Source organism: Micromonospora kangleipakensis, assembly GCF_004217615.1.
GTDB classification, from domain to species: domain Bacteria; phylum Actinomycetota; class Actinomycetes; order Mycobacteriales; family Micromonosporaceae; genus Micromonospora; species Micromonospora kangleipakensis.
In genome coordinates this window covers 3,391,442-3,844,262 of record NZ_SHLD01000001.1, presented here as the reverse complement: position 1 = coordinate 3,844,262, position 452,821 = coordinate 3,391,442, and the positions used below count along the sequence as shown (strand labels likewise).

Here is a 452,821-nt window from a genome sequence, read left to right as displayed (position 1 = left end):
CGGCGGCGAGCACGTGCAGCACCGGGCGCCCGGCGGCACGCAGCGGGTCGACCAGGGCCGCGGCCAGCGCGTCGGGGCCGGCCGCCGGCGGACCGTCGACGGCCACCCGGAGCCGGCCCGGCACGGCGGTGCCGGCGAGCCGGTCGGTCAGCTCGGCGACGAGTCTGTCGGGCGTGATCGGACGGGCGCGCATCCGACCATGGTGCCCGGCCGGGCCGGTGGCCGACCAAGGACCCGGCTGGCTCAGCCGGTGCGGTCGATGGTGACGCGGGCGTCGTCGGAGAGCCGGTAGCCGACGCCGTAGACGGTGGTGACCAGGGGGACGTCCACACCGACCTTGCCGCGCAGCCGTCGGACGTGCACGTCCACCGTGCGGACGCCGGCGTGCTCGTACCCCCAGACCGCGTTGAGCAGCTGCAGCCGGGTGAAGACCCGGCGCGGGTGGGCGACCAGGTGCAGCAGCAGGTCGAACTCCAGCCGGGTCAGCGGCAGCGGCTCACCGTCGCGCAGCACCGAGCGGGAGGCGGCCAGGATGTGCAGGGTCGGGATGGTCGGTGCGAGGGGGCGGGACGGGGACCGGCCGGCCGGCACCGGGTCGGCGCGCCGCTCCACCGGGCCGGCGCCGCTGGTGATGACCGCGTCACCGCGTTCCAGCATCTCCCGGGCGGCCTCCAGCAGCCGGCGCGCGGGTGGGGTCAGGGACTCCTCGCAGGCGAGCGGGATGGACAGGGTCACCGTGAGCACGGGTGCGGCCGTGTTCGCGGGGCGGCGCTGGCCCCCGGGGGGACGACCGGGAACCGCGGGTTGGGACGTATGCCATCCGGCGCGCGACGAGGCGGGGCTGACCGACATGGTCCTCCTTGGCTGGTCCGGGTATCTCCCCACGGCCCGGGACGCCGCTTCATCGATGCTTCCCGGCGCCTGTGCGAGGGTCAAGGGGCGGCTACGTTGCATGAATGTGACAATTGACGAACACATCGGAGCCACCCGCTCGCTCTCCGTGCGAGGCAGGATGATTACAGCAGAGTCGTCGAGTTGGCCCGTTAAGGGGGGTCCCCGGCCGGTTCACATTGGCCGGTGGGGTCGCGGGGCCGCTGCTCACGCGGCGAGGAGAACGCGCGGACGCCGGGCGCCCGGGGCGGCGGATCCGACCCCGGGCACCGGCGCGGCGAGGGGTCCGCCCGTCGGCTCAGCGCTCCCGGTCCACCTCGACGCGGGCCTCGTCGGCGAGCCGGTAGCCCACGCCGTACACCGTGGTCACCAGCGGGGTGTCGGCGCCGAGCTTGGCGCGCAGCCGGCGGACGTGCACGTCCACGGTGCGCGCCACCGCGTGCTCGTAGCCCCAGACGCCGGCGAGCAGCTGCCGGCGGGTGAAGACCCGACGCGGGTGCTCGGCGAGGAAGAGCAGCAGGTCGTACTCGATCCGGGTCAGCGGGATCTCCCGCGGACCCTGGCGGACGATCCGGGAGCCGGCCAGGATCCGTACCGGGTCCGGACCGGCCTGCGGGGCCGGCGGCCCGGCGACCAGGGCGGGGTGCGTCGGCGGGCCGATCGGGACAGCGGCGCGCGGCCGGCCGGCGAGGGCGGGGCCCGAGGTCTCGTGGTGGAGCACCCCCTCGCCCGTCTCGGCCAGCTCGCCGAGCAGATCGACCAGCCGGGCCAGGCCGGGCGTCAGCGCACCGGCGGCGATCTCGAGGGTGATGGTCAGGGTCGGCTCGGTGCGGGGCCGGGGCGGCGCGGCCCAGTCGGTACGGCCGGGCCGGTGTGGACGCGGGGAGATGGCGACGACGGACATGGGGCCTCCTGAGCTGGCGGTCGCGCCCGCCACGCCGAGGTACGGCGCGACGGTCAGCGGGGTGCCCGGCCGGCGGTGACCGGGGGCGCGGCGGACGTGGGGCGGTGCGGCGGGGTGGGACCGAGGGTGGGCAGCCCGGCGATGCGCCAGGCGGCGAACCCGCCGGCCACATCGGTGGCCCGGTACAGGCCGAGCTCCTGGAGGGCGGCGGCGGCCAGCGAGGAGGTGTAGCCCTCCTGGCAGAGGATCACCACCGGCACGTCGTAGTCGACGGCCTGGGGCAGCCGGGCCGGGCAGCGCGGGTCGAACCGCCACTCGAGCACGTTGCGCTCCACGGCGAGGGCACCGGGGACGGTGCCGTGCGCGGCGCGCTGGCCCGCCGGCCGGATGTCGACCAGCAACGCCCCCGACCGGTACGCGAGGTGGGCCTGCTCGGGGTCGAGCCGGCGCAGCCGGGCGCGGGCGGCGGCGAGGATCTCCTCGATCCCTCGGGAGCCGGACGGCGGGACCGGACAGCTCTCGGTACGGGTCCGGGTGTGCGGCATGGTCGGGTCCTTCCAGGCGGATGTCGGGTCTGCGGGCGGGAGGGGTCGCGCGCCGGGCGGGTTCACCACGCCACTCCGGCCTCGGCCACGTCGGCGATCAGGAGCTGCCCGTCGCGGAGCCGGTAGCGGGTCATCCGGCGCAGCGCGGGCCGGTAGACGTGCACGCTGACCGCCGGCTGGTCGCCCCGGTTGGTCACGACGTGCACGTGCCGGGCGCCGAAGCGCCGGCCGGCGCCGGCGGCCAGCCGGCGCGGACGCAGCCGGCCGCCGCTGACCGTCTCCTCGGTGAGGGTGCCGGCGACGACCAGGAAGGCACCGGACGAGCCGCCGTGGTCGTGCAGGTCGGTGCCCTGCCCGGGCAGCCAGCTCAGCGCCCAGACCTCGTGGTCGGGCCTGGCCGCGAGCCGCGCGTACCACCGCTGCGCCCGGTCGAAGCGCAGCGGGACCGGCCACCGCGGCGGGTCCGCGTACCGGGCGGCGAGGGCGAGCAGGTCGACGGGGTGTGCGCTGGTCATGGGCGGGTCGTCCTCCCGGGTGCGGAGCGGCGCGTGCCCCTCCACCATAGAAGGCTAACCCTATGGGTTTAGTAGGTAATACCGAATGCTGGGACGGCTGCGGCCGTCGCGTCGGCCGGTCAGCGGAGCAGCGGCGGGCCCACCCGGTAGCCGGGCACCGACGGCCAGCGCACCGTCAGCACCACCGACTCCCGCTCCGCGTACCAGGAATGGTCGACGCCCCGGCCCCACACCACGTAGTCGCCGGGCGTGCCGAGCACCACCGTGCGATCCGGCAGCTCCACCCGGAACCGGCCGCTGATCAGCACCAGCAGCGCGGTGCGGCGCTCGCCGGTGGCCCACTGTGCACGGGCCTCCCCCGCCGGGTGCACGCCCCACTTCACCTCGACCTCGGTGCTGTGCCGGACGTCCCCCGGCGGCCTGAAATGGCCGAGCAGCCAGCCGGTGTCGGTGGCCCCGTCCACGCCCGCGTTGCCGACGTACACCGAATCGTCCATCCGCCCCTCCCGCGCGCCGGGCTGGCAAGCTACCAGGCGCGGCCGGACCGGGTCCCACTAGCCTGGACGGATGACCGACGATCTCGACGCGGAGACGCTCGCCTTCGCGCACCGGATGTTCGACCTGGCGCGCGGCGGGGCGACCGAGGAGCTGGCCGGATACGTCGACGCCGGCCTGCCGGTCGACATGACCAACGAAAAGGGCGACACGCTGCTGATCCTCGCCGCGTACCACGCCCATCCGGCGACCGTGGCCGCGCTGCTGGCCCGGGGCGCCGACCACGCGCGGATCAACGACCGGGGTCAGACGGCGCTCGCCGCGGCGATCTTCCGGAAGAACACCGAGGCGATACGGGCGCTGCTCGACGCCGGCGCCGACCCGGACCACGGCAGCCCCTCCGCGGTGGAGACGGCCCGCTTCTTCGACCTGCCGGAGATGCTGGCGGCGCTCGGCCGGAGCTGACCCACCTGCCGGCGCGCCGACCGCCGGGACGGTATACAGGGTCGGTGGAGGATCCCGTACCCGAGCAGATGCGCACGGCGGCCAGCGCCCTGCTGGCGGCGCTCGACGAGTCGGGCCGGCGGCGCGCCGGCCACGCCTTCGACGACGAGCCGGCCCGGCGGTGGCTGGAGTACCGGCCCCGACCCCGACCCGGCGTGCCCCTCGCCGACCTGGCCGTGGCGGCCCGCAAGGCGGCGCACCGGCTGCTCGCCACCGCGCTGAGCCCGCCGGCGTACGCGCAGGCGATGGCGATCATCGCCCTGGAGGAGGTGCTCGACCGGGCGGAGGGCTGGCGGCGCGGCCGACACAGCGGCGACTACTGGGTGGCCCTCTTCGGCGACCCGGCCGCCGACGACCGGTGGGGCTGGCGGATCGAGGGGCACCACCTCTCGGTGAGCATGACCGTGGTCGACGACCAGGTCTCCCCCGCCCCGCTCTTCTTCGGCGCCAACCCGGCCACGGTCCGGCACGCCGGCCGGCCGGTCTCCCGGCCGCTCGGCGCCGAGGAGGACCTGGCCCGGGAGCTGCTCGACGCGCTCGGACCGGCGGGACGGGCCGCCGCGATCGTCGCGGACGAGGCGCCCACCGACATCATCAGCGCCACCCGGCCGACCGCGCCCGGCCGGCTCGACCCGCTCGGGGTGCCCCGGAACCGGCTCACGGCGACCGGCCGGGCGCTGCTCGATCAGCTCGTCGCCCTCTACCTCGACCGCCTCCCGCCGGAGCTGGCCGCCCGGGAGGCCGACCGGCTCGACGGCGGGGAGCTGCACTTCGCCTGGGCCGGCCCGACCCGGCCGGGGCAGCGACACTACTACCGGGTCCAGGGCGACGACCTGCTGATCGAGTACGACAACACCAGCGACGACGGCAACCACGCGCACACCGTCCTGCGCCGCCCGGCCAGCGACTTCGGCGCCGACGTCCTCGCCGCCCACCACGCCACCGCCCACTGACCCCCCCGGTGGGGGCTCCGGTCAGGGGTGGTCAACTGTTCGCCTCCGAGGTCGTGTGAGTGAGGGTAAGCATGATCGAGTGAGTGCTATTTTCTTCGTGTGAATCTGACGGAATGGGCGAGGGGCGTAGGGCGTGCATCCGCAGACCGCGTATCGCTGGTTCCGTGATGGGACGTTGCCGGTACCGGCTCAGCGGGTCGGACCGTGCATGATCTTGGTGAACGTCGAAGCCAACACCACACCCGAGGCGGTCGACGGCCTGGGCCTGTATGCGAGGGTCTCGTCCCACGATCAGAAAGATGGTCTTGAGGGGCAGGTCGCCCGACTGACCCGATGGGCCGCTTCCGCTGGGCATCGGGTGGTGCGGGTGGAGTCCGAGGTTGGCTCGGGCATGAACGGTGCCCGGTCGAAGGTGAAGCGGCTGCTGGCCGATGCGGGCGTGACCACGATCGTGGTGGAGCACAAAGACCGGCTCGGGCGAATGAACGTCGAGCTGGTTGAGGCTGCCCTGTCCGCCGCCGGGCGCCGTCTGGTGGTGCTGGATGACGGCGAGGTCGAAGGCGACCTGGTGCGCGACATGGTAGAGGTGCTGACATCGTTCTGCGCCGGTCTTTACGGGCGCCGTTCGGCCCGCAACCGTGCGCAGAAGGCCCTGGAGGCCGCCGAGCATGGCTGATTCCAAGCTACGGCCGATCGACCCGCCGTTCGTCGGCCTCGGCCCCTCGGGAGTGGCGATCCGGGACCGGCTCAAGGGCCTCACGCCTGCGGATGAGAAAGTTCTCCGCGCCGTAGGTGAGCATCTCGGTGTTCTGGCGGGGCGGGATCTCAAGGCGCGTTGCGCTGCCGGTCTGGATCACGACACCGACGCGTGGGCGGATCGGAAGCGTGCTCTGACCGAGGATTCTTCCTCGCGGTGGGCCGGGTCGATCTCGAAAGCTTCGCACGATCAGTGGGCGCTGTCTCGACGCGCCCAGCTCGCGCACATCCAGTTTCTTGAGGCCGGTATCGCGACGATCGGGCACCGCCTGTCGCTGCCGGTGGGCGAGAAGGGCAGCAAGCGGGCGCCGGGCGGCTACCGCACCCGGCAGGAGTGGTTCGCCAAGACGCGCCGCCTGCACCTGCTCCAGTGCCGGCTGGAGGCCGAGCGGGCCGACCGGGAACAGGGCCGCGTACGCGTGGTACGCGGCGGCAAGCGGCTGCTGAATGCCCGCAACAACCTGGAGGACGCCCAGCTCACTGAGCCACAGTGGCGCCGCAGGTGGGAAGCCGAGCGGCGGTTCCTCCAAGCCGACGGAGAGTCCGGGAAGCGGTTCGGAAACGAGACGATCCGCTCACCCCCGACGGCGAAGTCTCCCTCAAACTGCCCGCGCCGCTGGCACACCTGGCCAACGCACGGCACGGCCGATACGTGCTCGCCGTGAAGGTGTCTTTCCCGCATCGGGGCGAGCAGTGGCGCGACCGTGTCACCGCGAACCGGGCGGTGGCCTACCGCATCCACGAAGACGTCGCCAAGGGCCGCTGGTACCTGACCGCTTCGTGGACGATCCCGCCGGTCAAGACCGCGCCCCTGAACGCCGCCCGTGTCGGCGGCCTGATCGGCGTGGACACCAACGCCGACCACCTGGCCGCCTGGCGTCTGGATGAGCACGGCAACCCGCTCGGCGCCCCGCTCACCTACGGCTACGACCTGTCCGGCACCGCGCAGCACCGTGATGCCCAGGTCCGGCATGCGCTCATCCGGCTGCTGCACTTCGCCAAGCGGCACAACCTGTCGATCGCGGTCGAAGACCTCGACTTCGCAGCGGAGAAGACCCGCGAGAAGCACGGCCGCCGCAAGCGGTTCCGCAAGCTGATCTCCGGCATGCCCGTGAGCAACCTACGCGCCCGGCTCGTCAGTATGGCGACCGAACTCGGCATCACCATCGTCGTCGTGGACCCGGCCTACACGAGCAAGTGGGGCGCGCAGCACTGGCAGAAGCCCTTCACCAGCAAGAATCGCAAGACCACTCGCCATCACGCGGCAGCGGTGGCGATCGGACGGCGTGCCCTGGGGGGGCACCCGATCCGGCGACGGACGGCACCGCCTCCGCACGACCAGAGTGATCGTGCCGGGCATCGGACCGCCCAGGCCGGACCGGGCACCACACGGCGCGAGGAAACCCGCCCCCGCATTCCCGGACCACGGACACGATCGGTCGGCGCCGGATGCGGTGAGAACGCGGGGGACCAGAACGCCCAACACCGTTCGGGGCGTTCGGCCGAGCACGGGTTCTGGCAACAGAACTCACTCCCGCTCAGTCTTTAGGAACGGTGGCGGGCTTCGATGAGGAAGCGTTGGGCGTGGGCGACGAAGGGGCCCTCGGCGCGGATGCGGTCGTGCAGGCGGCGCAGCTCGTCGCGGTAGCGGTCGACGGTGAAGCCGGGCACGGTCCAGATCACCTTGCGCAGGAAGTACACCACGGCGGCGATGTCGTGGAAGACCGTCCGCAGGGTGGCCGTACGCAGTTCGACGACCTCCAGGCCGGCGGCCCGGGCGGCGGCGACCGCCTGCTCCGGATGCCGGCTGGCCGGCGGTGGGAGCGGGCCGAGGATCGCCTCGCTCAGCTCGCGGACCGTGCCCGCCCCGATCTGCTGGGACAGATAGCTCCCACCGGGGCGGAGCACCCGGGCGATCTCGTACCACCAGGTCTCCACCGGGTCGGCTGGTGACCAGGTCGAACGCGCCGTCCCGGAACGGCAGTGGGGGCGTCCCGGCCACCCGCACCACGGTGGCGCCGACCCGGCGCACTGTATGGCGGGCGACCTCGACGTTCGGCGGCCAGGCCTCGGTGGCGACCAGCAGCGGCGGCGGCGTGGGCGTCTCGGCGAGCACCTCTCCCCCGCCGGTGTCGATGTCGAGCGCGGCGGCGACGGTGGCCATCCGGGCGCCGACCAGCCGGGCGTAGCGCCACGGGGGGCGCTCCTCGGTGGCCCGCCCGGCCAGCCAGGAGAAGTCCCAGCCGTCGACCGGCACCCCGGCGCCCTCGGCGATCAGGTCATCGAAGTCACGGTCCGCGCGCATTCGGCGAGCCTGCCGCCGGCGGCCGGGCACGGCAACGGGTTTTCCCCGCCCGGGTCGACGGGCGCGGCGCGACGGGGTGCGGGGGTGTCAGGCCGGCGGTCGGACGATCTCTACGGTCGAGCCGCTGACCGTGCCCAGCGCCTCGAAGCCGCTCGGCTCGACGCGGCCCCGGTCGAACTGGCGCATCAGCCGGGCGCCCAGCCAGACCCCGACCGCGCCCACGGCCAGAGCGAGCAGCTCGGCGGCGAGCAGCGCGCCGGTGGCGCCCCGCTGCGGCGCCTGGGCCCGGATCAGACAGGCGAGCAGGAACAGCCCCGCCATCGCGGCGTTGACCAGGTTGAAGGTGACCGCGGTCCGGCGGGTCCGGCCGGCCCGGACGTCCCACAGGTCGACCATCCCGGCGACGGTGGCCAGGGCGGCCGCGACCAGCGCGGCGACCGCGCTCCAGTAGCCCACCTCGCCGAGGAAGGCGGGGCCACCGGCGACATCGGCCAGGTCGAACACCGCGGCGCTGACGAAGAGCCCGAACGGGAACGTCACCAGCATCGGTTGGATGGGGTGCCCCTGCACCCGCAGTCGGCTCTCCATCGCTTCCTCCCCAGGATTGGTGCAGCTCGCCAGTCCAGAGTGCTACCCGACCGCCATTGGGACGAAACGAACGGCGTTCAGCTCTCCCGGGGACGGGAGACGGTGATCACCAACCGCTCGGCCACCTCGCGCAGCGGTATGTCCAACGAGGCGGCGGCGCTGCGGAGCACGTCCAGCGCCTCCGGGGCCGGACAGCCGCGCTGCGTCATGATCACCCCGATGGCCTGCCCGACGACCCCCTCCGCCAGCAGGGCGGAGTCCAGCTGGCCGGCCTTCGCCGCCTGCCGGGCCCGGTCGCGGACCGCGGCCAGGAGCAGCCCGGCGTGCTCGGCGAGGAGCATCGCGGTGAGCTGGTGCCGGGTGGTCAGCCCCTCCGCCGACTCGGCGTACAGGTTGATCGCGCCGATGACCTGCTCGTCGACGTCGACCGGCGCGGAGATCACCCCGCGGACGCCCAGGCCGAGGGCCCGGCTGGTCCAGGCCGGCCAGCGCAACTCCTCCGCCAGGTCCGCCGCGATGATCATTTCGCGGCGGCGGATGGCGCTCATCGCCGGCGAGTCGGGGCCGTGCCGCAGGTCGTCCAGCTCGGCCAGCCGGGGGTCGGAGGCGGCCACGCCGGCCGGCTCGCCCGCCCGCAGCGCGGTGAACCCGCAGCAGTTCACCCCCGGTACGGCGTCCCGGGCGATCCGGACCAGCTGCTCCAGCGCCTCGTCGAAGTCGGTGACCGCGATCAGGCCGGCGGTCAGCTCCCTCAGCAGTGCCGCGGTCTCCAGCACGCCCAGCGCGTCGATGGGCGACTCCCGCATGTCCAGGTTCACCGGCTCGCGGTCCCCGCCCCCGGAGCGTACGACCACGCGACATCCCCGTCCGGCGCCATTGCCTGTCTCATCCCGCTGCCTCTCCCTGACTCGAAAGCCTCGGGCTACTACCCTCCCAAACCGGGATCGAAACCGTGCAAAGGGGTCCCTTCCGCGCGGCCGGCGCGCCGGAAGGGACCCCTGGCAGCGATCAGCGGGAACCGGAGATGAGCCGCCGCCCCACGGAGGCGATCAACCGGTCCAGCTCGGAGCCGAACGGGTTGTCGTGCACCAGGTACGTCCAGGTGGCGCTCGGCCGGACCAGCTTCGAGGCGTCCGGCTCCCAGCCCTCGTCGAACTCGGTCTCCTCGAAGGTGGCGATGGTCCGCGTCTCGATCTCCGGGATCAGCGCGTTGAACGCCGGCACGGCGCTGCGGTGGAACTCGTCGAGCGGGTCGAGCCGGCCCAGCGCGCGGAGGTGCACGCCCTCCCGGACCTCGGAGAGCTCGGCCAGGTGGTCGGCCCAGAGCCGGTCCAGGTGGTAGAGGGCGATCGACCGGGCCGCGTCGGCGAGCAGGTCCTCGTCCATCTCACCGGCCTTCTCCGGCACCCGCTCCAGCAGCATCAGCGCGGCGATGTCGCTGGTGAGCAGCCGCTCGCGCCGCTCCGCGAGGGCCTTGCGCTGCTGCTCGATCACCACGCTGTAGCGCCAGGTGTTGCGGTGGATCTCGTGGTTGACGCCCTCGGCGACCCGCTGGGCGTGCTCCACCGCGTAGTCCACCTGCGGATCGGTGACCAGGCCGTCGGCGTTCATCCGCGGCGAGGCCGGGACGGCGTCGCCGGCGTGCCGGGCCACCAGGTCGTCCTCCAGGCTGACGAAGAAGACCGAGCCGCCCGGGTCGCCCTGCCGGCCGGCCCGGCCGCGCAGCTGGTCGTCGACCCGGCGGCTGTCGTGCCGGCCGCTGCCCATCACGTACAGGCCGCCCAGCTCGGCGACCCGCTCCCGGTCGACCTGGTCGCTGCCGCCGAGCCGGATGTCGACGCCCCGGCCGGCCATCTGGGTGGAGACGGTCACCGCGCCGTACGCGCCGGCCTCGGCGATGATCGCCGCCTCCTCGTCGTCGTTCTTGGCGTTGAGCACCACGCAGGGCACCCCCGCGGCGTGCAGCCCGGCGGCCAGCCCCTCGGACTCCTTGACGTCCAGGGTGCCGACCAGCACCGGCCGGCCCTGCTCGTGGCAGCGCTTGATCTCGTCGATCAGCGCCTCCTCCTTCTCGGCCCGGGTGGCGTAGATCCGGTCCGACTCGTCCTCGCGGACGCACGGCGTGTTCGGCGGGATCACCGCCACCTCGAGGCCGAAGAACTCCCGCAGCTGGTCGCCGACGAGCACCGCGGTCGCGGTCATCCCGCAGACCTTCGGGTAGAGCGCGATGAACGCCTGCACGGCGATCGTGCCGAGCACCTCGCCCTCGGCGGTCGCGTCCAGGCCCTCCTTCGCCTCGACCGCGGCCTGGAGCCCGTCCGGCCAGCGGCGGCGCTGGGCCACCCGGCCGCGCATCTCGTCGATCAGCTCGACCGAGCCGTCCCGGACGATGTAGTCGACGTCACGGTGCAGCAGGGCCCGCGCGTGCAGCGCCACGTTCACCGCGGAGAGCTGCCCGACGTGCTCCTCGTCGTACAGGTCGATGCCGCCGAGCTTGGCCTCGACGGTGGCCAGGCCGGCGGCGGTGAAGGCGACGCTGCGGCCGTCCTCGGCGACGGTGTAGTGCCGGCCCTTGCGCAGCCCGCGCACCAGCGCGGCGGCGGCGTGCACCGGGTCCTGCTCGCCGGAGACCGCGCCGGCGAGGACCATCGGCACCCGGGCCTCGTCGATCAGGATCGAGTCGGCCTCGTCGACGATGGCGGTCCGCAGCGGCTGCTGGACCCGGTCGTCGATGTCGGTGACGAGCTGGTCGCGCAGGTAGTCGAAGCCGGCCTCGCTGACCGAGACGTAGGTGACGTCGCAGGCGTACGCGGCGCGCCGCTCCTCGGGGGTGGACGCCTCGTTGACCCAGCCGACGGTGAGCCCGAGCAGGGTGTAGACCGGGCCCATCCACTCGGCGTCGCGGCGGGCCAGGTAGTCGTTGACGGTGAGCACGTGGACCGGGCCGTTGCCCATCCGCACGTGCCCGTACGCGGCGATGGTGGCGGTGAGCGTCTTGCCCTCACCGGTGGCCATCTCGGCGACCTTGCCGGAGAGCAGCGCCATCGCGCCGAGCAGCTGCACGTCGTACGGCCGCTGGTCCAGGCCGCGGCGGGCGGCCTCCCGGCCGACCGCGCAGATCTCCTCGTACCCGCTGGCGGCGCCGGCGGCCTCGGTCAGCTCGGCGGCGTCGAGCGCCTGCAGCTCTTCCTCGCGCGCCTCGATGGCCGGCAGCAGCTTCGCCAGCGGGGCCAGCTCGACCGTCGTTCCCGGCCGCTGGAGGAACTGCCGGAACCTGCTCTTCAACCGTTGCGACACACCCATGAGCGGCAACGGTACGCGAACCGAACGCGATTGTGCGGCCCGGCGGTCGGCAGGTCGCGCCGGTGTCCGGAATTGGCGGCATCCGCCCAGCTCAGGGCCTTTGCCGCGGGGTCAGCTGACGAGGAGCTGGTGGGTGGCCAGCTCCCGGTAGAGGGGGCTGGTAACGGTCAGCTCGTCGTGGCTGCCGACGGCGACCACCCGGCCCCCGTCGAGGACCACGATCTGGTCCGCGTCCACGACGGTGGAGAGGCGGTGCGCCACGATCAACAGGGTACGCCGGACGGCCACCGCGTCGATGGCCCGGCGCAGCGCCGCCTCGTTGCGGGCGTCGAGGTTGCTGGTCGGCTCGTCGAGCAGGAGCACCGGCGGGCCGGCCAGCAGTGTCCGGGCGATGGCCAGCCGCTGCCGCTCACCCCCGGAGAGCAGCACGCCACCCTCACCGACCTGCACGCCCAGCCCCTCGGGCGCCCGCTCGGCCAGGTGGCCCAGGTTGACCTCGTCGAGGACGGCCAGGAGCCGGTCGTCCGGGGCGTCCGGCGCGGTGATCAGCAGGTTCTCCCGCAGCGTGCCGGCGAGGACCGGGGCCTCCTGCTCGACGTACCCGAGCCGGGCCCGCAGCGCGTCGCGGGGCAGGTTGCGCACGTCCACCCCGTCCAGGCACAGGGCGCCCTCGGTGACCTCGTAGAAGCGTTCGACCAGGGCGAGCAGCGTCGACTTGCCGGCGCCGGAGGGGCCAACCAGGGCGGTCCGGGTGCCGGCCGGCACGGTGAAGCTCACCCCGTGCAGCACCGGCGGCCCGCCCGGGTAGCCGAACCCGACCCGGTCGAACCGGATCGCCGCCGGCCCGCCGGCCGCCGGGGCCACCACCGGCCGGGCCCGCCGATCGCCGGCCCCCTCCTCCGGTACGGCGAGGATCTCCTCGATCCGGGCGAGGGCGCCCAGCCCGCTCTGCAACTGGGTGTACGCGTGCACCGCCTGCCCCAGCGGCAGCACCAGGAAGAACAGGAACATCACGAAGGCGACCAGGTCGCCGACGCTGATCGCCCCGGCGGCCACCCGGGCCCCGCCGACGGCCAGCACCAGCAGGAAGGCGCCCTGGATGGTGACCGTGCTGGCCGGGCCGACCAGCGCCTGCACCCGGGCCACCCGCAGCCCCGCCGCGTACGCCTCGGCGGCGCTGCCGGCGACGGTCTCCGCCTCCCGCGTCTCGGCCCGGCTGGCCCGGATGGTGCGGGCGGCCGAGATGGCCCGCTCGACGGCGGAGGTCATCTCACCGACGCGCTCCTGGGCCCGGCGGGCCAGCCCGCGTACCCGGCGGGCGACGGTGAGGGCGAACCCGATGCCGACCGGTGAGGGCGAACCCGATGCCGACCGCGACGGCGCCCAGCGTCACCCCGAACAGCGGCGGGTCGAGCAGCAGCATCGCGGTCCCGGCGCCGAGCACCATCACGGCCCCGGTGACGGTCTCGAAGAGCCCGGAGGTGACCACCGCCCGCAGCAGGGTGGTGTCCGAGCCGACCCGGGAGAGCAGGTCGCCGGTGCGTCGGCGGTCGTACTCGGCGATCGGCAGCCGCAGCAGGTGCCCGGCGAGCCGGCGGCGGGTGCCCAGCACCAGCCCCTCCGCGGTCCGTTGCAGCAGGTAGTCGCGGAGACCGCCGACCGCCGCGCCGGCCACCACCAGGGCCACCAGCGCGACGACGAGCCCGGCGATCGGCCGGGCGGCGGTCATCCGGTCCAGCACCACCCGGGTGAGCAGGGGCTGCCCGAGGGAGGCCCCGGCGCCGGCCAGCGACAGCGCGCCCACCACGGCGAGGGTGCCGCGGTGGGCGCGCAGGTACGGCAGCAGGGCGGCGAGCCCGGGCGGGCGGGCGGCGTCCGTGGTCATGGCAGAACGGTAGCCGGCCCGGTCATCCCGCCCGGGCGGTGGCCGACGGCCGCCGGCGAACCCGGTGAACGGCCGGCTCAGGGCGTGAGCACGACCTGGAGCTCCGACCGGCGCCGCTCGGCCAGGTCGGTCAGCAGCGCCGGCGCCTCCTCGAACGGCACCACCGCCGAGACCAGATGCTTGCGGATCACGTCGCCGTACTGCCGGAGCAGCTCGATGGTCTCCGCGGAGAGCCGCTCCCGGTCCCAGATGGGGGCGAGCCCGCGCGGCACCCGCCCGATCTGGGCGCAGCGCAGCGAGAGGCCGTTGTGGTGGAACTCCTCGCCTAACCGGACCTCGTCCGCGCCGGCCTGGTAGAAGGCCAGGTCGATGACCGTTCCCTGGGGGCGCAGCAGGCGCAGCGCGAGGTGCAGCGCCCAGGCCTGGCCCCGGCACTGGAACACCACGTCGGCGCCGCGGTCGCCGGCGGCGTGGTTCCACCGGGTCTTCAGCACCACCGCCGGGTCGTCGGCGTCCGGGTCGAGGGTCTCCAGGCCCAGCGCCTCGGCCACCTCCCGCCGCTGCGGGGTCGGGTCCAGCACCACCACCGAGGCGGCCCCGTGCCGCCGGGCGAGCAGCGCGGTGAGCAGCGCGACGACGCCGCTGCCGACGACCGCGACCCGGCGGCCGCGCACGCCGTCGCCGAGCGAGCGGACGTCGGTGCCGCACAGGTCGGCCGCGGCGTGCAGCAGGCCGTTGGCGCAGATCGGACCCATGTGCGCGACGTAGACGCCGAGCACCGGGTCGAGGTCCTCCGGCAGCGGCACGAAGCGTTCGGCGACCGGGTCGGCGACGTACCCGGTGCGGTGCCCGTAGGTCATCGCGCCGACGGTCCCGACCCGGATCGCCGGGGTACGGCTCTCCACCACCCGGCCGACCTGCATGTAGCCGAGCCGGTCCACCGGGTACGGGGCGGTCGCCTCCCCCGGCTGGAACAGGCCAAGGTCGGCGTTCCAGGTGACGTTGAGGTAGGGGTTGGTGCCCTTGACGTAGCTCAGTTCGGTGCCGGCGGAGACGCCGCTGTAGAGCGTCTCCACCCGGAACGTGCCGTCCCGCAGCTCGGCGGCGTCCTGCTCGACCAGCTCCACCCGCCCGGGGCCGCTGACCACCACGACCTTGTCACGCATCGACGGTCACCCCCGCCGGCGCGGCGTCCACCACGGCCGTCCGCGGCCGCGCGGCCGGCCCGGTGGGCAACGAGACGCTGCGCCCGGTCCGCGCGGACTCGGCCACCGCGAGGGCCAGCCGATGGGTGCGCAGGGCCTCCGCGTACGGGACACGGACGTCGTCGCCGATCCCCCGTACGGCGTCGACGAAGGCCCGGTCGACGGCCGTCCGGGCGCCCTCCGGGTCGGCGGGCAGGTGCCGCTCGCCGTCCGCGTCGCAGATGGTCAGGCCGTCCTCGGCCAGCGACAGCGCCAGCCCGTCGGCGAGGATCTCCAGGCCGGCCCGGTGCTTCCAGGTCATCACGCATGCCGCGGCGAGCGTGCCGACCGCGCCGCTCTCGAAGCGCAGCGTCGCCGCGGTGACCGAGTCGATGTCGGCGCCGTCGACCGGCGGCGGGGTGCCGTCGCCGTACGCGGTCACCTCGGTGGCCTCGCCGACCAGCGCGCGGATCAGGTCGAGCACGTGCGCGGCCTGCTCGACCACCGGGCCGCCGGAGCGGTCCCGCCGGGCCCACCAGGCCACCGGCGGCACCTTGTCCAGCCAGGCGCCGTTGACCATCCGCACCGGACGGTCGGCGAGCAGCTCCCTGGCCTGCTCGACCACGTGCAGGTAACGCCAGTGATGGCCGACCGCGGTCAGCAGCTGCCGCCGCTCCACCAGGGCGGCGACCCGCTCCGCGGTCTCCAGGTCCACCGCGACCGGCTTCTCCACGAACATCGGCACGCCGGCGGCGATCACCGCCTCCTCGACCGGCCCGTGCGCGAACGGCGGCACGCAGACGTACACGGCGTCCGGGCCGGCGGCGAGCAGCTCGTCCACATCGGCGAAGGCACGGGCGCCGTGCGTCCCGGCCAGCGCCTCCGCCGCGTCCCGGGCCACGTCGGTCACCCCGAGCAGCTCCACGTCCTCGAAGCCGGTCAACACCCGGGCGTGGCGTTGCGCCACCCCGCCGGCCCCTACCAGTCCCACCCGGCACGCGCGCATTCCACAGACCCTCTCGCCACGGTTCCACGACTACCCGGACAGCTCTCCCCCTGCCGGCACCCCACCAAACCCGACGGGCGGCGCAATCAGACGTTCATCCGCCGGGAACCGGCCGGTGCCCGGTCCGTGATCAAGCTGGTAGGCATGATCCGGTTAGCGCGGGGTCGGTACTGGGAAAACCTCTTCCCGCGTTTCCGCCACGACCTGGGGGTGTGCCTGTGCGGGATACAGAATCGATCGTCTCACCGGTGGTGGAGGCCTGGGCCACCTATCGGACCACGTCGGCCAACGACTGGCCGGCACGGCGTCTGCTGCGCGCCAAGGGTGACCGCCGGGTCAGCGTGGTGCTGCCCGCCCGTAACGAGGAGGTCACCGTCGGCGCGATCGTGTCGACGATCCGCGAGCACCTGATGGACCGGCTCCCCCTCGTCGACGAGCTGATCGTGGTCGACTCCCGGTCGACCGACCGGACCGCCCAGGTGGCCCGCGCCGCCGGGGCCGAGGTGGTCAGCCAGGACGCGATGACCCGGGGGCTGCCCCAGCTGAGCGGCAAGGGCGACGCGCTCTGGGCCGGCCTGGCCGCCGCCGAGGGTGACGTGGTCGCCTTCGTCGACGCCGACCTGCGCGAGTTCCGGCCGCACTTCGTCACCGGACTGATCGGCCCGCTGCTGACCGACCCGTCGGTCGACTTCGTCAAGGGCTTCTACCACCGGCCGCTGGTCGGCGCGACCAGCGTCGAGGCCGACGGCGGTGGCCGGGTGACCGAGCTGATGGCCCGGCCGCTGCTCAACCTCTTCTGGCCGGAGCTGGCCGGCTTCGTGCAACCCCTCGCCGGCGAGTACGCGGGCCGCCGGGAGGTGCTGGAGCAGGTGCCGTTCGTCTCCGGCTACGGCGTGGAGACGGCGATGCTGATCGACCTGCTGGAGCTGGTCGGCCTCGACGCGCTGGCCCAGGTGGACCTGGGTGAGCGCAAGCACCGTCACCAGGACACCGCGGCGCTGGGCCGGATGTCCGCCCAGATCATGCTGACCGCCTGGTCCCGCCTGCAGCGTCGGGGCTGGGCCAGCCCCAACACCACGCCGGCCGCCCTGCTCACCCAGTTCCGGCGGGGCGGCTCGGACGCGCTGCCCAACCTGGACCGCGAGATCGTGGTCAGCGACGTCTCGATCGAGGAGCGCCCGCCGCTGGCGCAGCTGCGGCACCGGGTGCCGCGGCGGCGGGTGGCGGCGTGAGGCCCCCGGGCGACGGTGGCGACGGCCGGTCCGGGCGACCGGCGCGCAGCGGTGACGGCCGGCCCGCGGGGCCGGTCGCTGGCACGCGGAGGGCCGACGGGGGCGCCGCCGAGGGAAGGAACCCGACACGATGAGTCTCACCGTCCTGATGAACGCCGGTCCCTGGTTGTCCGTGCCGCCCCCCGGCTACGGCGGGATCGAGAACGTGGTGGCGACCCTGGTGCCCGAGCTGCGCCGGCTCGGCGTCCGGATCGTGCTGGCCTCGGTGGAGACCAGCACCCTGCCGGTCGACGAGAAGATCTCGGTCTTCCCGGACGGCCAGTTCCACGCCCTGCAGCGGCCGTACAACCAGGTCTGCGGGGTCGCCCAGGCGCACCTGAGCGGGGTGGTGCGTGCGCTGCACACCCGCGACGACATCGACCTGGTGCACGACCACGTGGAGGCGGTCGGGCTGGCCACCATGGCCGCGATGGGCCCGGACGCCCCGCCGGCGCTGCACACCCTGCACTGGGACCTGGCCAAGCACCCGGAGCTCTACGGCAACCTCGACGGCGGCGACCGGGTCCGGGTCAACGGCGTCTCCGCCTCGCAGCTGGCCCGCGCCCCGCAGGCGCTGCGCGACCACTCGGTGGGGCACGTGTACCTGTCCACCCCGCTCGCCGTCGACGCGGACCGCCGCCCCCAGGCGGACAAGGGCGACTACCTGATCATTCTGGGCCGGATCAACCCGGGCAAGGGCCAGGACCTGGGCGCCCGGCTGGCCCAGCAGGTGGGCTTCCCGCTGGTGCTGGCCGGCCCGGTCGGGCCGTACCACCGGCCGGAGGACCTGGCCGCGGCCGGCGACGAGGCCCGGCAGAACCCGGACGTGCGGTTCTTCTACGACCACGTCGCCCCGCACGTCGACGGCGACCTGGTCCGCTGGGTGGGCACGGTCGCCGGCCAGGAGCGCGACGACCTGCTCGCCGGCGCCCGCGCCTCGCTCTTCCCGCTGCGCTGGGAGGAGCCCGGCGGCACCGCCGTGGTCGAGTCCCTCGCCCTGGGTACGCCGGTGGTCTCCACGGCGCGTGGCTGCCTGCCCGAGCTGATCGAGCACGGGCGCACCGGACTGCTCACCACCGACGAGGAGGAGCTGGGCGAGCTGGTGCTGGCCGCCGGTCTGCTGGACCCGGACGAGTGCCGGCGCGAGGCCGTCGCCCGGTTCACCCCGGCGGTGATGGCGCAGCGGTACGTCGAGCTGTACGAGCGGGTCCGCCAGCTGGCCGCCCGCCCCCTGCTGCCCGCCTGAGCGCCCTGAGCGCCCGCACCGGCCCGGCCGCCCCCACGGTGGCCGGGCCGGCGTTTGCCGCCCGCCGGAACGGGAACCCCGCCGTCCGTTCCAGGTGAGGAGACATCGTGGTCAACTCGATGGCCCACTCCCGGGGCCGACGCAACCCCGCCGACGGCCGCGCCCCCGTCCGGCGGGCCGCGGCCACGGTCGGCGTGATCTTCCTGATCATCGGCGTGCTCGGCTTCATACCGGGGATCACCAGCAACTTCGACGACCTGTACTTCGCCGGCCACGAGTCGGACGCGAAGCTGTTCGGCCTGTTCCAGGTCTCGGTGCTGCACAACATCGTGCACCTGCTCTTCGGCGTCGCCGGCCTGGCGCTGTCCCGGACGGTCTCCGGCGCCCGGACGTACCTGATCGGCGGCGGCGCCATCTATCTGGTGCTCTGGCTCTACGGCCTGGTGGTCGACCAGTCCAGCGGCGCGAACTTCATCCCGTTGAACGCGGCCGACAACTGGCTCCACCTCTTCCTCGGGGTCGGCATGATCGCCCTCGGCCTGCTCACCACGCGGGACGCGAATCGCCGCTGAACAGGACCGGCTGGGCGGCTGGTCCGGTTTGACCCGACTGGGTGACGGGTAGTTCGCAGGTTCGCGACGAGACGGAATCGAGGGCCTCATGCCGACCCGGATCAGCTGTGAGGTCCGCGACGAGTCGCCGGTCACCCTCGTACGGCTGGCGGGCGCGCTCGACCTGGCGACCATGCGGACGGTGCACACCGTGCTGGACCGCTGCCTCACCGCCCAGCCGGACGCCCTGGTCGTCGACCTGGCCGAGGTCGACGTGGTCGACCGGCTGGCGCTCTCCGTCTTCGCCGCCGCCGCCCGCCAGGCCGCCGACTGGCCCGCGGTGCCGGTGGTGCTCTGCGCCCCGCCGCCGGACGCGGCGGGCTGGCTCGCCGAGACGACCGCGTGCCGGGTGGTGCCGGTGCGGCCGGACTGCGCGGAGGCCACCGCGCTGGCCGGCGCGTCGGCGGCGCCGCGGCTGCGGGCCCGGCTGGAGCCGGTCGCCGGCGCCTGCCGACGGGCCCGGGAGCTGGTCACCGACGCCTGCGGGCGGTGGAACATCCCCGAGCTGATCGGGCCGGCCTCGCTGGTGCTGACCGAGCTGGTGGGGAACGTGGTCCGGCACGCGGGGACGCCGATGCAGGTGACGGTGACCCTGCGGCGGCCGTACCTCCAGGTGGCCGTGACGGACGGCAGCCGGGTCGCGGCCCGGGCCGTGACCGGGCAGGACCTGCGGGCCGAGGGGGGCCGGGGGCTGCTGCTGGTCCGCGAGCTGACCCAGCGCTGGGGCAGCGCGCCGACGGGTGACGGCAAGGTCGTCTGGGCGATGCTACCGGCGAACTGACCGAATTTTCCGCTCTCGCCTGGTTTTATGGGCAGAGGGCCGGGTAGGCGTGCCCGTCCTTTCTGTCGTCACGACGGGGTGAGAGATATGCCGAAGCGGGTAGTCACGGAGCCGGCACGAGACCGGGGGCCCGCGATCCTCGCGCCCGCCCGGTTCGGCGGCTATCCCGGCCCGGTCCGGACCGCCATCAGAGGCAATTCGCTGCTCAAGCTGCTGGGTACGACCGACGCCAAGCTGATCGGCCTGCTCTACATGGTGACGGGGTTCGGCTTCTTCCTGATCGGCGGGGTGCTGGCGCTGCTGCTGCGGGCCGAGCTGGCCCAACCGGGCATGCAGTTCCTCTCCCCCGAGCAGTACAACCAGGCGTTCACCATGCACGGCACGATCATGCTGCTGCTCTTCGCCACCCCGATGGTCTTCGCCTTCGGCAACTACATCGTCCCCTTGCAGATCGGCGCGCCGGACGTCTCGTTCCCCCGGCTGAACGCCCTCGCCTACTGGCTCTATCTGTTCGGCGGCGGGATCGTGATGGCGTCCTTCTTCACACCCGGTGGGGCGGCCGACTTCGGCTGGTTCGCGTACACCCCGTTGAGCCTGTCCCAGCACAGCCCGGGCGTCGGCGGAAACATGTGGATCGTCGGGCTGGCCCTCTCCGGCGTCGGCACGATCCTCGGCGCGGTCAACATGATCACCACGATCGTCACCCTGCGCGCCCCCGGGATGACCATGTTCCGGATGCCGGTCTTCACCTGGAACCTGCTGCTCACCAGCGTCCTGGTGATCCTGGTCTTCCCGCTGCTGGCCGCCGCGCTCTTCGCGCTCGGCTCGGACCGGATCCTGCACTCACACGTGTTCGACCCGACCACCGGCGGGCCGATGCTCTGGCAGCATCTGTTCTGGTTCTTCGGCCATCCCGAGGTGTACATCCTGGCGCTGCCGTTCTTCGGCATCATCACCGAGATCATCCCGGTCTTCGCCCGCAAGCCGATCTTCGGCTACACCGGTATAGTGCTCGCCACCATCGCGATCACCGTGCTGTCGATGAGCGTCTGGGCGCACCACATGTTCGGCACCGGCCAGGTGCTGCTGCCGTTCTTCAGCGTCCTGAGCTACCTCATCGCCGTGCCGACCGGGGTGAAGTTCTTCAACTGGATCGGCACCATGTGGAAGGGGCAGCTCACCTTCGAGACGCCGATGCTCTTCGCCATCGGCTTCCTGACCACCTTCCTGCTCGGCGGCCTGACCGGGGTGCTGCTGGCCAGCCCGCCGGCGGACTTCCACACCACCGACACCTACTTCGTGGTGGCGCACTTCCACTACGTGCTCTTCGGCACGATCGTCTTCGCCGCGTTCGGCGGGGTCTACTTCTGGTTCCCGAAGATGACCGGACGGATGCTCGACGAACCCCTGGGCAAGGCGCATTTCTGGACCATGTTCGTCGGCTTCCACGGGACCTTCCTGGTGCAGCACTGGCTGGGCAACGAGGGCATGCCCCGGCGGTACGCCGACTATCTGCCCACCGACGGCTTCACCACCCTGAACACGATCTCCAGCATCGGGTCGTTCATCCTGGGCGTGTCCACCCTGTTCTTCATCTACAACGTCTGGAAGTCCTGGCGGTACGGCACGATGGTCTCCGTCGACGACCCGTGGGGCTTCGGCAACTCCCTGGAGTGGGCCACCACCTGCCCGCCCCCGCTGCGCAACTTCGACCGGATGCCCCGGATCCGCTCCGAGCGTCCCGCCTTCGACCTCAAGTACGGCCAGCTCGTCGCCAACCTCGGCCGGGACCTGCCGCAGCGCACCACGAAGCCGCCGCAGCACTTCGCCGAGGAGCTGCATCTCGAGCCGCACGTCCCCGAGGCGCCGGCCGCCGAGGGGGCGCACGGCGCCCGCCAGGCCGTCGAGTACCAGCCCGCGCCGCAGTCCGGAGCGCGGCCGGTGGTGGTGCCGGAGCCGGAGGAGATCCGCCGGCCGAGCTTCGAGGAGTACGACGTGCCCGAGGAGGAGGTCGAGCCGGGCGCGGAGCCCCGCCCACCGGAGAGCGAGCGGTGGCGGCACCCGCACGGCCATGAGGACAACCCCGAGCGCTGAGCGGTCACGAAACGGAGGGGGCCGGCGCCACGAGCGCCGGCCCCCTTCCTCGTCCGTACCGGCCAGGTTCAGTCGCCGGCGGCCGGCAGGCCGGCGGCGGCGAGCGAACGGCGTACCGCGGGCTGCACCCGGGTCAGCCGCAGCGGCACCCCGGTCCGGGCCGCCGCGTCCCGGCCGGCCATCAGCGCGGCGATCCCGCCCGCGTCGACGCCGCCCGCGCCGACCAGGTCGACCACCACCTCGCGGGGCTGCCCGGTCACCGCCTCCAGCATCGCCCGGCGCAGCTGGTCCGCGCCGTCCCGGTCGACGTCGCCGCCGACCTCGACGACCACCCGGTCGCCGTTCTGCCGCACCGAGACCCGCGTCTTCGCCGGCTCCGACTCGGCGGCCCCGTTCTGCCACGGCGGTGGGGCGTCGGCGAGCATCGCCTGGCGCAGCCAGGTCAGCGCCCGGGAGAGCAGCCGGGAGACGTGCATCTGGGAGATGCCGAACCGGGCCGCGATCTCCGCCTGGGTCTGGTTGCCGTAGAAGCGCATGGCGAGGATCCGCCGCTCCCGCCAGGGCAGCCGGTGCAGCAGCCCGCTGACGGTCACCCGGTCGTCCACCGATTCCAACGCGTTGTCCGACTCGCCGACCAGGTCGCCGAACTCGGCGGAGCTCTCCCCGCCGACCGGGGCGTTGAGCGAGGCCGGGCTGTAGCCGGCGGCGGACTCCAGCGCCGCGAGGATCTCCTCCTCCGGCGTCTCCAGCCGTTGGGACAGCTCGGCGACCGTGGGCGCCCGGGACAGCTCGCTGGTCAGCGCCGCCGTCGCCTGCCCCACCTCCAGGATCAGGTCGCGCAGCCGGCGGGGCACGTGCACGCCCCAGGTGCGGTCCCGGAAGTGCCGTTTGATCTCACCGACGATGGTGATGGCCGCGTACGCGGTGAACGACCCGCGTTCGGGGTCGTACCGGTCGACGGCGTTGACCAGGCCGAGGCGGGCCACCTGCTCCAGGTCCTCCAGCGGTTCCCCGCGACCCCGGTAGCGGCGGGCCAATCGCCCGGCGAAGGGCAGCGCGAAGCGGACCAGGTCGTCCCGTGCCTCCTGCCGCCGCTCCGGCGGCAGGCCTTCGATCCGTGCCGCGTACGCCAGCGCCGCCGCGTCGAGGTCTTCCAGGCCCCGATCGGTGGGTGGTGGTGTGGTCGTGGTGGTCTGTCCGAACATCCGCGCCTCCCTCAGGAAGGTCCCCCGCCCGGATTGGGAAACCGGTCATGCGCGTGGTCGGGCCACGCACCGGGCCGGAAGTGGGTTACGTGACTGGCACGCCAGGAGCGACGACAGCCCGCCACACGGCGTCATCGTGCCGTCGCAGCGAGCGGTGTTCCCGCTCCGTAGGTACTCAATCACGGACCGCGAGTTCGCGAGGATGTTTCGCCGGGGTTGGTGCCGGCCGGCGTGGACCGGTCCGCCGGCCCCCGCTCAAATCCGGTCAGGAGACCAGTAACCCCTGGTGGGCGCCGGTGTCCCGGAGCACGTCCACCGCCTCGGCGACGCGCAGCGGCGGCGGGACGGGCAGGTCGTACGGCTGGTTGCGCAACACCTCTGTGGCACGCCGGGTCGGCACCGAGGAGACCGGGTAGCCCCGCGCGGAGCCCCGGTCCAGCGACCGCCGCCGCCGCCCGAACGCGGCCACCGCCAGCCACTGCGGCAGGCCGGCCAGCGCCGGCGACCGGACGCCCGGCGGCTCGGGCAGCACGTCCACCGAGCTGAACGGCTCGCTGCCGGCGAGCCACCACTCCACCCCCTCCACCCGGCGCCGGGTCGCGTTCTCGCACCAGTACGGCACCATCCCGGCCCGGACCACCTGCCACGGGTCGAGCAGCCGCCCGCACTCCACCACCAGCCGGTCGCCGGTCTTGCCGGACCGCCGCAGCCAGCGCCGGTACAGGTCGGCCGTGGCGGCGCTGAGCGCGTCCGGCTGCGGGAAGAGCACCTGGTGCAGCGGATGGCCGTGCCGACCGGTCCAGTCCCGGGCGCTGAGTTCGAAACCGGACTCCACGCCGTGCTCGGCGTGGCCCTGCGGGGCGGAGACCTCCGGCGGCTCCCAGTGCGCCCCGTCGCCGCCGGCGGAGCGGAGCACCTGGCGCAGCGCGTGCGCGTCCGGGTGGAAGTCCACCGGTTCGAGGCCGCTGGCCGGGGAGCCGACCTGGAAGCTGTGGCCCCGGCCCTCGTCGAGCACCGGCCAGGTCCGGGCGTCGCGCAGCAGCAGCACCGCCGCGCCGGGTTCGAGCCGATCGGCCAGGAACAGCGTGTACGCCGCCGGCAGGCGCCGCCAGCGCACCGCGAGGGCCACGGTGGCGCCGGCGAGGGCGCCCCGGCTGGCGGGGCAGTGGATCTGCCGGACGTGCACGTCGGAGTTGCCGGCGAGCAGGCGGGCGGCGAACGCGGCGCCGTGGTCGAGGGCGGCGCGCGGCCGGTCCACCGCGCCACGGGTCCAGTGGGCGGTCAGCTCGAAGGCGGCCGGCAGCCAGGGCACGCCCAGCGCCACCGCCAGGTGCGCGGCGGAGCCGTGCGCCGAGCCGAGCACCAGCCCGGGGTAGCGGCGCCGCGGGTACTGGTCGACGATCCAGCGCGCCACCCGCTCGGCGTCGACCTCGGCGGCCTGGGCGGGGGTGAGGGCGACCCGGCCGGCGGCCCGGTTCGCCGCGGCCCGGCGGACCGGCTCCGGGGCGCCGGTGAAGCGGGACAGCGGGGTGGGGTGGCCGAGGTCGCCGCAGTCGGTGCCGCTCAGTGCCCGGGCGGTCGCCGCGACCAGGACCCGGGCGGTGCTGCCCGCCGCCACGACCCGGTCGCCGGCCAGTCCGGCGCCCTCAGCCGTGAGCCCCACCGGCACCTTCGGCACCGGCCCCACCTTGCCTCGTTCGCTCACCACCCGGCCCGGCTTCCCGTCCCTATGCGGTCTAAACGGGGCATCCCTCCACGGGAAGGATCAATCCTCGGGTGCGCGGCGGAGGGGTGGTCCCGACGCACCGGACCCAGCCGCGACGTGTCGCCGGGTTCCGCGTCCGGGGGCGGAAACCCCTGCTGGGCGGGGTTTCGGCGACACCCGGGAGGGCACTTCTCCGGCCATGCGCGAGGACGAGGCGAGCGACGCGGCGGCGACCATCACCCCCTACCAGGACGGTCCGCTGCTGGTCCGCGGCGACTTCGCCCTCGTCACGCCCGACGGGCAGACGATCGAGTCGCGCCCCGGCACGGTCGCCCTCTGCCGCTGCGGCAAGTCCGCCCGCAAGCCCTTCTGCGACGGCACCCACAAGATGATCAACTTCCGCGCCCCCACCCACCGCGAACCCTGACCCCACCCCACCCCACCCCCGCGATCTTGCACTTGGTACTCGGGCGAAGCGGGCAAAGGCCGCGCGGAGCGGGCCCGAAGCGCAAGATTCGCGAGTCGGGCGGGGTCGGGCGGGGTGTCAGGCGACGGCGGGCAGGTCGGTGCGGGGGCGGTCGGCGGCGGGGCCGGGCGGGGCGGGGAGGGACGGGGACGGCGCGGCGGGGCGGAGGGAGGAGGCACTGGCGGCCCAGGCGTGCAGCAGGTGGGTGGCGAAGCGGCGGTCCAGGGCGAGCGCGGCGGCGGCGCCGAAGAGCACGTCGGCGGCGAGGGCCGGCTCGGCGGCGACCAGGCCGCCGCACAGGTCGTGCGCGGCGATCTGCTCGTGCACCGCGTCCGCCTCGACGTGCTCGTCGTAGAAGTGGGTGGCCACCTCGTCCAGGCCCAGCCGGCGCAGTCCGTTGCCGTACCGGCGGTTAGGCAGCGAGGAGGTCATCTCCAGCGCGGCCAGATGTCCGAGGAGGGCGCCGCGCAGCCGCCGGTGCAGACCGAACAGCGAGATCAGGTTGTTCGTCGCCAGGGTCACCGCCGGGACCCGGTCCAGGTGGGCGGCGTACCCGGAGTCGAGGCCGAGGCGGTCCATGGTGCGCCGGAACAGCTCGGCGTGCATCCGGTCCAGCCGGCCGTTGCCGTACTCGTCCATCTGGATCTCCACCAGCGCGGCCTTGGCCCGGCCGCCGAGCCGGGGCAGCCCCCAGCTGTGCGGATCGGCCTCCCGCAGGTGGTAGACCGACCGGTGGGCGACAAATTCACGGAACTGCGCCAGGCTCGCCCGGCGCTGGAGCGCGGCGGCGAGCGACGGACCGTCGGCGGCGGCCACCAGCTCCGCCAGGGCCTGCGGCACGCCGCCCGACAGCCCAGCCGGCAGCGGCCCGACCAGCCGACGCAGCGCCGCCTCGAAGGGCCGCTCCGCGCGGGCCCGCAGGGCCAGCAGCGAGGGCTGCCACTCCCACTCCTCGTCGACGTCCCGCCAGCCCCGGTAGTGCAGCTCGTAGCAGAGGAAGAGAGTCAGCTGCAGGTCCTCGTCGGCGATCGGGTCGCCCGCGACGCCGAGGTCGACGCCGAGGCCGGCCGGCAGGTCGTGCGGCGGCTGCCGCAGCGCCGCCAGCAACGCGGCGGAGACCGGCCCGCGCGACCCCGGCAGCGGGGCGGGACCGTAGCGGCGGTCGGGGACGATGGACATGCGGCCTCCCGGGCGGTGGAGATCGCCCGGAAGGTGCCCCGACCAGGACCCGCTAAACGAGGTCCTCGGCCTCCACGCTCACCTGGGCCTCGAGCATCCGCTCGCGGACCCGCCGGGCGGCGTCGCCGTCGGCGAATACCCCGCGCAGGTCGGCCAGCGCCGGCTCCGGCGGGTTCAGCGGCACGGCCGGGTCGACCACCGCCTCCAGCACGCTGGGCCGGTCCGCCGCGAGCACCTCGTCCCAGGCCGGGCCGACCAGCTCCGGCCGGTCGACCCGGACACCGTGCAGGCCGAGCAGCCGGGCCCAACCGGCGTACGGCACGTCCGGTCGCCGGTCACCCAGCTCGCCGGTCGGCCGCCGGCCGCCGCCCATCCCCGAGCGGTCCCGGTTGTTCAGCACCAGGATCACCAGCCGCGGGTCCCGCCACTCCCGCCAGTGGTGCGCCACGGTGATCAGCTCGGCCAGTCCGTTGAGCTGCATCGCGCCGTCGCCGAGCAGGGCGAGCACCGGCTCGTCCGGGCGGGCCAGCTTGGCGGCGACCGCGTACGGCAGGGCGCAGCCCATCGAGCCGAGCGTCCCGCAGAGCTGCGCGCGGACGCCCGGGGGCAGCTCCAGGTGCCGGGCGTACCAGTAGAGGACCGACCCGACGTCGACCGCGACCGAGCCGTCCCGGGGCACCCGGGCGGAGAGCTCGTGGAGCACCAGCTGCGGGTTGACCGGCTCGGCCGGGGCGGCGGCCCGGTCGGCCGCGGCCTGCCGCCAGCGGTCCACCGAGCTCTCGACGACACCCCGCCACTGCTGGTTGGGCCGGTCGGTGACCCGGCCCAGCAGCGCGGCCAGGGTGTCCGCGGCGTCGCCGACCAGCGGGACGTCCACCGGGTACCGGGTGCCGATCCGCCGTCCGTCGATGTCGATCTGGATGGTCCGCACCTGTCCCGGCATCGGGAAGTAGTCCGTCCACGGGTCGTTCGTGCCGACCAGCAGCAGGGTGTCGCAGCCCCCCATCAGCTGGGCGGCGGCCGTGGTGCCGACCTCGCCGAGCACCCCGGTGTGGAACGGCAGCCGCTCGTCCAGCACCGGCTTGCCGAGCAGCGAGGTGGCCACCCCGGCGCCGAGCCGGTTGGCCAGCGCCACGATCTGGTCGGCGGTGCCGTGCCCGCCCTGGCCGACCAGGATCGCCACCCGCTGGCCGCCGGCGAGCAGCGACGCGGCGGCGTCCAGGTCGGCGTCGTGCGGCAGCACCCGGGCCAGCGGCTCACCCGGGGTCGCGGTCAGCACCCCCGCGGTCTGCGGCAGCAGGTCCGGCACCACGGCTTCCTGCAACGCGCGCGGCAGCACCACGCACGTCGGGCTGCGGGTGGCGGCGGCGGTACGGAACGCCTGGTCGAGCAGGGCGGGCACCTGCTCGGCCACCCGCCCGTACCGGACGAACTGGTTGCAGACGTCGCCGAAGAGCCGGCTCAGCCCGATCTCCTCGTGCGCGCCGCCGAGCGGACCGGTGACGTCCTCGCCCACGATCGCCACCACCGGCTTGCTGTCCAGCTTGGCGTCGTAGAGGCCGTTGAGCAGGTGCACGGCGCTCGGCCCCTGGGTGGCCAGGCAGACCCCGATCTCGCCGGTGAACTTGGCGTGGCCGGTCGCCATGAAGGCGGCGGTCTCCTCGTGCCGGGCCGGAATGAACTGCGGGTCCCCGCCGGCGCGGTCCAGCGCGCCCACCAGGGGGGCGATCGCCTCCCCGGGGTAGCCGAAGGCCCGGGGCACCCGCCAGGCGCGCAGCCGCTCCACCACCAGGTCTGCGACCGTCCGATCAGCCATTGCCCCGCCCGGGGGTGCCGGCGTCGACGTAGCGCAGCACCGCGCCGACGCCCTCGGTGAGCTCGGGCGCCTCCTCCGGCGCCAGCACGGTCAGCTCGGCGTCGGTGCCGACCAGCGCCCGGAGCAGGGCGGCGTCGGCACGGACCCGCTGGGGGTCGGCCACCGACATGTTCATCAGCTGCCCGGGGTCGGTGGCGATCTCCGTCGGCTCCGGGCCGATCCAGAGCTTGCCGTTGGCGGAGGCGTCGTCGACGATCAGCATCGTGTCGACCTGGTTGCGTTGCAGCGCGGAGACGACCGCCTCCAGCCCCGCGCCGACGTCCTCCTGGACGCCGAACCGGTCCAGCGCGGTGGCGATCCGCTGGTCGGCGACCTCGGCGATGGTCTGCACGGTGAGGTCGTCCATGGCCATCGGGTCGGCGCCGTCGGTCCGCGAGCCGGCGTCGGTGCGGACCAGCACGTCCTGCCAGCGTTCCGGGAGCTGCGCGGCGATCATGCCGGTGGCCCGGATGTCGCCGGCGACCACCACCACGTCGGCGCCCACCTTCGCGGCCAGCTCGGCGGTGGCCGCGGCGGCGTCGCCGGCGTTGTGGTGCCAGGCCTCCATCGCCGCCCGCTGGTAGCGGGACTGGGACCAGCCGCCGGGATTGACCCGGCGCAGTTGGTAGCTCTCCCGACCCTTGACGTGCGCCTTTCGGGGCACCCCGCCGGCGCTGACCGCGATGGCGTCCGCGCCGCTGCGGTCCGCGAGCACCCGCACCCAGGCGACCTGCTCGCCGCGCTGGGCGACCAGCGGCATGGTGTGCGGGAGGATGGACCAGCTGGCCAGGTCCCGCAGCGGCGGCGCGGAGAGGTACTCGGAGAGCACCACCCGTCCGCCGGTGGCGAAGACGGCCAGACCGTAGTCCCCCACCATCGGGTCGTGCCCACGGACCACCCGCTCGACCGCGTCGATGTTCGCCGGGTCGGCGCCCTGCTCCAGCAGTCGGCCCTTGAGGGCCCGCCAGCGCAGGTCCAGCGCGGGACGGGAGTCGTGGGTGTCCCGGGAGGCGTCCAGATAGACCGAGCACCACGGCCCGGGACGGTCGTAGAGCGGACGCAGGAAGGACAGCTGCATGCTCGACCCCTTTCCAGCTCGGCCGCACGCATACCCGCGCCGTCCCGGATGTCACCTGGCGGCCATCGCGTGACCGGTGTTCATTCACGTCGTTCAACCCGAGGAGCCGATACCATCAGTGAACGAAACGGGACTCTCGGTGGTGATGATGGATACCGACCTCCATATCCGACGCGTGGTTCGGCCGACGGAGCGGATCGTCACCGGGCGGGTGGTCCGGTTGCTGGAGGGCTACCCCCGCGAGGTGCCGGTGCGCCAGCCCGTGCTGGTCGCGGTGCTCATCGCGGCGGGCGTGATGGGGCTGCTGATGCTGCTGGTGCGGTCGCTGCTGAGCAGCGGTGGCGGGGCCGCGCGGCGCAGCTTCAAGGAGTTGAAGAAGGGGCCGGAGTTCCTGGTGACCCCGCTGCGGCTGCGCGACGGCGCGGACCGGCTGCTGGAGGTGGAGCTGCACGGGCACCTGCCGCAGAGCGCGCTGCACCCCGCCGACCACGTGCAGCTCACCCTGCGCCCCCAACGCGACCCCGAGCTGCCGCCGCGGATCGAGCGGATCGTCAACCTGACCACCGGCCAGCTGCTCACCCCGCGTACCGCGACGGTCTGGTCCCACCTCGGTCCGCCGCTGCTGCTCCAGGCGATGCTCGGCGCGCTGCTGCTGGCCGGAATCGCCGCCTGGACGGCGCTCGGCTGAGGTTTCCGCCCGGCCGGTCGCGGGCACCGGTGCGGCCATGTTCGCCGGATTCACCCTCGAGGAGATCGACGTCGGCCCGGTGCGGCTGCGGGTCCGGCACGGCGGGTCGGGGCCGCCGGTGGTGCTGCTGCACGGGCATCCGCGCACCCATGCCACCTGGCACCGGGTAGCCCCGCTGCTGGCCGAGCGGCACACCGTGATCTGCCCGGACCTGCGGGGCTACGGCGGCTCGTCGAAGCCACCGAGCGACCCGGCGCACACCACGTACGCCAAGCGGGCGATGGCCGCGGACGTGGTGGGGCTGCTCGACGCGCTCGGCCACGACCGGGCGGCGGTCGTGGGCCACGACCGGGGCGCGTACGTGGCGATGCGGACCGCGCTGGACCACCCGGCCCGGGTGAGCCGGCTCGGGGTGCTCGACGGGGTGCCGATCGGCGAGGCGCTGGCCCGCTGCGACGCCCGGTTCGCGGCCCGCTGGTGGCACTGGTTCTTCCTCGGCCAGCTCGACAAGCCGGCCGAGCGGGTGATCAACGCCGATCCGGACGCCTGGTACGGCGGCTCGCCGGAGGCGATGGGCGAGGAGGCGTACGCCGACTACCGCAGCGCCATCCACGACCCGGCCACGGTGCACGCGATGTGCGAGGACTACCGGGCCGGCCTGGGCCCGGACCGGGCGGCGGACGACGCCGACCGGACGGCCGGCCGGCGGATCGGCTGCCCGGTGCTGTTCGTCTGGTCCGAGCGGGACGACATGGTCGACCTCTACGGCGACCCGGCGGCGATCTGGCGGGACTGGGCCGACGACGTCCGCGCCGCATCGGTGGGCTGCGGGCACCACCTGGCCGAGGAGGCGCCGGAGCGGCTCGCCGCGCTGCTCGCCGACTTCCTGGCCGGCTGAGCGGCCCGGCCGGTCGCCGGGGCGGGCGCGGGCCCGGCCCGTGGGTCGGACGTCGCGCGGCCGGCGGGTCAGCCGACGGGGGTGGGGATGGGCTGTGGGGTCGACGCGTCGTCGAGCAGGCCGCGCCGGCGGGCCCAGCGCTCGAAGAACAGGGTGGCGAACGGCGGCACCGCGCAGGCCAGCGCCAAGGCGGTGGTCAGCAGCCGCCACCGGCGCAGCCGGGCCACCACCAGGACGAGGATGCCGTAGACCACGAAGAGCGCGCCGTGGATCGGCCCGAAGACGTGCACGCCGGTCTCGTTGGCGGGCGGGCCGTACTTGACCGCCATGCCGGCCAGCAGGGCCAGCCAGGAGCACGCCTCGGCGATCGCCGCCGCCACGAACAGCCTGGTCGTCTTCTCGCGCATCGCCTCTCCCCACTGGTCGCCGGCCATGCTAGCCAAGCGCACCGGGCCGGACCGCGCGGCCGGACGCCGGACGCGACGGGGATCACGGGGCGGTGACTGGGTAGGTAAAGGTCCATCGGGTCTTCCCCGCCCGGCCGTGGCGTGCAAGGTTAGGGGAACCAGCGGTGACAGGGTGGTGACCATGGGCGAGGACGTCGGCGCGAGGACCTTCAGCCGGGAGGACCGGGCCCGCTACCGGGAGAAGGTACGCCGCTGTCTCGACGTCTTCGCCGAGATGCTGCGCGAGTCGCGCTTCGACGTGGAGCGGCCGATGACCGGCCTGGAGATCGAGCTGAACCTGGTCGACGACGACTCGGAGCCGGCGATGCGCAACGCCGACGTGCTGGCCGCCATCGCCGACCCGGCCTTCCAGACCGAGCTGGGCCAGTTCAACGTCGAGATCAACGTGGCGCCGCGCCGGCTGGTCGGCACCGGCACCGCGCAGTTCGAGGAGCACGTCCGGGCCAGCCTGAACGCCGCCGAGGAGAAGGCCCGCACGGTCGGCGCGCACATGGTGATGATCGGGATCCTGCCCACCCTGCGCCCCGAACACCTGACCGCCGAGACGCTCTCGGCGAATCCCCGCTACGCGCTGCTCAACGAGCAGATCTTCGCCGCCCGCGGTGAGGACCTGCGGATCTCGATCAGCGGCGTGGAGCGGCTGGCCACCACCGCGGACACCATCACCCCCGAGGCGGCCTGCACCAGCACTCAGGTCCACCTCCAGGTCAGCCCCGCCCAGTTCGCCGACTACTGGAACGCCGCCCAGGCGATCGCCGGCATCCAGGTCGCCCTCGGCGCGAACTCGCCGCTGCTCTTCGGCCGGGAGCTGTGGCGGGAGACCCGGGTGCCGCTCTTCCAGCAGGCCACCGACACCCGCCCCGAGGAGATCAAGGCCCAGGGGGTACGCCCCCGGGTCTGGTTCGGCGAACGCTGGATCACCACCGTCTTCGACCTGTTCGAGGAGAACGTCCGCTACTTCCCGGCGCTGCTGCCGGTCTGCGACCCGGAGGACCCGGCCGAGACCCTGACGGCCGGGGACGTGCCGAAACTCGCCGAGATGCGGCTGCACAACGGCACCATCTACCGCTGGAACCGGCCGGTCTACGACGTGCTGAAGGGGCGCCCACACCTGCGGGTGGAGAACCGGGTCCTGCCCGCCGGCCCGACCGTGCTGGACACCATCGCCAACAGCGCCTTCTACTTCGGGCTGGTCCGGGCCCTGGCGGAGTCGGACCGGCCGCTGTGGTCGCAGATGTCGTTCAGCGCCGCCGAGGAGAACTTCACCAGCTGCGCCCGGCACGGCATCGACGCCCAGGTGTTCTGGCCCGGGCTGGGCTACCTGCCGGTGACCGAGCTGGTGCTGCGCCGGCTGCTGCCGCTGGCGTACCACGGGCTGGACCGGTGGGGGCTCGACCCGGCCGAGCGGGACCGGCTGCTCGGCATCGTCGAGCAGCGCTGCCTGACCGGGCGCAACGGCGCGAGCTGGCAGGTGGAGACGCTGCACCGGTTCGAGTCCGCCGACCACCTGGACCGGCCGGCGGCGCTGCGCGAGGTGGTCCGGCACTACGTGGAGCTGATGCACAGCAACCGCCCGGTCCACGAGTGGCCGATCCCCTGACGGCTCAGCCCTGTTCACGGTCGCTTTCCGGCCCGACCGGGTGCCCGGCCCGGAGCCAACCCGCACGATCGGCCGGCGCCGCCGAGGCGTCACAGCGCGACGATCGCCGCCGTCTCGGCGGGCAGCTCGATCCCGTCGCGCATCACGGTGACCCCGGTGCCGGTGGCCAGCAGCACGCTGCGCACCACCCCGGGCAGGTTGATCCGCTGCGGCTTGCCGGCGAGGTTCGCCACCACCAGGCACTCGCCCCGGCGCATCAGCAGGAACTGGTCGCCGTGCCGGACGTCGACCGCGTGCAGCCGCGGGTCGGACAGGTCGGGGCGGCTCCTGCGCAGCGCGATCAGCCGCCGGTGGAAGTCGTACATCTCCCGGTGCTCGGGCTTGTCCAGCTCGGCCCAGTCCAGCCGGGAGCGGACGAAGGTCTGCGGGTCCTGCGGGTCGGGCACGTCCCCGGGCGGCCAGCCGTGCGCGGCGAACTCCTGTCGCCGCCCGGTCGCCACCGCGGTGGCCAGCTCCGGCTCGGGGTGGCTGGTGAAGAACTGCCAGGGGGTGCTGGCCGCCCACTCCTCCCCCATGAACAGCATCGGGGTGAACGGCCCGGTCATCAGCAGGGTGGCGCCGACCCGCAGCAGCGCCGGGGAGAGCGTCGCGGAGATCCGGTCGCCGGTGGCCCGGTTGCCGATCTGGTCGTGGTTCTGCAGGTACGCCACGAACCGGTGCCCCGGGGTGCGCTGCCGGTCGACGGGGCGGCCGTGGCTGCGGTTGCGGAAGCTGGACCAGGTGCCGGCGTGGAAGAACGCGCCGGTCAGCACGTCGGCGAGGCACTCCAGCGAGCCGAAGTCGCCGTAGTAGCCCTGCCGTTCGCCGGTGAGCAGGCCGTGCAGGGCGTGGTGGGCGTCGTCGTTCCACTGGGCGTGCAGGCCGTAGCCGCCGGCCTCGCGCGGATTGATCAGTTTCGGGTCGTTGAGGTCGGACTCGGCGATCAGCGACAGCGGCCGGCCCAGGTGGGTGGAGAGCGACTCCACCTCGACCGCCACCTCCTCCAGGAAGTGGGTGGCCCGGGAGTCCGGCATGGCGTGCACGGCGTCCAGCCGCAGCCCGTCGACGTGGTAGTCGCGCAGCCACATCAGCACGCTGTCGATGATGTAGCGGCGCACCCCGTCGGAGTGCGGGCCGTCCAGGTTGACCGTCCGGCCCCACGGGTTGCTCTGCTCGCTGAGGTACGGCGCGAACATCGGCGCGTAGGCCCCGGAGGGCCCGAAATGGTTGTAGACGACGTCGAGGATCACCCCCAGCCCCTTGGCGTGCGCGGCGTCGACCAGTCGCTTCAGCCCGTCCGGCCCGCCGTACGGCTGGTGCGGGGCGTACCAGCAGACCCCGTCGTAGCCCCAGTTGTGCTCGCCGTTGAAGGCGTTCACCGGCAGCAGCTCGATCATGTCCACACCGAGGTCGACCAAGTGGTCGAGGCGGCCGATGGCCGCGTCGAAGGTGCCCTCCGGGGTGAAGGTGCCGACGTGCAGCTCGTAGAGGACGCTGCCGGGCAGTTGCCGGCCGGTCCAGCCCTGGTCGGTCCAGCGGTAGGCGGCGTGGTCGTAGAGCCGGCTCGGGCCGTGCACCCCGGCCGGCTGCCAGGCCGAGCGCGGGTCGGGCAGGGGCCGTTCGTCGTCGTCGAGCAGGAACGCGTAGTCGGTGCCCGGCCCGGTGCCCGGCACCTCGACCCGCCACCAGCCGTCCGGGCCGGCGCGCATCTCGTGGTCGGCAGCGCCGGGCAGGCGCAGCCGGACCCGGGCGGCCTCGGGCGCCCACACCGTGAACTCGGTCATGCGGCAGCCTCCACGGAATCGGTGGGAGCCAGCAGGGCGACGGGATACGTGCTCAGCAGATCATGCATCAGCAGCTCAGAGCCACTGTAGACCCGACCGGTGAACATGTCAGTCACCGAATGAACGGGAAGTGACAGGGTGGTGTCCCGCCAGCCGCCGGCCCGGTGCAGGCGCAGCGGCAGCCGGGTCGCCACCGCGATCGCGCCGCCCCGGTCGAAGGCGAGCGCGTGCGCCCCGGCCGGGCCGTGCGCCGGCACCGGGCGGTAGCCGGCGAAGAGCTCGGGGCGGTCCCGGCGCAGCCGCAGCGTCCGGGAGACCGCCAGCAGCTTCGCCGCGCCGTCGGCGGCCACGTCGGGCCGCCAGCCGCCGTCGAGCCGGGCCAGCAGGTCCCGTCGTACGGCGAAGTCGACGGGCCGGCGGTTGTCCGGGTCGACCAGCGAGTTCTCCCAGAGTTCGGTGCCCTGGTAGGTGTCCGGCACGCCCGGCATGGCGAGCTGGACCAGCTTCTGGCCGAGCGAGTTGGACCACCCGGCCGGGGTGATCTCGGCGGCGAACGCGGTGATCTCGGCGTGCAGTTCCGGGTCGTCGTACATCCGGTCGACCAGGGCGTGCAGCTCCCGCTCGAAGGCCGGGTCGGGGTCGGCCCAGCCGGTGGAGACCGACGCCTCCCGGGCGGCCTTCTCCACGTACGCGTGCAGCCGGCCCCGCTCGATCGGCCAGGCCCCGACGGCGGTCTGCCAGAGCAGGTGGGCGAAGGCGGGGTCGGCCAGCGGCGCGCGGGACATCCAGTCCGACACCCGCCCGGCCCAGCGCCCGGGCAGCTCGGACAGGACGGCGAGCCGGGCCCGCACGTCCTCGCCGCGCTTGGTGTCGTGGGTGGAGAGGGTGGTCATGCTGGCCGGCCAGCGCACCTGCCGGGCGGCGGCGAACCGGTGGAACTCCGCCGGCGGCACGCCGAAGTGGGCGGGGCTGCCGCCGACCTCGTTGAGCGCGACGAACCGGCTCCACCGGTAGTAGGCGGTGTCCTCCACGCCCTTGGCCATCACCGCGCCGGTGAGCTGCGGGAAGCGGGCGGCCAGCTCGTGCCCGGGGTCACGCAGCCGGGCGGTGACCGCGTCCAGGGCGGCGGTCAGGTCGGGCCGCCGCCGGCCCGCCTCGGACCGGGCGGCGGCCAGGTGCCGGGCGCCCTCCGGCGGGTAGCCGCGGTAGACCGGGAAGCAGGCGGCCAGCTCGGCCAGCGCCGCCCGGGCCTCCTCCCGGTCGAGCTCCGGGACGAGCGCGGCGAGCCGGGTCAGCTCGGCGGCGAGCAGCCGGCTGGCGGCGGCCAGCTTGGTGTCGTGGGTCAGGTTCTCCCACGAGGTGGCGTGCCCGGTGAGCCGGGTGTCGAGGGCGGTGAAGTCGCCCTCGGCGTCCGGGTCGACGAAGAGCCCGCTGACTGCCGCCAGGGCGTCGTAGCCGGTGGTGCCGTCCACCGGCCAGGCCGGCAGCTCCTCGCCGTACTCGAGGATCTTCTCCACCAGCAGCCACGCGGCCGGCGCGGCCGCGCGCAGCCGGGCCAGGTAGCCGGCGGGGTCGCGCAGCCCGTCCGGGTGGTCGACCCGGATGCCGTCCAGCTCGCCGGCGTCGGCCCAGCGCAGGAGCTCCGCGTGGGTCGCGGCGAAGACCGCCGGGTCCTCCACCCGCAGGCCGGCCAGGTCGGAGACGGCGAAGAAGCGGCGGTACGTCAGCTCGGCGTCGCCGCGCCGCCAGGAGATCAGCTCGTAGTGCTGCCGATCGTGCACCTCGCGCGCGGTGCCCGCGCCGGTGCCGTCGGCGATCGGGAAGCGGTGCTCGTGGTAGCGCAGCTCCCCCTCCACGACCTTGAGGTCGTCGAGGGCGTCGGGGCTGTCGGCGAGCACCGGCAGCAGCAGCCGGCCGCGGTCCCAGTCGATGTCGAACCAATCGGCGTACGCCGAGTCCCGGCCCCGGCGCAGCACGTCCCACCAGGCCGGGTTGGCCGCCGGTTGGGCGACCCCGACGTGGTTCGGCACGATGTCCACGACCAGGCCCAGCCCGGCGGCGCGCAGCGCGCGGACCAGCCGCTGCCGTCCGGCCTCGCCGCCCAGCTCCGGGTTGACCGCCCGGTGGTCGACCACGTCGTAGCCGTGCGCCGAGCCGGGGCTGGCGGTGAGCAGCGGCGCGCTGTAGAGGTGGGTGACGCCGAGGTCGGCGAGGTAGTCGGCGAGCCCGGCGGTGGCGTCGAGGTCGAAGCCGGGGCGGATCTGGACGCGGTAGGTCGACCCGACCCGCGTCGTCGCTGCCGTCGTCACATCGGGTCGGGGGGTGTCGGACATGTCAGGCCGTCCTCTCCAGGACCAGCAGGGAGCGGTCGGGCACGCAGACCGTGCCGCCCGCCTCCACCACCGTGGTCTTCTCCGGATCCGGTTCCGCGGTGCTGATCACCAGCTCCCACCGCTGCCCGAACTCCTCCCCGGGCAGGGTGAAGTCCAGCGGCGCGTCGTGCGCGTTGAACAGCAGCAGGAACGAGTCGTCCCGGTGGCGCTGGCCGTACTGGCCGCGCTCCGGGATGCCGTCGCCATTGACGAAGAGGGCCACCGAGCGGCCGAAGTCGTTGCCCCAGTCCTCGCCGGTCATCTCCCGGCCGTCAGGGGTGTACCAGGCCAGGTCGGGCAGGCCCGATCCGGCGGCCCGGCCGCCCACCGGCAGCCCGGTGAAGAACCGGCGCCGGCGGAACACCTGGTGGTGGTTGCGGAAGTCGGTGAGCCGCCGGACGAAGCCGAGCAGCTCGTCGTCGGCCCGCTCCCAGTCGACCCAGGCGAGCTCGCTGTCCTGGCAGTACGCGTTGTTGTTGCCATGCTGGGTGCGGCCCAGCTCGTCGCCGTGGCCGATCATCGGCACGCCCTGGGAGAGCACCAGGGTGGCGAGGAAGTTGCGCCGCTGCCGGGCCCGCAGGGCCAGCGCCGCCGGGTCGTCGGTCTCCCCCTCGACGCCGCAGTTCCAGGACCGGTTGTGGCTCTCGCCGTCCCGGTTCTCCTCGCCGTTGGCCTCGTTGTGCTTGTCGTTGTACGACACCAGGTCGTTGAGGGTGAAGCCGTCGTGGCAGGTGACGAAGTTGATGCTGTGGAACGGGCGGCGGCCGTCGTCCTGGTAGAGGTCGGCGGAGCCGGAGATGCGGGAGGCGAACTCGGCGAGGATGGCCGGCTCGCCGCGCCAGAAGTCCCGGACCGTGTCCCGGTACTTGCCGTTCCACTCGGTCCACTGCGGCGGGAAGTTGCCGACCTGGTAGCCGCCGGGGCCGACGTCCCAGGGCTCGGCGATCAGCTTGACCTGGCTGACCACCGGATCCTGCTGCACCACCTCGAAGAAGGTGGAGAGGCGGTCGACCTCGTAGAACTCGCGGGCCAGGGTGGCGGCGAGGTCGAAGCGGAAGCCGTCGACGTGCATCTCGGTCACCCAGTAGCGCAGCGAGTCCATGATCAGCTGGAGCGAGTGCGGGCTGCGCACGTTGAGGCTGTTGCCGGTGCCGGTGTAGTCGACGAAGTAGCGCCGGTCCTCCTCGGAGAGCCGGTAGTAGCTGGCGGTGTCGACGCCCTTGAAGCTCAGCGTCGGGCCCAGGTGGTTGCCCTCCGCGGTGTGGTTGTAGACCACGTCGAGGATCACCTCGATGCCGGCGGCGTGCAGCGCCTTGACCATGCCGCGGAACTCCTGGACCTGCTGGCCGAGGCGACCCAGCGCGGAGTAGCCGTGGTGCGGGGCGAAGAAGCCGATGGTGTTGTAGCCCCAGTAGTTGCGCAGCCCCAGGTCGGTCAGGCGGTGGTCGTGCACGAACTCGTGCACCGGCATCAGCTCGACCGCGGTCACCCCGAGCCGCTTGAAGTAGTCGATCATGACGGGTGAGGCGATCGCCGCATACGTGCCGCGCAGCTCCTCCGGGATGTCCGGGTGCCGCATGGTCAGCCCGCGCACGTGCGCCTCGTAGATCACCGAGTGGTGGTACGGGGTGCGCGGCGGCTTGTCGTTGCCCCAGTCGAAGTACGGGTTGACCACCACCGACTTCGGCATGAACGGCGCCGAGTCGTCCTCCGACATCCGCTCCGGTTCGCCGAGCACGTAGTCGTAGACGGCCGGGCCCCAGGTGACCTCCCCGTCGACCGCCTTGGCGTACGGGTCGAGCAGCAGCTTGTGCGGGTTGCAGCGCACCCCGTTCGCCGGGTCGTACGGGCCGTGGACGCGGTAGCCGTAGCGCTGACCGGGCTCGATCCCCGGGATGTAGGCGTGCCAGACGTAGGCGTCGACCTCGCGCAGCTCGACCCGGCGCTCGGCGCCGGTGTCCCACTCGTCGAAGAGGCAGAGCTCGATCCTCCCGGCCACCTCGGAGAAGATCGCGAAGTTCGTCCCCATCCCGTCGTACGTGGCGCCCAGGGGATAGCGCTCGCCCGGCCAGACCTGCATGTCGCTCCTTCGGCACATGATCATGAACGCACCGGACGGGCGGACCGCCGGTGCGCACGCCGCTAATGCCCCGTCGCCGGAGCGGCCAATCCACCTGTTCGGACCACACCCGATATCCACCCACCTGAGCTGCGGCGGAGCTTTGGGTGTCCTCCGTCACGATATGCTTATTCGAGATGCGCGGGACCGCGTGATGCCCTTTCCTTGATGCGGACGCGCCCGCGCGGGCGGGTCCGCTCGGCCTCTCGGCCCCCTCCACCCTCTTTCCGCCGCCACCGTTGCCGGCGCGATCCTTCGTGCATGGACGGAGATTGATGTGACCACCCTGCGGGTCGGCGAGCAGTCCGCCACCGCCACGGACCGGTCCCACCGGCCCACCCTGACCTCCCGGCCCCAGCTCCCGCAGCAGAGCCCCGACTCCGGCGTGCCCCCGCGGACCCGCCGCATCCTGATGCTCTCCTGGGAGTACCCGCCGGTGCTGGTGGGCGGGCTCGGCCGGCACGTGCACGCGCTGTCGGTGGCCCTGGCCGCCGCCGGCCACGAGGTCACCGTGGTCACCCGGCACGCCGAGGGCGCCCCGCTGGAGGAGTACGCCGACGGCGTCCGCATCGTCCGCGCCGCCGCGGACCCGGTCACCTTCCCGCTCGCCACCGGTTCGCTGCTGGCCTGGACGATGGCGTTCAACCACACGCTCACCCGGGCGGCGCTGCGCGCCGCCGAGTCCGGCGCGTACGACGTGATCCACGCCCACGACTGGCTGGTCGCGCACACCGCCATGACCCTGCGCGAGCACCTGGACGTGCCGCTGGTCAGCACCATCCACGCCACCGAGGCCGGTCGGCACCAGGGCTGGCTGCCGGAGGAGATGAACCGCACCATCCACGGCGTCGAGCAGTGGCTGGCCGCTGAGTCCGGCCGGGTGATCGTCTGCTCCGGCTACATGCGCGACGAGGTGACCGCGCTCTTCGGCGTGCCCGCCGCGCGGGTAGACGTGGTGCCCAACGGGGTCGAGCCGCAGCGCTGGCGGGCGCCGGTCGAAGCGGTCGCCGCCGCCCGGGCCCGCTTCGCCGGGGACGGCCCGCTGGTCGCCTTCGCCGGCCGGCTGGTCTACGAGAAGGGCGTGCAGCACCTGCTCGCCGGGCTGCCCCGGCTGCGCGAGCGGCACCCCGGGCTGCGCGCGGTGATCGTCGGCGACGGGCCGTACCGGCCGGCCCTCGAAGCCGAGGTGCACCGGCTCGGCCTGGGCGGCGCGGTGAGCATGCCCGGCTTCCTCGGCGGGGCCGAGCTGCCCGCGGTGATGGCCGCCTCGGACTGCTTCGCGGTGCCGAGCATCTACGAGCCGTTCGGCATGGTGGCCCTGGAGGGCGCCGCGGCCGGCGCGCCGCTGGCGGTGGCGCGCACCGGCGGGCTGGCCGAGATCGTCGAGCCCGGCGTGACCGGGATGACCTTCGCCCCTCAGGACCCGGACGGCCTGACCGAGGCGGTGCACGCCCTGCTGTCGGACCGCGAGCGCGCCCGCGCGCTGGCCCGACGGGCCCGCACCATGGTCCACGAGCAGTACGGCTGGTCGGCCATCGCGGCCCGCACCGGCGCCGCCTACGCCGCCGCCATCGCCCGGGACCCCCAGTTCACCGCCGAACGCGCCGAGCACCACATGACCCTCGGCCGGGCCCTCCCCCCAACCCCCGAGGGCAACCTCCTGGCCGCCGCCGGCCTCCGCTGACCCACCCCGCACCCCCGGTCCGCGCCGATCTTGCACTTCAGGCCCCCGATCCGCCGGACATGTCGGACCTGACCGGGCGCCAAGTGCAAGATCGGCGTCACGGGACGACGAAGGCCGCCGAGCCCCGGGTGGGGTCGGCGGCCTTCGTGGTGCGGGTGGGGCGGGTCAGCGCTCCGCGGCCGGCGGGTAGTCGCGCTCGGGGTAGCCGGTGTAGATCTGCCGCGGGCGGCCGATCTTGGTCTCCGGGTCGTTGATCATCTCGCGCCACTGGGCGATCCAGCCGGGCAGCCGGCCCAGGGCGAAGAGCACCGTGAACATCTTCGTCGGGAAGCCCATGGCCTTGTAGATCAGGCCGGTGTAGAAGTCTACGTTCGGGTAGAGCCGCCGGGAGACGAAGAAGTCGTCGGCGAGAGCGATCTCCTCCAGCTCCATCGCGAGGTCCAGCAGCGGGTCCGGCTTGGCCATCCGGCCCAGCACGTCCTGCGCGGCCTTCTTGACGATGGCGGCGCGCGGGTCGTAGTTCTTGTAGACGCGGTGGCCGAAGCCCATCAGCTTCACGCCGGTCTGCTTGTCCTTCACCTTCTGCACGAAGGAGCGGACGTCGTCGCCGTCGGCGTGGATCTTCTGCAGCATCTCCAGCACGGCCTGGTTGGCGCCGCCGTGCAGCGGGCCGAAGAGCGCGTTCACGCCGGCCGAGACCGAGGCGAAGAGGTTGGCGTTGCTGGAGCCGACGAGGCGCACGGTCGAGGTGGAGCAGTTCTGCTCGTGGTCGGCGTGCAGGATGAAGAGCATGTCCAGCACCCGGGCCATCACCGGGTCGACCTCGTACGGCTCCGCCGGCACGCCGAAGGTCATCCGGAGGAAGTTCTCCACGTAGCCAAGCGAGTTGTCCGGGTACAGCAGCGGCTGGCCGATCGACTTCTTGTAGGCGTACGAGGCGATGGTGGGGACCTTCGCCATCAGCCGGACCGTCGACATCTCCACGTGATCGGAGTCGAACGGGTCCAGGCTGTCCTGGTAGAAGGTGGAGATGGCGCTGACCGCCGACGACAGCACGGCCATCGGGTGGGCGTCGCGCGGGAAGCCGTCGAAGAAGCGGCGCATCTCCTCGTGCAGCAGCGAGTGCCGCCGGATCCGCTCGCTGAACTCGGTCAGCTGCTGCTGGGTCGGCAACTCGCCGTAGATCAGCAGGTAGGAGACCTCCAGGAAGGAGGACTTCGCGGCCAGCTGCTCGATCGGGTACCCGCGGTACCGGAGAATGCCCGCGTCACCGTCGATGTAGGTGATCGCGGACGAGCAGGACGCGGTGTTGACGAAACCGGGGTCGTAGGTGGTCATCCCGGTTTCCTTGAGCAGATGGCTCACCCCGATGCCGGCGGGGCCCTCGACCGCGGACTGGACCGGCATCGACAGCTGCCCACCGGGGTGGTCGAGCTTGACTTCCGTCATGTGTTCCTCGCTTCGCCGGCAAGATCTTCGTTGAATTGCCTTCGCTTTTACCGTAATCGCGGTATCGGGGACACCGCCCGTCGTGGTTCCGCGGTGAGGTATGCGTCACCCGATTCCCGACTTGCCGGCGCGGAAACCCTGTGCAAGCTCGCGCCCGCCCAGCGTCGGGCGGCGGGCGGAAACGGGGCACGCGGGGCCGGGGCGGCGGCCCGGAGGGGCGGCCGGGGGCGGGGATCCGGCGTCAGGAGAGGGCGAGCCGGCGCAGCGCGCCGTCGGCGCCCACCCGGTAGAGGTCGAGGCGGTTGGCGCCGGCGGTGAAGAGCCGGTCGTCGGGCATCAACGCGGCGAACCGCCGGCCACCCCGGTCCGGCGGCACCACCGGGACGACCGCACCGACCGTGCCGTTGACCGCCACCGCCAGCATCGTCCCGTCCGGCACGGCGGCGGGCACGGTCCCCCAGACCAGGGCCGGCAGCTCGCCGTGGGCCGGGTCGACGGCGCGGAACGCGGCGAGGTTCGCCACCTTCGCCCTACCGCCCGCCGGCCGCTCCCCCACCCGGGTGCCGACCAGCGGGCTCGGGGCCGGCGTGGCCGGCGGCGACGGCACCCCGCCGGTGATCGGAACCGGCTGGCCGGGGCGGTCGTAGAAACGCTTCTCCGCGCCCGCGCGGGGGGCCTGCCGGGCGGACCGGCCGTCCATCCGCCACGGGATCCGCAGGTGGGTGTAATCGGCGATGGTGGGCAGCAGGTCGACGTGCTCCCAGTTGCGGTCGTCCACCCGGCCGGCGCGCTGGCCGGGCTCCTTGACGAACATCGGCACCCAGGCCACCTGGTCGGCGGCGTGGTTGATCGCGTCCATCCCCCGGCCCTGCCAGTCCCTGCGGAAGCTCACCCCGTGGTCGGCGGTGACCAGGACGAGGGCCTTGTCGTAGAGGCCGGTGGCGCGCAGCGTACGCAGCGTCTCGCCGATCAGCCGGTCGGTGTAGCCGAGCTGGGCGAGGTGCCGCTGGCGGGCCAGGTCCACCCAGCCGACGCCGTCGTTGGGCAGGTCCTCGGGCGCGGCGTAGTGCGCCCCGGAGGGCAGGTACGCCCACGGCGAGTGCGGCATCAGCAGGTGCAGGAAGTGCAGGGTGGGGCGGGACGACGGACGCAGCCCGGCCAGGAAGCTGGTGAACCGGACCGGCTGGTTGTCGTCGAGGGTGTCCCAGCGGAACTTCGGGTCGGCCGGCACCGGCTCGGCGGCGTCCAGGCCGGCCTCGGCGCGGGTCAGCTCGCGGTAGGAGTCCTCCGGGTCGATTCGGCTGTCCACCGGGGCGGTCACCTGGCGCAGCAGCCGGCCGCTCTCCCGGACCAGCACGCCGAACCCCTGCTCCGGACTGGCCGGCTGCTCGCAGCGGCTGGGTGGGCAGAGCCGGGTGATGCTCTCCTCGGCCTTGACGTCGTACAGCCCGCCGAGGGCGGTGAAGAGGTTGTCCGGGTACTGCGAGTAGTGCGGGGCGAACGGCTCGGCCGGATAGCGGCCGGTGAGCATGGCCGGCAGCGCGTACGGGGTCCAGCCGCTGACCCCGGTGGCGTTGCGGTACCAGGTGGAACCCTGCGCCAGCTCGGCGAAGTGCGGGTAACGGGTGGCGTCGATCTTCCCGTCCGGGCCGAGCAGCGAGACCAGCGGCAGCTCGTCCAGGACGATCATGACCACCGGCGGGTGGGCGCCCGGGCCGGCGACCCCGGCGGCGCCGGCGTGCGCCCGGGGCAGCACCACCGCCGAGGCCGGCGAGGCGAAGAGGAAGAGGCCGACGAAGACCGGCGGCCCGAGCGCCGCCACCCGCAGCACGCGGCCGGGCGCCCGCCAGCGCCGGTGCGCGGCCGCCCCGACCGCGCCGACCAGGACGGCGACCAGCAGCAGCGGTACGCCCCGCAGCGGCGTGCCGTGCCGCCCGACCTGGACGGCGAGGGCGGCCAGCAGCAGCCCGACGAGCAGCGTGTGCACCGCCGCCCGGGTGGCCCGCCCGGCGACCAGGCTGACCGCGCCGAGCAGCGCGAACGGCAGGGTCGGCGCGATCGCGATCAGCGCCACCAGGAGCAGGATGTCGCTCCGCGAGGCGCGGTGGAACAGGAAGAAGTCGGGGCTGCGGCCGAGCACGTCCAGCAGCGGCTGGGTGACCACCAGGCCGACCAGCGCGACCACCTCGAACAGCCGGCCCAGCTCCGCCCGCCAGGGTCGGCCCGGCCGTGGTGGGGCGGGCGGGGCCGGCCGGACGTCGGGCGGCGAGAGGGTGCCCTCAGCCACCCACCACCGCCTCGTAGAGCGTCCGGGTGCCGGAGGGCAGCTCCGCGCGCCGGGTGATCCGGCAGCGCGCCGCGAGCAGTCGCTCGAACGCGTCGCGCCGGTACTCGGGGAAGATCCCGTCGGGCTTGTTGGCCAGCAGCCGGCGGGCCATCGGGTCCTCCGGGTGGACGAACTCCACCACCAGCGTCGCGCCGGGCGCGCCCAGCCCGGCGAGCTGGTCGACCACCTCCGCCAGCGGCACGTTCCGCCCGATCGCCAGGTGGTGCACCACGGCCAGGGCGAGCACCACGTCGGCCCGGGTCCGGTCGGCGAAGCCGGCCCGCTCGACGCCGCGCCACCCGCCGCCGGGCGACGGGTCGGCCAGGTCCATCACCAGCGGCAGGATCCGCCGCTCCCCCTCGGCGCGCAGCGCCCGGTAGAGCTCGTCGACCACCGCCGGGTCCTGCTCGACGGCGACCACGTACCCCGCGTGCCGGGCGGCGATCCGGGCGTACCGGCCGTCGTTGGCGCCCAGGTCGAGGGCCAGCGCCGGGGTGCCCGTGCCGGCCACCGCCTCCGCGACGAACCGCTCCTTGGCCTGCCGGTCCTGTGCCGAGTAGCCGCAGGTGCGCTGGTAGTCCGACCAGTGGCTGCGCCCCGCCCGGTGATCCAGCCGGCGGACCAGCTTCTCGATGCCCCGGACCGTCGCCGAGGCCAGCTCCCGGGAGTAGCCGGCGGCCCGCAGCTGGGCCCGGACGTCGGTGGTGGTGGCGCGGGCGTTGCGCTGCTGCATGGCGCCGTGCAGGTGCACGTGGGTGAGCACGCCGGGCAGCAGCCGCCGGGCGCCGCCGAAGAGCCGGCGCAGCTGGTCCGGCTCGATGCCGTCCACCCGGGCGCGCAGCCACGGCTGGAAGTCGACGCCGAGGTGGGCCTGGAGCAGCAGCGGATAGAGCAGCGTCTGACAGAACTGGCGGTAGCCGGCCCAGGGTTCCCCCGGGGGCAGCGGCGTGAAGGAGCCCACGTCGATGAAGACCGGGGACGCGCCGCACCACTGGAGGTTGTACGCCGAGCCGTCCTTGGTGGTGAACCCGGCGCCGAGCGCCGCGCGCAGGATCTCCAGGTGCAGCAGGGCGGCGTCGCGCAGCATGCCGAACGACCACTCGTACGGGTGCGAGACGAACGGGATCCGCTCGTGCCGGAGCACCGCGGCCCAGGGCGGCGTGGCGGTGGCCTCCTCGGTGCCGCAGACCTTCCCGTCCGCGAGCAGGGTGCGGAAGAAGCCACTGGCCGCCAGGGCCCGCCAATCCTCGGCGGCCCTTTCGTCGAGCCCGCGCAGCACCTCGCCGTCGCGGTGGAAGACCCGGTTGCCCGGATCGCGGAAGGAGCCGGGTTCGACCCGGATGCCGGTGTCGGAGACCGCCATGGTCGGTGCCGGCCGGTCAGCGCTGGTCGGTGGGCTGGCGACGGAACCGGGCGACCAGCCGGCGCCAGTAGAGCTTGGCGGCCACCGCCGCTCCGGCCACGCCGCCGACCACCGCCTGCACGATCAGGCTGCCGGACCCCGCGTCCAGGTAGGCCAGATGCATCACCGGCCGCTCCCTTCCCTCGCCGTCATGGAGGCCGGCCACGATGAGGCATTTGGCCCTTTAAGCCGGACTTGTCTCCTTGACACCGTACGCCGCGCGGGCCGGTCGTGAAGGCCACACCGGTCACTGCGCCCACGTCCGTTCCGTTCAAGACGACCGGCCCCGCCCGCCCCTACCGTGGCCGGCATGACACCTCGCTTCGACCTGATCGGCATGACGGTCACCGACATGGCCCGCACCCTGGACTTCTACCGCCGGCTGGGGCTGGCGATCCCGCCCGGCGCGGAGCGCGAGTCGCACGTGGAGGTCACGCTGGACAACGGCGTCCGGCTGGCGTGGGACACGGTCGACATGATCCGCGGCTTCGACCCGCACTGGACGGCGCCCACCGGAAGCCCCCGGATGAACCTGGCGTTCCGCTGCGCCGACCCGGCCGAGGTCGACCGCTGGTACGCCGAGCTGACCGGGGCGGGACACCACGGCCACCTGGCGCCCTGGGACGCCTTCTGGGGCCAGCGGTACGCGGTCCTCCACGACCCGGACGGCAACGGCGTGGACCTGTTCGCGCCCCTGAAGCCGTGATCGCTGGCCGGGGTCGACGGATCAAACCTTCAACAGCAGGGTCGGTGCAACGCCGGCCAGCTCCCGGACGTCACGGGTGAGGTGGGCCTGGTCGGCGTAGCCGGAGCGGGCAGCCACCTCCGCGAGGGGCGTGCCGGTGCGGGCCAGGGCCAACGCCCGCTGCATGCGCAGGATGCGGGCGAGGGTCTTCGGGCCGTACCCGAAGAGGCTCAGGCTGCGTCGGTGCAGGAGGCGCGGGCCGAGACCGACCTCGGCGGCGGTCGCGGTGACGCTGGTCCCGGCGGCGAGCAGCGCGGCGACCCGTACGCCGAGCGGGTCCGGCCCCCCGGCGGCGGCCAGCCGGGCGGCGACGACGGCCTCCAGCCCGACCGCGGTCGGCCGCTCGCCCAGCCGCTCGGCGACGTCGGTCGCCGCTCGGCCCCAGACCGCGTCCAGCGGCACCCGGCGGTCGCGCAGCTCGTCGGCGGGGACGCCGAAGACGGCGGGACCGATGCCCGGTGGCAGCCGCAGCCCGAGCCACCGCTCCCCCGGCGTGGGGTCGGTGAGGTACGCGGTGCGGTCCGGGCCGGCGACGAGGAGCCCGGACCGGCTGGACCAGAGCAGGTCCAGGCAGCCGTCCGGCAACACCCGGGCGGGCGCGCCGTCGCTGACGCTGGTCCAGCGCACCGCGCCGGGCAGGGCGGCGGGGAACTCCCCGTACATGCCGCCCAGCCTGCCACGCCCGGGCTAGCCTGCGGCAGTGCGATGGACGGTGCTGGACGCGGCGCTGGACTCCTCGGGCCGGAGTCGGGGCGAGGAACGCGCGCCGGGCGCGCTGCGGGCGGCCGGCCTGCTGGCGCGGCTCGACGGGCGGGACGGCGGAGCGGTCGACGCGCGGATCGACGATCCGCGGCGGGACCCGGCCACCGGCCTGATCGGCGCCGCGCAGGTGCGCCGGGCGAGCAGAGCGATCGCCGCGGGGGTGGCGGAGGTGCGGGCCGCCGGAGAGCGTCCGCTGGTGCTCGGCGGGGACTGCACGATCCTGCTGGGCGTCTTCCTCGGCCTGCCCGCCGGTACGGGCCTGTGGTTCCTGGACGGTCACGCCGACTTCTTCGACGGCCGGACGTCGGAGACCGGCGAGGGGGCGGACATGGAGCTGTCCATCCTCACCGGTCACGGCCCCGACCTGTTCGGCCGGGCGCTGGTCGACCCCGCGCAGGTCCGGCTGGTCGGCCACCGCCCGCCCGACGACGATGCGAGCCGCCGGGAGGCCGACCGGGTCGACCCCCGGGTGCTCCAGCTCCCGGCGCCCGCGCTGCGGCGACGCGGCGCCGCGGAGGTCGGCCGGGAGCTGGCCGGGGACGGCGTCGCGCCGGCCTGGCTCCACCTCGACCTCGACGTGCTCGACCCGCGTGCGCTGCCCGCGGTGACCTACCCCGAGCCCGGCGGCCTCGACTGGGACGACCTGCTCGCGCTGGTCGGACCGCTCGTTCGGTCCGAGCGACTGCTCGGGATGAGCGTGGCCGACCTCAACGCCGACGAGGACCCCGACGGGCGCCACGCGCGGCGCCTCGTCGAGGTCCTCTCGACCGCTCTCGCCTGCTGACCGTCGGTGCCGGTGCCGCCCGGCAGGATCGCGCTGGGCAGCCTGGCCCGGGCGGTCAGGGGCGACGGTGGTGCATGCCGAGCCGGAGCAGGAGGAACCGCAGCGCGGTGGCGGCCAGGTTGGCCGCGACCAGGACCGCCAGCTCCACCGGGCGGGGCGGCTCGGCGGTCACGCCGTGCAGGGCGGCGAGGGAGCCGCTGGTCAGGGCGAGCCCCAGAGCGAAGGCGGCCAGCCCCTGCAGGTGGTGCCGGGCGGCGTGCCGGCGGCCGGTGATGCCGAAGGTGAGCCGGCGGTTGGCGGCGGTGTTGGCCACCGCGGTCACCAGCAGGGCCAGCAGGTTCGCCGCCTGCGCCCCCAACGCACCCCGGGTCGCCACGAAGAGCACCAGGTACGCCAGCGTGCTGGCCACCCCGACCGCGGCGAACCGGGCGAGCTGCCGGGGCAGCCCGACCGGCACCTGCGCCGGCGGCGCGGCCAGCGGCGCCCGACCGAGCTGCTCGCGTAGCTCCGCCAACGGCAGCGCCCCGGTGACCAGGGCACGGGCCAGCCGGCCGATGCCCCGCAGGTCGGCCAGGGCGGTGGCGGCGATGTCCACCCGGCTGTCCGGGTCGTCCACCCAGTCCACCGGCACCTCATGGATGCGCAGGCCGGCCCGCTGGGCGAGGACCAGCAGCTCGGTGTCGAAGAACCAGCCGGTGTCCTGCACCAGCGGCAGCAGCCCGGCCGCCACGTCGGCGCGGATCGCCTTGAACCCGCACTGCGCGTCGGAGAAGCGCACCGCCAGGGTGCCGCGCAGCAGCAGGTTGTAGCCGCGGGAGATCACCTCCCGCTTGGCGCCCCGGACCACCCGGCTGGTCCGCGCCAGCCGGGTGCCGATGGCCAGGTCGGAGTGGCCGGAGATGAGCGGCGCCACCAGCGGCAGCAGCGCCGCCAGGTCGGTGGAGAGGTCCACGTCCAGGTACGCCAGCACGGGCGCCGGGGAGGCGGACCAGGCGGCCCGCAGCGCCCGGCCCCGCCCCTTGGCGTCCAGGTGCAGCACCCCGACCTCGGGCAGCTCCGCGGCGAGCGCCTCGGCCACCGCGAGGGTGCCGTCCACGCTGGCGTTGTCCGCCACCGTGATCCGGAACGGGTACGGGAAGTGCGCGGTCAGGTGGGCGTGCAGCCGCCGGACGCAGGGGCCGAGGTCGGCCTCCTCGTTGTAGACCGGCACCACCACGTCCAGCACCGCGGTGGGCGTCGTCGGCCGGGCCTGCACCGCCGCCCGGGGGGCGCTCGGAAAGGTCATCGCTCAGCCCTCCGTTCCGCTGGTCAGGTCGTAGACGGTGACCCCGTCGACGGTCTTCGCGGTGAAGCTCTCCGCGACCCAGGAGGCGATCTCCTGGGAGGCGGAGCTGCCACCGTTGGCCCGGAACCCACCGCCGCCGATGAAGTAGTGGATCTTCCCGTCCGCGACGTACCGCTGGAACTGGGCGAGCGTCGGCGACGGGTCGCTGCCGTTGAAGCCGCCGATCGCCATCACCGGCCGCTGGGTGGCGAGCTGGTAGCCGGAGGCGTTGTTCGAACCGATCGTCGCCGCCACCCAGGTGTAGGCGTCGGCGTCGGCCGCCAGCAGGGACTTCAGCTCGGCGCTCGGCTCGCGGGCGTCGAGCAGCCCGCCCATGCCGCCGCCGCGCTGCGCGCGACCGTCGCCGCCGGGGAGCTGCCCCTGCGCGCCGCCGGGGAGGCTCGGGAGCTGCCCGTTCTGCCCACCGCCGGGGAACGCCGGAAGCTGGCCGTCCTGGCCGGTGGCGCCGTTCTGGCCGCCGCCCGGGAAACCCGGGAACTGGCCACCGCCGGGGAGTTCCATGCCGCCCGGCAGCCGGCCGCCCTGGAACCCACCGCGGCCGGGGCCGAAGGCGCCCTGCACGAACGGTCCCGCGGTCGGGATCGAGCCGGTGTGCGGCGTCGACGCGGTCTCCAGGGAGTACGCCACCGGCCCGGCCAGCGCGGCGGCCGCGCCGAGCGCGAGCACCACCGGAACGGCCCGGCGGGGCAGCCGGTCGGCCAGGACGATCAGCACGGCCGCGGCCAGCCCGACGACCAGCACGGCGGTGCGCAGCCACGGGTGCCAGTCGACGCTGCGGCCGAGCAGCCGCCACGACCACCACGCGGTGACCGCGAGGGTGACGGCGAGGGTGACGGTGGCGGCCAGGGCGCGCCACCGCACGCCGGTCCGGCCGGCGGTGCCCTCGTCGATCGGGTCCGCACCGGAGTCGGTCGACGCCTCGGCCGGGACTTCGCCGGACGCGGCCGGCGGCGCCACGGACGCGGCCGGCCCGCCGGGCGACGGGGCGACCAGGGTGCCGGCGAGCGGCGGGACCGGGCCGGTCGAGACGGCCGGGGCGTACCCGCCGGCCGGGGCGGCGACGGCGGCGGCCGGGGCGATGCGCTCCCGCCACAGCAGGACGGTCCCGATGCCGACCAGGGCGCCGACGGCCGGGGCGAGGGCCACGGTGTAGTAGGCGTGGAAGATCCCGGACATGAAGCTGAAGATCAGCCCGGTCACCAGCAGCCAGCCGCCCCAGAGCACCAACCCGGCCCGTCGCCGGTCGGTCCGCGCCGCCCGGCCCGCCAGCACCAGGCCGGCCACCAGCAGGATCAGCGCCGCCGGCAGCAGCCAGGAGATCTGGCCGCCGACCTCGGTGTCGAACATCCGCAGCCAGCCGGTCTGCCCGGAGAACGGACCACCGCCGCCGCCCGTCGCGCCGCCGCCGACGCTGCCCTCCTCGTCGCCGGTGATCCGGCCGAGGCCGTTGTAGCCGAGGGTCAGCTCCAGGATGCTGTTCCGCTGCGACCCGCCGATGTAGGGGCGGGCGCTCGCCGGGACCAGCTCGACGACCGCCACCCACCAGCCGGCGGCGACCACGACGGCCAGCCCGGACAGCAGCAGCTGCCACACCCGGCGCCCCAGCCCGGTCGGGGCGGCCAGCAGGTACACCCCGGCGAAGACCGGGATCACCACGAACGCCTGGAGCATCTTGGTGAGAAAGCCGAGCCCGACCAGCGCGCCGACCAGGGTGATCCAGCGGGTGCTCGCCGTCTCCACCGCGCGCACCGTGGCGTACGCGGCGGCGACCAGCAGGAACGCCAGCAGGGCGTCGGGGTTGTTGAACCGGGACATCAGGGTCGCCACCGGGGTGGCGGCGAGCACCGCGCCGGCGATCAGTCCGGCCACGGGTCCGTACCAGCGCCGGACGGCGGCGTACAGCACGCCGACCGAGGCGACGCCGAGCAGCGCCTGGGGTACCAGGATCGACCAGCTGCTCAGCCCGAAGATCCGCACGGAGAGGGCCATCAGCCAGAGCGAGGCCGGGGTCTTGTCGACGGTGATCGAGTTGGCCGCGTCGGACGAGCCGTAGAAGAACGCCTTCCAGCTCTCCGAGCCGGCCTGCACGGCGGCCGAGTAGAACGAGTTGGCCCAGCCGGAGGAGCCGAGGCTCCACAGGTAGAGCAGTCCGGTGGCGAGCAGGAGGGCCAGCAGGGCCGGCCGCGCCCAACGAGGGTCGGCCCGGGCGGGCTCGGGCGGCGGACGGTCGCCGTCGGCGCGGACGGGTTCGGGTTCGGCCGCGGTGGGCTTCGGCGCCGGAGCGGCGGCCGGCATGGAGGCCGAGGTGGCGGCCGGTGTGGGCTGCCCGGTCGTGGGCGCGGTCAACAGGCTCTCTGTTCTGTCCATGCCGGCAAGCCTCGGGCGGCCCGCTGACCCGGCCCCGTGAACGACCTATGCGTCGGCTGTGGAAGCCGGCAGCCACACCGTGAAGACCGTGCGGCCGGGGCGGCTGGCCACGTCGACCCGGCCGTGGTGGGCCTCCACCACGGCAGCCACGATGGCCAGGCCGAGCCCGGTGCTGCCGTGCGCCCGCGACCGGGAGCTGTCCCCGCGGGCGAACCGCTCGAAAACGTCTTCCTGCAGGTCGGCCGGGATGCCCGGCCCGTCGTCGGCGACACTGAGTTCGACCCCGCCGGGGACCGGGGCCAGCCGGGTGGTCACGGTCGTGCCGGGTGGGGTGTGCACCCGCGCGTTGGCGAGCAGGTTCGCCACCACCTGGTGCAGCCGGGCCCCGTCCCCGGTCACGGCCATCGGCTCGTCGGGCAGGTCGAGCTGCCAGCGGTGCTCCGGGCCGGCCACGTGCGCGTCGCTGACCGCGTCGACGACCAGCGCGGTCAGGTCGACCGGTTCGGCCGCCAGGGGCCGGCCGGAGTCGAGCCGGGCCAGCAGCAGGAGGTCGTCGACGAGGCTGGTCATCCGGGTGCTCTCCGACTCCACCCGGCGCAGCGCGTGGGCCACGTCCGGCGGCACCCGGTCCCGGCCGCGCCGGGCCACCTCGGCGTACCCGCGGATGGCCGCGAGGGGGGTCCGCAGCTCGTGGCTGGCGTCGGCGACGAACTGGCGTACCCGCGTCTCGCTGGCCTGCCGCGCGGCGAGCGCGGCGGCGACGTGCCCGAGCATCCGGTTGAGCGCGCCGCCGACCTGGCCCACCTCGGTACGCGGGTCGGTGTCGGCCTCCGGCACCCGCACCGACAGCGCCACCTCGCCCCGGTCCAGCGGCAGCTCGGTGACCCGGCTGGCGGTGGCGGCGACCCGGTTCAGCGGGCGCAGGGTGGCCCGGACGATGAGCGCGCCGAGGCTGCCGGCGATCAGCAGCCCGGCGGTGACCACGCCGGCCTGGGCGACGATCATCCACATGACCGTCTCCTCGACGCCGGAGAGGGGGATGGCGACGCCGAGTACGTCGCCGTCGGCCGTCCGATGGGCCACCGCGCGGTAGTCACCGCGGTCGTCGAGCTCAACGGTACGTGGCTGCCCGTCGGTCGGCAGCGCGGCAAGTGAGGTGATGTCGGTGGCCGGAACCGCGTCGACTCCCCCGGATTCGGCTCGGGCCGTCGCCGTCGTGACCCCGTCGGCGACCCGCATCGCGATCGAGCCGGGCGGGAAGCCGCGCGGCGGCTCCAGAGCGGCCGGCTGGGTGCCGGGACCCGGCCGCCGATCGCCGGGCTGCCGGAACCAGGGCGGCAGGTTGTCGGCGCGCCGGTCGCCCATGGTGAGCTGGTTGTCCACCTGGCCGATCAGGAAGTGTCGCAGGGCGACCGTGGTGAGGCCGCCGATGCCGATGCTGACCAGGGCGAGCAGCGCCACCACGGAGACCACCAGCCGGCGGCGCAGCGACCAGCCGGCCAGCCGGCGCCGCAGCCGCCCGGGTCGGTCACTCCGCGGGCTTGAGGACATACCCCGCGCCGCGCAGCGTGTGGATCATCGGCCCGCGGCCCGCGTCGATCTTCTTCCGCAGGTACGAGATGTAGAGCTCGACGACGTTGGCCTGGCCGCCGAAGTCGTAGTTCCAGACCCGGTCGAGGATCTGCGCCTTGCTCAGCACCCGGCGCGGGTTGCGCATCAGGTAGCGGAGCAGTTCGAACTCGGTCGCGGTGAGGGTGATCAGGTCGTCGCCCCGGCGGACCTCGTGGCTGTCCTCGTCCAGGCTGAGGTCGCCGACGGTGAGCACGGCGTCCTCCCGGGTGGCGACCGCGAAGCCGGAGCGGCGCAGCAGCGCGCGCAGCCGGGCGATCACCTCCTCCAGGCTGAACGGCTTGGTGACGTAGTCGTCGCCGCCGACGGTGAGCCCGGCGATCCGCTCCTCCACTGCGTCGCGCGCGGTGAGGAAGAGCACCGGCACGGTGGGGGTCTGCTCGCGCAGTCGGCGCAGCACCTGGAAGCCGTCCAGGTCGGGCAGCATCACGTCGAGCACCACCGCGTCGGGCTGGAACTGCCGGGCGGTGCTCAGCGCCGCCATCCCGTTGCCCGCGCTGCGCACCTGCCAGCCCTCGTAGCGCAGGGCCATCGAGAGCAGGTCGGTCAGCGTCGGCTCGTCGTCGACCACCAGCACCCGCACCGGTTCCCCGTCGGGGCGGCGCAGCTCGATCCGGCCCTGTGTGGCTTGCCCGTCCATGACCATGTCCCCCATCGTGGGTCGCTCCGCTGTGCCGGGCCTGTCCCGATCCTGTGTACCAGCTGTGCGGGCCCGCCGGGACGCTCTCGCGCGAGGCCCGCCGTCGGCCGGTCGTCGACCCTGGATCGGGGCCCCGACAGGTCTCCGCCCCGCCCCCGGTGCCGATCGTGCCCGCTCGTCTGTGACCCCGGCGCCACCCGGCGCGGCCGACGCACAGCGGGGCCACAGGCCCGACCCACGTCCCCTCCAGGCACGGCCCGCAGGCTGCCGAGATGAACCTGAACGGGACCTTCGAGGTCCGCTGGTGGTGGCGGGACCGGCCGGTGCGGGTGGCGGTGACCGAGCGGACGGCGCTGCCGGCGGCCCGGCGCGCGGTGGCGGGCCGGCTGGCCGCGCTGCGCACCGCCGAGTCGGAGCTGGCCCGGGCGCACCGCGCCGCCGGTCGCCCCGTGCCGGTCGGCCCGCTGCTGCGGGACCTGGTGGCGGTGGCGCTCGGCGCGGCCGACGCCAGCGGCGGCGCGGTGGACCCGACCGTCGGCGCGGCCCGGCTGCGCCGGGCGGCGGTCCGGGGGCCGCTGCCGGTCTGCGGCGCCGGGCCGGGGCCGGTGGGCCGGACGGCGGACTGGCGGGCGGTGACGCTGCGCGGGGAGCTGCTGTCGGTACCACCGCCGAGGTGGCTGGACCTGGGCGCCACCGCCACCGCGTACCTGGCGCAGCGCTGCGCCGAGCAGGTTGCGGTCCGGCACCGGACCGGCGTGCTGGTCGCCGTCGGCTCCCGGGTGGCCGCCGCCGGGCCGGCGCCGGACGGCGGCTGGCCGGTCGCGGTCGAGGGCGGGCCGGGCAGCCTGGCGAGCGGCGCCCTGGTCACCGCGGACGGGCATCGGGCGGACGGCGGCGGGGTACGCGACCCGCGTACCGGAGGGGCGCCGGCCTCGCCGTGGGCGGCGGTGACGGTCGCCGCGCCGGACGCGGCGCGGGCCGCGATGCTCGCGGTGGCGGCGCTGGCGCGCGGTCCGGACGGCCCGGAGTGGCTGGCCGGACACGGCGTGCGGGCCTGGCCGGTGGCGCGCCCGGCGGTCCTTCCGCAGCCGGCTACCCGGTGGCAACTTGCCGGGCATGCCCATGGGTGATCCTCGTCCCGGCCCGCTGACCGGCAAGGTCGTCCTGGTGACCGGGGCCGCCCGGGGCATCGGCGCGCACACCGCCCAGCTGGCCGCGGCCCGGGGCGCCCGGCTCGCCCTGGTCGGCCTCGACACCAGCCGCGCCGCCCCGGCCTGACCGCGGCGCCGTCACTCGGTCGCGCCGAGCGGGTCGGTCCGGACGAAACGCATCGTCCAGGTGCCGTACCCGTCCCGGTGGTCCCGCTCGTAGAGGTGGTCCGGTCCGCCGCCGGCCGGCGGCGCGGCGCGGCCGGGATGGCGCATGATCCACCACTGCGGCGGCGCGCCGTCGGGGTCGGCCGGCAGCTCCCGGACCAGGTCGTGGGCGGGTCCGCCGACGAACCGTACGCGCACCTCAGCCACCCGCACACCCTCCGTCCCCGGGCCGGGACCCGTGGTAACCACGCCCCTGGAGGGGAAGCTACCCCGCCGCGGCCGGCCCCGGCCGGCAAACCCGCGGCGGTTTGCCCAGCTCGGGCCCCGGGTACCGCGTCCCGAAGCACCGGGATCGGATCCCGGACGAGGACGAGGAGTGGTCGATGAGGACGCTGGGCGGGCGGTACGAGCTCGAACAGCGCGTCGGCATCGGTGGGATGTCGGAGGTCTGGCGGGCCCACGACCTCGTGCTGGACCGGACGGTCGCGGTGAAGCTGATCTCGCCCAGCCTCGACGAGGCGACGTCGGTGGAGCGGATCCGGGAGGAGGCCCGGTCGGCGGCCCGGCTGGTGCACCCGAACGTGGCCAGCGTGCACGACTTCGGCACCTCGACGACGATGCCCGGCCGCGAGGCGCCGTACATCGTGATGGAGCTGGCCGAGGGCGAGACGCTCGCCGCCCACCTTCGGGAGGGCCCGCTGGACTGGCGGATCGCCGTCCGGGTCTGCGCCGAGGTGAGCGCCGCCCTGGCCGCCGCGCACGCGCACGGCATCGTGCACCGCGACGTGAAGCCGGCGAACGTGATCCTCACCCCGTCGGGCGTGAAGGTCCTCGACTTCGGCATCGCCACCTCGGCGGGCGCGACGGACCACACCCCGGACGGCATCGTGGTGGGCACCCCCGCCTACCTTGCCCCGGAGCAGCTGGACCAGCAGCCCGCCACCCCCGCAGCGGACATGTACGCCCTCGGCGTGCTGCTCTACTACTGCCTGACCGGTCGCCTGCCGTACGCCGCCTGCAGCACCACCCAGCTGCTGGGTGAGCGGAAGCGGCAGGCGCCGGAGCCGCTGCCGGAGATCGAGGGGCTGCCGGCGGAGGTCGCCGACCTGTGCCGGCGCTGCCTGGCCGACGACCCGGACCAGCGCCCCAGCAGCCTGATGGCCGCGCTGCTGCTCGCCGAGGTGGTGGACGCCCGGGTCTACGTGCCGATGCTGACCGCGACGCCCCGGCAGCGGATCGCCCCGGTCTCCCCGTGGACCGACCGGGCGGCGACCGAGTCCACCGAGGCGATGGTCGTCGACCGGCAGCCCACGGAGTGGGCCAGCTGAGTCCTCCCCCGGGCCCCGGCCCGGTTTCAGCGGGTGGGAGCCGGGTAGCCGGGCGGGTGAGTGACGGGAGGAACGCGATGCCGGATCCGAGTTCCTGGCTGCACGAGGCCACCGCGACCGCTGCGGGCGGACACGTACGCACCGACGACGGTGGGCTCTCCACCGCCCTGGCGTCGCCGCTGGCGCCGCACTGCACCGGGCTGAAGCCCGAGCAGCTGCTCGCCGCCGCGTTCGCGTCCTGCCTGCACCACGCGGCGGTGGAGGCTGCCGCCGACATCACCAATGAGGCGCACACGGTCCAGGTGACCGCGGAGGCGAAACTGGGCCGCGACGACGACGGCCGGTACCGGGCCGACGTGCACGCCGAAATCTCCTCGGCCGGGCTGACCCGGGAGCAGTTGGCCGACCTGGTCGCGTACGCGGACCGGCTCTGGCCGTTCTCCAGCGGCGACAACAGCCGGCACCGGCTCACCGTCACCCCGGCGGAGAACGGCCGGCACTGAGCCGCCGGGCTCACCAGCGGAAGCCGGCGGTCACCGCCCGGTGGTCGCTGTCCGGGGTGCGCAGTACGCCGGCCGCCGTCGGTTTCAGCCCCCGGTAGAGCACGTGGTCGGGGCGGGTCACCGGCAGCTCGGCCGGCCAGGTGAAGCCGAAGCCCTGCCCGGCGTCCGCCTGGGCGTCGCGCAGCAGCCGGGTGAGCGGCACGAAGACCCGGTCGGTGGCGGCGGTGTTCAGGTCGCCGAGCACGACCAGTCGCGGGGCGTGGTCGGCACGGACGGTCTTGGCCAGTGTGGCCAGCGTGTCGTCCCGGGTGGCGGTGTGCCCCGCCCGGGCCGAGCCCAGGTGGACCACGTAGACCACCAGGTCGCCGCCCGGGGCGGCGACCACTGCGCGCAGCGCCCGGGTCCAGCCCAGTCCGGTGTCCACGCCGGTGGAGTCCCGGATCGGCCACCGGCTCCACAGGGCGACGGTCGACACGGCGGCCCGGTGCGGGTACCGCTGGCGCAGCGCGGCGTCGACCCGATCGTCGTCGTCGACCTCCTGCAGCGCGATCAGGTCGGCGCCGGAGCCGGCCAGCGGGTCGACGGTGGCGGCGGGGTCGGGATTGCCGGACCGCAGGTTCTGGCTGGCGACGCGGATCGCGGCCGGGCCGGGCCCGGCCGCCGGCGGTAGCCACGCGCCGCCGTAGAGCGCCGCCCAGACGACCGTCGGGAGCAGCACCGCCGCGAGCGCCCGCCGGGACCGGCGCAGCAGCGCGGCGAGCACGAGCAGCGGTACGCCGAGGCCGAGCAGCGGGGTGGCGCTGTCCAGCAGGCTGCCGAAGCCGTACACGTTGGGGACCGCGCGGTGGCCGGCGAGCAGCGCGGCGAGCAGGCCGGCGAGCAGGCCGACGATCAACCCCCGCCGGTCCCGGCGGCCGCGGGGGTCACCGGGCATCCGCTCGTCGATCACACGCTCCGTCACCGTCCGCATCGTATCGAGCGGCGAAGGCGAGGGCGGGCCGATGGCGGCAGCCGGGTCGACCGGGGTCCGGCGGGGCGGACCGGCACCTCCGGCGGAGCGCTCGCCAGCAGGTCGGTGGGGTGGCGCATGGGCCGAACGGGGGAGGTCGGCGCACCCCGTACCGAAGATGATCTTACGCGGGGTTCGCCCCGCTAGATCGGTAATAGCCGACAAAACCGAAACGACCAATGAGCCGGTTTCATGGTTCACCGAGGGTAATGCCCCGGCGGATCGTGGCAAATTGTGGCGCATGCCACCAACCGACCCGATGGCAACCGGCCGGATGCTTTCTAGCCTCGGCGGGTGCATCCCGACGACACCCCCGAGCAGAAGCAGACCGCGAAGAGGCCCGCCGACCGTCCCACCGATGCCGCCTCAGCCGAAAGGACGATCGGCCGGCACCGGGCCCCGGAGCCGCCGCGCCGCGGACCCCTCGCCTCGACCTCGGCCCGGGTCGCCGTCGCCACCGGCGTGACCTGCTGTCTCGGCCTGGTCGCCGTCATCGGTGCCCGGGACACCGGCCAGCGCCACGAGCCCGTACGCGAGGTGATGGCGGACCGGGCGGCGGCCGCCGCCGAGGCGGAGGAGCGCGCCTCCCGTGACTTCCAGCGGACCGCCCCGCCGGTCGCCGTGCCGGTCACCCCGATCCCGGCCGCCACCCCGAGCCCGACGCCGACGAGGAAGGCCGCACGGAAGCCGGTCCGGCCGAAGCGCCCCCGGCCGGTCGCCGGCCTGGACCAGCGCCAGATGGACAACGCCAAGGTGATCGTCGACGTCGGGCGGGACAGGAAGCTGCCGCGCCGGGCCCTGATCGTGGCCATCGCCACCGCGATGCAGGAGAGCAACCTCTACAACCTGGCCAGCGACGTGCTGCCGGAGTCGTACGACTACCCGCACCAGGGCAGCGGCTCCGACCACGACTCGGTCGGGCTGTTCCAGCAGCGGCCCAGCAGCGGCTGGGGCACCGTCGCCGAGCTGATGCGCCCGGCGTACGCGGCCCGGGCGTTCTACGCGGCGCTGGCCGAGGTGCCCGGCTGGGCGGACCTCAGCATCACCGAGGCCGCCCAGGCCGTGCAGGTCTCCGCCTTCCCCGACGCGTACGCCCAGCACGAGGAGCGGGCCACCACCGTGGTCGACGCGCTGATCTGAGCCGCGGTCAGGCCGCGCTCCGCTCGGACGGCGGCTCGACCGGGGCCTCGCCGGCGGCGGTCGCCAGCCGGGTCGCCGGTACCCCGCCGCCGGGCACCGCCGCGGCGGCGGTCGGGGTGTCGGCCGGCACCGGATCCACGGTCAGGCCGGCGAGAAAATGGTCGACCTGGGCCTCCCGCTGCCGGCGGGCCAGCAGCGCCGCCTCGAAGTCGCGGCGGGCCTGCACCGCCTCGGCGTACGCCCGCTCCCGGACCAGGCGTGCCTCGGCGCGGGCGGCGTCGAGTTCGCCACGGGCCCGGGCCAGCAGCGCCGCCTCCCGCTCCACCGCCGTCGCGCCGGCCCGCACGGCCGCCACGTCGCCCGCCTCGGCCGCGCCCCGCCGGTCGAGCAGGTCGCAGAGGTGGGTCGCCTCCTGCCGGATCTGGTCCCACTCACGACCGGCGCCGGCTGCGCTCTCCGCCCGCGCCGCGAGCCGGGTCAACCGGATCCCCAGCTCGTCCAGGCAGGAGTCCACCTGCCGCTGGTCGTAACCGGTCTCAACGACGGAGAACCTCATACTGTCGCCCCCCAGGCAGCTGATGTTTCTTCCCCACCTGCCGATCCTGGGTGCTGCCGGTGACCGCCGGGGCGGTTCAGGAAAAATGTTCAGCATCCGAGGGCGGTCGACGACCGGCGACCGCGCGTGGACAATCCCCGCCCCCGGCACCCCAGCCGGCGGCGATCCGGACGAACGACGCTCAGGAGCGCTTGGGCAGCACGACCACGCGGCCGAAGAACTCGTCGATGCGCCGCACCACGTCGTTGAAGTCGTCGAGGTCGATCGGCTTCGTCACGTACGCGTTGGCCTGCAGCGTGTAGCTGCCGACGATGTCGGTGTCCGCGTTCGACGTGGTGAGCACGACGATCGGGATGGTGCGCAGGTCCTCGTCCTGCTTCACCTCGCCGAGCACCTGCCGGCCGTCCATCCGGGGCATGTTCAGGTCCAGAAGGATCATGTCGGGGCGGCGGGCGTCGATGTGCCGACCCTCGCGCCGGAGGAACTCCATCGCCTCCTGGCCGTCGTTGACCACGTCGATGACCTTCTCGACGTCGGAGTCCTCGAGGGCCTCCTCGATCATCAGGACGTCGCCCGGATCGTCGTCCACCACCAGGATACGAACGGGGCTCGGGCTGCCTGGACCCATCGGTTTACCTGCTTCGTCTCGGTGGCGGAACGGGACCTCTCGGTCACCTGCTGGCGGGGAAATCTAGCCCATCAGGGGCGCGACGGCGAGGCCGGGTCGGGCGTGTCCGCGTCGTAGCGCAGGACCTCGGCGAGCCCGGTCACCTGCAGCACCCGCTCCACCCGCCCGCTGGCCCCGGTGACCCGCAGCCAGCCGCCGTCGGCCGAGGCCCGGTTGTCGCCGCGGACGAACGCCGCGATGCCGGTCGAGTCGCAGAAGGTCAGCTCGGTGAGATCGATCAGCAGGTACCGCTCACCGTCGGCGCGGAGCCGGTCGATCTCGGCGTTCAGCTCGGGGGCGGTGCTCATGTCGAGCTCACCGGCGAGCCGCAGGCACGCCCGACCGTCGGCCCGCTGGGCGTAGGTGACGGTGAACGGCAACGCGGTCCCTCTCGCTCCCACCGCAGGCGAATGCTTGCAGTGCAGCAAGTATAAGCAGGAGGCGTCCCGACGCCCGTACCTGACCGGTCAGCGCCGCGGCCGGCCTGCTGCGCTCACCAGCGCCCGGCCGCCGTCGAGGAACCGCGCCGCCCGGGGAAAGTCCCGCAGCGTCTGTCCATAATGCTCCAGGGTGAGCCCGACCGCACCCGCCGGCACCCCGCGGCTGGTCAGGATCGTCACCAGCCACCCGACGAAGTCGGTGAAGAGGGTGGCGTCGTCGACGTAGAGGGCGGCGGCCAGGAAGTCGATGATGTAGCCCAGGTCGCTGATGGTCGAGTCCAGCTGCGCCGGGGTGTAGTCGTGCACCGCGGGCACCCGCTCCCGCAGGTCCGCCAGCGCGCTGTCGATCAGCTCGCCGCGCCGCCTGACCAGGCTGGCGTACTCGTCGTCGGCGAGGTGGTCGAGCTGGGTCGGCGGTACCCGGCGCAGCGCCCGCTCGTCGGCGACCAGGTCGGCGGCGGTCGGCGCGTCCGGCGCCCACGCCACCCCCAGCCGTCGCGCCCAGCGCCCGTCGTCGCCGAACCCGCGCCCCCCGACCACCACCGGCACGTCGGAGCGGCGACACGCCTCGATCATGCGGTGCGCGTGCGGCAGCCGCATCGGCAGCGCGCAGGCCAGCAGGACCGCGTGCGCGTCGTACCGGTGCAGGTAGGACACCAGGTGCGCGGCGGGGACGCTGGCGCCGAGGAAGGTGACCTGCCAGCCCCGGAGGCGCAGCACCTCGGCCACCAGACGGGGCGGCAGCGCGTGCCACTCGCCGTCCAGGCAGGCGACCACGAGCCGGCCGCGGGTCGGCCGCGGGTTGGCGTACCCGGCGACGGCTGCCACCACCCGCTCGCTGATGTGCGTGGCCGCGTGCTCCTGGGCGACGCTCCACTCGTTGCGCGCCCAGCGCTCCCCCACCTCGGCCTGCGCCGGGGCGACCAGGTCGAGCAGCACCCGCTCCGCCGGCACCCCGGCCTCGAGCAGCCCCAGCGCCACCTCGACGGCGGCGTACTCGTCGGCCTCCTCCAGGGACTGGAGGTAGCCGGGGTAGGCGTGGGCCGGGTCGGTCTCGATGGTCGTGGCGGTCACGCGTAGGTCTCCCTCGAGTGGTCGGGGCGGGCCGGGGCCGGCACCGCGTGCAGGTGTCGGGGCGTCCGCGCCCCCGGACCGGTCGCCCGCAGGGCGAGCACCGCGATGTCGTCGTGGTCACCATGGGCCAGCCAGTCGCAGGTCACCTGCTCGATCCGCTCGGCCAGGGCCGGCGCCGGCATCCGGTGGCAGCCGGAGAGCGCGGTGAACAGCCGCTCGGCGCCGAACTGCTCGTCGCCGCGCCGGCCGCCACGGGCCTCGGTCACCCCGTCGCTGTACAGCAGGCAGGTCTCCCCCGGCTCCAACCGGACGGTGACCTCGCCGATCCGGGGATCCGGCACCACGCCGATCAGCATCCCGCTCAGCGGCACCACCTCGACCTCGCCGGAGGCGCGCAGCACCAGCGGCGGCAGGTGCCCGCCGCCGGCCATCATCAGGCTGAGGCTGCCGTCCCGGTGCGGGCGGACCACCCCGAGCACCATGGTGGCGAACCGCCCCTGTCCGTGCGCCTGGGTGGTCTCCAGCAGCGCGTCGTTGAGCAGCCGCAGCAGGCGTCCGGGGTGCGACTCCACCCGGTGCAGCGCCTGGAGGCACTGCCGGAGCTGGCCGGTGAAGACGGCCGCCTCCACCCCCTTGCCCGACACGTCCCCGAGGAAGAAGACCGAGCCACCGTCGGCCAACCGGTGTGAGCCGTAGAAGTCGCCGCCGATGCGCAACCCCGCCTGCGCCGGCCGGTACGCGGTGCCCCACTGCACTCCGGGCGCCGGGGCCGGCTCCACCGGCACCAGGCTGGCCTGGAGGGTGTCGGCGACCTCGGCCTGGTCGCGGTAGAGCACCGCGGTGGTCAGCGCGGCGCCGGCCCGCGCCGCGAAGGCCCGGACCAGGTGGACGTCGGCCTCGTCGTACCACCGGCTGGCGCGCCGGGCGACGAGCAGCACCCCGGCCGGCATGTCCCGGCCGGGCAGCGGCACGACGCGGGCGGTCGCCTCGGCGGCGGTCATCCCGGGCAGCCAGCCGGCCTCCACCGCCTGCTCGACCAGCCAGTCCAGCGTGTGCGGCTCGATGCCCGCCAGCCCCTCCTCGATCGCCGCGGGCAGGTCGGCGGCGGTCAGCACGCCGCTGTCCACCGCCGGCGCCTCGTCGTCGGACCGGGACGCCCGCCACCAGCGGGCCCGCCCTGAGCGGGGGGCCAGCACCAGCACGGCGACGTCGGAGAGGGTGGGCACCGCGAGCCGCACCACGGCGGCTGCGGCGCGGTCCGGGTGCAGCGGGTTGCCGAGCTTCTCCCCGACCGCGGCGAGGAACGCCGAGCGGGCCCGCTCGGCCAGCAGCGCGTCGGCGCGGCTTACGCTCTCGGTGACGTCCTCGACGTACCAGCAGCAGCGGGCGGCCGAGAGGGGCACCTGCCGCACCCGCAGCCGGTGACCATGGTGGGTGAACTCGGCGGGTCCGCCGCCCGTGAGCGAGGCGAGACCGGCGGCGGCGAGCAGCTCGCCCGGCACGACCTCCGGCAGGAGCCGCTCCGCGACCGGGCTGAGGTGTCGCACCACGCCATCGGCGTCGCAGACGATCAGTCCCTCGCGGAAGTGCTCCACCACCTCGGACCAGTCGGGGGTGGCCGCGCCGCGATCCGGGGCCAGCGGTGGCAGGGTGGACGCCGCCGGGACGCCGGCGGACCGCGCCGAAGCCCGTGCGGTACTCGGCGTGGAGATCCGTCCGTCGCCCGGGTCAGCATCCCTGACGTCGGCAGCAGTCACCAGCTAAGCCCCACTCCTTGTCGACACCCGCGGCGTCGCTACCCGCGGTCCACCCGAAACGGCGTATGTGGTCCAATCCCCTCGCCCCACCCTACGCCGGTATGCCGGGACCGGCACCGCACGGCAGGTCCGCCAGCCGCCGTCGGCGACGCCGAGCGGGGTGGTTCCGGGGTTGTTACGATCCGACCGCTCCGACCCGGGCGCTCCCGCGATCAGGGTCGCAGCACGGCACCGTGATCCGGCTACCCGAGACCCCCCGGTTCCTGGCGACGATCCTGGACATCACCGGGGTCACCGGCCTGCTCGCCCGGCCACCGCTCAGCGTCCGTCCCGGGTGGCCCACCGCCGGGGACGCCAGGGAGAGATCCGCCTCCGCCTGAGGCACACCCGGGGTTTCCCGATCACGTCGGCCTGGGAACATGAACCCATGCCCGCCCAGCTGTTGACCATCGAGGTGAGCCGGCTCGGCGCCGGACGAGCCCGGCTGCGGCTGACCGGCGAGCTGGACTTCGACACCGCGCCGGAACTCATCGCCACCGCCGCGGAGCTCCGTCTCGACGGCTACCAGGAGCTGCTGATCGACCTCGGCGGCGTAGGGCTCTGCGACTCCTCCGGGCTGAGCGCCTTCGTGGTGATCCACCGCGCCGGCACCGGGCCGATCCAGCTCACCGGGATGAACCCGCAGGTCCAGCAGCTGCTCGACCGCACCGGGCTGGGCGAGCTGCTGGCGGTGCCACGGCCCGCCGCGACCGACGACGCCCGCGAGGCGGGCTGATCGCGGGTCATCCCGCCCGTGGCAAGGGGATGGCCCCCGACCCTGGGACCAGGGGCCGGGGGCCGGGGAGGGTGGCTCAGGCGGCGGGGACCGGCTGCAACCGCGGGCCCGTCGACCGCAGCTCCTTCGCCGCGGACGGCTCCGCGTCATCCGGCGGGCCGGAATCGGGCGTCTGGAAGAGATAGCGGACGAACTCCCCACCCGCCTCGTTGTCGTCCGCTCCGGGCCACTGTCCGACAGAGTCGACGCCGACCACCTCACGGCCGGTTCCGTCGGTCTCCTCCAGCAGCGCCCACAGGGTCACCGGGTAGCAGCGGGTGGCCTCGGGGTCGACCTGCCACCGGGCGTACCAGCCGGGTCGGGCGGGGACGATCTCGACGATCCTCTTCATGACGACCTTCCCTTCCGCGTGCATCGGAAGTTTCCCGGTCCACCCCGATCGTGGGCCGCCGCCGGGTGAACGCCCCTCACCCCCAGCGAATGAAGCTGACACGCGCTCCCCGCGGCGCGCCGGCCGTGGCCGTTTCCTTCCCCGCGACGGCGGGAAGGCGACGCGCGGAAGGCCGAACCCGACGAGGAACGAGGTGTGACGATGCGCAAGCAGATGGAGGGCGACAACCAGCGCCGCCGGGCCCTGGCCCGGGAGGCCCGGGAGCGGGGTCGGCAGCCCAGCCAGGTCCGCGCGAGCCTGAGCGCGTCCAAGCAGATCACCTCCCTGGACCAGGGCCGGCGGCACGGTCCGCCGCCCGCCGGTCGGCGCAAGCCGAACATCCCCCGGGGCGGTCCCGCCCCGCCGGAGCGCTCTGTGCAGCAGCCCGGTCGGCCGCTCCCTGAGCCCGGCAAGGGCACTCCCGCGGTGACCGCTGTCGGGTATCGCGCCCTGGTCGACGACGTCGGCCGCCGGGCCGGGGTCGACTTCTCCACCGCCAAGGTGGGTGCCGAGGCGACCGTGCTGGCGTTGGCCTGGGCGTTGGACGAGGCGGCGCGGGAACGGCTGCTCGAGGCGGTGCCGATGAAGCTGCACGACGTGGTGCCGGTGGACGGCATCGAACGGCACCACGACCTGGCGGGCTTCCTCGCCGAGGTGGCCCGGATCAGCGGCCGCACCCCGGAGCAGGCGCGGTACCAGGCCGAGGCGACCCTCGCGGCGCTGGCCCACGCCGACGGCGACCTCGTCGAGTCGCTGCGCGTACCGGACGGGTTGCGGGACCTGCTCACGCCGCCGGAGCCCGGCGGTGGCCTGGTGGGTCCGAGGTCGGCCACGGCCCCACTGGCCGAGCAGGAGCTGCGGGACGCGCTCAGCGGCCTGCGGTACTGGTCGAGCGACCGGCGGTCGCTGGTGCGCACGATCGAGCTGCCGCCGGACAACCTGGACCGGGTGCTCGACCGGCTCGACCAACTCCGGACCGAGGTCGGCCGCGCCCCGCAGATCGGCCGGCCGGACCCGGACAGCGCCGTGCTGACCGTGCGGACCCAACGGGTCGACGGGGTGACCGTCCTCGACGTCGAACTGGCCCACCGGATCGAGGACGCGATCGAGGAGGTCGGCGCCGGGATGAACGCCGGCTGAGCGGGCCGGGCCGGCGGGCCGCGAGCCCGCCGGCCCGACCCGGCCGGCCGCCCGACCGGATCGGCTACCGTTGCCGGCCATGGAGAGCGCCGCCGACGACCTCGCGCTGGTCGTCGACCCGGCCCGACGGACCGGGCGTACGCTGCTCGCGGCCGGCGTCGCCCAGTCCTACGTGGACGTCGTCGACCCGCGCCATCTGCACTTCGAGTACGTCCGGCGGATGGCCGCGGTGATCGACCTGGCCGCCCCGCCGGGGCGGCCGCTGACCGCCCTGCACCTCGGCGGCGGCGCGCTCACCCTGCCGCGCTGGCTGGCCGCCACCCGCCCGGGATCGGCGCAGCTGGCGGTCGAGCGGGACCCGGCCGTGGTCGGCCTGGTCCGCCGGGAGCTGCCGCCGCTGCCGCCCGAGGTGACCGTGGCGGTCGCCGACGCCCGGGACGCGGTGACCGACGCCCCGACCGGCCGGTACGACCTGGTCCTCGCCGACGTCTACCGGGCGGCCCGGATGCCCGGGCACGTGGCCAGCGTCGAGTTCGCCGCCGAGGCGGCCCGGACGCTGCACCCCGACGGCGTCTACCTGGTCAACGTGACCGACCTCCCCCCGCTGGTCTTCTGCCGCGCCCAGGTCGCCACCCTGCGGGCGGTGTTCGCCGACGTCTGCCTGGTCGCCGACCGGCGGATGCTGCGCGGGCGCCGGTACGGCAACCTGGTGCTCGCCGCCGCGCACCGGCCCGACCGCCTGCCGGTACGCCGGCTCGCCGCCCGGGTGGCCGCCGACCCCGTCCCCGGCGGGGTGCTGCACGGCCCCACGTTGGACGCCTTCGTCTCCGGCGCCCGCCCGGCCACGGACGCCACCCTCGCCGCGGACTGACCCGACGGCCCGCCCAAGCCGGACCAGACCGGAGCGGGGCCGCGGACCGGGCGGCCGGCGGTGTGGGCCGTTCTGGGGGTTTTTCCGGAGCCCGGCCGGGTAGCCGCGCCGGATGAGCGACGCCCAGGACCGGTCCACCGCCCGGCGGGCGTTGATCGTCATCGGCCTGGTGCTGGCCACCGTGCTCGGGCTGGCCCTGGTCTGGGCCACCCGGCGGGTGCTGGTCTGGGCCCTGGTCGCGGCGTTTTTCGCGGTGGCCCTGAAACCGCTGGTCGACCGGCTGGAACGCCGCTGGGTGCGACGCCGCGCGCTGGCCACCCTGCTGGTCTTCGTGGCCGCGTTCGTCCTGCTCGGCGCGCTCGCCGCGATGATCGTCCTGCCACTGGTCGGCGAGGTGGCCCGGTTCGCCCACCAGGCCCCGGACCTGCTGCGGGAGGCCCGGGCGGGCCGCGGCCCGGTGGGTGAGGCGCTTACCCGGCTCCGGCTGCGGGAGTACGCCAATACCCACGCCGACCAGCTCCAGCGGTACGGCTCACGGCTCGGCCAGCCCGCCGTGGGGCTGGTCCGGGGCGTGCTGCAGACGGTCGCCGGGCTGCTCACGGTGATCGTCCTGGCATACCTGATGGTGCTGGAGGCCCCGAAGATCATTGCCGGGACGCTGGCCCTGGCGGGCGACGGCGGGGCGGAACGGCTGCGCCGCATCGGCCGCGACTCGTCCCGCACCATTACCGGCTACCTCAGCGGCAACCTGCTGATCAGCGTCATCTGCGGCGGGCTGACCTTCGCGGTGCTCTTCCTCACCGGCGTGCCGTTCGCCGGGGTGATCGCCCTGCTGGTCGCCATCGCCGACCTGATCCCGCTGGTCGGCGCGACGCTGGGCGCGGTCATCGCCGCCGGCGCCGGGTTCCTGCACTCCCCCACCGCCGGCATCATCGTGCTGGTCTTTTTCGTCGTCTACCAGCAGGCGGAGAACCACCTGCTGCAGCCGGTCATCATGTCCCGGGCGGTGCGGCTGAACCCGCTGACCGTGCTGGTCAGCGTGCTGCTCGCGGCGGAGCTGGCCGGTCTGGTCGGTGCCCTGCTTGCCATCCCGGCCGCCGGGATGGCGCAGATCCTGCTCCGCGAGCTCGCCCCGAAGGGGCTGCGCGCCGTGCCGCCCCCCGCCACCGGCACCGCCGACGCCACCGCGAACGCCCCGGAGTCGACGCGCGGCGGGCCCGGAAACCGGCGGCCCCCCGGAACCGGTGGGGCGCCGCCACCGGCCGACGGCTGACCGTCGCTCAGGCGCGGCGGACCATCTCGGGCGACTCGCTCTCCAGCGGCACCGCGTTGGCCGGGACGAGGCCGAGCTGCACGGCGGGTCGGGACATCGTCGCGTCGAGCACCCAGTCGGCGCCCACCCGGGCCCGGTTCCCGGGCATCGCCAGCAGGTGGTAGCCGCGCGTCACCGCCTTGGCCGGCAGGCCCGACAGGGGCACCTTCAGGGGGTTCGCCGCGGCGTCCTTGCCGCCCAGGTCCACCACCCAGCCGAGGTCGTAGTGCTTGTACGGCTTACGACTGCCCTGCCCGTACGAGGCGGCGATGTTCTGCGCGGCCAGCTTGCCCTGCCGCTGCGCGTGCTGGGCGGTCATCGTGCAGATCTGGCCGGGGCGGGTCACGTCGGGCACGGCGGCCGCGTCGCCGCAGGCGTACACCTCGGGGTAGCCGGGGACGTTGAGGAACTCGTCGACCACCAGGCGGCCCTTCTCGGTGCGCAGCCCGAGCTCCGCGACGAACGGGTCTGGGCGCACCCCCACGCACCAGACCAGGCTGCAGGTGGGCACGTACTCGCCGTCGGTCAGCATCACCCCGTCCGGGGTGGCCTCCGACACCGAGGTGCCCATCCGTACGTCGACTCCGCGCCGCCGCAGCACCCGGTCGGCGGTCCGCGACATCCGATCGCCCAGCTCGGGCAGCACCCGGGGCGCGACGTCGAGCAACATCCAGCGCGGGCGCACCTTCAGGTGCGGACGCTGGGCGATCAGCCGATCGGTGAAGAGCTGCCCGTGCGCGGCGACCTCGGTGCCGGTGTAGCCGGCGCCCACCACCACGAAGGTGGTCCGGGCCCGCTGCTCGGCCGGGTCCTCGGTCAGCTCGGCCAGCTCGATCTGCCGGACCACGTGGTCGTGCAGGTAGAGCGCCTCCGGCAGGCCGCGGAAGCCGTGCGCGTACGCGGTCACCCCGGGGATCGGCAGCAACTTGTTGACGCTGCCGACGGCGAGGACCAGCCGGTCGTACGCCAACTGGCCGCGGTCGCCCTCCTGCTGCCGGTACCCCACCCAACGGTTCTGCAGGTCGACCCGGTCCGCCTCGCCGATCACCACCCGGACGCCGTTCAGGGTGCCCGACAGCGGCACCGAGATCCGGGTCGGCTCGACCACCCCGGCGGCGACCTCGGGCAGCAACGGCAGGTAGAGGAAGTAGTCGGTCGAATTCAGCAGGACGATCTCGGCCCGCTTGCCGGCCAGCCGGCTCAACGTCTTCGCCGCGTGGTATCCGGCGAACCCGGCCCCCACGATCACCACACGAGGTTTCGTCATGCCCGCTGCCGTTCCCGCCGAAACGCGCGACAAACGTGCCACTCGGTCGGGCGCCCGGAGGACGTACCCGCCGCGGCCGACGGCCGCCAGGTCGTAGCGGTGGCCGAAGGCCCGGGACCCGCTGGGCGGTGATCCCGTCCCAGCTCGGCAGGGGCGTCCGGGTCCAGCGCCAGCCAGCCCGTCCACCGGTTCAGACCGAGCATCGCCCCGGACCAGGGCACCGCCGGGCGGTGTCCGCGCGCAGCCGCTGGGCCAGCGCCGGGTCCGCGAGCGGGCCAGCGGGTGGCATGCCCGACGTGGCCGTCGCCGGCCCGGTCGCCGTGGTCGTCGCTCCAGTGCAGCACGGCCAGGGCGTTGTCGCGCAGGAACCGCAGGGTCTCGTCGTCCCGGGTCCACCGCCAGTACTCCGACAGCAGGATCAGCCAGAGCTCGGCGCCGTCGGCGGTGCCGTCGCCGCGTACGGCGGCTCCGGGTGAAAGCCCGTGCGGCCGGCGACCGTTTCTGACTACCGCCGAGGAGGAGCGGGGCGGTCGTCCGTCCGGCCCCTACCGACCCCACCGAACCGACGTCTTGCGGACGACAATTCCGGCAGGACGGGTTCGGGGCACACAGGACGGACGCCGGCTGGCTACGCTTCCGCCGGTCCAGCCCACACACGGTGAGGATTCCGCATGGCCACCGAGGCCGCCGAAGCCACGGAACAGCCCGCCACGTCGACCGCGTCGCCTCCGCCGCCGCGCCGGCGGCTCCGCCGCCTGCCCTGGCGGCACCTGCCGCTGCTCGTCCTGCTCGGGGTCTATCTGTACGCCCGGATCCGCATCCTGACCGGTTACGCCCTCTTCACCGCCCCGGACACCGGCTCGTACGCGGACCGGCCGGGGACGCCGATCGAGACGCTGTCGTTCACCGGGCACGCGCCCCGGCCCTGGGGCGTCCCGCTGCTCTACGCCCTGGTCGACACCGACGCGGCGCGGGTCACGCTGCAATGGACGATCGGCACGCTGGCCTGGTCGCTGCTGATCTGCGCGTGCTGGGGGCGGCTGCGCCACCTGCCGGCGCGGCTGCTCAGCGCCGCGGCGCTGATCTGCCTGGCGCTGGCCCGCTCGGTCTACACGTGGGACCACGCCATCCTCTCCGAGTCGCTCTCCATCAGCCTCGGCGTGGCGGCGCTGGCGCTGCTGACGATCTGGGTCACCACCCGCTCCTGGACGGCCCTCGGGGCGCTGGTCCTGGTCACCACCTGGTGGGCCTTCACCCGGCAGGACGTGCTGCCGTACGTGGTGCTGCTCGTGGTCGTGCTGGCCGGGCACGCCGCGCGGCGGCGCTACCGGTGGGGCGGGCTGGTCGCCACGGTGCTGCTGCTCGGCACCGTCGGCTGGCAGCTGTCCATCGTGCCGACCATTGACCAGAGCTACCGCTCGTGGGGCACCGGGCTGAGCCTGTCCGACGCGACCTTCCTCTACCGTCTGCGGTTCCAGGTGCTCAACGACCCCGAGGTGAAGGCGGCGTACCAGCAGGAGTTCGGGATGCCCGGGTGCGAGCGGGCGGAACGGCTGGCGGAGACGCCCTTCTGGGCGATGGGCCCGTTCATCAAGGCGTACCGGGAGTGCCCGGAGCTGATGGCGTGGGTGCAGCGGGAGAAGGGGTCGGTCGGCTACCGGTACGCCCGCGCCCACCCCGACCACTACACCGAGCAGGTGCTCAAGGTGCTGCCGTCCTCGCTGGACGGCACCGCCGGCCGGTACGCACAGCCGGTGCCGGGCTTGCCCACCTTCCCGGAGAAGGTCTTCTTCCCCGACCGGCACAAGGTGCTGCCCCAGGCCGGCGTGCTCTTCCTGGTCGCGCTCGGCGTCGGCCTGCTGGCGCGGGCCTTCCGGCGGGCCCGCTGGCTGGCCGGGGCCGGGGCGCTGCTCGCGCTGGCCAGCACGGCCAGCGCGGTCGCCGGCATGATGTACTCCGCCGGGGAGTACAGCCGCTTCGGCATCCAGGAGGCGGTGCTGCTGCGGGTCGGGCTGATCGTGCTGGCCGCCGCCGCCCTCGAGGCGGTCACGGCGTGCCTGGCGGACGGCGTTACCGCCCTGCGCCGCCGCGCCCCCGCGCTCGCCGGCCCCGCGGCGGCGACGGCCAGCGACGCCGGGCCGCCGGACGAGGCCGCCCAGGCCCCGGAGCGGGAACTGCCCGAGGACGCGCCGGTGCCGGACGACGCAGCGGACGGGGAGCCGGCGGGCAAGCCGGACCTGAGCATCCCCCAGCCCCGGAAGACATAGACAAACCTCGTACGCCGGGGCGAGGATGCGCTGATGGGAACCCACGAAACCGCCGGGGGCCGGCCCACGAGGCCGACCCGGCGCAGGCTTCCTGACCGCTTCCGCCGCGGCCACCGCCGCCACCGTCGCCGCTCCGCTCGCCGCCGCGCCCGCCGCGGCGCACGAGGCCGGCCCGCCGCCCGGTCCGGGCCGGCCGGTCCGGCCGCAGCCGCCCGACCGGGAGCTGGCCGCGCTGCTGCGGGAGGTGGACCGCGACCGGATCGAGGCCACCGTCCGCCGGCTGGCCGCCTTCGGCACCCGGCACACCCTCTCCAGCCAGGACGACCCCGTCCGGGGCGTCGGCGCCGCCCGCGACTGGATCTTCGCGCAGTTCTCCGGGTACGCCGCCGCCTCCGGCGGGCGGATGACCGTGGAACTGCAGTCGTACGTCCAGGAGCCCGCCTCCCGGATCCCCACCGCGCCCCGGATCACCAACGTGGTGGCCACCCTGCGCGGCGACTCCGCCCCGAACCGGACCTACGTCATCACCGGCCACTACGACTCGCGGGCCACCGACGTCATGGACGCGGTCAGCGACGCCCCGGGCGCCGACGACGACGCCTCCGGCGTGGCGGTGCTGATCGAGCTGGCCCGGGTGATGGCCACCCGGCGCACCGAGGCGACCATCGTCTTCGCCGCCGTCGCCGGCGAGGAGCAGGGCCTGTACGGATCGGCGTACCTGGCGAAGCAGCTGAAGGCGGCCGGCGTGGACGTGCAGGGCATGTTCAGCGACGACATCGTCGGCAGCAGCACCGCCGACGACGGCACCCGCGACCCGCGTGCTGTCCGACTCTTCGCCGAGGGAGTGCCGACCGCCGAGACGCCGGCCGAGGCGAGCACCCGGCAGTCCGTGGGCGGCGAGAACGACTCCCCTTCGCGACAGCTCGCCCGGTTCGTCTGCGACGTGGCGGAGAACGGGGCGACCGGGATGCGGGTGCGGGTGATCTACCGCCGGGACCGCTACCTGCGCGGCAGCGACCACATCTCGTTCCTGCGGGAGGGCTGGCCGGCCGGCCGGTTCACCGAGCCGAACGAGGACTTCGCCCACCAGCACCAGGACGTCCGGGTGCTCGACGGCGTGCAGTACGGCGACCTGCCGGAGTTCTGCGACTTCGGGTACATCACCCGGGTCGCCCGGGTGAACGGCGCGGCGCTCTGGTCCCTCGCCCAGGCGCCGGGCACCCCGAAGGGTGCCACCATCGTCACCACCAACCTCACCAACGACACCACCCTGCCCTGGCAGCGCGGCGACGAGCCGGACCTGGCCGGCTACGAGGTGGTGTGGCGGGAGACCACGGCCGCCGAGTGGCAGCAGGTGATCCCGGTCGGCGACGTCACCGAGGTGACCGTGGACCTCTCCAAGGACAACGTCTTCTTCGGCGTCCGGGCGGTGGACCGGGACGGGCACCGCAGCCCGGTGGCCTTCCCGAAGCCGGGGAGCTGACCGCCGGCTCACCCGCACCGGGTGGGGTCGCCTCACCCGACGGCGGCGGAGGGTGGTGGGACCGCGAGAAAGGGAGGAAATGACATGGCGGTCCGGACCACGGTACGTCCCTCACCGGAGGATGTCGTCCCACTGCATCCGGCGCACGGCTACCGGCTGCGGCGACAGCGGCATCCGGTCGGCGTGCGCGGCGGGCCACGGCGCGCCCCGCGGGGTTACCGGTTGGACGACGCCGAGCGGCATCGGGTACGCGCCGGCTACGAGCTGCGGGAACGGCAGCTGGCCCGCGCCCTGACGGCGGCCGGCCGGCAGCCCGGCGACGCGGCGGAGAACCTGGTCGGGCAGCTCGAGCAGCGGATGGACGCGCTGGTGCACCGAGCGGGCTTCGCGCGCTCCATCGACGAGGCCCGGGGCCTGGTCGCGCACAACACGTTCACCGTCGACGGCGGCAAGGTGAACCGCTCCTCGTACCTGGTCCGCCCCGGGCAGACCATCCGGGTGCGGCCGGAGCGGCGGTGCCGGGCCCCGGTCGCGGTCGCGGTCGCCGGGTACGCCGAGGGCGACGCCCCGCCGTACCTGGAGGTGCGGCCGGAGCGGTTCACCGCGACGCTGACCCGGGAGCCGCAGCGGCAGGAGGTGCCGGTGCTGCGGGACCTTCCCCTCGCCGTCCATGAGGAACGGAGGACCGGATCATGAAGCTGCCGATCCCGAACGACCGGCGGGTGCCGACATACCTGCGGCAGAGTGGCCGCCCGGAGCTGACGCCCCGGCAGCGGCGGCGCGTCGAGCACAAACAGGCGCGGCTGGAGCGCCTGACCGGGCAGCGTCCGCAGGCACGCGGCCCCGGACGCTGAGCCGACATCCGGTGGCGGTCGCCGTACGGCGGCCGCCACCGCGCTGTCAGCCGGGTTCCGGCGCGGTGATCGCCCAGCGCTCGTGGTCCCGCCACGCCCCGTCGATGAAGAGGTAGTCCGGGGAGAAGCCCTCCAGCCGGAAGCCCAGCCGGCGGGCCAGGCGCTTGGACGGCTCGTTGCCGGGCTGGATGTTCGCCTCCAGCCGGTGCAGCCGGAGCCCGGTGAAGGCGTGGTCGAGCACCAGACCGATGCCGGCGGAGGCGTGCCCCGTCCCGGCGTACGGCAGGAAGGCGGCGTACCCGAGATAGCCGCCGCGCAGGGCGCCCATCACGATGCCGCTGATGGTCGCGTACCCGGCGATCTCCCCGGTGGCCTGGTCGCAGAACAGGTAGCCCGAGCTGTCCCGTCCCCGCACCTTGCGCAGGTACGCGGCGTACTTCTCCGGGTCGTCCGCGGCGGCGAGCCACGGGTGGTGCAGGTCCCGGCTGCGCCGGACGGCGGCGATGAACTCGCCCTCGTCGGCGGGGCGCGGGCGGCGGATCCCGACCCGCCCGTCGGTGCGCAGGTATCTCACGTGGCCACACTCTCGCTCACCGGCCCGGCCGACGTTTAACCGGGGTCGCGGACCGGGCCGCCGCCCACTAGCGTGACGCCTCGACGGCAGGAGGTCGATCATGGGTATGGCTCTTCTCGGCACGGTGCTGGCTCCCGCTTCGCCGCTGGGGACCGCGGTGTCCTGACCCGAGCCGTCCGGCGCCCCGGCGCCGCCCGGCCCACCGATCCCGCCCACCGCCGGCCCCGCCGCCGGGAGCGGGCTCGTCCCCTCGACACCACTCCTCGCCGCGAAGCGATCAGGTGACCCGCCCCCGCGCGGGTCCTCCGTCATGGCGTGACCACGCCAACCCACATCGCTTCCGAGGGAGTTCCTCGTGTTTCCGGACAACCCGTCCGGGCGCCTCGTCGCGCCCGGACGTCACACCCCTGCCCGGTGGTCGGCATGACCGCCACCGTCCCCACCGGCCGGCTCGGCCCCGACTTCCGCCGCCTCTGGACCGCCAGCGCCGTCACCAACCTCGGCGACGGCGTCACCATGGTCGCCGGACCGCTGCTGGTCGCCTCGCTCACCCGGGACCCGGCCGCCGTCGCCGCGGCGGTCCTCGCCCAGCAGTTGCCGTGGCTGCTCTTCGCCCTGGTCAGCGGGGCTCTCGTCGACCGGCTCGACCGACGCCGGCTGATCGTCGGCGTCAACGTCGGCCGGGGCCTGGTGCTGGCCGCGCTCGCCGTCGCGGTACTCGCCGGGTGGGCCACCGTGCCGCTGATCTGCCTAGCGTTCTTCCTCACCGGGGTCGGGGAGACCCTGGCCGACACGGCCGCCGGGGCGCTGCTGCCCTCGGTGGTCCCGCCGGAGCGGCTGGAGCAGGCCAACAGCCGGCTCTTCGCCACCTTCGTGGTCGGCAACCAGTTCGCGGCCAAGCCGCTCGGGGCGTACCTCTTCGTGCTCGCCGCGGCGGCGCCGTTCGCCTTCGACGCGGCCACCTTCGGGCTGGCCGCGCTGCTGCTGGCGCTGCTGCGCTGGCGTCCGGTACCCCCGGCGACGCCGGAGCCGACGGCCAGCGAGCGGCCCAGGTCGCTGCGGGCCGACATCGCCGCCGGGGTATGCGCGCTCTGGGGTGTGCCGGTACTCCGCACCCTCGTGGGCTGCATCGCGGTGATGAACGTGGCGTTCTGCGCGGCGTTCGCGGCGTTCGTGCTCTACGCCCGGCAGCGGCTCGGCCTCACCGAGATCGGGTACGGGGTGCTGCTGACCGCCGCCGCGCTCGGCGGGCTGGCCGGCACCGCGCTGGCGCCCCGGCTGCGGGCCCGGTTCGGCACCCCGGCGCTGCTGCGGGTCGGGCTGCTCGTCGAGGTCGGGCTCCAGGTCGTGCTCGCCACGACCCGGCAACCCTGGGTGGCCGGGGCGGCCCTGGCCGTCTGGGGCGTGCACACCATGGTCTGGGGCGTGCTGGTGGTGTCGCTGCGCCAGCGACTCGTGCCGGACCGGCTGCGCGGCCGGGTGAACGGCGCGTACGCCCTGGCCGACCTGGGCGGGGCGGCCGTCGGCACGGCGACCGGCGGCCTGATCGCCCAGGCGACGGGGAGCGTCGTCGCGCCGTTCTGGCTGGCGGGCGCGGCGATGGCGCTGCTCACCGCGCTGGTCTGGCGACGGCTCGCCGCCGCCGACGGCTGACCGGCGCCGCCGGCGGGGAGGCCGGTCCGACCTCCCCACCGGCGGTCCCTGTGCCCTGGGTCACAACTCAACCGCCGCCCGCCGGTCGCCTGGACGTCACGTCCACGTTGCCGCTGCGACGACTGGCTCCACCAGCGTGGGGTCGCGCCGGAGACGCCGGCCGACCAGCGGAGGACCAGCAGTGGGACAGGACGACACGACGGCCGGGCCGCGCCGCGGCCGGATCGTCATGCTCGTCGACAACAAGGTCGAGGGCGACTCCCGGGTGCAGAAGATCGCCCGCTCGGCCGCCGAGGCGGGCTGGGACGTCACGCTGCTGGGGCGGTCGCCGGACGCGGTGGAGCACAGCTGGCAGCTCGGCGCCGCCGAGGTCCGGCTGCTGCCGATGCCGAACCCACTGGACCGGCGCCGGCACGAGTTCCGCCGCTCCTGGCTGCGCTGGCCGCTGGCGTACCGGCTTGGCGGCATCGCCGAGCACCGGGCGCAGTGGGTGCGCGCCTGGCAGGCCGACCTGACCGTCCGCGCCGCGCTGCTCGAGCAGCGGGCCCGCGCCGGCGAGCTGGGCCCCGACCGGCTGCGCCGGGCCCGCCGGGGACTGCGCCGACGCGCCACGGCGGCCCGGCTGGTCGGCCGCTGGGTGTGGCTGCGCACGAAGATGATGAACCGGGTCCGCAGCGGGCGGAAGTTCCGCAACCCGTGGGACCGGGCGTACACCCTGTTCTGGCAGGTCGTGCAGGGCGACCGCGCCTGGCGGCGGCTGGAGCCCGGGCTCTGGGACTACGAGCTGGCCTACGGCCCGGAGGTCGACCGGCTCCGCCCGGACCTGATCCACGCCCACGACTTCCGGATGCTCGGGGTCGGCGCCCGCGCCAAGATCCGCGCCGCCGGGCAGGGCCGGCGGGTCGCGCTGGTCTGGGACGCGCACGAGTTCCTGCCCGGCATCAAGCCGTGGCGCGACCACGCCCGTTGGCTGCCGGCGCACCGGGCGCACGAGCGGGAGTACGCCCCGCACGCCGACGCGGTGCTCACCGTCTCGGCGGACCTCGCCGAGCTGCTGCGCCGGGAGCACCGGCTGCCCGCGCCGCCCGCCGTGCTGCTCAACGCCCCGGCGGCGGAGCACGGCCCGACCGACGACGCGCCGCCGCCGGACATCCGTGCCGAGTGCGGCCTCGACGCCGACGTGCCGCTGCTGGTCTACAGCGGCGCGGCCGCACCGCAACGCGGCCTGGACACCCTCGTCGACGCCCTGCCCCGGCTGCCCGGCGTGCACGTCGCGCTGGTGGTCAACCCCGCGCTGCGGCACGTCGAGCAGCTCGCTGCCCGGGCCGCCCGGGCCGGGGTGGCCGACCGGCTGCACGTCCTGCCGTACGTGCCGCACTGGCAGGTGGTGCCCTTCCTCTCCTGCGCCGACGTCGGGGTGATCCCGATCCACCGCTGGCCCAACCACGAGATCGCGCTGATCACCAAGTTCTTCGAGTACTCGCACGCCCGGCTGCCGCTCGTGGTCAGCGACGTGCGGACCATGGCCGCCACCGTGCGGGAGACCGGTCAGGGCGAGGTCTTCCGGGCCGCCGACGTCGACGACTTCGTCCGCGCGGTGGGTGCCGTGCTCGCCGACCCGGCCCGTCACCGCGCCGTGTACGACCGGCCGGGGCTGCTGGAGAGCTGGACCTGGCGGGCGCAGGCCGAGGTGCTGGACGGGGTCTACCAGCGGCTGCTGGCCGACGCCGGACCGCCCGCGGCGCCCGACCCCGCGACGCCCGGCGTGCCGCTGACCGATCCGCCAACCGCCCAAGGAGCGATCCGATGACCGCGCCCGACGTCAGCGTCGTCGTCCCCGTCTACAACACCATGCCGTACCTGCGGACCTGCCTCTCCTCGCTGCTCGACCAGACCATCGGCCACGAGCGGATGGAGATCGTGGCGGTGGACGACGGCTCCACCGACGGGGGCGGGCGGCTGCTGGACCGGCTCGCCGCCCGGCACCCCGGCACGGTCAAGGTGGTGCACCAGGCCAACTCCGGCGGCCCGGCCGCCCCCTGCAACCGGGGCCTGGAGCTGGCCACCGGCCGGTACGTGTTCTTCCTCGGCTCCGACGACCACCTCGGCCCGGAGGCGTTGGAACGCCTGGTCGCCGCAGCCGACCGGCACGGCTCGGACGTCGTGCTGGGCAAGGTGGTCGGGGTCAACGGCCGGCACGTCTTCTCCGACGTCTTCAACGCCGGGAACGCGGTCGACGTGGATCTGTTCGACTCGGCGCTGCCCTGGTCCCTGGCGAACACGAAGCTGTTCCGGCGGGAGCTGGTCGAGCGGCACGGGCTGCGCTTCCCGGAGGACATGCCGGTCCTCAGCGACCAGCCGTTCACCCTCGAGGCCTGCTACCGGGCCCGGCGGATCTCGGTGCTCGCCGACTACGACTACTACCACGCGGTACGCCGGCTGAACGCCCGCAACATCACCTACCACAGCCGGGTGGCGGCCCGCCTGGTCAGCGTCGAGCGGCTCTTCGCGTTCGTCGCCGCGCTGATCCCGGCCGGGCCCCGGCGCGACGCGGTGCTGCGCCGGCACGTCGGGCTTGAGCTGGCCAACCTCGTCGGCGACGACTTCCGCCGGCTGGACCGGGCCGACCAGGAACAGGTGCACGCGGTGGTCCGCCGGCTGGTCGACCGGTACGTCACCGACGACCTGCGGGACCGGCTCGACATCGAGGCCCGGCTGCGGCTCGGCGCGGTGACCGCGGGCGGGGTGGACGACCTGCTCGCCGTCATCGACCAGGACGCCGAGCGCGGCGTCCCGCCGACGGTGGTCGAGGACGGCCGGTGGCACGCCGGCTACCCGGGCGCCCGGACCGGCGGCTGGGCCGACGTCACCGACGTCCGGGCCGACTGGCTGGCCAAGCTCGACACCGTCGAGGTGACCTGGGAGGGCGGGCACACCCTCGCGGTGACCACCCGCAGCCCGTACCCCCGGTTCGCGGCGGAGGCCGGTCCGGTCCGGCTGGTCGCCGGGCAGCTCGCCGGCACCACCCTGCTGGACGCCACCGACCCCACCGGCCGGACCGTCCGCACCGACTTCCCGGTGGACCGGCTGCTGGCCGCCAGCGCGGCGACCGGCCAGCGGCACCCGGTCCGCGCCGAGCTGACCGGTACGCACGGCCGGGGCAGCGCCCCGGTCCGCGCGCCGCGGCTGGCCACCGGCCGTCCCCGGCTGCTCCGGCACGGCCTGCGCCTGTACGGCGTCGCCGCCACCGTCGACCCGCGCAGCGGGCAGCTCGTCCTCTCGGTGGTCCCGGTGACCGTCGGGCAGCTGGTCAGCCGGCTGGCCCGGCGGCTCCGCCGGGCGGTTCCGGCCGGCCCCGCCCGGGTGGCGCCCACGCCGGCGCCGGTGGTGCCCGCCCCGACCCGGGCCGCCCACGCCGCCGGCACCGCACCGACGCCGGCTCCGGTCGGCGGCCCGTCGGCGACCGTCGGCACCGGAAACCACGCCGAGCGCGGCCGCGGCGGCGACCTGCCGATCGGCCAGCTCACCCCCACCTCCTGACCGTCGATCGCCGACGGCCGGCCGGCCCACACACGTCACGGAGGCCGGGCTCGGGCCAGGGCCGGCCGTCGCGGGTCGGTGGGGAGGGCGGGAGCTACAGCGGCCGGGGATGCGGCTGGTCCAGCGGCATCGGCACCTGGAGGAAGGTCGTGCCGCGTAGGTCCAGCCAGGCCCGGTCGGGCGCCCGGACCAGCCGCAGCATCACCTCGCTGCAGGCCGGGCAGCGGCCCACCAGGCCCGGCGCGTGCGAGAAGACGTGCAGCCCGGCCACCGGGCCGAGCGTCCCGCACGAGTCACAGCGGCCGGTGGCGCTGCTCAGGTCCACGGCGAAGAGCTCGCGCAGCGGCCCGTCGAGCATGTTGCCGTCCAGGTAGGACATGTCGGTCATCAGGTCTCCTCGCCGCTCAACCGGTCGGGCCGAACCGTTCGGTCTTCACCCGCCGGGTCTGGTGCCCCAGCCCGACCAGCAGGTCCGCCACCGTCTCCACGAATCCAGTCGGGCCGCAGACGTAGCAGAGCGGCTCCAGGTCCGCCGGCCAGCCGTGGGTGTTCACGTCGGCCAGGCCGACCCGGTGCGGTTCGCCCCGCCACCCCTCGGGCGCCTCCCGGGTGTACACGTACGCCACGTCCAGGCCCTGGTCGTCGCGGGCCCGCCGGCGCAGCTCGTCGGCGTAGATCACGTCCGCGGGGGTGCGCACCGAGTAGATCAGCCGGAACGGCACCCGGCTGCCCGCGTCCCGGCGGGCCCGGATCATCGCCATCAGCGGCACCACGCCCGAGCCGCCGGCCACCAGCAGCACCGGGGCGGTCTCCTCGGTGCGCCAGACGAACCAGCCGCCGACCGGGCCGCGCACCTCCACCGGGTCGCCCGCGCCGTACACGTCGATCAGGTACGGCGAGACCTCCCCGTCGGGCACCTTCTGGACGGTCAGCGCGATCCGGTCCCCGTCGGGCGGGCCGGCGAGGGAGTACGAACGGGCGGCCTGGTAGCCGTCCGGGGCGGTGAGCCGGACGTCGACGTGCTGCCCGGCCACGTGCCCCGGCCAGCCGGGCACCTCCAGCACCAGGGTCTGCGCGGTCGGCGTCTCCGTCCGGCGCTCCACCAGCCGGGCCACCCGCCAGGTCAGCGGCCCCGCCACCCGGTCAGTCGTGGGTGCGGCCACCTCAGTCGCCCTGGTAGCGCTGCTCGCGCCACGGGTCGCCGTAGTCGTGGTAGCCGGCGGTCTCCCAGAAGCCCGGCTTGTCGTCGACCAGCAGCCGGATGCCGCGCACCCACTTGGCCGACTTCCAGAAGTAGAGGTGCGGAACGAGTAGCCGGGCCGGGCCGCCGTGCTCGGCCGGCAGCGGGCCGCCGTCGTAGGTGTGCGCAACCCAGGCCCGACCGCCGCGCAGGTCGTCCAGGGGCAGATTGGTGGTGTACCCGCCGTACGAGTGGACCAGCGCGTACCGGGCGCCGGTGTCGATCCCCTCCAGCAGGGTGTCCAGCGACACCCCCTGCCAGCTGGTGCCGAGCTTGGACCACCGGGTGACGCAGTGGATGTCCACCGTGGGCATGTCCTGCGGCAGGCTCATCAGCTCGTCCCAGGTCCACCGGAACTCGACGCCGCCCTCGGCGGTGACGACGAACTCCCAGGTGTCCAGCGGCACCCGCGGCGTCGGGCCGGCGGAGAGCACCGGAAAGTCCTCGGTCAGGTACTGGCCCGGCGGCAGGGCCGGTTCGGCCGAGCGGGGCCGACCCTGGAAGCCCGGCGACACAATTCCCACCCGACAGTCGTACCACCTCGGGGTGGGGTCGGACATCCCGATCGGCCGGACCCGCCGCAGTGGGCGACCCACCGCGGCGGCCGGCTCCCGAGGGTCAATGCCGGTCGGCGACAACCTGGGTGTCGCCGGCCGCGCGGTCGCGGGTGGCCCGCAGGCTGGTCAGGGTCACGACCACCAGGACCCCGATTATCACGCCGAGCGACGCGAGGGTCGGGATCTGCGGCACGCCGGCCCAGACACCGTGCGCCCAGTGCAGGCCCAGCTTGACCCCGATGAAGGCGAGGATGATGGCCAGGCCGTAGCTGAGGTGGACCAGCCGGCTGAGCGCGGCGTGCAGCACGAAGTAGAGCGCCCGCAGGCCGAGCAGGGCGAACGCATTGGTGGCGAAGACCAGGTACGGGTCCTCGGTGATGCCGTAGACGGCGGGCACCGAGTCGACGGCGAAGACGATGTCGGTGGCGAGCACCGCGACCACGACCAGGGCGAGCGGGGTGAGCGCGCGCCGGCCATTCTGCCGGACCGTCATCTTCGTGCCCTGGTACTCGTCGACCACCGGCATGACTCTGCGCAGCAGCCGGACCGACCGCATCTTGTTGATGTCGACCTCCTGCTGGTGCCCGGAGAGGGCGTCGCGCAGCAGCTTGACCGCGGTGGCGATCAGGATGAGGCCGAACAGCAGGAAGGCGAAGTCGAGGGTCTGCAGGGCGGCGGCACCGAGGGCGATGAAGATCGCGCGCAGCACCAGCGCGCCGGCGATGCCGTAGAGCAGCACCCGCTGGGCGAGCACGGCGGGCACCGCGAAGGCGGCCAGCAGCAGCATGAAGACGAAGAGGTTGTCGACCGACAGCGACTTCTCCACCAGGTAGCCGGTGAGGTACTGCACGCCCAGTTCGGAGCCGAAGCGGGACCAGATCCAGCCGCCGAAGGCCAGCGGCAGGGCGATGTAGAACGCCGACCAGCCGAGCGCTTCCTTGATCGACACCTCGTGCGGGCGGCGGGTGACCAGGAAGTCCAGCACCAGCAGGGCGAGCACCCCGGCGATGGTCACCCCCCACAGCGTGGGGGTGCCGACCGATGACAGCTCGCTGGCGGCGGACAGGTATGACAACTCGGTCATGGGGCCTCCTCGAACACCGTGACATGTTCGAGGTCTCCTTCACCCACGATTCGTCGTGGGCAACCACCCGGGGCGCGCCCGGGGCGCGCCGTACTGACCGGAATGGTTCGTGGGAAGTACTCCCCTCGTGGCGTCAAGGTTAGGGCCGCTCACCTCGTCCGCCAAGTCCGACGCACCACCCCAGGTCAGCTGGTTGCCCTGGTCAACCGCTGTGTGGGGGGGGTGCGCCGACGCCCAGGGGCGACCGGGGGCGACGGGACCGACGCCCGACGCCTATCGTGGCCCGATGACCGACGACGCGCCGCCCGCCCCGGTCGGCCCCCTCTCCGGCGTCCGGGTGATCGAGCTGGCCGGCATCGGGCCCGGCCCCTTCGCCGCGATGATGCTGGCCGACCTCGGCGCCGACGTGATGCGGGTGGACCGGACGGCGCCCGCCGCGTTCGGCAGCCCGCCCGGGGACCTGCTCAACCGCAACCGCCGCTCCCTGGCCGTCGACCTCAAGTCGGCCGCCGGCCGGGAGGTGGTGCTGGCCCTGGTCGGCCGGGCGGACGCGCTGCTGGAGGGCTTCCGCCCGGGGGTGACCGAACGCCTCGGGCTCGGCCCCGACGACTGCCTCGCGGTCAACCCACGGCTGGTCTACGGCCGGATGACCGGCTGGGGGCAGCAGGGCCCCCTCGCGGCGTCCGCCGGGCACGACATCGACTACCTGGCGTTGACCGGCGCGCTGCACGGCATCGGCCGGGCCGGCGAGCGCCCGGTGCCGCCGATGAACCTGCTCGGCGACTTCGGCGGCGGGGGGATGATGCTGGCCCTCGGCGTGGTGGCCGCCCTCTACGCCGTCCGCGCCGGCGCGCCCGGCCAGGTGGTCGACGCGGCCATCGTGGACGGTGTGTCGGTGCTCGCCACCCAAATCCACGCGCTGCGCCGGTTCGGCATGTGGCAGGACGAGCGGGGGGTGAACCTCCTCGACGGCGGGGCGCCCTTCTACGACACGTACGAGTGCGCCGACGGGCGGCACCTCGCCGTCGGCGCGCTGGAGCCGCGGTTCTACGACGAGCTGGTCCGGCTCACCGGCTTCCCGCTCGCCGGCGACGAGGCCCTCGACCGCACCGACCCGGCGAACTGGCCCGCGCTGCGCGCGGCGTGGGACCGGCTCTTCCGCACCCGGACCCGGGACGAGTGGGCGGAGCTGCTGGCCGGGTCGGACGCCTGCGTCGCGCCGGTGCTCGACTGGCGGGAGGCGCCGGAGCACCCCCACCTGGCCGCCCGGGGCGTCTTCGTCGAACACGACGGGGTGACCCAGCCGGCCCCGGCGCCGCGCTTCTCGGGCACCCCGACCGCGGTACGCCGACCGCCGCCGCAGCCCGGCGAGCACACCGACGAACTGCTGGCCGAGGCCGGCTTCGACGCCGACCGGATCGCCGCCCTGCGCGCCGACGGCGCGATCGGCTGACCGCGCCCGGAGCCGCCATGGCGCCCGGTCAGCGGCGCAGGGTCGCCCCGGGGGCCAGGACCGGCTCCACCATGTCCCGGTAGTCGCGCGGCAGCTGCACCACGATGTCGTCGAACTCCCCACCGGTAACCGCCTCGCGCAGCGTGGTGAAGACCGCCCGGACGGTGTCCCGGGCCGCGTTCTCGTCGATGCCGGCCCGCTGCCCGACCCGGGCGACGAACTCGGCCGCGCCGAACCGCTCAGCCGCCTCGGTGCCCGGGCTCGGTTTCAGCACCAGCTGCAGCGGCTTCGGCAGCTGGGCCGCCAGGTCGAGCAGTTCGCCGCCGGTCAACCGCTCGGCCAGCGTCTCCAACGTGGCCCGGGTCAACTCGACCGCCCGCTCCGAGGACGCCCGGGTCCGCTGCGCGACCTGGTCGACGAAGGTGTCGTAGTTCATCGGTGGTACCCCCTTCGGCTCTTCCGCCGTCGCCGCCTACCCGCCCGGCCGGGGCGGAAACGGGCCGCGAAATTCCGCGTACGACCACGCGTGACCCGCCGCCCGGCGGGTAACCGCCGCCGGTCGTGATTGCAACCGACGCGCGAGGAGCCCCACCCATGGCGAGTTACACCGACGTCCTTGATTACCTGTCCGCGCTGGACTACCCGGCCGGCAAGGACGACGTCGTCCGCGAGGCCGAGCGGGAGGGCGCGCCGCCGGAGGTGTTGCAAGCCCTGCGGGCCCTGCCGCCGGTCGACTACGCCAACGGCAACGAGGTCGCCCGGTCGGCCGGCATCGACGCCGCCCCGGAGGTCGGCTCCGCGCAGCGGGCGGCGCAGACCCGCGACAAACGGCACCAGCGGGTCTCGCAGCACCTGCGCGGCATCTGATCACCGCCGCCGGTGCGGCGCACGATCCGCGACCCGGACGGGCACACCCCGGCGGCGGTCCAGCTCACCGTGATGGGGCTGGTCGGGGTGGTCTGCGGTGGACTGTTCGCGGCCCTGGTCTCGCCGACGGTCGGCCCGCTGGTGGGCTGGGACGCCGCCGCGCTGAGCTGGCTGGCCCTGCTCTGGGGTCGGCTGTGGCGCCTGGACGCCGACCACACCGCCCAGCTCGCGGTGCACGAGGACCCGAACCGCCCGATGCGGGACGGGCTGCTGCTGGGGGCGTGCCTGGCCAGCCTGCTCGCGGTCGGGGTGGTGCTCACCACCGCGCACGAGGTGCCGCCCGGGCTGCCGCTGGACGCCTACGGCGGGCTGGGCGTGCTCAGCGTGGTGCTCTCCTGGTTCGTCGTGCACACCCTCTTCACCGCCCGGTACGCCCGGCTGTACTACGCCGGCGAACCGGGCGGCGTGAACTTCCATCAGGACGAGGCGCCCTGCTACGCCGACTTCGCGTACCTGGCGTTCACGGTGGGGGCGACGTTCCAGGTCTCCGACACCGACCTGTGCAGCGCCGAGATGCGCCGCACCGTGCTGCGGCACATGCTGGTGTCGTACGTGTTCGGAGCGGTCATCATCGCGGCCACGGTCAACCTGGTCGTCGGCCTCGCGAGGTAGCCCGGTGACAGGCGGGCGCCCCGGGTCACGAACCGCGACCTGGGGCGCCACGCAGCACCTGCTCCCGGCGGTCCGCGCCCGAACCGGATCGCGACCGCCAGGCGGTGGATGTTCGCCCGAACCGGGCGGGCATCGCTGCCACGATCATCATACGATGCGGGATCAGCCTTTCGGGTGAGTATCGCGAAACTGTGTCCCGCGGCACGTCCTGATCAGCCGGTCAGCTCCGCGTACCGCTTCTCCAGGTCCACCCGGGCCAGCGCCCCGACCAGCCAGGCCAACCGCTCCGACTCGCCGCTGCCGGCCAGGCTGGCCAGGTCGTCGGCGGAGCGGCCCAGGCCCAGGCGGCGCGCGGCCACGAGGGCCCGCCGGTCGGCCACCGGCGCCACCTCCCGCCACACGGCCTGCGCCTCCCGCAGGAACAACTCGGTCACCTCGTCGTCCACCCCGGGCAGGTCGGTGAGCAGCTTCCGCTCCCGGGCCGGATCCTGGTGCGCCTCCGTCCGCAACCGCCGCAGGTCGCCCCGGTAGCGGTCCACGACGGCGCGGGCGAGGTCGCCCAGCACCTCGGCGAGCCCGTCCACATCGCCGCGCTGGCCGTGCGCGCGCAGCACCCGCACCCGGTCGGCGTGCAACGAACGGGCCAACCGGGCCGCGCTGTCCCAACCCTCGTCGCGCAGCGCGGCCGCCGCCTCCACCGCCCGGCGGAAATCCCCCTTCCGGGACAGCAGGACGGACAGACCGAGCACCTGGAACAGGTTGGACGGGTTGTTCAGGACCCGGAAGCCGTACTGCTCGGCGAAACCGCGACCGTCACCGGCGAGCCGGCGTACCAGTCGCTTCTTGTCCTCGATGTTGGAGATCGCACTGGTCGGCATGCCCGGCGTCTACCCGGGACGGGGCCGCCCAATCAGCCGATGAGGCCGCCGCGACGGTCGCGGGCCTTGAGCCGGGTGGTGGGCAGCGCCGGGGCCGGCAGCGGCGGCGCCGGATCGTCGGCCACCGTCCCGAACCGCCGGCCGGCCATCCAGTCCTCCCGGGCGGCGGCGACCTCCTCGTGCGACCGGCCCACGAAGTTCCACCACATCACCAGGGGCTCGTCGAAGGGCGCGCCACCGAGCAGCAGCAGCCGGCTGCCGGGCGCCGCGCGCAGGGTCACCGTGTCCCGGCCGGCGCCCAGGTACAGCAGCGCACCCGGGGCGAGCGACACCCCGTCCGCCACCGCGGAGCCCGACATCGCCAGCAGCCCGTACTCGAAGTCGCGGCGCAGCGGCACCGTGGCCGGCGCCGGACCGCGCACCTCGAGCTGCGCGCCGACCAGCGGGGTGTGCACCACGGCCGGGGAGCGCTCGCCGCGGATCTCACCCACCAGCAGCGTGACGTCCAGGTCGCCGTCCCGCCAGCGGGGCAGCTCCGCGTGATGGGCGAAATCGGCGGCGCCGGCCCGCGCCGGATCGGGCAGCGCCACCCACAGCTGCACGCCGTGCATGACCGGCGGATGCTCGGCCGGTGACCGCTCGGAGTGGGCGATGCCGTGCCCGGAGGTCATCACGTTCAACTGTCCGGGCCGGATCGGCTGCACGCTGCCCAGGCTGTCCCGGTGCAGGATCTCCCCGTCGAGCAGCCAGGTCACCGTCTGCAGGCCGGTGTGCGGGTGCGGCGGCACCTCCATGCCGGGCCGCTCGGCGACGTCGTCCGGTCCGAAATGGTCGACGAAGCACCAGGCCCCGACCATCCGGCGCTGCCGCTGCGGCAGCAGCCGCCGCACCGTGGTGTAGCGCCCCAGCGGCACGTCGTGGCCGGGCAGCAGCACGCTGCCCGGGTCGCTGGAGGGCACGCCGGGTGGCAGGGTCTGCGCCGGCAACGATTCGGTACGGTCCACCGCCCGACTCTACGCTCAGCCCTCCTCGATGGTCACCGTGTTCGCCCCGGCCACCAGGTCGACGTAGAGCCGGTCGACCGCGCGGTCCCAGCTGGGCGAGCTGACCAGCTCGCCGGCAACCACCCCGTCCCGACGCTCCTGGTAGACGGCGACAGAGCCGGCGCCGGAGGCGGCTCGGACCCGGGCCGGCGACGCGTCGGGGACCCGGACGGTCAGCAGGCTCGTCCCACCGGTCATCCGCACGGTCAGCGTCCCGGCGAGCCGGGGCAGCCGGAGCTCCGTGCGGGACGAGCCGCCGATCAACTCGATCCCGGTCAGCCGGCCCCCGCTCAGGTCCAGCAGCTGGTCGCTGACCCCGCCCGCCAGCCGCAGCCGCCACTCGACCCGGGAGTTGAGCAGCACCTCGACCGCGGCGGGACCGCGTCGCCCGTTCTCCTCGACGCGCAGCCGCACCCGGTCGCCCCGCACCTTCGGGCGCGGCGTCACGCCCCCGTCGGTCGGCACCTCGATCCGGTACAGCTCGTCGCCGAGGTCGGCCGTGCGCAGGCCGAACGTGGTCAGGCCGTCCACCAGCTCGAAGCTGGCCCGGCGCCGGCCGGCGAGCGGCGCGGTCACGGCCTGCTCGGCGGCGGCCTCCGCCGCGCCGACCCCACCCGGCTCGGCGGAGGTCGTCACGGCCGGCGGTTCGCCGCCGGAGAAGGCAAAGCCCAGTCGGGCCGGGTGGGAGAGCGTCGCCACCACGGCGACGACGCCGAGGGCCACCACCAGCACGGCGGCGACGCTGAGCAGCCGCACCGGCCCGGGCCAGGACCAGCGCCGGGACGACACCGGATCCGGATCACCGGACACCTCGACCGCCGGCTCCCCCGCCACCTCGACCCGGCGATACCCGTCGTCCCCCGATGCGGCCATGCTGATCCCCTCTCCCCGGTCCCCGCAGGGAGTACGTACCCGGGGGTCGTCCGGATCACCTGCTCGTCGCTGGTTGCGGTGGGGGCGTGGATACGCCGCTGGCCGGCACCCCGTGTCTTGGGGTGCCGGCCAGCGGCGTTTTGCTTTATGGGTCAGCTGTTCCAGTGCTGGGCGACGATGTGGGCGGCCTGCTTCTCCCACTGGGCGTAGGCGTCCGGGTAGGCCGACACCTGCACCGTCTGGGCGGCCTCGGTCAGCGGCATGTCCTGCCACCCGTCGACCTGCTTGAGACCCTTCTCGAACGCCAGGGTCGCGTACTCGGGGTCGGTGATCTGCTCCGGCGTACCCCAACCCGAGGACGGGCGCTGCTGGAACAGGCCCAGCGAGTCGTGGTCGTTGCGGTCACCCAGGTGACCCAGGTTCTCCAGCTTCGACTCCTGCAGCGACGTGGCGATCGAGATCACCGCGGCCCGCTCCGGCAGACCCGCCTTCTTCGTCGCGGCGATGATCGCCTTGGCGTTGGCGGTCTGCTCGTCGTTCAGGGAGATCTTCGACTGCGCGCCCTGCACACCGTGCGGGATCAGCTTGCCGCTGTCCGGCTTGTCGGCCTGCACGGCGACGGGCTTGCCAGCCACCGCGGTGTCGGCGTGAGCGGCGATCGGACCGGCGAACACACCACCGGCAAACGCCAGACCAGCAACACCCAGCACGCTCTTACGAATGATCGAAGTCATGATGAAGCTCCTCGGGGGTTGGCGCACACCCGGTGGGGGCCGGGACATGCGCAAGCACCGTCAGGCGCTCACAAGCACAAGGGGAAAAGTCTCTGCCCGGTCCGACCGCGGGGCGGGGGCCTCTTCGCGGCGCCGGGACCATGTGTAACGACCGCCGGCCCGCCATCATTCCGGGGCCCGACCATCGGCCCGGTCGAGCGGGCCAGGTACTCGGTCGTACGCCAGATGTAACGACCCCCGCCTGGCCATGATTCCGCCGCCAGGATGCCACCGGTCACACCCGGAACGGACATCCGACCCAGACCACCCGCCATCCTGCGGGCGGACCGGACAGCCGGCACCAGATCCCCGATGTGGCGGATATCCGCGCCTTGCGGACACCGCCACATCGGCGACATGCAGGCAAACTACGAAGGAACGCTCAGGTCGAAGCGCGATCCCGCACCTTCGCCGCACACGCCGCCACCACGGACCGCGCGTCCAACCCCAGGCTCTCGATGGCGACGAGCGCCGTGAAGACGACGTCCGCCAGCTCGGCGGCGACGTCCTCGCGGCGATGCGTCACGCCCTTGCGGGGATTCTGACCGAGCACCCCGATCCAGGCGCCCGCCGCCTCTCCCGCCTCCTCGGTGAGCTTCAGGATCCGACAGGTCAGCTCGGCGTCGTCCGTGCCGTTGGCGGCGTCCAGCCAGCCGCGGGAGGCCCGGACCGCGTCCCAGATCGACTCATCCACCCGACCAGTGAACCGGACAGCGGTGACGATCCGTATCCGGGGACGTCGGCGGGATGCCGATCCGGGGGTGGCGACGCGGCCGCCGCCGGGACTGAAGGGACGTGTCGGTGATGCCGGAGGTCGTCGAGACGGTGTTCGCCAGTGTGGTCAACCGGAACCCGGGTGAGCCCGAGTTCCACCAGGCGGTACGGGAGGTGCTGGAGAGCATCGGGCCGGCCCTGGCCCGTCACCCCGAGTACGCGCACGCGCGGATCATCGAGCGGATCTGCGAGCCGGAGCGGCAGATCATCTTCCGGGTGCCGTGGGAGGACGACCACGGCCGGGTCCGGGTGAACCGGGGTTTCCGGGTGGAGTTCAACAGCGCGCTCGGCCCGTTCAAGGGCGGGCTGCGCTTCCACCCGTCGGTCTACCTGGGCATCGTCAAGTTCCTCGGCTTCGAGCAGATCTTCAAGAACGCGCTGACCGGGCTGCCGATCGGCGGCGGCAAGGGCGGCGCGGACTTCGACCCGAAGGGCCGCTCGGACCGGGAGGTGATGCGCTTCTGCCAGAGCTTCATGACCGAGCTGTACCGGCACATCGGTGCGCAGACCGACGTGCCGGCCGGTGACATCGGGGTCGGCGGCCGGGAGATCGGCTACCTGTTCGGGCAGTACAAGCGGATCACCAACCGGTACGAGTCGGGGGTGCTGACCGGCAAGGGCCTGTCGTACGGGGGCGCGCAGGTGCGCCGGGAGGCCACCGGGTACGGGACGGTCTTCTTCGCCGACGAGATGCTGCGGCAGACCGGGGACAGCCTGGAGGGCAAGCGGGCGGTGGTCTCCGGTTCGGGCAACGTGGCGATCTACGCGATCGAGAAGGTGCACCAGCTCGGCGGGACGGTGGTGGCCTGCTCGGACTCCGACGGCTACGTGCTGGATGAGAAGGGCATCGACCTGGAGCTGCTGCGGGAGTTGAAGGAGGAGCGGCGGGCCCGGCTCGACGACTACGTACGGCACGTGCCGCACGCGGTGGCGGTCTCCGGTCGTAGCGTCTGGGAGGTGCCCTGCGACCTGGCGCTGCCGTGCGCCACGCAGAACGAGATCGGCGGCGCGGAGGCCGCGGCGCTGGTGGCCGGCGGCTGCCTCGCGGTGGTGGAGGGCGCCAACATGCCGACCACGCCGGAGGCGGTGCGCATCCTCGGGCGGGCGGGGGTGCGGTTCGCCCCCGGCAAGGCGGCCAACGCCGGTGGGGTCGCGGTGAGCGCCCTGGAGATGCAGCAGAACGCCAGCCGCGACTCGTGGACGTTCGCCCAGTCGGAGCAGCGGCTCCGGGAGACGATGCGGGACATCCACGCCCGGTGCTGGGCCACCGCCGAGGAGTACGGCCTGCCCGGCGACTACGTGGCCGGGGCGAACATCAACGGGTTCCGCCGGGTGGCGGAGGCGATGCTGGCCCACGGGCTGGTCTGACCGAACACTGTGGGCGGACCGGACGGAGCTGGCTGACCGTTCGGTCAGGAGGTGATTGACAGCGATCGACGGGCGGGCCTAGTTTCAGGGCGCTACCGGCCGGTAGGCACCGTCCCGCCTGGTCGCCCCCGGTGGGCGGCACCGTCCCCGGGGAGCAACGATGCTGACCTCAACCACCCGCCTGGTCCGCCGGCTGCTCGCCGCCGGCGCGGCCCTGACCCTCACGGTCGGGCTCGCCGGCGCGACACCGGCCGCCGCCGCCGACAGCGACGACGGCAGCCAGCCGCTGCCCGGCTACACCATCAGCAACCCGCCACTGGACCCGCTGGTCGTGCGCGGCGTGGCCACCACCGTCCGTCAGGGCGTGCACGAACACGCCGGCTACATCATCGAGGTACCCGCCGACTGGAACGGCGACCTGGTGATGTGGACGCACGGCTACCGCGGCCAGACCACCGTGCTCTCCCCGGAGGCCCCGGCGTTCGGCCTGCGTCAGCGGATGCTGGAGCAGGGGTACGCCTGGGCGTCGTCGTCGTACTACAGCAACGGCTTCGACATCCGCTCCGGCGTGCTGAGCACCCGCGACCTCGCCGACCTGTTCGGCCGTACCGTCGAACGGCCGAAGCGGGTGCTGATGGCCGGGGTGTCGATGGGCGGCTACATCATCGGTCGGTCGCTGGAGCAGTATCCCGGCTTCTACGACGGCGCGCTGCCGATGTGCGGGGTGCTCGGCGACCACCAGCTGCTCGACTTCTTCCTGGACTACAACCTCGTCGCGCAGGCGCTCGCCGGGGTGCGGGCGTACCCGACGCCGACGGACTACCTCACCAACGCGGTGCCGCGCATCCAGGTGACTCTCGGCCTCGCCGGGCTCAAGCCGGGCGGGCCGGACACCACCAACGAGCTGGGCAAGCAGCTCCGGAACATCACCATCGACCGCTCCGGCGGGGACCGGCCCGGCGCCGAGGCCTCCTTCGCGGTCTGGAAGGACTTCCTCTTCGCGATCAGCACCACCAACGGCGGGGAGTCCCCCGCGCAGCGGCCCGGCCAGCTCGCCACCAACCTGCTCACCCGGTACACCCCGAACAGTCCGGTGGACGTCAACGCCACCGTGCAGCGGGTCGCCCCGGACAACCTGTGGCAGCGCCTCTCCCCCACGCTTACCGAGGTGCCCCGGATCAGCGGCCGGCCGACCGCGCCGGTGGTCAGCCTGCACGACCTCGGCGACCTCTTCGTGCCCTTCGCCATGGAGCAGGCGTACGCCCGGGACGTGGCGTGGCACGGACGCAGCCGGCTGGTGGTGCAGCGGGCGATCCGGGCCTCCCAGCACTGCGAGTTCAGCCCGGCCGAGGCCGGCAACGCCTGGGACGACCTCACCTCTTGGGTACGCACCGGCGACCGTCCCGACGGCGACGCGGTGACCGATCCTCAGGCGGTGGCGGCGCCGGACTTCGGCTGCCGGTTCAGCGACCGGGCCGCGTACGCCGCGGCCGCCGGCACCCGGCGTCTGTACGCGCCCTGCCCCTGAGTAATTGGTTGCTGTTGGGGGCTGGGGGCGACCGTCCCCGGCTCCGGGCGATCAGGCTTGGGATGTGGATATGCCGCTGGCCGGCACCCCGTGTCTTGGGGTGCCGGCCAGCGGCGTATTGCTCTACAGGTCAGCTGTTCCAGTGCTGGGCGACGATGTGGGCGGCCTGCTTCTCCCACTGGGCGTAGGCGTCCGGGTAGGCCGACACCTGCACCGTCTGGGCGGCCTCGGTCAGCGGCATGTCCTGCCACCCGTCGACCTGCTTCAGACCCTTCTCGAACGCCAGGGTCGCGTACTCGGGGTCGGTGATCTGCTCCGGCGTACCCCAACCACTCGACGGGCGCTGCTGGAACAGGCCCAGCGAGTCGTGGTCGTTGCGGTCACCCAGGTGGCCCAGGTTCTCCAGCTTCGACTCCTGCAGCGACGTGGCGATCGAGATGACCGCGGCCCGCTCCGGCAGGCCGGCCTTCTTCGTCGCGGCGATGATCGCCTTCGCGTTGGCGGTCTGCTCGTCGTTCAGGGTGATCTTCGACTGCGCGCCCTGCACACCGTGCGGGATCAGCTTGCCGCTGTCCGGCTTGTCGGCCTGCACGGCGGCCGGGGTCATCGCGCTGGTCGGGGTGGCGTCGTGGTGGTTCAGCGGACCGGCGGCCAGACCACCGGCGAACGCCAGACCAGCAATACCGAGCACGCTCTTACGCAGCATCGTGTTCATGACGAAAGCTCCTTGGGGGGTTGGCGCACACCCGGTGGGGGCCGGGAGAGCGCAAGCACCGTCAGGCGCTCAAAAGCAAAAAGGGGAAAGTCTCTGCCCGGTCCGACCGCGGGGCGGGGGCCTCTTCGCGGCGCCGGGACCATGTGCAACGACCGCCGGCCCGCCATCATTCCGGGGCCTCGGCCCGGTCGAGCGGGCCAGGTACTCGGTCGTACGCCAGATGTAACGACCCCCGCCTGGCCATCATTCCGGCCCGAGGATGCCAGCGGTCACCCCAGAAACGGACATCCGATCCCAGATCACCCGCTGCCCGGTCGGGGCGAAACGGACAACCGGCACCACATCCCCGATGTGGCGGTATCCGCGCCTGCCGGACACCGCCGCATCGGAGGCATGGAGTCGATCACGCCCCAGCCAGCACGCAGCGGGCGCGAGCCGGCAGGGCACCAAACGCCGGCGACCCGCCCCAAACCCGGCCAGGGGTCAACGCCAGCAGGGGGTGCCCCGTACCCCCAGGAAAGAACCGGCGCCGACGCGCGGACCGCGCCCACGACGGGGGTGTGGCCCGGCCGAGACCGGGTCGCTGGCGCTGGCCGGCGGCCCGGGGCACGGCGCCGGTGGCCGGCCACACATCGCGATGCTCGCCGTAGGCGGGGCCGGGGCGCGGGTGGTCCTGCACCGGCAAGCCTGCTTCCTCCCAGCTAGTCACCCGCCAACGCGCCGCCTTGCCTCTTGCTAGGCAAACGTGGGTCAGCCAGCGGTACGACACGGTCAGCTTCGACATCAAAGCCGAGCACCGGATGGTGGTAGTCGCCCTCGGGAGCCATCAAGACCGGCTTGCGGAGCCTGCGCCCGATCGCTGCAAAGAACCCGCACACTATGTCCAGCCGCTCCTGACCTTGCAGCTCCCGCAGGTCGATGTCAAAGTCGATCTCAGCGGCCGAGTATGGCCAGAAGTTCACCAGGACGCCAGGGACCGGCCATACCCGCACGATCGGCAGCTCAGCGTCAGCCGGTCTCGCCAACACGTCGGCTGCTGGAGGAAGCGGTACGACGGCGTCGCCCACTGAATACTCCCACCTCCAGCCCTTCGTCTCGACCAGGTCGAACACCGCCTGCCAATCCTCCAGCGAAGCATCTTCGACACGAACGTCCGGCAATGAACCCATCAGGTCCGGGTCGAAGAAATTCTTGACTTCTTCCCATACAAGGTCAGGCACCCCGTCATGCTCGCCGAACAGCGGAGATGACGACAGCCCGTTATCTTTCCCGGCACGCTGCCTCTCGCGGCTGCACCCCGACGACCCCTCGCTTGTAAGTTCTGGGCGGCTTGTCGGCAGAGTCCACCTCCGACTGCCCTCGCTCGGTCCGGCTCTCCGGAAGCACGTGATCGTGCGCCTTCGTCCATCGTCGTTGCTACAGCCGCTGCTACACCCGGCATCCATCTTCCGAGTGGTTGCTCTCGGCCTTGATATCGACAGCGGTGCTCGCGTCAGATCGTTTCGTCGGTCACCTCGATGTCATTCTTCTCGGCCCAGGCCACGATCGGGCCACGCAAGCCGTGGCTTGCCCAGTAGGGCCTGCGTATCCGGCCGTCGCGCGACAGCTGGCCCATCTCCGGCACGCCGAACGCCTGCCCGAGCTCGTCGAGCAGCAGCGCCGCGGCTTCGATGAGCTGGGGACCCGGCTGCGCCAGGTCGTCAGCCCGCGTCCGGTACTGCTCTCCTGTGCGGGAGTCAGGGAGGCCGTGACTGCGGGTGTGCCCGATGGTGGTCGGTCGCTCGGGCGACACCGGGTAGAGCTGCGCCCGGACTAGCGCCGCACCTCCGGTTCGTCCGTCATGGTGGTCGGCTACGCGCTGGAGGCCGACACCAGCGCATGCCTCTGGGACTCCGGCGCCCCGTACTTCCGCGAGAACACGAACGGCACCCAGACGCTGGTCTCAGTCGAATCCGACGGGCCGCCGTGCCCGCACTCCCAGCAGGAGACGACGGCGCGGGTGGACCGGATCGCGGACTGGATCCAGCAGACCAGCGGTGCCACGATCATTGAAGCAGGGCGGCCCGGCAAGACTCGATGATCCGGCGCTGACCGCGATGATGTACCGGCGCTTGTGCTTCGCCAGCACCCTCGCCACACCCATACCAGCAACACCAACGCCAACGCCCTGCTCCTCGCCCTGACACGACCGTGCCCACCGCACCCTTCGGCATCCGCGAAAACGTCACCATCACCGGCACCAGCTACGCCATCGCGCTGGCCCTGCAGATCCTCGGCTACGCTCTCGCGCTGGCCGTAGTCCCCGCCATCAGCCGCACCCTCAGCCGCACCGACCGATAACCCCACCGCTCTGAAGCACCTACGCCCCAATGCCTGCAGAATCGCCCGCAACTGGCTGGCCCGCTCCTGCTCATCGTCGGCGATCCTGCAGGGTTGACGTCCAGCGCCCGCAACAGCCGCTTCAACGCCTCACCAACCGGCGTCGGAACCGGATCCGTACCCCGAAGGTCCAGGTAGAACTGCCCGTCGGGAAACACCTCCCGCAACTGCTCGGCCGCGCTGACCGCGAACGCCGTCTTCCCCAAACCCGGCTGGCCGTGCACCACCGCCACCAGCGTCGGTCCACCGACAGACGCCGCCAGTGCGTGGCGGCGGAGCAACTCCAACTCCCGCGCCCGACCAACAAAGTCACTGATCCCCCGCGGCAGCTCACCCACCCGAGGCCGCCCGACCCGACTCTCCGACCGGCCCGAACGCGCCAACTCGACCAGACCAGCACGATCGCCATCACTGAGCTTCAGCGCGTCGGCCAACGCCGCCAACGTCCGCTCCTGCGGCGCGCGACTGTGCCCCCGCTCCATGTCACTGATCGCCCGGCCACTCACCCCGGACGCCTCGGACAGATCCTCAATAGTCATCCCCGCCGACTGCCGGAACTCCCGCAACCGCAGACCCAACGAAGAACCGGCCACCACACCTCCCAAGCGTTTTCGGATCATCCCGGCAAGATCTCCCTCGCCGCCCACGGTGACCAGCGCACCGTCATCACCGACAACAGCGCCGGCCTGTTCGCCGCCCCCTCGGGCGACGCCGTCATCGATGCCAACCGCGTAGTTTGGCCGGGTTGAGCACCGTCCAGAGCACGGTGACCTTTGTGCCGGCCGTCTGGACGGCGACTACCGCGATGGCCTGGCCGCCGCGGCGCAGCACCAGCCCAGCACGGCCATTGACGGCCTCGATGGTCACTTCGGTGCCCGGTTGCCCGCCCAGCAGGGCCGCGACCAGCTGGGCAACGTCCTGCGCGCCCTGAATGGAACCCACCCCGGTGGGCACCAGCCCGCCGCTGTCGCACACGGCGATGGCATCACCGTCCAGAGCGGCCCGGAGCGCGGCGATGTCTCCAAGCTGGCAGGCCTCGGCGAACCTGCGCACGACATCGTCGTGCCGGTAGAGCAGGCACGAACCGGACAGGTAGCTGCGCGGGTGGCCCCACCGATCCGGCCAGCACCTCGGGAAGAAATGGCTGATACGTCGCACGCATGCGGTCCTCTGCTCTCTCGCAGTCGCCAGCTATGACCGGATAGCACGCTGTTCTGTGACGTCGCCGCGTCAGGCCAGGGCGGACACCGCCGTGTTCTTCTCGGGGTTCATCATCCACAGCACCTGATCGATCCCCTCGGTCGAGGCGCTGACCGCGAGCACGTACACCTTGCCGTCGTCGCGCCGCAGCACGGCGGAAATCTGGCCGTTCATGTTCGCCCACTGCACGTCGAGGCCGTCCCAGGCGGCGGAGAAAGCGCTCAGGAACTTCGCCACGCGTGCCACCCCCACCACCGGCCGCCGGGCGGCGCCCTTTGCGCCGTTGCTGTCGGACAGGCTGGTCACGTCCCTCGCGAAGAGCCGCTCCAACGCGGTCATGTCGCCGGAGCGGGCGGCCGCGATGAAGGTGGTCAGCAGCTGCCGCTGCGCGGCCGCGCTCGCCGGCGTGCGCCTCTCCTTCGTCATGTGTTTGCGCGCCCGGCTGATCAGCTGGCGCACCGCGGGTTCGGTGGACTGCAGGATGTCGGCGATCTGCGCATACGGGTAGTCGAAGGCCTCCCGCAGGACATATGCGGCGCGTTCGTTCGGCGTGAGCTTCTCCATCAGGAGCAGGGCCGCGAACTCCAGGGCCTCACCGCGCTCGGCGCCCAGGTACGGGTCCGCGCTCGTGTCGACGGGTTCGGGCAGCCACGGTCCGATGTACGTCTCGCGCCGCACCCGCGCCGACTGGAGTGCGTTGATGGCCAGCCGGGTCGTCGTCGTCGCCAGGAACGCGGCCGGGTTGACCACCGCGCCGCGGTCACACGTCTGCCACCGCAGCCACACCTCCTGCACCAGATCCTCGGCCTCGGTGGCGCTGCTGAGCATGCGATACGCGATCCCGAACAGGCGTGGCCGCAGGCTCGTGAAGTCCGCCGCGGCCTCCTCGAGATCATCCGCGCCAACCGGCTCGTGGTTCCCACCGCAATCCACCATCGCTCGCCCCCGTCTGATCACGTCGCGGCTGCTACCAGGCCAATCGTTGGCCGACCACGCCGCAATCGCCAACGGACCCTGGAAGTGACGTTGGCGACCACGCGTCCCTGTCACAGAGTCCGCGGCCGCGCTGTCTCGGCTGGTGGAGACACCGAAATTAGTACGGCGCTCATGGGGGCGCTCGAGGCGAGATTCAGGGTATCGGAGGGAGAAGGGTGGCGCGGTGAGGTCAAATCGACTGGAGGCATTCAGTGATGGGGTGCTTGCCATCATCATCACGGTCATGGTGCTGGAGCTGAGAGCGCCCGAAGGTCACGATCTCTCCGACCTCGTCCACACGACCGGCGTCGGGCTGCTGACCTATCTCCTCAGCTTTGTCTATATCGGCATCTACTGGAACGGCCACCACCACATGTTCCACCTGGTTCGACGGGTCAGTGGCGGTGTGCTGTGGGCGAACCTGGCGCTGCTGTTCTGCCTGTCGCTGGTCCCGTTCACGACAGCCTGGGTGTCCGAATCGAGGTTCGCGCAGACCCCGGTCGTCATCTACGGTCTGAACCTACTCGGCGCGGCCGTCGCTTACCTCGTGCTCCAGTGGGTGATCATCCGGCAGCAGGGACCGGAGTCGCCGCTGCGCCAGGCCGTCGGCACTGACCGCAAGGGCAAGATCTCCGTAGTGTTCGACCTCGTCGGGGTCCTCAGCGCCCTGACGATCGACCGGAGCGGTCACGTCGGAGTTTGGATTGCCATGGCGTGCTTCGTCGGCATCGTGATCATGTGGGTCGTTCCCGACCGCCGCATCGCCCGGCTGGTCCACCAGTACGCGACTCCGGACTGAGGGCGCGAGGTCGACCTCGCCGCTCGTTGCATCCTCTCGCGGCCGACGGACCCCGCACCACGAGTGCGGCATGCTGGTGCCGGTACGGCTAAGACCTGATCAAGACGTTGCTCCCTCAGCTGTCCTCGCTGCTCATTGACGAGGTGGTTGATCAGGGACCGGTCGTGCCGGTCCGTGCCCGGACGCTTGCGGCGGCCGTTGCGTGCTCGCAGTGCGGGCAGCCGGCCCAACGCGTGCACGCCCGTCACCACGGTGCGGCTCGTCGATCACACGGGCGCTCATCCGAGGCCGGATCCGCCATCCGGTACTTGCTGGCGGCAAGGTAGTGCTCCTGTCGCTCCATGCTCCTGCAGCTGAAAAGGCAGGACAGCGCTCCCGCCGGTGACACCTGGGCGCCGGGGGGGCCAGCGACTTCGGGGGCATTTCAGCGGAGGTGTCACAGGCCGGGGAGGTTCCCGGTCTTAACTGGTGACCGGATGGCAACCGATGCCCCGGCCAACAGGAAGGCTTGTCATGAAGATCGTGGTAATCGGCGGCACTGGCCTGATTGGGTCGAAGGTCGTGGCGCAGCTCGGCGAGCTCGGCCACGAGGCGGTGCCGGCGTCACCGAATACCGGCGTCAACACCCTCACCGGCGAGGGCCTGGCCGAGGCATTCGCCGGCGCGTCCGTGGTGATCGACGTGTCGAACTCCCCCTCGTGGGAGGACACCGCGGTGATGGAGTTCTTCCAGACGTCCACCCGCAATCAGCTTGCGGCGGAGGGGACGGCCGGTGTGGGCCACCATGTGGCGCTGTCGATCGTGGGGACCGAGCGGCTGACCGAAAACGGCTACTTCCGGGCGAAGCTCGCGCAGGAGAAGCTGATCGAGGACTCGTCGATCCCGTTCTCGATCGTGCACGCGACGCAGTTCTTCGAGTTCGTCCCGGCCATCGCCGACAGCACCGCGGACGGTGGCACGGTCCGGATGCCACCGGTGCTGTTCCAGCCCATCGCCGGCGACGACGTGGCCCAGGCAGTGGTCCGGGCTGCGGTGGGGTCGCCGTTGAACGGGCGGGTCGAGGTCGCCGGGCCCGAGCGGCTCCGGATGGACGAGTTCTTCCGGAACGCCCTGGCTGCGCTGGGTGACGCGCGTGAGGTGGTCACCGACCCGCACACGCGCTACTACGGATCCGAGTTGGCGGAGCAGAGTCTGGTGCCGGTCGGTGAAGCGGTGCTCGGAGAGATCAAGTACGCCGACTGGCTGGGCCGCACCAGGTCCGGCAAGTAGCGCACCAGTCCCCGCCCCACACCCATCAGCAACGGATGTACGTCCCATGCCCGGCAACGATCCGACCAGCACCGAGCCGAAGCGCAGATCGACCGCGTGGCAGATGGCGCTCACCATGCTGCAGGAGGCCGAGCCGCCCTTCATCCCGACGGGAGCGCATGCGATGACCGTCGTCATCGAGTACCCGCCCGGCGACCCCGGAACGCCGCCGCACCGCCACTCCGGCCCCGCGTTCGGTTGCTGGAAGGCGAGATGCTGCTGGAGGTCGAAGGCCAGCCAGAGAGGGTCGTGCGCGCCGGCGAGGCGTTCTGGGAGCCGGGTGGCGATGTCATCCACTACCAGGACGGCAACAACCGCGACCACATCCCGCTGCGATTCACTGTCACGATGCTGTGCGAACCCGGCAAGCCGATGCTCACGCTGGTGGGCGACGAAGAGCTCGCCCAGCGCAAGGACCGCCGTGCCCCTCGCCCGTCCTGACCACGCCGACCGCACTCCAGCCGACAACGGGCGAGCCGACAACGGGCATGCCAGGCCGACATCCATCGAAATCACGCAGGAGGAACGATGAGCGCTCCGACTGGAGACAACGACTCATTGCACGAGCTCGAGGCCGAGGTCAAGGCGGAACTGGCCATGGCCGAGTCGAGCCACCCCGAAGAGGCCATCAAGCTACCGGTCACCGAGTGGCTGTTCGATCCGGCCGACGCCCAGCGCGACGACGTCGGCCTCCGCAGCCTTCTTGGCGCGGTCGAGACGCTGGCGACCCCGATTCGGGCACCCCACGGACGGACGTGCCTGAGACCCCGAACGACGCCGACTCGGCGAATCCACCTCTCCAACAGTCGAAACGAGAGCCTGTGAATCACCCACAACAGCAAGGGACCGCCGCTGCTCCCGCGACGTCGGCACGGATCACAACGCTCGACGGTCTTCGCGAGCACCTTCAGTGGGCGATCGAGTTGGAACACGCGACCTTGCCGCCGTACCTGTGCGCACTGTATTCGCTCGACCCGGAGCGGAATCCGGAAGCTGTTGAGGTGGTGGGCAGTGTCTTCGCGGAGGAGATGCTTCACATGGCGTTGGTCGCGAATCTGCTCAACGCGGTCGGGGGGCGGCCGCGGCTGGATACGCCGGGGATGCTGCCGCCGCATCCTCGGCGGCTGCCCCACGGCGACCGCTCGCTGGAACTGTCGCTGCTCCCGTTCGGCGCGGAAGCACTCGACATGTTCCTGCGGATCGAACAACCGGCACCGCCCGGCGCCCCAGCGGAAGGCGATGACTACGAGACGATCGGGCAGTTCTACGCCGCGATCGAGGAAGGCCTTCGCCAGCTGTGCGACCGGCTCGGCGAGCGGGAGGTCTTCTCCGGCGATCCCGCTCGCCAGCTGACCGCGGTCCACTTCCGGCACACCGGCGGGCGACTGATCGCGGTCGACGATCTGGCCTCGGCACTGGCCGCGCTGGAGGAAATCGTCGAGCAGGGCGAGGGCACGGCTCGCGGCGAAGTCTGGGACGGCGACCAGGACATCTTCCATCCCGATCGGGAGGAGGTCGCGCACTTCTACCGGTTCCAGGAGCTCAAGGTCGGCCGACGATACCGGCGCGGTGACACCCCGCAGTCCGGGCCCACCGGCGAGGCGATCTCCGTGGACCTCGCCGGCGTCCAGCCGATGAGGCGTAACCCGCGCCTCGCCGATCACGCGCCAGGAAGCGCGATTCGCACGGCTCAGGAAGAGTTCAACCACACCTACTGCGCCATGCTGAATTTGCTCGATCAGGCGTTCAACGGCAGCCCGAGGCTGCTCGCGGTCGCCATCGGCACCATGTACACGCTCAAGGCACAAGCCCAGGCCCTGATGCAGATGCCCGACGAAGAAGGCACCACCGCCGGCCCCACCTTCGAATACGTGCCACCCGAACTGCGCCGGTGGCACATCGATGACCGGCAGCGGATCGTCGTACTCCCCGACGGCCCGTACGTCGTGTCCGGCGGCGTCCCGCTCAGACGCAAACGCAAGATCGTCTCGGCGGAGAACAACGCGCTGACCTGGAAAACCGGTGACACCCTGACGACCGAGGACACCTACGCGTTGTGTCGCTGCGGCCACTCGAGCGCCAAGCCGTTCTGCGACGGGACTCACGCTCGGATCGGATTCGACGGTACGGAAACCGCCGACGTCCGACCTTACGAGGAACTACAGCATGTCCACGACGGCGTGGGCATCTCGGCCCAACGGGTCGGCGAATTGTGCATCCACGCCGCCTTCTGCATCGGACGCACCAGGCCGATCGCCGCAATGCTCGCCGACACCGACGACAGCGACGTCCGCTCCAACATCATGGGCCGAATCGACCACTGCCCCTCCGGGTCGTACAGCTATGCCCTCCAACGCGGCGGCGATTCCATCGAGCCCGACCTTCCGCAGGCCGTCTCGGTCCTTGAGGAGGAGAACGGACTGGCCAGCGCGCTGTGGGTCACCGGCGCAGTGCCGGTCCTCCGCGCAGACGGCCAGCCACTGCAGACCCGCAACAGGATGACGCTCTGCCGCTGCGGCCACTCCTCGAACAAGCCACTGTGCGACGGAACCCACCGAAAGATCGGCTTCCATGAGGAAATGCCGGCCGACGGCGGAGACCGACCACCGAATAACGACGAAGGACAGAAGACAGCATGATGAGGCACGTCCTGGAGCCGGCGGCACAGGAGATCGCGGACGCGACCTCCAAGCCCCCTTCCTGTACGACGTAGGGCCCGACGACACCCGGAAGGTGTCCCCCCAGCCGCTGCGTTTCACCTTCTATGGGCGAGTCTCGATCGAGGATCAGCAGGGCCCGGACGCCTGCCGTGGAAGCGTCGCCAGAGGCCTCCCGGCTGCTCGCCGCGCTACGCGACCCACACGCCGCGGCTTCGACGCCAGGCGCTCAGGAATGGGCAGATCGGCGCCACCGTCCGGCCCTTGGCCTGGGCGTCGTCCATCACTCCGCCGGCCTGGTGATGGCCTGGCCCTGGTCCTCGTCGACCTGCCCGGGGCCGGCACCCCGCCCGCTCTGACCCGCGGTTGTGAGCTCACCCGGACGCGGACCATGTTCTGCCTATCTTCTTCATGGTTCTCGCCCGCCACCGCTGGTTGCATATGGGTACAAGCTGATTCCGCCCTAAGAAACGGGAGGGACAGGAAGGTAACGGACAGTGGAGGCGGTGTCATGGCCAGGTTGACCATTGGTACACGCGGCGGTCGTTAAGCAGTCCAGCGACGGGTGCGGCAGCGTCGACGCAGACGGCTTACCAGGTGATTCACACCGGTAAAGTCCAAGATCGAACCGCCAAATCGCCCGAGTCAAGGGTTCTAGCAGCGGCTTGCACGCCACGACATCGAGCTACAGCAATCAAAGAAGACTTCCCGCAAGCCTGAGACCTGCGGAAACTTCCACACTGTCGGGACGGCCGGATTTGAACCGACGACCCCTTGACCCCCAGAGATCGGCAATGCGGTCTCGTTCGGCTCGCACCACTGGTCGATGGTCTGATGGTGCTCACCGTGGTTCCGCTTGGTGCCGTCGGTTGCTGTACTTCGCTGCTGTACTGCTTGGCCCTGCCTGCTGGAAGCGCATAGGTCAACTCAGGCGGGCGGCGGCGGCCGGTGTGCGATCCGGCGGGCGAAGGGCGCCGCGTACAGGCCAGCACTGGTGATCGCGTAGAACACGGGCAGCACCACGAAGAACCCCATGCCGACGAGCGGTGCGATCAGATAGCCGGCAACTCCGGCCACGGCGTACAGGATGACACCAACCATTGCCCGCAGCCGCTCGGCGGGATAGAACCGCTCGTCAACCTCGTCCTTGACCAGGTCGGGGCGCCGGGCCAGGTACTGGAACAACGCCAGCCAGCTCAGACACATCAACGCGCCGATCACCGCGTAGAAGGCGATGGCCACACGCTGGTCCGGCAAGGTGAGCATCAGGAACGCGTGCGAGACGACCGCGGTCGGGAACGGCATCAGCGCCGTGGTGAACAGGACGAACAGGTTTGCCCAGTGCAGGTCTCGATCGGTCTTGCGGATACGGTGAAACGTCGCCTTGTGGTTGAGCCAGACGACGGCCACGTACGAGAACGACGCGAAATACGCCGCGTACCTCGGCCACTGGTCCAGCAGCGCGGGCAGCAGATGGCCGGGCCCGACCTCCGGAACCCGCAGTACGGGGTCCAGCACCAGCAGAGTCATGATGATGGCCAGAACTGCGTCGCTGAAAGCGACGGTGCGGCTGAGGTCCGACCGAGTGTCGGGGTCCTCGGATGGCCTGGTCACCGCCCGGAGTTACCCCCGGACACCCGCCCTAACCGCCGGCTTCCGAATCGGTTCAAGAGTGCAGATGATCAGACATCGGCTCATACCACTCAATCACTCGGTGAAGCCCACCAGATGCCGGTCACGTTGCCGTGGGGCACCCCTGACGGTGAGCCCCGAACCGTGGCGGTTTACCTGACTACCGCCCAGGGCGACCCGGTCAGCCGTCCCGAAGGAGTCATCCCGGCCGCCTGGGCTCTGCCATGCCGGCACGGTGCCGGGGTGTCAAGCACGCCCCACCGCTTGACACCCCGGGGCCGGGCCGGCATCCCATTGGGCAGGCGGGTGGGATGGCTCCGCCCCGCAACCACCACGCTCCCCGAGGATCGGTCGGGTTGTCGATCATCCTGGTTGTCTGCCCGTCCGGCGAGGACACACGTTCTTGCGGCCAAACTCGGAAGCCCCGGTCTACCTGAGATGTCAGGCGGCCCGGGGCTTCGTCGTATGTCGCGCCGCCGGCGGGCTGCAACCGACGCGCTGGCGGCCGAAGGCCAGAGGCGCGGCGGCGGGCCATCGGCCCGGCCCAGGTTCGGCGGCGCGAGCGGCCCGCGACGCGGGCCGCGCTTGAAGACGTACAGAAACTTTGAACAACTTCGCCGGCAGCCGGGTGTCCGACTCCGGATGATGCGTGACACCGTGGCTTCACTTGATGGGTGACACTCCGCCGAGTGTTGGTGGAGTTGAGCGTGACTGAGCAGCGTTACCGCGCAGTACTGGAAGTCGAAGCCAGCCTGCCAGTGACCGAGGTCGCCGAACGGTTCGGCGTCTCGCGTCAGGCGGTGCACCGCTGGTTGGGCTGGTATCGCGACCAAGGCTTGGAGGGCCTGGCGGAGCGGTCGCACCGACCGCATGGGCATCCCGCCCAGACCCCGGCGGAGGTGGAGGCGGTGATCTGCGAACTGCGCCGCAACCATCCCCGGTGGGGGCAACGGCGACTGCACTACGAGCTGGGCCGCCGCGGTTGCCCCGGACCGGTCCCGTCGCTGAGCACCATCTACCGGGTGCTGGTCCGACACGGCCTGATTGATCCCACACCTCGCCGACGCCGGAGGGAGGACTACCGGCGCTGGCAGCGTGAGCGGCCGATGGAGCTGTGGCAGATGGACATCGTCGGCGGCATCCAGCTCGCCGATGGCGGTGAGGCGAAGGTCGTCACCGGCGTCGACGACCACTCCCGGTTCTGCGTCATCGTCGCTGTCGTCCGCCGGGCCACCGGCCGGGCGGTGTGTCTCGCTTTCGCCGAGGCATTGCAGCGGTTCGGGGTGCCCGAGGAGGTGCTGACCGACAACGGCAAGCAGTTCACCGCCCGGTTCGGCCGCGGTGGTGGTGAGGTGATGTTCGACCGGATCTGCCGGGAGAACGGCATCACCCACCGGCTGACCAAGCCCCGCTCACCAACCACCACTGGCAAGGTCGAGCGGTTCCACCAGACCCTGCAACGGGAACTCCTCGACGAGGTCGAGGTCTGGGCCAACCCGGAAGAGGCCCAGGCCGCCATCGACGGGTTCCGGCACGAATACAACACCAGCCGGCCGCATCAGTCTCTGGACATGGCGTTCCCGGTGGACCGGTTCACTGCCCGGCCGCCCGATGAGCAGCTGCCGCTGCGACTGCCCCCGTCGCTCACCGGCACCATCCCCGCGCCCCGTCAGCCACGACCGGAAAGACTGCCGGACCGGCCGGTGGCTGTTTCAGCGCCGCCGGCGGTTCCTGACGTCGGCGGCGAACCGCTCGAGCTGGCCGTCGAGGTCACCCGCGTGGTTCCCGTCTCCGGCAACCTCGCCGTCTGCGGGCAGCAGTTCTGGCTCGGCCCCGCCCATGCCGGGCGCACCATCACCCTCTGGGCCGATAACACCATCATCCACCTGCTGCTGGACGGCGCCCGTCTCAAGACCGTCCCGTCCCGGCTCACCCTCGACCACCTGCGGCAGCTTCTGGCTGACGGCGGCAAGCTTGCCGGACCGTCGCCCATCGCCGCCGGCCCGGCCAAGCCCGGCGGGGCGATCGAGGTCGACCGGCTCGTCACCGCCAACGGCCTCATCGCCCTCGCCGGGCGGCAGCACCCGGTCGGCTACCACCTCGCCGGCCGCCGGATCATCGCCCGCCTCGACCACGGCGTCCTGCACATCCTCGACGCCGACCGGACGCTGCTGCGCAGCCTGCCCAACCCACTCACCCGCACCGATCTGGCCCGCCTCCGCGACGCCCGCCCCGCCGGACCACCACCGGCCCCGACCCGCGACACCCAACGCGTCGACCGGCGGGTCAGCAGCCGCGGCAGCATCGTCATCGCCGGTCAACGCATCCACCCCGGTATCGCCCACGCCGGCCGCACCGTCACCGTCGAAGCCGCCGACACCACCTTCCGCGTCTACGACGGCGACCAGCTCCTCACCGAGGTCGCCCGCACCACCACCAAGCCCATCGCCCGCTTCAAAGCCCGCAAACCTCAGCACCCCCGGCCCCAGAACGGGCAGGCACAATGACCGGATGCCTGCCGACGACGCCCAGCTCTGGCAGCTGCTGCGCTCCCTCGACGACCCCGACCACCTCGAGTTCCCCGCGAACTACAACCACCGCCGAGCCAGGGCACGGTTCAACCAACTGGCCGAACGACTCGACCGCGACTTCGGCGGCCAATGTCTCGTCGACCGAGAGGTGCAAGACGCCAGCTTTCACGGCCGCATCGACATCCCCGCCGCAGCCACAGCCACCGGTGAGCAGCTCGTGATCGTCATCAGCAACTTCGGCGACCTGGCCGTCCTGGCCCTCGAAAACCCCGGCGTCTGGGACGACGAGGAAGCCGCACAGGTGCTGCACCCCAACGACACCACCCGAATCCGCACGGCCCTCGACGACCTCGGCTACACCCTCATCCCCGAAGGCCCCCTCTGGAAGCGCTACGACGGCCCCGGCGGCACCTTGGCCCCCGACGACCCATGGTGGACCCGCTACTTCGACTACCTTTGATCCAAACCGAGAAGACCCTTCCTGAAGATCGTCTAGCCGGACGTGTCACCCAACATCTGACACCGATCCGTCACGCATCAACTGGAGCCCGACATCGCCGGCAGCCGGGTGTCCGGTCTCGGGACCTGCGTGACACATCGGTATCAGGACCTGAGTGACACTCCGCCACCGTGGCACTGGCCGGACGCCTGGCCGAGGTCGATGAGCTGATCAGAACCGGCAGCGACGGCTGGAAGGACCTGATCCCCCGCTACCGTCGCCCGCCCCGGGCGAGGCCGTTCAACCTCAGGCCGCAGCAGCACATCCAACATCCACCAGCGCTGCGGGGTGGTACGACTGTTTCAGAGGCTGACAGAAGCGGCGGAAACGGGGCGAATATATGACGAGTGGCGCCGCCCGGCTGGTGCGGGGACCGGGGGGGCACCGGGCGACGTTCTTGGACCTGTTCCTCGACCTGGTGTTCGTCTTCGCGCTCTTCCGGCTCTCGCAAGGGCTGCTGGAGCATCTGAACTGGAGCGGGGCCTTCCAGACGCTGCTGCTGCTGCTCGCCATGTGGCGGGTCTGGACCGCGACGGCGGTGATAAGCGACAGGTTCGACTCGCGGCGGCCGGCGATACCGGTGCTGGTCATCGGATGCATGTTCGGCAGTATGGTGCTGGCGGCCGCGACGCCCAAGGCGTTCGGCGAACATGGCCTGCTCTTCGCCGGCGCGTACGTCGCCGTCCAGATCGGTCGCAGCCTCTTCCTCGTGATCGTGACGCGGGGCGACAAGCGGCAGCGTCTCGAGATACGGGAGCTGTTCTGGTACGGCGTGTCGGCGGTGCCGTGGCTCGCGGGCGGCGTCGTGCAGGGTTGGCCGCGTGGGGTGCTATGGGCACTCGCCGTGGCTGTGGACTATGCGGCGATCAGATTCCGCTGGCCCACGCCGAGGCTGGGCCGCGCCAGTGCGGTCGACTTATCGGTCTCTGGCGAGTACCTGGCCGAGCGGTATCGGCAGTTCTTCATCATCGCGCTCGGCGAGCTGATCCTGACGACGGGGCTGGCGTTCACCAGCGACGGCTTCGAGGCGGACCGCAGCGCGGCGGCCGCGGTGGCATTCACGACCACGGTGCTGCTGTGGCGGATCTACATCCACCGTGCCGGAGAGGTGCTGGACGAGGCCGTCGCCGCAGCCCCTGATCCGTCCCGCGTTGCCGTGTCAGCGTTCTACGCCCACCCGGTCATGATCGCCGGCATCGTCGCGATCTCCGTCGGCGACGAGCTCATCATCGACCACCCGCTCGAACACACACCCCCAGCATGGGCCGCCGTCATCCTCGGCGGACCCGCACTGTTCCTCGCCGGACGCGCCATCCTCGAGTACGAGGTGTTCGGCCGAGTGTCCCGAAACCGCGTAGCCGGGATCCTCGTACTCGCCGCCATCTCCCCGGCAACGATCCTCCTGCCGCCCGTGCTGGTCGCCGCCGCCGCTGCCCTCGTCCTAGCCGCAGTCGCCGTATCCGACGCAGCCCGTGCCAGAGGACGCCCACCCGAGCCTCCCTCACCACCTGGTTAGCCGGAAGTGTCACCCACGTCCCGAGACTGTTCTGTCACGGACGTCCTGAGACTCGACATCGCCGGCAGCCGGGCGGTGTCCCGTCACGGGAGATGCTTGACACCGGCGTCCCACCAGATGCTTGACATGATCAATGTGCGGCTTCTTCATCGCGTGATGGTTGCGGACATCGCGGGCTGGGGAGGCCGGGATTGGCACTGGTGGAGTTGTCGATCGTGGAGCAGCGGTATCAGGCGGTCCTTGCCGTGCATCCCGTACGCCACCCGCACCTCGGCCAGGCGCACGCCGCCGATGTAGCGCAGCTGCGCGCCGACCCGCCGCGCGGTGGCGACCTCGAACACCACCGTCGCCGACGGCTGGGCGCCGGGCAGCCCGGTCACGCCATCCAGCCTGCCGGCTCGCGGGGGTGCTCGCGGGGGCCGCCGCCGTGTTCAGGTAGAAGAGCGCTGAGCCATTCGCCCTGCCCGATCTGCGCCCGCGGCGCCATGCCGGTCCGGCACGATCGCGGCAGGGGGCCGGATGAGCGTGGTGCGCTGCGTGGGTGGCTCGGCCCGGCCGGGGTGAGCCTCGGCCGGGCCGCGCCGGTGCTGCGTCGGACCACGAGCGTGGTTCGCACATGCCCCACCAGCGCGTTGTCGCGCATCCACAGTACGGAAGGGATGGTTCGCATGTCGTACCCCAAGCAGGTGTACACGGGAGATACCGGCGAGATCAACGCGAATTTCCGGCCGGTGGACACTCCCCCGAATGTCGGCACAGCCGGTAAGGACGCCGTTCACTACCTGGCGACCACAACCACCACGCGAGGCGAATACGGACTCTTCCGAGTCGAGATGAGCGCGAAGGCGGGTGGCCCCAAGACTCATTTCCACAAGACCATCTCGGAGTCTTTCTTCATCCTCAACGGTACTGTTCGTCTTTTCAACGGCGAACAGTGGATCGACGCGCAGCAGGGCGACTTCCTCCATGTGCCGCAGGGCGGACTGCATGCCTTCCGCAACGACTCCGACGCGCCGGCTGACATGCTTCTGCTCTTCACTCCCGGAGCACCGCGTGAAGGGTATTTTGAGGGGCTTTCGCAGCTGGCCGATGCCACGGACGAAGAGCGCGCCAGGTTCTTCGACAAGCACGACTCGTACTTCGTGGAGTAACCGGCAGCTACTTCCCTGAGGTTACGCGTCACCGGCGAGACCGGCCGCGCCGGCGGCGGCGGCGACGGCGGCGACGGCGTGCCGCAGCCGCGTCACCGCGACCTCGTTGATCGACTCCGACAGTAGAGTCCCGGCGCCCCGGGCATCGTCCGGATCCCCCCCCCCCCCCCCCCCCCCCCCCCCCCCCCCGGCCCCGATGTGGCCACGCCAGCAAGCCGGAGAACCCGTGCCGCAACCTCAAAGCCAGCCAACCCGCAAGGTCGCCCTCAATGTCTAGGCCAAACGACAAGCATCAGCTGGGACGGATCCGATGCTCCTATGGATCGTCAAGTGGTCATGAGGGCTTGGTTGATGCTCGGAAGTCGGCGGATGATGTAGTGGACCTGCCGGGCGATGAGGCGTTTGAGGCATCGCATGATCTCTTTGGTGGACAGGCCCTGGTGTCGGCGCCGGGCGGCGTAGGCGCGGGTCGGTTCGTGCCAGCGCAGGCGGGATAGGGCGATGGTGTGTAGCGCGCAGTTGGCCCACCGGTCGCCGCCGCGGTTGAGTCGGTGCCGATCGGTGCGTCCGGAGCTCGCCGGGATCGGTGCGGCGCCGCACAGGTGAGCAAACGCCGCCTCGGAGCGCAGCCGTTCGGGGTTGTCGCCGGCGGTGGTCAGCAGTTGCCCGGCGGTTTCGACGCCGACTCCCGGCAGATCGAGCAGGTCGGGCGCGGCGGCGGTGACCAGGGCGGCGAGGTCGGCGTCGAGTTCGGCGATCTCGGCGGACAGCTGTTGGTGCCGGCGAGCCAGGCGACGCAGGGCGGCCTTGAGGGCCTGCCGCGGGTCGGCGAGGTCGACGGTGGGCCGCAACCGGGCGCACGCACCCACCAACGCGGCCGTGGCGAGGCCGCGGAGCTGTTCGCGCAACTCGGCGGGGCCGGTCAGCAGCAGGGCGCGGAGCTGGTTGATCTCCTGGGTGCGGGCCTTGACCGCGCCGCGCCGGGTCACCCGCAGGGTGCGGATCGCCTCGATGCGACCGGTGCGGCTCTTGGGCGTGCCGGCCGCCCGACCCGACAGCGCAGCCCATGCGGCGGCGTAGGCGTCGACCGGGTCGGACTTGCCCTTCGACCGGCGAACCTTGCGATCGGGCCGGTCGACCTCCACCACCGTGACGCCCGCCTGCGCAAGCATCCGCGCCAACGCCGCGCCGTAGGCGCCGGTGCCCTCGACCCCGACGCGGTCGAGGCGGCCGAAGCTGCGCAGCCACGCCAACAGCCGGCGGTAGCCGGCCGGAGTCGTCGGAAACTCGTGGTCCGCCAAGTGCCGGCCGACCTCATCCACGACGGCCGCGTGGTGGGTGTCGCCGTGGGTGTCCACGCCACCGACCACCGTAGGGTGCTGTGCCCTGCCCTCTCGTTCGGTCATGCTTGTTGTGCCGTCCTTCCGCTCGCACCGGGGGCGGCACGCGCCGGTCGGGCGGGCGGACAAGACAGTGACGGGGCCTCTCGCACAGGCTCCTGACTTGTCTACTGGGGGCAGGCGCTTGGGTCTGCAGCCCGTAGCGTCAGGGCGCCGGTCGGCGCAGGTTCGCAGGCTCCTTGCCACCTAATTGGGTTGGCTCACTGATAGCGTGCCGAGCCGGCCGGCGCCCGGCCGTGGCGTGGCTCGACAGAGGCATGCGATCGATCTTCAAGTCAGGGTGCCCACCACGGCGATCCTCCATCACCCCATTGCCGTGGAGAGCAGCCCTCGTGATCACGATCGGAATCGATCCGCACAAGTCCTCACTGACCGCCGTCGCCGTCGACGCCACCGGCCAACAGTTGGCCGCCCGACGCTTCACCGTCAACGCCGGCACCTTCGGCCAGCTGACCCGATGGGCGGACCGGTGGCCGCAGCGCCGCTACGCCGTCGAAGGCGCCAACGGCCTCGGCCGTGGCATCGCCCAACAACTGGCCGCCGCCGGCGAGACCGTTCTCGACGTGCCCGCCACCCTCGCCGCCCGAGCCCGTCTGCTGGACACCGGCGGCAGCCGCAAGACCGACACCGCCGACGCGTCCAGCGTCGCCCACGTCGCCCTGCGCCACCGCAGTCTGCGCCAGGTCACGGCCGAAGACCAGAGCACCATCCTGCGACTGCTAGCCGAACGCCGCGACGACCTGGCCCACGAACGCACTCGAATCCTCAACCGCCTCCACGGCATGCTGCGCGACCTCATCCCCGGCGGCGCCCCCACCGGGCTGTCCGCGGACAAGGCCGCCGCCCTGCTCCGGGCAACCCGGCCGACCACCGCCACCGCCGCGTGCCGCCGCGACATCGCCCGCGACCTCCTGGCTGACCTCCGCCGCCTCGACCGCCAGCTCAGAGCCAACGAGGTGTCGCAGCAAGATGCGGTCGCTGCGACCGGCAGCACACTGTCCGAGGTCCACGGCATCGCGGTCGTGTTGTCCGCGAAGATCCTCGGCCACGTCGGTGACGTCAGCCGCTTCCCGACCGCCGATCACTTCGCCAGCTACACCGGCACGTCACCGCTGGACGCCTCCAGCGGCAACCGCAACCGGCACCGTCTCAACACCGGAGGCAACCGCCAACTCAACTCCGCGCTGCACACCATCGCGGTCTGCCAAGCCCGCGACCCCGGCCCCGGACGCGCCTACTACCTGCGCAAAATCAGCGAGGGCAAGACCCCTGCCGAAGCCCGCCGCGCCCTGAAACGACGCCTGGCGAACGTCATCTACCGCCACATCCTGAGAGATCAAAAACGTCGGCCGGCCATGACGACTTGACACACAGAGGCGCTATAAGGTCACGACGCCCGATCGGCCGCGTGCACAGACAACGACACCAAGCAGGCCGACAGATCGGATCCAGGACAGCCGAAGCGTCGGTCAAGCATCGAGTCAGGCCCCACTCGGTGCCGCCGAAAATATCCTCACTGTCAAGCGTCAGGTGGGACTAGACACGCCGGCAGCCGGGCGGTTCGTACGTACGTTCGATTAGGCTGCGGCTGGTGGAGGTACGTGGTCGCTGGTGGAACGGGTCGTGGGGCCGCATGGCCCGGCGCGACATCTGGTTGCTGACGGACGGCGGACTCTGGCGCGTCCGTGGCCGTCTAGGTGGCGACGGAGGGCAGGAAGTCTTGCACGACTTCTCGGACGAAGCATCGGCCCGTTCGGTGGTCGACCGGATGATGAAGACCTCGGCCGGCACCTGGCGGGATCTCACGGAGGCGGTCCGGCAGGAGGCGAATCGCCGGCAGGCTCACTAGTCGATGGCCGAGCTACTGCGCGGGCGGCTCGCCGTACCGCCTGATGTGTTCGGCCCAGTCACGGGCGACCGCTTTTGCCTGGGCACGACGCATCGGTGGAGTGCGGTGCATTTGAATGTTGCCCTCAGGGTCGTCGGGCACATAAGCGATCACTGGCCACCTGTTCGTTATGGCGCGCCACGGCCACACCACCAGTGTCGCGAGCAGCGCGCTCACCACGTTCAGCATGTCGAAGAGCTCACGGTCTCGTGGGCCGAGCGGCTCGTAGTGGTACCAGGGCGCCCGCCACGGCGCGCGCGGGACTGGCCGCCATGCGAGGCGCTGCCGGCCTACCCGCCACGGGATCCATTCGCCCGTCGGTGATCGCGTGAACACCAACACGCGGTCATGGTGACACCGACGTACAACCTCGTGAAGCTGATGGCGACCGATTCGGCTACACGACCTGCGGCACACCATGGTGACGCTGCTCTTGGACCTGGGAGTGCCGCCGCACCTGGTGCAGGCTATTGCTCGGCACGCCCACGTGGATGTCACCTTGAAGATCTACGCCCATACGAACCTCGACGCGATGCGGGCGGCGGTGAAGCGTCTTGATGATCAGTTGGGTTGAGGTTTCCCCACTGCTACATGCGCTGCTACAACTAGCCAGGGGAATTGATCATGTGATCGGCTCCCCTGCTGGTCAGGGGTGGTGGGCGCGGCAGGTTTCGAACCTGCGACCCCTCGCTTGTAAGAACTGCGCGCCTCGGCTGCCTGCGTCCTAGCCCATCGCCTGGCTCGGCCAACCGTCCGGGTAACGCCGGCGCCCTCCCCCGCGTCCCGGACGCCCTGCGCGCCCCGGCCCGGCTGAACCGGGTGGTACCGCTGGCCGGGCTGGCGGCGCAGCCGTGCGTCGGGGCGTACGCGCAGGTGCTGCGGCCCGGCCCGGTCCGGCGCGACGACCCGGTACGGCTCGGCTGAGCCGGCTCAGCCCTCGTCGCCGCGGCCACCCCGCAGCTGCGCGTACGCGGTCAGCAACTCCTGCAGCCGGGCGGCGGTGTCGGTGCCGATCCGCTCGTCGTCGGCCGCCTCGGCGACGCGTTCGCGCAGCTCGGCGACCCGCTTGGCGCGGTCCTTGGGCCTGCCCCGGTCCAGCTCGGCGGCCTTCTCCCGCAGGTCGTCGGCGGTCTTCGGGTCGATGTCGCCCCGGGCCTCCGCGTCGGCGAGCACGGCGGCGAACGTGGTCGCGAGCTGACGCAGAGTGACCGGCGCCGGCGCGGTGGTGGTGGCCGGCTCGGAGGTCGCCGGCTCAGCCGGGCCGGACGACTCCGCCAGCTCCTCGACCGGCGCCCCGGTGGTCCGGTCGGCGACCGGCGGGGTCCCCGACCCATCGGTGAACACGAGCATGCCGACCAGCCCGAGCAGCAGCGCGACACCGGCGGCGACCAGCACGCCGAGCAGCCGGTTCGACCGGGCCGGCGGCCGTTGCGGCACCGCCGGTGGCACCGGGCGGACGGCGGCCGGCGTCCGCTCGATCAGGGTCGGCGGGTGCTCCGGCCGGGTCACCGTGGGCAGGATCGCGGTCGGCGGGTCGGTCGGCTGGCCGGCGCCGAGCCGGGTGGCGAGCTGGGCGGCGGTGGGCCGGCGGCCCGGGTCCGGGGAGAGGCAGGCCAGGGTGAGTTCGGCGATGTCGGCGGGCAGCCCGGGGACGCGCAGCGGCGGCACCGGGGGGCGCCGGGCCTGCACGTCGAGCACGTCCTCCCAGGTCTGCACGGGCAGCGGAGCCCGCCCGGTGAGGGTGCGGTAGAGCAGCGCGCCGAGGGCGTAGACGTCGCTGGCCGGGTTGGCCGGGCCCGGCGTCATCCGCTCGGGGGCGAAGTAGGCCGGGGTGCCCATCATCAGCTCGCCGGTCTGGCCGGCGAGCGGGTGGCGCGGGCCGGCCAGCGTTGCGATGCCGAAGTCGAGCACCTTGGCGCCGGTCTCGGTGAGCATCACGTTGCCGGGCTTGACATCCCGGTGCACCACGCCGATCCGGTGCGCGGCCGCGAGGGCGGCGGCGACCTGACCGGCCACCCGGACGGCCTCCGGCCAGGCCAGCGGGCCACCGGTCAGCCGGTCGGCCAGGTTGTGCCCCTCCACCAGCTCCATCACCAGGTACGGCACAACCGACCCGTCGGGCAGGGTCGCCTCGCCGTAGTCGTACACCTGGGTGACGTTCGGGTGGGTGAGCCGGGCCGCGGCCCGGGCCTCGCGCTGGATGGTGGCGCGCAGCTGCGGGTCGGCGGCGAGCTGCGTCGCGAGGGCCTTGACCGCGACGGAGCGGTGCAGCACCTCGTCATCGGCGCGCCACACCTCGGACATCCCGCCGAGGCCGATGCGCTCGCGCAGGACGTACCGATCGTGCAGCCGCAGCGTGGGCGTGAACGGCGACATGGTGCCCCAGTCTGCCTGCCGATCGCCGCCGCCCCCAACCCGGTGCCCGGTTCGGCACCGGCTGGCCCCCGATGGGGTGATCCGGCTGGCGCCCGGGTGGCCCCGGCCACCCGGGCGGGTCGGCCGCGACGGGACTCAGGAGCAGGTGTGCGGCACGGGCGCCGGCCGGGGTTCCATCAGGTCGGCGAGCCTGCGCAGCGCACCGGCGGCGGCCAGCCGGGTGAGCGTCAGCCGGGCCGGGCGGGGGCGGTCGGGGCGGACCGGCGCGTCGGGCCGGGCCGAGTTGACGTGTCGGGTCACGGCGTCGACGGCGAGGACGTAACCGGTGGGCTGTTCCATGGTGGGCTCCTTCAGACAGGACCGGTGGAGGTGCGGACGACGAGATCGGTGCGGAGCAGGACGTGGCCGGCGGCGGGGTCGGCCGGCGGCTCCAGGAGGAGTTCGGCGGCGATCCGCCCCTTCTCCTCGGCCGGCTGCCGGACGGTGGTGAGGCCGGCCGCGGCGGCCTCGGCGATGTCGTCGAAGCCGGTGACGGAGACGGGGTGCGGAAGTCGTCGACCGGCCTCGGCGAGCGCGTCGAGGACCCCGAGGGCGAGCACGTCGGAGCAGGCCAGCACGGCGGTGGGCGGGGCGTCGCCGGCGAGCGTGGCGGCCACCGCGGCGGCGCCGGCGGCGCGGCTGTTGCCGGTGGCGTTGAGCACGGTGAGCGCGGACCAGCCGACGCCGAGCGCGGCGAACGCGTCGGCGAAGCCGGCGAGCCGGCCCCGGGTGGTGGGGTGCGGGACGTCCGCCGGGCCGGCCAGCCGCAGCGGTCCGGGTGGGGCGTCGGGCAGCACGGTGTCGCCGAGGAGGGCCACCCGCCGGTGGCCGAGGGCGGCGACGTGCTCGGCGACGGTGCGGGCGGCGGCGCGCTCGTCGATGCCGACGTAGCGGTGCGCCGGGTCGGCCCCCTCGGCGGCGGCGGTGGTGACGTAGGGCAGGGCCCGGCCACGGATGGCGTCGAGCGCCCACTCCTCGTCGCCGACGCAGTAGACGCAGAAGCCGTCGACGGCGGCGTTCTCGACGGCGGCGCGGGCGAGCGCCAAATCGGTGGGGAGCGGGACCAGCAGCAGGGCGGCGCCGTGCCGCTCGGCCGCCGCGCTGAGCCCGGCCAGGAAGCGCACCGCGAAGGGGTCGGTGAAGGCGTATGACAGCTGGGAGGTGAAGAGCACGCCGATCGCGCCGACGAAGCCGCGGCGCAGCGACCGGGCGGTCGGGTCGGGCCCGGGGTAGCCGAGCTGCCGCGCGGCGTCGAGGATCCGGCGCCGGAGGGCGGCGGAGAGCTGGTCGGGGCGGCTGTAGGCGTTGGAGACGGTGCTGCGGGAGACACCCACGGCCTTCGCCACGTCCTGCAGGGTCGGTTTCACCGCGACGCCCTTCTGGATCGATTCAGTCTGGATCGATCCAGAGACTACTCGCACGCGTCGGGGACGGTCAATGGCCAAGCCCGCGCCAGCGCGCGGTCGGTGAGCCGGGAACGGTCAGCGCGGGTACAGCTCGTCGGCGATCTGGCCGAGCAGCTCGGGGGTCCGCTCCGGCGGCGCGGCTTCCACGCAGAGCCGCTCCATGGCCAGCGCGTAGTAGTCGAGGTCCTCGCGCTTGTCCAGGTAGATCGCGCTGGTCAACTGCTCGATGTAGACGATGTCCGGGAGGTCCTGGTCGCCGAAGCGCAGGATGGTGAAGGCGCCCCCGGCGGCGGCGTGCCCGCCCGCTTCGAAGGGCACGATCTGAAGCCGGACGTGCGGCGAGGCCGTCGCCTCGATCAGCGCGTCCAACTGCCCGCGCATCACCTCCGGCCCGCCGATCGGCCGGCGCAGCGCGGCCTCGTCGACCACCGCCCAGAGCTGGGGCGGACGGGTCCGGCGCAGCAGCTCCTGGCGCTCCACCCGCAGGTTCACCCGCCGGTCGATCTCCTCTGGCGTGGCGCCGCGGTGGCCGAGCAGGATGACCGCGCGGGCGTACTCGGGGGTCTGCAGCAGGCCGGGGACGAACTGGACCTCGTACGTCCGGATCAGCGCGGCGGCGGCCTCCAGCCCCAGGTAGGACTGGAACCAGGTGGGCAGCACGTCGCCGTACCGGTGCCACCAGCCGGGGCTGTTCGCGTCCCGGGCCAGCTTGAGCAGCGCCGTACGCTCGGCGGTCGCCGAGACACCGTAGAGGGTGAGCAGGTCGGCGACGTCCCGCTCCTTGAAGCCGACCCGGCCGAGCTCCATCCGGCTGATCTTCGACTCGGAGGACCGGATCTCCCAGCCGGCGCCCTCGCGGGTGACCCCGGCGCCCTCGCGGAGCCGCCGCAGTTGCGCCCCGAGCAGCATGCGCAGCACGGTCGGCCCGGTGGCCGGGCCGTCCTCGCCGGGAACCATCGTCACGTGGTCGTCCTTCGCATGCCGACTGTGGCCGACCGGACGCCCCAGTCCGGCCGACGTGTAAGCATGCCATGGACCGTCAGTGAGATGAACTCGTCCGGACGGCCGATCGGTCCCGCGGGCGGGACACGGGTCAGGCGATCAGGTCGTCGAAGTCCCCGTCCCGGGCGCCGAGCACGAAGGCCGTGATCTCGTCCACTGTGTAGATCAGCGCCGGGCCCTCCGGGTGCCGGGAGTTGCGCATCGCGATGCCGGCGCCGTCCGGGAGCTCGGCCAGCTCGACGCAGTTTCCGCTGGGGTTGCTGCGACGGCTCTTCTGCCACCGCAGCGGCGGCAGCTGACTGGTGGGTACGCCATTCTGGGGCTGCTGCATAAGGCGTCTTTCTGTGCCAGAGCCAGCCGATGCCGCGGGAGGAGCGGTGGCGGCGACGAGGGTGGTGTGTCGACAGAGGACGATGATGCACGTGCATCTGCTATTGCATCTGCATTGGACAGCGAGCATGATAACGCACGTGCGGTGTACCCATCCGTTCACTTTGGGTTACCCCGCTCTCCGGGCGACCAGTGGAAACACGGGCCCGGGCCGGGCGGTCGAGGCACCGCCCACGGGAGATCGACGGCTGTGGCGAGGGAGGGTTCGTGCCGGATCCGATGACCGTCGCGTCCGGGATCTCCGCCGCCGGCGCCCTGGTCTCCGTCTGGCAACTGCGCCGCCGGGCGCTGCGCGCAGAGGAGGAGATCGAGCTCCTGCAGGCCGAACTGGCGGCCGAACGGCACGCCGCCAGCCACGATCCGCTGACCGGGCTGCCCAACCGACGGGCCTTCTACCGGCTGGCCGGGACCCTGCTCACCGGCGCCGCCGGCAGCCCGCTGATCGCCGTGGTGCTCGACCTCGACGACTTCAAGCTGGTCAACGACCGGTACGGCCACGCCGCCGGTGACCAGGTGCTGATCAGCGTGGCCCAGCGGCTCGCCGCCTTCGCCGGGGACAACCTGGTCGCCCGGCTCGGCGGCGACGAGTTCGCCGGGCTGCTGGCCAGCCCGACGGTGGACCGGCGGTGGATCGAGCACGCCACCCGGCGGCTCTGCGAGGCCCTCGCCGCGCCGATCCCGCTCGGCAGCCGCACCGTGCAGGTGACCGCGTCCGTCGGGCTCGCCCCGGTGCACGGGCCGACCCAGCTCGCCGAGGCGCTCTGCCGCGCGGACGCGGCGATGTACCAGGCGAAGAGCGTGGCCGCGGCCCGGCCGGCCCGCCAGCTGGTGGAGACCCCGCACCTCGCCGAGTGCTGACCGACTGATCAGTCCCAGCGGCCGAGGTCGCGCAGCGCGTCGCGGGCGAGGCTGACCAGGCCCACCGGGGACAACAGCCCGTCCACGATCTCCAGCGCGCGGACCCGCTCGGCCTCCGGCCGGTCCGCGTCGGCCACGTCCCGGGCCCAGCTACAGATGTCGTCCAGCGCCCGCACGCCGAGGTGGTAGGCGAGCCGGACCGGATCGGGGTCCACCGGGCCGTAGCCGGCGAAGAAGGCCGCCTGCTGGGCCGGGGTCACCGGCGCGAACGCCAGCACGCCGCCGAGCACGAACATCAGGTCGCGTTCCCGGGGCGCGAGCACCGCGTCGTCCCAGTCGATCAGCCAGACCCGCCCGTCCGGGTCGAGCAACAGGTTGCCCAGGTGCGGATCGCCGTGACATACCACCAGGTCCGCGGGCCGGTCCCGCAACTCCGCGCCGAGCCGGTCCACGCGGTCCAGCAGCGTCGACACGTCGGCCGCGGCCGCCCGCCAGCGGGCCGCCACCTCCCGGGTCCACCGGTCGGCCGAGCCGTCCACGGCCCGCAACCGGCGGTCCGTCTCCCGGGTGGCCGCGCCGATCGCCGCGTGGGTGTGGTCCTCCCGGGACAGCAGCGCCGTCAGCTCGTCGGTGGTCGCGACGCCGTGGGTCGCGGCCAGCACCTCGCCGTACGCGCGCCAGTGCGCGGCGCTCATCCCGCCGGCGAGCGCCCGGTCGGCGGAGAGCCACGGCACCACGGAGAGCCGCCGTCCCTCGTGGACCCCGCAGAGCCGACCATCCCCGGTGGTCAGCGGCGCGGCGATGCCCGGCACGCCCTGCCCGGCGAGGTGGGCCGTGACGAGCAGCCCCGCCGGGGTGCCGCCGCCGCTCAGCTTGACCGCCCACTGGGCGCCGTCGGCGGTGGTGGCCCGCCAGAGCCGCGCCGCGTCGTCCGCGCCGTACGGCACCGGCTCGGCGGCCACCAGGACGAGACCGAAGTCCGCCCGCAGCCAGCCGGCCAGCCGGTCGTCCACAGTGGTCATCGGGTCACCCTGCCAATCCCCCGTCCGGCGGTCGTCTGCCGGGTCAGCGCCAGCCGTAGCCGGCACGCAGGGCCTGGCCCACCCGGTCGAAGCGGGTCCGGTCCAGCACCGCGCCCTCGCGCCGGATGCTGTCCTCCCGCATGGTGAGGACCCGGTCGAGACGTACCCAGCTCGGGCGGTTGTCCCGGTCCCAGGCGCCCGGCCCGAGCGCCAGCCAGTGCCGCTGGCCGTCCCGCTCGTCCTGGCTGGAGAGCATCAGCCCGAACAGCGTCCGGCTGTGCCGGCCCACCACCAGCACCGGGCGGTCCTTGCCCTGGCGGGGGTCGTCCTCGTACGGGACCCAGGTCCAGACGATCTCCCCCGGGTCGGCCTGCCCGTCCAGCTCCGGGGCGTACGCGAGCTGGCGACGCTGCAGCGCGGCCACCTGGCGGCGCCGCGCGACCTGGGCCGGGATCGGGCCCGGCTTTTGCGCCGGCGTCGCCGTGCCCCCGGTCATCCGGCCGAACCGCGACGCCACGTTCCTCAACAGACCTGCCACGGCGGGCAGCCTATCCCCCGGTCCCGGGGACCGCGCGGGGCCGCCGGCCGAAATGCGGTGGAGGTACGGCGGAGGCGTCGCCGACGATCATGTGACGCCGGTGCGGACTGAGCCGGTCAACCGGGCGGCGGGCCAGGACCAGCGTGGTGCGCAGGTCCAGCACGACCGTCCCGCCGAACCCGTCGACCGCCGCGCCGACCGCCGCCAGCACCCGCTCCCGCAGCTCGGGCGGCCGCCTAAGCTGCGGGGAGAACGTGCTGACCAGCGCCTGGTACGCCGCCATGGTCAGCGGCACCGCGCGGCGGAAGGGCACCGACCGGACGTCGGCGAAGCGGCCGCGGCCGGCGATGTCGGCGTGGAACCAGTCCTCGGCCGGGTCCTCGTGGCGCGCCGGGTCCGCCGACTCGAACGCCGTCCGTAGCGCGGCGGCCTGCGCCGGGTCGACGTACGCGTAGCGGTGCGCGAAGACGGCCAGGGTGCCGCCCGGGCTCAGCGCGTCGTACGCCCGGCGGTTGCGGGTCTCCGGGTCCAGCCAGTGCCAGGCCATCGCGCAGGCCAGCGCCGGCACCCCGCCCGGCGGTGGCGTCCACTCCTCGAACGGCGCCACCACCACCTCGACCCCGGGGAACCGGGCCGCCAGCAGCTCGGCCATCCGCGCGTCCGGCTCCACGCAGGTCATCGGCGCGCCCAACCCGAGCAGCATCCCGGTGGCCCGGCCCGTCCCGGCGCCCACCTCGACCAGCCGGGCGGGCACCCCGCCGTGGTACCCGCGGATCGCCTCGACGATCTCCGGCGGGTAGCCCGGACGCGCCTCGTCGTAGCTGCCGGCCACCTCACCGAAAAGCTGGGACATGACGCCATCGTGGCAGGGTGGACGCGGACACGTGACCCCTGGGGAGGGAACCTCATGACCGACGAACTGCCCCGGGACCTGCCGGTCCTGGAACGCCGCGCGGTCCGGGTGGTGGTGCTCGACGCCGAGGAGCGGGTGCTGCTCTTCCACACCCGCGACCCGGACCACCCCCGGCTCGGCACCTGGTGGGAGCTGCCGGGCGGCGGCCTCGACCCCGGCGAGACGTACCTCGACGCGGCAGTGCGGGAGCTGCGCGAGGAGACCGGAATTCGGGTGGGGCCGGACCAGATCGGGGCGCCTCGCTGGCGGCGGCGGGCCAGCTTCGTCCACCGCCAGCTGCGGCACCTGCAGGACGAGGTGGTCGTGCCGGTGCGGGTGCCGGGCCGCGGCCCGGCGGTCGACGAGTCGGACCGGCTCGACTACGAGGTGGAGGACTACTTCGGCTTCCGCTGGTGGGCGGTCGGCGAGATCGTGGCCAGCCGGGAACGCTTCTACCCGGGGCGGCTGCCGGCGCTGCTCACCCCGTTCCTGGCCGGCGAGGAGATCGACGAGCCGTTCGAACTCTGGTCCTGACGGGCCCGGTGAGCGTGCCGAACCGGCCGGCGGTCGGCAGAGTGGAGCCATGACGAGCCTCCAGGAGCCCCTCGCCCGGTACGCCGAGCGCCTGCACGCCGCCGTCGACCCCGGCCACCACGTCGCCTCCCCGCTCGGCGCGTGGCTGCTGCTGGCGCTCTGCGGACCGGCGGCGACCGGCGCCGAGCGGGACGACCTGGCGGACGTGCTCGGCATGGACCCGTCGGACGCCGCCGCGACGGCGGCCGCGCTGCTGGCCGAGCCGCACCCGCTGGTGCCCGCCGCGACCGCCGTCTGGCACCGCGCCGGGTACGAACCCGCCGGCCTCGCCGACTGGTACGCCGGCCTGCCGCCGCGCACCGCGACCGGGCCGCTGCCATCGCAGGACGCGCTGGACGGCTGGGCCCGGGAGCACACCCTCGGGCTGATCGACCGGTTCCCGCTGCGGATCTCGCCGCAGGTGGTGCTGGCCCTGGCCAGCGCGCTGGCCACCCGGATCTCCTGGGCGGAGCCGTTCGACCTGGCCCCCGCCGCGGCCCTCGGGCCGGCCGGCGGCTGGGCCGCTTCGCTCACCCGGGCGCTGCGCTCCCCCGAGCGCGGCCACCGGTGCTGGATCGCCGCCACCGACCGGGCCGGCGAGGTGATCGTGCACGTGGCGACGGCCCAGCCGGCGGCCACGGAGGGTGGCCGGGCGGGGCTGACGGTGCTGTCGGTGGCCGCCGCGCCCGAGGTGCCGCCGGGTGACGTGCTGGCCGTCGCGTACCGGTTCGGCGCGGCGGCGGTGGGCGGCGGCGAGCCGGGCCGGCGGTCGCTGTTCGACCTGCCGCTGGGCGAGACGGCACTGTGGAGCGTGCGCGAGGAGCGAGTGCGTACCCGGGCCCGGGACGGCCGGGAGGAGCGCCACTCGGCGGTGCTGCCCTGCTGGTCGGCGCGGAGCGAGCACGACCTCACCGCCTCCCGACTGGGCTTCCCGGCGGCGGTCAGGGCCGTGGCCGGCCCCGACGCGAAGGCCGAGGCCCGGCAGGCGGCGATGGCCCGGTTCGGCCGGTACGGCTTCGAGGCGGCCGCGGTGACCGGCGCGTTCGCCCTGGTCAGCCTGCCGCCGGAGGGGGTGGCCCGGACCGCCGAGCTGCGCTTCGGCCACCCGTACGCGGTGGTGGCGGTGGCCACCGACGAGCGGCCGGACGGGGTGGGCCCGTGGCACGGGGTACCGGTCTTCTCCGCCTGGGTGGCCGAACCGGAGGAGCCGTCCGCCGCCGACCTCGCCGGCCCGTCCTGACGGTCGGCGAGCCTCGTCAGCCGCCGTACGGCGGTCGCGGGATCGGGTCGACCATCGCGTCGAAGCCCTTCGGCAGCTGGGCCATGAGGTCCTGGAACTCGCCGACGGTGACCGCCTCGCGCAGGGTGGTCAGGACCGCCCGCACCCCCACCTCGGCGACCGCCGGGTCGACCCCGGCCCGGTCGGCCACCCGGTACAGGAACGCCACCGTGCCCGCGGTCGGGCCACCGTCGCCGGCCGGGGCGGTGAGGTACGCGCTCAGCTCGTCCGGCAGCTGGGCGGCGAGTTCGTCCGCCTCGCCCCCGGTCACCCGCTCGGCGAGGGTCTGCAGGGTGGCGCGGGAGATCATGGCGGCCTGCCCTGGGGGCAGCTCGGACCGGCGGGACACCGCCTCGACGAATCGGGGAAACTGCACGCCGCCCTCCTGTCGTCGCCGGCCACGCAGCGCCGGAGCCGGCACGCGGTTACCCCCGGCCGGCGCCGCCAAACGGTCCCTCACCGCCCGGCGGGCACGGCCCCGGCCGGGACCGGCGCCCGGTCCGGGGCGGGGATCTCGACGGTCCGCCAGACGGGCGACCAGCGGACGAGCAGCGCCGCCGCGGCCATGCCCACCGCGGCCGACGCGAGGTACGCCGGCGCGCCCAGCAGCGCGGTCAGCGCCCCGCCGAGGGCGGCACCGAGGGGCATCGTCCCCCAGATGAAGAACCGGCTGGTGGCGGTCATCCGGGACAGCATCCCGGCGGGCGTGGCCGCCTGCCGCAGGCTGACCGCGTTGACGTTGTAGAGCCCGCTGGCGAAGGCGCTCACCGCCAGCCCCGCGCCGATCCAGAGCGGGTGCGGCAGCAGCACCAGCGCCGCGCCGGCCTGGAGCACCGCCGCGCCGGCGATGGCCCGCCCGACGCCGAGGCGGGACCGGGCCCGGCCGGCGACCGCCGCGCCGAGCAGGTACCCGACGTTCGCGGCGGCGATCAGCAGCCCCACCGTGGCGGCGGGCAGGCGCAGCTCGCGGACCGCGTACACCAGCAGCATGGCGAGGAAACCGGCGTGCCAGAGGTTGGTCAGGCCGGAGCAGAGGGTCAGCGCCCGGACCACCGGGTCACCGAGCACGAAGCGCACCCCGCCGGCGGCGTCCCGCCACACGTCGCCCGCGCCGGTGGCCCGACTCGGGGCCAGCCGGGGCGTACCGGCGAGGAAGAGCGCCGAGGCGACGAAGCTAACCACGTCGACGAGGAGGGCGACCGGCGCGCCGAGCGCGCCGACCAGGAGACCGGCGAGTCCGGGGCCGGCGGTCTGCCCGACCGCCCGGGTCGCCTCGAGGCGGGCGTTGGCGTCGGCCAGCCGGCCGCGGGGCGCCACCGCGGGCACCGCCGCGAAGTAGGCCACGTCGAAGAGCACCGTGGCGCAGCCGGCCAGCAGCGCCACCGCCACCAGGTGGGCGAGGGTGAGCAGCCCGGCCGCCCAGGCCAGCGGCACGCTGGCCAGCAGCAGGGCCCGGGCCAGGTCGGCGCCGACCAGCACGGCGCGGCGCGGCAACCGGTCGACGATCGCGCCGGCCGGGATGCCGAGCAGCAGGTACGGCAGGGTGGTGGCGGCGGTCAGCGCGGCGACCCCGGTCGGTCCGGCGCCGAGCGCGGTCAGCGCGGCCAGGGGCAGCGCCACCGTGGTGACGTGGGTGCCGAGGGTGCTCACCGCGTCGGAGAGCCAGAGCCGGCGGAAGGTGGCGTGCCGCCACAGGGCGGCGGAGATGACGGTCATGGGGGCAGCGTCGACGACGTACCCGGGCAGGCCGGCGGCCACGATTGTCACGGTGACAATCCGACGGCCGCCGGGCCGCGCGGCGGCTAGATTGTCACAGTGACAATCTGGGAGCCCGCGGGGCTGTCCGGGACCGGTCCCCGCTATCTGGCGCTCGCCGACGCGATCGGCGCCGACATCGCCGCCGGCCGCCTCACCGCCGGTGACCGGCTGCCGGCGCAGCGGGAGCTGGCCCGGCGGCTCGGCGTCACGATCGCCACCGTCGGCCGCGCCTACCAGGTCGCCGCGCGGCGCGGGCTGCTCACCGGCGAGGTCGGCCGGGGCACCTTCGTCGCCCCGGCCCCCGCCGCCACCGCACCCGCCACCGCGCCGGTGCTCGACGTCGCCGCCGTCCATCCGCCCGGGCACGGGCCGGTGCACCGGGCGGTCGCGCCGATCCTGCACCGGATCGCCGCCGATCCCCTGGCCGTCGGCGCGGAGGACGCCGATGCGGTCCGGCACCGCATCGCCGGCGCTCGGTGGATGGCCCAGGCCGGCTGGCGTCCCGAGCCCGACCAGGTCGAGGTGACCGCCGGCGGGCAGCACGGACTCGCCGCCGCGCTGGCCGCGCTGGCCCAGCCCCGGCAGGTGGTGGTCACCACCGAGCTGACCAACCCGGGCCTGCTCGCCGCCGCGCGGCTGCTCCGGATCGAGCTGGCGACCGTGCCGAGCGACGCGGCCGGGCCCCGCCCGGACGCCATCGACCGGCTCTGCGCCCGACGCCGGGTGGCCGCGCTGCACCTGCACCCCACCCTGCACAACCCGACCGGACTCACCATGCCGGCCGAACGCCGCCGGGAGATCGCCGCCGTCGCCGCCGGCCACGACCTGACCGTGATCGAGGAGGATCCGTTCGGCGCGCTGCTGCCCGACCGGCCGCCGCCGGTCGCCGCGTGGCATCCCCGCACGGTCCACCTCACCGGCATCACCAAGACCCTCGCCCCGGGCCTGCGGATCGGCTACCGGCACGCCCCGCCGGCGCTCGCCGAGCCGCTGCGCGCCGCCGCCCGGGCGCTCGCCTGGGCGCCCGCGCCGCTGGTCGCCGAGGTGGCCACCCAGCTCGTACTGGGCGGGGCGGCGCACCAGCTCGCCGCCGCCCGCTCCGCCGAGCTGGCCGGGCGCGCCGCGCTCGCCCGCGAGCTGCTCGGCGACCGGGTGGCCGCCACCGGGCCGGCGCCCTTCGCCTGGCTGCGCCTGGGCCACGGCGCCGACGCAGTGACCACGCTCGCCCGCCGCCGGGGCGTCGCGGTCGCCGGCACCGACGAGTTCGCCGTCCGGCGCGGGGCCGCGGCCGGCCTGCGGGTCAGCCTCAGCGCCGACGACGCGACGGTACGCGGGGCGCTGCGCGCCCTGGCCCGGCTGCTGCCGCGCTGACCGTCAGCGGAGCGTGCCCTCGGCCCGGAACCGGTCGAAGATGAGCTGGTCCACCGGGGAGACCCGGTGCCGGTCGGCGTATCCGAGCCAGGCCAGCTCCGCGATCTCGCTCGCCGGGTGCAGCTCGCCCCGGTAGTCGGCGGTGTAGCAGGTCATCCGGACCAGCGTGCCGGCCGCGTGCCCGTGCGCCTGCGCCGAGAAGGTGCCGACGTGGACGGCCGACTCCCGTAGCACCGCGACGCCCAACTCCTCGGCGATCTCCCGGCCCAGGGTGTCCAGGTCGGTCTCGCCGGCCTCCCGCTTGCCGCCGGGCAGGTACCAGACGTCCCTGCCCCGCGAGCGGGTGCTGAGGATGCGGCCGTCCTCGATCCGGATCCAGGCCACCTTGTCGATCTCGGGCACGGCAACTCCTCGGCTGGGGACGGCGGTCAACTGTAGAGCGGGCACAACGCCGGGCGGCCGGGCGGCCGGGCGGCCGGTAGCATCGGTCCATGTCCCGCGCCACCCATCCCGGCGCCTGCCCACTGGACTGCCCGGACACCTGCACCTGGCAGCTCACCGTCGAGGACGGTCGGGCGGTCGCGCTGCGCGGCGACCGCGACCATCCGTTCACCCGGGGCGCGCTCTGCGGCAAGGTCAACCGCTACCTGGACGCGGTCAACGGGCCCGACCGGCTGACCCACCCGCTGATGCGGACCGGGCCGAAGGGCGTGGGGCCGGTCTCCTACCGGCCGGCCAGCTGGGACGAGGCGATCGGCCGGGTGGCGGCCGGGCTGCGGGCCAGCATCGACCGGGACGGCCCGGAGGCGGTCCTGCCCTACTACTTCGCCGGCACGATGGGCCTGGTCCAGGGCTGGACGATGGGTCCACGCCTCTTCGCGCACCTCGGCGCGTCCCGGCTGGACACCACGATCTGCACCGCCGCCGCGCGGGCCGCGCTGGGCTCCCTGCTCGGCGGCTCGGTCGGCTTCGAGCCGGAGTCCATCGTGGACGCCAAGCTGATCGTGCTCTGGGGCGCCAACCTGCTCTCCACCAACCTGCACCAGTGGCCCTTCGTTCAACAGGCGCGGCAGCGGAGCGCGTACGTCGTCACCATCGACCCGCTGCGCACGGACACCGCAGCCCGCAGCGACGAGCACGTCGCGCCGCTGCCCGGCACGGACGCCGCCCTGGCCCTGGGGCTGATGCGGCTCGTCCGCGACGCTGGCGCCGCCGACCGGGACTGGCTGGCCGCGCACACGGTCGGCTGGCCGGAGCTGTCGGCACGGCTCGACGAGTGGCCGGCCGAGCGGGCCGCCGCCGAGTGCGGGCTCGACGTCGAGGTCGTCCGGCGGCTGGGCGAGCGGATCGCCACCACCCGGCCCACCGCGATCCGGGTCGGGCTCGGGCCGCAGCGCCACCACGGGGCCGGCCAGGCGATCCGGGCGATCTGCGCGCTGTCGCTGGTCACCGGCGACTTCCGGTACCCGGGCGGGGGTGCGCTCTGCACGACCAGCGGCCACCACCGGGTGCCCCTCGACCCGGTGGTCCGCCCGCGCGACATGCCGGCGCCGCCGGCCAGGTCGATCAACATGAGCCGGCTGGCGGCCGTGCTCACCGGCGAGGCCGATCCGCCGGTGACGTCGCTGGTCGTCTTCAACTCCAACCCGGCGGCCACCGCGCCCGACCAGCGCCGGCTGCACGCGGGCCTGCGCCGCGCCGACCTGTTCACCGTGGTGCTGGAGCAGCGCTGGACGGACACCTGCGACTTCGCCGACATCGTGCTGCCGGCCACCATGCAGCCCGAACACCTCGACCTGCAGACCTCCTACGGCCACCACTACACGACGCTCAACCTGCCGGCGACCCGGGCGCCCGGCGAGGCGCTGCCGAACACCGAGATCTTCCGGCGGATCGCGGCCGCGCTCGGCCTCGACCACCCCCGCCTGCGGGACAGCGACGAGGACCTGGCCCGGCAGTTGCTCCGCGACGCGCCGGTCAGCTTCGAGGAGCTGCGCGAGCGGACGTACGCCCGGGCCACCGGAGTCGCCGTCGGGTCGGCGCCGTACGCCGAGGGTGGCTTCCCCACCCCGGACGGGCGGGCCCGGCTGCTCGACCCGCGGCTCGCCGGGCACGGGGTGGACCCGCTGGTGGGCTACACCCCGCCGGCGGAGGCCGCCGACCCGGAGCTGGCCCGGCGCTTCCCGCTGGTGCTGATCTCCCCGGCCGGCCGGTTCCTCATGAACTCCACCTTCGCCTCGCTCCCCTGGCACGCCGGCCGGACCGGGCCGCCCAGGGTGCACCTGCACCCCGACGACGCGGCGGCCCGGGGCCTGGCCGACGGCGACGCGGTGCGGGTGCACAACGACCGCGGGGCGTTCCTGGCGGCGGTCGCGGTGGACGACGCGACCCGGCCGGGGCTGGCGTTCACCTACAAGGCGTACTGGGCGCGGCTGAGCCCCGGCGGGACCACGGTCAACGCGGTCACCGCGGTCCGCGACACCGACCTGGGCGGCGGCCCGACCTTTCACGACACCCGAGTCGAGGTCGAGCCGGCGCCGGTGGAGCTGCCGGCGGTGGAGACGGCGCCGGGGCCCGTCCGGGAAACCGCCGGTCCGCGCGGATGAGCATGCCGACGGCGGCGACCGCACAACAGCCGGCGACCATGCCGAGCAGGAGCCGGTAGCCGCCGGCCGAGTGCGGTACGGCGGCCGCGCCGAGGGGCGCGGTGGCCTTGGCGATCGTGACGGACGCCGCCATCCGGCCGGCGATGCTCGCGTACGCGGTGCTGCCGTAGCGGTCGGCGAGCAGGGTCGGCTTGGCGAGGCTGGCGACGCCGAAGCCCAGTCCGAAGCCGACGATCCCGATGACGGCCCCGGTGCGGGTGCCGGCGAGCCAGGGCAGCGCGAGGGCGGCGGCGGCCTGGACGGCGAAGATGACCGCCACGACGGTGCTGACCCGCAGTCGGCGTCGGACACCGGTGAGGACGAGCCGGCCGGTGACCGACAGGATGCCGAGCAGGCCGGCGGTGGTCGCGGCGAACGTGGCGGGGTGACCACGGCTGACCAGAAAGCCGACGAGGTGCACGGTCATGATGCTGGTGGCCGCCCCGTGCGCGACGAAGGTTCCGGCCAGGATCCAGAACCGGGCGTCCCGCATCGCGGCCCTGCCGACCGCGCGCCGCTGGGCGTGGTCAGGCGGTGTCGGGCCGGCGGGCGCCGTCGTCGCTGCCGACCGGGGCCGGCGGATGGTGAGCGCGTGCAGGGGCACGGTTACCAGGCCATGGATGACGGCGAGGACGAGTAGCGCGCCGCGCCAGCCGAGGTGTTCGGTCAGGAGGCCGGTCAGCGGCATGAAGATGGTGCTGGCGAACCCGGCCACGATCGTCACCACCAGCAGGGCCGTGGCGCGTCGGTCCGGAGTGAACCACGAGACGATGACGGCGAAGGCGGGCTCGTAGAGGACCATCGCGCCGGTGATCCCGATGCCGATCATGACGGCGTAGAGCTGGCCGATGGTGTGGACCTGGGACCAGGCCACGAGCAGGGCGGTGGCGGTGATCGAACCGACGGTCATCAGCGCACGACCGCCGTGGTGGTCGAGCCACCGGCCAACCGGGATGGCCATGAGGGCGCCGGCGAGGACGGAGGCGGTGAGGGCGCCGGTGACCGCGGTGGTGGACGCGCCGACGCTGGCGGCCATCGAGTTCAGCAGGACCGCGTAGGCGTAGTAGAGGGTGCCGTAGCCGACGGTGGAGGTGACGGCGAGGGCGGCGACGGTCCGCCAGCCATGGGCGTGGTGCCCGCCGACCGTGGGGCCGGCGGGCACCGTCCTGGTGGCGGGCATCAGCTGCCGCAGCAGCCGCCGGTCTGGCCGCCGGTGGGGGCGGCGTCGAGGGTGATGAGGCTCAGCGGCGCGGACAGCAGGCCACCGGAGATGCCGGTGGCGAGCCCGCGCGCTGCCGGCTCGGCGGTCGGGGCCGGCCCGCAGCAGCTGTCGCCGGTTGCGGAGTCGGCGGGGTTGCTTTTGCAGACCCCGGTCTCGGGCAGGTCGAGCTGGACGTCGCGGGCGGCCGCCCAGTCGCCGGCGAGGGCGGCGACGACTGAGCGGACCTGCTCGTAGCCGGTGGCCATGAGGAATGTCGGCGCCCGGCCGTAGCTCTTCATGCCGACCGCGTAGTAGCCGACCTCCGGGTGGGCGAGCTCGTCCACGCCGTGCGGGGGCACGGTGCCGCAGGAGTGCTCGTTCGGGTCGATCAGCGGCGCGAGGGCGCGGGTGGCGCCCATGACCGGGTCCAGGTCCAGGCGCAGCTCGGCGGCGATGGAGTGGTCGGGGCGGAAACCGGTGGCGGCGACGATGCGGTCCACGTCGACGGACTCGTCGCTGCCGTCGGCGTGCCGCACGACCATCGCGACGCGACCGTCGGTGGGGCTGAGAGCGTGCACGGAGAAGCCGGTGAGCAGCCGGATCCGGCCGGCGTCGACGTGCTCGCGCAGCCGGGAGCCGAGCGCGCCGCGCGCCGGGAGGGCGTCAGCGTCGCCGCCTCCGTAGGTGCGCGCCGGTGAGGTGGTCCGGATCGCCCAGGTCACCTCGGTGCCCGGCTCGTCGGCTGCCAGTTCCGCCAGGGAGAGCAGAGTGTTCGCCGCCGAGTGGCCGGCTCCGACGACCAGGGTGTGCCGGCCGGCGAACCGATCCCGGTCCGCGCCGAGGACGTCCGGCAGCGCGTGCTCCAGGTACACCGCCACGTCGCCCTCGCCCGGAGCGGGCAGGCCGGACGCGCCGAGGACGTTCGGGGTGCCCCAGGTGCCGGAGGCGTCGATGACGGCCCGGGCGAGCACCTCGTCGCCGTCGGCGAGTCGGACCAGGAACGGCGTGGTGTCGCGGCCGGCGGTACGCAGCCGGTCCAGGCCCAGGCGGCTGATCGCCTCGACCCGGGCGCCGTAGCGCAGGTGGGGCTTGAGCTGCGGCAGTTCGGCCAGGGGCTGGAGGTAGCCGGCGACGAGCTCGGCGCCGGTGGGGAGGGCGTCGAGGTCGGGGGCGACCCAGCCGGCCTCGTCGAGCAGCCGCCGGGCGGCGGCGTCGATGTCGTACCGCCAGGGGGAGAAGATCCGCACGTGACCCCACTGCCGTACGGCCGCGCCGGCGCTGTCGCCGGCCTCCACGACGGTGAAGGGCAGGCCGCGCTCGCGCAGATGCGCGGCGGCGGCGAGGCCGACCGGGCCCGCGCCGATCACCACGACGGGCAGTTCGTCCAGGACGCTCATCAGACAACTCCTCTGTCTAGAGACTTGTCGAATCAAAAGGACGGAGGCCGGTCCCGACCACCGGGACCGGCAGGGTCAGGTGACGACGGGGCTGCGGCGCTCCAGCAGGACGACGTCGCGCCAACGGCCGTGGTGCCGGCCGACCCGTTCGCGGGTGCCGATGACCCGGAAGCCGGCCCGCCGGTGCAGGGTGAGGCTCGCGGCGTTCTCAGGGAAGACGCCGGACTGGATGGTCCAGATGCCGGCCGCCTCGGTGGAGGCGATCAGCGCGGCCAGGAGCAGCCGGGCCACGCCCCGGCCCTGGGCGGCCGGGTCGACGTAGACGGAGTGCTCCACCACCCCGGCGTAGACCGCGCGGGTCGACGTAGGGGAGACGGCGATCCAGCCGAGCACGGTGTCGTCGGTGTCGACGGCGACGAAGCGGTGGTCGACCAGCTTCGCGGTGTCGAAGGCGGCCCAGCCGGGCGCGGCTGTCTCGAAGCTGGCGTCGCCCGCGTCGAGGCCCGCCTGGTAGATCGCCAGGACCCGCTCGGCGTCGGCGGACGACATCGGGCGGACGGTGGGGTCGGCCATCAGCAGGCTCCCTTCGGGCTGGGGGCAGGGCGACCCATGACGACGTCGGCGGCGGAGGGGAAGCAGCCGACGCAGGCGTCGTTGATCCGGTAGTGCCGCGCGGTGCCGACCGGCTCGACCAGCACGAACCGCACCTCGGTGAGGATCTTCAGGTGCTGGGAGACGGTGGACTGCGCCAGGCCGACGGCGGCGACGATCTCCCCCACGCTCATCGGCCGTGCGTGACGGGCGAGGTAGGCCACGATCTGCACCCGGGTCGGGTCGGCCAGGGCCCGGAACCACGACGCGTACGTCTGCGCCGTCGCCCGATCCAACAACTCGTCCACCATCTCGCCCTTAATCGTTTATCGCCGATAGACGATCGAAGCCTAACGCACGGAGCCGGACGTGACGCCCCTCCCGCTCGGACGCCTGTCTCGACGCCCGTCGAAACAGACAGTTGCACGTTATTTAGAGATCTGTCAACCTAGAGCCATGTCAAAGCAAGCGGCGTCGCTGCCCGCTGTGGACCTCACCGCCGAGACGCCGTGCTGCCCCCCGCTGGCGCAGCGCCGGGTGCCGGCCGAGACCGCCGCGGTGCTCGCCCCCGCGTTCAAGGCACTCGGCGACCCGGTCCGGTTGCAGCTGATGTCGATGATCGCCTCCGCCGAGGACGGTGAGGCGTGCGTCTGCGACCTGACCCCGGCGTTCGACCTGACCGGGCCGACCATCTCGCACCATCTGAAGACGCTGCGCGAAGCCGGCCTCGTCGACGCCGAACGCCGCGGCACCTGGGTGTACTACCGGGCCCGCCCGGCCATCCTGCGCCAACTCGCCGCGCTGCTCGCGGTCGCGCCGGCCCCCGCCCCGTAGGCACGCGCCCCAACCTGGGGCGCAGCGCGTCCGACGAGAGCGACCCACACCCGTCGACGTCCCGTTTGACAGCCGCGCGATCGCTCAGCAATAGTTGAGTCAATGACTGCTGAGCTTGCGTCCCTCCGAGAGCGCGCCCGGATCCACGCCGCGCTCGGCGACCCGGTGCGCCTGGCGATCGTGGACGCGCTCACCCTGGGCGACGCCTCCCCCGGTGAGATCGCCTCCGACCTCGGAATGCCGACCAACCTCGTCGCCCACCACGTCAAGGTCCTCACCGAGGCCGGCCTGGTCGTCCGCGGCCGGTCCGAGGGCGACCGCCGCCGCACCTACCTGCGGCTGCGACCCGAGGCCCTGGCCACCCTCACCCCGCCGCCGCCGGCCGGGGTGGGCCGGGTGGTCTTCGTCTGCACCCGCAACTCCGCCCGGTCGCAGCTCGCCGCCGCCCTCTGGGCCCACCGCACCCGCACCTCAGCGGCCTCGGCGGGCACAAATCCCGCGCCGCGGGTCCACCCCCGGGCCGTCGCGGTGGCCCACCGGCACGGCCTGGACCTCGACCCGACCGGCACCTCGCACGTCGCGGACATCGTGCGCGACGACGACCTGCTGATCGCGGTCTGCGACAACGCCCACGAGGAACTCACCGGGCCGGTCCGCCCCCGCCTGCACTGGTCAGTGCCCGACCCGGTCCGGGTCGGCACCGACGCCGCCTTCGAAGCCGCGTTCGCCGACCTCGCCGCCCGGGTCGATCGCGTCGCCCCCGTCCTCACCCCCGCCATGAACTCGGGAGACCACCGTGACTGACCCCGTGGACCAGCGGCTCGGCCCGCCGTGAGCCGCGGTGACACCTGCCCGCTCCGCCCCGCCACCCGCTGATCCGCACGCCCGAGCCGAAACGCGGCCCGGGACGTCACCGCAAGGGAAGAGAACAGACTGATGACCATCGCACCCTGGCGGCGCCTGCTGGCCGAGTTCACCGGCACCGCCCTGCTGGTCACCGCCGTGGTCGGCTCGGGCATCATGGCCGCCACCCTCTCCCCCGGCGACGTCGGCCTCCAACTGCTGGAGAACTCGATCGCCACCGCGCTCGCCCTGGGCGCGCTGGTCCTGATCTTCGGCCCGGTCTCCGGGGCGCACTTCAACCCGGTGGTCTCCGCCGCGGACTGGTTCCTCGGTCGCCGCGCCGGCACCGGCCTGACCGGCCGTGGCCTCGGCGGCTACGTCATCGCCCAGATCGCCGGCGCGATCGGCGGGTCGATCCTGGCCAACCTGATGTTCGACCTCGCCGCCGTCGACTTCTCCGGCAAGGACCGCGCCGCCGGGCACCTCTGGCTCGGCGAGGTCGTCGCCACCACCGGCCTGATCCTGCTGATCTTCGCCCTCGCCCGCTCCGGCCGCGCCCCCGTCGCGCCGGCCGCGGTCGGCGCCTACATCGGCGCCGCCTACTGGTTCACCTCGTCGACCTCCTTCGCCAACCCGGCCGTGACGATCGGCCGCGCCTTCACCGACACCTTCGCCGGCATCGCCCCCGCCTCCGTCCCCGGCTTCGTCATCGCCCAGCTCGTCGGCCTCGCCGTGGGCATCGGTCTCCTGGCCGCGCTCTACCCCGACGCCGGGCAGGCCGCCGACCAGGTCGTCGTGCCCACCGACGAGCGCGACCCGGCGCTCGACCACCACGCATGAGCCCCGGCCCGGAGCACGGTGGCGCGGACAGGTCGTACACCCTGCTCAATCCGCCGCGTCCCGACGGCCGCTACCGGCTGCTCGACCGCAACAGCGACCCCCGCTGGCCCCTGCCCACCGCCCAGTCCGAGGCGCCGGTGAACCGGCCCTGCGACCCGCACTGCGAGAAGGGCTCCTGATGTCCGACAAGCCCAGCGTCCTGTTCGTCTGCGTGCACAACGCCGGCCGCTCCCAGATGGCCGCCGGCTGGCTGCGCCACCTGGCCGGCGACGCCGTCGAGGTCCGCTCCGCCGGCTCGGCGCCCGCCGAGACGGTCAACCCGGCCGCCGTCGAGGCCATGGCCGAGGTCGGCATCGACATCACCGACCAGACCCCCAAGCTGCTGGAGTACGCGACGGCGGAGTCCTCCGACGTCATCGTCACCATGGGCTGCGGGGATGCCTGCCCGGTGTTCCGCGGCAAGCGGTACGAGGACTGGAAGCTGGAAGACCCGGCCGGCAAGGGCGTCGAAGCGGTCCGTCCGATCCGGGACGAGATCCGGGACCGGGTGGCGCGCCTGCTGGCCGAGCTGCGGGACTGACCTCTCGGGACTTCCGACCCGGACGGCCGGTCCCTGCGCCCCTGCTCCGTCCCACCGCCCGCACCTAGCGTCGACGGCGGGAACGAGGAGGTCGCCATGCGTACGTGGCAGGTACAGGACGTGATGACAGCCGACGTCGCGACGGTACGGGAGGACACGGCGTACCGCGAGATCGTCGACGTGCTGACCGGCCGGCACGTCACCGCGGTGCCGGTGGTGGACGGCGCCCGTCGGGTGCTCGGGGTGGTCTCCGAGGCGGACCTGCTGCACAAGGTCGAGTTGCAGGGGCAGCCGCACGAGCGGCGGTTCTTCGTCAGCCGGCACCACCGGCAGGCCCGGGTGAAGGCCGGGGCCACCCTGGCCGCCGACCTGATGACCAGTCCCCCGGTCACCGTGGCGCCCGACGCCTCGCTGGTGGAGGCGGCCCGGATCATGGGCGAGCGGAAGGTGAAGCGGCTGCCGGTCGTCGACGACCTGGACCGGCTGGTCGGCATCGTCACCCGCGGCGACCTGCTCAAGGTGCATCTGCGCCCGGACGCCGACATCCGCCGCGACGTGGTCGACGAGGTGCTGCACCGGGTGCTGGGTGTCCCCGACGGCGTGGTGGACGTGACCGTCCACGACGGCGTGGTCACCCTGACCGGCCAGCTCGACCGCTGGTCGACCGTGCACCTGGCGCTGCTGCTCGCCGGCCACGTCAGCGGCGTGGTCGAGGTGGTCGACGCGCTCGGGTACGCGATCGACGACGCGCCGATGGCCGCCCTGCGCGCCGGCGCCGGCACCCCGGCCGGGATCGCCTGACCCGCCGCCCGTCGGCGTCGCACCGGGGTGACGCCGGCGGCTCACCCCTCGGCGAGGGCGTCGAGCGCCAGGGAGGCGGTCCAGCTGAACGCCGGGGAGCCGAGCCCGGCGCCGGTGTCCGGGTGGAAGTACTCGTGGCAGCCGCTGCGGGCGACCAGGCCGAGCATCGACTCCCGCAGCCCGGCGGCCAGCTCGGGACGGCGGTGGGCGAGCAGCCCCCGCCAGAGCAGCCAGCTCGTGTTCAGCCAGCTCGGTCCGCGCCAGTAGCGCAGCGGCTCGAAGTCCGGCGCGGTGCGGTCGTGGGTGGGCAGCGGACGGTCCATCCGGGACGCCAGGCCGAACCGGGGCGAGCACGCCTCCGTCAGTACCGCCCGGACCTGCCGGGCCGGCAGGTCCGGCAGGATCAGCGGCATCAGCCCGAGCACCGTCCGGGCCGGGATCAGCCGGTCGGTGCGCAGGTCGCGCGGGTGGAAGGTGCCGGTGGTGGGGTCGTACAGCCGGTCGACCAGGGTCGCGGTGATCCGCGCCGCCCGGTCCCGGTGCGGCCCCGGGTCGGCGCCGACCACCGCCGCGATCCGGGCCAGCGCGTGCTCGGCCACCCCGAGGGCCGCGTTGAGTAGCGGACACTCCACCAGGAAGGGATGCCGGCCGGCGAGCCCGTCGTCGCCGTAGCGGCCCTCCCGGTAGGACGCGACGATCGCGACGTACTGCGCGTAGTCCAGGTCCGTGGGGCGGTGCGCGGCGTCGGCGTGCGCCGTGTCGTGCCGCCGGTACGCCCGCATGACGGCCGCGTCGGCCGGGACCGCCGCCATCGGGGCGTCCCAGGCGGGGCTGTTGTCCAGCCCCGACTCCCACGGGTGCACCAGGCAGGCCAGCCCGGCGCCGCCGACGTCCCGCCGGCCGGTCAGGTACCGCTGCTGGGCGACCAGCCGCGGGTAGAGCCAGCGCAGGGCCCGCACCGAGGCCTCCGACGGGGCCCGGCGGTGGGTCAGCCACGCCGCCGGGGCGTGCACCGGCGGTTGGACGATCCCGGAGGTGGCGCCGGCCGGGGCACCGTCGGCGCGGGCCGAGTCCCAGAACTCCGGCCCCGGGAAGTACGAGCCGACCCGCAGCGCCGGGTTGAACACGATGTGCGGCACCCGCCCGTCGGCCCACTGGGCGGCGAAGAGCGTCCGCAGCTCCCGCCACGCCCGGTCGGGTCGGACGTGGGCCAGCCCGACGGCGATGAACGCCGAGTCCCAGCTCCACTGGTGCGGGTAGAGGGTGCGCGACGGCACGGTGTGGTCGTGCTCCCAGTTGCCGTCGAGGGTGTCGACGGCCAACCGGCGCAGCCCGGCCGCCCGCTCGGCGCCGGCCCGCCGAAGTTGCGGATCGCCCTCCGGACCACCCGTCGTGGCGTCCAGCCCGGAGGCGGCGCCGGGCCGGCCGGCGGAGCTGGCGCTCATGCCGCCGCCTGCCACGGCTTGGCGTGCGTGAGCACCGTCGCGGCCTGCCGGAGGGCGGCGAGGGGTTCGCCGCGCAGCCGGCACTCCAGTGCCAACCATCCCCGGTAGTCGATCTCGTGCAGGGTCCTCAGCAGCGCCGGCCAGTCCAGGTGCCCGGCCCCGGGCTGGTACCGGTTGGAGTCGCTGACCTGCACGTGCCCCAGGTACGGCGCGGCGGCGCGCAGCGCAGCGTGCACGTCGTCCTCCTCGATGTTCATGTGGAAGGTGTCGGCGACCACCCGGACCGAGGGCAGGCCGACGGCCGCGCAGAGGGCGACCGCCTCGTCGAGCCGGTTGACCATGTGGTCCTCGTACCGGTTGAGGGGTTCCAGGAAGAGGCTGACGCCCTCGGCGCGGGCGTGCTCGCCCAGCTCGCCGAGGGCGTCAACGAGGACCTGCCGATCGCCGTCGGGCGAGCGGGGCGGCTCGAAGGGCGGCAGCCGCCGGGAGAACATCCCCCAGGCGGCGGGGGTCATCGCGCCGATCCCGCCGAGTTCGGCGATCACCGAGAGCTGGGAGCGGAGGTTGCGCACCGCGTCCCGGGAGCGGTCCGGGTCGAAGTCGCCGATGAAGTGGTCCATGTCGACGCAGACGGTGGGCATGGGCACGCCGTCGGCGCGGGCCCGGCGCAGCTCCGGCAGCCGCCGGGCGAACGCGAGGTCACCGCGGCCGCGCAGCTCGATGGCCTGGTAGCCGAGGGTGGTGGCGAGGGCGAACTTGTCGGACAGGCTGGCGCCCGGGAGCAGCTGCTCCTGGCAGGCGAGTGGAATGGCCATTCAGAACCTCAGCACGACTTGGAGGACGTCACCGTCACCGCGGTCGAGCAACGCGAGCGCGTCGGCCACCGCGCCCGCGTCGACGACGTGGCTCACCAGCGGCAGCGGGTCGACGCTGCCCTCGGCCACCAGGTCCATGAAGGTGTGGGCGATCCGGGGCCCGGTCCACCGGCCGGCCGTGCCGGGTGCCGGGGTGGGCCCGGAGATCTGGGCCGCCACCAGCTGGATCCGGTTGTGGTGGAACTCCTCGCCGAGTCCCAGCCCGAGGGCGTACCCCTGGTAGAAGCCGGCGGCCACGACGCGGCCGGCGTGGGTGGTGGCGCGGATCGCCTCGTGCAGCGCCGGGTACGACCCGGACAGCTCCAGGCAGACGTCCGCGCCGCGACCGTCGGTGGCTCCGTGGAGCACGGCGGCGGCGGAGTCGACGGCGGCGTCGACGACCCGCCGGGCGCCGAAGCGGGTGGCGAAGTCCAGCCGGGCGGGCACCCGGTCGACCGCGACCACCCGGGCGCCGGAGAGGGCGGCCAGCCGGGTGGCGAGCAGGCCGATCACCCCCTGACCGAAGACCCCCACCCAGTCGCCGAGGTGCAGGTCGCCGGCGAGCACCGCAGTGAGGGCGATCGCGCCGGGACGGGCGAAGACGGCGGTGAGCGGGTCGAGCCCGCGGGCCAGCGGCTGGACCGCGCCGGCCGGCACGACGGCCTCGGCCCGGTGCCCCCAGATGCCCCAGACGACCTGCCCGGGATGCCGGTCGGCGACGTCGGCGGCGACCTCGACGATCTCGCCGACCTCCTCGTAGCCGAAGCCGATGACGGGGTAGGCGGCGGGTGCCTGGCGCGGCACGAACATCCGGGTGGCGTCGTCCCAGTCCTTGCTGAGTCGCGGATTGCTGCCCCGGTAGAGGGTCAGTTCGGTGCCGGCCGAGATGCCGGAGTAGCAGGTGCGGACGCGAACCTGGCCCGGGCCGAGCGGATCAGCGGGGCAGGGCTCCAGGCTGACGCATCGGGGCCCGGCCAGCGAGACCACCCAGTTGACCATGGCGTCGCTCCGAGAAAAGTGCCGGAGGCAATCTTACCAAATAAATCGGCATATGTAGTTGGATTGATCAATCGAAGGGTATTGAATCCACGTTGTACCCTTCGAGAGGAGTGCCACCGATGTCATTACCTCCGACGCGGTTGCTGGCCACCACCCTGATCATGGCATTTGCCGGGGTGGGAATGGTGGCCTGCAGCGGCGATGAGCAGAAAAGCGACAGTTCACAGATCACGGTGTGGAGCCTGGAGGACGTGGCCGACCGGGTCACGGCGACCAAGGCGATCATCAGCGACTTCACCGCCAAGACCGGCGTCAAGGTCAACCTGGTCACCGTCAACGAGGACCAGTTCCCCTCCCTCATCGCCTCCAGCGCCGCCGCCGGCGAGCTCCCCGACGTGGTCGGCTCCGTCTCCCTCGCCGGCATCCAGACCCTCGCCGGCAACGAGCTGCTGCACGAGTCGGCCAACGCCGAGATCGTCGACAAGCTCGGCCGGGACACCTTCTCCCCCCGGGCGCTGGAGCTGACCTCCGACGGCGGAAAGCAGCTCTCCGTCCCCAGTGACGGGTGGGGCCAGCTCCTCGTCTACCGCAAGGACCTCTTCGACGCCGCCGGCCTGCCCGCCCCCGACACGTACGAGAAGATCGCCGCCGCCGCGGCGAAGCTCAACACCGGCGGCGTCGCCGGCATCACCGCGGCCACCTCCCCCGGCGACGTCTTCACCCAGCAGACCTTCGAGCACCTCGCCCTGGCCAACAACTGTCAGCTCACCGACGACTCCGGCGCGGTCAAGCTCGACTCCCCCGAGTGCGTCGAGGCGTTCCGCTTCTACGGCGACCTGATGCGCAACCACTCGGTCAAGGGCGCGCAGGACGTGGACACCACCCGGGCCACCTACTTCGCCGGCAAGGCGGCGATGCTGATCTGGTCGCCGTTCATCCTCGACGAGCTGGCCGGGCTGCGCGCCGACGCCAAACCGACCTGCCCGCAGTGCCAGCAGGACCCGACGTTCCTCGCCAAGAACAGCGCCTTCGTCACCGCCATCAAGGGCCCCAACGGGACCGAACCGGCCCAGTACGGCGAGATCAGCTCGTGGGCGGTCCTCGACGGCGCCGCGGCCGACCCGGCCAAGTCGTTCGTGGAGTACCTGCTCTCCGACGGCTACCCGCGCTGGTTCGGCATGTCCCCCGAGGGTCGGTTCCCGGTCCGCAAGGGCACCGCGGACGACAAGGAGAAGTTCCTCACCGCCTGGAACACCAGCCAGGCCGGCGTGGACACCAAGAAGCCGCTCTCCGCGGTGTACGGCGACGACGTGCTCGCCACCCTGCGCAAGAGCCCGGACACCTTCCAGCGCTGGGGCCTGCCCCAGGGCCAGGGCAAGCTGGTCGGCGCCATCCTCGGCGAGCTACCCGTACCGAAGGCGCTCGCCGACGTGATCGGCGGCAAGTCCGACGCCGCCGCGGCGGCGGCCCGGGCGAAGAAGGACGTCGAGGCGGTCAAGAAGGGCGTCAATTGACCACCACCGCGCCGGAGGCCGGCCGCTCCCCCGCCCGGGAGCGGCCCGGCCCCCGGCGCCGACCACTGACCCTGCGCCGCCGCGAGTCCCGCGCCGGGCTCGCGCTGGTCGCCCCGACCCTGCTCGTGGTGCTCGCGGTGATCGGCATCCCGATCGTCTGGACCGTGGTGCTGGCCTTCCAACGGGTACGCCTGGCGACCCTGCGCAGGACCGGGCTCGTCGGCGAGTTCACCCTGGCCAACTTCGACCGGGTGCTGCACACCCCCGGGTTCGCCGACACGCTCTGGACCACCCTGCTCTACAGCCTCGGCGGGACCTTCGGTTCGATCGTGATCGGCCTGGTCGCCGCGCTGGTCGTTCGCCGGCCGTTCCGGGGACGCACGATGGTCCGGGCGTCGATGCTGCTGCCGTACGTGGCGCCGGTGGTCGCGGTGGCCTTCGTCTGGCAGGTGATGCTCGACCCGCAGCTCGGCGTCGTCAACGCCTGGGGGCAGCGGTTCCTCGGCTGGGACGCGCCGATCCCGTTCCTCTCCCAGGACTCGACCGCGCTGTGGACGGTGATCGCGTTCGAGGCGTGGCGGTACTTCCCGTTCGCGTTCCTGTTCCTGCTCGCCCGGTTGCAGGCGGTCCCCGGGGACCTGGAGGAGGCGGCGCGGGTCGACGGGGCCACCCCGACCCAGCGCTTCCGGCACATCCTGCTGCCCCAGCTGATGCCGGTGATCGCGCTGCTGGCGGTGCTCCGGTTCATCATGACCTTCAACAAGTTCGACGACGTCTACCTGCTCACCGGCGGTTCAGCCGGCACCGAGGTGGTCAGCGTCCGGGTCTACCAGTTCCTCACGGCGCGTACCGACGTCGGCGCGGCGGCCGCCCAGGCGGTCGTGCTGGCCGTGGTGCTGATCGCGTTCGTCGCGATCTACCTGCGCTTCTTCACCGCACGTAGGGAGGCGTGATGGACCGGGACCGGTTCGAGACGGTCAGCCTGCGCTGGCTGCGCCGGCTGGTGATCGCCGCCTTCCTGATCGTCACCGTGCTGCCCTTCTGGTACATGCTGGTGCTCTCGGTGCGCCCCATCGAACGCCTGCTGCTCGACCCCGGCTCGCTGTGGGTGCCGGTCAGCGAGTTCACCGTCGCCACGTACGCCGAGGTGCTCAAGGCCGCCGAGGACGGCGGCCAGGGGTTCCTCACCTTCATCCGCAACAGCGGCTTGGTGGCGCTGGCCGCCACGCTGCTGACCCTGGTGGTCGCCATCCCCGGCGCGTACGCGGTGTCCCGGCTGCGGTTCTTCGGCCGGCGACAGGTCAACGCCCTCTTCCTCGCCGTCTACCTCTTCCCGTCCATCGTCATCGCCATCCCGCTCTTCGTGGTCTTCACCCGCGTCGGGCTGCGCGGCTCGCTGTTCGGGCTGGTGCTGGTCTACATCTCGCAGACCCTGCCGGTCTCGGTCTACATGCTGAAGAACTACTTCGAGACGATTCCGGTCAGCCTGGAGGAGTCCGCAGCCATCGACGGCGCCGGTCGGCTCGGCATCATCCGGCGGGTCAGCCTCCCCCTCGCGGCGCCGTCGATCATGGCGGTCGCCCTCTACGACTTCATGATCGCCTGGAACGAGTTCCTCTTCGCGCTGCTCTTCCTGGTGGACAAGCCGAACCGGTGGACGGTGTCGCTGGGGCTGTCGCTGCTCTCCGACGGCGTCGAGGTGCCGAAGACCGTGCTGATGGCGGGATCGGTGATCCTCACCCTGCCCATCGTGATCCTCTTCTTCGCCAGCGAGCGGCTGCTCACCGAGGGGCTGACCATCGGGGCGGAGAAGGGCTGAACTTGACCTTGAGCGCGGGATCACACCAGGATGGCCCGGTGCGCGCGACCACGGTGGACGGGGACCGGTCGGCCAGCCGACGGCTGGCCCGCCTGCTCACCGAGGTGCTCGCGCCGGGCGTCCTGGCCACCGCCCTGCCGCTGGTGGCGGCCGCCCGGGTCAGCGACGGCCCGGGCGACCTCCTGGTGTGGGGCGGCACCGCGCTGCTCTTCTGCGCGGTCATCCCGGTCGGCGTGATCGTCCACGGGGTGCGCCGCGGCAGACTGACCGACCGGCACATCGGCGACCGCACCCAGCGGGCCCGACCGCTGCTGACCGGCCTGGCCTCGGTGGCGGTCGGGATCGCGCTGCTGGCCGCGCTGCACGCCCCGGCGGAGCTGTTCGCCGTCATCGTCGTGATCTTCGTGGTCGGCGCGGCGGTCACCGTGGTCAACCACTGGTGGAAGCTGAGCGTGCACGCGGCGGTGATCGCCGCCTCCGCCACCGTGCTGGTGCTGCTCTTCGGTCCGGCCCTGCACACGGCCTGGCTGCTGGTGGCCGCGGTCGCCTGGTCCCGGGTACGGCTGCGCGACCACACCTGGCCGCAGGTGCTGGCAGGGGCCGCCGCCGGGGTTCCACTCGCCGCCGGCACGTTCCTCGCGCTGACCTAACCCCCCGCGCGGGCTCGACCCGGCGCATCATGCCTGGTCACGCGCGGCGGCGCCCGGCCACCCCAGCCGGCTCCCGGCGACGAAGATCCGGTTACCGTGGCCCCATGAGCAAGCCGACCCGTTGGGTGACCGAGACGAAGCCCGGGCACTCGCAGTGGTACATCGACCGGTTCCGCCGCCTCGCCGCCGAGGGGGCGGACCTGGCCGGTGAGGCGCGCCTGCTGGACGCGCTGGTGCCGCCGGGCGCCCGCATCCTGGACGCGGGCAGCGGCACCGGGCGGGTGGGCGCCGCGCTGGCCGCCCGGGGACACGCCGTGGTCGGGGTCGACGCCGACCCGGCGCTGGTGGAGGCCGCCCGCGCCGACCACCCCGGGCCGCGCTGGCTGGTCGGCGACCTGGCCGTGCTGGACCTCGCCGCTCAGGACGAGGCGGAGCCCTTCGACGCGGCGGTGATCGCCGGCAACGTGATGGCGTTCGTCGCACCCGGCACCGAACGGGCGGTGCTGACCCGGGTCGCCGCCCACGTCCGCCCGGACGGCATCGTGGTGGTCGGCTTCGGTACCGACCGGGGCTATCCGCTGACCGACTTCGACGCCGACGCGGTCGCCGCCGGGCTGCGGCTGGAGCACCGCTTCGCCACCTGGGACCTGCGCCCGTGGCGGGACGATGCCGGCTTCGCGATCAGCGTCCTGCGCCGCCCGGCCGGCTGAGCCCGGCGCACCGGGCTGGCCGGCCCCGGGCGGGTGGGCCCGGGCGCCCGATGTCTGGCGGATGGGCCCGAGGTCAGGCCGGGGCGGCGACCGCGCGGGCGGAGGCGGGGTCGAGCGGGCTGCCCGCCGGGACCAGGCTGACCAGGCTCGCCGGCAGCCGCACCGGGCGGACGCCGGAGTAGCCGAGCATGCCGAGCACCGCGCCGTCGGCGAGCACGTACCGCCGGCCCAGGTCGGTGACCACGGAGACCGCGCCGCCGGACGCGCCCGGCGCCGCCGCCGCCTCCACCACCGCGCCGCGCCCGGGCTCGACCACCACCTGGTCGGCGAGGACACCGCCCCGGCCGGCCGGGGTCCGCGCGGCGGCGGCGAGGTCCGGCGGGGTGCCGCCCACCCGCACGTCGCGTACGCCGGTGTCGTCGCCGACCCGGACGCAGACCGCGCCGCCGTCGACGGTCGCCAGCCGGGGCGGGGCGGGGGGCGGCGCGGTCGGCCCGCTGGGGACCCGGTCGGGCAGCTTGGGCAGGGCGGCGAACCGGCCCAGGGTGATCGGCTTCGGCTCGCCCTGGCCGGTGCGGGCGAGCAGCAGCCCGGCCTGGAGTTCGGTGATGCCGGCCAGGCCGTCCCGCTCGGCCACCGCGTACTGCCGGCCGCCGCCGGAGTTGCGCACCAGGTAGACGTCGCCGACGGTGGCGCCGGTGACCCCGGCGGAGCGGTCGCCGAGGCCGCGTACCGTCGGCGGGGCCAGGTCGGCGCCGGCCGGCACGGTGTTGAGCAGAGCGGGCGCCACCGGCACCGCCCGCTCCCGGGTCGCGGCCAGCGCCGCCAGCACCCGGTCGGTGTCGCGGAGCAGGTAGCGCCGGTCGTGCCAGAGCAGGTGCAGGCTGCCGTCCGGGTGCCGCAGCAGCAGACCCTGCTCGCCGAGGGCGCGACCGCCGGTGGCGTCCCGGCCGATCAGCAGCGCGGAGCGCGGCTCGGTCCGCCCGGCCTCGGTCGAGCTGACCGAGCAGACCGTCCACGGCGCGGTGGAGAGCCGACCGGGCGCGGGGAGCGAGTCCGGCGCGTCGGCGATGCCCAGCGGCAGCCCGCGCGGCACGCCCTCGATCGAGCGCCGGGAGACCAGCACGGTCTTCGGCCGGTCGGCGCCGATGATGAGCAGGGCGGAGGCGTAGTTGAGCACCGGGTGCAGCCGCTGCTCACGGTAGACGAACCGGGCGCCGGACTCCTTCTCCACGATCACCGCGCCGGAGTCTCGCCAGGAGCTGCCGCCACCGGCGAAGAGGCCGTAGAGGGCGAAGCCGCCGAGGCCGATCACCGCGACCAGCACGCTGGCCAGGCCCGCGCCGGCCAGCCGCCGGAACGGCGACTGGACGGGGTCGGTCTCCCGCATCACCAGCGCGGCGACCGCCCGCTGCACGGTGAACTGGTACGAGTGGAGCTGGTCCTGCCGCGACGGCATGCGGTCCCTTCCCTGAATCGGTCGGGGCACAGGATAAGCGCTCCGTCGATGTGTCGAGGACCCTGCGTCGCCATTCGGCGCCCAATGGGCGTTTCAGGCGGCCGGGCCGAATACCCTCAGGGGTATGTGGCGGGACGGCTACCCCCGGGGGTATGTTGAAGCGCAGGAGGTGGCGCGGTGAAGCTACGACCGGAGATGACCGGCGAGGCGTTGACCCGGCTCAAGCGGGCCCGGGGGCAACTCAACGCGGTGATCGAGATGATGGAGAGCGGGCAGGACTGCCGGGAGGCGCTGACCCAGCTCGCCGCCGTGTCCAAGGCGATCGACCGGGCCGGCTTCAAGATCATCGCGTCGGGGATGCGGCACTGCAACGCCGCGCGGGAGCGTGGCGAGACCCCGGAGATGACCGAGGAGGAGCTCGAGAAGCTCTTCCTCTCCCTCGCCTGACCGACGACCGTACGACCTGACGCCCGCGCCGTGTGAACCCGGCGCGGGCGGGTAGGCGCACCCCGCGACCCGGGCGGACGTCTACCTGCCCTATACCCCCCGGGGTATCAGACAGCGAAGGAGAACCGAACATGACCGCCGAGGTGTCCGTGATCACCACGTCCTCGTTGGGCGACCGGAGCTACCTGGCCAGCGACGGCACGATCGCGCTGGTGGTCGACCCGCAGCGCGACATCGACCGGGTGCTGCGCCTGGCGGGCGAGCAGGGCGTCCGGATCACTCACGTGCTGGAGACCCACGTACACAACGACTACGTCTCCGGCGGGCTGCACCTCGCCCGGGTGACCGGCGCGCAGTACCTGGTCGCCGCCGCCGACGACGTCCGGTTCGACCGGGTGGGGGTCGCCGACGGCGACACCGTCGCCGTGGGGGACTCGCTGCGCCTGCGGGTGGTCGGCACGCCCGGCCACACCTTCCACCACCTGTCGTACGTACTCGACGAGGCGACCGACGCCGGCTGGTGGCCGGTCGGCGTCTTCACCGGCGGCTCGCTGCTCTTCGGCACCACCGGCCGCACCGACCTGCTCGGCGAGCAGCACGCCCACGAGCTGGCCCACCACCAGCACGCCTCGGCACGCCGGCTCGCCGACCTGCTGCCCGACGGGGCGCAGGTATGGCCGACGCACGGCTTCGGCAGCTTCTGCTCGGCAGCCCAGGCCGACGCCCCCGAGTCGACCATCGGCCGGGAGAAGCAGGCCAACCCGGTGCTCCGCCTCGCCGCCGACGAGTTCGTCACCGAGACCCTCGCCGGACTGGACGCCTACCCGGCGTACTACGCGCACATGGGGGTGGCGAACGCCGCCGGTCCGGCGCCCGTCGACCTGACCCCGGTGACCCGGGCCGACGCCGGGCAGCTGCGGGACCGGATCGCCGCCGGCGAGTGGGTGGTCGACCTGCGCACCCGCAAGGCGTACGCCGCCTCGCACCTGGCCGGCACGGTCAGCCTCGGCCTCGACGGGCCGATGTCCACCTGGCTCGGCTGGCTGATCGACTGGGGCACCCCGGTCACCCTGCTGGCCGAGACGCCCGAGCAGGTCGCCGACGCCCAGCGCGAGCTGGTCCGGATCGGAATCGACCGGCCCGCCGCCCAGGCCACCGGCGAGCCCGCGCAGTGGGCGGTCGAGCCCGCCCAGCTGCGCGAGCTGCGGATGGCCGACTTCCCGGCGCTGGCCGCCGCACGCGCGGGCAACCTGTCCGCCGGCCTGCCCGCCCCCGACGTGGTGCTGGACGTGCGGATGACCTACGAGTGGCGGGCCGGCCACGTCGACGGGGCCGTGCACGTCCCACTACCCGACCTCCCGCGCCGGCTGGCCGACGTCCCGCCGGGCGTGGTCTGGGTGCACTGCGGCTCCGGCTACCGGGCCACGGCAGCGGCGTCCCTGCTCGCCAACGCCGGCCGCGAGGTCGTCGTCATCGACGACAAGTTCGGCAACGCCGAGGCGGCGGGCGTCGCCATGGCCGAGAAGCCCTGACCCGGCTGCGACACCGGCCGGCGCGGCTCCGCGCCGGCCGGTCCCACCCTGCCCGCCGACAACGGTGTTGCGCCACGAACGAGGAGACATGAGCACTTCCGAGACCACCCGCCCCGCCACGCTCGACGCCGGCGCCCTGCGCGAGCTGATCGACTCGGGCCAGGGGCCCCGACTGCTCGACGTGCGCACCCCCGCCGAGTTCGAGACGTCCCACATCCCCGGCGCCTACAACGTCCCGCTGGACCTGCTCCGGGAGCACCGCGAGGAGCTGCGCAACCACCTGGCCGAGGACGTGGTGCTGATCTGCCGCTCCGGCGCCCGCGCCACCCAGGCCGGACAGGCCCTCGCCGGGGCCGGACTGCCGAACCTCAAGATCCTCGACGGCGGCATGCTGGCCTGGCAGGCCGCCAGCGCGCCGGTCAAGCAGGGCGCACCCCGCTGGGACCTGGAACGGCAGGTCCGCCTCGTCGCCGGCTCGATCGTCCTGGTCAGCATCCTGGCCTCGGTCTTCGTGCCCGGTCTCAAGTGGATCGCCGGGTTCATCGGCGCCGGCCTCACCTTCGCCGCGGTGACCAACACCTGCGCGATGGGCATGCTGCTCGGCAAGCTGCCGTACAACCGGGGCACCAGCTGCGACCTGGACACGATCGTCGGTCAGTTGCGCGACGGCACGGCCGCCGGGCGGCGGGCATGACCGCGAGCATCCTGCTGACCGTCGGGCTGGCCGTGCTGATCGGGATCAGCCTGGGCCTGCTCGGCGGCGGCGGGTCCATCCTCGCCGTGCCGCTGCTGGTCTACGTCGCCGACCTGCCGGCCAAGGAGGCGATCGCCACCTCGCTGCTCGTCGTCGGCGCCACCAGCGCGGTGGGTGTCCTGCCGCACGTCCGGGCGGGACGGGTCCGCTGGCGCACCGGCCTGATCTTCGGCTTCGCCGGCATGACCGGCGCCTACGCGGGCGGTCGCCTGGCCGAGTTCGTCCCGGCCGGGTTCCTGCTCACCGGGTTCGCGGTGATGATGCTGGCCACCGCGGTCGCGATGATCCGGGGCCGGCGCGCCGCCGAGGGCCGACCGGTGCCGCACGAGCTTCCCGTGCTGCGGGTGATCCTCGACGGGGTGGTGGTCGGGCTGGTCACCGGCCTGGTCGGCGCCGGCGGCGGCTTCCTGGTGGTGCCCGCGCTCGCCCTGCTCGGCGGCCTGCCGATGCCGGTCGCGGTCGGCACCTCCCTGGTCGTCATCGCGATGAAGTCCTTCGCCGGCCTGGCCGGCTACCTCTCCAGCATGAGCATCAACTGGGGCCTGGCCGCCGCGGTGACCGTCGCCGCCATCGCCGGCAGCTTCGCCGGTGGGCGGCTCGCCGGGCGCATCCCTGCCGACCTCCTGCGCAGGTCGTTCGGCTGGCTCGTCGTGGTGATGGGCGTCTTCGTCCTCGCCCAGCAGCTCCCCGCCGAGCTGGGTCTGGGGCTGGCGGTGACGGCGGCGCTCGCGCTGACCGGTACGGTCGCGGTGGTGGTGCGGCGCCGCCGGAGGGAGATGCACAGTGGACAGCAGCGCCTGGGACACCCGGTACGCCAACACGCCGGGTCTGGTGTGGAGCGCTGAACCCAACCGCTTCGTCGTCGAGTCGGTCGCCGGGCTGGACCCCGGCAGCGCGCTCGACCTGGCGGCCGGCGAGGGCCGCAACGCGGTCTGGCTGGCCGGCCAGGGCTGGCGGGTCACCGCCGTGGACTTCTCCCCGGTGGCCGTCGAGCGGGGCCGCGAGCTGGCCAGCCGGCGGGGCGTACCAGTCGAGTGGCGGGTCGCGGACGTGACCGCCTACCGGCCGGTCCCGGGCAGCTACGACCTGGTCCTGATCAGCTACCTGCACCTGCCCGCCGAGGAGTTGGCCGGGGTGCTCGCCGCCGCCCGCAACGCGCTGCGGCCGGGCGGCACGATCGTCGTCGTCGGTCACGACCGGGCAAACCTCGACCGCGGGACGGGCGGACCGCAGGACCCGGCGATCCTGCTCACCCCCGAGTCGGTCGTGGACGGGCTCGCCGGGTTGCGGATCCAGCGGGCCGAGACCGCCCGCCGGCCGGTGCCCACCGACGACGGCGGCAGCGTGGACGCCCTCGACACGGTGGTCGTGGCGGCCCGCCCCGTCGGCTGATCACGCACCGGCCCGTGGCGCGCGTCCGGCCGACCGGTCACGGGCGCAGGATGAGCCGGATCGGGTCGCCCTCCTTGTCGTGGACCCGCCGCACCGCCTCCGCGGCGTCGGTCAGGGGCAGCACGTCGCTGACCGAGGCGGTCAGGTCGAGCCGTCCCCGAGCGGCGAGCGACACCAGTTGCGCGACGTGTTCCGCCTCCGAGCCGTAGTGGCCGAGCACGGCCTGCCCCAGGTAGTTGAACCGGCTGTCCGACGGGATGGTCACCTGCTGGCTGGCGATGCCGGTGAGCACCAGCCGCCCGCGCGGCCCGAGCACCGTCAGGGCTTGCTCGCGGACCGGGGTGACGCCGGCGAAGTCGAACGCGACGTCCAGACCGCGCGCGTTGGTCAACTCCAGCACGGCGTCCCGGAAGCCGACGTCCTTGGGGTTCAGGGCCACGTCGGCGCCGAGCATCAGCGCCCGGTCCCGGGCCGCCGGCAGCGGATCCACGGCGACGACCGGGGCAGCGCCCACCAGCAGGAGCAACTGCACCGCGTGCGCGCCGAGGCCCCCGACGCCCCAGACCCCGACCGCCTCCGCCGGACGGACACGGGCGGTGTCGGTCACCGCCGCCCACGGGGTGGAGACCGCGTCAGGGATGATGCAGGCGTGCTCGAACGGCAGCGCGTCGGGAATCAGCACAACGGTGTCCTCGCGGGCCAGCGCGTACTCGGCCCAGCCGCCGTCGTAGTCGACGCCCCGGGTCAGCGCGGTACCGCGCCGGTCCCGCTCCCCCGCCTGGAGCAACACCCGCTGACCCGGCTGCCAGCCTTCGACGCCCTCGCCCAGGGCGTCGATCACGCCGGCCACCTCGTGGCCCAGCGTGACCACGTCGCCGGGCAGGTGGAGCGGGGTGAGGGTGCCGTCGATCAGGTGCACGTCCGACAGGCACACCCCGGCGGCGGCAACCCTGATCCGGACCTGCCCGCGGCCCGGCTCGGGCACCGGCACCGACTCCATCCGCAACGCCCGCCCGGTCACATGCAACCGTCCCGCCAGCATCTCCGCCACCGCGCTCCCCTTCCGCCGACACCATCGACCGGGTGGCTTACCCGGGTCGGGCCGGGGGATGCCGGCGGCGGCGGAATTGCCCGACGCGGCCGGGATCGTCCGGCGGCGGGCCGACGGGCCGGTAGCATCCGGTGACGGAACCGGCGGAGAGGACCACCCGTGGGCGCGCGATTCGAAGAACTGGCCTGGCGGGAGACCCCGATCGGCGAGATCAGCCTGCGCCGGCGTCGCGACCCTTCGCTCGACGTCGACGTGTACGAGGTGAAGCTCGACGACGAGTTCCTGATGTCCAGCCTCTTCCCGGTCGCGGAGATCGAACTCGCCCGGCTCGGGCTGGCCACGCTCGAGGGCGACGCCCTGGACGTGGTGGTCGGCGGGCTGGGCCTCGGCTACACCGCGCGGACCGCGTTGGAGGACCCGCGGGTCCGCTCGCTGGTGGTGGTGGAGGCCATCGAGGACGTGATCGACTGGCACCGTCGGGACCTGCTCCCCTTCACCGCCGGGCTGGCCACCGATCCGCGTACCCGGTTCGTCCGGGCCGACTTCTTCGCCGCCGTCGCCGACGGGGCCGGGTTCGACCCCGACGCGCCGGGACGCCGCTTCCACGCCGTGCTGCTCGACGTCGACCACTCGCCGCGCCAGGTGCTGCACCCCAGCCACGCCGACTTCTACACCGTCGCTGGGCTGCGCCGGCTCGCCGACCTCCTGCACCGCGACGGGGTCTTCGCGCTCTGGTCGAACGACCCGCCCGACCCGGCGTTCCAGCGGGTGCTCACCGAGGTGTTCCCGACCTCGGTGGCGCACGTCGTCCGGTTCCCCAACCCGTTGCAGGGGCGGGAGTCCGCGAACACCGTCTACGTCGCCCGGCACTGACCCCTGGCCCCGGACCTTCCGTTAACCTACGGGACCGTAGGTTACTGGCCCGTAAGTTAGGCTGGGCGTGGCGCCACCCCCACCCAAGCGAGGAGAGACGGCGATGGACGCGACCGCGGAACGGCCCTGGACGCGCAGCTACGCCCCGGGCGTGCCGGCCACCATCGCCACCTCGGCGGAATCGCTGGTGGACCTGCTGACCGACGCCGGCCGGCGGTTCGGCTCCCGGGTGGCGCTGGACTTCTTCGGCGCCACCACCACGTACGCCGAGCTGGCCGCCCAGGTCGCCCGGGCCGCCGAGGCGCTGCGCCGGCTCGGCGTGACGCGCGGCGACCGGGTGGCGCTGGTCCTGCCGAACTGCCCCCAGCACGTCGTCGCCTTCTACGCGGTGCTGCGCCTCGGCGCGGTGGTGGTCGAGCACAACCCGCTCTACACGGCGCAGGAGCTGGAGCACCAGCTCACCGACCACGGCGCCCGGGTCGCCGTGGTCTGGGACAAGGTCGCCCCGCTGGTCGTCGGCCGCGGGTCGGTGGAGACGGTCGTCGCGGTCGACCTGACCGGCGCGCTGCCCCCGCTCAAGCGCTGGGCGCTGCGGCTGCCGCTGCGCAAGGCCCGCGCCGCCCGGGCCGCGATGACCGCGCCGGCGCCCGGCACGATCTCCTGGGCGGAGCTGGTCGCCGCCGCCGGCCCCCTCCCGGCCGACCATCCGGCGCCCGGCGCGGACGACACCGCGCTGCTCCAGTACACCGGCGGCACCACCGGCACCCCGAAGGGCGCCATCCTCACCCACCGCAACCTGCGGGCCAACGCGGCGCAGGGCCGCGCCTGGGTGCCGGGCCTGCGCGACGGCGAGGAGACGGTGTACGCCGTCCTGCCGCTCTTCCACGCGTACGGGCTGACGCTGTGCCTCACCTTCTCGGTGGGGATCGGCGCCACCCTGGTGCTCTTCCCCCGGTTCGACCTCGAGCAGGTCCTCGACGCGGTACGCCGCCGCCCGCCGACCTTCCTGCCCGCCGTGCCGCCGATCTACGAGCGGCTCGCCATCGCCGCCCGAGAGCGCGACATCGACCTCAGCTCCGTTCGGTACGCCATCTCCGGGGCGATGGCGCTGCCGCCGGCCACCGTGGAGCTCTGGGAGTCGGTCACCGGCGGCCTGCTCGTCGAGGGGTACGGCATGACCGAGAGCTCCCCGATCACCCTGGGCAACCCGGTCTCCCCGGCCCGCCGGCCCGGCACCGTCGGCGTGCCCTTCCCGTCCACCGAGATCCGCATCGTCGATCCGGAGGACCCGACCCGGGACCGACCCCCGGGCGAGGCCGGTGAGCTGCTGGTCCGCGGCCCGCAGGTCTTCGCCGGCTACTGGGGACGCCCCGAGGAGACGGCGGCGGTGCTGCTGCCGGGCGGTTGGCTGCGTACCGGCGACGTGGTGACGATGGACCCGGACGGCTTCGTCACCGTGGTGGACCGGATCAAGGAGCTGATCATCACCGGCGGCTTCAACGTCTACCCGTCCGAGGTCGAGGAGGCGCTGCGCCGGGTGCCGGGGGTGCGCGACGCGGCGGCGGTCGGCCTGCCCGGCGAGCGCGGCGGCGAGGAGGTCGTGGCCGTGGTCGTGCTGGACCCGGCGGCCGTCACCGCCCCCGAAGACGTCCGTTCCGGCTGCCGGCAGCACCTCGCCGGCTACAAGGTGCCCCGCCGGGTCGTCGTGGTGGAGGACCTGCCCCGGTCCCAGATCGGCAAGGTGCTCCGCCGCGAGGTCCGCGACCGGCTGCTCGCCGGGGACTGACCGGGCCGGGCCGGCGTGCTGGGCTGGCGCGCGGCGCGCGGCGTGGCGGCGCGCGGCTCCCCGCCGCCCGGTGGACGATGCCGGCGGACGCCCCGGCGGTCCGTCCCGGGCCGCCGGGCACGCCCCGGCGGTCGGTCAGAACCAGCTTTCCCGGGTGTCCAGGGTCGTCCGGTCGAGGCTCTCCAGCAGGTCGAACTGCGGTCCGGTGCGGGGCAGCTCGTGGCGAAAGAAGTACCGGGCCGCCTGGCGCTTGCCGGCGAGGAAGTCGGCGTCCGGCCCGTCCGGGGCACCGGCTGCCTCGACGACGAGCAGCTGCTCCAGCCACATCCAGGCGATCACGACGTGGCCGACCGCCTCCAGGTAGACGCTGGCGTTCGCCAGCGCCAGCTCCGGGTCGCCGGTGGCCCAGAGCCGGCGGGTCACCACGCCGACCCGGTCCACCGCCACGCCGAGCTGGGCGGCCAGCTCGGCCGCCTCCCCCTCGGCCTTCCAGGCCCGGCTGACCGTCGCGCCGATCGTCTCCAGCAGCAGCGCCAGCCCGGCGCCACCCTGCATGGTGGCCTTCCGGCCGAGCAGGTCCAGCGCCTGGATGCCGTGAGTGCCCTCGTGGATCGGGTTCAGCCGGTTGTCCCGCCAGTGCTGCTCGACGTCGTAGTCGCGGGTGTAGCCGGACCCGCCGTGCACCTGGATGGCCAGGTCGTTGGCGGCCAGGCACCACTGCGACGGCCAGCTCTTGGCGACCGGGGTGAGCATGTCCAGCAGCAGGTGGGCGCGATTGCGGTCGCCCTCGACGGGGGCGGTCTTCTCCTCGTCGAGCAGTCGGCCACAGTAGAGGATCAAGGCGAGCGCGCCCTCTACGTAGCTCTTCTGGGCCAGCAGCATCCGGCGGACGTCCGGGTGGGCGACGATCGGCACCTGCGGGGCGGTGGGATCCTTGTCGACGAGCGGCCGGCCCTGCGGGCGCTGGCGGGCGTACGCGACGGACTTGAGGTAGCCGGTGTAGCCGAGCGCGGTCGCGCCGGCGCCGACGCCGATCCGCGCCTCGTTCATCATGTGGAACATCTGCGCCAGACCCTGGTGCGGCTGCCCGACCAGGTAACCGACCGCGCCGGCCCGCCCGTACGGCCGGTGCACCCCCTCCCCGAAGTTGAGCAGGGTGTTGGTGGTGCCCCGGTAGCCCATCTTGTGGTTGAGGCCGACCAGCACCACGTCGTTGCGCGGCCCGAGGGCGCCGTCGGCGTCCAGGAGCACCTTGGGCACGATGAACAGCGAGATGCCCTTGACCCCGGGCGGGCCGCCGGGGATCCGGGCCAGCACCAGGTGGACGATGTTCTCGGCCAGCTCGTGGTCGCCCCCGGAGATCCACATCTTGGTGCCGACCAGCCGGTACGTCCCGTCGGGCTGCGGCTCGGCCCGGGTGGTGATGTCGGCGAGCGAGCTGCCGGCCTGCGGCTCGGACAGGCACATGGTGCCGAAGAAGCGCCCCTCCACCATCGGGCGTACCCAGGTGTCGATCTGCTCGGCGCTGCCATGGGTGAGCAGCAGGTTGGCGTTGCCCAGGGTGAGGAACGGGTAGGCGGCGGTGCCGACGTTGGCCGCCTGGAGCCACGCGAAGCAGGCGGCGGAGACGACGTGCGGCAGCTGCATCCCGCCGATCGACTCGTCCAGGCTGGCGGCCAGCAGCCCGGTCTGGGCGAAGACGTCGAGGGCCGCCTTGACCTGCGGGATGGTGTGCACCCGGCGCCCGTCGAAGGTCGGTTCGGCGGTGTCGGCGGCCCGGTTGTGGGGGGCGAAGTGCTCGGCGGCCACCCGGGCGGCGAGGTCCAGCACGTCGTCGAAGGTCTCCCGGGAGTGCTCGGCGTAGCGGGGCCGCTCGGTCAGCCGGGTCACGTCGAGCCAGTCGTGCAGCAGGAACGCCAGGTCGCGACGGGACAGCAGGGTGGACGACACGGGGGTCTCCTTCCGTCGGGCCGGCTCAGCCGCGGCGCAGCCCCGCGACGGCCTCTCGCAGGTCATCCTGGCTGATCGGGCCGGCCGGCGCACCCTCGGTCGCCTCCCGCATCGCCTTGGCCAGCTGCACCCGGCGCAGCACCTCGCGGATGTCGGCGCCGGTCAGGCCGGGGGTGAGCGCGGCCAGCTCGGCCGGGTCGACGTCGGCGGCGAACATCCGGAAGCCGGGCCCCTCGTGCCGCGCGATGAGTTCCCGGATCATCTTGGTGATGATCTCGGCGCGACCGGACTCGTCCGGGGCGGGGATGGCGAGCTTGATGTCGAAGCGTCCGGAGCGGATCAGCGAGGCGTCCACCCGCTGCGGAAAGTTGGTGGTGGCGACCACGATGACGTCGGGGTTCTCCTCGAACAGGGTGTTCATCTCCTGCTTGAAGATGCCGGCGACCGCGTTGACCGCCTGGCTGGCGGCGTCCCCGCCCGCCCCGGCGTAGTTGATGATGCTGTCGAACTCGTCGAAGAGCATCACGGTGGGCCGCCGGTAGCGGCGGGCCTCCCGGAAGATCTGCTTGATGTTGCGCTCCGAGCCGCCCAGGTACTTGTCGAGGATCTCCGGGGTGCGGATCTCGGTGAAGTCGGCGCCGATCTCGTTGGCCAGGGCCCGGGCCAGCATGGTCTTGCCGGTGCCGGGCGGGCCGTACATGAGGATGCCCTGCGGGCGGCGGGCGCCCCAGCGGGCCATCACCTGCGGGTGGCGGAAGGACACCGCGATCTCCCGGAACCGGGCGACCACCTCGGCCAGGCCGCCCACCTGGTCCAGGGTGACCGCCTCGGAGCGCGGCACGACCGACGCCGCCGCCGGGGCGGGTCGCCGGCCCACCGTGTAGGACCGGTCGCGCAGCGCGTCCTCCCCGACCAGCTCGCGCACCACGTGCAGCACCAGGCCCACCATCGCCCGCAGCTGAGCCGGGCCGGCCTCGGCGCTGGGCACGGCCGCGCGCAGGGTCACCGTCCGTCCGCCGTCGGCACCCTCGTCGTACGTCAGCTCGGGGTGCAGGCCGTGCGCGGCGGCCTCGCGCAGCGCCGCGGCCCCGGCCAGGTCCGCCCCGGTGCCGGCGCCGGCGGGCCGGAGCCCGAGCCGGCGCGACGCCTCGGCGAGGACCCCGCCGGACGTCGGGTCGGTGCTGGCCAGCCGGCGCGCGAGCAGCACCCCGGCCGGGCCGGCGACGCCCAGGGCCAGCAGCCCGACCGCGCGGCCGGCGGAGGTGCGGACCTCGGCGTCGAAGCGGTACGTGCCGTCGGCGGCCCGCACGGTGAGCCGGACGGCGCGCACCGGGGCGGGGAAGTCGGCGTCGGCGAGCAGCTCGACCGGGCCGGCCCCGGCCGCGGCGAGCAGCCCGGCGGCGTCGACGAGGGTGACCCGGGCCCCGAACAGGGGGTAGCTGTCGGCGCCCGGCCGGAGGTCGTGCCCGTTCTCCGTCATGGACCCACGTCCCTCCGCCGGCGGTGACCTTCCGAAAGTCTGCCAGCCACCCCCGACGGTCGCCACCGCTCGCCGCCGCCCGGGCAACGGGCGCGACCTCTCATCGATGTATTGACATCCGAAGGCAACCCGTCGGTAACATTCGCCCACCTCGGACGACGTGGGTCCCCCCGAACCCATGTCGTACCCCCCTCCGAGGTGCCGAACAGGCACGTGGACGGCTCGTGGGCGGCCCGTCGGCCGGCGGCGCCTCGCCCGTCTCCCCCGGAAGGACCCCACCCCCGTGACATCGCTCCTGACCAGATGGCTGCTCGCCCTCATGGTCGCCACCGCGACCCTGGTCGGCCTCCCCTCCCCCGCGCTGGCCGCCTCGTACACGCCGCCGAGCAACCCGATCCTGTTCGTGCACGGCTGGAACAGCAGCGCCTCCACCTGGAACACGATGATCAGCCGCTTCCGGGCCGACGGGTGGCCGTCGAGCCACCTGCGCGCGTTCTCCTACAACACCAGCCAGTCCAACGCCACCACGGCGCAGACGGTCAGTCAGGAGGTCGACAAGCTGCTGGCCGCCACCGGTGCGACCAGGGTGGACATCGTCACCCACTCGATGGGCGGGCTGTCGTCCCGCTACTACCTGAAGAACCTCGCCGGCAGCGGCAAGGTCGACCGCTGGGTCTCCCTCGGCGGCCCGAACCACGGCACCAGCTCGGCGAACACCTGCGTCAGCACCGCCTGCCTGGAGATGCGGGTCGGCTCGACCTTCCTCGCCACCCTCAACTCCGGCGACGAGACGCCCGGCGCCTTCGTCTACGGCACCTGGCGCTCCCGCTGCGACGGGGTCATCAACCCGGTGGACAGCACGATCCTCTCCGGCGCCAGCAACACCCAGACGGCCTGTGTCTTCCACACCAGCCTCCAGAACGACGCCACCATCTACGGCCAGGTGCGGGACTTCGTCAACCCGTGACGGCCGCCGCCCGGCGGTAGCGGACCACGCGCACCGGCCGGAACGACGCCGGCCCGGCCGGCCCGGACACCGAGAGATCGGCGTCGGGTCGGCCGGGCCGGCGGTGCGAGCGGTCCCGGGTCGGGCGACGGGTCAGGCCGCCCCGGAGGAGGCCAGCGCCGGGGCCACCGGCTGCCGCCGGTCGGTCCGGCGGTTCGGCAGCGAGAGCCGGATGACCTTCCACCAGGCGGAGGCGACCTGCTTGGGCAGCGGGCCGGTGGTGTACTTCAGCCCGTACCGGTCGAAGAGCGCGCGGACCTGCGGGGCGATCTCCTGGTAGCGGTTGCTCGGCAGGTCGGGGAAGAGGTGGTGCTCGATCTGGAACGACAGGTTGCCGGTCATGATGTGCATCAGCTTGCTGCCGCTGATGTTGGCCGAGCCGAGCATCTGCCGCAGGTACCACTCGCCCCGGGTCTCGCCCTCGATGGAGGTCTTCTCGAAGGTCTCCACCCCGTTCGGGAAGTGCCCGCACATGATCACCGAGTGGCTCCACACGTTGCGGATCAGGTTCGCGGTGAAGGTGGCCGCCAGGGTGCTGAGGAAGGACGGGCCGGACAGCAGCGGGTGCACGATGTAGTCCTTGAGCACCTGGCGACGGATCTTGCGACCGACCGCGCGGGCCCGGGCCCGGAACTCCGGGGCCTTGTGCCGGCCCTCGCGCAGGTTGTGGCCCAGTTCCAGGTCGTACGCGGCGATGCCGTACTGGAAGAAGCAGGCGTTGATCAGATTCCACAGCGGCTGGCCAAGGTGGACCGGGTGCCAGGGCTGGTCCTCGTCGACGCGCATGATGCCGTACCCGAGGTCGTTGTCCTTGCCGACCACGTTGGTGTACCGGTGGTGCAGCTGGTTGTGCGAGTGTTGCCACTGGTCGGGCGGGGAGACGTGGTCCCAGTCCCAGGTAGTGGAGTGGATCTTCGGGTCGCGCATCCAGTCCCACTGCCCGTGCAGGACGTTGTGACCGATCTCCATGTTGTCCAGGATCTTCGCCACCGCGAGGCCGGCGGTGCCCACGATCCAGGCCGGCGGGAAGAAGGAGAAGAGCAGCACCGCGCGGCTGCTCAGCTCCAGCGTCCGATGGGTCTTGATCACCTTGCGGATGTAGTGGGCGTCCCGCTCCCCCCGGTCGGCGATCACCCGGTCCCGGATGGCGTCCAGCTCCTTGCCGATGATCTCGATGTCCTCGGCGCTGAGGTGGGCGATCGGGTTGACGGCCTTCTTCTGGATGACGGTCACGTCGGCCTCCTGTCAGAGTTCGATGTCGCAGGTACCGGCCGCCGCCGACACGCAGGTCTGGATGAGCACGCCGTCGCCGGGAACGGCGGTGGTGAGGTCGCCGTTGCGCAGGTCGCGGACGGCGCCCTGGCGAAGCGGGAGGACGCAGCCGAAGCAGATGCCCATCCGGCAGCCCGAAGGCATCAGCACACCCGCGTTCTCGCCGGCCTCAAGGATCGGCGTCGCGCCGTCGGCCTCGACCGTCACCGCGGATCCGGTGAAAGTCACCGTGCCACCCTCCCCGGGGGAGATCACCGTGGGCCGGAACCGCTCGGTGTGCAGCCGGTCGGCGAGACCCCTGGACGCCCAGTACCCCTCGACCGCGTCGAGCATGCCGACCGGCCCGCAGGCCCAGGTCTCCCGGTCGAGGTGGTCGGGCACCAGGTCGTCGAGCTCGTGCACGCCGAGCAGCCCGTCGGTGTCGGTGTGCCGCTCGACCAGCCGCAGCGCGCCCCGCTCGGCGAGCGCCCGCAGCTCCGCGCCGAAGATCACGTCGTCCGGGGTGGGCGCGGAGTGCACCAGGACCACGTCGGCCCGGGTGTGCAGGCCGGCGCGGAGCATCGCCATGACCGGGGTGATGCCGCTGCCCGCGGTGAGCAGGAGCACCCGCTCGGGGGTCGCCTCGGGCAGCACGAAGTCGCCCTGGGCCTGGTCGAGCTGGACGATCGTCCCGGCCCGCGCGCGGCGGACCAGGTGGTTGCTGACCTTGCCGTCCGGGATCGCCTTGACGGTGATCGCGAGGCGGCCGTCCCGACCGCCCGGCACCGAGGTGACCGAATACGCCCGCCACTGGCGGACCCCGTCGACGTCCACGCCGAGGCGCACGTACTGTCCGGGGACGTGGCCGCGCCAGCCCCGGCCGGGCTGGATGACCACGGTCGCCGCGTCCGGGGTCTCCGGCCGCACGGCGACGATCCGGCCGCGCAGGGCGGCGCCGGCGCGCAGCGGCGCGACCAGGTCGAGGTAGTCCTCCGGCAGCAGCGGGGTGGTGACCGTTTCGGCCAGCCGCCGCAGCCTGTCCCGGAAGGAGACCTTCGCGGGGGATCGCGGGACAGTTGTGGTCATATGACCAGGGTGGCCGCGCAATCGCATAACATCTTGACCGGCAAAGGTGAATCAGCCGCAGCTTTTTGTTCGGGGAGAACAACATGTCGGACCAGTCCGGGACGAGCCGACGCGCCGCCCGCCTCGAACTGGACGAGCGGGTGGCCGCCCGGCTCCGCGACCGCCTCCCCGTGATGGCGGAGCGGACGGTCAGCGCGATCACCGGCGAGGTGCCGGGCTACTCCGGCGCCCTCACCGGCACCATGCGGGAGAAGATCGAGAACGCGGTACGCATCGCGCTCGGCACCTTCTTCCAGCTCGTCGAGAAGGCCCAGTCCGCCGACCCGAGCACCCCGCTGACCCCGGCCCTGGAGGCCGCGTACGCGCTCGGCAGCGGGGAGGCACGCTCCGGCCGCAGCATGGACGCGCTGCTGGCCGCGTACCGGGTGGGGGCGCGGGTGGCGTGGCGGGAGGTCTCCACCACCACCGTACGCAGCGGGTTGGCCGCCGAGACGGTCGCCGAGTTCGCGGAGCTGATGTTCGCCTACATCGACGAGCTCTCCGCCGCCAGCGTGGCCGGGCACGCCGACGAGCTGGCCAGCGCCGGCCGGGTCCAGCGCCGCTACCTGGAACGGCTGACCCAGCAGCTGCTCGCCGGCGAGCCCGAGGAGACCCTGCGCCGCAGCGCCGAGCGGGCGGACTGGCCGCCGCCGCAGACGCTCACCGTCGTACTGCTGCCGCGCCGCAACCTGCGCGCGGTGCTCGCGCTGCTCAGCCCGCACACCCTGGAGAGCGGGGAGGACCTGCCCGGGGTGGACCTCGCCGAGGAGCTGGCCGTGCTGCTGGTGCCGGACGCGCACGGCGCCGGCCGCCGGCAGCTCGCCCGGGTGCTGCGGGGGCACCGGGCGGTGCTCGGCCCGGCGCGCCCGTGGAGCCGGGTGGCCGCCTCCTACCAGCGGGCGACGCGGGCGCTGGCGCTCGGCCTCGGCCGGCCCGACACCGGGCCGGTGGACACCGAGGAGCACCTCGCCGAGCTGGTGCTCAGCATGGACCCGGAGGGGCTGGCCGACCTGCGGGCCCAGGCGCTGAAGCCGCTGGAGTCGCTGCCGCCGGCGACCGCGCACCGGCTCGCCGAGACGCTGCGGTCGTGGCTGCTGCACCAGGGCCGGCGCGACGACGTGGCGGCCGACCTCTTCGTGCACCCGCAGACGGTGCGCTACCGGATGGGCCAGCTGCGCGAGCTGTACGGCGACCGCCTCCACGACCCGGCCACCGTGCTCGACCTGACCCTCGCGCTGGCGATGCCCCCGGCCGCCCCCGAGCCGGAGTGAGCCGGGGCGGCGCACTCCAGGACGGGGAACCGGCAATGGTCGGCGTCGGGCGGGCTCTGCGGCGACGTCACCTTCCGGTGGTAGCCGGCGGACGGCGCGAGGAACGCGAGGACCACGAAGATCGCGTACGCCGACCACCGGAACGCGCCGTACCCGGCGCCGACGTCGGCGGCGAGGACGATGCCGACCAGCGCCGTGTACGCGGCCAGCGTCTCGGACGGGATCGCCGCCACCAGCACCTCCGTGGCCGATCCGGTCCGTTCGCCGACCGGACGCACGTCCCCATACCGGTCAGCGTGCCCCAGAGTGGTCGGCGACGCCAGGGGCGAAGGCCCGTCCCGGCCTCCTGTCGGGGCTAGTCCGCGTCGGGTGCGCCCGTCTCGCGCAGCCCGCCCTCGTCGAGCCGCAGCCAGCGCTCCACCTTGATCTCCGTCAGGAACCGCGCGTCGTGGCTGACCACCACGAACGCCCCCTGGTACGCGCCGAGCGCGCTCTCCAACTGACCGACGCTCACCAGGTCCAGGTTGTTGGTCGGCTCGTCGAGCAGCAGCAGCTGCGGCGCCGGTTCGGCGCAGAGCACGCAGGCCAGGGTGGCGCGCAGCCGCTCCCCTCCGGACAGCGCCTCGACCGGGAGCTGGGCGCGGGAGCCCCGGAACAGGAACCGGGCGAGCAGGTTCATCCGCTGCGCGTCGGGCATCGCGGGCGCGAACGCGGCCAGGTTCTCCGCCACCGTACGGTCGAGGTCCAGCAGGTCCAGCCGTTGGGACAGGTACGCGACCCGGCCGTCGGCCCGCTGGACCCGGCCGCCCTCCGGCGTCAGGTCACCGTGGATCAGCCGCAGCAGGGTCGACTTGCCGGCGCCGTTCGGCCCGGTCAGCGCGATCCGCTCCGGCCCCCGGATCACCAGGTCGACGCCGTCGCCGGCGAAGAGCGCCCGTTCGCCGTGGTGCACCTGCATCCGTTCGCCGAGGAAGACCGTCCGTCCCGCCGGGACGTTGGTGTCCGGCAGCTCCAGCGTGATCTTCTGCTCTTCGCGCAGGGCACGGCCCGCCGCGTCGAGCCGGGCCCGCGCCTCGCTGACCCGCGCCGCGTGCGTCTCGCTCGACCTCCCCGCCGACTCCTGGGCGCCCCGCTTCATCGTCCCGGCGAAGATCTTCGGCAGACCGGCGTTCTTGAGGTTGCGCGAGGCGTTGCTGGCCCGGCGCTCGGCCCGCTCCCGCGCCTGCTGCATCTCCCGCTTCTCCCGTTTGACCTCCTGCGCGGCGTTGCGGACGTTGCGCTCCGCGACGTCCTGCGCGGCGCGGACGGCTTCCTCGTACGCGGTGAAGTTCCCGCCGTAGGAACGGACCCCGCCCCGGTCGATTTCGAGGATCCGGTCCATCCGGTCGAGCAGCGCCCGGTCGTGGCTGACCAGCAGCAGGCAGCCGGCCCACTCCTCGAGCACCGCGTACAGCTTGCGGCGGGCGTCCAGGTCGAGGTTGTTGGTCGGCTCGTCGAGCAGCAGGACGTCGGGGCGCTTCAGCAGCTGCGCGGCCAGCCCGAGGGCGACGACCTGGCCGCCGCTGAGGGTGTGCAGCCGCCGGTCGAGCGGCACGTCACCGAGGCCGAGCCGGTCCAGTTCGGCGTGGCTGCGCTCCTCGACGTCCCAGTCGTCGCCGAGGGTGGCGAAGTGCTCCTCGCTCGCGTCCCCGGACTCGATGGCGTGCAGGGCCGTGAGCCGGTCGGCGATCCCCAGCACCTCGGCGACGCTCCGGCCCCCGTCCAGCGGCAGGTCCTGCGGCAGGTAGCCGAGGACGCCCTCGACGGAGACGCTGCCCCCGGTGGGCCGGTACTCGCCCGCGATCAGCTTGAGCAGGGTGGTCTTGCCGGCGCCGTTGGGCGCGACGAGGCCGTTGCGGCCCGCGCCGACGCTGAAGGAGAGGTCCGTGAAGACCGGGGTGTCGTCCGGCCAGGAGAAGGAGAGGTTCGAGCAGATGATGAATGCGTCGGACATGTGGCGTCCTCGTGGTGATACGGGCGCGCCTCAGGGCGGCCCGGCGGGGAACAGGGCTCGTGGAACGGCGGCATGGCGCGACGGCGGCTGCGCCGAGGCGCGCCTGCCGTGGGCCGGTCCGGTGTCACCCGGAGATGTCGTCGTCGCCCGCCATGTCTGGTCTCCCTGTTCCGATCACTCGCGATCAACCGTAGCAGCGTCCGCCCGCTGGCGAGGAGCCCACGCCGCGGTCGTCCGCCCGGCCCCGCCGGGCGGACGACCGCAGTGGTCATGGTTTCAGGCGGTCATGTCGAGTACGACGCGGAACCGGGCCTGGCCGGTGAGCATGTGGGCGTACGCCTCGGGCGCCTCGGCGAACGGGCGGACCTCGTTCATCGACCGCACCCCCCGTCGCACGCTGAACTGAAGGTTGTCCTCGTTCTCGATGGAGCTGCCGGTCAGGCTGCCGTCGATCGCCCGGGTGCCGAAGATCAGGTCTGCGGGCTGCACCGAGATCGGGTCGAAGCCGGCGCCCACCACGACCAGCCGGCCGCGCGGGGCCAGCCCCGGGACCAGGGCGGACATGGACGCTCCGCTCGCCGCGGTGGCGACGATCGCGGCCGCGCCGCCGAGCTTCTGCAGCACCGCGCCGACGTCCTCGGTGGTGCTGTCGAGGTAGACCTCGGCGCCCAACTCCGTTGCGACCTGCGCCTTCTCCACGCCGCGGGCGATGGCGGCGACGCGGAAGCCCAGCTCGCGGGCGTACTGCACGCCGAGGTGGCCGAGGCCACCGATGCCCTGGACGGCCACCAGCGCACCGGGACGGGCGTCGAGCCGCAGGAGCGCCTTGTACACGGTCAGTCCGGCGCAGAGCAGCGGCGCGGCGTCCGTCGCACCGAGGCCCTCGGGAATACGCACGAGTCCGCTCGCCCGGGCGTAGGCGACCTCGGCGTACCCACCGTCCACGGTAGTGCCGGTCAGCGGCTGGGCGGCGCAGTTCACGAAGTCGCCGCGGCGGCAGGAGTCGCACTCGCCGCAGTGGCCGTTGAGGAAGCCGACACCGACCCGGTCGCCGGGGCGCCAGGCGGTCACGCCGGCGCCGACCGCGTCGATCACGCCCACGATCTCGTGGCCGGGCACGATCGGCGTCGACGGGTCGGCACGCAGGATGCCGTTCGCCGCCAGGGCGTCGCTGTGGCACACCCCGCAGGCCTGCACGCGCAGGCGCACCTGGCCGGCCAGCGGATCGGTCACCTCCCGATCGACCAGGGCGAAGTTCTGGGTTCCGGTGACCTGAAAGGCACGGTACGTGGACATGCGGGTCCTCATGGTTGACGGGGCCGCCGGACAGGAAAGTATGACCGGTCGTCTCGGAATGGGTACGGGGCGGTGCCGGACACCGGCGGGGTCGGCGCCGGTCGGCGAACGGAAAGCTCAGGTGAGGATTCGCGTCGTGGTGAGGGCGAGGAACTCCCGGAGGGGCTCGCGACTGCCGGCGGCCTTGGCCCGCGCGACCGCGCCCTCGTAGCTGTTGACGATGAACCCGGCGAGCGCCGCCGCCGGCTCGTCCCCGTGCAGCTCCCCCGCTGCCCGCGCCTGCTCGATGGCCCCGGCGAGGGCGTCGACCCAGCGGGCGAACCCGGCGTCGACGGCGGCCGCGACGGCGCCGCTGTGCGCCGGGATCTCGGTGGCGAAGTTGCCGAGCAGGCAGCCGCGGTCCGCGAGGGAGTCGGAGATCGCGACGAGGCGCCGGAGATGGGCGATGATTCGCTCCAGCGGACTGCCGCCCTGCTTCTCGTCGAGCAGCTCCAGCGGCACGGCGGACGCGTACCGGGCCACCGAGTCGAGGGCCAGCGCTTCCTTGCTGGCGAAGTGGTTGTAGAAGGTGCCCTTGGGAGCGCCGGCCGCGGAGACGATGTCCTGGACGCTGGTGCCGTTGTAGCCCCGCGCGTGGAACAGGTCCAGCGCCGCCTCGGCGAGCCGCTGCCGGGTTCCGGCGGAGGCCGGCGACTTGGGTCGTCCCATCGGTGAACCACTCCTCCCCGCCGGTCGGCGGGCCGGCCGGCCCGCGCTCACGCCGTAACACTATGACCGGTCGTCTCGGAATGCCAGCACTGTGACCACGGTCGCGCGACCCACCCCGGCGACCGCGGTTCCGGACCGCTCGGGACGCGGTTGGCGGGCCGCCGGACGGGTAGTCAGCCCGGCCAGCCGGGTGGCGGCAGAGCTCGTCGTCGGTCCGCGACCCGTCACGAGCTGCTGGCCGCGCAGCGGGGGTCGCGGGCCGATGTCGGAGGAGTCACCGCCGCCCGGACGCCAGGACGTCCCGGGCGAGGTCGTGGAGCTGCGGGTGCACGGCGTCTCGGGCGCCGGGGCCGGGCAGGTGCTCGACCGGCCGCACGTCCATCAGGTGGCCGGGGACCGCAGCGGTGGCTTCTTCCGGCCCCGGCCGGACTACCCGGACAGCGCCGGACCGGGCGGCGTGGTGCTAGAGGCGTACCGGTGGAGCGACCTGCCGTCGGGCACGGCCGCGCGGACGCTGTCCCTGGTCTTCCTGCTGCCGTTCATGCTCAGCAACGTGGCGATCTGGATGCGCCCGGCGGACCGGGGCTCCGGTGCGGGGGTCAAGGTGCTCTGCCGGCTGATCGCGCTCAACCTCACCCTGGTGTACGTGCTCTCCGCGGCCGGCGTCGCCCTCGACCTCATCGCCTGGAAGTGCATGGGCTCGTCCCGCTGCCTGGAGGGGCGGGTCTGGCTGTCCTGGCTGGGCGGCCGCTCGGTCGGACTCCGCCTGGTGGTGCTCACCGTGCTGCCGGTCGCCGCCCTCGGGCTGCTGTGGATGCTCAGCGTCCGGCCCGGCCGCCCGTACGAGGCCTTCCGGGCGCCCGGCGGCGGCCCCGAGGGTGAGGGGCTCAGCGCCGTCGGCCACTGGGACGCGATGCCCATGGTGGGCCGGTTGCGGGCGATCCACGTCGCCGCGGCGTTCGCGGTGCTGAACCTCACCCTCCTCGCCGCGCGGGGCGCCGGCGGACCGTCGCCCGTGGTGATCGCGCTGGCCGCGGTCGCCGGCGCGGTGCTCGCGGCCTGCATGGCGCTGCTCTGTGCCCCCGCGTCGCTGGAACGGGCATCGTCCAGCCCGACGGACCCGCCGGCCGCCACTGCGCGCGTCGTCGCGTGCGCCCTGACCGTGCCGACCCTCGGGGTCGTCGCGCTGGACGGAACCCCCTGGCCGCCCTCCACCGGACTGCCCGGGTACATGCGGATCATCGCCTGGGCGTTCGTCGCGCAGATGACGTTGCTCTTCGCGCTGGCCGTGCTGGCGCTCTGGCGGCGCCGCGGCCGGGACCCCCGGTCCGTGCTGCTACGCGGCCTCGGCGCGCCCGTCATCGCGGCCGTCGCGGTGGGCCTGGCCAGTGCGCTCTCCGCCGAGTTGGTCTACCGGACGGCGTACTTCCTCAACCGGCGGGCGATCACCCGGAGCGCCGGCGACCTGGTGCCCCCGCCCCTGGCGTACAAGTGGGCGATCTTCACGTTCTTCCTGGCGTCGATCGCCGCGGTGGCGGCGGGCGGCGCGATCACCCTGCTCACCCGGCCGGGCCGGCGACGGGCCGCCGCGGCGATCGTCGCCCGGGACTTCCCGGACGCTCCGCCGGAGGCGGCCGACCGCCTGGACCGGGTGGCGAGGACCATCGCCCGCGCCCGGTTCACCGAGCGGCTCGGGCCGCTGGCCATGGTGTACGCCGGCCTGGCCGCACTCGGTCTGGCCGCGAGCGTGCTGGCCCTGTTCGAACACCAGCCCGGCCCGTTGGCGGAGCGGTTCCTCGGCGTGCCGGCGGAATTCGTGAACTTCGGGCTCACCTTCGGCAGCTACCTCATCGCCGGGATCATCGCCGGACTGGTGGTGGGCGGCCTGTTCGCCTACCGGACGGCCGAGTTCCGCCGGTACGTGGGCGTGGTGTGGGACCTCGGCACCTTCTGGCCCCGGGCGGCCCACCCGTTCGCGCCGCCCTGCTACGCGGAGCGCGCCGTGCCCGAGCTGGCGAAGCGGATCTGCTACCTGGCCAGCCAGCACGACGGCGTCCTGCTCACCGGCCACAGCCACGGCTCGGTCCTGCTCGCCGCGGCCGTGCTGCAACTGCCGGCCCCGGTGCGCCGCCGGGTCGCGCTGCTCACCTACGGGTCCCCGCTGGACCGCCTGTACACCCGGCTCTTCCCGGCGTACCTGGGCCGGGACGTGCTGCACCAGGTGGGCGCCCGGATCGACTGGCGATGGCTGAACCTGTGGCGGGACACCGACCAGATCGGCGGCTGGGTGTTCGCCGCCCATCGGCCCGGCGACCCCTCGCCGGGGGCCGACCCGAGCGAGCGGGTGGACCGCCGACTCCGGGACCCGGAGGACGTGGTGGTGCCCCCGAGCGACAGCGTCCCGCCGCCCATCCACGGCCACTGGCCGTGCGAATCCGACGAACGGTTCGCCGCGGCGGTCCGCGATCTCGCCGGCCGGCTCCGCGAGGCCGACCGGAGCTGAGGCCACGACCGCGGTCGGGAAGTCGCGTTTCCGTCCCGTACGCCGAGGCCCCGACCTAGGGTGGCGTCAGACGGTCCCGCCGCTCCCGCGGTGCGCGCCGGTCCCGCCCCCGGCGGACGCCGGACGGCAACGGGTGGCTGCTGCAGGAGGTCCGGACCCGGGCTCCGGGACGATGAGCCGCAGCGAGGAGGGAGCAGCGATGGATCCGACCACCGAGGTCATCCTGGACGCGCTCAAGCGCGCCTCGGAGGCGCACGGGGTGCACGAGAAGGAGTTGGGCCGGACCGACCCCGACTGGCCGCAGTGGTACGCGCAACATATGACCCGGACCCTCAGCGAGGACGGCTACCGGCTCAGCGGGCCCAGGATCCCGTAGCCCTCGCCCGCGCGGTACGGGACCGGTGAACGGCAGCCCTCAGCAGGCCGCAGCGTCACCCGGCGGACTCTCCAACGCATCGACGCAGTTGACGGCGGTGCCGGTGGCGGCCCGCTGGAGCAGTTGGTAGAGCGTCTCGCGCTGGCCCGGGTCGAGGGCGCCGAGCACCTCCCCCTCCACCGTGGCGAGGGCGCATTCCGCCTCGCTGAGCCGTCGGGCGCCGGCCTCGGTGAGCTCGACGACGTGGCGCCGGCGGTCCTCCGGTGAGCGTCGCCGCTCGACCAGCCGCTCCGTCTCCAACTCGTTGAGCAGCCCGACGATGTTCGTGCCGTCCATGGCGAGGGTGCCGGCGAGCGCCTGCTGGCTGCTGCCCCCCTGCGCGCGCAGCACGGTCAGCGCGACGAGGTGACGCGGCCGCAGACCCAGCGGCGCCAGCACCGATTCGGCCCGCAGCCGCATCCGGCGCGCGAGGTGGTCGAGCAGCGGACCCAGGCGGTGCTCTGACTGGTCGACCGGTGCGGCGGGCATGTGACCAAGTCTACCGACCTCCCCAGGAGTCTGCGTGGTACAAATGGTTTGCCTGTCACAAATGATTAACGGAAAGGCAAGCCAATGCCGCACCTCTTGCACATCGACTCGAGCATCCAGGGCGAGCGCTCGACGAGCCGCCGGCTCACCGCCCGGGCGGCCGACGCCTGGCAGGCCGCCCACCCCGGCGGCACGGTCACCTACCGGGATCTGGGCCGCGAGTCGCTGCCGCACCTCGACGAGGCCAGCGGCCTGGCCCGCATGGTGCCGGCGCAGCACCACACGCCGGCGCAGCGGGCATCCTGGGCGTTGACCGAGCAACTGGTCAACGAGGTGAAGCAGGCCGACACCGTCCTGCTCGGCCTCCCCCTCTACAACTTCGCCGCGCCCAGCAGCGTCAAGGCGTGGGTCGACCACCTCATCGCGCCCGGACTGTCGTACCACCCGGAGACCCAGGCCGGCCTGCTCGACGGACGCGAGTTCATCGTGCTGGCCACCCGGGGCGGCGGTTACGGCGCGGGCACCCCGCGTGCGGGCTGGGACCACGCCGAGCCCTGGCTCCCGCACGGCCTGGCGATGACCGGCATGCAGCCCCGCTTCATCACGGCCGAGCTGACCCTCGCCCAGGTGAACCCCGCCATGGCCGGGCTGATCCCGCTGGCCGAGGAGAGCCTCGCGGCGGCCGAGCGCGCCATCGACGACCTCTGGGTGCCGGCCGCCGCCGCCGCGTAGCGGTAGCCGTTCGGCTGGTTCGTGACCGGCGTTGACGGCCGCGCCGGTCACGAACCAGACGTCACGATTTGTCCGCTAATTCCGCTTCATCGGGAGCGACGAGACGAGACGAAGCCGTACGCGCGGTGGTGTTGGAGGAGTTCGGCGGTCCGCTGACCCTGCGCGAGGTGGCCCAGCCGGTGGCGGGCGTGGGGCAGGTGCTGGTGCGGGTCCGGGCCAGCGGCGTCAACCCGCTGGACACCAAGATCCGGGCGGCCGGGCCGGGCACGCCCGCAGCCGGCTGCCGGCCGTCCTCGGCCTGGACCTCGCCGGGGTCATCGAAGAGGTCGGCCCGCAGGTCACCGGCTTCACGCCGGGTGACCAGGTGTACGGGCTGACCGGCGGGGTCGGCGACCTCCAGGGCTCGCTCGCGGAGTACGCGGCCGTGGACGCCCGGCTGCTGGCCCGCGCGCCGGTGTCGTTGAGCGCGCGGGAGGTGGCGGCGCTGCCGCTGGTGCTCATCACCGCCTGGAGGGACTGGTGGACCGGGCGCGGGTGCACGCCGGGCAGCGGGTGCTCGTCCTCGACGGCGCTGGCGGCGTCGGGCAGGTGCCCGTCGAGCTCGCCCGCCGACCAGGTCCTAAGCTCGCGGGTGATGAGCGCGCCACCCCGTCGCGCCCCGGGCGACCTGCTGGTCCACCTGCGCCGGGCCCGCGACCACATCGACCGTCACTACGCCGAACCGTTGGACCTGGCGGCGGTCGCCGCGGTGGCCGGCGTCAGCAAGTACCACTTCCAGCGGCTCTTCACCGCCACCTACGGCCTCTCCCCCGCCGCGCACCTGTCGCGCCGCCGGGTCGAACGCGCACAGGACCTGCTGCGCGCCACCAATCTCACCGTCACCGAGGTCTGCCACGCCGTCGGCTTCGCCAGCCTCGGCTCGTTCAGCAGCCGGTTCCGGGAACTGGTCGGCGAGACGCCGAGCGAGTTCCAGCGGCGCTGGGCCGCGACCGGCGCGCCCCGCGTACCGGGATGCTTCGTGCTCATGTGGGGCCTGGCCGAACGGCGCGGGTCCGCAAGCCAGGAGAAGCCGGACGCGGGCGCCGGCACCTAGCCTGGTCACATGATTACCAACATCTCGATCACCAGCGTGCTGGTGCAGGACATCGACGCGGCCAAGGCGTTCTACCTCGACGTGCTCGGGTTCGCCGAGCACACCGACATCACCGTCGGGGACGGCTCCTACCGCTGGTGCACCGTCATGCACCCGAGCCAGCCGGAGCTGGAGGTCCACCTGACCCTGCCCGGTCCGCCGTACTCGCCGGAGATGGCGGAGACGCTGCGCCGCGCCCAGGCCGAGGGCGGCATGTTCGGCCTCGGCCTGGCCGTGGACGACTGCCGCAAGACCCACGAGGAGCTGAGCGCCAAGGGCGTGGAGTTCATCCAGGAACCGTCCGAGCGGCCGTACGGGGTGGAGGCGGTCGCCCGCGACAACTCCGGGAACTGGCTCGTCCTGGTGGAGCGGCGCGAGTTCGACCCGGCCGCCCTGGGCTGAGACGACCGGCGGGCCGGGCGGCGCCTCAGCCGGACCGGGTGAGTTGCTCGCGGTAGGCGCGCGGCGAGAGGCCGGTGGTGCGTTTGAAGGCGACGCTGAGCGCGCCCTCGGCGGCGAGCTCGATCCGCCATTCGGTGAGGTACTCCAGCGGCCCCTTGCCCACCACGTCCTTGAACCGGGCCGCCAGCGTGGACCGGGAGACGGCGGCGGTCCGGGCCAGCTCGGCCACGGTCCACGAATGGCCCGGACGGGCGTGCATCTCCCGCAGCGCGTCCGCGACGGTGGGGTCGGCCAGCCCGGCCAGCCAGCCCGACGACCGGCCGGGCTCGTGGGCGAGGTGCAGGCGCAGGATCCGGATCAGCATGACCACGGCGAGGTGCTCCGCAACGAGCGTGGCACCCCATCGGCTTGCGCCGCAGCTCGGCGTCGATCTCCCCGACCGTCCACCGCACGGTGGCGGCCTCCGGCGTCCCGGCCGGCACGTGGATGACCGGCGGCAGGCTGTCGAGCAGCAGCTCTCGCGCGCCCGGTGAAGGAGAACGCGCCGCCGATGAGCAGCACGTCGTCGCCGGCGCCGGCGCGCGCCAGACCGTCGACGGCCGCCGCGAAGATGGGGCGCGCCGGCTCGGCCGGCAGCTCCAGGTCGCTGGCGAGGGTGAACGCCAGGGGCCGGGTCAGCAGGAAGCAGTCGCCCGCGTCGAGGCGGACGGGGTCCGGCACCTCGTCCACCCGCAGCCAGCAGCGGCCCCGCCGGACCGCGTTGAACTTCACCCCGGCCGGCGGCAGAAACCGGATCGCCCAGGGCCCTCCGGCGGACAGACCGGTCGACACGTGACCCGTCGCGTCGAGCAGCGACAGCACGTCCTCCAACGGGTCCATCGAGCAGACCCTGGTACGGCTCGGCGACGTGCAGACCGACGCGGGCGACCGAGATGCCGGGACACCTGGGGTGCGGCGTTCGCGCTGCTGACCGACATGCGGCACCCGTACGCCGACTCGGTGCGTGACCTGCTCCCTACGGTGACCTGACAGCCCGTCCCACCCCGACGGCTTGAGTACAGCAAAGGCTCATCCACCGTTCACAGAAGTGGATCTAGACCATTACTTCTAGCTCTGTCTATATGTGTGCAGGCATCAGCTTTCCTCATCGGACGGAGCACCATGACCCGCACCCTGCGCGCAACGGCCATCAGCCTCGCCGCGACCCTGGCCGCCACCCTCGGCCTCACCCAGCCCGCCTGGGCCGCCAGCTACTCCGCCTCCCTCACCACCGCCGTCGCCAGCCTCCCCGTCGCCACCGAGGTCCGCACCGGCTACAGCCGCGACCTGTTCCCCCACTGGATCGACGCCGACGGCGACGGCTGCAGCACCCGCAACGAGGTCCTCATCGCCGAAGCCACCACCAAGCCCACCATCGGCTCCAGCTGCTCCCTGTCCGGCGGCCGCTGGTACTCCTACTACGACAACGCCTACTGGACGCTCACCGGCGACCTCGACATCGACCACATGGCCCTCTCGCCGAGGCCTGGGACTCCGGCGCCCGCAACTGGACCACCAGCCGCCGCCAGGCCTACGCCAACGACCTCGGCGACAGCCGCCCCCTCGCCGCCGTCACCGACAACGTGAACCAGGCCAAGGGTGACCAGGACCCCGCCACCTGGATGCCGCCCTACGCGTCGGCCCGCTGCCGCTACATCAACGAATGGGTCGCCGTGAAGATCCGCTGGCGGCTCACCGTCGACAGCGCCGAGAAGAGCGCCCTGACCAACTGGGCGAACAACTGCCCCGCCGCCACCATCTCCGTCACCTACGCCTACTGACCGGACAGGCACTGCGGCCGGCCCGCCGTCACGACGGGCCGGCCAACGGTTGCGGAGCGACGTGGCTCCCGCCGCCCGCGCGAGGACAGCCTGCGACTGCCGGGGACCGCTTCTACTCTGTTGAGCATGTTCGTCACAGCGCTGGTCAATCTCTACACTCGCGACATCGAGGCTGGCTTCGCTTCTACCGCGATCTCCTCGGGTTCGTGGAGACCTTTCGGACTCCGAGCGACGGAATCCCCGAGCACGTTGAACTCCGGCTGAACGGGTTCACCATCGGTCTCGGCACGGTCGAGGCGGCCAGGGACGCACACGGGGTTGAGGCTGCACCGGGGAGCCCGGCGATGGTCTTGGTCGTGTGGACCGACGACGTCGATGAGGCCTACCGGAAGCTGGTGGCCGCCGGGGTTCCCACGGTCCAGCCGCCACACGACACCGGCAACAACAACCGCAACGCCCTCCTGCGCGATCCCGATGGAAACCTGGTGGACATCGTCGCCAAGAGTTCGTGAGGCATGGCCACCCGACCACCGATCGCTCACCGCGGACGACGTGTCCCGCCTGCGGGGTGTCCGCCCAGCCCACGCTCAGGCAGGAAGACAGGGCTCCAACGTCCGCTACTCGCTGTCGTCGTCCTGCTCTTCGGCGAGCTCGGTCAACACGTCGGCCGCATCACGGTTGCCGCTGTCGGCGAGGCGGCGCAGCTCATCCATGTCACCCCGCTCGCCCGCGAGCTCGACGAGCTGGTCGACGGCGTCCTGGTCACCGGCGGCGGCCCGCGACCGGAGGTCCACCAAATCATGATCAGTCATGCTGGGTACCTTTCCACTTTCGGCGCCAACCAGCTGCCGGGACGGATTCATCAAGCATCAGGTGGGATCAGACCCGCCGGCAGCCGGTATCCGGCTCCGCTTGATCCGTTAGGGGTTGGCTTCAGTCTGCTCGTACCAATTGAGGACACGCAGCGCCCGTAGCGTGTTCCACCGGCTGGGCCGACCGTCGCCGTCCTCGAGCGTGAAGTGGACCTCGCCGGGATGAGTGTTCTCCAGCAGCCACGTGCCGTCGGGCTGCTGTTTGGATCGGAGCAACTGGATCGCCTCGTCCACCCGCTGGTCCGGCAGATCCCCGGCGGCCCGGAAGTACTCCAGGGCACGGAGCACGTCGTAGTGCCAGCGGGTCGGGAACGAGAACTGCAGCCAGACCCGGTCGACCACTTCGCCGGTGCGCTTACGCCGGAACAGTTTCCGTTCGAGGAGGTACTCCTCGCCGCGGCGTCGAGCCGCGACCGATTCCGCCGAGCCACCGGTTGCGCGCTCGTGTGCCAACAGCCCTTCCAGCACGTTGATCGTGGTCGCGAACGAAGAGCGAACCGAACCGTACTCCGCCCAGCAGTTCCAGCCGCCGTCCTCGAGCTGCTCACCGAGCAGCCGGGCGACCACGCCATCGACGTCCTGGTCATAGTAGGCGCCGAGCGCGACGGTCATGCCGTTGATGCACGGCTCGACCTCACCCGTGAAGAAGGGCTGCCCGCCCTCCTCCCAACGGCAGTGGTCGCTGACCAGCGCCACGGCCCGGCGCACCTGGTCACTACGCGGGTCGACCCCGAAGTCACGCAGCAGCAGGAGGCTGTACGCCGTGGCGGTCCAGGGCTGGCTCTCGTCGTCGTCGGGCTGGGCGCCGGCATCGGAGTCACCGGTCGGTGCGGGGAAGTACGCGCCGCCCGCCCACTGGCCGTCTTCGCCCTGCAAGGCCAGCAGCCTGGCGCCCCACCCCTCGGTGGCCACCCGCGTCCGCTCCGCCGCCACGACCTCAGCCGGCGCATCGGCAAGATCACGCAGTGCCTGCCACCGGATGGAGGGGTCGGAATCGAGCATCCAGTCCAGCACGCCCATGGAATGAGACTAAAGGACGTCTCGTGACCCGGCGGCTGTCTCCTTAGGACGGCCACGGAAGATATGTTGGTGCAGGTGAGCGCCTCAGCCCGGCCGGAGTGGATCTTCCCGTTCACCGGTCTGCAGCCCGCCCAGTTCCTCCGGCTGGCCCGTCTGGTTGCCGAGCGTGGCGGGGACGCCGTCGCTGACGGCCGGCCGGGCGGCAGTGGGCCCTCGACCTACCGACCGGGTCCAGCTGGTCGCCGCGTACTGGCGCACCAACCTGACATGCGGCAGACCAGCCACTCGGCGTTGCTTGGGTCGACGGCGTACGAGGCAGCACGCTGAGCCGGCCTGGCACACCTGCCACAACGACCAACCTGAGACAGCTATCGTCCAACCTGAGCCAGCAGGCGTCAGGCCATCAGCCCTCCGGAGAACCGGGGGACCTCAAGGGCCACCCAGGGCTACGACACTTCGTGGTCGCCGTCGCGAAGGCAAGGCGTTCGCATCCCTTCGACTGCTGTCGTCGCAGAGCCGTGTGGCAAACGTTTGGGGGAGGATGTGGCTGGGGCAGATAGTCGTGACTGACCACGCCAACCAGGGAGGCCACGACTCATGGCGAAGAGCGACATCGAGACGTACTACGAGGATGGGCAGTGGAAGAATCGCCCGGAGGGCAACCAGCGCGCGAGCACGGTGCACGACACCAAGGCAGAAGCGGAAGCCGCGGGCCGACAGACGGCGACTGACCGCGACGTCGAGCATGTGATCAAAAAGAAAGACGGCACCATTGGCGAGAAGAACACCTACCCCCGTAGCCGCGACCCTCGCGAGATCAAAGGCTGAGCAGTCTGTCCGTGCCAGCACGGCTGGCGTCCAACTGAGCAGCCACCGAACAGTCCACAAAGGCCGGCGAGAAGCCCCCTGCTGACAATCTGATCGTGCTGACCTGCAACAAGAAGCGCCAACCGATGGCGCGGTGACGTCCGGATGCTGGACGCCACCGCGCCAGCCGGAACATGGGGCATCGGCTCGGCCCGCGGCTGATCGAGCGGGGAACCGAGCAGCTACCGACGACCGTCGACCTGCGGCACCACTACGCCTCTGTCCTACTGATGCAGGGCGAGTCGGTCGTCGTGGTCGCCGAGCGCCCGATGCACCCCCGGACCGGTGGCGCAACCGCGTGACCTACGAGGAGGGCCGTCTTTCAGACGTTGAGGCGGAACTTAGAGCCGCTGTCCGTCAACCAGCGGGAACGCACCTCGGCCCCGGCTCACACGACGCCTGCGCCTGCCACGGCTGCTCACTGGTTGACGACGTTTGACGGTGTCTTGTGCCCCCTGTGTGCCCCAAACTGCCAGGAGCGGGCAGCGCTGGGTCACCCCCGCCCGGTGCTGCTCAACCGGTCCGCCACGGTGCGGGCACGTCCGGGGTTCACGACCTTGGCTACTCGCGTGGCTACCTGTCCCGCAAGGAATTGTCGGCGTCGCGGATGACGCTGCTGTCTACCCTGCGGTTGGCGCGGGGTCAAACGCGTAACGGCCAAGTCAGCCTTGACCGGCGTTGACCCTCGCAGGCCGCCGGATCCACGTTCTCCCAGGTCGCCCCGCCAGCATACTGAGCCGAGCAAAGGAGTCCATTGCCCCCACCCCCTCGGCCAGGACCATCCCGCCGCCGTGGGGGTTTGTGTCGGTGGGGCGACACGAACCAAAACCCCACATGCGGATCCGAACGAGTAGCGATGGGGCGCATAGCTTGATCTTTAACCTGTGCGCCGCGGGCCGCAGCCATGCTGCCGTCATCCGTATCACCGACCACCACACCTGAACCATGACTCAACCACGAGCGTTGACAGTCGTCTGCGGAAGTGGACGAGACGGCAGTTGATCGACGGAATCCGGTGGCGGACCACGGTAGGTTTGCCGTGCCGGGACGTGCCCGCCCTGTATGGGCCGTGGCAGAGATGCCGCCGGCCTTACGCGGCGCCGCCCGGTCGACCTGGGCCGGTGCCGGAGCGCCGGTGACCGCGTGCACCCCTTATCACCGGGGAGTTGCCAGACGCCGGGCGGAAATCCCGCGCCGCGCCCGCCACCATCTCGTCGGGATCACGCCCGAGGGCCCGCCGGATGTGCGGCGGGATGACCTCGGATGTTGCCATCGCCAGTCGGACCTGCACCGAACGGTCGTGAACCAGGCGTTCCAGATCCGCCTCGTCCAGCTCGACCGCGCGGACCAGCGCGGCACGGACGTCGATCACGGGGTCCTGGGCAAGCGCCCTGCGCTGCTCGGCGGTGGTCCGCGGGTTGCGGGCGACCCCCTTGCGAACGCGTACGGTGCGATCGGCCATCAGGGCGGTGATCACGTCGGGGTCGTGGGTGTGGGTGGCGAGTCGTTCCCGTACCTCGGGTGAGACGTCGTCGATCAGCCTGGCGGCCAGATCGGGCTCCAACTCCCGCATCTCCGCGAGGAGACCACGAAGCTCCTTGTCGGGTGCCTCTGACATCACCCGGCGAACCGACTCGTCGCAAGCCGGGTTGCCGGCGACCGCCCAGCGGACCCACCGGTCGGCGTCTCTGACGAGACGCAAGAGATTGGCGACCGAGGTCGAAGGGTTTCTCGCCACAGCCTCCCGGACCTGACGATCATGGTCCCGGGTCAGCGGTCGCAGTGCCTGCGCGGGTGCGTCGGCCCGGGCCGCGACCGCCTTACGGACCACGGCCGACGGGTCGGACGCCAAGTCGAAGAGGGTCATCTGTGGCGTTGCGGGGTCCTGCGCGAGGGCGAGCCGCGCGTCGGCGCTGCCACCGATCGCACGGTGGGCGGTGGTACCTGACCGGCTGTGACGGTCGGGCCCGCCGACGTCCTGCTGCTTCCCCATGGGCGCAATCATGTCACGGGTTGACTGGGGCAGCGCGAGCCTGACCAGCGCGTTGACGCCGGTCGAAGCGCTACCTCGCGGATGCGCCCTTTCGTATGCCAACAGTGGTACGTGCAGAGGTGGGACGACATGCGAGGAAGGCATACATGCTGCAGCTGGCGGAGTTGTCACGCAAGTCCCGTCGTCGGCGTACCGAGAGCACGGAGCCCTGACACTACCCAGGTCCGCGCCGATCGAACACGAGGCTGTCACGGTCGGCCGACTCGGTTCTCGGGTCGGCCGGCCGCATTGCCGACCTCTACACCCTCTCCCCGATGCCCCAGTTGCACCTGGATCTCCTGGGCGCGTTCGGCTGCCGCGTTGGCACCGTAGTGCCGGGGCATGTCACCCGTCGAGTCAAGGGGTCGATTAGCGGCGTGCTCGACCTCGACGAACCACCCTGAACACGAAAAAGAGGTCTCCACAGGCTCTGACCTGCGGAAACCCTCGCTGTCGGGACGGCCGGATTCGAACCGACGACCCCTTGGCCCCCAGCTCATGGCAGAGCGGCTGCTTCGGGTCGCGTGCGAAGTCAGCTGGCACGGATGAGTCTCACATAGCCTGCTGCGCTCCCAGCGCTCCCATGCCCCCATCATTCGACGGTCCTGAAGCTCTCGCAGGTCGGAGGGCATCGAAGTCCGTGGAGCCCCGGTTTGGAAGAGCGTGCTCAAGCGGCGTGATGCCCGAAACGCCTGTGGGCGGCGATGGGCCCGGTGGCGTCTCGTGCCCGCTCGTGCCCGCTCCGCGTCACGGTTACTGGCCCACGGATGGCCCATGCCGGCCTTCGAGTTGGAAGAAGATTACGAACGGCTGGTCGTCTGGTGATCGCATGGTTCACTATCGCGCATGACGTGGCGAAGGACCGGGCTGGTGTTGGCGGTCATCCTGGCGGTGATGGCCTTCGTTGGCTGGCGCTGGTGGCACAACCACCCGCCGTACGGCCCGGAAGCGCTGGCCATCAAGTCCTCACTTCAGATCGTCGGCCACGAGGAGGCTCAGGCCGCGCTCGGCGACAAGGTAAACGCCCCGGTGTCCGACGGACGCGACCAGCTGGTGCTCGGGCAGGTTTCATGGCAGACCCCGCCCAAGCCACTCGATGGCGGATACTTCGCGATCTTTCTCATTGACAAGCGCACCAACCTCAAGCCGGGAAGCTTCAGCGCGTCGTCGCCACTGCAGGAGGCCGTCGGCCTGGGGAGCGCCGGAGTCGATAACAAGATCGCCAAGCGCTATTCCTGGCTACAGGGCGCAGGCGATGTCAGAGAGGGAAACATCTGGACGAGCTACGGCTCCAGACTGGCCGTGTCCGACGGGGACGCTTCGCCGCTAACGTTCGTTGCGGCCTTTCCGTATGTGGACGGGCCGCTACGGGCGGTGGTCCACGTGCCCACTGCCCCGGTTGCGATTTCGGACCTGCTGTTGGCCCTGGTCTATATGGGGCCGGACGGGCAGGTGTACTGGGCGCAACGGCTCCAAGGGTAGATAGCGGATTCCGGCGGCATCTCTGAGGAGGGCCGGGGTTCGGGGCACACCTTCAGCACCTCCCGGCTGTTCGCCGCGACCTACCCCGAAGCCGTCAAGATCGCCGCGCTCGTCGGCTCGCTGCACTGGCGCCGACTCGCCGCCGGCGACCCCGACGGGCAACGCCGCTTCGCCGCCGAAATCGGCCGCCGCCTTGGCCAACCCGATTACCAGCCCAAAGTCACCCAAGACCCGATCGCCCACTGGATCGACGACGACTGCTGGCGCCCACCCAGCCTGCCGCCAACCACCTACCGCACCCTGCCCGGCTTCGGCAACCCAACCATCACCAAGCCCAACCAGCACAGCCTCGACCGGCACCACCGCAGCGCACACTGGTTCGCTCGCAACCGCCGCGGCGGTCGCGTCATCCTCTACCACCGTCACGTCGGCTCCGTCCTCGCCCGCGACTGGTCACGCAAGATGGAACAGTTCGTCGGCACCGTCGAAGCCAGCGCCGAAACCAGCACGGTCTCCGACGTCTACAGCCGGGATGCCAATGCTCCCGACACGACCCCGGGAACCTTCCACCGACTACATCAGACCGACAGCGGTGAAGTCCGACTACCTCGACAACGCCGCCAATCCAGCAGCATGGCCCCGCTCGAAGGCAACCTCCAGTGAGGCGCCACCGGAGGTTGCCTTGAACCAATGACCTTCACCCGCCGCGAGCGTCAACAGGGTCGAAACGCCGGTGCGTCGGGCGACAGGATGAGATCGTGAACGCACGACTCCAAGAGCTGCGCAGCAAGGCGATCAGCGAGCATCCTGGCACGCGGGGGCACGCAAGGTGGGCCCGACTACGGCGCACGCATGAAGTCCCCGCCGGTAACCTGCGGGAACTCGACAAGCTAATCGAGGGCCCCGAGCAGGACTGGCATCTTGCCCTGAACTTGGTGTCCAACACCGGGTCGCACGATGCCGAACAGGAGGCCTACTTCAACGAATTTGACCGTCTACTTCACAACGTGGTCGCGGCGATCGGAACGCTGATCGACCACACCCGGGTCGTCGCCCGGCGCTACGAGGGCACCCCGTGCTACGACGAATACACCAGACGAGTCCAGCAAGTTGGAGCGCTTCCAGCGGCCAGGTTCGTCAAGGACCTGCGCAACTACATGCTCCACCAGAGCCTTCCCGCCCCATACAACCAAGTGAACCTCACGCAACAGAAGGTCACTTACCAACTGCAGATCAGCGTCCCAGCGCTACTTTAGTCCTCATCGTGGTCCGGAGCGAGCCGCAACTACCTGGCACAGCACGGTGATGCCCTGCCGATCCGGGAACCCTTCGACGAGTACACCGCTGCGATCGAGGGCCTCTACAAGTGGATGTTCACGCAGTCCACCGGCCTCGACTCTGCCGAAATCGAAGCGGCAAACACCTTGATCGATGAGTACAACGACGTCCTCACCGGGCGTCGACCCTGATGCGGTGACGAGGCGACCCCCGGCCGACCTGTTCGACCTGACTCGGCTCAGGCTAGTGCGCACCTCGTCAGTTGATCCCTGACTCGGCTCACGATTCGGGGCCCGTTCCTGGCCATTCCACCTGGCGAATCGTCCCCCCCATGGGCGCCGAGCGGCCCGGTGCCACCGGATCCTCCCGGCTCCTTCCTGGCCATCCAGCAGGTGGGCTGGGCATCCCGGCAGGAGAACCGTCTGCGTGCCAACCGCGTGGGTGTTCCTTCGCGTCCGCCGTCCGCCGTGTGTCGTCCGCCGTGCGCCTACCGCTCCCGGACGGCGTAGGTCAGGTGCGTCACCCTCGGGGAGGGCTCCGCGCGGACCGGCTCCAGGGCCACGCGGCCCGCGTCCACGCCCTCGAACAGGCGGATTCCGGAGCCGAACAGCACGGGCGACAGCGCGATCGAGAACTCGTCGATCAGGCCGGCGTTCACGTACTCCAGGATCGTCGCGCCGCCGCCCGCGATGCGGACGTCGCGGTCGCCGGCGGCCTCGCGGGCCTGGTCGAGCGCGGACTCGATGCCGTCGTTGACGAAGTGGAAGGTGGTCCCACCCGGCCGCTCCCAGGGGTCACGCTTCTCGTGCGTCACGACGAACACCGGCGTGTGGAACGGCGCCTCCTCCGGCCACGCCTGCTCGCCGGCGTCGAACATGCGCTTGCCCATCACGCTCGCGCCGGTGCGCTCGAACGTCTCCCGCACGATGTCGTTGTCGCGCCCTTCCTCACCGCCCTCGCCAAGCTTCAGGTTCTCCCGCAAGAACCGCTGCGGGAAGATCCACGCCTGCAGTTCCATCCATTGCTGCCCCATCAAGTCCCCGAGGGACGCGGGCGCGATGAACCCGTCCAGCGACATCGACACGCTGAAGAACACCTTCCCGGCCATCAGCCCTCAGCTCCCTTCCGAACGATCTCGGTGACGTAGGCAGCCAGGTTGCTCAGGGTCTGCTGGCCGCCCTCGATCGCGTGGTACTTCTCGACCGCCTCGTCGCGCAGCTCCTTGGTGGGGAACACCGTGCGCATCTCGATCCGGGTCGCCGCCCCGTCGGGCGCGAACGTGAGGACCGACTCGAAGGCGTTCGGGTCGCCGCGGGACTCACCGTGCAGCAGCGCGATCCCCTCCGGCGGGACGATCTCGGTCCAGGAGATCCACTCCTGGAAGTCCGTCCCGTCCGGCCCGTGCATCACGAAGTCCCACTCCCCGCCGACGCGGAACTCGAACGACCGCGTGGTGGTGGTGAACCCCTCCGGCCCCCACCACCGCGACAGGTGCCGCACCTCGGTGAACGCCTCGAACACCAGCTCCCGTGGGGCGTCGATGACCCGGGAGATCACGATCTGGCGGTCAGCCGTCGCGGACTGCGCTGGCGCTTCTCGTCCCATCTCACTCATCAGCTACTCCTCCTGCCTTGCCTGCTTCAGGTCCTGCACGTACGCGTCCAACCGGTCGAAGCTCTCGTTCCAGAACCGCTCGAACCCGCCGGTCCACTCGTGGACCGGTCGCAGCCCGCGGGCGTCGAGGCCGTACAGGCGCTGCTTGCCTGCCTTGCGGTCTCGCACCAGCCCGACCTCCCGGAGCACCCGCAGGTGTTTGGACGCCCCCGGCTGGGTCATCCCCAGCTCCTGGGCCAACTCGGTCACCGGCCGCTCACCCGCCCGCAGCAGCACCAGGATCTCCCGGCGCTGCGGCTCGGCGATCGCGTTGAAGACGTCCGACGTCGTCGCTGCTCGTGCCATGGCAACCATCATATACCCATAACGGCATGCGTCAAGCCGAGAGGAATCAAGCGGGTCTTGTCAGATGACGATCGTGACCCTTGTCACTGACTCGGCTCAGGCTAGTGCGCACCTCGTCAGTTGATCTGGGCCAGCGCCTCGCGTAGGTCAGACGGGAGTGGGTCTTCGGCGGTCAGGGTGTGGGGGCCGAGCCTGATCTGTACCGTGCGGTAACGCCGCGCGGTGCGCACGAAACGCTTGATGGACCAGCCGGTCGCGTTCTCGACGAACCTGGTGACCGCGAGCGCGGCGAACACGATGGTCAGATAGGCCTCGATGGACTCGCGCTTGTGGTGGTAGATCGGCCGGGCGCGCAGGTCGTGCTTGGACATGCGGAAGGTCTTCTCGATGCGCCAGAGCTGGTGGTAGGCACCGATCACGAACTCGGGCGTGGGGTTGTCGATGATGGTGATGTACGTCCGACGCGGAGGGAAACCAGCAGACACCGACGAGCCCGGAAACCGCAAGGTAAATCCGGGCACTCTCACCCGGCGCCGTCCGGACCTACCCTGCGAGTCGCTGGTCGGCGCCTTGATCATCCGCAACCTTGAACCGGACGCGACAGTTGGGCATTCTCAAATCAGCGCCGAGCGGCGCCACCCTGCGTGGGCGATTGGTAGCGGTTTTGAGCTGCGGGTCCGCGGGGTCGCCGCGCAGCCCCGCGAGCGGTTCGGCGTCAACTGGTGGTCCGCAACGTCGCCGCATTCGTCACCATCCCCAGGGCAGCCGCGAAGGCCGCCGCGGAGGCGCGGGCGGAGCGCAAACCCTGGACCCAGGAGGAGGTGAAGGCATTCCTGACGGGAATCACGGGCGAGCGCCTCTACGCCCCCTGCCTGCTGTCGCTGATGGGCCTGCGGCCGGCCGAGGTGTGTGGATTGCGCTGGTCCGATGTCGACTTCGAGGCCGGCACGATCAAGGCCGGGGAAACACCCGGACGCTCGTCGACGGCGAGATCGAGGAAAAGGAGGCCAAGTCGGCGGCCGGCAAACGCGGCCTGCCGATGCCGGCGACGGTCGCGAAGGCGCTGAAGGCGTTCCACACCCTGCAGAAGAAGGAGCGCCTGAAGGCGGGTGACGTCTACGTCGATAGCGGCTACGTCCTGGTCAATGAACTCGGCCAGCCGCAACGTACCGATTGGCTCCGTCGTCGGGTGTACGAGCTGATGGCCAAGGTCGCGGTACGCAAGGTCCAGCCGCACGACGCCCGGCACGCCTGCCTGACCTACCTCGCCGGCGCCGGAGTGCCCGACGTCGTGCTGGCGGCCTGGGCCGGTCACGCGGACGGTGGCACCCTCGCCAAGCGGGTCTACGTCCACCCGACAGCAGCCATCTGAAGGTGGCAGCCGAGCACCTTGAGTCGGGGCTGTTCGGGCAACTCCAGCGCCCGAATTTCAGCAGTACACGCGTACGTGATGAATTGTGAGACGGAACAGCAAGAAGGCCTCGATCCACCGAAGTGAATCAAGGCCCTGACCTGCTGTTTTACTGTCGGGACGGCCGGATTCGAACCGACGACCCCTTGACCCCCAGGCAACCAACACGGTCCCCTGAGCTGCTGTACTGCAGCCCTTGACCTGCCGAAATGGTCCGTGAGCGTCCAGGCTCGTCCGCTGGCGTCCGCGCCGATCGTCACTCACTTTGTCACCCAAAGGCCATGGCCCGCTGTCGCGGTTCCCGCGGCTTCCCGGCACTACGGGCGCATAGGTGGCACGCGCCAACGCAGGCAGCTCTGAATGCCGGACTCTTGGATCACGGACCAACGCGACCACCATGGTCTGCGAGGATGGCCAGATGCCTTTGCGCGGCTATCTCGATGGCTTTCAACCGCCGGTTGACGCATCCGTGCTCGTAGACGCTACGCCGTGGCTTGATGACCCCACGTTCTGGCCAGCATTCCTGCTCTCGGTAGGCGGCTCCTTTACGGCCGCAGTGGCCTTCGACATCGATCCAGCGGATGTGGAGGTCTACGCGGAGGAGATGCACCAGCCCGACAGGTGGCCCATCATCACCCTGGACCTCGCCCGAGGCCACTGCCTGCACATCCTCTTCCGCAACTTCGACGGCGACTCGGGATGGGACTACCTGCTTCAGCCGGCGGGATCTGATGCCGTGATCACCGCTGCGGCACTGGAGGGAGGCTTCCACGGGCCGGCGCTCTCGTGGTCGGAGCTGGTCACGACGGCGAGTCAACCGGACTCGAAGCGCAGCCAGGCCGAACGCCTCCTCCTACTCCTTCCTGCCGTGGGTGACTCGGGTATCCCACGCGGGGCCAATAACGTCGTGGCATCGGCTCTCTCCGCTACCGGAGCCCAACAGCGACAAAATGAAGTCGCCGGGGAGCTACTGAACGCAAGCCATCGCTTCTGGGGCGACAGCGACTGGACCGAGCGCAGGGGCTTGCCTGTCTGCCTCGGCCGGCACAGCCCTCGTCACCCGGAAGCGCCGATCGACCGCCTTGCCATGATGGCCGAGGCTTTCGGCGGCTAGGACCAGAGCCCATCTCCCGGCCGGCTCATCCACTGCCAGCCTACGAGGGCCGTCCCTGACCCCTCGCTTGTAATGCGCTTCCGGCAAGAGTCGCAGCGTCCGCTGACGTCCACTGGGCCCGGACCGGAGGCGAGATCCGTACGAGCATGTGCGGCCATGGCCGCCACCGTTGATGTCAGCGACTGATCTCAGGCCGCCTCTGCTGCCGGCGGCGTTGCCGGCTGCGCATGATCCCCGGCGTCGTCACCCAGCCTGGGCTCCTGGGCACCTGAAGGGCAGTCCCCTCGGGATAGCCTCCGAGCATGCGATACCTCACCCGGTCGTTCGCCCTCGGCGCGCTCGGTCGTCGGAAGGAGGTTGAGCAGTTCATCGGACCTATCACCGTGGCAGGAATCCCGGGTGTCCGCTGGGTCTCCGTCTGGCCCTGGCAACAGGGCTACAACGTGCCGGTCCATGACGTGCAGGAGCTGGACGACGAGCACTACCGGGACCTCGACACGTTCCCGCCGCTCGATCCAGAAGGCGAAGACGACACGAGCTCCGGCCGTCTCATCGGTCACGTTGAAGATGCGGCCGAGGCGTTAGAGCTGGCGGAGAGGGCCACTGGAGCCTCCCCACATCGCTGGGCAAATCACGGAGTCGCTGGGGAAGACTACGCAGACTTCGTGCTCACGAGACGTGGCCAGCAGCAGCCCTGACCCTCAGTTTGGAAGGTGCCTAGCCTCAGCTTGGGAATCGGATTGATCTACAGGCTGAGTGACCGCGCCAACAGCCAAAGCGCGTTCGGGTCGAGACTATCGATGTGCCGCTGTTGACCCCTGGTGGCCGCTGTATCGGGCACGGATCGGGCACAGCCGCTCCACGCTGGCTATCGAAATCCCTAGACGGCCGAACGACGCGGACTACAGTTGGATCTATCCCCTCAAGGGTGCCGCCGGAGCACCCGAGGCGTAAGCCGAACCGGTGGGAGTAAGAGTTCCTAACAGAAGTGATCTATGCCTCTTCCGTCCTTTGTGGATAGTGGTCTACGATGTCTGGCTGTGAGGCGTGGTGAGCAGCCGCCGTGGATCGTGCCGGACGGGTTGTGGCAGCGCATTGAGCCGTTGCTGCCCAAGCCTGTGCTCCGCGATCCCCGGCGTCCGGGACGGAAACGGATCCCGGATCGGCAGGTGTTGTCCGGGATCCTGTTCGTGCTGCACACCGGCATCCAGTGGGAGTTCCTGCCCCAGGAGCTCGGGTTCGGGTCCGGGATGACCTGCTGGCGGCGGCTCGAGGAGTGGAACCGGGCCGGGGTGTGGCAGCAGCTGCACGAACTGCTGCTCGCCGAGCTGCAAGCCGCGGGAAAGCTGGACTGGTCCCGGGCGGTCATCGACTCCTCCCACGTCCGTGCCGCCAGACGCGGCCCAAAAGCGGACCGAGCCCGGTCGACCGCGCCCGAGCGGGCTCGAAGCACCACGTCCTGACCGAGGGCGCCGGCATCCCCCTGTGCGCGTCGCTGACCGGCGGCAACCGCAACGACATCACCCAACTGCTGCCGCTGATCGACAAGGTCCCACCGGTCCGCGGCCGGCGAGGCCGGCCCCGCCGGCGCCCCGACGAACTGTTCGCCGACCGAGCCTACGACCACGACAAGTACCGCAAAGCCGTACGGGCCAAGGGCATCCGCCCGCAGATCGCCCGCCGCGGCACACCACACGGCTCCGGGCTGGGCGTCTACCGGTGGGTGATCGAGCGAACGATCGCCTGGTACCACGGCATGAAACGGCTCCGCATCCGGTGGGAACGCCGCGACGACATCCACGAAGCCTTCCTCAGCCTCGCGACCTGCATCATCACCTACCGACACGTCGTACGACTTTGTTAGGACCTCTAAGAGGCGGCACGGGGAGACCCGCACGCGTGGCGCACGATCGGCGTCCTGAGTAGACCCCACCGGAATCCGGCAATAAGGTTGTGCCCTGTCGCGGCAACCCTTCGCTCCGAAAGAACCAGCACGGCTCACTGGCCTGCACTTACAGCAAGCGTGGCCTGCGGGAACAGTGCAGGTACGTCCTCGCTCGTCCTGCCACAGTCCGCACCCGTCGTCACTCATCTGGTCACCCAGGCGAGGACTCGTCACCACCTGCGGGGATTGCCGATATCCCGAGTTGCCTGCCGGATGAGAGCTCTGACCTTCCGGGTGTCGACGTTGCCTCTCGCTGCGCCGGAATAGCGAGAAGTATCCCGCACCAGGAGAACCGCACCAATCCAGCCCACTATTATCCCCAGCGCCATGGCGACAAAGAGCAGCATCACGAGCGGCACAAGAACGCTCTCTGCGACTCCGAGGCGGACCAGCAGCATCAACAAGGCCGTCACCGGGAAGAGCAAAGCAAGCCGCATCCCCCTGACGAAAAGGCGATATCTGTAGGACTCCGCTATCGCGGACATATCGGGACTATCCAACTGGCCCTCCACTCCGACCTCAGGCGCTCGCCACACAATCGCACCCTGAGTCAACATCTGCGCCATCCCGTATGCCGCCGACCCGCCCTCCTGGGGTGCGGGCCGCCGCCCGGCTCGCCACGTCAAGCGGACCTTGACGCAGGTTCGGACGCTGGCGGGTCGGGCGGTGGTCTGCTCGGCTTGCCCGGGTTGGTGGCAGGCGGGATGGCTCCCTCCGCAACCACCCACGGACCGCGACTGGCCGGCGGTGCCCCGGCCATCCTGGAGCCGTTGCGCCCCCGCCGGCGGCTCCTCGGGCAGACCAAAGGACGACTCAGCCCCGGCCGCCCACTCGAGTCCATCGTCTGCGACCGCGGTGTGCAGCGGCGTCACCAGCAAGTGCCAACTCACAGCACGCATCGTGCCATCCGGCGGCCGGAAACCCGAGACGCGAACAGCCTCCTCCCGGACGGCCTCGCCCTACCATCGACCCAGGCACCAGACCTATTCGATCACGACCTGGGCGTCAAACGTCCTGCGACGCCGTTCCGTCAACCATCATGCGAGACCAGGCATCGCCGGCAGCAGGCATGGCCGGCGGCCGGCTGTCCGGTCTCGGGACCTGCGTGTCACGGCATCAGGATCTGGGTGGAACTCCGCCGAGTGCTGATGAGGTTGAGCGTGGCGGAGCAGTGGCACCGAGCCGTGTTGGAGTCCTCGACGCCTACTGTCATGCTGGCGCGCATGCAGTCGAGAGCGTGGCTCAACAAGGATCATCACTTCGCACCAGGCAAGGAGCTGTTCCGGTCTGAACGCCCCTTCTCCGTCTGGGCCTACTCTCTGAGCCACAGCCAACTGCTGCTCCGCACACGAACGGTCGCGGTTCCCGGGCGCCGCCAGTCGCGAATCGATCTTCTGTTCAAGCCGGTCGACGCGATGAAGACGCGGATGGATTACCACGGCTTGGTGCTGCGGTGTGCCACCACTGAGGAGCACGAGCGCATCCTGCGGGAGATTGGCCGCACGGCCGACTACAACAGGGTCTTCATCATCGGGTCGGGCGATTCGCTGGACTACGTAGTCTCAGCGGCCGTCGGCTGGCAGGAGGACGATCAGGAAGACCGCGATCCCAGCGCCCTCGCCTTCTTCGTAGGGGCAACCGATCCCACCCGGCTCTTGCCCTCCGACTTGCCCGTCTCTTGGAGCGCCACCCAAGCAGCGCAGTTGCGTGAGTAAGGCCGCCGTCGCCTCAAGTGGTCGGCAGCCCGACCAAGCGCCATACCAATCAGGAGACGTTGGTATCTCGCTCGGGACAGTCGGCGTGCAGCCAGGTAGCGGTCAGGTCGAAGCTTGTCACGACCAGCGTTCCGGAGAGGCAAATGATCTCGTGTCGGCACCCGCGTTCGTGCGGCAGCACTTCGTCCAGCATCACGTCCTGGAGCTGGGCCACGTTCAGCCCTTGGTCAGCGGGCTCGATCGTCAGGCTCTGCACGCCGCTGTAGCGGATCGTCAGGTCTTCTTCGTGCTTCCAGCAGTTGTGCCGTAGGTGCAGTTCAATCCAGCGGCTCCCGCCCGTCTCACCGGACGTCAGTCGCTCGGGCTTGAGGTCCTTGACGCACCGTTGACACAAGAAGTCGTAGTGGCCGGGGTCTGTGGCGAAGCTGCGCGCCCCCTCGGGCAACGAGTCGGCAAACGACGGCAACTGCCGCAGGTATGCCTCGGGGTCCAGAGCCATGCCGCCCCTTGTGCGCTCCACGCTGACGTACCTCACTCCCGCGCCCCTTCCACCCGGCCACTGCAGCCCGGCCAAGCGGAAGACATCCTCGCACCTACGGCAGCGGCAAGCGCTAGGAAGATCGTCTAGCCGGACGTGTAACCCACGTCCCGAGCCTGACCTGTCATGCAGGTCCTGAGACCCGACAGCGGCAGCACCTCCATGTCGTACCCCGCTTGATCCGTGACGGGTTGGCGTCACATGATGCGTGACACTCCGCCGAGTGCTGGTGGAGGCGACCGCGGTTTCCTGCTGGAAGCGGAGAAGCGACATGGATTTCGCACTACCGGACAATCGGGTTCTGGGTTGGGCGGATTACGGCGATCCGGCCGGGGTGCCCGTGGTGTACCTGCATGGCACGCCAGGTTCTCGGCTCAGCCGCCCGGACGACGCGGCGTTGGTGGGCGTTCGCCTGATGACCGTGGACCGGCCTGGATACGGTCGGTCGACACCTGTCCGGCGGCCAACGCTGCTCGGCGTCGCCGATGCGGTCGGTGCGCTGATGGCATCTCTGGGAATCGAGCGTTTCGGAGTGGTCGGGTTCTCAGGTGGCGCACCGTACGCTGTGGCCTGTGGTGCCCGGTTCCCGCAACGCCTTACCGGCGTCGTCGCCGCCGGTTTCACCGGCCCATACCGGGAGCTGCGGACGGTACGCGGCTGGCAGCGGCTTCAAGCGTGGACGGTTTGCAACATCCCGGGACTCGGCCGCCGCCACGTGACTCGCGCTGCCGCCTGGTACGCGGAAGACGGGACTGCCCCGGGTTCGGTTGACTCGCGGGGTTGAGTGGTTCAGGCCGCGTGTGCGGGCCTGTTGATTGTCTCAAACTCGATCGGGGTAAGCCGGCCCAGGCGTCTTTGCCGTCGGCGCCGGTGGTAGGTGCGTTCGATCCAGGTCACGATCGCCAGGCGTAGCTCGTGGCGGGTGTGCCAGCGTTGCCGGTCGAGGACGTTGCGTTGCAGTAGGGCGAAGAACGATTCCATCGCCGCGTTGTCACCGCAGGCGCCGACGCGCCCCATCGAGCCGACCAATCCGTTGCGGTGCAACGCTTTCACGAACTTTCTGGACCGGAACTGACTGCCCCTGTCGGAGTGCACGATCGTGCCGGCCGGGCTGCGCAGGCGAGCCGCGTTCGACAGCGCCGCGACGGCCAGGGACGCCTTCATCCGTGAGTCGATGGAGTAGCCGACGATCCGGCCGGAGTACACGTCCTTGATCGCACACAGGTAGAGCTTGCCCTCGCCGGTGGGGTGTTCGGTGATATCGGTCAGCCACACCCGGTTCGGCGCGTCGGCGGCGAAACGGCGTTGCACCAGGTCGTCGTGCACCGGCGGCCCGGCCCTTCTCGTGAGGCCTCTGCGTTTGGCGAACACCGACCAGATCCGCTGCTGTGAGCAGAGCCTGGCCACCCGGTTGACGCCGGCGGTGATGCCGTGGGCAGGTAGTTCATCCGCGATGAACCGGTACCCGAACGCCGGGTCGTCGGCGTGGATGTCGAGAGCGGCGTTGATCAGATAGGCGTCTTCCAGGTCCCGGCGGGCGACCGGGCTGTTCTTCCACGCGTAGTAGGCCTGCTTGCTGAAGCCCAGCACCCGGCAGGTCACCGCGACGGGGATCCCGTCCGCGGCCAGGTCACCGACCAGCGGGTACGTCATTTTGGGGCGATCTCCTTGGCGAAAAACGCCGCCGCCCTGCGCAGGATCTCGTTCTCCTGCTCCAGCAGCTTGTTGCGTCGTCGCAGCTCCCGCAGCTCCGCCGACTCAGAGCTGGTGGTGCCGGGGCGGATCCCGTCGTCGGCGTCGGCGATCTTCAACCAGCGGTGCAGGCACGACTCGGAAATCCCGAAGTCCTTCGCGATCTGGGCGATGGGCGCCTCGCCCTTGCGGGCAACCGCGACCACGTCACGGCGAAACTCCGGCGGGAACGCTTTCGGCATGGCAGACATCCTTCCAGCGAGGAACGCATCCTCACAGGTCAGGAGTCAACCGAACTGGGGGCAGTCCCGACCCCCTCAAAAAGCACCGAGAACTGCTTGCGACTGGCCAGGACACCTGGATGCAGCCAAATGAGGAGTCCAACCTCGAAGGCGCCCGCCAAGGCGCCGCCGGCCTGGTCAGCGACTGGCTGGCCACAGACATTCGTCCGTGGGGATTCCATCTTCGAGACGTGCCCTGCCGCGTCCTCATCTGGGCTGGTCGACACGACCCCGGCAGAGCTGTTGCCGACGCGCCACTGATCGCCACACGGATGCCCGACGCCGAGGTCCGCATCAGCGAGAACGCCGCTCACACACCGTCTCCTGCCCACTGGCGGGAAGTGCTGACGTGGGTCAAGGGTGGCTAGGACCCGGCAGGCATACCGCGTGCGTCTACCGGCACCAACTCCGACCGGTGCTACTGGCTGGTGCTGTCGCCATGGATCGGATCTTTGACGTTGAGGCGTAGACACTCAGTTAGACACTCAGGCATGAAGAGAGGGCACATCCATCGATCGGATGTGCCCTCTGAGCTGCGTCGGGACGGCCGGATTCGAACCGACGACCCCTTGACCCCCAGGACGTTGCGTTAGAGGTTTGCGCACGTCAAGCACGATCGGCAGCTCGGATAGACGTGTCGGCGGACGTGACATGTTCGGCACCGCTCATGAGGTGTGGTCCCCATGTGGTCCCCGCATCGTGGCCCTGGTCCTCGTCCACGGGGGCGTCGAGCAACTGAACCAAGCTCGGCTCTGCGACGACGGTCAGCATGTTCGCGCACACCTACAACGGCTACGAGCTGCACGGCGGCTTGGATGCCCCCGCCGCCATGGTCCAGTCTGTGCAGGACCACTGGCACCGGACTGGAGAACTCGGCGAAGATGTCGACGTGCTGCGGGCTTGCTCGCGACTGCTAACCCGCCGCTCGACTGCAGAAGCTGCCGCGCCGGCGTGGGTAGCTCCACCCGAGCGAGGCGTGTTCGACGCCGAATTGGCCAAACGGCAAGATAGCGGGAAGGGGACGGTCAAACCGGCGACGGGAGACCTTCCCCCGGCGTGCGGTCGTTGATGCGGCTGGTCAGCTCATCGACGATCTCTGAGGCGGAGGCCGGCATGGCCTCCATCACGAAGTCGGCGATCGTCGCCGGTTGAAGCCCCGCGAGCACCGCCTTTGCGATCTCCTTCTCGTCAACCATGTTCTTGCCGGTCAGCGCGGCGATCTGCGCGACGATCGGGCTGATCGAGCGCCGGATCAGCGTGTCGAAGTCGTCGCCGTACTGGCGGCCCGTCGGTGTTGATCTTTTCGCGGCCTCGTCGAGGATCTGGTGTAGGCCGGTCCGAACGTCTGCGACGCTCATGTCGTCTCCTGGCGGTGTAACGGATTCGGTGAGGATTCCGAAGATGTCGCTGTGGTCGTCGTCGGCGTTCTCGGTCCAGAAGCCAATGTGCAGGTGGTTGAGATGGCTACTGTCCGAGGAGTCGGGGCCGCCTTTAGACCAGCCGCTGACCTCGTTGCCGTTGAAGGTGCCGAACCACTCGGCCACCTGGGGCAGAAGCCCTGCGCGCACCGCGTTGTCCAGCCGGTGGCACAGCGGATGGAACTCCGCCTTGGCCTTCGCGATCTGATCCTGGTTGTTTCTGTTGACGATCCAGGTCAGGTCGACGGCCCTGATGTGCCGGTGATTGCCGCGGGTGTCGCGACGGTCCTGCGTCCCGTACTTGCGGTCAGTGCAGAATGCCGAGTTGAGCGACCACTCGATCGATCGGTGCCGCCCCTCGAGGTGCTTGAAGTTGCCCACCGTGCCGGCGCGCCCGTGCGGCAACCCGAAGTGGTCGGCCAGCGCGAAGACAAACTCGGTGAGGTTGGGTGGGACGGTCTCGTTGCGCCAGAACGGCTCGCTTCTGAGCTGGCTAAGTGTCACTGCCATCGAGCACCTCGAGTACTTAGGGTGGTGCCAGAGTGCGCCCAGTCCCGTACACAGGCCAGCACTGCGTCGGGAACCGGACTTGACAGCCGACTCAGGTAAACGAGGTACCCGACGCGGGGATCCTGATCAGCGGGGGTTCCGGGACGGCCGGATGGGCGGTAGGGCTCGCCGTCGCCGTGGGTCCACAGTCATCGGCGCACTTCGTATCGACACGACTACGGAGACCGCCCAGGACGACGACTGACTTACTCCGCTGGGCATAGATAGATTCTGTCTGGGGTAGAGAGGCCGCTCGAACCGCGGCCACCCGCAGCATGTCTGCACTCGACGAGACGCTGAGGCACGAGTCGTGGTGCTCGTCGTCACTGCTCTCGGCTACGAACATCTGCGTCGTCACGATCTGCGCCACACCGGGCTCACGTGGATGGCTGACGCAGGTGTGCCGGTCCACGTCCTGCGGAAGATCGCCGGACACGGATCGCTCACGACGGCGCAGCGGTACTTGCACCCCGATCGCCAGTCGATCAGCGACGCGGGAACCGCGCTGAGTGCTCACGTGAAGGCTCGCCGGTCCCCAGATGGTCCCAGCTTCGCGCTGTCTAGCTCGCCGACCACGTCGATTGTGGGAACTAACAGAGGCCGCTGACCAGGGCAAATGCTCCGGTTAACGGCCTCTCTACGTGCTGTCGGGACGGCCGGATTCGAACCGACGACCCCTTGTTGCCAACAGCAGCCGCCCCGAGCTTGTCATTGCTTGCCGCAAGTGGTCCTTGACCTGCACAGACACGGCCGGGCATTGGTCTTTTCTTGTCACTGGTTGTGGACGTCAGGACAGGGTTTCCGGGGGGTAAACGGGGGCCACCGTCAGAACCCCGCCCACGCCTAAACAGCACACCCGCCACTACGGAGTCTCCCGCGCACCGAAGGACGGACCGGCTCTTCGCATCACTGGCGATCGAGCCGTGGGGGTTCGTGTCGGAGGGGCAACACGAACCGTTGCCCCACCGCCGATGGCGATCGGCAAGACTTTGAAGCTTTCGCGGGTCTAGCCTTCGGTGACCTCTTCGGGCTCGCCGAAGAGGTCACCGAGCAGAAAGCCCTGGTCAGAGGGTTGCCGGTGGGATTCGAGTCTCAGCTCCCGGGATCCATACCATCCCGCATCGTCGCAGGTCGGACGGCTTGCTCCGTCCGGTCGCGGTGAGCACTTCGGACACGGTAACCACTGGTTCTCGGGGTGAAGGTCGCCCCCTCCACCGTCTGGGAGATCCTCAAGCAGGCCGGGATCGACCCAAGCGGGCGGCGCCGTGGCCGCATTCCCGCGCTCCCAGGCCGACGCGCTGCTGGCGTGCGACTTCTTCGAAACCGCAACTTTGTCCGGCGCCCGCCATGTACCTCCCCCGCCCTATTTGACACCATCCTGTCCGACGCTGGCATCGAGGTCATCCTCACCGGTGTTCGATGCCCCGCATGAACGACCTGGACGTCCGCCGACACGACCGCCTCGGCGGCATCATGCACGAGTACGAACACGCCGCTTGACCTGCGCGGATGTATTTTCGGCAGGCACAACGTCGAGGTCGGTGTCGTCGGCGACGTCCTCGCACGGCACGCCGCGTACCTTGGCCGAGTGCGCCGCGAGGTAGGCCCGCGCGCCGACGTCGCCCGTCGCGAGCGCTGCGACCCCGGCCCAGTGGTCGCGTCCGATGATCACCGGATGGCCGCGCCTGCCGCCGTACGTCGCCGTGAGCAACGCGCCGGGGCCGTCGACTGCAACGACAAGACGGCGCACCGCTTCCGGACCGATGTCGGGCGTGTCGACCAGGAGCACCGCTACGCCGTCGACGTCAGCGTCGGCCAGTGCCGCCAGTCCGGCCCGCAGTGAGGAACCCATTCCGCTCTTCCAATCGGCGTTGTCGACCAACGACACGTCAGCCAGTCGTGCTTCGCCGCGCACCCAATCGGACTTGGCGCCGAGCACGACGACGATCGGTGCGCAGCCGCCCGTGCGAAGCGTCGCCGCCGCGTGCTCTACCAGCAGGTGGCCGTCGTCAGCGCGGACCAGGGCCTTTGGCCCGCCATACCGTGTGCCGGCGCCTGCGGCAAGAACTAGGCCAGCTACCTTGCTCAGGGAACACTCCTTCATGATTCTTCGACCTGGGTCCGCCACTGCACCAGGCTCTTGCCGGACATTGCAGCCGGACCTGAAGCAGGCCAGGTTGGCCAGGTCAGTGCGCGGCCGAGCGTGCCCGGGGTCTTATGCTGCACGCTCATCGGTGGTGGTGGATCGCGCCCCGCGTCCGGCTGAGCCGTTCGCCCTGGCCGCCCCAACGTAGCGCGATGATCTCGGCGGCGATGCTGATGGCGGTCTCTTCAGCCGTGCGCGCCCCCAAGTCCAGGCCGATGGGTGAGGACAGCCGCGCCAGGTGGGCGTCGGGAACTCCCGCGGCACGCAGGCGGTCCAGCCGGTCCTGGTGGGTGCGGCGGGAGCCCATCGCCCCGATGTAGCCGACCTCGGGCAACCGCAGGGCGACCTCGAGCACGGGTACATCGAACTTGGGGTCATGCGTGAGCACGGCGAGGACCGTACGGCCGTCGATCCGCGTCGACCTCGGCTCGTAAGTAGCGATGTGGCCAGTCGACGACCACCTCATCTGCGTCAGGGAAACGGGACCGGGTGGCGAAGAGGGGACGGGCGTCGCAGACGGTCACGCGGTAGTCGAGGAAGGTACCGGTACGCGCGAGCGCGGCCGCGAAGTCGATGGCGCCGAATACGATCATCCGAGGCTGCGGGGCATGAGACGCGACGAACACCCGAGCGCCCTCGCCTCGGCGCTCGCCGTCCGGGCCGTAGGTGAGGATTCCGTTACGGCCGCTGGCCAGTAGTCCGGGGGCGTCGTCGGCAACGGCCGCGTCGAAGCGCGGCGAGCCGAGCGAACCCACCACGGTCGTCCTGGACGCGCTCTGCGGCCGCACCACCAAGTGCGCGCCGACCCGGCTCGCGTCCGGGTGCTCGACGAGCGTGCACACCGCCACCGCTCGCCCGTCCGCGATGTCGGCGGTAACCTCCTCCAGCTGCGGGAGGGTCGTGCGGTCGACACGCTCGACGAAGACGTCGAGGATTCCGCCGCAGGTGAGCCCCACTCCGAACGCGTCGTCGTCGCTGATGCCGTAGCGCTGCAGCGTCGGCCGGCGGTCCGCGACGACCTTCTTGGCCAGCTCGTACACCGCACTTTCGACGCACCCGCCGGACACGCTGCCGATCGCCTCGCCGCCTGGCCCGACCAACATCGCGGCGCCGACGGGGCGCGGCGCCGATCGCCAGGTCGCGACGACCGTCCCCATGCCGACCGGGTCGCCACGCCGCCACCACTCGAGCAGCTCCGGCAGTACCTCACGCACGTCCGATCACCTCCAACCGTTGCCTTTCAGTGCGCTCTGGCGAGCGTGTGATCGGTAGTCCCGCCTTGCGGTGGGATGGTCCCCGTCTGACCAGCGGTGGCTGTGCCGGGTTGACGCTTCACAGCCACCTGCCCGCCGAGGCGGGTCTCACGGTCGGCTCCACGTCCTGCCGCCGGGCCACTCCCGGCGGTATCGACCTGCGCCGCGAGTGTCGCGAGATTGCGTGCGGCGTTGAAGTCGCGTCCAGGGCCAGGCCGCAAACTTCGCACTGGTATTCGCGCTCGGGCGGACCTGGGTGTCGATCAGGGCGGCCTCGCCCCGCTCCCTGTTGATCCGCGCCTTGGCGAATACGAGGACTTCTACAACGCCCACCGCCCCCATCAGGGGATCGCCAACACCCGGCCGCTGGCGCCGCCGCCCGAGCCGATCAGCAACCAAGACGAATTCACCCAGCTTCGCATCCACCACCGCGACCGCCTCAGCGGACCCCTACACGGTTACGAACGTGCCGCTTGACCAGCCCGGACGCAATTCTCGGCACGTACAGGGTGAGGTCCTGGTAGGTGGATCGACACGAACCGTGGGGTGGTGGCTCCCTCACCGTGGACGCGGTCGCGGCTCGTCGACTACCCACTCGTCTTCGCCCTCCCGCCGTGAAAGCTCCCCCCGCCACGCAAGATAGCGGCACGCAAAGTCGCTCAACAACCAACCGCCTAACCAAGCGGCCGCGGCGACGAAGATGAGGTCAAAAATGGCGACGGATGTAAGGTGACCAGCCCCCCAGGCGAGAGCGGCGACTACGCCAGCTGGCCAAGTGATCCATCGGGTTGGAACCTCGTTTGACCCCATCAAACACCTCCGAATCCGCACGGCCTCGACAGAGGCTTCTGAGCGTGGACCGACGCTATTTAATTGGATTGGTAACACGGAACGTCTGTCTCGTGGCGTTTCGTCCGTCGACCCACGGACCGAGTTTTTCCACGGAGGCTACCCCTCGCGTCTGGCTTGGTAAACCGTGATCGGGCGTCACCTCTGAACCGCCCCGGGTCTGGTACGCCACTGCCGTGCGTTCGCCTTGCGGGTCAGACTTACGCCAAGTCGTCCTGCGCGCCAGTTGGGTGGGAGCAATAGCAGCCGTAGGACGTCGTGCGCCTCAAGGAATGCATGGGCCACGATCGATAAGTCTGGCACGAGCCCATACGGCGGTGCGACAGATTGGAGCGCGCCCGGTACCAGTACTTCCACGCACTACTACCGTCGCTTTTGACTCGCATCCAGCCAGCCGGGCTGTGACAGCGGTCAGCCGGCACGGTGGCTGCGGTAACTCTCCCCCGACTCGACTCAGGGCGCCATGTGGTGCTGGCTCGCGGCGCCTCCAAAGTACATCTGCGCGATGTCGGGGTCGGAAAGGATCGCGGCGGCCGGTCGCTGTGTCACGACCCGACCGCTCTCCATCACGATGCCGTCCGTGGCCATACGCATGCCGAAGCGGACGTTCTGCTCCACGATGAGGATCGTCTTGCCGCTGTCCCGCAGCACCACGACGGACTCGTACAACGTCTGCAGTGCCTTCGGGTCGAGGCCGAGTGACGGCTCGTCGAGCAGCAGCAGCATCGGATCGAGCATCAAGGACCGAGCGAACTCCACCATGCGCCGCTGGCCGCCCGACAGGTTGCCCGCCTTGTCGTTGCATCGGTCCGCCACGATCGGGAAGAGCTCCGACACCTGGTCGTACCGCTTGCGGACACGGGATCGGTCCCGCCGGATGAGGTACGCGCCGAGAAGGACGTTCTCCTTCACGGTGAGGTTGGGGAAGAGGGCGTTCGCCTGCGGCACCTGGGAGATCCCCCGCTGGAGGATCTCCGACGGAGAGCAGTGATGGATCCGCTCTCCGTGGAGGGTGATCTCCCCCAGGCGGGGGGTCAGCAGTCCGCTGACGGTCCGAAGCACGGTGGACTTCCCGGCACCGTTCGGCCCGACGATGCAGGCGATGGCGCCCTTCGGCACCTCGATGTCGACACCTTGCAGCACGTCGCCGCCGCCGTAGCCGGCGACCACACCCTTCAGCTGAAGCATCAGTTCGCCACCTCGTGTGCCAGCTTGAAGTCGTCGCCCAGGTAGGCGTCGATCACGGCTGGGTCGGTCTGGATCTGGGCGGGCGTTCCACTGGCCATGGTCGCACCACGGCTCACCACATGGATCGGGTCGCACAGGGCGAGGACGAACGGCATGTTGTGCTCCACGATCAGGAAGGTCTTCCCGTAAGAGTTCAGCTCGCGGATCATCTCGGCCATCCGCTCGATCAGCACCGGGTTGATGCCGCCGGCCGGCTCGTCGAGCAGGATGAGCTTCGGGTCGAGCATGAGCACCTGAGCGAGCTCGACGAGCTTCTGCTGCCCGTAGGAGAGGGCGTGCGCCTTCTGGTCACGGAACGCGCGCATCCCGACGAACTCCAGCAGCTCCTCGGCCGCCTTGGCCTCCTTGCCGCTCACCGCGATGCGGCCCAGCTGCGAGAGCGAGAAGGTTCGCTGCGCGGCCACCACATTTTCGAGCACCGTCATCTCGCCGAACAGCCGGGTGATCTGGAACGTGCGCCCCAGCCCTCGGTGCGCGCGCTCCCAGGAGGGCAGCTTCTCGATGTGCTCGCCGGCGAAGATGATCTCGCCGCCGTCAGCCGTGATCGTGTTGTCGATCAGGTTGAAGACGGTGGTCTTGCCGGACCCGTTGGGCCCGATCAGGCCCGTGATCGTGCCCTCCGGCACCGCGAACGAGCAGCCGTCCACGGCCTTGAGACCGCCGAAGTGCTTCCGGAGCCCGCGTACCTCGAGGAGCGGCCGAGGCTCCGCCTCGGTCCGGTCCACGACCTGCACCCGGTCGGTGAGCGAGGCGAAACTTCCGCCGGTGCCGATCCGTGCTCCCACCAGTCCGGCCTTGCCGGCGGTACGACGACGCTGGAGCAGCGATTCGATGGCCGGCAGGATGCCCTTGGGCAGGAAGATCACGACGAGCACGAGCAGACCGCCGAAGAGGTACAGCCTCGCGTTGCCGCCACCGAAGTTGTTGTTGGCGATCTCGTTCAGGGGCTCGATCAGGAACGCGCCGAGCACCGGCCCCCACAGCGTTGCCTTCCCGCCGACCAGCAGGGACAGGACGAGCTGCACGCTGATCAGGATGCTGAACATGCCGCGCGGATCGATGAAGGTCAGGTAGTAGCCGTAGACGGCACCGGCCATGCCGACGAAGACGGTGCTCGCCACGAAGGCGATCATCTTCTCGACCGGCAGGTTGATCCCGATCGTCGCCGCCTTGGTCTCGTCTTCCCGGATCGCGATGAGCCCCATGCCGAGCTTGGTCCGGCGGATCCACCACGTCATCAGCAGTTGCAGCGCCAGGATGGCGATGAGGGCGTAGTAGAACGGCCAGTTGATGATGTCCCGGTCCCAGGACGGGAGCGGCAGGGTCAGACCGGCCGTCCCGTTGGTCAGGCTCACCCAGTTGATCGCGATGACCTGGACCAGGAACAGGAACGCGACCGTGATGATGACGAACGATGGTCCGCGCGAGCGCAGGGAGACCAGACCGAGCACGACGGCGACGGCGGCGGCGACGAGGCCCGCCGCCGGCACCCACAGCCAGGGGGAGACCGACTCGAACCGGGCTGCGAGCACGCCGATGGTGTAGCCGCCCAGGCCGATGAAGGCCCCTTGGCCGAGAGAGACGTAGCCGGCGAAGCCCGTGATGATGTTCAGTCCGCTCGCGCCGATCGCGAACACCAGGGACAGGATCACCATGTTCTGGTGGTAGGAGTCATCGGTGAGCAGCGGGAACGCCAGCAGCAGGACGGTGGCGACTGCCACCAGCAGGCGCCCGATCCAGAGGGGCTGGGTCAGAAGGCTGAGTGACTTGTTCACGCCGGCACCGCATCCTCACGCATCCGGGTTCCGAGCAGTCCTTGCGGACGGATCAGCAGGACGGCGAAGACGATCACGTAGGGCACGGCCGTCGCCCACGAGGGCGAGACGTACGCCGCGGTCAGTGTCTCCGCCACACCGAACATCACCGCTGCCAAGATCGCTCCGTTCAGACTTCCCATGCCACCGAGCACGACGATCGCCAGCAGCCGCGCGATCCACTGGTAGTGAGCGCCGGCGACGAACGGGTAGAGCACTCCGACGATCGCTCCGCCCGCTCCCGCCGCGGCGATCCCGAGGGCGAAGACGAGGGCCGCCACCGCGGCCACCTTGATCCCGACCAGCTCGGCGCCGGCTGGGTTGATGGCCGCGGCGCGGATCGCCCGTCCGAGCCAGGTCTTCGTCAGCACGAGACCCAACGTCACCAGAACCAGCACCGCCACGAGTCCGCCGTACACCTGAGCCTTGGGCAGGAACAGCCCTGCCACGGTGAACGACTCGTCCGCGTAGCCGGGACGAATCGAGGTGGAGTTGTTCCCCCAGATGGTGCCCAGCGCCGCTTCGATGACCAGGGCCAGGCCGAAGGTGAGGAGCACCGTCGACGCCATCGGCGCCGTCCGGATGGGCGCCACCATGAGCTTGTAGGTGACCCACCCGATGGCGCCGACAACCGGCGTGGTGACGAGGCTGGCAAGCAGCGGGTCGATACCGAGCCCGTTCCACAACGTGTAGGTCAGGAAGGCTGCGAGGATCAGGAACGCGCCGTGGGCGATGTTGATCACTCGCATTACCCCGAAGATCAGGGTCAGGCCTCCCGCCACGAGGGCGTAAACCCCGCCCAGGAGCAGGCCCAGGATCAGGTTCTGGATGAACTGGATCATCAGCCAGCGCCTCCCGGCTTCCAGCCCATGATGATGTTGTCGGTGGTCGCGCTCTCCTTGGGAAGGATGAACTCGACCTTGCCCTTCTGCCACTGACCGATCAGGAACTGACCGATCGGGCTGCCGTCGGCGTTCCACTTGAGCGTGCCGAGGATCGTCTCGACGCTGTTCTTACGAAGCCAGTCCGCCATGGCGGCCTGGTCCTTGACGTTGCCGACCGCCTCGACGGCTGCCTTGAGCACCTGGCCCGCGGCGAAGGCGTCGGCCGCGTCCTCCGGCGGGAGACCGCCGAACATCTCCTTGTACTTCGCCACGAACTCCTTGTTACCGGGGGTGTTCGCCTGGGGAGCATGGCTCACGGCATACATGACACCCTCGGTGTTCTGGATACCCACAGCGTTGGCGTACTGGTCACCGTTCGAGGGGGTGCTCGTCTGGTACAGCCAGTGGGGTGTGAAGTCGGCCTTGCGCATCGCGCGGGTCATGCCGACCCCGTCCTCGAAGACCGCGCCGTGCACCACCAGGTCCGGTGCCTTCGCCTTCATCGCGTTCACGATGGTGTCGAAGTTCTTGGTGTCGATCGCGTACGTCTGCTCGTACACGGTCTGGACCCCGGCCTTCTCGAGGATCGCCTTGATGCCCTCGACCGTAGGCACGGCGAACGGGTCGTCGATGGTCGGGTATGCCGCCGTCTTCGGGCGCTGGTCCTCGGGCAGGCCGGCGATCCAGTTAGCGAACACCTCGCCCTGCTTGTCGGCGGTCGCCTGCTGACTGAAGAAGACGTACTTGAAACCGCGGCTGAAGATCTTCGGAGAGGCACCGGCCGGCTCGACGTAGAGCATCTGGTTGCGCTCGGCGACGGCCGACGCGGGGAGGTTCAGCAGCGAGGAGAACGTCCCCAGCAGAAGGTCGACCTTGTCCTGGCTGATCAGGGCGTTGTAGTCCGCGACGATGGTGTTCTGGTTGGACGCGTCGTCCTTGATGACCAACTCCACCTTGCGGCCGTGCAGACCGCCGCTCTCGTTGATCATCTTCTGCCAGACCTCGTAGCCCTCCTTGGCGGCCTTGCCTGGCTGGGAGAACTCACCGGTCAGCGGGAGCGACGCACCTATCTTGATCGGCTTGTCGGTGTTGCTGCTGGCCTCACTTCCACCGCCACAGGCAGCTAGTCCGAGCACCAGGAGACTGCTGAGCGTTACCACGGCCGTCACCCGACGGCGGTTGGTCGCCGGAATCGCCATTCTTCCTCCTCGGTCCGCAATCGATTGCGGTTTCGGTGAGAGTCTTGTGAAGAGCACCACACGCTGTCAAGCACCTTCACGGACCCATTTCGTTGCAAACGCTTGCACGTCTCGGCAACGTTCCCGCAACGTTCGAGGCGCTGTGGTAGGAGGTCGGCATGGTGGTGGGCCGCAGCGGAGCGGGGGCTTGGCGCCGGAGGCCGCCGAGGTCGTCGTCATCGGCGCAGGGCGCAACGGGCTCGCGTGCGCGGCCTACCTCGCGCGCGCCGGCCTCGACGTCGCCGTCCTCCAAGCAGCCGCCCAGCTCGGCGGGAGGCTCGCACCGGACGACATCCTGGCGCTCCGCGCGGAGTCGCCCGTCGACGTTGCGCGGCACAATCGCCACAACGTCGGCGGGTCCTGTCACGGCGGGGAGTTCGTCACCCCCGACGGAGGCGTCATCACAGGCTGGCCGACGTACAGCACGTCGGTGCCCGGGGCTCTTCCTCACCGGCGCCACGACTCATCCCGGCGGCTGGGTCTCCGGACGGCCCGGGCGCAAATGCGGCTCGGGCCGTCCTGTCCGAGCTCGGCATCGACCCGTCCACGGTGATGGGGCCGACGTAGCCGGCTCAGGCCAGGATCCGCAGGGGCCTTTCGAGCAGTCCCACCAACGCCTCCATCCACCTGGCCGCCACGACGCCATCCACCGGCCGGTGGTCGACGGACAGAGTCACGCGCATGACTGGTCGCACCCGCAGCTTCCCCTGACGTGCGACCGGCTCCTCGCGTACCGCGCCGACCGCGAGAATCGCCGCCTGCGGCGGGTTGATGATCGCCGCGAACTCCTCCGTACCGAACATCCCGAGGTTCGTCACGCTGATCGTTCCGCCCTCCAGCTCCTCCTGGCGGAGCCGGCCGTCCCGGGCCCGCTCGGCGAGCTCGCGGGTCGCGCGGGACACCTCCGTCACCGTCATGGAGTCCACGCCTCGCACGACCGGGGTCAGCAGCCCGCGCTCGGTGGCGACCGCGACCGAGACATCCGCGGCGGAGTACTGACGGACCGCGTCCGGCGACCAGGTCACGTTCATCTCCGGCACGAGGGCGTGGGCCCGGCCGACCGCCGTGACCACGAGATCGTTGAGCGACACCTTCACGTCGGCACCGTCGTTGAGCTCGGCGCGGAGCTTCAGCAGCCGGCGTACGTCGATGGTCGCGCGGACGTAGAAGTGCGGAGTGCTCTGCTTGCTCTCGGTGAGCCGAGTCGCGATGGCGCGCCGCATCCTCGAGTGCGGGATCTCCGTGACGCCGCCAGCAACCGCCACCGCAGGCTGTGTCGACGGCTGCTCCGCTGGCGCTCGGAGCGGTTCGCCGGAGCGGGCACCCATCCGTTCGGCAAGGGCCGCTTCCACGTCCCGTCGGAGGATGCGGCCCCCGGGGCCGGTCCCGTGGATCGTCTCGGTGGCCAGGCCCGCCTCCCGGGCGAGCCGCCGGGCGAGCGGGCTGGCGAAGATCCGGGCTCGGTGCTCGCCGTTGGTCGTCGTCACCTGGTAGGCCAGCGCGGGTTCGGGCAGGGCGCCGGCGCCGGTGTTCGCCGTGCCGCCCTCCGGGTCGAGGCGAGCCGCCGTCCCAGCAACCGGCCCGGCTGCATCCCCGGAGCCGACCCCGAGCTCCGTCAGGAGCGCCTCGAGGTCGCCGACCTGCTCGCCCGGGTCGCCCAGCACGGCGATGGGAGCCCCGACGTCGACCTTCGACCCGGGCGGGACCAGCCGCCTGAGGACCATCCCGTCGGCATCGGCCTCGATGTCGACCACCGCCTTGTCGGTCTCCACGGTGAGGATGGTGTCCTGCGCCGAGAACGCGATGTTCTCCTCCACCGTCCAGTCCTGCAGGATCGCCTCGGTGGCGTTCGCCGCGACCTCGGGCATGCGCAACAGTCTGGCCATGTTCAGTACCTCGCCATCTCGGTCAGCTTCGCCACGACCTCATCGGTCCGGGCGATCGCGGCCCGCTCCAGCACCTTGCTGATGCTCGGTGAGGCCTCCCCGCCCGTGACCCGTTGCACCGGCTGGTCGAGCCAGTCGAAGAACCGCCGGTGGATCTCGTCGGCGAGCCAGCCGCCGTACGACGCACCGACCGCTCCCTGTTCGGCGATCAGCACGTTGTTGGTCTTCTTGATGCTCTCGCCCAGGGTGTCCCAGTCGAGGCTCGCCCGGTCGAGCCAGCGAAGGTCCACCACCTCGGCGTCGATGTCGACCTGCTCGACCGCTTCGAGCACGTAGCGCACCATCGCGAGGTAGGAGATGACCGTGACGTCGGAGCCACTGCGCCGGACGGCTGCCTTGCCGACCGGCAGGCAGTAATCCAGGTCGTCGACCGGGCCGAGGTCGGTGGAGCCGTAAAGGTCGACGTGCTCGAGGACGACGACGGGGTCTTTGCATCGCAGGGCACTGTTCATCAGGCCCACGTAGTCGAACGGCGTCGTGGGCGCCACGATCCGCCAGCCGGGCGCGGTGACGAAGATGCCGGCGGGGTCCATCGAGTGCTGGGAGCCGTAGCCGGTGCCCATGGCGACCTTGCTGCGGAGCACGAACGGCATGTCGCCGGTGCCGCCGAACATGTGCCGGGCCTTGCCGATCTGGTTGAACAGCTGGTCGGCCGCCACCCACATGAAGTCGGCGTACATGAACTCCACCACCGGCTTGTAGCGGCCGTCGAGGGCGATGCCACCGCCCAGTCCCGCGAACGCGTTCTCGCTGATCGGGGTACCGAGCACCCGGTCGGGGAACCGCTCCTTGAGCCCCCGGGTGGCGCCGTTGGTGCCGCCGTTGAGCCGGTGCACGTCCTCGCCCATCACCACGACGGACGCGTCGGTCTCCATCCGGCGGACCATGACGCCGGCCACGGCGTCAATGAACTTCTGTTCGCCGAGCGCCCCGGTGAACGAATCCACGTCGGCCAGCGGGGCCTCGTCGAACTCGCTCAGGTCGCCCCGCACGCCGACGTCGACGAACGCCGGGTCGGGCCACTCGCTGTCCTTGATCCGGCGCTGGCCCGGCTTCCCCCCGGGCACGGGCTCGAGCAGGACATCGGTGGTGTCGGCCATCGCCTTCCTGGCACGGGCCACGACGCCGTCGATCTCGGCTCGCGTCATGATGCCGCTCCGAAGCAGCTGGGCGGACAGCTGCTTGATCGGGTCGCGGTCGCGCCAGCGCTTCTCCTCCGCCTTGCTGCGGTAGCCGAAGGCGCTGCCCGGAAACCCGCCGTTCTGGTGGAAGTACCGGTAGGTGTCGGCCTCGATGATCGTGGGCCCCTTACCGGCCCGCATGTGTGCGACCGCTTCCTGCATCGCCAGGTAGACGGCCAGCGGGTCCATCCCGTCGACCTTCCAGCTGGGGATGTTGAACCCCGGCCCACGGCCGGAGAGCCGGGGCTCACCGGTGGCCTCGAACACGCTGGTGGAGACGGCGTACTGGTTGTTCTCGATGAAGAAGCAGACCGGCAGCTTCCAGGCGGCCGCCAGGTTGAAGGTCTCCAGCGTCGAACCGATGTTGACGGCTCCGTCACCGAAGTAGGTGACCGAGACCGCGTCCGTGCCGGCCTGCCGGTGAGCCCAGGCGAACCCGGCCGCCTGCGGCACGCCGCCGCCCACGATGGCGTTCGTGCCCATCGCGCCGGCTTCCTTCCACTGCAGGTGCATGGAGCCGCCGCGGCCGTGGCTGAAGCCGCGGTCCAGCCCGCAGATCTCGGCCAGCGTGCGCAGCAGCACCTCGCGGATCTCGTCGGTCAGCTCCTTGGCGGGGTCGAGCCCCTTGGGCGCGACGTGGTGCAGCGCCTTCGCGAGGAACTGGTGGTGACCACGATGGGACCCGTTCACCGCGTCCTGGCTGGTGAGAGGCAGCGCGGAGCCGACCGCTCCGGCCTCCTGACCGATGCTCGAGTGCGCCGGCCCATGGATCAGACCTGCCCCCGCCAGCTCAAGCACCGTCTCCTCGAACGTCCGGATCAGCACCAGCTGGCTGAGCATCGTGGTGAGCAACGCGGGCTCGGCGGCGTCCCAGTCATCCGTCGTCACCACGAGCTCGACCCACGGCGCCGCGGGCTCCAGCTTCCTGTGGTCGGTCATCTACCCCTCCTCCGGTGTCTGGCGACAGACTGGCACAGCTTTGGATCCAAATCCAGATCCTGCTGAACGCTGGACATGGGGCTTTGCACGTGATCCAGTATCGGAGACACAGGAGGTGTGGAAGGAAGGGATCCAAAATGGGGTTGCCCGGGCTGCGTCGACTGGACCACGTCGGCTTCACCGTGCCGGACCTCGAGGAGGCGACGCACTTCCTCGTCGAGGTACTCGGCTGTGAGTACCTCTACTCGCTCGGCCCCTTCCGGAGCGCCGACGACGACTGGATGACCGAGCACCTGAACGTGCACGCGCGGGCAGAGGTGGTGGAGAACCGGTTCTTCCGCTGCGGAGACCAGGCGGTGTTCGAGGTCTTCTCCTACACCTCGCCGGACCAGCGGCATGCGATTCCCCGCAACAGCGACATCGGCGGCCACCACGTCGCCTTGTACGTCGACGACCTCGACGAAGCCATCGCGCACCTCGAGCGGCACGGGGTCGGGGTGCTGGGCGGACCGACGGCGAGCAAAGGCCCCGCGGAGGGCAACCGCTGGGTCTACTTCCTGTCGCCCTGGGGGATGCAGTTCGAGCTGGTCTGCTACCCGAACGGCAAGGCGTTCGACCGGGAACGTGCCGAGCAGGAGGCGACTGCATGACCGAGGGCATCATCCTGCCGACCCCTCCCCCTGAGCCGACCGCCACCGGGGCGGCGAGCGCCCGGGTCGCCGACTTCCTGCGCGCGGCGATCCTGAACGGAGACATCGCCCCAGGAGAGCGGATTCGCCAGGAGGAGGTGGCCGAGCGTCTCGGTGCGAGCCGGCTGCCGGTCCGCGAGGCCCTCCGGATCCTGGAGGCCGAGGGGCTCACCGAGCACGAGCCGCACAAGGGCGCACGCGTGCCCAAGCTCTCCATGCACGAGGTGGACGTGATCTACCAGATGCGCGAGCGGCTGGAGCCGCTGGCGCTGAGCGAGAGCATCCCCCACCTTGGGGCCGCGGCGCTGGAGCGGCTCGAGGAGATCCAGAGCCGGATCGAGGCCGATACCGACATGGGGTCGTTCCTCGCGCTGGACCGCGAGTTCCACCTGCTCAGCTACACCGGTTGCGGCATCGAGCAGCTGACCGGCATGGTGACCAGGCTGTGGAACTCCACCCAGCACTACCGCCGTGCCTTCATGGCGCTCAGCGGACCGGGCCGAATGTGGGTGGTCAACGGCGAGCACCGGCTCCTGCTCGACGCGATCGAGCGCCGCGACACCGTGGACGCGGAGCGCTACCTGGGTGGGCACATCCGACGTACCCGGATCGAGCTGCAGCGGCACCCCGAGGTGTTCGACGGAGAGCGGCGATGACCAGCACCTTCCGCTTCACTGTCAACGGCGAGCCGGTCACGGTCGAGGCCGACCCGGACACGGCGCTGCTGTCGCTACTGCGCAACCACCTGGGCCTCAAGGGCAGCCGGTTTGGCTGCGGCTTGGGACTGTGCGGCGCCTGCTTCGTCCGCGTCGACGGCAACGTCGTACCGTCCTGCGACACCCCCCTGTGGTCCATGGACGGCCGATCGGTCGTCACCGTCGAGGGGCTCGGGTCGGCCGGGCAGCTGCACCCCGTGCAGCAGGCGCTGCTCGACGAGCAGGCCGCACAGTGCGGCTTCTGCATCTCCGGCATCGCGGTGAGTGCGGCAGCGCTGCTGGAGGAGAACCCGCACCCATCGGCTGAGCAGGTGGCGCAGGCCCTGGACCTGAACCTCTGCCGCTGCGGGGTCCAGCGCCGGATCGTCGACGCGGTGGTGAAGGCGGGTGAAGCCGGGTCATGACGCTGACCGACCAGACCACGACCGGGCTGCCCCGGGACCTCGCCGCCAACCCGCGACTGTCCCGGTGGCTCGCCGTCACGGCGGACGGCCGCATCGCGCTGCGGGTCGGGAAGGTCGAGCTCGGCCAGGGGATCCTGACCGCCCTCGCGCAGGTGGCCGCCGAGGAGCTCACCGTACCGCTCACCCGCATCGACCCGCTTCCCGCGCACACCGGACTCGGCCCGGACGAGGGACTCACGGCGGGAAGCACCTCGATCTTCGACGCCGCCCCGGCGGTCCGGCTCGTTGCGGCGCACGTACGGGCGCTCTTCGTCGCCGAGGCGGCCCGGCGCTGGGGGATCGATCCGGCGGACGTGGTCGTCGAGGGCGGAATGTTCAGCTGCCTGACCGACGAGCGGCGAACGTCGTACGCCGAGCTGACCGGCTCGGTGGACCTGAACCGCGACGTGGATGCCGGTGTCGCGGTGACGAGCACCGTCGACATGCGGCTGGTCGGAACCAGCGCGGCGCGGATGGACCTGCCCGACAAGGTGGCCGGCCGGCCCCGCTACATCAGTGACCTCAGGCTGCCCGGCATGCTGTTCGGCCGCGTGGTGCGGCCACCGTCGCCGGGGGCGCGGCTCACCGCCGTGGGTGACGTGCTTTCCGGGCGCGCTGAGCTGCAGCTGGTCCGGGACGGGTCCTTCCTCGGTGTGGTGGGCCCGGACGAGTTCCAGGTCGCGCGCGCCGCAGAGCAACTCCGCGACGCGACCGAGTGGGACGAGCGGGACACGCTGCCGGACGAGTCCGACGTGACCGCCTTCCTGCTGCGCGGCCCGCACGACGACATCCCGGTTCTAGCGGAGGACATCGGCGTCACCGCACCCACCCGTCGGGTGGCGGCACGGTACAGCCGGCCCTTCCTGGCGCACGCGTCCATCGGCACGAGCTGTGGCGTCGCCCGGTGGGACCGCGGCGGAAGGCTCCTCGTGTGGAGCCACAGCCAGGGCATCCACAAACTACGCGACGCCACCGCGCAGGCGCTCGGGCTCGACGCCGAGACGGTCACCGTGGAACACGCCGAGAACGCCGGCTGCTACGGCCACAACGGCGCCGACGACGCGGCCTTCGACGCCGTCCTGCTCGCGCGCGCGGTGCCGGGCGCGCCCGTCCTGGTCCAGTGGACCCGCCAGGACGAGCTCGGCTGGTCGCCCTTCGGATCGGCCATGGTGGCTGAGGTGGCGGCGGAGCTCTCCGAAACGGGGCAGGTCGCCGGGTGGACCTACGACGTGTACGGCCAGGGGCACACGGCTCGGCCCGGCTACCGGGGAACTCCCGGCCTGCTGGCCGGCGCCTACCTGGAGCGACCGCTGCCCAGCCCGGTCGCCGACGACCCGCCCCTGACCGCCGGTGGTGGCACCACCCGCAACGCCGTTCCGATCTACACGGTAGGTGCGCGCCGGATCACCGGACACCGTCTCGTCGAGACCCCGATCCGGTCCTCCGCGCTGCGTGCGCTCGGGGCCTTCATGAACGTGTTCAGCATCGAGTCGTTCATGGACGAGCTCGCCGCGACGTGCGAGGAGGACCCGCTCAGCTTCCGGCTCCGCCATCTCCAGGACGACCGGGCGCGGGCGGTCCTGGAGACCGCTGCGCGGGCCGCCCGATGGGGCACGCCGGTTCCCGAGGGACGTGGGCGCGGCATCGGCCTCGCCCGGTACAAGGACCGGGGCGCCTACTGCGCGGTGGTCGCGGACGTCGAGGCCGAGGAGCGTGTCGTCGTCCGCAAGCTGACCGTCGCGGTCGACGTCGGCCGGGTCATCAACCCGGACGGCGTCCGCAACCAGATCCAGGGCGGCGCCACCCAGGCCACGAGCTGGACGCTCAAGGAGCGGGTGCGCTTCGACCGGCGACGGGTGACCAGTGTGGACTGGGAGACCTATCCGATCCTGCGGTTCAGCGAGGCGCCCGAGGTCGAGGTACACCTGCTCGACCGGCCCGATCTGCCGTCCGTGGGCGCCGGCGAGGCGGCCCAGGGACCGACCGCAGCAGCCATCGGCAACGCGGTCGCCAGCGCCCTCGGCGTTCGCGTCCGTGACCTACCCATCACCACCGAGGCCGTCATCGCAGCCATCGACTCACAGACCGACTGAAGCTCCACCCACCCAGAAAGGGAGTACCACCATGGCCGACCCGTACATCAGCTACGTGCCGCTGGAGCAGATGGACGAGCGGATGCAGGAGGAGATGCACCGCTGTGCCCGCGAGGGCACCCCGCGTCCGGAGAGCTCCGCGGTCCGCGCCCACGCGCCGAACGCGTTCTGGGCCTTCGCCGACTCGTGGAAGTCGCTGTTCCACAGCGGCGTGTGTGACCACGCGATCAAGGACCTGTGCCGGGTCTACATCTCGCGGACCGTGAAATGCGAGTTCTGCGGCAACCAGCGCTCCGCCAAGGCTGCCGCCGCAGGTCTGGAGGAGGCGAAGTACGACGACCTCCTCAACTTCGAGTCGTCGGACAAGTACGACGAGCGGCAGAAGGCCGCCCTCGCCTACGCGCAGGCGATCGCCTGGGGTGAGCAGGACCTCGACAAGCTGTGGCGGCGTCTCCATGAGCACTTCACGGAGCCGGAGCTCGTGGAGCTCGGCTGCTGCATCGCCTTGACGTTCGGCCAGCAGAGCTGGATCCGACTGCTGGGCATCGACCACCACCAGTACATGGCCGGCACCAACGCATCGATGGCGCCGGGCTTCCGCACCGCGGAGGAGCTGGCGGCGAGCAAGGCGCGCGACGACTACTGGGCGAAGCAGTAGGGGCTGCAGCCCGGGACACAACAGCGGCGGCCATCCGCGAGGATGGCCGCCGCTGTTGTGTCTACTGTTCGTGTCCGCCGTTCTCCTTGCCGCTGTTCTTCTTGGCCGGGGTCACCATTGCACGGCGATGTACTTCGCCTCCAGGTAGTCCAGCATCCCGTGGTGGCCGCCCTCCCGGCCCACGCCGCTCTGCTTGGTGCCGCCGAACGGGGCGGCCGGGTCGCTGACCAGGCCACGGTTGAGGCCGACCATGCCGGAGTCCAGCGCCTCGCTGACCCGCAGGCCGCGCGCCAGGTCGCCGGTGAACACGTACGACACCAGTCCGTACTCGGTGGTGTTGGCCTGCCGGATCGCCTCGGCCTCGTCCTCGAACGTCACGATCGGCGCCACCGGCCCGAAGATCTCCTCCTTCAGGATCGGTGAGTCCGGGGTGACGTCGAGCAGCACGGTGGGCTCGTAGTAGAAGCCCTCGCGCTCTGGACGCCGGCCACCGACCACGGCCTTCGCGCCCGCGTCGACCGCGCCCCGAACCAGCTCCTCGACCTTGGCGGCGGTGTCGTCGTTGACCAGCGGGCCCACCTGGTTGGTTTCGTCCAGCCCGGGCCCGACGCGGAGCGCCTTCATCCGCTCCGCGAGCCGCCTGCTGAACTCGTCGGCGATGGAGGCCTCGACGTAGAACCGGTTTGCGGCCGTGCACGCCTCACCGGCGTTGCGCATCTTCGCGACCATGGCGCCGTCGACAGCGGCATCCAGGTCGGCGTCGGCGAACACGAGGAACGGGGCGTTGCCGCCCAGCTCCATGGAGCAGTTGATCACCTGGTCCGCGGCCTCGCGCAGCAGGATCCTGCCCACCTCGGTGCTGCCGGTGAACGACAGCTTGCGGACCCGCGGGTCGTGCAGCATCGCCGAGACGACGGCACCCGAACGACGGGCGGGCAGGACGTTGACGACCCCTGCTGGCACGCCGGCGTCCTGCAGGATGCGGGCCATGGCGAGCGCGGTCAGCGGCGTGTCGCTCGCGGGCTTGAGCACCATGGTGCACCCGGCCGCCAGTGCGGGACCGATCTTCCGGGTCGCCATGGCGGCCGGGAAGTTCCACGGGGTGACGAGTACGCAGATGCCGACCGGCTGCTGCAACACCAGAATCTTGTTCGTCCCAGAGGGGGCCGTCACCACCTCGCCGGTTGCCCGGACCGCCTCCTCCGAGTACCAGCGGAAGAACTCGGCGGCATAGGCCACCTCCCCGTGGGCGTCGGCCAGCGCCTTCCCGTTCTCGAGCGTGATCAGCCTGGCCAGGTCGTCGGCCTGCGCGGTCATCAGCTCGAACGCCCGGCGGAGAATCTCGGCGCGCTGACGCGGGGGGGTCGCCGCCCACTCCGCCGCCGCCTGTTCGGCTGCGTCCACGGCAGCGATCGCGTCCTGGACGGTGCCGTCTGCGACGGTGGTGATCACCGAGCCGGTCGCCGGGTCGACCACGTCGAAGCGACCGCCGTCGGCGGCGGGCACCGCCTTGCCACCGACGTACAGGTCGGTGAGCAGGTCGGCAACCCGGAGAGGACTGGGGGCAGAGGTCGTCTCGGGCATGGGGTGTCGCCTTTCGAGAGAAGTGGACACGAGAGAAGGAGCAGGGGTGCCGCCAGGTCGGCTCAGTACGGGTTGGCGACCACGAGGTCCTGGGCCGGGAAGAGGGTGAGGATCCGAGGCCCCTCCGGCGTCACCACAACCTCCTCCTCGATCCGCGCCGCCGAGAAGCCGTCGCTGGCCGGGCAGTAGGTCTCCAGCGCGAACACCATGCCGGGCTGAAGCTCGATCGGCTCCTTCATGCTGTTGAGCCGGGAGATGATCGGACGCTCGTGGAGGCCGAGGCCCAGCCCGTGGCCGAACTGGAGGCCGAAAGCTGCCATCTCGTTCTCGAACCCGAACTCCTCCGCCTTCGGCCACACCGCCGCCACCTCGTCGGTGCCGACACCTGGCTTGATCATGTTGATCGAGGCGTCCATCCACTCCCGGGCCTTGGTGTAGGCGTCACGCTGGCTCGGGGTCGCACTGCCCACGCTGAATGTGCGGTAGTAGCAGGTGCGGTAGCCGTTGAACGAGTGGATGATGTCGAAGAAGGCCTGGTCGCCTGGCCGGATCAGGCGGTCGGAGAAGTTGTGCGGGTGAGGGTTGCACCGCTCACCCGAGACGGCGTTGATCGCCTCGACCTGGTCGGACCCCATCTCGTAGAGCCGCTTGTTGGCCAGAGCGACGATCTCGTTCTCCCGGATCCCGGGCTTGAGGACCTCCACGATGTCCTGGTAGACGCCGTCGACCATCGCGGCGGCCTGGGTCAGCAGCATGATCTCGTCGGGGGACTTGATCTGCCGCGCGTCGAGCATGAGCTGCTGGGCGTCGACCACGGTGAGCCCTTGCCGTTGCATCTCGAAGAGGAACGGCGGCTCCACGATGTCGACGCCGACCGGGGCGTCCGCGACTCCGGCGTCCTCGAGCAGGCCCTTGATCTGCCGCACCGCCTGCTCCATGAGGCCGGCGGTGGGGGCGATGGCGCCGCGGAGCCCGAGCATGCCGGCATGGCAGTTGGTCGGTTCCAGCCAGGGCGAGTAGAGGCGGTGGTGCCGTGCGGCCGAGCCGAAGTCCCAGAGGATCGGCTCGCCGTCCCGGGTGAGCAGCGCGTAGCGCGTCATCTTGTCGCCGAGGGCACCACCGATCCAGGTCTGGGTGGTGTACCGGATGTTGTAGAAGTCGAAGAGCAGGAAGGCACCGCACTCGCTGGCCTCCAGGGAGGCCTTCGCCCGAGAGAGGCGGTACTTCCGCAGCCTGTCGAAGTCGACGCGCTGCTCGTAGTCGACGCCCATGTGACCGGGGGCGGCCATGGGTGCGGCGGCCGGAGCTGACGGTCCCATGGCTAGTTCACCTCGTCCGCTGCGCTCAGCCCGTCGTCGACGACGACGTCCTCCGGCTTGAGCACGAGGCCCGAGGCCGCCGCCTGCTGGTCGAGGAGGATCGCGAAGTCCTCGTCGATGCGGCCGCTGCTCACCGTGGCCTGCACCAGCTGGGCGGTGGCTGCGGCGACCGGCATGGGTACGTCGAGCTGACGAGCCGCGGCAAGACCGAGGTCGAAATCCTTCCGCAGCAGGGTCGGCGTGAAGGTGGGGGTGTAGTCGAGGTTCACGAACGCCGGCGTCTTGTACCGGGAGAACACCGAGCCCATCACGCTGTTGTTCAGGAAGTCGAGGAAGGCCGCCCGGGAGACGCCGCCCTTCTCGGCCAGGACGGTGATCTCGACCAGCGACTGGGTCACCACGCCCAGGAACAGGTTGTGGCAGATCTTGACCAGCCGCGCGACATCACCCTGACCGACATACGTGACCGACTTGCCCAGGTGCGCCAGCAGTGGAGCGACGAGGTGGTAGGTCTCCTCGGGCCCGGAGACGACCAGGCTGAGCCCGCCGGCCTTGACCACCTTGCCGTTGCCGCTCACCGGCGCGGCGAGGAAGGCCACACCGCGTTCCGTGCAGGCCTCCCGCATCCGCTCCGACGACTCGGTCGAGACGGTGGAGCAGTCCACGACGACGCCGGGGACGTGGTCGCGGTCCTCAAGCAGGCCACCCTCGCCGAGGAGCACCTGCTCCAGGTCGGACGGGGTGGAGACCATCGTGAACACAACGTCGCGGTCCCGCAGCTCGGCGATCGAGTCCACCACGGTGCTGCCGACCTCGGCTAGGGGTTCGGCCTTGGCCCGGGTGCGGTTCCAGGCGGCGAGATCCACGCCCCCCTTGCCGAGACGGCGGGCCATGGCGAAGCCCATCCGGCCGGTCCCGATCCAACCCACCGTCAGATCGGTGGAGTCACTGTTGCTTGTCATGAGCCTGCCTTTGCAATCGTTTGTATAACAAAGTAGTAACGGCTGATTCTCGAGTCAAGCCGAAGATCTGGGGTGTGCGGACCCGGCTGCCCCGAGCTTCCGCGCGAGCCAGTCGGCGGTGTAGGGCCGGTGCCAGGGGGCGACGTTCGCGCAGCCGTGGTTGCCGTTTTCGAGCATGACCAGCTCCACCTCTCCACCCGCCTCACGCCGCAATCGCTCGGCGTGGTGCCACGGAATCAGCCGGTCCTGCCGGCCGAAGACGATCAGCAGCGGGACGGTGATCTCGGACGCGGACTTCTCCAGCGACAGGGTGAGGGCGATCCCCCGCGCCTGCGCCTCGTCGCGTGCCCGCGAGCGGACCTCGAACGTCTTGCGGGTGACCTCGGGGAGGCCCTCCCAGCACTCCCCGAAGTTGAACGGGCCGGCGAGGGCGACGCAAGCCTTCAGCCGGTCCCCGAGGGCGGCAGCGATCCGTGGTGCGTAGTAACCGCCCAGGCTCACCCCCCACACGGCGATCCGGTCGCTGTCCACCTCAGGCATCTCAAGGAGAACCGAGAAAAGCGCCTCGGCGGGCGCAGTCCAGTCGCCCCTGATCGGCAGGTCGTACTCCGCCTCGCCCTGCCCGGGGCCGTCGACGCTGAAGGTGGCCAGGCCACGGTCGAGGAACGTCTCCGCCGTGCTGTGCAGCTCCTCCTTGGTCGAGTCCAGGCCGGGGATCATGAGCACGACCGGGTGGGGGCCCTCACCCTCAGGTAGCCGGAGCACGCCGACCAGGCTGGCTCCCTCGAACGGGAACTCCACCCGCCGGCCAGGTCGTCGCAGGTGAGGCAGCGCGTCGCGGTAGCAGCGAACCGCCCGCTCATGGGCCCGGCGCATCTGCTCGAGGTCTTCCACGAAGACGAACTTGCCGAAGTGGTAGTAGACGGCCGCCTGGGTCAGGTGCTGTCCGGCGGAGAGAAGCCGGTCCTGCGCGAGGGCGTCCCGACCGAGGCGCTCGTGCTCCGCACCCACCTCGGACCATGCCCGGCACCAGTCCTCCCAGCGGTTGACGCTTGCGGTGATCCGCTGAAAGTCCCAGACGGTGACTCCGTTGGTGGTGAAGCGGGGGGCCCAGTGGGCGATGGCCGAGGCCACCCTTGCGTCCGTGTCTGCCACTCCTCGACCTCCCCGGGATCCGACTCCTGCAAACGACTGCAGTCTCTCTGCGCCCCCTATGGCATGTCAAGCACACCGCTCAGCTCGATCGCGCGCCAGGGATGGGAAACTTCGGGGCTGGACTACTGCAATCGACTGCACGTTGCGCTAGTCTGCCCAGCAACGTCAGGGCGGCGGAGAATGAGGAGACGCAGGTGGAACTGGTTGTCGGATCCTTCACCCCGTCGGTCCTGCTCGCCGTGGCGCGGCGCACCGGGCGGCTGGAGGAACAGAGTCTCGAGGTGGCGGAGGTGGCAGTGCCGTCCTCCCCCGCGCAGTTCCGCTCCCTGATCGCGGGCGAGATCGACGTCGCGCTCACCAGCCCTGACAACGTGGTGGCGTACCGGTTCAGCCTGGAGAACCCGTTGGGGGTCAAGGCCGACGCCCGCATCGTCAGCGCCGTGGACCGCGGCCTGGGGCTGGGGCTCTACGGCAGGCGGGGTCTTGCGCCCGAGCAGCTTCGAGGTGCTCGGGTGGGTGTCGACGTATCGACCTCTGGTTTCGCCCTCGCGATGTATGCGCTCGCCGAGTCGCTGGGCGTCGGGAGGGACGAGTACGATCTCCTGACCCTCGGCTCGACGCCCAGGCGACTCGAAGCCCTGCTGGCCGGTGAGTGTGACGCGACGATGCTCAACGCGGGCAACGAGCTGCTGGCTGAAGCAGCGGGAGCGGTCACCCTTGCCCGGGTGAGCGATGTGTGCTCGCCCTACCTCGGCACGGTCGTCAGTGTTGTGGGCGAGCGCTTCCTCGAGCCGGCGCGTCGCTTCGGTGACGCCCTGAGGGAAACGGCTCGCGACATCTGTCACGGAACAGCAGAGACAGCGGCCGTGGAGGAGGCCGCGTCGGTGCTCGGCCTTGCCGGGGACCTGGCCCGGCGCTACGTGGCACGCCTGCAGAGCAGCAGCGAGGGCCTGGTCCTCGACACGGCGGTCGACCTGGCGGCACTCACGACCGTCGTGGACCTGCGCCGACGCTACCTCCCGACCTGGAGGGACGGTCGGGACGTGCTCGCCGAGGCATTGGCTCCCGAGTCGGGTCTGGTGTCGTACGTCTCCTCGAAGCCGTGATGAGCGGCATGGCCTCCCGGGGCTGGTCCTCGCCGATCCGGCTGCTGCAGTACACCGCGTTCGCCACCACGCTGGACCGCTTTGCCATGCCCCCGATGCTGCTCGCCATCGCGGTCGACCTCGACGTGCCCCTGTCCCGCGCCGTCCAGGCGGCGGGCGCCTACTTCGTGGCGTACGGCCTCATGCAACCGGTCTGGGGGCTCGTGTCGGACCGGCTGGGGCTCGTCCGGACGTTGCGCATCACGCTCATCCTGTCGGCGCTCACCACCGCAGCCTCGGCACTCGCCGGTTCGGTGCTCGCGTTGGCGGTCTTCCGCTGCCTGGCCGGCGGCTTCTTCGGAGCGGCCTTTCCCGCCGCGCTGATCTACATCGGCGATACGGTCCCCGCACCAGAACGACAGAACCAGATCACCCGGCTCATGGTCGGGGTCGCGCTCGGTACAGCGATGGCGTCCACACTGGCTGGCCTCCTGGCGCACGTGGCAACGTGGCGTCTGGCCTTCCTCATCACCGGGGGCTCCGCGCTGCTGCTGGCCGGCGGCCTGGGGCGCCTCGCCGAACCGGCGGTAACCCGCACGCACCGGACCGTGGTCGCACCGCTCGTGCAGGCGATGCGGTCGCGGGTGACCGTGCTGGTCCTCCTGCTGGCCTTCATCGAGGGTGCAGTCCTGCTCGGCGCGCTCACCCTGCTGCCGCCGGCGGTGGAGGCAACGGGGGTGAGCTCCTCGGTGGCCGGCAGCGTCACCGCCGGCTACGGCGTCGCCGTCGTCGTGTCCGCGCGCCTCGTAGGGCGTCTCTCCAGGGACCTGCATCCCTCTCGGCTGATCGGTCTGGGCGGCGCCGCGGCCCTCGTGGGCTGCATCGTCATGGCGGTGTCCCAGGCGCCGGCGGTGGCCCTGCTGGTCGCGCTCCTGCTCGGCCTTGCCTGGGCCGCCATGCACTCCTCCTTGCAGACATGGGCGACGGAGGTGCTGCCGGGAGCCCGGGCGACGGTCGTGTCCCTCTTCGCCGGGTCACTGTTCATCGGCAGCGCCGTCGCCGCCGTCGTGGTCTCCGGCCTCGCCCAGGACGACCGCTACCGAGAGATCTTCCTGCTCGCTGCTGCCACAAGCGTCCCGCTCGCGCTGCTCGCGGTGTGGGGCCGCGCGACGTGGCGCCGGTCGGAGGAGGAACCGGCGTGAGGGGTGGACGATGAGCAGGCCAATACGCAAAAGCCGCACTATCATCACTGCCGTGCCCAACCCCACCCTCCGCGACGTCGCCGAAGCTGCGGGGGTTCACGCCGCCACCGCTTCCCGAGCCCTGAACCCCGAGACGCGGCGACTGGTGAACGCGGAGACGGCCCGGCGGGTGCTGAAGGCGGCTGAGTCGCTCGGATACCAACCGAACCCGATCGCACGCAGCCTGAAGACCGCAAAGTCGCGAACGATCGGGCTCGTTATCCCGGACCTGACCAACCCGCTGTTCCCCCCGATCGTCCGCGGCATCGAGGACGTCCTCGGACCTGCCGGCTACAGCGCCCTGATCGTCAACACCGACAACGACCCGGCCCGGGAGGAGGCCCTCGTGGCCTCACTCCGGTCGCGGCAGGTCGAAGGGTTCATCATCGCCACGGCCCGCCTCGACCACCCCCTGCTGCAGGAGCTGCACCAGCAGGGCGTCCAGATGGTGCTGGTCAACCGCCGCTCCGAGAACGTCGACGTTCCCTGCGTCACCCCCGACGATGCGGCGGGGATCGCCATGGCCGTCAAGCACCTCGCCGGGCTCGGGCACACCCGGATCGCACACCTGGCCGGCCCGACCAGCACCTCCACGGGTGTCGCCCGCGCAAACGCGTTCCGCACAGCCCGACACGAGCACGGTCTCGATGACGACCCATCGCTGATCGTCGCCTGCGAGTACTGGACGGAGGACGCGGGCGCGCGGGCCCTGCGGCACCTCCTGGACTCCGGAGCGGACCCGAGCGCGATCGTCGCCGGCAACGACCTGATCGCCCTCGGGTGCTACGACGTCTTCGCCGAACGAAGGATCTCCTGTCCTCGAGATATCAGCGTGGTCGGCTTCAACGACATGCCCTTCCTGGACAAGCTGCGTCCGCCCTTGACGACGATCGCGGTTCCGCACCACCAGGTCGGGGTGGAGGCGGCCCACATGCTGCTGGAGCTGTTCGAGGACTCCGCCCGCCCCTCGCGGTCGGTTCTCCTCCCCCTGTCGCTCGTCGTGCGCGGCTCCACGGCACGCCCGTCCCGCAGGTGACAGATGACCGCAGGCACGACCAGCCCGTCCGCCGGCACCCGAGGTTCAGCCAGGATGGCGCGCCGAACGCCGCCCTCGACCAGGTGATGCGGGACGCTGAGGCCGAGCACGTGGTGGTGTAGGGCGCCAACAACTCCGGCAGCGGGGCGCAGTGGCTGACCGGCTGGCCCGTCACCCGGAAGGCCTGTACCGCTCGGAAAGCGGTCACAGCTACGCGGCCTGAGAGTATTCGTTGATCAGTCCGTTGAGGATCTTCCTGCGGCGCACTCGTGCGGCGGTCATGTCGGCGACCGTGCCCTTGCCGAAAACCTCCGCCCAGTCGGGACCAGCTGTAAGCGGATCCTGACGGCGGGCGCAGGAGCCCGTTCCTCTCCCGACTGTCTCTCCCACCCGCGGCATGATGATCGGCTGTGCTGCTTCGACTGGCCTATCTCGGTGTGACGAACGCGTTGGCCTTACTGCGACTGCTTCCGAGGAGCGACCGGGACAAGGACGTGGAGATCCTGGCGCTGCGCCACCAGATCACGGTCCTGGAGCGACAGCTGGGCAAGACCCGGCTGCGGTTCTCCCCCAGCGACCGGGCGTTCCTGGCCGCCCTGCTGCACCGGCTCCCGCTGGACGTGCTCCATCGGCTCAGGCTGCTGGTGCGCCCGGACACGGTGCTGCGCTGGCACCGCGACCTCCTCGCGCGCCGCCACGCCGCCAAGTCCCGGCCAAAACGGCCGGGCCGGCCGCGCACCGTCCGCTCCATCCGCGCCCTGGTGCTGCGCCTGGCCCGGGAGAACCCCAGCTGGGGTTACCGCCGCATCCACGGCGAACTGCTCGTCCTGGGGATCAAGGTCGCCGCCTCCACCGCCACCAACGGCGGCGACCTGCACAACGAACGCGGCGACCCGGCCAATGCGGATAGGGCCCAGTCCGGCGATCTCGGGCCACCGCGCGAGCCCGTAGCCAAACACCGCGCCGCTGGTCGCAGCGAGTGCGATCGCCAGCGACGCCCACACCACCCACGGCTGTGTCCCGCGGTGCGGGGAGGCCAACGAGACGACCAAGCCGAACACGACGCCTGCCATCAGATAGGCCGCGCGCGCCACCCGGCCACGCCACCACTCCACGGCATCCTGCACTGCTGCCTCCTTCGAGGTAAGGGGCTGACGGGCCGGCGGGCCACGGACCAGCCCCGGTAGCGGGCGACTCGCAGAGTAACCCTGACCCTCGCAAGATCACTCGCAACCTAGATCTGACATTCGCAACCCTTCGCCTGTACAGGACAACAACAATTGTCCTGTCCGGCCTGAGGTTGCGGGGCGCCGACGCGTTGACCAGGAGCGACGCAGAGTAAGTCCGGACGACCTTGCCAGCGGTCGTCCGGAATTAAGCTTCGGCGGATTCGGCGCCGTCGAGAAGAGCACCGCACCCGTCCGGAGGAGCGTCCGGTGCCCCGCGGACTCCCGAAGAGGCGGTCATGCTGCTGATTCAGGACCCTGCCCGGCTGCGGCGTCGGCGGTCGGAAAGCCGACCCCGTCGCGATGGCGACCGTTCCCGCCGAGTACCCGGCCTAGCGTTGGGAGCACCGAAATGTCGGCTTGTGCGCGGGCGCTGGCGGCCAGGGAGAGTCTGATGCTGGGGAGCTTTCTGCCATCACGGAATGGTTTCGCATTCGTCAACGCGTGGCCGACCCAGCCGGCGGTCGTCCTGCCCACCCCGTTGGGCACCATCCGTTTGGGCGACGCCGCCGCCGGCCTGTGCGGCGGAATGGTCTTCGCGGCGCTTGACTACTGGCGCGCCGGTTTGGCGGCGCCGGCCGAGCGACCCACGGCGGACGACCCGCTCTACGGTTTCCTCGTTCACCGCCTGGTCGATTCCTGGCATGTGCCCGCCGGAGTCGTCCAGTACTACCAGTGGATGAACCTGCCGGACGGGGACTCCAGCTTCACCATGTTCGGCCGCCGCGTCCTCATCGAACGCGGCGTCTGCTGGCGCACGATCAAAGTCCAGTGGCCGCAGATCTCGTCTGACCTCGACCGGGGCGTGCCGGTTCCGCTCGGTGTCGTCACGGTGGCTGCGAGGGACCCCCGGGATCTGGCCCTCAACCACCAGGTGTTGGCCTTCGGCTACAGCGTGGCTGGGACCCGGGTCACGGTGCAGGTGTACGACCCGAACCGGGGCCGCCGCGACGACATCTTAATCGGCTTCGACACAGGCACCCCGACGAAGCCGACGACGTTCGAGCACAACCTGGGCATCGGTGAGAGCCGGGTCCGTGGCTTCTTCCGCGCCGCCTACGCACCGGAGCACGTCCCCGGGCGATGAGGGCCCGAGGCGAAAGCCGCGTACGAGCACGACTGCGACGCGGCGAGGTGATCGTCCATTGGCTGGACCGGAGCGAGGTCCCGGCCGGACGCGGCGACATGTTGGTCGAGGCCGTGCGAGTGCGCGGTTCCCGTCGGGCTCGGTCGCCGCGTGGCTCGCGAAGAGTCGGGCGCGGTGCGCGCACTGCGGCGACACCTCGTCGAGGAGCGCAGCGTGGACAAGCGCTCGATCGAGTTCACCGGGTGCTGGCGACTTCGCATGACTCAGGACGACGCCCCGACCGAGGAGGATCTCGCCGAGGTACAGGAACGGCTGGCGGACGCCACCGCGGCATGCTGACGCGAGGCCGGCCTAGCGCGATCCAACAGATCATCATCGACGCTCCTTGTCACGGCCCTGTTCCTACCACGATCACCGATCGCCGGAATCCGTCACTCCCACCGCGCCACCACGCTGCGAGGTCCCAGCCGCCCCTCGCAGGCGACCCCTTCGGGTCCGCCGAAGAGGTCACCGAGCAGGAAGCCTTGGTCAGCGGGCGGGCCGCCGTCCCGGTCGGCCGTCGCCGTCTCGCTGGTCGGGGTGGAGGCGGCGGGTGGGGTGGAGGCAGTGGTCGGGGACGTCGAAGCTGGCGTCGTTATCCGCCGGTGTCCTCAGGCTGGTCGGATCAACGGGGGCGCCGGCCAACGGCCGACGCTCCCCGTCAACACTCGGCTCAACGCCGCCAGATCACCTGAGAGGTGGTGGTCGGATCGAGGACGACGTCGCCGTTCCAGGTTAGGAAGGACGCCTGGGGCAGGTAGTCCTGGCCCAGGAAGAAGCCACGCTGGATTCCGGTCACGTGCACTGCCGCGCCGTTGTCGGCACCGACCACGACCCGGTGGACACTCACCTCGGCGATGTCGTCGGTCGTGGTGCCCGCGGGCAGTTCGACGGTGGTGGCGGCCGGGATGTCGCGCTGGATCGACCAGGTGGGGTCGACGTGGTGCGACAGGTAGACGGTCTGGCCGTTGACGAGGCGTACGCCGAGCGAAGCCCCGACCCAGTTCGACCCCGAGTTGGCCGGCAGAGTGGTCTTGTCGACCACGGCGTACAGGTAGTTGCGCTGGTCGCTCACGTTCGGCGTGAGTGCCGCCGCGGTTGAGGCCGGCTCGATCTTGCCCTCGCGGAGCATCTCCTTGGCCATGATCTGGTACGTCCAGGGATTCGTGTCCATGAGGTACTCGCGCGCCTTGCCGGTGGGCAGGCTCTGCAGGGTCGACAAGAAGAACCGCATCGGGTCGTCTACCACGTCGCACATGTTGTTGTTCGAGGTGCAGGTCTGCAGGAGGGCGTGGTCATCCTCGTATCGGCCGAAGAAGTGCAGCGTCTGGTGGTTCGGCGCCTGGTAGACATCGCTGCCCGCGACCCGGTTGCCGCTTCCATCGACCTCCACCGAGTAGATCCACTCGACGTCCGTCGTACGACCCCAGCGGGCCATCAGCGCGGGCGAGTTGGTCCCGCCGTCCTCGTTGCTCCACACCACCGAGTACGTGAGCAGCTTGTGGCCCGGGGTAGCGGCCGGCGCGATCTCGTGCCAGGCCATGAGCGGCGTGTCGGTGGTCCCGTTCTGGTAGGGGCTGCCGAGAGCCGCGAGGTTGCGGCCGTAGACCACCGGCGCGTACCGGAGCACAAGGTATTCCGAGGTGTCCGGCGCGTACGTGGATATGCGCAGGCCGTCCAGCAGGACGGACGTGCTCGCGGCTGCGGAGCGCTCCGCCGCAAAGTGCAGGCGCAGCTGGTGCACTCCGGTACCGAGGTGCCCAAGCGCGAGCTGCCGGTGCAGCGGCTGGTCGCCGGACGCGACGAGATCGGCGACGTACCGGTCATCGACCGAGATGGAGACGACCGCCGACTCGGCGCCCGCAGTCGACCAGTCGGTGCCCGGGGCTGCCACGTCCAGGTCGACGACCGCCTCGCCCGGAGTCCGCACGACCACGGGAACCCGCACGTCCGGGTGGTCGCGGCGGACGGCGGCGTGTGGAACCCCGGTGGTGGTGCCCGGTGCGGACTGCGCCTGGGCCGGCACGGCCAGGCCGGCAAGCGCGGTCGCGGCGGCGATCGGCGCGGCCAGCAGGTGAACGAATCGCATCAGTTCCCTTCCGACGTAGATGTAGGGCAGCGCGAGCGGGCGGAGATCCCACCAGGGGACAGGGTCGCCGCTCGCAAACAGCAGCTACCCACCGATATATCTATCGATCGGGACTGACTAGGCAACCAACGGCGGGGAACGGCGGCACAAAGAGCGCAACAAGCAACATCAACGCTGTTGGGTGCAGTTGGGTGCTGTTCAGTGCACCCATTGCTCTCAATCCGCTCCCCCAACCCCGCCCTGCGCGGTCGTCAGCGAGGGCCCAAAGGTCGGTCCAATATCACCTGTAGGCGGATCGGCCGGTGGGCGAGCGAGGGCGCTGGCGAACACTTGTGCGTCGGGATGACGTTGCCAAGCACCAGGTGCCGCCATCGCGACCCCGCGGCAAGCGGTTGATCGAGTTGCTGGCGCGGTCAGAGTGCCCCAAGCCGCACCGCCGGCTCTGAGGAGCGGGACGTCCGCTCTTGCCGCTGGTCACGCTCACAGCCACCGGCACCTGGCACTACCGCAGGTCGGGCTGACCGCCCGTACGCTACTCGGCGCCGCGCTGTTCTCCCTCGCGCTCGCCGTGCTGGTGACGATCCTCGCCGTTCGGCTGACCGCCCGGGTCAATCCTCGAAGATCCGCCAGCAGGCGTCCCGTGCCGCGGTCAGCTGCTCCGGCTCGAGGCCGGCAAAGAGCCACACGTACCGGTCCGCCGGGGGTCGTACCGCGCTGCCGGGGACACCGGCGAGCGCCTCGGCGACCATCGGCCCGCCCTTGACCAGCGCCAGGCCGGTTTCCAGGACCGGTATGAGCTTCGGCTCCACCACACCCGGTGCGCGTTCGCGGATATCCGCGGCGTAGAGGTGGCCGTCCTCGTCGGGGACCAGGTTCAGGCCGATTGAGCGGGGACGCCGCCCGGCGGCCACCAGGTTGGCGACCATCGTCAGGCAGGTGTGCCGCACCATGGTCAGCTGCCCGGGGTCGAGCCGACCGAGGACCGGCGCGAACCGGGCCGCGACCATGGCCGGTGCCGGGCGCCGGTCGGCCGGGTCCGGCCGGGCGCTGACCAGTTGCTCGAGTGCGTGGCCAGCGGTGGCGATGGCGGCCACCGCCTCGTAGCCAGGAACGAGCTCGGGAGGCAGCAGGAACTCGGCCACCTCCCGGACGGCGGCCGGCCCGGACGGGAGCGGCCGGGTGTCCCGTGCCTCATCCGGCTCCACGGCGACGGCCGGCGGCTCGGCCTGCCGCTGCCAGACGACGCTGACGTACCAGTACAGCGGCGAGTGGGTCGACCGCGCCTCGGACTGGTACAGCGTCACGCTTCCCCCGGCGCCGTCCCGCCACAGCGTGTACCGGACGGTGCCGTCGGCGGTGAGCGGCCGGGGGACGGCACCGAACGTGCAGCCGTAGGCGCGCAGCCGATCGAGGTATCCGGTGAACGGGCCGGTCGACCGGCGCCACGCCGCGTGTTCACCCGTACCGTCCCGGGAACGCCCGGCCTGGACGAGGGTGGCCTCCTCCGGCACCGGGAAACCGTCGGGGAAGCCGGATGGCAGCCCGCGCGCGTCCAGTTCGGACAGCGGTTCCATGTCCGTGAACCGGGCGGCCCTCGGGTCGTATTCGAACGGATCTTCCGGCTGCCGCTTGGGTTCCAGTTTTCCGTCGACCCCGGCGGCGGCCAACGCGTCGAGGATGATCCGGACGATCAGGGCGGCGTACCGGATCTCGTCTTTCATGTCCAAGTGCAGGACGGGCACGCCGTCCTCATCGAGCACCTCGCACCAGTTCGGCAGGCTCCACGTCGGCTCGTCCGGGTGGCGGATCTGGGAGATCTCCGCCGCTGCGGCCTGCAGCGCGGCACCGGCCACGGCCGGGTCGGTCGCGTCGTAGACGGCGAGCGCGACTCCGGAGGAGTTCTCTGCGACGTAGACGACGAGCGCTGGTTCATCGGGATGCGGCACGCCGAGGATGCTGCCACATACGCATCTGCCGCCGACCGCGCGCGTTCGGCGCCGCCCTGTCGTGCCGAGATCAGTAAGTCGATCGTTGTGGGAGGCTTCGTAGGTGACGAGCTTTCAGGAAGCCCTGGATGCGGCCGCAGCCGACCCCGGTTCCCCCGGCGTGGGATCTCATCTGGCAGGAATCGTGTCACCAGGGCGCCTGCAATCCCGCAAGCGCCGTTCTGCTGCCCTGGTTGGCCCAGACCTGCACCATCTTTCGCCCTCAGGACCGCGAGCGCGCCGTAGTACTCGCCGGGTTCATCGCCGTAGACACCGACGACAAGAGTCGTGGTTTGTACGCCGATGACATCGCCACATTGCGTGCGCTGACCCTTGAATGCCTGGCGTCCGGCGGTTCCAGCGACACGATGTTCGTATACCTGCAGCAAGCCGTACTCGGTTTTGACGGTGACGAGGTCTGGGGCAAGGAGCTCGACCGCATCAACGACGGGGAGGTCGATGTGCAGTGTCCGGCGTGCGCTGAGGACCTGCTTATCGACCTGCAGTCAGGCGGTTCCTCGATCGAGCCCGGGCTTTCCTCGCAGCTGGCCACGCGTCTGCACGCCGAGGCGTTGCGGGTGGGCCACGAGTCGGTGGCGACTGCACTCACCTACTTGTTTGGTCGGATGAGCTGTCCTGTATGCGGTGCCACGTTCAACGTTGCGGCCGAGGTGACCGGCAGTTCTCCCCGACGACCGCAGGCATCCTCATTTCCGCTGACCGCGCGTCGGCCCCGCCCGGCGCAGTGCGCTGTCGTGCCGATGAGCGTGCACTATGCGCGTGTGTGAAGCGTGGACGATGATCGCCCACCGAACGGCCTTGCTCTGATCGGGGCCGGATCGAGTTTCGACGTCGAGGTGTCGATTTCGCGGCTCGCCGTTCGTCTTACTGCGAATCTGGTACCGACGAGGAGGTAGCGATGAAGTACGTCATGCTCATCTACCAAGGCCCGGCGCTCGAACGGCAGTCCGCGCTCACCGAGGAGGAGCAGAAGCAGGTCTACGCCGACTACCAGGGGATCAACCAGACACCGGGTGTCACCACCGTGCCGCCGCTGGGACTCGCCGAGAACGCGACCACTGTGCGGGTCGAAGGAGGCAAGACCCTGACGACCGATGGCCCGTTCGTCGGGATGAAGGAGGCCGTGGGCGGTCTGTTCATCCTTGAGGCCGACGACATCGACGGGGCCATCGAGGTGGCCGCTCGCGTCCCGGCGGCACGTTATGGCGGAGCCGTCGAGATCCGGCCCTCGGAAGTGTATTGGTAACGGCACTCGACGAGATCTTCCGCGACGAGTGGGGGCGCGTCCTGGCCACCCTCATCGGCGTCCTCGGCGACTTCGACCTCGCCGAGGACGCCGCGCAGGAGGCATTCGTCATCGCCGCCGATCATTGGCCACGCGACGGCGTGCCAACCAACCCGCGCGCCTGGCTGATCCGCACGGCGCGTAACCGCGCCACCGACCGCATCCGCCGCGACCGAGCTTTCGCCGCCAGGCTCGGCCTGCTCGTCGCTGCCCAGGAGGTCGAGATGCCCGTGGACACCACCACGTTTCCCGACGAACGCCTGGAACTCATCTTCACCTGCTGTCACCCGGCGCTCGGCATCGAGGCGCAGGTCGCGCTCACGCTGCGTACCCTCGGGGGCTTGACCACCGACGAGATCGCCCGCGCCCTACTCGTCCCGGAGCGCACCATGGCGCAGCGTCTGGTGCGGGCCAAACGCAAGATCAAGGCGGCGGGAATCCCGTTCCGGATCCCGCCGGATCACCTGCTCCGCGAGCGTCTCGACGCCGTACTCACCATCGTGTATCTGATCTTCAATGAGGGTTACGGCGGTCGCGACGAGCTCGCGGCCGAGGCGATCTGGCTGGGACGTGCACTGACCGAACTGCTTCCCGACGGCCCCGAGGTTCGCGGGCTCCTGGCGATGATGCTCTTGCACGACTCCCGCCGCGAGACGCGGTTCAACGACGGCGAATTGGTGCTGCTCGAAGATCAAGATTCGTCACGGTGGAACACCACGCAGATCGCCCAGGGACGTGCCGAACTCGACCAGGCGATCGCTTTGGGAGGCCGCGGGCCCTACGTCCTCCAGGCTGCGATCGCCTCGCTGCACGCCGAGACGCCGTGCGACTGGGCGCAGATCGCCGCCCTGTACGGCGAGCTCACCCGCCTGACCGCCTCGCCGGTCGTCGAGCTGAACCGCGCCATCGCCGTCGCCGAGACCGAAGGACCACAGGCCGGTCTGCGTATCGTCGACGAACTCGGTCTGGAGGACTTCCGCTACCTGCACTCAACTAGGGCCGAACTGCTGCGACGGCACGGGCGCACCGATGAGGCGCGCGACGCCTATCGACGTGCGAGGGAACTCACCGAAGACGGAGCCGAACGGCGCTTCCTCGAACGCCGGCTAACGGAACTTGCCAACAGAACAGGTTCCGGTAGCGACCCGGCCGCACCGGAGTGTGAGTCCTGACCAGGTACCGGGCACCGCCGATCATCGCATCCGGATCTGCCGCTGGTCGAGCGGTCATGCCGACGTGAGTGCGCCGTTGCCGGTGCTGGGGATGCGATGGTGGGCGCCGATTCAGCAGCGCGGCTCTCCCCTGGGCGCAATCCCCGGCTCGTACATCTGCTGGCCGGTGCTGCATCTTGAGAACATGTTGCCGTTCCTTGCTGCGCTCGCCGCCGACCCCGCTCAGCTGACTCGACGGCTGACGGTGGCCGGTACCCCGTTCACGATCCGGGCACTGCGTGCCGACGATGGCGCCGCGCTGAGGTCGTTTCTCGCGGGACTGTCCGACACAAGCCGCCGTTACTGGCACGGCGACGCCGACCCCGCCGACGAGGCCACCGGCTGGATCGACGGCATCGGACGCTACGACAAGCTGCGGCTTGTCGCCCACCACGCGGACCGGACCGGTCACCTCGACGCTGTCGTGGATCTCAGCTTCGCGCTACCGCCCGAGGCGGAACCGCTCCGGTACGCGGCCTACGGCCTCCCGCTCGACCCCGCACGAACCGTTCGTTTCGGACCGTGTGTCGCGGACGACTGGCACGGCTCCGGTCTCGCCGCTGCGCTGCTGCCTCCAACCTGGGACGCGGTGCGGCTCCTGGAGCGCGACCGCATCGTGCTGCTCGGCGGCGTCCACGCCGACAACCACCGCGCCCGTAGGTTCTATCGCCGCAGCGGCTTCGTCGAAGCTGGCACCTTCACCACCGACGCTGGAGTAAGCATCGACATGGCGCTCGACCTTCCCTGACAGGACGGCCGCACCACTCCGCGCGCCGTTGTCCGGGGTGTTCGCTTCGCCAATAACTCCGACACAGCCTTTAATCAGACGGCCGGAGTCGGCGGCTCGCCACCGATCGGGGGTGTCCGGATCTGCCGCAGACAAAGCGCGCCTGGTGCTCCGGATCTCATCACCATGCGTGGGCGGAAGGCTCGATCGGCGGCGAGGACGGTGAAGCTGAGGCGGAACTTAGGGGTGGGCCGCGTCGTGTCGCCGGAGGTAACCCGACGGCCCGGCGTACGGGGGTGCCCCCTCGCGCTGGCCGCATCCGTTTGCAGCGGCCAGATGGGAATAGCGGCGGCCTCGGCCACACCGATTGCCCGCATGTGAAGGTGGCTCGTCATGGCTCTCTGGGTGGCACCCTGTCTGCGGCGAGGGTGCAGTGCAGGACCGGCACGAGCGCCAGCGCGGGCACCAGGCGGATCGGGTCGGGGCGGCTGCGGCGGTTACCTATCGTCCGGGCTGGTGCGGAGCCGGGTGGCCAGCGTGATCGTGTCGTCCTGTGGTTCGGCGTCGAGGTCCGCGAGGGCCCTGGTCAGGGCGCGCAGCAGGGTCCGGATGCCGTCGGCGTCGGCGATGGCGTGGCGGGCGTGCATGGCCTTGGTGTAGAGGGCTTCGTTGTACCGGTCGAGTTCGATGGCCTTGTCGAGTAGGTCGGATGCGGCTTGCGGGTCGTGGTCGAGCAGGTCGTCGGCGAGCAGCAGGTGGGCTTCGGTGCCCCAGCGGCGGACCGTTTCCCGGTGCGGCTGCAACCACTCGTAGTCCTGGCTCTCGGCCAGCGGCGCGGTGTAGAGGTCGCAGGCGGCGGTGAGGAGCTCCCGGCGGCGCGGCTCGGTGGCGATGGTCGCGCGGTGCATGAGATCGCGAAGGGTCCACACGTCGACGTCCACGGTGGCCGGGTCGAGCCGGTACCGTCCGGCGGTCTTGATGACGTAGGCGTTCTTCGTCTCTGCGGTGCCGGCGCGGCCGAGTACGTGTCGCAGGTTTGAGGCGTTGGTGTGGACGCGTTGGTCGGCTTGGCTGATGCGGGCGTCGGGTTCGAGGTATTCGCCGATGTCGCGGGTGGTGACGCCGTCGGGGTGGCAGGCAAGGAATACGGCGAGTTCGAGGGCTTTGGCGCGCAGCGGCCGGCCGGGCTTGGTGATGTTGTCGATCCGCGGCTGTCCGAGCACCCGGAGTCGTGCTTTGCCGGTGGTGGTGTCGGCGGGCGGCGCCGTGGCCGGAGCAGGCTGGTCGTCGGGCTTGGTGTCGTTTCGGCTGGTGTGCAGCGGAACGACGGTGACCGGTACGGCTGGTGGGGCGATGGCGGGCGGTTCACCGGTCTGCGCTTCTCGCAGCGTGTGGGGTTCCAAAACCGCGTCACCGTAGCTGACCTGGCCGGATCCGATGTCCGACAGTGTCGCCGGGCATGATCGTTGCTCGTGTCGCTACGACTTCTCTACCTCGTGCTCTGCCGCATCGCCGGCTGGCTCACCCTGATGACCCGCACCAGCGCGGCCAAAGACGTGGAGATCTTGGTTCTCCGTCACGAGAACGCGGTCCTGCTCCGCCAGAACCCCAGGCCACGTCTGGACTGGGCCGACCGCGCCGTGCTCGCCGCCCTGATCAGACTCCTGCCCCGGGCGTTGAAGCGGCACCGGCTCGTCACCCCGGCCACGGTGCTTCGTTGGCATCGGCGGCTGGTGGCCCGCCACTGGACCTACCCTCATCGGCCCGGCCGCCCGCCGGTCGACCCAGCCATCGCCGCCCTGGTTGAGCAGATGGCCCGAGATAATCCCGGCTGGGGCTACCAGAGAATCCGAGGCGAACTGCTCGGCCTCGGCCACCGTGTTGGCACCTCCACCATCCGCCGGATCCTCAAACGCTGCGAGATACCGCCGACGCCGGTACGCCGTGACCACACCACCTGGCGGCGCTTCCTGCGCACCCAAGCATCGACCATGCTCGCCTGTGACTTCTTCCATGTGGACTGCGCAATCACCCTCAAGCGCCTGTACGTGTTCTTCGTAATAGAGGTGGACAGCCGCTACGTGCACATCCTCGGCATCACCGCCAACCCGGACGGGCCGTGGACCACCCAGGCGGCCCGCAACCTGCTCATGGACCTGGGCGAACGCGCCGACCAATTCAAATTCCTCATCCGTGACCGGGCTGGGCAGTTCACCGCCGCCTTCGACGCGGTGCTGTCCGACGCCGGCATCACCGTGTGCAGGATCCCACCGCGCGGCCCGCGGGCCAACGCCTTCGCCGAAAGGTTCGTCGGCACCGTCCGCAGGGAGATCACCGATCGCCTGCTCATCCTCGGAGAGCGTCATCTACGCCGAACACTCGGCGAATACGCCCGTCACTACAACGGGCGGCGTCCTCACCGAGCGCTGCAGTTGCAGCCCCCGCGCTCCGATCGCCCTGTAGTTGACCTAACCCACGAGCGGATCAAACGCCGTCCCGTCCTGGGCGGACTGATCATCGAGTACGAACGAGCCGCATAGAAGCCCAGCCCAGACCAGACGACAGGGTTTTGGAACCCGACACGCCGCCGGAACCAACACGGGCGAGCGCGAAGAGGAAGCGGCCGCAAGGCTCGCTCCCTTTCTTCGTTCCTCGGGCCTCAGTGCCGCGCTGCCGGCCCCCAGTCGATGAACCGGGGGACGATCGTTGACGACTGGAAGATCTTGTGGAGGTCCGACCCGTCGGGGCGGATCCGGTACATCGTAGGCACCAGGCCCGGGCCCTCGAGCCTAAAGACGATCCACTGACCATCCGGCGAGTAGCCGCCCACGTTGGCGCGGAACCCAGCCGGGTAATGCGTCAAGTAGGTCCAGTCGCTGCCGTCCGGCCGGACCGTCACAATGTTGACGGCTTCATCCGGGGCAGGCTCAGAGTTGTCACTAACGACCAGGTGCTGGCCGTCCGGCGACCAGTCGTGCTTGTAGGTGACCGAGATCGACGGCGAGATCTGGACAATGCCGCTGCCGTCGATGTTCGCTACGAACAAGGCGCCGTCGGGCGGGCCCTTGAAACTGGTCTTCCGACCATCGGGCGAGACGTTCGGATCGGGCCCACCAGGGTCGGTGATGAACCGCTTGTCGGAGCCGTCGACATCCATGCTCCAGATCTGCTCGACCTCCAAGGCGACGTCGAAGCGGGTGTACACGAGCCTCGAACCGTCCGGAGTGAAGGACGCATCACCCTGGCAGAGACCCGGATCCTCGGCGAGAACGCTGAGGTCGCCTCCGTCGGCGTCCATGATGGCCACCGAACACTCGTTGAGTGTGAACGCGATCCGGCGCCCATCCGGGGACCAGTCCGGGAGGGCCGCGGCGCCGTCGACGTGGGTGATCTGGTGCAACTGGTGCCCGTTCGCCCGAACGGTGAAGATCTGCAGCCCCTGCTCTGTTTCGGCCTGGAAGGCGATGAGGCCATTGCGGCCTGGGAAGGTTGCGCCCGCAGCGGGCGCAAACGCGATGGTCGCGACGGTCGCGAGAGCCACAATTGCCAAGACCGCCGCTCCACGCCTTGGTCGTTTCATCGGGAAACTCCTATCTCGTCTGATATGGCGATCAAGCCCGTCGTGGAATAACTCGTCGCGACCACCGTGGACGCAGTGCTCCCTGGATCGGGGCGTGAGTTATGCACAGGATAGAGCCGTCGATATGGACGGTCCAGATTTGCGAATCACTCACTGACACGACTGCCAGTTCGCCTCGGCGTTCGGCGTCCGGGCGTTCGAGGAGGTCCGACACCGCGCCGATCCCGGCCGCGTCGTAGATCCGACACGCTGGAGGGTTTCGGTACGCGATCATTGACGCCATGGACGACCACACCGTCACAGGCCGGGTGATGGCGGTGCTCGAGGCGGTCGGCGCCCTCGAGGAGGCGGCGACGCTGGCCGCGCTGACCCGTCACACCGGCATTCCGAAGCCGACCGTTCGGCGTATCGCGGCCGATCTGGCCGCCCGTGGAATGCTCAACCGCGACGCCACCGGCTACCGGTTGGGCCCGCGTCTGCTGGAGTTCGGCGCCCAGGCCGCCTGGCAGCAGGGCCTGCGCCAGGCTGCCACCCCGTACGTACAAGATCTCTTCGCGCGTACCCGTGAGATCGTCTGGCTGTCCGTCTTCACTGAGACGACCAACGTGGTGCTGGAAACCGCTTTCGGAACCGACCGGGTGGACGACATGCGCCGGCCCTGGCCGACCGCAATCCGCGGCGCGCATTTCCTGGCCACCGCGTCCGGGCGGATCCTTCTCGGCGACCGGCCGGACCTGACGGAATACCTACGCTCGCGACCCCTGCCAAGGATGACGCCGTACACCCCCACCCAGCCGGAAAAGGTTCTCGCCGCCATCGACACAGCCCGCAACGCCGGTGTCGCCATCGAACATGAAGAGTCCATGCGCGGATACAACTGCATCGCCGCCGGCGTGCACGGCCCGGACCGGCGGATCATCGGCGTCGTCGGTGTGAGCGGCCGGACCGGAAGCCTTGCCGTCGAACGCCTCGCCCGCCCACTGCTCGCCGCAGCCTCGTACATTGAGCAGGCATTCCACCGTACCGAGACCACGTAATAGCGGCAGCCCACCGCCGAGGATTTCGTGAAGTGACGTTGTGGGTGCCGAAAACGCCATCCATGGGCTGTGACTTGCGGTTCCCGGATACAGCTGAAGGCCGAGATACGCGGTACGCCAGGATGATCGATCGTGCTACTGCGACTGCCCTACCTGGCGCTGACGAGCGTGTTCACCCTCATCCGGCTGCTGCCGACGAGCGATTCCGACAAGAACGTCGAGATTCTTGCGCTGCGCCACCAGCTCGCCTGACGGGTGCAATCTGGCGGCTCGGACGTTGCGAAGCGCCGCGTCGACGTTGGTCAGGGTCGGCGCCGCCAGCGCCACCGCGAACCCATACGAGGGCAGCACCCCGAGCACGCTGGCAACCACAATGCTCAGCTCGCTGCCCTCCCCGACACGCCCGTCGTCGACAAGCGCCGTGACGGCGAACCCGGCGACGGCCAGGACCGTCGCCAGCACTGGCCAGCGCGTGCGCACGCGCTCCTCGACCGTCGACCGGCGCCGATACCGGTAAACCTGCGCCCCCAGCATCACGACGATGCTGACCATCATCGTCGACCCCTGCGGGTGCCGAAAGCTCGGCCGAGCCTGTGACCTGGCACTCCGTCTCCCATCTCGATCGACCTACATGATCGACTTGAACGCGTTCAGGAACCATGTCTCCTAATCTGAACGCGTTCATCTTCAGAACGCCGTCGCCGGGCATAATTCGGAAAATGCCCAGGTCGCGGGCTTGGCTGAGTATTGGCACCCCACAGGCAGCGTAGCCGAAACGACTTTGCGAGCCCCACAGGCAACCTCCACGAATACCGACGGGCCCCTTGACCTGCCCGGACGGTATTTCCGGCACCTACAAGGACAAGCTACCTCAAACTAGCTGAACAGTTTCGGCTCCAGCCATTCATCGATGGCGCGGGTCAGCTGCGAACGAACTCTAACCGGATCCGATTGTCGTCGGGCAACACAATCACGACTCCCCGCGTGAGCGTCCAGTCGGCTGGCACGAGAAAGTATTTGCCGCCCCTGCGATCCATCATTCGCAACCCCGAGTACCGGTATCGGAACGCGGTCTGGTCCGGACCGACGACCTCGGTGCGGACTCCGGGCGCATCTATGTGCAGCGGATTAGTGCTGTAGACCACCACGCCGACCTGGCCTGACAACTGATCGGCGAAATCGCGGGCCAGCGAGTCGCCTTGCACCTCCGCGTAGTTCGAGGCCGACCAGAAGAGGCAGGCCGCCGTGCCGAGCGCAATGAGCCCTCGCAGAAGATCGTAGTGGGATTGCTCCCTGCCGGTGTACTCACGGTTAAGGTGCGCCCGGTAGAGCAGGAGCAGCAGTCCAGCGGCGATGCTGAGCGGGAACGCCACGTACCCCTGGGCGCTCCACCGGAATGCGGCGACGTAGGCCAGGGTCAGCGGGATAGGCCATACGGTGGCCAGGATGCGGCTGAGCCAGCGTACGGCGTGGGGGCGGCCGCCGATCATCCGGGTTATCCCGTGGTCAATCCACAGCCAGGCGAACCCTGCTACCCCAAGCAGGGCCAGCAGGCCGAAGACCGGACCGACGCTGCGCAGCACGTACTCCTGAGTAGTCATGCTAAACAGGCTCTCGTCGATGCCGAGCGCTTGGGCCTGGGTCTTGCTGCGCCGCCAGCCGAAGTACACCAGCAGTGCGGTCAAGGCGCTCAGGTTGGCCAATAGCAGGAGGGCTAGCCGACCGACAAACCCTTGCCCGTTGTCATGGCCATCGGCCGACGCCGCCGGGGTTGCCCGGTGGCGCTGTTGTTGGATCGCCCGCCAACCTGTCGGGCTCGTCGCTGCGGGTCGGCTCACGACGGCGACTGGGACGACGTCGACTCGGTCGGATCAGGTGGCACCACTTCGGGCGGCGCCAGCGGGGACGGCGACAGATTGCCGACCGGATCTTTCCTCGGCTCTTTTGTCCACGGCGGAGACTGGCCCCCAGGGCACGTGTAGGCGCTGCGGGGCCGCTGGTAGATCAGGCTCGACGCGGACTTGTAATATTCGCACGCTGCGCGGGGTTCAGGATCTGGCAGAAGGCCTTGCCAGCCATAGCCTTTCGCTCGGAGAAACGTCCTGGTGCCCCGCTCGACATTGCCCTGGCAGAAGTAGATGGCAGCCTGAGCCAACAGCACGTTGCGCGGAGTGAAGAAGGTAAACCAGGTGCGGTTGAGCTCATCTTGCGCGGCTCGGCACCGGCCCCGTCGCAGCTGGTCGTAGACGTCCCGTTCCTGCTCCTGCGGAGCCACATCGCCGGTCGGCAATCCCCATGTGTACTTCTTCTTCGGCAGCGGCGCCGGCTGAGGCGTGCGTGTGTAGCTTGAGGCTGCGCCCGGGCCAGACTGAGAGTCGGCGCCAGGCGCCGGAGCGGGACTTGTGCTGGAACCTAGTCCTGAATCGGGGCCTTGCAGCGCCGGACTGTTACAGGCGCCAAGCATGATCGCGACAAAGAGCGGAACGCCTAATTTGGCGGCTCGGCGAACGAAGCGGAAGGTGGGTGTCCGCATACCGGCCCCCTATTGCAGGTGTCGAAACCTACCCTATCCACGCTAAGCCAACCGGCGCCGGACCGGCATCGGCTTTTGGGCTCTACTGACGTTGTCGTCGGTGGGTTGAGCGCGTCGTAGTAGTAGGTCCCACCGACCTTGACAAGTTCCGGGACGCCGGGACGGCGCAGCGGTCACACGCCGATCGGACGCCGAGCGCAAGTATCCCGAGTCGGCTGACGACGGCGTGTTAGTCGACGCCTTCGAGTTCGACGGACCCGAGCCACGCGGCCGGTAGTCGTGGTTGCTTCGCTCCAGCGGTTGCCCAGGGCGACTGCCGAGCGATGCCGTGTCCTGGAAGGACCTGGTCGCGTTGGCGACTAACGGGCACCTCCGGTGACGTTGGTGTGGTCGAATCGTGGCGTCCGCTCCCGCGGCGACCCGGGGAGGGCTGGCATGACGTCGACCTACTATGTGGCCTGGTGGAACGTCGAGAACCTGTTCGACGAGGAGAACTCACCACGGCGCAGCGAGAAACTCGCCCGCGTGCTCGGCAAGTCGATCGTGGGATGGACCGCCGCCCTACGTGATCGCAAGATCGACCAGTTGGCGTCGGTCATCTCGCGGATGAACGCCGGCGCCGGCCCGGACCTGCTGGGCATCTGCGAGGTGGAGAACGAGGTCGTCGTAGGTCGGCTCGCCGGGGTAGTCAACGCCCGACTGCCGCAGCGCAACTATCAGGTCGTTCACGCCGACACTGCCGACGAGCGGGGGATCGACATCGCGTTCCTGTTCGACCCGGCGCTGCTGAGCGCCCCCGTCGGCGAGCGATTCCAGCACGTGGTCATGCGCCGTACGGCCACCAGAGAGATCGTCCAGGTCAACTTCCGCACGCACCGGGGCCGTACCTGGGCGGTCTTCGGTAACCACTGGCCCTCGCGCAGCGGCGGGCAGGCAGAGTCGGCTGGCTACCGTGCTATCGCCGGGGAAACCCTCGCCTACTTTCATCAGCGGGTGTGGGAGGTCCACGGCGAGCACACCCCGGCCCTGGTGATGGGGGACTTCAACGATGAGCCGTTCGATGAGTCCCTGGTCCGCCACGCATTGAGCACCCGCCAACCTGCCAAGGTAGTCCGTGCCGACATCCCAAGGTTGTGGAACTTGATGTGGCCGATTGTCGGTGCCGGGGAGGGCACGTTCTACTTCGACAACTTCACCAACGTGCTCGACCAGTTCCTGATCAACCGGAACATGGTCAGCGATACCTCCACCATCCTGGCGGTAACCGACAGCGTCGAGATCGTTCGCTTCCCGGGGATGGCAAGCACCGGCACGTACGCCAGCCCGTTACCGTTCGGCGGAATGGGAAAGGCAGTCAACCCCGACGGCTTCTCCGACCACTTCCCGATTGCGGTGAAAGTCCACGAGGCCGACTGAACCCTGTGGCTCGTAAAGTCGGTTCGGCTGCGCTGCCTGCCAATATTCGTTGATCAATCCGCCCAGCCTCGATGATTCGTGGGTTTCGCCTGCTCTGTTCGCCCGGCCACATTAATCGTATTCCGTTGATGGGTTGTGTCGGCTGGGCATGGTGAGGGGCCGTCTGTCGCGGCGGTGGGCGTGGTCTCCTGGGTCCTCCGGTCGTCGGGATAGCGGCTGGGTTGGGTCAGCCGGGTGCGGGGATCGCCGCGATCCGGGTGAACGCGGCGGTGATCTGGGCGGCCCAGGGCCAGGTGGCGGGGATGCGTAGCCAGCGGCGACGTTGGCCGCGGGTCAGGTGGGCGGCGGTGTGCAGGACGCGGTAGCGCAGCCGTTTCGGCTCGGCCTAGGCGAGGTCGCCGTCGAGGGCGAGGATCTGCAGCCAGGCGATCAGGTCAGCGGCGATCGCGGCGGAGGCGCACCAGGCTTGGTTGATGGGGAACTCGCGGGAGGGTAGCCGGCGCAGGCCGGTGTCCTTGGCGCAGCGGATCCGGTCCTCGACGCGGGCGTGCGCGCGGTGCCGGGCTTCCAACCACTGCAGCGCCCCGGCCGGGGTGTTGGTGACGAACGCTGTGTAGCGCCAGCCGTCACGCTCCTCGAACAGCGACAGCTGCGCGCCTGGGTGGGGCCGTTCCCGGCGCACGATCACCCGCATCCCGTCTGGCCAGCCAAACGGGGTAAGCAGGCCGGTCAGCTCGGCCACCTCGGCGCCGTCGCGCACCTGTCCGTCGGCGCTGATCGCCGGTGACCAGGCCGAAGCGGCCAGCGCGGTGATGGCGGCGCGTTCGGATTCGCCGATCGACCAGCCGATCGAGTACTCCATCCGCCGCCGGGCGGTGTTCTCGGCGGTGAGCCAGTCCAGCACGGCGTGGGTGGCCGCCGCGCTGTCGCCGCGGATGAGCAGTTGACGCCGATGCTGGGCGGGGATCTGCGCGATCGCTTCGCTGAGCACGTCCAGGTGATCGAGGGCGGTGTTCGCTCCGGCGTTGCCCGGCCGCAGCTTGACGACCAGCAGTTCGCCGGTGTTGTCGCAGGTCACCAGGATCGGATGGAAGCCATAGCTGTGCTTGTAGGTCGGCGCGGCACCGTCCTTGTCGCTGTGGGCGATCACGATCGTGGAGTCCACATCCAGCACGACCATCCCGGCGCCGATGTCCCGGCCGGCCGCCTTCGCGGCCGGTGGGCCACCGAACACCTTCCACAGCCGGACACGCACCTTGGCGCGGGCTCGGGCGATGCGACGCAGTTGTCCCGCGCCGATGTCGTCGCACGCCACACCGTGGTGGCCGAGGCCACCAGCCCGAACACCTCACGCTGATGGCGCAGCACGTCGATATCCGCGATCGCCTCACCGCCGTCAGCGATCAGCACGGCGAGACCGCCATGGTCGGCAGGACGTCGGAAGGCGGACACCGTCTCGAAGGCGACTGCGCATGGCGGGGTTCCGTTGACCCTGGAGACACGTGAGAGGTGTGTGTGATGGACCAGCTCGTTCAGCTACGTCGGGAGCAGGTGCGGCAGTGCGCGGCCGCCTCGCAGCGATTTGAGCAGTACCGCAGCGCCCGCGCGGCCAACCTGGAGAAGCAGGAGGCCGGGAAACGGCTGGTGGGCACGCAGGAGCAGCTCGAGGCCAGGGCCGGTCGACTGATCCGCACCGGTGAGGTGCAGGTCGGGGCGATGCTCGACGCTGCTCGGACGGAGTTGTCGCGACCGTTGCTGCTGGAGCGGATCATCGGCGAGTCGAAGGACCTGCAGGCGTCGAGCTTCCTCGCCCGGGGCGCTCGCGCGGCGGCGAGCGTGGCCCGCATCTCGATCCGGGACGACGGTCGCGAGCTGCCGCTGGGCACCGGGTTCTTGGTGTCGCCACGGCTGCTGCTGACGAACAACCACGTGCTGCCGGACCCGGCGGTCGCACGCCAGGTGGTGATCGAGTTCGGTGCCGAGATGAGCGTGGAGAACCTGCCGCTGGTGCCGCTGCGCTACGACCTCGATCCGGACGGCTTGTTCGTGACCGATGTCGAGTTGGACTTCACCCTCGTGCTGGTGTCGCCCGGGGCTGATCGGCAACCGCCGGGCGTCGTGTTCGGCTGGAACCGCCTGGTCGCCCAACTGGGCAAGATCCTCGTTGGCGAGGCGGTGAACATAGTCGGCCACCCGATGGGCCGGAAGAAGGAGATCGCCATCCGGAACAACCGGCTCGAGGTTGAGCTGACGAAGTTCCTGCACTATTCGACTGACACCGAGCCCGGCAACTCCGGCTCCCCGGTCTTCAATGACCAGTGGGAGGTTGTTGCGCTGCACCACTGCGGCGTTCCGCGCACCGACGACCAGGGTCGAGTGTTGCGCCGTAGCGGGGCCCTGTGGAGCGAGGGTGACGGCGACGACGCGATCGACTGGATGGCCAACGAGGGCGCGCGGGTCAGCGTCATCGTCAAACATCTGGCCTCCCTCGACCCCGACGCACAACACCGTACGTTGCTGGCCGAGATGGGCCCTGAGGCGGGACTCGGGGGCGGCCCGATCGTCGTGGCCCCCGCCGCCGCCGTCCCGGTCTGCGCCGGCCCGTCGGTCGACCTCGAGGCGGCAGTCGTACGCCGCGGCGTACCCGCCCGGCCGGGGGCGCTCGGTGGTAACCATCTGCTGTTCCTGCACGGCCGCGGCCAGGAAGGGCACGACCCGGGCGCGATGCGCCGGTCGTGGACCGCGGCGCTGAACCACGGGTTGACGCTGGCGGGGCTGCACACGATCGACCCCGTCGACGTGTGGTTCCCATTCTACGGCGACCGGTTCATGGAAACGGTGCGCACGACCGAGAGCGCGTTCGTCTCGATCGAGGCGCTGTCGGCGCAGCCGGCGGCGACGCTGGCGCCGGCGGCACCGTCCACCCGCATCCTGTACGAGACGCTCGTCGCCGAGGCGGCCGCGTGCGCGGGAATGCCCGACGTCGACGTGCTCGCGCCCGAGGGGCGGTTCTCCCACCTCGTCGGGCTCGTGGTCTCCAAGCTGCAGCGGCAGCTGAGCTGGGTGGCCGCCCGCAGCGGCCTGGACACGTTCGTCATCGCACAGATCCTTCGAGACGTCGCGGCCTACCTCGACAACGAACGTGTCCGCCGGGCCGTGCTCGACGCCGTCCGCGAGACGCTGCCCGCGTCGGGCCGGCTGGTCATCGTCAGCCACAGCCTCGGCACCGTGGTGGCCATGGACCTGATCCACGAACTGGCGCCCAACCTTGACGTCGCCCTGCTCGTCACGGCCGGCAGCCCACTCGGCATCGACTCGGTATACAACCGCCTGCTCCTATGCGGGCCCAACCGGCCAGAACGCATCGCCCGTTGGCTGAACACCTGGTGCCCGGCCGACGCCGTGGCGATCGGATGCCCGCTGCACGACGACTGGCGAGGCCAGCTCGACGAGATCGCCGTCGACAACCCCAAGGAACGCGCACACAACATCACCGACTACCTCACCCACCACCCGGTAGCCCGGGCCGTGGCCGAAGCACTCAAGCTGTCATGAGGCGAGCCCGGCCCCTCGATCCGCGGCGGGGTCAGCGCAGCGCGCAGATGCCAGTGGCGCCGTCTTCCGCAGGATCAACAGCTCGACGTCCTTGGGCGCCGCCGTCCCAGGCGAGTTGAGCCAACATCTGCAGGATCTGGCGAAGGCGCAGGTACGCCAACGAGGCACTCACGGCCTGGATCGTCGTCGCCGCCGTTAGGCGAACCCCGCACAAAACCGCACGTCACAGTCTTCGAACCAGATTTACGAGACCCACAGGTTGTTGGTGCCGGGCTTGGTGCGGCCGGTGCTCGTTGTAGTGGGCCACGGACTCGTCGAGGGTGGCCAGTAGGTGCCGCCAGTTGTAGATCAGCATCCGGTCGAGGCACTCACGGCGGACCGTGCGGACCCACCGCTCCGCGTACTCGTTGGTCCGCGGCGCCCTCGGCGGGGTTCGCAGGATCTCGATGCCCTCGGTGGCGAAGACCTCGTCGAACGGCGCGATGTACTTGCTGTCATGATCCGGGATCGAGAACCTGAACTGGGCGACTCTGTCGCCGAGGTCCATCAACAGGTTCCGGGCCTGCTGAGTGACCCACTCCCCGTCGGATGCTCGGTGGCGCCGAGAATGTGCACCCGCCGGGTGCTGACCTCCATCAGGAACAGTGCGTAGATGCGGGTCAGCCCGATCGTGTCCACGTGCAGGAAATCGCAGGCCAGGACGCCGTTGGCCTGGGCGGTCAGGAACTGGGTCCAGGTCGGCCCGCCGCGCCGCGGAGCCGGGTCGACACCGGCATCGGTCAGGATCGTCCACACCGTGCTCGGTGCCACCCGATAACCCAATCTGAATAGTTCTCCCTGTACCCGGCGGTGGCCCCAGGTCGGGTTCTCGCGGGCCAGGCGCAGCACCAGGGCGCGGATCTCCGCCCCTATCGGAGGGCGCCCGGGTCGTCGTTTCGGGTAGGTCCACTTCCTGGCGACCAGCTCACGGTGCCACCGCAGAAGGGTGGCGGGGGTGACGACGAACGTCGACCAGCGGGAACGAGGCAGCAGCTGAGACAGGGCTGGCAGGACGGCTCGGTCGACGGGCTCCAGGTCCAGGCGTGCGACCTGGCGGCGCAGAACCGCGACCTGATGACGTAACACAGAAATCTCGACATCTTTCGATCGCTCGCCGCGCATTCCCTGTGCCACCAGCCGCAGGATCTGACACAAGATCAGATATCCGAAGTGCAGGAGCATGCCCGACACCATGCTCCCCGACGGGCTGGCGGGCCACACAAAGCCGCACCTCAGAGGCCAGAGCCGGGTTTCCGAGCGGTACAGGCGCCCTTGTGCTTGTCCCGGGCCCGCAGATACCGGCTCAGCGCCCGAGCGGTCTTGGGCCCGAACCGTACCCGCCGGTCCTTGGCGCCCTTGCCGTGGAAGTGCACCGACTCCGTGTTGAGGTCCACGTCGGCAACCAGAAGGTTGCCCACCTCCGACAGCCGGGCGCCGGTGTTGCAGTACAGCCGAATCAGCGCCTCGTCGCGCAGGTTCGCGAAGCCCTTGCCCTTACACGCGTCGAGGAGCTTGCCGGTGTCCTCGTCGCGCATGACGGGGATCAGCTTGCGGGGTGTCTTCGGTTGCCGCACCCGATCCATCGGCGTCCGGTCGAGTGCTCCCCCACATAGCGGCCAAGCTGGGCAGCAGCGAGAAGGTAGTTGTAGCGGGTCGTCTCCGGGTAGTTCCCGGCACGCAGCGACCGGTCCCAGTCCCGGAGGAACCCGGCCCAGGTCCGGGACAGTCCGACGGTGAGCTTCTGAAGATCGAGGAGTGGCATTCGGCACCTGCCCGAGTCAAGGAGTCCAACAGCGGCGTGCTAGACCAGGCATCCATGCCGAGCAATGAAAAGAGGGCTCCCGCAAGTCTCTGAACTGCGGGAACCCTCTCGCTGTCGGGACGGCCGGATTCGAACCGACGACCCCTTGTTACCGACTGCAGCCGCCCCGAGCTTGTCATTGCTTGCTGCAAGTGGTCCTTGGCCTGCACAGACAGGGCGGGGCGTTGGTCTCTTCTTGTCACTGGTTGTGGACGTCAGGACAGGGTTTTCGGGGGGTAAACGGGGGGCACCGTCGGAACCGCCCACGCCTGAACAGCACTCCCCACCACTATGGAGTTGCACGCGCACCGAAGGACGCACCGGCTCTTCGCATCACTAGCAGTCGAGCCGTGGGGGTTCGTGTCGGAGGGGAATTGAGCACTCACGCGTAGCATCCGTTATACAAACGAGTGTTCCTGCCCGATGCTGGTCTGGCCAGAGTCGGAGGATCCTGCGGAGGAGCCGCTCCCTGCGGAGCAGTCGGCGAGGACGAGGGCGAGAGCCGCGGCGACGCCGACAATGCTGAGCTTCTTCATGGTTGTCCCTGCTTGGTTTGTGCGGTGGAGGCGACTGCCGTGGTGAAGGCCGTCATCAGCGTGGCGAGTTGTTCAGGGTCGGCGTCGGGGTCTTCGGGGTGCCACTGGACGCCGAGCACCCAGCCTTCAGTGCCCTCGATGGCCTCGATGACCCCGTCGGACGCGGCCGCGGAGGCCCGAAGGCCGGCGCCGACGGCATCGACGGCCTGGTGGTGGCCGGAGCGGATGTCAAGCTGCGCGCGTCCGTAGATGCCGGCCAGCAGCGTGCCGGGGATGATCTCGATGGCGTGGGTGGTCATCGTTGAGTTATCGGATTCGATGTTGTGTATCGTTCCGGGGCCTAGATCCTGTATCAGTGACCCGCCGGCGGCGACGTTGAGTGCTTGCATGCCGCGGCAGATGCCGAGGAGCGGTAGACGGGCGTCGAGCGCGGCGCGGGCCAACCCGAGTTCGAAAGCGTCGGCGGTGGCGTCGATGCCATACAGGTTCTTCACCTGGCACTGTCGCCCATAGGTGGCGGGATCCAGGTCAGCGCCACCGAGGATGAGCACGCCGTCTGCGTCGCCCACCAGCTCCGCCGGATCGTCGACGGGGCGGGCGGCGTCGACCAGCAGGACCTCTGCCCCGGCCGCTTCTGCCGCGGCTGCCGCATTCTTCGCCAGGGTGTGGAGGAACTGCCGGAGCCAGTCGGAGCTCTGCTCCGCATCCATCGAATAGGACGCGACTAGCCGCCCCCGACGCCTCGCGGCGCTTGCAGAAGAGAGCTCAGATTGAGGCATGATTCTCCTTCGGCACACGGCCTCACGGCCTGAGAGCCGGAACCTATAACATGGTGCAAGAAGCTCTGGACGTGGTCCTTGCCCCGGTCACCGGCCGCGGCACCGCTGAGGTGATCGTCCGCCGCCTGACGGAGGGCATCACGTCAGGCGCGCTGCAGCCCGGCGATCGCCTGCCCGGGAAGAAGAGCTCGCGCGCATCTTCGGCGTGGCACCGATGCCCCTGCGCCAGGCGCTGTCCGCGCTCCGGAAGCTGGAGTACGTGGAGAACCTGCGGGTACCGAAAACCTCGTCCGTCCTGGTCACAATCCTCTTGATCACTGAGATCAGAACGCCGGTGCAGCCCCAAGCCCCTCGGCCCGGATGCGACCGTGATCGACGTTGAGCGCTGCGCGAGGATGACCGGCTGTGCTGTTGCGACTGGCCTACCTCGGTGTGACCAACGCTCTCGCGCCACTGCGGCTGCTGCCGATGAGCGACCGGGACAAGGACGCCGAGATCCTCGCGCTACGCCACCAGATCACCGTCCTCGAGCGGCAACTGCACGGCGAGAAGGTCCGGTTCACGCGGACTGAACGGGCATGGCTCGCCGCCCTGCTACACCAGCTGCCCCGCGACGTGCTGCGTGATATCCGGCTGCTGGTGCGCCCGGAGACTGTGCTGCGCTGGCACCGGGACCTGATCGCCCGCCGGCACGCCAGAATCTCCCGGCCCGCACGGGTCGGCCGGCCACGAACCATCCGGTCGACCCGCCGGCTGGTGCTGCGCCTAGCCCGCGAGAACAGCACCTGGGGTACCGCCGCATCCACGGCGAACTCCTCGTCCTGGGGCGTGAAGGTCGCGGCCTCCACCGTCTGGGAGATCCTCCAGCAGGCTGGTATCGACCCGGCGCCCCAGCGGACCAGCACCACCTGGGCGACATTCTTGCGTTCACAGGCGCAGGCCATCATCGCCGCCGACTTCTTCGAGACGACAACGTTGACCGGTGCCAGGCTGTACATCCTGGCGGTCATCGAACACGCCACCCGCCGGGTCCGGATCCTGGGCGCCACCGCCCACCCGACCACCGCCTGGGTGACCCAGGCCGCCCGGAACCTAGTGATGGACCTCGAAGACGCCAGATGCCAGGTGAAGTACTTGATCCGAGATCGAGACGGTAAGTACCCGGCCATGTTCGACGCGGTCCTCGCCGACGCCGGGATCACGGTCGTCCTCAGCGGTGTCCGGACGCCACGCATGAACTCGATCACGGAACGATGGATCCAAGCCGGCCGGCATGAACTGCTCGACCGGACACTGATCTGGAACCCAGCCCACCTGCTGCACGCCCTGCGCGAGTACGAACGCCACCACAACCGGCACCGCCCGCATCGCGGCATCGCCAACGCCCGCCCCCTGCATCCGCTGCCCGAACTGATCACCGACCCCGCGACGCTGACACGCCTACACGTCCACCGACACGATCGACTCGGCGGACTCCTCTACGAGTACCAGAATGCCGCTTGACCAGCGCGGATGAGGTTTTCGGCACCCGCAACGCCTTCATGCGGAACCTGCGCCGCCGACACTACGAACTCGCCGTCGACACCCCGCCCGCCACGCGGGTCGCTGCGGCGTTCGCCGAGCTGGCCAGTGCGATCTAAACCAAGCGCAAACGCCGGTTCACCGCGTCTGCCGAACTGTCAACGCAACAGCGCCGGTTGAACCGCAGACACCAGCGGACCGCGAGAACGATCACCTCGGGCGGGAACCGGAACCCGGCGAACGCCGACCTCGGTGGTGACCAGGACGGGGCACGAGATGGTGACCTCACCGGTCCAGCCTGACCACGCCGGTCAAGCCTTCTCCGATCATGCTCACGCTGAACGCAACAGAGCCCGTACGTGTGGCTGGACAGGTGTTGGGCGGATTGCTGATGAACACGGAGCCCTACACGGCTTAGTGTCCAAGCACCAGCGCGACGCCGGTTGGAGGTCATCATGTACCCGAAACTCGTGGTCGGAGGAGTCTGCGGACTCGCTTGGGCAACCGGTCTGCGTGGCCTGATGGCGCAGGTCGCCGGACAGGAATCCACTGTGAGCTGGATTTTCACCTTCGGGTTCATCCTGATGCCTGGCGTGGTCGTTGGCGTCTTGCTGGGCTGGGCTGAGCATCTGCGTACGACGGGAGGCCGGCGGGGATGGCGCTGGCTCGCGCTGTCACCGTTCCTCTTTGCGCTCTTCAACCCCGCCGCCCTGGCTGTGGCGCTGCTCGGCACGGCCGGCGGCTACGCGGTGTCAAGACGAGGACCTTTGTGGGCACGCATTGCTTCCGGCCTCTTCGCGGTGGCCATCATCCCGCTGTGGTCGGTGATCGCGACGGCCGTCGGCGGTCCGCGTCTGGCGTTGGATACGCCGCGCGGCGCCTGGATCGCCGTTTACCTCTACTCCTTCCTCGCCGTACTGGCGCTCGCTTGCGCCATCCCGCACCGCCCAGTCGTTGCGGTGCCGGAACGACCGACACCCGAAACCGCTGAGGTGCTCTCGCTCGAGCGTGGCGCCCTTCCATCGGAGTGAACCGGCATCATCGACGGCTGAACGGAGCCAGTATGGCGCGGACGCTGTACCTGCCGAAAAGGGCATCGTGCAGCTCGCGGGCTCTCTTGACGTCCGGGTCGGGCCTTCGCCTGGTCGAGGACGTCGCCCGTACCGATCGTCACCGATGACTACGCGATGGTGCCGCCTCATGCTGCTGCGACTGGCGTACCTGGGCATCACGAAAGCGTTTGCGCTGCTGCGGCTGCTGCCTGGCGGCGACCGTGACAAGGACATCGAGATCCTGTCGTTGCGGCATCAGCTCGCGGTGCTGCAGCGCCACCTCGACGGGCAGCGCGTCCGGTTCGAGCCAGTCGATCGGGCGTGGCTGGCCGCGCTACTGCACCCACTGCCGAGGCCGACCCTGCAGGGTCTGCGGCTACTGGTCCGGCCCGACACAATTCTCAAGTGGCACCGTGACCTGATCGCCCGCCGCCACGCCGCGGCATCGCGGCCACGGCGGCGCGGCCGGCCCCGCACGCCGCGCTCCATCCGGGTGCTGGTGTTGCGCCTGGCGAAGGAGAACGGCAGCTGGGGGTATCGCAGGGTGCACGGCGAACTGCTCACGCTCGGGATCAACCTCGCCCCGTCCACCGTCTGGGAGATCCTGCGCCAAGCCGGGATCGACCCGGCACCCGACCGGGCCGCCACCACCTGACCGGACTTCCTACGTTCCCAAGCCGAAACGCTGCTGGCCGCCGACTTCATCGAGACCGTGACGCTGACCGGAGCGCGGATGTACATCCTGACGGTGATCGAACACGCCAGCCGCCGGATCCGGGTCCTGGGCGTCACGGCGCGCCCGACCTGTGGGTGCCGAAAACCCCATCCAAGGGCTGTTAGCTGCCGGTTCTCGGATACGGCTGAAGACCGCGAGACGGGTACGCCAGGATGATCCATCGTGCTGCTGCGACTGCCCTACCTCGCCCTCGCGAAGCTCGTTCACCCTCATACGGCTCATGCCGATGAGCGATTCAGACAAAAACGTCGAGATTCTGATACTGCGCCACCAGCTCGCCATCCTGCAGCGCCAGATCGACAAGCCCCGTCTCACCCCGCCCGACCGCGCGTACCTCGCCGCCCTCCTCCACCGGCTACCGAGGCCGAAGCTGCGGCAACTGCACCTGATCATCTCCCCCGACACCGTCCTGCGCTGGCACCGCGACCTGCTCCGCCGCCATAACGCCAAACAATCCCGACCGAAACGGGCCGGACGGCCGCCCACCGTCCGCAGCATCCAAACTCTCGTCTTGCGCCTCGCCCGAGAGAACCCGAGCTGGGGCTACCGACGAATCCGCGGCGAACTGGCCGTCCTCGGCATCAAAATCGCCCCCTCCACCATCTGGGAAATCCTCAAGACCAACGGGATCCAGCCCGCGCCCCAGCGCGACCACCAAACCTGGCCGACCTTCCTGCGCAGCCAAGCACACGCGATCATCGCCGCCGACTTCTTCGAAACCCGGACCCTGACCGGCGCAGGGCTGTACGTGTTCGCTGTCGTCGAGCACGCCACCCGCCGCGTCCGTGTTCTCGGTGCCACCGCCCACCCCACCGCGGCCTGGACCGCGCAACTGGCCCGCAACCTGGTCATGGACCTCCACGACGCCAGCGTCACGGTGAAGTACCTGATCCGCGACCGCGACAGCAGGTACACGGCCGCGTTCGACGCTGTCTTCGAAGACGAAGATATAGGAATCGTGAAGACCGGTGTCCGCGTACCGCGCATGAACGCGATCATGGAGCGCTGGGTGCGCTCGTGCAGAGCCGAACCTCGACCGCACCCTGATCGTGAACCCGGCCCACCTGATGCACGCGCTCCGCGAGTACGAGACCTTCTACAACGAGCACCGGTCCCACCGGGCGCTCCGCGCCGCGGCACCCCTACGCCCGCTCCCCCACCCGATCACCGAACCGCACCGACTCGACCACCTCGACATCCGCAGACGTGATCGACTCAGCGGCGTCCTCCACGAGTACCGACACGCCGCGCGACCTGTATGGACGGTATTTCCGGCACGCACAACGCCGAGCACTACAACGGGTGGCGACCGCACCGGGCCCTGCACCCGACTCCACCGCGCTCAGCCCGGCCCGCCGTCAATGCCGACCACCGACGCATCGCGCGAGCGGTCCTCGGCGGGCTGATCAAGGCGTACGACCGAGTCGCATAAGACCAGCCCAGGGCCCGCGACCGAGTTTTGACACCCCACAGGTCGAACCTGGCCCGGTCGAGCCGCAGATCGCCGAACCGACGCCCGGTCCGCGGCTCATACCTCGGCGGCTTTCTCATCCGGCCGTCAGGCTCGCTGACCTTGGGCCAAACACGGACATCCGCAGGTCGGCACCGGTGTCGTGTGTTGCGCGTAGAGCGAGGGCGGCCTGCCTCCCCCACTGGATCAGCTGAGACTCCCGGACCACGGCGCCGACGGCGGCGCGGCCGCTGTGCCCGATCTGCATATGTAAGCAGTTGAATAGAGAGGTCATGTAGCCGAGCCGTTCCGCCGGGTCGCAGGTTCCGGCGAACTCGGGTGGGTAGGGCGTCTCGGCGACGACGATGACACCCCCGGGTGACAACTCCCGACGGGCGGCGGTGAGGACCGCTGCTGGGTCGGGCATGTCGTGCAGGGCGTCGATGACAAGGATCAGGTCGAAGGGACCACAGTCGACGACCGACACTGCGTCGGCCGGCCGGAAGGTCACGCCGGGACGCCGAGGCCGCTGCGCCGCCAGGTCGAGCGCGGCCTGGCTGAGGTCGTACCCGGCGAGGTGCGCGTCCGGCCAGGCGGCGGCCATCGCGTCGATGTGCAGTCCGGCGCCGCAGCCGAGGTCGGCCACCCGCAGCGGCCGGCGGCCGAGGACCGCGGCCACCTCAGCCACTGCGGCGAGCTGCCCGGGCAGATCACCGGCGGACAGGCCGGTGAACATGGCTTGCAACCAGGCGCGGTCGGGTTCGTCGGCGTCGATGTAGCCGCTGCGGTCGTGCTGCCAGGCGGACACCAGCCGGTCCGCCCGGCCGACGAACATGGCGCACGCCTCGGCCAGGGCTCGAGCAAGCGTGGGTTTGTCCGTACCGTCTTCGCCGAGGAGCACGGCGGCGGCCTCGCTCGGAAGGCGGAACGTCGGCGGGCGGGTGGACAGGTCTGCGGCGAGAATTCCGACGGCGGTCTGCTGGCGAGTCCACTCTTCGGTGAATCGAGGGCCGGTGGCGGTACGGGTGCTGAGCTCCTCGGCGGTCATCGGGCCATGTTCGGCCAGGCAGGCGTACCAGTGGTACCGGTAGCCGGCGTGGATGGCGATCAGCTCGGCCGTACCGGCGTAGGCCGCCTGTACCTGCTCGAGGAGCCCGTTCCCGGACCCGTGCGCTTGGCCGTCAGCGCTCATGCCGCCTCCCGCTACAGTGCGAACCTTGAATACGGTCTGGATAGGAACGCGTCGCCCGTACGTGCGAGATGTCGTTTCGTCCGTGGCTGCGATGCCGATGCGGGGAAGGGGCTGCGGGGCAGGGCAGCGCCGGCGGCGACAGGTAGCTGGACCCCGTTGGCCGCCCGCGCCTGGGCCGCGCCGAGCTCAGCCCCCCCGGCACGGTCGCTATCAGCGACCCGTGAGCTAGCCGGCCCCGCAGATGGTTCCAGCGGGTGAGTCAGTGACGCACTGATTGCCGGTCCACGTGTTGACCGGTCGGTTGTCGTCGCGGGCGTCGACGGCGACGTTGAGAAGCGCGGTGTTGCCGATGAACGTGTTGTCCCGCGCACCGGCCGCGTAGATGCCGTTGCGCCCGTTGCGTTCAGACACGTTGCCGCGGACCTCGTTCCCGCTGTTCCCGGCGAACAGCACGATGCCGTCACGGCCGTTGTCAGTGCTGATGTTGTCGGCCACGGTTGAGTCGTGCAGGTCGCCCGGCTCCTGCGCCGTGCCGGGGTTGGCGTTGATGCCGCTGAACGTCATGCCGCGCACCGTGTTGCGGGTGACCTGGACCCGGTGGCTCGTCTGGCGGAACCGGTCATTGAAGCCGTTGGCGGTGAAGATAATCCCGATCCGGCCGTTGACGACGATGTTCGAGTCGATGGTCAGGTCGGATGTTGCGCCGCCGATCTGGATCGACGAGCTCGACGCCCGGGCCACGTCGTTCTCGAGGATCGCGCTGCCGTTCGAGTTCTGTAGCGCGATGCCGGCGCCGTCCTCCCGGGAGACGTTGTGGTCGATCGTCAGCTGGTCGTGGTGGCCGGGACCAGCAAGGTCTATGCCCGTCACGTTGCGGAACGTAAGGTTGTGGTCGACACGAGCGTTGCGTACGTCGCGTTGGTTCCACTCCGAACGCTCGTCGGCCACCGGCGGCGAAGCCCAAAGGCTGTCGTCGTCGAGCTCGGACACAAGTCCATACCGGTTCTCCCGCAGGCAGCTGTGGTCGGCACGCGTCTGTCGGGGGCCTGCGCTGCCGAAGTCCACCCCGAACAGCGAGTTCAGCCGGATCAGGTTGTGGTGGATCCGGTAGCCGGAGAACCGGTCGCTGGCGTCGACGCCGACCGACGCCCCTTGTACGACGATTCCCGCCACCTCGATGTCATCTGCCCGAAGCGCCAGGGCGATGGTGAACCCGCCGCCCGCCGGGTCGATGATCACCTGCCGAGCGGAGTCGGCGTCGTCCAGCTGCGACGGCGTGGGTTGGAAGCAGTCCACTGCGTCGACCGCGTCCGGATCACCGAACAGCGTGAGCGGCTTGTCCACGGTCACGCTCTCGGCATACAGGTCGGGACAAACCTTGATTCGATCCCCCGGTTGCGCCGCGTCGACCGCCGCCTGGATCGATATGTACTCGGCGTTGCCGCACTGCACGCCATCCCGGTCGACCACCAACGTCGACGACGCCGGCTCGGCCGCCTCGGCCGAAGATGGAACGACAAGAACCGCGGCCAACGCCGCGAGTAGGGCCATTGCCCCGACCCGAGTCTTGCGCTTCGTGCGAGCTTCCGCTCTTGGATCGCCGGCCCCTACCGTCGCCAAGGCGGGCTGAAGAGACTGAGTTGATGCTCTTTCCAGCCCGAAGGTGCGGGCGATGCGGGACAGGCGCGCGGCTCCGATTTGCGGGTGAACCCGCATCGTTATTGACATGGCTGCCTCCTGAGTGCCTCGTGCGAGTACAACGGGTGAGAAAAGCTTCAGCACCAGGCAGCTGGTGCACTACGTCTTCGGCTGTCGCCGAAAAGCTTGCTGCTTGTGTTCAGGAGAAGGTGCAGCTTGGCGCCGATGGCGGTAGGGGCGTGGACGGCACTACATGTCGGGTAGTCAGTAGGGGGATACCTCCTATTGGCCGGCGCGCGGCCCTGGGTGTCAGGGTTGGGTGAGACCAGCGGTTCAGAGCAAGTGGCCCTCCCAGGGCGAGGATGGATTCTCCTTCGATGACGATTTCCAGCACCGACCGGCCTGTCGGGCACGATGGGGCCATGACGACGGAAGGACCCCGAGCAGACCGGCCCCGGCGACGTCGTTCGTTCACTGCAGTGGAGAAGCTTCGGCTGCTCGGTGAGTATGAGCAGGCTGTCGCCGAGGGCGACGGCAACGGCTATCTGCGCCGTAACGGCCTGTACTCGTCGCTGATGAGTGAGTGGCGCCGCGCCCGCGACGCCGGCCTGCTCGAGGGTAAGAAACCCGGCCAGAGCATCGGCAAACCGAGCGGGGAGCAGGCCGAGATCGCCCGGCTGCGCCGCCAGTTGGAGCTGGCCAACCGCAAGATTGCCCGGACCGAGGCGGCGTTGGACATCATGGGAAAAGCACACGCGCTCTTGGCCGAGATCTCCGAGAGCGCGGACACCGACACCAAGCCGACCAAGCCCTGACCGGCGCCCACGCGTAGCTGCTGGCCGCGCGGATGGCGACCCGCGCCGCGGCCCGGCTGACCGGGATCGCCCGCAGCACTGCCCACCGACGCTCCCGCACCCCCACCGGGCGCCTGCCGGCGCCGCGGCCAGCGCCAGCGAACCGACTGTCCGACGCCGAACGCGCCCACGTCCTGGCCGTGCTCGACAGCGACCGGTTCGTCGACACCACCCCGACGGAGACGTTCGCGACGCTGCTCGACGAAGGAGTCTACCTGGGCTCGATCTCCACCCTCTACCGGATCCTGCGCGCCAACGGCCAGGTCATCGACCGGCGCCGCCAGGCCCGACACCCCACCCGGACCCGCCCCGAGTTGACCGCCACCGCACCCGGGCAGGTGTTCACCTGGGACATCACCAAACTGCCCGGCCCGGCCAAGGGCGTGTACTACGACGCCTACGTCATGACCGACATCTGGTCCCGGTACGTCGTCGGCCACCACGTCGCCGCCAGAGAGAGCGCCGAGATCGCCTACGACTTCATCTCCGAGATCATCACCACCCACGGCGTCCCGCACGTCGTGCACGCCGACCGCGGCACCTCCATGACCTCCAAACGCGTCGCGACGCTGCTGGCCGACCTCACCCGCACCCACTCACGGCCACGGGTCAGCAACGACAACCCATTCTCCGAAGCGGCCTTCAAGACCGTGAAGTACCACCCCACGTTCCTCGAACGCTTCGGGTCACTGGCCGACGCCCGCGCGTTCTGCGACACGTTCTTCCAGTGGTACAACCACGAACACCACCACGCCGGCATCGGCTTGCACACCCCCGCCGACGTCCACTACGGCCACACGCCGCCCAGCAGAAGCAACGTGCCCACGCCCTCGACACAGCCTGGACAGCGCATCCCAAACGCTTCTCCGCCCGACCCAGACCTAAAGCGCTACACCTGCCCGATACCGTCTGGATCAACCCACCCGAACCAGCAACCGATCAACCGCTACCCCAAGCGGCGTAACACCCACTGGTCCCACCGACCTTGACAAGTTTCGCGGCGGCAACACTTGGTCCTCTTGGCGGACGAGGCGTGAGGGCCGCATAGTACGAGAGGGGCATTCCCGGGGTAAGCGATTGTCTCTTCCCGTGGCGGAGGGCAGGTCGATGGAATTTCGTTTGCACCTGACGCCGACCGACCTTGGCAAGATTCGGTTGTCGCCGCGACCCAGTCCGGTCGTCGAGACAGCCCTCAGCGCGCTGCTGCTGCGCCAGGCGACCACCGATCCCTTCGTACGGCGCTGGCGTGCCCGAGCCGCCAACGCACTCGGTCCCGCCGGCGCACCGATCATGCAGGTCATGGGTTCTGGCCTCGTCCAGATCAGCGATCTGCTGTACCGTCACGCGTTGACGGCCGCCAGCTACGACGAGGCAGTCGAGGCGTTCCTGGCCACTCCACAACCAATCATCAGCCGGGACCTGACCCACGTCATTGGCGACCGCCCGGCCGCGGCGGCACGCGACCTGCGCGATGGAAACCGGAACGTGATGGAAGCAGTTGCCGCTAACTTACGGCGGTATCACCGGGCCGTCGCCGACCCACAGTGGATCAACGTCGTGCGCCAAGGCCACATCGCGTTCGCCACGCAGCGGCGCAGCTTCGCTGAGAACGGAGTGGATTGGCTACTTCGAAACCTGTATCCGACGGTGCGGTGGGACCCGCCGGTTCTGACGCTCTACATCCCGTGCCCGACCGACGAGCGCTTCGGATCGTGTCGCTACCATCACCTGCACGACATCCACAGTGACGTGTTTCTCCAAGGCCGAGGTCTCGTCCTCGTCCCGTCCCTCTTCGTCCCCTCCTTCTCCTGCTGGCTTTGGTGTGACGATTACGATGACCGGCCGGCCATCCTCATATATCCGGCGACGACAGACCGGACGGCCCTGGAAAGCCCCGACGCACGACGGCCCGGTCAGCTGGCCCCGCTGCTGGGTTCGACCCGCGCTGCGGTGATGGAAGCGTTAGGCGACCGGCCGCGTTCGACCACCGAATTGGCCAGAGCGGTGAAAATATCGATCGCGTCCGCGAGCGAGCACGCCGCAGTCCTGCGAAACGCGGGTTTGATCGTGAGTACGCGCGAAGGAATGAGCGTTACCCACTCCCTGACCGCCAACGGTGCGGCACTCCTTCAAGACGTCTCCTGACCTCCGGGGTCTGTTGCAATGAGCGTTGGCAAGATCGCGGAATCCTGGACGGGTGAAGCTGTCGAGCCTGTCGGGCTCGAGACCACCCAGCAGGCCCAGCAACCTTGCCCTTGCCGAAAACGTCATCCGCCCTGGTGGGATCCGGGGTACCGGTTGGTCGGCGCCGGTTACCGGTGCTGGCGCTGCGCGCAGCCGGGTGATCGCTGCGGCATGATGGGCAGCCGTGCTGCTCCGACTGGCTACTTGAGCGTGACGAACGCGTTCGTGATGCTGCGCCTGCTGCCGATGAGCAATCGGGACAAGGATGTGGAGATCCTTGCCCTGCGCCATCAGATCACGCTGCTGCAGCGCCAGCTGGGCAAGGAGAAGGTGCGGTTCGACGCGACTGATCGGACGTTCCTGGCGGGACTGCTGCACCGGCTGCCGCGCGACGTGCTGCGCCGAGTGCGGCTGCTGGTGCGCCCCGAGACGGTGCTGCGCTGGCATCGCGACCTGGTCGCCCGCTGTCACGCGGACGTCTCCCGGCCGAAGCGTCCGGGCCGGCCACGAACCGTGCGTTCCGTCCGCACCCTGGTATTGCGTCTGGCCGGGGAAAATCCCAGCTGGGGCTACCGACGCCTGCACGGCGAACTGCTGGTGCTGGGCGTACGAGTGGCCGCGTCCACGGTGTGGGAGATCTTGAAGGAGGCCGGCATCGACCCGGCACCCGAACGAGCCTGCAGCACCTGGGCCGACTTCCTGCGCTCCCAAGCCGACGCCCTGCTGGCCTGTGACTTCCTGGAAACGGTCACCCTATCCGGGGCGCGAATGTACGTGTTCGCGGTGTTCGAGCACGCCAGCCGCCGAATCCGGATCCTCGGCGCCACCCCGCACCCGACCACCGCATGGGTAGTACAGGCCGCGAGGAACCTTGTCATGGACCTCGAAGACACCGGCTGCCGAGCCCGATTCATGATCCGCGACCGGGACGGCAAATTCCCCCACTTGTTCGACGCCATCCTCGCCGACGCGGGCATCGACATCGTGCTCAGCGGCATCCAGATGCCAAGAATGAACTCAATCATGGAACGCTGGGTACAGACCTGCCGCCGCGAACTACTGGACCGGACGTTGATCTGGAACCAGCGGCACCTGCTCCACGCCCTACGCGAGTTCGAACAGTTCTACAACGGACACCGCCCACACCAGGGCATCGCGAACGCAGGCCCGCTACGCCCGTTGCCCACACAGACAATAGGGGTGGCCGGGCGCCGCTGTCTCGTGCGAGCCGACCGCGCTCGGCTCCATATCCGTCAGCTGGAGGACCGTCCGAGGATGCCCCGATGGGGCATCCTCGCAACCCGGTTCAGGACAGGCACTGCGTGAAGAAGACCTCCACGTTGGTGATGCCGTGACACGCCGGACCGTTGAACTGCGCCTGTTCCGGGAGCTCCATGTTGGGCCCCACGATGAAGGTGCTCACGTCGGCCGTGCCGTCGCTGTTGAGATCCAACCCGAGCAAACCCGAGAAACCTTCGCCCGTTTCGAGGTTAACCAGGCCTTGGTCTGCCCGCTGCTGCAATCCGTTTGATAGCCAAACGATTTTTCCGGTGTTCACGTCGATGACGACCTGAACTCCCGCCGCCGCGTTCTTGCTCGCGTTCACGCATTCATGGGCCCAGGCTGGCCCGGCGGCCGCAAGGAGCGCGGTCGTCACAGCGACCGAGCCCAGGAAGAGACGACGAACTGTTCTGATCATAGGTGACCTCCCGATCCAGGTTTGCCGACGCCGCGCCAGTGCGCGAAATCTCTCGGCTGCGGAGAATCCTGGTGCCGGTATTCCTAACGCGTCTACGTATTTGTCGAATCATCGACATCGCCTGCTACGCACGCCGGTCAAGCTATGCGGGAGTCTGGCCGCGGTGTCGCAGGGGCGCGCTTTCCCCTTCACCGGCGAGGCCGGTGACCAGTCCGTGCTGCCGGTCCCGCTCGGATACGCCCTATCCCCCCTCTTCCTCACCACGGCGGGGCTGGGTTACTTGCTTCGGGGGTGTGCCTGGCCCCGCGCTTGTAAGGCGCATCCGGCGGTGGTCGCAGCGTCCGCCGCTGTTTGGGACGTCCGCGGCCTCCCCCCTGATCTGTCCGCTGGTGTTCGCCTGCAGTCGGCTCTGTTGATGTCGGCTGCGGATGTCAGGCGAGACGTGACCCCACCCTGCCAGGGGGATCGTTCGAAGTCGACCACCTCGAGCATGTGCAACCCAACCCCAGCCTCGGCGAGAAGGCGCTCGACTTCGGCCAGCGAGAGCCGGTCCAACAGACTGTCGTCATGGACCAGCCGGAAATACCTTCGCCAACCAACCGACTCCGGCAGTTGACGTGGCGGCCACGCCGCGGCACCACGTCCCCACCGGGAACACGTGCGACCGCCACCACGGACCCGCCCGGCTGGTGGCGGCGATGGTCGCTGGCCCGGGCCGCGAGTCGACCCGTGTCTCTTTCCCCCGTCGCCGTCGGCCTTCTTGGCTGCGGTCGCGAGCACGCGTAGCGTGACATCGTCCGCGCTGAAGGTGTGCGTCACGCTGGTGACACAGAAGGATCACCGCTCGGAGGGCCCTCGTATGCACACGTCGTTGGGTCTGCAAGGTCCTGTTCTGTTGCTGGTGGTCGTCGGGTCCGCGGCGTTGACATTCGTCGTCCCCAGGCCGCGACTGTTGTGGGCATCTCTGCTCGCGGCGGCGTGCGGGTTCTGCGAAGCGCAATTAAACAACGTCTGCGATGCCATGTTCGGCGCAACGGCTCCGGCTTGGCCGCTGCTGCTACCAGCCGTTGCGTTGGGGGCGGGATTCGCGTGGCGGGTCCCTGGTTGGAGCACCATGGCAGCCGGGTGGCTGGGGATCCCGTGGGGGCTCGCGCTGACGGTAGGCGTGTATTGGGGTCCCTGCTGGAACTGCGGCGAGCCGTACTACGTACCTTGGGCGCTCGGTTCTAGCATGGTCGGAGTCGTCCTCACCATTGTGGGCGCTGCGCTCACCGTGGCCCTTCGAGTCCTGATCCGCCGATTGCGGTCCTGACCAATGGCCGGCTGTAATGCTGGCCCGCTCAATGCCGGGCCGATGATGGCCCCCTCCAGATCCTGGATGCTGCCCTACGGCTCCGCCCGCTGCCGCTGCATCAACGAATGGGCCTGTGGGGCTCGTAAATCAGGTTCAGCCCCGTTGACGTGGGATTCTGTGCGAGGTCAGCCTTGCGGAAGCTGCGACGATCCGGGCCATGAGCGCTTCGTTGGTGTACCTGCTACTGCGCGAGGTGCTGCAGATGTTGACCCAGCTCGCCCGGGACGGCGGAACCAAGGATGTCGAGATCCTGGTCCTACGGCACCAGGTGGCCGTACTCCGCCGCCAGGTGAAGCGCCCCATTCTCGAGCCGGGCGACCGGGTAGTGTTGGCGGCGTTGTCGCGGCTGCTCCCCCGCCCGCAGTGGGCTGCGTTCTTCATCACCCCGGCGACCCTGCTCCGGTGGCACCGGCAACTGGTCGCCCGGCACTGGACATACCCGCACGCGCGGCCCGGCCGGCCGCCGGTCGACCAGCAAGTGCAGGACCTGGTACTGCGACTGGCCGCCGAGAATCCGACCTGGGGGCATCGCCGGATTCAGGGTGAGCTGGTCGGCTTGGGCTACCGGGTGGCGGCCAGCACCGTATGGAAGATCCTCAACCGGGCCGGGGTCGAGCCGGCGCCGCGGCGCTGTGGGCCGACCTGGAAGCAGTTTCTGACCGCCCAGGCGCACACGATGCTGTCCTGCGATTTCTTCACCGTCGATACGGTGTTCCTCAAGCGGATCTACGTGCTGTTCTTCGTGGAGATCGCCACCCGGCAGGTGCACGTCGTCGGGGTGACGGCCCATCCGACCGGCGCCTGGGTGGCGCAGCAGGCGCGGAACCTGTTGATGGACCTCGACCAGCGGGTTACCAGTTTGCGGTTCCTGCTTCGCGACCGCGACACGAAATTCACCGCGGCCTTCGACGCGGTGTTCGCCGCGGAAGGTATCGACGTGGTCAAGACTCCGCCGCAGGCGCCGAGAGCCAACTCGTTCGCCGAGCGCTGGGTGGGCACTGTACGCCGCGAATGCACCGACCGGATGCTCATCGTCGGCGAGCGCCACCTGGCGACCTTCCTTGCCGGGTACACGTCGCACTACAACGATCACCGGCCGCACCGTTCGCTGGGACAACGGCCACCCGATCCGCCACCGCACATCGTGGACCTGACCGCCGCCCGGATCAAACGACGCCCGATCCTGGGTGGATTGATCAATGAATATTCGCAGGCAGCGTAGCCGGACCTGATTTACGAGCCCCACAGGTTTTCGGGGGGAGGTTCAAAACCCCATAGAAGAAAGTCAAAGCCCTGACCAGCGATACTGCTGGTCAGGGCTTTCTCTCTGTCGGGACGGCCGGATTCGAACCGACGACCCCTTGTTACCAACCGTAGCCACCCCGAGCTTGTCATTGCTTGCCGCAAGTGGTCCTTGACCTGCACAGACACGGCCGGGCGTTGGTCTCTTCTTGTCACTGGTTGTGGACGTCAGGACAGGGTTTCCGGGGGGTAAGCGGGGGCCAGCGTCGGAACCCGCCCACGCCTAAAACAGCACCCCCACCACTACGGAGTTTCCCGCGCACCGAAGGACGGACCCGCTCTTCGCATCACTGGCAGTCGAGCCGTGGGGGTGTGCGGTCCCGTCCCTCAAATTCGGGACGGGACCGCAAGACACCCTGGTCTCGTTGTCGCGGACTACCCGACGTTGCTCGCCACCGCCGGGGCGTTGGCAACCGCTCCGGCCACGGGAACGCTGCTGGTCGAGCGTGCGAACAGCAGGACGACCGCGGGGATGAACAACGCCACTGACCACAACCAGAAGTTGGCCGCGGGAGGGAGAGCGGCCGCAGCCACCCAGCCACCGGCCGCAGTGAGGAAGATCGCGCCGGTGCGGCCGACTCCAAATGCGAGGCCGACCATCGTGGCGCGAACTGCCGCCGGGTGCGAGTTCGCGATGAAGCCGTTCATGATGTAGATCGTGTTCAGGAAGCCCAGCGCGAATACGAGCACGTAGACCAGCGCGGCGACCTGCAACGCGGCTCCGATGAGCAGCAGGGTCGCTGCTCCGCCGAAGCAGCCGATGACGACGATCAACTTGGGGTTGGTCCGGTCCTGCAGCCACCCGCCGACGAGACTTCCGACGATGGCGCCGGCGAAGGTGGTTACCGAGACGAGCAGGGCGTTGGTGATCTCGAAGCCGCCGAGGACGAGGTACTGGGGCAACCAGGTCGATGTCAGGCCGAGCGCGACCCCCATGATGAAGAACTCGGCGATGAGTAGCAGCACCGTTCGCGCCACTCTCGATCGGTTGAACAGGTACCGCAGCGCGTTGCTCCGGGTTCGCTTTCCGTCGGAAGCCATCGGCGCGACGGTCTCGTCGAGCTCGATCCCGTACCTGTCAGCGATCGTCCGCGCCTCATCCGCTCCGCGCGTCAGCAGATACGTCGGCGACTCGGGGACGAACTTCCCGACAAGCGGCACGAGCACAATGAGCGGGAACAGGCCACCAACGATGAAGAGCCAGCGGAAGTTCGCGTGGGGCAGGATCAGAGCGCCACTGAGCGGGGCAAGCAGGCCTCCCACGGCGGTTCCCATCAGCAGGACCGTGTTGTTGAGGTGTCTACGGCCGGGCGGGGAGAACTCCGAGACCAACACGATCATGACCGGGATGATCCCGCCCAGGCCGAGGCCGCCGAGGAAGCGGAACGCCCCGAACACGGCCGCGTTGGGCGCCAGTGGCACGGTAGCCGTAAAGATCGAGAAGAAGAGCAGGTTCAGGATCAGCATCTTGCGGCCGCCGATCCGGTCGCGGAGGTAGCCGGACAGGATCGCGCCGATCAAGAGGCCGAGCATCTGAATGCTCGCCACGACGCCCGCAGTGGCCGCCGTGAGTCCCCATTCGTGTTTGGCAAGGATCACCGGCAGCGCCGCCGACAGCACCGTGAGGTCGTAGCCGTCGGCCACGGCGATCACGGTAACGAGTACGAGCAGAGCGGCGAAGCTAGCTTTCTGGGTGGGCTGGGACGTGCTCTTTTCCATTTCCACTAATCCTCTTTCATCCAGTGATGTCTACGGATAAGGATGTGGTGACTGAACGCTAGGGCTAAAACATGAACTCGCCGCCGTTGACGTGCAGTACCTGTCCGGTGACGAATCCGGCAGCGGGCGAGGCGAGGTAGAGACAGGCCTCGGCGATGTCGTCGACCGCCCCGAAGGTCCTGGTCGCGATGCGTCCGCGGAGGGCTTCCACATCGATGTGGGCGTAATCCTCCGGGTTGCGTTCCGTCTCGATCGCGCCTGGTGCCACGGTGTTCACGGTGATCCCGTACCGCGAGTACTCCCGGGCGATGGCCTTCGTGAGGCCGTGCATCCCTGCCTTCGCAGCGATGTTCGCGGCGCGGTTTTCGATGTGGCCCGTCCAGCCGTCGTAGCCGGAAATATTGATGATGCGACCACGCCTACGCTCACGCATCCCCGGCAGGACGGTACGCGCCAGGTAGAACACCGAGTCCAGGTTCGTGGCGAACGTCGATCGCCAGTCCTCGATGGTGATGTCTTCGAACTTCTTGGCCTTGCGGACGCCGACGTTGTTGACGACGATGTCGACCGGGCCCAGTATGCTGCTCGCCCGCGAAATCATGTCGGCAACTGCGTCCGGGTCTGAAACATCGGCCATCGCCGGTATGGCCTTTCCGCCCTTGCTCTGAATCTCCTCGACGACCGAGTTGACCGCGTCGACATTGCGGGAACCGTTGACGACAACCGCAGCACCCTCGGCAGCGAAGAGAAGGGCGATTGCGCGGCCGATGTTCCGGCCGGCGCCCGTGACGACAGCGACCTGTCCGTTCAGGCGGCCTTCGGGCATGACTTACCTCCCACACCTTGCGAAGCGATAGCCCAGCTCCCGTCTTTCCCGGGAGCCAAGCTGGCAGTGATCAAGATTGCCCAAGCGCTGGCCGCAGTGGATATCGGAAGACTCCGGCGTGTCGCTGGGTGGAACGTCGTGTTGACCAGTGGTGTGACGAATCTTGCTCGGGCACTACTGGGATGTCAAGACTGTTACTTGATCATTGCCGGGGCAGGCGCGGATCGGTTTCGCAACCGCTGCTGCTCGCGGTGCCCACGTCGTAGCGGGCGACGGGTTGGCGGTTGGCGCGGCCTGGTGGACGTCCGGGCCCTGACCGGGTGGGTTCCAGTGCGCCGGCGGGACAGGCTTCGACGCAGGCCTAGGTTCTGTCTCGCGGATCATGGCAGTCGCGGACGGCGCGTAGCCAGTCGAGCATTTCGACCAGGTCGAGGGTGGCTTGGACGCGGGCCATCCCGCCCGCCATAGACCCAGGCACGAGCCGAGCAGACCGACGCCGGGGCCGCCAGCGTAGTCGCTGGCGGCCCCGGCGTCCGCGCGTCGTGGTGGCCCCGTCGTCAGCCTTCGTTTGCCCTGGTAGGGCGTGTGTTCGCGGGTTGGTCCAGGGGTGGCGCGAGAAGCACGGCCTACCTAAGTAGACGATGAAGGTGCCGGGTTGGTCGTCACCGCCGACGCAGCCCAGCAGCGATACCGCCTACCTGCGAGGGGCGAGGCGCGGACTATGGGTTTACCGTGACGCTGAGGACCACAGGCCCTGGCTGACCCCACCCGGCAAACGCTCTGAAGGGCCCGCACCTCTGCCCAGCAACGGTTTCAGCACCCGAAACCCGTCGAACCAGCGCACCGAACCGACCCCACCCGCCCGACAACGGGGGCGGTTGATCGGGACCCGGTCGACCGCCTTTAACACCAGCTACCTAGTGCGCGAAGGCGTCCGTGATCGCGCGCGCGGTGTCCCGAACCCAGGCGCCCCACTCCGGCACGCGCGCGGGTTCGAAGCGTACGTCGGGCATCGAGATGGTGACGGCGGCCACCGGTCGTCCGCCGGGACCGGCGACCGCAGCGCCCACGGCGCAGACATGTGGCCGGTTCTCGGAGATGTTGACCGCGTAGCCCCGTTCCTTCGCCTCCAGCACCTGGTGCATCAGATGCCGCGGGTCGGTGCTCGTGTTCGGCATGACCTTCTCCAACGGACGCGCCAGGATTCGCTCGGCCTCGTCGAGCGGGAGCATGGCCAGCACCGCCTTGCCGCTCGCGCTGGTATGCAACGGCGTGCTGGCGCCGATGGCGTTGAAGGTTCGTACGGGGTGGATCGAGTCGACCCGGTCGATCAGCACCATCTGGACATCCCGGTCGAGCACCGAGAAGTGGATGGTCTCACCGGTCTGCGCGCCCAGGGCGGCGAGGTGGGGCATCGCCGCCTCGCGCAGGGTCTTCCACGGGGTGCCGGTCCGGGCGAGCGCGAGCAGCCGAGGGCTGAGCTGCCAGCGCGTCACAGGATCGCTTGACATTTCGGCCCAGCCCTCCTGGCCCAGCGTGCGTAGCAACCGCTGCACGGTCGACTTGGGTAGGTCGATCAACCGCGAGAGCTCGCCCACCCCGATGGGCCGATTCTGCGTCGCCATCACCTCGAGCACCCGGAGCCCGCGGATGAGGGTCTGGGTGCCGGCCGGGCCTTGCGCCGCCGCCTCGTCAGGTCGCTCGGTTACGGACATCATCCAGTCTCCTCGATCAGGAGGTCGGCGGGCTGGCGCGGCCCCGTCGGAGCAATTCGGCTGGGCAAGTGTACCGCTACGCAGCACAGCCGTGTCACCGGCCATGGTCGCGCTCGGTCTTCCGGGCAGGCCGCCCGCGAAGCCCGGTCTTCGAAGGGGTCTTCCGACGCTGAACCGAGGAGATCGTTTAGACCACCCGGAGGGCTTGACACCGCGCGTCCTCGCGCCAAAGACTGTGCGGACCAGCTAGAGGCACAGCGTCTCACCCAATGACACGGAGTCGTCGATGACAACGTTCGATCTGGCGAGCTGGCCGGTGATCTCACGCGGCACCTTCTTCGAGGACCACGTCGTCGGCCGGGTTTTCGACCACCACTGGGGCCGCACCGTGCACGCGTCGGACAACATCGCGTTCACCACCCAGACGCTCGCGTTCAACCCCGTGTACTTCAACCGCGATGCGGCAGCGGCCGCAGGCTACCCCGACGAGGTCGTCAACCCGCTGCTGGTCTTCACGGTGGTATTCGGGCTCAGCGTCGAGGACCTCAGTGAGCGGGGCGGGCCCTTCCTGGGGGCGAACGACATCCGACACCTCCGCGCGGTGCATCCCGGGGAGACGCTCTACGCGTCCAGCACGGTCGTCGAGGCGCGCACCTCGGAGTCGCGGCCCGACACCGGCATCGTCACCTGGCACACCGTGGGCCGGGATTCCTCCGGCAATCCGGTCATCGAATTCCGGCGCACCAACCTCGTACGCAAGCGCGCCGCCAACCCCGAACCCGCAGCCGTGCGGGAGGGCTTCGCCGAGGACTTCCAGGTGGGCGACCGCTTCCGCCACGCGCGCTCCCGTACCGTCACCGACCTCGATCTCAACGGCCTGACCCTGCTGGTCATGAACACCGCCGCCGGACACTTCAGCGACCAGGAGATGGCCGACACGCCCTTCGGCGAGCGGATCAACTTCGGCGGTCTCACCCTCGCCCTCACCATCGGCCTCGCCACTCAGGACACGAGCGGCCAGGCGATTCGCGAGGTCGGCCTGGACGACGTCAGGTTCGCCGTGCCCGTCCGGCGCGGCGACACCATCGGCGCCGCCACCGAGGTGCTGGCCGTCGAGCCCGACAGGGACGAAGCCGATGTGACGTTCCGCCACCTCGGCGTCAATCAGCGCGGCGAGATCGTCTGCCAGGTCACCCGCACACTCCGCGTACGCACGCGCGCCGCGCAAGCCCAGCCCAGCGAGGGCGCCTCCGCACTCGCTCCCCATGCCCCGATCGGAAGGTGAACGACACCGTGAACACCGTGCGTCCTGCGCTCCCCCGTCGTTCCTGTCTCGCTGTCCCGGGAAGCAGCGAGAAGATGCTGAAGAAGGCTCAGGGCCTTCCGGCAGATCAGGTGTTCCTCGACCTCGAGGACGCCGTGGCTCCCATCGCGAAGCCCGCGGCGCGCGCCAACATCATCCAGGCGCTCAACCACGGCGACTGGTCGGGCAAAACCCGGGTCGTACGGATCAACGACGCCGACACGAAGTGGGCCCACGAGGACGTCCTCACGGTAGTCCGCGGCGCGGGCGCCAACCTCGACTGCATCATGCTGCCGAAGGTCGAGCGAGTCGCGCACATCCACTGGCTCGACGTGCTGCTGACCCAGGTTGAGCGCGAGCTGGGGCTCCCGGAGGGCGGGATCGGCATCGAGGCGCAGATCGAGGGCCCTGCGGGGCTCAGCGAGATCGAGGCGATCGCCGCCGCGACCTCTCGGACCGAAACGCTCATCTTCGGCCCGGGTGACTTCATGGCCGCGATGAAGATGCCCGCCCTGACGATCGGTGTGCCGGGCGCCACCGGGTACGACCCCTTCGACACCGTCCTGATGACCATCGCGATGACCGCCCGCAAGTACGGCCTACAGGCGATCGACGGACCGTTCGCCCTGATCAAGGACATCGAGGGGTACCGGGCGTCCGCCGAACGGGCCGCCGCCTACGGCTACGACGGAAAATGGGTGCTCCACCCCGGCCAGATCGACATTGCCAACACGGTCTTCGCGCCCACCCAGGATGCTTACGACAAGGCCGAGCTGATCATCGAGGCGTACGAACACTACACGTCGGAGTCGGGCGGCGGCGTCGGCGCCGCCATGCTCGGCGACGAGATGATCGACGAGGCCAGCCGCAAGGTCGCCCTGGTCACCGCCGAACGAGGCCGCGTCCTCGGGATGCGGCGGACGACGCACTTCGACCCGAACGCATAAATCCGGTGTGCCGACGAGAACCGCTGCGTGATTCCGCCGGCCACTTTCGTCCCGCTGAGCGGCAGCCACAAACCGTGCTCCTCACCGGCCTTTCGGTAGGTGGCACACTGCCACCGATTTCGCCTCGACGGTTGAGGAGGAGAAAGAGAAGATGACCGCCACCTTCGACCACCGGCTCGGCCCTGGGAGGGCGCTATGACACTGCTGACCCCAGCCCAGGAGAAACTCCGGGACGAGGCTCGCGAGTTCGTGTCGGCGGAACTGCTGCCCGTCGCGAACGAGCTGGACCCTCAGCACGCGGACATTCCGTGGTCGATCATCGACCGGATGGCCGAGCTCGGCTACTTCGGCATCTTGATCGACCGCCAGTACGGTGGGCTGGGCCTCGGCATGACCGAGTACTGCCTGGTTACCGAGGAGCTCGCGCGGGGCTGGATGAGCGCCGCGAGCGTCATCGCCCGCGCCAACGGCACCGGAGCCGCGCTCGCCGACCCCGACCGGCGGGCGGACATCCTCCGCCGCCAAGCCGCCGGAAAATTCATCTCGGCCGGAGCGTTCAGCGAGCCCGAGGCCGGATCGGACATCGCCGCGGTGTCCTGCCACGCCGAACGTCGCGGGGACGTCTACATCCTCAACGGTGTCAAGCGCTGGTGCGGCTGGGCGGAAGCCGCCGACGCCATCCTCATTCTGGCCCGAACCGCGCCCGGCCGCCGGGACGGCCTCGACGTGTTCCTCGTGGAGAAAGAGCGCGGCGAGTTCCCCGAAGGCATCACCGGCACCCCGATCCCCAAGATCGGCTACCACGGGATCACCTCGTGGCAGCTGACGATCACCGACCTCGAGGTGCCCGCGAGCAACGTGCAACTCGCGCCGGATGGGACCACAGGCCAAGGCTTCGCACTCTTCGGGAATCTGATCAACTGGGCCCGGCTACACACGGCAGCACGGGCCGTGGGTGCGGCGCGCGGTGCGCTGGAGGACGCCACGGCCTATGCCCGGCAACGGGTCCAATTCGGCAAGCCCATCTCCTCGTTCCAGGGCATCAAGTTCCGCTTGGCCGACATGGCCACCCAGGTCGCCGCCGCACGTGCTCTCTACCTCGACGCCGCCGCTCGGTTCGACGCCGGGCTGGACTGCCGGCACGAGTGCTCGATGGCGAAGCTCTTCGCCAGTGAAGCCGCCGAGCAGGTCGCGAGCTCGGCCATGCAGGTGCTGGGCGGCAACGGCTACACCACCGAGTACGCCGTCGAGCGGCACTGGCGCGACGGCCGTCTCACCCAGATCTTCGAAGGCACCTCCGAGATCCAGCGCACCATCATCGCCCAGCATCTGCTGCGCGAAGAGTGACGCCGATACCCGCGAGAAAGGAACGAGGATGACTCCCGTCCCGCTTGACCCCCGACAGCACCGTGCCACCAACGTCCGCGCCGGGGTCATGAGCCCGCACGTCCAGCCGATCCTGACGCGGGTGCCGGTGCGATGACCGGGGGACCCCTCACCGGCGTACGGGTCGTCGACCTCACCCACGCCCTCGCCGGCCCGTACACCACCATGCTCCTCGCCGACCTGGGTGCGGACGTACTCAAGGTCGAGCCGCCCCGGGGAGACATGGCCAGGACTGCCGGGCCCGTCCCGCCAGGTAGCGACCCGGCCGCCTACGGCGGATACTTCCAAAGCGTCAACCGCGGCAAGCGCAGCGTCGTGCTCGACCTCAAGACGGCGGAGGGCGCCGCCGCACTGCGTGCCCTCGCCGCCGACGCTGACGTGCTGGTCGAGAACTTCACCAACGGCGTCATGGAACGGCTCGGCCTGTCCTACGAGTCGCTCAGCGCGACGAACCCGCGGCTCGTCTACGCGGCCGTACGCGGTTTCGGCGACACGCGGTCCGGCGAGAGCCCGTATCTCGCCTGGCCGGCCTTCGACCTCGTCGTCCAAGCGATGGCCGGGATCATGAGCATCACCGGTACCGAGGACGGCACCCCGATCAAAGTGGGACCCGGGATCGGGGACATCTATCCCGGCACGATGCTCGCGCTCGGCATCAGCGCCGCGCTGTACGAGGCCCAACGCAGCGGCCGAGGGCAGTTCGTGGACATCGCGATGTACGACGCCGTGCTCGCCCTCTGCGAGCGCATCGTCTACCAACACTCCTACACGGCCGCGGTGCCGCGTCCCGAAGGCAACCGGCACCCGCTGCTGAGTCCATTCGACATCCTCCCAGCCGCTGACGGCTGGGTCGCCGTCGCGGCGCCCAGCGACGCGCGGTGGCGCAAGCTCTGCGAGCTCATCGACCGCCCCGATCTCGCCAACGATCCAGCTCTGGCGACAAACCAGCAGAGGGTCGCCCGTCGAGACGAGATCTTCGACGCGCTGGCCGCGTGGAGCCGACGGCGGTCCAAGGCGGAAATCCTGGACCGGCTGGGCGGCCACGTCCCCGTCGGCGCGGTGCGGGACGCGGCCGAGATCGCGGCCGATCCCCATGTGACCGCCCGGGAGATGCTCGTCGAGCTCGACCATCCGGGCACCGGACGGACCTTCGCGGTGGCCGGCCAGCCACTGAAGTTTTCCCGGACCCCCGCGCGGCCGAAGCACCGTGCCCCGCTGCTCGACGAACACGGGCCGATGGTGCGCGCGGAGCTGACAACCGACGATATGCCGGCAGCAGAAGAGGCAGGGGTATGTCCGGGACAGCGCCGCCCTACGGAGCCGGCGGACTCGCCTCACGGTGGGTGAGTTGGCAGGTGGCGCCACAGCGCCGGTCAATTGCTCGCCCGTCGTGGGCGGCCGGCAGGGGGATCGTCCTGCCATGAGACGGGCCAGCGGCGGGCGATGGAACCTGGTTAGCTCTGCCCGGTGAGCGGTCTGGCCCAGGGCATCTATGAGCATCTGATCACCGGCGAACTCGCCGATCAGCTTCACCAGGTCGATTCCGGCCTGGTCCAACGCGACAAGCTCGACCCCGCTGACGCCCCCGACGCGCTCGCCCGGCACATCGCCGCCCTGGCCCGCCGGGCCCTGCACGCGGTCCCCGGCGGCGACGACAAGCTCGCCCGCCAGGTCGACCTGGCCAACCGCATCGCCGAGATTATTGCCGCCTTCAGCCCACAAGCGGCCACCGCCCAGGACCAGGTGGCCGACGCCAAGTACCTCCTGCACGCCATCGCCGCCCCGCCGACTCCACCCGCGCAGCCCGTCTTCCCGGCACGCCCACCACCCCGCTCTCCACCGGCGCGCTGCTCGTCAACGGCCGTCACCAGCCGCGCATCGGTCACGAGGTCACCCACGAGATGGCCTCCGCCGACCAGGTGGACCTACTCTGCGCGTTCATCAAGTGGCACGGCCTGGGCATCGTCGAGCCGGCCATCCGCGACCTGATCGCCCGCGGCGGCCGGCTGCGGGTCATCACCACGACGTACCTGGGCGCGACCGACCAGCGGGCCCTCGACCGGCTCGCCGAACTGGGCGCCCACATCAAGATTTCCTACGAGACCCGGACCACCCGGCTGCACGCCAAGGCCTGGCTGTTCCGCCGCCGCAACGGCACCACCACCGCGTACGTCGGCTCGTCGAACCTGTCGAAGGCCGCGCTGATCGACGGCGTGGAGTGGAACGTGCGAGTCTCCAACCTGGAGCAGCCGCACGTCATCGACACGTTCACCGCCACGTTCGAGGACTACTGGCACGACCCGGCGTTCGAGGAATACGACGCCAAGACGGACGCGGATCGGCTCCGGATCGCGCTGCGCGGGGAGCGCCCCGACGAGGCGCCCACCGAGATCGCCAACCTGGACGTGCGTCCGTACCCGTCAGGCGGTGATCCTGGCCGACCTGGACGCCGAGCGTGAGGTGCACGGCCGCTGGCGCAACCTCGTGGTGATGGCGACCGGCACCGGCAAGACGATCGTGGCCGCGCTGGACTACCGCCGGCTGAGCCGCCGAGGACAGGTCGACTCGCTGCTCTTCGTCGCCCATCAAGAGCAGATCCTGCGGCAGAGCCTGGCGACGTTCCGGCAGGTGATGGGGGACGGCAGCTTTGGCGAGACGCTCGTCGGAGGCAGGGAGCCGCAGCACTGGCGGCACGTCTTCGCCTCCATCCAGTCGCTGCACCGGCGGGAGATCAACCCCGAGGCGTACGACATGGTGATCGTCGACGAGTTCCACCACGCCGAGGCGCCGACGTACGCCCGGTTGTTGGAACGGCTGCGACCACGCGTACTCCTGGGGCTGACCGCGACCCCCGACCGCAGCGACGGCGGCGACGTGCGGCGGTGGTTCGACGGCCGCGCCGCCGTGGAGTTGCACCTGTGGGACGCGTTGGAGCGGCAGTTACTGGCGCCGTTCCAGTACTTCGGGCTGTACGACGATACGGACCTGTCGCAGCTGCGGTGGAAGCGCGGGCAGGGGTACGAGGCGGCGGAGCTGGACGGCGTCCACACCGGCAACCACGCCCTGGCGCGGATGGTGCTGCGGGCGGTCCGCGACACCGTCGACGTCGGACGGATGCGGGCGCTGGGGTTCTGCGTGAGCATCGGGCATGCCGAGTTCATGGCGGACTGGTTCACCAAGCACGGCGTACCGTCGGCGGCCGTGACCTCGCGGGTCGACGCCGGCGGGCGCCAAGCGCTGCTCACGGCATTTCGCACAGGCGAGCTGACGGTGCTCTTCACCGTCGACCTGTTCAACGAGGGTGTCGACCTGCCGATGGTCGACACGATCCTGATGCTCCGCCCCACCGAGAGCGCCACGATCTTCCTGCAGCAGCTCGGCCGCGGGCTGCGCCTGGACGACGACAAGCCCTGCCTGACCGTGCTCGACTTCATCGGCGGGCAGCACGCCAACTTCCGCTTCGACCTGCGCTGGCGAGCCCTGACCGGGGTGAGTCGGCGGGCCATCATCGATGCCGTAGCGGATGACTTCCCGAGCCTGCCCAGCGGCTGCCACATCCAGCTGGACCGGGTGGCGAAGGACATCGTGCTGGCCAACCTGCGCTCGGCGCTGCCCACGTCGAAGCGCGGGTTGGTCGCCGAGCTGCGGCAGCTCGGCGACGTGAGCCTGGGCGAGTTCCTGCGCGAGACCGGCGTGGAGATCGAGGACATCTACCGGTCGGCCAGCGTCGGCGGGTGGACCGGGCTGCGGCGGCTCGCCGGGCTGGAGACGTCAGCACCCGGGGCCGGACGATCGGGAGCTGGGGCGGGCAATCGGGCGGATGCTGCACCTCGACGACCCGGACCGGCTGGACCTGCTGGCGGGGGTGGCCGCCGGCGAGCGGCCGGACGCCGGGCGCACGACCAGCTGCACAGCACGGTGAGCGATGCGCTGCGTCACGCACAGGCCGAAGGCTCGATCCGGCCCGAGGTCGACGTCGACACAGAGGCTCGACTGGTGGTGGCCGGCCTGCGGGACGCTGCGTACCAATGGCTGATGGACTTCAGCTATCCGTTCGGCGACGTCCTCGGCACGCTCATCACGTCCACCGAGCAGCGGCTCCAGCTCGTCCGGGCCTGACGAAGTCTGAGGCGGTGCGCTGGCTCGCCCGGGCCTCAGAACATGTACTCGCCTGCATTGAGGTAGAGCACCTGCCCTGTCACGAACTTCGCGCCGTCGCCGGCGAGGTAGACGCACATTTCGGCGATGTCCTCTGGTTCTCCGAAATCCGCCGTCGCCAGCCGCTGCAGGATGGCATCCACGTCGACGTGCGCGTAGTGCTTCTCGTCCCGCACGGTCCTGATCGCTCTGGGGGCCACGGTGTTGGCGGTGATGCCGTTAGCGGAGAACTCGCGAGCGATGGCCTTGGTCAGACCGTGCATTCCTGCTTTGGCGGTGATGTTGGCGGCCCGGTGGTGGATGTGTCCGGTCCAGCGGTCGTACCCGGAGATGTTGATGATGGGGCCCCAGCCACGTTCTCGCAAGCCCGGCAGGACGAGCCGGGCCAGGAAGAAGACCGCATCCAAGTTGCTGGCCATGGTCGAGCGCCAGTCCTGCACGGTGAGCTCCTCCAACGGTGCCGCCTTGCGGACGCCCACGTTGCTCACCGCGATGTCGATCGGACCGAGCTCGTCGTGCACGGCGTCGACCATCCGCGCCACCGCGTCGGGGTCGGACACGTCCGCCATGACGCCGAACGCTGTCCCACCGGCCGCGCGGATCTCCTCGACGACGGCGTCCACCGCACCCTGGTCACGGGAACCGTTGATCCCTACAGCTGCACCGTGAGCGGCCATGCCATGGCTATGGACCTGCCGATGTTCTGCCCCGACCCGGTCACCAGGGCGACCTTCCCGGAGAGCCTCGGCCAATCTAGCTCATTGCGTCCCATCACTTCTTCTCTCGCTGCTCCAGCGCCTGTCGAACAACTCTGTGGGCTTCTCGCACGTTCTCCGCCAGGGTCCTGGGGACGTAGGCGTCGCCGACCTGAACGATCCGCACCCCAGGCACCTCGAGCGGGTCGCGACCCCGGTAAGACCCGGCGGAGACTACCGTGCCCTCCGGACCCAGCTCCACCGCGCACCCGGAGATCGCGCGCACCCCCACCAGCTGTCCGTGGGCCGTTCCGGTGACCGCTGTCTGGGTGGCGACGACGACACCGGCGAGATCGAGACGACGCGAGATGCCGAAGGCACTCACCATGGCGACGCGGCGGGCCGGCGTCGGGCGAGGTGTCACCAGGACCACGCGGTGGCCGCGCTGGGCGAGCCACTCCGCGAGGGCGTACACGGGCTCGTCGTCGACGGAGTCCAGGAGGTAAACGTGCTCGTCGAGCGACAGTCCACCTGCCAGCACGTCCTCGACCGGCACGACGTCCACACCCAAGATGACCGGTGGAGCGGGCAGCCGGGATCGGGCGTCGACGACGAGGGCGGCTGCGGACAGGGTCGCCGGGTGGGGCTCGGAGCCGAGGCGGATGTCGACCCCGAGGTCGGCGAGCTCGTTCTGCCACCAGTCCACCGCCCGGCGCTGATCGGCACGACCAGGGATGCGGGCCTCCAGCGCCAACCGGCCGCCGAGATAACCGGCCTCCTCGTGCAGCTCCACCCGATGACCGAGGGTGGCTGCCACCCGGGCGGCCTCGAGACCGGCCGGTCCCCCACCCAGGACGACGACGAGGTCGGGCGCCGACCTGACCTCGGGTTCGAGGTCGGCGATCTCCAGCTCGTGTCCCGTCCGGGGGTCGTAGAAGCACTCGACGCCTCGCTGCTCGTGCAGAGCAGCCCAACAGGCGTTGCAGAAGGTACAGGGCCGCACGGTGGCCCCCACTGCGTCCCGCCGGACCAGGTCAGCGTCTGCGAGCAGAGGTCGCGCGAGGCCGATGAGGTCTGCCGTCCCCTCGTCGATCAGCCGGTCACCGACCGCGAGGTCAGGGATCTTGGCCAACGCCATGATCGCCACCTCGGGTGGGACCACGCTGCGGATGCCGCGAGTGAGGTGCTCGAACGGCGTGTCCGCCCAGCTCATGTCCGGCGAGTGCCTCTCGAGACTGGGGCCGTAGCGCGACTGGGACACCGCGATGTAGTCGGGATCGGCGACCTCACACACGTGTGCCGCCACCTCTTGCGCCTCGGGCAGCTCGATCCCTCCCGGCGCGTACTCATGAGCCGTCAGCTTGATGCCGAGGATGAAGTCGGGGCCGCAGGTCGCCCTGATGCCTTGCAGCACCGCTGTCAGGAACGCGGCCCTCCCCCGCAGGTCGCCTCCGTAGGCGTCGGTGCGGTGGTTCGAGATCGAGGAGAGGAACTGCGCCGGGAGGTAGCCGTGGGCGGCGTGCACCTCGACGCCGTCGAAGCCGACGCTCTGCAGGCGTCGCGCAGCGTCGACGTAACCGTCGATCACCTCCTCGACCTCGGCGACGGTCATGGCGTGCGGCACGGTGCCCGACAGGGGGTCGGGCGTCGCGGAGGGCGCCCAGGCGATGCCTTCGGGCGTGTAGAGGCTGGAGGCTCCGACGTGCCAGAGCTGACCCACAACGACGGAGCCTGCGGCGTGGATGTCGGCGCACAGCCGCTCGTAGCCGTCGACATGAGCGTCGTCCTCGATCCTCGGCACGGCCCGGAAGGGCCGGGACGAGGGGTGGACCGCCAAGCCGTCGGTGACGATCAGCGCGGCACCGCCGCGGGCGCGGCGCACCAGGAATTCGCGCTGTGCGTCGCTCAGGGCCGTCGGTCCGTTGAGGCCCGTGGTGACCGAGGCGAACGCCACCCGGTTGGGCAGGGCTCTGGATCCGACTGTGATCGGCGTGTGTACCGCCGCGGACCGCCCTCCGTCGGCCGACGTCGATGCTGTGTTCAGACGCATGGGTGACTTTCCTTCCAGACGTCGACGCGACAGATGTCTCGCAGCGCCGGCCTCGTAACGGGTCGACGCCTGACCGACCCCGGGACACGGCCGCTTGCCGTGCCCGGACTCGACCTCCGCATGATCACCATGCCGCCAGTGCTTGCCGCGAGGTGGACGGGTCAGGCGTGCGACCGTCGCCGGAGGTGGTAGGGCGGGGGTAACCGCGCACTTGATCAAGGATCGTCGCGACGTCGGCGCTGTCGCCGGTGCCCCGCCAGGCGACGTGCTGGTCGGGCCGTACGAGGAGGAGGTCGGCGCCGACGACGTCGCGCAGGTCAGGGCGGTGTAGGTGCAGCCGGGTCAGGGGCATGCCTCGTTCGTCGGCTGCGGTCTCCCATTCCGGGCCCGCCGGACTCCCCAGCTCGATGAGGGTGAACCCGGGGCCAAGTTCGTCGAAGAGGGAGCGACCGGGTCCTAGCCACAGGTGGGGGAGCCGTGCGCCCGGCGCAGCGGAGGGCTGGTAGTGCGACGTGGTGGACTCGGGTGCGGGCCCGTCCTCGTCGATGACGATTGGTGATTCGCGGTAGCGCGCGCCGAGGACGAACCCGAGCGTGTACATCTCGGCGGTCTTGGACCGCCGTATTGCTGCGGCCGCGTTTGCGCGCGCTCGCTGGCCGGCGGGTCCGTCGTCATCGAGCTCGGGTTGGACGAGATCAGGAGGGAGTACCTTCATGTTCCGCTCGGCCTCGGCGATCGCGCGATGGGCCATCGGACGGCGTTCGGTTTCATAGGAGTCGAGTAGGTCCGGGCCAGCCCAACCGGTGATGGCGGCGGCGAGCTTCCAGCCAAGGTCGGCGGCGTCGCCGATGCCGAGGTTGGCGCCGAAGCCGCCGAACGGGGGGTTGAGGTGGGCGGCGTCGCCGAGCAGGAAGCAGCGCCCGGCACGGTAGCGGTCTGCGACGAGCATGCGGGGTGACCACGGGTCACTCGCCAGTATCGTCATCGGATAGTCCGTGCCGATCAGCGTGGCGATCGCTTCTCGCAACCACTCCGCAGAGACGTCGGCCCGGGCGCTGGGCATGTTGGCCCACCACGTGTCCGCTGTGTCCAAAGTCCCCATCAGGCCGCTGACTTTGTTGTTGACGATCCAGTACTGCACCGCTGGCCCGTGTGGGTGGGCTGCACTCAGCCCGGGTGCCCGGAAGATCGTCTGAATGAACCGCATCTCGTGGCCGCGCCCGGACAGTTCGATCCCGAGGAGACGCCGGACGGTGCTGCGTGAGCCGTCGGCTGCTGCAAGGTAGCGGCTCCTGATCCGTATTTCGCTGCCGTCCGGATCAGTGGCGATCGCGGTGACGCCGTCGGCGTCCTGCTCGATGTCGGTCAGTGCGGCTCCCCAGCGGGCGGTCACCGTCTTGCGGCGCTGCAGCGAGGCGCGTAGCGCCTCCTCCAGCTGGTCTTGACCGAACCACTGCGCCGGCTCGACCAGCTCGGAGCGCGGCACGTCGGAGAGCGCGAAGACCTGGTCGAAGCGCTCGATTTGGTGTCCCGTGAGGCTGGTGGCGAATACCGCGCGGTCAGACCAGCCGAACGGCAATCGGGAGTGACGCCGGATGTCCTCAGCGATCCCGAGCCTACGGAAGATTTCCATGGAGCGAGGGTTGACCTGCTTGCACCGGGGCGAGTTGCGGTCCGGTGTCTGGCGGGGTTCGAGCAGTACGCAGCGGATTCCGCGGGCGCCCAGCTCGTGGGCCAGTGTCAAGCCGACCGGCCCAGCGCCGACGATGACAACATCGGTCTCTTCGGGTACGCGGGTGCTGCTCATGCCGATACCTCCACAGGGTTTGTCGTCGTCGCGTGCACCCTCGACGGGGCGGGCAGGATGGCGATCGTGAGGGCCCCGATGACCGCCGGGACGATGAAGGCGTAGAAGCCGGCGTCGGGGACAGTGATCAGGATCGTGACGGCCGCGAGGTAGCTGGGGCCTGCGATCGCCCCGAGCCGCCCGATGCCCAGGCTGAACCCGAGTGCGGTGCTTCGCAGCTGCGGCGGGTAGAACTGCGCGACGTAGCCGTTGATGAGGTTCTGGGTGCCGAGCGTGCCGAGTCCGGCGAGGGCAGACATCGCCAGCAGCAGCCATCGTGGCTGCGGGGTGCTGAGGACGAGCATCGCCACCGCGGCGAGGAGGAAGCACCCGACCGTGGTCGGCTTCAGGAAGCCACGATCGGCGATCAGGGTGACCACCACGGTTCCGACGATGGCGCCGAGGGTGTAGGTCATGGTGAATTCGAGAGCTGAGCTGAGGTCGTATCCAGCGTTGACCATGAGGGTGGGCAGCCAGTTGCTCGCCCCGTAGGACAGCAGCAGGCCGATGAAGGTCGCGAACCAGAACAGCACTGTCGCCATGCCGTAGCCTGGCTGGAACAGCTGCCCTGCCTTGTTCTTGTTCTGTGTGAACACCGGTGCAGCCGCGGCCTCGGGATCGGGCTGTGGCACCTTGCGGCCCACGAGCCACCAGACCAGCGGGACGATCAGCAGTGATACCCCGCCGACGAGGAACAGCCGCTGGAATTGCAGGTGTGGCAGCAGGGCGCGGCCCAGGAGCGCGGTCGCGAAACCGCCGAAGGCGATCCCGGTTAGGGTGATCCCGACGAAAAGGCTGCGTCGCCGCGGTGGCGCGGCATCGGCGACCAACGCCACCACGACGGGTACGAGTGCGCCGAGCCCGATCCCGGTCGCGGCCCGGGTCGCGACGAACAACCCGAGGGTGGGTACGAACGCGCTCAACAGCATCCAGAGTGAGATCCAGCCGAGGCAGACAGCCAGGGGTACGCGTCGGCCCCAGACGTCGCTGGCCCAGCCGGCCGCGATCGCACCGAACGGCATGCCGAGGGCTGTGACACTGCCGAGCAGTCCGAGGGTTGCGGGTGTCGCGCCCCAGGGCTGGTAAGCGAGCAGGCTGGGTCCAACAGTGCCGAGGACGAACAGGTCGTATCCGTCGACGAGCATGACGATGAAGCCGAGCAACAGAACGATGTGTGAGCGGCGAGCGGTTGGGGCGGGATCAGCCATGGTCGGACTCCTTCGTCCGCTGCGTAGGAGAGTGGTGAGACCGGGCACCCGGCACCTGCGGGGGCGTACGCCCGTCGTGGTAGCGAGCGGCATCCGGTCGGTCAGTTGTCGGCGGTGACGCCGTCGTATCCCCCGTGATGTCGGTGAGTGTTATCAGGGCCTTCCTCGCTGGCCGCCCTGGTTGATCGGACCTTGTCGTCAGGCCTGCATCTGCTGACGTCGTCTACTGCAACCCACGACCGGGTGCTCGCCCATGACCCGGTCCCCACATCGTGAGCCGGGCCATCGAGAAGAACACGAGCGGCCGGGAGGCGTCGTCACTCTGTCTCTCGAGGTCGAGCCCGGGCGCAACCCGGTAGGAGCGCAAAGCTTCCCGGCCGTTCGCATGCGCACTTGTAACCTCCACGAAACGATGCGGCTCATCGTTAGCCGGGTAGATTCGATTGTCAATAGCAGGATCGACTTTGCTCAGAGCAGTGCTAGGGTGCGGCGATGGCGAAGAGAGCGGGCGGCGAGAGCTTGGCCGTGAGCATTTACGAACGGCTCCGCCTCGACATCCTCAACCGCCGGCTGGCACCCGGCGAGCGGCTCAAGGCGGCGGAACTGAGCGGGAGTTTCGACGTCAGCCTCAGCGTCATCCGCGAGGCCCTCAGCCTGCTGGCGGCCCGGGATCTGGTGCGCGTCGACCGAAACCGCGGATTCCACGTCACGTCGCTGTCGCTCGAGGCGCTCAACAACCTCACCCTGGCTCGAAAAATCAACGAAGGTGTGGCGCTGCGACTGTCGATCGAGCGGGGCGGCGTCGCCTGGCAGTCCGAGGTGCTCGCCGCCCATCACCGCATGGACGTCCTGCCCATGGTGCAGTCCGAGAATCCGCTCGTCCGCAACGAGGAGTGGGCTCGGGCCCATCTGGCCTTCCACCACAAGCTGATCGAGGCCTGCGGCAACGCCGTGCTGCTCGGCATCTGCACCCGGCTCTCCGACGCTGCGGAACTCTATCGTGCCTGGTCGACGCAGGGCAGCCGGGAAATCAAGCGCGACGTCGCGGGTGAGCACCGGGAGTTGCTCGACGCCGCACTGGCACACGACGCGGAGCGCGCGGTAGCGCTGTTCGAAGCGCATGTGGATCGCACCCGCGCGATCGTCATGGAGTTCGATCCGGCCGCCCTCATCGGCCGTACAGATGCACACGTTGATCAACGTCAGGCTCGACGGGCCCGAGGGGTTGCCCCGTCGGGTCACCGAGAAGATGCGCCGTCACAGCTGACTCCAGGCCTTCACCAGGCAGCAGTCACGCCACGATCTTCAGGATGACCGCCTCGCGGGCGGCCGCCGCAGCCCGGAACAGTCCGGTAAGCTCCCGGACGTCGTTGACGACCTGCTCGGCCCAATCGTCGTCAAACGGACGGCGGTAGCCAAGCCAGGGTCGCGCCGCGGCTGTCTCCGCGGCACCTGGGTCGGCCACTGCCGAAGGGGCTGCTCGACCGGTTGGCGGGGGTGACTGACCCTCGTGACCCGCGTGGCGTGCGGTACGCGTTGGCGACCCTGCTCGCGATTGGTGTCTGCGCGATGAGCGCGGTCGGCCATAACTCTCTGACCGCGATCGCGAAGTGGGTTCGCCGTTGTGACCAGCGGGAACTTCGCCGGCTGGGCTGCCCATTCAATCCGTTCACTGGCCGCTACCGGGTCCCGGACGAGCGGACCCTGCGCGACGCCTACAGCGGAGTCGATCCGACTGATCTGACCGCCGTCGGATTCGGGTACCTGGCCACCCTCGCCAGACCCGGACCCGCCCCGCTGACGCCCGACGGTGTGGCGGAGCGGGAGCAACGCCGTGCTCACCGCGCCGTTGCCGCCGACCCTCCGCGCCGCCCCGCCATCGCCGTGGACGGCAAGTGTCTACGCGGCGCCAAACGCCCCGACGGCAGCCAGGTATTCATCTTGTCCGCCGTGCGTCACGCCGACGCGGTCACCCTCGCGGCCCGCCAGATCGGCGCGAAGACCAACGAGATTCCCGAGTTCGCGCCCCTGCTGGACCAGATCGGTGACACCGACCTCACCGGCTCGGTGATCACCGTGGATGCGCCGCACGCGCAACGCGCCCACGCCGTCTACCTCGTCGAGCAACGCCACGCCCACTACCTGTTCACCGTCAAAGACAACCAGCCCACCCTCGCCGCCGCACTGCGGGCGCTGCCTTGGAAACAGGTACCCGTCCTGCACCGACAGACCGGCCGCGGCCACGGCCGCGAAGAGATCCGCGAGGTCCAGCTCGTCACCGTGGATGATCTGCTGTTCCCCCATGCCCGCCAGGTCGTGCGGATCCGCCGCCGACGCCGCCAACAGGCACGAAGAAGTGGACCACCGAGGTCGTCTACGCAATCACGGACCTGCCCACCCACCAGGCCCGACCCGAAGAAGTCGCCGCATGGGCCCGCGAACACTGGACCATCGAGAACAGCGTGCACTGGATACGCGACGTGACCTTCGGCGAAGACGCCAGCCAGATCCGCACCCACCACACCCCCGCCGTCATGGCCGCCCTCCGCGACATCATCCGCGGCACGTTCCGCCTCACCGGCTGGGCCAACACCGCCAGCGCCTGCCGCGCCCACACCACCCCCGCAGCCGCCCTCACCCTCCACCGCATCCCATGATCAAAACGGACAATCACGGAACACTCCGGGGCCCTAGTGCTTGAGACTCGTCGTATCGAACCTGTTGTGCTCCGGGGCGCGCAACAGAGAGCTGTACATGGTTGGCACGCCGGCGAGGATCCTGGCTCGGTACCGCTCGACGGTCGCCAGGACCAGGTCCGGATCGAAGCGCTCGACGATCGTCACGCAGCCACCGGCGAAGAGGGTGCTGTTGAGGACGCAGGTCATGCCGTAGACGTGGAACAGCGGGAGCGCTGCGACGGACACAGTCCCGTCGTCCAGCTGGGCCAGATCGCGGTGTGCCGTCGCCGCGGCGCTCACGTTGGTGTGACTCAGGACGGCGCCCCTTGGGGCGGCCGGCGGTCCCGGAGGTGTAGATCACGACCGCAGCCGCGCCGGCTGCGACGCCGACCGGCGCTTCGGATGTCACCCCGCCGTCCGCCAGCGCAGTGAGAAGTGATTCGAGAAGGACCAGGCGAGCTCCGGCCCCGGCTGCCGCTGGCGCCGCCTCCTCGGCCAGGGAGCCCATCGTGACGATCACGGCGGCTTGGCTGTCCGCGAGCTGGTGCTCCAGTTCATGTCGCTTCAGCATGGGGTCGTCGGCACGACGATCGCGCCCGCACGGAGCACTGCATTGTAGGCCACCGGGAACCCGATTTGATTTGAGAGAAGAAGAGCCACCCGGTCTCCGGGCACGACCCCCTGACGACGCAGCTTCTGTTGCGACCCGGGAGCTGGCCAGGTCGAGCTCACCAAACGTCATCGTCCGGGCACCAGCCCGCACGGCCACGCGGTCCGGCCGACGAGCCGCCTGGTGGGCGATCTGTTGCGCGACGTTGTAACGCTTGTCGACGTGGGCTTCAACCATGGGTCACGTAGCCTGCGGAGACGTTCAGGTCCTCGCCAGTGATGCAGGCGCTTGCTGGCGAGCTGAGGAACAAGACGGCGTCCGCGACATCGTCGGGCTCGACTAATCGTCGCAAAGGAGTGCGTCGCAACACGCCTTCGCGCACCTGCTCTGGGGTCTGACCGAGGGCTGTGGCCTGAGCGGCGATGATCCCTTCGATCCGCTCACCGACCACGGCCCCGGGTGAGACCAGATTCACCCGTACGCCGCTTGGTCCGACCTCCAGCGCCAGAGTGCGTACCAGCCCGATCAGGCCAGCCTTGCTTGCAGCGTACGGCGTGCGCCCGTGCAAAGGTGCCTTGCCAGTCGCCGACCCGATCACGGTGACGCTGCCAGAGCCGTGGGCCACCATCGCTGGAATGAATGCGCGGCAGCACAGGAACACACCTGTCAGGTTGATGCGCAGAGTGTGTTCCCACTGCGCCAGATCCTGCTCCCACAGTGGCAGGGTCGGCCCCGGGATGCCGGCGCAGATGACGGCAGCGTCGCAGGCGCCATCACTCCACTCCAATGCACGCTCGCGCAACTGGGCGACGGATGACTCCTGACTCACATCCGCGGGGACTCCAAGCGCCTCTGCGCCGAGGTGGCGTACGTCCTCAACCACACTGGCGAGTTCGTCGGAAGATCGCGACGCCAGCACGAGCTTGGCGCCGCAACGTGCGAACGAGAGCGCGATTGAGCGACCGATGCCCCGGCTGGCGCCGACGACGACGACGGTGCTGCCCGCGAGTCGGCCACCGTGGTGCCCTTGGTCCGTCATGCCCGCGCGCCCACCCTCAGACTCAGCGGTGCCGCCACCTCACGCACCGCGTCTGAAGCGCAGTCCATCGTCGTCGCTGCCGACGAGACGTAGTAGTCGGGGCGTACCAGAGCAGCCGAGATCTGATTGTCGGCGAAGAATGCCCGTATCCGGCCGGTCTCGTCCCGGACGGTGCCGTCTGTTCCGTCGCCGAGGACGAGTACGCGGGCACACAACGTCTGCAGGACTGCTCGGGCTGCGTCGTCGAGGTTTGGCGGTCCTCCCGCGCTGACCAGGAGGAAGCCATGGCCGACCACATCGTGGAGCAGCCCGCTCCGATCCCCCACGTTGACCTCGGCCTGGGGAAACAGCTCGCCCACGGGTGGCCGGGATAGGCCGGACCCGTCACAGCTCAGAGCACCGCTGATCAGCCGCGGGGGTGGCGGCAGCGGCGGGAGTTCCCCGGCGAGCAGCTGTGCGTCGCGGGCTGCGGCGATCTCCGGGTCGAGCACTTGCGAGATTGAGCCGACAGTGATCGACGTGTCGATCCAGTGCTCGACGTGCGGGTACCTCTCCTGCTGGTAGGTGTCGAGCAGGCTCGGCTCGGCTGCCCCCCGCATCACCAAGTCCAGCTTCCAGGCGAGATTGGAGGCGTCCCGGATGCCCGAGCACAGGCCTTGGCCCATGAAGGGTGGCATGGTATGAGCCGCGTCGCCGAGAAGGAACACCCGCTCCGTCCGCCACACGTCGGCGAGCCGCGCCTCGAAGGTGTAGACGATCTGGCGAACGATCTCGACGTCGTCGGGCCCCACGCCGTAGGTGCCCATCACCTCCCACGCCATCTCGGGTCGCAACGCCTGCTCCGCGGTCTCGCCAGGGAGCAGGGCGCACTCGAAACGGTGGTATCGCTTGCCGAGGGCGCCTATGTACATCGGCCGGGCGGGGTCGCACCACTGCCCGTCAATCCCTTCGGGAAGCGGACGCAGGATGCGTACGTCAACGTCGAGCCACTCCTCATTAAAGCCCTTGTCGACCCGCCCGGTACGCAGCACCTCATCGCGGATCTGACTTCGAGCGCCGTCGGCAGCGATGACGAACTTGGCGGAGTAGGTGCGGCTGCGTTGCCCCGGCTCCGGCTCGCCCGCTGGCGAGTAAACGGTGTCGGCGACCGTGATCCTCACGCCTTCGTCTTCCTGTTCGACCGCGGTCACGGTGCTGGAGTGCAGGACCGTCGCCGTGTCGGCAACGGCGAGACTGTCATACAGCGCGTCCTCGAGCACCGGCTGGTACATCATCGTGTCGGGCTTGAAGCCCGACACGCTCACCCCGCCGAAGTCGAAGCGAAGCAAGGTCTGTCCAGATCCGTTGCGCCACTCGTACGTGGTCTGAACGAACTCGTCGTCGATGACCGGCTGATGCGCCTCGACGCCCTGCAGAATGCGCAAGACCTCGTGATCGACGTGGCCGGCACGCGGCAGCCCGTAGCGCCCCGAGTGCTTCTCGAAGACGACGACCTTCCATCCCTGTCGGGCCAGCAGCGCGGCAGCAGTTAGGCCGCTGGGGCCGCCGCCGACGACGGCGACGTCGTAAGGTTCCTGTGGCATCTGTGCATCCCCTCGTGCTGCGGAAGCGGTTGTGTGTGTTGAGCTCATGAGCCGACCTTCCACGCAGTCAGAAACGCCTCCGGGACACCGGGGGTGTCGGGCGCCGAGTCGGTGTGGACGACGTTGGCCTTGGTGAAGATCTAGTGCCAGCCCACTGCGTCGCGCAGGTCGCCCAGATCGACTCCCGCCGCAATCCGCGCCAGCTGGTCGATCGCCCGGTACCCGCCCGCGGAGTTCTCCTCGTGGACCGTGGCCCACTGAGCACCGCTCTCGACATCCGCCATCGTGGTCGCGCTAGGTGCCCTACTGACGATCTTGACCTTGCCGCTGAGCCCGGCGGCTGCGATCGCCTGCGGACGCCCGTGGCCTCGTCCGAGAGACTGAAGGCCACGTAGGTGACGTCGGGGTGCGACTGCAGGTAGCTGACCACCTGGCCCGGGATCGACTTTCCGATGTTAGAGTTGCTCACGCCCATCACATCGACCGCGCCCCCTGCACCCTCGACGGCGTCGGAGTAGCTCTTCTTCACTGGATCGAACAGAGCCGAGGTCGAGGGGTCCCACACGAACGGGGTCTTGGCGTTGCCGCCGGAGTCGGCGACCACGGCGTCGCCCATCAGCTTCCCGCTTAGCGAGAGCAATGGCTTGCCGACGACGACGCCGTAGACCGGCCCCGCCGCCGAGGGAGACGTGCCGGACGGGGCCAGCTCGACGATCTTGGTTCCCGCGTTAGCGAGCGCCGTGAACTGGCTGGTGACGGCCGCGTCAGGAATAAAGGCGGTGATCACAGCGAAGTCGGTCGGGCTCTGGACAGTCTGGTTGATGGTGCTCTGGTAGCCCTCCGGAGTCAGCGGCGTAGAGAGCTGAGTGACTTTCCACCCGAGCAGTTTCGCCGCCGCCACAGCGGGGATAAATTCTACTACACACCCAACATATATCGAACTCTCTACAGGGGATCGATTCCTCGTAACTGTATCGACGTTCAAGGCCGACCCCCACCGGAAATTCCTACCTCGATTACGTCGACGCGCCCCTTGCTCATACCCCGAGGCAAGTCCTGCAAGGACGTCTGGGCCGAGCAGAGCGCCAAGGTCGACCGGTCGGCACCGACAAAGACACACGCCACCGCCATCGAGGCCGGCGCCGGGATCTGGTCCACGATGACCCCGGTCGTGTCGCAACAGACGAACCTCGCGTCGAAAGTCGCGGCGAGCCAGACGTTCGCGGCACCGTCGAGACAGATGCCGTCGGGCCGGAAGCCGAGCTCGGCGACCACTCTGGGCTCGGTCAGGTGACCGTCACGGCCGACGGTGAATGCGGTCAGCCGCTGCCCGAACGTCTCGGCCACGTACAGCACCGACTCGTCGTCGGTGAGTGCCATGCCGTTGGGAAAGGCCAGGCCCTCTGCCGCGACGTGGATCGACCCATCTGGCCGCCGCAGAATGATGCGACCGGGCGCATTGGCTTCCGAGCCCGGCCGAAACCCCGTATCGCCCACGTAGCTTGTACCATCGCGCCCAACCACCATGTCGTTAAGCAGGCCTGTCGTCAGCTCCGAGAGGTCGTTGACCTCTCGGAGTCGGCCGTTCTCGAAGATGCCCAGCCGGCGGTCTAGCGCCGAGGCCACCAACAACGAGTCGTCGGGGAGGACCCCGAAACCTGCAGGTCGTGCCGCGACGGGAGCCTGCACCTTGACACGGCCGTCGAGTCCAACCGACTTGATCGCGTAGTCATGTACATCTGAGATCCAGATGCTGTCGCGGTACCAGCGCGGCGACTCCGGGTAGACGAGTTCACCGGTGAGCTGACGGAGCGTGCGATCCGCCCGGGTCATTGGGTCCTCGCCCGCGACGTGGTCCGACTCACGACGGCCGCGTGCCGACGCTGGCTGACCACAGCCACCCCCACCGCGCCGGCCAAGGCGAGGCTGTTAAACAGGTCCGTGATCCACAGCTGTCCGCCGACCAACTGTACGCCCTTGATTCCAGGCGCCAGGAGGTAATTGGCCAGCACCGTGCCCCATACATTGAACCTCCCCATCTTGAGCTGAGTGGTGCCGAGGAAGCACGCGGCGAAGGCCGGGAGCAGGTAGGGCGGTCCGATGCTCGGTGACACCTGGCCCACCTTCGCGGTGGCGAGCACCCCGGCAAGGCCAGCGACCAGCCCTGTGACGACGAATGAGCACACCACGACGCGCGAGGTCCGCACCCCGGCCAATCGTGCCGCATCGGCGTTCGCGCCGGTGGCGTAGAAGCGGCGTCCGACGGGCGAGTGCTCGAGGAGGTACCAGGCGACGACGGCGAGACCGAGCGCGTGCCACGCCACGATCGGCAGGCCGAGTGGGGATGCGGCCGTCGCCACTACCGGGCCCGACCCACCCGCCTCGAGCCGGAAGCAGTAGACGGTCGCGGCGTAGACGCCGTCGGCGTCCGGCCCCTCGACCAGCAGGTTGGTGGTGTGGTGCTTGGTGGCCCTGCGGACTTCGTCCAAGGGCTTGGGCTGCTTCGTCTCATACATCTCGCAAATCGCCGCGGGGTTGGACAGAGTCTGGGCGCCGACGCTGATGGTTGCGCCGGCCATGATCTGCATGACCTCATCGCTGTCGGCGCGGTCGCAGGCGTCGAAGTAGCGGGCGAAGTGCACCAGCAAGGTCTGCCGGAGATCCTGGCCGTCACGACGCCGACGAACCTCCGCTCCGGATCTTGCCGGAGATGGTCTTCGGCAGCTCGGCGAACTCCAGCCGCCGGTGTGGATCTCCGGGTCGACGGAGACGCTCACGATGCCGCCGCGGCCGCGCGTTCGGCGATCACGAGCGCACCCACCGGGACCACGGCCCCGTTGGAGGCCTCGTGGATGGCGGTCCAGATGTGGCGGGCGCAGGTCTCGGGACTCGCGAACTCGCCTGCCGTCTCGACGTGCCGGAAGTAGTTCACCAGCGGGACCTCGTCGGGATCCTTCGTCATGACGCTCTTCACGATCTCGGTGAGCACCGCGTAGGGGACAACCGTAATGACCCGGTTGCCCGACTCCGGCGTCATCTCCATCGCCACGATGCGGCCCCAGTGCTGCATCCCGTCCTTGGCGGCGCAGTAGTGCGCCATGCCGGGGACGTCCTTATCCGCGGCCGGCGAACCGGTGAGCACGAGCGTGGCTCGCATCCCCCTCAGGTGGCACGCGCGCAGGAATGCCTGGCCCAGCGCGATGCCGGACGCCGCGTTCATGGTCACGACGAGCCCGTACTCGAGCGGGTCGAGGTCGACCACCCGTCCGACCGGGTCGCCGCCCCCCGAGCAGTGGAAGAAGATGGCGTGGTCCGGCTGCTCGGCATCGAGCGCCTGCTTGAACGCACTCACAACCGTCTCCCACTGGCGCTGATGACCGAGGTCGACCTGGGTCCACCTGCCGTCTGCAGGACGCCGACTGAACGTGTGCGGCTCGTTCACGTCCGCAGGCACCTGCTCGAGGAACGCCGCGCCGATGCCGCTTGACGCACCGGTGACGAACAGCGAGGTGGCCATTGGTCTCTCCTTTGTCAGGTGGCGTGCTTGAGCAGCACGTCGGTCGTTTGTGAGATGTGGTCCTTGAGGCGCTCGACCGCGGTCTCGGCGTCACCGGACTGGGCGGCCTCGAAGATGGCCCGGTGCTCGCCCACCAGGTCACGCTCGTGCTCGCCGCCGATCGGAGCGGACCAACGCCGGTACAGCTCGGCGGAGTCGCGCAGGGACTCGGCGATCTCGAGCAGGCGCCCGCTGCCGCAGGCGGCCAGCAGCGTGTCGTGGAACCGCTTGTGCGCCAACGCCCACTCCTCGCTCGTAATCGGAGGCTCCACGTCGACGTCGTACCAAGGCGTCTGCTCGAGCCGGTAGTGAGCGGCCACCAGGGCCGTGCGCCACTCGACGTCACCGTTCTCCACCGATCGGCGCAGGGCCAACGTCTCGATGTCGAGGCGCACCGAGGTGAGGTCGAGCAGGTCCTCCCGCGAGATCGGGGTGACGGTGAACCCGAGCTGTGGCTGGGAGACCACGAGCCCCTGCTCGGCCATTCGCGTGAGCGCCTCGCGGACGACGCTGAGGCTCACGCCGTACTCCTGGGCCGTCGCCGACGGGCTCAGCTTCTCCCCCGGGTGGAGGGCTCCTCGCAGGATGTCCCGCCGGACCGTGGTCCAGACCTCCTGGACCCGCGTCTTGGCCTTGGCCGACACCCGGACACCGCTCATCGCACGCTTCCCGTCTCGGGAAGAGGTCGTGACCGATGCGGGCTCGGTGACGGGTGCCGCCGACGTCGGGCTATCTTCCCGCGGGAGACCAACCCGGTCAGCCACGTCCAGCCCTGCTGGAGGACTCCCATGATCCCACCCGGGAACAGGACGATGACGGCGATGATCAGCACGCCCGACAGGAGCGCCTGCAGGACCGGCTGGTTGTCCAGTGACCGGTCCACGACGTAGTAGATGACGTAGGCTCCGATCACGGGCCCCCACAGGGTGCCCATGCCGCCGACGATGACCATGACGAGGGCCGTGACCGACCAGGTCAGGCCGAACATCGAGTTGGGCTCGATCGAGGCCTGGTTCAGGGCCACGACCCCACCCATCAGGCCGGTGAGAGCGGCGCTGAGGACGAATGCCTGTCCCTTCACGCGTCGGGGTGAGACACCGAGAGCGGCCGCGGCGTCCTCGTTGTCGCGCACTGCCATGAGCCGCAGGCCGAACGTTGACCGCAGCAGCACGTAGGTCACGACGCAGGCGAGGACAGCGGCGAAGGCGACGACGCGGAACTTGGTGGCGCGGTCCGGGATCGCGTCGAGGGGGATGTTCAGGCCGCGGCTCTCCCCCGTCCACTCCCACGTGACCATCCATGCGAGCAGGCCGAGTGCCACGGCAGATGAGCCGATGGTGAAGTGGACGCCGGACAGCCGCAGCAGCGGGAAGGCGAGCAGCCAGGCCACGAGCGCCGACACCACGACCGCACCGACCAGCGCCGCGGGCCAACCGGGCTGCAGCTTGATCATGGTCATCGCGACGGTGTAGCCGCCCGCGCCGACGAACACCGACTGCCCCAGCGACATCTGGCCGCCGATGCCGCCGATGATGTTCCAGGCCTGCGCCACGCCGACCCAGATCAGGAGGGTGAGCACGAGCTCCTGGTTGCCGCGGCTCACGTGCCCGGGCAGCGCGAGCAGCATCGCAAGGATCGCCAACCAGATGACGAGGCCGCCGAAGAGTCGCTTCACCGGGACGGTGATCACGCTGCGGCCCTCCGTATCGTCAGGCCGGTGAGCAGGCCCCGGGGACGTACCAGCAGCAGGACGATCAGCAGGACGTTGACGGCAAGCGGCGAGTAGACCGGCCCGAACAGCCCGCCGACCGCGGCCGCGATGACACCGACCAACACGCCGCCGAGCAGGGTTCCCGGGATGTTGCCGACCCCGCCCATGACCACCACGGTGAACCCGAGGACGAGCAGGGGCAGGCCGGCATTGGGCGTGACCGAGAAGGCCGTTCCGTAGACGATCCCGGCAAGGGCCGCGATGGCCGAGGCCGCTCCGAACGTGATGGCGTGCATCCTGCTGATGTTGATGCCCAGCGTGCTGGCCGTCGCCGAGTCGATCGCGGCGGCGCGCAGCGCGGTCCCGAAGCGGGTTCGCGCGAGGACGAGCTGCGTGCCGGCGATGATGACGGCGGCAAGCACGAAGGCGACGCCGTTCACCGTCTGGACGGTGACACCGAACAGCGTGATCCCGCTCTGGCCCCACGGGGCGTTGAGCGCGAGGGGGTCGCCCCCGAAGACCTGCGCCAGCAGCCCCTGGCCGATCAGCAGCAGGCCGAACGTGGCGACCAGCGGAGCCTCGAGCGACGTGGAGAGCAGCCGCGAGAGGACGTACCGCTGGGTGAGGGCTGCCACGACGAAGACGGCGGGCCCCACCACGAGGAAGGTCAGCAGCGGGTCGATGGCGGCGTGCTGCGTGATCACGATCGCGACGTACGCGCCGGTGAGCACCGTGATGCCGTGCGCCAGATTGACCACCCGCATGATGCCGAACACCAGCGAGAGGCCGAGTGCCACCAGGGCGTAGAGACCGCCCAGGAGAGCGCCGTTGAGCAGGGCCTCGACGGACATGGGTCAGCTCACCAGGCCGGGCACCGGTGCGAGGAACTTGGTGGTGGCCTGGTCGGCGGGCCAGACCGTCGGCTGGGCCGCTCGCTGCCACTGCGTCATGGTGGCCTGCAGCACTGAGCGGTGGTCGGGCCCGAAGGTGATCTTGGCGAGGACGGTGGCGAGGTCCTTGGTCTGCGACAGCGCCTTGTTGACGGCCGTGGGGTCCGTGCTGCCGGCTCGGGAGAGCGCGTCGGCGGCGATCTGGACGACCGCATATGTGGCGACGATGCCCTGCGCGCCAAGCCCATCGCCGTACTTCGCCTTGGCCGCGTCGTACACGGCCTGGCCACCGACGTTGCCGTTGGTCGGGGACCACCAGCCGAACACGCACGCGCCCTCGGCGACGTCACCGAGCGCCTGGTCGAAGCCGAACCCACCGCCCTTCTCGGGGAACGCCACCTTCGGCGAGTACTTCAGTGCCTTCATCTGCTTCCAGAGCGCCACCGCGTCCGGCGGGATGACCTGCGCGATCATGACATCGGCGCCGGAGTCCTTGGCCTTCTGGATGAACTGCGAGAAGTCCGTGGTCCCGACGGGGAACTGGGCCCGGTAGACGATGGTGTAGCCGTACTTGGGCGCCTCGGACTCCCAGAGGGCGCCCATCGCCTTGCCGTCCTCCTCGGTGTCGGTGAACAGGGCGACCTTCCTGTTCGTGGTGGTGAGGTCGGAGGCCTGGAAGTTCACCGCGGTCTGCTGCGTCTCGTCGACGAAGACGTCGTACGCGTACTTCCAACCGTCCTTGTTCGCGCCCATCCAGGCCAGGGTCGGCGCCAGGCTCATGACGGCAGGCACCTGCTCCAGGTCCGCAACCACCGACAGCGGGATGTTGAGTGGAGGCGTCACCGACCCGAGCAGGACAGCTGCGCCGTCGTCGTTGATGAGCGACTTGGACAGGGCGGTGACCTGCTGCGGGTCGCTCTTGTTGTCCTTCACGACCAGCTTGAGCTGGTGCTTGCTGCCCCCGACGTTGACGCCGCCGGCGGCGTTGATCGCCGCGACGCCCTGCTCGTAGCCCGACTGGATCAGGGGGCCGAAACCACCGAGCTGACCGGTCAGAGGCAGAGACGCCCCGAGGACGATCGGGGCGCCGGCTGCGCCGCCCGGGCTCTGGGACGCCGAGGCGCCGCAGGCGGCCAGCGTCAGCGCCAGGGTCGCGCCCGCGGCGAACGCGAGGAGTGACTTCCTTCGCATCATTCGTGACCTTTCTGGTGAGCCGCGGGACCGTCCCCGGACGGCGTGGGCAGTCGGCCTAGTGGCCGGCTCCGAAGTACGCCGCCGACAGACGGTCGACGTCGTCGAGGTGGTGGGCCGGTCCCTCATAGGTGATCCGGCCGCGATCGAGCACGTAGGCGTGGTCCGCCACCGCGAGGCTGCGGTGGGCGTTCTGCTCGATGAGCAGGATGGAGAGCCCCGCCTGACGCACGCCCGCAATGGCCTCGTACACGGTGTCGATGGCCACGGGAGACAGGCCCAGTGAGGCCTCGTCGAGAATGAGCAGCGTCGGGTCGGACATCAGAGCCCGAGCCATCGCCAGTAGCTGCTGCTGACCGCCGCTGAGCGTGCCCGCCGGCTGAGCGCGCCGCTGGCCGAGGATGGGGAACAGTGTGCAGAGCTCGTCCGCCCGGGTCAGACGCGCGGCCTTGTCGGTGGTATATCCGCCGAGCAGCAGGTTCTCCTGCACGGTCAGCTCGCCGAAGATCTGCCGGCCCTCGGGGCAGCAGGCCACGCCGCGCCTGACCCGCTCGTGCGGCCCGAGCCTGCTCACGTCCTCACCCGATATCCGGACCGTGCCGGATGCCACCGGCAGCAGGCCGGTGATGATCCGGGTCATCGTGGTCTTGCCTGCGCCGTTGGCCCCCAGGACCGAGACCACCTCACCGGCCTGCACGCGCAGGCTCACGCCGTCGAGCGCGACCGCCTTGCCGTAGCGCGCACTGATGCCGTCGAGCTCGAGCAGGGGCGGCGTCGACGACTCGGTGCGCTCGCGCACCTCCGTCCGCTGCAGGGCTGCCCCATCACCGAGGTAGATGGCGCGCACTGTGGGGTCGGCCGAGATCTCGTCCGGGGTGCCGGTGGCGACGACCTTGCCCCAGTCGATGACGATGACGCGCTGCGCCAGGTCGCGGATGACCGTCTCGACGTGCTCCACCACCAGGAGCGCGACACCCTCGGCGTGGACCCGACGGATGATGTCGATCATCTGCTCGGTCTCGTGCTGCACCAGCCCCGCGCAGACCTCGTCCAGGAACAGCACGCGCGGGTGCAGGGACAGCGCCCGGGCCATCTCGAGCCGCTTGAGGTCGAGCAGCCCGAGGCTTCCCGCCGGACGCTTGGCCTTGCCCGCCAGGCCGCACAGCTCGAGCACGTCCAGGTCGCGCAGCCGATCACCCCTGGCCAGGCTGCCGACGTGGACGTTCTGCTCGACCGTCATGCGCATGAAGGGCCGAGGCACCTGGTTGGCCAGTGAGACCCCAGCGCGCGCGATGCGGTACGTCGGCCAGCCGAGCACCGACTTCCCGTCGAGCAGCACGTCACCGCCGTCCAGCCGGATCTCGCCCAGTAAGGCCTTCAGCAGCGTGCTCTTGCCGGCGCCGTTGGGACCCATGACACCCACCACGTCCCCGGCCTCGATGGCGAGGTCGAGGTTGTCGAGGGCGGTCACGCCCCCGAACCGCTTGGTGAGGCCACGCGCCTCGAGCAGGGCCAACTCAGACTCCCGGGGGATAGACGTACAACTTGGTGCGCAGTTCGGTGACCGCTGCGTCGAGGCCCGCGAGCGCACCCGCGTCGTAGATGTAGAAGTCGGGCCGCACGATGATCGTGTCGGCGCCGAGCTCCTTGAACCAGGCGGCGTACTTGCCGTCGACGTCGACGAGGTCGACGGCGCCATCCTCGCCGACGCTCGCGAGGATGGCGCCGTTCTCCTTGGCCCACGTGAGGTTCTGCGGTCCGAGCGCTGCCGCGGGCGACCCGGCGGTGCTCAGGATCGCCCAGCCGTATCCCATGACGTGGTCGAAGAAATCGGTGACGGCGCCCCTGCGCACCCGGTACTGGTGGGACAGATGACCTGCGAACGGATGCGTGCCGATGATGCCCGCGGTCAGGGACGGGGAAGGCGGGGGCGGCGGGGCCTGCGACGGGTCCTCCAGCGCCGCCTTCATCGCGGCGTCGCGCGCGGCAGCCGCCTCGGGGTCGAGCACGCAGATGATCTCGCCGAGGCCGACGGCGAAGTTGATCCAGTACTGCGTGTTGTTGCTGCGCTCGGGACCGTAGGTGTCGAGCAACTCGTCGCACGCGTGGCCGCGCAGCACCGCGTCGAGCTTCCAGTAGATGTTCTGCGCGTCCCGGATCCCGGCGCACATCCCCTCACCGGCGAACGGCGGGGTCAGGTGGGCGGCGTCGCCGGCGATGAGCACGTGACCCTTGCGCCACTGCCCGGGGAGCGCCCACATCGCCCGGAACGTGTAGACGGCGTGCCGCTCGAGGACCGAGTTCTGCGGGGTCAGGCCCCAGGCCGCCATGCGCTTCCAGGCGGTCTCCTCGGTGTTGAGCTGCTCGATGGTCTCGTGCGGCAGGCGCATGAACTCCCAGCGCCGGCGTCCGGGACCGCCGGGCACCACCGTGGTGGGTGCGGCCGGATTGCACCACTGCCACGCCGGCGGGTCGAAGGTCATCGGCTCGTGGGGGACCATGTCGACAATGAGCCAGTCGAACTGGAAGCCGAGGTCGTGCGTCTCGGCCTTCATCCACCGCCGGACGAAACTGTTGGCCCCGTCGCAGCCCACGACGTACTTGCCGCGGAAGGTCCTGGTCAACAGCGCCCCGGCGTCCTGCGGGCGCATCGAGCGGGCGGTGACGGTGGCGCCGTCAGCGTCCTGGTCGATCTCCTGGGCCTCCCACCCGCGGTTGACCTGGATCGATCCGATCTTCTCGATGTAGGAGTTGAACTCCCGCTCGAGCTCCGCCTGTGAGAAGAAGTTGGACATGTGCCAGCCCGAGGGGCCGACGCCCGTCCAGTTGAGATCGAGCAGGACCTCATTGTCCGCGTTGACCCAGCGGTAGATGTTGTCGTACTGCTCGATGATGGGGTTGGTGATCGAGTCGAGCCCGACCGACTTGAACAGGCGGGCGATCTCGTGGTCGTAATGGACCGCCCGGGGCAGCGCGTACGGCGTGGGCCACTTCTCCACCACAGCAACCGAGTAGCCCGCGTGGCCCAGCTTGAGCGCGAGGTACTGCCCGACGGGCCCGTAGCCGACGATGACGACGTCAGAGGTCTCGGTCATGTCATGCCTCCGATCGGTCAGCTCGACTGTGCGGCGATGATCTCGGCGACGTCTGAGGGGGCCATGAAGTCCGGCGAGGGGACCGGGCCCCAGCTGTATAGGCCGCTCTTGCCCTCGCAGACCTGGGGCGTCCAGAGGTCGTCGACGGTGATCTGGTCCATGTCGGCGTAGTACTCGCTGAACGTGCCGGCCGGGTCCTTGAGGTACCAGAAGAAGTTCGACCCGGCGTAGTGACGGCCGAAGCCCCACGCCTGCCGTCCGGCGTCGGCAGCCAGCAGGTCCTCCGCGCCGCGGCCGATGTCGTCGAGGTCGTTGACCTGCCAGGAGCTGTGATGCGGGAAGGAGGCCGGCCCGCTGAAGACCGCGACGTTGTGGTGGTCCGGCGAGCAGCGCATGAATGCGGAGCTCTTGCTGCCGGCGTAGTCGCTGACCTTGAAGTCCAGGCCGTCGGCGAAGAACCGCATGGTCGCCTCGGAGTCCGCCGAGACGAGCGCCACGTGCCCTAGGCGGCGTGGCTTGACCCGCTCCGTTCGCATGATGCCGTCCGCTCGCGCGTTCACGCGCTCCACGCGCCCGGGGCCGTTGGTCGGCGCCGGCGCGATGGTCGGCTGTGCGACACGCTGCTCGACGACCACGTTCACCCGGGTGCCACTGATGGGTTCGGCGGTGCGCAGCCGCTCGCCCTCGACGGTGCACTCCACACCGAGGGCGGCCAGCGACGATGAGATCCTGCCCAGATCGTCGGGGTCGTCGGCGCCGAGCGTGATGGCCGTGATCCGACGGTAGGGACCCTGCTCGACGTAGAGCTGCCTGCCGCCGTCCACGGTGGACATCGAGCCGTCACCGTTGTCGGTGAGCCCGAACTCCGTGTAATAGGACATCACCTCGGCCACGTTCGGGACCGAGTAGGTGAACGAGCTGAGCCGGTGCAGTGGCATCGGGTCCTCCCTCAGAGGCCGTTGACGAGGTTGATGGTCAGTTCGCCGACGCGCTCGATGGAGCTCACGAGCTGGCCGGGCCCGAGGAAGCGCATGGGGTTGCGACCCGCGCCGACGCCCTCCGGCGTGCCGGTGTAGATCAGGTCGCCGGGGTAGAGGGTCAGCGCCTGCGACAGCCGGCTGATCAGCTCGGCGACCGGGAAGATAAGGTCTTTTGTGCGGCCGTGCTGCAGCGTCTCGCCGTTGAGCGCGCATGAGATCGCCAGGTCGTCCTTGTCGGGCAGCTCGTCGACCGTGACGACGGCCGGGCCGAGGGGGCTGAAGCCCGGGTACGACTTGCCCAGCGAGAACTGCGGTGCCGGTCCCCGCAGCTGCACCGCCCGCCACGACAGGTCTTGGCCGACCGTCAGGCCGGCGACGTGGTCCCACGCCTTCTCGACCGGGATCTGATGGCCCTCCCTGCCGATGACGACGACGAGCTCGACCTCCCAGTCGATGCCGTCGCTCGGCAGCACGACGGTGGCGCCGTGCCCGACCAGCGAGCTGGCGAACTTCCCGAACACCACCGGGTACTCGGGGATGTCCAGCTTGGCCTCGTTCGCGTGGTCGCGGTAGTTGAGGCCGATCGCGATGAGCTGGCGCGGCCGGGGCACCGGCGGGTCGAACACCTCGACCTGCTGCGCCGACGAGTCGTCCACCTCGTCACGGGCCCAGTCCACGAACTCGTCCCAGCGGCCGTAGACCGCCTGAGGATCCGAGGAGAAGCGTCCGTCGCTGGCCTTCTCCACGTCAACCCAGCCGTCGCCTGCGGCGACGACCAGCCGCCCTCCCGTGCTCGCTACACGCATGTCACGTCTCCGTCATGGCCCGGTAACCGAGGTGTGATGTGCGTCATTCAAGCACCGCCCGATCGACCACACAAGAGGAAATCGATTCTGATTGTGGCATCGATTTAGGGACGAGCGATCGGTAAGATGCGCGCGGATCGACCGCAGCGCCCGAAGACCGGGCCGGGGTTCCGTTGCCCGGTGATCGTCGCGGCATCGATCAAGGAGGAGGCCGCATGAGTAGCCCGGACACGCATCGCCAGGTCGTGCTCGTGTCCCGGCCCGACGGTATCCCTCAGGCGGAGAACTTCGCGATCGTGCAGGCCGGAGTCCGCCCGCCCGGGCCCGGCGAAGTCCTGGTGCGCAATACATTCCTGTCGGTCGACCCCGCGATGCGCGGCTGGGTGAGCGCGGTGGCGAACTACTCGACGCCAGTGCCGCTCGGTGCCGTCATGCGCTCGTACGCGGTCGGCCGCGTCGAGGAGACACACTCGGACCGCTTCGCCGTCGGCGAGCGCGTCATGGGCATGTTCGGGTGGCAGGAGTACGCAACCGTCGACGCGTCGGCGATCCTGCGACGGGTGCCCGACGACGGGATGTCGCCGTCCTTGTCCCTCGGCGTGCTCGGTCTCACCGGGGCGACGGCCTGGTTCGCGATGAACGAAATCGGGCGGCCGCGGGTGGGCGACAGCGTCGTCGTCTCGACCGCGGCCGGAGCCGTGGGCTCCGTGGCCGGCCAGCTGGCGCGGCTGACCGGCTGCCGCACCGTCGGGATCGCCGGCGGACCCGAGAAGGTGCGACTTGCGTCGAGGATTTCGGGTACGACGCCGCCGTCGACTACCGCTCCCCCACGTTCGAGGCCGACCTCGCGGCGGCCTGCCCGGACGGCGTCGACGTCTACTTCGACAACACCACCGGGGCGATCAGCGATGCGGTGCTGCGGCTGATCAACCCCCGTGCGCGCATTGTCGTGTGCGGCACGGCCTCGGTGGTGAGCTGGGACCCGTGGCCGGTCGGACCCCTGGTCAGCCGCCACCTGCTCATGAAGCGCGCAAGCATGGAGGGCTTCCTGTTTTTCGACCACGAGCACCGCCTCGGCGAGGCGGTCGCCCGGCTCACGCCGCTCGTACGCGACGGGCGGCTGCGCCACCGCGAGGACGTCCTCGAGGGGATCGACAGCGCACCGGACTCGATCGCCGGCCTCTACCGCGGCGACAACCTGGGCAAGCGCGTGATCCGCGTCTGACCACGGGAGCCTCCAACCCGGCCGGCGCAACTGCTGAATGGTGGGTCAGCCCCACGGCCGCTCCGGGACACCACCGTTGCACACACTGGCCGGCGGCCCGTCACGAGAGAGCGACCTATCCGGCCTTGCGCGCCCGTGCGGTGGCACCGGCACGGGATGGTCGCCACAGGGCTGAATGCTCAATTTCGGGAGCTTCGAACTGCAGTAGAATCTGCGCGGTTCGCTCGATGTGCGCCTCGAAGAGGCGCACCGCGCGGTCGTCGTGATCGAGGGCGGCCTCCATGAGCGCCCGGTGCTCGGCGGCGAGGTCCCGATGCGGATCTCCACCAACTGACGAGGACCAGGCCCGGTAGAGCTGGGCGGCGTCGGACAGCCGCACGCAGATGTCCAGCAGGACCTGGTTGCCGCATGCCTCGATCAGCCTGTGGTGGAACGCGAGATGCGCCTCCGACCACTCGTTGTTGCGGATCGGTGGATCGCCGGGGAGGAAGACCGGACGGCTGGCGAGCCGGTGATGAGCGGCAAGCACTTCCGCCTCCCACGCGACGTCGCCGCGCTCGATGGACAACCGGAGGGCCGCACCTTCGTTGATCTTGCGCGCCTCGGTCAGGTCGTGCAACGCCTCCCGCGATAACGTCGTGACGTGGAAGCTGCGGTTGCGCTCGATCTTCACAAGGTCCTGCGCTGCCAGCAGGCCGAGCGCTTCCCGCATCACGCTGAGGCTGACACCGAATCGGATACAGAGGTCGGCGGGCTTCAGCCGTTCGCCGGGTGCGAGCTGCCGGCTGAAGATGTCGTCGCGCAGCTGCGCGCACACGTCCTCGGTGAGGCTCTCACTGCCAGCTCGCTTGACCACGGAAGAAGGGTAACAGGCGCAGAATAATCGATTCTCTCTTGACAGTCGACTCTGGCCCTCATGATGGCCGAGTCCGCCCTGCTGCTGAGGGAGCTCAGATGCGTTTCGCCAACCTGATGGGCCGCGCCACGCTGGTCGACGGCTCTGGCGCCGGACTCGATGTTGAGAAGGCCAGCGACGGCCGGTTCCCGGCCGAGCCACAGTCGCTGTTCGCGCAGTGGGACGAGTTCCGCCAGTGGGCTGCCGCTCAGGACGGGCGGGCAGATCTCGCCGTCGACCCCGCAGACCTGCACGCGCCAACACCGTTTCCGCGCCAGGTGTTCGCAATCGGCCTCAACTACCGATCACACGCGGCCGAGTCCGGTCTCGCGGTGCCGCCGGTTCCGGCGGTCTTCACCAAGTTCCCGACCTGCGTCGTCAACGCCAACGAGACGGTCGCGCTTCCCAGCGCGTACGTGGACTGGGAGGTCGAGTTGGTTGTCGCGATCGGCAGACGGGCGCAAGCGGTGGCCGAGCAGGAAGCATGGCAGCACATCGCCGGGCTCATGGTCGGCCAGGACCTTTCCGAACGACTGGTCCAGTTGGCCGGACCGGTACCCCAGTTCTCCGTCGGCAGGTCCTACCCCGGCTTCGGCCCGGTCGGTCCGGTGCTCGTCACGCCCGACGAGTTCGCCGATCCGAACGACCTCGAACTGGGCTGCCGGCTCGGCGATGAGGTCCTCCAGTCGGGCCGGACCGGTGATCTGATCTTCGCCGTGCCGGAACTGATTGCCCGACTCTCCGCCGTCTGCCCGCTACTACCGGCCGACCTCATCTTCACCGGAACGCCAGCGGGCGTCGGCGGTGCCCGCGACCCCAAGCGGTTCCTGGAGCCGGGGGACTGCAGGGCCCCGGAGTAGTCCGCGAATGCCCGCTTTGATCTGATCTTGTTGCCGGTGCCCGGATGCGGAGCGAGGACGACACCTGTGGATCATGGAGTTGTCTACGCTTCAAGATCCGCAAAGATGTCGTGGGGCTGTTGCATTGCCCGTGTCCAGGGATCGAGGCAGCTTTGACGGGTGCAGCTGTCGAGTCCTGGTCGCCCCTGGTCGCCTCCGAAGTCGGCGTTCATCGGATTCCGGTTCCCCACAGAGGCGATCGTCGTCGCGGTCTGCTGGTACCTGCACTACAACCTCTCCTACCGGGACGTGGAGGAACTCCTGGCTGAGCGCGGTGTCGAGGTCGACCACGTCACCGTGTTCCGGTGGGTGCAACGGTTCACCCCGTTGCTGGCCGACGCGGCCCGGTTCGTCCGCCACTCGCCCGGTGACCGGTGGTTCGTCGACGAGACCTACGTGAAGGTCAACGGGGTTTGGCGGTACGTCTACCGGGCGGTCGACCAGCACGGGCAGGTCATCGACGTGCTCGTCTCGGCCCGCCGTGATGCCGCCGCGGCCCGGCGGTTCTTCCAGGGTGCACTGCGGATGCTGAAGGTGACGCCCAGCGAAGTCGTCACCGACGCCGCCCCGGTCTACCCAGCGGTGCTCGACGACCTGATCCCCTCGGCCTGGCACCACGTCGAACGGCACGCGAACAATCCGATCGAGGCCGATCACAGCCAGCTCAAGCACCGGTTACGACCCATGCGTGGACTCCGGACCGACTCAAGCGCACAGGTGATCATCGCCGGACACGCGTTCATGCAGAATCTCCGCCGCGGACACTACGAACTCGGGCTCGACAGTCAGCCCAAGCTCCGAGTCGTTTCGGCGCTCAGTGAACTCGCCCGGGTGATCTGACCGCAGACCCGACCCGGGCGTACCGCGTCTCCCGATCAGATAATGCAACGGCACCCTCCCCCGTTGTGTATGAGGGGCGCGCGCATGCGCGCGCCCCTCATACCGGGATCGGCTACTTGTAGCAGGCCTTGCTCAAGTTGAAGCCCGTGGCGGTCGGACCCGCGGTGAGCTTCTGGACCTCGGTCACGCCGGTCGGCGCGGCTTTGTCCGGCTTGGAGATGACCGTGACGCGGACCTGGCCCTTGTCCGGTCCGGCGGCGTAGTTACCTGAGCCAGCCGGAAGCATGCCCTCGTAGTCCACTGAAGTCAGTGACTTCGCTGCGGCGAGCAGACCGGCACGGGTGAGGTCCTTGTTCGCGGCAGCCTTCTCGAGCGCGGCCTTGAGCGGGTAGGACCACACCCAACCAGAGGTGTAACCGTCGGAGAGCGGGCTCGGGGTCGGGGTCAGCGCCTCGCGCATCGCCTTGTGACCCGGCGTGTCCGCACCCCACGACTGCCACGGTCCGGACTGGAGGTAGACCGCGGCCAGGGCCGGAGCGGCCGGGCTGCCGTTGAGCGCGGGGTTCCAGGTCGGGCTGGTGCCGATCACCATGCCGCGGAAGCCCTGCGCGACGGCGGTGCCGACGATGGTCGCAGCCTCGGTCGGCGCGGTGGTCAGGATGACCAGGTCCGGCTTGCCGGCGACGATCGCCGCGATGGCGGCGGCCTGCTTGTCGGCACCGGGGTCGGTCTTGACATCGGTGTACGTGAGGCCGAGCTTCTCGGCCGCGTACTTGACACCGGCAGCCGCGTCGTCGCCGTAGTCACCCGCGTAGTGCACAGCCATGACGTTTTTGAGCGCAGGGTTCTTGGACTTGGCGAAGTCGACGGCGTTCATGGACTCGACGCAGTAGTTGGCACCGGACTCGAGGATCACGTCCTGGAACGCCCAGTCCGACGTCCACGACGCCGGCGCCGCGACGATTTTGCTGGCAACGAGGTCCTCGATGATGGCGGCCGTGGTGGGAGAACCCAGGGTCTGCGCCAGGGCCAGGATGCTGGGCTTGATCTCCTGGTAGACCTCGTTGTGGGTCTGCGGGTTGTACTTGTTATCCTTGACGTACTTGGTGACGTCGATCTCGTAGCCGCCGATACCACCGGCCTTGTTGACCCGGTTCCAGAACGCGGCCTGCGCCTTGGTGATCGGAACAGCCAGCGGGGCGAAGGGGCCGACGGTCAGGTCGGAGATCGTACCGAGGTAGATGCAGCCCTTGGTCGTATCGATGGCCTGCGGGCAGGGCTCAGCGGTGACACCGATGTCGGTCTTCATGCCGGCGGACGTTGTCGTGGTCGGGGTATCCGTACCCCGGCAGCCGGCGACGGCCCCGACGAGTATCAGCGCCGCAGCGGCGGTCGCCGCCAAGCGTGATCGGTTCAATGACATTACGTGCTCCTTCTACGTGCTAGGAGTTCTGGTGCGGGGGTTGGGACGGGTGGTGCAGGGTTCATTCCATTGCGCCGGATCAGTACTTGAATGGCCAGGCCTTCCAGAAGTTGCGAACTCGAATCCAGAGGCCGAACAGACCTCGGGGCTCGAAGAGGAGGAACCCGATGATGAGTGCGCCGTAGAGCACCAGCTGCAGTTGGAAGATGTTCGGGGTGTCGGTGGCAGCTCCGCTGATGACATCGGACGGAATCTGCCGGGTCAGGGTGGGCAGGTAGGTGAAGAAGAACGCGCCCAGGATCGCCCCGGAGATGCTGCCTGCCCCGCCGATGAGCACCATCGCGATGAACAGGACCGACATCTCCAGGTTGAACGAGTCGGGCACGAAAAAGCCAACCGAGACATAGAGCAGGGCCCCGGCGCAGCCGGCATAGAACGATGAGACCGCGAAAGCGATGGTCTTGTAGCGGGCCAAGTTGACGCCCATGACGCCAGCGGCGATGTCGCGGTCGCGGATGGAGGTGAACGCTCGGCCGACCCGGGACCGGGCGATGTTGCGGGCCGCGAGCGCGAAGATCACCAGCAGGATAAGCATGAGCCAGTAGAGCCTCTGGTCACGGGTGAGCACATATCCGTCGAAGATGGGTGTCGCAACGTCGAGCCGCTGGCCGAACAGTGCGGGTGTCGGAGCCGGACGCCCGATCCCTGTGCCGCCGGTAACCTCGCTCCACTCGCGCAGGACATACTCGCCGATGAAGACCAGCCCGAGCGTGACGATGGCAAGGTAGAGCCCTCGCAGCCGCGTGGCCAACGGCGCCACGATCACACCGGCGAGGCCGGCCACGATGCCCGCGGCGGGAAGCCAGATCAGAATCTCCTGCACCCCAAAGCCCAGGGTGCGGCCCTCGGGGTTGCCACTGATGACCGCGGCCGTGTAGGCGCCCACGGCCAGGAAGAACGCGTGGCCCAGGGACACCTGCCCGGCGTAGCCGGTGACCAGACCGAGGCCGATCGCACCAATCGCGGTCACGCACGCGGTGGCGAGCAGCTTAAGATCCTTGTCCACCAAGCCGAGCGGGGCGACTGCGGCGAGCACAAGCAGCAGTCCCACCATCACCTTCTTGGTGAGCGTGTTGAACAGGGCCATCTCCTGGCCGTACGCCGTATACAGCATCGGCCGACCGAACGGTCTGCCCCTGGTGGCCCTCGTCGCAGCAGTAGTCGTGGACGTCGCGGTCGTGGACGTCGCGGTCGTGGGCGTCGCGGTGGTCATACGCGTTCCACCTCTCGGGTGCCGAACAAGCCGTAGGGGCGGACCAGCAGAACGATCAGCATGAGCAGGTACGGCGTGAGGATGGAGACGTTGCCGCCCAGCCACTCAGGCAGCGACTGCTGGTAGAACGCGATGACTTCCTGCACCACACCCACGAGCAGACCGCCGATGACTGCCCCCGGGAGCGAGTCCAGTCCACCGAGAATGATCACCGGGAGCGCGACCAGCGCGATGATCCACAGAGTCGACTCCACACTGCCGCCGATGGCCGCGAAGGTGCCGCCTACCGCGGCGAGCGCGCCAGCGATCGCCCACGACAGGGAGAAAACGCCACCCACCGAGACACCCTGGGCCAGTGCCGCCTCCTGGTCGTAGGCCGCCGCCCGCATCGCCAGGCCCATCGTGGTGAATTGGAAGAACGCGAACAGGATCGCTACCAGGATGGTCATCGTGACGATCATCGCGAGGTGCCGCTGTTGAACCTCGATCCCGAACAGCGTGGTCGACTTCAGTCCCCACGGGTCGCCGACCTGGCGCAGGTTGATCCCGATCGCGGCGCCGGCAACGACGCGGATGATGACGTCAATGCCGAGGGTGATGATGGCGACCGTGAACGCGGGGCGGCCCACCATCGGGCGGATTGCTGCCCGTTCCACTCCCCAGCCGAGCATCGCGGTGCCGAGCATGGCGAGCGGCAGCGCGACGAAGAAGCCAAGCGGGCCCACCAGGTAGGTCACGAGCACCGCACCGGCGAGCATGAACGCGGGCTGAGCGAAACTGATCACCCGGGTCGACTTGTAGATGATGACGAATCCGAGCGCCAGCAACGCGTACATGCTGCCGATGCCCAGCCCGCGGCTGAGGATCTGCACGATCTCGGTCATCGCCCGCTCCCGTACATGTCCTCGACCAGGTCACCGAAGAGCTTGACGATCGCGGACCGCTTCACCTTCTGCGTGGCAGTGAGTTCGCCATCCTCGTGGTCGAGCTCCTTGGGGAGCATGCGGAACTTCTTAATCTGCTCGGCCGTGGCGAAGCGGACATTGACCTCGTTCACGATGTCCTGCACCAGCTTGAGGACCTCCGGCTTCTCCGTGAGGTCGCGGTAGGTGGTGTAGGCGACCCCCCGACGCTGCGCCCAGTCGCCGACCGTCTCCAGCTCAATGCCGATCAGGGCAACCACGTACGGGCGCCGATCGCCGACGACGATCGCCTCCTTGATGAACGGCGATGCCTTGAGGGCGTTCTCGATCTCGCTCGGAGAGATGTTCTTTCCCCCCGCCGTGATGATGATGTCCTTGGCCCGATCGGTGATCCGGATGTGCGTCCCGCCCACCCACTCACCGACGTCGCCGGTGTGGAGCCAGCCATCGGCGTCCTTGGCCTTAGCCGTCGCTTCCGGGTCTCGGAAGTAGCCGACGAAGACCGCAGGATGACGGGTGAGGATCTCGCCGGTCTGCTCGTCGATCCGGACCTCGACGTTGGTATGTGGCTCGCCGACCGTGCCGAGTTTGATCCGACGGGGACGGTTGATCGTGGTGACGGCGGCGTTCTCCGTCATACCGTAGATCTCGTACATCGGCACTCCGATGCCCATGAAGAACTTGAGCACCTCCGGCGCGATCGGCGCAGCTCCCGAGCTGGCAAACCGTACCCGCCGCATCCCGATGCGCTCCCGCAACGCCCGGTACAAGAAAAGCCAGCCGACCGCGTAGACCACCCGGGTGGACAGCGTATGCCGGCCACCGGTGCGCACCAGCGTGTCGCCGATCCAGTTCGCCATCTTCAACCAGACCGCCGCGTTCGTCCGCTTGATCCACCCTGCATTTCGCAGACCGATGGTCACGCTGGCGAGAATCCGCTCCCAAATGCGGGGCACCCCGAACAGCAATGTGGGCTGCACCTCGCGCAGGTCTGCCTGAACGGTAGCGATGGACTCGCCAAAATGCACCTGCACTCCGGCGGCCGCGTTCTGGTGGATGGTGAAGGTGCGCTCGGCAATGTGGCAGAGCGGAAGATAGGACAGGCCAAGGTCGTTGGCATTCGCCGGCGGCGATGCTAGGCCATGCTGCTCCACGAGCGTCTCGATCGCGAAGTTGAGGTTAGCCACCGACAGCATCGCGCCCTTGGGCGGCCCGGTGGTTCCGGAGGTGTAGATGAGGTTGGCGATGTCATCCGGGGTCGCCGACGCCATGCGATCCTCGACAGCGCTCGGATATGCGGCGCGATGCTCCGCACCGAGCTGGAGCAGATCGTCCCAGGCGAGCAGGGCAGGGTGATCATAGTGAAAACGGATGCCACGAGGTTCGATGTAGACGATCCGCGTCAGAGCTGGACACTCGTCGATCACAGCCAGTGCCTTGTCCACCTGTTCCTGGTCTTCGGCAACGAGCAGCTTCGCTTCGGAGTGGGACAGCAGATACCCCACCTCAGCCGGCGGGTTCGTCGGGTAGAGCCCGACGGTTGTCGCCCGTACCGCGACCGTCGCGACGTCAGCGTATAGCCACTCTGGACAGTTCTCCGCGTGGATCGCGACTCGGTCACCCGGCTCGACGCCTAGGGCCAGCAGGGCGTGCCCGACCGTCAGCACCGTGTCCCAATAGGCCTTCCAAGTGATTTCTTGCCATACGCCAAGGTCCTTCTCGCGCATGGCCACGCGGTCGCCCGTACTCCAGGCCCGGTCCCGCACTCGGGTTGCGATCGTTCTTGCCGCGGACGCACCGCCTGTTGTCGCAGCCCCACCTGGCCTCGTCATCGACTCGGTCAATTCTGTGCCACCTCCCCGAGGTAGGCGCGGATGACTTCCGGATTGCGTTGAACCTCGGCCGGTACTCCGGTCGTGATCGGGACACCGAAGTCGAGCACCATAACCCGGTCGGCCAGGTCCATCACCAGGCCCATGTCGTGCTCGACCAGGATCATCGGGATGTTCAGCTCGTCGCGGATGTCGAGGATGAAGCGGGCCATGTCCTCGGTCTCCTCGAGGTTCATGCCCGCCACCGGCTCGTCGAGTAGTAAGAGCTTGGGCTGCATGGCGAGGGCCCGGCCGAGCTCGACCCGCTTCTGTACGCCGTACGGGAGTAGACCGACCGGCAGCCGTCGCCACTGTTGCAGCTCAAGAAAGTCGACAATGTCCTCGACGGCCGCGCGCGCGGCGAGCTCCTCCCGCCGCGCCCGGCCGAACCAGGCGATCGCGGCGAACGTGCCGTAGCGCAAGTGGGTGTGCCGGCCCAGCAGCAGGTTGTCGAGAACCGTCAGGTTCGAGAAGAGCTCCACGTTCTGGAAGGTCCGGGCCATTCCGGCTGCGGCGATCCGATGCGGACGGTGCCCGACGAGGTTCGCGCCGTCGAACATGACCCGGCCCGACTGCGGACGGTAGACACCGGAGAGAACGTTGAAGATCGACGTCTTACCGGCCCCGTTCGGGCCGATGATGGCGAAGAGCTCACGGCGGCCAACGGAAAAGCTGACGCCGTCGATCGCCTTGACCCCCTTGAACGCCAGCCGGATCTCATCGACGGCCAGGATCGGCTCCTCCGTCAGCGCGTACCTTCCCCGCCCGAACGCGGGGCTGGTCAGCTCGCTCGTGGCGCTCAAGACAACCACCGCTTCCGCCGCTTGTAGTGCTTGACCTCGCGGAACGACTTGGTCGTGCCCTCTGGATGCAGGCCGAGGTAGAACTCGCGCACGTCCTCGTCGGCGAGCAGCTCCGCCGCGGGCTTGTCAAGCACGATCTTGCCAGTCTCCATGACGTAGCCATGGGAGGCGATCGACAGCGCCATCGTCGCGTTCTGCTCGACCAGCAGCACGCCCGTACCCTGACGGTTGATCTCCGCGATCAGGTCCCGAATCTGCTCTACCAGCTTCGGCGCGAGCCCGAGGCTCGGCTCGTCCAGGAGTAGGTACTTCGGCTGCGCCATCAACGCCCGCCCCATCGCGAGCATCTGCTGCTCACCGCCGGACAAGTACCCCGCGGTGTCCCGCCGCCGCTTGGCCAGCACCGGGAACAAGCCGTAGACCTGCTCGATCCGGGCCGCTCGGCCCCGTGGGTTGGTGTGCGCCCCAAGCCGCAGATTCTCTTCGACCGACAGCTCGGCGAACGTGCGCCGTCCCTCCATCACCTGGGAGACCCCGCTCCGCACGATGGCGGACGGGCGCATGCCGTGGATCGGACGCCCGTCCACGGTGACCGCGCCCTTCGTGATGTCTCCGTCGTGCGGGTCGAGCAGCCCACAGATCGCCCGCAGCAGAGTCGTCTTGCCGGCGCCATTCGCGCCGAGAAGCGCCACGATCGCGCCCTGCGGAAGCTCGAGACTCACGCCGCGCAGTATCAGCATCACGTCGTCGTAGACGACTTCGAGGTTCTCTACCCGCAGCATGTTCGCCCTACCAGCCCCTCAGGCCCAGCGGCCTCGCGTCCGGTCGTGCACGGCGTGCTTCTAGCATGTTGAGAGCGCACCTTCGCAGCGTGATGACACGTTCGGGTGCGTACGCACATGACGGTTGGGTTACGAGGGTGGGCCGTCGGCGCGATCTGCGGTAGATACAGGTGGAGGTCACCCAACGTGTATCTCCATCTGGAGGTGGTCCGCATCCAACCCGCTGCCCGACGATTGCACGACAGCGACAGCGACATCGGCGAGTCCAGCCGGGTGCAGATCGGAACAATCATGAGCAATCACGGCCATCGCGGCCACGAGCCCTCGATGCTGCCCGACATCCTGGCCCGGATTGACCAGGAGTACGTCGAGATTCTTGAGCTGCTAGACGCTCCCGCGGCGACCAACCGGATCATGCAAGTCGTACCCGACGCGACCGGTGTCGATCTCGCGTGGATCGGCGAACCCGCGGGCGCCGACAAGATCGTCCTTCAGTACCCGGTTAACACCGTTACCAACCTTGTACGCGGCATCGTGGTGCCGATTGGTACCGGACTCGGCGGCAAGGTGATGGCGGCACGCCGTCCAATGTGGGTCGGCGACTACTGCGAATCGGACGATATCAGCCCCCACCACAAGGCGCCGGCCGCGGCCGAAGGGATCAAGGCGATGATCGCCGTACCGGTGATGCACCGCGGCGCCCTGCTCGGCGTGCTCTACGGCGCCAACCGAGGCCCCACGCCGTTCGGCGATCGAACCGTGCAGGCGATGGAGCAGGTGGCCGCACGCGTCGCCGCAGCGGGCGCGGTGGCCGAACGGGCACGGCACGCCGCCGAGGTCGCCGTCCACGAGGAACGGCGCCTCGTGGCGCTCAGGCTCCACGACACGGTGGGCGCGGTCCTGTTCACGCTTCGGGCCGGGATCCGCCGGCTCGGTGACGAGGTCGAGCTGGACGAAGAGATCAAGACCCGGCTCCACACGCTCGAGCAGCAGGCTGCTGAGGCGTCGGAGGCGCTACGTGGATCGCTGCGAGTGCTCAGCGCTCCGCCGGGCGAGGTGGCGCTGGGAGTGGCATTGCGGGGGCACTGCCGCGCGTTCCAGGAGCGGACTGGGATCCCGGCCCGCCTAATTATGCTGACTGATCTACCGACCTTGCCGCAGGACCGCATCGCGACGCTGGCCGACGCCACCCGCGAAGCGCTGCTCAACGTCGAGAAGCACGCCAGGGCCAAGTCGGTAGTGCTGAGCGTGTACTGCCAACGCAACGGCGTCGCGGTCACCATCGCCGACGACGGGGTCGGGTTCACCGACGAGGCATCGTGGGGCGACGGTCTTGGCCTCGCGGCCACGGCCGAGCGCCTAGGCCGCGTCGGCGGCACCATGAACATTGGGTCTAATGAAGACGGTGGTATTACCGTGCAGGCGTGGCTACCGCAATGACGGCTGACCTGGTTCGGGTACTCGTCGTCGACGACCACCCCATCGTCCTGGACGGGGTGACCCTCGCGGTCCACCACACGTCCTGGCTGCACGTGGCCGGTTACGCCCGTTCAGGACGAGAGGCGGTCGCGGCAGTCGACGCGCTGCGTCCCGACGTGGTCCTGCTCGACCTTCGCCTGCCCGACATGCTCGCCCCGGAAGCGGTGCACTCACTACGCAAGCGCAGCCCCGAGTCGAAGATCATCATTTTCACGGCGTACCCCGACCATGCCGCGCTTGACGCGGCGTTGGCCGCAGGCGTCGACGGTGTCGTGGTCAAGGACACCGCGCGAGAGGTCCTGATCGACGTGATCCGGCGGGTGGTCTCCGGCGAGCGGGTGGTCGAGGTCGATCACGACACCAGCAGCGCGCTGGTCAGTCGCAAGCTCCGGGAGCACGGATTGACCCGGCGCGAGTACGAGATCCTGCGCCATGTCGCGATGGGCCAGACCAACCCGGAGATCGCCGCGGAGCTGGGGCTGACCCGGAACACGGTCAAGACGTACCTGCAGCGGTCGCTGGAAAAGCTCGGCGCCCGTAACCGGGTCGAGGCGTTGGCCCGCGCCAGCCAGCTCGGCATTTTGTAGCCGCGCGGGTCAGAGGCGGCTGTCCGTCGCCGGGTCGGGCTCGGCATCGAAGTAGCGTCGCAGCACAGATGCGAACACGTCTTCTTCTGGCGCGGCCCGTAGGAACAAGGTCATCGACGAGCGCAGCTTCATCGCGTCGATGCCGCCGAAGATCTGCTCAGCCGTGCGACCGGTCGTCTCCGCTACGACCGCCGCGCACGTTCGCAGTCGTGGGCCGAGTACCGGATGAAGAAGGTAGGTCCTTGTGGGGTTCCAAAACCCTGTCACGTGCGCTGAGCTGGTTCTTCTATGCGGCTCGTTTGTACTCGTTGATGAGCCCGCCGAGAACGGGCCGGCGTTTGATCCGCTCGTGGGTCAGGTCGATGACAGGACGATCGGAGCGTGGGGGCTGCAACTGCAGCGCTCGATGGGGACGCCACCCGTTGTAGTGACGGGCGTCTTCGGCGAGTGTTCGCCGTAGGTGCCGTTCACCGACGATGAGCATCCGATCTGTGACCTCTCTGCGGACGGTGCCGACGAACCTTTCCGCGTAGGCGTTCGCGCGCGGACTCTGCGGCGGGATCTTGCAGACGGTGATGCCTGCGTCGTGTACCGCTCGGAAAGTCGGTCACAGCTACGCGGCCTGGGAGTATTCGTTGATCAGTCCGTTGAGGATCTTCCTGCGGAGCACTCGTGCGGCGGTCAGGTCGGCGACCGATGGGGGCGGTGTGTCGGCGGCGTTGGGCGGTTGTTGGTGCCGGGCTTGGTGCGGCCGGTGGTCGTTGTAGTGGCCACGTACTCCTCGAGGGTGGCCAGTAGGTGACGTTGGTTGTAGATCAGCATCCGGTCGAGGCATTCACGGCGGACCGTGCGTACCCACCGCTCCGCGGACGCGTTCGCCCTCGGCACCCGAGGCGGAGTGCGCAGGATCTCGATGCTTTCGGTGGTGAAGACGTCGTCGAAGGCGGCGGTGTACTTGCTGTCACGGTCGCGGATCAAGAACCTGAACCGGGCGACTCGGTCGCCGAGATCCAACATCAGGTTCCGGGCCTGCTGAGTGACCCACTCCCCTGTCGGATGCCTCGTGGTGCCGAGAATGTGAACTCGCCGGGTGCCGATCTCCATCAGGAACAGGACGTAGATGCGGGTCAGACCGATCGTGTCCACGTGCAGGAAATCGCAGGCGAGCATGCCTTTGGCCTGGGTGGTCAGGAACTTGGTCCAGGTCGACCCGCCACGACGCGGAGCCGGGTCGACACCGGCGGCGGTCAGGATGGTCCACACCGTGCTGGCCGCGACCCGATAGCCAAGCCTGAGCAGTTCGCCCTGCCCCCGGCGGTGGCCCCAGGTCGGGTTCTCGCGGGCCAGGCGCAGTACCAGGGCGCGGATCTCCGCCCGTATCGGCGGGCGCCCGGGCCGTCGTTTCGGGTAGGTCCACTTCCGGGCGACCAGCTCCCGATGCCACCGCAGAAGGGTGGCCGGGGTGACGAAGAACGTCGACCAGCGGGACCGAGGCAGCAGCCGCGACAGGGCTGACAGCACCACTCGATCGGTGGGCTTCAGGTCCGGGCGTGCGACCTGCCGGCGCAACACCGCGACCTGATGACGCAACACCAGGACTTCGATGTCCTTCGACCGCTCGCCGCGTAAGCACTGCACCACCAGCCGCAGGATCTGACACAGGATCAGGTAGCCGAAGGACAGGAACATGCCCGCCACGATGCCCGGGGACGGTTGATCCGCCCCGCACAACACCGCACTTCAGGGGCCAGAATCAGGTTTCCGAGCGGTACACGCTTCCCCCGTGGCGGCCCCTGCACGAAACTACCCCCGCACGGCCTGCGCACGAACCAGGGCGAGCGGGGGTCGTTCCGTGTCCGGGTCAGGTCAGGCCGAGCGCGATGAAGTCCTGCAGATCCGACGAACTGCACCTTCCCGCGGTTCGATACCTCGACCCCGTAGATGCCCTTACCGCTGGGAACGCCCGGGATCTTGAAGCTGAACAGGCAGGCTGTCGCCCGGTGCGGATCCTCCGTGTCGACCCGCGCCTGGCCAGCGTCCAGCCTGCGACCGCGAGGTTCACCCCGGCCGGGTCGGTTACCAGCACCTGACTGCCGGCGACGATGTCGTCGTGCTCGCCCGAGCCCGCGCAGGCCATCGTGTCCTGACCACAGGAAGGCGGGCAGGTCCAGAACAAGGTACGCCAACCCTCGGCGTCTACCCTGTAGGCGGCAGCCACCGCCGCGTCATGGTCAGTCCACACAACCGTCCATGATCGACGGTGGCTGCCGCCGTTCACGAAACCGGCCACCGGCGCGCCTGACCGTGATCACGATCCCCGGCTGGAGTATTAGACGAAGGCCGATGTAAAGACAGTCAGATTAACAGTCTGCCCAGGCTCGTGACTCGGCTCGCTGATCACGATTGCCCCTCGGATTCGGTGAGGAGCAATTCCCATTCCTTCTCCAGGGCTTGATTGATTCGATGGTCGCGGGCGATGGCTTCTTTGAACCAGGCGATGGTGGCGGGCGCCATGGCGAGAATCTGGTTGTAGTTGAGGGCGGCCGGGTTCATGCCAAACAGTAGCCCGGTCTTGACCAGCGTGCCGGAGGTGGCGATGGTGTGCCCGAGCAGCAGCATGGAGGTGAGTTTGGCGTGCTCCAGCTTCCGTTGCGCTGCGGTACCGCCGGTGGCGTAGCTCTTGAGAAGCCAGTACCCGCGGATGATCGCGGACACGACGCCAGGAGTGATGCCCATTGTGAAGAAGTGGCGCAGGTCGTAGCCGTTCGTATACATGTAGCGGGCGACATCGGTCCAGGGCAGCTTGACGCCGGAGGGGCCTAATGCGAACGGGGAATTAATCTGTCCGAGTTGAAGCAGGCTGAAGAACGGGGGCTGCAGGCCGGCAGGAGTGTAGACGTCCGAGAGCAGATGGCGCACCTGGGTGATGAAAGCGTTGATCAGGTCGATCGGGGGGGCGCCGGTGGCGACCTGGATCAGTTGCCCTGCCTCGTCGATGTACGTGCCAGCTCCGTGCATCAGATCTGCCACGCCGAAGAGGAAACCCAGGGCCGGATCGTGGCCGAGGCTCTGGAGCCGATGGGTAGCTGGCCGCATGCCGCTGACCAGGCCCCCGGTGGCCCACGTGGTGGAGGCGTCATAGGGCACTTTGGCCAGCTTCTCGAACCTCTTGAAGAATCGGGCGTGGACGTCTTGAGCCCGATCCTTGTCCTGGAGCCACTTGGTGAGGGGCGATCCCGTCTGCTCTTTGCCCAAGAAGGTGGAATCCTGGGGAATGCGGACGAGGATGACGTCAAGGAGGGTCGCGAGGACTCCGGCAACCAGGACGACCGTCCAGTCGGTCTCGTCCCAGCTGACGTCGCCATGTTCCTCGGCGTAGCTGCGTAGGCTGCGAGCTATCTGGCCGGCGGGAAGAACCTGCTGAAGCGGGTCCCGGGTCAGATCGATACCCAACAGATCCAACCGGGCTTCGGCAAGCCTGACGAGCTGATCGAAGTCGCCATCAGTCGGGACGACGGGCACGGCGTAACGGCGGTAGCTCGATGTCTCGACACTCACGGTGGCCACTGCGCTCGACTGGGACTCTTGAGCTGGTACGAGGATGCCCATTGCTTGGAGACGGGCGCGCACCGCGTCGAACTCGGACTCGACCGAGTCCAGGGTGTCGCTGACGCGAAGTTCGCGTTCGAGGACATCCTTGAGGTCGAATTCCACCTGGTCGAACAAGCCCCGCAGTTCGGTCAGCGTGACGGCCTGGTAAGCCACGACCGCGGCAGCAGCCGAAAGCTGGTCACCCGACACTGAGCGGCTCCCGCCGTTCGAAGGCCTCCTGACTGTTCTGCAGATTCACCAGGGCCAACTGAAAGGCGGCCAACTCATCCCTGAGCGTGGCGAGTCGCTCCTCGTTCCTCGTGGTCTGGGTGAGGTAGGCCTCCATCCGGTGACCGAGCCCCGCGATGTCGTCGGTGAGCTCGGCCATCGCCTGCTGGTGATTCTTGATGACTTGCTGAATCAGATGCTCGCGCCGATTTTCTCGTTCACGCTCGTTGGTGGCCAGCACCCAACGCGCCCCCTGATGGACCGCGACCCCGAGAATCACCACGGTGCCGATCCCGGTGACCATCGCGCTCAAGCCCAGCAAGCCGCCGAACCCCAAGGCCGCCAAACCCGAGGTGATTCCCGCCCCGCTGAGGCCGGAGACGCTGCCAGCAAGACTGATCGCGGCGATCGGGGCACCGAACGCAGCCGCCTTGGCAGCGATGTCCTTGGTGGTGGTCTCCAACTGGCTGGTCGTGATCTTGCCGGAAGCGAAGTCCTCTTCCGCAATCACGAACCGTTCGGTCGCCTCCACGACCTTGTCAGCTGACTCGGCGAACACGAGTCCTGCGACCAGCACGATTCGCTCACGCTCGGCGTCCGCAGCATGCCTGTCAGCACGCGAAATTCGCACCAGATCGCGCACCAGCACCGTGAACACCGGCTCGCGCTGATCCTCCTCGAGGCGGTCGTGCAATTCCCTGGACAGCTCCACCGTGGCGTCGGGGACCCCTGCGTCGCTCGCTGCATCCCGTTGCGCCCCAGTGATTTCCCTGCGCAACTCCGATCGCGCTTCGCCGTCGAGACCAATCGTCGATGCGAACAAGTACAGATTCGCGATCTCGCGAGGATCGAGGAGGCCGTCGACCAGCGCCAAGCTCACCAACACCCGGCAATAGAGCAACTTCCCGTCCGCGCTGAGCGCGGACAAGTCGCCAAAATCGGCGGGGTTGCGGGACGACCAGGCCGACAGCCCGTCCTTGACTTCTCCGACCTTCGCCATCACCTGCTCGGCGGACTGCTTCACTCTCCCCTGTGCATCGCCAGCAGCATCAGCGACAAGCTGCCTCGCGACGCTCGTGCTGTCGGCAACCATCCGTCCAGCGGCGTCGGCAACGCCCTTCAGCCGTCCAAGCCCAACTTCACGAAGGTCCATCGCCATCCCTTTCACGTCTTTGGCGAAAGGCTATCGGTAGCCACCGACGAGACGACGTCCTCCCAGCGGCCCTAGCGCATGTCCTCATCGGCCAAATTTCGATGCCCTACGGCTGTGGCGCCGCCAGCCTCGCCGAGCGCCTCTATGCCTGGCGAGCCACCCCGGAACGCCCGGCCGCCGCCGCGCTGCTCATCTGCACCATGGCTTCTGACAGCGAGGGCACCCTCGGCGGGCTCGTCGCGCTCAGTGAGCCGTCGCGCTTGGCCGGCGTCGTCACCTCGGCACTGCACCGCGCCGCCCGGTGCTCGTCGGACCCGGCCTGCGCCGGCCGCACGCCGTCGGACCCGGAGGACTTCCTGCACGGCCTGCCACTGCTGCAGCTTCGCCTCCGAGACGTCCTGCGAGCGGGCCAACCGGTTCCTGGACCGCCGGTTCCTGCTCACCCTGCCCTCCAGCGACGCCGACCAGGTGCCCGGCTTCTTCGTCGCGGCGCTCGTGGTGTGATGGACCCTGTGCGGCTCGAATACTCGGTTCGGCTGTCTGAAGTGCGGTTCTGTGCGAGCTCGAGCCCTGCGCAGCCGTCATGCTCGTGGCCATGAGCGCGTCGTTGGTGTACCTGCTTCTTCGCCAGGTCCTGCAGATGCTGACCCAGATCGCCCGCGACGGTGGGGCCAAGGATGTGGAGATCCTGGTGCTCCGCCATCAGGTGGCGGTGCTGTGTCGCCAGGTGCACCGCTCTAATCTCGAGCCGGCCGACCGGGTGGTGCTGGCGGTGCTGTCGCGGCTGCTGCCCCGGCCGCGGTGGTCGGCGTTCTTCGTCACCCCGGCCACGCTGTTGCGGTGGCACCGTGAAGTGATCGCCCGGCGCTGGACGTACCCGCATGCCCGGCCGGGCCGGCCACCGGTCAACACACAGGTCCGCGACCTGGTGCTGCGACTCGCGGCGGAGAACCCGTCGTGGGGCCACCGCCGGATACAGGGTGAACTGCTCGGCCTGGGCTACCCGGTCGCGGCCAGCACGGTGTGGAAGATCCTGCACAACGCCGGACTCGACCCGACACCCCGGCGGCCCGGACCGACCTGGCGGCAGTTCCTGACCGCCCAGGCCGGCACGATCCTGGCCTGTGACTTCTTCACCGTCGACACGGTGTTGCTCAAGCGGATCTACGTGCTGTTCTTCGTCGAGATCGCCACCCGCCAAGTCCACGTGGTGGGGGTGACCGCGCATCCAACCGGCGCCTGGGTGACGCAGCAAGCACGGAATCTACTGATGGACCTCGACCAACGCGCGGCGGGGCTGCGGTTCCTGCTCCGCGATCGCGACAAGAAGTTCACGAACACCTTCGACGCCGTGTTCGCCGCCGCAGGCATCGACGTGATCAAGACCCGCCGCAGGCACCCCAGGCGAACGCGTTCGCCGAACGATGGGTTGGCACCGTACGCCGGGAGTGCACCGACCGGATGCTCATCGTCGGCGAGCGCCACCTCGCGGCCGTCCTCGCCGAGTACACGACCCACTACAACAGCCACCGCCCACATCGATCCCTCGGCCAGCAGCCACCGAAACCTACGCCGCACGTCGTGGACGTGAACGCCGCCCGGATACAGCGGCGGCCGATCCTAGGCGGATTGATCAACGAGTATTCGCAGGCAGCGTAGCCGAATCGGCTTTACGAGCCCCACACGGTGCTGTCGCGGCTGCTGCCCCGCCCTCGCTGGTCGGCGTTCTTCGTCACCCCGGCGACCCTGTTGCGGTGGCACCGTGAACTGATCGCCCGACGATGGACGTACCCGCATGCCCGGCCGGGCCGGCCACCGGTCAACGCACAGGTCCGCGACCTGGCGTTGCGACTCGCGGCGGAGAATCCTTCGTGGGGGCACCGCCGGATTCAGGGTGAGCTGGTCGGCTTGGGCTACCGGGTGGCGGCCAGCACGGTGTGGAAGATCCTCAATCAGGCCGGGGTCGACCCGGCACCCCGACGGTCCGGACCCACCTGGAAGCAGTTCCTCTCTACCCAGGCCCACACGATCCTGGCCTGTGATTTCTTCACCGTCGATACCGTGTTCCTCCGGCGGATCTACGTTCTGTTCTTCGTAGAGATCGCCAGCCGCCAAGTCCACGTGGTTGGGGTGACCGCCCACCCAACCGGTGCCTGGGTGGCCCAGCAGGCACGGAATCCGCTGATGGACCTCGGCCAGCGCGCAGCGGGGCTGCGGTTCCTGCTGCACGACCGCGATACGAAATTTACGGCCGTCTTCGACGCGGTGTTCACCGCCGCGGGCATCCAGGTGATCAAGACCCCGCCACAGGCGCCCCGGGCCAATGCGTTCGCCGAGCGGTGGGTGGGCACAATACGCCGCGAATGCACCGACCGGATGCTCATCGTCGGCGAGCGCCATCTGGCGGCGGTCCTCGACGAGTACGTGGCTCACTACAACGGCCACCGCCCACATCGTTCGCTGGACCAGCAGCCACCCAGCAGCCACCGATCCCGCCGCCACAGGTCGCAGACCTGAACGCCGCCCGGGTCCAGCGACGCCCAATCCTCGGTGGCTTGATCAGCGAGTATTCGCAGGCGGCGTAGCCGAAACTCAATTTTCGAGCCCGACAGGGTAGGGCGCAGTCGGCCAGAGGTCGCCCGCTACTGCCTCGTCCGCTCCTACCTCGCCACCGCCCGCAGCCACGGCATCCACCCACTCGACTCCCTCCGCGACGCGCCCGCCGGAGACCCCTGGATGCCGCCACAAACCGCCTGATCAGTCACAGTTCCTGAATGGACACGGCGCGAGGTGGACAGGAGTACGAGCGCGACCCTCGTGGCGCTGTGCAATTGCCTGGGTCCCTTACTGTGCAGCGGGGATGCATCCGGGGGCTGAGAGGGTCCGGAATGAGAGCTGCTGCTGCCTGGTCAGTGATCTTGATGGTGGTTGGTCTAGTGGTTGGTCAAGCCCTCGACGTTGTGCCGACCACCGTCGCGCCAGTGTTCCTAGTCCTTACCACATTCGCCCTTGCGGTGGAGCCATACGCAAACACTTTTGGCCTTGACGTCAGGGAGCTGGCCCGCAACAAGAAGACCATACTGCAATCGATCTCTATTGGTGTTCTGCTCAAGATTGCGATCATTGGCGGCGCAATGTCGCTGATTTTCCGCGATCCCATCTGGTTCTTGATCGCCTTGGGGGTCTCACAAATCGATCCCATGAGCGTAGGTGAGTTCATGGAGGGGTCAGAGGCATCCCCGCAATCGAAAGCATTGATGCGTGCATGGGCAGCATTTGACGACACTACAGTTGTCGTGATGCTGCTTGGGCTCATTGCAATTCTTCGGCCGTCAGGCTTGACGAAAGCGCTTAGCGGTCATGTCGGATTGGTGGAGATAGCACGCACGGTTAGCATTGCCTTGTCGTTTGCTGCGGCAGTCTGGCTCATATACCGAATCGCACTCACATACAGTGTTATGCGCCTGCGTCGAGACCCGGGCCGCTCCCGACGCAGGCCACGAGTCGCAAATGGATTCGGCACAAGGATTTCGAACCTGGGGATATGGGTCGTCGCATTTGCCGTCCTTGGTTCTATCTTCATAGGCTCGACAGCGTTGGCCCTGGTCGGGTTGTTCGCGCGACCTGCGGGTCTCAACCCTCGATGGTTGTCGTGGCTTACCCGTTCGGGTTCAGCCTTGGCCTGCCTTGGCCTAGGATTCTTGCTTGACCTTCGCTCGGGTGTCTTTCATGGCGTTCTTCTCGGACTTCTAGCGTTTACAGCGCACGCTCTCGCTAGCCAACTTGTCATACGCAGACTGCCACGCACGGATCGGCTGGCCGTGGTCTTTGCTCAGCAAAATGGAACGGCAGCGGTGGCCGTGGCACTCCTGTTGCATAACGACTTTCCAACGAGCATCAGTGTACTTAGCTGGGCTGTTGTCACCGTCAATGTCGCAAGCTTGATATCTAATCACGCGGCCATCCGCCTCAACTGGTCTCGCAGAATCCCTCTGAGCTGAACTCGGCCGCCACCCGGGCGCGCGCCGCGGCGGCCGGTAGACACGAAGAAGCGCCCCGCCTCCCCCGGCGGTAACCGGAGGAGGCGGGGCGCTGTGGTCCTGCGTGACGCGTTGTTCGCCTTGTCCCTCGACGCCCTACGGCGCGGGGAGCGGGTAGCGCAGGGCTGCCCTGAGCTTGATCGTGCTCAGTCGAGGGCCGGCGGCGCGGTCTCGGCGGCCGGCGGCGTGCCGTCGATGGGCCGCGGGTTGGTGGCCGGCGTGGACTGCGGGCGGATCACCAGGGCGGTCATCAGGGCGACCGAGGCGGCGGTGATGGAGCCGACCTGGGCCTGGCTGAGCGCGAAGCCGTACGCGGCGGCGAGGCTCGCGCCGGCGGTGATCAGACCGGTGAACAGGGTCGGCGCCATCGGGCGGACCTTGGCGGCGATCCAGCAGGTGGCCGCCGCGGCGAGGACCGCCTCGACGGCGCCGGCCTGCTGGGCCGACAGGAAGTCCAGGCCGAAGGCGACGAGCAGCGCCAGGACGCTGGTGACGGCGCTGATCAGCACGGCCGGCTCCCGGCCGAAGATGGTGGGCCGGGTGTCGTAGGTGGCGGGCTCGGTCATGACCCTTCCTCGAGGGATGATCTTGGAATGCAAGGAAACCGGCCGAAACTTGCAATCGAGCCGGCCGAATGAGGGCCGGCGTACGATCGCCGGCATGCGCGAGGCGGTGGACTGGAGCAGGTGGCTGGTGCGCGTGGGCGCGTACTACTGCCCCGAGCACAGCGAGGTCCGTCCCCGCGACGAGCTGGTGCCGGCGTGCCCGCACCGCCTGCGGGCGGCGCACCTGGGGGCGCTCGTCGGCAAGGAGTTGACGACGGTGGAGGTGGCCCCGCGCACGTGCGCCGGCGCGCCGGCGCACCCGCTCGGGTCGGGCCAGGTCTTACTCGGCACCTGGGCGTGCAGCTGCGCGCCCGACGGGGTGCACCGGACGTGGACGTGCCGGGCGTGCGGGGATGTGCAGCACTGACCGCCGCATGACGAGACCGACGCCGCCCCGTAGTTCGGGCCAGGCGCCCACTCGTCCCAGGCCGACCCCTCCTAAGGGCAACGCCGTTCAGTTAGGCGGGTTGGCTGGCTGTCAAGGCGTGTCGGTGAGTGGAGGAGCAGCGGAGCTCCGGTATAGAGGGCTGTCACTCCAAGACATCCTCAATACCAGGAGCTCCGCTGTCTGGACAGATTGCCATAACGCGCACGGTGACGGTCGCGGCGGGCCGGTTCGCGCCGGGTCATCTCGGCGAGCTGACCCGGCTTGTGCCCTTCGAGATGGTCGACGACGCTCTCGCCCGCACCGCGGCGGTGCAACGCCGGATCAGGCTGCTGCCGGCGCGGGTCGTGGTCTACCTCCTGCTCGCCGGGTGCCTGTTCGCCGAACTCGGCTATGTGCAGGTGTGGCAACGGCTGACCGCTGGTCTGGGCGGCCTGGCTGATGTAGTGCCGACGGCCAGCGCGCTGCGTCAGGCCCGGCAGCGACTCGGCGTGGCGCCGTTGCGGGCGTTGTTCGACCTGCTGCGCGGCCCGGCCGCAACCGCGAGCACGGCGGTGTGGTGGCGTGGGTTGCTGCTGGTCGCGGTTGATGGCACCACGATGACCGTGGCGGACAGCCCGGCCAACCTCGCCGAGTATGTCCGCCAGCGTGGTCTGCATGGCGGGTCCGGCTACCCGATGATGCGGCTGAGCACCCTCGTCGCCTGCGGCACCCGGAGCCTGATCGACGCCGTGTTCGACCCGATCAGCCGGCGAGATCAGCCACGCCGGTCTGCTGGCCCGCAGCCTGCGGCCGGGGATGCTGCTGCTGGCCGACCGCAACTTCGCCGCCGCCGACCTGATCGGCAAGCTCGCCACGACAGGCGCCGCTCTGCTCATCCGATGCAAGACCAGCCGAAGACTGCCGATCATCCCCCGCCTGAACGACGGCTCATACCTGTCCCTGCTCGGCGGTGTCCGGGTCCGGGTCATCGATGCGCAGATCAGCATCACCACCAGCGCCGACCGCCGCACCGGCTCCTACCGACTCGTCACGACCTTGCTCGAACCCCGCCGCTGGCCGGCCACCGAACTGGTCACCCTCTACACCAGCGGTGGGAGATCGAGACCGCCTACCTCGAACTCAAATCCTCGATCCTCGGTGGCCGGGTCCTCCGCGCCCGGACCCCAGCCGGCGTCGACCAGGAAGTCCACGCCCTCCTGATCACCTACCAGCTGCTGCGCACCGCCATGGTCAACGCCACCGACAGCCAGCCCGGCGTCGACCCCGATCGGGCGAGCTTCATCGCCGCCCTACACGCCGCCCGCGACCAAGTCGTCCACGCCGCCGGCGTCATCACCGACACCGTCATCGACCTCGTCGGCGTCATCGGCCGCCACGTCCTGGCCAACCTCCAACCCCCACGGCGAGTGCGCACCAAGGCCCGCACCGTCAAACGCCCGAACTCGAAATACCAAGCCCGCGGCCCGCACATCGACCGCACCAGCTACCCCGCCACCATCAACATCGACATCCTCACCGCCGAACCTTGACTGTCAATCCCCTGGAATCGTGGAGGGCTCCGTTATGCGGCCTGGGCCTCCAGGGCGCGGGTCTCTGATCGTTCGTAGTCGATGGGTGAGCGCCAGTCGCAGACGGAGTGCCGGCGGCGCTGGTTGTAGAAGTCGGTGATCCAGGTGGCGATCTTCAGGCGGGCTTCGGTGCGGGTGCGGAAGTGGCGGCGGTGGACGTACTCGACCTTGATGGTGGAGAAGGTGGCCTCGGCGACGGCGTTGTCGAAGCAGGACCCGACCCGGCCCATCGACTGGCGTACCTTCCATCGGGCGCAGGCCCGGGCAAAGTCGGCCGAGGTGTACTCGCTGCCCCTGTCGCTGTGAAAGATCACCCCTTCCACGCGGCCGCCGCGGGTGACGGCGGCCATGTTCAGCGCTGCGACGACCAGCCCGGCGTCGTGGTGGGCGCCCATCGCGTAGCCGAGGATCCGGCGCGAGTACAGGTCGATGACAGTGGCCAGATAGAGCTTGCCCTCGTCGGTGCGGATCTCGGTCATGTCGCCGCACCAGGCGACATCCGGCGCCGGCGCGGTGAACACCCGCTTGACCAGGTCCGGTGCGGCCGGACGTTTGCCCTGGCGGGTCAGGCTGCGCCGGCGGCGCTTGATACGGGCGGCCAGGCCGAACTCGGCCATGAGCTGCGCGATCGTGTTGTCGGAGACCTGCCAGCCCTGCTCGCGCAGCTCGATCCCGATGCGCGGGCTGCCGTAGGTGCCGCCCGAGTCGTCGAAGACCTTCGTGACCGCGGCTGCCAGCCGGGCACGCCGATCATCGCGGGGCGTTGGCGGCCGGTCGCGCCATTTGTAGAACCACGACTCGGACACTCCGAGGGCCCGGCAGGCGATCGCGTGCGGCACGTCATGCTCGGTCCTCTGGGAAGCGATGAACCCGGCCACGCTCACCGGCCCGTCGCTTCCTTGACCCACAGGACCACGGATCGCTTGAGGACATCACGCTCCATCGCCAGCTCCGCGTTCTCCCGCCGCAGCCGGGCCAGCTCCGCCCGCTCGTCCTCCGACAACTGCCCGGCAGCGGCCTCACCGCGAGTCTCGCGGTCCTTCTTCACCCAGTTGGCAAGGGTGCCGTCGTTGATCCCCAGGTCACGCGCGACCTGCGCGATCGACTTCCCGGTCTCCCGCACGATGCGCACCGCGCCCGCCCGGAACTCCGGATCGAACTGGCGTCTCGTCTCAGCCATGAACCTCTATCCCTCAAGCTCTGGCCTCCACGCTACGAGGGGAGTGGCATGACAGCTCACTCAACGGACTAACTGAACGGCGTTGCTCCTAAGGGACGTCTCGCAACTCGGTGAAGGCGTTGCCCGTGACCGGGTTGGCGCTCACCCGGCGAGGACGATGTTGTGGAGATGGGCGATGCCGGAAGCTGCCGGCCCGGCCGACCGTCAGCGATCGTGTCCCCGCCTCGCTCGGCGACCAGGCGGACCAGCTTGCGGAGCTGAGCGGGTTGCAACCCCGCGAACGGGAAGATCCACTCGGCGCGCGCTGCGGAGATCACCTGCACCCAGGCATCCTCGATGATCGTCCTCAATAAACAGACACCGGGGTTACGAGACGTCCCTTAGTCAGGAAGTGGACAGAGAAGCAAAATAGCTTTCGATGTACGCTGCCCGCAGCCGGCTAACGGGGACGATGCGGCACCCGGTTTTCCTTGCCGCACTAAGGGACGTCTCGTAACTGGGTGGAGGCGCTGCCCGGGGCCGGGTCGGCGGTCAGCCGGCCAGGATGATGTTGTGGAGGTTGGCGATGCCGGAAGCGGCGTCGGTCAATGTGTGGGCGGCGCGGCGGTAGTCGCGCAGGATCTTGAAGCACTTCATCCTGGCCAGGGCGTGTTCGACCCCGGCGCGGACCCTCCGGTGCTCGACGTTGAGGTCTTCCTTCCAGTCCGGCAGGTCGCTGCCGTCGGCGGGCTTGCGGTACGGGATGATCACCTCTGGGTTGCCGCGGTAGCCGCCGTCGGCCATGACTGGCCGCCCGTCCAGCTTCTGGTCGATGCCGCTGGTGCGGTAGACGATCGTGTCGTTGCGGTTGCCGGGCTGCGGGTCGCCGACGGCGATGACCAGGCGGGTGCTGGCGTCGATGGCGACCTGCAGGTTCGTCGAGTACCGGTAGTTCTTGCTCCGGGCGGCCAGGCGGTGATCGCGGGTGGGGATCAGGGTGCCGTCGACGATGGCGATCTGGTCGACCGGCCGCCGGCGCACCGGCGCGAGGGCCAGCAGCGGGCCGAGGGTGTCGATGACCCGGTGCGCTGCGGAGTGGGACACCCCGAACAGCGGGCCGATCTGGCGCATGGTCAGGTTCGTGCGCCAGTACGTGGCCACCAGCAGCACCCGGTCGGCGAGGTCCAGGGCCCACTGCCGGCCCGGCCGGCCGTCGGCGATGGCGTCACCGCCACGCTCGGCGACCAGGCGGACCAGCTTGCGGAACTGGGCGGGCTGCAGCCCCGTGAACGGAAAGATCCACTCAGTGTGGGCTGCGGTGATCACCTGCACCCAGGCATCTTGACCGGTCGTCCTCAGCAGACAGACACCGGGGTTACGAGACATCCCTTAGCAACGATGGAGCACGCTTGTGTCCACTCGCAAGTTCGCTGCAATCGTGGTAGCGACACTAACCCTCGGCACAACGATCCTGACCGGCGGACCAGCCAACGCGGACGACTCCACGGCGACGACCGCCTCCGCACGGGCTGCGGCGCAGCGGCCCGACGTCCGTCCAGGTCCTGCGGGAGTAAGAAATTCTGCGGTAGCCAAGAAGCAGGCCCTCTCCGCCGCCCAGCTTGCGAAGCGGGACGAGTTCGCCAATCGCACGGGATTGGCGGCCCGCGATCTGTATGGTCCTTATCACATCATCAATCAGCACAGTAACAAGTGTCTGACCATCTACACCGCCAGCACTGCTAACAATGCCAACGCGGTCCAGTACACCTGCGACTTCTCCTACCCCTTCAACGAGGAGTGGTACCTAGAGGACGTGTACGGCGACCAGACCGCGTGGCATTTGCGGAACGCCCACAGCGGCAAGTGCCTGACCATCTACACCGCCAGCACTGCTAACAATGCCACCGCGGTCCAGTACACCTGCGACTACTCTTCCCCCTACAACGAGGAGTGGTACATGGAGGACGTGTACCTCACAGGGGCCCGGTGGCATTTGCGCAACGGCCACAGCTTCAAGTGCCTGACCATCTACACCGCCAGCACTGCTAACAATTACGCCGCGGTCCAGTACACCTGCGACTGGAACAGTCCCTTCAACGAGGAATGGCGCTTCCAGTTGGTCTGACGCGCCAGAGGTAGCCCACGGCGCTCGCCATGGGCTACCTCGACCAGGCCGTGAGGTCTTCGGCGATCTTGACTCACATCACCAGCCGGAGCCTCATCCGATCTACGGTGCTGGCACACCTCTCCTTGATGGTTGTCGGGTGAGGTCAAAGGATGCAGCCGACGATGGGCAGGCAGATCAGGCCGCCGCCCTCGGGGAGACCGCGGACCGTGCGCTCCATCCGCACCCTGGCCTTGCGCCTGGCGAGGGAGAACCCCGGCTGGGGATATCGCAGGATCCACGGCGAGCTGCTGGTCCTCGGGGTGAAGGTGGCCGCCTCCACCGTGTGGGAGATCCTGAAGGAGGCAGGCATCGACCCGGCACCCGAGCGCGCCTGCAGCACCTGGGCCGACTTCCTGCGTTCCCAGGCCGACGCCATGCTGGCGTGCGACTTTCTCGAGACGGTCACCCTTGACCGGGGCACGGATGTACGTATTCGCGGTGATTGAGCACGGCAGTCGCCGGATCCGGATCCTGGGCGCTACCGCACACCCGACAGCGGCCTGGGTGGTGCAGGCCGCGAAGAACCTCGTCATGGACCTCGAAGACGCTGACTGTGTGGCGCGGTTCATGATCCGGGACCGGGACGGCAAGTTCCCCGAGCTGTTCGACGCCGTCCTCAACGACTCGCGGATCGAGGTCGTGCGCAGCGGTGTCCGGGTGCCACGAATGAACTCGATCATGGAGCGGTGGGTGCAGACCTGCAGGCAAGAGCTCCTCGACAGGACCTTGATCTGGAATCAGCGCCACCTGCTCCACGCGCTGTGCGAGTTCGAACAGTTCTACAACGGGCACCGGCCTCACCAGGGCATCGCGAACGCCCGTCCACTCCGCTCGCTACCCACGCCGATCGCCGATCCAGACAAGATTGCTCATCTCGACATACGCCGACGTGATCGGCTCGGCGGCATTCTCCACGAGTACAAACATGCTGCCTGACCTGTGCGGATAAGGTTTTCGGCAAGGGCACCGTCCTGAACTGCCCGTCGGCACCTGGGGCAAGATCCGCACCGAGAAGCTTGGCCCCAACCGGTTTCGGGCACGCGCCCGGTTCCGCGACTACGACGGCAAGACCCGCGACATCGAGGCCACCGACACCACCGGCCCGGCCGCTGAACGGGCCCTGAAGGTCAAGCTCCGCGACCGCGCCACCCCCAACGACGACGAGATCACCCGGGAGACCCGCGTCAGGAGGCTCGCCGAACTGTGGGTCGAAGAGATCACCGCGGAGGAGCGGATCGCACCACAGACCATCCAGCGATATGAGACCAGCGTGCGCACCGCGATCCTGCCCGCCCTGGGCAACCTCCGAATCCGAGAAGCGAGCGTCGGGCGCCTGGATCGGTTCCTGCGTGACATCGCTAAGGACCGGCCCTCGACGGCAAAAGGCGCGAAGGTCGTCCTGGGCCAGATGTTCGCGCTGGCCGTCCGGCACGGCGCGATTCCAACCAACCCCGTGCGCGACACTGGCCGGCTACGCAAACCTCGCCGCACAGTCGTCGCACTCACCGACGAACACCTCCAAGTCGTCCGCGCGGCGATCCGCAACTGGCAGCAACCGGTCCCCGGCAAGCCCGGACCTCGACACACCGGCGACCTGGCCGACATCGTCGACCTCATGCTCGCCACCGGTGCCCGCATCGGTGAGATCCTCGCCGTGCGCTGGGAAGACCTGGATCTCGCCGCCGAACGACCGACCCTGACGGTCTGCGGCACGCTGGTCTTCGTCAAAGGCCAGGGCTTCTTCCGACAACCCTGGACCAAGAGCGACGCCGGCTACCGAATCGTCGTCCTGCCCCGATTTGCGGTCGGCATGCTCCTAGCCCGCAAACTCGTCGCCGCCGACAACGTCCATGACGCGGTCTTCGCCTCCCGACGCGGCACCTGGCTGTCCCCTAACAACGTCCGTCGTCAGTGGCGCGAGGCCCGCGCCGACACCGACCTCGCCTGGGTCACCCCCCACACCTTCCGCAAGACCGTCGCCACCCTCATCAAGGAGGAGACCGACACCAAGAGCGCCGCCGCGCAGCTTGGACACTCCAGCGAGGAGGTAACCGACACCTACCACATCGCCAAGCCGGTCCAAGCACCGGACGTATCCGGCATCCTTGAGCGCCTCGGCACCAACCCGAACGGACCGCACCCACCCGCAGTGCACAACGACGCACAACGATGACAAACCTGGTTGCCGTAGGCGGTAAGTGGGGGGTTTTCGGGGGGAGGTTCAGAACCCCATAGAAGAAAGTCAAAGCCCTGACCAGCGATACTGCTGGTCAGGGCTTTTTCTCTGTCGGGACGGCCGGATTCGAACCGACGACCCCTTGACCCCCAGGCAACGATCTCGAAGCTCTCACCTGCTGCTCTACCGGGTCTGAACTGCCGGAACGATCCAGGCGCGTCCGTGCTCGTCCACTGGTGTCCGACCCGATCGTCACCCAGTTAGTCACTCATCTCCCGCAGCAAGGCCTCCGCCTCGCGCACGATGTCCTGCTCAAGTTGGGCGCGCTCACCCACGTTGTCCTGCCACAGGTCGGTCAGGAAAGCGAACGTGGCAAGGGGCTCTGGGAACATCAAAGAACCGGCATGCGAAGCGATGGCATGCGCGCCATCCACCGGCGCGATAGCCCCGAACACGATACGGCGCGCGTAGGAACGGGCCACCTCCCAGACGGCCTGGTCCTCGTCCGGCAGCTCAGGCAAGCCCAGCTCGTCGATCACCTGGTCCAACAGCTCACGCGCCTCGCGGTACTCACCCGGCGAGAGTCCAGCGAGTTCCCGCAACGACGGACTGTCCAGCCCGTCGGCAAGCGCTTGCGCTGCAATCATCGGCAACTCCTCGCTAGCCAGCTCACCAGCCAGCACGCACACCCCGACGTCCCGCATGTCGATCACACGCCGAGTGTCGGGGCTCCGCTGATCCCCGTCCAGCGGGTTGCACCGGACCCCTCGCTTGTAAGTTCTGGGCAGCCTGCCGGCCGCGTCCATCTCCGGCTGGCCCGTCACCGTCCGACCCGTCATGAGCCCCGTGATCGTGCGCCATCATCCGTCATCGTTGCTACAGCCGCTGCTACACCCTCCGTAGGCCGGACCAGCGGATTAAGAGGGTCACTCGGCATCCGTTGAACGCGCCGCGGGACTGTGGATTTAACGGTGTTTCCGGCCTGACCCGCCGGGCGTGGTGCCTGGCGAGGAAGGTGCCGTGATGACCGCGACACTGAACGATGTGACCCCACGGAAGAGGAAGCCTGAGCCGTCGGCGGAGGAGCAGGCCGCTGCCGAGCTGGTCCGGCTGGCCAAGGAACAGGGCTTGTCGCTGACCGGCCCGGACGGGCTGCTCAAGCAGTTGACCAAGACGGTGCTCGAGACTGCGCTGAACGAGGAGATGACCGAGCACCTGGGCTATGAGAAGTACGATCCGGCCGGCGCCGGGTCGGGCAACATCCGCAACGGCACCCGGTCCAAGACGGTGCTGACCGAGGCGACTGGTCATGTCGAGATCGACGTGCCACGTGATCGGGCCGGCACGTTCGAACCGCAGATCGTCCGCAAGCGGCAGCGCCGGTTGTCCGGGGTCGACGAGGTCGTGTTGTCGCTGTATGCCAAGGGGCTGACGACCGGGGAGATCTCGGCGCACTTCGCCGAGATCTACGGGGCGTCGGTGTCGAAGGAGACGATCTCCCGGATCACCGACAAGGTCATCGAGGAGATGACCGACTGGTCGCACCGGCCCTTGGACGAGATCTACGCCGCGGTGTTCATCGACGCCATCGTGGTCAAGGTCCGCGACGGGCAGGTCGCCAACCGGCCGTTCTACGCCGCGATCGGGGTCACCCTCGACGGGGACAAGGACATCCTCGGGCTGTGGGCCGGCGCCGGTGGTGAGGGCGCCAAGTTCTGGATGGGCGTGCTGACCGACCTGCGCAACCGAGGCGTCAAGGACGTGTTCTTCCTGGTCTGCGACGGCCTCAAAGGGCTGCCGGAGGTGGTCACCAACGTGTGGCCCCAGACCGTCGTGCAAACCTGCGTGATCCATCTGATCCGCAACACGTTCCGGCTGACCTCCCGCAAGTACTGGGACGAGCTGAAACGCGACATCAAGCCGATCTACACCGCGGTCAACGCCACCGCGGCCCGGGCAGCGTTCGACGACCTCGCGGACAAGTGGGGTGGACGGTATCCGGCGGTGATCCGGTTGTGGGACAACGCCTGGGCCGAGTTCATCCCGTTCCTGGACTACGACGTGGAGATCCGGCGGGTGATCTGCTCGACCAACGCGATCGAGTCGTTGAACGCCCGCTACCGCCGGGCGGTCAAGGCCCGCGGCCACTTCCCGAACGAGCAGGCGGCGCTAAAGTGCCTGTATCTCGTGACCCGGTCCCTGGACCCGACCGGAACCGGCAGGACCCGATGGACGATGCGCTGGAAACCCGCGTTGAACGCCTTCGCCATCACCTTCAGCGACCGCTTCCCGGCCGCTGAGACCTACTAGAAGATCGCCGGAAACACCGTTAGCGAGATAGTCCCCGCGCCGCAGCCTTGCTCATCTCGTCGGTCGCCGTGGGCGGGGAGGGGCTAGTACGGCAGCCGCCGTTCGGGATCATGGCTGAAGTTCGGCGTTGAGGCGTCGTTTGTAGTGGGCTTGTCGGGCTCGGGCTTGATGGCGGCGCCGCCATTGTGACCAGCGCAGACGATGGGCGAGTTCGTGGATCGGCCGGATGGTGCAGGTGTTGATCAGCCGTCGGACTTCGTTGACGGTCAGCTTGATCAATCCGCTCTGCGGGGGTTCGTCGGCGGCGTCGGCGGCGCAGATCGCCAGGACGGCGAGGGCGGCCAGGGCCAGGGTGGTGAAGCGGTGCCAGGAGTCCCAGCGGCGGACCTGGTGCTGGTCGAGGCCGACCTGACCCTTGGCGGCCTGGAAGGCTTCCTCGACGGTCCAGCGGATCCCGGCGACCCTGATGAGTTGGGCGAGGGTGGCCGGTTGCGGGGTCCAGCAGCGGTAGAAGGCCAGCTCACCGGTGGTGGTGTTGCGGCGGATCAGGAGGCTGTGGTGGCCGTCGTCGTCGGGGTCGGCGTCGGTGGTGACATCGTCGAGCCAGGCCCAGTCGTAGAGGCGTGGCCCTTTCGACCCGGCCCCCGCGCTGCGGCGTTGCCACGCCGAGGCCGGTAGTTCGGCGGCGATGCGGTCGGCGCGGATCTTGACCTTGCCGCCGTCGAGGGGCACCTGGTGGCTGCGAGACACGGCCAGGACGTAGCCCAGTTGGTGTTCGCGCAGGTGGGCGCGGAAGACGCTGTTGTTGCCGTAGGCCTCGTCCGCGGTAGCCCACCCTGCGGGCACGCCGGCGTCGGCGGCTGCGGTGATCATCTCGGCTGCCAGCTCGGATTTCGTGGCGAACTCGACCTCGTCCGGGACCCCGGCGCCCTGGCATCGGTCCCGATCGTCGGTCCACGACACCGGCAGGTAGACCCTGCGGTCGATCAGGGTGTGCCCGTGCCCGCTGGCGTAGCCGAGGAACACCCCGACCTGCGCGTTCTCGATCCTGCCGGCGGTGCCGGTGTACTGGCGTTGCACCCCGACCGAGTGAATGCCCTTCTTCAGGTCCCCCGTCTCGTCGACGACCAGAACCGCGTCCGGGTCACCGAACCGATCGACGATCACCGTCCGCACATCGTCACGGACGGCGTCGGCGTCCCACACCGCCCGGTACAACAGCCGCTGCATCGCATCCGGCCGGGCGTGCCCGGCCTGCTCCGCCAGCTGCCAGCACGTCTTGACCTCGATATCGGCCAGCAGCCCGGTAACAAACGCCGCCGCCGTGCGACGCGGCTCGACCCGCCCGAACCGGCCCGCGAACGAGGCGAGCACGCCAGCCAGCACCCAACGCCACGGGGCAACGTCTACGCTGTGGCTCGCGGCCACCGCCAAATCTGATGTTGTGTCCACAACGCACAGACGATCACGCGGTGGCCGCCTCGCGTCCACCCCTCCCGACCAGTGACATCTCAAACGGCGGCTGCCGTACTAGGGTCGGTTGCTGTCACCGCTACTGTCACTTGGATCCGCTGCCACCGCTACTGTCACTTGGATCCGCTGCGCCCGGAAGTGCATCGGCTAGTTCTCGTCCAAGCGACCGGAAGTACGGCCAGCCCGCCTCACCGCCCGGGTAGCGCAGCCGCACCTCCAAGAACGCCTCCGCAGCCAGCCACAGCCGCCCGTAGGCGACGCCCCACTCCCCCACGAAGTCATCTCTATCGACGTAGCCGCGTGCTACATACATCGCAGCAACATCGCTCATCGCTATCGCACGATTGATCAAGTCGTACTCGTCAGGCGAGGAGTCTCTGAGCGATTCGACTTCCCGGACCGTACGGGCCTTCGTGTGCAGCAGGCGTCTGCCGCGCTGAAGGTCAGGTTCGAGAAGCCGCTCGTGGAGTTTGAGAAACAGATCGCGTCGGTCTTGCTGTCGCCGGTCGCGGTACGTCAGTCCACTGACGATCAACGCGACCAACGAGACAGCAACCGGCAGCACATCGATCGGGCCATCCAGCGTCCTCACACCTGAACGCTACCGTCGTCGTGCAACGTCTCGTTTGGCTCACGTGGAGCGGCTGCCCGCCGTCTGGGCGCTGGGCCAAGCGCCGTAGGCGGGCAGCCAACTCCCGGTACGCGGCCATGCTCTACGAGACGGGCACAAGTTCGCTTCGACCGGAGCCGCCGCCAGACGCTGAAGCCCTTGGTGCCCCACACTGCCAGGAGCAGGCAAAGGGCCGTCAGCCTCGCCCGGCGCTGCTCAACCGTTCCGCCGACGTACGGGGTGGTCCGGCCGGGTGCACCGCCTTGGCTACTCGCGTGGCTACTCAGGGCGCCGGCCCCGGGCTCCGACCCCCGTCGGGGGGAACCGGGTACATGCTGTCGACGAGTGAGGTTCAGCGCCGTGCAGCGCTGGCGGACACCTGCTGCACACCGTCCGTTGGCAATCCTGCACAGTCAGCGCCAAAGCGTTCGCTGCCTCCTTGCTGCCTCAGCCGAGGTCCATTGGGTCACCCGGGACATGCTGATCGGCCGACCGTGGACAGGTCGGCCGCTAGCAGCCGAGGGCGGATCGAAGGGCTCCCGACCGCGGGGATAGGCATTCCACCTTGCGCCCACGCAGACTCAATGCATGCCGGTGTCGGACATCTCGCCTCGACTCCGACGTCGTGTCGACGCCGACTTCCCACAGCATGCCGACGTGGTCTTGGTCAAGCTGCACCGTCTCGATCCACTCGTCAGGGATTCTCGTCAGGATTCCGAACGGATGTTCGCAGCGATGGTGCGCCTCGCTCAGGGCCGACTCGACGAGCTGGATCGCGCCTTGCGCTTGGCCCGACAGGACTGGCGGGTCCGCCTGTCTGCCTGGCTCGATGCCCCGGCGCATGCTGCTGACGCCAACCAAACGGCTAGCCCGCGACGCGTCCATCAACTCGGCCACGATGCGGCCCCGGTCATCCTCCGACGGTCGGCGTAGCGCCAAGTGGTCGCCCACATCGACGCGGCGCTCAGCGAACCGGAAGAGGGCGGGTGAAAACGGTGACGAGTGACACGGTTACTGTCGCTCACCCCGAAACGACATCTGGGCACCCACCCTCAAGGGGTGGATGCCCAGATGATTGCTGGTGCGCCGCCAGGGACTCGAACCCCGAACCCGCGGATTAAGAGGACACCCGCCGGGCAATGGCCAATCGTCGCCACCTCGGCAGCCCTCCTATGGTGGCTTGGCTCATCGTTCTGTTCTATCGCCACGTTGGGGTCATGCAAGGCTCAGTCTCGTGCTCGAGATTCTAACCAGCGTCACGCCTCTTGGAGTGAGCTACTGGCTGGCCTTGCAGTATTTACGAGCGAGGTGCGCAAACGTCGAAGCAGCGGGGGTGATGGAGCAGTGCAGGATTCCGGTGGTGGGTGTCCCCCACGAGGAAAAGGTGCCGATCATCGGGTTGGTCTTCGTGCCTGGGCAGGAGGCGGTGAAGGTGGCGTTGACCTTGATGATTCCGGAGAATGCCACGACCGTGCCCGACTGCTTGTTCTCCGCGAGCGTTGTTCTTGCCAGTTCCGCTTCGTCGTCCGACGTGGGTTGCGTCTCCACCGGTAGGCCCTTGGTGGTGGAGAGTGAGTCGGCCAGAGTCGGGATCCAGCCCGTGAGCAGGGGGGTGCCTGAGAGAGTGGGTTGCACCCCGTCTTCCTTGTGAACGAGGGTCGTCTTGCTCGCCGCCCCGTCTCGGACGAAGACGTTGGTGAGCTTCTTTTCCTGTGACACCCGGGACCATGTGATCTTAGCCTGCTCTGGGGTGCAGATCGACGGCGTAGGGGAAGCCGCCACGGAGGCGTCTGTCGCTGCGGCGGTCTTCGCTGCTGATGGGTCTGGTACGGCGGTTGCGTTGCACGCGGCGAGGACGAGGAGTGCGGGGGTGAGCGCCAGTAGTGACCTGGCCTGGTGGCGACGCATGGATGACCTCACTTGTCGAGCTGGGCGGTGCCGCCGTCAGTCATGCTGTCATGTCTGACGGCGGCACCGATCTTGCTGCCAGCTAGTAGCAGTACTGCGACTTGGCCTTGACGGCCAGGCCGATGGGACTGGTGCCCCTGCATCGCACCGCGCCGTCGGTTTCGATCGTCCACGACTTCGCTTTGCCCGACTGCAACGTCTGCATAAGGCCGCTGTTGTTGCAGTATTGGTACTTGTAGCTACCGCTGTAGACCAATGTTCCGCCGTAGAAGATGTACACACCGTAGAGGCCGCTGCCCGACTTCATGGTAGCGGTGACGCTGATATTGGTTTCGGTCGTCTTCTCGCCCGCTGCCTGCAGCGTGTAGCCGGTTTGCACGTCGAGGTTGGCGACCACCACGCTCGCGCTCACCGTAGCTCCGGACGTGTAGGAGAGACTGGCGGTGATGGTCTGCTTGCGCGTGACAGAGCGGGTGAGAGTCATGTCGGAGCCGGTGAAGTTCTCGAGGCGACGCGCATGCGTCACCGTTTGGCTGGCGACCTTGTTGGACCATTCGAACCACTTCTTGCCTCTGTTATCACACACCACAGCTTGAGCGGTCGCCTCTGGCTGAGGCGAAGTGTCGACGTAGGGCTGGTCGAGCGACGGATCTGGCTCGCCGTCCGTAGTGCCGGTACCCACGCCGAAGTGGTAAGCGACCGTCGCCGACAGGACGCCGGACGAGTCGCGCGACCGGACATACAGAACATGGGCTCCGCTCGAAGCCGGTGTCACGGTTACCGTTGCGGAGCCGCCGGCTGCAATCACGTCCGTGTCAGGATTGCTGCTGTCGAGTGCGAACTGGTAGCCCGTCACATCCGGCCGCTGGGCCGGCCCGAAGGTGAACGATCCAGGCGTCCCGGGCGAGCCGGCGTACTGGTTCTCGGGGTAGGTGCTCGATGTGATTGTGGGCGCCGAGGTGTCGATGGTGAACTCACACCAGGAGGACCACGGCGAGCTGAGGCCCCCGTCCGACGCTTGTACCCGCCACTTGTAGCTGCTGGCGCTGGTCAGACCCCAGCCCGCAGCAACGTCGGCTGCCGTCCACGTGTCGACAGGCACGGACGGCTGGACGATCTCACCCAGGCGCGTGCTTTCGTCCAGCGTCCACACCTCGAAGGCGAGACGGACAGTGGCCGAGTCGCGGTCGGTAGCGACGCTCTTAAGCTGGGGAGTCGTGGTATTGATCACCGACCGCTCCGGGCCGGTGAGGCAGGAGGACGAGGGCAGGGTGGCCTGCGACGTGATCTCCGGTGCGGTGTTGGCGACGCTGAACTCGCAGAAGCTGCTGAAGGGGCTCCAGTCGGTGCCATCGTAGGCCCGCACGCGCCAGGAGTAGGCGCCTCCGCCGACCATTATCCCAGTGGGCACCTGGGCCTCCAAAGCCAAACCCGAGTCGACCTCATCAGTGACGAAACCGCCCAGCTTGGACCCACCGACCGCCCACCACTCGAACTCGGCTGTAACCGTGGGCGATTCCGCGTCGGTCACCACGGCACGCAGGACCGGCGAGGTGGTGTCGATCGTGGGGCGCGAAGTTCCGGTGACGCACGTCGACGCGGGATCGGTCGAGCGCGTGCCGATGACCGGGTACGAGTTGTAGGTGACGACGGCGTAGGGCACCTGCGTCGCGTCAGCCGCATTCCGCGAACGAAATTGCTTGAAGGCATTGCCGTCCGTCTCCGACGTGGCGCGAATGCCCATGTCCGCTCGGGTGTCACCGGCGTTGGCAGCTCTCTGGAAGAAGCTGGTAGCGGCGGCGGACACCCAGCCGTCCCCACACGTCGCGTCGAAACCCTTCGTGCCGGTCGCTGTGGCCTCGCGGTACGTCCACGCCGGCTGGTTCGCCCACAAGATGCCGTCCGCGATGGTGCCAACGGTCCAGATCTCCCACGACTTGGCGGTGCAGCTCGGCGACCACCAGTTCCAGAAGTTCACCGTTGCCGAGGTGATGGCCTTACCGACAAGGTCAGTGGTGTCCCATCGGGCGAAGGAGCGGGTGATGTCACCTGAGACGAGGCCCAGCACCGCCGCTGCCGCCCTGACCGCCGCTCCGCGCCGAAACCTCTTTCCTACCTGCGCACCGCGGTAGCGAACCTGCCGGTGGCCACCGAGGTCGCACCGGCTATGACCGCAGCCTGTATCCACACTCGATCGACGCCAACGGCGACAGCTGCAACACCCGCAACTGCGTCCTCATCGCCGAAGCCACCACCAAACCCATCATTCCCCGGCTGCTTCCTGTCCGACGGCCGCTGGTACTCCTACTACGACAACGCCTACTGGACCCTCACCAGCGACCGCGACATCGACCACATGGTGCCCCTCGCCGAAGCCCTGGGACTCCGGCGCCCGCAACTGGACCAGCCGCCGCCAGTCCTACGCCAACGACCTCGGCGACTCCCGCCCCCTGGTGGCCGTCATCGACACCGTCAACCAGGCCAAGGGCGACCAGGACCCCGCCACCTGGATGCCGCCCTACAGCTCCGCCCGCTGCCGCTACATCGACGAATGGGACCATCCAAAATCCGCCGGCGTCCACACCACAAGCGACGGCCCAGCCTCCGAGCAGGTGAAGCCACATGTCCCTGGCGGCTCGCGTTCGCGCCAGTCTCGGCCGCAGTCAAAACAGTCCCCGTACAAGGATGGTCTCCTTCGTGCCCGCCGCGACACCGGCCTCTGCCAGCACGGCCGCCCTGCCGTGTGCTGGGCGCGCCATGAGCCCGGCGACCAGGTGCTGGGGCAGCCGCTGTGCCTGGACTGCTACGACCACGACCACCAGGTCGTCTGGAACCTGTTCTCCGGCGAGCTGTGGCACCGCACCAAGCAAGCCGCGGAACGGTGGCTCGCCAAACTGGCCCGCCGCCGGGGAATCCCCCGCGTCGAAGTCGTCACCGCCCCCGGCAACACCCGCAAGGTCCCGCCCGTCCGGCTGTCCCACGGCAAAGCCGCAGAGTTCCAGGCACGCGGGGCAGTGCACTTCCACGCCCTGGTCCGCCTCGACGGCATCGACCCGACCGAACCCACCGCCGTCGTCCCCCCACCGCCCGGGTTCACCGTGACCGACCTGGAAGACGCCCTCCGCGCCGCCGTCGCCCAAGTCGCTTTCACCACCCCCGGCCACCCGGACCGGCCCGAGGGCTGGCCGATCGCGTGGGGCGAGCAGGTCGACATCCGCCCCATCTCGCTGACCGGACGCGGTGAGGTCACCGACAGCATGGTCGCCGGCTACCTTGCCAAGTACGCCACCAAGAGCACCGAGGTAACCGGGCACCGCTCCGTCAGGCTCGACGCCGACTCCATCGGCGACTACGCCGACCCCGACGGCGACCACGCCGCCCGCCTCATCGACGCCTGCTGGCGACTCGGTCGACCCACCACCACACCCCGGCCCCTACTCGACCGGCCAAGGGACCATCGACTCCGGCCCGGCTTCGTCGACCGCTGGGAATGCCCCGACTGCGGCACCCACACCCGCTACGCCACCTGCCCCGTCTGCGTCGCCCAACGTCAAGCCATCCTTGACGCCCAACCGACGAAACCGGCGACGGCCAACCCTTACGCCCGGCTACGCCGGTGGGCGCACATGCTCGGCTTCGGCGGCCACTTCCTCACCAAGGCCCGCCGCTACTCCGTGACCTTCCAACTCCTGCGCGACACCCGCGTGAGCTTTCGTCGCCACGAGGACCAGGACCAGGGCGCCGGCGAGCACATCAAGGCCGTCGACCACCTCGACGACACCACTCTCATCGTCGGCACCCTCACCTTCGCCGGCGTCGGCTGGCACACCACCGGAGACGCACTCCTCGCCAACACCGCCGCCGCCCTCGCCCGCACACGACACGCCGCCGGCCGCGAAGAACTCGCCCACGAACTCGGCACCACCCCCGCCGGCACCGTGCCGGCCGCCGCTTAGGTGGCACCAACGAGAGGAGAGTGATTTGACCGCATCCACCATCGACGCGACGTCCAAGGCGCTCTACCGCATCCCTGAGGCCATGCGGCTGCTCAGTCTGTCTCGGACCGTGATCTACGAACAGATCCGGGCCGGCCGGCTGCGCACCGTCCGACAGGGACGATCTCGGCTCGTCTCCGCCGCCGCGATCACCGCCTATGTCGACCTGCTCGAACAGGAAGCCCGGAAAGGAGGCATCCGATGAGCCAACGCCGCGCCCGAGGAGATGGCGGCCTGCACTGGGACGAAACCCGGCAACGCTGGATCGCCGGCGTCACCGTCGGCTACACCCCGGCCGGTAAGCGGATCATGCGCAGAGGTAGCGGCAAGACCAAGACCGAAGCCCGCGCGAAACTGCGGGAGAAGATCCGCGACTACGAAGACGGCCTTGCCCTGGTCCAGGATGGGCACACCGTGGCCGACGCTCTCAACGACTGGCTCGCCTACGGCCTGAGTCGCCAGTCCGAGAACACCAAGGCGAACTACACCACCCTCGTGCGGTCGCACATCATCGGCGACCTCGGTGCGAGGAAGCTGCGAGACCTCAGCGCCACCGACGTGGACCGCTGGCTCATGGGCAAAGCCCAACACCTGAGCACCCGCACCCTGCGACTCCTCCACTCCTTGCTCAACCGCACGGTCAATCGGGCCATGGCGCGGGACAAGGTCAAGCGCAACGTCGTGGCACTTTGCGCAGTGCCCTCCGGTCGTGGCGGCCGTCCGTCGAAGTCACTGACACTTGACCACGCCAAGTCGCTCCTGACCGCTGCCGAGAGCAGCTCGTTGCACGCCTACATCGTGCTCTCACTGCTGACCGGCGCTCGCACCGAGGAACTGCGCGCGCTCACCTGGGACCATGTCGACCTCAACGGCAAGCCGGACAACGATCCGCCGGTACCGCCGTCCATCCAGGTGTGGCGCTCGGTCCGCGCCGATGGTGACACCAAGACGAGGAAGTCCCGTCGCACCCTGGCTCTGCCAGCCCGGTGCGTTACCGCGCTCACAACCCACCACGAGCGCCAGGGCAAGCCCTCCGCTGACCGCCTCGTGTTCGCTTCCACCGCCGGCACTGCCCTCGATCGGCATAACGTGCTTCGGGCCTTCCGACCCGTCGTCGCCAGGGCGGGCCTTGACCCGTGCGACTGGACACCCCGCGACCTGCGACACAGCTTCGTGTCTCTGCTGTCCGACAGCGGCGTGAGCATCGAGCAAATCGCCGACCTCTGCGGTCACTCCGGCACCACGGTCACCGAGAGCGTCTACCGGCACCAACTCCGGCCCGTGCTCCTGGCCGGGGCCGTCGCCATGGACAAAATCTTCGACGATGAGGCGTAGACACTCAGTTAGACACTCAGACGCGAAAAGAGGGCATATCCATCGATCGGATATGCCCTCTGAGCTGCGTCGGGACGGCCGGATTCGAACCGACGACCCCTTGACCCCCAGAGATTGGCAGTGGAGTTCCGTTCGATGCGCAGCGCTGGTCGGTGGTCCCGTGCCGCTCCTAGCCGTGCCGCTCGGTGGGGTCGGTTGCTGTACTTCGCTGCTGTACCGCTACGCGTAGCCACGGCCCGATGTCGGCTCTCGCTGAGGACTTCAGTTGCCGGGCCGCCGACCTGCGGAGTGAAATGTCGCCGCACTCGTGTCACCGTAGATCGTCCCGCTGAACATTTCCGTGGGCACAAGTGCTGCCACGCCGATGACTCCAACGCCCGGGCAGGCGACGGCCGCCTACGCCCGCCCGGCCGACGCAGCCTCGCCGAGCAGGGCGGTGCGGGCCGGCTGGTGAAGTCGATGCCGGCGAGGGGCACCCCGTCACCTAGTCAACGGGCCCGCCGCGGCCGACGCGCCGACGATCGGAGTGCCGCGCCCGAGGCCTGGGACGAATCAGCGCCACGGTGCGCGCAACTCGCCTCGGGCCGTCGCGTAGGGGTCCCAGCCAGGAGGGCGCGGACCGCAACGACTGTCGCTGGTTTTGGTAAAGGCAACGGTCCCGGCAACCTAGCTGGTTGATCAGACGCCGCTTGGCTCGAGCGCCTTGAGCAGTGACTCTGCGCCTTCCTTGTCCAGCTTCGGGTAACTGAGCAGCAGCCCCTTGCCCTCGCCGCCGATCGACAGCGTCACCGACGTCATGACTGCACGCTTGACGTCCGCGACCGACAGGAGCGGCCGGGGGATGTTGCCGACGACCTTTGCGGTGGGGCGGCTGGTTAGCCAATGCGGCTCGAGCAGCAGCAGCCGCTGGTTGGTCAGCAGCACGTAGTGGGCCCTGTTGTAAATGCCGAGCGAGCCGACCCGGCCCACGCGGGCCCGACCGGTCGCGGCCGGCGTCTCACCCGGGTTGAGGAGTGGGGTTGCGGTCCTGATCAGGGCATCGTGCAGCTTCTGCCTCATGTGGTCTCCCCAGCGTGGCCCGATCCGTCATACGGCGTCGGCCAGTGGACATTCCCAACGGCAGGTTACGGGCAACGACGCCGGTGAGCCAGAGACCGTTTGGATGAGTGGGCCGCTGACCTGCGACGAGCCCGGCTGACGCGCCGTGGGACGCCGCACGGGTGTAGGAATTCCTTCACCTACGCGCGCTCGGGAGGCCTGTTGACCGGACCACGAACCGGGGATTTACGGCCTACTCCAATTCGGAGCTGTTCCGTTCGGGCCTAGGCGACCGGGCCCAGCTCGCCCCACCGAACACGCGGACGGCGGCGCGGGACCAGCCGCGCCGCCGTCGCTCGTCGCGAAGGTCAGGCATTCTTGGTCAGGCAGAGCAGGTAGTACCTGTCCCCACTGCGCTCGTTGCCCCAGAGTGAGGTCTCGGATCCTCTGGGCGCCCCCATCGCTTCCGTTAAGACAAGAGTTCGCGCGGCAGGGTCTGACGGCCGACCGGCGTGCTGTCGAGCCAACGGAACGCGCTTATTTAAGGGTCGCTGGTGCCTCGCGGCCGAGGCGGGCCCGGGCTCGGGCCACACGAATGGCGGCGGTCAAGGTCGCGATGTCGTAGGCGCCGTAGTGGCGGCGGCCGTTGATGAAGAACGTCGGGGTGCCGGACACTCCGCTGTTGTCGGCCGAGTCGATGTCGCTCTCGATGCGGCCGGCGTGGGCCTGGCTTGTCAGATCGTCGTGGAAGCGTTTCTGATCCAGACCGAGGTCGCCAGCGTATTTGATTAGATCAGTGATGTTCAGCCTGTCCTGGTGGTCGAGGAGCAGGTCGTGCATCTGCCAGAACTTGCCCTGAGCGGCCGCTGCTTCGGCGGCCTCGGCTGCTAGCCGGGCGTGCGGGTGCACGTCTGACAGAGGCAGGTGACGCCACACGAAACGCAGGTCGGCGTGGCCCAGCAACTGCCGGAGGACTGGCTCGGCCTTCCCGCAGTACGGGCACTCGAAATCGCCGTACTGCACCAGCGTTACCGACGCACCGGCTGGGCCGCGGACGTGGTCCTGCTTCTCGTCGACCGCTGGGATGAGGTCGATCAGCTCCGTCATGTCGCCGAAGAGCGCCCGGGTGCGCTTGTCCTTGGGCAACATGTTGGTGACGCGGAACGCGGTCCAGGTCAGCGCTGAGGATACGATCGCGGCGCTGAGCACCCCGACTTTGGCCTCGGCCAGTTGGTCGCCGGTGAAGGCCAGGCTGGCGATCAGCAGCGACACCGTGAAGCTGACACCGGCGATCGTGCCGCTGCCGAGCACGCCCGCCCAGCCCACGGCCGGACGGATGCGGCCGTGTGAGATCCAGGTGAGCCCGGCCGAGGTGCCGATCACGGCGAGCGGCTTGCCGACGACATACCCGAGCAGCACGCCCCAGGTGACAGGCGACGCGAACGCCTGGGCCAGGAACGGACCGTCGATGCTGATGCCAGCGTTGGCCAGGCCGAACAGCGGCACGATGACGTAGCTGGACCAAGGGTGGTAGATGCGCTGGAGGCGGTCGTTGGGCGATAGCGTATTCGCGAGGCCGATCGAAGCCGTACGCGCGAGCTTGGGCGTCGGCTGCTCACGGAACGACCGGAACAGCCCGCTGACCTGCTCGAGCTCAGCTCGGCCGGGAGAGTAGGCGAACGCGGTCAACCCGATGGCCAGTCCGGCCACCACCGGGTCGACTCCGCTGACCAGCAGCGCGCCCCACATCACGATGGCGACCGGCACGTACGCCAAGCCACGTCGGACGCCGGCTGCGCGGATGGCCAGCATGACCGCGAACGCCGCTACGGCCACCACGATGGGCATCATCTTGATGTCGTCGCTGTAGACCAGGGCGATGACGATGAGTGCGATCAAGTCGTCGACCACGAACACGGTGAGCAGGAAGATCCGGACCCGGTCGGGCACGCCCCGGCCGAGCAGTGCCAGCAGGCCCAACGCGAGGGCGGTGTCGGTCGACATAGCCACGCCCCAGCCATGCGCGCCCGGCCCGCCGTGGTTGATCACCAGGAAGATCAGCACCGGGATCAGCATGCCGATCACGCCGGCCACGCTGGGCAGCACGAAACGTCGCCGGTCGCGTAGGTCGCCGAGGTCGAACTCGCGCCGCGCCTCAAGGCCGACGACCAGGAAGAACAGCGTCATCAAGCCGCTGTTGATCCAGGTGTGCAGGTCGCGGGAGAGCTCGAGGTGCCCGAGGCGCAGGGACAGTTGGGTGCGCCAGACGGCTTCGTAGGAGCCGAGGTCGATGTTGGCCCAGAGCAGTGCGGCGACGATGGCGGCCACGAGCACGCCGGCGCTGCCGGACTCAGTTCGCAGAAAGGCTCGCACAGGTGCCGCTAGATTCCGCTTCCAGGTCGTTCGGCCGCTCATCTTGGTTTCGGTCACACGTCACCTTCCGACGCGCTGGCCGGGCCAGCATGGATAGCTAGATCACGTGCCGCAATGCGGGCACGCGACCCCTCGGCTCAGTACTGATCGCGCTGCCCCAGCTGTGGCCGGCTGCGGAGAGAGCGACGAGGCCCGCCGATGCCCTGCAGGATGCGGGCGACTATCAGTGGGCTCATGGTCGGGACGCCCGCGCACATGATCGACGCGATGGTGAACCCGGCGATACCCACGAGGAAGATTCGCCCGCGGCCGTAGCGGTCGCTGAGCGCGCCGGCCAGCAGGATCAGCGCGGCCAGGCCGCGACCTGGATCAGCTCGCTGTCGTAGCTCAGCGCGTCAACGTCGAGCTCGCCATGTCCATCGCCTTCCTCGACGAGGCACTGCAACGCTCGCTCGAACCCGGCGCACCGTCCACCCGCGGCCCGGCCGATCACACTGCGAGCCATGCGCGACGCCGGCCTCACCCCCACCGTGTTCGTCGCGCCGATCCCGCCCGAACTGACAGACAGCACCGAGCAGATCGACGAGTTGATCGGCACCCTGGCCGACGCAGGGGCAGGCAACATTCTCCCGACACCGCTGTACCTGATGCGCAGCGTCAAAGACCTGTTCTTCGCTTGGCTGCGCCGCCAGCATCCCGAACTGCTCTCCACGTACGCCGAATTCTACGCGCACGGCTCGCGCACGCCCCGTCATTACCGTGACCTCGTCTGGGCACTGGTGGACCAGGCATTGCAGCGCCACGGGCTGCCGATCCCCGACGACACGACCTCCGACAACTTCGCCCTGCTCGGCAGACGCTTCAGCGTCATCGAGCCGACCGCACCGACTCTGTTCTGAGCTGCCGGCACGAGTCACCGGCCGTCCGCCAGGACTAGGACCTGCGCCGCAGGCAAGGTGCCGCATCGCGTTCAAGCTGTCGCGGCCGGCGGAAACACTGTCGCCGCCTGGGGCGGAACGACAACCGGTTGCTGCTCGGCCGTGATCGCCGAGCCGCGAGCGGCCTGATTTCAGCGCGGCCCGACGAACTCGGTTCTCACGCTCCATGCGAACTGGATCAGCAGGGTCACCGGGGACTTCTCGGCAATGTCATGCATCACCTTCAAGTCGTCGGGGTCAGGTTCTTCGCTCAGCGTGATCGTGCGCTGCAGGTAACGCTCTGCGCCTTCCTGCTCGGGTTCGTGGTAGTCGATCTCGACGGTGATGTCACCGGCGGTGTCGTACTTATAGTCGACGTACTGCCGCAGCGTCTGAGCAGTGCACGACGCGAGCGCCATCAACAGGTACTCCGTCGGCGTCGGGCCTTCGCCGAGTGCGCCGTTGTGCGGTTCATCGGCGACGAACGTGAAGCCGCGGGTGGTCATGTCCGTGCGCCGGCGCTCACTGGCCGGAAGGACAGCTCGGGCGGATGCGACGACACGATCCTGATCGGTTTCCATCAGCCGCGCCTTCCTGTAGATCCTGGTAGTGACGGTCCAGATACTCGGATCCAGCAGTAGCCGAGCCGCAGTCTGAGCGGGGGCTGTGGCCGGGCGAATCACCCCATGACCGAGTACCTCCGCAGGCTAGCCTTCGCGGACTGAATGGTCCAGTTGATCGCTCGTCGCCAGAACCGCTCGACCCCTCGCGAACCATCACCTCGGGGTGGCGTGCGCTGCACTAAAAGGCGGTTATGGCCAAGGTGCCCCCACCTGAACTCGCTCAACGCCAAACCAGGAATTGGACTCATCAGTCCGTTAGCGCTAGGCTTTGCCGTCGTTCACGCATCAGGGCGGCGATCGTCGTCGCCTCCCGCGACTCGGGCGGACCCAAATCCGGACAACATGGGAGGAACGACTCGATGGCAGCTTTCTCACCGCGGTGAAGACGACCGGCACCTACTGTCGGCCATCGTGTCGCGCCAAGACCCCTCGCACGGAAAACGTCGACTTTCGCCCGCCAGCGGCCAGCGCCCAGCTCGCTGGATTCCGAGCCTGGAAGCGTTGCTCCCCCCGACGCAGCGCCCCTGGCCCGGCCGGCGCCTGGCCAGTCGACGCGTGGGGTCGAGAGGCTGGCTTCGCCGCCGGTATAGAGGTCGGCGATGGTGTGCCGCAGCTGGGCCAGGGATACGACCAACGAGTGGCCTCGAACAAAGTGCACCGGCGTCGACGCCGCGTCACAGATCTTTCCGGTCAGCTGGGTAAGACACCGACCTCTGGCGTCACTAAATGGTGAAGTGAAGTGCCGTGTCGGCGAACGACTGATACAGAGAGGCGTCCAAATGAAAGCGATTGTTGTGACCGACGAGGCCGCAGGAACGGCCGGGATGATGCTGGCGGAGCGACCGGAGCCGGAGGCGACGGCAAACGACGTCCTCGTTGAGGTACATGCGTCGGGATTCACCCCGGGCGAGCTGACGTGGCCCGGGACCTGGACCGATCGACTCGGGCGGGACCGCACGCCGTCGATCCCCGGCCATGAGGTGGCTGGCGTCGTCAGCGCGCTCGGCTATGGCTCGAGGGGTCTGTCGGTCGGACAGCGGGTGTTCGGCCTCGCGGACTGGAGTCGCGACGGCACCCTGGCCGAGTACGTGGCCATCGAGGCGCGCAACCTTGCGCCGCTGCCGGGCGATGTCGATTTCACGGTAGGGGCGAGCCTGCCGATCTCGGGCCTGACCGCGTGGCAGGGACTGTTCGTGCACGGCCGTTTCCAGGCGGGGCAGAGCGTCCTCGTACATGGTGCGGCCGGTGGAGTCGGCTCGATGGTGACCCAGCTCGCCAAAGAGGCCGGCGCCTACGTCATCGGCACCGGACGTGCCGCCGACCGCCAGACCGCGCTCGACTTCGGCGCGCAGGAGTTCGTCGACCTCGGCAACGACGCCCTGGAAGACGTGGCCGGCGTCGATCTGGTTTTCGACGTGATCGGTGGCGACATCCAGAAGCGTTCTGCGGGTCTGGTCCGAGCCGGAGGAATGCTGGTGACCATTGCCGGCCCGCCCGAAGCACAGCCGGCGGACGGCCTGACGGTTGATTTCGTTGTCGAGGCCGATCGCGCGCAACTGGGTGAGGTCGTCCAGCGGATCAGGGATGGTCGGCTGCGGACGAACATCGGCAACGTCGCGACCCTCGACGACGCCGTCGCCGCCTTCAACCCGACGGAGCGGATCAAGGGAAAGACGATCATCCGCGTTCGCTCGTAAGGACTCGGCACACCCAAGCACGAGAACGACCCCTGCAGGAGCGAGAAGTACGTCGATGGCTGGGCGTTCACCTCCCGTCGACGACATGCGGCTGGGCGAGTACGACTACCGCCACGACCGGGAGTGATCTGATGACCATCAACGAAGGCGCACCCCCATGACCGACGCAACCGAGCCGACTCGCTACGCCTTCGAGTACCCCGACGAGGCCGGATACCCCGACGAGAAAGACACGCTCGGCCAGGATCAGGCCGTCCTCATCGACGAGGTAATCGACGATCCCCACGCCCCCGCGTTCGACTTCCAAGTCGTCAACGACGAGAAACTCGGTATCTACGACGCGCTTGTCGGGGACCGAGAGGTGGCCGGGCTGACCTACAACGTCGCCGGAGACGACCGACTCGTGCTGCTGGCCACCTCGGTGTTCCCCGAGTTCCGCAAACAGGGCATCGCCACCGAGCTGATCCGACGCGTCCTGGACGACGTGCGCGTGCAAGGCAAGACGGTCACAGTCATGTGCCCGATCGTGCGCACCTTCATCGATCACAATCCCGAGTACGCCGACCTCATCGACCCCGAGCACCCGGGAGCAACCCAGGGTCGCACCCATTTGCCCTAATCTCATCGACAAGGTCCATCCCGGCGTCGGCGCCTACCCCCAGCACAAACCCGCGGAAGGCGACCACGACGAGGAGCTCACCGCGTTCGAGAACGACGAGACGTAGCTGTCCGGCGTTCAAACGTCGTTCAGGTGGTCCAGCGGGTCCGGGATGGGCGACTGCGGGCGAACATCGGCAACGTCGCGACCCTCGACGGCGTCGTTGCCGCCTTCAACCCGACCGGGCCGGTCAAGGGCAAGACCATCATCAGCGGTCGTATAAGGACGCGGCCCAGCAGAGACCCCCGTTACGTCGTAAGCGGGTAGGCGAGGACTGATACAGAGAGGTATTCAGATGAAAGCGATCGTGGTGACGGACCAAGCCGCGGGAACGGCTGGGATGACGCTGGCGGAGCGGCCAGACCCCGACGCAGCGAGGCTCGCGAGCCTGGAGGGCGCGAACTACGGCGATGTCGTCGTTAAAGTTTATGCGTCGGGATTCACCGGGAACGAACTGGAGTGGCCATCGACCTGGGTCGATCGCCGCGGCTTCGACCGCACGCCGTCGATCCCCGGACACGAGGTAGCCGGTGTGGTCACCGCCCTCAGCTATGGCACAACCGGCCTGTCGGTGGGACAGCGGGTGTTCGGCATCACGGACTGGACACGCGACGGCACCCTCGCAGAGTACACAGTCGTCGAGGCACGCAACCTCGCACCGCTGCCGGGCGACGTCGACTTCACGGTGGGCGCTGGCGTCGCGATGGCGGGCCTGACCGCGTGGCAGGGGCTGTTCGATCACGGCCACCTCCTGGAGGGGCAGAGCGTCCTGGTGCACGGCGCGGCCGGCGCAGTCGGTTCGATGGCGACCCAGCTCGCCCGTGAGGCCGGCGCCTACGTCATCGGCACCGGACGTGCCAGCGGCCGGCAGACCGCAGTCGACTTCGGCGCGCACGAGTTCGTGGACCTCGACAACGATCCCCTGGAAGATGTCGGCGGAGTCGATTTGGTCTTCGATGTCATCGGCGGTGACATCCAGAAGCGGTCCGCGGGTCTGGTTCGAGCCGGAGGAACGCTGGTGACCGTCACCGGGCCGCCGGAGGCGCGGCCCGCTGACGGCCTGGCGATCGACTTCGTTGTCGTGTCCGACCGCGCCCAGCTGGGTGAGATCGTCCGGCGGGTCCGGGACGGACGCGTGCGGACGAACATCGGCACCGTCGCGGCCCTCGACGACGCCGTCGCCGCCCTCAACCCAAGCGAGCGGACCAAGGGGAAGACGGTCATCCGCGTTCGTCCATAGGGACTCGGAGGCAGCAACCGGGCCCTCGTGGATCAGCTTCAGCTACGTGGTCAGGGTCGGACGACTCGTAGGGACACCTCAGCGGACTGGTCAAGTGTCTGCGCACCCACCCGAAGCCTCCAGAAACTCCAGGGCCGGTTCAGACAAAGAAGAGGTACGTATCGATGCAAAACTGGCGCCAGTGATTAACCAGGCTCGCCGGGGCAGAACCCTCCGGCTGGCATTCTTATCTGGGGTGGTCTCCCTGGTGGCCTCGTTTGCCGCGTCGGCCGCGCCGATCCCCCTGTTCAACATCTACCGGGGTGAGGACGGGTTCACCAACGCCGGCATCTCGATGGCCGTCGTCACCTACTCCGTCGGCACTATCGCCGCACTGTTGGTGCTGGGGCGACTGTCCAATCATCTGGGCCGACGGCTCACCGCGATCGCCAGCCTCGGCCTGCTTCTGCTGGGCTGTCTGCTGCTGCTGAACGTGCACGACATCGGCGCCCTGCTGGCCGGTCGGCTACTGATGGGCGTCGGTACCGGGTTGGCCAGCAGCAGCCTCACCTCCTACATTGTCGACGCCGCACCCACCAGGCCGGAGTGGTTGGCCACCGTCGCCTCCAGCCAGGGACCCATGCTCGGCCTCACCCTCGGCGCCATCGCCTCCGGCGCCCTAGTCCAGTTCGGCCCCTGGCCACGCGACCTCATCTACCTGGTTTGCGCCGGTCTCCTCGTACTATCTGCCGCACTCATTGTCATCAGCCCGGAAACCGCAAAGCCGACGCCGGGCGCTTGGCGGTCACTGCTACCGCGGGTCCGCGTACCGGCCCGGATCAGGCATCTGCTCCCTGTCGCGGCAGCGGTGTTCCTGGCCACCTGGGCGACCGGGGCTTTCTACCAGGCCTTCGTGCCCACGCTGGTCGAAGATCGGCTCCACACTCACAGCCCGCTCATCCTCGGACTGGTGTTCGCCGCCTACATGGCCCCCAGCGTTCTCGGCGCTCCCCTCGGCGGTCGGTTCACATCCGCGGCGGCCCAACGCATCGGTATGCTCATCTTCCTGGCTGGATGGATCGGCATCATCGCAGCGATCGTCATCGGCACACTGGCGTTGTTCATCGCCGCAACCATCGTCGCCGGCGCCGGTCAAGGAATCGCCATCAGCGCCGCCACCCGCGGCCTGCTGCACGACAGCACCCTGGCCGACCGGGCACCGATCTTCAGCGTGATCTACGTCCTCTGCTACAGCAGCGCCGCCTTCCCCAGCCTCATCTCCGGGGAACTTTCGAACACCTTCTCGTTACCGCAGATCGTCCTCGGATACGGCGGACTTGCCCTCGTCGCCACCCTGTTCACTGTCCTCGCTGCACGCAACCCGTACATCGACACGACCAGGAACAGCCAGCATGGTGAATTAATCAAGGTGATCGATAGGAATACCTGATGAGCAGTCAGATTCCATACTTGGACTTCAAGGCCCAAAATCTGGGTCTTCTGATCGCGCGGCGTAACTACACGTTGGAAGGGTGAGCCGATGAGCAGTGAAGGACAGCCACTGGTAGCCGAGGAGCTGATCGACAGCCTCGATCATGGCCGCTTCGAGCTCTACCGCGACAGCGAGCTGGTCGGCTGGCTCTACTACACCCGCCTGAAGCCCAACCGGTACGCCCTCCGGCACACTGAGGTCGAGTCGAGTCATCAACACCAGGGCGTGGCGGGCGCGATGGTGCGGCGAGTACTCGACGAGATCCGGGCCCGCGAGGGCACGATCACCGCAATCTGCCCCTTTGTGGTCGACTACCTCTCGCGAACGACCGCCTATGTCGATCTGATCGACGCCCGCCACCCCGGCTACCCCGATCGTGCTGCTGCCGAGTCGGCGCTGGCGACGGCCGGTGGCTGAGAATGCAAACCGAGGTCAAAGGATCATGGGCGGCGGCGCGTCCGTGTGGTCGTCGTCCGGCCTTGCGGATCCGGTCAAGCCAGGTCAACGCAGGCCACTCCCCGCCATCCCGGGGCAACGTGCAGGTCGCTAAGGGACGGCTCGCCGCGACCAGCCTGATCACGATGAAAAGGGCTCAATTAACGGGTCGGCTCGCCGGACGGCTCCGAGAGGAACGATTTGATGTGTTCCAGCGCCATGTCCAGCGCAACTTCCATGGGTGCGACGTTGTGCGCGGCGTTCGCCAGCAAGTAGCCGCCTTGCAAAGCTGCCATCAACCCCGTGGCCAACTTCTCCGGGTCGGCGTCCTGGCGCAGGGCACCGCTGTCCCGCATCCGGTGCAGACCATCACTGATCAGCTTTTCCCATGCCGCGAACGTCTCCAACAGCATCGACCGAGCCTGCTCATCTTGATCGGACAGCTCGACCGCCATTGACCCGAGGCCGCACCCGTATTTGCCGTTGTTCAGCGAGTTGGCCTGGACCAGCGCGTTACGCCACCGGACCAGCCCTGAGAACGATCTCAGTCGTTCGAGCCCTCCGCGCTCGCGCTGAAGCACAAGCGCGCCTCGATATTTGACCAACGCCCGCACGAGCTCCTGCTTGTCGGCGAAGTGGTGGTAGAGCTGAGACTTGCTGGTCTGGCTTGCCTCGCGGACGTCGTCAAGGGTCGTCGCGTTCACTCCGCGCACGAACATCAGCCGGTTCGCCGCCTCGAGGATCCGCTCTCGCGTCGCGATGCCCCGTTGACTGATCCTCCGCCGATTCGTCGGCGCAGCCACCTGCTCGTCGCCCATCGGTCAAGTGTATCGGCGCGCCAGATAATCTCTGGAGACTAGTCACTGCCGTCGGTGCCGCTGTGGGCATCTGCGGCCCGCTGTTCGGTGACGGGATCCGGTCGGCCCGCAGGCCCGGACTACTCGCTTACAAGAGGAAGATGCCCCTGGCGGGGCGCCCGCGGGTTTGTGAACTCGATGCGTCGCCCGCTGACGTCGACAGAGCTTGGCATCTGCGAGCCCGTTTACAAGAGTGACGCTCCGTTCTTCCTCGGCACGGTCGCCGGCGGAATCGCCTCCGGGCGGGTGCCCGCCGACGGACACGGCAATCCCGTGACCAGTTGGGTCAACCCGACGTCGCTGCTCGGCGGGGTGCTCGCGGTCGGGGTGTGCGCGTTCGTCGCCGCGGTGTTCCTCACCGCCGAGGCCCGTACCTACGCCGACGCCGGCCTGGAGCGCTGGTTCCGCGGTCGGGCCCAGGCCAGCGCCGTGGCGACCGGCGCGGTGGCGCTGGCGGGCATCGCCATCCTGCACGCTGACGCCGGGCGCCTGTTCTCCGGGACGGCAAGTACCCGCCGCTGGCCGACGCGATACTCGCGGACACCGGCATCGAGGTCATCCTCAGCGGTGTCCGGATGCCCCGAATGAACGCGATCATGGAGCGGTGGATACAGACCTGCCGCCGCGAACTGCTCGACCGCACCTTGATCTGGAACCAGGCGCACCTGCTGCACGCGCTCCACGAATACGAGCGGCACTACAACGGGCACCGGCCCCATCGGGGGATATCGAACGCGAGGCCCATGCACCCGCTGCCCACCCCGATCGCCAATCCCAGCACGATCACGAACCTCAACATCCGCCGACGTGACCGTCTCGCCGGACTCCTCCACGAGTACGAGCACGCCGCTTGACCTGCGCGGATGGGATTTTCAGCACCCGCAAGGTGGGGTTCGATCGGGCGGTCGTCGAGGACGCGTGCCTCGATGAGGACGCCGACGGTGAGGTCCTCGTCGTTGCGGCCCGGCCACGCAAGGGCGCCATGCGCCGGTGCGGGCGCTGCTCGGATGAGGGGCAACAGCGCTCTGGGCGCGGTCGGCGTCAGCGTGATCAGTCGGCGGAGGGCGGGACGCGGAACGAAGCGGGATCGACGGGACGGCTCTGCTTCGGCAGGCCGGCGACGACGAGGAGGTACGACTCGGTCACGAGATTGTCGACAAGCGCGGGCTCGACGTCCGCACCCGCCCGCACCGTGATCCAGTGCTTCTTGTTCATGTGGTAGCCGGGCGAGATGCTCGCGTGAGCTGTGCGGAGCGCCTCCGCGTCGGATGGATCCGCTTTCAGGATCACGACGGGCTCGCCGGGCATGGACGTCTGCAGCATGAACACCTTGCCGCCGACTTTCCATACCTCCCAGTCGCCGGTGAACTGGTGTGTGTGCTCGGAGCCGGGAAGCTCGGCGGCGCGGGCCGCGGCTCGATCCTGCACTGCCTTATCCATCTGCATCTTGACCTCCTCGAAGTCCTTAGGGGGTCGATTGCCCTGCGTCCGTCGAGGAGGTGCGGACGCCGGGCAACCGAGTCGAAGTGAACGGGGCCGGCACCGCGGTCCGATGTCCGCCCCGTCCGTCACATGTGCGTGAAGATCTTCTCCGCGTCGAACCGCGAGACCGGCTGGCGGGAGACCCGAGCCTCGTCGGGGTAGCCGAGCACCAGAAGCAGCGTGGTCGTGTAGTCGGTGTCGGTCAGGTCGAAGGCCGCGTCCACGGTCGTGCGGTCGAAGCCCTCCATCGGCGTCGCGTCCACCCCGAGGGATGCGGCGGCCATCATCGTGGCGCCGACGACGAGGTAGGTGTTCTTCTCAAGCCAGTGGAGCACGTCCCCGCCATAGTTCTCCGTCTGGATCTCCACGAAGTTGGAGGCGCCCGCCTCCCATCCCTTCTGGATCTCCGGGTCGGCGAAGCGCCCGTCGGCGCGCTCCTTCTCGAAGATCTCCTGCAGGTGCGTGTCGGGGATGTCCTTGCGCGTCGTGAAGATGATGGCGTGCGACGCGTTGCGCACCTTCTCCGCGTTGTCCGCGAAGCGGCCGACCAGTGCGTCCGCGAGCTTGTCCTTGCCATCCTGCGTCTCCAGCACGTGGAAACGGTTCGGCTGGATGTTGATCGTCGTCGGCGAGGTGCGCAGGTAACGCAGCAGCTGCTGGAACGTCTCCTCCGGAATCCTCTTGCTCGGGTCGAAGTAGCGGGTGAGGTGCTTCGTGATCAGCTTGTCGAGATTCAACATCGTGCTTTCTGTCGTTTGAACGGCGGGTGGAGAGGAAAGTCAGGCCGACTGGTGGTCGGCGCCGGGGACGTCGACGACGGTGTCGCTGACGTTGTTGAGGTAGTTCGTGAGCAGGGTGACGACCACGATCGTGACGATCGCCTGGATCTCCGGGTCGATATACCCGACCTCGCGGATCGCTGCGAGGTCCTCGTCGCTGACCTGGCCACGCGTCTCGATCACGTGCTGCGCGAACTTCGCGACGGCGGCGCGCTTCGGGTCGCTGGACGTGCCCGTGCGGGCGAGCTCAATCTCCTCCGCCGACATACCGCCGAGGTTCGACGAGATGAAACCGTGGAGTGCCTGGCAGTAGTGGCAGCCGTTCGACTGAGAGACCGCGAGGGCGATCGTGTGGCGCGTCTTCGCGTCCAGGAGCTTCGCGATGCTGCCCTGCAGGCCCATCACGATCTCGAGCACGGTCGGGTTCGCGGCGAGCGTGGTGAACATGCTGGGCGCGAAGCCGAACTGCTTCGCGATGGCGTCGAGGGCGCCCTGCGTCTTCGCGTCGATGTCGGCGGGCGTGGGAGCGGTCAGGCGAGACATGGTGATGAACCTCCGCGTGACGTTACTGGACGATTTCGCCCACTCGCTTGAGTGAACACCATCGAAAATGGGCTGTCAAGCCCAGTTTGTGTTACGTTGATGACATGCAGTTGGACAGCGGGGATGTCGGCGGGCGCGGGAGCGGTCAGGCGAGACATGGTGATGAACCTGCGCGTGACGTTACTGGACGATTTCGTCCACTCGCTTGAGTGAACACCATCGAAAATGGGTTTCCAAGCCCAGTTTGTGTTATGTTGATTACATGCAGGTGAACAACGGGGCGGATGCAGCCCAGAAGCTCACTCCCAAGGGCCAGGCCACGCGCGAGCGAATACTGGAGCACGCGGCCGCGTTGATCTACGGCAAAGGGGTCCACGCAACCAACAACGAGCTCGTCCGCCGCGCTGCAGGCGTGAGTGGATCGCAGCTGAGTCACTACTTCCCCACCAAGGAGAGCCTCGTCCTGGCGGTCATCGACTGGCATGCCGACAGCGTCCTCGGCTTCCATCGCAGCGAACGGTTTGCCAGCTTCGACACCGTCGAGGCGTTCCAGGACTGGACGGACTTCTACGTCCTCTCGGGGCGTCCGTTCGAGGACGGCTGCAGCCTCGGCTCGCTCGCGAGCGAGATCGTCAAGACCGATCTCGACGTGCACGACCGGCTCGCGGAGGTGTTCGCGCAGTGGCGCGAGATCTTCCGCGTCGGGCTCGATCGCATGCGGCAACTCGGCCGCATCGACGCGTCCGCCGACCCCGCGCGGCTCGCCGACATGTTCCTCGCGGCGTATCAAGGCGGCATGCTCCTCGCTCAGGTCGCCCGGGACATCGGCCCCCTGCAGGACGCGCTCTCTGCGGCGGTTGACCATCTGCGGACGTTCGTGACGTCTGACGACCAGCACATGGGCTGACGCGGCGCATCCGAGCCTCGGGTGTCGGAGCGCGGAAGAAGGTCTGGCGAGCTGGTAAGACGACCACGTCGGGCGACGCGAAAGGGCGTCCGCTCTGTTAGCAGAACCGGACGGCTCGCCGACATCCAGCCTCACGAATTCATGGGCTCGATGGCGTGATGGCTGATTGCCGGCCCTGACGTGAAGGAGGTGCCGTCCTACCTGGAATGATCTGGGTTGCCTAGATCGAGAATCTTCCAGAAGGGCGGCACCTTGCAGGTGCCGAAAATCTCGTCCGCCCTGGTAGAGGCGGGTTTGAGCAACACTGCGGGATCTTGTTCCTGTCGACGTGTTTGGGGCTGGTCAAATCGTTGAAGGTGACTGGGTGACGATGGCTCGTCGTGCTGCTACGACTCGCATACCTGGGTGTGACAAACGCGCTCGCGATGCTGCGGCTGCTACCGATGAGCGACCAAGCCAAGGACGCGGAGATCCTCGCCCTACGCCACCAGATCACGGTACTGCAGCGCCAACTGCATGGGGAGAAGGTGCGCTTCGACCCCAGCGACCGGGCCTTCCTCGCGGCCCTGCTGCACCGTCTCCCCCGCGACGTGCTGCGTCGGGTACGGCTGCTGGTCCGTCCCGACACCGTGCTGCGTTGGCACCGCGGCCTGGTGGCTCATCGGCACGCGGTCGCTTCCCGTCCCAAGCGGGCCGGGCGGCCACCCACGGTCCGGTCCGTCCGAGCGTTGGTGCTACGCCTGGCACGAGAGAACAGCTCCTGGGGGTACCGGCGCATCCACGGCGAACTGCTCGTGGTGGGGGTGAAGGTCGCCGCGTCCACGGTCTGGGAGATCCTCCGCGAGGCGGGGATCAACCCGGCCCCGCAGCGGACGTCGGAAAACTGGGCTACGTTCCTGCGCTCCCAGGCCGAGGCCATTCTGGCGGCTGACTTCTTCGAGGTGGTCACGCTCACCGGCGCCCGCATGTATGCCCTCGCGGTGATCGAGCACGCCAGCCGTCGCGTCCGCATCCTGGGCGTCACCGCCCATCCAACCGCCGCCTGGGTCACTCAGGCCGTGCGGAATCTCGCCATGGACCTGCAGGACGCCGGCTGCACGGCGCATTACGTCATCCGTGATCGGGACGGCAAGTTCCCCGCGCTGTTCGACGCGATCCTCGCCGACGCCGGTATCAAGGTCGTGCTCAGCGGCGTCCAGATGCCCCGCATGAACTCAATCATGGAACGGTGGATCCAAAGCTGCCGCCACGAGCTGCTGGACCGAACTCTGATCTGGAACCAGCGCCATCTGCTGCACGCCCTGCACGAGTACGAGCGGCATCACAACGCCCATCGACCCCACCGGGGGATTTCGAATGCTCGGCCGCTACATCCGCTGCCGGAGCCGATCACCGTCCCAGACACGATCACACGCCTCGACATCCGTCGGCGTGATCGTCTGGGTGGCGTCCTCCACGAGTACGAACATGCCGCCTGACCTGCGCGGACGAGGTTTTCGGCACCCGCACCGGCGCACCTGCGGTTCCCTGCTGGTCGACCTGGACGTGCATCCCCGGGTCGCCATGGCGATCCTGAGACACGCCGACTTCTCGATCACAATGGAGATCTACAGCCAGGTCTCGTCTAAGGCGACCCGGGAGGCCCTGCGGAAGCTCGGTCAGAGCCTCGATCAATGAGCCGTTGCTGTACTTCGCTGCTGTGCAAGATCAGAAAAGGCCATCCGGAGAATCCCGAATGGCCTTTGACCTGCGTCGGGACGGCCGGATTCGAACCGACGACCCCTTGACCCCCAGTCAAGTGCGCTACCAAGCTGCGCCACGTCCCGATGCCCCGCGCGGTTTCCCCCGCGACAGCCGGTACAGCTTAGCGCAGGATCTTCCCGGCCCGCGCACGCCCCCTCCCGCGTCGCCGGCCCCACCCGTCACACCCTCTGGAGCGTCCTAGGAGGGTGGGGTCGGGTAAGGAAACGCCGGGCGGCGCGGTGCCGCCCGGCGTTCGGACGTACAGGTCAGCCGTGGGCCTTGCCGCGGCCGCCGGGGCCGAGCTTCTTGCGCGGGCGTACGGAGATCTCCACCGGACTGCCCTCGAAGCCGAACTCCTCGCGGAGCTTGCGCTCGACGAAGCGCTGGTAGCCGGCGTCCAGCGGCGCGGTGGTGAAGAGCACGAACCGCGGCGGCGCGACCCCCGCCTGGGTGGCGAAGAGAATCTTCGGCGCCCGACCACCGCGCACCGGGTGCGGGGTGGCCTGGACCAGCGCGGTCAGCCACTGGTTGAGCTGCGCGGTCGGCACCCGGGTCTCCCAGCTGGCCAGGGCCATGCGCAGCGCCGGGGCGAGCTTGTCCACGGCCCGGCCGGTCATGGCGGAGAGGTTCAGCCGGATCGCCCAGGGGATCCGGCGCAGCTCCCGCTCGATCTCCTTGTCCAGGTAGTACCGGCGGTCGGCGTCGACCAGGTCCCACTTGTTGAAGGCGATGACCAGGGCCCGGCCGGCCTCGGTGACCATGGAGAGGATCCGCTGGTCCTGCTCGCTGATCGGCTCGCTGGCGTCGAGCAGCACCACCGCGACCTCGGCCGCCTCGATCGCCCCGGCGGTCCGCAGGCTGGCGTAGTACTCGGTGCCGCTGGCCTTGCCGACCCGCTTGCGCAGCCCGGCGGTGTCCACCAGCTGCCAGGTCTCGCCGCCGATCTCCGCCAGGCTGTCGACCGGGTCGACGGTGGTGCCGGCGACCGAGTCGACGACCGCGCGCAGCTCGCCGGAGAAGCGGTTGAGCAGGCTGGACTTGCCGACGTTGGGCCGGCCCACCAGGGCCACCCGGCGGGGACCGCGCGGCCGGTTCTCGACGATCTTCGGCGCCTCGGGCAGCGCCTCCAGGATGGCGTCGAGCAGGTCGCCCGAACCCCGGCCGTGCAGCGCGGAGACCGGGAACGGCTCACCGAGGCCGAGCGACCAGAGCGAGGTCGCCTCCATCTCGATGGCGGTGTTGTCGGTCTTGTTCGCCACCAGGATGACCGGCTTGGCGCTGCGCCGCAGCATCTTCACCGCGGCCTCGTCCACATCGGTCGAACCGACCATCGCGTCGACCACGAAGAGCACCACGTCGGCGGTGGCGACGGCCGTCTCGGCCTGCGCGGCGATCGCGGCGGCCCGGTCCTTGGCGTCGGGCTCCCAACCACCGGTGTCCACCACCGTGAAGGCCCGGCCGTTCCACTGCGCGTCGTACGGCACCCGGTCCCGGGTCACCCCGGGAACGTCCTCGACGACCGCCTGGCGGCGGCCGATGAGGCGGTTGACCAGCGTCGACTTACCCACGTTGGGGCGGCCGACCACGGCCACCACGGGCTGCGGGCCCGACGGCTCCTCGGTGTCGAGGTCCGGCTCGCGCAGCTCCACCCATCCCGTCTGGTCGCTCATGCCACACCCCGCTCGGTGAGCAGCTCGAGCAGCCGGGCGACGACCTCGTCGATGCCCAGCTCGGTGGTGTCCAGCTCGACCGCGTCCGGGGCCTGCTGCAACGGGTTGACCTTGCGGGTCGAGTCGAGCCGGTCACGGCGGGCCAGGTCGGCCGCGGTGGCCGTCACGTCGGCGGCGTCCTCGGCGCTGCGCCGCTGGGCGCGGGCCGCCTCGGAGGCGGTCAGGTAGACCTTCAGGTCGGCGTCGGGCGCCACCACCGAGCCGATGTCGCGGCCCTCGACCACGATCCGGCCGGCGTTGGCGATGATCTGCCGCTGCCGGGCGACGAGCATCTCCCGGACCGCCGGCACCGCGGCGACCGCGGAGACCGCCGCGGTCACCTCCGGGCCACGGATCTCCTTGTCGACGTTCACGCCGTCGGCGGTCACGCCGTACCCCTGCGGGTCGGTGCCGATGCGCAGGTCCACCTCGCCGGCGACCTTGACCACCGACTCGGCGTCGGTCAGGTCGACCCCGGAGCGCAGCACCGCCCAGGTCAGCGCCCGGTACATCGCGCCGGTGTCGAGGTAGCGGGCCTCCAGGCTGACGGCGAGCCGCCGTGAGACGGTGGACTTACCCGAACCGGATGGCCCGTCCACTGCGACCACGCACCGCCCGGCCCGTTCGTTTTCCCCCACCGTGTTCCTCCTCAGCCCGTACCTCGCGGGTCGCCGGTTTCTCCGGCGCCGTTGAGCGGTTGTCCATCGTCAATGATGCCCGCGTTCCCGTCCGGGCACGCGTGCGACGTCGCCGGGCGCGACCCGCGACACGCGCGTCCACCTCGGCCGCGAGGAAGCCTACCCGCAGCGGTACCCGGAACGACTGCGGTCAGTCGCCGACGGCCTTGAACAGGGCGGCGACCTCGGCGTTGGTCAACCGCCGGAGCCGCCCGGTGCGCAGGTCACCCAGCCGGATCGGCCCGATCGAGGTACGCACCAGCCGAGCCACCGGGTGCCCGACCTCGGCCATCAGGCGCCGGACGATGTGCTTGCGTCCCTCGTGCAGGCTCAGCTCCACCTGGGCGGTCTTGCCCAGGGTGTCCACCACCTTGAACGAGTCGACCTTGACCGGCCCGTCCTCCAGGTCCACGCCGGCCATCAGCCGCCTGCCCAAGTTGCGCGGGATCGGCCCGGCCACCTCGGCGAGGTAGGTCTTCAGCACCTCGTACGACGGGTGCATGAGCCGGTGGGCGAGAGTGCCGTCGTTGGTGAGCAGCAGCAGGCCTTCGCTGTCCGCGTCGAGCCGCCCGACGTGGTAGACCCGCTGCTCCACCCGGATGCCGATGAAGTCGGCGAGCTCGGTGCGTCCCTTCTCGTCCGCCATGGTGGTAACCACCCCGCGCGGCTTGTTCATCGCCAGGTAGACCAGGCGGTTGTCAGCCTGAAGCCGCTCGCCGTCGACGTGGATCACGGCGGTGGCGGGGTCGACCTTGTCGCCGAGCTTGGCAACCCGGCCGTTGACGGTCACCCGCCGCCGGAAGATCAGGTCCTCGCAGGCGCGTCGGGAGCCCACGCCGGCGGCGGCGAGCACCTTCTGCAGGCGCTCGGTCCCCTCGTATATGGGGGCGTCGGGTTTCGGGGCACGGTCATCGCGTCGCATCGGCAAGCTCTTCTACGTCGTCGGGAAGGAACGGGGCAAGCGGAGGCAGGTCGGCCACCGAGTTCAGCCCCAGCTTCTCCAGGAACATCGTGGTCGTCCGGTAGAGGAACGCCCCGCTGTCCGGTTCGGTGCCGCACTCCTCGACCAGGCCGCGGGAGACCAGCGTACGGATCACCCCGTCGCAGTTCACACCGCGGATGGCGGAGATCCGCGAGCGGGTGACCGGCTGCTTGTAGGCAATCACGGCCAGTGTCTCCAGCGCGGCCTGGGTCAGTCGTGCCGACTGCCCGTCCAGCACAAACCGTTCGACGTAGGTCGCGTATTCCGGGCGGGTGTAGAGACGCCAGCCACCCGCCGCCCGGCGCAGCTCGAAACCGTGCCCGGCCGCCGTGTAGCCGGCGGCGATCTCGTCCAGCATCGGGCCGACCCGCTCGGCCGGCTGTTCCAACACCTCGGCGAGGGCCAGCTCGCTGACCGGCTCGTCCACCACCAGCAGGATCGCCTCCAGCGCGCCGCGCAGTTCGGCGTCGCCCAGCTCGGGCGCCGGCTCCGGCGCGGCCGTCACCCGCCGCCGCCCCGCCGCCTGCTTCCTCGGTACGGCGGCAGCCGCGCCCTCCCCCGCCGGCTCGCCCTGCCCCGCAGGCTCCCCCGCCGGTTCGGTGGGGACAGCAGCCGGCTCGTCCGCCGGTGCGGGCGGAGGGGCGTCGACCGCCGACGGGACCTGGTCAGGGCTCTCCGCCGGCGCGGTGGCGGCCGGCTGTGCCGGGATCATGGCGGACTTGGGCCCCTGGAGGGGCAGTTCGTCGCCCAGGTCTTCCGCCGGGGAGTCCGGTGCGGGGGTGGGACGGCGCTCCCACGGCGGGACCCACGCGGCGGCCTGGTCGGCCAGCGAGTCCCGGCGCTCCTCGTCGCTCATCGCGGTCCCTCCTCCGTCGGTTCGGTGTCGTCACCCCGGCCCACCGGCGGAGGCGGCGCCTCCGCCGGCTCCGGGGACCCCGCGTACTCGTCGATGTGCAGCTCGGTGTCGCCCTCGGTGGGGCCGGTCCAGCGGACGGTCAGCTCCTCCAGCGCCTGCTCCTGGACGAAGGCGACCAGGCCCTCCCGGTACAGCTCCAGCAGGGCGAGGAAGCGGGCCACCACCTCCAGGGTGATCTCGCAGTCGGCGCAGAGCAGCGAGAAGGTGGCCGTACCGGCGCGGCGCAGCCGCTCGGTGAGGACGGCGGCGTGCTCCCGGACGCTGACCCGGACCATGTGCACGTGGGCGATGGAGACCTCGGGCACCGGCTTCGGGGTCATCGCCCTGATGGCGAGCTTCAGCAGCCGCTCCGGGCCGATGCCGAGCACCAGGTCGGGCAGCGCCTCGGCGTACCGGGGCTCCAGGGTGACCGCCCGCGGGTAGCGGCGGCCGCCGACCGCCTCCAGCTCGGCGATGTGCGCCGCGGCCTCCTTGTACGCCTTGTACTGCAGCAGCCGGGCGAAGAGCAGGTCCCGCGCCTCCAGCAGGGCGAGGTCCTCCTCGTCCTCCACCTCGGCGGCGGGCAGCAGCCGGGCGGCCTTGAGGTCGAGCAGGGTGGCCGCGATGAGCAGGAACTCGCTGGCCTCGTCCAGGTCCCACTTGTCGCCCATGGCCCGGATGTAGGCGATGAACTCGTCGGTGACCTTGTGCAGGGCCACCTCGGTGACGTCGAGCTTGTGCTTGCCGATGAGCTGGAGCAGCAGGTCGAACGGGCCGGTGAAGTTGTCCAGCCGGACGGTGAAGCCGCCGGACGCCTCGGCGGTGCCGGCGGGCACGACGCCGTCGACCTCCGCGGCCAGCTCGGCGGCGACCGCCGGGTCGGCGGCGCCGGGCGGCGCGGCGGGTGGGTCGAGGGGCGGAGCGGTCACCCGACGACCGTAGTGGACGGGCCGGACGAGCCGGTGACCTGGTGCACCCCCGGACTACCGGTCCGCCTGGGCGGCGATCACCTCACGGGCCAGCTGCCGGTAGTTGCGCGCGCCGGAGGAGGCCGGGTCGAGCGTGGTGATCGGGGCGCCGGCGACGGTCGACTCGGGGAACTTGACGGTCTTGGTGATCACCGTCTGGTAGACCTTGTCGCCGAAGGCCTCCACCACCCGCTGGAGCACCTGGCGGCAGTGCGTGGTGCGGCTGTCGTACATGGTGGCGAGGATGCCCTCGAGCTCCAGGTCGAAGTTGAGCCGCTCGCGGACCTTGTCGATGGTGTCCAGCAGCAGCGCCACGCCCCGCAGGCTGAAGAACTCGCATTCCAGCGGGATGAGCACGCCGTGCGCGACGGTCAGCGCGTTGATCGCCAGCAGGCCCAGCGAGGGCTGGCAGTCGATCAGGATGAAGTCGTACTCCTTGCGGACGGTGCGCAGCACGCGCGCCAGCGCCATCTCGCGGGCGACCTCGTTGACCAGCTGGATCTCGGCGGCGGAGAGGTCGATGTTGGCGGGCAGCAGGTGCAGGCCCGCCACGTCGGTCTTGATCAGGACGTCCTCGGCGGTGACGTCGTCCTGCATGAGCAGGTTGTAGACCGACAGGTCGAGGTTGTGCGGGTTTACCCCCAGCCCGACCGAGAGGGCGCCCTGCGGGTCGAAGTCGACCAGCAGCACCTTGCGGCCGTACTCGGCGAGCGCGGCGCCCAGGTTGATGGTCGTCGTGGTCTTCCCGACGCCGCCCTTCTGGTTGGCCATCGCGATGATCCGCGCCGGGCCGTGCCGGTCGGTCGGCATGGGCTCCGGGATCGGCTTGCGCATCGTGTACGCGGCCGGGTCGGCCGGACCCAGGTCCGCGCCGAGCGACGCCTGCTGCTCGCGGAGCTCCGACGTCCAGGCGTCGGCACGGTCACCGTTGCCAGCCATGTCCTCGTTGCCCCCTCCCGACGACCACCCGGCGTCGGAGCCGTCCGACGTCCTTCGCGGCGCCGCTGCGCACCCCGGTTCGTCGCCCCAGGAGGTCCGCGCCGATGCCGACTGTACGCCACGCACCAGCAGCGCGTTCGGTACCCGGTCGGCGTGTCGGACGCACCGGCCGGTCAGGACGGTCGAGGCCGGCTCACCCGCGGGCGCGCGGGTGCGCGGTGGCGTACACCTCGCGCAGCCGCTCCACGGTGACCAACGTGTACACCTGGGTGGTGGTCACCGAGGCGTGGCCGAGCAGTTCCTGCACCACCCGCACGTCGGCGCCCCCGTCGAGCAGGTGGGTGGCGTACGAGTGGCGCAGGGTGTGCGGGGAGACCGCGCCGGGCCCGTGCACCGGCAGGCCGGCCCGCTCGGCGGCGCGGCGCAGGATGGTCCAGGCGCCCTGCCGGGAGAGCGCGCCGCCGCGGGCGTTGACGAAGACCGCCGGGGTGCCCCGGCCGGCGGCCACCAGCGGCGGGCGGCCCCGGACCAGCCAGGCGCGCAGCGCCTCGACCGCGTACCCGCCGATCGGCACGAGTCGGGTCCGGCCGCCCTTGCCGCGCAGCACCACCGCACCCTCATCGGTGTCCAGGTCGTCCACGGCGAGGCCGACGGCCTCGGAGATGCGCGCCCCGGTGCCGTACAGGAACTCCAGCAGCGCCCGGTCGCGCAGCGCGAGGGGCGCCTGGTCGCCGGTGGCGGTGACCGCGCCGGCGGTCTCCAGCAGCCGGACCACGTCGTCGACCGGCAGCGCCCGGGGCAGCCGGCGCGGCGGTGTCGGCGGGCGGACGTCGCGGCTGGGGTCAGCGCCGGCCAACCCCTCCCGCAGCGCGAAGCGGTGCAGGCCGCGCACCGCGCTGGCCGCCCGGGCCGCCGACGACACCGCCAGCGGCGGGTGGTCGTCGTCGCCGGCGCGCAGCCGGGCCAGGTGGGCCTCGACCTGGGCCGCGCCGACGGCGGCCAGGTCGGTCACCCCGGCCGCGGCGAGGGTGGTGAGGTAGCGGTCCAGGTCCCGGCGGTACGACGAGAGCGTGTTCGCGGAGAGTCCGCGCTCGACGGTGAGGTGGTCGAGGTACCCGCGGACGGCACGGCGCAGGGCCGGCGCGGGCTCCACGCCCGCGCCGGCCCCGGCCGGTGTTCCGGTCAGCCCGTCGCCCCTCAGGCCAGCACGTCCGCCAGCGGCAGGGTGGCCATGCCGTGCGCCTCGGCGACCGGGCCGTAGACGACCTGGCCCTCGTGGGTGTTCAGGCCCAGGGCGAGGGCCGCGTCGCGGCGCAGCGCCTCGCGCCAGCCGTGGTTGGCCAGCTCCAGGGCGTACGGCAGGGTGACGTTGGTCAGCGCGTGGGTGCTGGTGTTCGGCACCGCGCCGGGCATGTTCGCCACGCAGTAGAAGATCGACTCGTGCACCTTGTAGACCGGGTCGGCGTGCGTGGTGGGACGCGAGTCCTCGAAGCAGCCGCCCTGGTCGATGGCGATGTCGACGAGCACGCTGCCCGGCTTCATCCGGGAGACCAGCTCGTTGGAGATGAGCTTCGGCGCCTTCGCGCCCGGCACCAGCACCGCGCCGATGACCAGGTCCGCGTCGACCACGGCCCGCTCGATCTCGTACGCGTTGGAGGCGACCGTCTGCAGGTGGCCCCGGTAGATCGCGTCGGCCTGGCGCAGCCGGGCCACGTTCTTGTCCAGCAGCAGCACCTCGGACTGCAGGCCCAGCGCGATCGCGGCGGCGTTCATGCCGGAGACGCCGGCGCCGATGACCACGGTCTTGGCCGCGTACACGCCGGAGACGCCGCCCGGCAGCACTCCGCGCCCGCCGCCGGTGCGCATCATGTAGAAGGCGCCCACCTGCGGGGCGAGCCGGCCGGCCACCTCGGACATCGGGGCGAGCAGCGGCAACGAGCGGTCGGGCAGCTCGACCGTCTCGTACGCGATGCCGGTGACCTTGCGGTCGATCAGCGCGTCGGTGCACTCCTTGGAGGCGGCCAGGTGCAGGTAGGTGAAGAGCACCTGCCCCTCGCGCATCCGGTGGTACTCCTCGGCGACCGGCTCCTTGACCTTGAGCACCAGCTCGGCGGCGTCCCACACCTCGTCGGCGGTGGCGAGGATCTTGGCGCCGGCGGCGGCGAACTCGTCGTCGCTGATGCTCGAGCCGACCCCGGCGCCGGACTCGACGAAGACCTCGTGACCGTGGCGGGTGAACTCGTTGACGCCCGCGGGCGTGATCGCCACGCGGTACTCGTGGTTCTTGACCTCGCGTGGGATTCCGACCTTCACGATGCAGACACCTCTCTTCGGGGCTGCCCACCCCCGACTGCTCGGCGCCGCGACGGCCCCATTGCCGGCGCGGTCCACCGGTCCCGCCGGCGGCAGTCTAGGCGCGCCGGCCCGCCCCGGGAGCCAGCACAGTGACATCCGGTGCGCGGTCGTCCTGACGAAGTGTCAGGCGTCGACCGGGCCGGCGGTGGAGACCACCTCAGCCGTCAGGACAATGTTCGCGCTCATCGTCCCACCGGCGGCGCGGCGGTGCGGACAGGATCGCCGGCGATCACTAAGGTGTCCGCTCATGACCACTCCTCCTTACCAGCCCGGGTACCCCCAGGGCGTTTCCGACAAGAGCAAGGTCGTCGCGGGCGTGCTCGGCATCGTGCTCGGCTTCTTCGGCGCCGGCCGGTTCTACATGGGCGACACCAAGACCGGCGTGCTCCAGCTCGTGGTGAGCGTCGTGACGTGCGGCCTCGGCAGCATCTGGGGCCTCATCGACGGGATCCTGATCCTCGTCAACGGCGGTGTCGACGGCCAGGGCCGTCCGCTGCGCGACTGATCGGCGACATGGAAGGGGCCGCGCGATCCGATCGCGCGGCCCCTTCGTCGTACCCGCGGGTCAGCGGGGCAGTGGCGCGTTCGGCCGGCGCAGCTCGGCGAAGCCGGTCTCGCGGGCGCGGGCGGCGGCGAGCAGCCCGGCCACGCAGGAGGCGTTGGTGATCTCCCCGGCCAGCACCATCCGGACCGCCTCGTCGAGGTCGACCCGGACGACCTGAAGGTCGGCCTCCTCGTCGCGGCGGTCGTGCCGCTGCTCCGCCGGCACGTCGGCGAGGTCCCGGGCCAGGAAGACCCGGACCACCTCGTCCGAGAAGCCCGGCGAACTGTGCAGGTCCACCAGGACGTCGATGGCGCCGGCGGTCAGGTCGGCCTCCTCGGCCAGTTCCCGGGCCGCCGCCGCGGCCAGGTCCTCGCCGCTGACGTCCATCAGCCCGGCCGGCAGCTCCCACAGGTGCCGGCCGACCGGGTGCCGGTACTGGCGGATCAGCACCACCTGGCCGGCGTCGTCCAGCGCCACCACGGCCACCGCGCCGACGTGCTTGACGTAGTCGCGGGCCGCGGTGCCGCCGCCGGGCATGGTGACGTCGTCGCTGACCAGCGAGAAGATCCGGCCGGACCAGATCTCCCGGTGGTCGGTCACCTCGTAGCGGTGCTCGACGGCGCTCACGACGCCGACGCCGCCCTCGCCGCGGCGGCGGTGCCGTTGCGGCTGGTCTTCTTCGCCGCCGGGGTCTCCGCCGGCGCCGCGTCGAGGTCGACCGGGAGCTGGTCGGCCTCGGAGTACGCGATGGCCGCCTTGACGAAGCCGGCGAAGAGCGGGTGCGGCCGGGTCGGCCGGCTCTTCAGCTCCGGGTGCGCCTGGGTGGCCACGAAGAACGGGTGCAGGTCGCGGTCCAGCTCGATGAACTCGACCAGCCGGCCGTCCGGCGAGGTGCCGGAGAAGTGCAGGCCGACCTTGGTGAGCTGGTCCCGGTAGGCGTTGTTCACCTCGTAGCGGTGCCGGTGCCGCTCGCTGATCTCGGTGCTGCCGTACGCCTCGGCGACCAGCGACCCCTCGGCCAGCTTCGCCGGGTACGCCCCGAGCCGCATGGTGCCGCCCAGGTCGCCCTTGCCTGCGACGATGTCCTCCTGGTCGGCCATGGTGGCGATGACCGGGTGCTTCGCCTCCTCGTCGAACTCCAGCGAGTTCGCCCCGTCCAGGCCGGCGAGGTGGCGGGCCACCTCGATGGTCATGCACTGCAGGCCCAGGCAGAGGCCGAGCAGCGGGACGCCGTTCTCCCGGGCGTACCGGGCGGTGCCGATCTTGCCCTCGATGCCCCGGACGCCGAAGCCGCCCGGAATGACGATGCCGTCGACGCCGGCCAGGGCGGCGGCCGCGCCGGCCGGGGTGACGCAGTCGTCGCTGGGCACCCAGCGCAGCTGCACCCGGGCCCGGTGGCCGAACCCGGCCGCCCGGATCGCCTCGCTCACCGACAGGTACGCGTCGGGCAGGTCGACGTACTTGCCGACCACCGCGACGGTGACCGTGTGGTGCGGCTGGTGCACCCGGTCCAGCAGGTCGTCCCAGCTGGTCCAGTCCACGTCCCGGAAGGAGAGCCCGAGCCGGCGCACCACGTACGCGTCGAGGCCCTCCCGGTGCAGCACCTTCGGGATGTCGTAGATGCTCGGCGCGTCCGGGGCGGCGACGACCGCCTCCCGGTCCACGTCGCAGTAGAGCGACAGCTTCTCCTTGAGCTTCTCCGGGATCTCCCGGTCGCAGCGCAGCACGATGGCGTCGGGCTGAATGCCGATGCTGCGCAGCTGCGCCACCGAGTGCTGGGTCGGCTTGGTCTTCAGCTCGCCCGACGGCGCCAGGTAGGGCACCAGCGAGACGTGCAGGTAGAAGCAGTTGTCCCGGCCCAGGTCGTGGCGGACCTGGCGGATCGCCTCGAGGAACGGCAGCGACTCGATGTCGCCGACGGTGCCGCCGACCTCGGTGATCACCACGTCCGGGATCTGGCCCTCGGCGTCCGGGTCGGCCATGCCGAGGATCCGCGACTTGATCTCGTTCGTGATGTGCGGGATGACCTGGACCGTGTCGCCCAGGTACTCGCCGCGCCGCTCCTTGGCGATCACGTCCGAGTAGATCTGCCCGGTGGTGACGTTCGCCTTGCCCGAGAGTGCCCGGTCGAGGAACCGCTCGTAGTGCCCGACGTCGAGGTCGGTTTCGGCGCCGTCCTCGGTGACGAAGACCTCACCGTGCTGGAACGGGTTCATCGTCCCCGGGTCGACGTTGAGGTACGGGTCGAGCTTCTGCATCACCACGCGCAGTCCGCGCGCGGTCAGCAGGTTGCCGAGGCTGGAGGCGGTGAGGCCCTTACCCAGCGAGGAGGCGACGCCCCCGGTGACGAAAATGTGCCTGGTCGTCCGTGCTGAAGGGGCCAACGCCTGCTCCCGTGTCGTCCGTAGCGGTCGTGCGAACCGCCGTGCCGATCAGCCAAGTGATCACGCGATCCACGGGATTCCACGGTAACACCTCTCCCGGCCCGAGCAGGCGTCGCACCCGCCGTCGGCGCACGTCGGGCCCAGTCGGGGTCAGCCGGTGGCGGCCTCGGTCGATGCCGGACCGGGCTGGGCGGGCACCCGCACCGGTCCGGGCGGGCCGGCCGGGCCGGTGCCGCCGTGTCCCGCGGTGTCCCCCGCGTCCGGCGTCGGCCCGGCGCCCTCCGTGGGGTCGGCGCCCCGGCCCGGCCCGGCGGGGCGATCCGTCGGCTCGGCCGGTCGGCTGGAGACTCCGGCGTCGACGGTCCGCCCCTCCCCCGACGCGCGACCTCCCCCGGGACGGTCCCCGCCGCCGGTGGGGCCACCCGCCGTGCCACCGGGCCCCTCGTCGCGGGGTCGCCCCGCGCCGGGCTGCGTTCGGTCGGTGGAGTGGTCCAGCACCCGCAGCGCGGCCAGCGCGGCCATCGGCACCACCAGCGCGCCCGCCGCCCCGGCCACGTCCAGCGCCGAGCCGCCGAGCACCCCGCCGATGCCCGCGGCCACGGCGGTGCCCGCCATCGCCGCCCGGATCGCCGGGTAGATGCCGAACAGCCGCATCAGGCCGCCCCAGGGTTGCAGCAGCGCCAACCAGACCAGCGCCGCGCCGGCCAGTGCCAGGACGGTGAGCGGGCTGTTGACCAGGGTCTCCACGTTCGCGGTGCTCGAGCGGTGCACGGTGAGACCGCCGGTGCCGTCGCCGAGCGCGGCAAGGAACCGACCGAGGCTGCCCCGCTCCGTCGCCGGGCGGCGCACGTCCACCACGGCGAAGCCGATGGTGACCGCCAGCCCCGCCATGGTGGCCCAGGCGAGCCGGCTCACGGTCAGCCAGCCGCCGGTGCTGATCGCCGCGGCGACGCTCACCCCGGCGGTCAGCGCGATCGCGCCGATCGAGTCCGCCCCCAGGTAGGGGCTGCCGACGACGACCACGGCGGCGCCGCCGACGGCCACCATCACCATCGGCCGCCAGGCGCGGCGGACCCGCTGGGCCAGCCAGCCCGCGCTCAGCAGCGAACCGGCGATGAAGACGCCCAGGCCGACGGTGCCGAGCCCGGCGTACCGGCCGCCTTCGAGCGCGGAGTAGCCGACCACGCCGTTGAGCTGCAGCCGTGACCCGGTGAGCACGTCCACCCCGACCACCAGGGTGGCCAGGCCGGCGACCGCGCCGAGCGGGCCGAGGGTGCGGTCGTGGCCGGGAGTGAACCGGACCGCGGCCGTCCCGCCCACGATCAGCAGGGCGGTCACCACGCCGAACCACCAGCCGGCGTGCTGGCCCCGCCACCACGGGGCCGCGTCGGCGAGGAGGGCGGCCGGCACCGCCAGGGCGGCGGCGACCAGCAGCAGCTCCACCGCGGCGACCACCCGCCGGGAGACGGGCTCGGGTCCGTGCGGGCCGGCGTACCGGCGGGCCCGGCGCAGCAGCGGCAGCACCGCGACCGCGAGCGCCACCTGGGCGACGGCGAGCAGCGTGAAGAACCATCCGGCCACCCGGCGCTGGGCGGCGGCCTCGCGGTCGGCGTCGGCCGGTTGGTCGATGGCGGCCCGCAGGTCCGCCGGTCGGCCGCCGACCGAGACGGCGGGACGGCCGAGGAAGAGCCGTTCCGGCATGGGCCGGCCGAGCGCCGCCAGGGCGGTCGGCGCCAGGTCCACGAGCTGGAGGTACCCCTCCCGGGCGGTGCTCGGGGAGGTCAGCCAGCCCTTCTCCCAGCCCGGGCCGTCGGCGACGGCGACGTGCAGCCGGGACGGCTGGTCGGTGTCGGAGACGCCGGCGACGACCACCAGCGAGCGGGGCGGGCGGGCGGCGAGCACCCGGGCCAGCTGGGCGTCCGCCTGCCGGGCCTGCGCCGCCCGGGACGCCCGGTCCTCGCCGTCGACGCTGCCCAGGTCGACGATGCTCAGTACGCAGGAGCCCAGCAGCTTGGCCGGGTCGGTGGGGAGGACCGGCGTGTAGCGGTCAACCCGGCCGAACGGGCGGGCGGCGGCCACCGCCGCCCCGGGCCCGACCGCCACCGAGCAGCGGACGGACTCCGACAGCGCACCGGGCGTCGTACCCCAGGAGAGCCGGTCCTGGTTGTACCGGACGACGCCCTCCTGGTCCGGGAGGTTCGCGCCGATGCCGTCCGGCTGCTCCACCGTCACCCCGGTCGGCGGGCAGCCACCCTGCTGGCGGCTGCCGCTCCAGGCGGCGAAGTTGCCCGCGCCGAGGGTGAGCCAGCCGTCGACCGGACAGGTGGGCCGGTGCGCGGAGCGTACCGACAGCGAGCCGATCGACCCCTGCTCGGCCATCCGCCACAGCGTCGGGGTGGTCTGCGGGTCCACGTCGTCCCAGCGCAGCCCGGCCACCCCGGCCAGCACCACGAAGTCGGCGCGGCGCCCGGGCGGGCCGGTGTCCGGCCGGGCGGCCAGCGCGGTGATGCCGAGCGCCACCACGACCAGGGTCAGCAGGACCGGGGTCAGCCTGCGCAGCATCAGCGGCGTCCCGTCGACGGATTGGCCCCGGCCGGCGCCAGTTCGGCGTAGAGGGCGGCCAGGCTGGCAACGGTGTCCGCCTCGGTCGGCCAGGTCGCCGCCCGGGCGGCGCCGCGGCGCGCCAGTTCCGTCCGGCGCGCGTCGTCGTCCAGCAGCTCCCGCACCGCCGCATCGACCGCGTCGACGTCGCCGGCCGGGACCAGCACCGCGGCGTCGCCGACCAGCTCCGGCAGGCCGCCCACGGCGGTCGCCACCAGGGGCACGCCGGCCCGCAGCGCCTCCTGGGCGAAGAGCTGGCGGGCCTCCCAGTCGCTGGTCACCACCGCCAGGTCGGCGCCGGCGAGCAGGTCGGCCACGTCGGTGCGGTGCCCGAGCAGGGTCACCGGCGCCCGGGCGGTCGAGATCCGGGCGGCGAGCTGGAGGTACGCGGGGCCGCTGCCGGCGATGACCACGGCCGGCGCCGGGGTCCGGGTACGCCACCGGGCGGCGGCGTCGACCAGCACGTCGTACCGCTTCTGGGGGTGCAGCCGGCCCACCGAGAGGATCAGCGGACGGCCGGGGGCGACGCCGAACTCGGCGCGGACGGCGGCGCGGCGGCGGCGCGGCGCGGGCAGCGCGGGCGCGGCGACCGGGGCCAGCCGGGCGTCGGTCGCGCCCAGCGCGGCGGCCCGCTCCACCAGGTCGGCGGAGGCGCCCAGCGCCACCCGGGCGGAGCGCGCGACGATCCCCTCGGCCAGCCGGGAGAGCCGGCCGCGCAGCCCGCCGGCGAGCACCGCGTTGTGCCAGGTGACCACCAGCGGGGCGGCCGGGCGGGCGAGGGCGGCGACCAGGCCGGCCCGCAGCCCGTGCGCGTGCACGACCTGGACGGGGGTGTCGGCCAGGGCCCGGCGCAGGGCGGCGACGGCCCGCGCGTCGGCGGGCGTGGGGCTGGCGGGGATCTCCACCGGCGTGAAGCGGGCACCGACGCCGGTGAAGTCGAACTGTTCCTCGGTGGCGGCCGGGCCGCAGACCAGCACGGTGACGCCGGCGGCGGTCAGGCCGCGGGCGATCGAGCGGACGTGCTGTCCCACCCCGCCCGTGCTGGAGGCGAGCAGCAGGGCCACCGATCCGGGCCACCGCTGCGCCGACGTGGCGTCGGTCATTGCCTGCCTTCCGTTCGCGACTGCGGGGCTCGCAGACCCGGCTCACTCCTCGCGCTCACGGCACCCTCTTCCGTTCGCGACTGCGGGGCTCGCAGACCCGGCTCACTCCTCGCGCTCACCGGGACACCGTCTCCTTCCCGCCACCCCGTTCCGGGGGCGTCTGGTCCTCCTGCCCGCCGGCCGCGGTGGGCGGGCGTCTCCGGCCCAGCCAGCGCAGCACGGCGGTGAGCAGCGGCCGCACGTCGCGTTCGTCCGTCAGCCAGGCGACGGCGAGGAACAGGGCGCCGACCACGACCCCGGACAGCATGCCCTGAACGAGCGCCTCCGATGTCGTCGGGGTCCCGTCGCCCAGCCCGGCGAGCCAGCGGGACGTGGCGACCCCGCCGAGCCCGGCGACCCCGCCGGCGAGCAGACCGGCGGCCCCGGCCCGCCCCACCCCGGCCAGTGCGTCGCGGCCGGCCGAGCGGAGCACCGCGGCGATCAGCAGGCCACCGAGGACCAGCATGCCGCCCGAGGTGGCCAGGGTGACGGCCAGGACCCGGTCGGCGAGGGGCAGCAGGCGCCCGAGGAGCAGCGCCAGGGCCGGCACGGTCAGCCAGCCCACCGCGGTGGCGACGGTCGCCGCCCGGGTCTCGCCGCGGGCGTAGAGGGCCCGGGTGAGCACGGCGAAGAGGCCGTAGCCGAGCAGGCCGGGCGCGAACCCGGCGATGCCCGCCGCCGCCGCACCGGCGACCGGTGGGTCGAAGAAGAAGTGCCCCACCGGCACCGCCGTGCCGACCAGCGCGGCGGCGCCCAGCAGGCTGAACAGGACCACCCCGCGGACCGCCGGGGCGAGGGTCTCCCGGTAGGTCCGCTCGTCACCGGCCGCGCGGGCGGCCGCGAGGGTGGGGTACGCGGCGACCGCCAGCGGCACGGCCAGCACCGCCCACGGCAGGAAGTAGATGGTCTGCGCCAGGTTGTAGACGCCGGGGTCGGATGCCCGGCCGTAGCCGACCTGGTTGAGGCTCACGATCAGGGCGATCTGCTGGGCGGTGACGGTCACCACGCCAGCGACCGCGAGCGGGCCGACCCGGGCGCGTGCGTCGGCGGGGAAGCGGAAGCCCGCCCGCGGCCGGAGGCCGAGCCGGCGCAGCGGGATCAGCAGCGACAGGGAGAGCACCACCACGCCGAGCGTGGTGCCACCGGAGAGCAGCAGCTCGCCGCCGCGGCTGACGCCGCCGACGGTCGCCAGCCGCCCCTCGGCCGCGGTGAAGCCCAGGTAGACCGCGATGACGGTGACGCTGGACAGCAGCGGCGCGAGCACCGGCCAGGCGAACCGCCGGTGCGCCTGGAGCACCCCGGTGAGCACGATGCCGACGCCGTAGAGCGGCAGCTGCGGGGCGAAGACCCGCAGCATCCCGGCACCGGACTGCTGCTGGGCGAGGCTGAGCCCGTCGCCGAGCAGGCCGACCAGCGGATCGGCGAACAACGCCACCAGCACCGCCAGCGGGATCAGCAGGCTGAGGGTCCAGGTCAGCAGGGCGCCGGTGGTCGCGGTGACCGCCCGACGGTCGCCGGCGTCGACGGCCGCGGCCAGCAGCGGTACGACGAGACTGGCCAGCGCCCCGCCGGCCACGATCTCGAAGATGAAGTTCGGTACGGCGTTGGCGACGACGTACGCGCCGCCGAGGTCGGTCGGGGCGAGGGACCAGGTGAAGACGGCGGTACGACCGAAGCCGGCGAGCCGGCTGACCACGGTGAGTACGGCGATGAGGGCGGCCGCTCCGGCCACCCGGCCGGCGGCGGCGAGGGGCGCCGGGTTCTTCACGTCAGTCGTCGAGCCGGCCCAGCGCGTCGAGCTCCCGCAGCCCGGGGGTCCGCTGGATCACCTGGGTGAAGCTGACCTTCTCGCTGGCGGCGGTGAGCGCGGCGAGCACGGCGAGGATGCCGGCCCGGCCGAGCGGCCCCGTGCGGGCGGCCATGCTGACGCCGAGCAGCGCGCCGAGGGCGTTGGCGCCACTGTCGCCGAGCATCACCCGCTCGTCCAGGTCGTCGCGGATCAGGCCGGCGGCGGCGCCGACCGCGCCGACGGCGACGCCGCCGTGCGCTCCGCCGGACAGCGGCGCGCCGAGCAGCATGCCGGACTTCAGCGCCCGGCCGGGACGCAGGTCGAGCAGGTTGAGCAGGTTGGCGGTGCCGGCGACCACGCCGGCGCCGAGCAGCACGTCGACGCCGCGGCCGAGGGTGCCGTGGCGCTGCCGGCGGGGATGGGCGGCGACCCGGGGGTCGCAGGCGAGCAGCGCGGCCGCGCCGAGGCCGGCGGCGCCCACCCCGACGATCTTGAGCAGACCGGCGGTGACCCGCCCCTCCCGCAGGGCGGCGAGGTGCCCGGCGAAGCCCTTGGCGGCCTTCTGCTCGGGGCGTGCGCCGACCACGTCGTCATAAAGCCCGATCGCGCCCGCGCCGAGCCCGGCGACCAGCGCGGCCGCTCCGGACGGGGCGTTGCCGGCGCCGAGCGCGCCAGCCGTGGCGGCGCCGACCGCGAGCGCCGGGCCGGCCGCGAGGGTGACCGTCCGGCCGCGGAAGTTGGTCCGTTCCAGCGCCGGCCCCACCGGGGCGGTACACACCTCCCGCAGCACGTACCGGGCGGCGACCGCCCCCGCTCCGGCGGCCAGCAGCCGACCCCACCTGGTCACGCGACCCCTCCGATCCGGATGCCGTAGGCGATGCGGTGCAGACCGGACACCGGTCGGCCGCTCACTGGGGCAGTTTAGGCAGCAGCGCTGCGGCGTTGTCGCCGACACCGTACTGGCCGGCCTTCTTCTCGGTGAGCTGCTGCACCAGCGCGAGCGCGGTGACCAGCTGACCCTGGACGGTGTTGGCGTTGTCGACGGTGGAGATGGTCTGGGAGAGCACCGGGTCGCCGCGCACGACGGCGACCACGTTGCCGCCGGCCGAGCCGTTGCCGCCGACCACGATCGCGCCGGTCCGGTCGAACTGCTCGGCGACCTTCACCACCGACTCGTCCTTCTTCGCCGAGTCCTTGTCCACGTACGGCTGGCCGCTGACCAGGACCACCGCCTCGGCCGCCCCGGTGACCTTGTCTTCCGTGCTCAGGTAGCCGGCGTTGGAGTACGCCGCCAGCACGGCCCGACGATCCGCGTCGGAGACCGGCGGGCTGCCCTGGGGGCGGTCGAGCAGGACGCTGGCCAGCAGGGCGCTGGAGGTCTCCACGCCGTGCCCGTTGCCCGGCAGCCCCGCGGTGGGGGCGCTGTTCGGGCGGGCAGCGGTGACGGCCAGCTCCAGCAGGTTGTTGTTGCTGTCCGGGTTGATGAACTTGTCCTGCAGGTCGATCCGGCCGGTGACGTTCGCGCCGGCGAGTTCGAGCATCTTCGCCACGCCGTCGGTGTGCTCGCGGCCGCTGGGCAGGTCGAGCACCAGCACGCGTCGCCCGGTGAGCTTGCCGGGGAGGACGACCTGCGCCATCTCGGCGGCGAAGTCCTCCTCCATGTCCAGTTCCTTCTGGAGGCTGTTGACCGACTGGCGCATCTGCTGGTTGTCCTTGCGCAGCGCGTTGACGTTCTCCTTGAGCGAGTCGGCGACCGGCCCGTTGAGGGCGGCCGTGCCGACCACCAGGCCGATCGCCAACGCCAGGAAGACCGCGGTGAGGGACACCACGTGGTAGCGGAAGTTGATCACGCTTGCAGCCTCTTGATCGTCGGGGAGCTAGAAGAGCTGGCCGAGCTGGAACACAAAATTGTCCCACCATTCGGAGACCACGCCCAAATACGCCTTCCCGACGGTGGAGACCGCCACCGCGGAGGCCATCGCGGCGCCCGCCGAGAGGACCAGCAGCAGCAGCGAGGAACCGGAGATGCTCTGCCGGTAGAGCCGGCTCACGCCCTTGGCGTCGACCAGCTTGCCGCCGACCTTCAGCCGGGTCAGGAAGGTCGAGGCCATGCCGCCCCGGCCCTTGTCGAGGAACTCCACCAGCGTGGCGTGGGTGCCGACCGCGACCAGCAGCGAGGCGCCCTTCTCGTCGGCCAGCAGCATGGCCAGGTCCTCGCTGGTGGCGGCGGCCGGGAAGGTGATCGCCGGCACCCCGAGGCCGTTGACCCGGGGCAGGCCGGGGGCGCGGCCGTCCGGGTAGGCGTGCACGATCACCTCGGCGCCGCAGCGCAGCACGTCGTCGGTGACCGAGTCCATGTCACCGATGATCATGTCCGGGGTGTAGCCCGCCTCGACCAGGGCGTCCGCGCCGCCGTCCACGCCGATGAGCACCGGCTTGAACTCCCGGATGTACGGGCGCAGCACGTCCAGGTCGGCCTTGTAGTCGTAGCCGCGGACCACGATAAGGCAGTGCCGCCCCTGGATCTGGGTCTGGATGTCCGGTACGCCGACCCCGTCGAGCAGCAGGTCGCGCTCCTGCTTGAGGTAGTCCATGGTGTTGGCGGCGAACGCCTCCAACTGGACCGACAGCCCCTCCCGGGCGTCGGCCATCGCCTTGGCCACCGTCTCGGCGTCCTGCAGGGCACCGTGCGCGACCGGCTCCTCGCCGACGAAGACCGTGTTGCCCTCGATCCGGACGGTGTCGCCTTCGCGGATCTGCTCGAAGACGCTCTCGCCCAGGTCGTCCAGGAGCGGGATGCCGGCGGCCACCAGCACCTCCGGCCCCAGGTTGGGGTAGCGCCCGGAGACCGAGGGCTTGGCGTTGAGCACCGCGGCCACGCCGACGGCGACCAGCGAATCCGCCGCCACCCGGTCCAGGTCGACGTGGTCGATGACCGCGATGTCGCCGGGTCGGAGCCGGCCCACCAGCCGTTTCGTACGGCGGTCGAGGCGCGCGGTGCCGAGGACTGAGCCCGGTTCCGCGTTCCGGGTCCGGCGCAACGTGGGTAGACGCATCGTGACCATCCTGGCATGTGAGGCAGGTTTGCTGTCGCGACATGCCTGAGCAGGGCCGCCTACCCAGGGAAGCACACCCGAGCGCACGCCGGTGTGCTTGCGCTCACAAACCCGGCGTCACGGTCGTCTTTCCTTGGCCGCCACGGCCAGGAGTTCCTCCGCATGCGCGATACCCAGATCGGAATCCGGCAAACCCGCGAGCATCCGGGCCAGCTCCCGGGCCCGCTCTGTGTCCTCCACCACCCGGACCCCGCTGGTGGTCACCGCTCCCCCGGTGTCCTTCGCCACCACCAGGTGCCGGTCGGCGAACGCGGCCACCTGCGGCAGGTGGGTGACCACCAGCACCTGGTGGCTGCGGGCCAGCCGGGCCAGCCGGCGACCGATCTCCACCGCGGCCTGCCCCCCGACGCCCGCGTCCACCTCGTCGAAGACCAGGGTGGGCGGGCCGCCGGAGCCGGCGAAGACCACCTCGATGGCGAGCATCACCCGGGACAGCTCACCGCCGGAGGCCCCCCGCTGCAGCGGCAGCGACGGCGCGCCCGGGTGGGCCAGCAGGCGCAGCTCCACCTCGTCCGCGCCGTCCGGGCCGACGCCGGCCTCCACGCCGTTGACCGGCAGGCTCGGCTCGGCCCGACCGGCCGGGCGGGGCAGCACCGCCACCTCGATCCGGGCGTGCGGCATGGCCAGCCCGGCCAGCTCGACGGTGACCTGCTCGGCGAAGCGGACCGCCGCCTCCTGCCGGGAGGCGGAGACCCGCCCGGCCAGCTCGGCCACCTCGCCGGCCAGCCGGGACGCCTCCCGCTCCAGCTCCTCCAGGAGATCGTCGGAGGTGTCCAGGTCGGACAGTCGGGTGCGGGCCCGCTCGGCCCAGGCGATCACGCCGTCGACGTCGTCGGCGTACTTGCGGGTCAGCGCGCGCAGCGCCGCCCGCCGCTCGTAGATGACCTGCAACCGGGCCGGGTCCGCGTCCAGCGCCGCCAGGTACGCCGACAGCTCCGCGGAGACGTCGGCCACCAGGGTGGCCGCCTCCTCCAGGCGGGCCGCCAGCTCGCCGAGCGCCGGGTCGGTGCCGGACTGCGCCTCCAGCGTGCGCCGGGCGGTGCCGAGCAGCGCGGTCGCGTCCGGGGTCTCGTCGGTCGCCTCCACGCCGCCGGCGACGCACTGGTGCGCCAGCTGCGCCGCGGTGCGCAGCCCTTCGGCGTGCTCCAGCCGCTGCGCCTCCGCCTTCAGCTCGTCGTCCTCGCCGGGCTGCGGGTCGACCCGGGTGATCTCGTCCAGGCCGAGCCGGAGCAGGTCCGCCTCCTGGTTGCGCTCGCGGGCGTTGCGCCGCCGGTCGGCCAGGTCGTCGACCACCGCCCGCCACCCGGTGTACGCCTCGCGCAGCGCGTCGAGCAGCTTCTCGTGCGCCGGACCGGCGAACCGGTCCAGCGCCGCCCGCTGCTCGGCCGGGCGGAGCAGCCTCAGCTGGTCGGACTGACCGTGCACGGCCACCACCTGCTCGCCGACCTCGCCGAGCATCGACACCGGCATGCTCCGGCCGCCCAGGTGCGCCCGGGACCGGCCCTCCACGGTGACCGTGCGGCTCAGCAGCACGGAGCCGTCCTCGTCGGGCTCGCCGCCGGCGTCGGTGATCCGGGCGTGCACGGTGTCGGCCACCCGGCCGTCGAGGCGCAGCCGCCCCTCCACCACCGCCCGGCCCGGTTGCGCCCGCACCCGCCCGGCGTCGGCCCGGCCGCCGAAGAGCAGGCCGAGGCCGGTCACCACCATCGTCTTGCCCGCACCGGTCTCGCCGGTGATGACGTTCATCCCGCCGGTCAACGGCAGCGTGGTGTCCTCGATGACGCCCAGTCCGGTGATGCGCAGCTCTTCCAGCACAGCACCCGACAGTAGACGCGCCCTGCGACAGTTGACCAGCCGGCGTGGTGCGGGGGCTGTGGACTACGGCCGGTGACGTCGTACAGTTCTGCCCCGTGCTGGACGTGATCGGTCTGACGCCGGGCGAGGAGGAGCTCTACCGCTCCCTCGTCCAGCTCACCACGGCCCGGGTCGAGGAGCTGGTCGAGCGGCTGCGCCGGCCGCGCGCGGAGGTCGTCGCGCAGCTCGACGCCCTGCGCGGCAAGGGACTGGTGCTGCCGGCCGGGCCGGAGCCGGACGCGCCGCTGCGGCCGCTGGCACCCGACGTCCCGCTCGGCGAGGCGCTGCTGCGCCGGCAGGAGGCGTTGGAGGCGGCCCGGGCGGCGGTCACCCAGCTGACCGAGGAGTACCGGGCCGGGATGCGGCGGCACGACGCCGACCACCTGGTGGAGGTGATCACCGGGGCGCGGGTGCTCCGCGAGCGCCTGCGTGACCTGCAGGACGGTGCCCGGGTCGAGGTGCTCTGGTTCTGCCGGGCCAACCCACTGGCCATGTCCGGCGAGGAGAACGTCGAGGAGTTCGACGCGCTGGCGCGCGGGGTGCGCTACCGGGCCATCTACGAACGCGAGATGCTCCTCGAACCGGGCGCGCTGGAGGACCTCGAGCGGGGCGTCCGCGCCGGAGAGCAGGCCCGGGTGCTGGACCGGCTGCCGGTGCGGCTGGCCATCGTCGACGGCCGGACGGCGGTCTGCCCGTTGGTGCCGGACCGGGACGGCGGCGAGCCGAGCGCCGCGGTGATCGGCCGCAGCCAGCTGCTCGACGCGCTGCTCGCCCTCTTCGAGAGCCACTGGCTGATGGCGACGCCGGTGCGCTCGTCCGCCCCGCCCGCCGACCGGGCGGGTGACGGCTACCGGCCGGATGCCGACGAGGCCCGGCTGCTCTCGCTCTTCGTGGCCGGCGTGCCGGACAAGTCCATCGCCTCCCAGCTCGGGGTGAGCCGCCGAACCGTGCAGCGTCGGCTGGCCGACCTGATGGCGGTGGCCGGCGTGGACACCCGGCCCGGGCTGGCCTTCCAGGCCGCCCGGCGGGACTGGATCTGAGGCGACGGGGCGGGACGGCGCCACGGCCGTCCCGCCCCGCCCGGGTCAGCGCAGCTCGTACGCGTCGAGCACGGTCTGGTCGACGGTGTTGCCGGCCCGGTCGCCGGCGTGCACTCGCAGCGACACCGTGCCGCGTCCGGCCGGCACCTTGGCGGTGAAGCTGGTGCCCGAGCCGTTCACCGGCACCGCCCCCCAGGTGCGCCCGCCGTCGAACGACACCTCGACCCGCAGGCTGGTGCCGATCGGCGCCGGTACGCCGGCCGGCTGGCGCAGCGTCAGCCCGAGCTGGTGGGGCTTGTCGCCCGCCACCTCGCCGCGCAGGTCGGCGGGAACCTGGTAGTCCACCTGCAGCAGTGGCAGCGGCTGGGCCGTGTCCCCGGCCGGGCGGGCCGAGGTGAACTGCCACGCCGTCTCGGTGCGGGTGGCCCGCCGCCACTCGTCCGAGGACCGCTGCGTGGTGAGGTCCAGCCGGTAGCGGGCCGCGCCCGGCGTGGTCGGCACCGGCGCCCAGCCGGCGGAGAGGTCGGCGATCTGCTGCCCGTCCCGGCTCAGCCGGGCCTGCACCGTGTCCTGCTCCTCGCTGCTGCGAGCCGGGGCGTAGTGGCCGTCGGAGTCGACGAACTCGGTTACCCGCAGGTCCAGCGTGTCGCCGGTGCGCGTGGGCACCCGCGCCCCGCCGCCGGCCGGCACGGCCGGGCGGACCACCGGAGCGTGCCAGGTCTCGGTGACCCGGTCGTCGGCCGCGTACCGCCGGGGCTGCTGGGTGAGCCCGCCGAGCAGCGGCCCCCAGGACCAGGTGAGTTGGTGCAGCACCCGCTGCTGCCACCAGGAGTCCCCGGCGCTGACGAACTCCTGCCGGGTGGTGCCGGTACGCACCATCCGCTGGTCGTCGTTCCAGGAGTACTCCTGCCAGGGACGCCACCCGAACCGCTGCTCGCTGGCCCACTCGGACCCGCCGGTGTCGGCGTAGCGGGCGGTCACCTCGGCGGTGTTGTCCGCGGTGACCCGGTGCAGGATCCGATCCGGGACCCGCCCCTTCGACACCTGCCACACGTCGTACAGGTAGGGGCTGTCCACGGTCAGCGCCACGTCCAGGGTGGCGCGGCCGCTCTTCGCCGCCGCGATCATCGGCTGTCCGTCGTCGTACGCGACCACCATCGACGGGATCGGCAACCGATCCCCGTCCGGGCGCCAGACCGTCCACGCGCTCCGGTCCGACGGGCGGACGATGAGCACCATCGCGGCGCCGGCCGCCGTGGCGTCGGCGATCTGGTCCTCCTCGGCGCGGTCGTAGCTGCCGGCGACCAGCGCAGCCGCACCTCGGACCCCGGCCCGGGCCAGCTCGGCGGCGGTGCCGTCGCCCGCCCAGACCAGCGGCAGCTTCCGCCGGCCGGCCGGAGCCGGCGACTGGCCCAGCAGGTTGATGTCCAGCGGACCGGAGACGTTGCTGACCTGGGCGTCCACCATGGGCGCGACCAGCTGCCAGCGGGAGGCGAACTCGAACTCGCCCTTGCGCACCGCCCGGGTCGGCGTGACGTTCACCTGCTGGGTGGTGCTGAAGTTCATCACGCCGTGGTCGACCTGCCGGCCGTTGCCGAAGATCCGGTGCTCGTAGAAGCTGATCACCGCCCGCTGCTCGGTCGGCTTCGGCGTCTCGATCCGCACCGGGGTGCCCTTGCGCGGGTCGAGCACCACGGTGAGGTCGCGGTCCACCATCAGCTCGGGGTCGGTGACCAGGGTGATCTGCTCGTCCAACGGGGCGCCGTGCTCGATCAGCCCCTCGAGCAGGTACGGGCCCTCCTCGACCTGCACCTGCGCCTCGCCGGGGATCCAACCGATGTGGTCCGACTCGGGGTGCTCGCCGAAGAGGGTGACCACCGACGCCAGGCCGGGCTGCCCGGCCATGTCCAGGGCGCGCAGGGTGACCGTGTGCAGCGGGCCGCTGAGGGTGAGCCCGACGGCCGTGCGTACCGCGACACCGTCCGCGCCGGTGGCCACCAGCCACCCTCCGTGCACTCCCCGGTCCAGCTTCGCCGGGTCGGCGTGCAGCGGGACGTTCACGCTGCCGCCGGCCGGCACGGTCACCTCCGTGCCGTCGAGCGACACCCCGTCCGGCTCGGCGGCACCGCTGTCCAGGTTGCGGAGCTCCACGGCCAGCCGCAGGGTCTGCGGGGACGACGTGCTGTTGGTGTACGTCACGGTCCGCTCCGCCACCGCACCGCCGGTGTTCACCCGGCCGAAGTCAGCGGTGGCCGAGCCGTACACCCGCTGGCTCAGCGCGCGGGCCACGTCGACCCGGCCGCCGCCCTGCTCGAAGACGGTCAGCGCAGGGTTCGCCTTCGTCGTGCTGACCAGCGCGTCCTTGAGCTTCCCGGCGGTCCAGTCCGGGTGTTCCTGGGCGAGGATCGCCACCGCGCCAGCGACGTGCGGGGTCGCCATCGACGTCCCGGACGCCCGCGTGTACGCGTCGTCCACCGGCGTACCCATGGTGGTGCCGGCGGCGCGGGCGGCGACGATGCCGACGCCCGGCGCGGTGATCTCCGGCTTCAGGCCGTTGTCGCCGATCCGGGGGCCGCGGCTGGAGAAGTCGGCCAGGTTGTCGTCGCGGTCCACCGCGCCCACGGTGAGCGCCGCGGTGGCCGCGCCCGGCGTGCCGACGGTACCCGCCGCGCCTGAGTTACCGGCGGCGATCACGAAGAGCGTGCCGGTCTCGGCGGTGAGGTCGTTGACCGCCTGGCTCATCGGGTCGGTGCCGTCGGTGGCCGGGCCGCCGAGGCTCATGCTGACCACCTTCGCGCCGGAGTGGGCGGCCCACTCCATGCCCGCGATGATGTCCGAGCCGTAACCGCTGCCGTGGTCGTCGAGCACCTTGCCGATCAGCAGCTGTGCGCCGGGGGCGACGCCCTTGCGCAGCCCGTTGGAGGCGGCGCCGCTGCCGGCGATGGTGGAGGCCACGTGGGTGCCGTGGCCGTGGCCGTCCCGGGCGCTGCCGCTGCCGGTGAAGTCGTGCGCCTCGGCGATCCGGCCTGCCAGGTCGGGGTGGCCGGCGTCGACGCCGGTGTCGAGGACCGCGACCCGGACGCCGTTGCCGTCCCGGCCGGCCGCCCAGGCCGCCGGGGCGCCGATCTGCGGCACGCTGTGCTCCAGATCCGCGTGGACCCGCCCGTCCAGCCAGACGCGGGCGATGCCGGCGCCGAGCCGGGGCGCGCCGGCGGTCGTGCGGGCCGCCGCCGTGCCGCGCAGCGTTGTCCACAGGCCGCCGAGGTCGCCCTTGCCGACCCGCAGCGCCGCGCCGTTGATGCTCTCCAGCGGCCGGGCGGCGGTGGCGCCGGCGAGCGGCCGGACCCGGCCGGCGGCCGGCTGCTGGTAGCGCACGATCAGCGGCAGCGCGCCCTGCGCGGCGTCGCCGTAGCCCTCGGCGACCAGCTCCTCCACGTCGAACAGGTCGGCGTCGAGCACCCCGGCGGAGACGTATGGCACGACGTCGCTGGGCAGCACCCGCATCCCGCCGTCGGCCTCCACGGTGTGGAAGGTGATCCGCTCCCGGCCGGCGCCGGGGTGGACCGTCGCGGCGACCCGGCCGGGCGCGGCCTGGACCAGGTCGACCTGGTCGCCGGTGATCAGGGTGATACGGACGGGCGCGCCGCCCGAGGCGGGGGCGGCCGGGCTCGGGCCGGCCGGCGGGGCGGGCGGGGCGGCGGACGCCGGTGCGACGAGTCCGACCACCAGCGCGCCGACCGCGCCGGCGGCGAGCCAGCGTGGGGGCCAATGCATGCGATGTGCTCCTCTTCTCCGATGGCCGATCCCAAAAGATCGACCGATCGGAGTCTCCGACGGAGATCATCGATGGTCACTAGTTGCGGCCCGCCGCATCGGCGACATGTCGCCAGGTGGACAACGGACGGCCGGGGCCGGACCGCCGAAGGTCCGGCGGGTTGCCGCCGGGCGGCGACCGGCGACGGGGCGCCCGCGTCAGCGGCGGCTGCCCCGCCAGCCCTGCACCGGCAGGTCGAACTTGGCGACCAGCCGGTCGGTGAAGGGGCGGGCCCGGAGCCGGACGATCCGCACCGGCAGCGCGCCGCGGCGCACCGTCACCCTGGCCCCCGGGGGCAGGTCGTAGACCCGCCGCCCGTCGCAGCAGAGCACCGCCAGGGTGGTGAACGGGTCGACGGTGATCACGAAGGTCGACGTCGGCGCGGTCACCAGCGGCCGGCTGAACAGCGCGTGCGCGCTGATCGGCACCAGCAGCAACGCCTCCACCTCCGGCCAGACCACCGGCCCGCCGCCGGAGAACGCGTACGCGGTGGAGCCGGTGGGGGTCGCGCAGACCACCCCGTCGCACCCGTACCGGGACAGCGGGCGGCCGTCGACGTCGACGAGCAGCTCCAGCATCTGGGCGCGCTCGCCCTTCTCGACGCTGATCTCGTTGAGTGCCCATGACTCGATGGTGGGGCCGCCCTCGAATTCGGCGGTCACGTCGACCGTGAGCCGCTCGTCGACGGTGTAGTTGCGCCCGACCACGTCCCGTACCGCCGAGTCCAGGTCGTCGATCTCGGCCTCGGCGAGGAAGCCGACCTTGCCGAGATTGATGCCGAGCAGCGGAGCCTTCGCCGGCCGGGCCAGCTCGGCGGCGCGCAGGAAGGTGCCGTCGCCGCCGAGCGCGAAGACGATCTCCGCGCCCTCGGCGGCCTCCGGGCCGGTCACCGGGACGACGCCGGGCAGGTCCAGGTCGTCGGCTTCCTCGGCCACCACCCGCACCTCGAAACCGGCGGCGATCAGGTCCGCCGCCACCGCACGGGCGTGCTCGGTGCTGCGTCGGCGGCCGGTGTGCGTCACCAGCAGGGCGGTCCGGCTCACCGGGCGACCTCCTCGATCGTGGGATCCGCGGGTGGTGGGAGGCCCTCGGGGCCGGCGGCCACGACCGTGCGGACCCGCTCCGGGTCCGCGGCGGGCGCGCCCCGGCGTAACCATACGAAGAACTCGACGTTGCCGCTGGGCCCGGGCAGCGGACTGGCGGCCACGTCCGCGAGGCCCAGGCCGAGCTGCGCCGCCGCCGCGGCCACGTCGAGCACCGCCTCGGCCCGCAGCTCCGGGTCGCGCACCACCCCGCCCGCGCCGACCCGCTCCTTGCCGACCTCGAACTGCGGCTTGACCATCAGCGCCAGGTCACCGTCGGCCCGGGTGCAGCCGGCCAGCGCCGGCAGCACCAGCCGCAGCGAGATGAACGACAGGTCGGCCACGGTGAGGTCGACCTCGCCGCCGATGGCCTCCGGGGTGAGCGTGCGGACGTTGGTGCGCTCGAACACCCGCACCCGCTCGTCGTTCCGCAGCGGCCAGGCCAGCTGGCCGTAGCCGACGTCGACCGCCACCACCTCGGCCGCGCCGGCGCGCAGCAGTACGTCGGTGAAGCCGCCGGTGGAGGCGCCGGCGTCCAGGCAGCGCCGCCCGGCCACGGTCAGCCCGCCCGGGGCGAACGCCGCGAGGGCGCCGGCCAGCTTGTGGCCACCGCGCGAGACGTACCCGGCGGTGGGGTCCTCGCCGGTGACCAGCAGCGGGTCGGCGGGGTCGACCATCGCCGCGGGCTTGCGGGCCGGCACCCCGCGCAGCTGGACCCGGCCGGCCTCCACGAGCGCGGCGGCCTGCTCCCGGGAGCGGGCCAGGCCGCGGCGGACGAGTTCGGCATCCAGCCGGTTGCGACGTGCCATGGGTGGTTCTTCTCCGGTGGGGTCAGGCCTGGTCGATGCTGGCCAGGGTCTCGCGCAGCGTCTCGTACGCCGCCTCGTACTGGGCGATCTGGTCCGCCGGGGAGAGCGCAGCCGCGTTGGTCATGGCCTGCACGGCGGCGTCCACCGCCGGGTGCCGGGCTTCCTCGACGTCCTCGAACGACGGCGCCGGGCCGGAGCGGACCCCGGGCGGCGGTCCTGGACGCGCGCCGACCGGCGGGCCGGGCGGTGGGCCGGGGCGGTACGGGCCGGTCACGGCGCGGACCGGCGGCCGGTGGGGGCGGTCATGCCGTGCCGCCCGGCGTCTGCCTGCGGCCCGGCGCCTTCTTCGTCTGCCGGACCGGCGTGGCGGGCGACTCGTCTGCGGGGGTGCGCGACACGGTGGCCGGCGGCTTCTTCGCGATCGCCTTCTTCGCCACGGTCTTCTTCGCCACCGCGGTCGTGGGGGTGGGCGCGGGGCGGCCAGGCGGCGCGGAGACCGGCGCGGCGGCGGAGGCGCCGGCCGGCGCCGCCTTGGCCTCGCGCAGCTGCCGTTCCAGCTCGTGCACCCGGCGGGTCAGCTCCGCGACCTCGTCGGCGGTGGCCAGCCCGACCGCGCCGAGCGCCCGGTCCACCTCGAAGCGGACCAGCTTGGTCAGCGCCTCCCGATTCGCCAGGCCGGTGGAGACGAGCTCCTCGGCGAGCGCCTGCAACTGGCCGGCGGTTGCGCCGCCCTGGCCGACCGCGCGCCGAACGGCGTCCTGGGCCTTCTTCCGGGGCGCCTCCGTCAGGCCCATGGCCAGCTCGAGGTAGGCGCGCCACGCGTCCTGCATGCCTGAGTCCTTCCACGGGGCGGGGGTGTGCAGGTGTCACGCTACCGGGCCCCTCCGACCACCCGTTGCGGTACGGTGCCGGGGAACGGCGTGGCTTGGGGTGAGGAGATGATGTGGCCAGCGTGGACGAGTGCCGGCAGGCGTTGCAGGAGCTGGCCGCCCGGCTGGACCGTCACGCGGACGTGCAGGGCCGGATCGACCTGGACCGGACGCTGGCCTGCCGGGTCACCGACCTGGGCACCGCGTTCCACGGCCGGCTCTCCGGCGGTCGGCTGGTCGACCTGTCCGACGGCGACGACCCGAAGGCCAAGATCGCGCTGAGCGCCAGCAGCGACGACCTGATCGCGCTGGTGCACGGTCAGCTCGACATCACCAGGGCGATCGGCGCACGCCGGGTCTCCATCAAGGCCAACCCGTTCGACCTGATGAAGCTCCGCAAGCTGCTCTGAGCCGGTCCGGCGTCAGGCCGCTCCGGCCGGGCCGGGGTGGCGTCAGGCCGCTCCGGCCGGGCCGGGGTGGCGTCAGGCCGACAGGCCCAGCGCCGCCAGCGCCTTGCCCGCCTCCGGCGACTCCGCCCGCACCGCCGGGCCCGTCGAGGCCGCCCAGGCGACCGCGCAGAGCGCGGCCAGGGCGTCCAGCGGGGGTCCGGCGCCGTCGAGCGCCAGGCCGCCGTCGGTCACCGTCACCGACCAACCCCCGCCGTCGGGCACGCCGGGCAGCCGGACCACCGCCGCCGGGTCGAAGAGCCCGGCCAGGTCCATGGCGACGTACGTGGGCCGGCGCGTCTCGGGGGCGGCCAGCAGCTCGGGTACGTCGCTGACGCCGGTGAGGACCAGCAGGCTGTCCAGCCCGGCGCGAGAGGCGCCCTCGATGTCGGTGTCCAGCCGGTCGCCGACGACCAGGGTCTGCCCTCCGCCCGCCCGACGGGCGGCGGTGGCGAACAGTGCCGGCTCCGGCTTGCCGACCACGACATCCGGTTCCCGGCCCAGCGCGGTCCGCAGCACGGCCACCAGCGACCCGTTGCCGGGCAGCGGACCCCGCTCGCTGGGCAGCGTGCGGTCGGTGTTGGTGGCGTACCAGGGCGCGCCGGCGCGGACCGCCAGCGACGCCTCGGCCAGGTCGACCCAGCCGACCTGCGGGCCGTACCCCTGGGCCACGGCGGCCGGCTCGTCGTCGGCCAGGGACACCGGGCGCAGGCCGACGGCACGGATCTCGGCGCGCAGCGCCTCCGCGCCCACCACCAGCACCGGCGCGCCGGCGGGGAGCCGGTCGCGCAGCAGCTCGGCGGTGGCGGCGGCCGAGGTGAGCACCTCGTCCGCCCGGGCCGGTACGCCCATGCCGGTCAGCAGGTAGGCCACCTCGCTGGAGCGGCGCGAGGCGTTGTTGGTGGCGTACGCCACCGCCTTGCCGTCGGCGTGCAGCCGCCCGACCGCCTCGACCGCACCGGGGATCGGCTGGTCGATCAGGTAGATCACCCCGTCGAGGTCGAAGACGACCAGGGTGTACCCGTCGACCAGCCGCTCCCCGGCGTCCGCGGTCATCGCTGGTCCGACTCCGAACGGCGAGCCGGCTCGCCGCCGGTCGAGCCGTCCGCCGGGCCGGTCTCGCCGGACCGGACCTGGTCGGCGACCCCGCGCGCCTCGACGTCGGTCAGCTCGTCCTCGGCCAGGTCGTCGCCGTCGCCGTACCGGGCCTCGCCGGCGCGGTCCCGATCGTCGTCGTCCTCGTCGAGGTCGTCGTCGTCCTCGCCGTCGTCCTCGTCCTCGTCGTCGTCCTCGTCGAGGTCGTCGTCCTCGTCGTCGTAGCGGGCGTCGCCGTCGAGGTCGTCGTCCTCGTCCTCGTCAGACCGGTCGTCCTCGTCGTCGTCCTCGTCGTCGACGTCCGTGTCGTCGTCCGGCTCGGTGTCCCCGCCGGTCAGGTCGGCGTCGGGGCGGGCCGGCACGGCGCCCGGGGCACCCGGTCCGGCGGCGATCTCCTCGGCCGGGGACTCCTCGTCCTCGTCGTCGCCCTCGATCACCACGCCGTCGAGCTCGAGCAGCCGCTCCGCCGCGTCGGTCTCCCCGTCGGAGTCCAGGTCGGCGGCCCGGGAGAACCACTCCCGCGCCTCTTCGCGCCGGCCCACCGCGAGCAGCGCGTCCGCGTACGCGTAGCGCAGTCGCGGGGCCCAGGGCTCGGACGAGTCGGCGGTCAGCTCGGGGACCTGGAGCATCGCCACGGCCGCGTCCTTCTGGCCGAGGTCGCCCCGCGCCCCGGCGGCGACGATCAGCAGTTCGATCGCGACCGACTGGTCGAGCTTCTCCCGATCGGCGCCCCGGAACAGGTCGATCGCCCGCTCCGGACGCCCGAGGGCCCGCTCGCAGTCGGCCAGCACCGCCAGGTGGCTCTGCAGGCCGGTCATCCGGTGGTACGTGCGCAGCTCGGCGATCGCCGTCTGCCACTCACCCGCGTGGTACGCGGCCAGCCCGACCGCCTCCCGCACCGCGGAGATCCGCGAGGCGAGCCGACGGGCGGCGAGGGCGTGTGCCAGCGCCTCGGCCGGGTCCTCGTCGATCAGCTGACCGGTGGCGACCAGGTGCCGGGCGACGGTCTCCGCCACCGGCTTGGCCAGCGAGAGCAGCTCGGCCCGGACGGTCGAGTCCAGGTCGGTCGCGACGATCTCGTCCGGCAGCGCCGGCCCGGTGACTCGCTCGCCGCCCTCGGCCCGGTCCCGACGGTCGTCGTAGCCCCGCCGGTCGCCGTCCCGCTCGGTACGCGGGCCACCACGGAAGCCACCCTCACGGCGGTCGCCACCACGGAAACCGCCCTCACGGCGCTCCCCGCCGGCGAAGCCACCCTCACGGCGGTCGCCGCCACGGTAGCCACCCTCGCGCGGCGCCCCGCCCTCACGGCGGAAACCACCCTCACGCGGCGCCCCGCCCTCACGGCGGAAACCACCCTCACGCGGCGCCCCGCCCTCACGGCGGAAACCACCCTCACGCGGCGCCCCGCCCTCACGGCGGAAACCACCCTCACGCGGCGCCCCGCCCTCACGACGGTCCCCGCCCCGGAAGCCACCTTCGCGCGGCGCCTCGCCGTCGCGGCGGAAGCCACCCTCGCGGCGATCGCCCCCGCGGAAGCCACCCTCACGTGGAGTACCGCCCTCACGACGGTCACCACCGCGGAAACCGCCCTCACGGCGCTCGCCACCGGCGAAGCCACCCTCACGACGGTCACCGCCGCGGAAGCCACCCTCACGCGGCGCCCCGCCCTCACGACGGTCCCCGCCCCGGAAGCCACCTTCGCGCGGCGCCTCGCCGTCGCGGCGGAAGCCACCCTCGCGGCGATCGCCCCCGCGGAAGCCACCCTCACGTGGGGCACCGCCCTCACGACGGTCACCACCGCGGAAACCGCCCTCACGGCGCTCGCCACCGGCGAAGCCACCCTCACGACGGTCACCGCCGCGGAAGCCACCCTCACGCGGCGCCCCGCCCTCACGGCGGTCGCCACCACGGAAACCACCCTCACGCGGCGCACCGCCCTCACGGCGGAAGCCGCCCTCACGACGGTCACCGCCCCGGAAACCGCCCTCACGCGGCGCCCCGCCCTCACGGCGGTCACCGCCGCGGAAGCCACCCTCACGCGGCGCCCCGCCCTCACGGCGGAAGCCACCCTCACGACGGTCGCCACCACGGAAGCCACCCTCACGCGGCGCCCCGCCCTCACGACGGTCACCACCACGGAAACCACCCTCACGGCGCTCGCCACCGGCGAAGCCACCCTCACGACGGTCACCGCCGCGGAAGCCACCCTCACGGCGCTCGCCACCGGCGAAGCCACCCTCACGACGGTCACCGCCGCGGAAGCCACCCTCACGGCGCTCGCCACCGGCGAAGCCACCCTCACGACGGTCACCGCCGCGGAAGCCACCCTCACGCGGGGCGCCGCCCTCACGACGGAAGCCACCCTCACGACGGTCCCCGCCACGGAAGCCACCCTCGCGGTTGTCCCCGCCGCGGAAACCACCCTGGCGACGGTCGCCGCCGCCGAAGCCACCCTCGCGCGGGCCGGACCGGAAGCCGCCCTCACGACGGTCGCCACCAGCGGAGCCGCCCTCGCGGGAACCCGACCGGAAGCCACCCTCACGACGATCGCCGCCGCGGAAGCCGCCCTCGCGGGGACCGGACCGGGAACCACCCTCGCGGTCATCCCGGCGGAAGCCACCCTCGCGGCCCTCGCCGCCCCGGAAACCGCCCTCACGGGGTGCGTCACCGTCCCGGCGGAAGCCGCCCTCGCGGGGACCCGAGCGGAAGCCACCCTCGCGGCGGTCACCGCCGCGGAAGCCGCCGCCCTCACGGTTGTCGTCCCGCCGGAAACCGCCCTCACGGCGCTCGCCACCGGAACCGGTGCGCTGTCCGCCCGAGCGGTCGTCGCGGTTGCCCCGGTACGGGGGACGGTCGTCGCGGCGGGCGTCACCGCGCCCCTGCTCGCGGTCGGCGCGGTCCTCGTAACGACGGGGGCGATCTCCGCCCTGCGGTCCTGAACTCACGGGTACATCCTTCCTATTGCGTCACCAAAGACGCTAACGCAGTCGAGGGCCGACCCGGATGGGGCGGCCCTCGACTGGAAAGATTGTCCGGCGGCGTCCTACTCTCCCACACCCTCCCGAGTGCAGTACCATCGGCGCTGGAGGGCTTAGCTTCCGGGTTCGGAATGTGACCGGGCGTTTCCCCTCCGCCATGACCGCCGTAACTCTATCGACATGTCAAACAACACCACCACAGTGGTCTGTTGTTCGTTTGTCGGGAGTTGCACAGTGGACGCGTAGCTTCTTTGTAGTCAAGTCCTCGGCCTATTAGTACCGGTCAACTGAACCCGTTACCGGGCTTACATTTCCGGCCTATCAACCCAGTCGTCTAGCTGGGGGCCTTACCCACCCGAAGGTGGTGGGATACCTCATCTTGAAGCGAGCTTCCCGCTTAGATGCTTTCAGCGGTTATCCCTTCCGAACGTAGCTAACCAGCCGTGCCCCTGGCGGGACAACTGGCACACCAGAGGTTCGTCCGTCCCGGTCCTCTCGTACTAGGGACAGCCCTTCTCAAGTATCCTACGCGCACGGCGGATAGGGACCGAACTGTCTCACGACGTTCTAAACCCAGCTCGCGTACCGCTTTAATGGGCGAACAGCCCAACCCTTGGGACCTGCTACAGCCCCAGGATGCGACGAGCCGACATCGAGGTGCCAAACCATCCCGTCGATATGGACTCTTGGGGAAGATCAGCCTGTTATCCCCGGGGTACCTTTTATCCGTTGAGCGACACCGCTTCCACATGCCAGTGCCGGATCACTAGTCCCGACTTTCGTCCCTGCTCGACCTGTCAGTCTCACAGTCAAGCTCCCTTGTGCACTTGCACTCAACACCTGATTGCCAACCAGGCTGAGGGAACCTTTGGGCGCCTCCGTTACCCTTTAGGAGGCAACCGCCCCAGTTAAACTACCCACCAGACACTGTCCCTGAACCGGATAACGGTCCGAAGTTAGATACCCAAATCAACCAGAGTGGTATTTCAAGATTGCCTCCACCCATACTGGCGTATGAGCTTCACCGGCTCCCACCTATCCTACACAAGCTAATTCGGATACCAATGTCAAGCTATAGTAAAGGTCCCGGGGTCTTTCCGTCCTGCCGCGCGTAACGAGCATCTTTACTCGTAATGCAATTTCGCCGGGCCTGTGGTCGAGACAGTGGGGAAGTCGTTACGCCATTCGTGCAGGTCGGAACTTACCCGACAAGGAATTTCGCTACCTTAGGATGGTTATAGTTACCACCGCCGTTTACTGGCGCTTAAGTTCTCCGCTTCGCCCCGAAGAGCTAACAGGTCCCCTTAACGTTCCAGCACCGGGCAGGCGTCAGTCCATATACATCGAATTACTTCTTCGCATGGACCTGTGTTTTTAGTAAACAGTCGCTTCCCCCTGCTCTCTGCGGCCATACAACGCTCCACCCGCGTGGGGTTTCACGTCTCCGGCCCCCCTTCTCCCTAAGTTACGGGGGCAATTTGCCGAGTTCCTTAACCACAGTTCGCCCGATCGCCTCGGTATTCTCTACCTGACCACCTGTGTCGGTTTGGGGTACGGGCCGCTAAGAACTCGCTAGAGGCTTTTCTCGGCAGCATAGGATCACTGACTTCACCTGAATCGGCTCGGCATCACGTCTCAGCCTTTATGCACCACGGATTTGCCTATGGTGCGGCCTACACGCTTACCCCGGCACAACCACCGGCCGGGATCAGCTACCTTCCTGCGTCACCCCATCGCTTGACTACTACCCGTCAGGTTCCCACGCTCCCCAACATTGACCCGAAGGTCGCCGCCGGTTTGGGTGGTTAGCACAACGAGGTTCGTCAGGGTCGCTCTTTCGCGGGTACGGGAATATCAACCCGTTGTCCATCGACTACGCCTCTCGGCCTCGCCTTAGGTCCCGACTCACCCAGGGCGGATTAGCCTGGCCCTGGAACCCTTGGTCATCCGGCGGAAGGGTTTCTCACCCTTCTTTCGCTACTCATGCCTGCATTCTCACTCGTGCCGCGTCCACAGCTGGGTCACCCCGCTGCTTCACCCCCGGCACGACGCTCCCCTACCCATCCACACACCTGCACAAGGAATCAAGTCCAAGCGAGGTTGAAATGTGAATGCCACAGCTTCGGCGGTGTGCTTGAGCCCCGCTACATTGTCGGCGCGGAACCACTTGACCAGTGAGCTATTACGCACTCTTTAAAGGGTGGCTGCTTCTAAGCCAACCTCCTGGTTGTCTGTGCGACCCCACATCCTTTTCCACTTAGCACACGCTTAGGGGCCTTAGCTGGTGATCTGGGCTGTTTCCCTCTCGACTACGAAGCTTATCCCCCGCAGTCTCACTGCCGCGCTCTCACTTACCGGCATTCGGAGTTTGGCTGATTTCGGTAAGCTTGTGGGCCCCCTAGACCATCCAGTGCTCTACCTCCGGCAAGAAACACGCGACGCTGCACCTAAATGCATTTCGGGGAGAACCAGCTATCACGGAGTTTGATTGGCCTTTCACCCCTAACCACAGGTCATCCCCCAACTTTTCAACGTTGGTGGGTTCGGCCCTCCACGCGGTCTTACCCGCGCTTCAGCCTGCCCATGGCTAGATCACTCCGCTTCGGGTCTAGGACACGCGACTGAATCGCCCTATTCAGACTCGCTTTCGCTACGGCTCCCCCACACGGGTTAACCTCGCCACGTGCCACTAACTCGCAGGCTCATTCTTCAAAAGGCACGCCGTCACCCCGCAAGGCTCCGACGGATTGTAGGCGAACGGTTTCAGGTACTATTTCACTCCCCTCCCGGGGTACTTTTCACCATTCCCTCACGGTACTCGTCCGCTATCGGTCACCAGGAAGTATTTAGGCTTACCAGGTGGTCCTGGCAGATTCACGGCAGATTTCAGGGGTCCGCCGCTACTCGGGAACACTCACAGGAGGCCAGCCACTTTCACCTACCGGACTTTCACCGCCTACGGTCAGCCATTCCAGACTGTTCGGCTAGCAACTGGCTTTGTAACTCCTCCGACAATTGTCAGCTTGTCGAGCAAGGTCCCACAACCCCGACCACGCAACCCCTGACAGGTATCACACGCAGCCGGTTTAGCCTCAATCCGCTTTCGCTCGCCACTACTCACGGAATCACTATTTGTTTTCTCTTCCTACGGGTACTGAGATGTTTCACTTCCCCGCGTTCCCTCCATACACCCTATGTGTTCAGGTGCAGGTGACACCACATGACTGGTGCCGGGTTTCCCCATTCGGACACCCTGGGATCACAGCTTGGTTGACAGCTCCCCCAGGCCTATCGCGGCCTCCCACGTCCTTCATCGGCTCCTGGTGCCAAGGCATTCACCGTTCGCCCTTGACAACTTGACCACAAAGATGCTCGCGTCCACTGTGCAATTCTCAACAAACGACCAACCCACAACCCGATCCGCCCCACACCAAACCCGACAACCGCCGGCGGTATGCGAGGCCAGGCCATGCCTGGCAGCCCGCGAAGCTCACGCTCCGCTCAAAGGCTCCGAAAGAAACAACCACAGGTTGTTCTTTCAGGACCCAACAGGGTGCTTTACATCCTCCCCCAGCCGCACCAGGACTTCGTTCCACACCACCGAAGTGGCCGTACTAGAAGGAACCCGGCCGTTGCCGAGGAAAGACTAACCAGTGTCTCCGCCATTGAGCACCCCGACCCGACATTCGCGGGCCGCGGGCTCCTTGCACCCTTTCGGGTGAAGGTGCTCCTTAGAAAGGAGGTGATCCAGCCGCACCTTCCGGTACGGCTACCTTGTTACGACTTCGTCCCAATCGCCAGCCCCACCTTCGACGGCTCCCTCCCTTACGGGTTGGGCCACCGGCTTCGGGTGTTGCCGACTTTCGTGACGTGACGGGCGGTGTGTACAAGGCCCGGGAACGTATTCACCGCAGCGTTGCTGATCTGCGATTACTAGCGACTCCGACTTCACGGGGTCGAGTTGCAGACCCCGATCCGAACTGAGACCGGCTTTTTGGGATTCGCTCCACCTCGCGGTATCGCAGCCCATTGTACCGGCCATTGTAGCATGCGTGAAGCCCTGGACATAAGGGGCATGATGACTTGACGTCATCCCCACCTTCCTCCGAGTTGACCCCGGCAGTCTTCGATGAGTCCCCGCCATAACGCGCTGGCAACATCGAACGAGGGTTGCGCTCGTTGCGGGACTTAACCCAACATCTCACGACACGAGCTGACGACAGCCATGCACCACCTGTGACCGCCCCCGAAGGACCCGACATCTCTGCCGGTTTTGCGGCCATGTCAAACCCAGGTAAGGTTCTTCGCGTTGCATCGAATTAATCCGCATGCTCCGCCGCTTGTGCGGGCCCCCGTCAATTCCTTTGAGTTTTAGCCTTGCGGCCGTACTCCCCAGGCGGGGCGCTTAATGCGTTAGCTGCGGCACAGGAAACCGGAGAGGTCCCCCACACCTAGCGCCCAACGTTTACAGCGTGGACTACCAGGGTATCTAATCCTGTTCGCTCCCCACGCTTTCGCTCCTCAGCGTCAGTATCGGCCCAGAGACCTGCCTTCGCCATCGGTGTTCCTCCTGATATCTGCGCATTTCACCGCTACACCAGGAATTCCAGTCTCCCCTACCGAACTCTAGCCTGCCCGTATCGACTGCAGGCCCGCGGTTGAGCCGCGGGTTTTCACAGTCGACGCGACAAGCCGCCTACGAGCTCTTTACGCCCAATAATTCCGGACAACGCTCGCACCCTACGTCTTACCGCGGCTGCTGGCACGTAGTTGGCCGGTGCTTCTTCTGCAGGTACCGTCACTCTCGCTTCGTCCCTGCTGAAAGAGGTTTACAACCCGAAGGCCGTCATCCCTCACGCGGCGTCGCTGCATCAGGCTTCCGCCCATTGTGCAATATTCCCCACTGCTGCCTCCCGTAGGAGTCTGGGCCGTGTCTCAGTCCCAGTGTGGCCGGTCGCCCTCTCAGGCCGGCTACCCGTCGTCGCCTTGGTAGGCCATCACCCCACCAACAAGCTGATAGGCCGCGAGCCCATCCCAGGCCGAAAAACTTTCCACCACCAGCCATGCAGCCGGTGGTCCTATTCGGTATTAGCCCCGGTTTCCCGGGGTTATCCCAAAGCCTAGGGCAGGTTGCTCACGTGTTACTCACCCGTTCGCCGCTCGAGTACCCCGAAGGGCCTTTCCGCTCGACTTGCATGTGTTAAGCACGCCGCCAGCGTTCGTCCTGAGCCAGGATCAAACTCTCCAACAAAAACTTGTTGAAACAGTCATCCCGGCAACAAAAAGTGTTGCCAAAGGAATCCAAACCAGCAAACCCCTCCCGAAGAAAGGACTGCCAGTCCGGGGTATAAATCAATTTGGCACTGGCTTATCAAGCACCCTGTTGAGTTCTCAAAGAACAACCACACACCGCCCAGAAACCCCACACCGTGGAGCCCCGACCCGGGGTATTTTCGTTCGCCGCACCCGCCGCTCTCGCGCCGGGCACTTTTACTACGTTACCCGGTGGCTTTTGCCGTGTCAAACCGGTGTTTCGCGGTTTGTCGTGCGCCAACCCTTTTGCCGGGCACCACTATTCGACCGGCTCGCGCCGGGCGCTTCGTGGGTTTCGGCAGGACGGCCGCCGCGGTTTCCCGCGGTCTCGCCCGTTTCCCTGCAGGCCGATGAACCTTACCCGGTCGGTTCCGCCTCGCCAAATCCGCCTCGCGGCGAATCCGGGGCACCACCCGGTCCAGGCTCCGATGGAGTAGCCCATCCGACCCTGGCGTCATTCCCGCGCTCCGGCCTTCCAGGTCTTTCGCCTGTTTCGTCCGTTCCGCGCTGGCAGAGAGAAAGTTACGCGCCCAGCGGATTGATCGTCAAATCCGCTGGGCGCGTCCCGCGTCACACTCTTGATGTACGACTATCTGCGCAGCTCAACCCCCGCGAAGGAGCGCTTTCCGCGGCGCAGCACCAGGTACCGGCCGTGCAGCAGGTCCTCCGGGCCGACGGTGGCGTCCACCTCGGAGATCCGGGTGTTGTTGACGTAGGCGCCGCCCTCCGCGATCACCCGCCGGGCCTCCTTCGTGCTGGGCACCAGGCCGGACTCCTTGAGCAGGCCGGCCACGTCCGGCAGTTCGGTGAGGTGCACCAGGCCGGCCTCGGTGAGGGCGGCCCGCAGCGTGTCCGGGGCCAGCTCGTCCAGCGATCCCCGGCCGAAGAGCGCCTGGCTGGCGGCGACGGCCTGGCCCATCTCCCGCTCGCCGTGCACCAGCGTGGTCAGCTCCTCGGCGAGAGCGCGCTGGGCGAGTCGGGCCTGCGGCCGCTCGGCCGTCGCCTTCTCCAGCTCCTCCAGCTCCTCCCGGGAGCGGAAGCTGAAGTAGCGCAGGTAGCGGATCACGTCGCGGTCGTCGGCGTTGACCCAGAACTGGTAGAAGGCGTACGGGCTGGTCAGCTCCGGGTCGAGCCAAACGGCGCCGCCTTCGGTCTTGCCGAACTTGGTGCCGTCCGACTTGGTGACCAGCGGCGTGACGAAGGCCTGCACCGGCCCCGCACCGCGCCGCCGGATGTAGTCGACGCCGGCGGTGATGTTGCCCCACTGGTCGGAGCCGCCGTACTGGAGCTGACAGCCGTACCGGCGGTGCAGCTCGAAGAAGTCGTGGGCCTGCAGGAGTTGGTAGCTGAACTCGGTGAAGCTGATGCCGGTCTCCAGCCGCGCCTTGACCACCTCGCGGGCCAGCATCTTGTTCACCGGGAAGTGCTTGCCCACGTCGCGCAGGAACTCGACCACCGACATCTCGCCGGTCCAGTCCAGGTTGTTCACCGGCTGGGCGGCGTTCTCCCCGGTGTACGACACGAACGGCGCGAGCTGGTCCCGGATGCGCTGGACCCAGCCGGACACCACCTCGGGCGGGTTGAGGGTCCGCTCGGCGCTCTCCTTCGGGTCGCCGATCTGGCCGGTGGCGCCGCCGACCAGGAGCAGCGGCCGGTGCCCGGCAAGCTGCAGCCGGCGGGCTGTGGTGACCTGCATGAGATGGCCGACGTGCAGGCTCGGGGCGGTCGGATCGAAGCCCACATAGAAGGTGGCCCGCCCGCCGTCGAGCAGTTCGCGCAGCTCGTCGAGGCCGGTCGAGTCCTGGATCAGGCCCCGCCACCGCAGGTCTTCGGTCAGGGAGTCCCGCCCGTGCGGGAGGTTGCTCTCGGTCACGGTCACCGATTCTCCCCCATCACACCCCCGGGGCCGTACCGGGTTTGCCCTTTCGTCGGGGCGACTAGGCTGGCGGCTCCGTACGACGCGAGGAGGGGCTGCCGTGGAGATGCCGGATCTGACCGGGGGCTTCGTCGCCCTGCTTGGCCTGAAGTTCGACGAGGTCAGCGGTGAGAAGGTGGTCATCCGCTGGCAGGTGCGCCCGGAGCTGCACCAGCCGTTCGGCATCCAGCACGGCGGGGTCTACTGCTCCGTGGTCGAGACGGCGGCCAGCATCGGCGGCTCGCTCTGGCTGGGCGACAAGGGCCAGGTGGTCGGGGTGTCCAACCAGACCGACTTCCTGCGGGCGGTTCGCGAGGGTGAGCTGACCGCGGTGGGCACGCCGGTGCACCGGGGTCGCAGCCAGCAACTCTGGCAGGTGGAGATCACCGACGACGACGGGCGGCTGGTCTCCCGCGGCCAGGTGCGCCTGCAGAACCTCACCGCCGGCTGACCGCCGCCCGGAGCGGGCTGCCCGATTCGACCTGAAATGAGCGACTGACGCGGATATCGTCGCGTCGATGAGACCGCCCGCTCCCCCGCCGACGTGAGGAAGCTCCTCGCCGCCACCCTCGGCGTGCTCTCCGCCATCGGCGGCTTCGTCGACATCGGTGACCTGGTGGCGGCGAGCCAGGCCGGTGCCCGGTTCGGGATGGCCCACGCCTGGGTGCTCCTCGTCGGCGTGCTCGGCATCTGCGCGTACGCCGAGATGGCCGGACGGATCGCGGCGGTGAGCGGCCGCGCGGTGTTCGACCTGGTCCGGGAGCGGCTCGGGCCGCGGGTGGCGCTGCTCAACCTGGTCGCGTCCTATCTCGTCACGGTGGTCACCCTGGCTGCGGAGCTGGGCGGGGTGGCGCTGGCGGTGCAGCTGGCCACCCGGGTCAGCTACCTGCTGTGGGTGCCGGTGGCCGCGTTCGCCGTCTGGCTGGTGCTGTGGCGGATGCGCTTCGAGCTGATGGAACGGGTCTTCGGGCTCGCCGGGCTGGCCCTGCTGGTCTTCGCGGTGGCGTTGTTCGCCCTGCCCACCGACTGGGCGCGGCTCGGCAGCCAGGCCGTGCACCTGAGCACCGCCGGGCAGGGCTGGGGCGCCTACTGGTTCATCGCGGTGGCGCTCTTCGCCTCCACGGTCAGCCCGTACGAGGTCTTCTTCTTCTCCTCCGGCGGGGTGGAGGAGCGGTGGAGCGCCGCCGACCTGGCCCACGCCCGCTCGAACGTGCTGATCGGCTTCCCGGTCGGCGGGTTCCTCGCGCTGTCGCTGATCGCCGCCGCGGCGGTGGTCTACCACCCGAGCGGGACGTCGCTGGACACCCTCGACCAGGCCGCGCAGCCGGTGGTGCTGGCGTTCGGCGGGATCGGGCTGGCGGTGGCGGTGCTGGCGTTCTTCGCGGTGACCTTCGGCGCCGCGCTGGAGACCGGCCTGTCGGCGGCGTACGCCGCGGCGCAGTACTTCGGCTGGCAGTGGGGCAAGCGGGTCACCCCCCGGGAGGCCGCCCGGTTCCACAGCGTGCTGCTGGTCAGCGTGCTGCTCGGGGTGCTCCTGCTGCTGACCACGATCGACCCGGTGCGGCTCACCGAGTACATGCTGGTGCTCAGCGCGGTGGTGCTGCCGCTGACGTACCTGCCGATCCTGGTGGTGGCGAACGACCGGAACTACCTGGGCGACCGGGTGAACGGCCGCTGGAACAACCTGCTCGGGTCGCTCTTCCTGCTGCTCATCGTCGCCGCGTCGCTGGCGGCGATCCCGTTGGCGATCATCACGAGGATGGGACAGTGAGGGTCCAGCTCGCCAAGCAACTGCTCGACCGGCAGATCGTCGACCGGGACGGCCGGCTGGTCGGCCGGGTCGACGACATCGAGTTCGCCGTGGACGACGAGGGGTTCCCGTACGTGGACTGCCTGCTCACCGGGCAGGCGGCGCTCGGGCAGCGGATGGACGGCCGGCTCGGCCGGCTCCTGGTCGGGATCGCCGACCGGTTCGTCGACGATCCGCCGGTGCGGCCGGTACGGATCCCGGTCACCCTGATCGACCAGGTGGACAGCGCGGTGCGGCTGCGCGCCCGGGCCGCCGACCTGCCACCGCCGCCGGTCGAGGGCTGGCTGCGCCGGCACCTCATCGACCGGATCCCGGGAGCGAACCGTGCGAGCGGGTGAGCTGCTCGGGAGGACCGCGTACGACCTGCACGGGCGGCGGCTCGGCCGGGTGGTGGACGTGGTGGTCCGGGGTGGCTTCCCGCCCGACCGGCTGCGGCTGACCGACGTGATCGTCGCCGGTCACTGGTGGACCCGGGTCTCCGGCCGGCTGATCGGCCCGGAGCTGCACCCGTCGGGGCCGTGGCTGCTCCGGGTCGTGGCCCGGGTGCTCGGGCGGAGCACCCACCAACTTTCGGCCGACCAGGTGCGGCTCGTCCCGCCGGTGCCCGGCTTCCCGTTCGGCCCGCCGGGCGGGACGGACTGACCGGCGGCCCCGGACGGCAGCGGGCGCGACCCGCGGGCCTGCCCGGCACCGGCCCGGCAGTCAGCTACGGGCCTCGTCCAGCAGCGGTGCGTCGGCGTCGGCCGCCCCGTCCGCGTCGGCGTCGCGGCGGATCCGGACCTCGGTGATGGCCCGGTGGTCGATGTCGGCCACCACCAGCTCCCAGCCGTCGACGGTGACGCTCTCCCCCGCCACGGTGGGGATGTGCCCGAGACAGGTCAGCACCAGCCCGGCGATGGTGGTGTAGTCGCCGGTCGGCCGGCCGGGCAGCTTCACGCCGAGGTCGGCCAGGTCGTGCACCGGGAAGGTGCCGGGCAGCACCAGCGTGCCGTCGTCCTCCGTGCGGACCGAGCTGAGGTCCCGGTCGGTCTCGTCGTAGATCTCGCCGACGATCTCCTCGAGGATGTCCTCCAGCGTGACGATCCCGTCGACCGCGCCGCGCTCGTCCACCACCAGCGCGATGTGCTGCCGCTCGGCCTTGAACTGGCGCAGCGCGTCGACCACCGGCAGCGAGTCGGGCAGCAGCATCGGCGGTCGGGCGCACTCGTCGACCGGCCGGTCGTCCGGCACGCCGACCAGGTCGCGCAGGTGGATCACCCCGACCGCGTCGTCCAGGCCGCCGTGCCGGACCACCGGGGCCCGGGAGTGGCCGGTCGCGGCGAGCACCAGCCGGGCGGCCTCCGCGGTGGTCCCGCTGTCGAGCGTGAAGACCTGGAGCCGGGGTACGAGCACCGCCCGCAACTGCCGGTCGGCGATCTCCACCGCGCCGGCGATGATCGTCCGCTGCTCCTTGGTGAAGCCGTGGTTGCCGGCGACGATGTCGCGCAGCTCGTCCGGGCCGATCTCCTCCGGCTGGTGCTTGGGGTTGAGCCCGAAGAGGCGTACCACCAGGTCGCTGGTGGCGCCGAGGGCCCAGACGGCCGGCCGGGTGAAGGTGGCCAGCAGGTCGAGCGGCCGGGCCACCAGCAGGGCCCACCGCTCGGCGGACTGCATGGCGATCCGCTTCGGGGCCAGCTCGCCGAAGACCAGGGTGACGAAGGTCAGGGCCAGGGTGACCGCCACGATGGCGACCGTCTCGGCGGCGTCGCCGAAGACCCCGAGCAGCGGTACGAGCGGCTTGGCCAGGGAGACCGCCGCGGCGGCCGAGGCGAGGAAACCGGCGAGGGTGATGCCGATCTGGATGGTGGCCAGGAAGCGGTTCGGGTCCTTGGCGAGCCGGGCCAGGGTCCGGCCGGCGCGGCTGGTCCGTTCCAGCCGCTGGAGCTGGCTGTCCCGCAGCGAGACGAGTGCCATCTCACTGCCGGCGAAGGCCGCGTTGACGATGACCAGGACTCCGACCAGGGCCAGTTGGCTCCAGTAGCTCTGCACGCCCGGTTCTCTCCCTCACCGCGACCAGCGCCGGCCGGCACGGCCGACGCCGCCGGCCGGGAACCCGGTCGGCGTAGGCCCCACTGTGCCCAGCGGCAGGGTCGCTGAATCCTCCCGGTGGCGGCGGGCCGTCAGGCCGGCGCGGGCAGGTCGAGCACGTACGTGTCGCCCTCGGGGCGGAAGCCGAGCCGGTGGTAGTAGGGGGCGACCATGCCGGGCGGGCTGACCACCCGCCGGAAGCCCCGGTCGGTGAAGAGGCTGCTGCGCCGGTAGACGAACTCGCCCGGGGTGAAGTCGCGGAACCGCTGGGTGACGTAGTCCAGGTCGATCTGGGCGACCCCGCCGGGCTCGGCGTGCGACACCACCACGCCGACCACCTCGTCGGCGCGGACCACCAGGAACGCCGAGCGCCGCCCGTCGGCCGGGTCCCAGTGGAAGTCGGGGTTGAACCGGGCGACGTCGGCGGCGTGCACGCGCAGCGTGTGGGCCAGGAACGCGTCGTCGGTGCCCACCTCGACCACCTGGTACGTCTCCTCGTCGTGCCGGGTGGCCAGCATCTTCCGCAGGTACCAGACGTTGATCACCGCCAGCACCACGTTCAGCCCGACCATCGGCCAGACGTGCACCGCCCCGTTGTAGCCGATCAGGATGAGGCAGCCCATCAGGTTCAGCGCGCGCAGCCGCAGGATGCGCGTCTGCAGCAGGGACCAGACCAGCAGCGCGGAGCCGGCCCAGCCGACGAGTTCCAGCCAGTTCACCCCCGGGAGACTAGTGGTCGCCCAGCTCAGCGGCGTCGGCGGGCAGCTCCAGCACCCACTCCTCGACCTCGGCGCCGCGGCCGGGGGCGTACCCGGAGTCCTCGCCGACGACGACGAAGCCGCACTTGCGCAGCACGGCGAGGGAGGCACGGTTGTCCTTGGCGACGCGGGCGTGCACCGGGCGCTGCGGCACCTCGCGCAGCAGCGCGGCCAGCGCGGCGGTGGCGTGGCCCCGGCCCCACCGGCGCGGGTCGATCCAGTAGCTGACCTCGGTGCGCTCGTCGACCGGGAAGGCCGCCACGTGCCCGACCACCTCGCCGTCGACCACCACCGTCCGGGTGACGATGCGTGGGTCGGCGCGGATGCGCGTCCAGTGCGCGTCGAACGCCGCCCGGTCGGCCGGGTCGGCGGGGCCGAAGGCGGCCATCCAGTTGGCCTGCGGATCCTGCTCGTGCGCGAAGAACTCGGGCAGGTCGGCGTCGCGTACCGGGCGGAGGCGCACGTCAGAGGTCACCGCCGGAGGATACGCAGGCCCACCGACGCACTCGGGACCTCTGGCCCGGTGACCGTCGGCGTCCGACCCTGCCGGCCCGGCCCCGCGCATTGCTACCAACAGCGCCCGGCAGCGGCGCACCAGCCGCGCAGCGGAGCCGCCGCCGAGGAAGCCTCCTGCCGCCCGCGCGGGCCGCACACGTACGCCGGCTGGCACGGCGGGCGGCGGTCACCCGGGTGGTGGACCGCGCCCGGGAACCGGCGCGACGCGCCCGGGGGGCGGCGGAGGATCGTCGCATGAACAGGATGCGTCACCGCCGGGGCCGGCCGGCGATCCCGGTGCGGGTCCGCGGCGCCTCGGTCACGGGCGCGAAGGTGGCCGGCCCGCGGGCACTGGGCCCCACGGCGGCCGCCCCGCTGGCGCTCGCCGCTGCCGCGCTCGGGGCGGTGGCGGTGGGCACGCTGGCGATCGGACGGCTGGCCGTGCGCCGAGCGGTGATCCGCGAGCTGCGGATCGGCCGGCTGGAGGTGGACGAGCTGATCATCCACCGGCACTCGGCAGGTCAGCCGGTCGGCGGCAGCGCCGCCGGGTAGCCGTAGAGGTCGAGCAGGCGTACCCGGGACGCCTGGAGGCGGTCCACCACCACGCTCATGAACCGGGCGGTGAGCTGCCGGCCGAGCCGGTCGTCCGACTCCATCAGCCGGCGCACCCCCTCCGCGGTGAACTCCACCGCGGTGCTGCGCTGGGGGGCGACCGCCCCGAACTGCCAGCGGTACGGCGGGAAGAGCCACGACCAGCCGAGCACCCCGCCCGCGCCGATCGTCTCGATCCCCACGTCACCGCGCCCCGGCACCGGGAAGTCGAGCGCCAGCTGACCGGTACGCACCAGCCAGAACCGTTCCGCCGGCTGCCCCGCGCGGAACAACCGGTGCCCGGGGTGCCAGACCACCGGACGGGCGTAGCCGGTCAACCGGGGCAGCCACTCCTCGGGCAGGCCGGCGAAGAAGGGGTGCGCGCGGAGCATCTCGAGCGGGGTCATGGCCTCACGCCTCCGTGATCGGGTGAGGGACCCGGCGTACCGCCGGGCCCCTCGGCTGTCTGCTCACCGCTTGCCGCCGTGCTCCACGGTGATCGGGATCTCCCGGGCGGTCGGCTCGGTTCCGCCGACGGTGGCGGTGATCTCGAGGATGCCGTCCGCGTAGCGGGCCGCGATGGTCTCCTCCTTGACCCCGACGGGGAGCCGGATCAGCCGGGAGAAGGAGCCGTAGTGGAACTCCGAGTGGACCTTGTCGGTGTGGCTCTCCCGGCGGACCACGTCCAGCCGCAGGCTCTCGCCGGTACGGGTGATCCGCACGTCCTTCGCCGGGTCGATGCCCGGGAGTTCGGCGCGGACGACGTACCGGTCGCCGTCGAGGTAGTCCTCGACCCGGATGGTCGGCGCCAGCATCGGCAGCCAGGACAGGTTCGTCCAGTCGAACGGCGCCAACGTGCCGCCCCGGAACTTGGTGACAGTGGACATTTTCGACCTCCTTGTCGATCGTCCTGTCTCCATCCGACCGCGCCCGCGCCCGAACCGTCAGGGCCGATGGTCCCGGGCCGCCCGGGCGCAACGGCCTCTGCCACCGGCGGGTCGCGCGGACGACGCTGGAGGGGGACGGTGCGCGCCGCACCCCCGGAGGCGGAGGTCACTGGTGACAGCAGTCGGCTTGCTGCTGCGGCTGAACCGGCGGGCCGGGGATCACTCCGAGACCCGGGACCAACGGCCCGGCGGCCGGGTCCCCTGCCCCTGACGACGGCCCGCGTGCCGGAGCAGCCTGAAGGTAGGACGAAGGAGGACGTGATGACCAACAGATCCGGTGCCCCTGTCGTGGTGGGCGTGGACGGTTCTCCGTCAGCTCTGGACGCGGTCCGGGTGGCCGCCCGGGAGGCGGCGGCCCGGCACCGGCCGCTGCGGGTGGTGCACGCCTTCACCTGGCCGCTGTACGGCGTCCCGCTCGGCCCGGTCCCCGCCGCCCCGCCCGACGCCGGCCTGCGCCACGAGGCGGAGAAGCTGGTCGCCGAGGCGGTCGACGAGGCCGGCAAGGTCTCGGCCGAGCTCCAGGTGACCGGCGCGGTGGTGGACGGCGCGGCGACCCCGGTGCTGCTGCGGGAGAGCCGGGACGCGGCCCTGCTCGTGCTCGGCCACCGCGGCCTCGGCGGCTTCGCCGAGCTGCTGGTCGGGTCGACCGCCGTGCAGCTCACCGCCCGGGCCGGCTGCCCGGTGCTGGTGGTCCGCGGCGAACCGCGCGCCGACGGTCCGGTCGTGGTCGGAGTGGACGGTTCCCCGCTGTCGACCGAGGCGATCGGTTTCGCCTTCGCCGAGGCCGCGCAGCGCGGCACGTCCCTGGTGGCGGTGCACGCCTGGCTGTACCCCACGCCGGTCGGCCCCGGCGACATCGTGCCGCTGGTGTACGACCCGGAGGCCCTCGCCGCCGAGGAGGGGCGGGTGCTCGCCGAGTCCCTCGCCGGCTGGTCCGAGCGCTACCCGGAGGTGCCGGTGCAGCAGCGGCTGGTCGCTGCCGCACCCGCCCGGGCGGTGGTGGAGGAGTCGACGGATGCGCAGCTGACCGTGGTCGGCGCGCACGGCCGGGGCGCCTTCCGCGGGCTGCTGCTCGGCTCGGTCAGCCACGCGGTGCTGCAGCACGCGCGCAGCCCGCTGGCCATCGTCCGGCACCGCCGCGGCGGCGGCCCCAACTGACCGCCGGACGCCCGGTCCGCGTCGGCCGCTCCCCCGGCCGGCGCGGACGACCGTCCGGGGCGAGGTGTTCCCGGGGCGGCGCCGGGGCAAATGCGGACCGGCGGCGGTGGGTACGCCGACAATGACCTGATCGACCTCTGGGGGAGCTGATGAACCGACCTGTCGTGGTGGGCGTCGACGGATCACCGTCCAGCCTGGTCGCCGCGGAACACGCGGCGCGCAACGCGGTCCAGCGGTCCCGGCCGCTGCACCTGGTGCACGGCTACCTGCACCCGCTCGGCTACGGCGTGCCGCTCAACCCGTACGACCTCGGGGTGCCGGCGCCGACCGAGGAGGCGCAGAAGATGCTGGAGCAGGTGGCCGCCGAGCTGACCGGGCGCCATCCCGGCCTGCGGGTGGCGGTGCGGCAGGTGGCCGGCGGGCCGGGCGCCGCGCTGGTGGAGGAGTCCCGGCGGGCCGAGCTGGTGGTGGTCGGCAGCCGCGGCCACGGCGGCTTCGCCGGCCTGCTGCTGGGCTCGGTCAGCGGCCAGGTCGCCCAGCACGGGCACTGCCCGGTGCTGGTGGTCCGGCCGGCCGACGAGCCGATCCCGGTGGGCGGGCCGGTGGTGGTCGGGGCGGACGGCTCCGAGTCCGGGGCGCTCGCCGTCCGGCAGGCCGCCGACGAGGCGGTACGCCGGGGAACGTCCCTGGTGCTGCTGCACGTACGACGCGGCGAACGGCCCGGTGGCGTGCCCGAGGAGGTGGCGGAGTCGGGGGCGGCCGAGCAGGCCGAGTCGGCCGAGCTGCTGGCCCGCGCGGCCGGCCGGGTGCGGGCCGACCATCCCGGGCTGACCGTGACCGAGCGCCCGGTGCGGGCCGCCAAGCCGGCGCAGGCGCTGATCGAGGCCAGCGGCGAGGCCGCCCTGGTGGTGGTCGGCTCCCGGGGTCGGGGCGGCTTCGCCGGCCTGCTGCTCGGCTCGGTGAGCCACGCGCTGGTGCACCACGCCCATTGCCCGGTGCTGGTCGCCCACCCGTACGAGCCGGCCGACTGAGCCCGCCCGGCATGCGCGGCGGGCGCGGGCACCGGCCCACGCCGGGTGACGGCCGGATCAGGCCCGGGTCGCGGCCGGCTCAGGCCGGGTCGCGGCCGGCTCAGGCCGGGTCGCGGCCGGCGAGCAGCTCCTCGAAGCTGGTGGTGAGGGCGAACGGGTCGGCCGGCCCCGCGCCGGCGGGGCGACGGTCGACCTGCTCGGCGAGTTCGCCGCCGGCCCGCCGGATCCGGGCGCGCAGGGCCACGTCGGCCCCCTCGCCGGACCAGTCCTCGGGCGCGGCGAAGACCGCCGTCGGCACGACCAGCGCCCGCAGGTAGGCGAACATCGGCCGGACCGCGTGCTCCAGGGCGAGCGAGTGCCGGGCGGTGCCCCCGGTGGCGCCGATCAGCACCGGCCGTCCGGCCAGCGCGTCGGAGTCGACCACGTCGAAGAAGGACTTGAACAGCCCGTTGTAGGAAGCGTTGAAGATCGGCGTGACGGCGACGAGACCGTCCGCGCCGGTCACCGCGTCCAGCACCTCCCGCAGCGCGGGCGAGGGGAAGCCGGTGAGCAGGTGGTTCACCACGTCGTGGGCGTGTTCGCGCAGGTCGACCGGGCGGATCTCGACCTCGGCGCCGCGCCGCTCCAGCTCGTCGCGGGTGGCCGCGGCGAGCTGGTCGGCGAGCAGCCGGGTCGAGGAGGGCTGGCCGAGGCCGGCCGAGACCACGGCCAGGGTGCGCCGGGTCATCGGCCGCCCTCCGCGCCGCTCAGGTCCGCCGCCGCGGCGCGGGCCGCGACCAGCGAGGCGTGGGTGGGCGCCTCGGGTACGTCAGCGGGCCGCAGCGAGTCGAACTCCTTGCGGAGCACCGGGACGACCTCCTCGCCGAGCAGGTCGAGCTGTTCGAGCACGGTCTTGAGCGGCAACCCGGCGTGGTCCATCAGGAAGAGCTGGCGCTGGTAGTCGCCGACGTACTCGCGGAAACCGAGCGTACGGTCGATGACCTGCTGCGGGCTGCCGACGGTCAGCGGGGTCTGGGAGGTGAACTCCTCCAGCGACGGCCCGTGCCCGTAGACCGGGGCGTTATCGAAGTACGGCCGGAACTCGCGGACCGCGTCCTGGGAGTTGCGCCGCATGAAGACCTGCCCGCCGAGCCCGACGATGGCCTGCTCGGGCGTGCCGTGGCCGTAGTGGGCGAACCGCTGGCGGTAGAGGCCGACCATCCGCTGGGTGTGCTCCTTGGGCCAGAAGATGTGGTTGGCGAAGAAGCCGTCGCCGTAGTACGCGGCCTGCTCGGCGATCTCCGGGCTGCGGATCGAGCCGTGCCACACGAACGGCGGCACGCCGTCGAGCGGGCGCGGCGTCGAGGTGAACGACTGCAGCGGGGTGCGGAAGCGCCCCTTCCAGTCGACCACGTCCTCGCGCCAGAGCCGGTGCAGCAGGTCGTAGTTCTCGATGGCGAGTGGGATGCCGTTGCGGATGTCCTGGCCGAACCACGGGTAGACCGGCCCGGTGTTGCCGCGCCCCATCATCAGGTCCACCCGGCCGTCGGCCAGGTGCTGGAGCATCGCGTAGTCCTCGGCGATCTTCACCGGGTCGTTGGTGGTGATCAGCGTGGTCGAGGTGGAGAGCAGCAGCCGCTCGGTGCGGGCGGCGATGTGGCCGAGCATGGTGGTCGGCGACGAGGGCACGAACGGCGGGTTGTGGTGCTCGCCGGTGGCGAAGACGTCGAGCCCGACCTCCTCCGCCTTGAGCGCGATGGCCACCATGGCCTTGATCCGCTCATGCTCGGACGGCAGCCGCCCGGTGGTCGGGTCGACCGTGACGTCGCCGACGGTGAAGACTCCGAACTGCATGACCAGCTCCTCGCGTGCCGCCGGACCGCCGCGGCCCGGATCGCCCCGCACAACATATTTGACGTAGCAACTATTCCGTCGCGGGCCTGTCCGCGGGTGGCCCACCTCACGCCGTCGGACCGGGCCGGAAACGCCGTACCTAACGGTGGATGCCTCGGCGCGGAGGATGAGGGGTGTCAACTGTTGCCGTTTGAGTAGGCGTTGGTATGCGTTGGTGACCTTGAAAGAGTGGCTTGCGGTGTGGGTGGTGCGTTCTGTCGGGGGATCAGGCGGTCGGCGGCTCGGTGCGGTGGGAGGCGTTGGTGGTTGCGGGTTTAGTCGTACCGGGTGGTTACGGTGCTGGGCGTGGCGGTCCGGGAGCGGTTGGGCGTGGTGCAGGCGTACCGGTTCGCGTTGGACCTGACTCCCCGGCAGGAGCGGGCGGTGCTCGCGCATGCTGGTGCGGCGCGGGTGGCGCACAACTGGGCGCTGGCCCGGGTGAAGACGGTGATGGATCAGCGGGCCGCTGAGCGCAGTTACGGCATCCCCGACGAGCAGCTCACCCCCACGGTCGGCTGGTCTCTGCCGGCGCTGCGTAGAGCGTGGAATCAGGCGAAGGCCGATGTGGCGCCGTGGTGGGCCGAGTGTTCGAAGGAGGCGTTCAACACCGGTCTGGACGCGCTGGCCAGGGCGTTGACGAACTGGTCCGATTCCAGCACCGGTAAGCGCGCCGGACGCCGGGTGGGGTTCCCGCGGTTCAAGTCCCGGCGCCGCTCGACCCCGTCGGTGCGGTTCACCACCGGGGCCATCCGGGTCGAGCCGGACCGCAGGCATGTGGTGTTGCCGCGGCTGGGCCGGTTGAAGCTGCACGAGTCGGCTCGCAAGCTCGCCCGCCGGCTGGAGGCGGGCACCGCCCGAGTCTTGTCGGCGACGGTGCGCCGCGACGGTGGCCGCTGGTTCGTGGCGTTCTGCGTCGACGTCGACCGCGCCGCACGCACGCCACACCAGCCACAAGTGGTGGTCGGCATGGACCTGGGCGTCAAGCATCTGGCGGTGCTGTCCACCGGTGAAATGGAGCCCAACCCGCGCCACCTGGACGCCGCCGCCCGCCGGATGCGGCGTCTGGCCCGGCGTGCCTCTCGCCGGGTCGGCCCCGACCGGCGCACCGGCCGACGCGCGTCGAAGCGATGGGAACGGGCACGCGTCCGGCTCGGCCGGGCGCATGCCCGGGTCGGGAATCTGCGCCGTGACGGTCTGCACAAGCTCACCAGCCGGCTCGCCCGCGAGTACGGCACGCTGGTGGTGGAAGACCTCAACGTGGCCGGGATGCTCGCCAACCGGCGCCTGGCCCGAAGCATCGCCGACGCCGGGTTCGCCGAACTACGGCGGCAACTGGCGTACAAGACAGGTGAGGAATGGCGGGCGGCTGGTGGCCGACCGGTGGTATCCGTCCTCGAAAACCTGCTCGGGCTGCGGCGCGGTGAAAACCAAACTCGCCCTGTCCGAGCGCACCTACACCTGCACCACGTGCGGCCTCGTCCTGGACCGGGACCTCAACGCCGCACGGAACCTGGCCGCGCTGGCGGTCACCGTCGCCGGGAGTGGCTCGGAGACGCGAAACGGACGTGGAGCCGACCGTAAGACCCGCCCCGGCGGGCCGGTGGCCGTGAAACGTCAACCCGGCACCGCCACCGCGGGCAAGACCGGGACCGTCCCACCGCAAGGTAGGACATCCAATCATGAGCTCACCTACGCATCATGAAAGGAAACGGCAGCTTCGTGCTGCACCACACCACACCCGACGCGGGATCGGCGCTGTCCTGGACGGTCGTGCCCGACTCCGGCACGGACGAGCTGCGGGAGCTGCGCGGCGGTGGGCAGATCATCGCCGGCGCAAACGGCGGCCACCGCTACGTGCTGGAGTACGAGCTGCCCTGAGCGGTGGCACCGCGAGGGCAGACTGAACCCGTGTGGCGATCAGACGTGCCTCTCACCCTCTGGGCGGTGGACGGTCGGCGGCGGGGCGGCCGTGCTCGTCTGGGGCACCGGCGTGCACGTGGCGGACCTGATCGCCGGGGGCACCGATCCGTACCCGTGGGCTCCGGCGTGGCTGGCGGCCTACCTCGTCTCGCTGACGGTCGCCGACCCGGTCGCCGCCGCGCTGCTGCTCGCCCGACGCCGGATCGGCATGGACCTGACCTGCCTGATCCTGGTCACCGACGCGGCCGCGAACGGCTGGGCGCTCTACGGGCTGCACGGCGGTGATGGCGCGGCCCGGACCGGGCACGCCGCGGTCACCGCGATCGCGCTGGGCAGCCTGGTCGCCCGCCGCGCCCTGCGACCCCTCCTCGGGCCGCCCGCGCCCGACCCGCCCGGTCCCGCCTGTCAGCCGCCGGCCACCGAGGGGAGCACCTGCACCTCGGCGCCGTCGCCGACCGGGGTCTCCAGGCCGCCGACGTGACGGCAGTCCTCGCCGTCGACGTAGACGTTGACGTACCGGCGCAGCTCGCCCCGCTCGTCGCGGATCCGGCGGGCCAGCCGGGGCCAGGGCCCGGCCAGCTCGTCGAGGACCGCCCGCAGGGTGCCGGTGGCGGCCACGGTGAGCCGGCTCGCGCCCCCGGCCTCGCCGCGCAGCGGGCCCGGCAGCAGCACGGTGACCACTCAGACCGCCGCGGCGCGGACGCAGAGCACGTCGGGCAGGTGGGCGGCGACCAGGGACCAGGAGTCCCCCTCGTCCCGGCTGGCGTAGACCTCGCCGGACCGGGTGCCGAAGTAGACGCCGGCCGGGTCGGCGTCGTCGGCGCACATGGCGTCGCGCAGCACGGACGGGTGGAACGGCCCGTCGGGCAGCCCGACGGTCAGCGGCTCCCACTTGCCGCCGGCGTCCGTGGAGCGGTAGACCCGGCAACGGTGGTCGACCGGATAGCGCTGCGCGTCGGCGATCAGCGGGAAGGCGTAGATCGTGCCGGAGCGGGACGGGTGGGCGACCATCGGGAAGCCGAAGTCGCTGGGCAGGCCGGCGGCGATCGACGTCCAGGTGCGACCGTCGTCGTCGGAGCGGTAGACGCCGTGGTGGTTCTGCGCGTAGAGCCGCTCGGGGTTGCCGGCGTCGCGGGCGATCTTGTGGACGCACTGCCCGAACTCGGGCCACTCATCGGGCAGGAAGTACGCCCGGATGCCGGTGTTGCCCGGCGCCCAGCTCGCCCCGGCGTCCTCGGTGCGGTAGACCCCGCCGGTGGACATCGCCACCGCCATCCGGGACGGGTCGCGGGGATGCGGCAGGACGCTGTGCACCGCCTGACCGCCGAAGCCCGCGTCCCACCGTCCCCGGTGCGGGTGGTCCCAGAGCGCCCGGACGAGCGCGAAGCTGCGGCCGCCGTCGTCGGAGCGGAACAGCGCCGAGGGCTCGGTGCCGGCCCAGACCACGTCGGGCTGGTCGGCGCCGGCGGGGGTGAGCTGCCAGACCCGGCCGAGGCTGACGCCGGTGTCCGTCGGGAAGGCCACCGGCGCGTGGTCCGGCTCCTGCCAGGAGGCGCCCAGGTCGTCGCTGGTGGCCACGCTCGGCCCGAAGTGCGAGCTGGTCATGCCGGCGAGCAGCCGCGCGCCGCGGCGTTTGTCGATGGCGACCGCGTAGACGCCGGTCATCGGGAAGTGCGGACCGCTAACCTCCCAACTGCGCCGGCCGTCCGTGCTGGTGGCGAGGAAGAGTCCCTTGCCGGTGCCGATCGCGAGCAGCGTTGCCATGACGGTCCTCCGATCCGTCGGCGGACAGGTAGCCGGGGCCGGGCGGCGATCCGGCGATCCGGGACAGGCGGACGGCACGGCAGCGACCGGACTCGGCGTAGTGATTATGGCCACGCCCTCCGACAGAATGCCCCCGGCCGCGCCGCAGGGCTCATCGTCGCGCTCGGGGCACGTGCCGCCGGTAGACGCTCACGGTCGGATCGCCGGAGATCCAGAACCGCCAGGGCACGTCGTGCGCCCCGGTGACGCCGACCCGGGGGCCGGCCTCGATCGCCGCCTCCGGCACCGGCGCGACCGGCGGTCGTAGCCGCACCGGACCGTCGTCGAGCAGGTCGAGGCCGTAGGCGGAGCGGTCGATGCCGAGCGCCGCGCAGAGCCGGGCGGGTCCGCGGGCCAGGTCCACGTCCCGCCGTACGGCGGGACGGCGGGCCCGGGCGGCGGCGAGGCCGTCGACCACCTCGCCGGCCCGCAGCAGCACCGCCGAGGCCTCCCCGTCCGGGCCGGTCACCACGTTCACGCACCAGTGCATGCCGTAGGTGAAGTAGACGTAGGCGTGGCCCGCCGGCCCGAACATCACCGCGTTGCGCGGGGTACGCCCCCGGTAGGCGTGCGAGGCCGCGTCCCCGGCCGTGCCGGCGTACGCCTCGACCTCGGTGATCCGGACGGTGACCCCGCCCGCGGCGAGCCGGCAGCCGAGCAGCCCGCGCGCGGCCGGCACCACCAGGCCGGCGAGCAGGTCGGCCAGCCCGGCGCTGGTCACGGGGTCAGCGGTGGTCATGGCTCGACCATAGCCGGCGACCCGAAGATGAGCACGACTTGCTTTCAACAGACTGTTGACAAAGGGACGTTCAAGCGGCTGTGATGGAACACATGGTCACGCTGGACAACGACCCGTTCACCGCTCCGGATGCTGCCCAGGCCCGGGCGCACCGCAACTACGCGGCGCTGCTGCGGATCGCCGAGCGGCACGCCGGCACGGACGCACGCCGCCGCCGGTACGCTCACCCGGACGTGCCGGACGCGTACGAGGCGGCGACGCTGGTGATGGCGCTGGCGGGCGGGGCCGAGCTGGAGCCCGGCGAGGAGCCGGTCGACCAGGCCGACCTGATGGCCGCGCTGACCCTGATCCCGCACGTCCGCGCCGAGGTGGACGCCCTGGAGGCGGGGCTGTTGCAGGTCGCCCGCGGCCGGGGCCTGACCTGGCAGGCGATCGCCTTCGGGCTGGGGCTGGGCAGCGCCCAGGCGGCCCGCCAGCGCTACGAGCGGCTGACCGTCCGGACCGGCACCGCCGACTGAGCCGCGACGCAGGCGGCGGACTGTCGCAGGCACGGGCGAGACTGGACCCGCAATCGGGCGACGGGAGGACGCGATGACGCGTGCGGAGATGCTGGCGTACTGCCTGGCCAAGCCGGGCGCCTGGCTGGACCGCCCGTGGGAGGGCGACGAGGTGGTGAAGGTGGGGAGCCGGATCTTCGCGTTCCTCGGCTCCCCCGACGGCGAGGCGCGGGTGGGGGTGAAGTGCGGCCCGAACCGGGACGTCGCCGACGAGTGGCTGCACCGGTTCCCCGACGACGCGAAGGCCTCGGCCTACATCGGGCGGTCCGGCTGGAACACGCTGCGCCTGGCGGGCGGGATCGACGACGAGGAGCTGATCGACGCCGTGGACGGGTCGTACGACGCGGTGGTGGCGAAGCTGCCGAAGCGGGAGCGCCCGGCGGGCTGAGGAGGGTCGGCGCGGGTGGAGTCACCCGCGCCGACCCGACGACCTCAGCGGGGGACGACCCGCTCCGCGGCCCACTCCCGCCAGCCGACCAGCTTGTCCGCGGCGGTGGCGAGCTGGTCGGCGACCGGGCCCGGCCCGGTCGAGCCGGGCGTGGTGCGCGCGGCGAGCGCGGAGCGGACCGACAGCACGTCGCGCACCGACGGGTCGAGGTGCTCGCTCACCGTCGCGAGGTCGGCGTCGGAGACCTCGTCCAGGGCGCAGTCCCGGGCCACGCAGAGCGCGACCAGCTTGCCGGTGATCTCGTGCGCGTCGCGGAACGGCACGCCCTTGCGGACCAGCCAGTCGGCCACCTCGGTGGCGAGGGAGAAGCCGACCGGCGCGGCGGCCACCAGGCGGTCCACCCGGACCGTCATCGTGGAGATCATCCCGGCCAGGGCCGGCAGCAGCAGCTCCAGGGTGTCGACCGCGTCGAAGGCCGGCTCCTTGTCCTCCTGCATGTCCCGGTCGTACGTCATCGGCAGGCCCTTGAGCATGGTGAGCACGCTCATCAGCCCGCCGACCAGGCGGCCGGACTTGCCCCGGGCCAGCTCGGCGATGTCCGCGTTCTTCTTCTGCGGCATGATCGACGAGCCGGTGGCGAAGGCGTCGTCCAGCTCGACCCAGCCGAACTCGTGCGACGTCCAGAGCACCACCTCCTCGCCGAGGCGGGACAGGTGCACGCCGATCAGCGCGGTGACGAAGAGGAACTCGGCGACGAAGTCCCGGTCGGCGACCGCGTCCATCGAGTTAGCGAAGGACGTGCGGAAGCCCAGCTCCTTGGAGACGGCCACCGGGTCCAGCGGCAGGCCGGAGCCGGCGAGCGCGCCCGCGCCGAGCGGGCTGATCGCCGCCCGGTGGTCCCAGTCGCGCAGCCGCTCCAGGTCGCGCAGGAGCGGCTGAACGTGGGCGAGCAGCCAGTGCCCGAAGGTGACGGGCTGGGCGTGCTGGAGGTGGGTCATGCCGGGCGCGGCGGTGTCCACGTGCCGCTCGGCCTGCTCGACCAGCGCCTCGGCCAGCTCGACCAGCCGAGTGGCCACCCCGCGGGCGTGGTCGCGCAGGTAGAGCCGCAGGTCGGTGGCGACCTGGTCGTTGCGGGACCGGCCGGCGCGCAGCTTGCCGCCGAGGCTGCCGAGCCGCTCCAGCAGGCCGCGTTCCAGGGCGGTGTGCACGTCCTCGTCGTCGACCGTCGGGCGGAACTGCCCGGCGGCGCAGGCCGCCTCCAGGTCGTCCAGCGCGGCCAGGATCCGGCCCAGTTCGTCGGGGTCGAGCAGGCCGGCGCCGGCGAGGACCCGGGCGTGCGCCCGGGAGCCGGCGATGTCGTACGGGGCGAGGCGCCAGTCGAACTGGACGCTCACCGACAGCCGCGCGAGGGCCTCGGCGGGGCCGCCGGCGAACCGGCCGCCCCACAGGCTCGTCCGGTTGGTGGCGGCGCTGTTCTCGGTCAGGCTCTTGTCGTCCACCCCGCCCATTGTGGTCCCCACGATCAGGAGCCACCCAGCCGGGCGTCCCGCGCGGCGGCCATCTTGCTGGGCAGGCCCCAGAGCTGCACGAAGCCCTTCGCCAGCGACTGGTCGAAGGTGTCGCCGGTGTCGTAGGTGGCCATGCCGAAGTCGTACAGGCTGGCCTCGGAGCGCCGGCCGGTGACGGTGGCCCGGCCGCCGTGCAGGGTCAGCCGCACCTCGCCGGAGACGTGCTGCTGGGCGTCGGCGATGAACGCGTCGAGGGAGTTCTTCAGCGGCGAGAACCAGAGGCCGTCGTAGACCAGCTCGCCCCAGCGCTGGTCCACGCCGCGCTTGAACCGGGCCAGATCCCGCTCGACGGTGACCGCCTCCAGCTCCTGATGGGCGGTGATCAGTGCGATCGCCCCGGGGGCCTCGTACACCTCGCGGCTCTTGATGCCGACGAGGCGGTCCTCGACCATGTCGAGCCGGCCCACGCCCTGCGCGCCGGCGCGCCGGTTCAGCTCCAGGATCGCCTGGTACGGGGTGACGGTCTCGCCGTCGATCGCGACCGGGTTGCCGGCGTCGAAGGTGATCACGACCTCGTCGGCGTCCCGCGGCTCGGCCGGGTCGGACGTGTACGAGTACAGGTCCTCGATCGGGCCGTTCCAGATGTCCTCCAGGAAGCCGGTCTCCACCGCGCGGCCCCACAGGTTCTGGTCGATGGAGTACGGGGACTTGGCCGACACATCGATCGGCAGCCCCTTCTCCTCGGCGAAGGCGATCGCCTTGTCCCGGGTCCAGGCGAAGTCCCGGGCCGGGGCCACGATCTTCAGGTCGGAGGCGAGCGCGCCCAGGCCGACCTCGAAGCGGACCTGATCGTTGCCCTTGCCGGTGCAGCCGTGCGACACGATGGTGCCGCCGTGCTTGCGGGCCGCGGCCACCAGGTGCTTGACGATCAGCGGCCGGGACAGCGCGGAGACCAGCGGGTAACGGTCCATGTAGAGGGCGTTGGCCCGGATCGCCGGCAGGCAGTAGTCGGCGGCGAACTCGTCGCGCGCGTCGACCACCTCGGACTCGACGGCGCCGCAGTCCAGGGCGCGCTGCCGGATGGCGTTCAGGTCCTCGCCGCCCTGCCCGACGTCGACCGCGACCGCGATCACCTCGGCGCCGGTCTGCTCGGCCAGGTAGGGAATGGCGACGGAGGTGTCGAGACCCCCGGAGTACGCCAGAACTACACGTTCAGTCATCTGAGTTGCGGCGTGCCATCGAAGCGGGCGGGACGCGCCGCTCCCTCCCTTCAAGTGATTGTCGTACCCGTTTGATAGAACCTGAGGCGTGGCTGGGGTGAAGCGGTCGTTCAAGTACCGCTTCTATCCGTCTCCGCAGCAGGCTGAGCAGTTGAATAGGACGTTCGGATGTGTGCGTCTGGTCTACAACCGCGCGTTGGAGGCGCGGAGCCGAAAGTGGAAGGTGGACCGGCATCGAAGCAGTTACGCGCAGACCTCGGCTTGGCTGACGGAGTGGAAACGGACCGACGACCTGGCGTTTCTGAACGAGGTGAGTGCGGTGCCGTTGCAGCAGACGCTGCGGCATCTGCAGGCCGCATTCGCCGGCTTCTGGGAAAGGCGCTGCGGGTACCCGCGGTACAAATCCAAGCGCAGGTCGCGGGCGTCGGCAGAATACACTCGCTCGGCGTTCCGCTGGCGCGACGGCCATCTCACCCTCGCCAAGATGGACGCTCCCCTGGACATCGTGTGGTCCAGACCCCTGCCCACGGATGTCGAGCCGTCCACGGTCACCGTGTCGCGAGACGCGGCCGGCCGGTGGTACGTATCCCTCCTGGTAGAGGACCCGACCGTGCAGGCCCTGCCCGCACTGGATCGGGTGGTGGGAGTGGACGCGGGGATCACCAGCCTTGTCACCCTGTCCACCGGGGAGAAGATTGCCAACCCGCGCCATGAGCAAGCGGATCGACGGAAGTTGGCCAAAGCGCAGCGCAACCTGTCCCGCAAGGAAAAGGGCTCCGCCAACCGGGCCAAGGCCCAGGCGAGGGTGGGCCGGATTCATGCCCGCGTCGCTGACCGGCGGCGTGATCACCTGCACAAGCTGAGCACTCGACTTGTTCGTGAGAACCAAGCGGTAATAATCGAGGATCTCAGCGTCCGCAACTTGCTGCGCAACCACCGCATGGCCCGGGTGATCTCCGACGCGGCGTGGTCGGAACTGCGTCGCATGCTGGAATACAAGGCCGTCTGGTACGGGCGCGCGGTGATCGTTGTGGACCGGTGGTTTCCGTCGTCGAAGACATGCTCCACGTGTGGCCGGATCAACCCGTCGATGCCGCTGACTGTCAGGGAGTGGGTCTGCCCCGCCTGCCACACAGAGCATGACCGGGACGTCAACGCCGCACAAAACATCCTCGCCGCCGGGCTGGCGGAGAGGCGAAACGCCTGCGGAGCTGACGTAAGACCTCATGGGATCCCCTCCCTTCGGGGCAGTCGGCAATGAAACAGGAAGCCTCACGGGTGACCGTGGGAATCCCCTCGCTGCAAACGAGGGGAGCAGGTCAAGGTGTGGTGCTCCCTTCAACAACGTTTTCCTCCCGGCGGGCCCACGCGGCGAGCTTGTCGCCCAACGCGGCGCCGCCGACGGCCTCGCGGGCCACGACGAGGATGGTGTCGTCGCCGGCGATGGTGCCGACGACCTCGGGCAGGCCCGCTCGGTCCAACGCGCTGGCCAGGTAGTGGGCTGCGCCCGGCGGGGTGCGCAGCACGGCGATGTTGCCGCTGGAGTCGACCCCGTTGAGCAGCTCGTGCAGCAGCCGGACGAGCCGGGCCGGGGCGGCCTCGGCGTCGCGCAGCGGCCGGTGGCCGTCCTCGGGGATCAGGTAGACGCCCCGTCCGTCGCCGCCGCGCGCGGTGACCGCCCCCAGCTCCTTGAGGTCCCGGGAGAGGGTGGCCTGGGTGACCTGGATGCCGTCGCCGGCGAGCAGGTCGGCCAGCTCGGTCTGCGAGTGGACCGCCTTGTCGCGGATCAGCTCGACGATGCGGGCGTGCCGGGCGGTACGGGTCAGCGGGGCGGTCATGAGGAGGCCTCCAGGAGAAACGTCAGCAGCGCCTTCTGGGCGTGCAGGCGATTCTCCGCCTGGTCGAAGACCGCGCTCCGCGGCCCGTCGAGGACCTCGTCGGTGATCTCCTCGCCCCGGTGGGCGGGCAGGCAGTGCAGCACGATCGCGTCCGGCCCGGCGTGGCTGAGCAGCGCGGCGTTGATCTGGTACGGCAGGAACGGGGTGATCCGGTCCAGCCCGTCGTCCTCCTGGCCCATCGAGGTCCAGGTGTCGGTGGCCAGCACGTCGGCGCCGCGGGCCGCCTGGACCGGGTCGGTCAGCACCCGGACCGAACCGCCGGTGCCGGCGGCGATCTTCTCGGCCCGGGCCACGATCTCGGGGTCGGGCTGGAAGCCGACCGGGCCGGCGATCCGGATGTGCATCCCGGCGGTGGCCCCGGCCAGCAGGTACGAGTGGGCCATGTTGTTGGCCGCGTCTCCCACGTACGCCAGGGTCCGCCCGGCGACGGCGCCGAACCGTTCGCGGACGGTGAGCAGGTCGGCGAGGAGCTGGCAGGGGTGGTAGTCGTCGGTGAGCGCGTTGACCACCGGCACGGTGGCGTGCGAGGCGACCTCGGCGATCCGGTCGTCGCCGTGGGTGCGCAGCACGATCGCGGCGACGTACCGGGAGAGCACCCGGCCGGCGTCGGCCAGGGTCTCGCCCCGGCCGAAGTGGGTGACCTGGGTGTCCACCACGAGCGGGTGGCCGCCCAGTTCGGCGATGCCGGCGTCGAAGGAGATCCGGGTACGCAGGCTCTGCTTGTCGAAGAGCACCGCCACCGAGCGCGGCCCGGCGAGGGGCTGGTACGCGAACCGGTCGGCCTTCATCCGGGCGGCCAGGTCGAGCACCACCGCCTGCTCGGCCGGGGTCAGGTCGTCGTCCCGCAGGAAGTGCCGGATCATGCGCTGACCTCCGTGCTGGTCGCGGTCATCGGAGTCGGTGTCGGGATCGTGGATGCTGCCGGCCCCTCCGGGGTCCCAACAAGATCCGGAGCGGACGGGGCCGCCGCGTCGAGCGCCGCCGGGAGGGCGGCGAGGAAGGCGTCGGCCTGCGCCGCGGTGAGGATCAGCGGCGGGGCGAGCCGGACCACGCCGGGCTGCACCGGGTTGACCAGGAAGCCCGCCTCGCGCAGCGCGGTCGTCGTCGCGCCGGAGACCGGCTCGGTGAGCACGACGCCGAGCAGCAGCCCGGCCCCGCGTACCTCGGCCACCAGCGGGTGACCGAGCGCCTCGATCCCCCGGCGCAGCCGCTCGCCGACCCGCTTGACGTGGTCGAGCAGCCCCTCGTTGGCGATGGTGGCGATCACCGCGAGTGCGGCGGCGCAGCTGACCGGGTTGCCGCCGAAGGTGGTGCCGTGCGAGCCGGGACCGAGCAGCTCGGCGGCCCGCCCGAAGGCCAGGCAGGCGCCGATCGGCAGGCCGCCCCCGAGCCCCTTGGCCAGGGTGACGATGTCCGGCTCGACGCCCTCGGCCTGGTGGGCGAACCAGTGCCCGGTCCGGCCGACGCCGGTCTGCACCTCGTCGAGCACCAGCAGCGCGCCGCGCCGGGCGGTGATCCGCCGGACCGCCGCCAGGTAGCCGGCGGGCGGGACCACGACGCCGTTCTCGCCCTGGATCGGCTCCAGGATCACCATCGCGGTCGCGTCGGTCACGGCCGCTTCGAGGGCCGCCACGTCGCCGTACGCCACATGGGTGACGTCGCCGGGGAGCGGGCGGAACGGGTCGGCCTTGGCCGGCTGGCCGGTGAGTGCCAGCGCCCCCATGGTGCGGCCGTGGAAGCCGCCCCGCGCGGCGACGACGTGGGTGCGGCCGGTGAGCCGGGAGAGCTTGAACGCGGCCTCGTTCGCCTCGGCGCCGGAGTTGGCGAGGAAGACCCGGCCGGGGCGGCCGGCCAGGGCCAGCAGCAGTTCGGCCAGGGCCACCGGCGGCTCGGCGACGAAGAGGTTGGAGACGTGGCCGAGGGTGGCGACCTGCTTGGAGACGGCGGCCACCACGGCCGGGTGGGCGTGGCCGAGGGCGTTGACCGCGATGCCGCCGAGCAGGTCGACGTACTCCCGGCCGGCCTCGTCGGTGACCACCGCGCCGGTGCCGGAGACCAGGGCCAGCGGCGGGGTGCCGTAGTTGTCCATCATGGACTGGCCCCAGCGTTCCACCAGCGTGCTCATGACGGAGTCACCATCGTTCCGAATCCTTCCGAGGTGAAGACTTCGAGCAGCGTGGAGTGGGCGACCCGGCCGTCGACGACGTGCGCGGCGGGCACTCCCCCGCGCACCGCCCGCAGGCAGGCCTCCATCTTCGGGACCATCCCCGACTCCAGGGACGGCAGCAGCTTCGCCAGGTCGTCGGTGCTGATCTCGCTGACCAGGCTGCCGGTGTCCGGCCAGTCCGCGTACAGGCCGGGGACGTCGGTGAGGACGACCAGCTTGCGGGCGTCGAGGGCGACCGCGAGGGCGGCGGCGGCGGTGTCGGCGTTGAGGTTGTGCAGCACCCCGTCGACGTCCGGCGCGACGGTGGAGATCACCGGGATCCGGCCGGCCGCGATGAGGTCGGCGACCGCGGAGACGTCCACCGACTCCACGTCGCCGACCTGCCCGACGTCGACCGGCTCGCCGTCGACGTACGCCGGGCGGCGCACCGCGGTGAAGAGTCCGGCGTCCTCGCCGGAGAGGCCGACGGCGAACGGGCCGTACGCATTGATCAGGCCGACCAGCTCCCGGCCGACCTGACCGACCAGCACCATCCGGACGACGTCCATCGCCTCGGGGGTGGTGACCCGCAGGCCGCCCTTGAACTCGCTGGCGATGCCGAGCCGGCCGAGCATCGCGGAGATCTGCGGCCCGCCGCCGTGCACGACGACCGGCTTGAGGCCGGCGTACCGGAGGAAGACCATGTCGGCGGCGAAGGCGCGCTGGAGTTCGGGGTCGACCATGGCGTTGCCGCCGTACTTGACCACGACGGTCGCGCCGGAGAAGTTCGCCAGCCAGGGCAGGGCCTCGATCAGCGTCTCGGCCTTGGCCTGGGCCCGGGTGAGGTCCGCGGAGAGGCTCATGTCGAGTACGCCGAGTTCTCGTGCACGTACGCGTGCGACAGGTCGTTGGTCCAGATCGTCGCCGCCGCGTCGCCGGCGTGCAGGTCGATCCGGATGGTGACGTCCCGCCCGGTCAGGTCCATCTTGGACCGGTCCTCGGCGGCGGCGCCGGAGCGGCACACCCAGACCCCGTTGACCGCGACGTCCACGCCGTCCGGTTCGAACGCGGCCGAGGTGGTGCCGACGGCCGCGAGGATCCGGCCCCAGTTCGGGTCGTTGCCGAAGAGCGCGGTCTTGACCAGGGTGTTGCGGGCCACCGAGCGGCCCACCTCGACCGCGTCGTCCTCGTCGGCGGCGCCCACCACGTCGATCGCGATCTGCTTGGTGGCGCCCTCGGCGTCGGCGATGAGCTGCTGGGCCAGGTCGTGGCAGGCGGCGGTGACCGCGGCGGTCAGCTCGGCCTGGGTCGGCTCGATGCCGGACGCGCCGCTGGCCAGCAGCAGCACCGTGTCGTTGGTGGACATGCAGCCGTCGGAGTCGATCCGGTCGAAGGTGACCCGGGTGGCGGCGCGCAGCGCGGCGTCGAGGGTCTCCGGCCCGGCCACCGCGTCGGTTGTGAGGACGCAGAGCATGGTGGCCATGGCCGGGGCGAGCATCCCGGCGCCCTTGGCCATGCCGCCGACGGTCCAGCCGCTGCCCTTGGCGGCGGTGGTCTTCGACCGGGTGTCGGTGGTCATGATCGCCTCGGCCGCCGCCGCGCCGCCGTCGCGGGCGAGCCCGCGGATGGCGGCCCGCACGCCGGGGAGGAGTTTCTGCATCGGCAGCCGCTCGCCGATCAGGCCGGTGGAGCAGACCGCCACCTCGCCGGCGCCGAGGATCAGCCGGTTGCTGCTGGAGGTGAGCGCGGCGGCGGTGTGCTCGGCGGTGGCGTGGGTGTCCTGGAATCCGGCGGGGCCGGTGCAGGCGTTGGCGCCGCCGGAGTTGAGCACCACGGCGCGGACCACACCGCCCCGGACCACCTGCTGGCTCCAGAGCACCGGCGCGGCCTTGACCCGGTTGGCGGTGAAGACGCCGGCGATCCCGGCGTCGGGGCCGTCGTTGACGACGAGGGCGATATCGGCGGCGCCGCTGCTCTTGAGCCCGGCGGCGACCCCGGCGGCCCGGAAGCCCCGAGGGGTGGTGACGGTCACGGTGCCACTCCGAAGGTCGAGAGGCCGGCGGTCTCGGGGAGGCCGAACATGAGGTTGGCGTTCTGCACGGCCTGGCCGGCGGCGCCCTTGCCGAGGTTGTCGATGGCGCTGACCACGATCACCCGGCCGGAGTCGACGTCGACGGTGGCCTGGAGGTGGCAGGAGTTCGCGCCGGTGGTGGCGGCGGTGTGCGGCCAGGCCTCCTCGGGCAGCACGTGCACGAAGGGGGCGTCCGCGTACGCCGCGGTGAGCACCGCGCGCGGGTGGGCGTCGCCGGTGGGCACGGCGGTGACCGTGGCGAGGATGCCGCGCGGCATGGGGGCGAGCACCGGAGTGAAGGAGAGGCTGGTCGCGCCGGTGGCCTGCTTGATCTCCGGCACGTGCTGGTGGGCGCCGACCTTGTAGGGCGACAGATCGGCCATCACCTCGCTGCCGAGCAGGTGGGCCTTGGCGGCCCGGCCGGCGCCGGAGGTGCCGGAGGCGGCGACCACCACCACGTCGGTGGGGAGGACCGCGCCCGCGGCGATCAGCGGCGCGAGGGCCAGGGTGGTGGCCACCGCGTAGCAGCCGGTGCTGGCCACCCGGGTCGCGGCGGCGATGGCGGCCCGCTGGCCGGGCAGCTCGGGCAGGCCGTAGGTCCAGGCGCCGGCGTGCGGGCCGCCGTAGTACCGGGCCCAGGCGTCGGCGTCGCGCAGCCGGTGGTCGGCGCCGAGGTCGACCACCTTGACCGACTCGGGCAGGGCCGCGGCCAGGGCCGCCGACCCGCCGTGCGGCAGGGCCAGGAAGACCAGGTCCGCGTCGGCCAGGGCTTCCGGGTCGGTCGCCCCGAGCACCAGGTCCAGGCCCGCGAGCTGCGGGTGTACGGCGGCGACCGGCTGGCCGGCCTGCGCGTGTGCGGTGGCGGCGACCAGGTCGAACTCCGGGTGCCCGGCGACCAGGCGCAGCAGCTCGCCCCCGGCGTAACCGCTGGCCCCGGCGACCGCGACTCGGATGCCCATACTCACCTCCGCATGACTATGCAATGAAGGCTAGTCGGCGGGATGCCGTGCTGCAAGTTCATGCGTCCCATTGCATGGAAATGAGGATGTGATGGCGGTCACCCGGTAGAAACGCCGGCGGCCCGCGTCGCGGGGAGCGACACGGGCCGTGCGGGGACGAAAAGCGGACGTCAGAGGCGGCCCTCCTCGACCGCCCGGGTCACCCACGGGATGACCTCGTCGAGCATCTCGTCCAGCGACGTGGTGGCGGCGAAGCCGAGCACCTCGCGGGACTTCGTCACGTCCGGCACCCGCTTCTGCACGTCGTACTGGAAGGGTTCGTCGGAGACGTGCCGGAACGGCACGTCCGGACCCTTGATCTTGCGCCAGATCAGCTCGGCCAGCTCCAGCACGCTGGTCGACTCGGCGGTGGAGAGGTTGAAGTCGTCGTTGTGGGCGGCCGGGTGCTCGACCGCGGTGGCGATGCCCCGGGCCAGGTCTCCGCCGTAGGTGTAGTGCCGCACCTGGCCGCCCTCGCCGAGGATGTGCAGCGGGTCCTGCCCCTTGACGATCTTCTGCACCAGGTCGGGCACCACGTGCGACATGGCCAGCTTCACGTTGCCGGAGAGCACCTCGACCTGGCCCAGCGCGCGCCCCTCCCCCACGCCGACGCAGTTGAACGGCCGCACGATCGTGTACGGCAGCTGGTACTGCTCCCAGGCGGCTCGGGCGTAGTACTCCACGGCCAGCTTCTGGAACCCGTACGAGGAGAGCGGCGGCGGGATGAGCCGCTCGTCGCCCTCCTTGCTGGGCCAGTGCTCGGTGGACTCGAAGACCATCGAGGACGAGAGGTAGGTGACCTTCGCCAGGCTGCCCTCGCGGTGGGCGCGGATGGCCGCGTCGCAGGTGGCCGCCATGATGCGCTCGTTGGTGGCGAGCAGGTCGTAGGCGTACGCGTGGAAGTAGGAGATGCCGCCGATCATCGCCGCGCCCGCGACCAGGTGGTCACAGCCGTCGAGCAGCGTGGTCAGCAGGTCCACGTCGCGCGCGTCGCCCTCGACGAACCGGAAGCGGGGGTGGTCGTCGTAGCTGTGGGTGACCGGACCGTACTTGGAGAAGTTGTCGATCCCGACGACCTCGTGGCCCCGACCCAGCAACTCCTGCACCAGGTAGCCGCCGATGAACCCGGCCGAACCAGTTACCAGGACTTTCGCCACGTGCGCTCCTAAGCGGTCTTCTCGTACTCGGTGCTGTCATGCGGTTCGCGTGGTGCCGGCACCCCGGACGACCGCGAGCTGGCAGCCCGGGCCACCAGCCTCTCCCGGCTCAGCCGTCGACCGTAGGCGAAGAGGTACCAGCGCAGGTAACCGGGGAGGAACCGACCCAGGTCGAAGTGGGACTCCCCGAGCGGCCGGTCCAACCAGATCGTGGGAATCTCGGCGACCGGCAGGCGCAGCCGGTTGGCCTTGGCGGTCAACTCGAGCCCGATCTCGAAGCCGGTCCGCGACTCGATCCCCACCTCGCGGACGAATGCGGTGTCATAGGCCTTGAAACTGTTGGTGGCGTCCCGGGTGCCGACCCGGGCGAAGGTGTAGAGGCTGCGCCCGGCCCAGCGGGACATCATCCGCTTCAACCGGGGCCCGCCCACCTGCTGGCCGCCCGGCATGTAGCGGGACGCGGCCGCGACCACCACGCCCCGGTCCACCAGCCGGGCCAGCTCGTCGATCTGGCGCGGGTCGTCGCAGCCGTCGGCCATCGTCACCACCACGACCGGGGCGAGGGCCACGTCGATGCCGAACCGAATGGCGTTCGCCGGGCCCCGGCCGTAGGTGTTGAGCACCGCGCGCACCCGCGGGTCGGTGCGGGCGATCTGCTCCACGTACGGGACCGTGGTGTCCTCCGGCATGTCGTGCACGATCAGCACCTCGGCCGGAAGCAGCATTTCGCGCAGCATCCGCTCCAGGCAGCGCAGAATCGCCTCGCCCTCGTTGTAGACCGGCACGATCACCGACACCCGCGGCGTCACACCCGCACCCCGGTCCCGGTCAGGCCCCACATGTCGATGACCGGTCGGTCGGTCTCCAGCCGGGCGTACTGCTCGTGCGGGGCGGCGATCACCAGCAGGTCCGCCCGACGCAGCACCTCGTCCAGGTCGACCAGGCGGTCGTCGGCGACGTACGGGTCGGTGCAGAGCGTCTCCCGGGTCTTCAGCGCCAGGATCTTGCGCAGCTTGTACGCCAGGCTCTCCCGCGGGTCGTCGCTGCCGCCCTTGAAGGCCATCCCGAGGATGCCCACGGTCAGGTCCGCCAGGTCGAACCGGTCCTCCAGCCGGGACACCAGGTAGAGCGGCAGCCCTTCGTTGATCAGCATCGCGGAGTGGCCGAGCACGAAGTTGTTCCGGTTGAACGCGGCCAGCTGCATGGTGTCCTTGAACAGGCAGGGGCCGGCGGCGAAACCGGGCATCGGCAGATCGGCGGCGCGCGGGTAGTCGTGGGCGACCGCGTGCCGGATCCGGGCGAAGTCGAGCCCGAAGTCGTTGGCCATCATCCAGAACTGGTTCGCGGTGGCGAACTTGATGTACCGCCAGGTGTTGGTGAACAACTTCGCCAGCTCGGCCTCCTCCGGCTCGAGCGGCACGATCTCCTCGGTCAAGTGGCGGAAGAGCTTCTCCGCCCGGGCGAGGGCGTGCGGCGTACGGGCGGCGACGATCTGCGGCAGCGCGAACAGCTCCGTCATCGCCCGGCCCTCCGCGATCCGCTCCGGGCAGAACGCCACGTCGGCGCGGATGCCCTTGCCGACCAGCAGCTTCTCGGTCAGCGCCGTCACCCCCGGGTAGACGGTGCTGCGCAGCACCACCAGCTGACCGTCGCGCAGGTGCTCGGCGCAGCGCTCCAGCGCCCGGGGCACCGCACCCAGGTCCGGGTTGAGGTGCTCGTCGACCGGGGTTCCGACGACCACGACCAGGTGCTCGGAGGTGCCCACGCTGACCGGGTCGGTGCTGGCCCTCAGCCGGCCGGCGGTCACCGCCTCGGTGAGCGCCTCGGCGGCGCCCGGCTCGGCGAAGGGAAGGATGCCGGCGTTCACCGTGGCGACCGCGTCGGCGTTGATGTCATACAGCACGACGGAGAGGCCGCGGGAGGCGAACGCGATGCCCAGCGGCAGACCGACCCGACCACAGCCGCCGACGATGCAGACGTCGACGGAGATGGGTGGCGGAACCGGATCCTCGGACATGGCTGGACTCCCGTGGGGATGGCGGGGGTGTGATCCCGGCGATAGCCGGAATCCAAGCAGGCTAACCGCTCGCAGGTGAGCCGTGGGTAGCCGAAGATGCCGTCGCCGCTGACCTTTCGGCCCATCCGTGACGCTGCGCACCAGCCCGATCACGAGCGGCGAGAGACGGCGGTGGGTCGGCCCCGACCCGGGGGTGCCGGATCGGGGCCGTGAGCCGTACCGGTCAGGCGCCGCGCAGGGTGGCGCCGAAGCGGCGGGCCGCCTCGGCGACCGCCGCGTCCCGGGCCGCCACCGCCTCGTCGACGGTCAGCGTCCGGTCCGGGGCCCGGAAGGTCAGCTTGTACGCAAGCGACTTGCGCCCCGCGCCGAGCTGCTCCGAGGCGTACACGTCGAAGAGCCGGACGTCCTCGAGCAGCTCGCCGGCCCCCTCGGTGAGGGCCCGCTGCACCTCGGCGGCCGGGACCGACTCGTCCACCACCAGCGCCACGTCGATCAGCGCCGGCGGGAAGGTGGAGATCGCCGGCCCGGTCACCAGCGGTGCGGCGGGTAGCGCGTCCAGGTCCAGCTCCATGGCGCTGGTCCGACGGGGCAGCTCCAGGGTCGCCACCACGGCCGGGTGCAGCTCACCGGCGTGCCCGACCACCGTGTCGTCCACCAGCAGCTCGGCGCAGCGGCCCGGGTGCCAGGGGGCGTACTCGGCGGCCCGGACGGTCACCCGGTCGGCCGGGATGCCGGCGGCGGCGAGAACGGCCCGGCCGGCCTCGACCGCGTCCGCCCAGCCGGCCGCCCGACCCGCGCCCCACCAGCCGGCCGGCTCGATCTCACCGGCGAGCACCGCGGCGACGTGCCGCGGCTGGTCCGGCACCACCGCGTCGGCGGCGGCGAACTCCTCGTCGGTGGGCCGACGGTCCACGCCCATGGCCGGCGGGGCGCCGGCTCCCGGACGCGGGTGGAAGACCGCGCCGATCTCGTAGATCGCCACGTCCCGCAGGCCCCGGCCGACGTTGCGCTTCGCGATGCCGAGCAGCGGGCCGAGCAGCGTGGTGCGCAGCAGCGGCTCCTCCTCGGAGAGCGGGTTGGCCACCCGGACCGCCGCCCGGCGCGGGTCGTCGGCCGGCAGGCCGAGCTGGTCGGCCCGCTCGGCGGAGACGAACGGGTGCGCGAGGACCTCGACGTACCCGCGCTCGGCGAGCGACCGGGCGACCGCCCGGCGGCGCTGCTGCTGCCAGGTGAGGCCGCGGCCGGCGGGCGCGGTCGGCAGCACCGACGGCACCCGGTCGTACCCGTCGAGGCGGACCACCTCCTCGACCAGGTCGGCCGGGTCGGTCAGGTCGGGCCGCCAGCTCGGCGGGGTGACGGTGAGCACGTCGCCGCCGCCCGCGGCCACCCCGACCTCGCCCGGGTCCTCGGCGAGGCGGTCGGCGCCCCGGACCACGGTGCAGCCCACCTGCTCCAGCAGCTCGACCACCCGCTCCGGCGGGTACGCCACCCCGACCCGCCGGGACGGCAGGTCCGCCGGCAGGGTGACCGGGGTACGCGGCCGGACGTGGTCGATGTCGAGGATCTCGTCGCCGACCGTGCCGCCGGCGTGCTCGGTGAGCAGCCGCACCGCGCGCTCCAGGGCGACCAGCGGCAGGGCCGGGTCGACGCCCCGCTCCCAGCGCTTCGCCGCCTCGCTGAACAGCTTGTGCCGGCGGGCGGTCCGGCCGACCATCGCCGGGTCCCAGTGCGCCGCCTCGAAGAGCACGTCGGTGGTGGAGGCGATCACCTCGCTGGTCTCGCCGCCCATCACGGCGGCGAGCGAGATGGGCCCGGTGTCGTCGCAGATCACCATGTCCTCGGCGGCCAGGGTGCGGGTGACCCCGTCCAGGGTGGTCAGCTTCTCCCCCGGCTCGGCGCGGCGGACCACCAGCGGGCCGCTGATCCGATCGGCGTCGAAGGCGTGCATCGGCTGGCCGAGTTCGAGCATCAGGTAGTTGGTGATGTCGACCGGCAGCGAGATGCTGCGGATGCCGGCCACCGTGAGCCGCCGCGCCATCCAGCCGGGGGTCTGCGCGGTCGGGTCGACGCCGCGGACCATCCGGGCGGCGAACCGGTCGCAGCCGACCGGGTCGCGCACCTCGACCGGGTACGCCGGCCGCTCGGTGCCGCCGGGCGCGGGGGCCAGGGCCGGGTCGCGGAACGGCACGCCAAGGGCGTGCGACAGCTCCCGGGTGAGGCCCCGGACGCTGAGCGCGTAGCCGCGGTCCGGGGTGATCTCCAGCTCGACCACCACGTCGTCGAGGCCGACCACCGGCCGGGCGTCGTCGCCGGGCTTGGCCGTGGTGTCCTCGGGCAGCACGATGATGCCCGAGTGGTCGTCACCCAGGCCCAGCTCCTTGGCGGAGCAGATCATGCCGTTGGAGTTGCGTCCGTAGGTCTTGCGCGCGCCGATGACGAAGTTCCCGGGCAGCACACCGCCGGGGAGGATCACCACGACCCGGTCGCCGGGGGCGAAGTTCGTCGCCCCGCAGACGATCTCCTGCGGCTCGCCGGTGCCGTTGGCGGCGCCGACGTCGACGCGGCAGAACCGGATCGGCTTCTTGAAGCCGGTCAGCTCCTCGATCTCCAGGACCTCGCCGACCACCAGCGGACCGGTGACCGTCTCCCGCAGGTCCACGATGGACTCGACCTCGATGCCGAGGTCGACCAGCGCCTGCTCCAGGTCACCGACGGGCAGGTCGGCGGGGAGGTCGACGTACTCCCGCAGCCAACTGACAGAAACTCGCATGACTGTTAAACCACCGTCTCCGTAACTCGTGCCCGCACCGTCAGACCCCGAACGCGCGGGTGAACCGCACGTCCCCCTCGACCATGTCCCGCATGTCGCTGACCCCGTGCCGGAACATCACGGTCCGGTCGATGCCCATACCGAACGCGAATCCGGAGTAGACCTCCGGGTCGATGCCGCAGGCGCGCAGCACCCGCGGGTTGACCATGCCGCAGCCGCCCCACTCGACCCACTGGGGCCCCCTGCGGTGCTCGGGGAACCAGACGTCGAACTCGGCCGACGGCTCGGTGAACGGGAAGTAGTGCGGCCGGAAGCGGGTCTTGGCCCCCTCGCCGAACATCGCCTTGGCGAAGTGGTCCAGCGTGCCGCGCAGGTGCGCCATGGTGATGCCCTTGTCCACGACCAGGCCCTCGACCTGGTGGAAGACCGGGGCGTGGGTGGCGTCCAGCTCGTCGGTGCGGTAGGCCCGGCCGGGCACGATCACGTAGATCGGCGGCTTGCGGGTCAGCATCGTGCGCGCCTGCACCGGCGAGGTGTGCGTGCGCAGCACCAGCCCGGAGCTCTCCGCGCCCTCCGGCGGTGCGATGTGGAAGGTGTCCATCAGGCCGCGCGCCGGGTGGTCGGCGGGGATGTTCAGCGCGTCGAAGTTGGTCCACTCCAGCTCGACCTCGGGACCCTCGGCCACCTCGTAGCCCATCCCGACGAAGAAGTCGCTGATCTGCTCCATCAGGGTGCTCAGCGGGTGCCGGGCGCCGCGCGGCCGGCGGTCGTACGGCAGGGCGACGTCGACCCGCTCCTCGACCAGCACCCGCTCGGCCTGTTCGCGCTCCAGGGTCTCCTGCCGGGCGGCGTACGCGGCCTCGATGGCGCGGCGGGCCTCGTTGACCCGCTTGCCGGCGTCCGACTTGGCGGCCGGCGGCAGCGCGCCGATCTCCCGCCGCGCCAGCGAGACCGGGGACCGGTCACCGAGGTGCGCGGGGCGCAGCGCGGTCAACGCGTCCGGGTCGGCGGCGGCGGCGAACGCCTTCTCGGCGTCGGCCACGGCCCCGGCCAGGGCGTCCGGGTCGAGCAGGGCGACCTGCTTCGGGTCGTACGGATCGTTGCGGTAGCTCATGGCGTACGGGCACTCCCTCACGGCGGCGCCGGCCCTCACGGGCGGCTAGGCGAGTCTACGGACGCGCGGCTTCGCCGCAGCCCGCCGGTGGGAGTTACGCGCAGGAGGAAGGGTCAGGCCCGCCGCCCGCCGACACCGGCGGGCTGGCTAAACGAACGCCGTGGCGCGTTCATCATCCGGACGACTCCCCTGCTGTGACGACCGCGCGACCGGGTGACGGTCAACGCAGTGCTCTGGCTGAAGCGTACAGGCAGACGGCGGCGGCCGCAGCCAGGTTCAGGCTCTCGGCGCGCCCGTGCAGCGGCACTCGGACCCGGGCGTCGGCGGCGGCGGTCAGCTCCTCGGGCAGCCCGTGCGCCTCGGAGCCGAAGAGCCAGGCGGTGGGCGTGGCGAGCCGGCCGGCGTCGGCCAGGTCGTCCAGGTCGGTGTCGCCGTACCCGGTGGTCGCGAAAACGGAGAGCCCGGCCGTCCGTAGCGCATCGACCACCTGGCGGGGGTCGGGGGCGCGGACCACGTCGACGTGGAAGAGGCTGCCGGCCGAGGCCCGCACGCACTTGCCGTTGTACGGGTCGACCGCGTCGCCGGCGAAGACCACCGCCCCGGCGCCGGCCGCGTCGGCGGTCCGCAGCACGGTGCCGGCGTTGCCCGGGTCGCGGATCTCGGCGAGCACCGCGACCAGCCGCGGGCCGCGGGACAGGGCGGTCGCCAGGGGTATGTCGAGGTGCCGGCAGACGGCGACCACTCCCTGCGGGGCGACGGTCTCGGCGAGCGCGGCGAGCCCCTCCTCGGTCACCTCGGAGACGGGCACGTCGGCCCGGGCGGCCTGCGCCGCGAGGTCGGCGTACCGGTCGAGGGCGGCCGGCGTACCGAACAGCTCGGTGACCGTCCCGGCGCGGGCCAGGGCCTCGCGGACCGCCTGCGGGCCCTCGGCCAGGAACCGGCCGGCGGCCTCGCGGTCCCGGCGGCGCTGGAGCCGGCGGGCGGCGACCACCCTGGGGGTACGCGGGGTGAACGGGCCGGAGACAGCGTCGAGGCGCCTCCCGCGCGATGGTGACTGCATGGGAGACGCCTCGATCTGCTGTGGGTGGGTCAGGCGGCCTGAGCCGCGGCGCCACCGGTGCCCTCGGCCGCCACGGCGGCGCGGGCCAGCTCGACGATCGCGGCGAACGCCGCGGCGTCGTTGACGGCCAGGTCGGCCAGGATCTTGCGGTCGACCTCGATGCCGGCCAGGCGCAGGCCCTGGATCAGCCGGTTGTAGGTCATGCCGTTGGCCCGGGCGCCAGCGTTGATCCGCTGGATCCAGAGCTGCCGGAAGTCGCCCTTGCGGTCGCGACGGTCCCGGTAGGCGTACTGCATCGAGTGCAGCACCTGCTCCTTGGCCTTGCGGTACAGGCGGGAGCGCTGACCGCGGTAACCGCTCGCGGTCTCCAGCAGGGTACGACGCTTCTTCTGGGCGTTCACAGCCCGCTTGACGCGTGCCATCTCAACTCCTTATTACGTGAAGGTGGCGCGCGTCAGCGGCCGAGCAGCTTCTTGATTCGCTTGAGGTCAGCCTTGGCCACCTCGACCGTGCCGGTCAGCCGGCGGGTCTGGGTGGAGGGCTTCTTCTCCAGCTTGTGGCGGAGGCCGGCCTGCTGGGCAACGATCTTGCCCTTGCCGGTGACCTTGACCCGCTTGCCCATACCCGTGTGGCTCTTCATCTTCGGCATGTGGAACGTCTTCTCCCTGTTACTGGCCGCTGGTCTCAGCGGTCGGGCCGGTCTCGCCGGCTGCTGCGGTCTCGCCAGCCTCCGGGGTCTCGCCGGCCTCCGGAGCACCGGACTCCTCCGCGGCCCGTTCCCGGGGCCCGCCGCGGGACGCCGTGGCGGCGACCGCGGAGGCCTTGACGGCCCGGTGCGGAGCGAGAACCATGATCATGTTTCGGCCGTCCTGCTTCGGAGCGGCCTCAACGTATCCCAGGTCCGTGATCTCGGACTCGAGCCGGCGCAGGAGCCGGTAACCCAGCTCCGGGCGGCTCTGCTCGCGACCGCGGAACATGATCGTCACCTTGACCTTGTCGCCGGCCTTGAGGAACCGCACCACGTGACCCTTCTTGGTCTCGTAGTCGTGCGGGTCGATCTTCGGCCGGAGCTTCATCTCCTTGATGACGGTCTGCTGCTGGTTACGCCGCGCTTCGCGCGCCTTGAGTGCGCTCTCGTACTTGAACTTGCCGAAGTCCATGAGCTTGCACACCGGCGGGCGCGCCATCGGCGCAACCTCGACCAGGTCCAGGTCGACGTCCGCGGCCAGCTGCAGGGCGCGCTCCAGCGGGACGATGCCCACCTGCTCACCCTCAGGGCCGACCAGTCGGACCTCACGTGCCCGGATCTGTTCGTTCACGCGTGGTTCGACGCTGATGGGGCCTCCTCGAGTCGAGTCTCCTACCGTGCCGACTCCGCGGGCTCCCGGACGGGAGCCGACCCGGAAAGCAGAAGGCCCCGGCGTATGCCAGGGCCCGCTCGACCGGTCGGCACGATCACATGATCGCGCATCCGGGACCGGGTTGTCCCCGGAACCGGTGACCGGACCCGGCCACCGTCAGGGGCGACTCGGGTGGGAGCAGGCGCTCCGCTTCAGGACCGCCCGCACGTCGGAAACGGGGGCAGTCTGGTCGACTCGGCAACACTACACCCTGACCTCAGCCATCCCCAAACCGGGGCTCGCAGGTCAGCCGGGTCGTCGGGGCGGGTCGGGCCGCCCGGCGGGCGGGCCGTCGGGGCGGGTCGCCGGCGGTGGGCGAGCCCGGGCGGCGGGGTCGCCGTCAGCGGGCGGCGGGGCCGTCGGCGAGGGCGGCCAGGTGCGCCTGGTGGAGGCGGCGCAGGGCGCGCACGCCCTCGACCGCCAGCTCCTTGTCGGCCGCCTGCAGGGCGACCATCGGCAGCAGGTCGTCGTCGTGCAGCTCCAGGCTGGCCCACGGGGCGCCCCGGTCGAACCGGACCCCCCGGACGACCTCCCAGGGCAGCTCGTACGAGCCGATCACGTTGCGGACCCGGACGCCCCAGGCGTCGGCCACCACCCGTGGCCGGGTGAAGAGCAGGATGCCGAGCGCGCCGAAGACGCCCAGGCCGATCATGGCCAGCTGGTCGCCGCGCTGGAACGTGCCGTAGCCGTCACCGGTCCGGCCGGTCAGCGAGGTCGCCACCAGGCTGAAGACCACCAGCAGGGTCGCCGCCGAGGCCCAGCAGACCAGCCGGATCCGCCGCGGCCGCACGGTCACCAGTGAATTGCTCACCCGACCAGTCTGCCATCCGGCTCCGGGCTCCGGTCCGGTGCCACGCGGATCACGGCGCGTCGCCGGCCACCGGCCACCACGACCGCGACCAGGGTGAGCGCCGCGCCGGCCAGCACCGGCAGCCGCGCGCCGGCGCCGCCGGGCAGCAGCACGTCCAGCAGGAGGGCGCCGCCGAGCTGCCCGGCGACCAGCGCCAGGCCGGTCCGCAGCACGCCGACCGCGCGTACCCCGACCAGCAGGGAGAGCACAATGCCGACGCCGAGCAGGCCGCCCCCGTACAGCCACCACTGCCCCGGCCAGCTGGGGCGGGCGGCGAACGCGCCGACCAGCGCCGCGACCGCCAGGATCACCGGCGTGCCGACGGCGAAGTTGACCGCGATCCCGGCGGCGGTGCTGCCGGCGGCGGAGACCCGCCCGTTCAGCGCCGACTGGAGGGCGACCGCCAGGCCACCCGCCACCGCGAGCAGCACCAGCCCGACCGCCAGGTCGCCGACCGGGCGGCCGAGCTGGGCCAGGGTCACCGCGCCGACGCCGAGCAGCGCCCCGGCCACCCGGGGCACGGTGAACGGCAGCCGCCCCACCGGGGCCAGGCCGGCCCGGTCCACCGCCAGCCCGCCGACGCTGCCGCCGGCGACCTGGGCGATGGTGAAGACCGCCACCCCGAGCACCGGGACGACGTACGTGCCGATCACCACGATCGCCGCGCCTCCGAGCCCGCCCAGGTACGACCACCAGGGCAGCCGGGACCGACGCAGCGCGGCCAGCCCGGCGCGCATCGACGGGACGGCGAGCAACCCCACCGCGACGAGCAGGCTGCCGCCGAGGTTGTTGACCACCGCGCCGAGCACCGGGCTGCCGGCGCGCTCGCCCAGCTCGGCGTTGACCACGCCCTGGGCCGCGGAGGCCGCGCCGCCCAGCACCACCATGGCGAGGGCGGCCGACGGCGGGAGCGGCCTCACAGCCGGCAGGCGTGGATGTTGGTGACCAGGATCGCCCGGGCACCCAGCTCGTAGAGCTCGTCCATGATCCGGTGCACGTCGTCGCGCTGCACCATCGCCTGCACGGCGACCCAGCCCTCCCGGTGCAGCGGGGAGACGGTCGGCGACTCGATCCCGGGGGTCAGCGAGCTGGCCCGGTCGAGCAGGCCGGCCGGCACGTCGTAGGCGAGCATCACGTAGCGCCGGGCGACCAGCACGCCGTGCAGCCGGCGGAGCAGCTGCTCGGCCTGGGCGCAGCCGGGCGCCCCGGCGCGCCGGACCAGCACCGCCGAGGAGACCAGCAGCGGCTCGCCGATGATCTGCAGCCCGGCCTGGCGCAGGGTGGCCCCGGTGGAGACGACGTCGGCCACCACGTCGGCCACGCCGAGGCGGACGGCGTTCTCCACCGCGCCGTCGAGCCGGATGACGTCCGCGGTCAGGCCGTTGTCGTCGAGGTAGCGGCGGACCACCCCCGGGTACGCGGTGGCGATCCGGTGCCCGCCCAGCTCCTTGGGCGAGTCGATGGTGTCCGGGCCGGCGGCGAAGCGGAAGGTCGCCCCGCCGAAGGCGAGGTCGACGACCTCCTCGGCCGGGGCGCCGGAGTCGACCAGCAGGTCCCGGCCGGTGATGCCGAGGTCCAGGTCGCCGGAGCCGACGTAGGTGGCGATGTCCCGGGGACGCAGGTAGAGGAATTCCACGTCGTTGGCCTCGTCCCGGCAGACCAGGTCCTTGGGGTCGCGGCGCTGCCGGTAACCGGCCTCGCGCAGCATCTCGGCGGCCGGCTCGGCCAGGGTGCCCTTGTTCGGAATGGCGACACGCAGCATGACGGAGTGCTCCTTCGATCCGGATTGATCAACGGGTGGGGGCACTCACAGATGTCGGTAGACGTCCTTGAGCTCGAGACCGGTGGCGAGCATCAGCACCTGGGCCTGGTAGAGCAGCTGGGAGATCTCCTCGGCGGCCCGCTCGGGGCCCTCGTGCTCGGCGGCCATCCACGACTCGGCCGCCTCCTCGACGACCTTCTTGCCGATGAAGTGCACCCCCTTCTCCAGCGCGGCGACCGTGCCGGAGCCCGGGGTGCCGGCGGCGGCCTTGGCCTGCAGCTCGGCGAACAACTCCTCGAACGTCTTCACGGGATGCGATTCTTCCAGCCGCCCCGACCACCGGCACCCACCGGGTCCGGGCGCGTCATCCCCCCCACGCCCCCGCGGCGCCGCCACCCTGTGATCATGAAGTTGTCGCCACGACACGCCGCGGGGCGCCGACAACAACTTCATGATCACCGCCTGCGGGCGGGGGGCTGGAGGCGCCGTCAGCCGGTGAAGCCGACGCGGTGGCCGTTGGTGGCGACGCCGCGGATCGCCAGCGCGGCGTCCAACGCGGCGACGGTCGCCGCCCAGCCCTTGTCCTCCGCCGAGCCGGGCAGCCCGGCCCGGTCCCGGGCCTGCTCGATCGTCTCCACCGTCAGCACCCCGTGCGCGACCGGCTTTCCCTCGTCCAAGGCCACCCGGGTCAGCCCGTCGGTGACCGAACGGCAGACGTAGTCGAAGTGCGCGGTCGCGCCGCGGACCACCACGCCGAGGGCGACCACCACGTCGTAGCGCCGGGCCATCGCCTGGGCCACCACGGGCAGCTCCACCGAGCCGGCGACCCGGGACACCACCGCCCGGGCCCCGCACGCCTGCGCGGCGGCGACCGCCCGGTCGACCATGTGGTCGGTCAGGTCGCCGTGCCAGCGCGCGGCGACCACGCCGACGGTCAGCCCGGCGGCGTCCACCGACGTCACGCCCGGTTCGCCGAAACCCGCCATGTCTACGCTCCGATCTCGTCGCCGTCGACCGGGCGGCCCATCGGCGCCTCGGTCACCTCGTCCAACTCGTCCAGCAGGTGCCCCATCCGGTCCCGCTTGGTCCGCAGGTACCGCACGTTCTCCGGGTTCGACCGGATCGGCAGCCCCTCGCGGCCGCTCACGGTGAGGCCGTAGCCCTCCAGGCCGGCCCGCTTGGCCGGGTTGTTGGTGAGCAGCCGCATCGAGCGCACGCCGAGGTCGTAGAGGATCTGCGCGCCGGTGCCGTAGTCGCGGGCGTCGGCGGGCAGCCCCAGGTCGAGGTTCGCGTCCACGGTGTCCCGGCCCAGGTCCTGGAGCTGGTACGCCTGGAGCTTGTGCAGCAGGCCGATCCCGCGCCCCTCGTGCCCGCGCACGTAGAGCACCACCCCGCGCCCCTCCTGCGCCACCCGGGCCAGCGCGGCCTGCAACTGCGGGCCGCAGTCGCAGCGCAGCGAGCCGAAGACGTCCCCGGTGAGGCACTCGGAGTGCACCCGGACCAGCACGTCCTGACCGTCGCCGAGGTCGCCCATCACCAGCGCGACGTGCTCGGCCGAGTCGTAGTCGCTGCGGTAACCGAGCGCCCGGAACACCCCGTACGGGGTGGGCATCCGCGCGTCCGCGACCTGCTCCACCTGCTTCTCGGTCCGCCGCCGGTACGCGATCAGGTCGGCGATGGTGACCAGGGTCAGCCCGTGCTCGGCGCAGAACTTCTCCAGGTCCGGCAGGCGCATCATGGTGCCGTCGTCGTTGACCAGCTCGCAGAGCACCCCGGCCGGGCGCAGCCCGGCCAGCCGGGTCAGGTCGACGGCCGCCTCGGTGTGCCCGGGCCGGCGCAGCACCCCGCCCTCGCGGGCCCGCAGCGGCACCACGTGCCCGGGGCGGGCCAGGTCGGTGGGGTCGGTGGCGGCGTCGGCGAGCAGCCGGATGGTGTGCGACCGGTCGGCCGCCGAGATACCGGTGCTGACCCCCTCCCGGGCGTCCACGGTCACCGTGTACGCGGTGCCGCGCCGGTCCTGGTTGGTGTGGTGCATCGGCGGCAGGTCCAGCCGGTCGCACTCGCTCTCGGTCAGCGGCACGCAGATGTAGCCCGAGGTGTACCGGACCATGAAGGCGACCAGCTCGGGCGTGGCCAGCTCGGCCGCGAAGATCAGGTCGCCCTCGTTCTCGCGGTCCTCGTCGTCGACCACGACGACGGGCCGCCCGGCGGCGATGTCCGCCACCGCCTGCTCAATGCTGCCAAAGGTGGTCATGCGACGGCCTCCGAATAGGTGGGCGGGATCGGGGTGCGGACCGGCGGGGTGGTCCGCGAGGCGCGCCACCAGGCGGCCAGGCCCCAGACGCAGAAGGCGCCGTAGACCAGGTACATGGCGGCCGACGGGTAGAAGCCGCCGCGCAGCAGCAGCGGCACGCCGACCGCGTCGACGGCGATCCAGATCAGCCAGAACTCGACCCAGCCGCGGGCCATGCCGTACGTGGCGAGCAGGCTGCCGACCAGGATCCAGGCGTCCGGCAGCGGACCCCACGAGCCGAGCGCGGCGAGCACCGGGTACCCGGCCGCGGTGCCGACCGCCGCCGCGGCGAGCAGGCCGAGGCGTTCCCGGCCGGTGGCCCACCGGGGCGTCACGGCGGGCTGCTCCCCCGCCGCGGAGCGGCGGTTGCGCGACCAGCGCCACCAGCCGTAGACGCTGACCGCGAAGAAGAAGACCTGCCGGCCGGCCTGGCCGTAGAGGTCGTGCGCCTGCGGGGTGACGAAGACGCCGCCGAGGAAGACGGTGAAGAGCAGCGCGTTGCCGATCATGCCGACCGGCCAGGCCCAGACCAGCCGGCGCAGCCCGAACAGCGCCGAGGCCAGGCCGAAGACGTTGCCGACGATCTCCCGGACCAGCACCGGCGAGCCGGCCACCTGGACCTGGGCGTCGAGCAGCCAGCCGAGCGGGCCCATCAGAGCTCACCGCCCGGGACGGCCGCGCCGCCGGCAAGCCGGTCGCCGAGCAGCCGCTCGACGTACTTCGCCACGACGTCCACCTCCAGGTTGACCGGGGCGCCGACGCCCTTGGCGCCGAGCGTGGTCAACTTGAGGGTGGTGGGGATCAGCCCGACGGCGAACCAGTCGTCGCCGACCTCGGCGACGGTCAGCGAGATGCCGTCGATGGTGATCGAGCCCTTCTCCACCACGTACCGGGACAGCGCGGCGGGAAGCCGGAACCGGACCGTCTCCCACTGCGCGGCCGGCTCCCGGGAGATCAGCTCGCCGACCCCGTCGACGTGGCCCTGCACCAGGTGGCCGCCGAGCCGGCTGCCGAGCGCGGCGGCGCGCTCCAGGTTGACCGGGTCGCCCGGGCGCAGCGCGCCGAGCGCGGAGCGGCGCAGGGTCTCCCCCATCACGTCGGCGGTGAAGACGCCGCCGTCGACGTCGACCACCGTCAGACAGACCCCGTTGACGGCGATGGAGTCGCCGTGCCGGGCGTCCGAGGTGACCAGCGGGCCGCGGATGGCGACCAGCGCCGAGTCACCCCCGGTGTCGGTGGTCCGGACGACCTCGCCCAGCTCCTCGACGATGCCGGTGAACATGTCAGGCCTCCCTCTTCCGGGGCAGCGCGGTGATCCGCAGGTCGGGACCGACCTGCGTAACGTCGGTGATCTCCAGATCGATGGCGTCGGCGATGGTGCCCACACCCGCGTCGAGCAGGGCGGTGGGGCCGGCGCCAAGCAGCTTCGGCGCGACGTACCCGACGAACTTGTCGACCAGCCCGGCGGCGAGGAACGCGCCGGCCAGTTGGGGGCCGCCCTCCAGCAGGGCCGCCCGCACGCCGCGGTGGTGCAGCTCGGCCAGGAGCGCCGGCAGGTCGACCCGGCCGTCCGGGCCCGCCCCGACCTCCGCGGCGGTGGCGATCCAGGTCCGCGCGGCGCCGTCGCGGACCCGGGCCGCGGCGGGCGTACGCCCCGAGCTGTCCACCACCACGCGCAGCGGCTGCCGGATCGCGAGGGTGCCGTCGCGCAGGTTGCGGGCGGTGAGCCGGGGATCGTCGGCGAGCACGGTGCCGACCCCGGCGATCACCGCGTCGACGGTGCCGCGCAGCGCGTGCACGTCCATCCGGGCCGCCTCGGAGGTGATCCACATGCTGGTCCCGTCGGCCGCGGCCGAGCGCCCGTCGAGGGTGGCGGCGTACTTCCAGATGACGTAGGGCCAGCCGCGGCGCATCGAGGTCAGCCAGGCGACGTTGCCGGCCTCGGCCTCCTCGGCGCGTACCCCGAAATCGACCTGGATCCCGGCGGCGCGCAGGGTGGCGGCGCCACCGGAGGCGACCGGGTTGGGGTCGCCGACGGCGACCACCACCCGGGCCACGCCGGCCTGGATCAGGGCGTGGCTGCAGGGGCCGGTGCGGCCGGTGTGGTCGCAGGGTTCCAGGGTGACCACGGCGGTGCCGCCGCGGGCGCGGCGGCCGGCCTGGGCGAGCGCGACGATCTCGGCGTGCGGCCCGCCGGCGTAGGCGTGGAAGCCCTCGCCGACGACCTCGCCGTCCGGGTCGAGGAGCACGCAGCCGACCACCGGGTTGGGGCTGGTGGTGCCGAGCCCGCGGGCGCCCAGCGCGATCGCGCGACGCATCGCCTCGTCGATGGAGACGCTCGCCATCGCCTGTCCCTGCCCTCTCACTCGCCGGTTCGCGCGCGGGCGAGGGCGGGAGGCAGTCGGCACGGTATGCCGCAGGCAGGCGGCGGCGGAGATCCGGGGACGGCACAGCCGACCCCGGGAGCCCACGCGGCGCTGAGGATGCCAGCGGCCGGCAGGGGCCCTCCCCGTCCCGCGCGCTGTCTCCCATCCGGACTTTCGGGGAGCGGACGGACCGCTCCCCACCGTCGGCCCCGGATTCTCACCAGGTCCACCGTCCGGCCGAAGCCGTCCGGGTCGCGGGCTTACCACGGTCGGACCGTGGATCACCGCCGGTTCGGAATTTCACCGAGCCCCGCCAGCGCGTGGTGGGTACACCGGCAGTCTTGCACGGAGAGCGGTCCGCGTCGCCATGAGACGAGCTATGGCCTTGACCACAAACGCTCGCGGGTGGTCGGCGTCGATAATTGTCGTACGGGTGTTGGCTTCGATTTGTGCCTCGCCGTCGCGATCCTGCCGCCCTGCCGGTCGTGCACGGCACCGCTCGCGTCGCATTGCGGGTGACGTCTGGACAGCGGCGGCGGTGTTTCGGGCTGCTGCGCTCAGCCGGAGACGTATGGGCGTGCGTGCTGGAGATCAATGCGTGGCGACGCCGCCGCCAGGATGCGCCGCTGGTGGGCTATCAGGAGTTGTGCCGGGAGTTGTCGGCATCGGGGCCGGGCACGTTCGGCGAACTGGACACCGCGGGTGCACGCTCGGTGTTGCGCCGGTTTTCGGACGCCGCCCCACCACCCGGTCGGGAGTCGCTCGCCCCCAAGGCGAGGATCCACCACACCCACCGGAAACCGGTTACTCACGTGACGCCGCGCCGCCGGTCGACCGCCACGTACGACCCGGGCTGGCTCTTCGCGACCGTCTTCATCTCCGAGGCCACCGCGATCGCCTCCAGTGGATCGGTGAAGCGCTTCCCGGAGTCGGAGAGGGAGACGCCGATGGAGAGGGTGACCAGGGCGGCCCGCCGGATGTTGCCCCGCCGGTCCTTGAGCTCGACGAAGCCGCGCTCCCGGTCGGTGGGGTCGTAGAGGGCGTCCGCGGCCTTCTCGAAGTCGACCACCGCCCTGCTGGTCAGCGGCCGGACCTGGCCGGGGGTGCAGACGATGACGAAGTCGTCGCCGCCGACGTGGCCGAGGAAGGCCGGCGGCAGCCCGATCGAGACCACCGCCCGGTGCAGGCTGCGGGCCAGGGCGGAGATGAACTCGTCGCCGCGGACGAAGCCGTACCGGTCGTTGACGCTCTTGAACCGGTCGATGTCGATGTACCCGACCGCGTAGTCCACCCCGTTGCGGACCCGGTCGCTGATCTCCCGCCGGATCCGGCTGTTGCCGGGCAGCCCGGTCAGCGGCGAGACCTCCCGGAACTCCTTGTTGCGGCGCAGCGTGGAGTTGACCCGGGCCACCAGCTCCAGGGTGTCGAAGGGCTTCACCAGGTAGTCGTCGGCACCGACGCTGAGACCGTTGACCTTGTCCTGCGTCATCCCCTTGGCGGTCAGCATGATCACCGGCAGGGCGGAGGTCATCGGGTCGGCGCGCAGCCGGCGGGTCAGCTCCAGGCCGTCGATGCGCGGCATCATCAGGTCGACCACGGCCAGGTCGGGGCGTTGCCGCTCGATCACCTCGAGCGCCTCCTGGCCGTCGCTGGCGTGGAGCACCTCGAAGCCGTGCAGCCGCAGGTTGAACTCGACGAAACGCGCGATGTCCTCGTCGTCGTCGACGACCAGGATGACGTCGGGTCGCTCACCGGCCGGGTCCACCTCAGGCCCCGGTGGCCGCGCGTTCCGCCAGGGCGCGCAGGCGGCGTACCGCCTCGGCGGGGTCGTCGGCGCCGTAGACGGCGGTGCCGGCGACGAAGGCGTCCGCGCCGGCGGCCGCCGCCTGCTCGATGGTGTCGGCGGCGATCCCGCCGTCGACCTCGATGCGCAGCTCCAGGTGACCGCTGTCGACGTGCCGCCGGGCGGCCCGCACCTTGTCGAGGAGCTGCGGGATGAACCGCTGACCGCCGAACCCGGCCTTGATCGTCATGATCAGCAGGGTGTCGAAGCTGGGCAGCAGGTCGAGGTACGGCTCGATCGGGGTGTCCCGGTCGATCGCCAGCCCCGCCTTCGCCCCGGCCGAGCGCAGGTCCTTCGCCAGGGCCACCGGGTCGTCGCACGCCTCGGCGTGGAACGTCACGTTGTACGCCCCGGCGTCGGCGTACCCGGGCGCCCAGCGGCGCGGGTCCTCGATCATGAGGTGCACGTCGAAGGGGAGCTCGGTCGCGGCGCGCAGGCTCTGCACCACCGGCAGGCCGATGGTCAGGTTCGGCACGAAGTGGTTGTCCATGACGTCCACGTGCAACCAGTCGGCGGCGTGCTCTATGGCGCGGACCTCGTCGGCGAGGCGGGCGAAATCGGCGGCCAGGATGCTGGGCGCGACGATGGGCGGCGGTACGGTCACGGGGCCAGTGTACGAACGCGGTCACCCGCCGCCTGCAGCACGGCACCAACCGGGACCCGCTGTGACCCAGCCGTGACCGGTGGTGCAGAATCGGCCCTCCCGGACCCGATTTCCCGGACGAAAAGCCAGTCGCGACTGGCCGATCGACGGAAACACCGCAACACTCCATCGGGGACGGTCACATCTGCCGCACGCCCGTTGGCGGGGAACGCCGCACGGGCCGCGGCGACCGGCTGCCATCTCCCGAAAGGGGCGGAGGATGCGACGGTGGCTCGTGGCGCTGGCGCTGGCCGGCACGGCGACGGCGGTCCTGAGCGGCTGCGTCCAGCCGCACCGGGCCGACGGCGACCTGACCGACGACTGGCCCGCCCTGCCGGCGCCCCAGTTGTTCTTGCCCGCCACGGACGCCTGCCTGCCCCGGGTCACCGCGGTCGTGCAGGCCGACACCTACGAGACGGTGGCCTGCGGGCGCAGCCACCTGGCCGAGGCCGTGCACATCGGCACCTTCACCGGGCCGGCGGCGGCCGACGCCCGCCCCGAACCGGGCTCCCCCGCGCTGCGGACCGCCCGGGCGGAATGCGACCAGCGGGCCCAGGAGGTGATCGGCGGGGACTGGCACTCCGCCCGGCTCACCATGAACATCGCGCTGCCCTCGGTGACCGCCTGGCTCGCCGGCGCCCGCTGGTACCGGTGCGACCTGGCCGAGACCGACAGCATCGACAACACCCGGCCGGTCAACCGGGTGGGCAGCCTGCGCGGCGCGATGGTCGGTGACAATCCGCTGGTCCACCGCTGCTTCGACCCCAAGCTGATCGGCGACAACCTGAACTACATGGCGCCGGTGCTCTGCACCGAACCGCACCGGGCCGAGTTCGTCGGCGTCTACGTGGAACGCGACATGAGCTGGGCGCAGTTCACCCGGTCCAGCCAGCTGGTGCACCGGCGCTGCAGGGCGCTCATCGCCGTCTTCGCCAACGTGCCGAACAACAGCGAGCTGCCGTACCGGGCCGGCTCGATCTTCTACCCGCCGTCCCAGCGGGAGTGGGAGGAGGGCGACCGGGGGGTGCGCTGTTTCCTGTGGAGCGACGACCGGAAGCTGACCCGCACGATGCGCGGCGTCGGTCCGCAGGGACTCCCCGTCACCTGAGCCCGATTGCCGTATGCTGCTGCGCCGTGGCGTACCGGCGGTGCCAGCCGGGTCGGCGCGACGACGGACGACGGGGAGGTCGGCGGATGCGACGATGGTGGACGGCGGTCGTCGTGACCGGGACGGCGGCGCTGGCGCTCACCGGCTGCGGCGCGCCGGCCGGGGTGGACCGGAACCTGGCCGACGACTGGCCGGACCTCGCGCCGGCGGAGGCCTTCGTGCCGGAGAACGAGGCCTGCCACCCCACGGTCCAGGACGTCGGCTACCTCAGCGGCTACAACCCGGTCGAGTGCACCGCCACGCACCGGGCGGAGACCCTGCACGTCGGCACGCTGACCGGGCCGAACGCCGAGCGGGGCGCTCCCCCGAAGGCCGGCTCGACCGGCGTACGGACGGCCCGCGCCGACTGCGACAAGCAGGTCAGCAAGGCGGTCGGCGCCGACTGGCGTTCCGGGCGGCTGTTGGTCTCCGTCATCTTCCCGTCGGCGCTGGCCTGGACGGGCGGCGCCCGCTGGTTCCGCTGCGACGTCTCCGAGGTGGCCGGCCTCGACGACAGCAGCATCACCCCGCGCAGCGCCTCGTTGCGCAACGCGCTGGCCCCGGGCTCCCCGCTCGCCTACGGCTGCTTCAACCCGAAGCTCGTCAAGGACGACATCGACCAGATGCGGCCGGTCGCCTGCACCGCCAAGCACCACGCCGAGTTCGTCGGCGTCTGGCAGGCGCCGGACATCAGCTACGACGAGTTCCAGCGCACCTCGCTGCGGGCGCACAAGGCGTGCCGGGGGCTGATCGCCAAGTACGTCAAGGTGCCGAACAACAGCGACATGCAGTACCGCGCCGGCACGGTCATCTACCACCCCTTCGAGCAGGAGTGGCAGGACGGCAACCACGGCGTGCAGTGCTTCCTCTGGGTCGACGACCGCACGTTGACCCGGTCGTTGAAGGGCGCCGGGACCAAGGGCCTGCCGGTCCAGTGAGCGGTGCGGGCCGTCGCCCGCCCCGCCCGGGTCCCGCCTAGTGCGGTGTCCACTAACGTTCACCGGGTTTGCGGTGGGTGTTGTGGATCCTCGCCTTGGGGGCGAGCGACTCCCCACCGGGTGGGGCGGGCCTCCGCGGGCCAACTGATCCTCGCGCCGCCCGGGGTGGGCGGCGGGGGTCACGTCGGGACTGGCCGGCGCCGGGGAGGTGCCGGCCGGCTCGACGGTGCGTGACCACCTGCGGCAGCACGACCGCTGCCGGGGTGGTGGATCCGCCGCCCGGAACACGGGTGGCGATGCTGGCCGCCGCGACCAGGTCACGGTGCCCGGAGAACGCGCAGTGCGGGCAGGACAACGTCCTGCCACGGGGTTTCGGTACCCGCCTTCGGCAGGCGGGGCAGGTGGAGGAGGTGCCGCGTTCGTCGACCAGCCGGACGGTGATCCCGGCGAGGGTGGCCTTGTCGGTGAGGACCTGCAGGAGCCGGCCGATCTGCCACTGCCGCAACCGCAGGTTGTGCCGCCGCCCGGTAGGGATGTCGAGCACCCCGCGGGGGTCACCGACGTGCAGGACACCGACCCGCTGCCGCACCGCCCACGAGACCACGCCGCGGGCGGCCTCGTGCTGGGCCTGACGGACCCTGCGCCGGTGCCGGCCCTCCACCAGGTGGGCCCGACGCCGGTACTGCCGCCACCGCCGCGACCCCTTCTCACCCGGCTTCGGCACCCGACGTGCCACAGCGCGGCGGCGGGCTTTGGTGTCGGCCAGGTGCATGCGGTGCTCGGCGCGGATCGCCCGCCCCGACACCAACAGTCCCTCCCCGTCCGGGCCGGCCACGGCGTACGGGTGGATGATCCCCAGATCCACCCCGCCCACCCGGGCCGGATCCGGTTGCTCACCGGGCGGGTAGACCGCCACCGGCACCTCAGCGGTCACGTCCAGGAACAGGCGGCCACCCTCACACAGCAGGGTGACCGACCGGACCTGCTCGACCGGATACGGCACGTCGCGCGCCAGGCGCACCCACAACGGCGACGTACCTTTCGCGGTCGGGATCCGGACCCAACGCCCGTCGAGGGTGAACGTGCCGTGGTACCAGCGCACCGGTACCAACCCCCGCCGGCGACGGGGAACCGGGCCGACAGGTCACCGTCCTTGCGGCGTTTCGCCGCCGCGAACCACGCATCGGAGAACCGGCGCAACACCGACCGGGCGCCGGTGGTGTCCAGTTCGGCGAACGTGCCCGGCCCGGATGCGGCCAACTCCCGGCACAGCTGTTGATAGGCGACCAGCGGCGCGTCGCGGCGGCGGTGGCACCACGCGTTGACCTCCAGCACACACGCCCACACGTCACCGGCCGAGCGCAGCAGCCCGAAACACCGCCGCCGCTGACCCGGCGTCACCCGCAACGCGACACGCGCGGTGGGATGCACCACCCGCGGAGCGGCGGGATCCCGACGGCGAGGCACGAACCGAAGCCAACACCAGCCCTACGACATTTCCCAACCCCGACCAACCCGGCCGACGTTTGTGGTCAGAGCACTAGTGTGGTGCGCCAGAAATTCGCCTGATAAGTGGGTATGGTGGTGGGATGCCGAGGACTGGGCGTCCCACCCCGCCGCTGACGTTGACTGATGAAGAACGTGCGACGTTGACCCGATGGTCGCGGCGGGCGAAGACGGCGCAGGTCCTCGCGATGCGTTCCCGGATCATTCTGTCCTGTGCCGATGGCGGCTCGAACACTGATGTGGCGGCGGCTGTGGGCGTTCATCTGTCCACGGTGGGCAAATGGCGTCGGCGATTTTTGAAGCTGCGCCTGGACGGAGTGATCGATGAGCCGCGACCGGGCCGTCCTGCGTCCATCGGTGTGGACCGGGTCGAAGAGGTCGTCGTCGCCACCTTGGAGCAGACGCCACGTAACGCCACCCACTGGTCGCGTACCTCCATGGCGGAGAGGTCCGGACTGTCGAAGTCCACCGTCGGGCGGATCTGGCGGGACTTCGGCCTCAAGCCGCATCTGGCCGACACGTTCAAGCTCTCCACGGATCCGCAGTTCATCGAGAAGGTCGTCGACGTGGTCGGGCTCTACCACAACCCGCCCGAACGGGCCGTGGTGCTCTGCGTGGATGAGAAGTCGCAGATCCAGGCCCTGGACCGGTCCCAGCCGGTGCTGCCGATGATGCCCGGCATGCCCGAACGGCGCACCCACGACTACGTCCGCAACGGCATCACCAGCCTGTTCGCCGCGTTCAACATCGCCGACGGCACCGTCATCGGCGAACTGCACCGCCAGCACCGCGCGACCGAGTTCAAGAAGTTCCTGGCCACGATCGACAAAGCCGTCCCAGCCGATCTGGACGTGCACCTGGTCTGCGACAACTACGGCACCCACAAGACCCCCGCCGTGCGGGCCTGGCTGGCCCGCCATCCCCGCTTCCACATGCACTTCACACCGACCGGTTCCTCCTGGATCAACCAGGTCGAACGCTGGTTCGGCTACCTCACAGAGCAGAAGATCCGCCGCGGCGCCCACAAGAGCGTTCACAGCCTGGAAGCCGACATCCGCACCTGGATCGCAGACTGGAACACCAACCCCAGGCCCTTCACCTGGACCAAAACCGCCGAGGAGATTCTCGAATCACTCGCACGATTTTGTAGGCGGATTTCTAGCGCAGCACACTAGCTAGCTGGCCTGCACCGTCACGTCGTCGACGACGAAGCTCGTCTGCAGCGACGAGTCCTCGACCCCGGTGAACTTCAGCGTGACGGTCTGGCCGGCGTACGCGGCCACGTTGAACGTGCGCTGCACGTAGCCGCTGCCGCCGTTGAGGTTCGAGTAGGTCGCCAGCGTGGTGGTGCCGACCTGGGCGGTCAGCCTGTCGTACGCCGTCGAGGTGGTGGTCTCGGCCGTGTCGATGTGCAGCCAAAAGGCCAGGGTGTAGCTGGCGCAGCCGGCCAGCACGGTCACCGACTGGGACAGCGTGTCGGTGTGGGTGCTGCCGTACCCGTCCAGCCAGGCCTTGTAGGAGCCGGTCCGGGCCGTCTGGCTGGTCGAGTTGGTGATCACGCCCGAGGTGGCGGTCCACGGCGTGGTGCCCGACTCGAAGTTGCTGTTGCCGATCAGCTGGCCGCCGGCGCCGCCCACCGTGAGCGTGTACTCGGTGTGCTGATGACGCTGTGGTGGTAGCCGACCCGCAGGGCCAGCTGCGCCTGGGTCAGGCCCGCCCGGCGCCGCCACACGCCAAGCTCACGGCCGAACCCGCCCCAGGGCGGCGCCTCCTCGGGGTCCATCGAGCCCGCCCGGACGACCCCGGGCGCCGGGTGCGCCCGCGGGTCGGGCGGTGCAGGCATACCCCACCGCATCCGAGCAGGTCAATGCGGTGCGTCGCGGGTTCAGCCCCGGCGCAGCACCGCCAGGAACATCGCGTCGGTGCCGTGCCGGTGCGGCCAGAGCTGCACCGTCGGCCCGTCGCCCAGCCCCGGCATGCCCGCCGGCAGCAGCGGCCGGGCGTCAACGAAGTCGACCGGCAGGCCGCAGCGGCGGGCGGCCTCGGTCACCGTCACGTGCGTCTCCACCGTGTGCGGTGAGCAGGTGACGTAGGCGACCACACCGCCCGGGCGGACGGCCCGCAGCGCCGCGGTGAGCAGCTCCCGCTGCAACCGGGTCAGCGGCGGCAGGTCGGACGGCTGGCGGCGCCAGCGGGACTCCGGCCGGCGGCGCAGCGAGCCCAGACCGGTGCAGGGGGCGTCGACCAGCACCCGGTCGAAGTGCCCCTCGGGCAGCGTCGGGTCGGCGCCGACCGTCCGGCCGTCGGTGGCGAGCACGGTCACCGGCAGCCCTCGGGTCGCCTGCTCGACCAGCCGGGCCCGGTGCTCGGCCACCTCCACCGCGGTGAGCCGGGCGCCCCGCTGCGCGGCGAGGGCGCCGAGCAGGCCGGCTTTGCCGCCCGGACCGGCGCAGAGGTCGAGCCAGCGGCCGTCCGGGCCGTCCAGCGGCGCGGCCACCAGGGCGTTCGCCACCAGCTGGGAGCCCTCGTCCTGGACGTGCGCCCGACCGTCGAGGACCGCCCGCAGCTCGCCCGGCGCGCCGCCGGAGAGGTAGACCGCGTACGGCGAGAAGGCGCCCGGGGCACCCCCCACCTCGTCGGCCAGCTCCACCGGATCGGCCAGGCCGGGCCGGGCGCACAGGTGCACCGGTGGTCGTTCGTTGTCCTCGATCAGCAGCCGTTCCGTCTCGCCGAGATCGCCGCCGAGTGCCTCGGCGAAGGCCCGGACGATCCACTGCGGGTGGCTGTACGCCAGCGCGAGGTGTCCGACCGGGTCGGTCTCCGTCGCCGGGGCGAGCTTCGCCACCCAGCCGTCGTGGTCCCGGGTGGTGATTTCCCGCAGCACCGCGTTGGCGAAGCCGGTGGCGCCCGGGACCACCGACCGCACCAGGTCGACGGTCGAGGAGACCGCCGCGTGCGCGGGCACCCGGGTGTGCAGGAGCTGGTACGCCCCGAGCCGCAGCGCGTCGCGTACCGGCGGGTCGATCCGCTGCACGTCGCGGCCGGCGGCGTCGGTGATGATCGCGTCGAGGGTGCCGGTCTGGCGCAGCGTGCCGTAGGTCAGCTCGGTGGCGAAGGCGGCGTCCCGACCGACCAGCCCCTCCTCCCGCAGCATCGCGGGCAGCACCAGGTTGGCGTACGCGTCGTCCCGGTGCACCGCCGCGATCGCCTGGTACGCGATCTGCCGCGGCACGTCGACGGCGGGCCGGACCGGCCGCCGGCCGGCGCCACGCCGGTCCGCGCCGAACTGGCCGCCGCGCGGGCGGTCCCCGCCCTGGCCCGCTCGCCCGCCGCGCGGGTACCGGTCGCCGCGCTCGGCCCCGAAGGACCGGCCCCGGTCCCCGGGCCGCTCGCCGCGGCCACCCTCGTCGGAGCGCGGACCGTCGGCACGGCCGAACCCGCCCCGCTCGCCGCCGGACGGCCGTCCGGTCGACGGGCCGCGTAGGCCCTCGTCGGAGTGGCGCTCACCCCGGGGCTCGGCCGGCCCGGTCACGCGAGCACCTCCCCGGCGGCGACCCGGGCGCCGCGCGCCCAGTCGCTCGCCGACATGGCCTTCTTGCCGGCCGCCCGCACCTCGCCGAGCAGCACCGGGACGGTGGCCGTACCGGCCAGCACCCGGGCCTTCTCCACCAGCAGCTCGCCGGGCTTCAGCTCGGGGCCGTTCGCCACCGGGACGACCGGGCCGAGCTTGACCCGCTCACCCCGGAAGGTCGTCCACGGGCCGGGGGCCGGCGTGCAGGCGCGGATCCGCCGGTCGACGGCGAAGGCCGGATCGCCCCAGCGCACCCGGGCGTCCTCGACGGTCAGCTTCGGGGCGAGGGACACCCTGTCGGCCGGCTGCGGCTCGGCCCGCGCGGTGCCGGCCTCGATCGCGTCGAGGACCGCCACCAGCAGGCCGGCGCCGGAGTGGGCGAGCCGCTCCAGCAGGTCGCCCGAGGTGTCCGCGGGACGGACCTCGTCGGTCAGCGTGCCGTACACCGGGCCGGTGTCCAGCCCCTGCTCGAGCTGGAAGACGCTGGCCCCGGTGAGCTCGTCGCCGTGCAGCACGGCGTGCTGCACCGGCGCCGCGCCCCGCCAGGCGGGCAGCAGCGAGAAGTGCAGGTTGATCCAGCCATGCCGGGGGATCTCCAGCGCGACCGGCGGGACCAGCGCGCCGTACGCGACCACCGGCACGCAGTCCGGCGCCAGCTCGCGGAGCCGGTCCAGGAACTCGGGCTCGCGGGGGCGGGCCGGGGTGAGCACCTCGACGCCGTGCGCGTCGGCCCAGGCGCCGACGGGCGAACGGACCAGGCCCCGGCCGCGACCGGCCGGCGCGTCGGGACGGGTGACCACGGCCAGCAGCTCGTGGCCGGACGCGGCGATGGCGTCCAGGGCGGGACCGGCGACGGCCGGAGTGCCGGCGAAGATCAGACGCACCGGCGACTCACCTACCCAGACCGAACGGATTGCTCAGATGCGGGCTGAGCTTGACCACCGGCGGGGCGGCCTGGTCGTACCACTCGGCCTGGCGGATCGCCTTCATGGCCTCCTTGCGCCCTTCGGGATCCAGCCGGTCGACGAAGAGCACCCCGTCGAGGTGGTCGGTCTCGTGCTGCACGCAGCGGGCCATCAGGCCGCTGCCCACGATCTGCATCGGGTCACCGAAGGCGCTGAACCCCTTGGCGATCACGTTCTGCCGGCGCTTGGTGTCGAAGTAGAGCCCGGGGATGGAGAGGCAGCCCTCCGGGCCGTCCTGTTCCTCCTCGTCGGGGAACTCCAGCACCGGGTTGACCAGGTGGCCGAGCACGTCGTCCACGTCGAAGGTGAACACCCGCAGGCCCACGCCGAGCTGGGGCGCGGCCAGACCGGCGCCGCTCTGCTCGCGCATCGTGTCGGTCAGGTCGGCGACGAGCTTGCGCAGCTCGGCGTCGAAGTCGACCACCGGATCGGCCGGCGTGCGCAGCACCGGATCCCCGAACAGACGGATGGGCTGAACGGTCACGCGGGGTGGCTCCTTCGACGGCGGGACGAATTCTGCAGTACCAGTCTACGGAGTGGCCCGGGCCGCCCCGGCCGGCGTACCGCGATCGGTGAGCGGGGACTCCTCACCCACGGTCACCGGCAGGGTGGCGTAGCCGCGCAGGGTCAGCCGGACCCGCCGCTCCGGCTCGCCGGCCAGGGCCAGCCCGGGCAGCCGGCTCAGCAGCAGCGGGAAGGCGACCTGCGCCTCCAGCCGGGCCAGCCCCGCCCCGAGGCAGTAGTGCGGGCCGGCGCCGAAGGAGAGCGGGTGGATCTGCGCCCGCCAGGGGTCGAACCGCCCCGGCTCCGGGTACCGGCGGGGGTCCCGGTTGGCGGCGCCGAGCATCACGATCAGCCAGCTGCCGGCGGGCAGGTCGAGCCCGCCGTAGCTGGCCGGGGCGGTGCTCATCCGGGAGGTGAGCTGGACCGGCGAGTCGTAGCGCAGCAGCTCGTCGACGTATGCGGCGGCGAACTCCGGGTGCCCGCGCAGCGCCTCGGCCGCGCGGGGGTGGCCGAGCAGCACCACGAGGCCGTTGCCGAGCAGGTTGGTGGTCGTCTCGAAGCCGGCCACCAGCAGCACCACCAGGTTGGCCAGCAGCTCGTCGCCGGAGAGCCGCTCGCCGTCGGCGTCGTGCACCTGCACCAGGGCGGTGGTCAGGTCGTCGGCCGGGGCGCGGCGGCGGGCCCGTACCAGCTCGGCGAAGTAGTCGCGCAGCTCGGTGGCGCCCCGGTCGGCGACGGCCAGCTCCTCGGGGGTGATCTCCGGCTCCAGCACGCCGGTCAGGTCGGCAGCCCAGCGCCGGAACAGCGGCCGGTCCGCCGCCGGCACGCCGAGCAGGGCGCAGATCACCCCGACCGGCAGCGGGTACGCGAAGTCGGCCATGAAGTCCACCGGCTCGCCGGCGTGCCCCCGGTCCCGCATCTCGTCGACCAGCTCGTCGGCCTGGGCGACCACCACGTCGCGCATCGCGGCGATCCGGCGCGGGGTGAAGGCGCCCGCCGCGAGCCGCCGCATCCGGCTGTGGTCCGGCGGGTTGGTGCGCAGCATCGACCGGGAGATCGACGCCACGGCCGGGCTCTCCCGCCAGCCGGGCAGGAACTGGTCGCGCAGGTCGTCATCCATCACCCCGAACCGGGGGTCGCGGAGGATCTCGTCGGCCTCGGCGTAGCCGGTGACCGCGTAGAAGACCGGCCCGGCCTGGACGACCGGACCGTGCGCCCGCAACCGCTCGTAGGTGGGATAGGGGTTCACCCGCCCCTGCGGGGACATCAGCAGCGCGAGGGCGTCGGCAGGATCCACGGTCAGCCTCCCGGGAGATAGGCGACCTTCATCATGCGCCCGTTGCGCCGATCCGGCGATCCCCCGCCGAACCTGCCGGCCGGATCAGCTCCACCCGGTGCACCAGCCGCGGCTCGCGCACGTCGACCCCGACCAGCTCGGCATGGGCCCGGACGGTCCCGGCGGGCAGCACCGCGAGGCCGTGGCCGGCGGCGACCGCGGCGAGCAGGCCGGCGACCTCGGTCCCGTCGTACCGGACGGCGGAACGGAACCCGTCCGTGCCGGTGGCGGCCCGCAGCTGCGGCAGCGGCGCCGCGACGTCGGGCGCGTCGATCCAGCGCGCGTCGGCCAGGTCCGCCAGGGCCAGGGCCGACCTGCCGGCCAGCGGGTGCGTCCGGGGCAGCGTCACGACGGCCGGCTCCTGCCCGTGCACCGACACCTCCGTCGGGCCGAGGTCGGTGACCGGCAGCGGGTCGTTCGGGGCGGTGAACCCGTCCAGCAGACCGAGGTCGAGGTCGTCGGTCGCGACCTGCCGCACCAGCTCGTTCCGCGCCGTGACCCGGAGCACCAGCCCGGCCGCTGCCTCGCCGGCCGCCAGGGTCGCCGCCGCCGGAACGGCCAGCGGCGTGGCGCCGACCCGCAGCCGACCGGGGCGCGGGGCGGCCAGCCGGGCCAGGTCGGTCCGGGCGGCGGCCAGCCTGAGCAGGATCGGCCCGGCATACGTCAGCAGCCGCTCCCCCGCGACGGTCGGCGCCACCGGCCGGCGGTCCAGCAGACGTGCGCCGAGGTCGGCCTCCAGCGCGGCGACGTGCTGGCTCACCGCCGACTGGGTGTAGCCGAGCTCCACGGCCGCCGCGGAGAACGACCGGAGGCGCGCCACGACGGTGAAGGTGCGCAGCAGGTGCGGGTCCATGTCGATAAGCCTTTCTGATCGCGGCAGCAGAGATCATCGTTGGACCTGATCCACCGCCGGGGCGAGGATGGTCGCATGACCGCTGCCCGCCTCGCCCTCGTCGCCGATCGCTCCCCCGCCGTCCGGTCGCATACCCGGGTGCCCGCCCTGCTGGCCG

General features: G+C 71.0%; 433 protein-coding genes, 1 tRNA gene, 3 rRNA genes, 21 pseudogenes and 1 riboswitch (2 of these 459 cut by a window edge). Of the genes and pseudogenes, 195 read left to right on the top strand and 263 right to left on the bottom strand.

Translation table 11 applies throughout. From position 1 onward, the window contains the following. The 6 genes from EV384_RS18470 to EV384_RS18445 all read right to left on the bottom strand — a co-directional run. A protein-coding gene (locus EV384_RS18470; RefSeq protein WP_130335015.1) for a nucleoside/nucleotide kinase family protein crosses the window boundary here: on the bottom strand, positions 1–193 show its beginning. It extends 446 nt beyond the left edge of the window; 193 of the gene's 639 nt are visible here — the first part of the coding sequence; its start codon is at positions 191–193; its stop codon lies off the left edge, out of view. Positions 194–243: 50 nt separating this feature from the next. Further along, positions 244–852 (bottom strand): winged helix-turn-helix domain-containing protein, encoded by a 609-nt coding sequence (locus EV384_RS18465; RefSeq protein WP_130335014.1) that lies wholly within the window; start codon positions 850–852, stop codon positions 244–246. A gap of 337 nt (positions 853–1,189) precedes the next feature. Beyond that, complete coding sequence (locus EV384_RS18460) at positions 1,190–1,795, bottom strand: winged helix-turn-helix domain-containing protein (RefSeq protein ID WP_130335012.1); 606 nt, start codon at positions 1,793–1,795, stop codon at positions 1,190–1,192. Positions 1,796–1,848: 53 nt separating this feature from the next. Beyond that, positions 1,849–2,340: a rhodanese-like domain-containing protein gene (locus EV384_RS18455; protein ID WP_130335010.1), complete on the bottom strand. Its 492-nt coding sequence runs from the start codon at positions 2,338–2,340 to the stop codon at positions 1,849–1,851. A gap of 62 nt (positions 2,341–2,402) precedes the next feature. Further along, on the bottom strand, positions 2,403–2,855 hold the full coding sequence (locus EV384_RS18450) for a cysteine dioxygenase (protein ID WP_130340666.1): 453 nt from the start codon (positions 2,853–2,855) through the stop codon (positions 2,403–2,405). Between the two features lie 119 nt (positions 2,856–2,974). Continuing rightward, complete coding sequence (locus EV384_RS18445) at positions 2,975–3,352, bottom strand: cupin domain-containing protein (protein WP_130335008.1); 378 nt, start codon at positions 3,350–3,352, stop codon at positions 2,975–2,977. Between the two features lie 70 nt (positions 3,353–3,422). Between EV384_RS18445 and EV384_RS18440 the strand changes: the two genes are divergently transcribed. From EV384_RS18440 to EV384_RS35445, 5 genes and pseudogenes are all read left to right on the top strand, one after another. Then, a complete protein-coding gene (locus EV384_RS18440) occupies positions 3,423–3,815 on the top strand; it encodes an ankyrin repeat domain-containing protein (protein WP_130335006.1) in 393 nt (130 codons plus the stop codon). 68 nt (positions 3,816–3,883) lie between these two features. Further along, positions 3,884–4,807, top strand: a complete 924-nt coding sequence (locus tag EV384_RS18435; protein WP_130340665.1) for a DUF3500 domain-containing protein — start codon at positions 3,884–3,886, stop codon at positions 4,805–4,807. A 99-nt stretch (positions 4,808–4,906) separates the two neighbouring features. After that, positions 4,907–5,483 (top strand): annotated as a pseudogene (locus EV384_RS18430) (IS607 family transposase). Then, complete coding sequence (locus tag EV384_RS35450; RefSeq protein WP_207232361.1) at positions 5,476–6,228, top strand: hypothetical protein; 753 nt, start codon at positions 5,476–5,478, stop codon at positions 6,226–6,228. Before EV384_RS18430 ends, EV384_RS35450 begins: the two are co-directional and overlap by 8 nt. Then, positions 6,216–7,112, top strand: coding sequence for an IS200/IS605 family accessory protein TnpB-related protein (locus tag EV384_RS35445; RefSeq protein WP_207232360.1), 897 nt, complete (start codon positions 6,216–6,218; stop codon positions 7,110–7,112). The genes EV384_RS35450 and EV384_RS35445 overlap by 13 nt, the downstream gene beginning before the upstream one ends. Here EV384_RS35445 and EV384_RS18420 read toward each other — a convergent pair. The 8 genes and pseudogenes from EV384_RS18420 to EV384_RS18390 all read right to left on the bottom strand — a co-directional run bounded on the left by EV384_RS18420 (position 7,109) and on the right by EV384_RS18390 (position 15,834). Beyond that, positions 7,109–7,868: pseudogene (locus tag EV384_RS18420) on the bottom strand (class I SAM-dependent methyltransferase). The gene EV384_RS35445 and the pseudogene EV384_RS18420 sit on opposite strands and share 4 nt — an antisense overlap. An 87-nt stretch (positions 7,869–7,955) precedes the next feature. Continuing rightward, positions 7,956–8,456: a DUF2231 domain-containing protein gene (locus EV384_RS18415; RefSeq protein WP_130335002.1), complete on the bottom strand. Its 501-nt coding sequence runs from the start codon at positions 8,454–8,456 to the stop codon at positions 7,956–7,958. Positions 8,457–8,533: 77 nt separating this feature from the next. After that, on the bottom strand, positions 8,534–9,262 hold the full coding sequence (locus EV384_RS18410) for a GAF and ANTAR domain-containing protein (protein WP_207232625.1): 729 nt from the start codon (positions 9,260–9,262) through the stop codon (positions 8,534–8,536). A gap of 202 nt (positions 9,263–9,464) precedes the next feature. After that, positions 9,465–11,759 (bottom strand): accessory Sec system translocase SecA2, encoded by a 2,295-nt coding sequence (gene secA2 / locus EV384_RS18405; RefSeq protein ID WP_130335000.1) that lies wholly within the window; start codon positions 11,757–11,759, stop codon positions 9,465–9,467. A 111-nt stretch (positions 11,760–11,870) separates the two neighbouring features. Continuing rightward, entirely contained in the window at positions 11,871–13,061 is a 1,191-nt protein-coding gene (locus EV384_RS36105; protein WP_278045679.1) for an ABC transporter ATP-binding protein, read from the bottom strand. Then, positions 13,030–13,644 (bottom strand): ABC transporter transmembrane domain-containing protein, encoded by a 615-nt coding sequence (locus EV384_RS36100; RefSeq protein ID WP_278045608.1) that lies wholly within the window; start codon positions 13,642–13,644, stop codon positions 13,030–13,032. Before EV384_RS36100 ends, EV384_RS36105 begins: the two co-directional genes overlap by 32 nt. A 77-nt stretch (positions 13,645–13,721) precedes the next feature. Next, positions 13,722–14,810 (bottom strand): zinc-binding dehydrogenase, encoded by a 1,089-nt coding sequence (locus EV384_RS18395; RefSeq protein WP_130334998.1) that lies wholly within the window; start codon positions 14,808–14,810, stop codon positions 13,722–13,724. Beyond that, positions 14,803–15,834 carry a Gfo/Idh/MocA family protein gene (locus EV384_RS18390; RefSeq protein ID WP_130334996.1) on the bottom strand — a complete coding sequence of 344 codons (1,032 nt, stop codon included), beginning with the start codon at positions 15,832–15,834 and terminating at the stop codon, positions 14,803–14,805. Before EV384_RS18390 ends, EV384_RS18395 begins: the two co-directional genes overlap by 8 nt. 251 nt (positions 15,835–16,085) lie before the next feature. Between EV384_RS18390 and EV384_RS18385 the strand changes: the two genes are divergently transcribed. From EV384_RS18385 to ctaD, 5 genes are all read left to right on the top strand, one after another. Continuing rightward, positions 16,086–17,066: a glucosyl-3-phosphoglycerate synthase gene (locus EV384_RS18385; RefSeq protein WP_242624495.1), complete on the top strand. Its 981-nt coding sequence runs from the start codon at positions 16,086–16,088 to the stop codon at positions 17,064–17,066. Between the two features lie 130 nt (positions 17,067–17,196). After that, positions 17,197–18,351 carry a glycosyltransferase gene (locus tag EV384_RS18380; protein WP_130334992.1) on the top strand — a complete coding sequence of 385 codons (1,155 nt, stop codon included), beginning with the start codon at positions 17,197–17,199 and terminating at the stop codon, positions 18,349–18,351. Between the two features lie 119 nt (positions 18,352–18,470). After that, positions 18,471–18,923, top strand: coding sequence for a DUF4383 domain-containing protein (locus EV384_RS18375; protein ID WP_130340663.1), 453 nt, complete (start codon positions 18,471–18,473; stop codon positions 18,921–18,923). 88 nt (positions 18,924–19,011) lie between these two features. Continuing rightward, positions 19,012–19,743 (top strand): ATP-binding protein, encoded by a 732-nt coding sequence (locus EV384_RS18370; RefSeq protein WP_130334990.1) that lies wholly within the window; start codon positions 19,012–19,014, stop codon positions 19,741–19,743. A gap of 87 nt (positions 19,744–19,830) precedes the next feature. Further along, positions 19,831–21,837 (top strand): aa3-type cytochrome oxidase subunit I, encoded by a 2,007-nt coding sequence (gene ctaD / locus EV384_RS18365; RefSeq protein WP_130334988.1) that lies wholly within the window; start codon positions 19,831–19,833, stop codon positions 21,835–21,837. Between the two features lie 68 nt (positions 21,838–21,905). On the opposite strand, the gene EV384_RS18360 is transcribed toward ctaD, so the two are convergent. After that, complete coding sequence (locus tag EV384_RS18360) at positions 21,906–23,042, bottom strand: SigB/SigF/SigG family RNA polymerase sigma factor (protein ID WP_130334986.1); 1,137 nt, start codon at positions 23,040–23,042, stop codon at positions 21,906–21,908. A gap of 265 nt (positions 23,043–23,307) precedes the next feature. Further along, positions 23,308–24,720 (bottom strand): hypothetical protein, encoded by a 1,413-nt coding sequence (locus EV384_RS18355; RefSeq protein ID WP_423202903.1) that lies wholly within the window; start codon positions 24,718–24,720, stop codon positions 23,308–23,310. Positions 24,721–24,946: 226 nt separating this feature from the next. Here EV384_RS18355 and EV384_RS18350 point away from each other — a divergent pair, with 226 nt between their 5' ends. Then, positions 24,947–25,174, top strand: coding sequence for a CDGSH iron-sulfur domain-containing protein (locus EV384_RS18350; RefSeq protein WP_130334984.1), 228 nt, complete (start codon positions 24,947–24,949; stop codon positions 25,172–25,174). A 117-nt stretch (positions 25,175–25,291) separates the two neighbouring features. Here EV384_RS18350 and EV384_RS18345 read toward each other — a convergent pair whose 3' ends face one another. From EV384_RS18345 to EV384_RS18335, 3 genes are read right to left on the bottom strand one after another with little or no spacing between them, the layout of a single operon-like run. Then, positions 25,292–26,392, bottom strand: coding sequence for an iron-containing redox enzyme family protein (locus EV384_RS18345; RefSeq protein WP_130334983.1), 1,101 nt, complete (start codon positions 26,390–26,392; stop codon positions 25,292–25,294). Between the two features lie 52 nt (positions 26,393–26,444). Further along, the gene (locus EV384_RS18340; protein WP_130334981.1) at positions 26,445–28,208 is read right to left on the bottom strand and encodes a thiamine pyrophosphate-binding protein; all 1,764 of its coding nucleotides are present in this window, start codon (positions 28,206–28,208) and stop codon (positions 26,445–26,447) included. Then, positions 28,201–29,325 carry a baeRF2 domain-containing protein gene (locus EV384_RS18335; protein WP_130334979.1) on the bottom strand — a complete coding sequence of 375 codons (1,125 nt, stop codon included), beginning with the start codon at positions 29,323–29,325 and terminating at the stop codon, positions 28,201–28,203. Before EV384_RS18335 ends, EV384_RS18340 begins: the two co-directional genes overlap by 8 nt. A gap of 139 nt (positions 29,326–29,464) precedes the next feature. Here EV384_RS18335 and EV384_RS18330 point away from each other — a divergent pair, with 139 nt between their 5' ends. After that, positions 29,465–30,013, top strand: a complete 549-nt coding sequence (locus tag EV384_RS18330) for a hypothetical protein (RefSeq protein ID WP_165440159.1) — start codon at positions 29,465–29,467, stop codon at positions 30,011–30,013. 37 nt (positions 30,014–30,050) lie between these two features. Continuing rightward, positions 30,051–30,911: an alpha/beta fold hydrolase gene (locus EV384_RS18325; protein ID WP_130334975.1), complete on the top strand. Its 861-nt coding sequence runs from the start codon at positions 30,051–30,053 to the stop codon at positions 30,909–30,911. A gap of 68 nt (positions 30,912–30,979) precedes the next feature. Here EV384_RS18325 and EV384_RS18320 read toward each other — a convergent pair whose 3' ends face one another. After that, positions 30,980–31,318: a DUF3817 domain-containing protein gene (locus tag EV384_RS18320; protein WP_242624146.1), complete on the bottom strand. Its 339-nt coding sequence runs from the start codon at positions 31,316–31,318 to the stop codon at positions 30,980–30,982. A gap of 181 nt (positions 31,319–31,499) precedes the next feature. Between EV384_RS18320 and EV384_RS18315 the strand changes: the two genes are divergently transcribed. Beyond that, positions 31,500–32,978 carry a glutamate-cysteine ligase family protein gene (locus tag EV384_RS18315; RefSeq protein WP_130334972.1) on the top strand — a complete coding sequence of 493 codons (1,479 nt, stop codon included), beginning with the start codon at positions 31,500–31,502 and terminating at the stop codon, positions 32,976–32,978. 89 nt (positions 32,979–33,067) lie between these two features. Here EV384_RS18315 and treZ read toward each other — a convergent pair whose 3' ends face one another. From treZ to glgX, 3 genes are read right to left on the bottom strand one after another with little or no spacing between them, the layout of a single operon-like run. Then, positions 33,068–34,801, bottom strand: coding sequence for a malto-oligosyltrehalose trehalohydrolase (gene treZ, locus EV384_RS18310; protein ID WP_130334970.1), 1,734 nt, complete (start codon positions 34,799–34,801; stop codon positions 33,068–33,070). Beyond that, positions 34,798–37,134: a malto-oligosyltrehalose synthase gene (treY, locus tag EV384_RS18305; protein ID WP_130334968.1), complete on the bottom strand. Its 2,337-nt coding sequence runs from the start codon at positions 37,132–37,134 to the stop codon at positions 34,798–34,800. Before treY ends, treZ begins: the two co-directional genes overlap by 4 nt. A 1-nt stretch (position 37,135) precedes the next feature. After that, positions 37,136–39,253 carry a glycogen debranching protein GlgX gene (gene glgX / locus EV384_RS18300; protein ID WP_130334966.1) on the bottom strand — a complete coding sequence of 706 codons (2,118 nt, stop codon included), beginning with the start codon at positions 39,251–39,253 and terminating at the stop codon, positions 37,136–37,138. 316 nt (positions 39,254–39,569) lie between these two features. On the opposite strand from glgX, the gene EV384_RS18295 reads away from it, so the two are divergent. Beyond that, entirely contained in the window at positions 39,570–40,976 is a 1,407-nt protein-coding gene (locus tag EV384_RS18295; protein ID WP_130334964.1) for a glycosyltransferase family 4 protein, read from the top strand. A 165-nt stretch (positions 40,977–41,141) separates the two neighbouring features. Here EV384_RS18295 and EV384_RS18290 read toward each other — a convergent pair whose 3' ends face one another. The 4 genes from EV384_RS18290 to EV384_RS34900 form a co-directional block, all read right to left on the bottom strand. Next, complete coding sequence (locus EV384_RS18290; RefSeq protein ID WP_130334962.1) at positions 41,142–42,425, bottom strand: citrate synthase; 1,284 nt, start codon at positions 42,423–42,425, stop codon at positions 41,142–41,144. A 241-nt stretch (positions 42,426–42,666) separates the two neighbouring features. Next, complete coding sequence (locus tag EV384_RS18285) at positions 42,667–44,712, bottom strand: sulfatase-like hydrolase/transferase (RefSeq protein ID WP_130334960.1); 2,046 nt, start codon at positions 44,710–44,712, stop codon at positions 42,667–42,669. Beyond that, positions 44,705–46,114 carry a class I SAM-dependent methyltransferase gene (locus tag EV384_RS18280; RefSeq protein WP_130334958.1) on the bottom strand — a complete coding sequence of 470 codons (1,410 nt, stop codon included), beginning with the start codon at positions 46,112–46,114 and terminating at the stop codon, positions 44,705–44,707. The genes EV384_RS18285 and EV384_RS18280 overlap by 8 nt, the downstream gene beginning before the upstream one ends. Before the next feature lie 16 nt (positions 46,115–46,130). Next, a complete protein-coding gene (locus tag EV384_RS34900; RefSeq protein ID WP_165439974.1) occupies positions 46,131–46,280 on the bottom strand; it encodes a hypothetical protein in 150 nt (49 codons plus the stop codon). A 183-nt stretch (positions 46,281–46,463) separates the two neighbouring features. Between EV384_RS34900 and EV384_RS18275 the strand changes: the two genes are divergently transcribed. After that, positions 46,464–46,859, top strand: coding sequence for a VOC family protein (locus EV384_RS18275; protein ID WP_130334956.1), 396 nt, complete (start codon positions 46,464–46,466; stop codon positions 46,857–46,859). Positions 46,860–46,880: 21 nt separating this feature from the next. Here EV384_RS18275 and EV384_RS18270 read toward each other — a convergent pair whose 3' ends face one another. Continuing rightward, positions 46,881–47,561: a helix-turn-helix transcriptional regulator gene (locus EV384_RS18270; RefSeq protein WP_130334954.1), complete on the bottom strand. Its 681-nt coding sequence runs from the start codon at positions 47,559–47,561 to the stop codon at positions 46,881–46,883. Positions 47,562–47,598: 37 nt separating this feature from the next. On the opposite strand from EV384_RS18270, the gene EV384_RS18265 reads away from it, so the two are divergent. Continuing rightward, complete coding sequence (locus EV384_RS18265; protein ID WP_130334952.1) at positions 47,599–48,444, top strand: arginase family protein; 846 nt, start codon at positions 47,599–47,601, stop codon at positions 48,442–48,444. 55 nt (positions 48,445–48,499) lie between these two features. Here the strand turns inward: EV384_RS18265 and EV384_RS18260 are convergent, their stop codons facing one another. From EV384_RS18260 to EV384_RS18245, 4 genes are read right to left on the bottom strand one after another with little or no spacing between them, the layout of a single operon-like run. Then, the gene (locus tag EV384_RS18260; RefSeq protein WP_130334950.1) at positions 48,500–49,729 is read right to left on the bottom strand and encodes a glycosyltransferase; all 1,230 of its coding nucleotides are present in this window, start codon (positions 49,727–49,729) and stop codon (positions 48,500–48,502) included. A 3-nt stretch (positions 49,730–49,732) separates the two neighbouring features. After that, complete coding sequence (locus tag EV384_RS18255; protein WP_242624145.1) at positions 49,733–52,156, bottom strand: ArnT family glycosyltransferase; 2,424 nt, start codon at positions 52,154–52,156, stop codon at positions 49,733–49,735. A gap of 45 nt (positions 52,157–52,201) precedes the next feature. Beyond that, positions 52,202–53,707, bottom strand: coding sequence for a sensor histidine kinase (locus EV384_RS18250; RefSeq protein ID WP_130334948.1), 1,506 nt, complete (start codon positions 53,705–53,707; stop codon positions 52,202–52,204). After that, positions 53,685–54,425 (bottom strand): response regulator transcription factor, encoded by a 741-nt coding sequence (locus EV384_RS18245; RefSeq protein WP_130334946.1) that lies wholly within the window; start codon positions 54,423–54,425, stop codon positions 53,685–53,687. The genes EV384_RS18250 and EV384_RS18245 overlap by 23 nt, the downstream gene beginning before the upstream one ends. A 272-nt stretch (positions 54,426–54,697) precedes the next feature. Here EV384_RS18245 and EV384_RS18240 point away from each other — a divergent pair, with 272 nt between their 5' ends. Together EV384_RS18240 and EV384_RS18235 are read left to right on the top strand one after the other, a co-directional pair. Beyond that, positions 54,698–55,555 (top strand): FAD:protein FMN transferase, encoded by an 858-nt coding sequence (locus EV384_RS18240; protein WP_130334944.1) that lies wholly within the window; start codon positions 54,698–54,700, stop codon positions 55,553–55,555. Beyond that, complete coding sequence (locus EV384_RS18235; RefSeq protein ID WP_242624571.1) at positions 55,542–55,703, top strand: SDR family NAD(P)-dependent oxidoreductase; 162 nt, start codon at positions 55,542–55,544, stop codon at positions 55,701–55,703. The genes EV384_RS18240 and EV384_RS18235 overlap by 14 nt, the downstream gene beginning before the upstream one ends. An 11-nt stretch (positions 55,704–55,714) precedes the next feature. On the opposite strand, the gene EV384_RS18230 is transcribed toward EV384_RS18235, so the two are convergent. Continuing rightward, a complete protein-coding gene (locus EV384_RS18230) occupies positions 55,715–55,948 on the bottom strand; it encodes a hypothetical protein (protein ID WP_130334942.1) in 234 nt (77 codons plus the stop codon). A gap of 176 nt (positions 55,949–56,124) precedes the next feature. On the opposite strand from EV384_RS18230, the gene EV384_RS18225 reads away from it, so the two are divergent. Together EV384_RS18225 and EV384_RS18220 are read left to right on the top strand one after the other, a co-directional pair. After that, on the top strand, positions 56,125–57,069 hold the full coding sequence (locus tag EV384_RS18225; RefSeq protein ID WP_130334940.1) for a serine/threonine-protein kinase: 945 nt from the start codon (positions 56,125–56,127) through the stop codon (positions 57,067–57,069). Between the two features lie 77 nt (positions 57,070–57,146). Then, positions 57,147–57,572 (top strand): OsmC family protein, encoded by a 426-nt coding sequence (locus EV384_RS18220; RefSeq protein ID WP_130334938.1) that lies wholly within the window; start codon positions 57,147–57,149, stop codon positions 57,570–57,572. A 10-nt stretch (positions 57,573–57,582) separates the two neighbouring features. On the opposite strand, the gene EV384_RS18215 is transcribed toward EV384_RS18220, so the two are convergent. Beyond that, positions 57,583–58,533, bottom strand: a complete 951-nt coding sequence (locus EV384_RS18215) for an endonuclease/exonuclease/phosphatase family protein (protein ID WP_242624144.1) — start codon at positions 58,531–58,533, stop codon at positions 57,583–57,585. A 342-nt stretch (positions 58,534–58,875) separates the two neighbouring features. Between EV384_RS18215 and EV384_RS18210 the strand changes: the two genes are divergently transcribed. After that, positions 58,876–59,721 (top strand): hypothetical protein, encoded by an 846-nt coding sequence (locus EV384_RS18210; RefSeq protein WP_207232359.1) that lies wholly within the window; start codon positions 58,876–58,878, stop codon positions 59,719–59,721. Positions 59,722–59,728: 7 nt separating this feature from the next. Here EV384_RS18210 and EV384_RS18205 read toward each other — a convergent pair whose 3' ends face one another. The 5 genes from EV384_RS18205 to EV384_RS18185 all read right to left on the bottom strand — a co-directional run bounded on the left by EV384_RS18205 (position 59,729) and on the right by EV384_RS18185 (position 64,215). Continuing rightward, positions 59,729–60,277 (bottom strand): ATPase, encoded by a 549-nt coding sequence (locus tag EV384_RS18205; protein ID WP_130334936.1) that lies wholly within the window; start codon positions 60,275–60,277, stop codon positions 59,729–59,731. Between the two features lie 181 nt (positions 60,278–60,458). Next, complete coding sequence (locus EV384_RS18200; RefSeq protein WP_130334934.1) at positions 60,459–60,905, bottom strand: response regulator; 447 nt, start codon at positions 60,903–60,905, stop codon at positions 60,459–60,461. A gap of 71 nt (positions 60,906–60,976) precedes the next feature. Next, on the bottom strand, positions 60,977–61,345 hold the full coding sequence (locus EV384_RS18195) for an STAS domain-containing protein (RefSeq protein WP_242624143.1): 369 nt from the start codon (positions 61,343–61,345) through the stop codon (positions 60,977–60,979). 66 nt (positions 61,346–61,411) lie between these two features. Then, entirely contained in the window at positions 61,412–62,458 is a 1,047-nt protein-coding gene (locus EV384_RS18190) for a cobalamin B12-binding domain-containing protein (protein ID WP_130334932.1), read from the bottom strand. Beyond that, entirely contained in the window at positions 62,455–64,215 is a 1,761-nt protein-coding gene (locus EV384_RS18185) for a PP2C family protein-serine/threonine phosphatase (protein WP_130334930.1), read from the bottom strand. The genes EV384_RS18190 and EV384_RS18185 overlap by 4 nt, the downstream gene beginning before the upstream one ends. Positions 64,216–64,448: 233 nt before the next feature. Here EV384_RS18185 and EV384_RS36095 point away from each other — a divergent pair, with 233 nt between their 5' ends. After that, entirely contained in the window at positions 64,449–64,595 is a 147-nt protein-coding gene (locus tag EV384_RS36095; RefSeq protein WP_242624142.1) for a hypothetical protein, read from the top strand. Positions 64,596–64,642: 47 nt separating this feature from the next. Continuing rightward, positions 64,643–64,990, top strand: coding sequence for an STAS domain-containing protein (locus EV384_RS18175; RefSeq protein ID WP_130334928.1), 348 nt, complete (start codon positions 64,643–64,645; stop codon positions 64,988–64,990). 76 nt (positions 64,991–65,066) lie between these two features. Here the strand turns inward: EV384_RS18175 and EV384_RS18170 are convergent, their stop codons facing one another. Next, a complete protein-coding gene (locus tag EV384_RS18170) occupies positions 65,067–65,381 on the bottom strand; it encodes a hypothetical protein (RefSeq protein WP_130334926.1) in 315 nt (104 codons plus the stop codon). 201 nt (positions 65,382–65,582) lie between these two features. On the opposite strand from EV384_RS18170, the gene EV384_RS18165 reads away from it, so the two are divergent. From EV384_RS18165 to EV384_RS18155, 3 genes are all read left to right on the top strand, one after another. Beyond that, positions 65,583–66,560 (top strand): DUF2267 domain-containing protein, encoded by a 978-nt coding sequence (locus EV384_RS18165; RefSeq protein WP_130334924.1) that lies wholly within the window; start codon positions 65,583–65,585, stop codon positions 66,558–66,560. 79 nt (positions 66,561–66,639) lie between these two features. Further along, positions 66,640–67,431 (top strand): spermidine synthase, encoded by a 792-nt coding sequence (locus EV384_RS18160; protein WP_130334922.1) that lies wholly within the window; start codon positions 66,640–66,642, stop codon positions 67,429–67,431. A 112-nt stretch (positions 67,432–67,543) separates the two neighbouring features. Beyond that, positions 67,544–68,704, top strand: coding sequence for an AI-2E family transporter (locus EV384_RS18155; protein WP_130334920.1), 1,161 nt, complete (start codon positions 67,544–67,546; stop codon positions 68,702–68,704). Positions 68,705–68,711: 7 nt separating this feature from the next. On the opposite strand, the gene EV384_RS18150 is transcribed toward EV384_RS18155, so the two are convergent. Beyond that, positions 68,712–70,010 (bottom strand): NAD(P)/FAD-dependent oxidoreductase, encoded by a 1,299-nt coding sequence (locus EV384_RS18150; protein WP_130334918.1) that lies wholly within the window; start codon positions 70,008–70,010, stop codon positions 68,712–68,714. A 671-nt stretch (positions 70,011–70,681) separates the two neighbouring features. Here EV384_RS18150 and EV384_RS18145 point away from each other — a divergent pair. The 4 genes from EV384_RS18145 to EV384_RS34895 all read left to right on the top strand — a co-directional run bounded on the left by EV384_RS18145 (position 70,682) and on the right by EV384_RS34895 (position 74,614). Then, positions 70,682–72,277: a hypothetical protein gene (locus EV384_RS18145; RefSeq protein ID WP_130334916.1), complete on the top strand. Its 1,596-nt coding sequence runs from the start codon at positions 70,682–70,684 to the stop codon at positions 72,275–72,277. 244 nt (positions 72,278–72,521) lie between these two features. After that, a complete protein-coding gene (locus EV384_RS18140; RefSeq protein WP_242624141.1) occupies positions 72,522–73,760 on the top strand; it encodes a M20/M25/M40 family metallo-hydrolase in 1,239 nt (412 codons plus the stop codon). A gap of 84 nt (positions 73,761–73,844) precedes the next feature. After that, entirely contained in the window at positions 73,845–74,456 is a 612-nt protein-coding gene (rpsD, locus tag EV384_RS18135) for a 30S ribosomal protein S4 (RefSeq protein WP_130334912.1), read from the top strand. Next, entirely contained in the window at positions 74,453–74,614 is a 162-nt protein-coding gene (locus tag EV384_RS34895) for a hypothetical protein (RefSeq protein ID WP_161557994.1), read from the top strand. The genes rpsD and EV384_RS34895 overlap by 4 nt, the downstream gene beginning before the upstream one ends. Positions 74,615–74,660: 46 nt before the next feature. Here EV384_RS34895 and EV384_RS18130 read toward each other — a convergent pair whose 3' ends face one another. Then, the gene (locus EV384_RS18130) at positions 74,661–75,188 is read right to left on the bottom strand and encodes a GNAT family N-acetyltransferase (protein ID WP_242624140.1); all 528 of its coding nucleotides are present in this window, start codon (positions 75,186–75,188) and stop codon (positions 74,661–74,663) included. Between the two features lie 423 nt (positions 75,189–75,611). Here EV384_RS18130 and EV384_RS18125 point away from each other — a divergent pair, with 423 nt between their 5' ends. From EV384_RS18125 to EV384_RS18115, 3 genes are all read left to right on the top strand, one after another. Then, the gene (locus tag EV384_RS18125; RefSeq protein ID WP_130334908.1) at positions 75,612–76,841 is read left to right on the top strand and encodes an MFS transporter; all 1,230 of its coding nucleotides are present in this window, start codon (positions 75,612–75,614) and stop codon (positions 76,839–76,841) included. A gap of 229 nt (positions 76,842–77,070) precedes the next feature. Beyond that, positions 77,071–78,651 carry a glycosyltransferase family 4 protein gene (locus EV384_RS18120; RefSeq protein WP_130340657.1) on the top strand — a complete coding sequence of 527 codons (1,581 nt, stop codon included), beginning with the start codon at positions 77,071–77,073 and terminating at the stop codon, positions 78,649–78,651. Further along, positions 78,648–80,381, top strand: coding sequence for a glycosyltransferase family 2 protein (locus EV384_RS18115; protein ID WP_242624139.1), 1,734 nt, complete (start codon positions 78,648–78,650; stop codon positions 80,379–80,381). The genes EV384_RS18120 and EV384_RS18115 overlap by 4 nt, the downstream gene beginning before the upstream one ends. Positions 80,382–80,475: 94 nt before the next feature. On the opposite strand, the gene EV384_RS18110 is transcribed toward EV384_RS18115, so the two are convergent. From EV384_RS18110 to EV384_RS18095, 4 genes are all read right to left on the bottom strand, one after another. Continuing rightward, positions 80,476–80,769, bottom strand: coding sequence for a DUF6510 family protein (locus EV384_RS18110; protein ID WP_130334906.1), 294 nt, complete (start codon positions 80,767–80,769; stop codon positions 80,476–80,478). A gap of 16 nt (positions 80,770–80,785) precedes the next feature. Further along, entirely contained in the window at positions 80,786–81,544 is a 759-nt protein-coding gene (locus EV384_RS18105; protein WP_130334904.1) for a ferredoxin reductase, read from the bottom strand. Position 81,545: 1 nt separating this feature from the next. Continuing rightward, the gene (locus tag EV384_RS18100; protein WP_207232623.1) at positions 81,546–82,136 is read right to left on the bottom strand and encodes a sulfite oxidase-like oxidoreductase; all 591 of its coding nucleotides are present in this window, start codon (positions 82,134–82,136) and stop codon (positions 81,546–81,548) included. 103 nt (positions 82,137–82,239) lie between these two features. After that, positions 82,240–83,262, bottom strand: coding sequence for a TerC/Alx family metal homeostasis membrane protein (locus EV384_RS18095; RefSeq protein ID WP_130334901.1), 1,023 nt, complete (start codon positions 83,260–83,262; stop codon positions 82,240–82,242). Positions 83,263–83,548: 286 nt separating this feature from the next. Here EV384_RS18095 and EV384_RS18090 point away from each other — a divergent pair, with 286 nt between their 5' ends. Beyond that, entirely contained in the window at positions 83,549–84,715 is a 1,167-nt protein-coding gene (locus tag EV384_RS18090) for a CaiB/BaiF CoA transferase family protein (protein ID WP_130334899.1), read from the top strand. A 28-nt stretch (positions 84,716–84,743) separates the two neighbouring features. On the opposite strand, the gene EV384_RS18085 is transcribed toward EV384_RS18090, so the two are convergent. Continuing rightward, a complete protein-coding gene (locus tag EV384_RS18085) occupies positions 84,744–85,151 on the bottom strand; it encodes a DUF2267 domain-containing protein (RefSeq protein WP_130334897.1) in 408 nt (135 codons plus the stop codon). Between the two features lie 158 nt (positions 85,152–85,309). On the opposite strand from EV384_RS18085, the gene EV384_RS18080 reads away from it, so the two are divergent. Then, entirely contained in the window at positions 85,310–85,582 is a 273-nt protein-coding gene (locus EV384_RS18080; protein ID WP_130334895.1) for a DUF2795 domain-containing protein, read from the top strand. Positions 85,583–85,594: 12 nt separating this feature from the next. Beyond that, positions 85,595–86,254, top strand: a complete 660-nt coding sequence (locus EV384_RS18075) for a DUF1345 domain-containing protein (protein ID WP_207232358.1) — start codon at positions 85,595–85,597, stop codon at positions 86,252–86,254. 212 nt (positions 86,255–86,466) lie between these two features. On the opposite strand, the gene EV384_RS18070 is transcribed toward EV384_RS18075, so the two are convergent. From EV384_RS18070 to EV384_RS18045, 5 genes are all read right to left on the bottom strand, one after another. Further along, positions 86,467–87,132 (bottom strand): hypothetical protein, encoded by a 666-nt coding sequence (locus tag EV384_RS18070; RefSeq protein WP_130334893.1) that lies wholly within the window; start codon positions 87,130–87,132, stop codon positions 86,467–86,469. A gap of 32 nt (positions 87,133–87,164) precedes the next feature. Continuing rightward, positions 87,165–88,136, bottom strand: a complete 972-nt coding sequence (locus EV384_RS18065; RefSeq protein ID WP_130334891.1) for a pirin family protein — start codon at positions 88,134–88,136, stop codon at positions 87,165–87,167. A 15-nt stretch (positions 88,137–88,151) separates the two neighbouring features. Continuing rightward, entirely contained in the window at positions 88,152–89,048 is an 897-nt protein-coding gene (locus tag EV384_RS18060) for a hypothetical protein (RefSeq protein WP_242624138.1), read from the bottom strand. Between the two features lie 152 nt (positions 89,049–89,200). Beyond that, a complete protein-coding gene (locus EV384_RS18055) occupies positions 89,201–89,782 on the bottom strand; it encodes a hypothetical protein (protein WP_130334889.1) in 582 nt (193 codons plus the stop codon). Between the two features lie 421 nt (positions 89,783–90,203). Further along, entirely contained in the window at positions 90,204–90,515 is a 312-nt protein-coding gene (locus EV384_RS18045) for a MazG-like family protein (protein WP_130334887.1), read from the bottom strand. Positions 90,516–90,625: 110 nt separating this feature from the next. Here EV384_RS18045 and gdhA point away from each other — a divergent pair, with 110 nt between their 5' ends. Together gdhA and EV384_RS18035 are read left to right on the top strand one after the other, a co-directional pair. After that, on the top strand, positions 90,626–91,963 hold the full coding sequence (gdhA, locus tag EV384_RS18040; RefSeq protein ID WP_130334885.1) for an NADP-specific glutamate dehydrogenase: 1,338 nt from the start codon (positions 90,626–90,628) through the stop codon (positions 91,961–91,963). A gap of 160 nt (positions 91,964–92,123) precedes the next feature. After that, positions 92,124–93,491, top strand: coding sequence for a hypothetical protein (locus tag EV384_RS18035; protein WP_130334883.1), 1,368 nt, complete (start codon positions 92,124–92,126; stop codon positions 93,489–93,491). Between the two features lie 130 nt (positions 93,492–93,621). Here the strand turns inward: EV384_RS18035 and EV384_RS18030 are convergent, their stop codons facing one another. The 3 genes from EV384_RS18030 to EV384_RS18020 all read right to left on the bottom strand — a co-directional run bounded on the left by EV384_RS18030 (position 93,622) and on the right by EV384_RS18020 (position 95,998). Next, positions 93,622–94,206 (bottom strand): hypothetical protein, encoded by a 585-nt coding sequence (locus EV384_RS18030; protein WP_130334881.1) that lies wholly within the window; start codon positions 94,204–94,206, stop codon positions 93,622–93,624. Positions 94,207–94,907: 701 nt separating this feature from the next. Next, the gene (locus EV384_RS18025; RefSeq protein ID WP_130334879.1) at positions 94,908–95,426 is read right to left on the bottom strand and encodes a hypothetical protein; all 519 of its coding nucleotides are present in this window, start codon (positions 95,424–95,426) and stop codon (positions 94,908–94,910) included. Positions 95,427–95,698: 272 nt separating this feature from the next. Continuing rightward, on the bottom strand, positions 95,699–95,998 hold the full coding sequence (locus tag EV384_RS18020; RefSeq protein WP_130334877.1) for a hypothetical protein: 300 nt from the start codon (positions 95,996–95,998) through the stop codon (positions 95,699–95,701). A gap of 48 nt (positions 95,999–96,046) precedes the next feature. Here EV384_RS18020 and EV384_RS18015 point away from each other — a divergent pair, with 48 nt between their 5' ends. Both EV384_RS18015 and EV384_RS34890 read left to right on the top strand, forming a co-directional pair. After that, the gene (locus EV384_RS18015) at positions 96,047–96,286 is read left to right on the top strand and encodes a hypothetical protein (protein ID WP_242624137.1); all 240 of its coding nucleotides are present in this window, start codon (positions 96,047–96,049) and stop codon (positions 96,284–96,286) included. Between the two features lie 110 nt (positions 96,287–96,396). Continuing rightward, entirely contained in the window at positions 96,397–96,546 is a 150-nt protein-coding gene (locus EV384_RS34890; RefSeq protein WP_165439833.1) for a hypothetical protein, read from the top strand. On the opposite strand, the gene EV384_RS18010 is transcribed toward EV384_RS34890, so the two are convergent. The 3 genes from EV384_RS18010 to sigJ form a co-directional block, all read right to left on the bottom strand. Further along, positions 96,483–97,124, bottom strand: coding sequence for a helix-turn-helix domain-containing protein (locus EV384_RS18010; RefSeq protein ID WP_242624494.1), 642 nt, complete (start codon positions 97,122–97,124; stop codon positions 96,483–96,485). The genes EV384_RS34890 and EV384_RS18010 overlap by 64 nt on opposite strands. 175 nt (positions 97,125–97,299) lie before the next feature. Beyond that, positions 97,300–97,743 (bottom strand): sigma-70 family RNA polymerase sigma factor family protein, encoded by a 444-nt coding sequence (locus EV384_RS18005; RefSeq protein WP_242624136.1) that lies wholly within the window; start codon positions 97,741–97,743, stop codon positions 97,300–97,302. A 72-nt stretch (positions 97,744–97,815) separates the two neighbouring features. Beyond that, entirely contained in the window at positions 97,816–98,742 is a 927-nt protein-coding gene (gene sigJ, locus EV384_RS18000) for an RNA polymerase sigma factor SigJ (RefSeq protein ID WP_242624135.1), read from the bottom strand. A gap of 202 nt (positions 98,743–98,944) precedes the next feature. On the opposite strand from sigJ, the gene EV384_RS17995 reads away from it, so the two are divergent. From EV384_RS17995 to EV384_RS17980, 5 genes are all read left to right on the top strand, one after another. Then, positions 98,945–99,559 carry a TMEM175 family protein gene (locus EV384_RS17995; RefSeq protein WP_130334876.1) on the top strand — a complete coding sequence of 205 codons (615 nt, stop codon included), beginning with the start codon at positions 98,945–98,947 and terminating at the stop codon, positions 99,557–99,559. 513 nt (positions 99,560–100,072) lie between these two features. After that, positions 100,073–100,828, top strand: a complete 756-nt coding sequence (locus tag EV384_RS17990; protein ID WP_130334874.1) for an SDR family oxidoreductase — start codon at positions 100,073–100,075, stop codon at positions 100,826–100,828. 252 nt (positions 100,829–101,080) lie between these two features. Next, positions 101,081–101,308 (top strand): cupin domain-containing protein, encoded by a 228-nt coding sequence (locus EV384_RS35440; RefSeq protein WP_207232357.1) that lies wholly within the window; start codon positions 101,081–101,083, stop codon positions 101,306–101,308. 87 nt (positions 101,309–101,395) lie between these two features. Then, positions 101,396–101,692 carry a hypothetical protein gene (locus EV384_RS36090; RefSeq protein ID WP_242624133.1) on the top strand — a complete coding sequence of 99 codons (297 nt, stop codon included), beginning with the start codon at positions 101,396–101,398 and terminating at the stop codon, positions 101,690–101,692. Then, positions 101,689–103,506, top strand: a complete 1,818-nt coding sequence (locus EV384_RS17980; protein WP_242624132.1) for a ferritin-like domain-containing protein — start codon at positions 101,689–101,691, stop codon at positions 103,504–103,506. The genes EV384_RS36090 and EV384_RS17980 overlap by 4 nt, the downstream gene beginning before the upstream one ends. Before the next feature lie 945 nt (positions 103,507–104,451). Here EV384_RS17980 and EV384_RS17975 read toward each other — a convergent pair. Next, on the bottom strand, positions 104,452–105,138 hold the full coding sequence (locus EV384_RS17975; protein ID WP_278045607.1) for a TMEM175 family protein: 687 nt from the start codon (positions 105,136–105,138) through the stop codon (positions 104,452–104,454). 707 nt (positions 105,139–105,845) lie between these two features. On the opposite strand from EV384_RS17975, the gene EV384_RS17970 reads away from it, so the two are divergent. The 3 genes from EV384_RS17970 to EV384_RS17960 all read left to right on the top strand — a co-directional run bounded on the left by EV384_RS17970 (position 105,846) and on the right by EV384_RS17960 (position 109,702). After that, a complete protein-coding gene (locus tag EV384_RS17970; RefSeq protein ID WP_423202967.1) occupies positions 105,846–107,663 on the top strand; it encodes an IS481 family transposase in 1,818 nt (605 codons plus the stop codon). 4 nt (positions 107,664–107,667) lie between these two features. Further along, positions 107,668–108,147, top strand: a complete 480-nt coding sequence (locus tag EV384_RS17965) for a hypothetical protein (protein WP_130334869.1) — start codon at positions 107,668–107,670, stop codon at positions 108,145–108,147. Between the two features lie 436 nt (positions 108,148–108,583). Then, complete coding sequence (locus tag EV384_RS17960) at positions 108,584–109,702, top strand: low temperature requirement protein A (RefSeq protein ID WP_242624131.1); 1,119 nt, start codon at positions 108,584–108,586, stop codon at positions 109,700–109,702. Between the two features lie 146 nt (positions 109,703–109,848). Here the strand turns inward: EV384_RS17960 and EV384_RS17955 are convergent, their stop codons facing one another. Continuing rightward, positions 109,849–110,082, bottom strand: coding sequence for a hypothetical protein (locus EV384_RS17955; RefSeq protein ID WP_130334865.1), 234 nt, complete (start codon positions 110,080–110,082; stop codon positions 109,849–109,851). Positions 110,083–110,370: 288 nt separating this feature from the next. Between EV384_RS17955 and EV384_RS17950 the strand changes: the two genes are divergently transcribed. Then, positions 110,371–110,853, top strand: a complete 483-nt coding sequence (locus EV384_RS17950) for a cupin domain-containing protein (RefSeq protein ID WP_130334863.1) — start codon at positions 110,371–110,373, stop codon at positions 110,851–110,853. A gap of 326 nt (positions 110,854–111,179) precedes the next feature. Here EV384_RS17950 and EV384_RS17940 read toward each other — a convergent pair whose 3' ends face one another. Further along, entirely contained in the window at positions 111,180–112,259 is a 1,080-nt protein-coding gene (locus EV384_RS17940; protein ID WP_130334861.1) for an IS110 family RNA-guided transposase, read from the bottom strand. A gap of 230 nt (positions 112,260–112,489) precedes the next feature. Between EV384_RS17940 and EV384_RS17935 the strand changes: the two genes are divergently transcribed. Together EV384_RS17935 and EV384_RS17930 are read left to right on the top strand one after the other, a co-directional pair. Then, entirely contained in the window at positions 112,490–113,620 is a 1,131-nt protein-coding gene (locus tag EV384_RS17935; RefSeq protein WP_242624130.1) for an IS110 family RNA-guided transposase, read from the top strand. 224 nt (positions 113,621–113,844) lie between these two features. Then, a complete protein-coding gene (locus EV384_RS17930; protein ID WP_130334859.1) occupies positions 113,845–114,102 on the top strand; it encodes a hypothetical protein in 258 nt (85 codons plus the stop codon). A gap of 12 nt (positions 114,103–114,114) precedes the next feature. On the opposite strand, the gene EV384_RS17925 is transcribed toward EV384_RS17930, so the two are convergent. Further along, complete coding sequence (locus EV384_RS17925) at positions 114,115–114,330, bottom strand: hypothetical protein (RefSeq protein WP_130334857.1); 216 nt, start codon at positions 114,328–114,330, stop codon at positions 114,115–114,117. Positions 114,331–114,532: 202 nt separating this feature from the next. Between EV384_RS17925 and EV384_RS17920 the strand changes: the two genes are divergently transcribed. Further along, entirely contained in the window at positions 114,533–114,715 is a 183-nt protein-coding gene (locus EV384_RS17920) for a tyrosine-type recombinase/integrase (protein ID WP_278045678.1), read from the top strand. 356 nt (positions 114,716–115,071) lie between these two features. On the opposite strand, the gene EV384_RS17915 is transcribed toward EV384_RS17920, so the two are convergent. From EV384_RS17915 to EV384_RS17895, 5 genes are all read right to left on the bottom strand, one after another. Further along, positions 115,072–116,517, bottom strand: a complete 1,446-nt coding sequence (locus tag EV384_RS17915) for a serine/threonine-protein kinase (RefSeq protein WP_130334853.1) — start codon at positions 116,515–116,517, stop codon at positions 115,072–115,074. A gap of 135 nt (positions 116,518–116,652) precedes the next feature. Then, positions 116,653–116,856 carry a hypothetical protein gene (locus tag EV384_RS17910; RefSeq protein ID WP_130334851.1) on the bottom strand — a complete coding sequence of 68 codons (204 nt, stop codon included), beginning with the start codon at positions 116,854–116,856 and terminating at the stop codon, positions 116,653–116,655. An 11-nt stretch (positions 116,857–116,867) separates the two neighbouring features. Next, a complete protein-coding gene (locus tag EV384_RS17905; RefSeq protein WP_130334849.1) occupies positions 116,868–117,923 on the bottom strand; it encodes a LacI family DNA-binding transcriptional regulator in 1,056 nt (351 codons plus the stop codon). 114 nt (positions 117,924–118,037) lie between these two features. After that, on the bottom strand, positions 118,038–118,871 hold the full coding sequence (locus EV384_RS17900) for a helix-turn-helix domain-containing protein (RefSeq protein WP_423202966.1): 834 nt from the start codon (positions 118,869–118,871) through the stop codon (positions 118,038–118,040). Positions 118,872–119,055: 184 nt separating this feature from the next. Continuing rightward, positions 119,056–119,295, bottom strand: a complete 240-nt coding sequence (locus EV384_RS17895) for a DUF397 domain-containing protein (RefSeq protein ID WP_130334845.1) — start codon at positions 119,293–119,295, stop codon at positions 119,056–119,058. A gap of 266 nt (positions 119,296–119,561) precedes the next feature. Between EV384_RS17895 and EV384_RS17890 the strand changes: the two genes are divergently transcribed. Continuing rightward, on the top strand, positions 119,562–120,212 hold the full coding sequence (locus tag EV384_RS17890; RefSeq protein WP_130334843.1) for a GGDEF domain-containing protein: 651 nt from the start codon (positions 119,562–119,564) through the stop codon (positions 120,210–120,212). Between the two features lie 8 nt (positions 120,213–120,220). On the opposite strand, the gene EV384_RS17885 is transcribed toward EV384_RS17890, so the two are convergent. The 3 genes from EV384_RS17885 to EV384_RS17875 are packed head-to-tail and all read right to left on the bottom strand — an operon-like array spanning position 120,221 to position 122,625. Continuing rightward, the gene (locus EV384_RS17885; protein WP_130334841.1) at positions 120,221–121,234 is read right to left on the bottom strand and encodes a phosphotransferase; all 1,014 of its coding nucleotides are present in this window, start codon (positions 121,232–121,234) and stop codon (positions 120,221–120,223) included. 43 nt (positions 121,235–121,277) lie between these two features. Beyond that, positions 121,278–121,772, bottom strand: a complete 495-nt coding sequence (locus tag EV384_RS17880; RefSeq protein WP_130334839.1) for a type II toxin-antitoxin system PemK/MazF family toxin — start codon at positions 121,770–121,772, stop codon at positions 121,278–121,280. Between the two features lie 10 nt (positions 121,773–121,782). Then, positions 121,783–122,625 carry a class I SAM-dependent methyltransferase gene (locus tag EV384_RS17875; protein WP_130334837.1) on the bottom strand — a complete coding sequence of 281 codons (843 nt, stop codon included), beginning with the start codon at positions 122,623–122,625 and terminating at the stop codon, positions 121,783–121,785. Positions 122,626–122,679: 54 nt separating this feature from the next. On the opposite strand from EV384_RS17875, the gene EV384_RS17870 reads away from it, so the two are divergent. Both EV384_RS17870 and EV384_RS17865 read left to right on the top strand, forming a co-directional pair. Next, entirely contained in the window at positions 122,680–123,198 is a 519-nt protein-coding gene (locus EV384_RS17870) for an NUDIX hydrolase (RefSeq protein WP_130334835.1), read from the top strand. A 49-nt stretch (positions 123,199–123,247) separates the two neighbouring features. Continuing rightward, the gene (locus tag EV384_RS17865; protein WP_130334833.1) at positions 123,248–124,477 is read left to right on the top strand and encodes a serpin family protein; all 1,230 of its coding nucleotides are present in this window, start codon (positions 123,248–123,250) and stop codon (positions 124,475–124,477) included. A 16-nt stretch (positions 124,478–124,493) separates the two neighbouring features. Here EV384_RS17865 and EV384_RS17860 read toward each other — a convergent pair whose 3' ends face one another. Beyond that, positions 124,494–124,892 (bottom strand): DUF2267 domain-containing protein, encoded by a 399-nt coding sequence (locus tag EV384_RS17860; RefSeq protein WP_130334831.1) that lies wholly within the window; start codon positions 124,890–124,892, stop codon positions 124,494–124,496. An 80-nt stretch (positions 124,893–124,972) separates the two neighbouring features. Continuing rightward, on the bottom strand, positions 124,973–126,283 hold the full coding sequence (locus EV384_RS17855) for an MFS transporter (RefSeq protein ID WP_130334829.1): 1,311 nt from the start codon (positions 126,281–126,283) through the stop codon (positions 124,973–124,975). Between the two features lie 48 nt (positions 126,284–126,331). Here EV384_RS17855 and EV384_RS17850 point away from each other — a divergent pair, with 48 nt between their 5' ends. Beyond that, positions 126,332–127,645: an aminotransferase-like domain-containing protein gene (locus EV384_RS17850; RefSeq protein ID WP_130334827.1), complete on the top strand. Its 1,314-nt coding sequence runs from the start codon at positions 126,332–126,334 to the stop codon at positions 127,643–127,645. 3 nt (positions 127,646–127,648) lie between these two features. Here EV384_RS17850 and EV384_RS17845 read toward each other — a convergent pair whose 3' ends face one another. Beyond that, positions 127,649–128,047, bottom strand: a complete 399-nt coding sequence (locus tag EV384_RS17845) for an NUDIX hydrolase (RefSeq protein WP_130334825.1) — start codon at positions 128,045–128,047, stop codon at positions 127,649–127,651. Between the two features lie 89 nt (positions 128,048–128,136). On the opposite strand from EV384_RS17845, the pseudogene EV384_RS17840 reads away from it, so the two are divergent. Beyond that, a pseudogene (locus EV384_RS17840) lies at positions 128,137–130,101 on the top strand (molybdopterin-containing oxidoreductase family protein); the annotation flags it as partial. Positions 130,102–130,108: 7 nt separating this feature from the next. Here the strand turns inward: EV384_RS17840 and EV384_RS36085 are convergent. The 4 genes from EV384_RS36085 to EV384_RS17820 form a co-directional block, all read right to left on the bottom strand. After that, the gene (locus EV384_RS36085; protein WP_130334821.1) at positions 130,109–131,470 is read right to left on the bottom strand and encodes an MFS transporter; all 1,362 of its coding nucleotides are present in this window, start codon (positions 131,468–131,470) and stop codon (positions 130,109–130,111) included. Beyond that, complete coding sequence (locus EV384_RS17830; RefSeq protein ID WP_130334819.1) at positions 131,470–132,888, bottom strand: FAD-dependent oxidoreductase; 1,419 nt, start codon at positions 132,886–132,888, stop codon at positions 131,470–131,472. The genes EV384_RS36085 and EV384_RS17830 overlap by 1 nt, the downstream gene beginning before the upstream one ends. A gap of 75 nt (positions 132,889–132,963) precedes the next feature. Continuing rightward, a complete protein-coding gene (locus tag EV384_RS17825) occupies positions 132,964–133,461 on the bottom strand; it encodes a GNAT family N-acetyltransferase (protein ID WP_130334817.1) in 498 nt (165 codons plus the stop codon). Next, a complete protein-coding gene (locus EV384_RS17820; protein WP_130334815.1) occupies positions 133,461–133,790 on the bottom strand; it encodes an ArsR/SmtB family transcription factor in 330 nt (109 codons plus the stop codon). The genes EV384_RS17825 and EV384_RS17820 overlap by 1 nt, the downstream gene beginning before the upstream one ends. Before the next feature lie 145 nt (positions 133,791–133,935). On the opposite strand from EV384_RS17820, the gene EV384_RS17815 reads away from it, so the two are divergent. The 6 genes from EV384_RS17815 to EV384_RS17790 all read left to right on the top strand — a co-directional run bounded on the left by EV384_RS17815 (position 133,936) and on the right by EV384_RS17790 (position 137,377). Then, positions 133,936–134,313, top strand: coding sequence for an ArsR/SmtB family transcription factor (locus tag EV384_RS17815; protein ID WP_130334813.1), 378 nt, complete (start codon positions 133,936–133,938; stop codon positions 134,311–134,313). Between the two features lie 102 nt (positions 134,314–134,415). Further along, on the top strand, positions 134,416–135,117 hold the full coding sequence (locus tag EV384_RS17810; RefSeq protein WP_130334811.1) for an arsenate reductase/protein-tyrosine-phosphatase family protein: 702 nt from the start codon (positions 134,416–134,418) through the stop codon (positions 135,115–135,117). Between the two features lie 132 nt (positions 135,118–135,249). Then, positions 135,250–135,996, top strand: coding sequence for an aquaporin (locus EV384_RS17805; protein ID WP_130334809.1), 747 nt, complete (start codon positions 135,250–135,252; stop codon positions 135,994–135,996). Continuing rightward, on the top strand, positions 135,993–136,175 hold the full coding sequence (locus tag EV384_RS17800; protein ID WP_130334807.1) for a hypothetical protein: 183 nt from the start codon (positions 135,993–135,995) through the stop codon (positions 136,173–136,175). Before EV384_RS17805 ends, EV384_RS17800 begins: the two co-directional genes overlap by 4 nt. Continuing rightward, positions 136,175–136,576 (top strand): arsenate reductase ArsC, encoded by a 402-nt coding sequence (locus EV384_RS17795; RefSeq protein ID WP_130334805.1) that lies wholly within the window; start codon positions 136,175–136,177, stop codon positions 136,574–136,576. The genes EV384_RS17800 and EV384_RS17795 overlap by 1 nt, the downstream gene beginning before the upstream one ends. A 96-nt stretch (positions 136,577–136,672) precedes the next feature. Beyond that, positions 136,673–137,377 carry a CBS domain-containing protein gene (locus tag EV384_RS17790; RefSeq protein WP_130334803.1) on the top strand — a complete coding sequence of 235 codons (705 nt, stop codon included), beginning with the start codon at positions 136,673–136,675 and terminating at the stop codon, positions 137,375–137,377. 41 nt (positions 137,378–137,418) lie between these two features. Here the strand turns inward: EV384_RS17790 and EV384_RS17785 are convergent, their stop codons facing one another. Genes EV384_RS17785 through EV384_RS17775 form a run of 3 tightly spaced genes read right to left on the bottom strand, consistent with a single transcriptional unit; the run spans position 137,419 to position 140,675 of the window. After that, complete coding sequence (locus EV384_RS17785; RefSeq protein ID WP_242624129.1) at positions 137,419–138,822, bottom strand: MGH1-like glycoside hydrolase domain-containing protein; 1,404 nt, start codon at positions 138,820–138,822, stop codon at positions 137,419–137,421. Then, entirely contained in the window at positions 138,819–139,637 is an 819-nt protein-coding gene (locus tag EV384_RS17780; protein WP_130334801.1) for a sugar phosphate isomerase/epimerase family protein, read from the bottom strand. Before EV384_RS17780 ends, EV384_RS17785 begins: the two co-directional genes overlap by 4 nt. Beyond that, positions 139,638–140,675: a zinc-binding dehydrogenase gene (locus tag EV384_RS17775; protein WP_130334800.1), complete on the bottom strand. Its 1,038-nt coding sequence runs from the start codon at positions 140,673–140,675 to the stop codon at positions 139,638–139,640. Positions 140,676–140,794: 119 nt separating this feature from the next. On the opposite strand from EV384_RS17775, the gene EV384_RS17770 reads away from it, so the two are divergent. The 5 genes from EV384_RS17770 to EV384_RS17750 all read left to right on the top strand — a co-directional run bounded on the left by EV384_RS17770 (position 140,795) and on the right by EV384_RS17750 (position 145,368). Next, positions 140,795–142,189: an ABC transporter substrate-binding protein gene (locus EV384_RS17770; protein ID WP_130334799.1), complete on the top strand. Its 1,395-nt coding sequence runs from the start codon at positions 140,795–140,797 to the stop codon at positions 142,187–142,189. Next, a complete protein-coding gene (locus tag EV384_RS17765; protein WP_130334798.1) occupies positions 142,186–143,142 on the top strand; it encodes a carbohydrate ABC transporter permease in 957 nt (318 codons plus the stop codon). The genes EV384_RS17770 and EV384_RS17765 overlap by 4 nt, the downstream gene beginning before the upstream one ends. Beyond that, the gene (locus EV384_RS17760; RefSeq protein ID WP_130334796.1) at positions 143,142–144,008 is read left to right on the top strand and encodes a carbohydrate ABC transporter permease; all 867 of its coding nucleotides are present in this window, start codon (positions 143,142–143,144) and stop codon (positions 144,006–144,008) included. The genes EV384_RS17765 and EV384_RS17760 overlap by 1 nt, the downstream gene beginning before the upstream one ends. Positions 144,009–144,046: 38 nt before the next feature. Then, positions 144,047–144,658, top strand: coding sequence for a phosphatase PAP2 family protein (locus EV384_RS17755; RefSeq protein WP_130334795.1), 612 nt, complete (start codon positions 144,047–144,049; stop codon positions 144,656–144,658). Between the two features lie 104 nt (positions 144,659–144,762). Beyond that, positions 144,763–145,368 (top strand): class I SAM-dependent methyltransferase, encoded by a 606-nt coding sequence (locus tag EV384_RS17750; RefSeq protein WP_130334793.1) that lies wholly within the window; start codon positions 144,763–144,765, stop codon positions 145,366–145,368. Between the two features lie 73 nt (positions 145,369–145,441). On the opposite strand, the gene eccB is transcribed toward EV384_RS17750, so the two are convergent. After that, complete coding sequence (eccB, locus tag EV384_RS17745; RefSeq protein ID WP_130334791.1) at positions 145,442–146,827, bottom strand: type VII secretion protein EccB; 1,386 nt, start codon at positions 146,825–146,827, stop codon at positions 145,442–145,444. A 177-nt stretch (positions 146,828–147,004) separates the two neighbouring features. On the opposite strand from eccB, the gene EV384_RS17740 reads away from it, so the two are divergent. The 5 genes from EV384_RS17740 to EV384_RS17720 all read left to right on the top strand — a co-directional run bounded on the left by EV384_RS17740 (position 147,005) and on the right by EV384_RS17720 (position 150,952). Further along, positions 147,005–147,274: a metal-sensitive transcriptional regulator gene (locus EV384_RS17740; RefSeq protein ID WP_130334789.1), complete on the top strand. Its 270-nt coding sequence runs from the start codon at positions 147,005–147,007 to the stop codon at positions 147,272–147,274. A 131-nt stretch (positions 147,275–147,405) separates the two neighbouring features. Continuing rightward, entirely contained in the window at positions 147,406–148,806 is a 1,401-nt protein-coding gene (locus tag EV384_RS17735; RefSeq protein WP_130334787.1) for an MBL fold metallo-hydrolase, read from the top strand. Between the two features lie 88 nt (positions 148,807–148,894). Continuing rightward, positions 148,895–149,500, top strand: coding sequence for a rhodanese-like domain-containing protein (locus EV384_RS17730; protein ID WP_130334785.1), 606 nt, complete (start codon positions 148,895–148,897; stop codon positions 149,498–149,500). After that, positions 149,497–150,405, top strand: coding sequence for a sulfite exporter TauE/SafE family protein (locus EV384_RS17725; protein ID WP_130334783.1), 909 nt, complete (start codon positions 149,497–149,499; stop codon positions 150,403–150,405). The genes EV384_RS17730 and EV384_RS17725 overlap by 4 nt, the downstream gene beginning before the upstream one ends. Further along, complete coding sequence (locus tag EV384_RS17720) at positions 150,344–150,952, top strand: class I SAM-dependent methyltransferase (RefSeq protein WP_130334781.1); 609 nt, start codon at positions 150,344–150,346, stop codon at positions 150,950–150,952. Before EV384_RS17725 ends, EV384_RS17720 begins: the two co-directional genes overlap by 62 nt. Before the next feature lie 37 nt (positions 150,953–150,989). Here the strand turns inward: EV384_RS17720 and EV384_RS17715 are convergent, their stop codons facing one another. Beyond that, positions 150,990–151,994: a zinc-binding dehydrogenase gene (locus tag EV384_RS17715; protein WP_207232619.1), complete on the bottom strand. Its 1,005-nt coding sequence runs from the start codon at positions 151,992–151,994 to the stop codon at positions 150,990–150,992. Positions 151,995–152,162: 168 nt separating this feature from the next. Between EV384_RS17715 and EV384_RS17710 the strand changes: the two genes are divergently transcribed. Together EV384_RS17710 and EV384_RS17705 are read left to right on the top strand one after the other, a co-directional pair. After that, positions 152,163–152,876, top strand: a complete 714-nt coding sequence (locus EV384_RS17710) for a polyamine aminopropyltransferase (protein ID WP_130334777.1) — start codon at positions 152,163–152,165, stop codon at positions 152,874–152,876. A 103-nt stretch (positions 152,877–152,979) separates the two neighbouring features. Then, positions 152,980–154,662: a long-chain-fatty-acid--CoA ligase gene (locus EV384_RS17705; RefSeq protein ID WP_130334775.1), complete on the top strand. Its 1,683-nt coding sequence runs from the start codon at positions 152,980–152,982 to the stop codon at positions 154,660–154,662. A gap of 135 nt (positions 154,663–154,797) precedes the next feature. Here EV384_RS17705 and EV384_RS17700 read toward each other — a convergent pair whose 3' ends face one another. Both EV384_RS17700 and EV384_RS17695 read right to left on the bottom strand, forming a co-directional pair. Further along, positions 154,798–156,612, bottom strand: coding sequence for an acyl-CoA dehydrogenase (locus EV384_RS17700; protein WP_242624128.1), 1,815 nt, complete (start codon positions 156,610–156,612; stop codon positions 154,798–154,800). Between the two features lie 25 nt (positions 156,613–156,637). Then, on the bottom strand, positions 156,638–158,092 hold the full coding sequence (locus EV384_RS17695) for an ATP-binding protein (RefSeq protein ID WP_130334771.1): 1,455 nt from the start codon (positions 158,090–158,092) through the stop codon (positions 156,638–156,640). 283 nt (positions 158,093–158,375) lie between these two features. On the opposite strand from EV384_RS17695, the gene EV384_RS17690 reads away from it, so the two are divergent. Next, the gene (locus EV384_RS17690) at positions 158,376–159,059 is read left to right on the top strand and encodes an esterase/lipase family protein (protein WP_242624127.1); all 684 of its coding nucleotides are present in this window, start codon (positions 158,376–158,378) and stop codon (positions 159,057–159,059) included. Positions 159,060–159,191: 132 nt separating this feature from the next. On the opposite strand, the gene EV384_RS17685 is transcribed toward EV384_RS17690, so the two are convergent. Both EV384_RS17685 and EV384_RS17680 read right to left on the bottom strand, forming a co-directional pair. Beyond that, the gene (locus tag EV384_RS17685) at positions 159,192–160,331 is read right to left on the bottom strand and encodes a fatty acid desaturase family protein (protein WP_130334769.1); all 1,140 of its coding nucleotides are present in this window, start codon (positions 160,329–160,331) and stop codon (positions 159,192–159,194) included. Between the two features lie 12 nt (positions 160,332–160,343). Beyond that, positions 160,344–161,435 carry a ferredoxin reductase gene (locus tag EV384_RS17680; RefSeq protein ID WP_130334767.1) on the bottom strand — a complete coding sequence of 364 codons (1,092 nt, stop codon included), beginning with the start codon at positions 161,433–161,435 and terminating at the stop codon, positions 160,344–160,346. Positions 161,436–161,518: 83 nt separating this feature from the next. Between EV384_RS17680 and EV384_RS17675 the strand changes: the two genes are divergently transcribed. Further along, positions 161,519–162,745: a PucR family transcriptional regulator gene (locus EV384_RS17675; protein ID WP_130334765.1), complete on the top strand. Its 1,227-nt coding sequence runs from the start codon at positions 161,519–161,521 to the stop codon at positions 162,743–162,745. A 355-nt stretch (positions 162,746–163,100) separates the two neighbouring features. Here the strand turns inward: EV384_RS17675 and abc-f are convergent, their stop codons facing one another. The 3 genes from abc-f to EV384_RS17660 form a co-directional block, all read right to left on the bottom strand. Next, positions 163,101–164,738, bottom strand: coding sequence for a ribosomal protection-like ABC-F family protein (gene abc-f / locus EV384_RS17670; RefSeq protein ID WP_130334764.1), 1,638 nt, complete (start codon positions 164,736–164,738; stop codon positions 163,101–163,103). A 276-nt stretch (positions 164,739–165,014) separates the two neighbouring features. Beyond that, entirely contained in the window at positions 165,015–166,034 is a 1,020-nt protein-coding gene (locus EV384_RS17665) for an alcohol dehydrogenase catalytic domain-containing protein (RefSeq protein WP_130334762.1), read from the bottom strand. Positions 166,035–166,151: 117 nt separating this feature from the next. After that, positions 166,152–166,742 carry a TetR/AcrR family transcriptional regulator gene (locus EV384_RS17660; RefSeq protein ID WP_130334760.1) on the bottom strand — a complete coding sequence of 197 codons (591 nt, stop codon included), beginning with the start codon at positions 166,740–166,742 and terminating at the stop codon, positions 166,152–166,154. A 262-nt stretch (positions 166,743–167,004) separates the two neighbouring features. Between EV384_RS17660 and EV384_RS17655 the strand changes: the two genes are divergently transcribed. After that, entirely contained in the window at positions 167,005–169,245 is a 2,241-nt protein-coding gene (locus EV384_RS17655; RefSeq protein ID WP_130334758.1) for a hypothetical protein, read from the top strand. 199 nt (positions 169,246–169,444) lie between these two features. Beyond that, positions 169,445–169,621, top strand: coding sequence for a hypothetical protein (locus EV384_RS34885; RefSeq protein ID WP_165439973.1), 177 nt, complete (start codon positions 169,445–169,447; stop codon positions 169,619–169,621). A 39-nt stretch (positions 169,622–169,660) separates the two neighbouring features. On the opposite strand, the gene EV384_RS17650 is transcribed toward EV384_RS34885, so the two are convergent. Beyond that, a complete protein-coding gene (locus tag EV384_RS17650) occupies positions 169,661–170,149 on the bottom strand; it encodes a MarR family winged helix-turn-helix transcriptional regulator (RefSeq protein ID WP_130334756.1) in 489 nt (162 codons plus the stop codon). 84 nt (positions 170,150–170,233) lie between these two features. On the opposite strand from EV384_RS17650, the gene EV384_RS17645 reads away from it, so the two are divergent. From EV384_RS17645 to EV384_RS17630, 4 genes are all read left to right on the top strand, one after another. Continuing rightward, the gene (locus tag EV384_RS17645) at positions 170,234–170,881 is read left to right on the top strand and encodes an FMN-dependent NADH-azoreductase (RefSeq protein WP_130334754.1); all 648 of its coding nucleotides are present in this window, start codon (positions 170,234–170,236) and stop codon (positions 170,879–170,881) included. Between the two features lie 125 nt (positions 170,882–171,006). Beyond that, on the top strand, positions 171,007–171,258 hold the full coding sequence (locus tag EV384_RS35435; RefSeq protein ID WP_242624126.1) for a hypothetical protein: 252 nt from the start codon (positions 171,007–171,009) through the stop codon (positions 171,256–171,258). Next, on the top strand, positions 171,162–171,974 hold the full coding sequence (locus EV384_RS36080; protein WP_423202965.1) for a helix-turn-helix domain-containing protein: 813 nt from the start codon (positions 171,162–171,164) through the stop codon (positions 171,972–171,974). Before EV384_RS35435 ends, EV384_RS36080 begins: the two co-directional genes overlap by 97 nt. Positions 171,975–171,983: 9 nt before the next feature. After that, positions 171,984–172,415 carry a VOC family protein gene (locus EV384_RS17630; RefSeq protein ID WP_130334750.1) on the top strand — a complete coding sequence of 144 codons (432 nt, stop codon included), beginning with the start codon at positions 171,984–171,986 and terminating at the stop codon, positions 172,413–172,415. A gap of 25 nt (positions 172,416–172,440) precedes the next feature. Here the strand turns inward: EV384_RS17630 and EV384_RS37305 are convergent. Beyond that, positions 172,441–173,294: pseudogene (locus EV384_RS37305) on the bottom strand (AraC family transcriptional regulator). A gap of 242 nt (positions 173,295–173,536) precedes the next feature. On the opposite strand from EV384_RS37305, the gene EV384_RS17620 reads away from it, so the two are divergent. Next, a complete protein-coding gene (locus EV384_RS17620; protein ID WP_341273635.1) occupies positions 173,537–174,235 on the top strand; it encodes an HNH endonuclease family protein in 699 nt (232 codons plus the stop codon). Beyond that, the gene (locus EV384_RS36755; protein WP_130334748.1) at positions 174,118–174,747 is read left to right on the top strand and encodes a VOC family protein; all 630 of its coding nucleotides are present in this window, start codon (positions 174,118–174,120) and stop codon (positions 174,745–174,747) included. Before EV384_RS17620 ends, EV384_RS36755 begins: the two co-directional genes overlap by 118 nt. A 105-nt stretch (positions 174,748–174,852) precedes the next feature. Here the strand turns inward: EV384_RS36755 and EV384_RS17610 are convergent, their stop codons facing one another. Together EV384_RS17610 and EV384_RS17605 are read right to left on the bottom strand one after the other, a co-directional pair. After that, on the bottom strand, positions 174,853–175,047 hold the full coding sequence (locus tag EV384_RS17610) for a hypothetical protein (RefSeq protein ID WP_130334746.1): 195 nt from the start codon (positions 175,045–175,047) through the stop codon (positions 174,853–174,855). A gap of 108 nt (positions 175,048–175,155) precedes the next feature. Continuing rightward, positions 175,156–176,127, bottom strand: a complete 972-nt coding sequence (locus EV384_RS17605; protein ID WP_130334744.1) for a prenyltransferase/squalene oxidase repeat-containing protein — start codon at positions 176,125–176,127, stop codon at positions 175,156–175,158. 63 nt (positions 176,128–176,190) lie between these two features. Here EV384_RS17605 and EV384_RS17600 point away from each other — a divergent pair. The 4 genes and pseudogenes from EV384_RS17600 to EV384_RS36060 form a co-directional block, all read left to right on the top strand. Next, positions 176,191–176,395, top strand: a pseudogene (locus EV384_RS17600) (IS5/IS1182 family transposase); the annotation flags it as partial. A gap of 329 nt (positions 176,396–176,724) precedes the next feature. Further along, positions 176,725–176,955, top strand: coding sequence for a DUF2188 domain-containing protein (locus tag EV384_RS17595; protein ID WP_130334742.1), 231 nt, complete (start codon positions 176,725–176,727; stop codon positions 176,953–176,955). Between the two features lie 173 nt (positions 176,956–177,128). After that, the gene (locus EV384_RS34875; RefSeq protein WP_165439832.1) at positions 177,129–177,296 is read left to right on the top strand and encodes a site-specific integrase; all 168 of its coding nucleotides are present in this window, start codon (positions 177,129–177,131) and stop codon (positions 177,294–177,296) included. A 669-nt stretch (positions 177,297–177,965) separates the two neighbouring features. Continuing rightward, a pseudogene (locus EV384_RS36060) lies at positions 177,966–178,070 on the top strand (IS5 family transposase); the annotation flags it as partial. 14 nt (positions 178,071–178,084) lie between these two features. On the opposite strand, the gene EV384_RS34870 reads toward EV384_RS36060, so the two are convergent. Together EV384_RS34870 and EV384_RS37300 are read right to left on the bottom strand one after the other, a co-directional pair. Next, the gene (locus tag EV384_RS34870) at positions 178,085–178,612 is read right to left on the bottom strand and encodes a magnesium transporter (RefSeq protein WP_165439971.1); all 528 of its coding nucleotides are present in this window, start codon (positions 178,610–178,612) and stop codon (positions 178,085–178,087) included. Between the two features lie 72 nt (positions 178,613–178,684). Next, positions 178,685–178,861, bottom strand: a pseudogene (locus EV384_RS37300) (hypothetical protein); the annotation flags it as partial. A gap of 1,035 nt (positions 178,862–179,896) precedes the next feature. Here EV384_RS37300 and EV384_RS17575 point away from each other — a divergent pair. The 3 genes from EV384_RS17575 to EV384_RS17565 all read left to right on the top strand — a co-directional run bounded on the left by EV384_RS17575 (position 179,897) and on the right by EV384_RS17565 (position 181,764). Further along, entirely contained in the window at positions 179,897–180,508 is a 612-nt protein-coding gene (locus tag EV384_RS17575; RefSeq protein WP_242624121.1) for a hypothetical protein, read from the top strand. Positions 180,509–180,970: 462 nt separating this feature from the next. Beyond that, the gene (locus EV384_RS36055) at positions 180,971–181,171 is read left to right on the top strand and encodes a hypothetical protein (protein WP_242624120.1); all 201 of its coding nucleotides are present in this window, start codon (positions 180,971–180,973) and stop codon (positions 181,169–181,171) included. A gap of 95 nt (positions 181,172–181,266) precedes the next feature. Then, positions 181,267–181,764, top strand: a complete 498-nt coding sequence (locus EV384_RS17565; protein WP_130334736.1) for a hypothetical protein — start codon at positions 181,267–181,269, stop codon at positions 181,762–181,764. A gap of 509 nt (positions 181,765–182,273) precedes the next feature. Here EV384_RS17565 and EV384_RS17560 read toward each other — a convergent pair. The 4 genes from EV384_RS17560 to EV384_RS17545 form a co-directional block, all read right to left on the bottom strand. Then, complete coding sequence (locus tag EV384_RS17560) at positions 182,274–182,894, bottom strand: dihydrofolate reductase family protein (protein ID WP_130334734.1); 621 nt, start codon at positions 182,892–182,894, stop codon at positions 182,274–182,276. Beyond that, positions 182,894–183,400 (bottom strand): SRPBCC family protein, encoded by a 507-nt coding sequence (locus EV384_RS17555; protein WP_130334732.1) that lies wholly within the window; start codon positions 183,398–183,400, stop codon positions 182,894–182,896. The genes EV384_RS17560 and EV384_RS17555 overlap by 1 nt, the downstream gene beginning before the upstream one ends. A gap of 3 nt (positions 183,401–183,403) precedes the next feature. After that, a complete protein-coding gene (locus tag EV384_RS17550; protein WP_075033765.1) occupies positions 183,404–183,745 on the bottom strand; it encodes an ArsR/SmtB family transcription factor in 342 nt (113 codons plus the stop codon). 116 nt (positions 183,746–183,861) lie between these two features. Beyond that, positions 183,862–184,323, bottom strand: coding sequence for a transposase (locus EV384_RS17545; protein ID WP_130334730.1), 462 nt, complete (start codon positions 184,321–184,323; stop codon positions 183,862–183,864). 144 nt (positions 184,324–184,467) lie between these two features. Between EV384_RS17545 and EV384_RS36050 the strand changes: the two genes are divergently transcribed. From EV384_RS36050 to EV384_RS17520, 5 genes and pseudogenes are all read left to right on the top strand, one after another. Further along, positions 184,468–184,812 carry a site-specific integrase gene (locus EV384_RS36050; protein WP_242624119.1) on the top strand — a complete coding sequence of 115 codons (345 nt, stop codon included), beginning with the start codon at positions 184,468–184,470 and terminating at the stop codon, positions 184,810–184,812. After that, positions 184,785–185,117 carry a tyrosine-type recombinase/integrase gene (locus EV384_RS17535; RefSeq protein ID WP_130334726.1) on the top strand — a complete coding sequence of 111 codons (333 nt, stop codon included), beginning with the start codon at positions 184,785–184,787 and terminating at the stop codon, positions 185,115–185,117. The genes EV384_RS36050 and EV384_RS17535 overlap by 28 nt, the downstream gene beginning before the upstream one ends. Positions 185,118–185,574: 457 nt before the next feature. Beyond that, complete coding sequence (locus EV384_RS17530) at positions 185,575–186,270, top strand: hypothetical protein (protein WP_130334724.1); 696 nt, start codon at positions 185,575–185,577, stop codon at positions 186,268–186,270. Positions 186,271–186,572: 302 nt separating this feature from the next. After that, complete coding sequence (locus EV384_RS17525) at positions 186,573–186,968, top strand: hypothetical protein (RefSeq protein ID WP_130334722.1); 396 nt, start codon at positions 186,573–186,575, stop codon at positions 186,966–186,968. A gap of 297 nt (positions 186,969–187,265) precedes the next feature. After that, positions 187,266–188,134 (top strand): annotated as a pseudogene (locus EV384_RS17520) (IS5 family transposase). A gap of 251 nt (positions 188,135–188,385) precedes the next feature. Here the strand turns inward: EV384_RS17520 and EV384_RS17515 are convergent. Beyond that, on the bottom strand, positions 188,386–188,700 hold the full coding sequence (locus EV384_RS17515; RefSeq protein WP_130334719.1) for a hypothetical protein: 315 nt from the start codon (positions 188,698–188,700) through the stop codon (positions 188,386–188,388). 675 nt (positions 188,701–189,375) lie between these two features. Between EV384_RS17515 and EV384_RS17510 the strand changes: the two genes are divergently transcribed. Then, positions 189,376–189,930, top strand: a complete 555-nt coding sequence (locus EV384_RS17510; protein ID WP_130334717.1) for a hypothetical protein — start codon at positions 189,376–189,378, stop codon at positions 189,928–189,930. 49 nt (positions 189,931–189,979) lie between these two features. Here EV384_RS17510 and EV384_RS17505 read toward each other — a convergent pair whose 3' ends face one another. Further along, positions 189,980–190,429 (bottom strand): hypothetical protein, encoded by a 450-nt coding sequence (locus EV384_RS17505; protein WP_207232356.1) that lies wholly within the window; start codon positions 190,427–190,429, stop codon positions 189,980–189,982. 262 nt (positions 190,430–190,691) lie between these two features. Between EV384_RS17505 and EV384_RS17500 the strand changes: the two genes are divergently transcribed. After that, positions 190,692–191,252, top strand: coding sequence for an alpha/beta fold hydrolase (locus tag EV384_RS17500; RefSeq protein ID WP_130334713.1), 561 nt, complete (start codon positions 190,692–190,694; stop codon positions 191,250–191,252). Positions 191,253–191,257: 5 nt separating this feature from the next. Here EV384_RS17500 and EV384_RS17495 read toward each other — a convergent pair. Beyond that, positions 191,258–192,402 (bottom strand): IS3 family transposase gene (locus tag EV384_RS17495; protein ID WP_130334711.1). Its coding sequence is split into 2 segments (ribosomal slippage): positions 191,258–192,132 and positions 192,132–192,402, totalling 1,146 coding nucleotides; the frame shifts between segments, so codons are not numbered across the junction. 119 nt (positions 192,403–192,521) lie between these two features. Here EV384_RS17495 and EV384_RS17490 point away from each other — a divergent pair. Then, positions 192,522–192,809: an alpha/beta fold hydrolase gene (locus tag EV384_RS17490; RefSeq protein ID WP_165439969.1), complete on the top strand. Its 288-nt coding sequence runs from the start codon at positions 192,522–192,524 to the stop codon at positions 192,807–192,809. 657 nt (positions 192,810–193,466) lie between these two features. On the opposite strand, the gene EV384_RS17485 is transcribed toward EV384_RS17490, so the two are convergent. Continuing rightward, the gene (locus tag EV384_RS17485; protein ID WP_130334707.1) at positions 193,467–194,369 is read right to left on the bottom strand and encodes a hypothetical protein; all 903 of its coding nucleotides are present in this window, start codon (positions 194,367–194,369) and stop codon (positions 193,467–193,469) included. Positions 194,370–194,727: 358 nt separating this feature from the next. Here EV384_RS17485 and EV384_RS17480 point away from each other — a divergent pair. After that, positions 194,728–195,015, top strand: a pseudogene (locus EV384_RS17480) (tyrosine-type recombinase/integrase); the annotation flags it as partial. 864 nt (positions 195,016–195,879) lie between these two features. On the opposite strand, the gene EV384_RS17470 reads toward EV384_RS17480, so the two are convergent. The 7 genes from EV384_RS17470 to EV384_RS17435 all read right to left on the bottom strand — a co-directional run bounded on the left by EV384_RS17470 (position 195,880) and on the right by EV384_RS17435 (position 203,801). After that, entirely contained in the window at positions 195,880–196,512 is a 633-nt protein-coding gene (locus EV384_RS17470) for a nucleotidyltransferase family protein (RefSeq protein ID WP_130334705.1), read from the bottom strand. Between the two features lie 124 nt (positions 196,513–196,636). Further along, positions 196,637–196,942 carry an XdhC family protein gene (locus tag EV384_RS36750; RefSeq protein WP_278045606.1) on the bottom strand — a complete coding sequence of 102 codons (306 nt, stop codon included), beginning with the start codon at positions 196,940–196,942 and terminating at the stop codon, positions 196,637–196,639. Next, positions 196,929–197,711 (bottom strand): XdhC family protein, encoded by a 783-nt coding sequence (locus EV384_RS17465; protein ID WP_278045605.1) that lies wholly within the window; start codon positions 197,709–197,711, stop codon positions 196,929–196,931. Before EV384_RS17465 ends, EV384_RS36750 begins: the two co-directional genes overlap by 14 nt. A 1,398-nt stretch (positions 197,712–199,109) precedes the next feature. Continuing rightward, positions 199,110–199,844: an ABC transporter ATP-binding protein gene (locus EV384_RS17450; RefSeq protein ID WP_130334701.1), complete on the bottom strand. Its 735-nt coding sequence runs from the start codon at positions 199,842–199,844 to the stop codon at positions 199,110–199,112. Next, positions 199,844–201,679: a branched-chain amino acid ABC transporter ATP-binding protein/permease gene (locus EV384_RS17445; protein ID WP_242624117.1), complete on the bottom strand. Its 1,836-nt coding sequence runs from the start codon at positions 201,677–201,679 to the stop codon at positions 199,844–199,846. The genes EV384_RS17450 and EV384_RS17445 overlap by 1 nt, the downstream gene beginning before the upstream one ends. Continuing rightward, a complete protein-coding gene (locus tag EV384_RS17440) occupies positions 201,676–202,653 on the bottom strand; it encodes a branched-chain amino acid ABC transporter permease (RefSeq protein WP_242624116.1) in 978 nt (325 codons plus the stop codon). Before EV384_RS17440 ends, EV384_RS17445 begins: the two co-directional genes overlap by 4 nt. Then, positions 202,560–203,801: an amino acid ABC transporter substrate-binding protein gene (locus tag EV384_RS17435; RefSeq protein WP_130334699.1), complete on the bottom strand. Its 1,242-nt coding sequence runs from the start codon at positions 203,799–203,801 to the stop codon at positions 202,560–202,562. The genes EV384_RS17440 and EV384_RS17435 overlap by 94 nt, the downstream gene beginning before the upstream one ends. On the opposite strand from EV384_RS17435, the gene EV384_RS37295 reads away from it, so the two are divergent. Further along, on the top strand, positions 203,689–204,393 hold the full coding sequence (locus EV384_RS37295; protein WP_423202964.1) for an NAD(P)-binding protein: 705 nt from the start codon (positions 203,689–203,691) through the stop codon (positions 204,391–204,393). The genes EV384_RS17435 and EV384_RS37295 overlap by 113 nt on opposite strands. Before the next feature lie 19 nt (positions 204,394–204,412). Here EV384_RS37295 and EV384_RS17425 read toward each other — a convergent pair whose 3' ends face one another. After that, complete coding sequence (locus EV384_RS17425; protein ID WP_130334697.1) at positions 204,413–205,726, bottom strand: dihydrolipoamide acetyltransferase family protein; 1,314 nt, start codon at positions 205,724–205,726, stop codon at positions 204,413–204,415. A gap of 2 nt (positions 205,727–205,728) precedes the next feature. Next, positions 205,729–207,906 (bottom strand): alpha-ketoacid dehydrogenase subunit alpha/beta, encoded by a 2,178-nt coding sequence (locus EV384_RS17420; RefSeq protein ID WP_130334695.1) that lies wholly within the window; start codon positions 207,904–207,906, stop codon positions 205,729–205,731. A 137-nt stretch (positions 207,907–208,043) separates the two neighbouring features. On the opposite strand from EV384_RS17420, the gene EV384_RS17415 reads away from it, so the two are divergent. Genes EV384_RS17415 through EV384_RS17395 form a run of 5 tightly spaced genes read left to right on the top strand, consistent with a single transcriptional unit; the run spans position 208,044 to position 212,505 of the window. Beyond that, a complete protein-coding gene (locus EV384_RS17415; RefSeq protein WP_130334693.1) occupies positions 208,044–208,556 on the top strand; it encodes a VOC family protein in 513 nt (170 codons plus the stop codon). Next, positions 208,553–209,251 carry a GntR family transcriptional regulator gene (locus EV384_RS17410; RefSeq protein ID WP_130334691.1) on the top strand — a complete coding sequence of 233 codons (699 nt, stop codon included), beginning with the start codon at positions 208,553–208,555 and terminating at the stop codon, positions 209,249–209,251. Before EV384_RS17415 ends, EV384_RS17410 begins: the two co-directional genes overlap by 4 nt. Then, positions 209,248–209,715, top strand: coding sequence for a (2Fe-2S)-binding protein (locus EV384_RS17405; protein WP_130334689.1), 468 nt, complete (start codon positions 209,248–209,250; stop codon positions 209,713–209,715). Before EV384_RS17410 ends, EV384_RS17405 begins: the two co-directional genes overlap by 4 nt. Further along, positions 209,712–211,847, top strand: a complete 2,136-nt coding sequence (locus EV384_RS17400; protein WP_130334687.1) for a xanthine dehydrogenase family protein molybdopterin-binding subunit — start codon at positions 209,712–209,714, stop codon at positions 211,845–211,847. The genes EV384_RS17405 and EV384_RS17400 overlap by 4 nt, the downstream gene beginning before the upstream one ends. A gap of 31 nt (positions 211,848–211,878) precedes the next feature. Then, positions 211,879–212,505 (top strand): carboxymuconolactone decarboxylase family protein, encoded by a 627-nt coding sequence (locus EV384_RS17395; protein ID WP_130334685.1) that lies wholly within the window; start codon positions 211,879–211,881, stop codon positions 212,503–212,505. A 111-nt stretch (positions 212,506–212,616) separates the two neighbouring features. On the opposite strand, the gene EV384_RS17390 is transcribed toward EV384_RS17395, so the two are convergent. From EV384_RS17390 to EV384_RS17375, 4 genes are all read right to left on the bottom strand, one after another. Next, a complete protein-coding gene (locus tag EV384_RS17390) occupies positions 212,617–214,089 on the bottom strand; it encodes an NAD-dependent succinate-semialdehyde dehydrogenase (protein WP_130334683.1) in 1,473 nt (490 codons plus the stop codon). Between the two features lie 62 nt (positions 214,090–214,151). Further along, positions 214,152–215,408, bottom strand: a complete 1,257-nt coding sequence (locus EV384_RS17385; RefSeq protein WP_130334681.1) for a M24 family metallopeptidase — start codon at positions 215,406–215,408, stop codon at positions 214,152–214,154. A 2-nt stretch (positions 215,409–215,410) separates the two neighbouring features. Further along, on the bottom strand, positions 215,411–216,370 hold the full coding sequence (locus tag EV384_RS17380; protein ID WP_130334679.1) for an NAD(P)-dependent oxidoreductase: 960 nt from the start codon (positions 216,368–216,370) through the stop codon (positions 215,411–215,413). Between the two features lie 54 nt (positions 216,371–216,424). Beyond that, complete coding sequence (locus tag EV384_RS17375; RefSeq protein WP_130334677.1) at positions 216,425–217,525, bottom strand: alpha/beta hydrolase family protein; 1,101 nt, start codon at positions 217,523–217,525, stop codon at positions 216,425–216,427. A gap of 194 nt (positions 217,526–217,719) precedes the next feature. Here EV384_RS17375 and EV384_RS17370 point away from each other — a divergent pair, with 194 nt between their 5' ends. From EV384_RS17370 to EV384_RS35430, 7 genes are all read left to right on the top strand, one after another. Then, on the top strand, positions 217,720–218,631 hold the full coding sequence (locus EV384_RS17370) for an ABC transporter substrate-binding protein (RefSeq protein WP_130334675.1): 912 nt from the start codon (positions 217,720–217,722) through the stop codon (positions 218,629–218,631). Beyond that, positions 218,631–219,812: an MFS transporter gene (locus tag EV384_RS17365; RefSeq protein ID WP_130334673.1), complete on the top strand. Its 1,182-nt coding sequence runs from the start codon at positions 218,631–218,633 to the stop codon at positions 219,810–219,812. Before EV384_RS17370 ends, EV384_RS17365 begins: the two co-directional genes overlap by 1 nt. Positions 219,813–219,864: 52 nt before the next feature. After that, on the top strand, positions 219,865–220,887 hold the full coding sequence (locus EV384_RS17360; RefSeq protein ID WP_207232354.1) for a LacI family DNA-binding transcriptional regulator: 1,023 nt from the start codon (positions 219,865–219,867) through the stop codon (positions 220,885–220,887). Further along, positions 220,884–221,009: a hypothetical protein gene (locus tag EV384_RS36745; protein WP_278045604.1), complete on the top strand. Its 126-nt coding sequence runs from the start codon at positions 220,884–220,886 to the stop codon at positions 221,007–221,009. Before EV384_RS17360 ends, EV384_RS36745 begins: the two co-directional genes overlap by 4 nt. A 288-nt stretch (positions 221,010–221,297) precedes the next feature. Beyond that, positions 221,298–222,074, top strand: coding sequence for a helix-turn-helix domain-containing protein (locus tag EV384_RS36040; RefSeq protein ID WP_242624115.1), 777 nt, complete (start codon positions 221,298–221,300; stop codon positions 222,072–222,074). 433 nt (positions 222,075–222,507) lie between these two features. Next, complete coding sequence (locus tag EV384_RS17350) at positions 222,508–223,200, top strand: hypothetical protein (protein ID WP_130334670.1); 693 nt, start codon at positions 222,508–222,510, stop codon at positions 223,198–223,200. Between the two features lie 150 nt (positions 223,201–223,350). Beyond that, the gene (locus EV384_RS35430; RefSeq protein ID WP_207232353.1) at positions 223,351–223,539 is read left to right on the top strand and encodes an SIP domain-containing protein; all 189 of its coding nucleotides are present in this window, start codon (positions 223,351–223,353) and stop codon (positions 223,537–223,539) included. Between the two features lie 373 nt (positions 223,540–223,912). Here the strand turns inward: EV384_RS35430 and EV384_RS17340 are convergent, their stop codons facing one another. Together EV384_RS17340 and EV384_RS17335 are read right to left on the bottom strand one after the other, a co-directional pair. After that, complete coding sequence (locus EV384_RS17340; protein WP_130334668.1) at positions 223,913–225,328, bottom strand: hypothetical protein; 1,416 nt, start codon at positions 225,326–225,328, stop codon at positions 223,913–223,915. A gap of 608 nt (positions 225,329–225,936) precedes the next feature. Continuing rightward, the gene (locus tag EV384_RS17335; RefSeq protein WP_130334666.1) at positions 225,937–227,274 is read right to left on the bottom strand and encodes a hypothetical protein; all 1,338 of its coding nucleotides are present in this window, start codon (positions 227,272–227,274) and stop codon (positions 225,937–225,939) included. A 128-nt stretch (positions 227,275–227,402) separates the two neighbouring features. Between EV384_RS17335 and EV384_RS17330 the strand changes: the two genes are divergently transcribed. From EV384_RS17330 to EV384_RS17315, 4 genes are all read left to right on the top strand, one after another. After that, entirely contained in the window at positions 227,403–228,101 is a 699-nt protein-coding gene (locus EV384_RS17330; protein WP_130334664.1) for a hypothetical protein, read from the top strand. 131 nt (positions 228,102–228,232) lie between these two features. After that, positions 228,233–228,580: a YciI family protein gene (locus EV384_RS17325; RefSeq protein ID WP_130334662.1), complete on the top strand. Its 348-nt coding sequence runs from the start codon at positions 228,233–228,235 to the stop codon at positions 228,578–228,580. Beyond that, a complete protein-coding gene (locus EV384_RS17320) occupies positions 228,574–229,791 on the top strand; it encodes an RNA polymerase sigma factor (RefSeq protein WP_130334660.1) in 1,218 nt (405 codons plus the stop codon). Before EV384_RS17325 ends, EV384_RS17320 begins: the two co-directional genes overlap by 7 nt. Then, complete coding sequence (locus EV384_RS17315; RefSeq protein WP_130334658.1) at positions 229,781–230,578, top strand: GNAT family N-acetyltransferase; 798 nt, start codon at positions 229,781–229,783, stop codon at positions 230,576–230,578. The genes EV384_RS17320 and EV384_RS17315 overlap by 11 nt, the downstream gene beginning before the upstream one ends. 476 nt (positions 230,579–231,054) lie before the next feature. On the opposite strand, the gene EV384_RS17310 is transcribed toward EV384_RS17315, so the two are convergent. Further along, positions 231,055–231,960: an AfsR/SARP family transcriptional regulator gene (locus tag EV384_RS17310; RefSeq protein ID WP_242624114.1), complete on the bottom strand. Its 906-nt coding sequence runs from the start codon at positions 231,958–231,960 to the stop codon at positions 231,055–231,057. Positions 231,961–232,029: 69 nt separating this feature from the next. Here EV384_RS17310 and EV384_RS17305 point away from each other — a divergent pair, with 69 nt between their 5' ends. Beyond that, on the top strand, positions 232,030–233,097 hold the full coding sequence (locus tag EV384_RS17305; RefSeq protein ID WP_130340643.1) for an integrase core domain-containing protein: 1,068 nt from the start codon (positions 232,030–232,032) through the stop codon (positions 233,095–233,097). 119 nt (positions 233,098–233,216) lie between these two features. On the opposite strand, the gene EV384_RS17300 is transcribed toward EV384_RS17305, so the two are convergent. After that, positions 233,217–234,107 carry a TolB family protein gene (locus EV384_RS17300; RefSeq protein ID WP_165439968.1) on the bottom strand — a complete coding sequence of 297 codons (891 nt, stop codon included), beginning with the start codon at positions 234,105–234,107 and terminating at the stop codon, positions 233,217–233,219. 311 nt (positions 234,108–234,418) lie between these two features. Here EV384_RS17300 and EV384_RS17295 point away from each other — a divergent pair, with 311 nt between their 5' ends. Continuing rightward, positions 234,419–235,174, top strand: a complete 756-nt coding sequence (locus EV384_RS17295; protein WP_130334654.1) for an IclR family transcriptional regulator — start codon at positions 234,419–234,421, stop codon at positions 235,172–235,174. 135 nt (positions 235,175–235,309) lie between these two features. Here EV384_RS17295 and EV384_RS34865 read toward each other — a convergent pair whose 3' ends face one another. The 3 genes from EV384_RS34865 to EV384_RS17285 all read right to left on the bottom strand — a co-directional run bounded on the left by EV384_RS34865 (position 235,310) and on the right by EV384_RS17285 (position 237,464). After that, positions 235,310–235,729 carry a hypothetical protein gene (locus tag EV384_RS34865; protein WP_165439967.1) on the bottom strand — a complete coding sequence of 140 codons (420 nt, stop codon included), beginning with the start codon at positions 235,727–235,729 and terminating at the stop codon, positions 235,310–235,312. A 365-nt stretch (positions 235,730–236,094) separates the two neighbouring features. Next, entirely contained in the window at positions 236,095–236,859 is a 765-nt protein-coding gene (locus EV384_RS17290; RefSeq protein ID WP_130334652.1) for a hypothetical protein, read from the bottom strand. 149 nt (positions 236,860–237,008) lie between these two features. After that, complete coding sequence (locus EV384_RS17285) at positions 237,009–237,464, bottom strand: hypothetical protein (protein WP_130334650.1); 456 nt, start codon at positions 237,462–237,464, stop codon at positions 237,009–237,011. Between the two features lie 678 nt (positions 237,465–238,142). On the opposite strand from EV384_RS17285, the gene EV384_RS17280 reads away from it, so the two are divergent. Continuing rightward, the gene (locus EV384_RS17280) at positions 238,143–239,123 is read left to right on the top strand and encodes an endonuclease/exonuclease/phosphatase family protein (RefSeq protein ID WP_130334648.1); all 981 of its coding nucleotides are present in this window, start codon (positions 238,143–238,145) and stop codon (positions 239,121–239,123) included. Positions 239,124–239,349: 226 nt separating this feature from the next. Here the strand turns inward: EV384_RS17280 and EV384_RS35420 are convergent. After that, a pseudogene (locus tag EV384_RS35420) lies at positions 239,350–240,539 on the bottom strand (IS1380 family transposase); the annotation flags it as partial. Here EV384_RS35420 and EV384_RS35415 point away from each other — a divergent pair. Then, positions 240,480–240,629, top strand: a complete 150-nt coding sequence (locus EV384_RS35415) for a hypothetical protein (RefSeq protein ID WP_207232352.1) — start codon at positions 240,480–240,482, stop codon at positions 240,627–240,629. The pseudogene EV384_RS35420 and the gene EV384_RS35415 sit on opposite strands and share 60 nt — an antisense overlap. Before the next feature lie 12 nt (positions 240,630–240,641). After that, on the top strand, positions 240,642–242,678 hold the full coding sequence (locus EV384_RS17270) for a S1 family peptidase (RefSeq protein WP_130334646.1): 2,037 nt from the start codon (positions 240,642–240,644) through the stop codon (positions 242,676–242,678). A 31-nt stretch (positions 242,679–242,709) separates the two neighbouring features. On the opposite strand, the gene EV384_RS34860 is transcribed toward EV384_RS17270, so the two are convergent. The 5 genes from EV384_RS34860 to EV384_RS17250 form a co-directional block, all read right to left on the bottom strand. Further along, complete coding sequence (locus EV384_RS34860; protein ID WP_165439966.1) at positions 242,710–242,850, bottom strand: hypothetical protein; 141 nt, start codon at positions 242,848–242,850, stop codon at positions 242,710–242,712. Between the two features lie 51 nt (positions 242,851–242,901). Continuing rightward, entirely contained in the window at positions 242,902–243,225 is a 324-nt protein-coding gene (locus tag EV384_RS35410) for an integrase core domain-containing protein (protein ID WP_207232351.1), read from the bottom strand. After that, positions 243,225–243,899, bottom strand: coding sequence for a helix-turn-helix domain-containing protein (locus tag EV384_RS35405; RefSeq protein ID WP_207232350.1), 675 nt, complete (start codon positions 243,897–243,899; stop codon positions 243,225–243,227). The genes EV384_RS35410 and EV384_RS35405 overlap by 1 nt, the downstream gene beginning before the upstream one ends. Before the next feature lie 50 nt (positions 243,900–243,949). After that, on the bottom strand, positions 243,950–244,252 hold the full coding sequence (locus tag EV384_RS36035; protein WP_242624112.1) for a tyrosine-type recombinase/integrase: 303 nt from the start codon (positions 244,250–244,252) through the stop codon (positions 243,950–243,952). Positions 244,253–245,050: 798 nt separating this feature from the next. Next, positions 245,051–245,764, bottom strand: coding sequence for a gamma-glutamyl-gamma-aminobutyrate hydrolase family protein (locus EV384_RS17250; protein WP_165439965.1), 714 nt, complete (start codon positions 245,762–245,764; stop codon positions 245,051–245,053). Positions 245,765–246,238: 474 nt separating this feature from the next. Here EV384_RS17250 and EV384_RS36030 point away from each other — a divergent pair, with 474 nt between their 5' ends. The 5 genes from EV384_RS36030 (at position 246,239) to EV384_RS36025 (ending at position 250,352) form a co-directional block, all read left to right on the top strand. Then, a complete protein-coding gene (locus EV384_RS36030) occupies positions 246,239–247,336 on the top strand; it encodes an integrase core domain-containing protein (RefSeq protein WP_130334640.1) in 1,098 nt (365 codons plus the stop codon). Then, positions 247,333–247,473: a hypothetical protein gene (locus EV384_RS34855; protein ID WP_165439963.1), complete on the top strand. Its 141-nt coding sequence runs from the start codon at positions 247,333–247,335 to the stop codon at positions 247,471–247,473. Before EV384_RS36030 ends, EV384_RS34855 begins: the two co-directional genes overlap by 4 nt. Before the next feature lie 402 nt (positions 247,474–247,875). Beyond that, positions 247,876–248,385 (top strand): hypothetical protein, encoded by a 510-nt coding sequence (locus tag EV384_RS17235; protein ID WP_130334638.1) that lies wholly within the window; start codon positions 247,876–247,878, stop codon positions 248,383–248,385. A gap of 169 nt (positions 248,386–248,554) precedes the next feature. Next, positions 248,555–249,061: a hypothetical protein gene (locus EV384_RS17230; RefSeq protein ID WP_130334637.1), complete on the top strand. Its 507-nt coding sequence runs from the start codon at positions 248,555–248,557 to the stop codon at positions 249,059–249,061. A gap of 307 nt (positions 249,062–249,368) precedes the next feature. After that, on the top strand, positions 249,369–250,352 hold the full coding sequence (locus EV384_RS36025) for a hypothetical protein (protein WP_242624111.1): 984 nt from the start codon (positions 249,369–249,371) through the stop codon (positions 250,350–250,352). A 337-nt stretch (positions 250,353–250,689) separates the two neighbouring features. Here EV384_RS36025 and EV384_RS17205 read toward each other — a convergent pair whose 3' ends face one another. Both EV384_RS17205 and EV384_RS17200 read right to left on the bottom strand, forming a co-directional pair. Then, positions 250,690–251,784, bottom strand: a complete 1,095-nt coding sequence (locus EV384_RS17205) for a class I SAM-dependent methyltransferase (protein ID WP_130334631.1) — start codon at positions 251,782–251,784, stop codon at positions 250,690–250,692. Between the two features lie 225 nt (positions 251,785–252,009). Then, positions 252,010–253,335, bottom strand: a complete 1,326-nt coding sequence (locus EV384_RS17200) for a right-handed parallel beta-helix repeat-containing protein (protein ID WP_165439962.1) — start codon at positions 253,333–253,335, stop codon at positions 252,010–252,012. Positions 253,336–253,799: 464 nt separating this feature from the next. On the opposite strand from EV384_RS17200, the pseudogene EV384_RS17190 reads away from it, so the two are divergent. The 3 genes and pseudogenes from EV384_RS17190 (at position 253,800) to EV384_RS17180 (ending at position 257,786) form a co-directional block, all read left to right on the top strand. After that, positions 253,800–255,240: pseudogene (locus EV384_RS17190) on the top strand (IS3 family transposase). Positions 255,241–255,383: 143 nt separating this feature from the next. After that, entirely contained in the window at positions 255,384–256,421 is a 1,038-nt protein-coding gene (locus EV384_RS17185) for an ArsR/SmtB family transcription factor (RefSeq protein WP_130334623.1), read from the top strand. Between the two features lie 18 nt (positions 256,422–256,439). Then, entirely contained in the window at positions 256,440–257,786 is a 1,347-nt protein-coding gene (locus tag EV384_RS17180) for an integrase core domain-containing protein (protein WP_242624110.1), read from the top strand. Here the strand turns inward: EV384_RS17180 and EV384_RS17175 are convergent. Then, on the bottom strand, positions 257,767–258,159 hold the full coding sequence (locus tag EV384_RS17175) for a hypothetical protein (protein WP_130334621.1): 393 nt from the start codon (positions 258,157–258,159) through the stop codon (positions 257,767–257,769). The genes EV384_RS17180 and EV384_RS17175 overlap by 20 nt on opposite strands. A 1,622-nt stretch (positions 258,160–259,781) precedes the next feature. Between EV384_RS17175 and EV384_RS17170 the strand changes: the two genes are divergently transcribed. Beyond that, positions 259,782–260,735, top strand: a complete 954-nt coding sequence (locus EV384_RS17170) for an integrase core domain-containing protein (RefSeq protein WP_242624109.1) — start codon at positions 259,782–259,784, stop codon at positions 260,733–260,735. Between the two features lie 455 nt (positions 260,736–261,190). On the opposite strand, the gene EV384_RS17165 is transcribed toward EV384_RS17170, so the two are convergent. From EV384_RS17165 to EV384_RS17155, 3 genes are all read right to left on the bottom strand, one after another. Continuing rightward, positions 261,191–262,534, bottom strand: coding sequence for an MFS transporter (locus EV384_RS17165; RefSeq protein ID WP_130334617.1), 1,344 nt, complete (start codon positions 262,532–262,534; stop codon positions 261,191–261,193). Positions 262,535–262,598: 64 nt separating this feature from the next. After that, positions 262,599–263,360 (bottom strand): SDR family NAD(P)-dependent oxidoreductase, encoded by a 762-nt coding sequence (locus EV384_RS17160; protein ID WP_130334615.1) that lies wholly within the window; start codon positions 263,358–263,360, stop codon positions 262,599–262,601. A 917-nt stretch (positions 263,361–264,277) separates the two neighbouring features. Next, positions 264,278–265,078 (bottom strand): IclR family transcriptional regulator, encoded by an 801-nt coding sequence (locus EV384_RS17155; protein WP_165439961.1) that lies wholly within the window; start codon positions 265,076–265,078, stop codon positions 264,278–264,280. 283 nt (positions 265,079–265,361) lie between these two features. Between EV384_RS17155 and EV384_RS17150 the strand changes: the two genes are divergently transcribed. The 7 genes from EV384_RS17150 (at position 265,362) to EV384_RS37280 (ending at position 272,830) form a co-directional block, all read left to right on the top strand. After that, on the top strand, positions 265,362–266,360 hold the full coding sequence (locus tag EV384_RS17150) for a MaoC family dehydratase (RefSeq protein WP_130334611.1): 999 nt from the start codon (positions 265,362–265,364) through the stop codon (positions 266,358–266,360). Positions 266,361–266,377: 17 nt separating this feature from the next. Further along, a complete protein-coding gene (locus EV384_RS17145; protein ID WP_278045603.1) occupies positions 266,378–267,325 on the top strand; it encodes an HpcH/HpaI aldolase/citrate lyase family protein in 948 nt (315 codons plus the stop codon). A gap of 195 nt (positions 267,326–267,520) precedes the next feature. Then, on the top strand, positions 267,521–268,672 hold the full coding sequence (locus tag EV384_RS17140) for an acyl-CoA dehydrogenase family protein (RefSeq protein WP_130334607.1): 1,152 nt from the start codon (positions 267,521–267,523) through the stop codon (positions 268,670–268,672). A gap of 132 nt (positions 268,673–268,804) precedes the next feature. Beyond that, a complete protein-coding gene (locus EV384_RS17135; protein WP_130334605.1) occupies positions 268,805–270,058 on the top strand; it encodes a CaiB/BaiF CoA transferase family protein in 1,254 nt (417 codons plus the stop codon). A 120-nt stretch (positions 270,059–270,178) separates the two neighbouring features. Beyond that, complete coding sequence (locus EV384_RS37290; RefSeq protein ID WP_242624107.1) at positions 270,179–270,700, top strand: hypothetical protein; 522 nt, start codon at positions 270,179–270,181, stop codon at positions 270,698–270,700. Beyond that, positions 270,613–271,170 (top strand): phospholipase D-like domain-containing protein, encoded by a 558-nt coding sequence (locus tag EV384_RS37285; protein ID WP_242624106.1) that lies wholly within the window; start codon positions 270,613–270,615, stop codon positions 271,168–271,170. Before EV384_RS37290 ends, EV384_RS37285 begins: the two co-directional genes overlap by 88 nt. After that, a complete protein-coding gene (locus EV384_RS37280; RefSeq protein WP_242624105.1) occupies positions 271,139–272,830 on the top strand; it encodes a DEAD/DEAH box helicase in 1,692 nt (563 codons plus the stop codon). Before EV384_RS37285 ends, EV384_RS37280 begins: the two co-directional genes overlap by 32 nt. Positions 272,831–272,865: 35 nt before the next feature. Here the strand turns inward: EV384_RS37280 and EV384_RS17120 are convergent, their stop codons facing one another. The 4 genes from EV384_RS17120 to EV384_RS17105 form a co-directional block, all read right to left on the bottom strand. Then, on the bottom strand, positions 272,866–273,546 hold the full coding sequence (locus tag EV384_RS17120; protein WP_130334601.1) for an SDR family NAD(P)-dependent oxidoreductase: 681 nt from the start codon (positions 273,544–273,546) through the stop codon (positions 272,866–272,868). Positions 273,547–273,640: 94 nt separating this feature from the next. Further along, a complete protein-coding gene (locus EV384_RS17115; protein WP_130334599.1) occupies positions 273,641–275,614 on the bottom strand; it encodes an oxidoreductase in 1,974 nt (657 codons plus the stop codon). A gap of 124 nt (positions 275,615–275,738) precedes the next feature. Then, entirely contained in the window at positions 275,739–277,421 is a 1,683-nt protein-coding gene (locus tag EV384_RS17110; RefSeq protein WP_130334597.1) for an FAD-dependent monooxygenase, read from the bottom strand. Next, on the bottom strand, positions 277,418–278,668 hold the full coding sequence (locus EV384_RS17105; protein ID WP_165439959.1) for an MFS transporter: 1,251 nt from the start codon (positions 278,666–278,668) through the stop codon (positions 277,418–277,420). Before EV384_RS17105 ends, EV384_RS17110 begins: the two co-directional genes overlap by 4 nt. Before the next feature lie 492 nt (positions 278,669–279,160). Between EV384_RS17105 and EV384_RS17100 the strand changes: the two genes are divergently transcribed. Continuing rightward, on the top strand, positions 279,161–279,982 hold the full coding sequence (locus EV384_RS17100) for a GntR family transcriptional regulator (protein WP_130334593.1): 822 nt from the start codon (positions 279,161–279,163) through the stop codon (positions 279,980–279,982). Here the strand turns inward: EV384_RS17100 and EV384_RS34850 are convergent. Then, entirely contained in the window at positions 279,960–280,133 is a 174-nt protein-coding gene (locus EV384_RS34850; protein WP_165439958.1) for a hypothetical protein, read from the bottom strand. The genes EV384_RS17100 and EV384_RS34850 overlap by 23 nt on opposite strands. On the opposite strand from EV384_RS34850, the pseudogene EV384_RS17095 reads away from it, so the two are divergent. Beyond that, positions 280,106–281,325 (top strand): annotated as a pseudogene (locus EV384_RS17095) (ISAs1 family transposase). The gene EV384_RS34850 and the pseudogene EV384_RS17095 sit on opposite strands and share 28 nt — an antisense overlap. 33 nt (positions 281,326–281,358) lie before the next feature. On the opposite strand, the pseudogene EV384_RS36740 reads toward EV384_RS17095, so the two are convergent. From EV384_RS36740 to EV384_RS17020, 17 genes and pseudogenes are all read right to left on the bottom strand, one after another. After that, a pseudogene (locus tag EV384_RS36740) lies at positions 281,359–281,667 on the bottom strand (AMP-binding protein); the annotation flags it as partial. Between the two features lie 25 nt (positions 281,668–281,692). Further along, positions 281,693–281,917 (bottom strand): annotated as a pseudogene (locus EV384_RS37275) (hypothetical protein); the annotation flags it as partial. Further along, positions 281,911–282,078, bottom strand: coding sequence for an AMP-binding protein (locus tag EV384_RS37270; RefSeq protein WP_423202901.1), 168 nt, complete (start codon positions 282,076–282,078; stop codon positions 281,911–281,913). The pseudogene EV384_RS37275 and the gene EV384_RS37270, both read right to left, overlap by 7 nt. A gap of 107 nt (positions 282,079–282,185) precedes the next feature. Then, positions 282,186–282,995 carry an SDR family NAD(P)-dependent oxidoreductase gene (locus EV384_RS17080; protein ID WP_130334587.1) on the bottom strand — a complete coding sequence of 270 codons (810 nt, stop codon included), beginning with the start codon at positions 282,993–282,995 and terminating at the stop codon, positions 282,186–282,188. Next, entirely contained in the window at positions 282,992–284,578 is a 1,587-nt protein-coding gene (locus EV384_RS17075) for a bifunctional 3-(3-hydroxy-phenyl)propionate/3-hydroxycinnamic acid hydroxylase (protein ID WP_165439956.1), read from the bottom strand. The genes EV384_RS17080 and EV384_RS17075 overlap by 4 nt, the downstream gene beginning before the upstream one ends. A 140-nt stretch (positions 284,579–284,718) precedes the next feature. Next, the gene (locus EV384_RS34840) at positions 284,719–284,862 is read right to left on the bottom strand and encodes a hypothetical protein (protein WP_165439955.1); all 144 of its coding nucleotides are present in this window, start codon (positions 284,860–284,862) and stop codon (positions 284,719–284,721) included. Between the two features lie 697 nt (positions 284,863–285,559). Continuing rightward, positions 285,560–286,411: an SMP-30/gluconolactonase/LRE family protein gene (locus EV384_RS17070; protein WP_130334583.1), complete on the bottom strand. Its 852-nt coding sequence runs from the start codon at positions 286,409–286,411 to the stop codon at positions 285,560–285,562. Then, positions 286,408–287,220, bottom strand: a complete 813-nt coding sequence (locus EV384_RS17065; RefSeq protein WP_130334581.1) for an ABC transporter permease — start codon at positions 287,218–287,220, stop codon at positions 286,408–286,410. Before EV384_RS17065 ends, EV384_RS17070 begins: the two co-directional genes overlap by 4 nt. Positions 287,221–287,351: 131 nt before the next feature. Next, a complete protein-coding gene (locus EV384_RS17060; RefSeq protein WP_130334579.1) occupies positions 287,352–288,095 on the bottom strand; it encodes an SDR family NAD(P)-dependent oxidoreductase in 744 nt (247 codons plus the stop codon). Positions 288,096–288,109: 14 nt separating this feature from the next. Beyond that, on the bottom strand, positions 288,110–288,793 hold the full coding sequence (locus EV384_RS17055; RefSeq protein WP_130334577.1) for a GntR family transcriptional regulator: 684 nt from the start codon (positions 288,791–288,793) through the stop codon (positions 288,110–288,112). Continuing rightward, positions 288,790–289,824 carry a branched-chain amino acid ABC transporter permease gene (locus EV384_RS17050; protein WP_130334575.1) on the bottom strand — a complete coding sequence of 345 codons (1,035 nt, stop codon included), beginning with the start codon at positions 289,822–289,824 and terminating at the stop codon, positions 288,790–288,792. Before EV384_RS17050 ends, EV384_RS17055 begins: the two co-directional genes overlap by 4 nt. Further along, positions 289,821–290,696 carry a branched-chain amino acid ABC transporter permease gene (locus EV384_RS17045; protein ID WP_130334573.1) on the bottom strand — a complete coding sequence of 292 codons (876 nt, stop codon included), beginning with the start codon at positions 290,694–290,696 and terminating at the stop codon, positions 289,821–289,823. Before EV384_RS17045 ends, EV384_RS17050 begins: the two co-directional genes overlap by 4 nt. Before the next feature lie 3 nt (positions 290,697–290,699). Continuing rightward, the gene (locus tag EV384_RS17040; protein WP_165439954.1) at positions 290,700–291,926 is read right to left on the bottom strand and encodes an ABC transporter substrate-binding protein; all 1,227 of its coding nucleotides are present in this window, start codon (positions 291,924–291,926) and stop codon (positions 290,700–290,702) included. Between the two features lie 58 nt (positions 291,927–291,984). Continuing rightward, positions 291,985–293,442 (bottom strand): ATP-binding cassette domain-containing protein, encoded by a 1,458-nt coding sequence (locus EV384_RS17035; RefSeq protein WP_165439953.1) that lies wholly within the window; start codon positions 293,440–293,442, stop codon positions 291,985–291,987. Between the two features lies 1 nt (position 293,443). Then, a complete protein-coding gene (gene mhpA / locus EV384_RS17030; RefSeq protein WP_130334567.1) occupies positions 293,444–295,021 on the bottom strand; it encodes a bifunctional 3-(3-hydroxy-phenyl)propionate/3-hydroxycinnamic acid hydroxylase MhpA in 1,578 nt (525 codons plus the stop codon). 17 nt (positions 295,022–295,038) lie between these two features. Further along, complete coding sequence (locus tag EV384_RS17025; protein WP_130334565.1) at positions 295,039–295,959, bottom strand: VOC family protein; 921 nt, start codon at positions 295,957–295,959, stop codon at positions 295,039–295,041. A gap of 11 nt (positions 295,960–295,970) precedes the next feature. After that, positions 295,971–296,807 (bottom strand): fumarylacetoacetate hydrolase family protein, encoded by an 837-nt coding sequence (locus EV384_RS17020; RefSeq protein ID WP_130334563.1) that lies wholly within the window; start codon positions 296,805–296,807, stop codon positions 295,971–295,973. A gap of 215 nt (positions 296,808–297,022) precedes the next feature. On the opposite strand from EV384_RS17020, the pseudogene EV384_RS36005 reads away from it, so the two are divergent. Together EV384_RS36005 and EV384_RS36000 are read left to right on the top strand one after the other, a co-directional pair. After that, a pseudogene (locus EV384_RS36005) lies at positions 297,023–297,346 on the top strand (NADP-dependent oxidoreductase); the annotation flags it as partial. Further along, entirely contained in the window at positions 297,322–298,032 is a 711-nt protein-coding gene (locus EV384_RS36000; protein WP_242624490.1) for a zinc-binding dehydrogenase, read from the top strand. The pseudogene EV384_RS36005 and the gene EV384_RS36000, both read left to right, overlap by 25 nt. Positions 298,033–298,147: 115 nt before the next feature. Here EV384_RS36000 and EV384_RS17010 read toward each other — a convergent pair whose 3' ends face one another. Further along, complete coding sequence (locus tag EV384_RS17010) at positions 298,148–298,888, bottom strand: GntR family transcriptional regulator (RefSeq protein ID WP_130334561.1); 741 nt, start codon at positions 298,886–298,888, stop codon at positions 298,148–298,150. A gap of 98 nt (positions 298,889–298,986) precedes the next feature. Here EV384_RS17010 and EV384_RS17005 point away from each other — a divergent pair, with 98 nt between their 5' ends. Both EV384_RS17005 and EV384_RS17000 read left to right on the top strand, forming a co-directional pair. Then, positions 298,987–299,787, top strand: coding sequence for a fumarylacetoacetate hydrolase family protein (locus EV384_RS17005; protein WP_130334559.1), 801 nt, complete (start codon positions 298,987–298,989; stop codon positions 299,785–299,787). Positions 299,788–299,952: 165 nt separating this feature from the next. After that, positions 299,953–300,666 (top strand): IS6 family transposase, encoded by a 714-nt coding sequence (locus tag EV384_RS17000; protein WP_423202963.1) that lies wholly within the window; start codon positions 299,953–299,955, stop codon positions 300,664–300,666. 112 nt (positions 300,667–300,778) lie between these two features. Here EV384_RS17000 and EV384_RS16995 read toward each other — a convergent pair whose 3' ends face one another. From EV384_RS16995 to EV384_RS16970, 6 genes are all read right to left on the bottom strand, one after another. Then, positions 300,779–301,975, bottom strand: a complete 1,197-nt coding sequence (locus EV384_RS16995) for an ABC transporter substrate-binding protein (RefSeq protein WP_242624103.1) — start codon at positions 301,973–301,975, stop codon at positions 300,779–300,781. 193 nt (positions 301,976–302,168) lie between these two features. Continuing rightward, positions 302,169–303,263 (bottom strand): branched-chain amino acid ABC transporter permease, encoded by a 1,095-nt coding sequence (locus tag EV384_RS16990; protein WP_242624102.1) that lies wholly within the window; start codon positions 303,261–303,263, stop codon positions 302,169–302,171. 95 nt (positions 303,264–303,358) lie between these two features. Then, entirely contained in the window at positions 303,359–304,246 is an 888-nt protein-coding gene (locus EV384_RS16985) for a branched-chain amino acid ABC transporter permease (protein ID WP_130334553.1), read from the bottom strand. Further along, on the bottom strand, positions 304,243–306,117 hold the full coding sequence (locus EV384_RS16980) for an AMP-dependent synthetase/ligase (protein WP_130340639.1): 1,875 nt from the start codon (positions 306,115–306,117) through the stop codon (positions 304,243–304,245). Before EV384_RS16980 ends, EV384_RS16985 begins: the two co-directional genes overlap by 4 nt. 8 nt (positions 306,118–306,125) lie before the next feature. After that, the gene (locus tag EV384_RS16975) at positions 306,126–306,959 is read right to left on the bottom strand and encodes an ABC transporter ATP-binding protein (RefSeq protein WP_242624100.1); all 834 of its coding nucleotides are present in this window, start codon (positions 306,957–306,959) and stop codon (positions 306,126–306,128) included. Further along, on the bottom strand, positions 306,956–307,741 hold the full coding sequence (locus EV384_RS16970; RefSeq protein ID WP_130334552.1) for an ABC transporter ATP-binding protein: 786 nt from the start codon (positions 307,739–307,741) through the stop codon (positions 306,956–306,958). The genes EV384_RS16975 and EV384_RS16970 overlap by 4 nt, the downstream gene beginning before the upstream one ends. Before the next feature lie 186 nt (positions 307,742–307,927). On the opposite strand from EV384_RS16970, the gene EV384_RS16965 reads away from it, so the two are divergent. After that, positions 307,928–309,181 carry a GAF domain-containing sensor histidine kinase gene (locus tag EV384_RS16965; RefSeq protein ID WP_165439952.1) on the top strand — a complete coding sequence of 418 codons (1,254 nt, stop codon included), beginning with the start codon at positions 307,928–307,930 and terminating at the stop codon, positions 309,179–309,181. Next, positions 309,166–309,807 (top strand): response regulator, encoded by a 642-nt coding sequence (locus EV384_RS16960; protein WP_207232346.1) that lies wholly within the window; start codon positions 309,166–309,168, stop codon positions 309,805–309,807. The genes EV384_RS16965 and EV384_RS16960 overlap by 16 nt, the downstream gene beginning before the upstream one ends. A gap of 9 nt (positions 309,808–309,816) precedes the next feature. Here the strand turns inward: EV384_RS16960 and EV384_RS16955 are convergent, their stop codons facing one another. From EV384_RS16955 to EV384_RS16935, 5 genes are all read right to left on the bottom strand, one after another. After that, complete coding sequence (locus tag EV384_RS16955) at positions 309,817–310,074, bottom strand: DUF1810 family protein (protein ID WP_130334548.1); 258 nt, start codon at positions 310,072–310,074, stop codon at positions 309,817–309,819. Positions 310,075–310,093: 19 nt separating this feature from the next. After that, entirely contained in the window at positions 310,094–310,384 is a 291-nt protein-coding gene (locus EV384_RS16950) for an integrase core domain-containing protein (RefSeq protein ID WP_207232610.1), read from the bottom strand. Between the two features lie 104 nt (positions 310,385–310,488). After that, positions 310,489–311,496 (bottom strand): transposase, encoded by a 1,008-nt coding sequence (locus EV384_RS16945; RefSeq protein WP_242624099.1) that lies wholly within the window; start codon positions 311,494–311,496, stop codon positions 310,489–310,491. A gap of 708 nt (positions 311,497–312,204) precedes the next feature. Further along, positions 312,205–313,608 (bottom strand): hypothetical protein, encoded by a 1,404-nt coding sequence (locus tag EV384_RS16940; protein ID WP_130334546.1) that lies wholly within the window; start codon positions 313,606–313,608, stop codon positions 312,205–312,207. Further along, the gene (locus tag EV384_RS16935; RefSeq protein ID WP_130334544.1) at positions 313,598–314,785 is read right to left on the bottom strand and encodes a TerB family tellurite resistance protein; all 1,188 of its coding nucleotides are present in this window, start codon (positions 314,783–314,785) and stop codon (positions 313,598–313,600) included. Before EV384_RS16935 ends, EV384_RS16940 begins: the two co-directional genes overlap by 11 nt. A gap of 1,233 nt (positions 314,786–316,018) precedes the next feature. Between EV384_RS16935 and EV384_RS35995 the strand changes: the two genes are divergently transcribed. The 3 genes from EV384_RS35995 (at position 316,019) to EV384_RS16915 (ending at position 318,780) form a co-directional block, all read left to right on the top strand. Beyond that, on the top strand, positions 316,019–316,438 hold the full coding sequence (locus tag EV384_RS35995) for a transposase (protein WP_242624488.1): 420 nt from the start codon (positions 316,019–316,021) through the stop codon (positions 316,436–316,438). A 249-nt stretch (positions 316,439–316,687) separates the two neighbouring features. Then, complete coding sequence (locus EV384_RS16920) at positions 316,688–317,296, top strand: integrase core domain-containing protein (RefSeq protein ID WP_242624098.1); 609 nt, start codon at positions 316,688–316,690, stop codon at positions 317,294–317,296. Positions 317,297–317,667: 371 nt separating this feature from the next. After that, entirely contained in the window at positions 317,668–318,780 is a 1,113-nt protein-coding gene (locus EV384_RS16915) for a cation:proton antiporter (RefSeq protein WP_130334543.1), read from the top strand. Positions 318,781–318,965: 185 nt separating this feature from the next. Here the strand turns inward: EV384_RS16915 and EV384_RS16910 are convergent, their stop codons facing one another. Then, positions 318,966–319,385, bottom strand: a complete 420-nt coding sequence (locus EV384_RS16910; RefSeq protein ID WP_130334541.1) for a hypothetical protein — start codon at positions 319,383–319,385, stop codon at positions 318,966–318,968. A 94-nt stretch (positions 319,386–319,479) separates the two neighbouring features. Between EV384_RS16910 and EV384_RS16905 the strand changes: the two genes are divergently transcribed. After that, positions 319,480–319,791, top strand: a complete 312-nt coding sequence (locus tag EV384_RS16905; protein ID WP_130334539.1) for a hypothetical protein — start codon at positions 319,480–319,482, stop codon at positions 319,789–319,791. Positions 319,792–319,919: 128 nt separating this feature from the next. Then, positions 319,920–321,341 (top strand): transposase, encoded by a 1,422-nt coding sequence (locus EV384_RS16900; RefSeq protein ID WP_242624097.1) that lies wholly within the window; start codon positions 319,920–319,922, stop codon positions 321,339–321,341. Positions 321,342–321,373: 32 nt separating this feature from the next. Here the strand turns inward: EV384_RS16900 and EV384_RS16895 are convergent, their stop codons facing one another. The 4 genes and pseudogenes from EV384_RS16895 to EV384_RS16880 form a co-directional block, all read right to left on the bottom strand. Then, entirely contained in the window at positions 321,374–322,258 is an 885-nt protein-coding gene (locus EV384_RS16895; RefSeq protein ID WP_278045676.1) for an IS3 family transposase, read from the bottom strand. Between the two features lie 2 nt (positions 322,259–322,260). Further along, a complete protein-coding gene (locus tag EV384_RS16890; RefSeq protein ID WP_130334535.1) occupies positions 322,261–322,560 on the bottom strand; it encodes a transposase in 300 nt (99 codons plus the stop codon). A 185-nt stretch (positions 322,561–322,745) separates the two neighbouring features. Then, positions 322,746–322,883: pseudogene (locus EV384_RS16885) on the bottom strand (IS5/IS1182 family transposase); the annotation flags it as partial. A 208-nt stretch (positions 322,884–323,091) separates the two neighbouring features. Continuing rightward, positions 323,092–323,871, bottom strand: a complete 780-nt coding sequence (locus EV384_RS16880) for a transposase family protein (RefSeq protein ID WP_130334533.1) — start codon at positions 323,869–323,871, stop codon at positions 323,092–323,094. A gap of 79 nt (positions 323,872–323,950) precedes the next feature. On the opposite strand from EV384_RS16880, the gene EV384_RS16875 reads away from it, so the two are divergent. The 4 genes from EV384_RS16875 to EV384_RS16865 all read left to right on the top strand — a co-directional run bounded on the left by EV384_RS16875 (position 323,951) and on the right by EV384_RS16865 (position 326,879). Continuing rightward, the gene (locus EV384_RS16875) at positions 323,951–324,664 is read left to right on the top strand and encodes an RICIN domain-containing protein (RefSeq protein WP_130334531.1); all 714 of its coding nucleotides are present in this window, start codon (positions 323,951–323,953) and stop codon (positions 324,662–324,664) included. 209 nt (positions 324,665–324,873) lie between these two features. Further along, positions 324,874–325,152: a hypothetical protein gene (locus tag EV384_RS35385; RefSeq protein ID WP_207232344.1), complete on the top strand. Its 279-nt coding sequence runs from the start codon at positions 324,874–324,876 to the stop codon at positions 325,150–325,152. After that, entirely contained in the window at positions 325,130–325,642 is a 513-nt protein-coding gene (locus tag EV384_RS35380) for a transposase (RefSeq protein ID WP_242624096.1), read from the top strand. The genes EV384_RS35385 and EV384_RS35380 overlap by 23 nt, the downstream gene beginning before the upstream one ends. 40 nt (positions 325,643–325,682) lie before the next feature. Further along, positions 325,683–326,879 carry a tyrosine-type recombinase/integrase gene (locus EV384_RS16865; protein ID WP_130334529.1) on the top strand — a complete coding sequence of 399 codons (1,197 nt, stop codon included), beginning with the start codon at positions 325,683–325,685 and terminating at the stop codon, positions 326,877–326,879. A gap of 263 nt (positions 326,880–327,142) precedes the next feature. Here EV384_RS16865 and EV384_RS16860 read toward each other — a convergent pair whose 3' ends face one another. Further along, on the bottom strand, positions 327,143–327,595 hold the full coding sequence (locus tag EV384_RS16860; RefSeq protein WP_130334527.1) for a hypothetical protein: 453 nt from the start codon (positions 327,593–327,595) through the stop codon (positions 327,143–327,145). A 310-nt stretch (positions 327,596–327,905) separates the two neighbouring features. Between EV384_RS16860 and EV384_RS16855 the strand changes: the two genes are divergently transcribed. Next, entirely contained in the window at positions 327,906–329,192 is a 1,287-nt protein-coding gene (locus EV384_RS16855) for an IS256 family transposase (RefSeq protein WP_423202900.1), read from the top strand. Positions 329,193–329,300: 108 nt separating this feature from the next. Here EV384_RS16855 and EV384_RS16850 read toward each other — a convergent pair whose 3' ends face one another. The 4 genes from EV384_RS16850 to EV384_RS16835 all read right to left on the bottom strand — a co-directional run bounded on the left by EV384_RS16850 (position 329,301) and on the right by EV384_RS16835 (position 335,251). Next, positions 329,301–330,578 carry an IS701 family transposase gene (locus EV384_RS16850; protein ID WP_130334525.1) on the bottom strand — a complete coding sequence of 426 codons (1,278 nt, stop codon included), beginning with the start codon at positions 330,576–330,578 and terminating at the stop codon, positions 329,301–329,303. A gap of 172 nt (positions 330,579–330,750) precedes the next feature. After that, entirely contained in the window at positions 330,751–331,257 is a 507-nt protein-coding gene (locus EV384_RS16845) for a hypothetical protein (protein ID WP_130334523.1), read from the bottom strand. A gap of 1,293 nt (positions 331,258–332,550) precedes the next feature. Further along, positions 332,551–332,994, bottom strand: a complete 444-nt coding sequence (locus tag EV384_RS16840) for a hypothetical protein (protein ID WP_130334521.1) — start codon at positions 332,992–332,994, stop codon at positions 332,551–332,553. A 271-nt stretch (positions 332,995–333,265) separates the two neighbouring features. Next, complete coding sequence (locus EV384_RS16835; protein ID WP_130334519.1) at positions 333,266–335,251, bottom strand: hypothetical protein; 1,986 nt, start codon at positions 335,249–335,251, stop codon at positions 333,266–333,268. A 544-nt stretch (positions 335,252–335,795) separates the two neighbouring features. Here EV384_RS16835 and EV384_RS16825 point away from each other — a divergent pair. The 3 genes and pseudogenes from EV384_RS16825 to EV384_RS16815 all read left to right on the top strand — a co-directional run. Next, positions 335,796–337,139 (top strand): annotated as a pseudogene (locus tag EV384_RS16825) (replication initiator); the annotation flags it as partial. Between the two features lie 25 nt (positions 337,140–337,164). Beyond that, a complete protein-coding gene (locus EV384_RS16820) occupies positions 337,165–337,383 on the top strand; it encodes a helix-turn-helix domain-containing protein (RefSeq protein WP_130334517.1) in 219 nt (72 codons plus the stop codon). Then, on the top strand, positions 337,380–338,513 hold the full coding sequence (locus tag EV384_RS16815) for a site-specific integrase (protein WP_130334515.1): 1,134 nt from the start codon (positions 337,380–337,382) through the stop codon (positions 338,511–338,513). The genes EV384_RS16820 and EV384_RS16815 overlap by 4 nt, the downstream gene beginning before the upstream one ends. A 678-nt stretch (positions 338,514–339,191) precedes the next feature. Here EV384_RS16815 and EV384_RS16810 read toward each other — a convergent pair. The 4 genes from EV384_RS16810 to EV384_RS34835 all read right to left on the bottom strand — a co-directional run bounded on the left by EV384_RS16810 (position 339,192) and on the right by EV384_RS34835 (position 342,429). Beyond that, entirely contained in the window at positions 339,192–339,572 is a 381-nt protein-coding gene (locus tag EV384_RS16810) for a hypothetical protein (RefSeq protein ID WP_130334513.1), read from the bottom strand. A gap of 516 nt (positions 339,573–340,088) precedes the next feature. Beyond that, entirely contained in the window at positions 340,089–341,981 is a 1,893-nt protein-coding gene (gene nhaA / locus EV384_RS16805; RefSeq protein WP_242624095.1) for a Na+/H+ antiporter NhaA, read from the bottom strand. Between the two features lie 80 nt (positions 341,982–342,061). Further along, positions 342,062–342,262 carry an MFS transporter gene (locus tag EV384_RS36735; protein WP_341273656.1) on the bottom strand — a complete coding sequence of 67 codons (201 nt, stop codon included), beginning with the start codon at positions 342,260–342,262 and terminating at the stop codon, positions 342,062–342,064. 5 nt (positions 342,263–342,267) lie between these two features. Then, complete coding sequence (locus tag EV384_RS34835) at positions 342,268–342,429, bottom strand: hypothetical protein (RefSeq protein ID WP_165439951.1); 162 nt, start codon at positions 342,427–342,429, stop codon at positions 342,268–342,270. Here EV384_RS34835 and EV384_RS16795 point away from each other — a divergent pair. Beyond that, positions 342,428–342,823, top strand: a complete 396-nt coding sequence (locus EV384_RS16795; RefSeq protein ID WP_130334511.1) for a radical SAM family protein — start codon at positions 342,428–342,430, stop codon at positions 342,821–342,823. The two genes, EV384_RS34835 and EV384_RS16795, sit on opposite strands and share 2 nt — an antisense overlap. A 170-nt stretch (positions 342,824–342,993) precedes the next feature. Here EV384_RS16795 and EV384_RS16790 read toward each other — a convergent pair whose 3' ends face one another. Continuing rightward, on the bottom strand, positions 342,994–343,422 hold the full coding sequence (locus EV384_RS16790; protein ID WP_130334509.1) for an OsmC family protein: 429 nt from the start codon (positions 343,420–343,422) through the stop codon (positions 342,994–342,996). Positions 343,423–343,732: 310 nt separating this feature from the next. Between EV384_RS16790 and EV384_RS16785 the strand changes: the two genes are divergently transcribed. From EV384_RS16785 to EV384_RS16755, 6 genes are all read left to right on the top strand, one after another. Continuing rightward, a complete protein-coding gene (locus EV384_RS16785; RefSeq protein ID WP_130334507.1) occupies positions 343,733–344,197 on the top strand; it encodes an Ada metal-binding domain-containing protein in 465 nt (154 codons plus the stop codon). Positions 344,198–344,243: 46 nt separating this feature from the next. Next, positions 344,244–345,161 carry an NADP-dependent oxidoreductase gene (locus EV384_RS16780; protein ID WP_130334505.1) on the top strand — a complete coding sequence of 306 codons (918 nt, stop codon included), beginning with the start codon at positions 344,244–344,246 and terminating at the stop codon, positions 345,159–345,161. Between the two features lie 157 nt (positions 345,162–345,318). Beyond that, positions 345,319–345,780, top strand: coding sequence for a GNAT family N-acetyltransferase (locus EV384_RS16775; RefSeq protein WP_130334503.1), 462 nt, complete (start codon positions 345,319–345,321; stop codon positions 345,778–345,780). Positions 345,781–346,114: 334 nt separating this feature from the next. Then, complete coding sequence (locus EV384_RS16765; protein ID WP_130334501.1) at positions 346,115–347,059, top strand: NADP-dependent oxidoreductase; 945 nt, start codon at positions 346,115–346,117, stop codon at positions 347,057–347,059. Between the two features lie 235 nt (positions 347,060–347,294). Further along, positions 347,295–348,488, top strand: a complete 1,194-nt coding sequence (locus tag EV384_RS16760; protein WP_242624093.1) for an MFS transporter — start codon at positions 347,295–347,297, stop codon at positions 348,486–348,488. Positions 348,489–348,578: 90 nt separating this feature from the next. Beyond that, positions 348,579–348,947, top strand: coding sequence for a GNAT family N-acetyltransferase (locus EV384_RS16755; RefSeq protein ID WP_130334499.1), 369 nt, complete (start codon positions 348,579–348,581; stop codon positions 348,945–348,947). 179 nt (positions 348,948–349,126) lie between these two features. On the opposite strand, the gene EV384_RS16750 is transcribed toward EV384_RS16755, so the two are convergent. After that, positions 349,127–349,783 carry a TetR/AcrR family transcriptional regulator gene (locus EV384_RS16750; protein WP_130334498.1) on the bottom strand — a complete coding sequence of 219 codons (657 nt, stop codon included), beginning with the start codon at positions 349,781–349,783 and terminating at the stop codon, positions 349,127–349,129. Between the two features lie 177 nt (positions 349,784–349,960). Between EV384_RS16750 and EV384_RS16745 the strand changes: the two genes are divergently transcribed. Then, a complete protein-coding gene (locus EV384_RS16745; RefSeq protein ID WP_130334496.1) occupies positions 349,961–350,410 on the top strand; it encodes a cytochrome d ubiquinol oxidase subunit II in 450 nt (149 codons plus the stop codon). Continuing rightward, positions 350,398–350,676 (top strand): integrase core domain-containing protein, encoded by a 279-nt coding sequence (locus tag EV384_RS16740; RefSeq protein WP_242624092.1) that lies wholly within the window; start codon positions 350,398–350,400, stop codon positions 350,674–350,676. The genes EV384_RS16745 and EV384_RS16740 overlap by 13 nt, the downstream gene beginning before the upstream one ends. A 196-nt stretch (positions 350,677–350,872) precedes the next feature. Here the strand turns inward: EV384_RS16740 and EV384_RS16735 are convergent, their stop codons facing one another. From EV384_RS16735 to EV384_RS16725, 3 genes are all read right to left on the bottom strand, one after another. Continuing rightward, on the bottom strand, positions 350,873–351,268 hold the full coding sequence (locus EV384_RS16735) for an MmcQ/YjbR family DNA-binding protein (protein WP_207232343.1): 396 nt from the start codon (positions 351,266–351,268) through the stop codon (positions 350,873–350,875). 122 nt (positions 351,269–351,390) lie between these two features. Further along, positions 351,391–352,044: a nitroreductase family protein gene (locus tag EV384_RS16730; protein WP_242624091.1), complete on the bottom strand. Its 654-nt coding sequence runs from the start codon at positions 352,042–352,044 to the stop codon at positions 351,391–351,393. Positions 352,045–352,083: 39 nt separating this feature from the next. Further along, complete coding sequence (locus EV384_RS16725) at positions 352,084–352,626, bottom strand: carboxymuconolactone decarboxylase family protein (RefSeq protein ID WP_130334494.1); 543 nt, start codon at positions 352,624–352,626, stop codon at positions 352,084–352,086. 262 nt (positions 352,627–352,888) lie between these two features. Here EV384_RS16725 and EV384_RS16720 point away from each other — a divergent pair, with 262 nt between their 5' ends. From EV384_RS16720 to EV384_RS16710, 3 genes and pseudogenes are all read left to right on the top strand, one after another. After that, positions 352,889–353,533, top strand: a complete 645-nt coding sequence (locus EV384_RS16720) for a TetR/AcrR family transcriptional regulator (protein ID WP_089015460.1) — start codon at positions 352,889–352,891, stop codon at positions 353,531–353,533. A gap of 380 nt (positions 353,534–353,913) precedes the next feature. Continuing rightward, positions 353,914–355,011 carry an integrase core domain-containing protein gene (locus tag EV384_RS16715; RefSeq protein WP_130334492.1) on the top strand — a complete coding sequence of 366 codons (1,098 nt, stop codon included), beginning with the start codon at positions 353,914–353,916 and terminating at the stop codon, positions 355,009–355,011. Positions 355,012–355,033: 22 nt separating this feature from the next. Further along, positions 355,034–355,210, top strand: a pseudogene (locus EV384_RS16710) (site-specific integrase); the annotation flags it as partial. Positions 355,211–355,285: 75 nt separating this feature from the next. Here the strand turns inward: EV384_RS16710 and EV384_RS16705 are convergent. The 9 genes from EV384_RS16705 to ald all read right to left on the bottom strand — a co-directional run bounded on the left by EV384_RS16705 (position 355,286) and on the right by ald (position 363,759). Then, positions 355,286–355,359: transfer RNA gene (locus tag EV384_RS16705), tRNA-Pro, on the bottom strand. Positions 355,360–355,542: 183 nt separating this feature from the next. Next, positions 355,543–356,946: a ribosome biogenesis GTPase Der gene (gene der, locus EV384_RS16700; RefSeq protein ID WP_130334490.1), complete on the bottom strand. Its 1,404-nt coding sequence runs from the start codon at positions 356,944–356,946 to the stop codon at positions 355,543–355,545. Continuing rightward, positions 356,943–357,623 carry a (d)CMP kinase gene (gene cmk, locus EV384_RS16695; RefSeq protein ID WP_130334488.1) on the bottom strand — a complete coding sequence of 227 codons (681 nt, stop codon included), beginning with the start codon at positions 357,621–357,623 and terminating at the stop codon, positions 356,943–356,945. The genes der and cmk overlap by 4 nt, the downstream gene beginning before the upstream one ends. Positions 357,624–357,813: 190 nt before the next feature. After that, the gene (locus EV384_RS16690; RefSeq protein ID WP_130334486.1) at positions 357,814–358,584 is read right to left on the bottom strand and encodes a pseudouridine synthase; all 771 of its coding nucleotides are present in this window, start codon (positions 358,582–358,584) and stop codon (positions 357,814–357,816) included. Further along, on the bottom strand, positions 358,571–359,500 hold the full coding sequence (gene scpB, locus EV384_RS16685; protein ID WP_130334485.1) for an SMC-Scp complex subunit ScpB: 930 nt from the start codon (positions 359,498–359,500) through the stop codon (positions 358,571–358,573). The genes EV384_RS16690 and scpB overlap by 14 nt, the downstream gene beginning before the upstream one ends. After that, complete coding sequence (locus EV384_RS16680) at positions 359,497–360,468, bottom strand: segregation and condensation protein A (RefSeq protein ID WP_130334483.1); 972 nt, start codon at positions 360,466–360,468, stop codon at positions 359,497–359,499. The genes scpB and EV384_RS16680 overlap by 4 nt, the downstream gene beginning before the upstream one ends. Positions 360,469–360,522: 54 nt before the next feature. After that, positions 360,523–361,446: a ParA family protein gene (locus EV384_RS16675; RefSeq protein ID WP_089015019.1), complete on the bottom strand. Its 924-nt coding sequence runs from the start codon at positions 361,444–361,446 to the stop codon at positions 360,523–360,525. 193 nt (positions 361,447–361,639) lie between these two features. Further along, entirely contained in the window at positions 361,640–362,647 is a 1,008-nt protein-coding gene (locus EV384_RS16670) for a site-specific tyrosine recombinase XerD (RefSeq protein ID WP_423202962.1), read from the bottom strand. Next, a complete protein-coding gene (gene ald, locus EV384_RS16665) occupies positions 362,644–363,759 on the bottom strand; it encodes an alanine dehydrogenase (protein ID WP_130334481.1) in 1,116 nt (371 codons plus the stop codon). Before ald ends, EV384_RS16670 begins: the two co-directional genes overlap by 4 nt. Before the next feature lie 214 nt (positions 363,760–363,973). Between ald and EV384_RS16660 the strand changes: the two genes are divergently transcribed. Then, entirely contained in the window at positions 363,974–364,306 is a 333-nt protein-coding gene (locus EV384_RS16660) for a TM2 domain-containing protein (protein WP_242624090.1), read from the top strand. A 60-nt stretch (positions 364,307–364,366) separates the two neighbouring features. Here EV384_RS16660 and EV384_RS16655 read toward each other — a convergent pair whose 3' ends face one another. From EV384_RS16655 to recN, 9 genes are all read right to left on the bottom strand, one after another. Next, positions 364,367–364,972: an NUDIX domain-containing protein gene (locus EV384_RS16655; protein WP_130334477.1), complete on the bottom strand. Its 606-nt coding sequence runs from the start codon at positions 364,970–364,972 to the stop codon at positions 364,367–364,369. Continuing rightward, on the bottom strand, positions 364,969–366,729 hold the full coding sequence (locus tag EV384_RS16650) for a CTP synthase (protein WP_130334475.1): 1,761 nt from the start codon (positions 366,727–366,729) through the stop codon (positions 364,969–364,971). Before EV384_RS16650 ends, EV384_RS16655 begins: the two co-directional genes overlap by 4 nt. 150 nt (positions 366,730–366,879) lie before the next feature. Then, positions 366,880–369,291: a hypothetical protein gene (locus EV384_RS16645; protein WP_130334473.1), complete on the bottom strand. Its 2,412-nt coding sequence runs from the start codon at positions 369,289–369,291 to the stop codon at positions 366,880–366,882. Next, complete coding sequence (locus EV384_RS16640) at positions 369,291–370,433, bottom strand: glycosyltransferase family 4 protein (RefSeq protein WP_130334471.1); 1,143 nt, start codon at positions 370,431–370,433, stop codon at positions 369,291–369,293. Before EV384_RS16640 ends, EV384_RS16645 begins: the two co-directional genes overlap by 1 nt. A gap of 115 nt (positions 370,434–370,548) precedes the next feature. Further along, positions 370,549–372,240 carry a murein biosynthesis integral membrane protein MurJ gene (murJ, locus tag EV384_RS16635; RefSeq protein ID WP_130334469.1) on the bottom strand — a complete coding sequence of 564 codons (1,692 nt, stop codon included), beginning with the start codon at positions 372,238–372,240 and terminating at the stop codon, positions 370,549–370,551. Position 372,241: 1 nt separating this feature from the next. After that, positions 372,242–373,108 (bottom strand): hypothetical protein, encoded by an 867-nt coding sequence (locus EV384_RS16630; protein WP_130334467.1) that lies wholly within the window; start codon positions 373,106–373,108, stop codon positions 372,242–372,244. A 61-nt stretch (positions 373,109–373,169) separates the two neighbouring features. Next, positions 373,170–374,111, bottom strand: coding sequence for a copper transporter (locus EV384_RS16625; protein ID WP_130334465.1), 942 nt, complete (start codon positions 374,109–374,111; stop codon positions 373,170–373,172). Between the two features lie 27 nt (positions 374,112–374,138). Beyond that, on the bottom strand, positions 374,139–375,317 hold the full coding sequence (steA, locus tag EV384_RS16620; protein ID WP_130334463.1) for a putative cytokinetic ring protein SteA: 1,179 nt from the start codon (positions 375,315–375,317) through the stop codon (positions 374,139–374,141). Between the two features lie 117 nt (positions 375,318–375,434). Then, positions 375,435–377,192 carry a DNA repair protein RecN gene (gene recN, locus EV384_RS16615; protein ID WP_130334461.1) on the bottom strand — a complete coding sequence of 586 codons (1,758 nt, stop codon included), beginning with the start codon at positions 377,190–377,192 and terminating at the stop codon, positions 375,435–375,437. Between the two features lie 95 nt (positions 377,193–377,287). Here recN and EV384_RS16610 point away from each other — a divergent pair, with 95 nt between their 5' ends. Next, a complete protein-coding gene (locus tag EV384_RS16610; RefSeq protein WP_130334459.1) occupies positions 377,288–378,271 on the top strand; it encodes a helix-turn-helix domain-containing protein in 984 nt (327 codons plus the stop codon). Between the two features lie 45 nt (positions 378,272–378,316). On the opposite strand, the gene EV384_RS16605 is transcribed toward EV384_RS16610, so the two are convergent. From EV384_RS16605 to EV384_RS16585, 5 genes are all read right to left on the bottom strand, one after another. Next, positions 378,317–382,045, bottom strand: coding sequence for a S8 family serine peptidase (locus EV384_RS16605; protein WP_130334457.1), 3,729 nt, complete (start codon positions 382,043–382,045; stop codon positions 378,317–378,319). A gap of 198 nt (positions 382,046–382,243) precedes the next feature. Further along, complete coding sequence (locus EV384_RS16600) at positions 382,244–383,128, bottom strand: NAD kinase (protein ID WP_130334455.1); 885 nt, start codon at positions 383,126–383,128, stop codon at positions 382,244–382,246. After that, entirely contained in the window at positions 383,125–383,976 is an 852-nt protein-coding gene (locus EV384_RS16595) for a TlyA family RNA methyltransferase (protein WP_130334453.1), read from the bottom strand. The genes EV384_RS16600 and EV384_RS16595 overlap by 4 nt, the downstream gene beginning before the upstream one ends. Before the next feature lie 22 nt (positions 383,977–383,998). Beyond that, complete coding sequence (locus EV384_RS16590) at positions 383,999–384,250, bottom strand: hypothetical protein (RefSeq protein WP_130334451.1); 252 nt, start codon at positions 384,248–384,250, stop codon at positions 383,999–384,001. Between the two features lie 28 nt (positions 384,251–384,278). Further along, positions 384,279–384,806, bottom strand: a complete 528-nt coding sequence (locus tag EV384_RS16585) for a phasin family protein (protein WP_130334449.1) — start codon at positions 384,804–384,806, stop codon at positions 384,279–384,281. Between the two features lie 113 nt (positions 384,807–384,919). Here EV384_RS16585 and EV384_RS16580 point away from each other — a divergent pair, with 113 nt between their 5' ends. Beyond that, positions 384,920–385,255 carry an SCP2 sterol-binding domain-containing protein gene (locus EV384_RS16580; protein ID WP_130334447.1) on the top strand — a complete coding sequence of 112 codons (336 nt, stop codon included), beginning with the start codon at positions 384,920–384,922 and terminating at the stop codon, positions 385,253–385,255. 72 nt (positions 385,256–385,327) lie between these two features. Here the strand turns inward: EV384_RS16580 and EV384_RS16575 are convergent, their stop codons facing one another. Next, entirely contained in the window at positions 385,328–386,347 is a 1,020-nt protein-coding gene (locus EV384_RS16575; RefSeq protein WP_130334445.1) for an HAD-IIA family hydrolase, read from the bottom strand. Continuing rightward, positions 386,344–387,423: a tetratricopeptide repeat protein gene (locus EV384_RS16570; RefSeq protein ID WP_242624485.1), complete on the bottom strand. Its 1,080-nt coding sequence runs from the start codon at positions 387,421–387,423 to the stop codon at positions 386,344–386,346. The genes EV384_RS16575 and EV384_RS16570 overlap by 4 nt, the downstream gene beginning before the upstream one ends. On the opposite strand from EV384_RS16570, the gene EV384_RS34830 reads away from it, so the two are divergent. Further along, positions 387,379–389,325, top strand: a complete 1,947-nt coding sequence (locus EV384_RS34830) for a hypothetical protein (RefSeq protein ID WP_165439831.1) — start codon at positions 387,379–387,381, stop codon at positions 389,323–389,325. The two genes, EV384_RS16570 and EV384_RS34830, sit on opposite strands and share 45 nt — an antisense overlap. A gap of 91 nt (positions 389,326–389,416) precedes the next feature. On the opposite strand, the gene rrf is transcribed toward EV384_RS34830, so the two are convergent. The 4 genes from rrf to tyrS all read right to left on the bottom strand — a co-directional run bounded on the left by rrf (position 389,417) and on the right by tyrS (position 396,556). Continuing rightward, positions 389,417–389,533, bottom strand: a 5S ribosomal RNA gene (gene rrf, locus EV384_RS16565). 84 nt (positions 389,534–389,617) lie between these two features. Further along, a 23S ribosomal RNA gene (locus tag EV384_RS16560) occupies positions 389,618–392,726 on the bottom strand. Between the two features lie 373 nt (positions 392,727–393,099). Next, a 16S ribosomal RNA gene (locus EV384_RS16555) occupies positions 393,100–394,615 on the bottom strand. The 16S, 23S and 5S rRNA genes sit together here, the layout of an rRNA operon. Before the next feature lie 651 nt (positions 394,616–395,266). After that, the gene (gene tyrS, locus EV384_RS16550) at positions 395,267–396,556 is read right to left on the bottom strand and encodes a tyrosine--tRNA ligase (RefSeq protein WP_130334443.1); all 1,290 of its coding nucleotides are present in this window, start codon (positions 396,554–396,556) and stop codon (positions 395,267–395,269) included. A 103-nt stretch (positions 396,557–396,659) separates the two neighbouring features. On the opposite strand from tyrS, the gene EV384_RS16545 reads away from it, so the two are divergent. From EV384_RS16545 to EV384_RS16530, 4 genes are all read left to right on the top strand, one after another. Beyond that, on the top strand, positions 396,660–397,043 hold the full coding sequence (locus tag EV384_RS16545) for a PaaI family thioesterase (RefSeq protein ID WP_207232604.1): 384 nt from the start codon (positions 396,660–396,662) through the stop codon (positions 397,041–397,043). Between the two features lie 93 nt (positions 397,044–397,136). After that, positions 397,137–398,363, top strand: a complete 1,227-nt coding sequence (locus tag EV384_RS16540) for an NRAMP family divalent metal transporter (RefSeq protein ID WP_130334439.1) — start codon at positions 397,137–397,139, stop codon at positions 398,361–398,363. Continuing rightward, positions 398,360–398,740 (top strand): hypothetical protein, encoded by a 381-nt coding sequence (locus EV384_RS16535; RefSeq protein WP_130334437.1) that lies wholly within the window; start codon positions 398,360–398,362, stop codon positions 398,738–398,740. The genes EV384_RS16540 and EV384_RS16535 overlap by 4 nt, the downstream gene beginning before the upstream one ends. Then, positions 398,727–399,044, top strand: a complete 318-nt coding sequence (locus tag EV384_RS16530) for a PRC-barrel domain containing protein (RefSeq protein WP_130334436.1) — start codon at positions 398,727–398,729, stop codon at positions 399,042–399,044. Before EV384_RS16535 ends, EV384_RS16530 begins: the two co-directional genes overlap by 14 nt. Positions 399,045–399,104: 60 nt before the next feature. On the opposite strand, the gene EV384_RS16525 is transcribed toward EV384_RS16530, so the two are convergent. From EV384_RS16525 to EV384_RS16515, 3 genes are all read right to left on the bottom strand, one after another. After that, complete coding sequence (locus tag EV384_RS16525; protein WP_130334434.1) at positions 399,105–400,430, bottom strand: hemolysin family protein; 1,326 nt, start codon at positions 400,428–400,430, stop codon at positions 399,105–399,107. Positions 400,431–400,561: 131 nt separating this feature from the next. After that, on the bottom strand, positions 400,562–401,188 hold the full coding sequence (locus EV384_RS16520; protein WP_130334432.1) for a hypothetical protein: 627 nt from the start codon (positions 401,186–401,188) through the stop codon (positions 400,562–400,564). A gap of 10 nt (positions 401,189–401,198) precedes the next feature. Further along, positions 401,199–401,702 carry a GNAT family N-acetyltransferase gene (locus EV384_RS16515; RefSeq protein ID WP_130334430.1) on the bottom strand — a complete coding sequence of 168 codons (504 nt, stop codon included), beginning with the start codon at positions 401,700–401,702 and terminating at the stop codon, positions 401,199–401,201. A gap of 275 nt (positions 401,703–401,977) precedes the next feature. On the opposite strand from EV384_RS16515, the gene EV384_RS16510 reads away from it, so the two are divergent. After that, positions 401,978–402,274, top strand: coding sequence for a hypothetical protein (locus EV384_RS16510; RefSeq protein ID WP_207232341.1), 297 nt, complete (start codon positions 401,978–401,980; stop codon positions 402,272–402,274). Here EV384_RS16510 and EV384_RS16505 read toward each other — a convergent pair. Then, complete coding sequence (locus EV384_RS16505; protein WP_130334428.1) at positions 402,244–402,720, bottom strand: cyclic nucleotide-binding domain-containing protein; 477 nt, start codon at positions 402,718–402,720, stop codon at positions 402,244–402,246. The two genes, EV384_RS16510 and EV384_RS16505, sit on opposite strands and share 31 nt — an antisense overlap. Before the next feature lie 63 nt (positions 402,721–402,783). Continuing rightward, positions 402,784–403,200, bottom strand: a complete 417-nt coding sequence (locus EV384_RS16500) for an Hsp20/alpha crystallin family protein (protein WP_165439950.1) — start codon at positions 403,198–403,200, stop codon at positions 402,784–402,786. A gap of 321 nt (positions 403,201–403,521) precedes the next feature. Between EV384_RS16500 and EV384_RS16495 the strand changes: the two genes are divergently transcribed. Both EV384_RS16495 and EV384_RS16490 read left to right on the top strand, forming a co-directional pair. Continuing rightward, positions 403,522–404,418, top strand: coding sequence for a universal stress protein (locus EV384_RS16495; protein ID WP_130334424.1), 897 nt, complete (start codon positions 403,522–403,524; stop codon positions 404,416–404,418). A gap of 149 nt (positions 404,419–404,567) precedes the next feature. Then, positions 404,568–405,449, top strand: coding sequence for a universal stress protein (locus EV384_RS16490; protein WP_130334422.1), 882 nt, complete (start codon positions 404,568–404,570; stop codon positions 405,447–405,449). Between the two features lie 100 nt (positions 405,450–405,549). On the opposite strand, the gene EV384_RS16485 is transcribed toward EV384_RS16490, so the two are convergent. Both EV384_RS16485 and EV384_RS16480 read right to left on the bottom strand, forming a co-directional pair. Then, positions 405,550–406,176: an FMN reductase gene (locus tag EV384_RS16485; RefSeq protein ID WP_130334420.1), complete on the bottom strand. Its 627-nt coding sequence runs from the start codon at positions 406,174–406,176 to the stop codon at positions 405,550–405,552. Next, positions 406,173–407,282, bottom strand: a complete 1,110-nt coding sequence (locus EV384_RS16480) for an LLM class flavin-dependent oxidoreductase (RefSeq protein ID WP_130334418.1) — start codon at positions 407,280–407,282, stop codon at positions 406,173–406,175. Before EV384_RS16480 ends, EV384_RS16485 begins: the two co-directional genes overlap by 4 nt. Positions 407,283–407,609: 327 nt before the next feature. Between EV384_RS16480 and tnpB the strand changes: the two are divergent. The 4 genes and pseudogenes from tnpB to EV384_RS16465 all read left to right on the top strand — a co-directional run. Beyond that, positions 407,610–408,614 (top strand): annotated as a pseudogene (tnpB, locus tag EV384_RS16475) (IS607 family element RNA-guided endonuclease TnpB); the annotation flags it as partial. Further along, positions 408,508–409,023: a zinc ribbon domain-containing protein gene (locus EV384_RS37265; RefSeq protein WP_423202961.1), complete on the top strand. Its 516-nt coding sequence runs from the start codon at positions 408,508–408,510 to the stop codon at positions 409,021–409,023. The pseudogene tnpB and the gene EV384_RS37265, both read left to right, overlap by 107 nt. Then, entirely contained in the window at positions 409,020–409,199 is a 180-nt protein-coding gene (locus tag EV384_RS16470; protein ID WP_130334416.1) for a DUF3224 domain-containing protein, read from the top strand. The genes EV384_RS37265 and EV384_RS16470 overlap by 4 nt, the downstream gene beginning before the upstream one ends. A 91-nt stretch (positions 409,200–409,290) precedes the next feature. Next, entirely contained in the window at positions 409,291–409,722 is a 432-nt protein-coding gene (locus EV384_RS16465) for a hypothetical protein (protein WP_130334414.1), read from the top strand. Here EV384_RS16465 and EV384_RS16460 read toward each other — a convergent pair. The 3 genes from EV384_RS16460 to EV384_RS16450 all read right to left on the bottom strand — a co-directional run bounded on the left by EV384_RS16460 (position 409,647) and on the right by EV384_RS16450 (position 411,783). Then, positions 409,647–409,913, bottom strand: coding sequence for a ubiquitin-like small modifier protein 1 (locus tag EV384_RS16460; RefSeq protein WP_242624089.1), 267 nt, complete (start codon positions 409,911–409,913; stop codon positions 409,647–409,649). The genes EV384_RS16465 and EV384_RS16460 overlap by 76 nt on opposite strands. 9 nt (positions 409,914–409,922) lie before the next feature. After that, a complete protein-coding gene (locus EV384_RS16455; RefSeq protein WP_130334410.1) occupies positions 409,923–411,005 on the bottom strand; it encodes a WD40/YVTN/BNR-like repeat-containing protein in 1,083 nt (360 codons plus the stop codon). 151 nt (positions 411,006–411,156) lie between these two features. Then, the gene (locus tag EV384_RS16450) at positions 411,157–411,783 is read right to left on the bottom strand and encodes a DNA-3-methyladenine glycosylase (RefSeq protein WP_130334408.1); all 627 of its coding nucleotides are present in this window, start codon (positions 411,781–411,783) and stop codon (positions 411,157–411,159) included. 83 nt (positions 411,784–411,866) lie between these two features. Between EV384_RS16450 and EV384_RS16445 the strand changes: the two genes are divergently transcribed. After that, positions 411,867–412,301 (top strand): DNA-binding protein, encoded by a 435-nt coding sequence (locus EV384_RS16445; RefSeq protein ID WP_242624088.1) that lies wholly within the window; start codon positions 411,867–411,869, stop codon positions 412,299–412,301. Between the two features lie 73 nt (positions 412,302–412,374). Further along, positions 412,375–412,728: an MmcQ/YjbR family DNA-binding protein gene (locus EV384_RS16440; RefSeq protein WP_130334406.1), complete on the top strand. Its 354-nt coding sequence runs from the start codon at positions 412,375–412,377 to the stop codon at positions 412,726–412,728. A 44-nt stretch (positions 412,729–412,772) separates the two neighbouring features. On the opposite strand, the gene argH is transcribed toward EV384_RS16440, so the two are convergent. After that, on the bottom strand, positions 412,773–414,236 hold the full coding sequence (argH, locus tag EV384_RS16435; RefSeq protein ID WP_130340624.1) for an argininosuccinate lyase: 1,464 nt from the start codon (positions 414,234–414,236) through the stop codon (positions 412,773–412,775). A 14-nt stretch (positions 414,237–414,250) separates the two neighbouring features. Then, positions 414,251–415,456 carry an argininosuccinate synthase gene (locus EV384_RS16430; protein WP_130334404.1) on the bottom strand — a complete coding sequence of 402 codons (1,206 nt, stop codon included), beginning with the start codon at positions 415,454–415,456 and terminating at the stop codon, positions 414,251–414,253. Between the two features lie 88 nt (positions 415,457–415,544). Between EV384_RS16430 and EV384_RS16425 the strand changes: the two genes are divergently transcribed. Further along, on the top strand, positions 415,545–416,717 hold the full coding sequence (locus EV384_RS16425) for an RNA-guided endonuclease InsQ/TnpB family protein (protein ID WP_207232339.1): 1,173 nt from the start codon (positions 415,545–415,547) through the stop codon (positions 416,715–416,717). Between the two features lie 58 nt (positions 416,718–416,775). Here the strand turns inward: EV384_RS16425 and EV384_RS16420 are convergent, their stop codons facing one another. From EV384_RS16420 to rpe, 26 genes are all read right to left on the bottom strand, one after another. After that, complete coding sequence (locus EV384_RS16420) at positions 416,776–417,294, bottom strand: arginine repressor (RefSeq protein WP_130334402.1); 519 nt, start codon at positions 417,292–417,294, stop codon at positions 416,776–416,778. Next, positions 417,291–418,217: an ornithine carbamoyltransferase gene (gene argF / locus EV384_RS16415; protein ID WP_130334400.1), complete on the bottom strand. Its 927-nt coding sequence runs from the start codon at positions 418,215–418,217 to the stop codon at positions 417,291–417,293. The genes EV384_RS16420 and argF overlap by 4 nt, the downstream gene beginning before the upstream one ends. After that, the gene (locus tag EV384_RS16410) at positions 418,214–419,479 is read right to left on the bottom strand and encodes an acetylornithine transaminase (protein WP_130334398.1); all 1,266 of its coding nucleotides are present in this window, start codon (positions 419,477–419,479) and stop codon (positions 418,214–418,216) included. The genes argF and EV384_RS16410 overlap by 4 nt, the downstream gene beginning before the upstream one ends. Then, positions 419,476–420,363, bottom strand: coding sequence for an acetylglutamate kinase (argB, locus tag EV384_RS16405; RefSeq protein WP_130334396.1), 888 nt, complete (start codon positions 420,361–420,363; stop codon positions 419,476–419,478). The genes EV384_RS16410 and argB overlap by 4 nt, the downstream gene beginning before the upstream one ends. Beyond that, positions 420,360–421,532, bottom strand: a complete 1,173-nt coding sequence (gene argJ, locus EV384_RS16400) for a bifunctional glutamate N-acetyltransferase/amino-acid acetyltransferase ArgJ (protein ID WP_130334394.1) — start codon at positions 421,530–421,532, stop codon at positions 420,360–420,362. The genes argB and argJ overlap by 4 nt, the downstream gene beginning before the upstream one ends. Next, complete coding sequence (argC, locus tag EV384_RS16395) at positions 421,529–422,530, bottom strand: N-acetyl-gamma-glutamyl-phosphate reductase (RefSeq protein ID WP_130334392.1); 1,002 nt, start codon at positions 422,528–422,530, stop codon at positions 421,529–421,531. Before argC ends, argJ begins: the two co-directional genes overlap by 4 nt. A gap of 170 nt (positions 422,531–422,700) precedes the next feature. Continuing rightward, on the bottom strand, positions 422,701–423,726 hold the full coding sequence (locus tag EV384_RS16390) for an NAD-dependent epimerase/dehydratase family protein (RefSeq protein ID WP_130334390.1): 1,026 nt from the start codon (positions 423,724–423,726) through the stop codon (positions 422,701–422,703). A gap of 8 nt (positions 423,727–423,734) precedes the next feature. Continuing rightward, positions 423,735–424,535, bottom strand: coding sequence for a glycosyltransferase family 2 protein (locus tag EV384_RS16385; RefSeq protein ID WP_242624087.1), 801 nt, complete (start codon positions 424,533–424,535; stop codon positions 423,735–423,737). Next, a complete protein-coding gene (locus EV384_RS16380) occupies positions 424,532–425,743 on the bottom strand; it encodes a nucleotide sugar dehydrogenase (RefSeq protein WP_130334388.1) in 1,212 nt (403 codons plus the stop codon). Before EV384_RS16380 ends, EV384_RS16385 begins: the two co-directional genes overlap by 4 nt. 223 nt (positions 425,744–425,966) lie before the next feature. Next, positions 425,967–428,513, bottom strand: a complete 2,547-nt coding sequence (pheT, locus tag EV384_RS16375; protein ID WP_130334386.1) for a phenylalanine--tRNA ligase subunit beta — start codon at positions 428,511–428,513, stop codon at positions 425,967–425,969. A 40-nt stretch (positions 428,514–428,553) separates the two neighbouring features. Beyond that, positions 428,554–429,627 carry a phenylalanine--tRNA ligase subunit alpha gene (pheS, locus tag EV384_RS16370; RefSeq protein ID WP_130334384.1) on the bottom strand — a complete coding sequence of 358 codons (1,074 nt, stop codon included), beginning with the start codon at positions 429,625–429,627 and terminating at the stop codon, positions 428,554–428,556. 220 nt (positions 429,628–429,847) lie between these two features. Further along, the gene (locus EV384_RS16365; protein ID WP_130334382.1) at positions 429,848–430,687 is read right to left on the bottom strand and encodes a TrmH family RNA methyltransferase; all 840 of its coding nucleotides are present in this window, start codon (positions 430,685–430,687) and stop codon (positions 429,848–429,850) included. A 29-nt stretch (positions 430,688–430,716) separates the two neighbouring features. Further along, positions 430,717–431,109 (bottom strand): 50S ribosomal protein L20, encoded by a 393-nt coding sequence (gene rplT / locus EV384_RS16360; protein ID WP_030335718.1) that lies wholly within the window; start codon positions 431,107–431,109, stop codon positions 430,717–430,719. Between the two features lie 32 nt (positions 431,110–431,141). Then, a complete protein-coding gene (gene rpmI, locus EV384_RS16355; RefSeq protein WP_130334380.1) occupies positions 431,142–431,336 on the bottom strand; it encodes a 50S ribosomal protein L35 in 195 nt (64 codons plus the stop codon). Between the two features lie 19 nt (positions 431,337–431,355). Continuing rightward, on the bottom strand, positions 431,356–432,006 hold the full coding sequence (infC, locus tag EV384_RS16350; protein WP_130334378.1) for a translation initiation factor IF-3: 651 nt from the start codon (positions 432,004–432,006) through the stop codon (positions 431,356–431,358). Positions 432,007–432,427: 421 nt separating this feature from the next. After that, positions 432,428–432,898: a PH domain-containing protein gene (locus EV384_RS16345; protein ID WP_242624086.1), complete on the bottom strand. Its 471-nt coding sequence runs from the start codon at positions 432,896–432,898 to the stop codon at positions 432,428–432,430. Further along, positions 432,895–433,857 (bottom strand): DMT family transporter, encoded by a 963-nt coding sequence (locus EV384_RS16340; RefSeq protein ID WP_130334376.1) that lies wholly within the window; start codon positions 433,855–433,857, stop codon positions 432,895–432,897. Before EV384_RS16340 ends, EV384_RS16345 begins: the two co-directional genes overlap by 4 nt. Next, a complete protein-coding gene (hisG, locus tag EV384_RS16335; RefSeq protein ID WP_130334374.1) occupies positions 433,854–434,699 on the bottom strand; it encodes an ATP phosphoribosyltransferase in 846 nt (281 codons plus the stop codon). The genes EV384_RS16340 and hisG overlap by 4 nt, the downstream gene beginning before the upstream one ends. Before the next feature lie 45 nt (positions 434,700–434,744). Next, positions 434,745–435,008 carry a phosphoribosyl-ATP diphosphatase gene (locus EV384_RS16330; RefSeq protein WP_036375234.1) on the bottom strand — a complete coding sequence of 88 codons (264 nt, stop codon included), beginning with the start codon at positions 435,006–435,008 and terminating at the stop codon, positions 434,745–434,747. A 179-nt stretch (positions 435,009–435,187) separates the two neighbouring features. Further along, positions 435,188–435,685: a 6,7-dimethyl-8-ribityllumazine synthase gene (ribH, locus tag EV384_RS16325; RefSeq protein WP_130334372.1), complete on the bottom strand. Its 498-nt coding sequence runs from the start codon at positions 435,683–435,685 to the stop codon at positions 435,188–435,190. 2 nt (positions 435,686–435,687) lie between these two features. Next, on the bottom strand, positions 435,688–436,953 hold the full coding sequence (locus tag EV384_RS16320) for a bifunctional 3,4-dihydroxy-2-butanone-4-phosphate synthase/GTP cyclohydrolase II (RefSeq protein ID WP_130334370.1): 1,266 nt from the start codon (positions 436,951–436,953) through the stop codon (positions 435,688–435,690). Beyond that, positions 436,950–437,645 (bottom strand): nicotinamide riboside transporter PnuC, encoded by a 696-nt coding sequence (pnuC, locus tag EV384_RS16315; protein ID WP_130334368.1) that lies wholly within the window; start codon positions 437,643–437,645, stop codon positions 436,950–436,952. The genes EV384_RS16320 and pnuC overlap by 4 nt, the downstream gene beginning before the upstream one ends. Further along, positions 437,645–438,274 carry a riboflavin synthase gene (locus EV384_RS16310; RefSeq protein ID WP_130334366.1) on the bottom strand — a complete coding sequence of 210 codons (630 nt, stop codon included), beginning with the start codon at positions 438,272–438,274 and terminating at the stop codon, positions 437,645–437,647. The genes pnuC and EV384_RS16310 overlap by 1 nt, the downstream gene beginning before the upstream one ends. A gap of 1 nt (position 438,275) precedes the next feature. Next, the gene (gene ribD, locus EV384_RS16305; protein ID WP_130334364.1) at positions 438,276–439,337 is read right to left on the bottom strand and encodes a bifunctional diaminohydroxyphosphoribosylaminopyrimidine deaminase/5-amino-6-(5-phosphoribosylamino)uracil reductase RibD; all 1,062 of its coding nucleotides are present in this window, start codon (positions 439,335–439,337) and stop codon (positions 438,276–438,278) included. 171 nt (positions 439,338–439,508) lie between these two features. After that, a riboswitch (FMN riboswitch) is annotated at positions 439,509–439,680 on the bottom strand. A 486-nt stretch (positions 439,681–440,166) separates the two neighbouring features. Next, positions 440,167–441,123, bottom strand: a complete 957-nt coding sequence (locus tag EV384_RS16300) for a GGDEF domain-containing response regulator (protein WP_130334362.1) — start codon at positions 441,121–441,123, stop codon at positions 440,167–440,169. A gap of 1 nt (position 441,124) precedes the next feature. Continuing rightward, positions 441,125–441,805 (bottom strand): ribulose-phosphate 3-epimerase, encoded by a 681-nt coding sequence (rpe, locus tag EV384_RS16295; RefSeq protein WP_130334360.1) that lies wholly within the window; start codon positions 441,803–441,805, stop codon positions 441,125–441,127. A gap of 259 nt (positions 441,806–442,064) precedes the next feature. Here rpe and EV384_RS16290 point away from each other — a divergent pair, with 259 nt between their 5' ends. Next, positions 442,065–442,952, top strand: coding sequence for a septum formation family protein (locus EV384_RS16290; protein ID WP_130334358.1), 888 nt, complete (start codon positions 442,065–442,067; stop codon positions 442,950–442,952). Positions 442,953–443,038: 86 nt separating this feature from the next. Continuing rightward, complete coding sequence (locus EV384_RS16285; RefSeq protein WP_130334356.1) at positions 443,039–443,929, top strand: septum formation family protein; 891 nt, start codon at positions 443,039–443,041, stop codon at positions 443,927–443,929. A 52-nt stretch (positions 443,930–443,981) separates the two neighbouring features. Here EV384_RS16285 and EV384_RS16280 read toward each other — a convergent pair whose 3' ends face one another. Continuing rightward, positions 443,982–445,031 (bottom strand): RNA-guided endonuclease InsQ/TnpB family protein, encoded by a 1,050-nt coding sequence (locus EV384_RS16280; RefSeq protein ID WP_165439949.1) that lies wholly within the window; start codon positions 445,029–445,031, stop codon positions 443,982–443,984. A gap of 487 nt (positions 445,032–445,518) precedes the next feature. Here EV384_RS16280 and EV384_RS16275 point away from each other — a divergent pair, with 487 nt between their 5' ends. Further along, positions 445,519–446,610: an IS630 family transposase gene (locus EV384_RS16275; RefSeq protein ID WP_130334352.1), complete on the top strand. Its 1,092-nt coding sequence runs from the start codon at positions 445,519–445,521 to the stop codon at positions 446,608–446,610. Here the strand turns inward: EV384_RS16275 and EV384_RS16270 are convergent. From EV384_RS16270 to EV384_RS16240, 7 genes and pseudogenes are all read right to left on the bottom strand, one after another. Next, positions 446,611–447,084: pseudogene (locus EV384_RS16270) on the bottom strand (aminopeptidase); the annotation flags it as partial. Further along, positions 447,048–447,278 carry a helix-turn-helix domain-containing protein gene (locus tag EV384_RS37260; RefSeq protein ID WP_207232338.1) on the bottom strand — a complete coding sequence of 77 codons (231 nt, stop codon included), beginning with the start codon at positions 447,276–447,278 and terminating at the stop codon, positions 447,048–447,050. The pseudogene EV384_RS16270 and the gene EV384_RS37260, both read right to left, overlap by 37 nt. Positions 447,279–447,320: 42 nt before the next feature. After that, positions 447,321–448,967 (bottom strand): RsmB/NOP family class I SAM-dependent RNA methyltransferase, encoded by a 1,647-nt coding sequence (locus EV384_RS16260; protein WP_242624085.1) that lies wholly within the window; start codon positions 448,965–448,967, stop codon positions 447,321–447,323. After that, on the bottom strand, positions 448,964–449,890 hold the full coding sequence (fmt, locus tag EV384_RS16255; protein ID WP_130334350.1) for a methionyl-tRNA formyltransferase: 927 nt from the start codon (positions 449,888–449,890) through the stop codon (positions 448,964–448,966). The genes EV384_RS16260 and fmt overlap by 4 nt, the downstream gene beginning before the upstream one ends. A gap of 7 nt (positions 449,891–449,897) precedes the next feature. Further along, positions 449,898–450,455, bottom strand: coding sequence for a peptide deformylase (def, locus tag EV384_RS16250; RefSeq protein ID WP_130334348.1), 558 nt, complete (start codon positions 450,453–450,455; stop codon positions 449,898–449,900). A 45-nt stretch (positions 450,456–450,500) separates the two neighbouring features. Further along, the gene (locus EV384_RS16245) at positions 450,501–451,742 is read right to left on the bottom strand and encodes a cytochrome P450 (protein ID WP_423202959.1); all 1,242 of its coding nucleotides are present in this window, start codon (positions 451,740–451,742) and stop codon (positions 450,501–450,503) included. A gap of 61 nt (positions 451,743–451,803) precedes the next feature. Next, positions 451,804–452,664 carry a LysR family transcriptional regulator gene (locus EV384_RS16240; RefSeq protein ID WP_130334344.1) on the bottom strand — a complete coding sequence of 287 codons (861 nt, stop codon included), beginning with the start codon at positions 452,662–452,664 and terminating at the stop codon, positions 451,804–451,806. Positions 452,665–452,739: 75 nt separating this feature from the next. On the opposite strand from EV384_RS16240, the pseudogene EV384_RS35990 reads away from it, so the two are divergent. After that, a pseudogene (locus EV384_RS35990) lies at positions 452,740–452,821 on the top strand (CTP synthase) (its annotated part continues 194 nt past the right edge of the window); the annotation flags it as partial.

Coding starts and splice junctions, on each gene's coding strand:
- EV384_RS16750 (WP_130334498.1), bottom strand. CDS start 349,783: ATGGGCGACGAGCAGGTGGCTGCGCCGACGAATCGGCGGAGGATCAGT.
- EV384_RS36035 (WP_242624112.1), bottom strand. CDS start 244,252: ATGCGCGACGAGGACACCGGCAAGCTCCTCGACGCGTGTAAGGGCAAG.
- EV384_RS17055 (WP_130334577.1), bottom strand. CDS start 288,793: ATGAGCGGTGTCCGGGTGTCGGCCAAGGCCAAGACGCGGGTCCAGGAG.
- EV384_RS18120 (WP_130340657.1), top strand. CDS start 77,071: ATGCTCGTCGACAACAAGGTCGAGGGCGACTCCCGGGTGCAGAAGATC.
- EV384_RS34865 (WP_165439967.1), bottom strand. CDS start 235,729: ATGATGGTCAGCATCGTCGTGATGCTGGGGGCGCAGGTTTACCGGTAT.
- EV384_RS16995 (WP_242624103.1), bottom strand. CDS start 301,975: ATGAAGACCGACATCGGTGTCACCGCTGAGCCCTGCCCGCAGGCCATC.
- EV384_RS17425 (WP_130334697.1), bottom strand. CDS start 205,726: ATGGCCAGACTGTTGCGCATGCCCGAGGTCGCGGCGAACGCCACCGAG.
- EV384_RS16245 (WP_423202959.1), bottom strand. CDS start 451,742: ATGTCCCCGCAGGGGCGGGTGAACCCCTATCCCACCTACGAGCGGTTG.
- EV384_RS16285 (WP_130334356.1), top strand. CDS start 443,039: ATGCGACGATGGTGGACGGCGGTCGTCGTGACCGGGACGGCGGCGCTG.
- EV384_RS18440 (WP_130335006.1), top strand. CDS start 3,423: ATGACCGACGATCTCGACGCGGAGACGCTCGCCTTCGCGCACCGGATG.
- EV384_RS17005 (WP_130334559.1), top strand. CDS start 298,987: ATGCGTTTCGCCAACCTGATGGGCCGCGCCACGCTGGTCGACGGCTCT.
- EV384_RS17900 (WP_423202966.1), bottom strand. CDS start 118,871: ATGCTGCTCGGGGCGCAACTGCGGCGGCTCCGCGAGGGCGCCGGGGTC.
- EV384_RS17175 (WP_130334621.1), bottom strand. CDS start 258,159: ATGATCAGAACAGTTCGTCGTCTCTTCCTGGGCTCGGTCGCTGTGACG.
- EV384_RS16935 (WP_130334544.1), bottom strand. CDS start 314,785: ATGGCGATGGACCTTCGTGAAGTTGGGCTTGGACGGCTGAAGGGCGTT.
- EV384_RS17715 (WP_207232619.1), bottom strand. CDS start 151,994: ATGCTGGCGGGACGGTTGCATGTGACCGGGCGGGCGTTGCGGATGGAG.
- EV384_RS18345 (WP_130334983.1), bottom strand. CDS start 26,392: ATGTCCATCGTCCCCGACCGCCGCTACGGTCCCGCCCCGCTGCCGGGG.
- EV384_RS16440 (WP_130334406.1), top strand. CDS start 412,375: ATGACGCGTGCGGAGATGCTGGCGTACTGCCTGGCCAAGCCGGGCGCC.
- EV384_RS18415 (WP_130335002.1), bottom strand. CDS start 8,456: ATGGAGAGCCGACTGCGGGTGCAGGGGCACCCCATCCAACCGATGCTG.
- EV384_RS16745 (WP_130334496.1), top strand. CDS start 349,961: ATGCGTCGCCCGCTGACGTCGACAGAGCTTGGCATCTGCGAGCCCGTT.
- EV384_RS17205 (WP_130334631.1), bottom strand. CDS start 251,784: ATGAGCGCTGACGGCCAAGCGCACGGGTCCGGGAACGGGCTCCTCGAG.
- EV384_RS18360 (WP_130334986.1), bottom strand. CDS start 23,042: ATGTTCGGACAGACCACCACGACCACACCACCACCCACCGATCGGGGC.
- EV384_RS17230 (WP_130334637.1), top strand. CDS start 248,555: ATGCTGCTGCGACTGGCGTACCTGGGCATCACGAAAGCGTTTGCGCTG.
- EV384_RS16980 (WP_130340639.1), bottom strand. CDS start 306,117: ATGACGAGGCCAGGTGGGGCTGCGACAACAGGCGGTGCGTCCGCGGCA.
- EV384_RS17725 (WP_130334783.1), top strand. CDS start 149,497: ATGACCGCGAGCATCCTGCTGACCGTCGGGCTGGCCGTGCTGATCGGG.
- EV384_RS17545 (WP_130334730.1), bottom strand. CDS start 184,323: ATGATCAAGGCGCCGACCAGCGACTCGCAGGGTAGGTCCGGACGGCGC.
- EV384_RS16495 (WP_130334424.1), top strand. CDS start 403,522: ATGACCAACAGATCCGGTGCCCCTGTCGTGGTGGGCGTGGACGGTTCT.
- EV384_RS17680 (WP_130334767.1), bottom strand. CDS start 161,435: ATGACCACAACTGTCCCGCGATCCCCCGCGAAGGTCTCCTTCCGGGAC.
- EV384_RS17155 (WP_165439961.1), bottom strand. CDS start 265,078: ATGATGTCCGTAACCGAGCGACCTGACGAGGCGGCGGCGCAAGGCCCG.
- EV384_RS17735 (WP_130334787.1), top strand. CDS start 147,406: ATGACCGCCGAGGTGTCCGTGATCACCACGTCCTCGTTGGGCGACCGG.
- EV384_RS16275 (WP_130334352.1), top strand. CDS start 445,519: ATGCCGAGGACTGGGCGTCCCACCCCGCCGCTGACGTTGACTGATGAA.
- EV384_RS17915 (WP_130334853.1), bottom strand. CDS start 116,517: ATGTCGCCGTTCACGCCCACGCTGCGGCTGCACGATCGGTACGTCCTG.
- EV384_RS18375 (WP_130340663.1), top strand. CDS start 18,471: ATGGCCCACTCCCGGGGCCGACGCAACCCCGCCGACGGCCGCGCCCCC.
- EV384_RS17200 (WP_165439962.1), bottom strand. CDS start 253,335: ATGGCCCTACTCGCGGCGTTGGCCGCGGTTCTTGTCGTTCCATCTTCG.
- EV384_RS18225 (WP_130334940.1), top strand. CDS start 56,125: ATGAGGACGCTGGGCGGGCGGTACGAGCTCGAACAGCGCGTCGGCATC.
- EV384_RS18010 (WP_242624494.1), bottom strand. CDS start 97,124: ATGACTATTGAGGATCTGTCCGAGGCGTCCGGGGTGAGTGGCCGGGCG.
- EV384_RS16780 (WP_130334505.1), top strand. CDS start 344,244: ATGAAAGCGATTGTTGTGACCGACGAGGCCGCAGGAACGGCCGGGATG.
- EV384_RS35410 (WP_207232351.1), bottom strand. CDS start 243,225: ATGGACCTCGGCGACAGAGTCGCCCAGTTCAGGTTCTCGATCCCGGAT.
- EV384_RS16675 (WP_089015019.1), bottom strand. CDS start 361,446: ATGGCTGGCAACGGTGACCGTGCCGACGCCTGGACGTCGGAGCTCCGC.
- EV384_RS18155 (WP_130334920.1), top strand. CDS start 67,544: ATGAGCGACGCCCAGGACCGGTCCACCGCCCGGCGGGCGTTGATCGTC.
- EV384_RS36100 (WP_278045608.1), bottom strand. CDS start 13,644: ATGACCACGGACGCCGCCCGCCCGCCCGGGCTCGCCGCCCTGCTGCCG.
- der (WP_130334490.1), bottom strand. CDS start 356,946: ATGAGCGACCAGACGGGATGGGTGGAGCTGCGCGAGCCGGACCTCGAC.
- EV384_RS17075 (WP_165439956.1), bottom strand. CDS start 284,578: ATGCCACAGGAACCTTACGACGTCGCCGTCGTCGGCGGCGGCCCCAGC.
- EV384_RS16645 (WP_130334473.1), bottom strand. CDS start 369,291: ATGCTGCGCAGGCTGACCCCGGTCCTGCTGACCCTGGTCGTGGTGGCG.
- EV384_RS16915 (WP_130334543.1), top strand. CDS start 317,668: ATGAGAGCTGCTGCTGCCTGGTCAGTGATCTTGATGGTGGTTGGTCTA.
- EV384_RS18245 (WP_130334946.1), bottom strand. CDS start 54,425: ATGGACGGGCAAGCCACACAGGGCCGGATCGAGCTGCGCCGCCCCGAC.
- EV384_RS18125 (WP_130334908.1), top strand. CDS start 75,612: ATGACCGCCACCGTCCCCACCGGCCGGCTCGGCCCCGACTTCCGCCGC.
- EV384_RS17795 (WP_130334805.1), top strand. CDS start 136,175: ATGTCCGACAAGCCCAGCGTCCTGTTCGTCTGCGTGCACAACGCCGGC.
- EV384_RS17060 (WP_130334579.1), bottom strand. CDS start 288,095: ATGGCCACCTCGCTGTTCGTCACCGGTGCGTCAAGCGGCATCGGCGCG.
- EV384_RS18340 (WP_130334981.1), bottom strand. CDS start 28,208: ATGGCTGATCGGACGGTCGCAGACCTGGTGGTGGAGCGGCTGCGCGCC.
- EV384_RS16730 (WP_242624091.1), bottom strand. CDS start 352,044: ATGTTGAATCTCGACAAGCTGATCACGAAGCACCTCACCCGCTACTTC.
- EV384_RS16605 (WP_130334457.1), bottom strand. CDS start 382,045: ATGCATTGGCCCCCACGCTGGCTCGCCGCCGGCGCGGTCGGCGCGCTG.
- EV384_RS17780 (WP_130334801.1), bottom strand. CDS start 139,637: ATGGCCATTCCACTCGCCTGCCAGGAGCAGCTGCTCCCGGGCGCCAGC.
- EV384_RS18270 (WP_130334954.1), bottom strand. CDS start 47,561: ATGTACGGGGAGTTCCCCGCCGCCCTGCCCGGCGCGGTGCGCTGGACC.
- EV384_RS17025 (WP_130334565.1), bottom strand. CDS start 295,959: ATGCCACTGCACCGGCTCAGCTCGTTCACCTACTCGGTCCCGAACGTG.
- EV384_RS16660 (WP_242624090.1), top strand. CDS start 363,974: ATGTTCGCGCTCATCGTCCCACCGGCGGCGCGGCGGTGCGGACAGGAT.
- EV384_RS17110 (WP_130334597.1), bottom strand. CDS start 277,421: ATGAGCAGCACCCGCGTACCCGAAGAGACCGATGTTGTCATCGTCGGC.
- EV384_RS17490 (WP_165439969.1), top strand. CDS start 192,522: ATGCAGCCAAATGAGGAGTCCAACCTCGAAGGCGCCCGCCAAGGCGCC.
- gdhA (WP_130334885.1), top strand. CDS start 90,626: ATGCCGGAGGTCGTCGAGACGGTGTTCGCCAGTGTGGTCAACCGGAAC.
- EV384_RS17675 (WP_130334765.1), top strand. CDS start 161,519: ATGTCGGACCAGTCCGGGACGAGCCGACGCGCCGCCCGCCTCGAACTG.
- EV384_RS17450 (WP_130334701.1), bottom strand. CDS start 199,844: ATGCTTCAGCTGAAGGGTGTGGTCGCCGGCTACGGCGGCGGCGACGTG.
- EV384_RS17180 (WP_242624110.1), top strand. CDS start 256,440: ATGAGCGTTGGCAAGATCGCGGAATCCTGGACGGGTGAAGCTGTCGAG.
- EV384_RS36090 (WP_242624133.1), top strand. CDS start 101,396: ATGAGCGCTCCGACTGGAGACAACGACTCATTGCACGAGCTCGAGGCC.
- EV384_RS18160 (WP_130334922.1), top strand. CDS start 66,640: ATGGAGAGCGCCGCCGACGACCTCGCGCTGGTCGTCGACCCGGCCCGA.
- EV384_RS34875 (WP_165439832.1), top strand. CDS start 177,129: ATGGGGCATCGGCTCGGCCCGCGGCTGATCGAGCGGGGAACCGAGCAG.
- EV384_RS35415 (WP_207232352.1), top strand. CDS start 240,480: ATGGCGCAGCACGTCGATATCCGCGATCGCCTCACCGCCGTCAGCGAT.
- EV384_RS36085 (WP_130334821.1), bottom strand. CDS start 131,470: ATGCCCGCCACCAGGACGGTGCCCGCCGGCCCCACGGTCGGCGGGCAC.
- EV384_RS18095 (WP_130334901.1), bottom strand. CDS start 83,262: ATGACCGAGTTGTCATACCTGTCCGCCGCCAGCGAGCTGTCATCGGTC.
- EV384_RS16320 (WP_130334370.1), bottom strand. CDS start 436,953: ATGACCACCTTTGGCAGCATTGAGCAGGCGGTGGCGGACATCGCCGCC.
- EV384_RS34835 (WP_165439951.1), bottom strand. CDS start 342,429: ATGGCTCGCAGTGTGATCGGCCGGGCCGCGGGTGGACGGTGCGCCGGG.
- EV384_RS17160 (WP_130334615.1), bottom strand. CDS start 263,360: ATGCCCGAAGGCCGCCTGAACGGACAGGTCGCTGTCGTCACGGGCGCC.
- EV384_RS17410 (WP_130334691.1), top strand. CDS start 208,553: ATGACCGAGGGCATCATCCTGCCGACCCCTCCCCCTGAGCCGACCGCC.
- EV384_RS35380 (WP_242624096.1), top strand. CDS start 325,130: ATGTACGTATTCGCGGTGATTGAGCACGGCAGTCGCCGGATCCGGATC.
- EV384_RS16365 (WP_130334382.1), bottom strand. CDS start 430,687: ATGCAGTCACCATCGCGCGGGAGGCGCCTCGACGCTGTCTCCGGCCCG.
- rpmI (WP_130334380.1), bottom strand. CDS start 431,336: ATGCCGAAGATGAAGAGCCACACGGGTATGGGCAAGCGGGTCAAGGTC.
- EV384_RS17385 (WP_130334681.1), bottom strand. CDS start 215,408: ATGGGACCGTCAGCTCCGGCCGCCGCACCCATGGCCGCCCCCGGTCAC.
- EV384_RS35405 (WP_207232350.1), bottom strand. CDS start 243,899: ATGCTCCTGCACTTCGGATATCTGATCTTGTGTCAGATCCTGCGGCTG.
- EV384_RS17730 (WP_130334785.1), top strand. CDS start 148,895: ATGAGCACTTCCGAGACCACCCGCCCCGCCACGCTCGACGCCGGCGCC.
- EV384_RS16595 (WP_130334453.1), bottom strand. CDS start 383,976: ATGGCACGTCGCAACCGGCTGGATGCCGAACTCGTCCGCCGCGGCCTG.
- EV384_RS17645 (WP_130334754.1), top strand. CDS start 170,234: ATGCCGCACCTCTTGCACATCGACTCGAGCATCCAGGGCGAGCGCTCG.
- EV384_RS35440 (WP_207232357.1), top strand. CDS start 101,081: ATGCTGCTGGAGGTCGAAGGCCAGCCAGAGAGGGTCGTGCGCGCCGGC.
- abc-f (WP_130334764.1), bottom strand. CDS start 164,738: ATGTCCGACGCATTCATCATCTGCTCGAACCTCTCCTTCTCCTGGCCG.
- EV384_RS17530 (WP_130334724.1), top strand. CDS start 185,575: ATGCCTTTGCGCGGCTATCTCGATGGCTTTCAACCGCCGGTTGACGCA.
- EV384_RS18455 (WP_130335010.1), bottom strand. CDS start 2,340: ATGCCGCACACCCGGACCCGTACCGAGAGCTGTCCGGTCCCGCCGTCC.
- EV384_RS17760 (WP_130334796.1), top strand. CDS start 143,142: ATGGACCGGGACCGGTTCGAGACGGTCAGCCTGCGCTGGCTGCGCCGG.
- EV384_RS16510 (WP_207232341.1), top strand. CDS start 401,978: ATGAACAGGATGCGTCACCGCCGGGGCCGGCCGGCGATCCCGGTGCGG.
- EV384_RS36025 (WP_242624111.1), top strand. CDS start 249,369: ATGAGCGATTCAGACAAAAACGTCGAGATTCTGATACTGCGCCACCAG.
- EV384_RS17380 (WP_130334679.1), bottom strand. CDS start 216,370: ATGACAAGCAACAGTGACTCCACCGATCTGACGGTGGGTTGGATCGGG.
- EV384_RS16765 (WP_130334501.1), top strand. CDS start 346,115: ATGAAAGCGATCGTGGTGACGGACCAAGCCGCGGGAACGGCTGGGATG.
- EV384_RS16310 (WP_130334366.1), bottom strand. CDS start 438,274: ATGTTCACCGGCATCGTCGAGGAGCTGGGCGAGGTCGTCCGGACCACC.
- EV384_RS17650 (WP_130334756.1), bottom strand. CDS start 170,149: ATGCCCGCCGCACCGGTCGACCAGTCAGAGCACCGCCTGGGTCCGCTG.
- EV384_RS17595 (WP_130334742.1), top strand. CDS start 176,725: ATGGCGAAGAGCGACATCGAGACGTACTACGAGGATGGGCAGTGGAAG.
- EV384_RS17875 (WP_130334837.1), bottom strand. CDS start 122,625: ATGTCCCAGCTTTTCGGTGAGGTGGCCGGCAGCTACGACGAGGCGCGT.
- EV384_RS17140 (WP_130334607.1), top strand. CDS start 267,521: ATGACACTGCTGACCCCAGCCCAGGAGAAACTCCGGGACGAGGCTCGC.
- EV384_RS18235 (WP_242624571.1), top strand. CDS start 55,542: ATGCCCATGGGTGATCCTCGTCCCGGCCCGCTGACCGGCAAGGTCGTC.
- EV384_RS18250 (WP_130334948.1), bottom strand. CDS start 53,707: ATGTCCTCAAGCCCGCGGAGTGACCGACCCGGGCGGCTGCGGCGCCGG.
- EV384_RS16455 (WP_130334410.1), bottom strand. CDS start 411,005: ATGGCAACGCTGCTCGCGATCGGCACCGGCAAGGGACTCTTCCTCGCC.
- EV384_RS16755 (WP_130334499.1), top strand. CDS start 348,579: ATGAGCAGTGAAGGACAGCCACTGGTAGCCGAGGAGCTGATCGACAGC.
- EV384_RS16735 (WP_207232343.1), bottom strand. CDS start 351,268: ATGCAGATGGATAAGGCAGTGCAGGATCGAGCCGCGGCCCGCGCCGCC.
- EV384_RS18335 (WP_130334979.1), bottom strand. CDS start 29,325: ATGCAGCTGTCCTTCCTGCGTCCGCTCTACGACCGTCCCGGGCCGTGG.
- EV384_RS16380 (WP_130334388.1), bottom strand. CDS start 425,743: ATGTCCGAGGATCCGGTTCCGCCACCCATCTCCGTCGACGTCTGCATC.
- EV384_RS17115 (WP_130334599.1), bottom strand. CDS start 275,614: ATGCGTCTGAACACAGCATCGACGTCGGCCGACGGAGGGCGGTCCGCG.
- EV384_RS18115 (WP_242624139.1), top strand. CDS start 78,648: ATGACCGCGCCCGACGTCAGCGTCGTCGTCCCCGTCTACAACACCATG.
- steA (WP_130334463.1), bottom strand. CDS start 375,317: ATGCGTCTACCCACGTTGCGCCGGACCCGGAACGCGGAACCGGGCTCA.
- EV384_RS18410 (WP_207232625.1), bottom strand. CDS start 9,262: ATGCGGGAGTCGCCCATCGACGCGCTGGGCGTGCTGGAGACCGCGGCA.
- EV384_RS16740 (WP_242624092.1), top strand. CDS start 350,398: ATGCCCCGAATGAACGCGATCATGGAGCGGTGGATACAGACCTGCCGC.
- EV384_RS17895 (WP_130334845.1), bottom strand. CDS start 119,295: ATGCAGCAGCCCCAGAATGGCGTACCCACCAGTCAGCTGCCGCCGCTG.
- EV384_RS17885 (WP_130334841.1), bottom strand. CDS start 121,234: ATGACCACTGTGGACGACCGGCTGGCCGGCTGGCTGCGGGCGGACTTC.
- EV384_RS17295 (WP_130334654.1), top strand. CDS start 234,419: ATGGACGACCACACCGTCACAGGCCGGGTGATGGCGGTGCTCGAGGCG.
- EV384_RS17550 (WP_075033765.1), bottom strand. CDS start 183,745: ATGGCACGAGCAGCGACGACGTCGGACGTCTTCAACGCGATCGCCGAG.
- EV384_RS18450 (WP_130340666.1), bottom strand. CDS start 2,855: ATGACCAGCGCACACCCCGTCGACCTGCTCGCCCTCGCCGCCCGGTAC.
- EV384_RS16640 (WP_130334471.1), bottom strand. CDS start 370,433: ATGACCGACGCCACGTCGGCGCAGCGGTGGCCCGGATCGGTGGCCCTG.
- EV384_RS18315 (WP_130334972.1), top strand. CDS start 31,500: ATGGGCGAGGACGTCGGCGCGAGGACCTTCAGCCGGGAGGACCGGGCC.
- EV384_RS17185 (WP_130334623.1), top strand. CDS start 255,384: ATGGAATTTCGTTTGCACCTGACGCCGACCGACCTTGGCAAGATTCGG.
- EV384_RS18260 (WP_130334950.1), bottom strand. CDS start 49,729: ATGACCTTTCCGAGCGCCCCCCGGGCGGCGGTGCAGGCCCGGCCGACG.
- EV384_RS17940 (WP_130334861.1), bottom strand. CDS start 112,259: ATGACCGAACGAGAGGGCAGGGCACAGCACCCTACGGTGGTCGGTGGC.
- EV384_RS17505 (WP_207232356.1), bottom strand. CDS start 190,429: ATGGCTCTGGACCCCGAGGCATACCTGCGGCAGTTGCCGTCGTTTGCC.
- EV384_RS17515 (WP_130334719.1), bottom strand. CDS start 188,700: ATGTCCGCGATAGCGGAGTCCTACAGATATCGCCTTTTCGTCAGGGGG.
- argB (WP_130334396.1), bottom strand. CDS start 420,363: ATGAGCCTCTCCGCGGACCTCACCCGGGCCCAGGCCAAGGCCGAGACG.
- EV384_RS16445 (WP_242624088.1), top strand. CDS start 411,867: ATGGAACACATGGTCACGCTGGACAACGACCCGTTCACCGCTCCGGAT.
- EV384_RS17605 (WP_130334744.1), bottom strand. CDS start 176,127: ATGGGCGTGCTGGACTGGATGCTCGATTCCGACCCCTCCATCCGGTGG.
- pnuC (WP_130334368.1), bottom strand. CDS start 437,645: ATGGGCCCGCTCGGCTGGCTGCTCGACGCCCAGGTCCAGGTGGCCGGC.
- EV384_RS17790 (WP_130334803.1), top strand. CDS start 136,673: ATGCGTACGTGGCAGGTACAGGACGTGATGACAGCCGACGTCGCGACG.
- EV384_RS16970 (WP_130334552.1), bottom strand. CDS start 307,741: ATGCTGCGGGTAGAGAACCTCGAAGTCGTCTACGACGACGTGATGCTG.
- EV384_RS18275 (WP_130334956.1), top strand. CDS start 46,464: ATGACACCTCGCTTCGACCTGATCGGCATGACGGTCACCGACATGGCC.
- EV384_RS16430 (WP_130334404.1), bottom strand. CDS start 415,456: ATGACTGAACGTGTAGTTCTGGCGTACTCCGGGGGTCTCGACACCTCC.
- EV384_RS35450 (WP_207232361.1), top strand. CDS start 5,476: ATGGCTGATTCCAAGCTACGGCCGATCGACCCGCCGTTCGTCGGCCTC.
- EV384_RS18370 (WP_130334990.1), top strand. CDS start 19,012: ATGCCGACCCGGATCAGCTGTGAGGTCCGCGACGAGTCGCCGGTCACC.
- EV384_RS17465 (WP_278045605.1), bottom strand. CDS start 197,711: ATGGGGACGGTCGTCGCGACCTGGCGATCGGCGCCGCGCCCCGTCGGC.
- EV384_RS17660 (WP_130334760.1), bottom strand. CDS start 166,742: ATGGGACGACCCAAGTCGCCGGCCTCCGCCGGAACCCGGCAGCGGCTC.
- ctaD (WP_130334988.1), top strand. CDS start 19,831: ATGCCGAAGCGGGTAGTCACGGAGCCGGCACGAGACCGGGGGCCCGCG.
- rpsD (WP_130334912.1), top strand. CDS start 73,845: ATGGCGGTCCGGACCACGGTACGTCCCTCACCGGAGGATGTCGTCCCA.
- EV384_RS16290 (WP_130334358.1), top strand. CDS start 442,065: ATGCGACGGTGGCTCGTGGCGCTGGCGCTGGCCGGCACGGCGACGGCG.
- argC (WP_130334392.1), bottom strand. CDS start 422,530: ATGGGCATCCGAGTCGCGGTCGCCGGGGCCAGCGGTTACGCCGGGGGC.
- EV384_RS17100 (WP_130334593.1), top strand. CDS start 279,161: ATGGCGAAGAGAGCGGGCGGCGAGAGCTTGGCCGTGAGCATTTACGAA.
- EV384_RS16815 (WP_130334515.1), top strand. CDS start 337,380: ATGAGCCAACGCCGCGCCCGAGGAGATGGCGGCCTGCACTGGGACGAA.
- EV384_RS17470 (WP_130334705.1), bottom strand. CDS start 196,512: ATGAAGGAGTGTTCCCTGAGCAAGGTAGCTGGCCTAGTTCTTGCCGCA.
- eccB (WP_130334791.1), bottom strand. CDS start 146,827: ATGCCGTCGCGGCAGGACCAGCTCCACTCGTACCAGTTCACCGTGCAG.
- ribD (WP_130334364.1), bottom strand. CDS start 439,337: ATGGCGAGCGTCTCCATCGACGAGGCGATGCGTCGCGCGATCGCGCTG.
- EV384_RS18390 (WP_130334996.1), bottom strand. CDS start 15,834: ATGCGCGCGTGCCGGGTGGGACTGGTAGGGGCCGGCGGGGTGGCGCAA.
- EV384_RS17040 (WP_165439954.1), bottom strand. CDS start 291,926: ATGCGAAGGAAGTCACTCCTCGCGTTCGCCGCGGGCGCGACCCTGGCG.
- EV384_RS16810 (WP_130334513.1), bottom strand. CDS start 339,572: ATGAGGCAGAAGCTGCACGATGCCCTGATCAGGACCGCAACCCCACTC.
- EV384_RS16410 (WP_130334398.1), bottom strand. CDS start 419,479: ATGAGCACGCTGGTGGAACGCTGGGGCCAGTCCATGATGGACAACTAC.
- EV384_RS18240 (WP_130334944.1), top strand. CDS start 54,698: ATGAACCTGAACGGGACCTTCGAGGTCCGCTGGTGGTGGCGGGACCGG.
- EV384_RS17805 (WP_130334809.1), top strand. CDS start 135,250: ATGACCATCGCACCCTGGCGGCGCCTGCTGGCCGAGTTCACCGGCACC.
- argH (WP_130340624.1), bottom strand. CDS start 414,236: ATGGGCGGGGTGGACGACAAGAGCCTGACCGAGAACAGCGCCGCCACC.
- EV384_RS18320 (WP_242624146.1), bottom strand. CDS start 31,318: ATGCGCGAGAAGACGACCAGGCTGTTCGTGGCGGCGGCGATCGCCGAG.
- EV384_RS16450 (WP_130334408.1), bottom strand. CDS start 411,783: ATGACCACCGCTGACCCCGTGACCAGCGCCGGGCTGGCCGACCTGCTC.
- EV384_RS17925 (WP_130334857.1), bottom strand. CDS start 114,330: ATGCTGAACGTGGTGAGCGCGCTGCTCGCGACACTGGTGGTGTGGCCG.
- EV384_RS16240 (WP_130334344.1), bottom strand. CDS start 452,664: ATGGACCCGCACCTGCTGCGCACCTTCACCGTCGTGGCGCGCCTCCGG.
- rplT (WP_030335718.1), bottom strand. CDS start 431,109: ATGGCACGCGTCAAGCGGGCTGTGAACGCCCAGAAGAAGCGTCGTACC.
- EV384_RS16985 (WP_130334553.1), bottom strand. CDS start 304,246: ATGACCGAGATCGTGCAGATCCTCAGCCGCGGGCTGGGCATCGGCAGC.
- EV384_RS16890 (WP_130334535.1), bottom strand. CDS start 322,560: ATGGCTGAGACGAGACGCCAGTTCGATCCGGAGTTCCGGGCGGGCGCG.
- EV384_RS18145 (WP_130334916.1), top strand. CDS start 70,682: ATGGCCACCGAGGCCGCCGAAGCCACGGAACAGCCCGCCACGTCGACC.
- EV384_RS18325 (WP_130334975.1), top strand. CDS start 30,051: ATGTTCGCCGGATTCACCCTCGAGGAGATCGACGTCGGCCCGGTGCGG.
- EV384_RS17665 (WP_130334762.1), bottom strand. CDS start 166,034: ATGTCCACGTACCGTGCCTTTCAGGTCACCGGAACCCAGAACTTCGCC.
- EV384_RS17870 (WP_130334835.1), top strand. CDS start 122,680: ATGACCGACGAACTGCCCCGGGACCTGCCGGTCCTGGAACGCCGCGCG.
- EV384_RS18255 (WP_242624145.1), bottom strand. CDS start 52,156: ATGGACAGAACAGAGAGCCTGTTGACCGCGCCCACGACCGGGCAGCCC.
- scpB (WP_130334485.1), bottom strand. CDS start 359,500: ATGAGCGACGAGGAGCGCCGGGACTCGCTGGCCGACCAGGCCGCCGCG.
- EV384_RS34870 (WP_165439971.1), bottom strand. CDS start 178,612: ATGTCAGAGGCACCCGACAAGGAGCTTCGTGGTCTCCTCGCGGAGATG.
- EV384_RS18350 (WP_130334984.1), top strand. CDS start 24,947: ATGCGCGAGGACGAGGCGAGCGACGCGGCGGCGACCATCACCCCCTAC.
- EV384_RS18110 (WP_130334906.1), bottom strand. CDS start 80,769: ATGACCGACATGTCCTACCTGGACGGCAACATGCTCGACGGGCCGCTG.
- EV384_RS17405 (WP_130334689.1), top strand. CDS start 209,248: ATGACCAGCACCTTCCGCTTCACTGTCAACGGCGAGCCGGTCACGGTC.
- EV384_RS17695 (WP_130334771.1), bottom strand. CDS start 158,092: ATGACGGAGAACGGGCACGACCTCCGGCCGGGCGCCGACAGCTACCCC.
- EV384_RS17270 (WP_130334646.1), top strand. CDS start 240,642: ATGGACCAGCTCGTTCAGCTACGTCGGGAGCAGGTGCGGCAGTGCGCG.
- EV384_RS18030 (WP_130334881.1), bottom strand. CDS start 94,206: ATGAACACGATGCTGCGTAAGAGCGTGCTCGGTATTGCTGGTCTGGCG.
- EV384_RS18165 (WP_130334924.1), top strand. CDS start 65,583: ATGCGCAAGCAGATGGAGGGCGACAACCAGCGCCGCCGGGCCCTGGCC.
- EV384_RS17770 (WP_130334799.1), top strand. CDS start 140,795: ATGTCATTACCTCCGACGCGGTTGCTGGCCACCACCCTGATCATGGCA.
- EV384_RS34885 (WP_165439973.1), top strand. CDS start 169,445: ATGGATCCGACCACCGAGGTCATCCTGGACGCGCTCAAGCGCGCCTCG.
- EV384_RS18090 (WP_130334899.1), top strand. CDS start 83,549: ATGACCGACGACGCGCCGCCCGCCCCGGTCGGCCCCCTCTCCGGCGTC.
- EV384_RS18055 (WP_130334889.1), bottom strand. CDS start 89,782: ATGACTTCGATCATTCGTAAGAGCGTGCTGGGTGTTGCTGGTCTGGCG.
- EV384_RS16910 (WP_130334541.1), bottom strand. CDS start 319,385: ATGACCGAGCCCGCCACCTACGACACCCGGCCCACCATCTTCGGCCGG.
- EV384_RS17830 (WP_130334819.1), bottom strand. CDS start 132,888: ATGAGCGTCCTGGACGAACTGCCCGTCGTGGTGATCGGCGCGGGCCCG.
- EV384_RS17620 (WP_341273635.1), top strand. CDS start 173,537: ATGTGTGCAGGCATCAGCTTTCCTCATCGGACGGAGCACCATGACCCG.
- EV384_RS17165 (WP_130334617.1), bottom strand. CDS start 262,534: ATGGAAAAGAGCACGTCCCAGCCCACCCAGAAAGCTAGCTTCGCCGCT.
- EV384_RS17865 (WP_130334833.1), top strand. CDS start 123,248: ATGACGAGCCTCCAGGAGCCCCTCGCCCGGTACGCCGAGCGCCTGCAC.
- EV384_RS17420 (WP_130334695.1), bottom strand. CDS start 207,906: ATGACCGACCACAGGAAGCTGGAGCCCGCGGCGCCGTGGGTCGAGCTC.
- EV384_RS17080 (WP_130334587.1), bottom strand. CDS start 282,995: ATGACGGACCAAGGGCACCACGGTGGCCGACTCGCGGGCAGCACCGTC.
- EV384_RS17395 (WP_130334685.1), top strand. CDS start 211,879: ATGGCCGACCCGTACATCAGCTACGTGCCGCTGGAGCAGATGGACGAG.
- EV384_RS17235 (WP_130334638.1), top strand. CDS start 247,876: ATGGCGCAGGTCGCCGGACAGGAATCCACTGTGAGCTGGATTTTCACC.
- EV384_RS17990 (WP_130334874.1), top strand. CDS start 100,073: ATGAAGATCGTGGTAATCGGCGGCACTGGCCTGATTGGGTCGAAGGTC.
- treY (WP_130334968.1), bottom strand. CDS start 37,134: ATGTCCGACACCCCCCGACCCGATGTGACGACGGCAGCGACGACGCGG.
- EV384_RS37285 (WP_242624106.1), top strand. CDS start 270,613: ATGGCCTCCGCCGACCAGGTGGACCTACTCTGCGCGTTCATCAAGTGG.
- EV384_RS17560 (WP_130334734.1), bottom strand. CDS start 182,894: ATGGCCGGGAAGGTGTTCTTCAGCGTGTCGATGTCGCTGGACGGGTTC.
- EV384_RS17705 (WP_130334775.1), top strand. CDS start 152,980: ATGGACGCGACCGCGGAACGGCCCTGGACGCGCAGCTACGCCCCGGGC.
- EV384_RS17325 (WP_130334662.1), top strand. CDS start 228,233: ATGAAGTACGTCATGCTCATCTACCAAGGCCCGGCGCTCGAACGGCAG.
- EV384_RS18015 (WP_242624137.1), top strand. CDS start 96,047: ATGGTGGTCGGCTACGCGCTGGAGGCCGACACCAGCGCATGCCTCTGG.
- EV384_RS17810 (WP_130334811.1), top strand. CDS start 134,416: ATGACTGCTGAGCTTGCGTCCCTCCGAGAGCGCGCCCGGATCCACGCC.
- EV384_RS17045 (WP_130334573.1), bottom strand. CDS start 290,696: ATGTCCGTCGAGGCCCTGCTCAACGGCGCTCTCCTGGGCGGTCTCTAC.
- pheS (WP_130334384.1), bottom strand. CDS start 429,627: ATGAGCTACCGCAACGATCCGTACGACCCGAAGCAGGTCGCCCTGCTC.
- EV384_RS17535 (WP_130334726.1), top strand. CDS start 184,785: ATGCCGGCGACGGTCGCGAAGGCGCTGAAGGCGTTCCACACCCTGCAG.
- EV384_RS18435 (WP_130340665.1), top strand. CDS start 3,884: ATGCGCACGGCGGCCAGCGCCCTGCTGGCGGCGCTCGACGAGTCGGGC.
- EV384_RS16505 (WP_130334428.1), bottom strand. CDS start 402,720: ATGACCCCGCTCGAGATGCTCCGCGCGCACCCCTTCTTCGCCGGCCTG.
- EV384_RS18070 (WP_130334893.1), bottom strand. CDS start 87,132: ATGCCGACCAGTGCGATCTCCAACATCGAGGACAAGAAGCGACTGGTA.
- EV384_RS16775 (WP_130334503.1), top strand. CDS start 345,319: ATGACCGACGCAACCGAGCCGACTCGCTACGCCTTCGAGTACCCCGAC.
- EV384_RS18220 (WP_130334938.1), top strand. CDS start 57,147: ATGCCGGATCCGAGTTCCTGGCTGCACGAGGCCACCGCGACCGCTGCG.
- EV384_RS17070 (WP_130334583.1), bottom strand. CDS start 286,411: ATGACCCGGGCGGATCGCACGCTCCGTCAGCTCACCGGTGAACTCGTC.
- EV384_RS18150 (WP_130334918.1), bottom strand. CDS start 70,010: ATGACGAAACCTCGTGTGGTGATCGTGGGGGCCGGGTTCGCCGGATAC.
- EV384_RS16990 (WP_242624102.1), bottom strand. CDS start 303,263: ATGCTGTATACGGCGTACGGCCAGGAGATGGCCCTGTTCAACACGCTC.
- EV384_RS18170 (WP_130334926.1), bottom strand. CDS start 65,381: ATGAAGAGGATCGTCGAGATCGTCCCCGCCCGACCCGGCTGGTACGCC.
- EV384_RS17250 (WP_165439965.1), bottom strand. CDS start 245,764: ATGGATGCGGAGCAGAGCTCCGACTGGCTCCGGCAGTTCCTCCACACC.
- EV384_RS16545 (WP_207232604.1), top strand. CDS start 396,660: ATGCCGGATCTGACCGGGGGCTTCGTCGCCCTGCTTGGCCTGAAGTTC.
- EV384_RS34895 (WP_161557994.1), top strand. CDS start 74,453: ATGAAGCTGCCGATCCCGAACGACCGGCGGGTGCCGACATACCTGCGG.
- EV384_RS17350 (WP_130334670.1), top strand. CDS start 222,508: ATGCTGGGGAGCTTTCTGCCATCACGGAATGGTTTCGCATTCGTCAAC.
- EV384_RS16855 (WP_423202900.1), top strand. CDS start 327,906: ATGACCGCGACACTGAACGATGTGACCCCACGGAAGAGGAAGCCTGAG.
- secA2 (WP_130335000.1), bottom strand. CDS start 11,759: ATGGGTGTGTCGCAACGGTTGAAGAGCAGGTTCCGGCAGTTCCTCCAG.
- glgX (WP_130334966.1), bottom strand. CDS start 39,253: ATGCAGGTCTGGCCGGGCGAGCGCTATCCCCTGGGCGCCACGTACGAC.
- argF (WP_130334400.1), bottom strand. CDS start 418,217: ATGATCCGGCACTTCCTGCGGGACGACGACCTGACCCCGGCCGAGCAG.
- EV384_RS17610 (WP_130334746.1), bottom strand. CDS start 175,047: ATGACTGATCATGATTTGGTGGACCTCCGGTCGCGGGCCGCCGCCGGT.
- EV384_RS17390 (WP_130334683.1), bottom strand. CDS start 214,089: ATGCCCGAGACGACCTCTGCCCCCAGTCCTCTCCGGGTTGCCGACCTG.
- EV384_RS18035 (WP_130334883.1), top strand. CDS start 92,124: ATGCTGACCTCAACCACCCGCCTGGTCCGCCGGCTGCTCGCCGCCGGC.
- EV384_RS18395 (WP_130334998.1), bottom strand. CDS start 14,810: ATGCGTGACAAGGTCGTGGTGGTCAGCGGCCCCGGGCGGGTGGAGCTG.
- EV384_RS16585 (WP_130334449.1), bottom strand. CDS start 384,806: ATGCAGGACGCGTGGCGCGCCTACCTCGAGCTGGCCATGGGCCTGACG.
- EV384_RS16485 (WP_130334420.1), bottom strand. CDS start 406,176: ATGACCCGGCGCACCCTGGCCGTGGTCTCGGCCGGCCTCGGCCAGCCC.
- EV384_RS17800 (WP_130334807.1), top strand. CDS start 135,993: ATGAGCCCCGGCCCGGAGCACGGTGGCGCGGACAGGTCGTACACCCTG.
- mhpA (WP_130334567.1), bottom strand. CDS start 295,021: ATGACCGAGACCTCTGACGTCGTCATCGTCGGCTACGGGCCCGTCGGG.
- EV384_RS16795 (WP_130334511.1), top strand. CDS start 342,428: ATGCGCGACGCCGGCCTCACCCCCACCGTGTTCGTCGCGCCGATCCCG.
- EV384_RS18200 (WP_130334934.1), bottom strand. CDS start 60,905: ATGGGTCCAGGCAGCCCGAGCCCCGTTCGTATCCTGGTGGTGGACGAC.
- EV384_RS18445 (WP_130335008.1), bottom strand. CDS start 3,352: ATGGACGATTCGGTGTACGTCGGCAACGCGGGCGTGGACGGGGCCACC.
- pheT (WP_130334386.1), bottom strand. CDS start 428,513: ATGCGAGTTTCTGTCAGTTGGCTGCGGGAGTACGTCGACCTCCCCGCC.
- EV384_RS17330 (WP_130334664.1), top strand. CDS start 227,403: ATGCGGCCGCAGCCGACCCCGGTTCCCCCGGCGTGGGATCTCATCTGG.
- EV384_RS18175 (WP_130334928.1), top strand. CDS start 64,643: ATGCCCGCCCAGCTGTTGACCATCGAGGTGAGCCGGCTCGGCGCCGGA.
- EV384_RS17950 (WP_130334863.1), top strand. CDS start 110,371: ATGTCGTACCCCAAGCAGGTGTACACGGGAGATACCGGCGAGATCAAC.
- EV384_RS36755 (WP_130334748.1), top strand. CDS start 174,118: ATGGGTCGCCGTGAAGATCCGCTGGCGGCTCACCGTCGACAGCGCCGA.
- EV384_RS16725 (WP_130334494.1), bottom strand. CDS start 352,626: ATGTCTCGCCTGACCGCTCCCACGCCCGCCGACATCGACGCGAAGACG.
- EV384_RS16490 (WP_130334422.1), top strand. CDS start 404,568: ATGAACCGACCTGTCGTGGTGGGCGTCGACGGATCACCGTCCAGCCTG.
- EV384_RS17965 (WP_130334869.1), top strand. CDS start 107,668: ATGCCTGCCGACGACGCCCAGCTCTGGCAGCTGCTGCGCTCCCTCGAC.
- EV384_RS16500 (WP_165439950.1), bottom strand. CDS start 403,200: ATGTCCACTGTCACCAAGTTCCGGGGCGGCACGTTGGCGCCGTTCGAC.
- EV384_RS16420 (WP_130334402.1), bottom strand. CDS start 417,294: ATGACCGCCCCGCTGACCCGTACCGCCCGGCACGCCCGCATCGTCGAG.
- EV384_RS17415 (WP_130334693.1), top strand. CDS start 208,044: ATGGGGTTGCCCGGGCTGCGTCGACTGGACCACGTCGGCTTCACCGTG.
- ribH (WP_130334372.1), bottom strand. CDS start 435,685: ATGGCGGGTTTCGGCGAACCGGGCGTGACGTCGGTGGACGCCGCCGGG.
- EV384_RS16945 (WP_242624099.1), bottom strand. CDS start 311,496: ATGTTCCTGTCCTTCGGCTACCTGATCCTGTGTCAGATCCTGCGGCTG.
- EV384_RS17825 (WP_130334817.1), bottom strand. CDS start 133,461: ATGGCCGACCCCACCGTCCGCCCGATGTCGTCCGCCGACGCCGAGCGG.
- EV384_RS34840 (WP_165439955.1), bottom strand. CDS start 284,862: ATGGCGGATGTCGAGAGCGGTGCTCAGTGGGCCACGGTCCACGAGGAG.
- EV384_RS17910 (WP_130334851.1), bottom strand. CDS start 116,856: ATGGAACAGCCCACCGGTTACGTCCTCGCCGTCGACGCCGTGACCCGA.
- EV384_RS18085 (WP_130334897.1), bottom strand. CDS start 85,151: ATGAACTACGACACCTTCGTCGACCAGGTCGCGCAGCGGACCCGGGCG.
- EV384_RS18380 (WP_130334992.1), top strand. CDS start 17,197: ATGAGTCTCACCGTCCTGATGAACGCCGGTCCCTGGTTGTCCGTGCCG.
- EV384_RS17400 (WP_130334687.1), top strand. CDS start 209,712: ATGACGCTGACCGACCAGACCACGACCGGGCTGCCCCGGGACCTCGCC.
- EV384_RS18460 (WP_130335012.1), bottom strand. CDS start 1,795: ATGTCCGTCGTCGCCATCTCCCCGCGTCCACACCGGCCCGGCCGTACC.
- EV384_RS17525 (WP_130334722.1), top strand. CDS start 186,573: ATGCGATACCTCACCCGGTCGTTCGCCCTCGGCGCGCTCGGTCGTCGG.
- EV384_RS17630 (WP_130334750.1), top strand. CDS start 171,984: ATGATTACCAACATCTCGATCACCAGCGTGCTGGTGCAGGACATCGAC.
- EV384_RS17020 (WP_130334563.1), bottom strand. CDS start 296,807: ATGCGTGTAGCGAGCACGGGAGGGCGGCTGGTCGTCGCCGCAGGCGAC.
- EV384_RS18280 (WP_130334958.1), bottom strand. CDS start 46,114: ATGGCGGTCTCCGACACCGGCATCCGGGTCGAACCCGGCTCCTTCCGC.
- EV384_RS17750 (WP_130334793.1), top strand. CDS start 144,763: ATGAGCAAGCCGACCCGTTGGGTGACCGAGACGAAGCCCGGGCACTCG.
- EV384_RS17365 (WP_130334673.1), top strand. CDS start 218,631: ATGAGCGGCATGGCCTCCCGGGGCTGGTCCTCGCCGATCCGGCTGCTG.
- EV384_RS17135 (WP_130334605.1), top strand. CDS start 268,805: ATGACCGGGGGACCCCTCACCGGCGTACGGGTCGTCGACCTCACCCAC.
- hisG (WP_130334374.1), bottom strand. CDS start 434,699: ATGCTGCGTGTCGCCATTCCGAACAAGGGCACCCTGGCCGAGCCGGCC.
- EV384_RS17120 (WP_130334601.1), bottom strand. CDS start 273,546: ATGGCCGCTCACGGTGCAGCTGTAGGGATCAACGGTTCCCGTGACCAG.
- EV384_RS18465 (WP_130335014.1), bottom strand. CDS start 852: ATGTCGGTCAGCCCCGCCTCGTCGCGCGCCGGATGGCATACGTCCCAA.
- EV384_RS17150 (WP_130334611.1), top strand. CDS start 265,362: ATGACAACGTTCGATCTGGCGAGCTGGCCGGTGATCTCACGCGGCACC.
- EV384_RS16575 (WP_130334445.1), bottom strand. CDS start 386,347: ATGACCGCGGACGCCGGGGAGCGGCTGGTCGACGGGTACACCCTGGTC.
- EV384_RS17105 (WP_165439959.1), bottom strand. CDS start 278,668: ATGGCTGATCCCGCCCCAACCGCTCGCCGCTCACACATCGTTCTGTTG.
- EV384_RS17785 (WP_242624129.1), bottom strand. CDS start 138,822: ATGAGCGCCAGCTCCGCCGGCCGGCCCGGCGCCGCCTCCGGGCTGGAC.
- EV384_RS17815 (WP_130334813.1), top strand. CDS start 133,936: ATGTCAAAGCAAGCGGCGTCGCTGCCCGCTGTGGACCTCACCGCCGAG.
- EV384_RS17435 (WP_130334699.1), bottom strand. CDS start 203,801: ATGGCGATTCCGGCGACCAACCGCCGTCGGGTGACGGCCGTGGTAACG.
- EV384_RS17280 (WP_130334648.1), top strand. CDS start 238,143: ATGACGTCGACCTACTATGTGGCCTGGTGGAACGTCGAGAACCTGTTC.
- EV384_RS17485 (WP_130334707.1), bottom strand. CDS start 194,369: ATGGCAGTGACACTTAGCCAGCTCAGAAGCGAGCCGTTCTGGCGCAAC.
- EV384_RS17555 (WP_130334732.1), bottom strand. CDS start 183,400: ATGAGTGAGATGGGACGAGAAGCGCCAGCGCAGTCCGCGACGGCTGAC.
- EV384_RS18060 (WP_242624138.1), bottom strand. CDS start 89,048: ATGGCCGCATCGGGGGACGACGGGTATCGCCGGGTCGAGGTGGCGGGG.
- EV384_RS17655 (WP_130334758.1), top strand. CDS start 167,005: ATGTCGGAGGAGTCACCGCCGCCCGGACGCCAGGACGTCCCGGGCGAG.
- EV384_RS16905 (WP_130334539.1), top strand. CDS start 319,480: ATGCGCGAGGCGGTGGACTGGAGCAGGTGGCTGGTGCGCGTGGGCGCG.
- EV384_RS16790 (WP_130334509.1), bottom strand. CDS start 343,422: ATGGAAACCGATCAGGATCGTGTCGTCGCATCCGCCCGAGCTGTCCTT.
- EV384_RS18290 (WP_130334962.1), bottom strand. CDS start 42,425: ATGACGGAAGTCAAGCTCGACCACCCCGGTGGGCAGCTGTCGATGCCG.
- EV384_RS18080 (WP_130334895.1), top strand. CDS start 85,310: ATGGCGAGTTACACCGACGTCCTTGATTACCTGTCCGCGCTGGACTAC.
- EV384_RS17340 (WP_130334668.1), bottom strand. CDS start 225,328: ATGCGATTCGTTCACCTGCTGGCCGCGCCGATCGCCGCCGCGACCGCG.
- EV384_RS18205 (WP_130334936.1), bottom strand. CDS start 60,277: ATGAGGTTCTCCGTCGTTGAGACCGGTTACGACCAGCGGCAGGTGGAC.
- EV384_RS17820 (WP_130334815.1), bottom strand. CDS start 133,790: ATGGTGGACGAGTTGTTGGATCGGGCGACGGCGCAGACGTACGCGTCG.
- EV384_RS16470 (WP_130334416.1), top strand. CDS start 409,020: ATGAAAGGAAACGGCAGCTTCGTGCTGCACCACACCACACCCGACGCG.
- EV384_RS16720 (WP_089015460.1), top strand. CDS start 352,889: ATGCAGGTGAACAACGGGGCGGATGCAGCCCAGAAGCTCACTCCCAAG.
- treZ (WP_130334970.1), bottom strand. CDS start 34,801: ATGACCGAGTTCACGGTGTGGGCGCCCGAGGCCGCCCGGGTCCGGCTG.
- EV384_RS16690 (WP_130334486.1), bottom strand. CDS start 358,584: ATGCGACGCGATGACCGTGCCCCGAAACCCGACGCCCCCATATACGAG.
- EV384_RS37260 (WP_207232338.1), bottom strand. CDS start 447,278: ATGCCTGCACCGCCCGACCCGCGGGCGCACCCGGCGCCCGGGGTCGTC.
- EV384_RS16480 (WP_130334418.1), bottom strand. CDS start 407,282: ATGCAGTTCGGAGTCTTCACCGTCGGCGACGTCACGGTCGACCCGACC.
- EV384_RS36055 (WP_242624120.1), top strand. CDS start 180,971: ATGGAACAGTTCGTCGGCACCGTCGAAGCCAGCGCCGAAACCAGCACG.
- EV384_RS17775 (WP_130334800.1), bottom strand. CDS start 140,675: ATGGTCAACTGGGTGGTCTCGCTGGCCGGGCCCCGATGCGTCAGCCTG.